412 protein-coding genes, 11 tRNA genes, 1 other RNA gene and 9 pseudogenes (1 of these 433 running past the window's edge) are annotated in these 461373 nt (G+C 64.6%); 151 read left to right on the top strand and 282 right to left on the bottom strand.

Going from position 1 to position 461373, the window contains the following annotated elements; all coding sequences use genetic code 11:
* Positions 1–11 precede the first annotated feature (11 nt).
* A complete protein-coding gene (locus BLU88_RS12015) occupies positions 12–1385 on the top strand; it encodes a pyridoxal phosphate-dependent decarboxylase family protein (protein WP_092014168.1) in 1374 nt (457 codons plus the stop codon).
* Between the two features lie 59 nt (positions 1386–1444).
* Here the strand turns inward: BLU88_RS12015 and yczE are convergent, their stop codons facing one another.
* Positions 1445–2131 (bottom strand): membrane protein YczE, encoded by a 687-nt coding sequence (yczE, locus tag BLU88_RS12010; protein ID WP_231939386.1) that lies wholly within the window; start codon positions 2129–2131, stop codon positions 1445–1447.
* 117 nt (positions 2132–2248) lie between these two features.
* Here yczE and yczR point away from each other — a divergent pair, with 117 nt between their 5' ends.
* Genes yczR through BLU88_RS11985 form a run of 5 tightly spaced genes read left to right on the top strand, consistent with a single transcriptional unit; the run spans position 2249 to position 7723 of the window.
* Entirely contained in the window at positions 2249–3739 is a 1491-nt protein-coding gene (gene yczR / locus BLU88_RS12005) for a MocR-like transcription factor YczR (protein WP_092014163.1), read from the top strand.
* Between the two features lie 41 nt (positions 3740–3780).
* Entirely contained in the window at positions 3781–4560 is a 780-nt protein-coding gene (locus tag BLU88_RS12000; protein ID WP_092014160.1) for a YggS family pyridoxal phosphate-dependent enzyme, read from the top strand.
* A gap of 14 nt (positions 4561–4574) precedes the next feature.
* Complete coding sequence (locus BLU88_RS11995; RefSeq protein WP_157689085.1) at positions 4575–5600, top strand: arsenic resistance protein; 1026 nt, start codon at positions 4575–4577, stop codon at positions 5598–5600.
* A gap of 32 nt (positions 5601–5632) precedes the next feature.
* Positions 5633–7090: an AlkA N-terminal domain-containing protein gene (locus BLU88_RS11990; protein ID WP_092014153.1), complete on the top strand. Its 1458-nt coding sequence runs from the start codon at positions 5633–5635 to the stop codon at positions 7088–7090.
* Between the two features lie 57 nt (positions 7091–7147).
* Positions 7148–7723, top strand: a complete 576-nt coding sequence (locus BLU88_RS11985; RefSeq protein ID WP_231939385.1) for a methylated-DNA--[protein]-cysteine S-methyltransferase — start codon at positions 7148–7150, stop codon at positions 7721–7723.
* A gap of 494 nt (positions 7724–8217) precedes the next feature.
* Here the strand turns inward: BLU88_RS11985 and BLU88_RS11980 are convergent, their stop codons facing one another.
* The 10 genes from BLU88_RS11980 to BLU88_RS11930 all read right to left on the bottom strand — a co-directional run bounded on the left by BLU88_RS11980 (position 8218) and on the right by BLU88_RS11930 (position 18106).
* A complete protein-coding gene (locus tag BLU88_RS11980; protein ID WP_231939384.1) occupies positions 8218–9582 on the bottom strand; it encodes a hypothetical protein in 1365 nt (454 codons plus the stop codon).
* 636 nt (positions 9583–10218) lie between these two features.
* A complete protein-coding gene (locus BLU88_RS11975) occupies positions 10219–10623 on the bottom strand; it encodes a hypothetical protein (RefSeq protein WP_092014147.1) in 405 nt (134 codons plus the stop codon).
* A 233-nt stretch (positions 10624–10856) separates the two neighbouring features.
* Complete coding sequence (locus BLU88_RS11970) at positions 10857–11129, bottom strand: hypothetical protein (protein ID WP_092014144.1); 273 nt, start codon at positions 11127–11129, stop codon at positions 10857–10859.
* A gap of 139 nt (positions 11130–11268) precedes the next feature.
* Complete coding sequence (locus tag BLU88_RS11965; protein WP_092014140.1) at positions 11269–11976, bottom strand: hypothetical protein; 708 nt, start codon at positions 11974–11976, stop codon at positions 11269–11271.
* 206 nt (positions 11977–12182) lie between these two features.
* A complete protein-coding gene (locus BLU88_RS11960) occupies positions 12183–12500 on the bottom strand; it encodes a hypothetical protein (RefSeq protein ID WP_092014137.1) in 318 nt (105 codons plus the stop codon).
* Positions 12501–13349: 849 nt separating this feature from the next.
* The gene (locus BLU88_RS11950; RefSeq protein ID WP_092014131.1) at positions 13350–14009 is read right to left on the bottom strand and encodes an ABC transporter ATP-binding protein; all 660 of its coding nucleotides are present in this window, start codon (positions 14007–14009) and stop codon (positions 13350–13352) included.
* Positions 14006–15283, bottom strand: coding sequence for a hypothetical protein (locus tag BLU88_RS11945; RefSeq protein WP_092014129.1), 1278 nt, complete (start codon positions 15281–15283; stop codon positions 14006–14008). Before BLU88_RS11945 ends, BLU88_RS11950 begins: the two co-directional genes overlap by 4 nt.
* The gene (locus BLU88_RS11940; protein WP_092014126.1) at positions 15283–16212 is read right to left on the bottom strand and encodes a hypothetical protein; all 930 of its coding nucleotides are present in this window, start codon (positions 16210–16212) and stop codon (positions 15283–15285) included. The genes BLU88_RS11945 and BLU88_RS11940 overlap by 1 nt, the downstream gene beginning before the upstream one ends.
* A 1159-nt stretch (positions 16213–17371) precedes the next feature.
* The gene (locus BLU88_RS11935; protein ID WP_231939383.1) at positions 17372–17758 is read right to left on the bottom strand and encodes a hypothetical protein; all 387 of its coding nucleotides are present in this window, start codon (positions 17756–17758) and stop codon (positions 17372–17374) included.
* A gap of 275 nt (positions 17759–18033) precedes the next feature.
* Positions 18034–18106: transfer RNA gene (locus BLU88_RS11930), tRNA-Ala, on the bottom strand.
* A 1283-nt stretch (positions 18107–19389) separates the two neighbouring features.
* On the opposite strand from BLU88_RS11930, the gene BLU88_RS11925 reads away from it, so the two are divergent.
* Positions 19390–20295 carry a universal stress protein gene (locus tag BLU88_RS11925; protein ID WP_092014120.1) on the top strand — a complete coding sequence of 302 codons (906 nt, stop codon included), beginning with the start codon at positions 19390–19392 and terminating at the stop codon, positions 20293–20295.
* Positions 20258–21175, top strand: a complete 918-nt coding sequence (locus BLU88_RS11920; RefSeq protein WP_331712474.1) for an alpha/beta fold hydrolase — start codon at positions 20258–20260, stop codon at positions 21173–21175. The genes BLU88_RS11925 and BLU88_RS11920 overlap by 38 nt, the downstream gene beginning before the upstream one ends.
* An 80-nt stretch (positions 21176–21255) precedes the next feature.
* On the opposite strand, the gene BLU88_RS11915 is transcribed toward BLU88_RS11920, so the two are convergent.
* Positions 21256–21486, bottom strand: a complete 231-nt coding sequence (locus BLU88_RS11915) for a hypothetical protein (RefSeq protein WP_092014117.1) — start codon at positions 21484–21486, stop codon at positions 21256–21258.
* 72 nt (positions 21487–21558) lie between these two features.
* Positions 21559–21978, bottom strand: coding sequence for a phage holin family protein (locus BLU88_RS11910; RefSeq protein WP_092014115.1), 420 nt, complete (start codon positions 21976–21978; stop codon positions 21559–21561).
* 253 nt (positions 21979–22231) lie between these two features.
* On the opposite strand from BLU88_RS11910, the gene BLU88_RS11905 reads away from it, so the two are divergent.
* Positions 22232–23542, top strand: a complete 1311-nt coding sequence (locus BLU88_RS11905) for an MFS transporter (protein ID WP_092014112.1) — start codon at positions 22232–22234, stop codon at positions 23540–23542.
* A gap of 503 nt (positions 23543–24045) precedes the next feature.
* A complete protein-coding gene (locus tag BLU88_RS11900) occupies positions 24046–25158 on the top strand; it encodes a peptide MFS transporter (protein ID WP_456236400.1) in 1113 nt (370 codons plus the stop codon).
* A 164-nt stretch (positions 25159–25322) separates the two neighbouring features.
* Here the strand turns inward: BLU88_RS11900 and BLU88_RS11895 are convergent, their stop codons facing one another.
* Complete coding sequence (locus tag BLU88_RS11895; RefSeq protein ID WP_231939381.1) at positions 25323–26171, bottom strand: CPBP family intramembrane glutamic endopeptidase; 849 nt, start codon at positions 26169–26171, stop codon at positions 25323–25325.
* Positions 26172–26270: 99 nt separating this feature from the next.
* Here BLU88_RS11895 and BLU88_RS11890 point away from each other — a divergent pair, with 99 nt between their 5' ends.
* Together BLU88_RS11890 and BLU88_RS11885 are read left to right on the top strand one after the other, a co-directional pair.
* Positions 26271–27488 carry a molybdopterin molybdotransferase MoeA gene (locus BLU88_RS11890; protein WP_092014109.1) on the top strand — a complete coding sequence of 406 codons (1218 nt, stop codon included), beginning with the start codon at positions 26271–26273 and terminating at the stop codon, positions 27486–27488.
* A 49-nt stretch (positions 27489–27537) separates the two neighbouring features.
* Positions 27538–28755 (top strand): ThiF family adenylyltransferase, encoded by a 1218-nt coding sequence (locus BLU88_RS11885; RefSeq protein ID WP_092014106.1) that lies wholly within the window; start codon positions 27538–27540, stop codon positions 28753–28755.
* Between the two features lie 32 nt (positions 28756–28787).
* Here the strand turns inward: BLU88_RS11885 and BLU88_RS11880 are convergent, their stop codons facing one another.
* Positions 28788–29033 carry a MoaD/ThiS family protein gene (locus tag BLU88_RS11880; RefSeq protein WP_092014103.1) on the bottom strand — a complete coding sequence of 82 codons (246 nt, stop codon included), beginning with the start codon at positions 29031–29033 and terminating at the stop codon, positions 28788–28790.
* Positions 29034–30122, bottom strand: coding sequence for a GTP 3',8-cyclase MoaA (moaA, locus tag BLU88_RS11875; protein ID WP_092014100.1), 1089 nt, complete (start codon positions 30120–30122; stop codon positions 29034–29036).
* A gap of 41 nt (positions 30123–30163) precedes the next feature.
* Here moaA and BLU88_RS11870 point away from each other — a divergent pair, with 41 nt between their 5' ends.
* From BLU88_RS11870 to gluQRS, 13 genes are all read left to right on the top strand, one after another.
* Positions 30164–31372, top strand: coding sequence for a molybdopterin molybdotransferase MoeA (locus tag BLU88_RS11870; RefSeq protein WP_231939380.1), 1209 nt, complete (start codon positions 30164–30166; stop codon positions 31370–31372).
* Positions 31369–31839 (top strand): cyclic pyranopterin monophosphate synthase MoaC, encoded by a 471-nt coding sequence (gene moaC / locus BLU88_RS11865; RefSeq protein WP_092014093.1) that lies wholly within the window; start codon positions 31369–31371, stop codon positions 31837–31839. Before BLU88_RS11870 ends, moaC begins: the two co-directional genes overlap by 4 nt.
* Positions 31836–32267, top strand: a complete 432-nt coding sequence (locus BLU88_RS11860; RefSeq protein ID WP_092014090.1) for a molybdenum cofactor biosynthesis protein MoaE — start codon at positions 31836–31838, stop codon at positions 32265–32267. The genes moaC and BLU88_RS11860 overlap by 4 nt, the downstream gene beginning before the upstream one ends.
* Complete coding sequence (locus BLU88_RS11855; RefSeq protein WP_092014087.1) at positions 32264–32665, top strand: TOBE domain-containing protein; 402 nt, start codon at positions 32264–32266, stop codon at positions 32663–32665. The genes BLU88_RS11860 and BLU88_RS11855 overlap by 4 nt, the downstream gene beginning before the upstream one ends.
* A gap of 95 nt (positions 32666–32760) precedes the next feature.
* A complete protein-coding gene (gene modA / locus BLU88_RS11850) occupies positions 32761–33525 on the top strand; it encodes a molybdate ABC transporter substrate-binding protein (protein ID WP_092014084.1) in 765 nt (254 codons plus the stop codon).
* Between the two features lie 2 nt (positions 33526–33527).
* Positions 33528–35264: an ABC transporter permease gene (locus BLU88_RS11845; protein ID WP_092014080.1), complete on the top strand. Its 1737-nt coding sequence runs from the start codon at positions 33528–33530 to the stop codon at positions 35262–35264.
* A gap of 28 nt (positions 35265–35292) precedes the next feature.
* The gene (locus BLU88_RS11840) at positions 35293–36984 is read left to right on the top strand and encodes an AMP-binding protein (protein ID WP_092014078.1); all 1692 of its coding nucleotides are present in this window, start codon (positions 35293–35295) and stop codon (positions 36982–36984) included.
* A gap of 126 nt (positions 36985–37110) precedes the next feature.
* On the top strand, positions 37111–37860 hold the full coding sequence (locus BLU88_RS11835) for an amino acid ABC transporter ATP-binding protein (RefSeq protein WP_092014075.1): 750 nt from the start codon (positions 37111–37113) through the stop codon (positions 37858–37860).
* A 45-nt stretch (positions 37861–37905) separates the two neighbouring features.
* Positions 37906–38805, top strand: coding sequence for a glutamate ABC transporter substrate-binding protein (locus tag BLU88_RS11830; protein WP_092014071.1), 900 nt, complete (start codon positions 37906–37908; stop codon positions 38803–38805).
* A gap of 70 nt (positions 38806–38875) precedes the next feature.
* Entirely contained in the window at positions 38876–39538 is a 663-nt protein-coding gene (locus BLU88_RS11825) for an amino acid ABC transporter permease (protein ID WP_092014068.1), read from the top strand.
* The gene (locus BLU88_RS11820; protein ID WP_092014065.1) at positions 39535–40377 is read left to right on the top strand and encodes an amino acid ABC transporter permease; all 843 of its coding nucleotides are present in this window, start codon (positions 39535–39537) and stop codon (positions 40375–40377) included. Before BLU88_RS11825 ends, BLU88_RS11820 begins: the two co-directional genes overlap by 4 nt.
* Positions 40378–40472: 95 nt before the next feature.
* Entirely contained in the window at positions 40473–40793 is a 321-nt protein-coding gene (locus BLU88_RS11815) for a GNAT family N-acetyltransferase (protein ID WP_092014062.1), read from the top strand.
* Complete coding sequence (gene gluQRS / locus BLU88_RS11810) at positions 40790–41728, top strand: tRNA glutamyl-Q(34) synthetase GluQRS (RefSeq protein ID WP_092014059.1); 939 nt, start codon at positions 40790–40792, stop codon at positions 41726–41728. Before BLU88_RS11815 ends, gluQRS begins: the two co-directional genes overlap by 4 nt.
* A 49-nt stretch (positions 41729–41777) precedes the next feature.
* Here gluQRS and BLU88_RS11805 read toward each other — a convergent pair whose 3' ends face one another.
* Positions 41778–42947 (bottom strand): glycosyltransferase, encoded by a 1170-nt coding sequence (locus BLU88_RS11805; protein ID WP_231939733.1) that lies wholly within the window; start codon positions 42945–42947, stop codon positions 41778–41780.
* Between the two features lie 42 nt (positions 42948–42989).
* On the bottom strand, positions 42990–43901 hold the full coding sequence (locus tag BLU88_RS11800; RefSeq protein ID WP_231939379.1) for a DMT family transporter: 912 nt from the start codon (positions 43899–43901) through the stop codon (positions 42990–42992).
* Positions 43902–44134: 233 nt separating this feature from the next.
* Between BLU88_RS11800 and BLU88_RS11795 the strand changes: the two genes are divergently transcribed.
* The 6 genes from BLU88_RS11795 to BLU88_RS11770 all read left to right on the top strand — a co-directional run bounded on the left by BLU88_RS11795 (position 44135) and on the right by BLU88_RS11770 (position 49162).
* Positions 44135–44207, top strand: a tRNA-Asn gene (locus BLU88_RS11795).
* 109 nt (positions 44208–44316) lie between these two features.
* Complete coding sequence (locus BLU88_RS11790) at positions 44317–45339, top strand: LLM class flavin-dependent oxidoreductase (RefSeq protein WP_092014051.1); 1023 nt, start codon at positions 44317–44319, stop codon at positions 45337–45339.
* A 92-nt stretch (positions 45340–45431) separates the two neighbouring features.
* A complete protein-coding gene (locus BLU88_RS11785; RefSeq protein WP_092014048.1) occupies positions 45432–46871 on the top strand; it encodes an MFS transporter in 1440 nt (479 codons plus the stop codon).
* 121 nt (positions 46872–46992) lie between these two features.
* Positions 46993–48276 carry an EAL domain-containing protein gene (locus BLU88_RS11780; protein ID WP_092014045.1) on the top strand — a complete coding sequence of 428 codons (1284 nt, stop codon included), beginning with the start codon at positions 46993–46995 and terminating at the stop codon, positions 48274–48276.
* 116 nt (positions 48277–48392) lie between these two features.
* A tRNA-Ile gene (locus BLU88_RS11775) sits at positions 48393–48468 on the top strand.
* Positions 48469–48670: 202 nt separating this feature from the next.
* The gene (locus BLU88_RS11770; RefSeq protein WP_092017447.1) at positions 48671–49162 is read left to right on the top strand and encodes a DUF3145 domain-containing protein; all 492 of its coding nucleotides are present in this window, start codon (positions 48671–48673) and stop codon (positions 49160–49162) included.
* 236 nt (positions 49163–49398) lie between these two features.
* Here BLU88_RS11770 and BLU88_RS11765 read toward each other — a convergent pair.
* The 6 genes and pseudogenes from BLU88_RS11765 to aceE all read right to left on the bottom strand — a co-directional run bounded on the left by BLU88_RS11765 (position 49399) and on the right by aceE (position 57150).
* Positions 49399–50642: pseudogene (locus BLU88_RS11765) on the bottom strand (beta-ketoacyl-[acyl-carrier-protein] synthase family protein).
* A 67-nt stretch (positions 50643–50709) separates the two neighbouring features.
* Positions 50710–50961: an acyl carrier protein gene (locus tag BLU88_RS11760; RefSeq protein WP_025776743.1), complete on the bottom strand. Its 252-nt coding sequence runs from the start codon at positions 50959–50961 to the stop codon at positions 50710–50712.
* A gap of 119 nt (positions 50962–51080) precedes the next feature.
* Positions 51081–52082, bottom strand: a complete 1002-nt coding sequence (locus BLU88_RS11755) for a beta-ketoacyl-ACP synthase III (RefSeq protein WP_092014042.1) — start codon at positions 52080–52082, stop codon at positions 51081–51083.
* Positions 52083–52100: 18 nt separating this feature from the next.
* Positions 52101–53006 carry an ACP S-malonyltransferase gene (locus BLU88_RS11750; protein WP_092014039.1) on the bottom strand — a complete coding sequence of 302 codons (906 nt, stop codon included), beginning with the start codon at positions 53004–53006 and terminating at the stop codon, positions 52101–52103.
* Between the two features lie 55 nt (positions 53007–53061).
* Positions 53062–54261: a PucR family transcriptional regulator gene (locus BLU88_RS11745; protein ID WP_092017445.1), complete on the bottom strand. Its 1200-nt coding sequence runs from the start codon at positions 54259–54261 to the stop codon at positions 53062–53064.
* Between the two features lie 126 nt (positions 54262–54387).
* Complete coding sequence (gene aceE / locus BLU88_RS11740) at positions 54388–57150, bottom strand: pyruvate dehydrogenase (acetyl-transferring), homodimeric type (protein WP_092014036.1); 2763 nt, start codon at positions 57148–57150, stop codon at positions 54388–54390.
* 293 nt (positions 57151–57443) lie between these two features.
* Between aceE and BLU88_RS11735 the strand changes: the two genes are divergently transcribed.
* From BLU88_RS11735 to BLU88_RS11725, 3 genes are all read left to right on the top strand, one after another.
* Complete coding sequence (locus tag BLU88_RS11735; protein WP_092014033.1) at positions 57444–57887, top strand: DUF3052 domain-containing protein; 444 nt, start codon at positions 57444–57446, stop codon at positions 57885–57887.
* A complete protein-coding gene (locus BLU88_RS11730; RefSeq protein ID WP_092014030.1) occupies positions 57884–58351 on the top strand; it encodes a redoxin domain-containing protein in 468 nt (155 codons plus the stop codon). Before BLU88_RS11735 ends, BLU88_RS11730 begins: the two co-directional genes overlap by 4 nt.
* Before the next feature lie 64 nt (positions 58352–58415).
* Positions 58416–58820 (top strand): HIT family protein, encoded by a 405-nt coding sequence (locus BLU88_RS11725; RefSeq protein WP_092014027.1) that lies wholly within the window; start codon positions 58416–58418, stop codon positions 58818–58820.
* A 26-nt stretch (positions 58821–58846) separates the two neighbouring features.
* Here the strand turns inward: BLU88_RS11725 and BLU88_RS11720 are convergent, their stop codons facing one another.
* Positions 58847–59608: a MerR family transcriptional regulator gene (locus BLU88_RS11720; RefSeq protein ID WP_092014024.1), complete on the bottom strand. Its 762-nt coding sequence runs from the start codon at positions 59606–59608 to the stop codon at positions 58847–58849.
* 55 nt (positions 59609–59663) lie between these two features.
* Positions 59664–60845, bottom strand: a complete 1182-nt coding sequence (locus BLU88_RS11715) for a trans-sulfuration enzyme family protein (protein WP_092014021.1) — start codon at positions 60843–60845, stop codon at positions 59664–59666.
* A 109-nt stretch (positions 60846–60954) separates the two neighbouring features.
* Between BLU88_RS11715 and BLU88_RS11710 the strand changes: the two genes are divergently transcribed.
* On the top strand, positions 60955–61431 hold the full coding sequence (locus BLU88_RS11710) for an Lrp/AsnC family transcriptional regulator (protein WP_092014018.1): 477 nt from the start codon (positions 60955–60957) through the stop codon (positions 61429–61431).
* 74 nt (positions 61432–61505) lie between these two features.
* On the top strand, positions 61506–61892 hold the full coding sequence (locus BLU88_RS11705; protein WP_231939378.1) for a DUF1801 domain-containing protein: 387 nt from the start codon (positions 61506–61508) through the stop codon (positions 61890–61892).
* On the opposite strand, the gene BLU88_RS11700 is transcribed toward BLU88_RS11705, so the two are convergent.
* Positions 61893–62483, bottom strand: coding sequence for a DUF2249 domain-containing protein (locus tag BLU88_RS11700; RefSeq protein WP_231939377.1), 591 nt, complete (start codon positions 62481–62483; stop codon positions 61893–61895).
* Positions 62484–62607: 124 nt separating this feature from the next.
* Here BLU88_RS11700 and BLU88_RS11695 point away from each other — a divergent pair, with 124 nt between their 5' ends.
* Positions 62608–62955, top strand: coding sequence for a cupin domain-containing protein (locus tag BLU88_RS11695; RefSeq protein ID WP_197678133.1), 348 nt, complete (start codon positions 62608–62610; stop codon positions 62953–62955).
* Between the two features lie 146 nt (positions 62956–63101).
* Here the strand turns inward: BLU88_RS11695 and BLU88_RS11690 are convergent.
* Together BLU88_RS11690 and BLU88_RS11685 are read right to left on the bottom strand one after the other, a co-directional pair.
* Positions 63102–63178: transfer RNA gene (locus tag BLU88_RS11690), tRNA-Val, on the bottom strand.
* A 94-nt stretch (positions 63179–63272) separates the two neighbouring features.
* Positions 63273–63770, bottom strand: a complete 498-nt coding sequence (locus tag BLU88_RS11685) for a TetR family transcriptional regulator (protein WP_092014011.1) — start codon at positions 63768–63770, stop codon at positions 63273–63275.
* 82 nt (positions 63771–63852) lie between these two features.
* Between BLU88_RS11685 and BLU88_RS11680 the strand changes: the two genes are divergently transcribed.
* Positions 63853–63929 (top strand) — tRNA-Pro (locus BLU88_RS11680).
* A gap of 95 nt (positions 63930–64024) precedes the next feature.
* Here BLU88_RS11680 and BLU88_RS11675 read toward each other — a convergent pair.
* The gene (locus BLU88_RS11675; RefSeq protein ID WP_231939376.1) at positions 64025–65479 is read right to left on the bottom strand and encodes a uracil-xanthine permease family protein; all 1455 of its coding nucleotides are present in this window, start codon (positions 65477–65479) and stop codon (positions 64025–64027) included.
* Positions 65480–65740: 261 nt separating this feature from the next.
* Here BLU88_RS11675 and bioB point away from each other — a divergent pair, with 261 nt between their 5' ends.
* On the top strand, positions 65741–66841 hold the full coding sequence (gene bioB, locus BLU88_RS11670; RefSeq protein ID WP_092014008.1) for a biotin synthase BioB: 1101 nt from the start codon (positions 65741–65743) through the stop codon (positions 66839–66841).
* A gap of 12 nt (positions 66842–66853) precedes the next feature.
* Here the strand turns inward: bioB and BLU88_RS11665 are convergent, their stop codons facing one another.
* Positions 66854–68395 carry a fatty acyl-CoA synthetase gene (locus BLU88_RS11665; protein WP_092014006.1) on the bottom strand — a complete coding sequence of 514 codons (1542 nt, stop codon included), beginning with the start codon at positions 68393–68395 and terminating at the stop codon, positions 66854–66856.
* A 128-nt stretch (positions 68396–68523) separates the two neighbouring features.
* Between BLU88_RS11665 and BLU88_RS11660 the strand changes: the two genes are divergently transcribed.
* On the top strand, positions 68524–69378 hold the full coding sequence (locus tag BLU88_RS11660) for a Nif3-like dinuclear metal center hexameric protein (protein WP_092014002.1): 855 nt from the start codon (positions 68524–68526) through the stop codon (positions 69376–69378).
* Positions 69379–69392: 14 nt separating this feature from the next.
* Positions 69393–70121, top strand: coding sequence for a zinc ribbon domain-containing protein (locus tag BLU88_RS11655; protein WP_092013999.1), 729 nt, complete (start codon positions 69393–69395; stop codon positions 70119–70121).
* A gap of 55 nt (positions 70122–70176) precedes the next feature.
* On the opposite strand, the gene BLU88_RS11650 is transcribed toward BLU88_RS11655, so the two are convergent.
* On the bottom strand, positions 70177–70953 hold the full coding sequence (locus BLU88_RS11650; protein ID WP_092017441.1) for a YaaA family protein: 777 nt from the start codon (positions 70951–70953) through the stop codon (positions 70177–70179).
* Between the two features lie 141 nt (positions 70954–71094).
* Here BLU88_RS11650 and rnpB point away from each other — a divergent pair.
* Positions 71095–71458: RNase P RNA component class A (gene rnpB / locus BLU88_RS11645), an RNA gene on the top strand.
* A gap of 56 nt (positions 71459–71514) precedes the next feature.
* On the opposite strand, the gene ppgK is transcribed toward rnpB, so the two are convergent.
* Positions 71515–72348, bottom strand: coding sequence for a polyphosphate--glucose phosphotransferase (gene ppgK / locus BLU88_RS11640; protein WP_092013996.1), 834 nt, complete (start codon positions 72346–72348; stop codon positions 71515–71517).
* 1 nt (position 72349) lies between these two features.
* Positions 72350–73258, bottom strand: coding sequence for a type I methionyl aminopeptidase (gene map / locus BLU88_RS11635; RefSeq protein WP_092013993.1), 909 nt, complete (start codon positions 73256–73258; stop codon positions 72350–72352).
* A 125-nt stretch (positions 73259–73383) separates the two neighbouring features.
* Between map and BLU88_RS11630 the strand changes: the two genes are divergently transcribed.
* Positions 73384–74109, top strand: a complete 726-nt coding sequence (locus tag BLU88_RS11630; protein ID WP_092013990.1) for a FadR/GntR family transcriptional regulator — start codon at positions 73384–73386, stop codon at positions 74107–74109.
* 84 nt (positions 74110–74193) lie between these two features.
* Here BLU88_RS11630 and ald read toward each other — a convergent pair whose 3' ends face one another.
* On the bottom strand, positions 74194–75312 hold the full coding sequence (gene ald, locus BLU88_RS11625) for an alanine dehydrogenase (protein ID WP_092013987.1): 1119 nt from the start codon (positions 75310–75312) through the stop codon (positions 74194–74196).
* A gap of 320 nt (positions 75313–75632) precedes the next feature.
* On the opposite strand from ald, the gene BLU88_RS11620 reads away from it, so the two are divergent.
* From BLU88_RS11620 to BLU88_RS11610, 3 genes are read left to right on the top strand one after another with little or no spacing between them, the layout of a single operon-like run.
* Positions 75633–75836 (top strand): hypothetical protein, encoded by a 204-nt coding sequence (locus BLU88_RS11620; protein ID WP_092013984.1) that lies wholly within the window; start codon positions 75633–75635, stop codon positions 75834–75836.
* A 4-nt stretch (positions 75837–75840) separates the two neighbouring features.
* Positions 75841–77199 (top strand): type I glutamate--ammonia ligase, encoded by a 1359-nt coding sequence (gene glnA, locus BLU88_RS11615; protein ID WP_092013981.1) that lies wholly within the window; start codon positions 75841–75843, stop codon positions 77197–77199.
* Positions 77199–80240, top strand: coding sequence for a bifunctional [glutamine synthetase] adenylyltransferase/[glutamine synthetase]-adenylyl-L-tyrosine phosphorylase (locus tag BLU88_RS11610; RefSeq protein ID WP_092013978.1), 3042 nt, complete (start codon positions 77199–77201; stop codon positions 80238–80240). Before glnA (BLU88_RS11615) ends, BLU88_RS11610 begins: the two co-directional genes overlap by 1 nt.
* A 72-nt stretch (positions 80241–80312) precedes the next feature.
* Here BLU88_RS11610 and BLU88_RS11605 read toward each other — a convergent pair whose 3' ends face one another.
* Positions 80313–81779, bottom strand: coding sequence for a mycothione reductase (locus BLU88_RS11605; RefSeq protein ID WP_092013975.1), 1467 nt, complete (start codon positions 81777–81779; stop codon positions 80313–80315).
* A 149-nt stretch (positions 81780–81928) separates the two neighbouring features.
* The gene (gene glnA / locus BLU88_RS11600) at positions 81929–83353 is read right to left on the bottom strand and encodes a type I glutamate--ammonia ligase (protein ID WP_092013972.1); all 1425 of its coding nucleotides are present in this window, start codon (positions 83351–83353) and stop codon (positions 81929–81931) included.
* Positions 83354–83496: 143 nt separating this feature from the next.
* On the opposite strand from glnA (BLU88_RS11600), the gene BLU88_RS11595 reads away from it, so the two are divergent.
* On the top strand, positions 83497–83937 hold the full coding sequence (locus BLU88_RS11595) for an RDD family protein (RefSeq protein WP_092013969.1): 441 nt from the start codon (positions 83497–83499) through the stop codon (positions 83935–83937).
* Positions 83938–84085: 148 nt separating this feature from the next.
* Here the strand turns inward: BLU88_RS11595 and BLU88_RS11590 are convergent, their stop codons facing one another.
* The 3 genes from BLU88_RS11590 to lipB all read right to left on the bottom strand — a co-directional run bounded on the left by BLU88_RS11590 (position 84086) and on the right by lipB (position 86582).
* Complete coding sequence (locus BLU88_RS11590) at positions 84086–84817, bottom strand: DUF4191 domain-containing protein (RefSeq protein ID WP_092013966.1); 732 nt, start codon at positions 84815–84817, stop codon at positions 84086–84088.
* 63 nt (positions 84818–84880) lie between these two features.
* Complete coding sequence (gene lipA, locus BLU88_RS11585) at positions 84881–85933, bottom strand: lipoyl synthase (protein ID WP_092013963.1); 1053 nt, start codon at positions 85931–85933, stop codon at positions 84881–84883.
* A 10-nt stretch (positions 85934–85943) separates the two neighbouring features.
* The gene (gene lipB, locus BLU88_RS11580) at positions 85944–86582 is read right to left on the bottom strand and encodes a lipoyl(octanoyl) transferase LipB (protein WP_092013959.1); all 639 of its coding nucleotides are present in this window, start codon (positions 86580–86582) and stop codon (positions 85944–85946) included.
* Between the two features lie 158 nt (positions 86583–86740).
* Between lipB and BLU88_RS11575 the strand changes: the two genes are divergently transcribed.
* Positions 86741–88144 (top strand): hypothetical protein, encoded by a 1404-nt coding sequence (locus tag BLU88_RS11575; protein WP_092013956.1) that lies wholly within the window; start codon positions 86741–86743, stop codon positions 88142–88144.
* A gap of 77 nt (positions 88145–88221) precedes the next feature.
* Here BLU88_RS11575 and sucB read toward each other — a convergent pair whose 3' ends face one another.
* The 3 genes from sucB to BLU88_RS11560 all read right to left on the bottom strand — a co-directional run bounded on the left by sucB (position 88222) and on the right by BLU88_RS11560 (position 93090).
* Positions 88222–90051, bottom strand: a complete 1830-nt coding sequence (gene sucB / locus BLU88_RS11570; RefSeq protein ID WP_092013953.1) for a 2-oxoglutarate dehydrogenase, E2 component, dihydrolipoamide succinyltransferase — start codon at positions 90049–90051, stop codon at positions 88222–88224.
* 21 nt (positions 90052–90072) lie between these two features.
* On the bottom strand, positions 90073–91461 hold the full coding sequence (gene lpdA / locus BLU88_RS11565) for a dihydrolipoyl dehydrogenase (RefSeq protein ID WP_092013950.1): 1389 nt from the start codon (positions 91459–91461) through the stop codon (positions 90073–90075).
* Between the two features lie 153 nt (positions 91462–91614).
* Positions 91615–93090 carry a leucyl aminopeptidase gene (locus tag BLU88_RS11560; RefSeq protein WP_092013947.1) on the bottom strand — a complete coding sequence of 492 codons (1476 nt, stop codon included), beginning with the start codon at positions 93088–93090 and terminating at the stop codon, positions 91615–91617.
* Between the two features lie 122 nt (positions 93091–93212).
* Here BLU88_RS11560 and BLU88_RS11555 point away from each other — a divergent pair, with 122 nt between their 5' ends.
* Positions 93213–94319 (top strand): quinone-dependent dihydroorotate dehydrogenase, encoded by a 1107-nt coding sequence (locus tag BLU88_RS11555; RefSeq protein WP_092013944.1) that lies wholly within the window; start codon positions 93213–93215, stop codon positions 94317–94319.
* Here BLU88_RS11555 and BLU88_RS11550 read toward each other — a convergent pair.
* Positions 94294–94905, bottom strand: coding sequence for a DUF3043 domain-containing protein (locus BLU88_RS11550; RefSeq protein ID WP_092013941.1), 612 nt, complete (start codon positions 94903–94905; stop codon positions 94294–94296). The two genes, BLU88_RS11555 and BLU88_RS11550, sit on opposite strands and share 26 nt — an antisense overlap.
* Positions 94906–94928: 23 nt before the next feature.
* On the opposite strand from BLU88_RS11550, the gene BLU88_RS11545 reads away from it, so the two are divergent.
* From BLU88_RS11545 to BLU88_RS11520, 6 genes are all read left to right on the top strand, one after another.
* Positions 94929–96305, top strand: coding sequence for a dipeptidase (locus BLU88_RS11545; RefSeq protein WP_092013938.1), 1377 nt, complete (start codon positions 94929–94931; stop codon positions 96303–96305).
* A gap of 79 nt (positions 96306–96384) precedes the next feature.
* Positions 96385–96738 (top strand): HesB/IscA family protein, encoded by a 354-nt coding sequence (locus BLU88_RS11540; protein ID WP_025778316.1) that lies wholly within the window; start codon positions 96385–96387, stop codon positions 96736–96738.
* Between the two features lie 29 nt (positions 96739–96767).
* Positions 96768–97445: a leucyl/phenylalanyl-tRNA--protein transferase gene (aat, locus tag BLU88_RS11535; protein ID WP_092013935.1), complete on the top strand. Its 678-nt coding sequence runs from the start codon at positions 96768–96770 to the stop codon at positions 97443–97445.
* 110 nt (positions 97446–97555) lie between these two features.
* Entirely contained in the window at positions 97556–98428 is an 873-nt protein-coding gene (gene ctaC, locus BLU88_RS11530) for an aa3-type cytochrome oxidase subunit II (RefSeq protein WP_092013932.1), read from the top strand.
* Positions 98425–100122 carry an aa3-type cytochrome oxidase subunit I gene (ctaD, locus tag BLU88_RS11525; protein WP_092013929.1) on the top strand — a complete coding sequence of 566 codons (1698 nt, stop codon included), beginning with the start codon at positions 98425–98427 and terminating at the stop codon, positions 100120–100122. Before ctaC ends, ctaD begins: the two co-directional genes overlap by 4 nt.
* A complete protein-coding gene (locus tag BLU88_RS11520) occupies positions 100119–100520 on the top strand; it encodes a cytochrome c oxidase subunit 4 (RefSeq protein WP_092013926.1) in 402 nt (133 codons plus the stop codon). Before ctaD ends, BLU88_RS11520 begins: the two co-directional genes overlap by 4 nt.
* Before the next feature lie 936 nt (positions 100521–101456).
* Here the strand turns inward: BLU88_RS11520 and qcrB are convergent.
* From qcrB to ctaE, 4 genes are read right to left on the bottom strand one after another with little or no spacing between them, the layout of a single operon-like run.
* On the bottom strand, positions 101457–103082 hold the full coding sequence (gene qcrB / locus BLU88_RS11515) for a cytochrome bc1 complex cytochrome b subunit (RefSeq protein WP_092013923.1): 1626 nt from the start codon (positions 103080–103082) through the stop codon (positions 101457–101459).
* Positions 103079–104122: a cytochrome bc1 complex Rieske iron-sulfur subunit gene (qcrA, locus tag BLU88_RS11510; RefSeq protein ID WP_092013920.1), complete on the bottom strand. Its 1044-nt coding sequence runs from the start codon at positions 104120–104122 to the stop codon at positions 103079–103081. Before qcrA ends, qcrB begins: the two co-directional genes overlap by 4 nt.
* Positions 104123–104171: 49 nt before the next feature.
* Entirely contained in the window at positions 104172–104957 is a 786-nt protein-coding gene (qcrC, locus tag BLU88_RS11505; protein ID WP_092013917.1) for a cytochrome bc1 complex diheme cytochrome c subunit, read from the bottom strand.
* Between the two features lie 57 nt (positions 104958–105014).
* The gene (ctaE, locus tag BLU88_RS11500; RefSeq protein ID WP_197678132.1) at positions 105015–105689 is read right to left on the bottom strand and encodes an aa3-type cytochrome oxidase subunit III; all 675 of its coding nucleotides are present in this window, start codon (positions 105687–105689) and stop codon (positions 105015–105017) included.
* Between the two features lie 179 nt (positions 105690–105868).
* On the opposite strand from ctaE, the gene trpD reads away from it, so the two are divergent.
* Positions 105869–106990: an anthranilate phosphoribosyltransferase gene (gene trpD, locus BLU88_RS11495; protein WP_407922832.1), complete on the top strand. Its 1122-nt coding sequence runs from the start codon at positions 105869–105871 to the stop codon at positions 106988–106990.
* Here trpD and BLU88_RS11490 read toward each other — a convergent pair.
* The 3 genes from BLU88_RS11490 to BLU88_RS11480 all read right to left on the bottom strand — a co-directional run bounded on the left by BLU88_RS11490 (position 106958) and on the right by BLU88_RS11480 (position 110052).
* Entirely contained in the window at positions 106958–108715 is a 1758-nt protein-coding gene (locus BLU88_RS11490) for a DEDD exonuclease domain-containing protein (protein WP_092013911.1), read from the bottom strand. The two genes, trpD and BLU88_RS11490, sit on opposite strands and share 33 nt — an antisense overlap.
* A 67-nt stretch (positions 108716–108782) precedes the next feature.
* Positions 108783–109235 (bottom strand): hypothetical protein, encoded by a 453-nt coding sequence (locus tag BLU88_RS11485; RefSeq protein WP_092013908.1) that lies wholly within the window; start codon positions 109233–109235, stop codon positions 108783–108785.
* A 28-nt stretch (positions 109236–109263) separates the two neighbouring features.
* On the bottom strand, positions 109264–110052 hold the full coding sequence (locus tag BLU88_RS11480) for an alpha/beta hydrolase (RefSeq protein WP_092013906.1): 789 nt from the start codon (positions 110050–110052) through the stop codon (positions 109264–109266).
* Positions 110053–110158: 106 nt separating this feature from the next.
* Between BLU88_RS11480 and BLU88_RS11475 the strand changes: the two genes are divergently transcribed.
* Both BLU88_RS11475 and BLU88_RS11470 read left to right on the top strand, forming a co-directional pair.
* The gene (locus BLU88_RS11475; RefSeq protein WP_092017437.1) at positions 110159–110989 is read left to right on the top strand and encodes a lysophospholipid acyltransferase family protein; all 831 of its coding nucleotides are present in this window, start codon (positions 110159–110161) and stop codon (positions 110987–110989) included.
* Between the two features lie 242 nt (positions 110990–111231).
* Positions 111232–111813, top strand: coding sequence for a MerR family transcriptional regulator (locus BLU88_RS11470; protein ID WP_025778331.1), 582 nt, complete (start codon positions 111232–111234; stop codon positions 111811–111813).
* A 191-nt stretch (positions 111814–112004) separates the two neighbouring features.
* On the opposite strand, the gene BLU88_RS11465 is transcribed toward BLU88_RS11470, so the two are convergent.
* Positions 112005–112850 (bottom strand): ParA family protein, encoded by an 846-nt coding sequence (locus BLU88_RS11465; RefSeq protein WP_092013904.1) that lies wholly within the window; start codon positions 112848–112850, stop codon positions 112005–112007.
* 177 nt (positions 112851–113027) lie between these two features.
* Here BLU88_RS11465 and BLU88_RS11460 point away from each other — a divergent pair, with 177 nt between their 5' ends.
* The 3 genes from BLU88_RS11460 (at position 113028) to BLU88_RS11450 (ending at position 117848) form a co-directional block, all read left to right on the top strand.
* The gene (locus tag BLU88_RS11460; RefSeq protein WP_092013901.1) at positions 113028–116429 is read left to right on the top strand and encodes a pyruvate carboxylase; all 3402 of its coding nucleotides are present in this window, start codon (positions 113028–113030) and stop codon (positions 116427–116429) included.
* Positions 116422–116928, top strand: coding sequence for a peptide deformylase (locus BLU88_RS11455; RefSeq protein WP_092013898.1), 507 nt, complete (start codon positions 116422–116424; stop codon positions 116926–116928). The genes BLU88_RS11460 and BLU88_RS11455 overlap by 8 nt, the downstream gene beginning before the upstream one ends.
* 65 nt (positions 116929–116993) lie before the next feature.
* Positions 116994–117848, top strand: a complete 855-nt coding sequence (locus BLU88_RS11450; RefSeq protein WP_092013895.1) for a 3-hydroxybutyryl-CoA dehydrogenase — start codon at positions 116994–116996, stop codon at positions 117846–117848.
* A 124-nt stretch (positions 117849–117972) separates the two neighbouring features.
* Here BLU88_RS11450 and BLU88_RS11445 read toward each other — a convergent pair.
* Positions 117973–119096 (bottom strand): annotated as a pseudogene (locus BLU88_RS11445) (aminotransferase class I/II-fold pyridoxal phosphate-dependent enzyme).
* A 189-nt stretch (positions 119097–119285) separates the two neighbouring features.
* On the opposite strand from BLU88_RS11445, the gene BLU88_RS11440 reads away from it, so the two are divergent.
* Entirely contained in the window at positions 119286–120095 is an 810-nt protein-coding gene (locus BLU88_RS11440) for a class I SAM-dependent methyltransferase (protein WP_231939375.1), read from the top strand.
* 54 nt (positions 120096–120149) lie between these two features.
* On the opposite strand, the gene BLU88_RS11435 is transcribed toward BLU88_RS11440, so the two are convergent.
* Complete coding sequence (locus BLU88_RS11435) at positions 120150–120620, bottom strand: Hsp20/alpha crystallin family protein (protein WP_092013892.1); 471 nt, start codon at positions 120618–120620, stop codon at positions 120150–120152.
* 82 nt (positions 120621–120702) lie between these two features.
* Between BLU88_RS11435 and BLU88_RS11430 the strand changes: the two genes are divergently transcribed.
* Complete coding sequence (locus BLU88_RS11430) at positions 120703–121635, top strand: AEC family transporter (protein WP_092013889.1); 933 nt, start codon at positions 120703–120705, stop codon at positions 121633–121635.
* Between the two features lie 147 nt (positions 121636–121782).
* Here BLU88_RS11430 and BLU88_RS11425 read toward each other — a convergent pair whose 3' ends face one another.
* The 14 genes and pseudogenes from BLU88_RS11425 to BLU88_RS11360 all read right to left on the bottom strand — a co-directional run bounded on the left by BLU88_RS11425 (position 121783) and on the right by BLU88_RS11360 (position 136490).
* A complete protein-coding gene (locus tag BLU88_RS11425; protein ID WP_092013886.1) occupies positions 121783–122298 on the bottom strand; it encodes a ferritin in 516 nt (171 codons plus the stop codon).
* Between the two features lie 183 nt (positions 122299–122481).
* Positions 122482–123915, bottom strand: coding sequence for an amidase (locus tag BLU88_RS11420; protein ID WP_092013883.1), 1434 nt, complete (start codon positions 123913–123915; stop codon positions 122482–122484).
* A complete protein-coding gene (locus tag BLU88_RS11415; protein ID WP_092013879.1) occupies positions 123912–125153 on the bottom strand; it encodes an amidohydrolase in 1242 nt (413 codons plus the stop codon). Before BLU88_RS11415 ends, BLU88_RS11420 begins: the two co-directional genes overlap by 4 nt.
* A gap of 103 nt (positions 125154–125256) precedes the next feature.
* Positions 125257–125994, bottom strand: a complete 738-nt coding sequence (locus tag BLU88_RS11410; protein ID WP_092013876.1) for a hypothetical protein — start codon at positions 125992–125994, stop codon at positions 125257–125259.
* A 9-nt stretch (positions 125995–126003) separates the two neighbouring features.
* Positions 126004–126750 carry a DUF5058 family protein gene (locus BLU88_RS11405; protein ID WP_092013873.1) on the bottom strand — a complete coding sequence of 249 codons (747 nt, stop codon included), beginning with the start codon at positions 126748–126750 and terminating at the stop codon, positions 126004–126006.
* A 473-nt stretch (positions 126751–127223) separates the two neighbouring features.
* The gene (locus BLU88_RS11400) at positions 127224–127742 is read right to left on the bottom strand and encodes a hotdog fold domain-containing protein (protein WP_092013869.1); all 519 of its coding nucleotides are present in this window, start codon (positions 127740–127742) and stop codon (positions 127224–127226) included.
* A 300-nt stretch (positions 127743–128042) separates the two neighbouring features.
* Positions 128043–128519 carry a transglycosylase family protein gene (locus BLU88_RS18950; RefSeq protein WP_269457633.1) on the bottom strand — a complete coding sequence of 159 codons (477 nt, stop codon included), beginning with the start codon at positions 128517–128519 and terminating at the stop codon, positions 128043–128045.
* Positions 128520–128776: 257 nt separating this feature from the next.
* Entirely contained in the window at positions 128777–131149 is a 2373-nt protein-coding gene (locus tag BLU88_RS11390) for an ATP-binding cassette domain-containing protein (protein WP_231939374.1), read from the bottom strand.
* A 5-nt stretch (positions 131150–131154) separates the two neighbouring features.
* Positions 131155–131565 (bottom strand): VOC family protein, encoded by a 411-nt coding sequence (locus tag BLU88_RS11385; protein WP_092013860.1) that lies wholly within the window; start codon positions 131563–131565, stop codon positions 131155–131157.
* Between the two features lie 19 nt (positions 131566–131584).
* Positions 131585–131992, bottom strand: coding sequence for a helix-turn-helix transcriptional regulator (locus tag BLU88_RS11380; protein WP_092013857.1), 408 nt, complete (start codon positions 131990–131992; stop codon positions 131585–131587).
* Positions 131989–133510, bottom strand: a pseudogene (locus BLU88_RS11375) (APC family permease). The gene BLU88_RS11380 and the pseudogene BLU88_RS11375 overlap by 4 nt, the downstream one beginning before the upstream one ends.
* Before the next feature lie 3 nt (positions 133511–133513).
* Positions 133514–134872, bottom strand: a complete 1359-nt coding sequence (locus tag BLU88_RS11370; RefSeq protein WP_092013854.1) for a flavin monoamine oxidase family protein — start codon at positions 134870–134872, stop codon at positions 133514–133516.
* A 226-nt stretch (positions 134873–135098) separates the two neighbouring features.
* Complete coding sequence (locus BLU88_RS11365) at positions 135099–135926, bottom strand: septal ring lytic transglycosylase RlpA family protein (protein WP_167356888.1); 828 nt, start codon at positions 135924–135926, stop codon at positions 135099–135101.
* A gap of 240 nt (positions 135927–136166) precedes the next feature.
* On the bottom strand, positions 136167–136490 hold the full coding sequence (locus BLU88_RS11360; RefSeq protein WP_092013848.1) for a hypothetical protein: 324 nt from the start codon (positions 136488–136490) through the stop codon (positions 136167–136169).
* Between the two features lie 56 nt (positions 136491–136546).
* Between BLU88_RS11360 and BLU88_RS11355 the strand changes: the two genes are divergently transcribed.
* On the top strand, positions 136547–137311 hold the full coding sequence (locus tag BLU88_RS11355) for a glycerophosphodiester phosphodiesterase family protein (RefSeq protein ID WP_092013845.1): 765 nt from the start codon (positions 136547–136549) through the stop codon (positions 137309–137311).
* A gap of 111 nt (positions 137312–137422) precedes the next feature.
* Complete coding sequence (locus BLU88_RS11350) at positions 137423–137764, top strand: RNA polymerase-binding protein RbpA (RefSeq protein ID WP_092013842.1); 342 nt, start codon at positions 137423–137425, stop codon at positions 137762–137764.
* Between the two features lie 134 nt (positions 137765–137898).
* Here the strand turns inward: BLU88_RS11350 and BLU88_RS11345 are convergent, their stop codons facing one another.
* The gene (locus BLU88_RS11345; protein WP_231939373.1) at positions 137899–138648 is read right to left on the bottom strand and encodes a polyprenol monophosphomannose synthase; all 750 of its coding nucleotides are present in this window, start codon (positions 138646–138648) and stop codon (positions 137899–137901) included.
* 271 nt (positions 138649–138919) lie between these two features.
* Positions 138920–139846, bottom strand: coding sequence for an amidohydrolase family protein (locus BLU88_RS11340; RefSeq protein WP_092013836.1), 927 nt, complete (start codon positions 139844–139846; stop codon positions 138920–138922).
* A gap of 76 nt (positions 139847–139922) precedes the next feature.
* Here BLU88_RS11340 and BLU88_RS11335 point away from each other — a divergent pair, with 76 nt between their 5' ends.
* Both BLU88_RS11335 and secA2 read left to right on the top strand, forming a co-directional pair.
* Entirely contained in the window at positions 139923–141617 is a 1695-nt protein-coding gene (locus BLU88_RS11335) for a 5'-3' exonuclease H3TH domain-containing protein (RefSeq protein WP_231939372.1), read from the top strand.
* A 42-nt stretch (positions 141618–141659) separates the two neighbouring features.
* The gene (secA2, locus tag BLU88_RS11330; RefSeq protein ID WP_092013830.1) at positions 141660–143921 is read left to right on the top strand and encodes an accessory Sec system translocase SecA2; all 2262 of its coding nucleotides are present in this window, start codon (positions 141660–141662) and stop codon (positions 143919–143921) included.
* Between the two features lie 5 nt (positions 143922–143926).
* Here secA2 and BLU88_RS11325 read toward each other — a convergent pair whose 3' ends face one another.
* The 5 genes from BLU88_RS11325 to BLU88_RS11305 form a co-directional block, all read right to left on the bottom strand.
* Positions 143927–146647 (bottom strand): DEAD/DEAH box helicase, encoded by a 2721-nt coding sequence (locus tag BLU88_RS11325; RefSeq protein ID WP_092013827.1) that lies wholly within the window; start codon positions 146645–146647, stop codon positions 143927–143929.
* Positions 146640–147482, bottom strand: coding sequence for a twin-arginine translocase subunit TatC (gene tatC, locus BLU88_RS11320; protein WP_407922831.1), 843 nt, complete (start codon positions 147480–147482; stop codon positions 146640–146642). Before tatC ends, BLU88_RS11325 begins: the two co-directional genes overlap by 8 nt.
* Positions 147479–147763, bottom strand: coding sequence for a Sec-independent protein translocase subunit TatA (tatA, locus tag BLU88_RS11315; protein WP_092013823.1), 285 nt, complete (start codon positions 147761–147763; stop codon positions 147479–147481). The genes tatC and tatA overlap by 4 nt, the downstream gene beginning before the upstream one ends.
* 86 nt (positions 147764–147849) lie before the next feature.
* Positions 147850–148737 (bottom strand): WYL domain-containing transcriptional regulator, encoded by an 888-nt coding sequence (locus BLU88_RS11310; RefSeq protein WP_092013820.1) that lies wholly within the window; start codon positions 148735–148737, stop codon positions 147850–147852.
* Complete coding sequence (locus BLU88_RS11305; RefSeq protein WP_231939371.1) at positions 148721–149743, bottom strand: helix-turn-helix transcriptional regulator; 1023 nt, start codon at positions 149741–149743, stop codon at positions 148721–148723. The genes BLU88_RS11310 and BLU88_RS11305 overlap by 17 nt, the downstream gene beginning before the upstream one ends.
* Positions 149744–149783: 40 nt before the next feature.
* Between BLU88_RS11305 and BLU88_RS11300 the strand changes: the two genes are divergently transcribed.
* A complete protein-coding gene (locus BLU88_RS11300; protein ID WP_092013815.1) occupies positions 149784–150917 on the top strand; it encodes a DUF3866 family protein in 1134 nt (377 codons plus the stop codon).
* Positions 150918–151003: 86 nt separating this feature from the next.
* Here BLU88_RS11300 and BLU88_RS11295 read toward each other — a convergent pair whose 3' ends face one another.
* The 7 genes from BLU88_RS11295 to dop all read right to left on the bottom strand — a co-directional run bounded on the left by BLU88_RS11295 (position 151004) and on the right by dop (position 157134).
* Complete coding sequence (locus BLU88_RS11295) at positions 151004–151378, bottom strand: FKBP-type peptidyl-prolyl cis-trans isomerase (protein WP_092013812.1); 375 nt, start codon at positions 151376–151378, stop codon at positions 151004–151006.
* Positions 151379–151451: 73 nt separating this feature from the next.
* Positions 151452–152408, bottom strand: a complete 957-nt coding sequence (locus BLU88_RS11290) for an FKBP-type peptidyl-prolyl cis-trans isomerase (RefSeq protein WP_231939370.1) — start codon at positions 152406–152408, stop codon at positions 151452–151454.
* Between the two features lie 66 nt (positions 152409–152474).
* Positions 152475–153878 (bottom strand): Pup--protein ligase, encoded by a 1404-nt coding sequence (gene pafA / locus BLU88_RS11285; RefSeq protein WP_092013808.1) that lies wholly within the window; start codon positions 153876–153878, stop codon positions 152475–152477.
* Positions 153879–154568 carry a proteasome subunit alpha gene (gene prcA / locus BLU88_RS11280; RefSeq protein ID WP_092013805.1) on the bottom strand — a complete coding sequence of 230 codons (690 nt, stop codon included), beginning with the start codon at positions 154566–154568 and terminating at the stop codon, positions 153879–153881.
* A 34-nt stretch (positions 154569–154602) separates the two neighbouring features.
* Positions 154603–155400, bottom strand: coding sequence for a proteasome subunit beta (gene prcB / locus BLU88_RS11275; RefSeq protein ID WP_092013802.1), 798 nt, complete (start codon positions 155398–155400; stop codon positions 154603–154605).
* Between the two features lies 1 nt (position 155401).
* On the bottom strand, positions 155402–155593 hold the full coding sequence (locus BLU88_RS11270) for a ubiquitin-like protein Pup (protein ID WP_092013799.1): 192 nt from the start codon (positions 155591–155593) through the stop codon (positions 155402–155404).
* Between the two features lie 11 nt (positions 155594–155604).
* Positions 155605–157134 carry a depupylase/deamidase Dop gene (dop, locus tag BLU88_RS11265; RefSeq protein ID WP_092013796.1) on the bottom strand — a complete coding sequence of 510 codons (1530 nt, stop codon included), beginning with the start codon at positions 157132–157134 and terminating at the stop codon, positions 155605–155607.
* A gap of 32 nt (positions 157135–157166) precedes the next feature.
* Here dop and BLU88_RS11260 point away from each other — a divergent pair, with 32 nt between their 5' ends.
* Entirely contained in the window at positions 157167–157568 is a 402-nt protein-coding gene (locus BLU88_RS11260; protein ID WP_092013792.1) for a DUF3054 domain-containing protein, read from the top strand.
* Between the two features lie 106 nt (positions 157569–157674).
* On the opposite strand, the gene arc is transcribed toward BLU88_RS11260, so the two are convergent.
* Genes arc through BLU88_RS11245 form a run of 3 tightly spaced genes read right to left on the bottom strand, consistent with a single transcriptional unit; the run spans position 157675 to position 161603 of the window.
* Positions 157675–159327, bottom strand: coding sequence for a proteasome ATPase (gene arc, locus BLU88_RS11255; protein ID WP_092013789.1), 1653 nt, complete (start codon positions 159325–159327; stop codon positions 157675–157677).
* Positions 159324–160397 (bottom strand): tRNA (adenine-N1)-methyltransferase, encoded by a 1074-nt coding sequence (locus BLU88_RS11250; protein WP_092013785.1) that lies wholly within the window; start codon positions 160395–160397, stop codon positions 159324–159326. The genes arc and BLU88_RS11250 overlap by 4 nt, the downstream gene beginning before the upstream one ends.
* Before the next feature lie 45 nt (positions 160398–160442).
* Positions 160443–161603, bottom strand: a complete 1161-nt coding sequence (locus tag BLU88_RS11245; protein WP_092013782.1) for a site-2 protease family protein — start codon at positions 161601–161603, stop codon at positions 160443–160445.
* Between the two features lie 127 nt (positions 161604–161730).
* Here BLU88_RS11245 and BLU88_RS11240 point away from each other — a divergent pair, with 127 nt between their 5' ends.
* Positions 161731–162540 carry a RecB family exonuclease gene (locus BLU88_RS11240; RefSeq protein ID WP_092013779.1) on the top strand — a complete coding sequence of 270 codons (810 nt, stop codon included), beginning with the start codon at positions 161731–161733 and terminating at the stop codon, positions 162538–162540.
* On the opposite strand, the gene BLU88_RS11235 is transcribed toward BLU88_RS11240, so the two are convergent.
* Positions 162537–163211 carry an HAD family hydrolase gene (locus BLU88_RS11235; protein WP_092013773.1) on the bottom strand — a complete coding sequence of 225 codons (675 nt, stop codon included), beginning with the start codon at positions 163209–163211 and terminating at the stop codon, positions 162537–162539. The genes BLU88_RS11240 and BLU88_RS11235 overlap by 4 nt on opposite strands.
* Before the next feature lie 22 nt (positions 163212–163233).
* On the opposite strand from BLU88_RS11235, the gene BLU88_RS11230 reads away from it, so the two are divergent.
* Positions 163234–164064, top strand: coding sequence for a proteasome assembly chaperone family protein (locus BLU88_RS11230; protein WP_092013770.1), 831 nt, complete (start codon positions 163234–163236; stop codon positions 164062–164064).
* A 44-nt stretch (positions 164065–164108) separates the two neighbouring features.
* Here BLU88_RS11230 and mshC read toward each other — a convergent pair whose 3' ends face one another.
* From mshC to BLU88_RS11215, 3 genes are read right to left on the bottom strand one after another with little or no spacing between them, the layout of a single operon-like run.
* On the bottom strand, positions 164109–165368 hold the full coding sequence (gene mshC / locus BLU88_RS11225; RefSeq protein WP_092013767.1) for a cysteine--1-D-myo-inosityl 2-amino-2-deoxy-alpha-D-glucopyranoside ligase: 1260 nt from the start codon (positions 165366–165368) through the stop codon (positions 164109–164111).
* Between the two features lie 60 nt (positions 165369–165428).
* Entirely contained in the window at positions 165429–166241 is an 813-nt protein-coding gene (locus BLU88_RS11220; RefSeq protein ID WP_092013764.1) for an SCO1664 family protein, read from the bottom strand.
* Positions 166242–166247: 6 nt separating this feature from the next.
* On the bottom strand, positions 166248–166811 hold the full coding sequence (locus tag BLU88_RS11215; RefSeq protein ID WP_157689081.1) for a DUF3090 family protein: 564 nt from the start codon (positions 166809–166811) through the stop codon (positions 166248–166250).
* A gap of 57 nt (positions 166812–166868) precedes the next feature.
* Here BLU88_RS11215 and BLU88_RS11210 point away from each other — a divergent pair, with 57 nt between their 5' ends.
* A complete protein-coding gene (locus BLU88_RS11210) occupies positions 166869–167129 on the top strand; it encodes a hypothetical protein (protein ID WP_025778383.1) in 261 nt (86 codons plus the stop codon).
* A gap of 39 nt (positions 167130–167168) precedes the next feature.
* Here BLU88_RS11210 and BLU88_RS11205 read toward each other — a convergent pair whose 3' ends face one another.
* Positions 167169–168083 carry an aldo/keto reductase gene (locus BLU88_RS11205; RefSeq protein WP_092013761.1) on the bottom strand — a complete coding sequence of 305 codons (915 nt, stop codon included), beginning with the start codon at positions 168081–168083 and terminating at the stop codon, positions 167169–167171.
* Between the two features lie 69 nt (positions 168084–168152).
* On the opposite strand from BLU88_RS11205, the gene BLU88_RS11200 reads away from it, so the two are divergent.
* Positions 168153–168989, top strand: a complete 837-nt coding sequence (locus BLU88_RS11200; protein WP_092013758.1) for an undecaprenyl-diphosphate phosphatase — start codon at positions 168153–168155, stop codon at positions 168987–168989.
* A gap of 61 nt (positions 168990–169050) precedes the next feature.
* Here BLU88_RS11200 and BLU88_RS11195 read toward each other — a convergent pair whose 3' ends face one another.
* Positions 169051–169764 (bottom strand): histidine phosphatase family protein, encoded by a 714-nt coding sequence (locus BLU88_RS11195; protein ID WP_092013755.1) that lies wholly within the window; start codon positions 169762–169764, stop codon positions 169051–169053.
* Positions 169765–169822: 58 nt separating this feature from the next.
* Here BLU88_RS11195 and BLU88_RS11190 point away from each other — a divergent pair, with 58 nt between their 5' ends.
* The 3 genes and pseudogenes from BLU88_RS11190 to BLU88_RS18730 all read left to right on the top strand — a co-directional run bounded on the left by BLU88_RS11190 (position 169823) and on the right by BLU88_RS18730 (position 170998).
* Positions 169823–170005, top strand: coding sequence for a DUF5703 family protein (locus BLU88_RS11190; RefSeq protein WP_092013752.1), 183 nt, complete (start codon positions 169823–169825; stop codon positions 170003–170005).
* A gap of 70 nt (positions 170006–170075) precedes the next feature.
* Positions 170076–170410 (top strand): annotated as a pseudogene (locus tag BLU88_RS18735) (DMT family transporter); the annotation flags it as partial.
* A gap of 18 nt (positions 170411–170428) precedes the next feature.
* Complete coding sequence (locus tag BLU88_RS18730) at positions 170429–170998, top strand: DMT family transporter (RefSeq protein ID WP_231939732.1); 570 nt, start codon at positions 170429–170431, stop codon at positions 170996–170998.
* Here BLU88_RS18730 and BLU88_RS11180 read toward each other — a convergent pair.
* From BLU88_RS11180 to BLU88_RS11160, 5 genes are all read right to left on the bottom strand, one after another.
* Positions 170952–172259 carry a M20/M25/M40 family metallo-hydrolase gene (locus tag BLU88_RS11180; protein WP_092013749.1) on the bottom strand — a complete coding sequence of 436 codons (1308 nt, stop codon included), beginning with the start codon at positions 172257–172259 and terminating at the stop codon, positions 170952–170954. The genes BLU88_RS18730 and BLU88_RS11180 overlap by 47 nt on opposite strands.
* A gap of 264 nt (positions 172260–172523) precedes the next feature.
* A tRNA-Leu gene (locus BLU88_RS11175) sits at positions 172524–172611 on the bottom strand.
* Between the two features lie 84 nt (positions 172612–172695).
* Positions 172696–173547 carry a MaoC/PaaZ C-terminal domain-containing protein gene (locus tag BLU88_RS11170; protein ID WP_092013745.1) on the bottom strand — a complete coding sequence of 284 codons (852 nt, stop codon included), beginning with the start codon at positions 173545–173547 and terminating at the stop codon, positions 172696–172698.
* Positions 173544–174896 (bottom strand): 3-oxoacyl-ACP reductase, encoded by a 1353-nt coding sequence (locus tag BLU88_RS11165; protein WP_092013741.1) that lies wholly within the window; start codon positions 174894–174896, stop codon positions 173544–173546. The genes BLU88_RS11170 and BLU88_RS11165 overlap by 4 nt, the downstream gene beginning before the upstream one ends.
* Complete coding sequence (locus tag BLU88_RS11160) at positions 174893–176182, bottom strand: acetyl-CoA C-acetyltransferase (protein WP_092013738.1); 1290 nt, start codon at positions 176180–176182, stop codon at positions 174893–174895. Before BLU88_RS11160 ends, BLU88_RS11165 begins: the two co-directional genes overlap by 4 nt.
* Positions 176183–176240: 58 nt before the next feature.
* Between BLU88_RS11160 and BLU88_RS11155 the strand changes: the two genes are divergently transcribed.
* Both BLU88_RS11155 and BLU88_RS11150 read left to right on the top strand, forming a co-directional pair.
* The gene (locus tag BLU88_RS11155; protein ID WP_092013735.1) at positions 176241–176852 is read left to right on the top strand and encodes a TetR/AcrR family transcriptional regulator; all 612 of its coding nucleotides are present in this window, start codon (positions 176241–176243) and stop codon (positions 176850–176852) included.
* Complete coding sequence (locus BLU88_RS11150; RefSeq protein WP_092013732.1) at positions 176849–178888, top strand: acyl-CoA dehydrogenase family protein; 2040 nt, start codon at positions 176849–176851, stop codon at positions 178886–178888. The genes BLU88_RS11155 and BLU88_RS11150 overlap by 4 nt, the downstream gene beginning before the upstream one ends.
* Before the next feature lie 99 nt (positions 178889–178987).
* On the opposite strand, the gene metX is transcribed toward BLU88_RS11150, so the two are convergent.
* From metX to BLU88_RS11120, 7 genes are all read right to left on the bottom strand, one after another.
* Entirely contained in the window at positions 178988–180022 is a 1035-nt protein-coding gene (metX, locus tag BLU88_RS11145; protein WP_092013729.1) for a homoserine O-acetyltransferase MetX, read from the bottom strand.
* Between the two features lies 1 nt (position 180023).
* Positions 180024–181346 (bottom strand): O-acetylhomoserine aminocarboxypropyltransferase/cysteine synthase family protein, encoded by a 1323-nt coding sequence (locus BLU88_RS11140; protein WP_092013725.1) that lies wholly within the window; start codon positions 181344–181346, stop codon positions 180024–180026.
* A 208-nt stretch (positions 181347–181554) separates the two neighbouring features.
* Positions 181555–181968 (bottom strand): hypothetical protein, encoded by a 414-nt coding sequence (locus tag BLU88_RS19150; RefSeq protein ID WP_407922830.1) that lies wholly within the window; start codon positions 181966–181968, stop codon positions 181555–181557.
* The gene (locus tag BLU88_RS11135; RefSeq protein WP_407922829.1) at positions 181950–184988 is read right to left on the bottom strand and encodes an error-prone DNA polymerase; all 3039 of its coding nucleotides are present in this window, start codon (positions 184986–184988) and stop codon (positions 181950–181952) included. Before BLU88_RS11135 ends, BLU88_RS19150 begins: the two co-directional genes overlap by 19 nt.
* A 46-nt stretch (positions 184989–185034) precedes the next feature.
* The gene (locus tag BLU88_RS11130) at positions 185035–186687 is read right to left on the bottom strand and encodes a DNA polymerase Y family protein (protein ID WP_092013722.1); all 1653 of its coding nucleotides are present in this window, start codon (positions 186685–186687) and stop codon (positions 185035–185037) included.
* On the bottom strand, positions 186677–187519 hold the full coding sequence (locus BLU88_RS11125; RefSeq protein WP_231939368.1) for a DNA recombination/repair protein RecA: 843 nt from the start codon (positions 187517–187519) through the stop codon (positions 186677–186679). The genes BLU88_RS11130 and BLU88_RS11125 overlap by 11 nt, the downstream gene beginning before the upstream one ends.
* A gap of 39 nt (positions 187520–187558) precedes the next feature.
* Positions 187559–187900: a hypothetical protein gene (locus BLU88_RS11120; protein WP_092013719.1), complete on the bottom strand. Its 342-nt coding sequence runs from the start codon at positions 187898–187900 to the stop codon at positions 187559–187561.
* A 395-nt stretch (positions 187901–188295) separates the two neighbouring features.
* On the opposite strand from BLU88_RS11120, the gene BLU88_RS11115 reads away from it, so the two are divergent.
* The 3 genes from BLU88_RS11115 to BLU88_RS11105 are packed head-to-tail and all read left to right on the top strand — an operon-like array spanning position 188296 to position 190318.
* Positions 188296–188976, top strand: coding sequence for a class I SAM-dependent DNA methyltransferase (locus BLU88_RS11115; protein WP_092013715.1), 681 nt, complete (start codon positions 188296–188298; stop codon positions 188974–188976).
* Between the two features lie 7 nt (positions 188977–188983).
* Entirely contained in the window at positions 188984–189448 is a 465-nt protein-coding gene (locus BLU88_RS11110) for a tRNA (cytidine(34)-2'-O)-methyltransferase (protein WP_092013712.1), read from the top strand.
* A gap of 45 nt (positions 189449–189493) precedes the next feature.
* On the top strand, positions 189494–190318 hold the full coding sequence (locus tag BLU88_RS11105; protein WP_092013710.1) for a PfkB family carbohydrate kinase: 825 nt from the start codon (positions 189494–189496) through the stop codon (positions 190316–190318).
* A 155-nt stretch (positions 190319–190473) separates the two neighbouring features.
* On the opposite strand, the gene BLU88_RS11100 is transcribed toward BLU88_RS11105, so the two are convergent.
* A complete protein-coding gene (locus BLU88_RS11100) occupies positions 190474–190728 on the bottom strand; it encodes a type B 50S ribosomal protein L31 (RefSeq protein WP_009375892.1) in 255 nt (84 codons plus the stop codon).
* A 177-nt stretch (positions 190729–190905) separates the two neighbouring features.
* Between BLU88_RS11100 and BLU88_RS11095 the strand changes: the two genes are divergently transcribed.
* Positions 190906–191457: a YbaK/EbsC family protein gene (locus tag BLU88_RS11095; RefSeq protein ID WP_092013708.1), complete on the top strand. Its 552-nt coding sequence runs from the start codon at positions 190906–190908 to the stop codon at positions 191455–191457.
* A gap of 63 nt (positions 191458–191520) precedes the next feature.
* Here BLU88_RS11095 and BLU88_RS11090 read toward each other — a convergent pair whose 3' ends face one another.
* From BLU88_RS11090 to BLU88_RS11075, 4 genes are all read right to left on the bottom strand, one after another.
* Positions 191521–192291 carry a phosphatase gene (locus tag BLU88_RS11090; protein WP_231939367.1) on the bottom strand — a complete coding sequence of 257 codons (771 nt, stop codon included), beginning with the start codon at positions 192289–192291 and terminating at the stop codon, positions 191521–191523.
* A 115-nt stretch (positions 192292–192406) separates the two neighbouring features.
* On the bottom strand, positions 192407–193351 hold the full coding sequence (locus tag BLU88_RS11085) for a TrmH family RNA methyltransferase (protein WP_231939366.1): 945 nt from the start codon (positions 193349–193351) through the stop codon (positions 192407–192409).
* A 13-nt stretch (positions 193352–193364) separates the two neighbouring features.
* The gene (locus BLU88_RS11080) at positions 193365–194201 is read right to left on the bottom strand and encodes a sulfite exporter TauE/SafE family protein (RefSeq protein WP_092013706.1); all 837 of its coding nucleotides are present in this window, start codon (positions 194199–194201) and stop codon (positions 193365–193367) included.
* A 2-nt stretch (positions 194202–194203) separates the two neighbouring features.
* A complete protein-coding gene (locus tag BLU88_RS11075) occupies positions 194204–194989 on the bottom strand; it encodes an ABC transporter ATP-binding protein (protein ID WP_092013705.1) in 786 nt (261 codons plus the stop codon).
* Positions 194990–195033: 44 nt separating this feature from the next.
* On the opposite strand from BLU88_RS11075, the gene BLU88_RS11070 reads away from it, so the two are divergent.
* A complete protein-coding gene (locus BLU88_RS11070; protein ID WP_231939365.1) occupies positions 195034–195759 on the top strand; it encodes a hypothetical protein in 726 nt (241 codons plus the stop codon).
* Between the two features lie 4 nt (positions 195760–195763).
* Entirely contained in the window at positions 195764–196447 is a 684-nt protein-coding gene (serB, locus tag BLU88_RS11065; RefSeq protein ID WP_092013704.1) for a phosphoserine phosphatase SerB, read from the top strand.
* A 78-nt stretch (positions 196448–196525) separates the two neighbouring features.
* On the opposite strand, the gene BLU88_RS11060 is transcribed toward serB, so the two are convergent.
* From BLU88_RS11060 to BLU88_RS11050, 3 genes are all read right to left on the bottom strand, one after another.
* The gene (locus tag BLU88_RS11060) at positions 196526–197032 is read right to left on the bottom strand and encodes a SixA phosphatase family protein (protein ID WP_092013702.1); all 507 of its coding nucleotides are present in this window, start codon (positions 197030–197032) and stop codon (positions 196526–196528) included.
* Between the two features lie 8 nt (positions 197033–197040).
* Positions 197041–197799, bottom strand: coding sequence for an enoyl-ACP reductase FabI (gene fabI, locus BLU88_RS11055; protein WP_039207537.1), 759 nt, complete (start codon positions 197797–197799; stop codon positions 197041–197043).
* 117 nt (positions 197800–197916) lie between these two features.
* On the bottom strand, positions 197917–198627 hold the full coding sequence (locus BLU88_RS11050; protein WP_092017425.1) for a beta-ketoacyl-ACP reductase: 711 nt from the start codon (positions 198625–198627) through the stop codon (positions 197917–197919).
* Positions 198628–198727: 100 nt separating this feature from the next.
* On the opposite strand from BLU88_RS11050, the gene BLU88_RS18725 reads away from it, so the two are divergent.
* The 3 genes from BLU88_RS18725 to BLU88_RS11035 are packed head-to-tail and all read left to right on the top strand — an operon-like array spanning position 198728 to position 200393.
* Positions 198728–199285 (top strand): DUF3099 domain-containing protein, encoded by a 558-nt coding sequence (locus BLU88_RS18725; protein ID WP_231939364.1) that lies wholly within the window; start codon positions 198728–198730, stop codon positions 199283–199285.
* A complete protein-coding gene (locus BLU88_RS11040) occupies positions 199282–199494 on the top strand; it encodes a hypothetical protein (RefSeq protein WP_092013700.1) in 213 nt (70 codons plus the stop codon). The genes BLU88_RS18725 and BLU88_RS11040 overlap by 4 nt, the downstream gene beginning before the upstream one ends.
* Positions 199491–200393 carry an SURF1 family cytochrome oxidase biogenesis protein gene (locus BLU88_RS11035; protein ID WP_092013698.1) on the top strand — a complete coding sequence of 301 codons (903 nt, stop codon included), beginning with the start codon at positions 199491–199493 and terminating at the stop codon, positions 200391–200393. The genes BLU88_RS11040 and BLU88_RS11035 overlap by 4 nt, the downstream gene beginning before the upstream one ends.
* A gap of 31 nt (positions 200394–200424) precedes the next feature.
* Here BLU88_RS11035 and BLU88_RS11030 read toward each other — a convergent pair whose 3' ends face one another.
* The 10 genes and pseudogenes from BLU88_RS11030 to BLU88_RS10985 all read right to left on the bottom strand — a co-directional run bounded on the left by BLU88_RS11030 (position 200425) and on the right by BLU88_RS10985 (position 209479).
* Complete coding sequence (locus BLU88_RS11030; RefSeq protein WP_092013696.1) at positions 200425–202023, bottom strand: ABC-F family ATP-binding cassette domain-containing protein; 1599 nt, start codon at positions 202021–202023, stop codon at positions 200425–200427.
* Positions 202020–202721 (bottom strand): ribonuclease H family protein, encoded by a 702-nt coding sequence (locus BLU88_RS19040; protein ID WP_092013694.1) that lies wholly within the window; start codon positions 202719–202721, stop codon positions 202020–202022. The genes BLU88_RS11030 and BLU88_RS19040 overlap by 4 nt, the downstream gene beginning before the upstream one ends.
* 217 nt (positions 202722–202938) lie before the next feature.
* Positions 202939–203274, bottom strand: a complete 336-nt coding sequence (locus BLU88_RS11020; RefSeq protein ID WP_092013689.1) for a metal-sulfur cluster assembly factor — start codon at positions 203272–203274, stop codon at positions 202939–202941.
* A 180-nt stretch (positions 203275–203454) separates the two neighbouring features.
* Positions 203455–203733 (bottom strand): annotated as a pseudogene (locus tag BLU88_RS19035) (iron-sulfur cluster assembly scaffold protein); the annotation flags it as partial.
* A 28-nt stretch (positions 203734–203761) separates the two neighbouring features.
* Positions 203762–205012, bottom strand: coding sequence for a SufS family cysteine desulfurase (locus BLU88_RS11010; protein ID WP_092013686.1), 1251 nt, complete (start codon positions 205010–205012; stop codon positions 203762–203764).
* A complete protein-coding gene (gene sufC, locus BLU88_RS11005; protein ID WP_092013683.1) occupies positions 205012–205770 on the bottom strand; it encodes a Fe-S cluster assembly ATPase SufC in 759 nt (252 codons plus the stop codon). The genes BLU88_RS11010 and sufC overlap by 1 nt, the downstream gene beginning before the upstream one ends.
* A gap of 26 nt (positions 205771–205796) precedes the next feature.
* Entirely contained in the window at positions 205797–206120 is a 324-nt protein-coding gene (locus BLU88_RS11000; RefSeq protein WP_092013680.1) for a non-heme iron oxygenase ferredoxin subunit, read from the bottom strand.
* Positions 206117–207292, bottom strand: a complete 1176-nt coding sequence (gene sufD / locus BLU88_RS10995; RefSeq protein ID WP_092013677.1) for a Fe-S cluster assembly protein SufD — start codon at positions 207290–207292, stop codon at positions 206117–206119. Before sufD ends, BLU88_RS11000 begins: the two co-directional genes overlap by 4 nt.
* Positions 207293–207332: 40 nt before the next feature.
* Positions 207333–208763, bottom strand: coding sequence for a Fe-S cluster assembly protein SufB (sufB, locus tag BLU88_RS10990; protein WP_039207512.1), 1431 nt, complete (start codon positions 208761–208763; stop codon positions 207333–207335).
* Entirely contained in the window at positions 208760–209479 is a 720-nt protein-coding gene (locus tag BLU88_RS10985; protein ID WP_092013674.1) for a helix-turn-helix transcriptional regulator, read from the bottom strand. The genes sufB and BLU88_RS10985 overlap by 4 nt, the downstream gene beginning before the upstream one ends.
* Before the next feature lie 137 nt (positions 209480–209616).
* Between BLU88_RS10985 and BLU88_RS10980 the strand changes: the two genes are divergently transcribed.
* Genes BLU88_RS10980 through BLU88_RS10965 form a run of 4 tightly spaced genes read left to right on the top strand, consistent with a single transcriptional unit; the run spans position 209617 to position 212594 of the window.
* A complete protein-coding gene (locus BLU88_RS10980; RefSeq protein ID WP_092013671.1) occupies positions 209617–210534 on the top strand; it encodes an ABC transporter ATP-binding protein in 918 nt (305 codons plus the stop codon).
* Positions 210531–211262: an ABC transporter permease gene (locus BLU88_RS10975; protein ID WP_092013668.1), complete on the top strand. Its 732-nt coding sequence runs from the start codon at positions 210531–210533 to the stop codon at positions 211260–211262. Before BLU88_RS10980 ends, BLU88_RS10975 begins: the two co-directional genes overlap by 4 nt.
* A gap of 8 nt (positions 211263–211270) precedes the next feature.
* Positions 211271–212173 carry a COX15/CtaA family protein gene (locus tag BLU88_RS10970; RefSeq protein ID WP_231939363.1) on the top strand — a complete coding sequence of 301 codons (903 nt, stop codon included), beginning with the start codon at positions 211271–211273 and terminating at the stop codon, positions 212171–212173.
* On the top strand, positions 212136–212594 hold the full coding sequence (locus BLU88_RS10965) for a VOC family protein (RefSeq protein WP_092013662.1): 459 nt from the start codon (positions 212136–212138) through the stop codon (positions 212592–212594). The genes BLU88_RS10970 and BLU88_RS10965 overlap by 38 nt, the downstream gene beginning before the upstream one ends.
* Here the strand turns inward: BLU88_RS10965 and BLU88_RS10960 are convergent.
* Positions 212518–213504 (bottom strand): heme o synthase, encoded by a 987-nt coding sequence (locus BLU88_RS10960; RefSeq protein ID WP_092013659.1) that lies wholly within the window; start codon positions 213502–213504, stop codon positions 212518–212520. The two genes, BLU88_RS10965 and BLU88_RS10960, sit on opposite strands and share 77 nt — an antisense overlap.
* Before the next feature lie 10 nt (positions 213505–213514).
* On the bottom strand, positions 213515–214072 hold the full coding sequence (locus BLU88_RS10955) for a hypothetical protein (RefSeq protein ID WP_092013657.1): 558 nt from the start codon (positions 214070–214072) through the stop codon (positions 213515–213517).
* Between the two features lie 221 nt (positions 214073–214293).
* On the opposite strand from BLU88_RS10955, the gene tkt reads away from it, so the two are divergent.
* From tkt to BLU88_RS10940, 3 genes are read left to right on the top strand one after another with little or no spacing between them, the layout of a single operon-like run.
* Entirely contained in the window at positions 214294–216375 is a 2082-nt protein-coding gene (gene tkt / locus BLU88_RS10950; RefSeq protein ID WP_092017423.1) for a transketolase, read from the top strand.
* Positions 216372–217466, top strand: a complete 1095-nt coding sequence (gene tal, locus BLU88_RS10945) for a transaldolase (protein WP_092013654.1) — start codon at positions 216372–216374, stop codon at positions 217464–217466. Before tkt ends, tal begins: the two co-directional genes overlap by 4 nt.
* Positions 217463–219094 carry a glucose-6-phosphate isomerase gene (locus BLU88_RS10940; protein WP_092013652.1) on the top strand — a complete coding sequence of 544 codons (1632 nt, stop codon included), beginning with the start codon at positions 217463–217465 and terminating at the stop codon, positions 219092–219094. Before tal ends, BLU88_RS10940 begins: the two co-directional genes overlap by 4 nt.
* 139 nt (positions 219095–219233) lie before the next feature.
* On the opposite strand, the gene secG is transcribed toward BLU88_RS10940, so the two are convergent.
* The 10 genes from secG to BLU88_RS10890 all read right to left on the bottom strand — a co-directional run bounded on the left by secG (position 219234) and on the right by BLU88_RS10890 (position 232830).
* Positions 219234–219479 (bottom strand): preprotein translocase subunit SecG, encoded by a 246-nt coding sequence (gene secG / locus BLU88_RS10935; RefSeq protein WP_092013651.1) that lies wholly within the window; start codon positions 219477–219479, stop codon positions 219234–219236.
* Between the two features lie 55 nt (positions 219480–219534).
* The gene (gene tpiA / locus BLU88_RS10930; protein ID WP_092013647.1) at positions 219535–220320 is read right to left on the bottom strand and encodes a triose-phosphate isomerase; all 786 of its coding nucleotides are present in this window, start codon (positions 220318–220320) and stop codon (positions 219535–219537) included.
* Positions 220321–220334: 14 nt separating this feature from the next.
* A complete protein-coding gene (locus BLU88_RS10925; protein WP_092013644.1) occupies positions 220335–221552 on the bottom strand; it encodes a phosphoglycerate kinase in 1218 nt (405 codons plus the stop codon).
* On the bottom strand, positions 221549–222550 hold the full coding sequence (gap, locus tag BLU88_RS10920) for a type I glyceraldehyde-3-phosphate dehydrogenase (protein ID WP_092013641.1): 1002 nt from the start codon (positions 222548–222550) through the stop codon (positions 221549–221551). Before gap ends, BLU88_RS10925 begins: the two co-directional genes overlap by 4 nt.
* A 9-nt stretch (positions 222551–222559) precedes the next feature.
* Positions 222560–223543, bottom strand: coding sequence for a DNA-binding protein WhiA (gene whiA, locus BLU88_RS10915; protein ID WP_092013638.1), 984 nt, complete (start codon positions 223541–223543; stop codon positions 222560–222562).
* Positions 223544–223568: 25 nt separating this feature from the next.
* Positions 223569–224564, bottom strand: a complete 996-nt coding sequence (locus BLU88_RS10910) for a gluconeogenesis factor YvcK family protein (protein ID WP_092013635.1) — start codon at positions 224562–224564, stop codon at positions 223569–223571.
* 1 nt (position 224565) lies between these two features.
* On the bottom strand, positions 224566–225456 hold the full coding sequence (gene rapZ / locus BLU88_RS10905) for an RNase adapter RapZ (RefSeq protein ID WP_407922854.1): 891 nt from the start codon (positions 225454–225456) through the stop codon (positions 224566–224568).
* Between the two features lie 84 nt (positions 225457–225540).
* Positions 225541–227400 (bottom strand): excinuclease ABC subunit UvrC, encoded by a 1860-nt coding sequence (gene uvrC / locus BLU88_RS10900; RefSeq protein WP_092013629.1) that lies wholly within the window; start codon positions 227398–227400, stop codon positions 225541–225543.
* Positions 227401–227405: 5 nt separating this feature from the next.
* Positions 227406–230276: an excinuclease ABC subunit UvrA gene (uvrA, locus tag BLU88_RS10895; RefSeq protein WP_092013626.1), complete on the bottom strand. Its 2871-nt coding sequence runs from the start codon at positions 230274–230276 to the stop codon at positions 227406–227408.
* 58 nt (positions 230277–230334) lie between these two features.
* Positions 230335–232830, bottom strand: a complete 2496-nt coding sequence (locus tag BLU88_RS10890) for a DEAD/DEAH box helicase (protein ID WP_092013623.1) — start codon at positions 232828–232830, stop codon at positions 230335–230337.
* 65 nt (positions 232831–232895) lie between these two features.
* Between BLU88_RS10890 and BLU88_RS10885 the strand changes: the two genes are divergently transcribed.
* Positions 232896–233186 carry a YciI family protein gene (locus BLU88_RS10885; RefSeq protein ID WP_092013620.1) on the top strand — a complete coding sequence of 97 codons (291 nt, stop codon included), beginning with the start codon at positions 232896–232898 and terminating at the stop codon, positions 233184–233186.
* Between the two features lie 132 nt (positions 233187–233318).
* Here the strand turns inward: BLU88_RS10885 and BLU88_RS10880 are convergent, their stop codons facing one another.
* The 5 genes from BLU88_RS10880 to rpsA all read right to left on the bottom strand — a co-directional run bounded on the left by BLU88_RS10880 (position 233319) and on the right by rpsA (position 241335).
* Complete coding sequence (locus tag BLU88_RS10880; RefSeq protein ID WP_092013617.1) at positions 233319–234386, bottom strand: TerC family protein; 1068 nt, start codon at positions 234384–234386, stop codon at positions 233319–233321.
* A 186-nt stretch (positions 234387–234572) separates the two neighbouring features.
* Positions 234573–236705, bottom strand: a complete 2133-nt coding sequence (gene uvrB / locus BLU88_RS10875; RefSeq protein ID WP_092013614.1) for an excinuclease ABC subunit UvrB — start codon at positions 236703–236705, stop codon at positions 234573–234575.
* Between the two features lie 90 nt (positions 236706–236795).
* Positions 236796–237971 carry a dephospho-CoA kinase gene (gene coaE / locus BLU88_RS10870; protein ID WP_092013611.1) on the bottom strand — a complete coding sequence of 392 codons (1176 nt, stop codon included), beginning with the start codon at positions 237969–237971 and terminating at the stop codon, positions 236796–236798.
* A gap of 9 nt (positions 237972–237980) precedes the next feature.
* The gene (locus tag BLU88_RS10865) at positions 237981–239804 is read right to left on the bottom strand and encodes a hypothetical protein (protein WP_092013608.1); all 1824 of its coding nucleotides are present in this window, start codon (positions 239802–239804) and stop codon (positions 237981–237983) included.
* A gap of 46 nt (positions 239805–239850) precedes the next feature.
* Positions 239851–241335, bottom strand: coding sequence for a 30S ribosomal protein S1 (rpsA, locus tag BLU88_RS10860; RefSeq protein ID WP_039207480.1), 1485 nt, complete (start codon positions 241333–241335; stop codon positions 239851–239853).
* 206 nt (positions 241336–241541) lie between these two features.
* Between rpsA and BLU88_RS10855 the strand changes: the two genes are divergently transcribed.
* The gene (locus BLU88_RS10855) at positions 241542–242381 is read left to right on the top strand and encodes a class I SAM-dependent methyltransferase (RefSeq protein WP_092013605.1); all 840 of its coding nucleotides are present in this window, start codon (positions 241542–241544) and stop codon (positions 242379–242381) included.
* A gap of 8 nt (positions 242382–242389) precedes the next feature.
* Here the strand turns inward: BLU88_RS10855 and BLU88_RS10850 are convergent, their stop codons facing one another.
* Positions 242390–242710, bottom strand: coding sequence for a hypothetical protein (locus tag BLU88_RS10850; protein ID WP_092013602.1), 321 nt, complete (start codon positions 242708–242710; stop codon positions 242390–242392).
* Between the two features lie 54 nt (positions 242711–242764).
* Entirely contained in the window at positions 242765–245428 is a 2664-nt protein-coding gene (gene polA / locus BLU88_RS10845; protein WP_092013598.1) for a DNA polymerase I, read from the bottom strand.
* Between the two features lie 42 nt (positions 245429–245470).
* Here polA and BLU88_RS10840 point away from each other — a divergent pair, with 42 nt between their 5' ends.
* Positions 245471–245932 carry a PaaI family thioesterase gene (locus tag BLU88_RS10840; RefSeq protein ID WP_092013595.1) on the top strand — a complete coding sequence of 154 codons (462 nt, stop codon included), beginning with the start codon at positions 245471–245473 and terminating at the stop codon, positions 245930–245932.
* Positions 245933–246048: 116 nt separating this feature from the next.
* Here the strand turns inward: BLU88_RS10840 and BLU88_RS10835 are convergent, their stop codons facing one another.
* Complete coding sequence (locus BLU88_RS10835; protein ID WP_035320143.1) at positions 246049–246669, bottom strand: ANTAR domain-containing response regulator; 621 nt, start codon at positions 246667–246669, stop codon at positions 246049–246051.
* 178 nt (positions 246670–246847) lie between these two features.
* Here BLU88_RS10835 and BLU88_RS10830 point away from each other — a divergent pair.
* Positions 246848–246929, top strand: a tRNA-Leu gene (locus tag BLU88_RS10830).
* Between the two features lie 65 nt (positions 246930–246994).
* Here BLU88_RS10830 and BLU88_RS10825 read toward each other — a convergent pair.
* The 52 genes and pseudogenes from BLU88_RS10825 to BLU88_RS10570 all read right to left on the bottom strand — a co-directional run bounded on the left by BLU88_RS10825 (position 246995) and on the right by BLU88_RS10570 (position 305903).
* A complete protein-coding gene (locus tag BLU88_RS10825; RefSeq protein WP_197678130.1) occupies positions 246995–247549 on the bottom strand; it encodes a GNAT family N-acetyltransferase in 555 nt (184 codons plus the stop codon).
* Positions 247506–248879, bottom strand: a complete 1374-nt coding sequence (locus BLU88_RS10820) for a dicarboxylate/amino acid:cation symporter (RefSeq protein ID WP_092013589.1) — start codon at positions 248877–248879, stop codon at positions 247506–247508. The genes BLU88_RS10825 and BLU88_RS10820 overlap by 44 nt, the downstream gene beginning before the upstream one ends.
* Before the next feature lie 241 nt (positions 248880–249120).
* Positions 249121–250668: a pyruvate kinase gene (gene pyk / locus BLU88_RS10815; protein ID WP_092013586.1), complete on the bottom strand. Its 1548-nt coding sequence runs from the start codon at positions 250666–250668 to the stop codon at positions 249121–249123.
* Between the two features lie 126 nt (positions 250669–250794).
* Complete coding sequence (locus tag BLU88_RS10810; RefSeq protein WP_092013583.1) at positions 250795–252252, bottom strand: glutamate synthase subunit beta; 1458 nt, start codon at positions 252250–252252, stop codon at positions 250795–250797.
* Positions 252245–256939 (bottom strand): glutamate synthase large subunit, encoded by a 4695-nt coding sequence (gene gltB / locus BLU88_RS10805; RefSeq protein WP_092013580.1) that lies wholly within the window; start codon positions 256937–256939, stop codon positions 252245–252247. Before gltB ends, BLU88_RS10810 begins: the two co-directional genes overlap by 8 nt.
* 185 nt (positions 256940–257124) lie before the next feature.
* The gene (locus BLU88_RS10800) at positions 257125–258189 is read right to left on the bottom strand and encodes a prolipoprotein diacylglyceryl transferase (RefSeq protein ID WP_092013578.1); all 1065 of its coding nucleotides are present in this window, start codon (positions 258187–258189) and stop codon (positions 257125–257127) included.
* Positions 258186–258977 (bottom strand): tryptophan synthase subunit alpha, encoded by a 792-nt coding sequence (gene trpA, locus BLU88_RS10795; protein WP_092013575.1) that lies wholly within the window; start codon positions 258975–258977, stop codon positions 258186–258188. The genes BLU88_RS10800 and trpA overlap by 4 nt, the downstream gene beginning before the upstream one ends.
* The gene (gene trpB / locus BLU88_RS10790; protein WP_092013573.1) at positions 258974–260188 is read right to left on the bottom strand and encodes a tryptophan synthase subunit beta; all 1215 of its coding nucleotides are present in this window, start codon (positions 260186–260188) and stop codon (positions 258974–258976) included. Before trpB ends, trpA begins: the two co-directional genes overlap by 4 nt.
* Before the next feature lie 126 nt (positions 260189–260314).
* Positions 260315–261111: pseudogene (trpC, locus tag BLU88_RS10785) on the bottom strand (indole-3-glycerol phosphate synthase TrpC).
* Entirely contained in the window at positions 261108–261377 is a 270-nt protein-coding gene (locus BLU88_RS10780) for an HGxxPAAW family protein (protein ID WP_092013570.1), read from the bottom strand. The pseudogene trpC and the gene BLU88_RS10780 overlap by 4 nt, the downstream one beginning before the upstream one ends.
* A 96-nt stretch (positions 261378–261473) precedes the next feature.
* Positions 261474–262022 carry a Trp biosynthesis-associated membrane protein gene (locus BLU88_RS10775; protein WP_092013567.1) on the bottom strand — a complete coding sequence of 183 codons (549 nt, stop codon included), beginning with the start codon at positions 262020–262022 and terminating at the stop codon, positions 261474–261476.
* Positions 262023–262026: 4 nt separating this feature from the next.
* Complete coding sequence (gene trpE / locus BLU88_RS10770; protein WP_231939361.1) at positions 262027–263574, bottom strand: anthranilate synthase component I; 1548 nt, start codon at positions 263572–263574, stop codon at positions 262027–262029.
* A complete protein-coding gene (hisI, locus tag BLU88_RS10765; RefSeq protein WP_092013553.1) occupies positions 263564–263920 on the bottom strand; it encodes a phosphoribosyl-AMP cyclohydrolase in 357 nt (118 codons plus the stop codon). The genes trpE and hisI overlap by 11 nt, the downstream gene beginning before the upstream one ends.
* Positions 263917–264681: an imidazole glycerol phosphate synthase subunit HisF gene (gene hisF, locus BLU88_RS10760; protein ID WP_092013550.1), complete on the bottom strand. Its 765-nt coding sequence runs from the start codon at positions 264679–264681 to the stop codon at positions 263917–263919. The genes hisI and hisF overlap by 4 nt, the downstream gene beginning before the upstream one ends.
* 9 nt (positions 264682–264690) lie before the next feature.
* Positions 264691–266193, bottom strand: coding sequence for a carboxyl transferase domain-containing protein (locus tag BLU88_RS10755; RefSeq protein WP_092013547.1), 1503 nt, complete (start codon positions 266191–266193; stop codon positions 264691–264693).
* A gap of 11 nt (positions 266194–266204) precedes the next feature.
* A complete protein-coding gene (locus BLU88_RS10750) occupies positions 266205–267410 on the bottom strand; it encodes a CaiB/BaiF CoA transferase family protein (protein WP_092013544.1) in 1206 nt (401 codons plus the stop codon).
* A 2-nt stretch (positions 267411–267412) separates the two neighbouring features.
* Positions 267413–267847 (bottom strand): PH domain-containing protein, encoded by a 435-nt coding sequence (locus tag BLU88_RS10745; protein WP_231939360.1) that lies wholly within the window; start codon positions 267845–267847, stop codon positions 267413–267415.
* Positions 267848–267854: 7 nt separating this feature from the next.
* Positions 267855–268694 (bottom strand): ATP phosphoribosyltransferase, encoded by an 840-nt coding sequence (hisG, locus tag BLU88_RS10740; RefSeq protein ID WP_092013538.1) that lies wholly within the window; start codon positions 268692–268694, stop codon positions 267855–267857.
* A gap of 54 nt (positions 268695–268748) precedes the next feature.
* Positions 268749–269012 carry a phosphoribosyl-ATP diphosphatase gene (locus BLU88_RS10735; RefSeq protein ID WP_092013535.1) on the bottom strand — a complete coding sequence of 88 codons (264 nt, stop codon included), beginning with the start codon at positions 269010–269012 and terminating at the stop codon, positions 268749–268751.
* A gap of 98 nt (positions 269013–269110) precedes the next feature.
* Positions 269111–269776, bottom strand: coding sequence for a nicotinamide mononucleotide transporter family protein (locus BLU88_RS10730; protein WP_092013532.1), 666 nt, complete (start codon positions 269774–269776; stop codon positions 269111–269113).
* Between the two features lie 50 nt (positions 269777–269826).
* On the bottom strand, positions 269827–270489 hold the full coding sequence (gene rpe, locus BLU88_RS10725; protein ID WP_092013529.1) for a ribulose-phosphate 3-epimerase: 663 nt from the start codon (positions 270487–270489) through the stop codon (positions 269827–269829).
* A gap of 3 nt (positions 270490–270492) precedes the next feature.
* A pseudogene (locus tag BLU88_RS10720) lies at positions 270493–271961 on the bottom strand (RsmB/NOP family class I SAM-dependent RNA methyltransferase).
* Between the two features lie 5 nt (positions 271962–271966).
* Positions 271967–272899, bottom strand: a complete 933-nt coding sequence (gene fmt / locus BLU88_RS10715) for a methionyl-tRNA formyltransferase (RefSeq protein ID WP_092013526.1) — start codon at positions 272897–272899, stop codon at positions 271967–271969.
* Between the two features lie 29 nt (positions 272900–272928).
* Entirely contained in the window at positions 272929–274983 is a 2055-nt protein-coding gene (locus BLU88_RS10710) for a primosomal protein N' family DNA-binding protein (RefSeq protein WP_092013523.1), read from the bottom strand.
* A 12-nt stretch (positions 274984–274995) separates the two neighbouring features.
* Positions 274996–276201: a methionine adenosyltransferase gene (gene metK / locus BLU88_RS10705; protein ID WP_092013520.1), complete on the bottom strand. Its 1206-nt coding sequence runs from the start codon at positions 276199–276201 to the stop codon at positions 274996–274998.
* Positions 276198–277478, bottom strand: a complete 1281-nt coding sequence (coaBC, locus tag BLU88_RS10700; protein WP_092013517.1) for a bifunctional phosphopantothenoylcysteine decarboxylase/phosphopantothenate--cysteine ligase CoaBC — start codon at positions 277476–277478, stop codon at positions 276198–276200. The genes metK and coaBC overlap by 4 nt, the downstream gene beginning before the upstream one ends.
* A complete protein-coding gene (gene rpoZ / locus BLU88_RS10695; protein WP_228278442.1) occupies positions 277475–277810 on the bottom strand; it encodes a DNA-directed RNA polymerase subunit omega in 336 nt (111 codons plus the stop codon). The genes coaBC and rpoZ overlap by 4 nt, the downstream gene beginning before the upstream one ends.
* A gap of 12 nt (positions 277811–277822) precedes the next feature.
* On the bottom strand, positions 277823–278386 hold the full coding sequence (gene gmk, locus BLU88_RS10690; protein ID WP_092013510.1) for a guanylate kinase: 564 nt from the start codon (positions 278384–278386) through the stop codon (positions 277823–277825).
* A gap of 19 nt (positions 278387–278405) precedes the next feature.
* On the bottom strand, positions 278406–278717 hold the full coding sequence (gene mihF / locus BLU88_RS10685; protein WP_092013507.1) for an integration host factor, actinobacterial type: 312 nt from the start codon (positions 278715–278717) through the stop codon (positions 278406–278408).
* Between the two features lie 175 nt (positions 278718–278892).
* Positions 278893–279738, bottom strand: a complete 846-nt coding sequence (gene pyrF / locus BLU88_RS10680) for an orotidine-5'-phosphate decarboxylase (RefSeq protein ID WP_092013504.1) — start codon at positions 279736–279738, stop codon at positions 278893–278895.
* Entirely contained in the window at positions 279738–283013 is a 3276-nt protein-coding gene (gene carB / locus BLU88_RS10675) for a carbamoyl-phosphate synthase large subunit (protein ID WP_092013501.1), read from the bottom strand. The genes pyrF and carB overlap by 1 nt, the downstream gene beginning before the upstream one ends.
* 12 nt (positions 283014–283025) lie before the next feature.
* Entirely contained in the window at positions 283026–284186 is a 1161-nt protein-coding gene (gene carA, locus BLU88_RS10670; protein ID WP_092013498.1) for a glutamine-hydrolyzing carbamoyl-phosphate synthase small subunit, read from the bottom strand.
* A complete protein-coding gene (locus BLU88_RS10665; RefSeq protein WP_092013495.1) occupies positions 284183–284677 on the bottom strand; it encodes a PH-like domain-containing protein in 495 nt (164 codons plus the stop codon). The genes carA and BLU88_RS10665 overlap by 4 nt, the downstream gene beginning before the upstream one ends.
* Positions 284662–285975, bottom strand: coding sequence for a dihydroorotase (locus BLU88_RS10660; protein ID WP_092013492.1), 1314 nt, complete (start codon positions 285973–285975; stop codon positions 284662–284664). The genes BLU88_RS10665 and BLU88_RS10660 overlap by 16 nt, the downstream gene beginning before the upstream one ends.
* Positions 285968–286948 (bottom strand): aspartate carbamoyltransferase catalytic subunit, encoded by a 981-nt coding sequence (locus BLU88_RS10655; RefSeq protein WP_092013489.1) that lies wholly within the window; start codon positions 286946–286948, stop codon positions 285968–285970. The genes BLU88_RS10660 and BLU88_RS10655 overlap by 8 nt, the downstream gene beginning before the upstream one ends.
* Complete coding sequence (pyrR, locus tag BLU88_RS10650) at positions 286945–287496, bottom strand: bifunctional pyr operon transcriptional regulator/uracil phosphoribosyltransferase PyrR (protein ID WP_092013486.1); 552 nt, start codon at positions 287494–287496, stop codon at positions 286945–286947. Before pyrR ends, BLU88_RS10655 begins: the two co-directional genes overlap by 4 nt.
* A 110-nt stretch (positions 287497–287606) precedes the next feature.
* Complete coding sequence (nusB, locus tag BLU88_RS10645) at positions 287607–288017, bottom strand: transcription antitermination factor NusB (RefSeq protein ID WP_092013483.1); 411 nt, start codon at positions 288015–288017, stop codon at positions 287607–287609.
* Positions 288018–288578 (bottom strand): elongation factor P, encoded by a 561-nt coding sequence (gene efp, locus BLU88_RS10640; protein ID WP_025777834.1) that lies wholly within the window; start codon positions 288576–288578, stop codon positions 288018–288020.
* Between the two features lie 147 nt (positions 288579–288725).
* Entirely contained in the window at positions 288726–289847 is a 1122-nt protein-coding gene (gene aroB, locus BLU88_RS10635) for a 3-dehydroquinate synthase (protein ID WP_092017421.1), read from the bottom strand.
* Positions 289848–290018: 171 nt separating this feature from the next.
* Positions 290019–290657, bottom strand: a complete 639-nt coding sequence (locus tag BLU88_RS10630) for a shikimate kinase (RefSeq protein WP_092013480.1) — start codon at positions 290655–290657, stop codon at positions 290019–290021.
* Positions 290654–291853 carry a chorismate synthase gene (gene aroC / locus BLU88_RS10625; protein WP_092013477.1) on the bottom strand — a complete coding sequence of 400 codons (1200 nt, stop codon included), beginning with the start codon at positions 291851–291853 and terminating at the stop codon, positions 290654–290656. The genes BLU88_RS10630 and aroC overlap by 4 nt, the downstream gene beginning before the upstream one ends.
* Positions 291854–291863: 10 nt before the next feature.
* Positions 291864–292643 (bottom strand): prepilin peptidase, encoded by a 780-nt coding sequence (locus tag BLU88_RS10620; protein ID WP_092013474.1) that lies wholly within the window; start codon positions 292641–292643, stop codon positions 291864–291866.
* 13 nt (positions 292644–292656) lie between these two features.
* Positions 292657–293574: a shikimate dehydrogenase family protein gene (locus tag BLU88_RS10615; protein WP_092013471.1), complete on the bottom strand. Its 918-nt coding sequence runs from the start codon at positions 293572–293574 to the stop codon at positions 292657–292659.
* 3 nt (positions 293575–293577) lie between these two features.
* Positions 293578–294714: an endolytic transglycosylase MltG gene (gene mltG, locus BLU88_RS10610; RefSeq protein ID WP_092013468.1), complete on the bottom strand. Its 1137-nt coding sequence runs from the start codon at positions 294712–294714 to the stop codon at positions 293578–293580.
* Positions 294711–295187, bottom strand: coding sequence for a Holliday junction resolvase RuvX (ruvX, locus tag BLU88_RS10605; protein WP_092013465.1), 477 nt, complete (start codon positions 295185–295187; stop codon positions 294711–294713). The genes mltG and ruvX overlap by 4 nt, the downstream gene beginning before the upstream one ends.
* On the bottom strand, positions 295184–297838 hold the full coding sequence (gene alaS, locus BLU88_RS10600; RefSeq protein WP_092013461.1) for an alanine--tRNA ligase: 2655 nt from the start codon (positions 297836–297838) through the stop codon (positions 295184–295186). Before alaS ends, ruvX begins: the two co-directional genes overlap by 4 nt.
* A 206-nt stretch (positions 297839–298044) precedes the next feature.
* On the bottom strand, positions 298045–298686 hold the full coding sequence (gene rpsD, locus BLU88_RS10595; protein ID WP_407645272.1) for a 30S ribosomal protein S4: 642 nt from the start codon (positions 298684–298686) through the stop codon (positions 298045–298047).
* A 254-nt stretch (positions 298687–298940) separates the two neighbouring features.
* Positions 298941–300530, bottom strand: a complete 1590-nt coding sequence (locus tag BLU88_RS10590) for a cation:proton antiporter family protein (protein ID WP_092013455.1) — start codon at positions 300528–300530, stop codon at positions 298941–298943.
* A 66-nt stretch (positions 300531–300596) separates the two neighbouring features.
* Positions 300597–302000: a replication-associated recombination protein A gene (locus BLU88_RS10585; RefSeq protein ID WP_092013452.1), complete on the bottom strand. Its 1404-nt coding sequence runs from the start codon at positions 301998–302000 to the stop codon at positions 300597–300599.
* Positions 302000–303784, bottom strand: coding sequence for an aspartate--tRNA ligase (aspS, locus tag BLU88_RS10580; protein WP_092013448.1), 1785 nt, complete (start codon positions 303782–303784; stop codon positions 302000–302002). The genes BLU88_RS10585 and aspS overlap by 1 nt, the downstream gene beginning before the upstream one ends.
* Positions 303785–303842: 58 nt before the next feature.
* Positions 303843–305177, bottom strand: coding sequence for a histidine--tRNA ligase (gene hisS / locus BLU88_RS10575; protein WP_092013445.1), 1335 nt, complete (start codon positions 305175–305177; stop codon positions 303843–303845).
* Between the two features lie 81 nt (positions 305178–305258).
* The gene (locus tag BLU88_RS10570; protein ID WP_092013442.1) at positions 305259–305903 is read right to left on the bottom strand and encodes an MBL fold metallo-hydrolase; all 645 of its coding nucleotides are present in this window, start codon (positions 305901–305903) and stop codon (positions 305259–305261) included.
* A gap of 119 nt (positions 305904–306022) precedes the next feature.
* Between BLU88_RS10570 and BLU88_RS10565 the strand changes: the two genes are divergently transcribed.
* Together BLU88_RS10565 and BLU88_RS10560 are read left to right on the top strand one after the other, a co-directional pair.
* Positions 306023–307375 (top strand): DUF349 domain-containing protein, encoded by a 1353-nt coding sequence (locus BLU88_RS10565; protein WP_092013439.1) that lies wholly within the window; start codon positions 306023–306025, stop codon positions 307373–307375.
* Positions 307376–307480: 105 nt separating this feature from the next.
* A complete protein-coding gene (locus BLU88_RS10560) occupies positions 307481–308035 on the top strand; it encodes a hypothetical protein (protein WP_092013434.1) in 555 nt (184 codons plus the stop codon).
* On the opposite strand, the gene BLU88_RS10555 is transcribed toward BLU88_RS10560, so the two are convergent.
* The 18 genes from BLU88_RS10555 to BLU88_RS10475 form a co-directional block, all read right to left on the bottom strand.
* Complete coding sequence (locus BLU88_RS10555) at positions 308014–310311, bottom strand: RelA/SpoT family protein (RefSeq protein ID WP_092013431.1); 2298 nt, start codon at positions 310309–310311, stop codon at positions 308014–308016. The genes BLU88_RS10560 and BLU88_RS10555 overlap by 22 nt on opposite strands.
* A 20-nt stretch (positions 310312–310331) precedes the next feature.
* Positions 310332–311348: a protein translocase subunit SecF gene (gene secF, locus BLU88_RS10550; protein ID WP_092013429.1), complete on the bottom strand. Its 1017-nt coding sequence runs from the start codon at positions 311346–311348 to the stop codon at positions 310332–310334.
* Positions 311345–313480 carry a protein translocase subunit SecD gene (gene secD / locus BLU88_RS10545; protein ID WP_231939359.1) on the bottom strand — a complete coding sequence of 712 codons (2136 nt, stop codon included), beginning with the start codon at positions 313478–313480 and terminating at the stop codon, positions 311345–311347. Before secD ends, secF begins: the two co-directional genes overlap by 4 nt.
* Before the next feature lie 38 nt (positions 313481–313518).
* On the bottom strand, positions 313519–314067 hold the full coding sequence (yajC, locus tag BLU88_RS10540; protein ID WP_231939358.1) for a preprotein translocase subunit YajC: 549 nt from the start codon (positions 314065–314067) through the stop codon (positions 313519–313521).
* Between the two features lie 81 nt (positions 314068–314148).
* Positions 314149–315225, bottom strand: a complete 1077-nt coding sequence (gene ruvB / locus BLU88_RS10535; RefSeq protein ID WP_092013423.1) for a Holliday junction branch migration DNA helicase RuvB — start codon at positions 315223–315225, stop codon at positions 314149–314151.
* A complete protein-coding gene (gene ruvA / locus BLU88_RS10530) occupies positions 315222–315818 on the bottom strand; it encodes a Holliday junction branch migration protein RuvA (RefSeq protein ID WP_092013420.1) in 597 nt (198 codons plus the stop codon). Before ruvA ends, ruvB begins: the two co-directional genes overlap by 4 nt.
* Positions 315819–315882: 64 nt before the next feature.
* Positions 315883–316479 carry a crossover junction endodeoxyribonuclease RuvC gene (gene ruvC / locus BLU88_RS10525; protein ID WP_092013417.1) on the bottom strand — a complete coding sequence of 199 codons (597 nt, stop codon included), beginning with the start codon at positions 316477–316479 and terminating at the stop codon, positions 315883–315885.
* Positions 316479–317231 (bottom strand): YebC/PmpR family DNA-binding transcriptional regulator, encoded by a 753-nt coding sequence (locus tag BLU88_RS10520; protein ID WP_092013414.1) that lies wholly within the window; start codon positions 317229–317231, stop codon positions 316479–316481. Before BLU88_RS10520 ends, ruvC begins: the two co-directional genes overlap by 1 nt.
* Positions 317232–317344: 113 nt before the next feature.
* The gene (locus BLU88_RS10515; protein ID WP_092013411.1) at positions 317345–317824 is read right to left on the bottom strand and encodes an NUDIX hydrolase; all 480 of its coding nucleotides are present in this window, start codon (positions 317822–317824) and stop codon (positions 317345–317347) included.
* Between the two features lie 130 nt (positions 317825–317954).
* Positions 317955–319268 carry an alpha/beta hydrolase family protein gene (locus tag BLU88_RS18715; protein WP_231939357.1) on the bottom strand — a complete coding sequence of 438 codons (1314 nt, stop codon included), beginning with the start codon at positions 319266–319268 and terminating at the stop codon, positions 317955–317957.
* Entirely contained in the window at positions 319217–319996 is a 780-nt protein-coding gene (locus BLU88_RS18710; RefSeq protein WP_231939356.1) for a hypothetical protein, read from the bottom strand. The genes BLU88_RS18715 and BLU88_RS18710 overlap by 52 nt, the downstream gene beginning before the upstream one ends.
* The gene (locus BLU88_RS10505) at positions 319993–320598 is read right to left on the bottom strand and encodes an HIT family protein (RefSeq protein ID WP_092013407.1); all 606 of its coding nucleotides are present in this window, start codon (positions 320596–320598) and stop codon (positions 319993–319995) included. The genes BLU88_RS18710 and BLU88_RS10505 overlap by 4 nt, the downstream gene beginning before the upstream one ends.
* Positions 320595–322601 carry a threonine--tRNA ligase gene (thrS, locus tag BLU88_RS10500; protein WP_092013404.1) on the bottom strand — a complete coding sequence of 669 codons (2007 nt, stop codon included), beginning with the start codon at positions 322599–322601 and terminating at the stop codon, positions 320595–320597. Before thrS ends, BLU88_RS10505 begins: the two co-directional genes overlap by 4 nt.
* 195 nt (positions 322602–322796) lie before the next feature.
* A complete protein-coding gene (locus BLU88_RS10495) occupies positions 322797–324110 on the bottom strand; it encodes a DUF4190 domain-containing protein (RefSeq protein WP_092013401.1) in 1314 nt (437 codons plus the stop codon).
* A 626-nt stretch (positions 324111–324736) separates the two neighbouring features.
* Positions 324737–324808: transfer RNA gene (locus BLU88_RS10490), tRNA-Val, on the bottom strand.
* A gap of 37 nt (positions 324809–324845) precedes the next feature.
* Positions 324846–324917 (bottom strand) — tRNA-Val (locus tag BLU88_RS10485).
* Between the two features lie 30 nt (positions 324918–324947).
* A tRNA-Cys gene (locus tag BLU88_RS10480) sits at positions 324948–325018 on the bottom strand.
* A 26-nt stretch (positions 325019–325044) separates the two neighbouring features.
* A tRNA-Gly gene (locus BLU88_RS10475) sits at positions 325045–325117 on the bottom strand.
* A 136-nt stretch (positions 325118–325253) separates the two neighbouring features.
* Between BLU88_RS10475 and BLU88_RS10470 the strand changes: the two genes are divergently transcribed.
* A complete protein-coding gene (locus BLU88_RS10470) occupies positions 325254–325730 on the top strand; it encodes a PGPGW domain-containing protein (RefSeq protein ID WP_231939355.1) in 477 nt (158 codons plus the stop codon).
* Between the two features lie 94 nt (positions 325731–325824).
* On the opposite strand, the gene zapE is transcribed toward BLU88_RS10470, so the two are convergent.
* From zapE to hrcA, 8 genes are all read right to left on the bottom strand, one after another.
* Positions 325825–326832 carry a cell division protein ZapE gene (gene zapE, locus BLU88_RS10465; RefSeq protein ID WP_092013393.1) on the bottom strand — a complete coding sequence of 336 codons (1008 nt, stop codon included), beginning with the start codon at positions 326830–326832 and terminating at the stop codon, positions 325825–325827.
* A gap of 99 nt (positions 326833–326931) precedes the next feature.
* Positions 326932–327870, bottom strand: a complete 939-nt coding sequence (gene era / locus BLU88_RS10460; protein WP_092013390.1) for a GTPase Era — start codon at positions 327868–327870, stop codon at positions 326932–326934.
* 1 nt (position 327871) lies between these two features.
* Positions 327872–329179: a hemolysin family protein gene (locus BLU88_RS10455; protein ID WP_231939729.1), complete on the bottom strand. Its 1308-nt coding sequence runs from the start codon at positions 329177–329179 to the stop codon at positions 327872–327874.
* An 8-nt stretch (positions 329180–329187) separates the two neighbouring features.
* Positions 329188–329676, bottom strand: a complete 489-nt coding sequence (gene ybeY, locus BLU88_RS10450; protein ID WP_092013384.1) for an rRNA maturation RNase YbeY — start codon at positions 329674–329676, stop codon at positions 329188–329190.
* Positions 329673–330638: a PhoH family protein gene (locus BLU88_RS10445; RefSeq protein ID WP_231939728.1), complete on the bottom strand. Its 966-nt coding sequence runs from the start codon at positions 330636–330638 to the stop codon at positions 329673–329675. The genes ybeY and BLU88_RS10445 overlap by 4 nt, the downstream gene beginning before the upstream one ends.
* Before the next feature lie 169 nt (positions 330639–330807).
* Complete coding sequence (locus BLU88_RS10440) at positions 330808–331569, bottom strand: 16S rRNA (uracil(1498)-N(3))-methyltransferase (protein WP_092013380.1); 762 nt, start codon at positions 331567–331569, stop codon at positions 330808–330810.
* Positions 331566–332681, bottom strand: coding sequence for a molecular chaperone DnaJ (gene dnaJ, locus BLU88_RS10435; RefSeq protein WP_092013377.1), 1116 nt, complete (start codon positions 332679–332681; stop codon positions 331566–331568). The genes BLU88_RS10440 and dnaJ overlap by 4 nt, the downstream gene beginning before the upstream one ends.
* A 124-nt stretch (positions 332682–332805) precedes the next feature.
* On the bottom strand, positions 332806–333846 hold the full coding sequence (gene hrcA, locus BLU88_RS10430; RefSeq protein WP_092013373.1) for a heat-inducible transcriptional repressor HrcA: 1041 nt from the start codon (positions 333844–333846) through the stop codon (positions 332806–332808).
* Positions 333847–334028: 182 nt separating this feature from the next.
* On the opposite strand from hrcA, the gene BLU88_RS10425 reads away from it, so the two are divergent.
* The 3 genes from BLU88_RS10425 (at position 334029) to BLU88_RS10415 (ending at position 336513) form a co-directional block, all read left to right on the top strand.
* A complete protein-coding gene (locus tag BLU88_RS10425) occupies positions 334029–334892 on the top strand; it encodes a DUF3097 family protein (RefSeq protein WP_092013370.1) in 864 nt (287 codons plus the stop codon).
* Positions 334893–335016: 124 nt separating this feature from the next.
* Positions 335017–335691 carry a DUF4870 domain-containing protein gene (locus BLU88_RS10420; RefSeq protein ID WP_092013367.1) on the top strand — a complete coding sequence of 225 codons (675 nt, stop codon included), beginning with the start codon at positions 335017–335019 and terminating at the stop codon, positions 335689–335691.
* Between the two features lie 66 nt (positions 335692–335757).
* Positions 335758–336513, top strand: a complete 756-nt coding sequence (locus BLU88_RS10415) for a DUF4870 domain-containing protein (RefSeq protein ID WP_092013364.1) — start codon at positions 335758–335760, stop codon at positions 336511–336513.
* A gap of 39 nt (positions 336514–336552) precedes the next feature.
* Here the strand turns inward: BLU88_RS10415 and BLU88_RS10410 are convergent, their stop codons facing one another.
* From BLU88_RS10410 to lepA, 3 genes are all read right to left on the bottom strand, one after another.
* Positions 336553–337086, bottom strand: coding sequence for a hypothetical protein (locus BLU88_RS10410; protein ID WP_157689079.1), 534 nt, complete (start codon positions 337084–337086; stop codon positions 336553–336555).
* 251 nt (positions 337087–337337) lie between these two features.
* Complete coding sequence (gene hemW / locus BLU88_RS10405) at positions 337338–338567, bottom strand: radical SAM family heme chaperone HemW (protein ID WP_092013358.1); 1230 nt, start codon at positions 338565–338567, stop codon at positions 337338–337340.
* Positions 338568–340436: a translation elongation factor 4 gene (lepA, locus tag BLU88_RS10400; RefSeq protein WP_092013355.1), complete on the bottom strand. Its 1869-nt coding sequence runs from the start codon at positions 340434–340436 to the stop codon at positions 338568–338570.
* Between the two features lie 184 nt (positions 340437–340620).
* Here lepA and BLU88_RS10395 point away from each other — a divergent pair, with 184 nt between their 5' ends.
* The 3 genes from BLU88_RS10395 to rpsT all read left to right on the top strand — a co-directional run bounded on the left by BLU88_RS10395 (position 340621) and on the right by rpsT (position 342584).
* A complete protein-coding gene (locus BLU88_RS10395) occupies positions 340621–341385 on the top strand; it encodes an endonuclease/exonuclease/phosphatase family protein (protein WP_092013352.1) in 765 nt (254 codons plus the stop codon).
* A gap of 76 nt (positions 341386–341461) precedes the next feature.
* Positions 341462–342067, top strand: coding sequence for a type II toxin-antitoxin system PemK/MazF family toxin (locus BLU88_RS10390; RefSeq protein WP_092013349.1), 606 nt, complete (start codon positions 341462–341464; stop codon positions 342065–342067).
* Between the two features lie 256 nt (positions 342068–342323).
* Complete coding sequence (gene rpsT, locus BLU88_RS10385) at positions 342324–342584, top strand: 30S ribosomal protein S20 (RefSeq protein WP_092013346.1); 261 nt, start codon at positions 342324–342326, stop codon at positions 342582–342584.
* Positions 342585–342715: 131 nt separating this feature from the next.
* On the opposite strand, the gene holA is transcribed toward rpsT, so the two are convergent.
* The 5 genes from holA to BLU88_RS10360 all read right to left on the bottom strand — a co-directional run bounded on the left by holA (position 342716) and on the right by BLU88_RS10360 (position 349361).
* Positions 342716–343699 (bottom strand): DNA polymerase III subunit delta, encoded by a 984-nt coding sequence (holA, locus tag BLU88_RS10380; protein WP_092017414.1) that lies wholly within the window; start codon positions 343697–343699, stop codon positions 342716–342718.
* Positions 343700–343759: 60 nt separating this feature from the next.
* Complete coding sequence (locus tag BLU88_RS10375; protein WP_231939354.1) at positions 343760–345937, bottom strand: ComEC/Rec2 family competence protein; 2178 nt, start codon at positions 345935–345937, stop codon at positions 343760–343762.
* A gap of 172 nt (positions 345938–346109) precedes the next feature.
* Positions 346110–347054: a ComEA family DNA-binding protein gene (locus BLU88_RS10370; RefSeq protein ID WP_092013343.1), complete on the bottom strand. Its 945-nt coding sequence runs from the start codon at positions 347052–347054 to the stop codon at positions 346110–346112.
* A 127-nt stretch (positions 347055–347181) separates the two neighbouring features.
* A complete protein-coding gene (locus BLU88_RS10365) occupies positions 347182–348057 on the bottom strand; it encodes a DegV family protein (RefSeq protein ID WP_092013341.1) in 876 nt (291 codons plus the stop codon).
* On the bottom strand, positions 348054–349361 hold the full coding sequence (locus BLU88_RS10360; RefSeq protein ID WP_092013338.1) for a UDP-glucose dehydrogenase family protein: 1308 nt from the start codon (positions 349359–349361) through the stop codon (positions 348054–348056). The genes BLU88_RS10365 and BLU88_RS10360 overlap by 4 nt, the downstream gene beginning before the upstream one ends.
* Positions 349362–349456: 95 nt before the next feature.
* On the opposite strand from BLU88_RS10360, the gene BLU88_RS10355 reads away from it, so the two are divergent.
* The gene (locus tag BLU88_RS10355) at positions 349457–350173 is read left to right on the top strand and encodes a hypothetical protein (RefSeq protein WP_092013335.1); all 717 of its coding nucleotides are present in this window, start codon (positions 349457–349459) and stop codon (positions 350171–350173) included.
* Between the two features lie 6 nt (positions 350174–350179).
* Here BLU88_RS10355 and nadE read toward each other — a convergent pair whose 3' ends face one another.
* Both nadE and leuS read right to left on the bottom strand, forming a co-directional pair.
* On the bottom strand, positions 350180–351013 hold the full coding sequence (gene nadE / locus BLU88_RS10350) for an ammonia-dependent NAD(+) synthetase (protein ID WP_092013332.1): 834 nt from the start codon (positions 351011–351013) through the stop codon (positions 350180–350182).
* A 101-nt stretch (positions 351014–351114) separates the two neighbouring features.
* A complete protein-coding gene (leuS, locus tag BLU88_RS10345) occupies positions 351115–354030 on the bottom strand; it encodes a leucine--tRNA ligase (RefSeq protein ID WP_092013328.1) in 2916 nt (971 codons plus the stop codon).
* A 189-nt stretch (positions 354031–354219) separates the two neighbouring features.
* On the opposite strand from leuS, the gene BLU88_RS10340 reads away from it, so the two are divergent.
* Together BLU88_RS10340 and BLU88_RS10335 are read left to right on the top strand one after the other, a co-directional pair.
* Positions 354220–356028 (top strand): AMP-dependent synthetase/ligase, encoded by a 1809-nt coding sequence (locus tag BLU88_RS10340; RefSeq protein ID WP_092013325.1) that lies wholly within the window; start codon positions 354220–354222, stop codon positions 356026–356028.
* A gap of 221 nt (positions 356029–356249) precedes the next feature.
* On the top strand, positions 356250–357293 hold the full coding sequence (locus BLU88_RS10335; protein WP_092013321.1) for a glutathione S-transferase family protein: 1044 nt from the start codon (positions 356250–356252) through the stop codon (positions 357291–357293).
* Between the two features lie 87 nt (positions 357294–357380).
* On the opposite strand, the gene BLU88_RS10330 is transcribed toward BLU88_RS10335, so the two are convergent.
* Positions 357381–358181, bottom strand: a complete 801-nt coding sequence (locus tag BLU88_RS10330) for a DedA family protein (protein WP_231939353.1) — start codon at positions 358179–358181, stop codon at positions 357381–357383.
* Positions 358182–358305: 124 nt separating this feature from the next.
* Between BLU88_RS10330 and BLU88_RS10325 the strand changes: the two genes are divergently transcribed.
* Together BLU88_RS10325 and BLU88_RS10320 are read left to right on the top strand one after the other, a co-directional pair.
* A complete protein-coding gene (locus BLU88_RS10325; RefSeq protein ID WP_092013318.1) occupies positions 358306–359355 on the top strand; it encodes a YhjD/YihY/BrkB family envelope integrity protein in 1050 nt (349 codons plus the stop codon).
* A 43-nt stretch (positions 359356–359398) separates the two neighbouring features.
* Positions 359399–360826, top strand: coding sequence for a glyceraldehyde-3-phosphate dehydrogenase (locus BLU88_RS10320; protein ID WP_092013315.1), 1428 nt, complete (start codon positions 359399–359401; stop codon positions 360824–360826).
* 198 nt (positions 360827–361024) lie between these two features.
* On the opposite strand, the gene BLU88_RS10315 is transcribed toward BLU88_RS10320, so the two are convergent.
* The 11 genes from BLU88_RS10315 to BLU88_RS10265 all read right to left on the bottom strand — a co-directional run bounded on the left by BLU88_RS10315 (position 361025) and on the right by BLU88_RS10265 (position 373698).
* Positions 361025–361612, bottom strand: a complete 588-nt coding sequence (locus tag BLU88_RS10315; protein WP_092013312.1) for a hypothetical protein — start codon at positions 361610–361612, stop codon at positions 361025–361027.
* Positions 361609–362574 carry a D-2-hydroxyacid dehydrogenase gene (locus BLU88_RS10310; protein ID WP_092013309.1) on the bottom strand — a complete coding sequence of 322 codons (966 nt, stop codon included), beginning with the start codon at positions 362572–362574 and terminating at the stop codon, positions 361609–361611. The genes BLU88_RS10315 and BLU88_RS10310 overlap by 4 nt, the downstream gene beginning before the upstream one ends.
* The gene (locus tag BLU88_RS10305) at positions 362516–364312 is read right to left on the bottom strand and encodes an MDR family MFS transporter (protein WP_092013306.1); all 1797 of its coding nucleotides are present in this window, start codon (positions 364310–364312) and stop codon (positions 362516–362518) included. The genes BLU88_RS10310 and BLU88_RS10305 overlap by 59 nt, the downstream gene beginning before the upstream one ends.
* Positions 364313–364323: 11 nt before the next feature.
* A complete protein-coding gene (locus BLU88_RS10300) occupies positions 364324–364968 on the bottom strand; it encodes a TetR/AcrR family transcriptional regulator (protein WP_092013302.1) in 645 nt (214 codons plus the stop codon).
* Between the two features lie 78 nt (positions 364969–365046).
* A complete protein-coding gene (dnaG, locus tag BLU88_RS10295; protein WP_092013298.1) occupies positions 365047–367077 on the bottom strand; it encodes a DNA primase in 2031 nt (676 codons plus the stop codon).
* 3 nt (positions 367078–367080) lie between these two features.
* Positions 367081–368388 carry a deoxyguanosinetriphosphate triphosphohydrolase gene (locus BLU88_RS10290; protein WP_092013295.1) on the bottom strand — a complete coding sequence of 436 codons (1308 nt, stop codon included), beginning with the start codon at positions 368386–368388 and terminating at the stop codon, positions 367081–367083.
* A 2-nt stretch (positions 368389–368390) separates the two neighbouring features.
* Positions 368391–369578 carry a tRNA dihydrouridine synthase DusB gene (gene dusB / locus BLU88_RS10285; protein WP_092013291.1) on the bottom strand — a complete coding sequence of 396 codons (1188 nt, stop codon included), beginning with the start codon at positions 369576–369578 and terminating at the stop codon, positions 368391–368393.
* 109 nt (positions 369579–369687) lie between these two features.
* Positions 369688–371373, bottom strand: coding sequence for an ATP-binding cassette domain-containing protein (locus tag BLU88_RS10280; protein ID WP_092013288.1), 1686 nt, complete (start codon positions 371371–371373; stop codon positions 369688–369690).
* 221 nt (positions 371374–371594) lie between these two features.
* Positions 371595–372461, bottom strand: a complete 867-nt coding sequence (locus BLU88_RS10275) for an IS3 family transposase (RefSeq protein WP_231939705.1) — start codon at positions 372459–372461, stop codon at positions 371595–371597.
* Positions 372462–372469: 8 nt separating this feature from the next.
* Positions 372470–373039, bottom strand: a complete 570-nt coding sequence (locus BLU88_RS10270) for a helix-turn-helix domain-containing protein (RefSeq protein ID WP_092009028.1) — start codon at positions 373037–373039, stop codon at positions 372470–372472.
* Positions 373040–373149: 110 nt separating this feature from the next.
* On the bottom strand, positions 373150–373698 hold the full coding sequence (locus tag BLU88_RS10265; protein ID WP_092013285.1) for a helix-turn-helix domain-containing protein: 549 nt from the start codon (positions 373696–373698) through the stop codon (positions 373150–373152).
* A 61-nt stretch (positions 373699–373759) separates the two neighbouring features.
* Here BLU88_RS10265 and BLU88_RS10260 point away from each other — a divergent pair, with 61 nt between their 5' ends.
* Positions 373760–375148 (top strand): L-lactate permease, encoded by a 1389-nt coding sequence (locus tag BLU88_RS10260; protein ID WP_092013281.1) that lies wholly within the window; start codon positions 373760–373762, stop codon positions 375146–375148.
* Between the two features lie 69 nt (positions 375149–375217).
* Here the strand turns inward: BLU88_RS10260 and BLU88_RS10255 are convergent, their stop codons facing one another.
* Positions 375218–376546: a M24 family metallopeptidase gene (locus tag BLU88_RS10255; RefSeq protein ID WP_197678129.1), complete on the bottom strand. Its 1329-nt coding sequence runs from the start codon at positions 376544–376546 to the stop codon at positions 375218–375220.
* Positions 376547–376857: 311 nt separating this feature from the next.
* Between BLU88_RS10255 and BLU88_RS10250 the strand changes: the two genes are divergently transcribed.
* Entirely contained in the window at positions 376858–377343 is a 486-nt protein-coding gene (locus BLU88_RS10250) for an Lrp/AsnC family transcriptional regulator (RefSeq protein ID WP_092013278.1), read from the top strand.
* On the top strand, positions 377340–378731 hold the full coding sequence (locus tag BLU88_RS10245) for an aspartate aminotransferase family protein (protein WP_092013275.1): 1392 nt from the start codon (positions 377340–377342) through the stop codon (positions 378729–378731). The genes BLU88_RS10250 and BLU88_RS10245 overlap by 4 nt, the downstream gene beginning before the upstream one ends.
* A gap of 82 nt (positions 378732–378813) precedes the next feature.
* On the opposite strand, the gene BLU88_RS10240 is transcribed toward BLU88_RS10245, so the two are convergent.
* Positions 378814–380211, bottom strand: a complete 1398-nt coding sequence (locus BLU88_RS10240) for a YibE/F family protein (RefSeq protein WP_157689077.1) — start codon at positions 380209–380211, stop codon at positions 378814–378816.
* A gap of 172 nt (positions 380212–380383) precedes the next feature.
* Complete coding sequence (locus BLU88_RS10235; protein WP_092013269.1) at positions 380384–381766, bottom strand: glycine--tRNA ligase; 1383 nt, start codon at positions 381764–381766, stop codon at positions 380384–380386.
* 383 nt (positions 381767–382149) lie between these two features.
* Here BLU88_RS10235 and BLU88_RS10230 point away from each other — a divergent pair, with 383 nt between their 5' ends.
* The gene (locus tag BLU88_RS10230; protein WP_092013266.1) at positions 382150–383946 is read left to right on the top strand and encodes a DEAD/DEAH box helicase; all 1797 of its coding nucleotides are present in this window, start codon (positions 382150–382152) and stop codon (positions 383944–383946) included.
* Positions 383947–384040: 94 nt separating this feature from the next.
* Here BLU88_RS10230 and BLU88_RS10225 read toward each other — a convergent pair whose 3' ends face one another.
* The 4 genes from BLU88_RS10225 to BLU88_RS10210 form a co-directional block, all read right to left on the bottom strand.
* A complete protein-coding gene (locus tag BLU88_RS10225; protein ID WP_092013263.1) occupies positions 384041–384817 on the bottom strand; it encodes an isoprenyl transferase in 777 nt (258 codons plus the stop codon).
* On the bottom strand, positions 384814–385542 hold the full coding sequence (gene recO, locus BLU88_RS10220) for a DNA repair protein RecO (protein WP_092013260.1): 729 nt from the start codon (positions 385540–385542) through the stop codon (positions 384814–384816). Before recO ends, BLU88_RS10225 begins: the two co-directional genes overlap by 4 nt.
* Before the next feature lie 101 nt (positions 385543–385643).
* Positions 385644–387410, bottom strand: a complete 1767-nt coding sequence (gene leuA / locus BLU88_RS10215; protein ID WP_092013256.1) for a 2-isopropylmalate synthase — start codon at positions 387408–387410, stop codon at positions 385644–385646.
* Positions 387411–387784: 374 nt separating this feature from the next.
* Positions 387785–388948 carry a hypothetical protein gene (locus tag BLU88_RS10210; protein WP_092013253.1) on the bottom strand — a complete coding sequence of 388 codons (1164 nt, stop codon included), beginning with the start codon at positions 388946–388948 and terminating at the stop codon, positions 387785–387787.
* Positions 388949–389008: 60 nt separating this feature from the next.
* Here BLU88_RS10210 and BLU88_RS10205 point away from each other — a divergent pair, with 60 nt between their 5' ends.
* From BLU88_RS10205 to BLU88_RS18945, 3 genes are read left to right on the top strand one after another with little or no spacing between them, the layout of a single operon-like run.
* Complete coding sequence (locus BLU88_RS10205; protein ID WP_092013250.1) at positions 389009–389863, top strand: L,D-transpeptidase family protein; 855 nt, start codon at positions 389009–389011, stop codon at positions 389861–389863.
* A 31-nt stretch (positions 389864–389894) separates the two neighbouring features.
* Positions 389895–390413, top strand: a complete 519-nt coding sequence (locus BLU88_RS10200) for a hypothetical protein (RefSeq protein ID WP_092013247.1) — start codon at positions 389895–389897, stop codon at positions 390411–390413.
* Between the two features lie 2 nt (positions 390414–390415).
* Positions 390416–390541 (top strand): hypothetical protein, encoded by a 126-nt coding sequence (locus BLU88_RS18945; protein WP_269457631.1) that lies wholly within the window; start codon positions 390416–390418, stop codon positions 390539–390541.
* Positions 390542–390556: 15 nt separating this feature from the next.
* On the opposite strand, the gene BLU88_RS10195 is transcribed toward BLU88_RS18945, so the two are convergent.
* Positions 390557–391051, bottom strand: coding sequence for a hypothetical protein (locus tag BLU88_RS10195; RefSeq protein ID WP_092013244.1), 495 nt, complete (start codon positions 391049–391051; stop codon positions 390557–390559).
* Positions 391052–391460: 409 nt separating this feature from the next.
* Between BLU88_RS10195 and BLU88_RS10190 the strand changes: the two genes are divergently transcribed.
* Positions 391461–392315: a DUF817 domain-containing protein gene (locus tag BLU88_RS10190; protein ID WP_092013241.1), complete on the top strand. Its 855-nt coding sequence runs from the start codon at positions 391461–391463 to the stop codon at positions 392313–392315.
* Positions 392316–392349: 34 nt separating this feature from the next.
* A complete protein-coding gene (locus tag BLU88_RS10185) occupies positions 392350–395061 on the top strand; it encodes a penicillin acylase family protein (protein ID WP_092013238.1) in 2712 nt (903 codons plus the stop codon).
* A 10-nt stretch (positions 395062–395071) separates the two neighbouring features.
* On the opposite strand, the gene BLU88_RS10180 is transcribed toward BLU88_RS10185, so the two are convergent.
* On the bottom strand, positions 395072–396271 hold the full coding sequence (locus tag BLU88_RS10180) for an alpha/beta hydrolase family protein (protein ID WP_092013235.1): 1200 nt from the start codon (positions 396269–396271) through the stop codon (positions 395072–395074).
* Positions 396272–396427: 156 nt separating this feature from the next.
* Between BLU88_RS10180 and msrB the strand changes: the two genes are divergently transcribed.
* Positions 396428–396877 (top strand): peptide-methionine (R)-S-oxide reductase MsrB, encoded by a 450-nt coding sequence (gene msrB, locus BLU88_RS10175; RefSeq protein WP_092013232.1) that lies wholly within the window; start codon positions 396428–396430, stop codon positions 396875–396877.
* Positions 396870–397412, top strand: a complete 543-nt coding sequence (locus tag BLU88_RS10170; RefSeq protein ID WP_092013229.1) for a GNAT family N-acetyltransferase — start codon at positions 396870–396872, stop codon at positions 397410–397412. The genes msrB and BLU88_RS10170 overlap by 8 nt, the downstream gene beginning before the upstream one ends.
* A gap of 2 nt (positions 397413–397414) precedes the next feature.
* Here the strand turns inward: BLU88_RS10170 and BLU88_RS10165 are convergent, their stop codons facing one another.
* Positions 397415–397891, bottom strand: coding sequence for a MarR family winged helix-turn-helix transcriptional regulator (locus tag BLU88_RS10165; RefSeq protein WP_092017404.1), 477 nt, complete (start codon positions 397889–397891; stop codon positions 397415–397417).
* 142 nt (positions 397892–398033) lie between these two features.
* On the opposite strand from BLU88_RS10165, the gene BLU88_RS10160 reads away from it, so the two are divergent.
* The gene (locus tag BLU88_RS10160) at positions 398034–398321 is read left to right on the top strand and encodes a hypothetical protein (protein WP_231939352.1); all 288 of its coding nucleotides are present in this window, start codon (positions 398034–398036) and stop codon (positions 398319–398321) included.
* Positions 398322–398422: 101 nt separating this feature from the next.
* Here the strand turns inward: BLU88_RS10160 and hemQ are convergent, their stop codons facing one another.
* From hemQ to hemE, 3 genes are read right to left on the bottom strand one after another with little or no spacing between them, the layout of a single operon-like run.
* Complete coding sequence (hemQ, locus tag BLU88_RS10155; RefSeq protein ID WP_092013226.1) at positions 398423–399133, bottom strand: hydrogen peroxide-dependent heme synthase; 711 nt, start codon at positions 399131–399133, stop codon at positions 398423–398425.
* Positions 399134–399170: 37 nt separating this feature from the next.
* Positions 399171–400574 carry a protoporphyrinogen oxidase gene (gene hemG / locus BLU88_RS10150; protein WP_092013223.1) on the bottom strand — a complete coding sequence of 468 codons (1404 nt, stop codon included), beginning with the start codon at positions 400572–400574 and terminating at the stop codon, positions 399171–399173.
* 4 nt (positions 400575–400578) lie between these two features.
* Positions 400579–401625 carry a uroporphyrinogen decarboxylase gene (hemE, locus tag BLU88_RS10145; protein ID WP_092013220.1) on the bottom strand — a complete coding sequence of 349 codons (1047 nt, stop codon included), beginning with the start codon at positions 401623–401625 and terminating at the stop codon, positions 400579–400581.
* Positions 401626–401793: 168 nt separating this feature from the next.
* Here hemE and BLU88_RS10140 point away from each other — a divergent pair, with 168 nt between their 5' ends.
* Positions 401794–402408, top strand: coding sequence for a DUF3000 domain-containing protein (locus BLU88_RS10140; RefSeq protein ID WP_062242954.1), 615 nt, complete (start codon positions 401794–401796; stop codon positions 402406–402408).
* Between the two features lie 17 nt (positions 402409–402425).
* Complete coding sequence (locus tag BLU88_RS10135; protein WP_231939351.1) at positions 402426–403577, top strand: HRDC domain-containing protein; 1152 nt, start codon at positions 402426–402428, stop codon at positions 403575–403577.
* 31 nt (positions 403578–403608) lie between these two features.
* Here the strand turns inward: BLU88_RS10135 and dxs are convergent, their stop codons facing one another.
* From dxs to BLU88_RS10115, 4 genes are all read right to left on the bottom strand, one after another.
* Positions 403609–405549: a 1-deoxy-D-xylulose-5-phosphate synthase gene (gene dxs, locus BLU88_RS10130; RefSeq protein WP_092013214.1), complete on the bottom strand. Its 1941-nt coding sequence runs from the start codon at positions 405547–405549 to the stop codon at positions 403609–403611.
* Between the two features lie 650 nt (positions 405550–406199).
* Positions 406200–407291, bottom strand: coding sequence for a cation diffusion facilitator family transporter (locus BLU88_RS10125; protein ID WP_092013211.1), 1092 nt, complete (start codon positions 407289–407291; stop codon positions 406200–406202).
* The gene (locus tag BLU88_RS10120; protein ID WP_092013208.1) at positions 407288–407659 is read right to left on the bottom strand and encodes an ArsR/SmtB family transcription factor; all 372 of its coding nucleotides are present in this window, start codon (positions 407657–407659) and stop codon (positions 407288–407290) included. Before BLU88_RS10120 ends, BLU88_RS10125 begins: the two co-directional genes overlap by 4 nt.
* A gap of 120 nt (positions 407660–407779) precedes the next feature.
* Positions 407780–408412 (bottom strand): TetR/AcrR family transcriptional regulator, encoded by a 633-nt coding sequence (locus tag BLU88_RS10115; protein WP_092013206.1) that lies wholly within the window; start codon positions 408410–408412, stop codon positions 407780–407782.
* Between the two features lie 166 nt (positions 408413–408578).
* On the opposite strand from BLU88_RS10115, the gene BLU88_RS10110 reads away from it, so the two are divergent.
* The gene (locus BLU88_RS10110; RefSeq protein WP_092013203.1) at positions 408579–410144 is read left to right on the top strand and encodes an MFS transporter; all 1566 of its coding nucleotides are present in this window, start codon (positions 408579–408581) and stop codon (positions 410142–410144) included.
* A 322-nt stretch (positions 410145–410466) separates the two neighbouring features.
* On the opposite strand, the gene BLU88_RS10105 is transcribed toward BLU88_RS10110, so the two are convergent.
* Together BLU88_RS10105 and BLU88_RS19145 are read right to left on the bottom strand one after the other, a co-directional pair.
* Positions 410467–411975, bottom strand: a complete 1509-nt coding sequence (locus BLU88_RS10105; protein WP_092013200.1) for a multicopper oxidase family protein — start codon at positions 411973–411975, stop codon at positions 410467–410469.
* A 206-nt stretch (positions 411976–412181) separates the two neighbouring features.
* The gene (locus BLU88_RS19145; RefSeq protein WP_407922853.1) at positions 412182–412529 is read right to left on the bottom strand and encodes a hypothetical protein; all 348 of its coding nucleotides are present in this window, start codon (positions 412527–412529) and stop codon (positions 412182–412184) included.
* Between the two features lie 240 nt (positions 412530–412769).
* Here BLU88_RS19145 and BLU88_RS10095 point away from each other — a divergent pair, with 240 nt between their 5' ends.
* The 14 genes and pseudogenes from BLU88_RS10095 (at position 412770) to BLU88_RS10035 (ending at position 425476) form a co-directional block, all read left to right on the top strand.
* Complete coding sequence (locus tag BLU88_RS10095) at positions 412770–412979, top strand: heavy-metal-associated domain-containing protein (protein WP_092013194.1); 210 nt, start codon at positions 412770–412772, stop codon at positions 412977–412979.
* Entirely contained in the window at positions 412979–413923 is a 945-nt protein-coding gene (locus tag BLU88_RS10090; RefSeq protein WP_092013191.1) for a hypothetical protein, read from the top strand. The genes BLU88_RS10095 and BLU88_RS10090 overlap by 1 nt, the downstream gene beginning before the upstream one ends.
* 124 nt (positions 413924–414047) lie before the next feature.
* Positions 414048–416261 carry a heavy metal translocating P-type ATPase gene (locus BLU88_RS10085; RefSeq protein ID WP_092017400.1) on the top strand — a complete coding sequence of 738 codons (2214 nt, stop codon included), beginning with the start codon at positions 414048–414050 and terminating at the stop codon, positions 416259–416261.
* Positions 416262–416310: 49 nt separating this feature from the next.
* Complete coding sequence (locus BLU88_RS10080; RefSeq protein WP_092013188.1) at positions 416311–416655, top strand: hypothetical protein; 345 nt, start codon at positions 416311–416313, stop codon at positions 416653–416655.
* A gap of 148 nt (positions 416656–416803) precedes the next feature.
* Positions 416804–417399, top strand: a pseudogene (locus BLU88_RS10075) (YdhK family protein).
* Positions 417400–417489: 90 nt separating this feature from the next.
* Positions 417490–419634 carry a heavy metal translocating P-type ATPase gene (locus tag BLU88_RS10070; RefSeq protein WP_092013185.1) on the top strand — a complete coding sequence of 715 codons (2145 nt, stop codon included), beginning with the start codon at positions 417490–417492 and terminating at the stop codon, positions 419632–419634.
* A gap of 11 nt (positions 419635–419645) precedes the next feature.
* Positions 419646–419969, top strand: a complete 324-nt coding sequence (locus BLU88_RS10065; protein ID WP_173152888.1) for a metal-sensitive transcriptional regulator — start codon at positions 419646–419648, stop codon at positions 419967–419969.
* A gap of 246 nt (positions 419970–420215) precedes the next feature.
* Complete coding sequence (locus tag BLU88_RS10060; RefSeq protein ID WP_167356950.1) at positions 420216–420776, top strand: CueP family metal-binding protein; 561 nt, start codon at positions 420216–420218, stop codon at positions 420774–420776.
* 116 nt (positions 420777–420892) lie between these two features.
* Positions 420893–421990, top strand: a complete 1098-nt coding sequence (gene arsB, locus BLU88_RS10055; RefSeq protein ID WP_092013175.1) for an ACR3 family arsenite efflux transporter — start codon at positions 420893–420895, stop codon at positions 421988–421990.
* A complete protein-coding gene (locus BLU88_RS10050) occupies positions 421987–423003 on the top strand; it encodes a metalloregulator ArsR/SmtB family transcription factor (protein ID WP_092013172.1) in 1017 nt (338 codons plus the stop codon). Before arsB ends, BLU88_RS10050 begins: the two co-directional genes overlap by 4 nt.
* Before the next feature lie 17 nt (positions 423004–423020).
* Positions 423021–423443 (top strand): arsenate reductase ArsC, encoded by a 423-nt coding sequence (locus BLU88_RS10045; protein WP_092013169.1) that lies wholly within the window; start codon positions 423021–423023, stop codon positions 423441–423443.
* Positions 423440–423535: pseudogene (locus BLU88_RS19030) on the top strand (FAD-binding protein); the annotation flags it as partial. The gene BLU88_RS10045 and the pseudogene BLU88_RS19030, both read left to right, overlap by 4 nt.
* A gap of 47 nt (positions 423536–423582) precedes the next feature.
* Positions 423583–424488 carry an ArsO family NAD(P)H-dependent flavin-containing monooxygenase gene (locus BLU88_RS10040; RefSeq protein ID WP_331712432.1) on the top strand — a complete coding sequence of 302 codons (906 nt, stop codon included), beginning with the start codon at positions 423583–423585 and terminating at the stop codon, positions 424486–424488.
* Between the two features lie 556 nt (positions 424489–425044).
* Positions 425045–425476, top strand: coding sequence for an arsenate-mycothiol transferase ArsC (locus BLU88_RS10035; protein ID WP_157689076.1), 432 nt, complete (start codon positions 425045–425047; stop codon positions 425474–425476).
* Here BLU88_RS10035 and BLU88_RS10030 read toward each other — a convergent pair.
* The 7 genes from BLU88_RS10030 to BLU88_RS10000 all read right to left on the bottom strand — a co-directional run bounded on the left by BLU88_RS10030 (position 425465) and on the right by BLU88_RS10000 (position 432128).
* Positions 425465–425620, bottom strand: coding sequence for a hypothetical protein (locus tag BLU88_RS10030; RefSeq protein ID WP_157689074.1), 156 nt, complete (start codon positions 425618–425620; stop codon positions 425465–425467). The genes BLU88_RS10035 and BLU88_RS10030 overlap by 12 nt on opposite strands.
* Before the next feature lie 206 nt (positions 425621–425826).
* Entirely contained in the window at positions 425827–426135 is a 309-nt protein-coding gene (locus BLU88_RS10025) for a hypothetical protein (RefSeq protein WP_039209028.1), read from the bottom strand.
* Positions 426132–428048: a heavy metal translocating P-type ATPase gene (locus BLU88_RS10020; RefSeq protein ID WP_197678128.1), complete on the bottom strand. Its 1917-nt coding sequence runs from the start codon at positions 428046–428048 to the stop codon at positions 426132–426134. Before BLU88_RS10020 ends, BLU88_RS10025 begins: the two co-directional genes overlap by 4 nt.
* Entirely contained in the window at positions 428045–428398 is a 354-nt protein-coding gene (gene cmtR, locus BLU88_RS10015; protein ID WP_092013163.1) for a Cd(II)/Pb(II)-sensing metalloregulatory transcriptional regulator CmtR, read from the bottom strand. The genes BLU88_RS10020 and cmtR overlap by 4 nt, the downstream gene beginning before the upstream one ends.
* Positions 428399–428486: 88 nt before the next feature.
* Complete coding sequence (locus BLU88_RS10010) at positions 428487–429746, bottom strand: MFS transporter (protein WP_209043948.1); 1260 nt, start codon at positions 429744–429746, stop codon at positions 428487–428489.
* Positions 429739–430803: a flavin-containing monooxygenase gene (locus tag BLU88_RS10005; RefSeq protein WP_092013160.1), complete on the bottom strand. Its 1065-nt coding sequence runs from the start codon at positions 430801–430803 to the stop codon at positions 429739–429741. The genes BLU88_RS10010 and BLU88_RS10005 overlap by 8 nt, the downstream gene beginning before the upstream one ends.
* Positions 430800–432128 (bottom strand): FAD-dependent oxidoreductase, encoded by a 1329-nt coding sequence (locus BLU88_RS10000; RefSeq protein ID WP_092013157.1) that lies wholly within the window; start codon positions 432126–432128, stop codon positions 430800–430802. Before BLU88_RS10000 ends, BLU88_RS10005 begins: the two co-directional genes overlap by 4 nt.
* A 74-nt stretch (positions 432129–432202) precedes the next feature.
* Between BLU88_RS10000 and BLU88_RS09995 the strand changes: the two genes are divergently transcribed.
* A complete protein-coding gene (locus tag BLU88_RS09995; protein WP_092013154.1) occupies positions 432203–432547 on the top strand; it encodes an ArsR/SmtB family transcription factor in 345 nt (114 codons plus the stop codon).
* 227 nt (positions 432548–432774) lie between these two features.
* On the opposite strand, the gene BLU88_RS09990 is transcribed toward BLU88_RS09995, so the two are convergent.
* The 3 genes from BLU88_RS09990 to acnA form a co-directional block, all read right to left on the bottom strand.
* Positions 432775–433920, bottom strand: coding sequence for a hypothetical protein (locus tag BLU88_RS09990; protein ID WP_197678127.1), 1146 nt, complete (start codon positions 433918–433920; stop codon positions 432775–432777).
* 147 nt (positions 433921–434067) lie between these two features.
* Positions 434068–435600 (bottom strand): Abi family protein, encoded by a 1533-nt coding sequence (locus BLU88_RS09985; protein WP_092013151.1) that lies wholly within the window; start codon positions 435598–435600, stop codon positions 434068–434070.
* A gap of 403 nt (positions 435601–436003) precedes the next feature.
* Complete coding sequence (gene acnA, locus BLU88_RS09980) at positions 436004–438688, bottom strand: aconitate hydratase AcnA (protein ID WP_092013148.1); 2685 nt, start codon at positions 438686–438688, stop codon at positions 436004–436006.
* Between the two features lie 311 nt (positions 438689–438999).
* On the opposite strand from acnA, the gene BLU88_RS09975 reads away from it, so the two are divergent.
* On the top strand, positions 439000–439203 hold the full coding sequence (locus BLU88_RS09975) for a hypothetical protein (RefSeq protein ID WP_092013145.1): 204 nt from the start codon (positions 439000–439002) through the stop codon (positions 439201–439203).
* Here the strand turns inward: BLU88_RS09975 and BLU88_RS09970 are convergent.
* On the bottom strand, positions 439184–440509 hold the full coding sequence (locus BLU88_RS09970) for a class I SAM-dependent RNA methyltransferase (protein ID WP_092013142.1): 1326 nt from the start codon (positions 440507–440509) through the stop codon (positions 439184–439186). The two genes, BLU88_RS09975 and BLU88_RS09970, sit on opposite strands and share 20 nt — an antisense overlap.
* Positions 440510–440522: 13 nt before the next feature.
* Positions 440523–442343, bottom strand: coding sequence for an APC family permease (locus tag BLU88_RS09965; protein ID WP_331712431.1), 1821 nt, complete (start codon positions 442341–442343; stop codon positions 440523–440525).
* Positions 442344–442562: 219 nt separating this feature from the next.
* Between BLU88_RS09965 and BLU88_RS09960 the strand changes: the two genes are divergently transcribed.
* Both BLU88_RS09960 and BLU88_RS09955 read left to right on the top strand, forming a co-directional pair.
* On the top strand, positions 442563–443237 hold the full coding sequence (locus BLU88_RS09960) for a potassium channel family protein (protein WP_092013139.1): 675 nt from the start codon (positions 442563–442565) through the stop codon (positions 443235–443237).
* Entirely contained in the window at positions 443234–443920 is a 687-nt protein-coding gene (locus BLU88_RS09955) for a potassium channel family protein (protein WP_092013136.1), read from the top strand. Before BLU88_RS09960 ends, BLU88_RS09955 begins: the two co-directional genes overlap by 4 nt.
* Positions 443921–443965: 45 nt before the next feature.
* On the opposite strand, the gene BLU88_RS09950 is transcribed toward BLU88_RS09955, so the two are convergent.
* From BLU88_RS09950 to dut, 3 genes are read right to left on the bottom strand one after another with little or no spacing between them, the layout of a single operon-like run.
* Complete coding sequence (locus BLU88_RS09950; protein WP_092013133.1) at positions 443966–444343, bottom strand: OB-fold nucleic acid binding domain-containing protein; 378 nt, start codon at positions 444341–444343, stop codon at positions 443966–443968.
* 6 nt (positions 444344–444349) lie between these two features.
* Positions 444350–445201, bottom strand: a complete 852-nt coding sequence (locus BLU88_RS09945) for a DUF3710 domain-containing protein (protein ID WP_092013130.1) — start codon at positions 445199–445201, stop codon at positions 444350–444352.
* A 6-nt stretch (positions 445202–445207) separates the two neighbouring features.
* Positions 445208–445681 carry a dUTP diphosphatase gene (dut, locus tag BLU88_RS09940; protein ID WP_197678126.1) on the bottom strand — a complete coding sequence of 158 codons (474 nt, stop codon included), beginning with the start codon at positions 445679–445681 and terminating at the stop codon, positions 445208–445210.
* A gap of 64 nt (positions 445682–445745) precedes the next feature.
* On the opposite strand from dut, the gene BLU88_RS09935 reads away from it, so the two are divergent.
* Positions 445746–446201, top strand: a complete 456-nt coding sequence (locus BLU88_RS09935) for a DUF3093 domain-containing protein (RefSeq protein ID WP_092013125.1) — start codon at positions 445746–445748, stop codon at positions 446199–446201.
* A 135-nt stretch (positions 446202–446336) separates the two neighbouring features.
* Here BLU88_RS09935 and BLU88_RS09930 read toward each other — a convergent pair whose 3' ends face one another.
* Positions 446337–446636, bottom strand: a complete 300-nt coding sequence (locus BLU88_RS09930) for a DUF4193 domain-containing protein (RefSeq protein ID WP_039210296.1) — start codon at positions 446634–446636, stop codon at positions 446337–446339.
* Positions 446637–446923: 287 nt separating this feature from the next.
* On the opposite strand from BLU88_RS09930, the gene BLU88_RS09925 reads away from it, so the two are divergent.
* Positions 446924–447151: a hypothetical protein gene (locus BLU88_RS09925; RefSeq protein WP_092013122.1), complete on the top strand. Its 228-nt coding sequence runs from the start codon at positions 446924–446926 to the stop codon at positions 447149–447151.
* Between the two features lie 75 nt (positions 447152–447226).
* Here the strand turns inward: BLU88_RS09925 and BLU88_RS09920 are convergent, their stop codons facing one another.
* Positions 447227–448339: a ferrochelatase gene (locus BLU88_RS09920; RefSeq protein WP_092013119.1), complete on the bottom strand. Its 1113-nt coding sequence runs from the start codon at positions 448337–448339 to the stop codon at positions 447227–447229.
* Between the two features lie 262 nt (positions 448340–448601).
* Between BLU88_RS09920 and sepH the strand changes: the two genes are divergently transcribed.
* A complete protein-coding gene (gene sepH, locus BLU88_RS09915; protein WP_092013117.1) occupies positions 448602–449717 on the top strand; it encodes a septation protein SepH in 1116 nt (371 codons plus the stop codon).
* Positions 449718–449719: 2 nt separating this feature from the next.
* On the opposite strand, the gene cydC is transcribed toward sepH, so the two are convergent.
* Genes cydC through BLU88_RS09900 form a run of 3 tightly spaced genes read right to left on the bottom strand, consistent with a single transcriptional unit; the run spans position 449720 to position 455961 of the window.
* On the bottom strand, positions 449720–453364 hold the full coding sequence (cydC, locus tag BLU88_RS09910) for a thiol reductant ABC exporter subunit CydC (RefSeq protein ID WP_092013114.1): 3645 nt from the start codon (positions 453362–453364) through the stop codon (positions 449720–449722).
* Positions 453361–454383, bottom strand: a complete 1023-nt coding sequence (cydB, locus tag BLU88_RS09905; protein WP_092013112.1) for a cytochrome d ubiquinol oxidase subunit II — start codon at positions 454381–454383, stop codon at positions 453361–453363. Before cydB ends, cydC begins: the two co-directional genes overlap by 4 nt.
* Before the next feature lie 12 nt (positions 454384–454395).
* The gene (locus BLU88_RS09900; RefSeq protein ID WP_092017394.1) at positions 454396–455961 is read right to left on the bottom strand and encodes a cytochrome ubiquinol oxidase subunit I; all 1566 of its coding nucleotides are present in this window, start codon (positions 455959–455961) and stop codon (positions 454396–454398) included.
* A gap of 248 nt (positions 455962–456209) precedes the next feature.
* Here BLU88_RS09900 and BLU88_RS09895 point away from each other — a divergent pair, with 248 nt between their 5' ends.
* A complete protein-coding gene (locus tag BLU88_RS09895) occupies positions 456210–456572 on the top strand; it encodes a BlaI/MecI/CopY family transcriptional regulator (RefSeq protein ID WP_092013109.1) in 363 nt (120 codons plus the stop codon).
* 18 nt (positions 456573–456590) lie between these two features.
* The gene (locus BLU88_RS09890; RefSeq protein ID WP_092013106.1) at positions 456591–457484 is read left to right on the top strand and encodes a M56 family metallopeptidase; all 894 of its coding nucleotides are present in this window, start codon (positions 456591–456593) and stop codon (positions 457482–457484) included.
* 82 nt (positions 457485–457566) lie between these two features.
* Here BLU88_RS09890 and BLU88_RS09885 read toward each other — a convergent pair whose 3' ends face one another.
* The gene (locus tag BLU88_RS09885; RefSeq protein ID WP_092013103.1) at positions 457567–459678 is read right to left on the bottom strand and encodes a DNA gyrase/topoisomerase IV subunit B; all 2112 of its coding nucleotides are present in this window, start codon (positions 459676–459678) and stop codon (positions 457567–457569) included.
* 126 nt (positions 459679–459804) lie between these two features.
* Between BLU88_RS09885 and BLU88_RS09880 the strand changes: the two genes are divergently transcribed.
* The gene (locus BLU88_RS09880) at positions 459805–460653 is read left to right on the top strand and encodes an N-acetylmuramoyl-L-alanine amidase (protein ID WP_092013100.1); all 849 of its coding nucleotides are present in this window, start codon (positions 459805–459807) and stop codon (positions 460651–460653) included.
* Positions 460654–460759: 106 nt separating this feature from the next.
* On the opposite strand, the gene BLU88_RS09875 is transcribed toward BLU88_RS09880, so the two are convergent.
* A protein-coding gene (locus BLU88_RS09875) for an RNA polymerase sigma factor (protein WP_407922828.1) crosses the window boundary here: on the bottom strand, positions 460760–461373 show its end. It continues 832 nt past the right edge of the window; 614 of the gene's 1446 nt are visible here — the last part of the coding sequence; its start codon lies off the right edge, out of view; the stop codon is at positions 460760–460762.

The following is a 461373-nucleotide window of genomic DNA, read 5'->3' as shown; positions in this document are numbered from 1 at the left end:
GAGGAGCATTCATGACCGACAGTCTTCATTCCCGCATGCACGTCGTCTCCGACGAGACCCGCAACCTCGTGAACCTCGTCCTCGAGTACTCGCGGCGTCGGACCTTGGCCGAGGACACTCCGCTCGACCATCCGACGTCCGAAGCCGAGCTGCGTCGATTGGCCGGACCCACCGTCACCGAGGAGGGGCTGGGGTCTGCTCGGGCGCTGGCGATCTTCGAACACATCTTCGCCCCCGCCTGCATCTCCACCGATCATCCGAAGTACCTGTCTTTCATTCCCAGCGCTCCGACGAAGGCAGCGGTGGCCTTCGACCTCGTGGTGTCCGCCAGTGCCCTCTACGGCGGTTCGTGGCTCGAAGGCGCCGGAGTCGTCCACGCCGAGAACGAAGTCCTGCGGTGGCTGGCCGGAGAATTCGAGCTGCCCGCGGGCGCTGGGGGAGTGTTCGTCCAAGGCGGCACGATCGGCAACCTCTCTGCTCTCGTCGCCGCCCGCAATGCTCAGAAGGAGAAGCTCGGGGAGACCCGGCCGGGACGCTGGGTGATCGTGTGCAGTGCCGAAGCCCACTCGTCGGTCGCCTCTGCGGCCGAAGTCATGGACGTCGACATCGCTCCAGTGGCCACCGGCGAGGACGGGATCCTACGCCCCGACGGAGTGCGCGAGGCTCTGGACGAACACGGGGATGCCGTGATCGCGGTGGTGGCCACCTCGGGGACCACGAACTTCGGCACCATCGACGACATCGCCGGCATCGCCGCTCTCAAGGACGAATTCGACTTCTGGCTCCACATCGACGGCGCCTATGGTCTGGCCGCGATGCTCTCACCTCAGGCACGTCACAAGTTCGTCGGGGTGGAGAAAGCCGATTCGCTCATCGTCGATCCCCACAAATGGCTCTTCGCTCCCTTCGACGCCTGTGCGCTCATCTACCGCGACCCGACTTCGGGACGGCGCGCGCACACGCAGAAGGCCGAATACCTCGACACGCTCACCGACGCTCAGGACTGGAGCCCTTCGGACTTCGCCATCCAGCTCACACGGCGCCCGCGTGGTCTGCCGCTGTGGTATTCGCTGGCCAGCTACGGCGCGGAAACCTATCGGGAGGCGATCGGCCAATCGATCGATCTGGCACGTGAGATCGCCACGGAGATCAAGCACCGGGAGCATCTGCGGCTCGTGCGCGAACCAGAACTCTCCATCGTCGTGTTCGAACGCGACGGCTGGCAGCGATCGGACTACGATGCGTGGTCGGATCGACTCCTCGAGGACCAGCGGGCGTTCGTCGTGCCGAGTTCGCATAAGGGGCGGCCGAATGCCAGGTTCGCGATCGTCAATCCGCTGACCACGTTCGACGATCTCACTGACATCCTCGATTCGATGGAGTAAGGGCAGCGGTCTCCGTGGGGTTGGCCCTCTTCCGCGAGCCACGCGGAGGTGACGGTCGCTCAGTCCTCGGGCGCATCCTCGGCGGTGGTGGTCGGTTTCGACCGGGGAAGGAGGTCGACGGTGAAAGCGGGAAGCAGCGCCTGGGTGATCGGACCGATCCCCAGAGCGTAGAGGACCGTGCCGACGCCGACGACTCCGCCGAGCAGCCAGCCCACCGCGACGACCGTGACCTCGATGAGTGTGCGCACGAGCCGGATCGAGCGCCCGGTGACTCGGGAGAGTCCCGTCATCAGCCCATCGCGCGGGCCCGGCCCGAATTGGGAACCGATGTACATCGCCGAGGCGGCCCCGTTGAGGACGACGCCCGTGACCATGAGCGCGATGTTCCACCCGAGTTCATCGGGTCGGGGCAGGAACAGGCGCGTGAGGTCGAGCGACGGCCCGACGAGGAGGGCGTTGAGGATCGTGCCGATGCCAGGCTGCTGGCGCAGCGGGATCCAGATCAGCAGCACGAGGAACGCCAGAATGGTGATGATGGTGCCGAAAGTCAGTGGCACATGGTTCTGGATGCCCGAGTGGAGGACATCCCACGGCGTCATGCCCAAACCGGCGTTGACCATCATCGCCATCGAGGCACCGAAGAGGTAGAGACCCAGAAACAGCTGGGGGAGGCGCCGCCACAGCCGTCCGCCGCGCAGCTGTTCGATGGGACCGGCATTGGCCAGCTGACGCTTCGGTGCTCTCATCTTCGTCATCCGGTGGCTTTCTGTGGGGCGTGATCAAAGGGACACGACCATCTTGACCCAAATTGGTCTTGCGTGAAATAGCCACTTGGAGGAAAGTGGTCCCATGAGGTCCGAATTATGAGTTCACCGATCCTGGGCGCCAAACGACTCGTCGGCATCATCGGAGACGGTCCATGGAAGGCGCCGGCTTTCGAATCCCTGGCCGCAGCAGTAGCCGCTGCGATCACGGACGGTCGGCTTCCGGTCGGAGCACGACTGCCGAGTGAACGCGAACTCGCAGCCGCGATCGGTCTGTCACGGACGACGACAGGACGTGCCTACGCCCAGCTGCGGGAACAGGAGTTCATCCTCACGCGCCGCGGCTCCGGCAGCGTCGTGCAGCTGCCCAGCGTCCCCGGCGGCCGCATCGACCACCTGCTCTCACCTGCCGGCGGTGATGAGACGGAGATCGACCTCACCTGCACCGCACCGGTTGCGGCTCCGGACATCCTCGGCGCCTATGACCGGGCACTGTCGCATTTGGGCGCCTACCTCCCCGGCACCGGATACTATCCGTCCGGGCTGCCGGTGCTGCGCGAGATCATCGCCGACCGCTACAGCCAGCGAGGCGCACCGACCGACCCCGACCAGATCCTCATCACCTCCGGCGCCCTCGGCGGTGCGGCCATCGCCGTCCGCGCCCTCCTCGACGTCGACCCGTCCGAGGCTGAGCACCCCGGCGGGGCCAGGCCGACATCGCGAGTGTTCATCGAAAGCCCCACCTACCCGAATGCGATCGCCACGCTCGAAGGCGCGGGCGCGACCCTCGTAACCTACCCGCTCGAGTACGGACTCCAGGGCCATCATTGGGACATCGAGGCCATGGAACAGCTCATGGGGCAGATGCGTCCGCGAAGCGCCTATCTCATCCCCGACTTCCACAATCCGACTGGTGCTCTCCTGCCCGAAACCCAGCGGCGCGATCTGGCGGAGGTGCTGCTTCGGCACAGAGTCGTCCCCGTCTTCGACGAATCCCTCGTCGAACTGGGGCTGGAGGAAGGCAGAATGCCCACTCCGATGTCCGCGCTGATTTCTGACTCTGTGACAGTGGGCAGTGTGAGCAAGGTCTATTGGGGTGGGCTGCGTATCGGGTGGATGCGCATTCCCCGCCACAGGGTGGACCATTTCGCGTCCTCCCGGCTCGGGCTCGATCTGGGAGCACCGGTTCTCGAACAGCTCGTCACGGTCGAACTCATGGACAACCACGATGCCGTGGTCGCCGACTGCCGCTCGCGGCTCAGAGCTGCGCGAGACCTGCTGGCCGCGCAGGTGAGGTCATGGTTGCCCGAGTGGAAGCTCATCGTCCCCTCAGGTGGCATGGCGCTGTGGGCCGAACTGCCGGAGGCTCGGTCCGGGGTGCTCTCGATCGCTGCCAGGAACCACGGCCTTCGCCTCGTCGCCGGGCCGAACTTCGCCCCGGCCGGTGGACTCGATCGGTGGATCCGCCTGCCCTACACGGTCACAGAGACCGAAATGGAACAGGTCGGGCCGCGATTGGCCGCTGCCTGGGAGGAAGCCAAAGCGATGAGCGGGAGGGGACCGACCAGCCGGGCTCGCATCGTGGCGTGAACACCGCGTGCACGGGCAGAGAACCTGAGTACGATGAAAATATGGGAGACGACACCGGACTCAGCCACGATGAGCAATATTCGACGGCAACGACCGTTGAGGAGTTCCGAAACAATATCGCCGATGTGGAACGCCGGATCGCCGCTGCCGGCGAGCGTGTCGGCCGGGACCGGATTGAGATCGAACTGCTGCCCGTGAGCAAGACCGTTCCCCAGGAGCGCATCCGCTTGGCCGTTGCCGCCGGCTGCGCCAAGTTGGGCGAGAACAAGGTACAGGAAGCTCACCGCAAATCCGAGGAGATGGTCGACCTCGACATCGATTGGGCAGTGATCGGCCACCTCCAGTCGAACAAGGCCAAAGATGTGGCGAAGTTCGCCGGCGAATTCCAGGCGCTCGACAGAATCAAGGTTGCTCGAGCCCTCGACCGCCGCCTCCAAGCGGAAGGACGGAGCCTCGATGTGTATGTTCAGGTCAACACGTCCTCCGAGGACTCCAAATTCGGTATGCCCCCGGAAGAGCTTTTCGGCTTCCTCAAAGATGTGCGGTCGTTCGACTCACTCAAGGTCCAGGGGCTGATGACCTTAGCCATCTTCTCCTCGGATATCGATCGCGTCCGTCCCTGCTTCCAGCTGCTGCGGAGTCTGCGTGACCAGGTTCACGAGACCGATCCTGACCTCCTCGGCCCGGGTCGTCTGTCGATGGGCATGTCCGGTGACTTCGAGGTGGCCATCGAAGAAGGAGCCGACTGCGTGCGCGTCGGTCAGGCGATCTTCGGCAAACGGGCGCTGCCGGATTCCCACTACTGGCCCGAGGCCGACTGATCGGACGCTTCGTCGTGCCTACTCCTCGTCCGGAGTTCGGACCTGACAAGTCCTCGTCGCAGATGAATTCGGATGCCGTCCGCAGCTCCTCGGTACAGACGTTCTGGTGGTTCGGCGGCGCTGTCCTCGGTATCATCCTTGGTGCCGGTGTCACCGGTTTGGCGCCTCTGGCTGAACCCGCCCTGACGCCGTGCCTCATCGCTCTGCTCTTCCTCACGTTCCTCGAGATCCCCTTCGACGCGGGACTGCAGGCGGTTCGTGATCTTCGCTTTCTCACAGTGACGGCAGTTTTGAACTTCATCGTCGTCCCACTGGTCGTGGCCGGACTCATCGCCGTCTTCGACATCGCTGATCCGCTGCTGCCTGCAGTGCTCATCGTGCTGCTGTGTCCCTGCATCGACTATGTCATCGCATTCACACGCGCAGCCGGGGGTGCCGCAGATCGGCTGCTGATGCTCACCCCCGTGCTGATGATCGCCCAGCTGCTGTTGCTTCCGGTGATGCTGTGGGCGGTCACCGGAGGTCGGCTGATCGTCGATCTGCCTTTTCGCCCGCTGGTCGGCGCACTGCTGCTGTTCATCATCATTCCGCTCACCGCCGCTGTCGTCGTTCGCCTTTTTGCCCGCCGAACGCCGAGGCTTGAGCGGCCCCTCGCCGCGACGACACGCCTGATGGATCCGGTAATGGCCTTGACCCTGCTCGTCATCACCGCCTCTGTCGCTCCGCTGATCGCCGGGTCTGCGGGACAGTTGGTGACCGTAGCCATCGTCTTCACTGTCTTTGCCATCATCATGACCGGGAGCGGATGGTTCGTCACCCGAGTGGCCCGCCTCGGCTCGCGGCGATCGCGTGCGGTGATTCTGTCTGGTGTCACGTGCAATTCCCTGGTCATGCTTCCGATCGTGCGTGCGATCACCGGTGAGGGGGCCGGTCCGGCCGGCGTCGTGACACAGACTCTCATCGAGCTGCTAGTGCTGATCATCCTCGTCCGCGTCCTGCCTCGTCTGGTACCCGATATTGCCGTGTCCGAAAACCGCTAGTAATCGCTCGTCTCCGGGCGGACAATGGAACTATGATCACGTCCGACCAGTGCTATCAGGCAGTCACCTCCCGCGACCGCCGCTTCGACGGAATGTTCTTCACCGCAGTGCGCACGACCGGGATCTTCTGCCGCCCGTCCTGCCCGGCGAAGACGCCGCGGCGGGAGAACGTGGACTTCTTCGTGACCGCCGCTGCCGCGGCAGACGCCGGATTCCGGGCCTGCCGACGGTGCCGCCCGGACGCCAGTCCGAATTCGCCGCAATGGGATACTCGCGGAGACGTCGTGGCCCGAGCCATGCGTCTCATCCGCGACGGTGCCGTCGACCGTGGGGGAGTCGACACCCTCGCCGCTGAACTCGGCTACAGCACTCGTCAGCTCGGGCGCCTCATTCATGCCGAACTCGGTGCCGGACCTCTGGCACTGGCACGCACGGAACGGGTCCGGACTGCCCGGACGCTCATCGAGGCCACCTCCATGTCGATGAGCGACATCGCCCACGCCGCAGGCTTCTCCAGCATCCGTCAGTTCAACGACACCTTCCGCACGATGTATTCAATCAGCCCCCGGCAGCTGCGCGGGGCAGGTGCCGAGCCTTCGGTGGCCGACGAACTCGTTCTCAGGCTGGCCTATCGTCCCCCGTTCGACTTCGCCCATCTGCTCGAGTATCTCGCGGTGAGAGCCGTGACCGGAATCGAAGAGGTCACGGACGGCGCATATACCCGGTCGATGCGGCTGGCTCACGGGCCTGCCGTGATCACAGTGAGACAAGGGACGGGGGATTTCGTGGACTGTCGCCTCCGGTTGGCCGATACCCGCGATCTCGGGAGCGCGGTCGCTCGGGTGCGGCGCCTCCTCGATCTCGATGCCGACCCAGAGGCGATCTCCGAGACCCTGAGGTCCGCGAGCCTGGGTCGTCTGGTCGACGCTTATCCGGGAATCCGATCGCCGGGCCACAGCGACCCCGTCGAACTTGCGTTGAGGACCGTCCTTGGGCAGCAGATCTCTTTGGCCGCAGCCCGAACTCATTTGGAACGCCTCGTCGCACGTGCCGGAGAATCGCTGCCGAAGGAGTTGCGCCTCGACCGAGTCGACATGGTCTTTCCCACCGCCGAGGCGATCGCCGCGGTCCCCGCATCCGACTGGGCTCTGCCGGCGAGCCGGATTCGGACCATTCAGGCACTGACGGTCGCTTTGGCCGACGGCAGTGTGGATCTCGGAGCCGGCAGCGACCGCGAGGAGGCGAGCCGGAATCTGCTGGCATTGCCCGGAATCGGTCCATGGAGCAACGGCTACATTCGCATGCGTGCCCTCGGCGATCCCGACATCTTCATGGATTCCGACCTCGGCGTGAAGAAAGCTCTCGCCGACCTCGACGAGACCTCAGCAGTCGCCGGTGACTGGAAGGAGATCGCAATGAACTGCGGCCCCTGGCGCTCCTATCTCACGCACCTCCTGTGGGCCCACCACGCTCGCAGTGTAGAAACCTAGCCATCACGCAAACGAATCGGACCACCGATGACTCATATACACGAAGGACATGCAGACATGACCACGTCGACCACGACTATGACCCAATACGACGCCGAACCGGAGCTCAACACGATGATCGACCTTCCAGCCGCCTCGGCGCCGGTGTATACGACGATCTTCGACACGGAACTGGGGCCGATCCTGCTCACCTCCGACGGGATCCACCTCACAGGTCTCTACCTGGAGGTCTCCGAGGGAATCGATGCTCGAGGCGACAGAGCGTTCGGTGTGGAAGCGACTCCGGAAGATGATCTGGAGATCTTCCAACGCACGGAGGCACAGCTGGGGGAGTACTTCGCACGTGAGCGCACCCAATTCGATCTGCCATTGGCAGCGAAGGGAACCGATTTCCAACGCTCCGTGTGGCAGGCGTTGACTCGGATCCCGTATGGCAGTACCGCAGGCTATGGAGAATTGGCAGAGATGCTGGGACGGCCAGGTGCGGCACGTGCCGTGGGCGCCGCCAACGGGAAGAACCCCATCAGCATCATCGTGCCCTGCCACCGAGTCATCGGCGCGGACGGATCCATGACCGGCTACGCATGGGGAGAAGAGAAGAAGCGCGCCTTACTCACCCTAGAATCCCCCTGATTGCTACCTGACGGCGGCCCAGCTACCTCGCGCGAGGTAGCTGGGCCGCCGTCAGGTAGCAATCAGGGGCAGGAGGCTTGTTGGAAAACTTCCCAACTGCGGATTCGCGGGCTGATCAAGAATGGAGGCAATTGATGCCGATGACTCACTGCAATGGCACTTGTCGCCGTCAACATTCTGCTGATCCGCGCATGGGTCACACGACGTCGAAACCCTGAACACGCGCCGTAGTTGACAGTGAGTCGGCTCGAAAACGTCGACCAATGCCCCTGGACCAATGCCACTGACACGAAGGCGGCACGCTCGTGGCCGAGGACTCCGCGATGAATGCGGCAGCGACGACGGGCACGTCGCATACCGGTGGCTGTCCGAGCTCATAGAGCCAGGGGACATGACCGCCGGTCGTCCGTTGTCAGCGGGACGACAGGCGGTGCACATTGCCGACCGGTGCCTAGGCGGTCAGCACCGGCCGATCTCGGCCTGAAAGCCTGGGCTCAGAATAGACCTCCGGCCTTCGCTGGTTTCCCTGCGTCGTTGACTGCGATGTCTTTTGAGGAGACATTCTGATCGTTGTAAGTTGACGTGTCATCGTCGAGACGTTTGACCTGGGAAACGACGATAGAATTCTGCAACCGGCCCTCGGATGTGTTTCCGTCACCAAAGTCGAGATTTGCAACCAATTGGGTTTCGCCCTTTTTGATCGGGTTCGACAGCGTGACAAGGAATGAGCGGGTGGACTTCTTCTCGTCAAAACCGAGATCCCGGGTGTAGGCGCCATTGAACCATCCTGGAGTGATGAGGCGGTCAACGTCTTCGGGGCCCTTCTCTGTTTTGACGTCTACACGAAACGATACGGAGGGATCCTCGCTGAAGTAGCGATCGGTTCCGACATTCTCAACCCTCAGTGCCGCCAGCCCGGCATAGCCCGGAGCCTTGGCGTCAGAGACGGTGATCTTAGGTGCGAGATCGTGTTTGACCGGCTCGGTCGGCTTGGTTCCGGCCGTGCCCCCAGTCGGCTCGCTGTTGGAATCGATAGTGTTTTCAGTGGGTTTCGGGTTCTCTTTCTCAGTGACTTCAGGAGCCCCCTGATCTGCTCCGGGCTTGCCCGACTGATCTGAGTCTGCAGGGTCGTCATAGATCTTGACGCGCACCTCGTTCTTGATGGGGGAGAACGCTCGCCATGCGGTCGGGTTCGACCAGGTTCCGTCGGCTTTGCAGAACTGCTGGGTCCCAGTCATGTTGATGGCTCGGAATCCATAGGTGCCATCGCCTGTGTGTCCGGCAGGAACGTCGTAGGGGCCGATTGTCTGGCCCACGTCCCAGCTGAAGGTGTACGAGGCGGATCCTCCGATGGTTTTAGCCAGCGACCAAGCGATACCGAAGGTTCCGCTGAGTCCGTCCTTGCTGCCTGATCCGTTTCCGTTGACCGAAGTGGTCGAAGTCTGGCTGCCGTTGACTTCCAGAGAGATCGACTGAGACTTTGAAGTGTTCTGGGTCAGCGGAATGGACTTGTTGGTGTTGTTCGTCGTCGAGATTGTTCCGACCGGCAGGAACCGATCTGTGACCTTATAGACGGTCGTGCGATGGTCCTCAGAGGCATTGCAGACTGGATGAGGGTTGAGGATGTTCGCCTTGATGTGATCCGACTTGTGAGTCGTCTTGACATTCGGCAACTTGGGGTTGAGCGCCGGAGTCTCCGGATACTCGTCTGTGACAGTTCCTGCCGATGCAGGCGTTGCCAGAGTAATCAGCAAGACTGCCGCTGCAATAGCGGTTAGACCTGTGCCGGCGCTTCGCAGAAATGATGATCTTGCCTTCATGCAATTCCCTTTTTGATTGTTCTCGTGCGTCTTAGTCAACGCTGTACGATCTTCCGGTTTGAAACGGTCCCGAGCAGCGTCGCGAGCGCTCAAAGGCTGAAGTGACGCCATAGTAACCTGAGAATTGGCTGATCAGCGGTTCACTAATGACCGACCTCAAGGAATTCACCTGAAATGAAGGCTTCTTTCAGCGTTCATTTAGCAAAAGCAAGCATAGTTGTTTGTTTGAATAATCAAAGTGCATTCATTTCTGTGATGGTGGATTTTAGAATCCGAAGCACTTGTCGAGCCGTCAGACCGTTGCGCAATGACGGCTGTTGATCGAGGCGTTGGATGTCTGCGTCCGGGCGTTCGGCCATGCTCGCTGCGACACCGACCTTGCTATCCGACGATCCCGCGACTGACGGAAAAGCCCGCTTCCAGGTTCGCCTGCTCGCCACAATTGGTGCAGTTCGGCGATTCTTCCTGCCGTACTGGACAAGCTGGCTTGGGGACAATTAAGTGGAGGTCCGGCGAGCGGATATGCCGGTGAGCCGAGCAGATGATCGACTACTGATCGGGTCCGGCCGTTCCTTCCCGGCGACCTCGTGCACTTAGCCTTGGCATATGTCGGGGTTGCCGTCCTTGGTACATTGCCCGCTCTTCAGCAACCAGTGTTGGACCTAGTGAGGTATTTCAGCCTTCGATAATCTGAAAATCACCCTTCAGCCGAAAGTCCCCGACCGTGATCACCTGGAGATCGCCGACCTCGAGCTTCTTCCGGGCGTTCCCCTCCTGAAAGAAGACATCTTCTACTGGGGCGTCGCTCAGAAGCTCGATGGCTTCCCCACCATCTGGTGTCGGTCTGTAGGTTGCCATGTAGTGGTAGGCGTAAACGGTATCGCCGGGCTCGATCGTGTGTTCACCTGCATCCTCGACGTCACGTTCCTCCCAACTGATCTTGTATCTTGGTTGCTCCTTCTGGATTCGCAGGCACTCGGCCTCATCGGTGAAAATGCCGACCAACGGGTCGATCAATTCTTCATCGTCGAAGGGAGAGGTCTGTTCGGCGAACAGTAGGTAAACCGTTTGGTTGCTCATATGTCGACCGTCACTCTCTTCCGGGGCGCACGGTGCCTGAGGAAGACACTCGATCCGACCGTTAACGAAATACCCGCACCGGCCAATGCTCCTCCCGTCGCCACGTTCTTCTTCGCATCGGCACGACATTGGGCGGTCCCATCTGGCAATGGATTCCCGTTCGCCTCGGTGATCCGCATGGCGTTGAGACCGGAGGGGCATCCCCACAGTGCATCACTATCCCGGGGCGAGATTCAGATTAACATGACCAACCTAAAAGCGCTCCCGCTTCGGTTCGCCATCCCTCGCCTTCGAGGCCGCCGAGGCAGTGTTCGCAGCGGTTGGTGGCCGGCGACGGGATGGAAGACGCGCAGGACAGGCTGGTGTGCGTCGAGAACAGCGGCGATGCCGGTCAGCAGGGTGGGCAGAACGTCCAGGGCTGTATCGACGGCCTCCGGTGATCCATGCACTTTGGCGGTCTCGGCAATGGTGCAGAGAGCGGCGATGTCGCTGCGAACATCGGTCATGACTGTCCTCTCCGGCGCCCTGGGGCCATCCCAGGTGCGCTCATCTTCAACGACGGGGGAGACGGCAGTGCATGTCGGAACGCACCGAGGGCGAGGATCACAGCGGATCCTCGCCCTCGAATGGGTGGCAGTCGATCGGTCAGTGAATGACGATCTGGGTCTTCGTTGCACCCTCCCAGCGCATGACCTTCTTGAGGCTGGCCTCATACAGCGAGATGCAGCCAGCGGTCTTCATCGACTTCGTGTTCGCGTGGAGGAAGATCGCCGAGCCCTTGCCGGGGGTGCGAGCCTCGTTGTAGCCGATGACCTGTGCGTACTTGTACGGCTTCGGCTGGTACAGAGTCTCGCCGCGGTATCCGCGGGACTTGCGCTGCATGGTGTTGTAGCCGCGAGCCTTCGATGCCTTGCCATCGACCCACACGTGATCGCGAGTGGCTTTCGTCCAGGACTTGCCGAGGCCCGGGTTCTTCGCAGTACCGAAGCCATTGCGCATCCAGTAGGTGCCGCGCGGAGTCTTGCCGTCACCTTCGCGCTTTCTCGTCGTGGTGCCGTTGTAGCCGAACTTCGCCTTGTAGATGCCCTTGAGCACGTAGCGGCTGCCCTTCTTCTGACACAGGAAGACGTACCCGGTCGTCTTCGTCTTCTGACGAGCCTCGATGACCTTCGACGCTTTGACCTTCTTGTTGCCCTCAATCCCGGTGCAGTATCGGGTACCGGCATGAGCAGGCTCGGCAGGAGCGAAAGCGGTGAAGAACGCTGCCACCAACGCGGCGATGAGCGCTACGGCGATGAAGGCGCTTCGTGATCGACCGGTGGATGTTGATAGCTGATCTGTCGGGGTATTCATTTATCTATTTCCTTCTTTCATCTGTTACATACCTCGACGGCCGTGCCCGCAGCGCAGCTGGAGCTTCGTCCTCCCGAACCGTCCCACTGAACTACGGAAGTGATGCCGCCGGGCGAAGCCATGATAAGCCGCCGACGCAGTCCGGGAGGGCACTTGGAACGAGTGGGGAAAATCGATGACTTGTCGATGACTCCCCAGTGTCGAAATCAGCCGTTGACGCTGATGTGCTCGACGGCGCGTTCGATCGCTTCGTGCCCGGCAACCGTGAGGCTCTCGCGCAGACGAGTCCACTCAGCTGAGCTCTTGACCATTTCGACGGCAGTTGCTGTGTCAATGCCATAGCCGAAGTCACCGTCGTTGAGCTGATCGGCGATATCGGCAGGAGTGAAGACCGTGCCAGGCAGCCCGAACGCGGCCATGATGCGTGCGCAGGTCATCCCCGCATGTACCGAGTCCCTCAGGCCGGAGATGAACGCCTCAGTTTCGTCATCGGCGCTGATGTCCTCGGCGTCACATCCACGCACCGGTCGGGGTAGAATGTCTCGAGCGTTTCGGAGAATCGGTGAGCTTCGTCCTCATCGGGGGGGGGCGGGTGAACAGCTTCTCGCCCATCTTCACCGCGTACTGGGTAGCCACCGTCGTTGCCTTTCGTCATGCGCCCGGCTGCTTGGTGCGGCCACCTGGGCGCTCTCTTCGAAAATGAGCGGGGACTTCCCGGCGACTGTCGGCTTGTCTCAACGACTGAGCCTGCATCCCCGGAGAGGGAATGCAGGCTCAGTGCTCGTCGAGTTCAGTCGTTTTACGAAGCTGGCAGCGGTGCTGTCGGTCGGACTATCGCGCGGATGATGACCCATAGGGTCAGGGCCGCCCAAACAACGTTTCCGCACATCACCATCAGCGCATCAGTGACAGAACCTCCCGGTGCACTCGTTGCAAGCAACGCCGTACACACTGCCATCAGTGCGACACCGATGAGTCCGGAGGCGAGCTGCCCTGTCAACAGCCAGCGCCTGCGATAGCAGACGACAAGGGCAACCCCGGCGGCCAGTTACACCATCAGGCTGATGCCAGTGGACACCCATACGCCTGTGCGCGAGCTGACCACAGGGTCGAGACCCAACTGCCAGCCCAGCAGCAACACGCACGGCAAGATCGCCCATTTCATCCCCAGCAGACCTTTCATGCTTCTCACTTCCCGCTCCATCTGCTCTTCCTGAAAACACCCTCGGCCCAATTCGCGGTGGACCTCGATCGCCCCTCGACGAAGTCGTCGAGCTGATCGACGAACATAAGGACGAGTTCGGAATCGAGCCAGCCCGTTCCACCCTGCGCGTCGCTGGCGTGAAGCGAGCGGAATCGTCCGGCTTTCATCGTCAGTCGCAGCGAAGCTGACGGTCGACAAGGTAAAGAATTCTGTCGCATCGTGCAGCCACTTTGTCGCTATGGGTTGCAACCACGATGCTTGTACCGGCACTCTTTACGTCATCGAAAACGGTGAGGATGTGTTCTTCCGTCTCTGCGTCCAATGCGCCTGTCGGCTCGTCTGCAAGCAGGACTCTAGGATGTTTCGTCAGCGCCCGGGCAATAGCGACTCTCTGTGATTCTCCGCCGGAGAGCCTGTTCACCGGCTTATTCGCCAGATAAGCGATGCCCACACGTTCAAGGCTCTCCAGAGAACGGGCCTTTGCATTTCGACGGTCGGGGCACCCGAACATGACGTTCCTCAGAACACTCCGGTCGCTGAGCAGGTCAAAGTGCTGAGTCACGTATCCGATCGAATTCCATCGAAGACGAGTGAGTTTGAGCGGGTCACGACCAACTTCCTCACCATCGAAGTAATATTCCCCGGAGTACCGAGGATCAAGACCGGCGAGGATGCGCAAGAGCGAGGTCTTCCCAGAACCGCTCCTGCCCATTATCGCGACCGAAGTTGGCACCCCGGAAAGACTGAAGTCCAGATCGGAGAAAAGCTCCCTCACCTCCCCATTCGCCTCAGTGATGCTTTTGCCGACGGATGTCAGTTCTATCGTCATGAACTGTCCTTTGTGAATAGTTGGCGATCAATCGAACGCTTCCGTAGAAACAGCTGCAGGGACACGTCGGTAACCGATACGGCAGCGACGACTAGAGCTACCGGAAACAAACCGACGGAACTGCCCTGAGGCACCTGTAGGGCAATGACGCTCGCAATGATCAACAGAGTTGAGTATTCCAGCACCGAAACGGCGACTATCCGGAAAGCCGTTCTTCTGGTACTGACTCCAAGCACGTATTCAAGGCGCTGCTGATTCCAGCGCCTACGAGCCAGATGAAGACTGATGAGGCCATTGGAAAATACCGCGCAGACACCAAGGAGAATGGCGACTCCGATCAGAAGACCCGCATTGTCCTGAATGAGCTGTCTGGTCAGTTGAAACTGGACGAGGTATGTCGGAGCGTTCAGCACGGTGTATTCTTCGAAGCCGCTCTCGCTGGCTGCTTGTCCGAGTCTTCGAAAAACAGACTCTGAATCCTGCTCTTGATCGACTGCAAGGTCTCCCGAAATCATCGCGAAAGACAGCATTCCGAAGAACTCCTGGTTGTCCTTTGTGACCGCTTCGAGCCTCGGCGGGTACGGCACGACGACGGAATCGTCGAGATACGTGTTGAGCTCGCCCTGATAGTAGATTGACGAGTTCGGCTCGAGGAATCCGGCTACCACGAGCGAGAAGTCCTCAAAATAGTACTGAGCCTCTATGCGGTCACCAATGTCATATACAGACTCGTAGCTGTGTCCAAGGACGACGGGAATCGTACGGGATTCGTAGTCAACGTTCGACCAGGAGATCTCGGCACCAGTCTCGACCTTCAACGAGTTGAACTCATAGGCATTCTGGTTCATCTGAAATGACTGCACATCGGTGAGTCGCTGACCGGTGTCTTCGTCCACATATTCGGCCTCAGAAGTGGCATCTATGGATTTCGGTACATCCTTCGACCCGTCTTCGTGAGGGAAGTCGACTATAGACAAGGGCTGGTCGAACACCGATAGGAACTTCATGCCCGAATCGGAATCAAGCAAATTGTAGAAGCTGCCCACAGCGTCCAGTGATTTCGCCGATTCTCTGTAGGAACTGAAATCGTCTGGGTCGACCAAAGTATCTGTGATCGAGTACATGTCGACCTCAGCCTCGTCGGAGAAGCTCCGTGAGATCTCTGAGCTGCTGACACTGGCAAAAGCCGCCACCTGATAGATGAGCGCCGACACTAGGCCCAGAATGACGATTTTCATCAACATATAGGGCCAGTTCTTCTGTAGGTCACGCACTATTTCCACGACTTCACCCGCGCTAGATCAAGTATCAGCGAGATACAAAGGGTTGCCACTGCGGCCGCAACCATGAGGAAGGCAGTTGGCCCGAATCCATCGTGTAGCTCGGCGAACCATTTTTGACCGGCAAGTAGACAGACGATCGCCACCCCGCTGCCGACAAGTGCGAACAACGTCAGGCTGGCCAATGCTTGACGAATAGGGTTGCGCCCCAGAAGAAACCCCACCCGATGTCGTCGCCGGGTCAGTGCCCACGCCAGTATTCCGGTGAACAGTGCGCACACGATCACGACCGCATGAACCACGAACCGTATGGTCGGGGAGACGAGGTCGACACTGGCTCGCCTGTTGACACTGGCGTCTGCGCGCTTCACCCGGTCTGGTGGCAGCGCTGTCGCCTGCTCTTTGATTGCAGGGCCATCGATGATGAGTTCCTTGGCCCCGGTCGACGCTTCCACCAAATCGCGGTCGACGATGAGGACGTCGTTTTCCACCAGACTGTGCTCTGCGCGGCCCAGCCACCCGACCACCTCATAGTCTTCACCGTCGTATCGGTAAAAGCTCCGAGTGCCGTTGCTTTCGACTGGCACCTGAGAGCCAACGACAGCGACGTTATGATCTGATTCTCGGAGACCGCGCCCCTTGTGGATGGGAAGATCTAATTTGTCAGGGCGAGCGGCCTCGACCGCCCGAACTAGCCCTGTGTCATCGAGGTCTCGATAGATTGCATAGGCGCCGAGCGAGCCGTCAAGATGGCTTCGCGCCTCCTCGGCTGTTCCCGAGAAGGCAACTTTGTGCTGCGACAGCAGGTGGTTGCCTTCTCGGGTGATTTCGGATTGCCGAGTGTCGTACACCTGAGCCCCGATCAGTGCTGAACTCATCACCGTAAACAGCAGGCCGACGATGAGAAGATCACGAAATCTCATTATTGGGCACTCACGTCCAGGCGCGTGGGGATTCTTCTAGTACCTTCGGGGTTCATTTGGTGTACCGGGATCATCTTCCGTAGTAGGTCTTCGCTTTTCCGGTGCCGTTGCTCGGCTTGTTGGGATTGAATGGCACCCATTTGGTGACAGCCTCAGTGCCGTTCTTGCCCCACTTCCGCCCCGAACTTGCGATGACGCCCTTGTTGGGCCGTTAGTGCTCAAGGCGCGCAGTCGTGTAGTGCTTTACGCCTTTCCACGTTGTCCAACCGTGGGAGCGCTTGTTTGTAGTGCCCCTGATGGTTTTCGACTCGGCCTTGCCTGTGTGCTTGGCTTTCGCAGCATGGACTGCGAGAGGACTGCCCAGGTTGCCAGAATTCGTTGAAACCCCAGAACCTTCCTCCCAGCCTCCGACATCAGCGGGCTCCTGTTCGCTTGCCGAGACGCCACCGGCCGCAGCAATAGTCATGGTCACTGCAAGCGCAGCTCCCGCTAGGAATCTGTTCATCGATCGCACGGATTACCTTCTCTCTTTCGTCGATACTGTTGATCTCGCGTACCCCACTTGCGGAACACATGGCAGAAAGCTCTGAATTCGCTGTCCGCCGCTTGAAAGAGTAGCCCGGCGACGTTCACCTCCGCTTACCCCAAAAGGATGAATTTTGCAGACTTTTCCTGTTCGTCCCCCACTTGTTGCCGACCGGCCATCGCATGTGCCGGATATGTCACACGCTCGCCACGCGCTGGTGAGCCTGGGCCAATAGCGTGGTCAGTGCACACGTCGGCAAACAGAAAAGGAGCATGACGTCATGGGCATGAAGAAGCTGTTGCTCTCAGCGACTCTGGCAGCAGGAATAGCTGCCAGCGGGACGCTGGTGGCATCCCCGGCGGAGGCCACCGGTAGCAACTGAAACAGGCTGTGGTGGTCGAGTATCGACTGCCAAGAGGAGACCAACCGGAAGATCCATAATCTGCACAGGTTCGGATACAAAGTGCGGGTGATGGAGCGGTGCGGCCTCCACCGCGATGTCGCGGATCGGAAATACTATCGAACGAATTTGAGATACGCCTACGTCTGACCGATCGCACGCGGGAAGAAACCACACGGGCACAGACTGCCGAAAGTCTGTGCCCGTGTGGCGTTGCCGGAGCTGCGGTAGTCCTAGGGCTTGTAGATCTTCACCGAGCCGGTCGGCACAGACTTGAACGTCGCGGACACCTCGGCCTTGGAGCCGTTGAAGTCGGAGCGCTTGACCACGGTCGGCTTGGTGCCGGAGGTGAGGGCGAGGGTATCTCGGTTTCCGCCGGAGTGGTATTCGACGAATTCGGACACAATCACAGCCACTGTCGGTGTCTTGCTTCGGGCAGCGACCCATTTCGCTGTCGCCTGGTTGTCATCACCGTCGGTCGCTTCGATGATTCTCATCCAGATGATCGCATCTGCTTCAGAGTCGAACGTCTGCGATCGCTTCACGCCGCTTTCGGGAAGTCTCAATTCGACTCTCCACTGGAGCCCATTCTTCGTCTCGTATCTGCGGATGTTGGCCATGAAGCCAAAATAGCGGGTCGCACAGCAGATCTGCGAAAGATTCCGGAAAGCAGGCTGAGAGACCAGCGGTAGTCGGGGCAACCGGCGTGTCGCCGCTGTGAGGTCCGAAGTCGGACACGAGCAAGCTGAAACTGCCGGTCGGCAATGCGCATTCTCCGTGGCGGCCGGCTTCTTCTATGCGGCGAAATCGGCGTTTCATGCGGCGGATTTGCGATTCTATGCGACGAACGGCCCTCTCGCCAGACTTAACATCTGGCGAGAGGGCCGTTCTTCTGTGGAGGTAAGGGGATTCGAACCCCTGACCTTCTCCATGCCATGGAGACGCGCTACCAACTGCGCCATACCCCCGCTTGCCTGATCAATATTACCCGCGTGTGGGTGCGAGACCAAATCGGGGGAGAGTGACGCTCGCCACAGGGGGCTGCTGTCTGGGAAGTCCCGAGTCCAGGCGTGGATCCGGGGTGCCCAAGCAGCCTGAGGTCGACAGGCCCGGGCCGCGGGCGACCCGGGCCGTGGCGAGTCAGCTGACCGTGGTGGATCAGATGATTGGCCGGACCTGGCTGAGGTAGCGAACGATGTCCCTCTCTCGCAGTTCACGTACGCGTTGTTCGCAAGCGTGTTCGCGCAGGCGAGCCTGCTGACGACGGGCTGCTTTCAGACGGCGGGACTCAGGGGTGGAGGCTGGACGGCGAGCCCACCGGATGAGCTTCATCCCGGTGCTCAGAGCCCAGCGGCGTGGATAGGTGAATGGGAATATGGTCGACACAGTTCTTCCTCAAGGTTTTCGGGCAGGGAATACCCGCAAATGGGCAGGAGATATCCCAGAATGATGGTCAGATAAACGGAATCCGAAAAGGCCGCAAGAATAACAGCGAATCAGCCAAATAAGGACGCAGCCGACAAAGGCAGGTAATAGCCGTTGCGGTATTGCGTCAATGGAATGACAGACTCAGAGAAATCGCAGCGGAATTCGAAATGCATTGAACCAGGGTCGGTCGGACGCAAGGCGGAAAGCGCAAGATTGCATGGTGCGCGGTCGCAATGGCGGCCGGTCAGGAACCGAGCTCAAAGATTCCGGCGAATGGCGACCGGATCAGGGACGGCGGCTGGCGGTGCTACAGCACTGTAGGCATGCCGAAGTGATCTGGACACGAGCCGGGCGTGAAGAATGCCGGAAATCAGGCAACCGGTGACTCAGAGAACAGCGGTGGCCGGAAGCCAGCCGGTGGAAAAGACGTGAAAGACGGCTGTATCAGCCGACGAGTCCTTGTCCGCCAATCGGGCAGGCAGCATAATCATGCCAAGGCGTTCGAAGGTCAGGGCCTGCAAGAAAATTCATCATCGTCACTGCTCTCCTTTCATGGTCGTGGATCTCGTGGGGACGGCGTCAACGTCCGCAATTGTCAAAGTGCAATCAGGGTGATGTCTGCGAATCCGTAATTGCACTGTCGAATTTAGCACAGCTTTCACGGCAGGTGGGAGTTTTGTTCATTATTTTCTCAAATACTTTCACTTCGGCTGTCCGAAGGTGAAAGACGGCTCTCGAAATCGGCAGGTCGAAGCGCCGCTGGCGCCGACGTAGAATCAGGGGAGACGAGCAATAATCGGACGCGCAGCTTCAGGAGTTGAGAATGTCAGAGACCGCTACCACCAGGCGCCTGGTCGTCGGATACATTGCCACCGATCGCGGCCGGGATGCGATCTCATTGGCTATTTCGATCGCGCGGTCCATCGAGATCGAACTCGTGGTCACCATCGTCCGCCCCGAATCCTCGACGATCCTCGCGGGCAGCGCCGTGCCAAAGGACGGGGCAGGGATCGTCGCCCAACAGATCGACGACTGGCTCGACGAGGCACTGGCCCTCATCCCCGACGATGTCCGCGCCAGAGGCAGCATCCACATCGCCGCGAACGAATCCAAGGGCCTGATGGAGGTCGCCGAGAAAGAAGGCGCGCTGGGCATCGTCATCGGTGCGCGGGCGACCACGCTGATGCGCCAGCTGCGTATCGGCACGGTCGCGTCATCGCTGCTGCACTCCTCGACGGTGCCCGTCGTGCTCGCCCCGTCAGGCAGGTCGGATATCGGACCGATCACGCGCGTGACCGCGCTCTACGGTGCGCGACCCGGAGCTTCGTCACTCATCGGAGCGGCCATCGAATCGGCTGTCGGCCTCGATGTCGATCTCAGACTGCTGTCTCTGATCGAGAACGACGGACTCTTCGACGACGAGGTCGCCGAGATCACAGAATTCGCCGAGCAGTACGGGGGAGCGGTTCTCGCCGACGACGCTTCGGAGATGCTCGCCTCGGGCCGTGCGAAGGTGAGAACCAAGGCCGGAGCCGATATCGAAGAGGCCGCCGAGTCCATCGACTGGCAAGCCGGTGACCTCGCTTTCATCGGTTCGAGCCGCCTGGGCCGTGGAGGCAAGGTCGCGATCGGTGCGCGAGCCCGTCGTCTCCTGCGTGTTCTGCCCGTTCCAGTCGTGGTCGTGCCCCGTCGTGCCGTCAGTCGACTGCACAGCAGCGACGTCGACTGAGGTGCGAACACGGGAATCGCAGCGGATCGACCTTCGCCTGGAATCACATCGCACGGCCGCGTGGCTCTACCCGGGTGACCGGAGTCAGCGTCCGCTGCTGATGGTGCATGGATTCCGTGGAGATCACCATGGCATGGACCTCATCGCCGGCAGCATCACCGACCGCGAGGTGGTCGTGCCCGACCTACCCGGGTTCGGGCTCACGGCTCCGCTGGAATCGGGTTCGTCTCTCCCCGCCTTCGTCGACTATCTCCTAGCCCTGCGCGCCGAGGTGGGCAGGCAGCGGGGCGCGACACCGATCCTTGTGGGCCACTCGTTCGGGTCGATCCTGGTCAGCCATCTCGTAGCAACTCACAGGGACCTCGTCGACGAGCTCGTGCTCATCAATCCGATCACCAGCCCCGCTCTGGAAGGTCCCGCACGGTTCCTCACCGCGGTCACCCGTGCCTACTACGCCCTGGGAGCGCGACTTCCCGAACGAGCCGGCCGCGCGTTGCTGAGCAACCTGCTCATCGTACGGGCCATGAGCGTGGCTATGGCCACCACCCGCGACCCCGGCCTGCGTCGGTACATCCATGATCAGCACGGGCGACACTTCTCGTCTTTTGCCGACCGGCAGTCCCTGTCGGAGGCCTTCGCCACGTCCGTGGCGCACACCGTCACCGAGGTGGCCGACCACCTGACGATGCCCACGCTCGTCATCGCCGGCGACAAGGATGCGATCGCCCCGATCGGTCCTACCCGCGCATTCGTCGCCGAACTCTCCGACGCCGAGTTCGTGGAACTGGGCGGGGTGGGTCACCTTGTGCACTATGAGCGGTCTGTCGAAGCCGCCTCGGCGATCATGGAATTCTGTCACCAGCGGATCGACGAGAGGTAGACCGAGAAGAAGGCCGCTGAATCGACGAAGGGCCGCTGCGCTTCAGCGCAACGGCCCTTCGTCGTCAAGCGGCCTGGAGATCAGCGGCGGGAGTCGCGAGCCCAGCGGTAGACGATCGGCACGAGGAACGCGAAGCTCGACGCGAGCAGTCCGCCCCAGAACACCCAGAACTCGGTTCCCTCAGGTGCAGCGAACGCGGCTCCGAAGAGGTAGAGCCCGAACAGGAAGAGCGCGAATGCGAAGATGAAGACGATGACATCGGCAAACGATGCGGAATTGCGGGTTCTCTTCGGTGCTGCGATATCGGACATAGTCTCCTCCGGCGATGTTTCTGGTGGTCAGCTGACTCTCAGCAACAGTCTACATCGCGTAGAGGAATTTGCTCATCTTCGGTCGCGTTCGGCACTTCGCTCCGGGACCAGCCATCCGAGCAGGGCCGAGACGATCGAGACGATGATCGCGGCGAGGATGGCGGAGAAGAAGAACGAATCGATGGTGAACTCGAACGGCGTGAACCCACTGAGCCAACTCGTCAGCGCCAACATGATCGCGTTGATGACGATGGAGAACAGTCCCAGGGTCAGACACGTGATGGGGGCCGAGACGAAGCTGAGGATCGGTTTGATGAAGGCATTCGCCAGACCGAAGATGAGGCCGATGACGAGGTAGGAGATGATCATCGCCGGAATTGCGCCAGCCTGTTCCTCGACGACCCGATTCCCTGTGATCGTCACACCCGGCAGAATCCAGGCCGCCACCCAGATCGCACATGCGTTGACGATGACGCGAGACAAGAAGTTCATAGGCGTCATCCTTGCAGACCGATCTGCGTTCTTACTGAGTCGGGGATGGGAATGAGGTCCGTGCCATGGTGATGAAACTCAACGTCGCCTGACGTGATCCCACTCGAAACGGGCGGCCAAAGGCAGTAGCCTGAAGGTGAGCCTTTCGGTTCGACTTTCTCAAGAACAACTGCGTGCACCTACCGAGTGATTTGATCCAGGTCGCCACGGCGGCACGACCTCCCGGATAAGCGGGAGCAGAAACTGGATTGATATGACAGACAGCGATATACCCGCATCGGTTCGGCCCACCGCCGCACAGCAGTCCTCACCGACACTGTTCTCGGCCGTCGGACGCACCTACTTTCCGATTGCATTCGTCGCCCGCATGCCGTTCGCCATGATCGTCGTCGGAGTCCTCACTCTCGTTGTGGCCGGCCGCGGATCGCTGAGCTTGGGCGGAATCAACTCCGCCATGGTCGGACTGGGAACGGCCCTGTTCGGGTCCTTCATCGGAGCGGCCGCCGATCGGTGGGGGCAGCGCTACGTGCTGCTGATCGTCGGGTTCCTCAACTGTGCGGCGCTGACCTTCATGGCGTGGGTCGTGTTCAGTCCGCTGCCCGATTCAGTCGTCTTCATCGCCGCCTTCGCGATCGGTGCCACCTCGCCTCAGGTCGCACCTATGTCGCGTTCACGCATCGTCGACATCGTCATGACGGTGCTGCCGTCGCCGAGGCGGCCGAAGGTGCTCAACGCCACGATGGCCTACGAATCCGCCGCCGATGAGGTCATCTTCGTCTTCGGGCCGTTCCTCGTCGGTCTGCTGGCGACCTTCTTCACCCCGGTGGCCCCCATCATCGGGGCGATCGTGATGACCCTGGTCTTCGTGTCCGCCTTCGCACTGCACCCGACGGGGCGGGCACGGCGGACCGGGACGTCGCACAGTCTCGGCGAGCGTGCACCGGCGAAGGACATCTTCACGGCCGGAGTCTTCGTCATCATCCTCGGCGTCTTCGGCGTCGGTATGGTGTTCGGCTCGACGCTCACTGCTCTGACCGCCCTGACCAACGACATCGGACGGCCCGAGGAGGCCGGTCTCATCTACGGGGTCATGGGCATCGGCTCTGCCGTGCTCGCGATCTCGGTGGCGCTCTTCCCCGCAGCGTTCGCGCTGTGGGCACGGCTGCTGTGCTTCGCGCCCGTTCTTGTCACGGGATCGGTCATCCTCGCGTCGACGGAATCGATGCCGGTCATCGTCATGGCGCTGCTGCTCATGGGCACGGGAATCGGGCCGAGTCTCGTCACCCTCTTCAGCCTCGCTGCCGAACGGGCACCGCTCGGACGGTCGGCGACGGTGATGTCGATGGCGGGATCGGCGATCATCGTCGGTCAGTCGGTATCCTCGGCGATCAACGGCATCCTCGCCGAGGATCGGGGAACGGCTGTGGCGATGGCTGTTCCGGTGGCCGCCTCGGTGATCGTCCTGTGCGCCGGTCTGCTCAATCTGTTCGTCGGAAGACGCGACGATCGGAGGGCTGCCAAGCCGTCACGGCAGCGTGTGACAGAGGCTGAAGACGAGACCTGAATCACTTCTACATTCCGCTTTTTGGGACGGCGTGTCCCAGCCCTTGCCAGGTGTGACCACGGCATGACCGAGGAGTAGGATGTCCGCTGGTCCATCGTGAACTGCGCCACCGATCGTGGCCTTTCACACCACTACGGAAAGCACACAATGTCTTCAAGCACCTCGACGGTCGAGGCCATCCGCAGCGACACTCGCTTCTTCGGACACCCTCTGCCGCTCATGCAGCTCTTCAGCCTGGAACTGTGGGAGCGCTTCTCCTACTACGGGATGAACGGCATTCTTGCCCTCTACCTCTACTTCAGCGTCACCGACGGTGGTATGGGGATGGAGCAGGGCACAGCCGTGGGAATCGTCGGTGCATACGGCGGTGCCGTCTTCCTCGCCACCATCCTCGGCGCCTGGATCGCCGATCGCCTCGCGGGAGCGGAGAAGGTCCTCTTCTACTCTGCGATCATCATCATGATCGGCCACATCTGCCTGGCACTCATCCCCGGTTTCGGGGAGTGGCTGCCGGCCTCATCCTCGTCGCACTCGGCTCAGGCGGTCTCAAGGCGAACGCCTCGGCGCTCGTCGGCGAACTCTACGATGAGAAGGACCCGCGCCGTGACGCCGGCTTCACCATCTTCTACATGGGCGTGAACATCGGCGCACTCCTCGGCCCGCTGCTCACCGGCCTCCTCCAGAAGAACATCGGATTCCACTACGGATTCGGGGCCGCCGCGGTCGGAATGGCCCTCGGTCTCATCATCTACTTCACCGGTCGCAAGAGCCTGCCGCCGGAGGCTCATGTTGCCGTCAATCCGCTGCCGAAGAAGAAGCTCTACCTCTTCATCGTGGCCATCGTCGTCGTCGTTCTCCTCGCAGTGATCCTGTGGATGACGAAGATCGTCACCCCTGAGAACCTCGATTGGTGGATCGCCGGAATCTCTGCCGGTGCGGCCGCCTGCTACTTCATCGTCATGCACAATTCGCCGCAGACGAATTCCGACGAGCGCTCACGCGTCCTCGCTTACATCCCGTTCTTCATCACGGTCGTGGTGTTCTGGTCGATGTACCAGCAGATCTTCGGTGTTCTGACCGTGTACTCGGACACGCAGCTCAACCGTTCGATCTTCGGTTGGGAGATGCCGATCAACTGGATCCAGCTGATCCCTGCGTTCTTCGTCATCGTCTTCGCGCCGCTGTTCGCGACGATGTGGATGAAGCTCGGTCCCAAGCAGATCTCGACGCCGGTGAAGGCCGGACTGTCCCTCGTGCTCATCGGCATCGGCTTCCTCATGTTCCTGCCCTTCGCTGAGGCCGGCCCCAATGAGACCCCGCTGTTGTGGGTATGTCTGACCCTCGCCGTATTCGTCTTCGGCGAGCTGCTCATCTCGCCGGTCGGACTCTCGTTCTCCACGAAGGTCGCACCTAAGGTCTTCCAGTCGCAGATGATCGCCGTATTCTTCCTCGCCTCGGGCGTCGGCACGGCAATGTCCGGTGTGCTTGGCGGATATTTCGACACCGCCAATCAGGCACCGTACTGGCTGTCGGTCGGTGGAACGACGGTCGTACTCGGTCTGCTGGCGCTGACGCTCACGAAGCCGATGCTCAAACTGTTGCGCGGAATCCGCTGATGGAGCTCCTGCGCGACTGACCGACGCAGTTCGAGGGCCCCTTCGAGCCACTGGCTCTGAGGGGCCTTCGTCGTTTCCGGCGGCCATCCCTCACCGTTGGTGTTGTTTCAGCGCGTTGCGCCGCGAGTGTGTGGTGGGACGGATGACTGACGTCGATGAATCAGTCAGACTCCGATGAAGATGGGCAGCGCGTCAGGGTGGTGGGCGTGGACGATCGTGAGGAACACGAGCGCGTCGAAGAGCAGATGCACCGTGACCGTATAGGGCAGTGACTTCGTGCGGGTGAAGATGAAGGCCTGTACGAGCGCGAACGGAATCGTCAGCAGCGGTCCGATCGATCGGTAGCCGAGTTCCCAGAGGAACGAGACGAAGATGATCGTGGTGAAAACGTTCGCGATCCAGAACGAGAAGTGCTTGCGCAGCAAGGCGAAGACCGTGCAGATGAAGAACAGCTCATCCCAGATGCCCACGGCGTTCACCCCGAAGAACAGACGGATGATCTCCGACCAGTTCGTCAGCGGCGGCCAGTTGAGATAGACCCCGGTGCGCATGAAGTACTGCGGCAGCACCGCCCAAGCGACCACGACGACGAAGACCAGCCACGCCCACTCGAGTCTTGACCACGGTTGACCGAGTCGCAGAGGAAACTGGATCGTTTGGTCGTCGAAACCGTACCGGGTCACCAGCCACGGGCCGATGACGACGGCAGACAGCACCACGCCCATGCGGGCGATATTCGTCCAGGAGATATCGGCTTCGACCGAGATCGCCGAGATGAGCGCGAGACACCCGGCGATGATGCTGAGATCCCGAGCGAAGCTCCGGTTGACACTCCACCCGATCGCCAGTGCCGCGAGCATCGGAGCATATCCGAAGGCGCGGACCTGCGGAAACGTGGTTCCCAGACCGAAGAGCAGGACCGCCGAGATGGCCAAGAGGGCAGTCGCTGCGGCCTCCCAGCTGAGCGGTTTCAGCTGTGAGGGTGCGATGGTTACTGCCCGGTCAGTGTCCACGCTCCACACTGTAGACGAACCCAGTGCGAACTGCACCGAACGATCGGCGCCTGGCCTGCATCGATTCACCAGTAGGATCGACTCGAGGGAAGGACATCATTGGACCCAGAGGACTACTCCGAGCTCATCGCCGATCTCGCACCGGATCTGCGCCCTGAGACGACTCCGGTGCGCAACGCCGCCGGCCGCACCACGGCGTCGGTCGTCACGGCTCCACGAGCGGTACCTGACTTCGCCGCCTCGGCGATGGATGGGTTCGCCCTCGACGAGGCGGCGCTGGCCTCCGCCCGAAACGGCGAGACCATCCGAGTCGTCGGGGATACCCCCGCCGGTCACGGCGTCAACGTTCTGCAGCCGGGGTGTGCGGTGCGGGTGATGACCGGAGCTCCGGTCCCCACCGACTCCGAGGCGGTGGTCCCCGTCGAGTTGACCGACGCCCGACAGACCGGGCCGGCCCCCTACGCCATCAAGATCGATTCCCTTCCCAGTCCTGTGCCTCCGGGGTGGAACATCCGCCCTATCGGTGAGGACATGAACCGCGGTGACATCGTCCTGCCCGCAGGGGAGCGGATCACTGCCGCCGGGGTCGGTGCTCTCGCCATGCTCGGCATCGGCGAGGTCGAAACGCTCCGCACTCCCCGCATCGGCCTGATCGTCACGGGAGACGAAATCCATGGCGCGAATCAGACGGGGGAGACGGGCACCGAGGCGACCACCGCCTCGATCTTCAACTCGAACCTGCCGATGCTCGCCGCGGCCGCTCGCGGGCTCGGCGCCGAACCCATCGAAGCCACGAGCAGCGACGATGCCGACGAGCTGCTGAGCGTACTCACGAGAATGCAGGCCGAGGCCGACCTCGTCGTGACGACCGGCGGAATCAGCGCCGGCGCCTTCGAAGTCGTCCGCCAGGCCCTGGAACCCGACCACTCGACTTTCCGCCGACTCGAGATGCGACCCGGGTCCCCTCAGGGATACGGACGCTTCGGCGCGCTGCCGATGATCCATCTGCCCGGCACTCCACAGGGAGCCTTTGTCGCCTTCCACCTCTTCGTCGGCTCACTGATGACGGGTCAGAATCTGCGGCAGAGATGGCGGAAGGGCATTCTTACGGGTTCAGGTCTTCGGCGACACGGCAATGCCGTCACCTTCCGACCCGGCACGTTCACAGAGTCGGGGGAGATCCTCGCCGCGGACCGGGCCAGACTGCCTGACTTCGCCACCGCCGATGTGATCATCAGAATCCCGCGCGCCACAGATTCCCCGCAAGGCGACGAAAGTCTGAACGCGGGCACGGTCATCGACTACCTCGAGTGCTGACGACTGGACAGCTCAGCCACAACAAGAGCGGCCGCATTAGGATAGAAGTATGTCCACATCGCGCCTCGACCCTGCCGACCGGGCCCGATATGCCCGGCAGATCCGACTGTCCGGATTCGGCGAAAGCGCGCAGGCGGCACTGCTTGACTCACATGTCCTCGTCATCGGAGCGGGTGGCCTCGGTGCCCCGATACTCAGCTACCTTGCGGCAGTCGGCATCGGCACGATCACAGTGGTCGATCCCGACATCGTCGAGCTGAGCAATCTGCATCGACAGGTCATCCACTCCGAGGCGGCCATCGGCACCCGCAAAATCGATTCCGCCCAGGAACGGATGAACGGAATCAACTCGTCGGTCCAAATCCGCACGATTCCCCAGCTGCTCACCCCGGACAACGCTCTCGGCCTCTTCGACGGCGTCGACATCGTCATCGACGGCAGCGACAACTTCGCTACCCGCTACCTTGCCAACGACGCCTGTGAGATTCTCGGGCTCCCACTCGTCTGGGGGACCATCCTCGGTTTCGACGGGCAGGTCGCCGTCTTCGACGCCAAGCACGGTGCCACTCTGCGAGACCTCTACCCCGAAGTCCCCGCCCCTGGCAGCGTTCCCGACTGCTCGGTCGCCGGAGTCCTCGGACCCCTGTGCGGAAGCATCGGTTCGGCCATGGCGATGGAGGCCATCAAGGTGCTCACCGGAATCGGCACGCCGCTGTATAACAGCGTGGCCATCCACAGCAGCCTCGACGCCGGATGGGAGACCGTCCCCGTCCAGCCGATCCCCGGCAGACCTTCGGTGACCGACCTCGAACAGCATTTCGCCGACTACACCCAGCACGCGTTCGATTCCGACGTGGCAGACGGCGATTCTGCAGAGCGCGCCGGCGATGCGAATGCAGGCGAGAACGCCCTGGGTCCGGCTACCCTCACCTGGGCGGACATCGAAAGCAACAGCGTCCTCGTCGACATTCGCGATGACGACGAAGTCGCCGCGGGAATGGTCCCCGGCGCGATCCACATTCCGATGGATGAGCTGCTGGCCGACCCCGGAAGACTGCCGCTGACCACCACGACTGACACGACTGATCAGATCGACTCGCCGATTCGGCCGGATGCGTCACGGTCACCGGGGATTGCGCTCTACTGTCGGTCGGGAGTGCGCTCAGCGAGGGCGGCAGCACAGTTACGCTCACACGACATCGCAGTGTCATCGGTCAACGGCGGCTACCTCGCGTTTCTGTCCCAACCGGCACCGCAACGGAGCTGACGAAACTTCAGCTCACCGGTCGGAGCAGAGTCTCACCCGCCGGCGAACGGCGGAAGGACATCGACGGTGTCGCCATCGGACAGGACCACGGACCGGTCGGTCGTGGCCACGGAGTTGACCAGGAAGCTCGAGCGCGACAGCACGGTCGCGGCTCGGGGGTCGGCTGCCTCGGCGAGGGTGTCCACGAGCTCATCGACGGATCCGGCACGGATCTGTGTTTCGCGGGCGCCGAAGGCCTCCCGGGCTGCGGCGAAGAACCGAACGGTGATGGTGGGCACTTATCCTCCGATGGCGCTCATGGGACGCTGCGGCTGCTCGAACGAATCCGTGTCCATCCCATGACCGGCGAGCTTCTTCCAATGCGCGCCCTTCCACAGGTTCGCAATCGATTCGTCCGAGGCCCCATCGCGCATCGCAGTGAGCAGATCGACCTCGGTTCGGGAGAACAGACAGGTGCGCACCCGTCCCTCCGCCGTCAGCCGTGTGCGGGTGCAGTCAGCACAGAACGGACGCGTGACCGAAGCGATGATGCCGACGGTACCGAGGATCGTGTCGGGTCGCCGTCGATCGGCGATGAGGAACTTCTCGGCAGGGGCGCCGTTTCGCGGCGCCGAATCCGGAGTGAGGACGAACCGGGGTTCGAGGAGGGCGAAGATATCGGCGGCGGTGATCATCGACGTCCGGTCCCAGGAATGGCCGGCGTCCAAGGGCATCTGCTCGATGAACCGCAGGCTCAGGTCCTGCTCGAGGCACCACTGCAGCAGGTCAGGCGCCTGTGCATCGTTGACCCCCGGCAGCAGCACGGCATTGATCTTCACGGGGTCGAGTCCGGCGGCCTTCGCGCCGTCGATGCCCTCGAGCACCCGTTTGAGGAACGGGCGCCGGGTCATTGTCTGAAAAGTCTCCGGATCGATCGTGTCTAGCGAGACGTTGATGCGATCGAGTCCCGCCTCTTTCAGCCCTGCGGCACGTTTGTCCAGGCCGATCGCGTTCGTCGTCAGTGCGATGTTCGGCCGCGGCTCCAATGCCGCGACACCGGCGATGATGTCGTTGATGTCCTTGCGGGTGAGGGGTTCGCCGCCGGTGAACCGCACCTGGTCGACTCCGAACTTCTCCACCGCGATGCGCACGAACCGGACGATCTCGTCACCGGACATGGCCGAATCGCGAGACATGAACTCGACGCCTTCTTCCGGCATGCAGTAGGTGCAGCGCAGGTTGCAGAAGTCCGTGAGTGAGATGCGGAGGTCGCGGGCGCGCCGATCGAAAGTGTCGAGCAGAGCATCCTCGCTGTGGGCGGTGAACTCCTCGCCCGGGTCGACCGTCGGAGTTCTCAGCACCGGCATGGGCAGGCCGATCTTCTCCATTGCGTCATCCTCCTTGAAAAGCGTGTCGATATCATCGTCCCATGACTACAGCGAAGATGCATCGTGAGCGGGTATTCGAGACGATCGCGCCACTGACCGAAACGGCGAACCTGCCGCTGGGTTCCCTGCTGGAGGCGCCGAGGCGGCTGACCGCCGATGTGGAATCGCCGATCGACGTGCCCGGTTTCGACAACTCGAGCATGGACGGCTATGCCCTAGCCGCCACCACCGTGGAGGAGATGCGCGGACACCCCATCCCCGTGCGCGGCCGCGTCGCCGCGGGAGCACGCGGAGAGGCCGTGCAACCGGGCACTGCAGTGGAGATCATGACCGGGGCACCGCTGCCGGCGGGCGCCGATTTGGTCGTCAAGATCGAGGACACCTCACCGGGGTGCTTCGGTGCCGAGACGGTGACCATCGATCCGGAGGTCGAACCAGCGCCGGGAACATTCGTCCGTCGCCGCGGCTCCGATGTCCGCAACGGTCAGACCGTACTGAGCGAAGGCACCGTGCTGACGCCGGCCCACCTCGGCGTGGCCGCCGCATGCGGGGTGAATGAACTGCCCGTGCTCGGCCTGCCGCGCGTCCTCGTCGTGAGCACCGGAGACGAGATCGCGGCCGAGGCGGCTGCAGGGATCAACGACGCGAATTCCGTGACGCTCACGGCTGGGCTGCGTCGCCTCGGTGTCGACACCGACGTTGCGTTCGTCCCCGACGACCCGCAGCAGCTGCTCGACCGAGTGCGCAGCAGCGACGCGGGACTCGTCATCTCCACGGGCGGAATCTCGAAGGGGGCACACGAAGTCGTCAAACTCGCTGCCGAACTCGACGCAGACTCCTCGATGACGTTCGAACCCATCGCCATGCAGCCCGGGAGACCGCAGGGCTGCGGACGGCTGGCCGACCACGCGTGGGTGGCCCTGCCCGGCAACCCGGTGAGCGCACTCATCAGCTTCGAGCTCTTCATCCGTCCCGCGCTGCTCGGTCTGGCCGGTCACGAGGCTCCTCGGGAGGTCGGCTACCACCGTCTGGCTCACGGATTCGACGAAGCCCCTCCGGCAGGAAAGCTCCAGGTGCGCCGCGCCAGACTCACTGAGGCGGGCCTCGAGTTCGTCGGCGACTCCCGTTCCCACCTACTCCACAGCTATGCCGAAGCCACCCACCTCGTCTTCGTCCCTCCCGAGGACGAGAGCGCAGACGATCCGTACTCAGCTGCGGGAGATAGGCTGATGACGTGGAAGATCGCATGAAACTCAGCCACGTCGACGTATCCGGAACCGCTCAGATGGTCGACGTCGGCGACAAGGACGTCACGAAGCGCCGAGCCGTCGCCGCCGGCCTCATCACCACCCGCCCCGAGGTCATCGACCTCATCGCCGAGGCGGGACTGCCCAAAGGCGATGCCCTGCCCGTGGCTCGGATCGCCGCGGTGATGGGTGCCAAGCGCACCTCCGACCTCATCCCTCTGTGCCATCCGCTGCCACTCACGGGAATCGATGTGGAGTTCGAACTCCGCGATGACGCGGTGGCCATCACTGCTGCGGTGAAGACCGTGTCGAAGACCGGCGTCGAAATGGAAGCCCTGACGGCCGTGACAACTGCCGCGCTGACGATCTTCGACATGATCAAAGCCGTCGACAACCAAGCCGTCATCGGTGACATCAAGGTCGTCGAGAAGACCGGTGGGAAGAGCGGAGATTGGACACGGGAATCATGAGCACCGGGACAGTCGTGACCACGGGAGTCGTTGAATCCCCGATCTCCACCGCAGAGCTCGAACCCGAGGTCCTCACCGACACCTGCGGTGCCGTCGTCAGCTTCTCCGGAGTCATCCGCGACCACGACGAGGGCCGGGGAGTGGCTCGTCTGCACTATGAGGCCCATCCGCTCGCGGGCAATCAGATCGCCGAGGTGGCTGCGGACATCGCGGCCCGCCACCCCGCGGTCAGGCTCTCCGTCGTCCACCGCGTCGGAGACCTGTCGATCGCAGACGTGGCCCTGGTCGCAGTCGTGGCCTCCGCCCACCGGCAGGATTCATTCCTCGCCTGCTCCGAACTCATCGACGAAGTCAAGGCTCGGGTGGCGATCTGGAAGCACCAGCACTTCAGCGACGGCACCGACGAATGGGTAGGTGCTCTCGAGTGACTCGCCTGCGCATCAGCGATGCGGCACGATTCCTCGGCGTCAGCGATGACACGGTGCGCCGGTGGATCGCCGACGGTCGCCTGTCCCAGCACAAGGATGCCTCTAACCGGGCGGTCGTCGAAGGCAGCGAACTCGCCGCACTCGCCCAATCGTCGACGGGCGGACTGCCCGATCCCAGCGGAGTAGTGAGTTCCTCACGCAATCGATTCGCCGGTCTCGTCACGGACGTCAGCATCGACGGAGTGATGGCGCAGGTGAGCATGCAGTGCGGCCCTTTCCGTGTGGTGTCGCTGATGTCGGCCGAAGCGTGCCTGGAACTTGACCTCGAACCGGGAAGCCTCGCGATAGCTTCGGTGAAAGCGACGATGGTCTCGATCGACACAGTCCCGGGCGCCTGAGGACCAGTCAGCATTTCCGCGCAGGACGGCGCCTCTGTGTCTCATAAACGGAACTGAAGTCGACACAGAGCCGCATCTGCGGGTTCAATGGGTGCATGAAGAAAACCCTCCTGGGGCTCTGCACCGTCGCAGCCTTGACCCTGACCGCCTGCACCTCTGGACCGGACGCTGAGGCCGAATCTGACCAGCCGGCTGAGGTCACAGTCTTCGCCGCGGCCTCGCTCACCGAGGTCTTCGAGGACATCGCCGACGAGTTCACAGCAGCCGATGCGAACGCTCCCGAGGTGAAGTTCTCCTTCGCCGGTTCCTCCGACCTCGTCTCCCAGATCTCCGAAGGCGCCCCTGCCGACGTCATCGCCACCGCCGATGAGAAGACCATGGACACTCTGGCATCCGACGACCTGCTCGCCGGCACCCCCGAGATGTTCGCCTCGAACACGCTCACCCTGGCCGTGGCCGACGGCAATCCGAAGGCGATCGCGAGCTCGGAGGACTTCACGGGGAATGACCTCGTCGTCTGCGCACCCCAAGTGCCCTGTGGGGCCGCAACGGGGAAATGGGCCGGGCTCAATGATGTCACTCTCGACCCGGTCAGCGAGGAGAACTCCGTGACCGATGTCCTCGGCAAGGTCAGCGCCGGACAGGCTGATGCCGGAATCGTCTACGTCACCGATATCGCGCGCGCCGACGGCGATGTCGAACAGGTCGAACTCGACGGCGCCGACAAGGTCATCAACAACTACCCCGCTGCCACCGTCAAGGCCAGCGAGAACCAGGCCGAAGCCGACGCCTTTGTGAAGTTCCTCGGCTCCGACACGGCCCAGAAGCTGCTGCGCGACGCCGGATTCGCCGCAGGCTGACCATGCCCGCACCGTCCCCAACTCGCCCTGAGGCGACCCCGACCCGGCAGGCGACCTCTCCGCACCGGCCGCCGAGGCGACGCCGAACGGATTCCCTGATTCCCGGCTGGCTGTGGCTGCCCGCCTTCATCGGGATTGTGTTCCTGCTCCTGCCGATCATCGGCATGCTCACCCGAGTCGACCCGCAGAGCCTGCTCACTGTGATCACCGCCGAGGAATCCCGTTTGGCGATGCAGTTGTCCCTGCTGACCTCGGTTACATCGGCGCTCATCAGCGTCCTCATCGGCTTTCCCCTCGGGCACCTGCTCGCCACCCGGGCGTTCCCCGGTCAGCGCATCGTGCGCACCCTCATCCTGCTTCCCCTCGTACTTCCGCCGGTGGTCAGCGGCCTCGCCCTGCTCTACACCTGGGGTCGGTCGGCGATCCTCGGCGGGGGACTCGAATCGGCGGGCCTCAGCCTTGCCTACACCACCTCGGCGGTGATCATGGCACAGGTCTTCGTATCCCTGCCGTTCATGGTCATGTCCGTCGAGACCGCGACCGCGGGGCTCGGCCGTCGCTATGAGCTCACCGCCGCCGAGCTCGGTGCGAAACCCAACCGCGTGTTCTTCACGGTCACCCTGCCGCTGCTCAGGCACGGAATCATCACAGGAGCCGTCCTGTGCTTCGCACGCTCACTCGGTGAGTTCGGGGCGACGCTGACCTTCGCCGGATCGCTGTCCGGTGTCACCCGGACGATGCCTCTGCAGATCTACCTTGTGCGCGAATCCGACCCGCAGGCTGCCATCGGTCTCTCGCTCCTGCTCATCATCATCGCCGTCCTCATCATCATCCTGGCCTACCGGTCCCCGCACGCTCCTGAGCTGAAATCCTCACACACCACCTCGACACCCACCCCCACCGAGGCGGCTCTGCACTCCGCCGACACCGCGCGAAGCCGTGGGGGAGAGTCGAACCCCGAGCCACGGTCCCAGGACCACATGAAGTCGACGGCGGAAATCAGCGCCGAAGTCCGGCTGAAAGCCCGCGGAATCGAGCTGGATCTCACGTCCGGCCTGCCCGGGACCACAGCGATCATCGGCCGCAACGGGGCCGGAAAGTCCACTCTGTTCCACGTGCTCACCGGCGCTCTCACACCCGATTCGGGACGACTGCGAATCGGGCAGGACACGGTGTTCGACATCGCGGCCGGCCTGTGGCCGCCCATCCACGACCGCGGAATCGTCCACCTCGCGCAGAATCCCCTCCTGTTTCCGCATCTCAACGTCATCGACAATGTCAGCTTCGGTCTGCGAGCCCACGGTTCCACTCGCCGCTGCGCACATGAACAGGCACAGGCGATGCTCGACCGCCTTGGCGTGGGACAGTGCGCGAACCGCAGGCCCGACGCCGTCTCCGGCGGCCAGGCGGCTCGCATCGCTTTGGCTCGTGCACTCGTCGTCGAACCGAAGCTGCTGCTGCTCGACGAGCCGCTGGCCGCACTCGATGTGGACGTGGCGGTCAAGACCAGGCAGGTGCTGGCCCAGTTGCTCCAAGGGCGCAGCGCGCTGCTGATCACCCATGACGTCGATGACGTCACGGCCCTGGCCGATTCCCTTGTCCTGGTGGAGAACGGGGCAGTTGCCTACTCCGCTCCTATTGGTCAGGTCGACCCCGAAGCCACAGGTGAGGGCGCCGAATTCCTCACCAGCTTTTGCATGCGGGACCGGGACGGAATAATGTGCAATCAGTCACAATGAAGATCGACTTGCAAGGGAGCACACCGCAGTGTCCGAATTGTCCTACTCGTCGGGAACATCGACAGAACCGCTGCTCGGGATCACCATCGCCGAGCACATCAAACGCACAGCAGCGAAGAATCCCGAAGCGCTGGCATTGGTCGACCGGCATTCGAACCGGCGGTGGACCTACTCCGACTTCGATCGTGATACCGACGCGCTGGCCATCGGTCTCCTCGAACGGGGGGTGAAGAAGGGCGACCGGGTCGGAATCTGGGCGCAGAACGTCGGGGAATGGGCGCTCGTCCAGTACGCCACGGCGAAGATCGGGGCGATCCTCGTCAACGTCAATCCCGCCTACCGCAGCCACGAACTCGAGTTCGTCGTCGAACAGTCCGGAATGAGCCTGCTGATCTCGCAGATCGTCGCTCCTCCGCACTCGGACTTCCACGCCATCGCCACGGAGGTGGCCGCCAAGGTCCCGGCCCTCGACCTCGTCTTCCTCGACACCGTCTCCGACGATCTCATCGGCGGCGTCACAGTGGGCGAGCGCGAGTCCTTCGCCCACCTCATCGGGCAGGGGCGTGAGATGCTCGAAGACACTGCAGCGAAGTACGCGGTGCGGCTGCAGCAGGTCATCGACGATCTCTCTGCCGACGATCCGATCAACATCCAGTACACCTCAGGCACAACCGGATTCCCCAAGGGGGTGACGCTCAGCCACCACAACATCCTCAACAACGGCTTCTTCATCGGCGAGATGCTCTCCTACGCACCCGCCGACATCGTGGTCGTTCCCGTGCCGTACTACCACTGCTTCGGAATGGTCATCGGCAACCTCGCCGCGCTCAGCCACGGCGCCGCGGTCGTGCTGCCGGCACCGGCCTTCGACCCGGTGGCGACGATGGCGGCAGTGGCTGAGGAGAAGGCCACCTCCCTTTACGGAGTGCCGACGATGTTCATCGCCGAACTCGAGCATCCCCGATTCTCCGAGTTCGATTTCTCCACTCTGCGCACCGGTGTCATGGCGGGATCACCCTGCCCGGTCAACACGATGCGCCGAGTCATCGACGATATGAACATGTCCGAGGTCGCCATCTGCTACGGAATGACGGAGACCGCACCCGTGTCGATGATGACCCGTGTGGATGACTCACTGCAGAAACGCACCGAGACCGTGGGGCGAGTCATGCCCCATCTGGAGATCAAGATCGCCGACCCCGTCACGGGCCAAGCTGTGCCGCGCGGTCAGAAGGGCGAATTCTGCACTCGCGGATACGCCGTCATGCTCGGTTACTGGAATCAGCCTGACAAGACTGCGGAGACCATCGACTCGGCCCGGTGGATCCACACCGGCGACCTGGCGATCATGGATGATGACGGATACGTCGACATCTCCGGACGGATCAAAGACATGGTCATCCGAGGCGGAGAGAACGTCTACCCGCGAGAGGTCGAGGAGTTCCTCTATCACCATCCCGCGATCCGCGACGTCCAGGTAGTCGGCGTCTCCGACGAGAAGTACGGCGAAGAGCTCATGGCCTGGGTGATCCTCAAGGACGGATTCGACTCACTCTCCGCCGAGGAGGTGCGTGAGTTCTGCTCCGGCAAGCTCGCTCACTTCAAGATCCCCCGCTATGTCGAAGTCCGTGAGTCGTTCCCGATGACCGTGTCGGGCAAGATCCGCAAAGTCGAGTTGCGCGAAGAAGGCGAGAAGCTGGCTCACTCGGCCGGCGCCTGAGCGCGAAGGGCGCGCCCCGGCAGGAACTGCAGTCGGGTCGTGTCCGAGGTCACAAGTCGGTTGCAGTTCTGTCTGCCCCGGGTGAGCCGTTCTTCTGCCTGCCCATATTCACTAGGATTTCAACATATGAGAGCTGAATCACCACCACTGGTGTCCTTGAGCAGCGTCGAGAAGCACTACGGTGACTTCCACGCGCTGAAGAACGTCAATCTCGATATCGCCGAACGCGAGGTCGTCGTCGTCATCGGCCCGTCTGGTTCGGGCAAGTCGACCCTGTGCCGGACGATCAACCGGCTGGAGACCATCACCTCCGGCACCATCACCATCGACGGCAAGGAGCTGCCCGCCGAGGGTGCTGCTCTGGCGCAGCTGCGCTCCGACGTCGGCATGGTGTTTCAGTCCTTCAACCTCTTCGCCCACAAGACGATCCTCGAGAACGTCACGCTGGGACCGATCAAGGTCCGCAAAACGCCGAAGGCCGAAGCGGACAAGCAGGCGATGGCCCTGCTCGAACGCGTCGGCGTCGCCCACCAGGCCGACAAGTACCCGGCGCAGCTCTCCGGCGGTCAGCAACAGCGTGTTGCGATCGCCCGGTCTCTGGCGATGAAGCCGAAGGTGATGCTCTTCGACGAGCCCACCTCGGCATTGGATCCGGAGATGATCAACGAAGTCCTCGATGTCATGGTCGGACTCGCCGAAGAGGGCATGACAATGGTCGTGGTCACACATGAGATGGGCTTCGCTCGCAAGGCCGCCCACCGTGTGGTGTTCATGGCCGACGGGGAGATCGTCGAAGTCGCCGGCCCTGAGGAGTTCTTCACGAATCCCCAGAGCAGCCGAGCCAAGGACTTCCTCTCGAAGATCCTGACCAACTGAAACCACCGCTTTCACACAGCACCAACTCACTCACAAGGAGAGACCATGAAGAAGCTCAGACTGGCGGTCGCCTCGGTGGCCATCGGGATGCTGGCACTCAGCGGCTGCGGCCAGGGCGGAACCCCGGACGCACCTGCCGACGGCGACGGAGCCAAGGCGGAAGCCCCCGAATACAAGGTCAACGAAAGCGCGGACATCGCCGATTCGAAGACCTGGAAGGCCGCTAAAGACGCCGGTGAGATCACGATCGGCGTGAAGAAGGACCAGCCGGGACTCGGAAACGTCTCTGCCGGGTCGAAGGAGCCCGAGGGCTTCGATATCGAGATCGCGAAGATGGTCGCCGCGCAGCTCGGCTTCAAGCCCGACCAGATCAAGTACACGGAGACCGTCTCGGCCAACCGTGAGCCCTTCCTGCAGCAGGGCAACGTCGACATGATCGTGGCCACCTACACGATCAACGATGAGCGCAAGAAAGTCGTCGATTTCGCCGGTCCCTACTACGTGGCAGGTCAGGACCTCCTCGTGGCGGCCGATTCGGACATCGCCGGTCCCGAGGACCTCGATGGCAAGAAGGTCTGCTCCGTCGACGGTTCGACTCCTGCGCAGAACATCAAGGACAAGTACAAGAAGGCCGAACTCGTCACGTATGACGCATATTCGAAGTGCGTCACCGACCTGCAGTCGGGCTCCGTCGATGCGGTGACCACCGACGACGCGATTCTGCGCGGCTACGCCAAGCAGTACGAAGGCGAATTCAAGGTCGTCGGCAAGCCATTCACCGAAGAGCCATACGGCGTCGGTCTGCCCAAGGACGACAAGGCTCTGCGGGACGCAGTCAACGATGCTCTGGAAAAGGGCATGGACAACGGCGATTGGAAGAAGGCATTCGAATACACACTCGGATCCACCGATGGTGTCGACATGCCCAAGGTCGACCGCTACTGACCCAGTCCACAGATTGACATGATGCGAGGGCACCGGCTGCGGTGCCCTCGCATCGATTAAGGAATCTGCCATGGATTTCCTGGAGCTTCTCCAGATGTTCCTCTCCGGCGCGTGGGGAACGATCAGACTCTTCACCGTCGCCCTGATCGGATCGATGATCCTCGGTACGGTACTCGCCGCCATGCGGGTCTCACCGACCCCGGTGCTGCGCATCGCCGCGTCGACGTACATCAACGTCGTCCGGAACACTCCGCTGACGCTCGTGATGTTCTTCTGTGCATTCGGACTGCCGTTCCTCGACATCCGATTCGGGTCGACGAGTTCGTTCAACTCCTTCGTCTACGCCACGATCGCTCTTATCGCCTACACCGCGTGCTTCGTTGCGGAGACGCTGAAGTCGGGGATCTCGACGATTCCCGTCGGACAGGCCGAAGCCGCGCGCGCAGTGGGCCTGAGCTTCGGACAGACCTTGAGCGAAGTGGTTCTGCCGCAGGCCTTCCGAACGGTCATCCCGCCCCTGGGCAGTGTGATCATCGCTATGCTCAAGAACACCTCGATCGCTTCGGCGTTCAACAACCGAGAGCTGATCTCCGCGATGCGCAATGCCATCGAAATCCGCGGTGACCTCGTCATCCCGATTCTGTTCGGCACCGCATTGGCCTATCTGATCCTGGCTCTGCTGCTCGGCCGTGTCTTCGACTACCTGGAGAAGAAGCTGGTGATTCTGCGATGAGCGCACCGACGCAAGTGCTGTTCGACGAACCGGGCCCTAAATCGCGCCGGAACAACATCATCCTCTCGATCGCCTCCCTGATCGTGCTGTTGGCGCTGGTCGCCTTCGTGATCTGGAAGTTCGCCGACGCCGGTCAGCTCGAACCCGATAAGTGGTATCCGTTCACCTTCGCGCAGATCCAGATGGTGCTGCTCCAAGGCATGTTGGCCACCCTGAAGGTCGCAGTCGTGGCATCGGTCCTCGCGATGGTGGTGGGCGTGGTCTTCGCCCTCCTGCGGCTCTCGAGCAAGAGAGTCGTCTCCGTGCCCGGAACAATCATCCTCGAATTCTTCCGCGGTGTGCCCGTGCTGCTGCTCATCTTCGCAATGTTCCTCCTCTTCGGCAATGAGATCGGCCCCTTCTGGTCGGTCGTCTTCGGCCTGACCCTCTACAACGGCATGGTGCTGGCCGAGATCATCCGCGCCGGCATCCTCGCAGTCCCCACCGGACAGCGTGAAGCAGCCATGGCGATCGGGCTGCGACCGGGGCAGGTGATGAGTCTGGTGCTCATGCCGCAAGCGCTGCGAGCGATGATGCCGACGATCATCGCCCAGATCGTCGTGCTGCTGAAGGACTCGGCTCTGGGATTCATCGTCACGTATCAGGATCTGCTGTACCAGGTGAATCTCATCGGCCGGGAGTACAACAACCTGCTGCCGACGTTCATCGTCGGTGCCGCCCTGTTCATCATCATCAATATGATCGTCGCCGGGTTCGCTCGCTGGCTCGAGTCCCGACTCCAGCGCAAGACGACCGCCGACACCGAGACGGAAGGCCTGACGACGGCCATCGTCGACTGAATCCCGCGGTACGTGGCAGGTCCCGGTCGATGCCGACCGGGACCTGCTCGACCAGGTATCGTTCACATAGGAGTCGGCAATGAAGGAGTGCATCAATGCCACAGCCTCAACTCAGCCCCACACCGGTCCGAGTGGTGAAGAACACCGACCGCGAGCGGTACGAACTGTTCACCGATGAGACCCCGGGGGAGTTCATCGGGTTCCTCGCCTACCAGGTCATCGATGGCCGCACCTTGGAACTGCAGCACACGATCATCTCCGAAGGCTTCTCCCGACGAGGCTTCGCCCGCACACTCGTCACTCAAGTGCTCGACCTCATCCGAGCAGACGGAGCGTCCATCGTGCCGACCTGTACCTACGTGCAGGACTACCTAGAGCGGTTCCCGCAGTACGGCGATCTCGTGGCCCATCAGTGACCGATTCCCACCCAGACGCGGGAGCCGGCCGTTTCGCTCCGAGCCCGAGTGGGGACCTCCATATCGGCAATATCCGTTCCGGACTGCTCAGCTATGTGCGTGCCCGACAGACGGGCCGACGGTTCCTGTGGCGGATCGAGGACCTCGACCGGGTGAAGGCCGGCTCGGCCGAATCACAGCTATCGGTCTTCGCTGAACTCGGCGTCACGCCCGACGAACCGCCTCTGGTCCAATCCGAACGCACCGGCGAGTATTCGGCTGCGATTGCGAAGCTGGCGGCGGACGGTCTCGTCTACGAGTGCTACTGCTCACGCAAGGACATCGCCCAGGCCCCGAGTGCACCCCACGCACCACCCGGGGCGTACCCTGGGACCTGCCGCAACCTCGGCGAGGATGAGCGAGAATCGGCACGGCGGAGACTCGAGGCGAACAACCGTCAGCCGGCTCTGCGCCTGCACGCGGACAACCGAGAGCACCACATCGACGACGTGGTGCTCGGTCAGGTCGACGCCCTCGTCGACGACCTCGTGCTGCGAAGAGGTGACGGCATCTTCGCCTACAATCTCACCGTCGTCGTCGACGACGCAGCGAGCGGAATCGACGAGATCCTGCGTGGGGACGACCTCGCCTCCTCGGCGCCTCGGCAGGCGTATCTGTCACGGCTGTTGGGCGTGCCCGAACCCGGCTGGGTGCACGTTCCCCTGGTCCTCAACGAAGACGGTCAGCGGTTGGCCAAACGCGACGGAGCGGTGACCTATCAGCAGGTACGCAGCCTCGGGTGGTCGGTCGAGGACGTCTTCGCCTGGATGCAGCAGTCGCTGGGATTCGACGGAGACGGTCGACGGTGGAGATCCATCGACGACATGGTCAGCGGCGTGGATTTCGCTCGGATGCCGTCAGCACCGTCGGTTTTCGTTCCGCCCGCGGACCCCTGAGACCGCCTCGCTGGCTGAAACCGTCCCGATTCCTGAAGGTGATCGGCGCTCAGGCCGCAGACGAGTCGGTGGCGTCTCGGATGACTCCGTCGTAGATCGCTTCGAAGGTGTCGAGGGTGTATTCGATATCGTGTTTGGCCACGACATCGAGTGACGCCTTCGACATCTCATCGAGTTCTGCATCGGGCATCCGGCAGATGCGAGTGAAGCGATCGGCAAGCGCATCGGTGTCGCGCGGCGGGAACAGGTACCCGTTCACACCGTCGCGGACGAGGTGCGGCAGGGCCACCGCATCAGCAAGGACCACGGGTTTGCGCGAAGCCAGCGCCTCCAACGTGGCGATGGACTGCAGTTCCGCGGTCGAGGGCATGCAGAAGAAAGTGCAGCGCTGGTAAGCCTCAATGAGTTCCTTGTCGCTGATCTTCCCGAGCACGTGGACACGATCGGCGATGCCGAGTTCGCTCGCCAGCTGCTTCAGCGGTTCCTCCTGATCACCGCCGCCGACGATATCGGCTTCGAGTCCCAGTTCGGGATCGGTCGTCGCGACGGCCTCGACGATGTCTGCGGCATGCTTCTCCGAGGAGAGGCGGCCGACGAAGAGGACACGCGGAGGAATGGCGCGCGACGCAGCTGAGTCAAGTTCACGCAGATGAGCGAAACGCTGCAGGTCGATTCCGCAGGACACCGCCCGGATGGGAGAGGAGAAACCGTTTTCGGTGAGCAGATCGGCGGCTAACTGTGTGGGTACCGTGATGAAATCGGCGGACTGGAACTTCCGGCGCAGGTCCCACCAGGCGATGGCGGTTCCTCCGTCGAGAACGGCCTTCGGGGCCTTGAGATAGGGGCGGACATTGTCGGGCATGAAGTGGTTGGTGGCCACGACGGGGATTCCGCGTCTGATCGATTCGGAGAACGCATAGCGGCCGATGACGAAATGAGCCTGAGTATGCACGACATCGGGGCGGACGCTGTCGAGGAGTCGTGAGAGCTCGGGCTTCGTCTCCCACGGCATGCAGATCATCCACGTCGGGTGCAGCGGCCACCTGTGAGCGGTGAGACGGTGAACGGTCACCCCGTTCTCGACGCTGACGGAGGGTTTGCCGGTCGCCGAGGGGCACGCAACGTGGACGTCATTGCCGCGGGCGGCGAGGCCCTCAGCCAGCCGCTCGGCGAACTTCGCGGCACCGTTGACTTCGGGGGCGTACGTCTCAGCCGGAATGAGGATTCGGCGTGTCGGAGTGGGACGGTGCGCAGACAGGATTCAGCTCTCCTCGGTGTCGGTCATGGTGTCGGAACGGCGGGCGTTCCTGCGCTGAGCTTCTCGATCTCTGACATCGGGATGATACCGCGACAATACAACGACGGCCGCGCAGGCGACCAATCCGGTGAGCGAGATGAGGATGACGAGCCAGACGGGGGATTGGGCCGCCTCGCCGAGGACGATGGTGCCCAGGATGACGGCACCGATCGGGTCGATGACCGTCAGCCCTGCGATGACCATCTCCGGAGGTCCAGCAGCGTAGGCGTTCTGGACGAACCAGGACCCCAGGGCCACGGCCGCCAGCAGTGCGGCGACGTTGATCCAGGTGACCTGATCGAGTCCTGCTCGGAGGAACTGGACGCTGACCAGGTGGGCGTTCGTTGCCACGCAGGCGAAGAGCAGTCCCGCTGCGATGATGAGGACGAGCTGTGGGGCGTGACGGAAGGCCAGCATGATCACCAAGCCGACGACGACGGCGACGGCGGTGATCCAGAACAGCGGCATGGCGTCTGATCCGAGATGGACCTCCGACTGTGCTGTCGTGGCCGAGAGTCCGACGAAGAGCGAGACCCCGGCGGTGCACCAGACGACGGATTGGACGAGTCGTCTGTTGACCTTGAGCCCGCGATGACGGATGCCGAGCAGCACGGAGACGATGAGTGAGAACGCTCCGATCGGCTGCACCACCATCACCGGTGCCAGAGCCAGGGCCACGAAGTTGCCGGCTGTACCCACGCCGAGGATGCTCAGCCCGAGCAGCCACCGGCGATTGCGCAGCAGCTCTGTGAAATGCGCCCAGCTGAGTCCGTTGTGGGAGTCATCCTGCCCGGAAACCGCTTCATGCTGATACAGGGCACCATAGGCCAGTGCCACAGCCGATACGACGGCGAGGGCGATTGCCACTATGGTCACGGTGAGTCTTCCGGTTTCTGAGGTGCGGACGAGGGGAGCGGATCGCTTCGAGTCTATCGCGCGGGGAGGCTGCGAAGATGGCCGTGGACTGTGTTTGTGCTGACTGTAGGGCAACCCTGCGGCGACGGGTGGGGAAACCCTCATTATTGTGAGCTAAAGCACTGTGCGTGGTTTTGTTCGCCGGCCCGGGGGTTTGCTAAGCTGGAACACACGTCCGCAGGAAACTGCGGCATTCCTCCGTAGCTCAGTTGGCAGAGCATTCGACTGTTAATCGAAGGGTCGCTGGTTCGAGCCCAGCCGGGGGAGCAGCAAAGGCCCCGTCCGATCGGACGGGGCCTTAGTCGTGTCAGGACACCGGCTGCCACTGCTCCTTGGAAGTGGGGAATAGGTGACTCGCGCAGGGGGTTCATCCAGCATGAAGTCTTTCGGATTCCTCAGTTTCGGTCACTACGACAACGGCAGCGACCTCGACGCCGGACAGATGCTGCGGGATGCGGTGGAGATCTCCGTCGGTGCCGATGAGCTCGGAGTCAACGGCGCGTACTTCCGCGTCCACCATTTCGCGACTCAGGCGGCCTCGCCGATTCCGCTGCTGTCGACTATCGCCGCGAAGACCCGCGCGATCGAAGTCGGCACTGGGGTCATCGACATGCGATATGAGAATCCGCTCTATCTCGCCGAGGAGGCCGCCGCCCTCGATCTGCTCGCTGACCAGCGGTTGGCACTCGGCATCAGCCGCGGCTCTCCTGAGCCAGCGCTGCGCGGTTGGGAAACCTTCGGGTACGAAGATCCCACAGAGCTGAAAGCCGCGAACATGGCCCGAGAGAAGTTCGATCGATTCCTCCGTGCCGTTCGAGGCGAGGAGCTCGCACCTGCCGACCCACAGCAGTTCGGTCCCGGCAGGCGACTGCGCGTCGAACCGAATTCGCCCGGACTGGACCGACGCATCTGGTGGGGCGCCGGGTCGGCAGCCACCGCCGAAAGTGCGGCTCGGACGGGAGTGAACCTGATGAGTTCGACTCTGCTCACCGAGGCGACCGGCGCCGCGTTCGGGGACCTGCAGGCCGAACAGATCGCGAGATACCGGCAGGCCTGGAACGAAGCGGGACATGAGTGGATGCCGCGTGTCTCCGTCAGCCGCAGCATCTTCCCGATCACCACGGACCTCGATGACCTCTACTTCGGCAGGCGCGGGTCCGCGCAGGGCGACCAGATCGGCATCATCGACGACACACGTTCGACGTTCGGCCGTACCTACGCCGGTGAACCGGACAGGCTGATCGAGGAGCTCCAAGCCGATGCGGCCATCCAAGCCGCCGACACACTCATGCTCACGATCCCCAGCCAACTCGGCGTCGACTTCAACCTGCACATCCTCGAGTCCTTCGCCGAGCATGTCGCACCGGCTCTCGGATGGGTGCCTGCCGGTGCGCACTGATGGGTACCGTCGCAGGACCATCTGCGAACGTATGATGAGACCAATCGGAGACGAATCACCATAAGGGACATTTCACCATCAGGGGAGACTGAGTGAGCGAGAGCACGAAGATGACGCAGACGCAGAAGCGCATCCTCATCATCGGCCTCGTCCCCCTCTTCATGTCCTTGCTGTCGGTCTCGAGCATCAACGTTGTCCTGCCCTCAATTGCCTCCGATATCCACGCCTCCACCTCGGCTCTGCAGTGGGTGCTCACCGGTTATGCGCTGTCCTTCGGCGTCGTCCTCGTCGCCGCCGGACGTGCCGGCGACGTCTTCGGGCGCGGCCAGCTGTTCGTCATCGGCGTGGGTCTCTTCGGGCTCTCCTCATTGGTGGCAGGAATCGCCCCGGATCCGCTGACGCTCAATATCTCCCGAGTGACCATGGGGCTGGGCTCGGGGTTCCTCAACCCTCAGGTCGTGGGCTTGCTGCAGCAGTATTTCCAAGGCCCGCCGCGTGGTCGGGCGTTCGGTCTGATGGGCACCACTGTCGGTCTCTCGGTGGCCATCGGCCCAGTGCTCGGCGGTGCACTCATCGCCCTGTTCGGCAGCGACCTCGGCTGGAGGGCGACCTTCCTGGTCAACGTGCCCTTCGCGATCGCTTCTCTCATCCTCGCCCGGGTCTGGCTGCCGAGCGGCGCATGGCGACCTGCCGTCGATCAGGACGCGAAGAGCACCGACGGCGGTAAGGATCTCGATCCCGTTGGAGTCATCCTCCTCGGCGTCGGCGTCCTCCTCATCCTCCTGCCCTTCGTCGAATCTTCGCTGGGTTGGTTCATCTGGCTGTCACTGCCGCTCGGTTGCGGAGCGATCTGGCTGTGGGCGTGGTGGGAACGTCGGTATGCGCGCCTGGGACGCCCTCCCATGGTCGACCTCGATCTCTTCCGGATCCGCAGCTTCAGCAACGGTTCCATCATCATCGCCCTCTACTTCCTCGGCGTCACCAGCGTCTGGGTCCTCGTCGCTATGTACATGCAGCAGGGCTTGGGACATACGGCTCTGGCCGCGGGAATGATCGGTCTTCCTGCCGCGCTGTGCTCGGCAGTCTCCGCCGATGTGTCCGGACGGTTCGTCTTCCAGATCGGGCGCCGTCTCGTCGTCTGGGGAATCGCACTGTGTCTCATGGGTCTGCTGGCCACGATCGGCGTCGTCGCGCTGCTGTCCCAGGGGATCGGAAGCGAGTGGTGGATGCTGCTCACCCTGGCGTTCATCGGCACCGCTCAGGGCATGGTCATCAGCCCCAATCAAACCCTGACCCTGCAGGAGGTCCCCCTGCGATACGCCGGCTCCTCCGGCGGAGTGCTGCAGACCGGGCAGCGCATCGGCACTTCGATGGGGCTTGCGATCATGACTGCTCTGGCCTTCTCGATCACTGCGGTGAGCAACTGGCACTGGGGGATGATCGGGGCGTTCGTCGCGATCGCCGTCGTTGTCATCCTCGCCGGAATCGTCGGCATCGTCGAAGTCCGCCGAGGCGGTCCCCGCCGCCCCTGAGGGCACGCTCGCGGCGCGCCCGGCGTCGGAATATCATCGTCAGCTGTCAGCGCAATAATGTTACGGATTTTAGACAATCCGCTCTGTCCGAATATGGAAGACTGTTTACGCACATCAGCCCATGGAAGGAATCACAGTGGTCGAGGCGGTACCCGATGACGAGCTCGGGCTCGAGGAACTCGTGCGTTCGGGCGGGATCGAAACCTATTTCGCCCCCGTCGTCGACGCATTGACCTTCCAGCGGGTCGGCCATCAGATTCTGCAGGCTCCCACGGGGGCCCCGGAGCTGGGCCGTGCCGAGTCGGAGAACCTCCGCCACGCCATGCGCGTCGCCACCATCACCGGTGATATCGACGCCTCTCTGCGGGACTCGGCGCTGCGTACTGCAGAGGGCGCAGGGCTGCCGAAGTCCAACCGCCTGTTCCTCCACGCCGAAGCCGAATCCTTTGCAACCCTCGAGGACCGCACTGGGGAACCCGACCGCTCGGTCATCCTGCAGCTCGACGCCAACCGCGTCGCCTCGGCTCCGGCCTCGGTGCTGCGTTCCGTCCGCTCAGCACGTGCCATGGGTTGGGGAGTGGGCATGTCATCGGTCGGTCCCGACTTGCGCAGCACCTCCTTCGTTCCGCTGGTCAATCCTTCAGTGGTCGGACTCCATCCGGACGTTCTGCGGATTGACTGCGACTCTCATCTGGCCGAACTCAACCGGCTTCTCCACGCTCATCTCGAACGCACGGGAGCGGTCATCCTCGCCGACGGTGTCGAAACCGAAGACGATCTGGACCGGGTGCGTGCGCTGGGAGCACGGTTCATGTCCGGGCCCTACTTCGGTGAGGCCACGAAGCAGCCGGAGTCATTCTCCGAACCGAGCGAGGACGCTCTCGTCTCCCACTACTCTCGCAATCTGCCGGCGCTGGGAACTCCGTACTCGATTTCGCAGGGGCTCCGGCGTGAGCCGTTGGTGATGAACCGCGAACTCCTCGTCGCCCAGATCGCGGCGCTGGAGGAACGCGCTCTGGCGTCGGGAACCGCGACCATCACCCTCGGTGTGTTCGGCGAAGACGACGGATTCTCCGAGGAGACACGACTGCGGTACGAGAAGATCCGCGACACGGTAGGGCTGACGGCGATGTTCTCCGGTGGGTTCGACGGACCGCCGATTCCCGGTGTGCGCACCGGACTCGTTGATGCCTCGGATCCCATGCGCAACGAGCACGGCGTCGTCGTGGTCGGACCGGATTGGTCGGGCATGGTCGCGGCGTCGAAGCGCAACGATCCGGGCAGCGACGGGCAGACGGTCTTCGACGTATACATCACCACCGACCGCTACACATGTGTCGACGCCGCACGCAGTGTTCTCACCCGCGTCGCCCCTCTCAACGCAATGGCGCAGCAGCGGGCCTGAGGCCCCAGGCTCAGCGCGCCTCGACTCCTACGTAAGCGTGCGTGGACGCATGTGTGAACGCGCGCGTGAACCGAATGGGGCGGTGGACTCCGATGGTGCTAATGTTGTCTCGGCTGGCCCCCGTAGCTCAGCTGGTTAGAGCAGGGAACTCATAATTCCTTGGCCGTCGGTTCAAGTCCGACCGGGGCACCACAAAGCGCTGGATGCGCGCACCAGCTGTCGTCCAGTCGTCAGTGTTCACCTTGTCGCCCAATTGTGGACAGTCATTATCGACACCCGATGCCACCAGCGTCTTTAGTGCTTGGCTGCGCGTCGATCTTCGACTATCATGTGGTCAGCACCTCCTTTCGGATCGTAGGGGAAGACGTATCCGAAGTAGGAGGCAGAAATGGATATGACACAGGGCGTACTCTTCGTCCACTCAGCACCTCGTGCGCTGTGCCCTCACATCGAGTGGGCAGCGGGCGGGGCCATCGGCGCACAGGCACGCTTCGACTGGACACCCCAGCCGGCAGCACCAGGTCTCGTGCGCGCAGAAGTCTGCTGGCGCGCGCCTGCAGGCTCCGGTGCTCGCATCGCATCCGCATTGCGCGGATGGGACTCACTTCGCTACGAAGTCACCGAGGAGCCCTCGGCCGGAGTCGACGGCGGACGTTGGAGCCACACACCCGATCTGGGTATCTACCACGCGATAACCGACACCGCCGGAAACATCCTCGTCCCCGAAGACCGCATCCGCTCCGTCATGGAACGAGCAGCAGGCGATCCCGCGAAGTTCTCCTCCGAGATGGCGATTGCCCTCGGCGAAGCCTGGGATGAAGAACTCGACGCATTTCGCCACGCAGGCGAAGGCGCACCGGTGCGCTGGCTGACCAAGGTCGGCTGAGCCGTTCTCTGCCGCGTCCCAGCCGTACAGACTCGTCACGGTTCGGATCGCTTCGTTCTGCTCAATGGGCACACCTTCCTGCCTCGGGTGTGCCCATTTTGCGTGCCTGAACACCGAACGCCTCTCAGATGTTCGACATATGCAAACGGCCCACTCTGAGTTGGATTGCACAGGTTCAAAACCGTGCTTCCTGACTCACAGTGGGCCGTTAGAGCTGTCTGGGGTCGAACAGGGCCTCAGACCGAGCGGAACGCGACGACGGCGTTGTGACCCCGAAGCCGAACGAGTTCGTGATCGCTGCGATATCGCCCGCAGGCAGCTCCTGCGGAGTGTTGCGGACGATGTTGATTCCCTTGACCTTCGGGTCGATCTCGTCGACGTTGATGGTCGGGGGAGCGGTGCGTGTCTGCAGCGCCTTGACGGTGAGGATCGCTTCGACGGCGCCGGTGCCACCGAGGAGGTGGCCGGTCATCGATTTCGTGGCCGAAACCAGTGCATCGGAGACCTTGTCGCCGAGGAGTTCGCTGATTGCCAGCGATTCGGGGATGTCTCCGACCGGAGTCGATGTGGCGTGCGCGTTGACGTGCTTGATGTCAGCAGCGGTGAGGCCACCTGCGTCGAGTGCCTGCTGCATGGCTGCCAACGCATGCTTGCCCTCGGGCTCTCCGCCGGTGATGTGATAGGCGTCGTTCGAGATGCCCCAGCTGGCCACCTCGGCGTAGATCTTCGCACCACGAGCCTTTGCATGCTCCTCGGTCTCGAGGATCAGCGTTCCCGCACCTTCGCCCATAACGAATCCGTCACGGTCGATGTCATAGGGACGCGAGGCGGTCTCGGGCGAATCGGTGCGACGCGACAGCGCCTGCATCGAATTGAACGAAGCGAGGGTGATCGGGTGGATCGCGGCTTCGGAACCGCCGGCGATGATGATATCGGCCTTGCCCGAAGAGAGAACGTCATAGGCGTGACCAAGGCTCTCGGTCGATGAAGCACAGGCGGAGACCAGGGTCTGCACGCCGGCGCGGGCCTTGAACTCCATTCCGATGGCAGCCGCAGGTCCGTTCGGCATGAGCATGGGAACGGTCAGGGGCATGACTCGGCGCGGGCCTTCCTCCTGGAGGGTGTCCCAGGCGTCGAGCAGAGTCCAGACTCCGCCGATTCCGGTGGCCCAGGAGACCGCGGTACGCTCCGGGTCGGTCTCCTCGAGACCGGCGTTGGCCATGGCTTCACGAGCGGAGATGAGAGCGAATTGGCTCGAGGGGTCAAGGCGCTTGGCCTGGACCCTCTTGAGGTTGTCGGGCACGACCTGTGGGTCGACCTGCGCTGCGAAGTCCACGGCGAGGCCGTATTTCTCCGACCAGTCGTTGTCCATTGTGTGGACGCCGGACTGACCAGCCAGAATGGCTTCCCAAGTGGCATCGACAGTCGCGCCCAAGGGGGTTACCGCACCGATTCCGGTGACGACAACTTTAGATGTCATGGTACAAACCTCGTCGATAGTGTGGACACGGCCCGTCTGTGGACGGGCCGTGTTCGGCTGCTGTGGCTCAGGCTTCCTGAGCCTTGTTGATGTAGTCGACAGCGTCCTGAACGGTGACGAGGTCCTTGACGTCGTCATCGGGGATCTTCACGCCGAACTTCTTCTCAGCATTGACGACGATGGTCATCATCGAGATGGAGTCGATGTCGAGGTCATCGGTGAACGACTTGTCGGCTTCGACTGCTTCGACAGCCAGGCCGGTCTCTTCATTGACGATCTCTGCCAGCCCTGCGAGGACTTCAGCTTCGGTGAATGCCATTTCTTTCCTACTTTCTGATTTCGGTCGAGGGTTTTTCGACCGTTTGAGGAACTTTTCGACGAGTGTCCCGCCGAATATCTTAGGACATTCACGGAGAGTTTTCCGTGAATGGGTGTGTCTCAGGGCAGGCGCACGACCTGCGCGCCGTAGACGAGGCCCGCACCGAAGCCCATCTGCAGGGCGAGACCGCCGCTGAGCTCGGGCTGTTCGCGCAGGAGCCGTTCGGTAGCCAGCGGGATCGACGCCGCCGAGGTGTTCCCGTTGTCGGCGATGTCACGGGCGATGACGACGGACTCGGGAAGCTTCAGCTGCTTCGCGAGCTCATCGATGATGCGCATGTTCGCCTGGTGCGGAATGAAGGCTGCGAGATCCTCGGCTTCGATTCCGGAGGCTGCGAGGGCTTCCTTGGCCACCTCGGCGCCGTCCCACACAGCCCAGCGGAAGACGGTCGGCCCGTCCTGACGCAGGGTTGGGAAGGGCAGTTCGCGATCGTCGCGGATGTCATAGAGCGAATCGGTCATCCGGATCGTCGACCAGTTCTCTCCCTTCGACCCCCACACCGTCTTCGAGATGCCGGGTTCGTCGGCGGAACTGACGACGACTGCACCGGCACCGTCACCGAGGATGAACGAGATCGAACGGTCTTCGGGGTCGATGACCTCGGAGAGCTTCTCCGCACCGATGACGAGGACGTTGTCCATGGTTCCGGCGCGGACCAGTGCATCAGCCTGGGAGATGCCGTAGCAATAGCCGGCACACGCGGCGCTGATGTCCCACGCAGGGATCGGACCTGTGCCCAGCCGCGCGGTCAGCGCCGCCGCCGCTGAAGGCGTGAAGTATTCGAAGGTGACTGTCGAGATGATGATCGCACCGATGTCCTCGGGCTTGAGTCCCGCGGAGGCGATTGCTTCGAGCGCGGCTTCCTCGGACATATCGAGGACGCCGACATCCTTGCTGGCACGACGGCGGGTGATGATGCCTGTGCGCTGACGGATCCATTCGTCTGAGGAGTTGATCGGTCCGGCGATGTCGTCATTGGTGACGAGATTCTCTGCACGGTAGGCACCGATTCCGGCAATGCGGGAGAAAGTGCCGGGCTCAGCAGTCTTGAGTGTAGGCATGACGTCTTCTTTCGATTCTCAGGCGTGGGCTGCCGCGAACTCACGCGCGCCGTCGAGGTCGGCGGCCGATTTGATGGCGAATGTCTCGACGCGCTTCATGGCACGTCGAGCGATTCCGGTGAGAGTTCCACCGGGGACGAGCTCGATCATTCCGGTGACCCCGTCGCTCAGCAGGCTGTCCTGGCACAGGTCCCAGCGCACCGGGTTCGTGACCTGCTTGACCAGACGGTCGACGTATTCGCGACCGGTCTCGACCGCGGTCCCGTCGGAGTTGCTGAGGATCGAGACGCTGGGGTCGGAGACCTCCATCGCCGAAGCGGCGGCAGCCAGATCATCGGTGGCCGCGGCCATGAACTCGGTGTGGAAGGCACCAGCCACGGGCAGCGAAATGACCCGGGCACGCTCCGGCGGGTTCTCAGCCAGTGCTTCGAGTGCCTCGAGGGATCCGGCGGCCACGGTCTGACCCCCGCCGTTGACATTGGCGGGGCTGGCTCCGGCAGCCTCGATGGCGGCGAGAACATCTTCGGGCTGGCCGCCGACGACGGCGGACATCCCGGTCGGAGTGGAGGCGGCAGCGGCAGCCATCCCATCCGCGCGGACCTTGACGAATGCCATGGCATCGGCCGGGGTGAAGATTCCCGCGATCTGTGCGGCGGCGATCTCTCCCACGGAGTGGCCGGCGACGACTGCCGGGGTGACTCCGAGTTCGGCGGCGCAGGCGATGGCGGAGGCGACGAGCAGAGGCTGTGCCACCGCGGTGTCCTTGATCGTCTCGTCATCGGATTCGGTACCGTGCTGACGCAGATCGATCCCCGAGGCGGTCGAGAGTTCGTCGATCTGTGCCGAGAATGTGTCGAGTTCGAGGAACGAACTCAGGAAACCGGTCTTCTGGGCTCCTTGGCCCGGACAGGTGATTGCAAGCACTCAGTTCTCTTTTCGTTGGGTTCCGTTGATCAATCTAATGGACTCTGGGCCGGTCTCAGTGAGATTTGTCGCTGTTCGACAATACGCCGTCCTCGGACAGTCGCCCATACACCAAGGCGATGTGGATGACGAAGGCATCGCGCGAGGTCGTCGGGTCGAGCCCGATGGCGTCGGTGATCTTCCGCAATCGGTATCGCACAGTGTTGGGGTGCACGGACAGCGCCTTGGCCGTGGCTTCGAGCGAAGATCCGAATTCGACGTAGGCGCTCACGGTCTTCAGCAGCTGGCCCGTTCCCGAGGTCAGCGGTTCGTAATAGCGTTCGATGAGTTCGGACAAGGCGATCTGGTCCCCGGACAGGGCACGTTCGGGCAGCAGGTCATCGGCCTTGACCGGGCGAGGGGAGTCCGGACGCGCGGTCGCCGCCTTGAGTGCCCGGATCGCCGCCTTCGCCGAGGTGGCCGCCTCGGCGAGACCTGGGACCGCGGGCCCGACGATGACTTCGGAGGGTCCGAAGCAGTCCGAGAGGTCCTCGACGGCGTCATCGAGCTCCGTGACTCCTCCCAGAACGATGAGCAGACGGTTGTCGTGGATGCCGACGAGCGCATCATCGGCCCAGCGACTCGCCTTGCGGCGGATGCCGTCCAATCCCTTCTTCGCCGCACGCTGCGGGGCGCGGCCGACGATGACGCACACCGGGCCCTCGGACTGCCAGCCGAAGGCAGCCGTGCGGCTGGCGAGTTCGTCCACGGAGTCTCCGCGCACGAGGGCATCGACAACCATCGCCTCGAGGCGGGCGTCCCAGCTGCCGCGGGCCTCGGCGGCGCGGGCGTAGACATCGGCTGCGGCGAACGCGATCTCACGTGAGTAGACGAGCACGGCCTCGCGCAGGGCCGGCTGCTCGACGGGGCGAGCGATGTCCGGGACGCGCTCTTCGACGACTTCGACGACGATCTTGAGCAGCTGCAGCGTCTGCTGCAGGCTGATGGCGCGGATGAGGTCGCGTGGTGCGGTTTTGAAGATGTCGGAGACGACGCGCAGATTCTTATCGGGTTTGCGATACCAATCGACGAACGAGGAGATGCCCGATTGGGCGAGCAATCCCACCCAGGAGCGGTCAGACGACGACATCGAGCGGTACCAGGGCAGCTGCGCCTCCAGCCGCTGCAGAGTCACCGAGGACAGGACACCGACTCCCGCACGCAGTCTGCGGGCGGTTTCGGCGCGACGGCGCAGGGTCTCGGCATCAGACATCATGAGCACGAGTTTAGACGAATCAGAACAACCCAGTTGTCAGCGACATACAAAGACTCAGAAAAGGCGACAAATATGGCCGGAGTCTTGGAGACTCCGGCCATATCAGCTCTCAGCGTTCGAATGAGATCAGGCGCCTGCCCCCTCGGTCGAACCCGAGCTGCCGGCACGGACATCGTCGAGCTGGTACTTCTCAGCCGCCTCGGCGGCCTTGTCGATCGAGATCTTTCCGGTGTCAGCCAGCGAGATGAGTGCCTGCGTGACCACGGACGGACCGTCGACGAGGTAGTAACGACGTGCCGCCGGCCGGGTGTCGGAGATTCCGTATCCGTCGGTTCCCAGCGAGGTGAAGTGGCTGGGCACGTACTGGCGGATCTGGTCGGGAACAGCGCGCATGTAGTCCGAGGTCGCGATGACCGGGCCTTCGGTCTCGGCCATCTTCTCGGTCACATACGGGGTGCGCGGTTCGGAGTCGGGGTTCTTCAGACGCTCGTTCTCGGCGTCGAGTCCGTCGCGGCGCAGCTCCGTCCACGAGGTCACCGACCATACATCGGCCGAGACGCCCCAGTCCTGGTCGAGCAGCTCCTGGGCTTCGAGCACCCACGGCACACCGACGCCGGAGGCCATGAGCTGAACCTTCGGGCCGCCGTTGTCGGGGCCCTTCTTCAGCAGGTAGAGGCCCTTGAGCACGCCTTCGACGTCGAGATCCTCCGGTTCGGCCGGCTGGACCATCGGCTCGTTGTACATCGTGATGTAGTAGAGCACGTCGGGATCCCGCTCATCGGCCGGATCGTACATCCGGTGGATGCCGTCCTTGACGATATGGGCGATCTCGTAGCTGTAGGCCGGGTCGTAGGAGACCACCGACGGATAGGTCGAGGCCAGCAGGTGCGAATGTCCGTCGCCGTGCTGGAGGCCTTCGGCCACGAGGGTGGTGCGTCCCGCGGTGGCTCCGAGGACGAATCCGCGAGCCATCTGATCTCCGGCAGCCCAGAAGAAGTCACCGGAGCGCTGGAAGCCGAACATCGAGTAGAAGATGTAGAACGGGATCATCGGCTCGCCGTGCGTGGCGTAGGAGGTGCCGACTGCGGTCAGAGCTGCGGTCGCTCCGGCCTCGTTGATCCCGACGTGGAGCAGCTGACCGTCCGTGGCCTCCTTGTAGGCGAGGAACAGGTCGCGGTCGACGGAGATGTAGTTCTGCCCGTGCGGATTGTAGATCTTCGCCGTCGGGAAGAACGAGTCCATACCGAAGGTGCGGGCCTCATCGGGGATGATCGGCACGATCCGGTGACCGAACTCTTTCTCCCTCATGAGGTCCTTGAGCACACGCACGAAGCCCATCGTGGTGGCGATCTCCTGCTTGCCGGATCCGCGGCGCCCGGCCTGGTAGGCCTTGTCGGAGGGCAGCTTGAGATCGACATGGGTGGTTCGCCGCTCGGGGGAGTAGCCGCCGAGCTCCGCGCGACGCTCCTGCATGTACTTGATCTCGGGAGCGTCGACTCCCGGATGGTAGTACGGGGGCAGCTTCGGGTTGTCCTCGAGCTCCTTGTCCGAGATCGGGATCTGGAAGTGGTCACGGGCGAGCTTGAGGTCGTCAACCGTGAGCTTCTTCATCTGGTGAGTGGCGTTGCGGGCCTCGAAGTGAGGTCCAAGCGAGTAGCCCTTGACCGTCTTGACGAGGATGACGGTCGGCTGACCGGTATGGGCCATCGCGGCCTTGTACGCAGCGAAGACCTTGCGGTAGTCGTGACCGCCGCGCTTGAGGTTCCAGATCTGCTCGTCGCTGTAGTCCTCGACCATCGCCTTCGTCCGCGGATCGCGGCCGAAGAAGTTGTCGCGCACGAACCCGCCGGACTCGCCCTTATAAGTCTGGTAGTCGCCGTCGGGGGTGGCGTTCATCAGGTTGACGAGTGCACCGTCGCGGTCCTTGGCCAGCAGCGCGTCCCATTCGCGGCCCCAGACAACCTTGATGACGTTCCAGCCGGCACCGCGGAAGTACGACTCGAGTTCCTGCATGATCTTGCCGTTGCCGCGGACGGGTCCGTCGAGACGCTGCAGGTTGCAGTTGATGACGAAGTTGAGGTTGTCGAGCTCCTCGAAAGCGGCGACGTGGAGCATGCCGCGGCTCTCGGGCTCGTCGAGCTCGCCGTCGCCGAGGAAGGCCCAGGTCTGCTGCTGTGAGGTGTCCTTGATCCCGCGGTTGTGCAGGTACTTGTCGAACTGTGCCTGCGCGATCGCGTTCATCGGGCCGAGCCCCATCGACACCGTCGGGTGCTCCCAGAAGTCGGGCAGCTGGTGAGGGTGGGGGTAGGACGGCAGTCCTTGCGGCTTGCCGTCGATGAAGTGCGACTGCTGCTGGCGGAAGCCGTCGAGCTGATCGGCGCTCATCCGGCCTTCGAGGAAGGCCCGGGCGTACATGCCGGGGGAGGCGTGCCCCTGGTAGAAGATGTGGTCGCCGCCGCCGGGATGGTCCTTGCCCCGGAAGAAGTGGTTGAGGCCCACCTCGTAGAGAGTCGCTGAGGAGGCGTAGGTGGAGATGTGTCCACCGACCTCGACTCCGGGGCGCTGGGCCCGGTGGACGAGCATGGCCGCATTCCAGCGATTCCAGCGACGGTAGCGGCGTTCGACCTCTTCGTCACCGGGGAACCAGGGTTCGTTCTCCGGGCCGATGGTGTTGACGTAGTCGGTAGCGGTGAGGCTGGGCACGCCGATCTGCTTCTGGCGTGAGCGCTCGAGCATGCGCAGCATGACATAGCGTGCTCGAGAACGACCGCCCTCATCGATGAGGCCATCGAGGGAGGCCAGCCATTCAGCGGTCTCCTCCGGGTCGATGTCGGGCACCTGGCTGGGCAGCCCGTTGAGGATGGGCCCGCCCTGATTCCGATTGTCCACGATGTGGTCCTCTCTTCAGCTCCACGATCTTCTTTGGTGTAGAGATCATGTCCATCGGGTGGTGTGTGCTCCGCAGATTGACTGAGCACAGGGGCCATCCGATACACCAGCCAGCCTAGTACTCCCAGCCGAACTTCGCGCTCCCGCGAAGTTGTGATCTGCCTGACGCATCCTGCCTCCCAGCGGACGGGGTTTTGCACGGTGCGCTGGTTGGATGTTGTTTGTGTGCTCTTGCCGCGCGCGGACGCGCCGATCATTTGCACCTTGACCACTGTTGGCGGAAGAATACAGGCATGAGCAACTCCGCTTCTGAAAGGACATCCTCCACTTCGACCCTCGCAAACGAGCTGGGATACAACCTCGGCTTGAAAAAGGGCGATTATGTGCAAGAGGTCGGCTATGACGACGACGTCGATCAGGCACTCTGCGAGGCGATCGAGAACATCATCGGAGACAAGATCGCCGACGGAGAAGAGGATGATGTCTACGACGTGATCCTCATGTGGTGGCGGTCGGACGACGATGACCTCATCGATGGCCTCGTCGACGCCCAGACCACTTTGAAGGAGGGCGGAGTCGTGTGGCTGCTCAGCCCGAAGGCGAACCGCCCGGGACACATCAGCCCCGCTGACATCTCCGAAGCGGCGCCCACCGCCGGAATGCACGTGACCTCCACGGTCAGTGCCGCCGATGACTGGGCCGGATTCCGGCTCGTGGGCAAGAAGAACTATTCATGATCCTGCGGCCCGGTGACCGGGCCCCGGACTTCACCCTTCCCGACCATCTCGGATCGGTCATCACCCTCACCGAGGCGGCCCCGCGTGGCGCCCGTGTGCTCGCATTCGTTCCGTTCGCCTTCTCTCCGATCTGCGGAGACGAACTCGCCGCCCTCGACGGGTGGCAGGAGCGGATGCGGCAGGGTTCCCACGCCGTCGAGGTCGTCGTCGTGTCCACTGACTCCAAATACACTCTGGCGGCGTGGGCACGGAATGCCGGCACCGCCGTCACTCTGGCCTCGGATTTCTGGCCCCACGGTGGGGCGGCCCGCGCGTTCGGCGTCTTCGATGAGATCCACGGGGTTGCCGAACGAGGAGTCTTCGTCATCTCACCTGCGGGTACGATCGTGAGTGGCAGGCAGGTCGCGCGCTCCGAGACTCGGGATTTCTCCGAGGATTTCGATGCAGCGCTTTCCAGCCTCTGAGAATCGACCCACCACCGAAGTGCCGATCGACGGCAGCTTCGGAGACTGTTGAGGAGGACACACTATGGCCACGCTGTTCACAAAGATCATCAACGGAGAGATCCCCGGCACCTTCGTCCATCAGGATGACAAGTGCGTCGCATTCCTCGATGTCGCACCGATGACGGAAGGCCACGTCATGGTCGTCCCGCGCGAGGAGATCTCGCACTGGATCGACGCCGATGCAGACCTTCTCGCTCACCTCACTGCGGTGGCGAAATCGATCGGCGAAGCCCAGAAGAGCGCGTTCGACTGCGAGCGCATCGGCCTCCTCATCGTCGGCTACGAAGTGCCCCACCTGCATATCCACGTCCTGCCGACGAACTCAATGGATGACTTCGACATCTCCGACCGCGCTCCGATGCAGACCCCGGAACAGCTGGAGGCGCCTGCTAAGAAGATCCGGCTGGCGCTCTCCGAACTGTCCTGAGTACTCCCGTTCCGGCTTCGGCCGGATCAGAGCCCGCGGGATGCAAGCCAGCGGTCGAGAGAATCCCTGACGAGCGCAGCGCCGGCTGCTCCGCCGTAGTTCGCGCCGAATCGGGGATCGTCGACGTACATCTGGCCAAGACCGCGCACATAGCCGGCGAGGTCCCCCTCCGGGTCATTCGCCGGGGTCCCCGGAACCGCTCGCAGCCAATCGATATGGCGTTCGGCGAGTTCCTGGCAGCGGTCCGATTCGGGGTGTGCTCCCGCCTCGGCGGCGGCGACCCAGTGCTCTGAGAGAGCGGAGACGCGGGCCTTCCATTCCCTCTTCTCCTCGAGGGGCTGTCGGGACCACCACTCGTCTCCCCGTCGATAGGCGTCGGCACCCCAACGCCTGGTCACTTCCTCCTCGTGTTCGCGATGGTCGAAACCATCGAACATCTCTTCAGCCATGAGCGGCTCACCTGCTTTCAGACGTGTGATGGTGGCGGTGACGGCGGCGAGCTGTCTGTCGAGCCGGTCTCTCTCGCGTCCGAGTGAGACCAGATGCTGTGACAGCGTCTCGATCGGATCGTCTCTCGAATCGAGGACCTCGGCGATCGTCGTCAACGGCATTCCCAGTTCCTTGAGCAGCAGGATGCGCTGGAGTCGCACCAGTGCTGTTTCGTCGTAGCAGCGAAAGCCGTTGGCGGCGATGGAGGTCGGCGGCAGCAGACCGATAGCGTCGTAGTGACGCAGGGTTCGGCTCGTCGTGCCCGTCAGCCGCGCGATTTCCTGTATGGACCAGTCCATGTCTGACAGCTTAGAAGTTGACGTTGCGTCAAGGTCAACAGGTGAACGATTGAGATCACGCCGCGTCGCGGATGGCGTCGAGGGCAGTGAACAGGTCTCGTGCAAGGTCGTCGACATGTTCGAGGCCGACCGACAGCCGGACGAGGCCGTCACCGGGCTTCGCGGTAGCCGCTACGGGCCGGTGGGTGAGCGAGGCCGGGTGCTGGATGAGCGTATCGGCACCGCCTAGGGAGACTGCATGGACGATGAGGTCGCAGTGTTCGACGAAGGTCCGGGCCGCTTCGAATCCTTCGGCGAGTTCGATGGCAATCATCGCCCCGCCGCCGTGCATCTGCGACCCCACCAGACCGCGCGGATCGGAATCGGCGAGGCCGGGGTAATGGACTCGCGCGAGCTCGGGACGAGTCTGCAGACGACGAGCGAGTTCACCTGCGGTGTCCTGGGCTGCGCGCATCCGCACGGCCAGGGTCCGCAGCCCGCGGTGGAGGAGGTAGGCACCCATCGGGTGCAGCAGAGCTCCGGTGATGGCGCGGACTCGGCGCAGGCGCATGGTCCATTCGCTGTTCGTCGCGATGATCCCGCCCATTGCATCACCGTGACCGCCAAGGTACTTCGTGGCACTGTGCAGGACGAGAGCGGCTCCGTGGTCGAGCGGGCGCTGGAGCACGGGGGTGCAGAAGGTGTTGTCGACGAGGACCGGTACGTCTCCTGCCGCCTTGACGATGGACTCGATGTCGACGAGGTCGAGGCTGGGGTTAGCCGGGGTCTCGATGATGACGAGACCGGTGTCCCGGCGGATCGCCGAGGCGATCTCTTCCTCTTTCGCCCAGGTCACCGAGGTGCCGAGCAGACCGGACTCGAGCAGATGGTCGCTGCCACCGTAGAGGGGACGGACGGCGACGATATGGGGAGTGCCGGCTTCGACGGCGGCAAGGAGAGCGGCGGTCATGGCGGCCATTCCAGTGGCGAAGGCAACGGCGGATTCGGCGTTCTCCAATTCGGCGAGTGCGGACTCGAATCGTGCCACACCGGGTTGCCACAGCCGTTGGTAGACAGGGGAGTCACCATCTTTCAGGGGATGCCCGCCGGCGAGGCTCTCATAGGAATCCCCTCCCGTGCGGACGTCGTTGACCGGGTTGGTGGTGGAGAGGTCGATGGCGGGAACGTGGACGCCTGCGTCTGCCAGACCGTCCATCCCGCCGTGGACCATTCGGGTCTCAGGGTGCATAGAAGTCATAAGCGTATTCAATACATTTCTCCCGATCTCTGCAATGAATCTGCAATAGCCTTCGAGTATTGGAAGTTCTTCGGGAGAGTCTGCGATGAGATATGGGAGACTGTGACTCATGTCGCAGAACGTCTCACTCGATGGCACCGATCTTCGCCTTCTTCAGGAACTCAACGCCGATGCACGTGCCTCGGGTGCGGTTCTGGCCGCGGCTGTCGGGATCTCGGAATCGACGGTCTCCCTGCGTCTGAAACGATTGAGGTCACTCGGTGTCATCCGCGGCTTCCATCTCGATGTCGATCCGACTGCGCTGGGAGTCGGCCTGCAGGCGCTCATATCGATTCGGCTGGCCAAACATGATCGGACCGAGATCGACGCGTTCACGGCGGCTGCGCCGAAGTTCCCCGGTGTTGTGCGGATGTATCACATGGCTGGAGCCGACGACTACCTGCTGCATATCGTCGCCACCGATACCGCGGCCGTTCAGTCCTTCGTCCTTGAGTATCTCACTCGTTATCCTGCCGTGGCGCATACGCGCACGAACCTCATCTATCGGGTCGAGGACGGTTCCGCCTGGATCCCAGACCAGCTCTGAACTGCCATACTGGCCCAATAGCAGGGAACAAAACCCAGCCGACGGATGCCGATGTCGATGCATACCGCGATTCGGTGACTCCCGAGAAGCGACGCGAGGACGGACTCGCCCTCGATAAGATCTTGCGGGAGGCTACCGGCGAAGAACCCGTGATGAGGGGACCCTGGAACGTCGGCTACGGCCGTTGTCACAATCGCTCGCCGGTGAATCCGCGCAATCACGGTGAGTGGCCGGCGACGGGATTCTCCCCGCGCAAGCGCCAACTCTCCCTGTACTGGCTCAAAGACCTGCCCGAGGGAGCGAAGATGCTCTCACAGCTCGGTAAGTACACCGAGGGCGCCGGCTGCGTCCTTAGTGCGTCGATCGGAGAACATCGACGAGGCGGTGCTGCGGCGACTGATCGCGATCACCGCTGCCCGTCCCGACGCCCCCGAAGCAGGGAGCTGATCACAGGTCCGTGATCAGCGGCGGGCCGTGATGCTCAGCCCCTGTTTGCGCTGGTGGACCGAGAAGTACTGCAGTTCCGCCTCGGCGTCGGCGAGGAAACGACGGCGGGACCGACGGGGCAGCCACACGATCTGACCGGGGGACAGGTCGATTGTGCCCGTTTCGGTCTCCAGGGTGCCCGCACCGGCGAGGACGTGGATGAGGACGTCGAGCGATGGTCCCGTGTGTTCGCAGATCTCCCCGCCGGGGACCAGCGCGATGACGTTTGCGTCGAGGTCACGATGCTGCGTCGGCAGCTGCCAGACAGACCCGGAATCCTCGACGGCTTCGCTGAGTTCGGCGACATCGAAGACGACACGAGGCGCAGGCGTGGCGGCACGGCGGATGATGCGGACTCGGGCCACATCCTCCGCGCTCTCCAGGGGCTCCCATCCGACCGCATCGGCGAACTCGCGGACCATCTCCACGCGCAGGCCCTCGGGCACGTGATCGTTGATGAGGATGAAGCCGGTGCCGACCTCGAGTTCCTCATACGCCTTGATGATGAGCGGATGCCGCTCCGGCTTCGGTATGCTCCGGACGTCGATGACGGATTCTTCTGCCACAGCGTTACCTCTCACTCGTTTCTCTGACTCCTCTTTGAAGCTATCACCACGGATGTGAAAACGAGCCTACGCTGAGGAGGTATGCCAGCCTCGGGGCTGCAGTCGACTCAGCAAGGAGGCCAAGATGACCGATCAGATGTCCGCACAGAATCTTGAGAACCTCAGTGAAGAGCTGTTGGAGAAGGCGCGAGGTGCACACAGCGGTCGGGCCGCCAAGGGCGTCTTCGCTGGAACCTACCTCCGGCAGGCACTGCTCACTCTGCGAGCAGGCGCAGAGCTCGCGGAGCATGATTCTCCCCCGGAGGCGACGTTGCACGTCATCAGAGGCCAGGTGCGTATGGTGACTGCCGACGAGGCGTGTGAACTGGGTGCCGGAGAGCTCGTCGGCATTCCGCCGCAGAAGCACTCGGTGGAAGCGCAGACCGATGCGGCATTCCTGCTCACGATCCGCACGGAGATCAACGAGGGTTGATCGACTCCGGGCCCGCCTCGGCGAGGATCCGATCGGAGCGGTTCCGGCCTGCAGACTACGGATCTACGGAATTCGCGGCTGTGCGCCGGCAGGGAGAATCGGGCCGAAATATGGAAGAGGCACCCCGTCGCCACGGGATGCCTTGATGGTGGGCCCAGAGGGACTCGAACCCCCGACCCTCTCGGTGTAAACGAGATGCTCTAGCCAACTGAGCTATAGGCCCCACCTGCGTCGTCAACGACTGTGACAGCGCTTGTCCAGTATGCCACATCCGAGGGTGAGCGGCGAAACGGGATGACCGGCGATCACAGTACCGTTCAGAGCTGTGACCGGGAGGCTTGAAGCAGTAGTGCGGCGTTGGCTGCGAAATTCTCGGCCGCATCTGCGGGGTCGATGTCGAAAAGTCTGCGGTTCTGTTCGACGGCCACAGCCCCGAGCGTAAGCGTGAGGACTCCGTGGGAGAGTTCAGCACCCAGGCGATCGGCCGACAGGGCCTGAGGGGTGACATCCGCCGGAGCGATCGAATAGCCGAGCAGTACGATCTCGGCGCCGTCTCGGTATTTCAGCAGCACTTCGCGCAGTGACATGACTGCGGCGAGGGGATCTGCGGTGGCGGGGCAGAGAGCATCGACTTCGGCCTTGAGGCTGCGCGAGATGAGAATGAGAAGGGACTGCTTGTCCTTGACGTGCCAGTAGAGTGCGGAGGGCTGAACGTCGAGTTCACGGGCGAGTCGGCGCATGGACAGATCGCCGAGACCGTAGCGCGAAAGGATGGTCAGAGCAGTAGTGGTGATGCTTTCGGCTGTCAGTGCCAATGAGACATACCTTTCATTCTTCGTCCGGGGCCCGTCTCGATTTTTCAGAACGCGTTCCCATCGCTATAGTAGTTCCTGGTCACGGGATATAGCGCAGCTTGGTAGCGCGCCTCGTTCGGGACGAGGAGGTCGTGGGTTCGAATCCCGCTATCCCGACCAAGGGAAAGTGCCGCAGCAACGCTCAGGCGAGGTTGCGGCACTTCTGCATTCACGCATGTAATCGTCATGCCGGAGCGCCTGTGCGCGCATCGCGGTCAGGAAGGTGAGCCAAGCCCCCGGGGTGTTCCATCGGGGCCGGCATCTGGGCGGCCGGCCGACTCAACGCCGGCGGATCCATCGGAACGGTGGACCGCCTCGGCGAAGTTCTCCGCGACGAGGTCCGGGTCCGTGCCCCGCCAGCGGGCGATCGCCTTCATCACCTGGTAGATGATGATCGCCGAGGCGGTGCCCAGGGCGATGCCTTCGAACTGCAGTCCGCCCGGGGTCCAGGTGAAGTTCGCGATGGCGACGATGAGCGAGACCGCAACGGTGTTGAGGTTGATCGGATTGGAGAAGTCCACCTTGTTCTCCACCCAGATGCGCACACCGAGCATGCCGATCATTCCGTAGAGCACGGTCGCCGCTCCGCCGAGGACTCCGGGAGGGATCGTGGCGATGATCTCGCCGAACTTCGGCAGCATGCTGAGGATGAGAGCGATGATCGCCGCACAGAGGTAGGCGGCGGTGGAGAATATGCGCGTGGCAGCCATGACACCGATGTTCTCGGCATACGTCGTTGTTCCGGAGCCGCCACCGGACCCGGCGAGGATGGTGGAGAAACCGTCGGCGAAGAGCGTTCGCCCTGTGAGGCGATCGAGGTCGCGGCCGGTCATCGCGGCGACCGATTTCACATGGCCGATGTTCTCGGCGATGAGGACGAGGACGACCGGCAGGAAGAGGCCGAGGTAGCCGAGTTCGAAAGCCGGGGCATGGAATGCGGGCAGCCCCACCCAGTCGGCTTCGGTGACGGTGGAGAAGTCGAGCTCACCTTGCAGCCAGGCCGCCCCATAGCCGAAGAGAACGCCGATGAGGATCGAGAGCCGACCGAGCATGCCTCTGAAGAGGACCGTGGTCAGCAGAATCGCGACGATTGTGATCACGGCAGTCAGTGGAGCGGCCTTGACCCAATCCCAGGCGGCCGGGGCAAGGTTGAGGCCGATGAGCGCGACGATGGCACCGGTGACCACTGGCGGCATGGTCACCTCGATCCAGCGGACCCCGACGAAGTGGACGACGAGTCCGACCAGGGCCAGGGTGACTCCCACTGAGATGATTCCGCCTTGGGCCAAGGCCATGGCATGCGATTCGAGGTCTTCTCCGGCCGTCGCGGAGAATCCGGTGACGGCTCCGATCGGGGCGAGCAGTCCGAACGACGAACCGAGGTACGAGGGCATCATCCCCTTCGTGATGAGCAGGAAGAACAGCGTGCCGATGGCGGTGAAGAACAGCGTCGTCGACGGCGGGAATCCGGTGAGCAGAGGGACGAGGAACGTCGCGCCGAACATCGCCACGACGTGCTGAGCGCCGATGCTGAAGGTCCGGGGCCAGCTCAGACGCTCCTCGGGCAGAACCATCTCACCGGGAGCGATGGTTCGACCGTCCCCGTGCAGACGCCAGCCGCGGCGACTGTGCGATCCTTCGTGAGTGTCCCTCTGTGCCGAATCCGTCATCGTGTACCTCGTTCCGTTCTTCCCAGCTGCGGGCCGTTGACCGGCCGTCGGACAGCGGTCCGACCCGGCGAGAGAAGTCTATGCGCCTGCTGGCCGTCTCGCCGAGTCGACAGACGACGAACGCGGGAGGTCAGTGCATACTACGCCCCACGAAGCGGAGAGCCGGATCACAGTTCTGATAGTATATTTAACAGTGTTCAGGAGAACTGACCTGGACTGATTCAGCACCACTTCAATCGCACGGCGACAAAGGACCGATCGATGACGACTGTGAACCCTGACCAACTTGCCGAATCGATTCTCAATGGGGGAGAGATCACTGAGGCCGCGGCACTCGCACTTCTCTCCACCCCAGACGAGGGCCTCTTCGACCTGGTCCACGCAGGATCGCGACTGCGCCGACGGCATTTCGGCATGACGATCAAGTTGAACTACCTCGTCAATCTCAAATCGGGAATGTGCCCGGAGAGCTGCACTTACTGCTCTCAGTCGCTGGGCTCGAAGGCCGAGATCCTCAAGTACTCGTGGTTGAGCACCGAGGAGGCCATGGATCAGGCGACTATGGGCATCGGCGGTGGAGCCTCCCGAGTCTGCCTCGTCGCCAGCGGTCGTGGCCCCAGCCGCCGCGACGTCAACCGCGTCGGTGAGATCGTCGAACGCCTCAAGGACGAGAACCCGGAGGTCGAAGTCTGCGCCTGCTTGGGCATCCTCAAGGAGGGGCAAGCCGAATCGCTCAAGGAAGCCGGAGCCGACGCCTACAACCACAACATCAACACGGCTGAGTCCTTCCATGACAACATCGTCAAGACCCACACCTACGAGGACCGGACGAGCACCGTCGAACTCGCCAAGACCGCCGGACTCTCACCCTGCAGCGGACTCATCGTCGGACTCGGTGAGAGTGATGAACAGATCATCGAAGCACTCTTCGCCCTCAAAGCCCTCGACTCCGACTCGATACCGATCAACTTCCTCGTGCCTTTCGACGGCACCCCGCTCGAGGGACAGTGGAACCTCACACCCACTCAGTGCATGAAGATCGTCGCGACAGCGCGATTCGTCTGCCCCGATCGTGAGATCCGCCTGGCCGGCGGGCGCGAGATCCACCTCAGATCACTGCAGCCGATGGCCCTGCATCTGGCGAATTCGATCTTCCTCGGCGACTACCTCACGGCCGAGGGCCAAGCCGCCGCCGATGATCTCGCGACGATCCGCGACAACGGATTCACGATCCTCGGCCAGGACGGAGAGAGCGCCGGAGGCTGCTGTTCGGACGCTCAGACCACCCCCGAGGCGGCCGATCACACCGAACCCGTCATCCGCAGGCGTGGCGCAGGCACCGCTGCGACCGCCAACGCTTGAGAGCCAGTCCGCTCAGACCTCGCGCAGGCTGCGCTTGAGGATCTTCCCGGCCGAGTTCTTCGGCAGTTCGGCCACGAACTCCACTCGCTTGGGCACCTTGAAACCGGCCAGACGAGACTTGACGTGGGCGGTGACGTCCTCGGCTGTCAGCGACGGCTGGCCGTCTTTGATGACGACGAAGGCGGAGACAGCCTCGATCCACTTCTCGTCGGCAATGCCGACCACGGCCACCTCGGCGACTTGGGGGAGTTCGAAGATCGCATCTTCGACCTGGCGGCTGGCGACCAGCACTCCGCCGGTGTTGATCACGTCCTTGACTCGGTCGACGACTTCGATGAATCCGTTCTCGTCGACCTTGACGAGGTCGCCGGAATGGAACCAGTTGTCATCGAAGGCTTCAGCAGTGGCGTCTGGACGATTCCAATAGCCTTCACATAGCTGCGGCGACCGGTAGAGGATCTCGCCTTCCTCGCCGGGGCCGACATCTGCTCCGCTGGAGTCGACGACTCGAGTCTCGACGAACATGACCGGGCGCCCGGCCGAACCGGTGTGCTCATCGTGCTCCTCAGGACGCAGCACTGAACACAGGGGGCCCAGCTCCGACTGGCCGAAGCAGTTGAAGAAGCCGAGCTTCGGGAGCCGCTGGCGCAGGCGTTCGAGAATCGGCCCGGGCATGATGGAGGCCCCGTAGTACGCCTTGCGAAGGCTGTCGAGGTTGCGGGTCTCGAGTTCGGGGCTGTTTGCCAGCGCCACCCAGACTGTCGGGGCAGCGAAGAACGAGTTGATCTCTCTCGCTTCGAAAAGAGCAAGCAGCTCGTCCGGTACGGGGGCGGGGACGATGATGTTGTGGGCACCGATCGACAGGAGAGGCAGCAGGAAGACGTGCATCTGCGCCGAGTGGTAGAGCGGCAGGGCATGGACGGCACGATCCGTCTCCGCGAAGTCGAGGGACATGAGGGCAGACAGGTACTCGTGGACCAGGGCGCGATGAGTCATCACCGCTCCCTTCGGCGCCGAGGTGGTACCTGATGTATAGAGAAGCTGTGCCACGTCGGTGTCGTCGACGGAGAACTCTGTGTTGCCTGCAGCGGCGATCGAATCCGAGGTGGCGACCGGAACGAGTGCTGCGAAATCGATCACCCGCGCCGCGTCGCCGGTGGGAGTCGAGGTCACTGCCGACATGAGATCGGCGTCGGCGAAGACGATTTCAGCGCCCGAGTTGCTGAGGATGTAGTCGAGCTCGTCGCCCTTCAACTGATAATTGACCGGCACATGGATGAACCCGGCACGGGCGCAGCCGAGGTAGAGGAGGACGAAGAGGTCGGAGTTCTTCCCATATGCGGCGACCCGGTCGCCCTTCGCCACGCCGAGGCGGGCGAGTTCGCGGGCAACCGCAGTCACGGCAGCGTCGAGGTCTGCATAGGTCCAAGTCCGATCGCCGAACTCGATGGCCGTGCTGGTGGGGAAGCGACCGGCGCTGCGACGGATGAGGTCAGAGACCGTGGACGAATTTCCGGTCACGGGAGATTCGGAGAAGCTGGGTGTGATTGTCATGGTCCAAATATATGAGCCACATCACTTTCTCGGAAAATCGACTACTGTTCTCTGCTTCGTCTTATGTGTGTTCCCAGTTGCCGCAATACCGGCCGTGATCTCCCTTTCCGATGTAATAGTGTGGGGGCATGAGACATCCGAAGGTGAGTGACTGCGTTGAGGTCTTCGACTCGTTGTGGCCACCGGCTCTGGCCGAGTCCTGGGACTCTGTGGGATTGGCCGTGGGCGACCCCGACGCCGAGGTCCGATCGATCCTCTTGGGTCTCGACCCGATGGACGCGGTGATCGCCGAGGCTGTTGTCCTCGGCGCGGATCTGGTGTTCAATCATCATCCGCTCATGCTCAAGCCGGTGCAGTCGGTGAACGCCGCAACGCTGAAGGGCGGAGCCGTGCACACCCTCATCAGTAACGACATTGCGCTGTTCAATGCGCACACGAATGCCGATTCGGCCCGCGGCGGAGTCTCAGACGTGCTTATCTCGCTGATGGGCATCAAGGATGCGCAGCCCCTGTCGGTGCACGCCAACCCTTCTGAGCCGGGAACCGAATCGCTGCCGACGGGTATCGGTCGTGTCGGCGACCTCGACGAGCCCACTCCGGTCCGTGATGTTGCCAGGCGACTGGCGTCTCAGCTGCCTCGCACCACGACCGGTGTGCGTATCGCCGGTGACCCGGCTGCGACGGTGACTCGTGTGGCGGTCTGCGGCGGCGCCGGTGACTCGCTGTTCGACGAGGTTCGGGCCAGCGGAGCCGACGTCTATGTGACTGCCGACCTTCGCCATCACCCGGCCACCGAGGCACTCGACACGGCGAACCGCCGGGAAAGAGGACTCTCGCTCATCGACGTCTCCCACTGGGCTTCGGAGACGGTCTGGCTGAACGCGGCGGCCGAAGCTCTTGAGACCGAGTTCACCCGGCGCGGATTCGCAGTTTCGCTGCAGCATTCTGCGGTCAACACCGACCCCTGGGTCGAACGGTACTGACGAGGAGACAGAGGATGCTCATCACTGACAGCCAGAGAACAGCTCTGCAGACTCTCATCGAGCTCACCGCCAACGGGCGCGCTCTGCAGTTCGAACATGACAACCCGAAGCGGGCAGAGGAACTGCAGGAGCTCATCGCCCGCCACAAGGAACTCGGACAGAAGCGGACCGAGGCCGCCGCGGTAGTTGATGGCCACCAGCAGGCCATCACCGAGGGCACCCGTCTGATCGAGGCACAGCGATCGAAGATCGAGAAGAAGACCGCCGAACTCAACGACGGAACCGGTCTGACCAGCAGAGACATGGTGAATCTGCAAGAGGAGATCGCCGGTCATGAGGCTCGGGTCTCCGAACTCGAAGAATCGCAGCTCGAAGAGATGGAGAAGCTCGAAGCCGCCGAGGGCGAACTCGCGGCAGTCGATGACCGAATCGGCGAAGTCACGGCCTCCGGCAAAGAGGCGCAGACCGCCGTGAAGGACCGGAAGGCCGAACTGCGTGATCTCATCGCCGAGAACCAATCCGCGGCTTCGGGCCCGAGAAGCGAAATGCCGCAGCAGCTGCTGGCGGCATTCGACGCCAATGTTCGACAAGGTGGTCCCGGAGCCGCCCTGCTCAATGGACCGAACTGTCAAGCCTGCGGTCAGGAGATCGGCGGAGCAGCCTGGCACGGTATGCTCGGGGCCGACGCCAACGAAACCTATGAGTGCGAGGAGTGCGAAGCGGTGCTGCTGCGTCGCAGCTGATACCGGCTGTGTCGACTCGTCGGCCCTGCCGCTTGGATCAGTCCCGGAGGACAGGTCAGTCCCGAAGGACGATCATGAGGTTCGCCGGCTTCGACTTCGTCGGTGAGTCGAACTCGACCTCGTAGAACTCTTCGGCCCGAGCGACGAGCTCCTCCGCTGTCTCCGGCAGTGCACGATCATCGGAGAGGAGCCGGCCGGCGAACTCACCTCGGTAGAACTTCGCCCAATGGGACACGACACGACGCTTGCCGCCGCTGACGGACACGGCGCCCATGGTGACGACCTGATCGGTGGGACCCGGCCACACGGATCGGTAATCGCTCGAGCGGCAGTCGAGGGCCACCTCGGCGAGGTCAAGCGAACAGGACTTCGCCAGGATCGGCTTCCAATAGGACGTGAGCTTTCCCAGGGCCCCCAGGTCGGTCTTCATCGCCAAACGATAAGCGGGGATGGGGTCGAGCCCATGCACACGGCCGAACAGGGCGGAGAAGACGTGGACGTCCTGGAGGCGTTCGCGCAGCTTCTCGTCATTCTCCGACTGTGCCACTAATTCGCTCGCGCCCATCGCCTCGTAGAGGACGCCGGAATAGGTCAGCAAGGCGGGAGCAGAGGGGATCTCATCGAGGACCGTGTTGCGCTCGACGTCTTCGGCAAGTGACGCCCCGACGCCGAGCTTCGCGAGCGCGTCCCGACGTTTGGAGGTTTTCTTCAGCGCGGACAGGACACGTCTGCGCTTCGCGGTGAGCTCCGGAGCCGAGAGACTGTCGAGGTCGAGGGAGGGACCGGTTGACGACGGAGTCTTGCCCTCTGAGGGCGGCAGCAGGATCTTCACCACACCATCGTATGATTCCGTTGGTTCAGGTCTGGCGCCGGGTGGAGATGAGGTTGATCACGTGCACTGCCTGGCATCTGCCGCCCTTGGGTGCTGCGTGCATCTTGTCGCTGCCGAGCGACTATACTGGGATGCTTGAGGACAGGTCACCAGACGGTCGCGGCCCTCATGGGCTGAGGAACGTCCGGGCTCCACAGAGCGGGGATGGTGGGTAACACCCACCCGGGGCGACCCGCGGGCCAGTGCAACAGAAAGCAGACCGCCCAGTTCCGACTGGGTAAGGGTGAAACGGTGGTGTAAGAGACCACCAGGGCGGCGGGTGACCGTCGCTGCTGGGTAAACCCCATCCGGAGCAAGATCAGACAGACGACGTTCGAGGCTGCTCGCCGAGTCGTCGGGTGGATTGCTTGAGGCCGGTGGCAACATCGGTCCCAGATAGATGACCGTCAGGCGAGAAGGGCGACCGAATCGTCGACAGAACCCGGCTTATCGGTGGCCTGTCCTCATTCTCCGCATCGTCTGCAGGACCTTTAGCGATTCCTGATGCGGCGCTTCGTCCCTTCAGGACTGACTGCGACGGACCTTCGCCTTGCCTCCGTTGACCGCGATCATCGCAGCACCGACGATTCCGGCGTTGTTGTACAGCTTCGCCGGTTTGAGTTTCGCCCGTGTCCTGATCAGCGGCAGGAACTCGTCGTGGGACTTCGAGACTCCGCCGCCGACGATGATGATATCCGGGGCGACGAACAGCTCGATCTGCGAATAGTACTGCTGCAGCCGAGCCGCCCATTCCGGATAGGTCAGTCCCAGCCGGGTCCTGACCGATTCGGCAGCCTGCGTCTCGGCATCGGCGCCGTTCATTTCGATATGGCCGAGCTCGGTGTAGGGAACCAGTCGACCCTGCGTGAACAAGGCGGTTCCGATTCCTGTGCCCAGCGTCGTCAGAAGCACTGTCTTCTTGCGGTGCTTGCGACCGGCGCCGAAGGTCATTTCCGCCAGTCCAGCAGCATCCGCATCGTTGAGGAAGTATACGGTGCGGCCCGTGCTCTCCCCGATGATCTCGGCGATGGGCGAACCGATCCAACTCTGATCGAGATTCGCCGTGTATTCGACGAGCCCTTCGCGGATGACACCGGGGAAACCGCAGCCGACCGGCAGAGAGTCGAGCGTGGCGCGATCGGTGACGAGTTCGAGTGAGACGGCACGTTCACTCAGCGCGTCCAGCAGTGTGGCGATCGTCGCAGCCACGGCATCCGGAGTGCTCGGCTGCGGGGTGAGTTCGCGCAGTCGCTTGAACGGCAGTTTGCCCGTCACCGTGTCCACGAGTGCGGCCTTGATCCCGGTGCCGCCGATGTCGATTCCGATCGCAAAGCGTGGGGAGGTCTCCGCGCTCATCTCATCTCTCCTCGTGTGCAGGTCCTGCGGCGATCGCGGTGTCGGCATCGGGCAGGGTCAGAATATCGGCACCGGACTCGGTCACCACCATTGTGTGCTCGAACTGAGCGGAGCGTTTCCGATCCTTCGTCACCACGGTCCAGGAATCGTCCCAGACGTCCCAGTCGATGGTGCCGAGGTTGAGCATCGGCTCGATCGTGAAGATCATTCCCGGCTCCATCGTCTCGGCGTGGGCGGGGGCGGCGTCGTAATGCGGGATGATGAGGCCCGAATGGAATTCGCGGCCGACCCCGTGGCCGCTGTAGTCGCGCACGACCCCGTAGTCGAAGCGCTTCGCGTACTTCTCGATCACTCGTCCGATGACGTTGATCTGGCGGCCCGGTTTGACCGCCTTGATGCCGCGCATCATCGACTCATAGGTGCGTTCGATGAGCAGGCGGGACTCCTCGTCGACGTCACCGACGGTGAACGTATAGTTCGTGTCGCCGTGCATGCCCTGGTAGTAGGCGGTGATATCGACGTTGACGATGTCGCCGTCCTCGATGACGGTCGAGTCGGGGATGCCGTGGCAGATCACCTCGTTGACAGAGGTGCACACGGATTTCGGGAAGCCGCGATAGCCCAGCGTCGACGGGTACGCCCCGTGATCGCACATAAATTCATGCGCCACCTTGTCGATGTCATCGGTGGTGATGCCGGGAACGATCATCTCACCCACGGCAGCCAGGGCGTTGGCCGCGATCCGACCGGCCGCGCGGACCGTCTCGACCTCCTCGGCGCTGTAGAAATTGTTTCCCCGGCCCTCATCGGCGTCGGCACGGCCAACGTATTCCGGGCGGGTGATGTCCTTCGGCACACCGCGTTCGGGCGAAATGGTGCCGGGCGTGAGCAGTCGAGTATGAACAGTCATGATGGTGTCGATCCTATGCTGGAAATGCGGCTTTGTCCCGCCGTCCGCGCGCCTGTCGATTCCGCGGCGATGCCCCGGTGGAGTCTAGAATCGGAAGCAGCCGTGCCAAGGAAGCGGGAGGCAGATTGAGCGAGGACACGACATCGGCGGGCCACGAGTTCGCCGGCCTGGGCGAAGTGGTGAGCCTGACGAGCGCACCGCAGCAGATCGCTGACCACATCCTGTCCGGTATCGCCGTCGGGGCGCTGCCGGAAGGCACCCTGCTGCCGGGCGAACGCACTTTGGCCGCGGACCTGCAGGTGTCCCGCTCGAGTGTGCGAGCGGCGCTGCTGCGGCTCGAACGTCTCGGAGTCGTCGAACGCCGCCGCGGCCGCGGGGGAGGGACGTTCGTCAAATCCGCTCGCCCGGAGGCGCTGGCCCCCATGGCCGGCCGGATTGACGAGTTCCATGCCGAACGACGCAACCTCCTCGACGCCCGTGCCGTCTTCCAGAATTCTCTGGCCGCGACGGCAGCGCGCAGACGCACCGAGGATGAGCTGAGCGAGCTCCGGGAGTTGGCCGAGGTCTATTCCCAACGCGCCGAGGCTGCCGCCGCCCGCACCGCGGACGCGCAGTTCCATTTCGCCATCGCCCGGGCAGGACACAATCCGGAACTCGTGCGCATGGCCATCGACCTCGACACGAAGATCAATGCCGGCTTCCGTCACGACCCGTTCTCCGCCGAGCTCTTCGACCATGCCGTGGACGACCACGCCGCGATCGTCGAGGCGATCGCCGCCGGCGACGCTGCAGAGGCGGGCCGACTGTGCGAGGAGCACTTCCGGTACACGACCATCGTCACCCGCCACTGACCCCACTTACTACCTGACGGCGGCCCAGCAACCTCGCGCGAGGTATCTGGGCCGCCGTCAGGTAGCAATTAGTGGGGGAGGGTCTCAGTTGGCTAGAGCGTGGGCCACGGACACGGCCTCGAAGCCGAAGGCCTCGGCGACGTTGTCGTTCGTGACATGACCATTGTGGATATTGAGCCCGCGGGCCAGTGCCGAATCGTTCGACAGCGCCTTGTGCCATCCCTGATCGGCGATCTTCACGGCAAAGGGCAGAGTCGCATTCGTCAGAGCCGCCGTCGCCGTGTTCGGCACCGCACCCGGCATATTCGCCACGCAGTAGTACACCGAGTTGTGCACGGTGAACGTCGGATCGTCGTGAGTGGTCGGTCGGGAGTTCTCGAAGCAGCCGCCCTGGTCGATGGCGATATCGACGAGCACCGAACCCGGCTTCATTCCGGCGACCATCTCGTCGGTGACGAGCTTCGGTGCCTTCTTGCCTGGGATGAGCACTGAGCCGATGACGAGGTCGGCCGTGGACAGAGCCTTCGTGATCTCGTACTTGTTCGACACCTTCGTGCCGATGGCACCGGCGAAGGTCTCATCGATCTGACGCAGGCGCGGAATGTTGATGTCGATGACCTCGACGGTCGCGCCGAGGCCGAGAGCCATCCGGGCGGCGTTCGTTCCGGCCACACCGGCGCCGATGACGACGACATTCGCGCGCTCGACGCCGGGGACTCCGGAGAGCAGGATTCCGCGGCCGCCGTTGGCTTTGAGCAGGCTGTGGGCACCGACCTGAGTCGACAGGCGTCCGGCGATCTCGCTCATCGGAGCCAGCAGAGGGAGACCGCCGCCGTCGGGCTGGACGGTCTCATAGGCGATGGCGGTGGTGCCGGCTTCCATCAGGGCATTGGTGAGTGCCTCGTCGGCGGCGAGGTGGAGATAGGTGAACAGGACGAGGTCCTTGCGCAGGAACCCGTACTCCTGGGCGATCGGTTCCTTGACCTTGAGCACGAGGTCGCCGGCGGCCCAAGTTGAAGCTGCGTCGAGGGCGATCTTCGCTCCGGCCTCCTCGTATTCGGCGTCGGTGATGAAGGAGCCCTCGCCGGCTCCCGCCTGCACGGTGACCTCGTGACCGTGGGCGACGAGTTCGTGCACGCCGGCAGCGGTGATGGCGACTCGGAACTCGTTGTTCTTGACCTCGGTGGGCACTGAAATGCGCATTGTGTGTCCTTCTCTCCTGATGATGTGCCGCAGGGGCGGAAGCGACCGACTTCTCCGTCGACCGTCGATGGTGTCAACTCTATTCCTTTGAAGGTTTGGGGAGCAAACCTTTAAACCTGTTTTCGTCATAAGAAATGCGGAATCAGTGTGTCTGAGTACCAGATATCGCGGAAAACATGATTCCAGTCGGGGTCAGATTGCGCCAAAGGCGCAGATGGGACCGCTTAGGATGCTTGAGCGGCAGGTGCCGTCAGTTCGGCGCCTGAAACGGTAAGCTGAAAGTGTCAATGCAGAACCCCGCTGAGGAGAGAAGGCTCGCCATGGGACTCTACGAAGATATCGACGACCCGGACTCGAAGTATTACTTCAATCTCGAGACGAACACGGTCGAAAAGGGTCTGGTCAGCGATTGGACCCACCGCATGGGTCCATACGAGACCGAGGAAGTCGCCCGTGCAGCCCTGGAAAAGGCACGTGAGCGCAATCAGAAGTGGGACGAAGACGACGAGAAGTGGAACGGCTGAATAGATGTCGCGTCAGGAGGAATTCGTTCTCAGGACCGTCGAGGATCGTGAAGTGCGGTTCATCCGACTCTGGTTCACCGATGTCCTCGGACAGCTGAAGTCCGTGGCCATCGTCCCCGCCGAACTCGAAGGTGCCTTTTCCGAAGGCATCGGGTTCGACGGTTCGGCAGTCGAGGGACTGTCTCGCGTCTTCGAGGCCGATATGGTCCTCAAGCCCGACCCTTCTACGTTCTCTCTGCTGCCATGGCGCGGGGAGACGGAACCCACCGGGAGGATGTTCTGCGACATCCACGTCCCCGGGGGAGAGCAGGCGCCGGCTGATCCGCGCAACGTCCTCAAACGCACTCTGGCCAAAGCCGCCGAACGCGGCTTCACCTTCTACGTGCATCCTGAGATCGAGTTCTACCTGTTCAAAACCGACAACCTCGATCCCGTCTCCGGGATCAGCGACGGCACAGCGCCGATGCCTGTCGACACAGCCGGTTACTTCGACCATGTCAACGGCGGAACGGCCAACGACTTCCGCCGCGAAGCAGTCACCATGCTCGAAGCCATGGGACTGTCGGTGGAGTTCTCCCACCATGAGGCCGGACCCGGCCAGAACGAGATCGATCTGCGCTATGCTGACGCGCTGACCATGGCCGACAATGTTATGACGTTCCGGTCGGTGATCAAAGAGGTCGCGATCTCTCAGGGCGTCTACGCCTCATTCATGCCCAAGCCGATGGCCGAGCATCCGGGCAACGGGATGCACACGCATGTCTCCCTGTTCGAAGGCGAGAACAATGCCTTCTTCGAGCCGGGCGCCGAATATCAGTTGTCGAAGACCGGTCGTCAGTTCATCGCCGGACTGCTCACCCACGCCGCCGAGATCTCTGCGGTGACCAACCAGCACGTGAACTCCTATAAGCGACTGTGGACGGGCCATGAGGCTCCGTCCTACATCTCCTGGGGCCATCGCAACCGGTCTGCTCTCGTGCGGGTCCCGCAGTACAACTCCGGGAAGTCCTCCTCCGCTCGTGTCGAATATCGTGCATTGGACTCCGCTGCGAACCCGTATCTGTCCTATGCACTCATGCTCGCGGCGGGACTCAAGGGCATCGAGGAGGGCTACGAACTGCCCGAAGAGGCCGAGGACAACGTCTGGCTCCTCTCGTCGACGGAACGCCGGGCGATGGGCATCGAAGCACTGCCGAGCAGCCTGTCCCATGCTCTGGAACTCATGGAAGGCTCGGACTTCGTCGCCGAGACCCTGGGCGAGGAGGTGTTCGACTTCTTCCTGCGCAACAAACGTCAGGAATGGACCGATTACCGTGCGCAGGTGACTCCGTACGAACTCGCCAAGCACTTCACCTCCATGTGATGGCCGCAATCACCTCACGCACCACCAGCATTCCGGATGCGACCGCCCGCTTCCTCCATGAGCTCGACGAGCTCCTCGGGGAGCCTCTGGCCACCGACTCGCGGTTCGTCGACCTGCTCATGGCCGTGCCCGACCCGCACGGGGCGGCGCTGGGCCTGCTGCGTGTGGTCGAGGCCGCAGGAGAAGGCTCCGCTGCGCTGTTGGACTCGGTGAGGTCGGGTAATAAGACCGACCTCGCCGAGGATGAACTCAACCGTCCGCTCCTAGCCCGACTGCTCGCGGTCGTCGGCACATCCGAGGCGATGGTCGACCACCTGGTCCGACATCCCGACTCCCTGCCGCTGCTGCTCGCTCCGGATCCGTTCCTGTTGATCTCCACACCTGCCGCCTCGGCGGTGTCCCTGCGTGCGGAGATGCTCACGGTCCTCGGCGCGGACCCCGACGATCCGGCTCCGCGCGCCACCGTGACCGGAGACGAAGGCATCAAGGCGCTGCGACGAAACTACCGAGATGCTGTGCTGCGTCTCGTCGCCGACGATCTGTCCGCGGAGTCCCCGGACGAGATCGTCGACCATGTCATGGCCGTCCTGTCCGACCTGGCCGCGGCCGCGCTTGATGCGGCCCTGGCCATCGCTCGAGCCGAGAGCGACGAAGCGGCCGACGTTCGTCTGGCGGTCATCGCTCTGGGCAAGACCGGAGCACGAGAACTCAACTACGTCTCCGATGTCGACGTCGTCTTCGTCCTCGACTCCGCCGAGGCGGAAGGAGCCAGGAACCTGGCCACCGACCTCGCCCAACGTATGCGCAGCATCCTCTCCGATGCCGGAGGCGAACCCGCACTGTGGGAAGTCGACACGGCACTGCGTCCCGAGGGCAAAGCCGGAGCGCTCGTGCGCACACTGTCGGAATTCGAGCACTATTACGACGACATCGCCGAGAACTGGGAATTCCAGGCTCTCCTCAAGGCCCGCCCCGTCGCCGGTGATGTCGAAGTGGGGGAGGCGTTCTCCGAATCCCTTCTGCCCTTGGTCTGGAAGGCGGCCAGCCGCCCTGGCTTCATCGACGGGATCCGAGCGATGCGTCGACGCGTCGTCGACCTCATCCCGGCCACGGAGGCCCCCCGCCAGATCAAGCTGGGTCGCGGCGGACTGCGGGACGTGGAATTCTCCGCGCAGATGCTCCAGCTTGTCCACGGCAGCAATGATGAGGACATCCGCACCCCGAACACCCTCGTCGCGCTCGGTGAGCTCGGGGAACACGGCTATATCGGCCAGCAGGACGCCTCCGTCTTCTCCGCCGCGTATAGGTTCATGCGCGTGGTCGAACACCGAGTCCAGATCCCGAGGATGATGCGCAACGCACTCATCCCCGACGATGAGGCCAAGCTGCGGATGTTGGCCCGGTCCGTCTTCCGTTCCGGCTCCCGGACCGGTGACCGCCTCGAAGAAGCCCGCCGTGACTATGCGAAACAGGTCACCCGCCTTCACGAACAGATCTTCTATCGCCCCATCCTCGAGGCGGCCGTCGGCATCCACGGCGCTGTCGTGGATGCGCAGAAGAGGGGAACGAGTCTGCAGGCTGCCGCCGACCGTCTCCAGGCATTCGGATACGTGGACCCGCAAGGTGCATTGAGTCATATCAAGGCACTGACCACCGGAATGTCGCGCACTGCGATGGTCATCAAGCAGGTGCTTCCGGCCCTGCTCGATTGGTTCTCCGATGGAGTCGAGCCCGACCGAGCGCTGCTGGCTTTCCGCCGGCTGAGCGAATCGCTGTCCTCGTCGGGGTGGTTCCTCAAGATGCTCCGCGACTCCGGTCTGGCCGCCAAATCGGTGGCCGAAGTGCTCTCCCTGTCCGGGTATGCAACGGAGCTTCTGCTGCGTCAGCCCGCTGCCGTCGCCTGGCTGGATCGCTATGAGAACCTCGAGGCCCGCGACCTGGAGATCCTCAACGCGGAGGTCAATGGACTGCTCAAACGCCATGGCGCCGAGGCGGTGACTCCAATCCGTGAGACCTACAGCCGAGAGCTGCTGCGCATCGCTCTGCGCGATGTCCTCGACGTCGGCGACCGAGCTGAGATACCCGGTGATCTCTCCGACCTCATGGACCTGGCGGTGCGCGGTGCGCTGCAGGCGGTCCGCACTGACCTGGACGGCCCCGAGGTCCCGGACTACGAATTCGGGATCATCGCCATGGGCCGCTGGGGCGGACGGGAGATCGGCTACTTCTCCGATGCGGATGCGATGTTCGTCTATCGTCCCTTGGCCGAAGATCTCGACGCCGAGGCTCGTGCGAACCTGAGCAAGCATGTGACGAAGGTGGCCCTCCAGTTGTCTACACGGCTCAAGGCCAGCGAAGGCGCTCAGGGTGTCGACCTCGACGCAGATCTGCGTCCGGAGGGCAAGAACGGGCCGTTGGTTCGCACTTTCTGGTCCTACCAGGCCTATTACGCGAAGTGGTCCCAGCCGTGGGAGGCTCAGGCGCTCCTGCGAGCACGTCCGGTAGCCGGCGACGACGAACTCATTGCCGACTACCTGGCACTCATCGATCCGCTTCGCTATCCGACGGAGATGCCGCAGAAGGCGCTGACGCAGGTGCGCACTCTCAAGGCCCGGATGGAAGACGAACGCCTGCCGCGCAATGCCGATAAGCGGCGGCATCTCAAGCTCGGTCGAGGCAGCCTCTCCGATGTCGAATGGACCGTCCAGCTGCTCCAGCTCCAGCATGGGCATCGAATCGAAGGTCTGCGCACGACCTCGACTCTGACAGCTCTCGACGTGGCCGCCGACGAAGATCTGCTGCCCGACGAGGATGCCGAACAGCTGGCGGCGGCATGGCAGCTGGCTACCGATGTGCGTTCGGCCGTGATGCTCTTCCGCGGTCGCACCGCTGAGTCGCTGCCTGCCGAGCACACCGAGCTAGAGGCTACGGCCCGTCTGCTCGGCTATCCGGCAGGGGCGGGGCATGACCTCGAAGACGATTACCTTCGCACCACGAGGCACGCACGTTCCGTGATGGAGCACCGCTTCTACGACTTCTGACTCGTAGGCGGCGGAAATCCGCCTTTGTGGGTACCTCACGGGTGTCCCGCGAGTCAGAGATCGGACGACCGATCAGTCGTCGAACTCAAGCCCGAGCAGGGCATTCTCGATCACCTCGGGCAGGGCTGGGTGGATCCAGTACTGCCCGGTGGCCACCTCGTCGGCTTTCTGACCGAAGGCCATGGCCTGGATGAGGGGTTGGATGAGCATCGAGGCTTCGTGTCCGACGATATGCGCGCCGAGGATGTGCCGAGTGCGGCGATCGGCGATGATCTTCACTATTCCCGGATCATCGGCCATCGCCCAGCCGTAGGCGACATCGGAGAACTTCTGCACCTTGATCGTCACATCGTGTCCGGCCTCCGCAGCCTGTGCCTCGGTCATGCCGACATAGGCGACCTGAGGTGAGGAGAACACGGCGCCGGGAACGGCATCATGGTTGACCGCAGCGAGGTCCTCGGTCGGAGCACTGCCCGGGTCTCCTGCCGCGACGTCGGCGGCCAGGTTGCGACCGACGATCTTCGCTTCGTGGTTGGCGACGTGTTTGAGCTGGTGGGGTGAGGAGATGTCTCCGAGTGCGAACACACCTGGCACCGGCTGACCGGAGGAGAGCACGCGTTGGTACTCGTCGACGGACAGGCGCTTTCCGTCGGTGATGTCTAAACCGGCGGCCTCGACGTCGAGCTCGGCGGTGTTGGGGATTCTTCCCGTGGCCACGAGCACACCGTCTGCGGTGACCGCGACTGGCAGGTCCGCCTCGGCGAGGCGTCCGCTGGATTCGAGGGTCAGCGTGACCTCGCCGTCGTCGATGTCGATCTGCTTGGCCTGGGCTCCGTGGAGGACTGTGTGGGCGGAGTCGAAGATCCGCGTGAACGCGTCGGCGACCTCCTCGTCGATATCGCCCAGGAGGCGGGGACCGCGGGCCAGGACGGTCACCTCGGTGCCGAGGGCCGCGAAGACATGGGCGAATTCCATGGCGACGATCCCGGAGCCGATGATGACCAGGCGTCGGGGCTGATCGGCACGCCGCATCACAGTGTTCGAGGTGAACACGGGGTAGTCGTCGGTGTCGATACGGGCGGTGTCGAGCCCTGCGATATTGGGGATGAACGGGTGGGCGCCGGCAGCGATGACGACGCGATCGGCGGTGATCTCCTCACCGGAGGCGGTGCGCACTGTCTTCTCTCCGGTGAAATGAACATGTTCGGGGACGACGGTGATATTCGGCTGGCGACCGCTGCTGCGGTACTCGCGGCCTCCGGACTCGATTGCGTCGACGCGGGAGAAGATGCGTTCCTGGAGTCCGGCCCAATCAACCTCGGGGCGCGTCGGGGTCAGGTTGTACCGGTCGGCCTGCATGGCCTGTTCGGCAAGGGTGGCGGGGTAGACGAACATCTTCGTCGGGATGCACCCGACGTTGAGGCAGGTGCCGCCGAAATGCCATTCCTCGGCGATGGCGGTCTTCAGGCCGGCGAACCGCTTGTCGAGGAACATGTTTCCCGAACCGGTGCCGATGAGCAGCAGGTCATAGTGCGTCAAAGTCCATCCCTCCGATGGTGCGTGATCCGACCGGCCGTGTCTGCGGCCGCAGAGCCGAAAGGGCGCCACGGGGATAACCCGTGACGCCCTCACTCTATTCCACTCGGCTGCGGGATCTCAGTTCGCCTGGGATCGGCCGCCAGCCGAGATCAGAGTGCGTAGTAGAGCTCGAACTCCGTCGGTGTCGGACGCAGTCGAGCGACATCGATTTCATTCTCGCGCTTGATGCGGATCCACGTCTCGATGAGGTCGGAAGTGAACACATCACCGGCGGTGAGGAAGTCGTGGTCCTTCTCGAGCTCGTTGAGCGCCTCGTCGAGGGTGCCGGGGACGAGCTTGATGTCCTTGGCCTCCTCGGGCGGGAGCTCGTAGAGGTCCTTGTCGATGGGCTCCGGAGGCTCGATGCGGTTGCGGATGCCATCGAGTCCGGCCATGAGCTGGGCCGAGAATGCGAGGTAGGGGTTCGACGAGGGGTCCGGCACACGGAACTCCAGGCGCTTGGCCTTCGGCGACGCACCGGTCACAGGAATGCGGATCGCGGCCGAACGGTTGCGGGCGGAGTATACGAGGTTGACCGGGGCCTCGTATCCGGGCACGAGCCGGCGGTAGGAGTTGATCGTCGGGTTCGTGAACGCGAGCACCGCACCGGCGTGTTCGATGAGGCCGCCGATGTACCAGCGGGCTAGGTCGGAGAGTCCGCCGTAGCCGTTCTCGTCGTAGAACAGGGGTTCGCCGTTCTTCCACAGCGACTGGTGGCAGTGCATGCCCGAGCCGTTGTCGTCGAAGAGCGGTTTGGGCATGAAAGTCGCGGACTTGCCGAGCTCGAACGCGGTGTTCTTGATCACGTACTTGAAGTCGAGGAGCTGATCACCGGCGTGCTGGAGAGTCTTGAACTTGTAGTTGATCTCCTGCTGACCGGCGGTGCCGACCTCATGGTGCGCCCGCTCCATCTCGAAGCCGATCTGCTCGAGTGTCAGAGACATCTGGTCGCGGATGTCGGCGTACTGATCCTGAGGTGAGACCGGGAAGTAGCCGCCCTTGAAGGGGGTCTTGTAGCCCTGGTTTCCGCCGGGCTCATCCGTGCCCGTGTCCCAAGCGGCTTCCTGCGAACCGATCTTGTAGAAGCTGCTGCCGGGGGTGTTCTCGTAGCGGATGGAGTCGAAGAGGTAGAACTCAGCCTCGGCGCCGAAGAAGACGGTGTCGGCGATGCCGGTGGATTCGAGGTAGGCCTCGGCCTTGGCTGCGACCTGGCGGGGATCGCGCGAGTAGGGTTCGTCGGTGAACGGGTCGACGATCGAATGGGTGATGACCAGTGTCTTCGCTTCACGGTACGGGTCAATGTATGCGGAGGTGACGTCGGCCAGCAGCTTCATATCGGATTCGTGGATGCCCTGGAAGCCCGTGATGGAGGACCCGTCGAATAGCAGACCTTCGGTGATCTCCTCGGTGCCGTATGAGGCGGCGGGGAGGTTGAAGTGCTGGACCACACCGGGCAGGTCGCAGAACCGGACATCGACGAATTTGACGTCGTTGTCCGAGATGAAGTTGACGAGTTCTTCAGCAGACGAGAACACTTAGGTCTCCTAGTTCGAGTACGGTGGCCGTTTGTCCTGACCACGGTCAATCTTAGTCGCCGAAGAATGAAGTAGTGATGTCGCCCATGTTTCGGGCATGTTTCCTGAGGATCCACTCAGCCCTGATTCCGTAGGCTGGGGGAGTGATCAATCGTGACGACCTTGGTTCCTGGCTCGAAGGACCCCGGTTCGACAGGGAAGACGACGACTGGCCCGGAAAGCGGCTGGGTCTGCCTGTCAACGGCTCGCATTCTCTGGCCCCGGCGTGGAAGCGCATCCTCGCTCTGCTCATCGACTGGCTGATGTGTCTGGCGATCGCCAATCTCATTGATCCGGCGAATCCGATCCTCGCTCCTGCCATCTTCGCTCTCGAGAATTTCGTGCTCGTGGGCACCCTCGGCTACTCGGTGGGACATCGCATATTCGGCATCGAGGTCCGCCGTCTCGACGGGCACGTGCCGGGACTGCTGAAGTCGCTCATCCGCGCAGTCCTCGTCGTGCTCGTCATTCCCGCACTCATTTTCAACCGCGACAACCGCGGCGTCCACGACCTCGCGGCCGGTACAGTCATCCTCCGCCGCTGACCCTCCCTTACTACCTGAGGGCGGCCCAGCAACCTCGCGCGAGGTTGCTGGGCCGCCCTCAGGTAGCAATTGGGGTGGGGGAGAAGTGGAAACGGCGCCGACTCGGAGTGAGTCGGCGCCGTTTCCACGTTCGCTGGGAATCTGCGGATCAGCGTCCGCGCATGGCCTTGTGGTTGGGGCGAGCCTTGTTCGGGTCGATTCCCTTCGGAATCGGCGGGCGCGAACCCTGAGTGCCCAGAGCAGCAAGACGATTGCGCACGGCCAGGACCTCGGCGCGGTTGAGTTTACGCGGCAGCTTCTGCACGGCCGGAACGACCTGCTTCATCGTCAGCTGGCCCTCTTCCTTGCCACCCTGGAAGGTGTGGATCGGAACGTTGGGGAGGATGCGCTCGTGACGCTTCTTCTCCTTGGCCAACAACTTCGCACTGCGGCCCTTCGGTCCTTCGCTCAGCAGGACGACACCGGCGCGACCGGTCGAGCGGAACACGAGGTCGCGGCTCTTCGGGTCGACGGCGATGGGCTTCTCGTCCATGAGGTATCCGCGCCGGGCGGTGTTGAGGACGGCGCCGAAAGCTCCGGGCTGTCCGTCCATCTGAGCGAAGGCGGCGGTCTCGGCGAAGCGCCCGAGCATGAACATGCCCAGCAGCAGACCGACCATGAAGCCGAGGATGGTCGTGAAGATGATCCCACCGAACACAAAGCCGGCACCGAGGCCGATGATCGTGCAACCCAGCACCGCTGCGGCCAGCAGCCACGGGGTCGCCTTATTGTGTTTGGCCGACAGCTCATAGACCTGACGCATCTGCGCCAGACGGCCGGGCTTCTTGTTCGGATCTTTGGGCTTGCGCCGGAAGAGTCCCTTACGCGGTTCTTCGCTCATTCTCTCACTTGCTCTTGAGGGGCGTTGCGGCGTCGCATCCCGAAATCAGGGGGAGACCGACGCTCATTGCTCAGCAGTCAAGTCTACCTCTTCGCCGGGGCCGAAGGTATCCACAACGGCCTGCGCCTCCTGTTTGGCCGGCGTGTGCTTGTCCAGGTGCGCCAGATGCGAAGGAATCTCCTCGCCGCGGCGGCGCATGGCGGTGGCCCACAGGCGTCCGGCTCGGTATGACGAGCGCACGAGCGGGCCCGACATGACACCGAGGAAGCCGATCTCCTCAGCCGCATCGCGCAGCATCACGAAGTCTGCTGGCTTCACCCACCGGGTGACGGGGTGGTGGCGGGGCGAGGGGCGCAGGTACTGCGTGATCGTGATGAGATCGCAGCCGGCATCGTGCAGGTCCTGCAGAGCGGAGATGATCTCGTCGTTCGTCTCGCCCATTCCGAGGATGAGGTTCGACTTCGTCACCAGACCGGCTTCGCGGGCCTGGGTGATCACCGACAGCGACCGTTCGTAGCGGAACGCGGGACGGATCCGCTTGAAGATGCGCGGAACCGTCTCGACATTGTGCGCGAGCACTTCGGGGCGGGAGGAGAACACCTCGGCGAGCTGATCCGGCTTGGCATTGAAATCGGGGATGAGCAGCTCGACGCCGGTGCCGCGTCCGTCGACATAGGAGAGGTCGTGGATCTGGCGCACGGTCTCGGCATAGAGCCACGCGCCACCGTCCTCGAGGTCATCACGGGCCACACCCGTGATCGTCGAGTAGCGCAGGCCCATCTCCGCCACCGAGGCGGCCACACGGCGCGGCTCGTCGGCATCGAATTCGGCCGGTCGGCCGGTGTCGATCTGGCAGAAGTCGCAGCGCCGGGTGCACTGTTCGCCGCCGATGAGGAAAGTCGCTTCGCGATCCTCCCAGCATTCGAAGATGTTAGGGCAGCCGGCCTCTTCGCACACCGTGTGCAGCTCCTGCTTGCGCACGAGTGACTTCAGCGCGGTGTACTCGGGACCGATATGGGCTTTTGCCTTGATCCAGGCCGGCTTGTCTTCGATGGGAGTCTCGGAGTTGCGGGCCTCGACGCGGAGCATGCGGCGGCCCTCTGGGGCGATCGTCATCTGAGTTCTCCTATGCGGTGATGGTCTCGTGCAGGATTTCGTCGAGTCGTTCGGCCACATCCTCAGGAGTGACGGTGCGACCGAGTTCGGCACTGATGGTCGTGGTGTCGGCGTCGGTGATCCCACACGGGATGATGGACTCATAGGCACCGAGGTCGTTGCTGCAGTTCAGCGCCAGTCCGTGCATCGTCACGCCTTCGTGGATGCGGATGCCGATGGCGCCGATCTTGCGGTCGCGACGGAGACCATCGTCTCGCAGCCAGACGCCGGCACGGCCCTCGATAGTGGTCGCTTGGATATCTAGTTCGGAAAGCAGCTTGATCATCGCGTCCTCGAGCTGGGACACGAAGAGCCGGACCTCTTTGGGGTCATTGAGCTTGTAGATGCAGTACGCGACCAATTGTCCTGGACCGTGCCAGGTGATTTTTCCGCCGCGGTCGACGTCGATGACATCGGTGCCGTCAGTCGGCCGCTCAAAGTCCTCGGTGCGCTTCCCGGCCGTATAGACCGGTGAATGCTCGAGGAGCAGGATCGTCGATCGACGATGACCTGCGAGCACTTCTTCGTGGTATCTCTTCTGCATTTCCCAAGTCTGCCGATAGTCCGAGAGGACCGGGGCGAACCCGAGGGTTTCTGTGGCCAGGGGCATGGCTCCACACTATGACTCTTGCCCCCAGTGTTCAATTTGTTTCCAATCACATCTGTCGTCCGCCACCGAGGCTGTGGCCCTTGACACACAACCACGTCAGCGAAGATCATTGAACCACATCAAACATTATCAAATCGCATCAGTGGAGATGACGAACGATGACATGGGAGTTTCAGACAACGATCGCCGACGATATCCACCGCATCGTCGATACCGACGGGCGCGGTGCGTGGGGCGTCGTCCATAACGATTTCGACGTCGATGATCCCCGCGTGCTCGCTCTCGCCGAGGTGGCCCTTCCCAACGGTGTGCGTTCCCTGCTCGTGGTCCCAGCCTCGCCCGGAGGGCTCGTCCTCGACGTCGTCCGCGCCTATCAGGGGCTGACCGAGGCCGAGCTGTGCACCCTGTTCCTCGGCATCATCGAAGCGCTGCAGACGTGCACGCGACCGGAGGATCGGCTCACTCTGTCCGCGTTCGCCCTCGACGCTGACGGGCGCCCGGTCACCATACCCGGCGTATCGGCGTCCATGGCGACGACGCCGCGCCGGGCAGTGGGGGAGATGATCTATCACGCCGTATACGGGCGGCCGTGGGCCGAGGTGCTGCTTCCCGTCGATCTCGCACTGACGGAATCATCAGCGGCGCTGCGATCACTCGTCAACGACCTCCTCGATGACACAGCTTCCGATATCGGGTTGAACAGCGTCCTCGCCGAGGCGGCCGATTCCCTGCGTACCCTCGATCGTCCCGCTGCGCTGCCGCTTGTGCCGGCAGAGAGCGCAACCGCGCCGGAGGCGGCCCTCACCGCACGCCTGCGCGTGGCATCCGGGCTCAGACCGAGCCGGGAAACGACGGAGGCCGTCGGTTCGACGCCCGGTTCGCCGGCCCCGTCTCTGCACAGCGGAGGGGTGTCTCCGCTGCGTGCCGGGGCAAGGAACTCCAGACGCTACAGACGGGGACGGAGGCAGCCGGATGGACGAAGACGCCTGCTGAACACCGGAAATTCTCTGTGGACGCGGCTCAGGGGTAGCGAGCTGCGGCGAATGTTCGGGCGCAGCACGTTGCTGATCGGCGTCGCAGTGAGTCTGACCCTGCTCGGCGGAATCATCGTCTGGGCTTCGTTGTCGAATTATGCAGGCGTGAGGGGCGAGGGAGCTTCCGCCGCCCAGGACGCGGACTCGTCGCCGGAACCGACGCAGGATCTGAGTGTGGAGGAAGTCACCGGAATCCTCGAGGAACTGTGCCGATCTCGGGCGAAGGCACTCGGCGACGGTGATGCGGCGGCTCTGCAGGCGCTCACAGTACCCGAGTCGGCTGCCGCTGCAGCGGATGAGCTCACCGATCCTGCAGCCTTTGCAGACTCCGACTATTCGATCGGTGTCGAGGACGTGGAGATCGTCGCGATCGACGATGACGGGGTGGTCGCCTCGGCGCTCATGCATTCGAGTGCGGGCAGCGGTGGTGCTCTGCAGGAGTTCGCCGCACACACGGTCGAGTTCGAACTGCAGAGGGTCGAAGGACGATGGCTAGTGGCGGAGGTCCGCGAGGTCGCATCGCCGTGAATGAGCAGTGCCGTGAATGACCCGAGGGGCCGACCAGGATCGGTCGGCCCCTCGAAAGGTGTGCGGAAGAGTCCGGCTCAGAGGTCGAGATCGGCCTCGAAGTTGCCTTCTTCCAGACGTGCCTTGATAGTCTGCAGGAAGCGTCCTGCATCCGCACCGTCGACCAGTTGGTGGTTGTAGGTCAACGGCAGGTACACCATGTCGCGGATGGCGATTGCTTCGTCTCCATCGGCCGTCTTCACGGCGACGGGGCGACGCACGATCGCACCCGTGCCGATGATGCCCATCTGCGGCTGGTTGATGATCGGCGTGTCGAAGAGTGCCCCGACGGAACCGATGTTGGTCACCGTGAAGGTTCCGCCTGAGAGCTCGTCCGGCATGATCTTATTGTTGCGGGTCCGGTCAGCGACATCGTCGATGGCCTTTGACAGACCTGCGACGCTCAGATCACCAGCATCCTTGATCACGGGCACCAGCAGTCCGCGCGGAGTGTCGACCGCGACGGCCAGGTGCTCGTGATCGAAGTAGGTGATCTGCTGCGACTCGAGATCGTACTGGGCGTTGACCTTCGGGTGCACCTGAAGCGCTTCGACGATTGCCTTCGCGAAGAACGGCAGGTAGGTCAGCTTCGAACCGTGCTTGGCCTGGAACGCTTCCTTGTTGGCCTTGCGCAGCTTCACGACGCGAGACATATCCACTTCGACGACCTGCGTGAGCTGAGCGGAGACGTCGAGGGACTCGCTCATGCGCTTGGCGATGGTCTGGCGGATACGCGAAGCCTTCTCCGTGGTGCCGCGCAGCTTCGCGACCTCCTCGGGGATCTCGACCTTGAACGGAGCCTTGGGAGCTCCGGCCGGAGCTCCGGCCGGAGCTGCGGACTGTGCGGCAGACGCGGCGGCAGTGCCGTTCTTCGCCGCGGTCTCGACATCCTGCTTGCGGATGCGACCGCCCACTCCGGTGCCGGTGACCTGCGAGAGGTCGACACCCTTCTCGCGAGCCAGACGGCGCACAAGGGGAGTGACGTAGGCAGCGTTCTCGCCCACGGTGTCGGCGGCGGCAGGGGCCTGTGCAGCAGCTTCCACCGGCTCCTCGGCCTGAGCGGCCGAAGCGGACTGTGCCGACGCGGCAGCAGCGGGCTTGGGAGCCGATTCCTGCTTCGGTGCCTCCTGCTTGGGAGCTTCCTTTGCAGGATCCTCTTCGGCCGGAGCTTCCTGTGCGGGAGCCTCGTCCTTCGGTGTTTCCTCCGCCGGTGCGGATTCAGCCGGGGCTCCGGAGCCGATGCGTGCCAGCGGCGCGCCGACCTCGACGGTGTCGTCCTCTTCCGCCAGGTGAGCCTGAACGACTCCGGCGACGGGGGAGGGGACCTCTGTGTCGACCTTGTCGGTCGAGACCTCGAGGAGCGGTTCGTCGACCTCGACCTCTTCGCCGACTTCCTTGAGCCAACGGGTCACAGTGCCTTCGGTGACGGACTCGCCGAGCGCGGGCATCGTGATCTCGGTGCCTTCGGAGGAACCGGAGTCCGAAGCGGAGGTGGCGGCAGGCGCGGATTCCACCGCGGGTGCCTCTTCCGCTGCCGGTGCCTCTTCGGCAGAAGCTTCTTCGGCCGGGGCCTCGGCAGGCTCCTCGGCGGATTCCTCGGACGGTGCCTCGTCTGCAGAGGAGGCACCGCTGCCGTCGCCGATGTAGGCGAGGTCACCGCCGACCTCGACCACGTCGTCCTCTTCGGCCAGGATCTTCTCGAGGGTGCCCGCGTACGGGCTGGGGATCTCAGTGTCGACCTTGTCGGTCGACACCTCGAGCAACGGCTCGTCTACCTCGACTTCTTCGCCCACTTCCTTGAGCCAGCGAGTGACAGTGCCCTCGGTGACCGACTCTCCGAGAGCCGGCATCTGAACGGAATTCGACATGAGTTTTCGTCTCCTCGGATCTTATGAGTGGAAGTGCAGGGGTTTTCCGGCCAGGGCCAGGTGGGCCTCGCCGAGCGCTTCGTTCTGCGTCGGGTGCGCATGGATGAGCTGTGCGACTTCCTCGGGGAATGCTTCCCAATTGACGATGAGCTGAGCTTCACCGGCCTGTTCGGACAGTCGTGCACCGATTCCGTGCACACCCACGACCGGGCCGTCCTTCTCGCGGATGACCTTGATCAGACCCGTGGTGCCCAGGATCACGGATTTGCCGTTGCCGCCGAGGTTGTATTCGATCGCTTCGACCTGATCCTTGCCGTACTTCTCTTCGGCCTGAGCCGAGGAGAGTCCGACGGAGAAGATCTCCGGCTCGCAGTACGTCACGCGCGGGATGCCCGATTCGACGACCGGGGCAGGTGAGAGCCCGGCGATCTCCTCGGCGATGAAGATGCCCTGTCCGAATGCTCGGTGGGCCAGTTGAAGTCCGGGGACGATATCGCCGCAGGCGTAGATGTTTCCGACACCGGTGTGAAGGCGCTCGTTGGCCAGGACGAATCCGCGATCCATCGGGATGCCCTGCTCTTCGAAGCCGAACCCCTCGGTGACCGGGCCGCGTCCGACGGCCACGAGGAGGTACTCCGCTTCGAGCGTTGATCCGTCTTCGAGGGTGACCTTGACGCCGTCGGCGGTCTCTTCGACGCCCTTGAACATCACACCGAGCTTGAACTTGATCTTGCGCTTCTTGAAGGCGCGCTCGAGGTTCTTCGAGATGGTCTCGTCCTCGTTGGCCACGAGGTGCTTGAGGCCCTCGACGATTGTGACGTCGGCTCCGAAGGAGTTCCAGACGCTGGCGAACTCGACGCCGATGACGCCGCCGCCGAGCACGATGGCCGATTTCGGAACCTTGTCGAGCTGCAGAGCCTCGGTGCTCGTGATCACGCGGTCGGTGATCTCAAGTCCGATGGTCTTCGACGTCGAACCGGTCGAGAGCAGCACGTTTGTGCCCTTGACGGTGTGGCTTCCGTCTTCTCCGGTGACCTCGACGCTGTCCTTGCCGACGAGCTTTCCGGTTCCGAAGTAGGTGTCGATTCCGCGAGCCTTGACCAGTCCCTGCAGACCCTTGTAGTTGCGGGTGATGACCCCGTCCTTGTACTCGAGCACCTTGTTGATGTCGATCCCCTTGAACTCGGCTTCGATGCCGAAAGTCTCGGAGTTCTTGGCGGATTCGGCGACTTCTGCGGCATGCAGAAGAGCCTTCGTCGGCACGCAGCCACGGTGCAGGCACGTGCCTCCCACCTTGTCGCGTTCGATCAAAGCGACCTTCATGTCGAGCTCTGCGGCGCGCAGAGCAGCGGCATAGCCACCGGTTCCGCCACCCAGAACGACAAGGTCGTAGGTCAATTCGTCACTCACGGATTTCTCCTCGTAGCTGTGAATAAGCCTGCAGTACGCAGCTTTCAGTCTTATCTTTCCACTTTTCTTGCGCGCGGCGAAGAAAAACGCTGTCTGATTGGACACAGGTGGGCATCATCACGTTCACCTCGACAGCGTGTAGAACCACTGTGCTCAGGCTTTCGCCTTAGCAATTTCGATGAGGGTGCGCACCGCCGCTCCGGTTGCGGCCTTCGGGGTGTAGCCGAAGGGTGCAGACCCGTTGAAGCTCGGTCCGGCGATATCGATATGAGCCCAGTTCGCATCCTCGCCGACGAATTCCCGCAGGAACGCGGCCGCTGCGAGCATTCCGCCGGGGCGCGGTCCCGAGTTCGTGAGATCGGCGGCGGTGGAGTCGAACCCGGAGAGCATCTCCTCGGGGATCGGCATCGCCCACATCTCCTCACCTGCCACGGACGCCGAGGCGATGACCTCCGCCCGTGCAGCTTCGGAGCCCATGACGCCGGAGGTGCGTTCGCCGAGCGCGACGATCTGAGCACCGGTGAGAGTGGCCACATCGATGAGCAGGTCCGGGTTCTCCGCCCCGGCGTCGGTGAGGGCATCGGCGAGGACGAGACGGCCCTCGGCATCGGTGTTCGTGACCTCGACGGTCTTGCCGTTGCGCATCTTCAGCACATCGCTGGGACGTTGCGCCGAGGACCCCGGCATGTTCTCGGCCATCGGCAGCCACGCGGTGACACGGACCGGCAGCTTGAGGTCGGCGATGCCGAACAGCGCCTGCACTACGGCTGCGGATCCGGCCATATCGGACTTCATGTCCTCCATGCTCTTTGCCGGCTTGAGGGAGATTCCGCCCGAGTCGAAGGTGATTCCCTTGCCGACGAAGCTGAGGTGTCGCTGGGCGCCGCGCGGTGCGTATTCGACCTTGACGAAGCGGGGGCCACGGGTCGAACCCTGACCGACGCCGATGATTCCGCCGTAGCCTCCGGCCTTGAGTTCCTTCTCACCGAGGACGGTGACCTTGAGCTTACGGTCCTTGGCCTGGTCACTCACGATCGCGGCATAGGACTCGGGGTAGAGATCCAGCGGGGGAGTGTTGACGAGGTCGCGAGCTCGGTTCGTCGCGGCCGCGATGACCTCACCGGCGTCATGAGCCGCCGCGAAGGTCTTGCCCTTGGGGCCGATGACGGTGATCTCTCCCGGGGTCCTGCTTTCGCTGCGGTACTCGAGGAACCGGTAGGCTCCGAGTCCGGCACCCACAGTCACCGCTTCGACCTCGGCTGCACTGGCGGCGGGGAGGGCAAGTGCGATGGACTCGACTCCGTCCAGGGCGCGCAGTGCCGCGCCTGCGCCACGACGCAGCGATTCGGCCTTTGCCGCGATATCGGAATCGTCGGCATCGAAATCGCCGAGACCGACCAGCAGGACGGAGTCCGCGGCAACACCCTTCGGAGCTGGAACACGAGCGGTGGATCCGGCCTTACCGCTGAACCCGATGGCTCGGGCAGCATCGTCCAGGGCGGTCTTCGTCGCCTTGGCGCCTTCGAGTCCGAGGACCTTCGAGTCCGCTGCCGCCAGCACCAGTACCGAGGCGGTAGCCTTCACCGGTGAGGTCGTGGAGTAGCTGCTGAGGGTGGATGCACCAGCCATGAGTTCCCTTTCAGTCGTCTTTGAACGTTGACTCGATCCTAATGCCTTATCAGTCCGCTTGCTGAAGCAGCGAGATCAGTGCCTGCTGAAGCGAAACGGATCTCTGACATATTCTTGGGTGCGTGTACTCATTGATCTTCAGACTCCTCTTCGTTCCGATGGATGCCGAACGAGCCCATCACCTCTCGTTCTCCGCCCTGCGCCTCCTTGATTCCATTCCCCTGCTCGGACGGCTGCTCCGCTTCGTCTGTGCTCGCGGCACCGTCCGGCCCGTCGAGGTGATGGGGCTGCCCTTCGCCAACCGCGTCGGACTGGCTGCGGGTTTCGATAAGAACGGGGTGGGAGTCCGCGCACTGTCCTCGTTGGGCTTCGGCCATATCGAGGTCGGAACGATCACCGCCCATGCTCAGCCTGGCAATGATCGGCCGCGTCTGTTCCGCCTGCGGAAGAATCTCGCCCTGCTCAATCGGATGGGGTTCAACAACGAGGGTGCCCGGCAGGCCTCGTTCAACATCGCCGCCGAGCGGGAGAAGATCGACGCCCTCCCGCAGCGTCTGCGTCCGATCGTGGGCATCAACATCGGCAAGACGAAGGTCGTCGAGGCGGCCGACGCGGAGGCCGACTACGCCGCTTCGACCCGTGCGCTGGCTCCTTTGGCCGACTACCTCGTGATCAATGTCAGCTCACCGAACACCCCCGGTCTCCGGGATCTGCAGTCCGCGAGCAGCCTGGAGCCGATCATCACGGCGGTCCGCGATACCGCCGCCGAGGTGGTGGACAGCCCGCGATCGACGCTGGGACATGTGCCCCTGCTCGTCAAGATCGCCCCGGACCTCGCCGACGAGGATGTGGTCGAGGTCTGCGATCTCGCTCTGCGCACCGGCGTCGACGGACTCATCACGACGAACACGACGATCGACCGGTCCGTGCTGACCGGCGCCGAGGCGGAATTCGCCGCAGGTCAGGCCGGGGGCATCTCCGGACGTCCCCTCGCCGAGCGCTCACTCGAGGTGCTGCGCTTGGTGAAGAAGAATGTGGGCGACGAGCTCACAGTCATCTCCGTCGGGGGAGTCGCGGATGCGAAAGACGCCCGTGCACGAGTGGCCGCGGGCGCCGATCTGGTTCAGGTCTATTCGGAGATGATCTACTCCGGTCCGCTCTTCCCCGGCCGCATCGTTCGCGGCCTCGAGTCGAGCCGTTTGCTCACTCGGGGTACTGGCGGCGCTTGACCTGAGGCTTGGGCATGCGCAGCGGACGGAGCTGGATGCTGCGCATGACCGCATAGAAGGTGATTCCCCGTTCGACTTCGCCGAACTTGTTGCGCAGCCGGTTCTTCAGGATGTAGTTGAGCACGAACCCGTCGAGGACGATCAGCGCGATGAGACCCCAGACGGCATAGGTGAAGTACTGCTGGATCTGCACCGGCTGGGTGAACGCGATGACGAGGATGAGGATCGCGGCGGGGATGAAGATCTCCCCGATCGAGAAGCGCGCATCGATGTAATCGCGGATGTACCGGCGCTGCGGTCCCTTGTCGCGGCGAGTCAGGTACTTCTCCTCACCGTTCATCATTCCGATGCGCGCTCGATCGCGCTCTTGCCTCTGCTGTTCCTTGGCTTGTCTGTTCGCAACCTTGCGATCCTTGTTCACCAGGGGCTGACGGCGCGCAGACTCCTGGTGGCTGCGCTTGGGCGTGGGCCGTCCCTTCTTCGCCTCCGCATCGCGACGGGCGTCGGCTTCTTCGGAGAGGTCGTCATGGACTGGCTGAGAGGCGGAGGTTTCGTCTTCCGCGCGAGATTTTTTGCTTCCGAACACGAGATGAATACTACCTTTGGAGAATGAGCGAATCGACTTCAGCACTTGACAGTGCACAATTGCATGCCGAACTGGACACCATCTTCGACGAGGTCCTCGGCAATCTCACGGATCTCGTGGCCATCCCCTCCGTCGCCTGGCCGAGTTTCGACTCGGCGAACGTCACGGCCAGCGCCGAGGCGGTCGCCGGCTTGGCACGCAACCTCGGCCTCGACGTCGACATCCTCAGCGCGGACCAGCCCGACGGAACCCCGGGCTACCCCGCCGTCGTCGCCTCCGTGCCGGCGCCCGCAGGCGCGCCGACCGTTCTCCTCTACGCCCACCACGACGTCCAGCCGCCCGGACGTGACGCGGATTGGGACACCGAACCGTTCGTCGCCACCCGCAGGGGCGATCGGCTCTTCGGCCGAGGAGCAGCCGATGACAAGGCCGGAATCATGGTTCATCTCACGGCTCTGCGGCTGCTGGCCGACCGCCTCGGCGTCGGCGTGACTCTCTTCTTCGAAGGCGAGGAAGAGGCCGGCAGCCCGAGCTTCCGCAATTTCCTCGAAACCTACCGCGATCGTCTGCGCGCCGATGTCATCGTCGTCGCCGACTCGGGCAATTGGGCGGCGGGAACCCCGGCCCTGACGACGAGCCTGCGCGGAATGTGTGCCGTCGAATTCGAGGTCTCCACCCTCGACCATGCCGTGCATTCTGGAATGTACGGCGGAGTGGCACCGGATGCGATGCTCGCGATGACGAAGCTGCTGGCCACTCTCCACGATGACGACGGCTCGGTCGCGGTCGCCGGGCTGCACTCGAGCACGGGAACGTCCATCGACTTCGACGAGGCGATTCTGCGCACCGACTCCGGTGTGCTCCCGGACACCGCACTCATCGGCACAGGCACCCTGGCCTCCCGCCTGTGGACCCAGCCGTCGATCACGGTCATCGGCCTCGACATCCCCGATGTGGCGGTCTCGTCGAACACCCTGCAGTCCTCGCTCAAGGCCAAACTCTCGATCCGACTCGCGCCGGGGGACACTCCAGCCTCGGCGGTCAGTGCCGTTGAAGAACATCTGCGGGCCAATCTGCCCTTCGGTGCACAGCTGAGCATCGGTGAGACAGAGGGCGGCAGCCCCTGGCAGGCCGACGAGGGCGATCCCGTGGTCCGGACGGCCCGACAGGCACTGACCGATGCCTGGGGCACTGAGTCGGTGACGATGGGCATCGGCGGATCCATCCCCTTCATCGCCGATCTGCTCGACGTGTTCCCCGGCGCGTCGATCCTGGTCACGGGCGTCGAGGACCCGGACGCCAGGGCTCACAGCGCCAACGAATCGCTCTACCTGCCCGATTTCAAGGCCGCGATCGTCGCCGAAGCCCTGCTGCTGCAGCGCCTCGGCGACAAGGGATGACACGAATGGGGAATAGCTTGCCGGGCACTGATGTTGTGACCGGTGTAGCCTGGGGGCAGGAACGCGAAAAGGAGTAACCATGACTGTGACCGAAAAAGCCGAAGCCACCCACGAGGTGGAGCTGTCGTCGACCGCTGCCGACAAGGTCCGCAGCCTGCTGGAGCAGGAAGGCCGTGACGACCTGCGCCTGCGCGTGGCCGTCCAGCCCGGCGGATGCTCCGGACTGATCTATCAGCTCTACTTCGATGAGCGCTTCCTCGACGGAGACGCAGTCCGCGACTTCGACGGCGTCGAGGTCATCGTCGACCGGATGAGCGTTCCCTACCTCAGCGGTTCGACCATCGATTTCTCCGACACCATCGAGAAGCAGGGTTTCACCATCGACAATCCCAACGCGGGCGGATCCTGCGCCTGCGGAGACTCGTTCCACTGATCAGCCTCGGCTGAGGAGGAACGCTTCTCATGGACCTGGAAGACCTGCGTGCCGTGTCGTACACGGCCACGCAGTCCCAGGTCCTTTTGTCGTATCGGGCCGGGCTCTTCCCGATGGGAGTCGGGCACGGCGGCACCGGTCGGATGGGATGGTGGGCTCCGCGCCGACGCGGTGTCCTCTTCCCCGGTGACCTGCGTGTGACGAAGAGTCTGCGCAAGTCGATGAAGCACTTCACGTTCACCACCGATCGCGCTTTCATGCACGTCATACGCTCGTGCGCCGACCCGCGGCGGACAGGCAGCTGGATCACCGAGGAGATGATCGAGCTGTATCAGGGCCTCCACGACGATGGGTGGGCCCATTCGGTGGAAGTCTGGAACGAGGATGAGCTGGTGGGCGGGCTCTACGGAGTCGCCATCGGCTCGTTCTTCGCCGGCGAATCGATGTTTCATACTCAGCGGGACGCCTCTAAGGCGGCGCTGGCCCACCTGGTGGGGCTCTTCGACGGCACCAACGTCGTCAGAGGAATTGGTCCGGCCGCCTCGGCGGATCATGACTCAGTGTCGAGGGGCTGGCTCATCGACACTCAGTGGCAGACATCACATCTGTCCACCCTCGGCGTGTCGGAGATCAACGGCCTCGAGTACTCCGCGCACCTAGAATCCGCGCTCAGGGGCAGCATCTGTCAGGATATTCTCAACAAATGAACACCTGCGGGTGAATTTCTACCGCTTGTAGCGGTAGTCTTATGGGTGACAGAGTAAGTACACGTCTCTCGGCCTGACCTGGAGACGCAGAACGTTGTGAAAGGCTGCACGTGGATTCTCCGAATCAGTCAGGACCGCAGCGGTCCTGGGCGAAGCGGCTCGGCATTCTGAGCGCCGTGTTGATACCGGCGTTGCTATCGGGTTGCACCAAAGAGCAGATCGCCACAGGATTTTTTCCCGTCGAGTCGCAAGGCGCGACGAACCACACGGAATCCTATACAGCGCTGTGGAACGGCGCCTGGATCGCCCTTCTCATCGTGGGCCTCATCGTGTGGGCACTCATCCTCTGGGCCATGGTCGCCTACCGCCGCCGCAAGAACGATCGCGGACTGCCGGTGCAGATGCGCTACAGCATGCCGATCGAGATCCTCTTCACCGTGACTCCGGTCGTCCTCGTCCTCGGGTTCTTCTTCCAGAGCGTCCAGGTCATGGAGAAGACGACGGATGACACGACCCCCGGTGAGCAGGTCATCGAGGTCGCTGCCAAGCAGTGGGCCTGGGACTTCAACTACGAGACCGAAAACGTCTACTACGCCGGTACTCAGGTTGCGCTCGACGGCACCGAAGCGCCGGAGAAGACTGCTCCCGTGCTCTACCTCCCGGTCGACACCGACCTCGAGATCCGTCTGCACTCTCGTGACGTCCTCCACTCCTTCTGGGTCCCCGCTTTCCTCGAGAAGCGCGACATGATCCCCGGTCACGATCAGAGCCTGCATCTGCGTGCCGAGAAGGAAGGCGAATACGTCGGCAAGTGCGCCGAGCTGTGCGGCGAATACCACTCCGAGATGCTTTTCAACGTCAAGGTCGTGTCCAAGGAAGAATTCCAGGAGTACACGCAGTCGCTTGCCGATCAGGGCAACACAGGCCAGCTGGGACCGGAGTACGATCGCAACTGGTACCCGAAAGAAGGTGCTGAGAAATGACCGCCACGATGGATCAGGCGGCTCTTGACGCTCCGGTAGTTCCACGGAGCAAGGGCAAGATCATCGTCGACTGGATCACGTCGACGGATCATAAGACGATCGGGTACATGTACCTCATCGGTTCGTTCTTCTTCTTCTGCGTCGGCGGCGTGATGGCGCTCATCATCCGCCTCGAGCTCTTCGAGCCCGGGATGCAGATCGTCGAAACGAAGGAACAGTACAACCAGCTGTTCACCATGCACGGCACATTGATGCTGCTCATGTTCGCCACCCCGCTCTTCGCCGGCTTCGCCAACGTCATCATGCCGTTGCAGATCGGCGCTCCGGATGTGGCTTTCCCGCGACTGAATGCCTTCGCGTTCTGGATGTACCTCTTCGGCAGCCTTGTGGCCATCTCCGGATTCCTCACCCCACAGGGTGCGGCTTCGTTCGGCTGGACCGCCTATGCGCCATTGAGCAATACGACATTCACGCCGGGCGCAGGCGGCAATTTGTGGGTGCTCGGACTCGCGCTGCAGGGCTTCGGAACTATCCTCGGCTCCGTCAACTTCATCACCACCGTCATCACCATGCGTGCACCGGGCATGACCATGTTCCGGATGCCGATCTTCACCTGGAACGTGCTCATCACGGGCATCCTCGTCCTCATGGCCTTCCAGCCCCTGGCCGCCGCACTGCTGGTCCTCGGTTCCGACCGAGTCCTCGGCTCTCATGTGTTCAGTCCGGGCAACGGCGGACCCATTCTCTGGCAACATCTGTTCTGGTTCTTCGGCCACCCGGAGGTCTACGTCATCGCGCTGCCGTTCTTCGGCATCGTCACGGAGATCTTCCCGGTGTTCAGCCGCAAGCCGGTCTTCGGCTACAAGGAGCTCGTCTTCGCGACGGTCGCCATCGCTGCTCTTTCGGTGACCGTGTGGGCTCACCATATGTACGTCACGGGCGTGGTCGCACTGCCGTTCTTCGCCTTCATGACGATGCTCATCGCGATTCCGACGGGTGTGAAGTTCTTCAACTGGATCGGCACGATGTGGAAGGGCTCGATCACGTTCGAGACGCCCATCGTGTGGTCGATCGGCTTCCTTGCCACGTTCCTCTTCGGCGGACTCACCGGAGTCATCTTGGCCAGCCCCGCACTCGACCAGCAGGTGTCCGACACCTACTTCGTCGTGGCGCACTTCCACTATGTCGTCTTCGGCACCGTCGTCTTTGCGATGTTCGCCGGATTCTACTTCTGGTGGCCGAAGTGGACGGGCAAGATGCTCAACGAGAAGCTCGGGCACATCCACTTCTGGATGCTCTTCATCGGCTTCCACGGAACCTTCCTCGTCCAGCACTGGCTGGGTGTCGACGGAATGCCCCGTCGTTACGCTGACTACCTGCCGCAGGACGGCTTCACCTGGATGAACCAGGTGTCGACGGTCGGTTCGCTGCTGCTGGGGCTGTCCATGGTTCCGTTCTTCTGGAACGTCTGGATCACCCACCGCAATGCGCCCAAGGTGACGGTCGACGACCCGTGGGGCTACGGAGGATCACTCGAATGGGCAACCTCCTGCCCGCCCCCTCGTCACAACTTCACCTCGCTGCCGCGCATCCGCTCCGAACGTCCTGCGTTCGATCTCAACCACCCTGAACTGCTTGAGTACAGCGGACACGGTCAGGCAGAACCTCAGCTGACAGGAGACAACGCCAAATGAAGTCATCGATCTACGTCTTCAACCTCTGCGGCCTGTTCTTCATCGTTGTTGCCATCGTCTACGGGTTCTACACCGACTTCACAGAGCTCGTCGGATTCCCGGCGCTGCTCCTGGTCGGTCTGATGGCCATGATGATCGGTGTCTACCTCTGGCTCACCGACCGCCGCGTTGGGCGTCAGCCCCAGGACAACGAGGATGCTGAGATCTCCGACGCTGATGCCGATTACGGAATGTTCAGTCCGTGGAGCTGGTGGCCGATCGCGTCGGCCGCTGCCGCAGCTGTCGCTTTCTACGGAATTGCGATGGGCTGGTGGATCTTCCCGTTCGGTGTCGTGCTCGGCATCATCGCGCTCGTCGGTCTCACCTATGAACACGATCGTGGAGACTTCGCCCACTGATTCGGTGAACTGATCGCCAGCCACTGTGGCCCGGACTCAAGAAGAGTCCGGGCCACAGTGCTATTCACAATCTTCGCTGTTCACACTGACGGACAGTCTCTCCGTCCGCGGCGTTTCGAGCACGTATACGTCTTTTCGTCGCTCCGCGAATGCCCACACAGAGTTGTGAGGGCCCTTGAATCCGTCCCCTAAGAGCGGTCCGCCTCGGCCTTGACGGCGCTTCGGAAATCGACGTTTCTGCCTTTCAGGGCAGCGATGGAGGGCGCGCTATACGGGATCATGTGTATGGGCACGGTCGCACACAGACATAACGGCTTCTGGGCAGGTCCAATGCGGCTCTCGTCATTGTCCGGCCGTGCTCCCGTATTGCGCGCCGTCATGTGAGATCTCGGGTCGCTGTGGGAGGGAGGGTGAAGTCAACCCTTGCTCAGAAGCTTCGTGAGAGGCCTTCAGCGGCTTGGGATACTCCAGGCTTCTCTGGGGGGTCGTCCGGAAGCATTCGAGGCGCAGAGCGCGGTTTTCAGAACACTACACCAGCGGGATTGTGCGCTGCGCATTCATGCTGCGGCGGGGATCGGTGCTGTTCCATCCTGAATAGAAGAGACCGAGAAGAGCGGGTGAGTCGCGCACCTTATTGCCTGGTCCGGGAGACCAGTCGCGCTGGCTGCACCTCATAGTGCCTTTGCGCACCCGATCCGCCCTACCGCCCGGATCGATACAGGGATGTGGCGTCCGCAGCCTGATTCTGGGAACGAGCGTCGAACCCTGCCAGGCGGGTGGTCGTAGCAGGGGAGCGAAGCGCAGCTGTGCCCGTCCGACGTCTGTGCTGTGAACACATTGTGATCATGCGCCCAGCGCTGCATATCCTCTGGTGAATAGACCGAGGGGCTCAGCAGTTGAACTGCTGAGCCCCTCGAATTTGTCTGAGCTGACGGATCAGTGTCCGAGCTGGTTGTTGTTCGAACCCTCGACCGCATCGTGATCGTGGTGTGAAGCTTCGAGCTCCTGCTTCGTCACCGGCGCCACACGATCTTCGAAGAAGAAGCGAGACAGACGCGCACGCAGCTTCTCCATGCCCGTGATCTTGCCATCGGCATTCGGCTCAGCCGGAACGTAAGCCGGCGACTCGAACGAGGTGAGCTTCCACAGCTTGTGCGGGGGAAGTGCCTCGTGGCGTTCGAGGAACTCACCATGCGGCAGACGGATGATGTGGGCAGTCTCCCGTCCGTGCAGAGCGATCTCCCGGTCCTTGCGCTGGAGTGCGAGGCACATGCGCTTGGTGATGACGTAGCCGATGATCGGTCCGAAGAAGAACAGGAACCGGAAGATGTAGATCATGTCGTTGAGCGACATCTGGAAGAACACCGCGATGATATCGCCCGACGCGGCCGCCCACATGTTGCAGTAGAAGATGATCCCAGCAACGCCGATCGCAGTACGAGTCGGGTTGTTGCGCGGACGATCGAGGATGTGGTGCTCCCGATGGTCCTTCTGCAGCCAGGCCTCGAAGAACGGGTAGATGAACATGACTGCGAACACGCCGCCCATGACGATCACGGCACTGTTGATGTTGAACGAGATCGGCCATCCGAAGATGTAGAACTCGAACCAGCCGGGAACAATGCGGAGGAATCCGTCGGCCCAGCCGATGTACCAGTCGGGCTGCGTACCGGCCGAAACCGGTGACGGATCGTAAGGACCGTAGTTCCAGATCGGATTGATCGTGAACAGAGCGGAGATGAGCGAGAGCAGACCGAAGATGAGGAAGAAGAATCCTCCGCCCTTGGCCGCGAACGTCGGCAGGACGGGTTCTCCTACGACGTTCTTCTCGGTGTTGCCGGCACCCGGGTACTGAGTGTGCTTGTGCACGACGACGAACATCAGGTGGATGCCGATGAGTGCGATGAGCAGAGCCGGCACGATCATGATGTGCAGAGTGTACAGACGCGCCACGATGTCGATGCCCGGGAACTCGCCGCCGAAGAGGAAGAACGAGATGTAGGTTCCGACGAGTGGCAGCGACTTCAGGATTCCGTCGATGATCCGCAGGCCGTTGCCCGACAGCAGGTCATCGGGCAGCGAGTAGCCGGTGAAGCCGGCGGCCATGCCCATGATGACGAGCAGAACGCCGACGACCCAGTTGAGCTCACGTGGACGGCGGAATGCGCCGGTGAAGAACACGCGCAGCATGTGCACGCTCAGTGCGGCGACGAAGAGCAGAGCGCCCCAGTGGTGCATCTGTCGGATGAACAGACCGCCGCGGATCTCCAACGAGATCGCCAGTGTCGAGTCATAGGCTTCGGAGATCTCGACGCCGCGCAGCGGCAGCCAGGGTCCGTCGTAGTGCAGCTCGCCCATGGCGGGCTGGAAGAAGAACGTGAGGAACGTTCCGGACAGGACGACGATGATGAAGCTGTAGAGAGCAACCTCGCCGAGCATGAACGACCAATGTGAAGGGAAGATCTTGCGACCGAACTCGCGTACGAGGACGGAGGCCCCGACGCGGGTTTCGGCGAAGTTCGCCGCCTTCCCGATGGTGGTGGTTGGCTGTGTAGTACTCATGGGTGGTTGATCTCCCAGAACGTAGGTCCGACAGGCTCAGGGAAGTCCGACTGGGCAACCAGGTAGCCTTCGCTGTCCACGGTGATGGGCAGCTGAGGAAGCGGTCGTTTGGCCGGGCCGAAGATGACCTTGCAGTGTTCCGTCACGTCGAAGGTCGACTGGTGGCAGGGGCACAGCAGGTGGTGCGTCTGATGCTCGTACAGCGCTACGGGGCAGCCGACGTGCGTGCAGATCTTCGAGTAGGCGACGATGCCGTCGTGCGACCAGTCCTTGCGGTCCGGATCCTCTTTGAGTTCCTTGGGATCGATGCGCATGAGGAGCACGGCTGCCTTGGCCTTCTCGTTGAGCGGATGTTCGCTGGCCTCTTCGTCGCCGATGCCCGAAGGTAGGACGTGGTACGCAGAACCGATGGTGACCTCTTCGGCCTTGATCGGACGCTCGGAATCCACCGACGGGATTCCGCCTACATCGCGGATGAGGCGGGTGCCCTTCTGCCACAGCGTGTTGAACATCTTGTCGCCTGGCAGCGGACCGAGGTCGCGGAAGACGAGAACCGCAGGAAGCGGTGCGATCGCCAGAGCGGCGATGAGCGTGTTGCGCAGCAGGGGGCGACGGGCGATGCCCGATTCCTCTTTGGCCTGGTGGAGGATCTCGAGCGCAATCGCCTGATCCTCTTCGCTGCCTCCGATGTCATGACGTTCGTCGATGCCCTCGTGATCGCTCATGAGGTTTTTGGCCCAGAGCACAGCGCCGAAGCCGATGGAGAACATCGCGACAGCGGCACCGAGGCCGACGAACATGTTGTGAACGCGGATGCTCTGCATCGATTCGCCCGGAGTGAACAGGAAGTAGGCCACGATGAACCAGATGGTTCCGATCATCGAGAGGATGAACCAAGCGGCTACCTGTCGTTCGGCAACCTTCTCGGCGCGTGGGTCCGAGTCGGACAGGCGCGGTTTGTGCTCGGGCAGACCTGGGTTCGTGAACCCGTTCAACTCCTCGAGCTGGCTGGCGCCCCCGGAGTGCTCTTTCGAGGTCATTGAATTCCCCGTCTATTCTCGTAATTGATGGTGAACGACACGGTCGGACTCACTTGGCCCTGGATGACAGCCACACTGTCAGACCGATGACTGCAGCAAGTCCGAAGAACCAGATGAACAGGCCCTCTGCCACTGGTCCCAGCGATCCGAGCTTGAAGCCGCCGGGGGAGGGGTTGTCCGAGACTTCCTTGACGTAGGCAATGACATCGCGCTTGTCGTCGGGAGTCAGGTTCGCGTCGTTGAAGATCGGCATGTTCTGCGGGCCGGTCTGCATCGCTTCGTAGAGGTGCTTCTCGGAGACCTCGGAGAGGTTCGGTGCGTACTTACCGCGGGTCAGCGCACCGCCGGAGCCGACCACGTTGTGGCACATGGCGCAGTTGGTGCGGAACAGACCGCCGCCGACAGCCGGGTCGCCCTTCGATGCATCAAGGTACTCGTCTTCGGGAACTGCCGGTCCGGGGCCGAGCGAAGCAACGTAGGCAGCGAGTTGAGCAGTCTGCTCTTCATCGAACTGCGGTTCCTTGACGCGTGCCTGCGGACCGTTGGCCTGCAGCGGCATGCGTCCGGTGCCGACCTGGAAGTCCACAGCAGCGGCGCCGACGCCGATGAGACCGGGTCCGGCCTTCGTGCCTTCGGCGTTCATGCCGTGACAGGTGGCGCAGTTGGCGGCGAAGAGTTTCTTGCCTTCTTCGATGTCAGAGGCGCTGGCTGTGTCGGCCTTGGCGCTCGAAGTCTGCGTGAAGAGTGCATAGGCTCCGCCGGTCAGCAGCAGTCCCACGAGGAGCAGCGCAACCAGCGCCATGGGATGTCTGCGGCGATCTGCTAGAAGCTTCACTTGATCGTCCTTTGCTTGAAGTGTTGTGAGTCCTGGGGGCCGAGCATCTCAGGCCGGCTACTGGAGCAGGTAGATGACGCCGAACAGACCGATCCAGACGACATCGACGAAGTGCCAGTAGTAGGACACGCAGATTGCGAATGTGGCTTCGTGATGACCGAACTTCTTCGCTCCGTAGGCGCGTCCGATGACGAGCAGGAAGCAGATGAGTCCGATGGTCACGTGGATGCCGTGGAAGCCCGTGGTCAGGTAGAAGACGGAGCCGTAGCCGTCGGTGCTGATGGAGATGCCCTCGCTGACGAGAGTCGCATACTCCATGACCTGACCGGAGACGAAGATCGCGCCCAGGGCGAAGGTGAGGTAGAACCACTCGACCATTCCCCATTTGGCGATGTTGAACAGCGAGCCGGTCCGCCGGGGGCGGAACCTCTCGGCTGCGAACACACCGATCTGGCATGTGAACGAAGACGACACCAGGATCAACGTGTTGCCGAGAGCATAGGGGATGTCGAGGATCTGAGTCCTCGCCTCCCACAGCTCCGGAACGACGGACCGGACGGTGAAGTACATGGCGAAGAGCGCGGCAAAGAACATCAGGTCGCTCGCGAGGAACACGATGAAGCCCACCGTGGTCACATTCGGACGGTTGACAACCGGATGTGCTGGCGCTGTTTGAGATGCAGTGGCAGTTGACACAACCCCATTATTACTCGTCTCGGGGTGAGTTTTCATCTTTTACCCAGGTTTCGAGAAAGAAATTTCTACACGACGTAGCAAAAACCGCGATCTGGTGCCGAAATCTCGTTTCGGAACCGGCTTCCGCCCGCGTGTCGAAGTCGCGATAGTATGCCGCAGGTAAGGTCCGCCCCATGTGTCGGGGCGGCGGCAGCGCCTAGTGAGAGTTCAAACGGATGACCGATTCCACGCCCATGACCACCTCGGCCGCCCAGGCGTCCGAGGCCCGCACCACGGTTCCGGCTGCCGATGTGAACTGGCCCGACCTGCTCATGGCTCTCATGCATCAGCAGGACCTCGACGGCGTTCAGGCGGCTTGGGCGATGGACCAGATCATGTCGGGCAAGACCGCCGATGTGACAATGGCCGCATTTCTCTCCGCGCACCACACGAAGGGAGAGACGGTCGAGGAGATCGCCGGCCTGGTTGCGGCGATGATGGACCACGCCGTTCCCCTGCCCGGCCTCGAAGACTCCGTCGACATCGTCGGCACGGGAGGTGACCGCGCAAAAACGGCGAACATCTCGTCGACTGCCGCCATGATCATCTCCGCGGCCGGCCAGCGGGTCGTCAAACACGGAAACCGCGCGACATCCTCGGCGTCGGGTTCGGCCGATGTGCTCGAAGCACTCGGCGTACGTTTCGACATCACCCCCGAACAGACCGGTCAGATCGCCAAAGAGGTCGGACTGGCCTTCTGCTTCGCCAACGTCTTCCACCCGTCGATGCAGTTCGTCGCAGCGGTGCGGCGCCAGATCAGCGTCCCCACCGCCTTCAACATCCTCGGCCCCCTGACTAATCCGGCTCGGGCCCGCCATACGGCCATCGGCGTCGCCGACGCTCAGATGGCGCCTCTTGTCGTCGGCACCCTGGCCAAGCGCGGGCACCAGGCCGTGGTGTTCCGGTCACGTGATGGCCTCGACGAGCTGAGCAACACCGCAGTCAACGATGTGTGGGAAGTCCGTCACGGCGAGATCGAACACACGACCTTCGACGCACTCGACCTCGGGATCGAACGCGCGACGAAGGACGATCTGCGCGGCGGCGGTCCGGATGAGAACGCCGCCATCACCCGAGCGGTGCTGGGCGGTGAGAGATCCGCCGTGCGCGACATCGTGGCGGTCAACGCCGCAGCGGCTCTCGTGGCCGCCGACGAATCGGCTGTGGGCACCTTCACCGAACGCTTGGCTCTCAAACTTGAGACCGCGGTGGAGACGATCGACAACGGCGGCGGAGCGAACAAGCTCCAGCAGCTCATCGACGTCTCACACCGGGTTGCTGAGACGAACCGCTCCTGAGCTGTGGGCGTGGCTGGTCGCTCCCTTTCGTGGCAGCGACCAGCCACGATCGTCTGCGGGGAGCACGGAGATGAGTTCGGCGGTCTCCAACCAGCCGGCCAGCAGCCGCGTCTCCTCCGGAAGTGAATCCGTCTCCTGCGGCAGCGCCCCGGGGGCAGGGACCCATTCGGCCGTCGACCTCAGCGCCGTCAGGGAGTCGTCCAGGGCGGACCGGGCCGACACATGGGCGGCACCGGCGAGCTTCCCGTAGCGGATGATCGCCAGGTCCCAGCCGGAGTCGAAACCGGGTGCCGCCGCAGTTATTTCGGGAACCCTCCGCAGCGCAGTCACCTGTTCGGCCCGGGCCGCGGTCGATACCGCCGACCGCATCGAGTCTCTGACCTCGGCGGCGGTTTCGAATCTGGCCTCACCGGACAGCCGCTGCATCCGCTCTGCGGCCGATCGCTGCAGCGACGACAGATCACCGGCGAGCAGATCGAAGACCTCACCGATGGAACTCCGGTAGTCTTCTGGATCCGTGATCCCTGTGCACGGACCGCCGCATTGACCGACCTGGGCACTCACACAGGGACGGTGGTCGCCGAGGCTGCGCTTCGTGATCGTCGCCGTGCACCTCTTGACTGGGTAGAGGGTGTCGAGGAGCTCTTTGACCGCCTGTGCGGACTTCCGCGATCGGAACGGTCCCAACGGCGGAGCAGGGGAGCGTTCGAGAGCCGAGTTCGCTCGGACCACCGACAGTCGCGGAAAGAGCTCATCGCTGAGCACGATCCACGAATTGCGCTCCGGGTTCTTCGACCGCCTGTTGTATGGCGGCGCCAGTTCGCCTATGAGGCGGATCTCACGGACTTCGGCTTCGAGCGCGTGGGCGCAGGGGAGGCAGCTGATCTCTTGTGCCGCGGTGATCATCTCGGCCATGCGGCCTCGGTTCTCCGAAGCGTTGAAGTACCCGCGCACTCGCCTGGCCATATCTCCGGACTTGCCGATGTAGAGGACACGGCGCGTGCCGTCGAGGAACATGTACACGCCGGGTTCGGAGGGAACGCCCTTGGCCAGATGGGATTTCGCCTGTCGCTTCGCCCATCCGGACTGCCGGACGGTGGACAGCTCCTCCAGAGTCGTCACACCGTAGCCGCCGAAGCGTTCGAAGAGGTGGTGGAGGAGCTCTCCCGTCGCACGAGCGTCGGAGAGCGCACGGTGATCGGGTTCGACCTGGGTGCCGAAATGAGCGGCGAGGGTCGAGAGCTTGTGGTTGCGCACCTCATCGCGGCCGATGACGCGGCGGGCCAGTGTTACGGTGTCGAGGACTGTGGGTGCCGGCCAGTGGTAGTCGAGGCGTTCGCAGGCCGAGCGGAGGAATCCGATGTCGAAGGGCGCGTTGTGGGCCACCAGCACCGCGCCGATGGAGAATTCGAGGAAGCTTGGCAGAACCGAGCTGATCGACGGCGCGTCATCGACCATCGCATGAGTGATGCCGGTGAGTCGGGCGACGAATGGGCTGATCACCGAGTGTTCGGGTTTGACCAGGGTCTGGAATTCGCCGATGACTGCGCCGCCGCGTGTCTTGACCGCACCGATCTCGGTGATCTCCGACTGCCCGGCTCGGGTGCCCGTAGTCTCGAGGTCGACGATGACGAAGGTGACGTCTGACAGGGGAGTGCCGAGACTGTCGAATGACAGCTGAGTGTTGTGCAGTGCGCTGGGAGCGCGGTCGAACGGGACGGTCATGATGTTCAGTCTCTCAGGTGACGCTGACACGAGCAGACAGCGTCGTTCGCACCGAAGGTCCGGTCGTTCACACCGAGGATCCGTCGCCGTCGTCGGGTGAACGATGGTTCGGCAGGTGGAAGAACAAGCCGATCGCGCCGCCGATGCCGACGGCCAGGCCGATGAGCAGGTACCAGCCCGGCAAGGGGCGGAAGAAGATGACGCCGATGAGCAGGAGCACGACGGCGCCGAGAGCTGCCGCCCAGGACAGCACCAGGGTGGGCGAAGCGGTGCGCCATCCGATCGGTTCGGCCGGTCCGGGCTCCCAATGCTCGGCGTCCTCGAGGGCGTCGCGAACATCCTCGGCGGGGATGTCACCCATCGTCGCCGAGGGCTCGGCGATCTGCCGGACGAGGTCGTCCCACTCCTCGTCGCTGATGCGTGATCGGTCGTGTCCGATCCTCTCGGGATCGGGAACGTCTCGTCGCCAATCCTCCCGGCCCTCGTCGTCGGGAGTCGAAGCGCTGCCGTCGTCGTTCATATCTGTTCCAGCAATTCCTCCGACCGAGCTATTCCCCGGTCTCCGACGGGAAAGGGACAGTCGCCTCGGTGCGGACTGCCTGGAGGACCGCCTCGGCGATGGTGTTCGCATCGAAATCAAGCGTCGCCACATGTCGGGATCGGCGCAGAGCGACGGTGCGCGGCGGGTGCTGAAGGTCCGAGCGCAGCGCACGCAGCGTTCGCGGGCCCACAACATTGTCCTCTCCGGAGATCATGGCGGTGACGGGGCAGTCGATCTTCCACAGATCTTCGCGCACGATGCTCAGCGCGCGATGGAACGTGGCCATGGGAGCCAACGGTGTCCGGTCGTAGGCGTACTCGTCGCGGTCCGGGTGGGCGATGTCTCCGCCGATGGACGGAATCGTGCGGACGAAATGCTTGAGCACCGGCAGCAGGGGAGCGAAGGGGGAGTCGACGTAAAGAGCGGGGTTGACGACGATGACCTCGTCGGGCGCGCCCTCGGCCGAGGCCAGAGCCAGAGCCAGGGCCCCGCCCATCGACAGACCGGCGACGACGACCCGGTCATGGTCGGCCTGCAGTCGGCCCAACTCCGTGCGCGCCTCGCCGAGCCAATCGGCCCAGCCCGTGGCGATCATGTCCTGCCACGTGGTCCCGTGACCGGGCAGCAGCGGAACGCTGACGTCGATGCCCTCATCCGCGATCGCTCGTGCGATCGGCACCCAGGAGACGGGAGAACCGGTGATCCCGTGCAGGAACAGGACCGCGGCAGATGAGCCGCCACCGAGGCTGCGGTAGGCGGCCGTCGGATCCTGCCTGAGTGTGAAATCGATCTCCATGGTTCCAGCATGGCACGATTGTGACGTCGGTGGACTTCGCTGTTCACGGTTCTTCTCGATATATGATTGCCGAGGACGACAAAGAGTCGTAGTCGGAAGGGTGCGCGTGTTCTACTGGTTTCTCAAGCGAGTCCTTGCCGGACCCATCCTGCGCATCCTCTTCCGTCCGTGGGTGCGCGGCGTGGACAATCTGCCGGCCGAGGGTCCAGCGATCATCGCGGGAAACCACAACCACTTCATGGACTCGATCTTCGTCCCGCTGCTCGCGCCGCGCCCAGTCGTGTACCTGGCGAAGAAGGACTACTTCACGGGTCGCGGAATCAAAGGCGCGGTGACCCGCTGGTTCTTCAAGCTCAACAATCAGCTGCCCATGGACCGCGGCGGCGGTTCGGGATCTCAGGCTTCGCTCGAATCGGGCCTGAAGGTCCTCCGGGAGGGTAATTCGCTGGGCATCTATCCCGAAGGCACGCGGTCGCCCGACGGGAAGCTCTATCGGGGACGCACCGGCATCGCTCGTCTCGTCCTCGAGTCCGGTGCCCCGGTGGTTCCCGTGGCGATCATCGGCACGGACAAGCTGCAGCCTGCCGGCCGCCTCGTCCCCAAACTCCGGCGTGTCGGGGTCGTCTTCGGAACGCCCATGGACTTCTCGAAGTACTCAGGTCTTCCGGTCGACCGTTTCATGCTGCGGTCGGTCACCGACGAGATCATGTACGAGATCATGCGCCTGTCCGGTCAGGAATACGTAGACACCTATGCGTCGACGGTCAAGACGAAGCTGCTGACGAGCGCGAAGCCGAAGAAAGCGGACCCCGAGAAGGACGCGGCGAAGGGTCGCGATGCCGCGAAGGACAAGGGCAAGGATGCCGCGAGGTCGCAGAATTGCGCAGACGGGAACGAACCGGAATCGGGCAGCGAGAGCCAGTCGACTTCGGCCTGATCGGCCCGCCACATTCTGCGGCCGGCCGCCTGAATGACATCCATGTGACATGTTCGAATACTGCGGTAACGGCGACACGCGGAAATTGTTACATCGAGGTGTTTGTCCTGGCCGGGGCGGCAGAATAACTTGGAGTTGTTGAATCCCACTGTAGGTTCGCTGGGAAGAGGGCTAGAATGGCTATGTTCTCGGTCCTTCCAAGCGACCTTCGCTTCCCCCAGGGACTTTAAGGAGGAGTCGGTGTGAACCGCTCAAGTCATGAAAGCGTCGACATGACGCCGATGCCGTCAGCGGCCCAAGGGCTGCTGTTCGATGATGATCTGCCCGTACTCGATGAAGAGGCCGGCTACCGCGGTCCCACCGTCTGCAAGGTCGTCGGCATCAGCTACCGTCGCCTCGACTACTGGGCGCGCACCGATCTGGTGACCCCGTCGATCCGCAATGCGACCGGATCCGGCAGCCAGCGTCTCTACAGCTTCCGTGACATCCTCGTCCTCAAGATCGTCAAGCGGCTCCTCGACACCGGCGTCGGACTGCAGTCGATCCGTACAGCGGTCGAACACCTGCGTTCCCGCGGCGTCGAGGATCTCTCTCAGATCACGCTCATGTCCGATGGCGCCAGCGTCTTCGAGTGCACGTCACCCGATGAGGTCGTCGACCTCCTCCAGGGCGGGCAGGGCGTATTCGGCATCGCCGTCGGTCGAGTCTGGAACGAAGTCGAAGGCACGCTCTCCGAGTTCCCGAGCGAACGCATCCCCGAAGACGACGCGGCGCTCGAGGCCATGGACGAACTCGCCGCCCGTCGCGCACGTAAGTCCGGCTGATACCCGGCAGAGAACTCACACCACCACCGAGGCGGTCCGCTCAGTTCGAGCGGACCGCCTCGGTTTTCGTCCCCGCTGTGCTGATCGCGAGGACGTGACGTTCTCGGATGGCTGCGAAAACAGATCTGCCGTCGCGAACCTGAGTTCGCGACGGCAGTCGAATCGATGCTGGGGAGGCGGCGGCTAGAGAGTCATTTCTTCTCGGACTGCTGAGCACCGTTCTTCGCCGGGGCGACACCACGCCGACCGCGGATGTTCTCCGACCGCAGCGCACGTTCGAGCAGAGCGTCGAAGGACCCGGAGACTTCCTCGGCGGGCTTGCCGGGCCAGGAGTGGATCGGACGCGCCGACCCCTGAGCCTGCTGCAGGACAGCGCGTTCGGCCAGAGGCGGATTGAGCACGAGCGGACCGAACATCTCACGCATCTCCTGGATGCGATAGTCATGCTCCGTCGAACCGGCACGCACTCGGTTGACGACCAGGCCGAGAGGCTGCAGGTCGGAGGCGCCACGCTGCCTCAGCTCATCCGTCGCACGCAGGGCACGGTCGGCAGCGGCGACGGAGAACAGGCTGGGCTCGGTCACGACCGCGACCCGATTGCTCGCCGACCACGCAGTACGGGTGAGACCGTTGAGGCTGGGCGGACAGTCGATGAGGACGAGTCGGTAGCCTTTGGCGATCCGAGTCAGGGCATCTTGGAGCCGACGCAGATAGCGCTCGGACAGCGAAGGCCGATCGAATTCTGCGGCTCGCGGAGAACCGGAGATCACATCGAGGTGGCCGAGCCTGTCGCCGACCCACCCGGAGGGGATGATCGCCTCGGACAGGATCTTCTGGGACTTCGGAGCAGCGAGCACATCGGCGATGTCGACACGCGTCGAGGTCGGCACATCGAGGCCGGTCGACGAGTCCGCCTGCGGGTCCATGTCGACGACCAGGGTGGGAATTCCCCTGTTGTAGGCCGCCGATGCCAGACCGAGCGTCACGGATGTCTTACCGACTCCGCCTTTGAGGCTGCTGATACTTAGGACAAGCACCCTCCTACGTTAACGTATCGGCGGCTGCCGAGCCGTGCCGACCACGCCGAGACTCACGTCTCAGTCCAAAGTGCACCCCCCGGTCGCAGAGGTGTTCCAGGTCACTTAGTAGAGTATGTTCCCGACAGCTTGTCGAACAGTCGCCCAGTGCGGCCGATACAGAAGTGAGAGACACCTATGTTCTCTAAAGTTCTTGTGGCCAACCGCGGAGAGATCGCCGTCCGCGCGTTCCGTGCCGCCTATGAGCTCGGAGCCTCCACAGTCGCAGTCTTCCCCTACGAGGACCGCAATTCCGAACACCGCATGAAGGCCGACGAAGCCTACATGATCGGCGAGGAGGGTCACCCTGTCCGCGCATACCTCAGCGTCGAAGAGATGCTGCGGGTGGCGAAGGAAGCCGGCGCCGATGCCATCTACCCCGGCTACGGTTTCCTCTCCGAGAACCCCGATCTGGCACGCGCCTGTGCCGACGCGGGCATCACCTTCATCGGGCCCAAGGCCGATGTGCTCGAACTCGCCGGAAACAAAGTCCAGGCGCTGGCAGCCGCACGCAGCGCCGGCATCCCGGTGCTCGACTCCACCCGCCCCTCGGCCGATATCGCGCAGCTGCTCGCCGATGCCGAGTCGATGGAATACCCCCTCTTCGTCAAGGCCGTCGCCGGCGGCGGCGGACGCGGAATGCGCCGCGTGGCACAGGCCTCGGATCTCGAGGACGCTCTCAAGGCCGCTATGCGTGAAGCCGAAGGTGCTTTCGGCGATCCCACGGTCTTCATCGAACAGGCCGTACAGCGCCCCCGTCACATCGAGGTCCAGGTTCTGGCCGACAACGACTCGAACGCCATCCACCTGTTCGAACGCGACTGCTCGGTTCAGCGCCGTCACCAGAAGGTCGTCGAGATCGCTCCGGCTCCGAACCTTGATCCCGAGATCTCTGCCGCACTGCACGCAGACGCCCTGAAATTCGCGAAGGCTCTGGGCTATCAGAACGCCGGCACCGTGGAGTTCCTCCTCGAAACGGACGGCCCGCGCGCCGGAAAGCACGTGTTCATCGAGATGAACCCGCGCGTCCAGGTAGAGCACACTGTGACCGAGGAGATCACCGATGTCGACATCGTGGCATCGCAGATGCGCATCGCCGCCGGTGCCAGCCTCGAGGAGATCGGCCTGCGCCAAGACGAGATGCGCATCAAGGGTGCCGCCCTGCAGTGCCGCATCACCACCGAGGATCCCGCGAACTCGTTCCGTCCCGACACGGGAACCATCACCGCCTACCGCTCTGCCGGAGGTGCCGGCGTGCGCCTCGACGGTGGAACCGTGCACGCCGGCGCCGCCGTCAGCCCCCACTTCGACTCGATGCTCGTGAAGCTGTCGTGCCGCGGCCGCGACTTCGCTCAGGCCGTCGGCCGTGCCAAGCGCGCCCTGGCCGAGTTCCGCATCCGCGGCGTGTCCTCGAACATCGGATTCCTGCAGGCCGTCCTCGACGATCCCGCATTCGTCGCCGGCGACCTGTCCACCTCCTTCATCGAAGAGCGCCCGCAGCTCTTCGACGCCCGAGTGAGCGCCGACCGCGGCTCGAAGCTGCTCGACTACCTCGCCGATGTCACGGTCAACCGGCCCCACGGCGAACCGGGTCTGCGCATCCGCCCCGGCGACAAGCTGCCGAGCATCGACCTCTCCGCGGCCCCCGCTGCGGGCAGCCGCGACCGCCTCGCCGAGCTCGGGCCCGAGGGCTTCGCCCGCGCACTGCGCGAACAGACCGCTCTGGCCGTCACCGATACGACGTTCCGCGACGCCCACCAATCTCTTCTCGCCACCCGCGTGCGCACCCGTGACCTGCTGGCAGTGGCCGGTCATGTGTCCCGGATGACGCCGGAGCTGCTGAGCATCGAGGCCTGGGGCGGTGCCACCTATGATGTGGCGCTGCGTTTCCTCGGGGAGGATCCCTGGGAGCGTCTCGAGGCACTGCGCGAAGCCGTGCCCAACATCAACCTGCAGATGCTCCTGCGCGGACGCAACACCGTCGGCTACACCCCGTACCCGACAGAGGTCACCGACGCCTTCGTCGATGAGGCTGCTCGCACAGGCATCGACATCTTCCGCATCTTCGATGCCCTCAACGACGTCGAGCAGATGCGCCCGGCGATCGAGGCCGTGCGCGGAACGAACACGTCGCTGGCCGAGGTGGCCCTGTGCTACACCTCCGACATCCTCGACCCGAGGGAAGAGCTCTACACCCTCGACTACTACCTGCGCCTGGCCGAGCAGATCGTCGACGCAGGGGCTCATGTGCTCGCCATCAAGGACATGGCCGGACTGCTGCGTCCCGCCGCCACGGCCAAGCTCGTGACGGCTCTGCGGGCGAACTTCGACCTGCCCGTCCACGTCCACACGCATGACACCGCGGGCGGACAGCTGGCCACCCTCTATGCTGCGGCTTCTGCCGGTGCCGATGCCGTCGATGCCGCCTCGGCGGCCATGGCCGGAACAACGAGCCAGCCGAGCCTCTCCGCCCTCGTCGCCGCCTTCGAGAACACCGACCGCGACACGGGCATCAGCCTCGACGCCGTCAGCGACCTCGAGCCCTACTGGGAATCGGTGCGCAAACTCTACGCGCCCTTCGAGTCCGGACTGGCCGGACCGACCGGTCGCGTCTACCGGCATGAGATCCCTGGTGGCCAGCTGTCGAACCTGCGTCAGCAGGCCGTGGCACTGGGACTGGGGGAGCGGTTCGAAGACATCGAGCACATGTACGCGGCCGCCGATTCGATCCTCGGCCACCTCGTCAAGGTCACCCCGTCCTCGAAGGTCGTCGGCGACCTGGCTCTCCACCTCGTCGGCGCCGGAGTCGCACCGGAGGAGTTCGCGGAGAACCCGGACAAGTTCGACATCCCGGACTCGGTCATCGGATTCCTCAACGGCGACCTCGGAGACCCTCCGGGCGGATGGCCGGAGCCGTTCCGCACGAAGGCCCTGGCCGGTCGCTCCGCCAAGCCGCTCGTCGAGCACCTCGAACCCGCGGATGCACAAGCGCTGGAGACCCCGGGCCGGGACCGGAAGGACAAGCTCAACGAGCTGCTGTTCCCCGGGCCCACGAAGGAGTTCCAGACGATGCGCTCGAACTACGGCGACCTCTCCGTCGTCGAGACCTCCGAGTACCTTTACGGACTCGCCGGCGGCGAAGAGCACGCCGTGGAGCTGGCGAAGGGCAAGAACCTGCTCATCGGCGTCCAGGCCATCGGCGGAACAGACGAGCGCGGAATGCGGTCGGTCATGTTCACCCTCAACGGACAGCTGCGTCCTCTGCAGGTCCGCGACCGGTCTGTCGAAAGCGAAGTCAAGACCGCGGAGAAGGCCGATCCGAACAACAGCGGCCATGTCGGCAGCCCGTTCGCCGGTGTCGTGACCATGCAGGTCCATGAGGGCGACAAGGTCGCCGTCGGCGACACCGTTGCCACGATCGAAGCCATGAAGATGGAAGCGACGATCACCACGCAGACGGCGGGAACCGTCTCCCGTGTGGCCATCGCCGACGTCCAGCAGCTCGAAGGCGGAGACCTCGTCGTGGTGATCGATGCCTGAACGCGAGATCCGGCTGTGGGGCGACCCCGTGCTGCGCAGCAAGTGTGAGCCGGTGACGGTCTTCGACGAACACGTCGAAGCACTGGCCGCCGACCTCGTCGACACCGCACGGCCCGAGGGCCGCGCGGCCGTCGCCGCCCCGCAGATCGGCGTCGGTCTGCGGGCTTTCGGATACGACCTCGACGGCCGCACCGGCTATGTCATCAACCCGGAGATCGTCGAACTCGGAGGACAGCAGCGAGATATCGAAGAAGGCTGCCTCTCCGTCCCCGGACTGTTCTTCCCCACCCCGCGCTTCGAGTTCGCTCGGGTGCGCGGGGTGGATGCGAAGAATCAGCCCATCGAAATCGAAGGTTCGGAAGTCTTCGCCCAGATGCTCCAGCACGAAGTGGGCCACCTCGACGGGCAGGTCTACATCCAGGCCCTGCCCTCCGAGCGCCGGAGAGAAGCCATGAAGGCGATCCGCTCGGCTGACTGGTTCCTCGCACGGATGACCTGAGCGGATCGATTCGCCTACCATCAACTCGCACACCGTCGACCAGATCGAGCAAGAAAGAGAAGTTTATGAGCATTCAGCGCACAGCCGTCATCGGCAGCGGACTCATGGGAGCCGGAATCGCCGAGGTGCTGGCGAAGTCCGGTCTCGACGTCATCGTCCGTGAGATCAACGACGAGGCATCGGCTGCCGGTCGCGCCCGGATCGAGAAGTCCCTGGCTCGCGCTGTGGACAAGGGCAAGCTCGATGCCGCTGCCCGCGACGAGGCGTTGGGCCGGCTGCGGTTCACCACCGATATCAACGATCTCGCCGACCGTCAGCTCGTCATCGAAGCTGCGAGCGAGAACGAAGACATCAAGAAGTCGATCTTCGCCGAACTCGACAAGGTCGTCACCGCCCCGGAGGCGATCCTCGCGTCGAACACTTCGTCGATGCCGATCATCCGCTTCGCCCAGTCGACCTCACGTCCCGAACGCGTGCTCGGCGTCCATTTCTTCAACCCGGCACCCGTACAGCCGCTGGTGGAGATCGTCTCCTCGGTTCTCACCGCAGAGGATGTCCGCGACACCGTGACCACGTTCGTCGCCGATGTGCTCGGCAAGAACCCCATCCAGGCCGATGACCGGCCCGGATTCATCGTCAACGCACTGCTCATCCCGTACCTGCTCAGCGCGGTCAGGATGCTCGAATCCGGGTTCGCGACGAAGGAGGACATCGACGCGGGAATGGTCGGCGGCTGCGCCCACCCCATGGGTCCGATCAAACTCGCCGATCTAGTTGGTCTCGATACCTGCCTCTATGCTGCGGAGAGCATGTATGAGGAGACCGGTGACCCGGCCGCGAAGCCTCCGGTCCTTCTCTCCCGCATGGTAGATGCCGGGCTGCTCGGCGTGAAGTCCGGGCGCGGGTTCTACGAATACTGAGAACCGCATCGGCACTGAAACCGGCCTAGCCGGGATCAGTCCCGAAGCCTCCGAATAAGACAGGTCCGCCCCGAACCGAAATGTTCGGGGCGGACCTGTCTCAGCCTGCAGGATCTGTTGGAGGTCAGCCTGCCAGCAGCTTCTCATAACTGGCCAGTCGCACACATGCGACTAGCCCCTGCGCTGCGAGTTCGACCTCGTCGAGGGTCGGCATCGTCGGGGCGATGCGGATGATGTTGTTGTGCGGGTCGAGGCCGTACGGGTGGGTTGCTCCCGCAGGTGTGAGTTTCACACCGGCCTCGCCGGCGAGCTTGACGACCCGATCGGCGATGCCCTCCATCGTCGTCAGAGTGATGAAGTAGCCGCCGTCCGGTGAGGTCCACTGCGCGAGTTCGTCCGCTCCGAGTCCGTCCTCCAGCGCTTTGAGCACGGCATCGAATTTCGGGGCGATGATCTCGGCGTGCTTGCGCATATGAGCTTCGACCCCGGCTGTGTCGGAGAAGAACCGGACATGGCGCAGCTGGTTGATCTTATCGGGACCGATCGAGACTTTCCCGAGGTTCGCGCGCATCCAGTCGACCGTGGCTGGGCCGCCGGCGAAGAACGAGACTCCGGCTCCGGCATGAGTGATCTTCGATGTCGAGGCGAAGATCCATGCTCGTTCGGGATCACCCGCCTCGGCGCACAGGCTGAGGATGTCGAGATTGTCGGGATGGTTCTCTCGCAGGTGGTGGACCCCGTAGGCGTTGTCCCACAGCAGAGCGAAATCCGGCGCAGCCGTCGGCATGGCCGCGAGTTCCCGCGCCCGCTCCTCGGTGATAGTGATCCCGGTCGGATTGGAATACATCGGGACCAGCCACATTCCCTTGACTGCCGGATCTTCGGCCAGGCGCTGCGCCTCGGAGACGATCGGACCGTCTTCGTCCATCGGGATGGTCAGCAGCTCGAAGCCGAGGGATTCGGCCAGGGTGAAGTGGCGATCATAGCCGGGCACAGGACACAGCAGCTTGTGCGGGCCCTGCCCCACGGACGGTCATCGACGGCTGTTCCGTGCATGAGCGCGAAGGTCAGCGCCTGGGTCATGAATGTCAGTGAGGCGTTGCCTCCGGCCAGCAGCTGTTCGGCCGGCACCTTGAGCAGCGGGGCGAAGATCTCCCGCAGTTCGATGAGTCCGTCGAGACCGCCGTAGTTGCGGGTGTCGACACCGCCGGGGCTGAGGTAATCGTCGCTGCTGACCGCGGTGAGCAGATCGGCAGCAAGGTCGAGCTGCTCGGGGCGGGCTTGCCTCTTGTGATGTCGAGGGCGAGGCCGCGCGAGGCGAATTCCTCGTAGGCGGCGGAGGCCTCATCCAGTTTGGACTGGAGATCGGACGGTGCGGACATGCTGACTCCTCGGGGCTGGGAACTGGCCGTTGACTCCATCCTATCGACTCGTCGAATGCCGACGACGCTAGAGTGGTCTGCAGCGGTCGCGGCGACGACCGGTGCAGACTCGGTGAAAGGCAGGCTCCAGATGGTGCGACCACGTGCGCAGGCCGCTCACGGCCGCGGTTTCGGCACCCAGGCTGGCGTCTACGACGAGGTGCGTCCCGGTTATCCCGAAGCGGCGCTCGATCTGGCACAGACCGGCTGGGACCGACAATGGTCCGATCTGCGAGTGTGCGATCTCGGCGCGGGCACCGGGATCCTCAGTCGTCGGCTGCGCGCGCTCGGCACCGATCTCATCGCCGTCGATCCCGACACCGTTGCGCTCGAACGCAATCCGGCTCCCACCGTGGTCGGCACTGCTGAGGACACCGGCCTCGAGGCGGAGAGCTTCGACCTCGTCACCGTCGCACAGGCCTGGCATTGGTTCGACGAAGCGAAAGCCGCCGCCGAGGTGGCCCGCATCCTCAAGTCGGGCGGCCGGCTCCTCATCCTCATCAACCAACTCGATGTCCGCATCGACTGGGTGCTGCGTCTGAGCCGGATCATGCATGCCGGAGATGTGTACCGTCCGCAGTACCGGCCTCAGCCGGGAGCCGGACTGACTCTCATCGACCACACGCTCGTCGAATTCACCACTGAGCTGTCCGTCGACGGCATCGTCGACCTAGCTCGGACACGATCCTATTGGCTGCGCTCGAACGAGAAGACGCGGGCTCGAGTCGAATCGAATCTGCGCGAATATCTGCGAGACGAACATCCGATTCCCGACACGGTCCATCTGCCGTATATGTGCTTGGCCTACCTTCTCGAACGGCGCTGAACGAACGAAGCGGGCCGCACCCGTATCAGGTGCGGCCCGCTGTCAGCGCCGGTTTCAGCTCTCGACGCCGGGGGAGCGGGGTGCGTCCGACGAGGACGATTCGACGACCTCGGGGGCGGTCTGTCCCGAGGAGTGCGACACGGAGATCTTCCGTGGGCGGGCCTCCTCGGCGACGGGGATCGTCAGTGTGAGGACGCCATCGCTGTAGTCGGCGCGGATGCGGTCCAGGGCCACGCGGTTGCCGAGCGTGAGTTGGCGGGCGTATGTGCCGTTGGTACGTTCCCTGGTCAGCCACTTCACGTCCTTGTCGGCGACCTCGGACTCGCGGCGAGCGCGAACCGTGAGCGTGCGGTCTTCGACATCGACATCGATGCTGCTCGGATCGACTCCGGGCATGTCGATGCGAGCGATGAAAACTTCACCGTCACGGTAGAGGTCCATCGGCAGGGTGGTTCCGTTGGGTGTGCGGGTCACCTCGGAGAAGAATCGGTCGAGATCACGGATGGGGTCGAAACGTGTAGCCATGTGCTTCCTTTCGTTCGGGTCCTACATTGAGTCAAACACACTCAACTTTGAAATGATTCCGAACTCATGAAATTCTCAGTCTGTGAGCTTGGTTCCCATACTCCTCGCCCTCCTTCCCGTCACGGTGCTCATCGCCTTCGGCCTCGTGTTGAAGAGGCTGCCGGGATTTCGGAGTCCGGAGTTCTGGTCGGGCGCGGAGAAGCTCGCGTACTACTACCTGCTTCCGGCACTTCTCTTCACCTCCGTCGCTGAGGTGGACGTGGCCCATGTCCCGCTCGCACGCCTGGCCGCCGCACTCGTCATTCCCACCGTGATCGTGTCCCTGGGCATCGTTCTGACGCGCCGGGTCATCGCCCGCGATCTTCCCGCCTTCACATCCGTGCTGCAGGGCGGAATCCGCTTCAACACCTACATCGGCCTGTCCCTGGCGGGCAGTCTGTTCGGACCCGAGGGCAGTGCCGTGGCCGCGATCGCCGCCGCGATCCTCGTCCCCACGGTCAATGTCATCTCGAGCCTGGGCTTCGAGTTCCTGCGCACGGGACCGAGTTCGCTGCTCGCACTGCTGAGGGCGATCGCAACGAATCCTCTGGTGCTCGGCTGCATCGCCGGAGCCGTGGCGAACATCACCGGTCTGGGCCTGCCTGACGTGGCGGCGACTGTTCTCGATCCCTTGGCGGCCGCCTCGCTGCCAATCGGCCTGCTGTGCGTCGGCGCCGGCCTGCAGACATTCTCCATGCGTGCTCATGCCCGGGCCATCGTCATCTCGACGTTCATCAAACTGCTCGTGCTGCCGGGGCTGTCGCTGACGGCTCTGTTCGTGCTCGACGTACCGACGGTGCCCGCGCTGGTCGGGCTGATATTCCAGTCGATCGCCACGGCCAGCTCCGGCTATGTCATGGCCCGACAGCTCGGGGGAGATGCGAAGCTCATCGCCGCCCTCATCGCCGGACAGACCGTCGTCATGCTTCTGACTATGCCGGTCGTCCTCCTCGTCGGACAGTTCATGCTCGGCTGAGCGTGGAACTTTTTGGCCCTCGCTCGATTCCAGACAGCAAAGCGGCCGACCCCAGAATGGGATCGGCCGCTGATCTCTCGCATCACATACCCGCTTGACTCAGGACGCTCGCTGTGAGCGCTGAGACCGAGAGTCAGTCTGCGATTGTCACTCGCCGTCGGCGGTGATGTCGGGGTGGCGTGAGCCGAGTTCGGAGTCGATGCGCAGCACACCGGCGCCGTCGCTGCCGACGCGCTCGAGGCGACCGATGATCTCGGAGATGCTCGACTCTTCCTCGACCTGCTCGTCGATGAACCAGTGGAGCAACGGCAGGACGTCGAGGTCAGCTTCGGACTGAGCGGTGCGGTAGAGGTTCCGGATCGACTCGGAGACCTTCTCCTCGTGGGCCAGTGCGGCCTTGAAGTAGTCGATCGGCTGCGAACCGGAGACCTTCGGAGCGGCGATATCGCCGATCTGCGGGGCGAATCCACGGTCGAGGCAGTGCTGGGTGAACTTTGCGGCGTGAACCTGCTCTTCTTCGGACTGCGCACGCATCCAGCGCGTCATTCCGGGCAGATCGAGATCATCGAGCTGGATGGAGAGCTGGAGGTAGACCAACGAGGCTTCGAGTTCGAGCGTGACCTGCTCGTTGAGAACCTTCTGCATTGCGGGGCTCAGGTGCATCTTTTACTCCTTTGCAGTTCGAGGCGGATCCATTCCGCCTGCTTAGTCACTATCCTGACACCTTTTCTAGAACCGTTCCAGTGTGGAAAGGCTCGGCAAACTCTGCGCAGGTTTGCCATACCTGCCTTAGTTTCTGCTCACCTTCAGGCCATACCTGCGGGCGAATTCCGCGCGGATCTCCGTTCAGAACTCAGGATGCCGAACGTGGTGACCGGTTGCAGCTTCGAAGGCATGAGCGACTCGGAGCAGCTCGACATCGGCACCTGGTTTCGCGACTATCTGCACCCCCACGGGCAGGCCCGAATCAGAGAACCCGGCCGGCACCGAGATCGCGGGGCATCCGGTTGCCGAGATCAGGCACAGTGCCCGCATCCAATCGAGATAGTTGTCCAGCTGCACCCCGTTGATCTGCGTCGGATACTCCATGTCCGCATCGAACGGCAGAACCTGGCAGGTGGTGAGCACGAGGACATCGTGGTCGGCGAAGTAGCGGTCGATCTCACCGTGCAGGCGAGCGCGTGCGGTCTCTGCCGACGCCACCTCAGCTCCGGTGAGGTCAAGGCCCATGCGGATGTTCCATCTCACCGATTCCTTGATCTGGTCCGGGTGCGCTTCATACAGCTCGCCCCAGGAGCCGACGAAGTCGAGGGCACGGCGGACGTTGAACACCTCATCGGCGTCGGCGAAGTTCGGGATCTCATCGTCGACATGAGCACCGAGGCTGCCGAACACCTGAGCAGCGGACGCGACGATCGCCTCCACCTCGGTCTCGACCGGCAGCAATCCGCCCAGATCGGGACTGAAGCCGACTCGCAGACCGCTGAGGTCGGGGGAGCGGTGGGCATCGAGAGCGAATTCCGGCAGGTCGAAGACACCGCCCGGCTCGAGGATCGATCCCGGCGCCGAGGCATGCGGTCCGGAGGCCACGGACATCAGCAGCGCCACATCGGCGACCGTGCGAGCCATGAACCCGCTCTGCGCGAGCCACGCATAGGGGTTGCCCGGTCGAACATGTGGGATACGGCCGTTGCTCGGCCGCAGACCGACGACGTTGTTGAACGATGCGGGCGACCGCAGTGATCCGCCCATATCGGAGCCGTCACCTGATGCCTGGATCCCGGCTGCGAGCACTGCACCCACGCCACCGGAGGATCCGGAAGCCGATTTCGTCCGGTCAAAGGGGTTCACGGTTGTGCCGAATACCTCATTGAATGTGTGGGAGCCGGCGGCGAACTCGGGCACGTTCGTCTTGCCCGTCGTCGTGATTCCGGCGGCCTTGAGACGGCCGATGATGAGCGCATCTGATTCGGGCACTCGATCGGCCATGAGCGGCGAGCCCCAGGTCGTGCGCATTCCCGCCGTATCGTGAGTGTCCTTATGGGTCATCGGCACTCCATGCAGAGCACCGAAGCTCTCCCCGCGAGCGGTCGCAGCATCGGCGGCTTCGGCCCGAGCGAAGGCGGCCTCGTCGTCGCGGGTGACGACGGCGTTGAGAACGGGGTTGACCTCATCGATGCGGTCAAGATGAGCCTGCAGAGCCTCCCGGGCCGAGACCTCCTTGGCGGCGATTCGGCCGGCCAGCTCACGGGTCGACCACCACAGCATCTCCTCGCTCATTCGCGGTCCTTTCCGACCTTGCTCAGCACCGCGGACAGCGCGGCTCTGATGCCGGTCTCGAGAGTGGTCTCGACATCGTCGGGAGCGAAGAACGGAGAGTGATTCCCGGGCGGGGTCTGACCGTCAGCGAACTTCTCGGGGGAGTAGCCTCCGAAGAACCAGTACACGTACGGGACGCCGATGTCATCGCCGAACGCTCCGACATCCTCGCTGCCGGTGGCCGGCTCGGTCAGGTGGACCTGTTCGGCGCCGAGTTCGGCTCCGGCATGGGTGAGGAACGACTCGGTCTCCTCGGGGTCGTTGAAGCAGCGCGGGAACCGATACATCTCTTCGATCTCGGGTTCCGGAGCTCCGGACGCCTGGGCCTCGGCGAGGATGATGCGCCTGACCCGGTCGAGGACGACTGCACGGACTTCCTCGGTGAAGGTGCGGATATTGAGTTTGAATTCGGCGGAGTCGGGGATGATGTTCTCTTTGAGTCCGCCGTGGAAGGTCCCGACAGTGACGACCGACATGTCGCGGCCCGAGATCTCGCGTGACACGACCGATTGGAGCCGGGTGATCATATAGGCGCCGAGGACGATCGGGTCGATCGCGTTCTCCGGCTGGGACCCGTGCGCCTGCTTGCCCTTGACGGTCACGCGCAGGCAGTCGGACATCGCCATGGCGGTGCCGCTGCTGACGTAGAGGTGGCCGGCGGCACCGGGCCACACGTGCTGACCGAAGATGACCTCGGGGCGCACGATCTCATCCCACAGTCCGTCATCGAGCATGGCGCGCGCACCTTGGCCGGTCTCCTCACCGGGCTGGAAGAGCATGACGACGGTTCCCGACCACAGGTTCCTGTGTGCGACGAGGTGCTTGGCGAGGTAGAGACCGACGGTGATGTGAGTGTCGTGGCCGCAGCCGTGCATGACCTTCGTGGTCTCTCCGTCGGGAAGAGCGCCTTCCGCAGTGGAGGCGTAGTCGTATCCGGTGTCCTCGGTGATCGGCAGTCCGTCGATGTCGGCACGGTAGCCGATGACCGGACCGGCACCGTTCTCGATCACAGCGACGACTCCGGTTCCGCCGAAGATGTGTGTCTGCAGGCCGAGGGCCTGGAGCCGGGAGGCGATCTCTGCGGCAGTATTCGTCTCCTGCATCGACAGTTCCGGAGTGCGGTGGAAGTGCTTGTAGTCGGCAATCGTCTGGTCGAGGTCGGCGCTGATCGACGCGCGGAGAGCGGGATTGAGAGACATGATGTCCTTTCAGCAGTGGTCTGATGCCATTTTGGCAGGAATTGTCGGATGTGGGGGGGTCGGTCTCGGCGGACGAACACCGACCGAAGTCCGTTGTCAGCCGTCAGTTGATGCCGACAGTGTCGGTGCCGTCGCTGTCGGGTCTCTTGTCCGTGACCGACTTGTTGCGTGTGAACCAGGTGATGAGGATGGTCAGGAACACCACGATGGCGACGTCGCCGGGCGCGAGCACGGGAACCAGCCGCACGAGGACGAGGATGACCAGCGCCGCCATACCGAGGGCGATGAGCGTCGACTTCAGCTGTTTGAGTGATGCGATGAGCTGGACGGTGACGCCGCCGAGGATGGCCGGGAGGATGTAGAGCTTCGCGACGAGGGTGATCGGCTCGGGAATGAGGGCGACGAGCCAGGTGCCGAGGATGCCGACGAAGAGGACCATTGAGGCGACGTGGATGATCGCGGCTCCGCAGATCGCCATCGTTGCCGCATACTCGCCCTTGCGTGTGCCCGGCTTCGCCCCGATTGCGTCCTGAGCCACGATCGCCGAGGGCAGCAGTTTGTTCGACACATTGCCGATCATGAAGGCCTGGTACATGCCTGCGGGCCCGAGGATCGGGAAGTAGGTGAGTGGTTCGACGATGTAGAAGACACCGTAGACGGCGAACACGGCGAGGAATCCCTTCAAGATCTCCCCGAAATCAATGTTCGCATCCGCAACGAAGAGCAGATAGAAGGGCACCGAGGTGGCGATGAGGAATCCGATGAACAGCGTGATCGAACCCCACCGGCCGGTCGTGCGTTCGAATGCCGCGTGTGAGGGTGATGTGATGATCGATGACATGGTCTCTCCTCAGGCTTCCGGCAGTCCGAGACCGGCGTAGTGGGCGAAATAGGCAGCGACGAGACCGATGAGCAGGGAGAATCCCAGTCCCCATTCCTTCAGCCAGTGCTGTTTGAGCGTTTTGGCCAACAGCAGACAGATGCTCATCACTACCGCCGAGACAATGACGGCGATGACATGTGTCGGCGACTTCGGCAGCTCACGGAAGGTCAGGGCAGCGAACGCTGCGAGCAGTGCGGCGCCCGGGATGATCGACATGAGCGCGGGGTTGACCTTCTCGAGCTTGTGGGAGCTGCGTTTGAAGATCGGGGTGAGGATGAGGGTCGAGATCATCCAGCCTGCGCCCGAGAGGCTCATCGCCATGAGAGCGACGATGAACACTCCGCGGGTGAAGGTCTCATCGCCGAGATTCGCTCCCATGGTGCCGGCCGCCAGTGACGCTGAGGCCACCTCCGTGGCGGCGGATCCGATGAGTCCGACGCGGACGATGACCGGGGGAGTGCCAAACAGCGGCAGGAGGGCGATAGCGACGAGCACCACCGACAGGGATGGTCCGATCGCGGCGACTCCGCCGGCGCGGAAGGCCGAACGGACTTCCTCTTGGCTCATTCCCGCGGACGCGGCGTTCTTCTTCACCGCAGTCATGTAGATGAGCGACTGCACGACTACGACGCCCATCACCGCCATTGCGAGTATCCAGAGTATCGGGGCATTTGCGAGGCCGATGTAGTCGGCCGAACCGCTGGCCACGGTCATGGTCAGCTCCTCACTTCATTGTCGAGTTGCAGGGGCGCAGGACGGCAAGCCACATTGGTATACCATCGAGGAGTGCGCAGGAACAATTTATACAGACCAATCGGTCAGGACCATGGTTTGACCCGAAGATCTCAACATTCGAGACTCATGGGGGCGATTTCCGACACCCGTCCCGCCATGCAGAACGACACCACCCGAGACCGTCGAGTACGGGCCCAGGCATTCGGGCTCAGGCTGAGGGCGTGGATGGAGTTGCGACCACTCGGCTAGATCAGGCAGAAGCATGTTGGGCCACAGCCCTCCGTCGAGTCCGCACCTCCGATCTGAATCGGACGAGCGGGGCGGCAGACTGGTCGAATGCAGAGCTCATCAATCATCTGATCGGCGGGGGAGTCACGCACGCTCAGCGCGTGCTGCTGCTGTCGGGTCGGTGACGGATTCTCCCAGCGGTGGCCGGTTGGAACCTCGGTGCTTCAGCACTTCTTCGGTGAGATGTACATGTTGATGCGCGCGGCGACGAAGGCGATGCCATTCGCGTCGAGGACATCGACGGGGACGACCAGGTCGAACTTCTCCTCGCCGAATTCCGGGATCTCCTCAAGCCGGGCGACGGCCGTGACCGGCCCTTTGCTGGCCTTGGCGTTGTATTCCACGGTCATTCCCGCTGGGATCCAGCGGTGAGTGGGCGGCACGGTCGCCTCTGTCATGACGCCGGCGGCGACTTCGGCCATATTGCACGACGCGATCGCGTGATAGGTGCCGATATGGTTATGCATTCCGCGGCGGTTAGGTGCAGTGACGCGGCACAGCCCGGGGCGCAGCTCTTTGATCTGCGGGCGCACAGTACGGAAGTAGGGTGCTTTGATGCAGATGCCCTGAGAGAACAGCCATGAACCGACGAGGCCGCCCAGAGGCATCTCCTGCATCTTCTTCCAGAGCTTGAAGATGGGTGCCGATTCGGCGGTCTGCACGGCTGTGGTGTCTGCGGTCATGGAGGCGCCCCTGACTATGATCTGAGTTACTGTTCAGTACACATGCTATCAGTCAGGCCATCGGCGAGCGTGTGGTCACGAGGGGGATCAGCTCAACAGCCTTACTTAACATAATGTATATTATCGGCGTTTTAGGCAGACTGCGGTGCGAATAGCCGTGCGGAACGCCCTATTTCAGTACTACGACGTCAATTCCACGACAATGGCCGTGAGCGACGAACGTGTCGCTCACGGCCATGTGACGATCACAGCGCACGCTGCGTGCCTGCAGATCATCGATCATCAGCTCAGCGTGCGGTCTCAGCCGCTGACGGTAACGTTGCCGGCGAGACCGACCTTGCCGCTGTCTCCGTCATCCTTGGAGCCGCCGTCGTCCTTCTTGCCGTCGTCGCCGGATCCGCCGCCTTCATCGGCCGCGCCGTTGGACTTGGTCAGTCCGGCCTTTTCGCCGCAGACCGGCCATGCGCCCGGACCCTGCTCCTTGAGCACCTTCTGAGCGATGTCGATCTGCTCTGCCTTGCTGTGCTCATCCGCAGTGCCCGACCCACCGAAGGCGTTCCAGGTCTGGGCGGAGAACTGCAGTCCGCCGTAGTATCCGTTTCCGGTATTGATATGCCAGTCACCGCCGGATTCGCATTCGGCGACCTTGTCCCAGACGCCCTGCTCAGATGCCTGTGCCGGCTGGGCCGCGCTCATCCCGGTCAGCCCGGCGGCTGCGACTGCGCCGGCACCAGCAAGCAGGGCGACCTTGCGGAGGCTTGTGCTGTAGAGGTTCACTGTGTCTTCTCCAAAGTACGACTGCATTTCGATTCTGTAACTCGGTCGTTACCGAGCTGTTATACACCGTAACGAATCGATTGCCGCATTTGAACCCGAGACCGTGAATTCAGCGTGCGAATCGCCTCCGCGGAACCTGAGCAGAACCTGAACGGATGCGGCTCCCCCGTCTCCTGACCAAGGCAGTCAGGGCCCGACCACCGACGACTCCCCTGATTGCAGACCTTCGATTCTTCGGGCAGAAAGCTGTCTCCGGATCAGGAATTCACGTATGCAGCCAGATGCTTTGCGGTCAGCGAACCGATCGTCTTCGCTCCCGAGACCAGTTCGGCCGGAGTACCTTCGAACACGATCGAACCTCCGTCATGTCCCGCGCCGGGTCCCAGATCGATGATGTGATCGGCATGAGCCATCACCGCCTGATGGTGTTCGACGACGATGACGGTCCGTCCAGAATCGACGAGTCTGTCGAGCAGCCGCAGCAGGTTCTCGACATCGGCCAGGTGCAGACCAGTCGTCGGTTCGTCGAGGATGATCACCTTAGCCGCATCGGCGGCCTTCGTCGACAGATGCACTGCCAGCTTCAACCGCTGCCGTTCTCCCCCGGACAGCGTAGTAAGCGGTTGGCCGAGGCTCACATAGCCGAGTCCCACCTCGGCGAGCATCTTGAGGACCTTGATGACCGCGGGAATCCGCGACTCCCCCGCACCGAAATACTCGATCGCTGCGTCGACCGGCAGATCCAGGACCTCGCGGATGTTCCGTCCGCCCAAGGTGAATTCGAGCACTTCTGCCTGGAAGCCCTTGCCCTCGCACTCATCACACGGTGCCGACACACCGCCCATGAGCGCAATATCCGAATAGATGATCCCGGCGCCGTTGCACACCGGGCACGCACCTTCGGAGTTCGCGCTGAACAGAGCCGGTTTGACCCCATTAGCCTTCGCAAATGCTTTCCTTATGGGCTCGAGCATCCCCATATACGTGGCCGGGTTGCTGCGCCTGGATCCCTTGATCGGCGCCTGATCGATCATCACAACCCCATCGCGCCCCCGCAGAGATCCCTCGATGAGGCTGCTCTTGCCGGAGCCTGCGACACCAGTGACGACGGTGAGCACGCCGAGGGGCACATCGACATCGACATCGCGCAGATTGTGCGACTGTGCATCGCGGATCTCGAGTGCTCCCTCCGGTTCCCGCACCGCGTCCTTGAGCGCGGCTGTGTATCCGAGGTGTCGGCCGGTGAGCGTATCGGACTCCCGCAGGCCGGCGACGGTACCGGTGAAGGTGACCTCTCCCCCGTTGCTGCCCGCGCCCGGCCCGAGGTCGACGATGTGATCGGCGATGAGGATCGTCTCGGGTTTGTGTTCGACGACGAGGACCGTGTTTCCCTTGTCCCGCAGAGCCAGCAGCAGTTCGTTCATCGAACGGATGTCGTGCGGGTGCAGACCGATCGTCGGTTCGTCGAAGACGTAGGTGACGTCTGTGAGCGATGAGCCGAGGTGACGGACGAGCTTGATCCGCTGTGCCTCTCCCCCGGACAGCGACCCTGCCGAACGGTCCAGGGACAGATATCCCAGACCGATGTCGTTGAAGGCCTTCACATCCGCCCGCAATGAGTCGAGCAGCCCCGAGGCGGCCCCCGGCTCGATCCGGTCCAGCCAGTCGGTGATGTCCGAGATCTGCAGAGCGCAGACATCGGCGATCGATTTCCCGGCGATCTGGGAGGATCGGGCGGCCGCGTTGAGCCTGGTTCCCTCGCATTCGGGGCAGGTGGTGAATACGACGGCACGGTCCACGAATTCGCGGATGTGCTTCTGCATCGAGTCCCGGTCCTTGGACAGGAACGATCGTTGGATCCGCGGGACCAAGCCATCGAAGGTGATGTTCGTGCCGTTGATCCTGACTTTCTCGCCTTGGGCGTAGAGCAGATAGTGGCGCTCGGTCTCGTCGAAGTCGGCGATCGGTCTGTCCGGGTCGAAGTATCCGGATTCGGAGAACATACGCACGGACCAACCGCCGGGTTTGTAACCGGGGACGGTGATGGCTCCGTCGTTCAATGATTTCGACTCATCGACCACCTCGGCGATGGAGATGTCCGTGGCCGTGCCCATTCCCTCACAGTGCGGGCACATGCCGCCGTTGACGGAGAAGGACTTGCGTTCGACCTGCTTGCCCTCGCCCTTATCGATGGTCACTGCCCCCTTCCCGCTGAGCGTGGCGACGTTGAAGGAATAGGCGTTCGTCGATCCGAGGTTCGGTTCCGCCAGCCTGGCGAAGAGAGTGCGCAGCTTCGCGTTGATGTCCGAGACCGTGCCCACAGTGGAACGCGGGTTTGCTCCGATCCGCTCCTGGTCGACGAGGATGGCCGTGGTCAGACCCTCGAGCACGTCGACCTCGGGGCGGGCCATCGCAGGCATGAAGCCTTGGACGAACGCGGAGTAGGTCTCGTTGATCATCCGCTGGGATTCGGCCGCGATGGTGTGGAAGACCAATGAGGATTTGCCGGAACCGGAGACTCCGGTGAAGACCGTGAGGCGACGTTTGGGGATCTCGACGCTGACGTTCTTGAGGTTGTTCTCCCTGGCTCCGCTGACGTGGATGAGGTCATGGCTGTCTGCAGTGTGCACCGGTGTCAGTCCCTCTGTTGGATGCGGATCATGTTGCCGGCGGGGTCCCGCAGTGCACAGTCCCGCAGACCATAGGGCTGGTCCATCGGCTCCTGCACGATATCGGCGCCCTTCGACTCCACCTCGGCGAACGCCTCATCGACGTTCGGGGTTGCGAGCACGATCGCACCGAAGCTGCCTTTGGCCATGAGCGCCTCTATGGTCTCGCGTTCGGTGTCGCTGATCGTCGGGTCGGTCACGGGCGGGGTGAGCACGATCGATGTGTCCGGTTGCCCGACGGGGCCGACGGTCAGCCAGCGCATGCGTCCGGATCCGACATCGAGGCGCAGCTCGAAGCCGAGGATGTCACGGTAGAAGGTCAGGGATTCTTCGGCATCGGTATGCGGCAGGAAGCTGGCGTTGATCGAGATGTCCATAACAGCAATCGTAGACTGCTCAGTTCGGTGGGACTTCTCGATTCCTGACCGGTCGCAGTGCATTCTTCACGACGATCGTCGGCAGCCGGTACTCGCCTGCGGCCACGCCGTCGCGGTAGCTGGTCGGTGAGAGTCCGACCAGTTCGCTGAAGCGAGTGCTGAAGGTGCCCAGGGAGGAGAAGCCCACGTTAAAGCAGATCTCAGTGATCGTGAGATCGCCGCGGCGGATGAGCGCCATAGCCCGTTCGATCCTGCGCGTCATGAGGTAGGAGTATGGGGATTCGCCGTAGGCGGATTTGAACTGGCGGCTGAGGTGCCCAGCGGACATGTGCACGCCGGCGGCAAGAGCCTCCACGCTCAACGGCTGGTCGAACTCGCGGTCGATGCGATCCCGGACACGCCGCAGCGCCACCAGCTGTTCGTTCACCCTGCGTCGACTCCCTGTTTCAGAGTTCGTCCGCGGAAGAAGTCGGGATGACGCAGGGATTGGATGATCATGATGACCACACCCAGCAGCAGCACGCCGATGCCGAGGACGAAGACGAGCCCGACGCCGAAGACCGAGGACCCGGAACCGTAGTCGGGGTCGAGTGAGTCGATTGCGGTGGTGACGAAGATGACCAGCAGGGTCACTCCCCGATGAGCGGGAACAGGAACCGGAAGAAGAACGTGCGTGCCGAAGTGAAGAGGGTGCGTCGGAAATACCAGATGCAGGCCAGGCCGGTGATGCCGTAGTAGAAGCAGACCATGAGGCCCAGGGCGGTGATCGTGTCCCACAGGGCGTTCTCCGAGAGCAGGCGCATGACGACGTAGAAGATGATCGCGGCCCCCGCCGAGGTGACTGTGGCCACCGACGGCGACTTGTACCGAGGAGAGACGCGACCGTATTTCTCCGGCAGGGCGCCGTAGTGGCCCATCGCGAGGATCGTCCGCGAGGGCGAGACCATCGTCGCCTGCAGCGAGGACAGAGAAGACGAGAGCACGGCAATGGACACGAGCACCGCGAAGGGGCCCATGACCGGGCCGGCGAGTGAGGCGAAGATCGATTCCTGATTGTCCGGGTTGCCGGCCCCGAGGCCTTCGGTGCCGATGCCGGCGAAGGAGATGACCGCGACGGTGCAGGCGATGTAGATGATGACGATTGCGATGATCGTGAGCATGGCGGCTCGGCCCGGGGTCTTCTCCGGGTTCTTCGCCTCCTCGTTCATCGTGATCACCGTGTCCCAGCCCCAGAACAGGAAGATCGACAGGGACACGGCGGCCGCGACCGTGGAGAAGTCGCCTGCCGACAGCGGGTTGAACCAGTCGAGTGAGACCGGGGTCGGATCATAGGCGGAGCCGTTCGCGACCTGCACGATCGCGGCGACGACGAACCATCCCAGGGCCAGCACTTGGAAGGCGACCAGCCAGACCTGCAGCTTCTCGGTGGCTTCGACTCCCCGGTAGGACACCCAAGCCGCGGCGGCGGTGAGGATGATCGTGACGGGGATGTTGATCCACAGGACCCGAGTGAGTTCGGCGATGGCCGGGTCGGAGAACACTTGGGACAAGAGGAGGAAGAGGAAGTCGACGGCCACGGCCGCGAGGTTGGACAGCACGAGGACCGTGGCGGCGACCAGGCCCCAACCGCCCATCCAACCCAGCCACGGCCCGAACGCTCTGGTCGCCCAGGTGAAGGTGGTCCCGAGTCCGGCATCGCCGTGTTCAGCTCCCGGTAGCCGAAGACGACGAGCAGCATCGGCACGAAGCCGATGAGTAGCACGGCCGGGGTGTGCACCCCGACCTCGGAGATAGTCGGGCCCAGTCCGGAGGTCAGCGTGTAGGCCGGGGCGATGCAGGAGATGCCGATGACAGCTCCCCCGATCGCACCGATCTTGCCGGCGGAGAGCCCCTTCGAACTCAGTCCGCTCGTGTTCGTTGACGGTAACGGCTGTGTGCTGCTCATGGATCAGGACTTCTCGCCGAGGATCCTCTCGGCGGTGGCGGTGCCGATGCGCACTGCTCCGTCGACGTGCTGATAGCCCTCGGCGGCGATATCGGAGCTGGCGAAGTGGATCGGTCCGACCGGGTCGTTCTGGAAGGGTCCCCACCGGTGCAGACCGCCGAGATCGTAGCTCGTCGCATAGGCTCCGCGGGTCCATTCCTCCGCACCGAAGTCGGAGAGGTAGAACACGCGAGGGTCGAGCGCCTTCGGCCCGAGGAATTCGGCGAGGGCTTCGAGGATCTTCGTCCGGCGGGTCTCCTCGTCCAGAGCCCACATGGCATCGGCGTTGACATCGGAGATGAAGCCGACGAGGGTGCCCTGCTCTTCGCCGTGGTTCGTGTTGTCGTAGACCTCTTGGACGAGGCGGGACGCGCCGAACCCGGTTCCGCAGAGTCCGTCTTCGCGCCAGAACGGGGTGTCGTAGGTGGCGTGGACCTTGATCACGAGTCCCATGGACTGGTGCTGGTGGAAGATCTGCTGGAGTCGCGGCAGCGGCGGCGAGTAGCTGATGCGCGAGTAGAGGTTCGGCGGAACCGCGACGATCGCCTGCTGGGCGCTCACGCTCAGGTCGTCGGTCGAGACGCTGACTCCGGTCTCCGACCATTCGATCCGGCGCACGGGCTGTTGGAGTCGAACGATGTCCGATCCGAGCTCCTCGGCCATCTGCACCGATACGGACTGCATTCCACCGACGACCCGGCGGTCGAGGATGAAGTGATCATCGACGAGGTTCGTGAATGATCCCGCCGAGGCGGCCATGAGGATGGCCTGGAGCGCTGAGAAGGTGGTGGCGGGCTTGGTCAGCATGCCTCCGGCGACGAACAGCCCGATGTTCTCACAGGCCAGTTCGTCCTCGGACTGCTGACGCAGCCAGTGGTGGAAGGAGATCGAGTCGAGTTCGGCAGCGTCCTCGGCGTCCCAGGGTGCCTGCGGCCCGATCCGGGCAGCAAGTTCGTCGAGGAGGCCGATGAGGCGTTCCATCTCTGTCCGGGCCGACTCCCCCACGGGGAACATCTCACCCGAATAGACGGTGCGGGTTCCGTCGGGGGCGATGTAGACGCTGTCCCCGTCACGGTATCTCGGGTAGGTCTCCTTGCCGAGTTCGTCGACGAGAGCGAGCAGCGCTGTCTGGTCCGGGGAGATCCACTGGCCGCCGAGTTCGAACATCTGTCCGTCGATGTGCTCGGTCCAGGTGCGGCCGCCCACACGATCACGGGCTTCGAGGACGATCACGCCGCGTCCGGCTCTACGCAGGCGACGGGCCGCACTCAGACCCGTTGGGCCTGCTCCGATGATGACGACGTCACAAGTTTCTTCCGACATGGCGATCTCCTCGAAAGGGGCTGGGGCGTTGGCTTCAGGTTAGCCAGCCCACAGTCGAAAACCAAGGTCGCAACTGCGAATACGGATTCCGTAACATCTGAGCGTTTCGACTGCTATCGCACGAACATGCGACTGATTACATTGGTTTAGGTGTCCAGTTCTTTCGAAATTCGTTTTACAACGGGTTCGAGTGCGGAATCCGCAGGTGGAGGCCCTCGGGGTCGGTCTACTGAACCTCGTATTTGCCGGTGATCTGCCCGGCACCGACGCCCCCGACGGCTTCCATGGCGGCCTTGGACAGGTCGAAGCAGCGGTTGCCGTGGTAGGGACCGCGGTCATTGACGCGCACGGTCACGGACTTGCCGTTGGCGGTGTTCGTGATCTTCACCTTGGATCCGAACGGAAGGGTCTTGTGTGCAGCGGTGAGCTTGTTCGTATCGAAGATCTCGCCGTTGGCGGTCTGTTTGCCATCGAATCCGTCGCCGCCGCCGTAGTACGACATCGGGCAGCTGCCCGATTCGCCGGCCGACTTACCGGAGTTCGACGGTCCGTCGTTCTCATCGGAAGCCCCACCCTTGGACGAGTCCTCGCCGCCGGTGGACGCACTGCCGCCGGTCGAAGCTTCGTCCTTCTTGTCAGCGGTCTTCGACGGCTCAGGGCTCGGAGTCTCGATATGCGTATCGATCTTGACCTCGGCTGGCTTCTCCTTGGCCTGCTTCTTGGCTTTGGCGAGGAACTCATCTGTGGCTCTCGTCGGCTCGGAGACAGCGACAGCAGGCGCTTCGGCCACAACCTGGCCGCTCGTGGAGGAGTCATTGGGAACCATTGCGAGACTCGACGCGACGACGGCTGCGGTGGCGGCGGTCGGCACGATGAAAGCGGAGAGCACCGGGCGGGTGCGAACTGCCGCCAGCACTCCGCCGGCGGTGTTCTGCCGGTCGGCCGGTGCGTGGCGCCCGGTCTTCTTCTTCGCCGTCAGTGCGGAGAAGATGGAGCCGTTCTTCTTGGTGTTCGGTGCTGAGTGTCTGCCCACAGTGGTGTTCCTCGTCGTCATCAGAGTGTGTCTCGGCAACTCGGAGACGGCCGGGAAGACCTCTCGCAACAGTGCGCTCGAGGAGGAGCTCCAAGTTATCTGATCGTTACCTTCACAGATTCTAGTTAAGGAACTGTTACAAAAGCAATGTGGCACACCAGGACGGTGTGCCACATGGATGAGAGTCTGCTCACGGGCGGCGTCCGTGCATCAGCGGATCTCAGGACTACGAAAGCAGTTCGAGGCCGGCGCCGGTCACGATCAGCGGGACTTGCGAGTCACGAGTTTTCGCACGCCTTCGGCTCCGGTAGTGACCGTTTCCTGCGCCCTGTCGAAGGCCCGTTCGACCTTGCCGCTGCGCACGGCGTCATCGATTGCGTGCGAAACGCTTCCCAGCGCGCGGTTGACGCTGTTCTCGGTGGCTTCGATGAGGCGAGTTGTCGATGTCGCTTCACGCACGTTCCTCACACCGGTGCTCGCAACGCTGTAAGCGCGTCCGGCGGCCCGGCGCGCACGTTCTGTCGGGGTCTTCGCAGTCGCGTCGATGACGTCGTCGGGTTCGATGGGTTCGCGGTGTGAGCTCATAGCTCCATCCTTGAGCAGAGCCTCGGTGAAATCAACACCCTGGTTAGGATTGGACCATGAATTCCCAGCGGGAGGTCATCGCGGACCCAGAGATCATCGCGCACCGAGGGGGCCTGTGGCCGCGGATGAGCGAAAACACCCTCGAGGCCTTCGCTGCCGCGGCGGACGCCGGAATCGAGTGGATGGAGACCGACGTCCACGCTTCCGCTGACGGCATCCTCTTCGCCGCTCATGATGCCGACCTCAACCGCATCGCGGGTCTGTCCCACTCGATCCGCGATCTGCCTGCCGACGAACTCGATGAAGTCGAGCTCTTGGCCGGAGGTCGACTCCCCCGCCTCGAGGCGCTGTTCGAGGCGCTGCCGGAAGTCCACTGGAACATCGACGTCAAGGCCGCCCACAGCATCGGACCGATGATCCGCTTCGTTCACAATTTCCGTGCCGTCGACCGAATCCGTCTCGCCTCCTTCGACTCGGGAACCCTGCGACGGCTGCGCACAGCTCTGCCTGGGGTGCGCACGTCGACGGGAACGACGGAGACCGGACTCTTCGCCTTGGGTCGACTGCCGGGAGTTCCCGATCAGGGGATCGCACCCCTGCCGCCCGGTGTCGATGCTCTGCAGGTTCCGGTCTCGTTCAAGCGGATTCCGTTGGTCACCGCCGACTTCGTGGCCAGGGCTCACCGGTCAGGACTGGTCGTCCATGTCTGGACGATCAATGATGAGTCGACGATGCGATCACTGGTGGACCTCGGAGTCGACGGAATCGTCACCGATGATGTCCAGCTCGGCCTCGAGGTTGTGGCAGGCCGGCACGGCTGAGTCGAGATTCCGGTCGCGGGATGGACCCCTACCTGTCGGCGAGGAATATTCGGGCACGGTAGACTGTTGCATTGCGTCCAAGGTGTGCAGTCGAGTCGGAAGGTCTTAGATATGAGCGAACGCAGTCTCCGCGGAACACAGTTGGGCTCGCGCAGCCTCGAAACCGAAGAAGGCGTCGAGCCGGCGCCCCGCCAGATGGTCGAATTCGAATGCGAGGACGGAACCCGTTTCAAGGTGCCGTTCTCGATCGAAGCCGAGGTCCCCTCGACCTGGGATTCCGGGATCCACGGCATCGGTGTCCGCGTCGGTGTCAACGAACCCGATGGAGATCCCGTCAAACATGTGCGTTCCCACTGGGACATGCTCCTGGAACGCCGGTCGTTCGACGAACTCCAGGTGCTCCTCGACGAGCGCCTGGCGATCCGTCGCGGTGAGGTTCCGGCCCAGAGCTGAGTCAGCTGCGCAGGGATCAGGGAAGGGGTGCAGGTCATCAGACCTGCACCCCTTCCCCATCTCCCCTTGCTACCTGACGGCGGCCCAGCAACCTCGCGCGAGGTTGCTGGGCCGCCGTCAGGTAGTAATAGGGGTCAGGGGGTGCGGGACAGGAGTCGGCGGACCTGCTTGCGACGGCGTGTCAGCCCCCATCCGGCGACCTTCGTGAACGCCTCGGTGATGATCGAGCCGCTCATCTTCGATTCGCCGAGTTCGCGTTCGACGAAGACGATGGGCACCTCGGCGACCGTGAAGCCGGCCTCGACGGTGCGGTAGGTCATGTCGATCTGGAAGCAGTATCCCTGCGACTGCACACCCGAGAGGTCGAGTGCTTCGAGCACAGGACGGGTATAGGCACGGAATCCGGCCGTCGCGTCTTTGACGCCCAGTCCCATGACCGCGTTGACATAGACGTTCGCGCCACGGGAGAGGAAGTACCTCGACTTGGGCCAATCGACGATCTCCCCGCCCGGCACCCACCGTGATCCGATGATGAGATCCCCTCGACCCTCTTCGGCAGCCGTCAGCAGCTGCCCAAGGTCGAGCGAGCGGTGAGAGCCGTCGGCATCGAATTCGCAGATGATCTCGTAGTCGCGTTCCAATGCCCATTCGAATCCGGCGATATAGGCCATGCCCAGTCCGGACTTCTCGGTGCGGTGGAGGACGTTGATGCGGGGATCGCTCTGAGCCTGCTCATCGGCCCACTCCCCCGTTCCGTCGGGCGAGTTGTCATCGACGATGAGGACGTCGACGTCGAGCTGCTGTTCGAACAATCCGGCCAGGGTCACGGGGAGGGCGAGACGTTCGTTGAAGGTGGGGATGACGACGAGAATCTTGGAAAGCACGGACCCCACGATACGCGGTGGTCGGCCCAGACAATGAGTCGACACCCCCGCCTTCGGACCACGCTGCCGCAGCGGCGAGTTATCTATTGACGGGAGTGCCGACTCCATCCCGCATCAAGCGGAATGTTCACGTCGAATCTAATGGCGGATCGAGACTTTGCAAAATCGCTGTGACCTGGGCTGATGACTGAAGCCGCAGGTCACAGGCTCAAGCGCGACAAAGAAATTTTCGCTCCACCGGCGTGTCGGCTGGACAGGCTGGCGACCTTTATCAGAGTTCCACGCGTGTGGGCAATACCACGTCCGGAGACAGCTCGGGCAGCCCCGGAGTTCCCGATCGCGGATCGGTGCTCCAGGCAGCGACACGCGGATCAGCAACTTGGACGACGAGGCGTTCGACCTTCCAGCGCACGATATCGGCATCGGCTCCCGGCGCGAGCACTCCGCCTTCGGGGTCTCCCGCCGCTCGGTGGGCGAAGCGGGTCGCGGCGTTGAAAGCGGCACGGGCACTGATCCCCCCGTCGCCGACGACGGCTTTGCGCACTCCCGCCCAAGGCGAGCTGTCGGAATGGCTGAAGGACACCTGCGCCCCGGCCGCGAGCAGCTGTGCGAGGGGCTGAGGCTGTGCGGGGTCGAGGGTGATGGCGATTCCGCTCCGGCCCAGCACTTCCACCTGGTCTTCCGAGACGGCGAAGTCCAGGCGCAGGCGGTATCCGTGACGCTGGGCATGAGCGGCATCGGAGCGCAGGGCCTCGAGCACATCGGTGAGCTGTTCAGCCGAGTCGACGAGGATGAACAGACTCAGCGCCGGAAGCTTCTCGAGCCCGAGGAATCCGGAGGCGGTGATCGAGGCGCGTTCGGACAGCGCGGACACTGAGTCCAACTGCGGGTAGTCGACGATCGACACTCCCTCTGGTGCTTCGGCGGCGAACTGCGCTACCGCCTCGGCGGTGCCGATCGCGTGCACATGCGTAAACCCCTGCTCGTACAGTTCCGCGGCCGTCGGGGACGAACCGTCGACGATCAGCCCGGCGTGGACGAAGCCCGGGGTGAGGAAGTCCTCACCGAGGTCGATCGCCTCCGGATCCAGGGCCTTGGCCGCTTCATCGGAACCGATGAACGAGACCTTTCCGTCCGTGTGTCCCAATGCCGTCGCGAAAGGGTCGACACTGCTGTAAACATCTCCACCAAAGTACATAGTCACAGCCGACAGGTTACACCGTCGGCCGTTGCGGCTACACCTGTGTCAGGAGGGTCGGGTATCGTCATCGATTGTGAAGCCCTTGGTTCTGCTCGATACTCCAGCCCTGTACTACCGCGCCTTCTATTCGGTGCCGGATTCGATCGTCAATGCCGACGGCCATCCGGTCAACGCTGTGCGCGGGGTGCTCGACACCGTCGCCCAGATGGTGCGCCGCTTCGACACGAATCGCGTGATCGCGACGATGGACGCCGATTGGCGTCCGGCGTTCCGCACCGCGATCATGCCCGAATACAAGGCGGCACGCGTGAAGGACGAGGAAGCCGGAACGGAGATCCCGCCGGAACTCGCCGTTCAGCTGCCGATCATGAATCGCGTCCTCACGGCCGCCGGAATCCCCATCGCCGAGGTGGCCGGAACAGAAGCCGATGACGTCATCGCCACGATGGCTGCCCAGTCGACGACCCCCGTGGTCATCGTCTCCCCCGATCGTGATCTTCTGGCCCTGCTCGACTCCGCCGCCCAGGTCAGCGTCCTTCGCCCCCGCAAGGGCGGGGAGTGGGAGGCCCTGACCCAGGCCGACCTGTCCAACGCCTACGGGGTGCCCGACGGAACCCGCTACCGTGAGCTCGCGGCTCTGCGCGGCGATCCGTCCGACGGTCTGCCCGGAGCCCCCGGCATCGGAGAGAAGACCGCCGCGACCCTGCTGGAGAACTTCGGCTCCCTCGAGTCGATCATCAAGGCCGCCAAAGCCGGAGTGAAGACCGGCGGACTCAGCCCGAAGCGAGCCGCCACGATCATCGAGGTCGAAGAGACCCTGTATAAGACTCTCGAAGTCATGCGCTGCCTGACCGACGTCGATCACGGCATCGACTTGCTCAGCGTCCCGAACGGTTTCGACCGCGCCGCAGTAGACGATGCCGCTGAGGGGCAGAACATCCGCCGCTCGGTCGACAATCTCAAAGCTGCTCTGGAATCCGTGTCGGGCTCTGCCGGCCGGGCGGCGGCCCCCGCTGCGCCGCAGGACAACGCGAGGGCATCGACAAGGTCGAACAAGGCTGCCGAGCCGGCACCACGGCCCGCAGGATCCGCTTCGTGGGATCAGTCCCGGCTCGTCGGCTTCGACCTCGAGACCACCGGAGTCGAACCGGCCACCGCCCGCATCGTCACCGCAGCGTTCGTCGATTCGGCCACGCAGGTGCGCACATGGCTGGCCGATCCGGGCATCGAGATCCCCGAATCGGCCCGTGCAGTCCACGGCATCACCACTGAATTCGCCCAGGCCAACGGTGCGGCGGCCGCCCAGGTCGTCGGCGAGCTGTGCGCCGAATTCGCCGCGCTCAGAGAAGAAGGCGCCGTCATCGTAGGACACAATGTGGTCTACGACCTCAGCGTGATGGCAGCAGAAGCGTCCCGCCATCGCCCGGACATCGACTTCCCGTCGATCATCCCGACGATCGTCGACACCTTCGTCGTCGACAAGCACATCGACCCGTACCGCAAGGGCAAACGCACGCTCATCGAGACCGCGAAGACGTACCGGATCGAACTCCTCGACGCCCATGATGCCGCCGCCGACGCTCTGGCCGCTCTGGACATTTCCCGAGCATTGGCCGAAAAATCCACGGAAATCTCAGCGATGAGCAACGATGAGATCATGGCCGCGCAGGCCGATTGGAAGCGCTCACAGGCGGCAGGACTCCAGGCCTGGCTGCGGAAGAAGGGCAACGCCGAAGCCGTCGTCGACGGTTCGTGGCCGATGTCCTGAACGCTAGACTCGACACCGACGTACAAACGACGAAGGACGACAATGGGATTCTTTTCTCGCCTGCTCAACCGACCCGGCTCTCATGCGGAGAAGACGACAGGTTGGTTCGAGCGCGCCGCCGACGATCTGGACGCGGCCGGGAGCGAATTCTCCGAGCTCAGCGATGCCGAACTCACGGAGGCCGCCGGTGAGGTCTTCGCTTCGGGCACCCAGCAGCAGACGCTCATTCGCTACTGCGCACTGGCACGCGAAGCCGGTGAGCGGGTCCTGGACGAACGAGCCTATGACACCCAGCTGCGCGGACTCGTCGGACTGCTGCAGGGCAGCATCGTGCAGATGGCCACCGGTGAGGGCAAGACCCTCGTCGGTGCTCTGGCAGCAGCCGGGTATGCGCTGCAGGGACGACGCGTGCACGTAGTCAGCGTCAATGACTACCTCGCCGTCCGTGACCGCAACTGGATGAAGCCGCTGTTCGATCTCCTCGGCGTGAAATCGACGGCCATCTCCGGTGCCCAGGGCGACGACGAACGCCGTGAGGCCTACCGTGCCGAGGTTGTCTATGCCTCCGTGACCGAGGTCGGATTCGATGTCCTCCGTGACCGGTTCCTCACCGAGGATGCCGATCTGCGGGTCCCAGAACGCGATGTCGTCATCGTCGATGAGGCCGACTCCGTACTCATCGACGAGGCGCGTGTACCGCTGGTCCTCGCCGGCTCAGCCAGCGTCCAGGACACCGACGCCGCGATCGCCGCACTCGTGTCCCGACTCAGCCCGGATACCGACTATGAGGTCAGCGCCGACCGGCATGCCGTCTCACTTACGGATGCCGGTGTCGATCGGGTCGAGGAGGAACTCGGCGTCGAACTCTTCGGAGAGGACTCCGAAACGCTCGCCGCTTTGAATCTGGCTCTCCACGCCCGAGCGCTCGTCAAACGCGATGTCGACTACCTCGTCGTCGACGGCCGGATCAAACTCATCTCCTCCTCCCGAGGCCGCGTCGCCGAACTCCAGCGTTGGCCCGACGGGCTCCAAGCCGCGGTCGAAGCCAAGGAGAGCCTCGACGCGACCGACAGCGGGGAGATCCTCGACCAGATGACGGTCGAAGAGCTCATCCACGGCTATGGGACCGTGTGCGGAATGACCGGCACCGCCCTGGCCGTCGGTGACGATCTGCGCGAGTTCTATGGGCTGGAGATCGTGCCCATCGACACTCACCTGCCTGTGATCCGCATCGACGAACCCGATCGCCTATTCACCTATCAGGAGTCGAAGGAGCGTGCGATCGTCGAGGAGGTCGCCGACAATCATGCCCGCAGCCGTCCCGTGCTCATCGGCACCTCCTCGGTGGCCGAGAGCGAGTCCCTGGCTCAACGACTGACCGAACGCGGAATCGACGTCGCCGTGCTCAATGCGAAGGACGACTCCCATGAAGCCGAGATCATTGCGAAGGCCGGCGCACCCGGCGCGGTGACGGTGTCGACACAGATGGCCGGTCGCGGTACAGATATCCGTCTCGCCGACGACGACGTCGCCGATGCCGGAGGCCTCCTCGTCATCGGTGCCGGTCGTTATCCTTCATCCCGACTCGATGACCAGCTGCGCGGTCGAGCGGGTCGCCAGGGTGATCCCGGCACGTCTGTGTTCTTCACCAGCCTCGAAGACGAATTGGTCACCAGGGTTCCCGAGATCCAACGATTCGTCTCCGAGGGCGATGAGACCGGACTCATCGAATCCAAGCGCGCGCTCGGTCTCGTCGAACATGCTCAGCGCATCGCTGAAGGGCAGAACACCGCCCTGCACCGTGACACCTGGCGTTTCAACGAGCTCATGGCCAAACAGCGCGACCTCGTCCTCGAACGTCGCACCGAGATCCGCAAGGACGACGAACCCGTCGAACAGCTGCGTGAGGAACTCGGCGATCGTGCCGATGAGATCGTAAAGGAGCATTCGGAGGAGCTGCTCGACTCGGTTCTGCGCGAGGTCATGCTCTTCCACCTCGACGCGCGCTGGGTCGACCACCTCGCATTCCTCAACGATCTGCGTGAGGGCATCCACCTGCGCACCTTCGCCAGGGAGAAGCCGCACGAGGCGTTCAACACGGAGTCGATCCGTGTCTTCTCGTCGTTCTGGTCCGATGTCATCGACGATTCGAAGGCGACGATCGAGGAAGCGACGATCACCGATGAGGGAATCGACCTCGAGTCGCACGGACTGAAGCGCCCGTCGTCGACGTGGACCTATCTGACGACGGAGAACGCGTTCGGCTCCGATATCGAGAACATCGTCAAGAAAGTCCGTCGCTGAGGTACTCAGGAGTCGGCGACGACCCCGCGGCGAATGGCTTCGACCGTGCGTCGCACGCGCACTGCGGTCTCCGGTTCGATGACTTCAGCGACCTGACCGAGTAAGTCGAGGCTCTGTTTCGCCCATCTGACGAAGTCTCCGGCGGCGATATCACTGCCCCGCAGCGACTCCGAGAGCGTTCTGCCCTCGGTCCACCGGTACATCGGTCTGATCAGCCCACGGTCCGGCTCGTCGGTCGTGCTCAGCGCATGCTGTTCTTCGAGGTGGAAGAGTCGGCGCCAGATCGTCTCGGACTCGTCGCACACGGCTTTGAGGTCGGCGCTCGGCGCCCGGTGCGCGGTCAGGGTGTCCCTGCGCGACTGAAAGACGAAGATCGATGCGAAGGCCGCGAGTTCCGGCTCGTTGAGTTGGTCCCACAGTCCGGCTCGGATCGTCAGAGCCACCAGCAGATCTCGTTCTCCGTAGATCCGGCGCAGCATCGTCGAATGCTCGGGATCGAAGCCCAGGCCGCGCAGGACATCCTGGACTCGGTCGAATACCAAAGCGATCGAGGTCGTGCGACCTTCGATGCGCGCGATGAGCGAGTCGTTCTCCCTGATGAGCTTGTCCGCCCGGTTGGCCCAGCGGGCGTGGAGCTCCCGATCCGGACAGTCGTGGCAGGGGTGTGCCCGCATCTGCGCCTGGAGTTCGGCCACAGTGGTGCTCTCGCCCTGATGCTGCCGACTCGATTCCCAATGAGCTTCGGAATCGACTCTGCCGTCGTGAACGGCGGCTTCGAGGATGGACAGCAGCTGTCTGCGGTCGCCTGCCTGCCGGTGGTTGAACTTCTTCGGCACTCGGACTCGCCCCTGGGAGGCGACGGGCTCGGTCACTTCGTGCGGCCGCAGGTGCCACACCTTGCCCTGCTCGGTGAGAACGGTAGGGAGCCGGGAGACACCGTCCTTGTTGCTCATCGGGGCGATGATGACCGCGCGACCGCCGACCCGTTTGGCCGGCATCGTCACCACATCGCCGATCTTGAGCGCGGTGAGGGATTCGACGATATCGCGCTGTCTGTTCCGCGACTTCGTTCGGGTCTCCTGCTTCTGAGTGTCCGAGATCGCCCGACGCAGTCCGGCGTATTCGGAGAAGTCACCGAGGTCGCAGTGCATGGACTTCTCGTACGCCTCGATCGTGGCTTCGTTTCTGCGCACCTTCCGCGCCAGACCGACGACGGCCTTATCGGCCTGGAACTGGGCGAACGAGGTTTCGAGCACCTTGGCGGCTTCGTCCGAGCTCATCCGCGACAGCAGGTTCGCCGTCATATTGTAGGTCGGTCCGAAGGCTGAGTTCAGCGCGTATGAACGGTTCGAGGCCAGGGCGGTCAGCTCGCTGACCTCGATGGTCGGATGCCACACCACGACAGAATGGCCGATCCGGTCGATTCCGCGTCGTCCGGCTCGTCCGGTCAGCTGCGTGTACTCCCCCGGGGTGATCATCACATGCGCTTCGCCGTTGAACTTCACGAGCTTTTCCAGCACAACGGTGCGAGCCGGCATGTTGATGCCCAGCGCCAAGGTCTCCGTGGCGAAGACGACCTTGATGATTCCCTGCGAGAACAGCTCTTCGACGAGCTGTTTGAACTGCGGGATCATCCCAGCGTGGTGTGCGGCCACTCCCAGCAGCAGTCCCTCACGGAAGGTGTGATAGCCAAGGATGCCGAGATCTTCGTCGGCGAGATCGTCTCGCAGCGATTCGAGCGCGGCGTTGACGATCGTCTTCTCTTCCCGGGAGTTCAGGTCGGTGCCCGAACTCAGGTACTGTTCGACGCCTTCGTCGCAACCATTGCGGGAGAAGATGAACATGATCGCCGGCAGCATGGCTGCCTCGGCGAGAGACGCCACGACCTGTGTGCGGCTGGGACGGCGGAACCGTGCACGGGTGGCACGTGCGCGTTTCGAACGCGGTCCTCCGTGTGTGCGCGTGGCATGGTTGAGGGCCGGATCGATGCGGTCGGAATCGCTGTGCGTGAACAGGTCGTACATCCGGTGGCCGACCAGGACATGATTGACCAGAGGCACCGGCCGGTGACTCGTCGATACGATCGTCGTCGGTCCCCTGACTTCACGCAGCCAGGCACCGAACTCCTCGACATTCGATACTGTCGCCGACAGAGACACCATCTGCACACGGTCAGGCAGGTGGATGATGACCTCTTCCCACACCGGGCCGCGGAACCGGTCGGCCAGGTAGTGGACCTCGTCGAGGACGACGAATCCGAGGTCCGACAGACCCGCCACATCGTTGTAGAGCATATTGCGCAGGACTTCGGTGGTCATGACGATGATCGGCGCATCGCGGCGGATCGAGGTGTCGCCGGTGAGCAGGCCGACGTTCTCGGCCCCATGGACCTCGGCCAAGTCGTTGAACTTCTGGTTGCTCAGCGCCTTGATCGGAGTGGTGTAGAAGACCCGCTTTCCTTCGCCGCGGGCCAACTCCACGGCAAACTCCGCGATGAGCGTCTTGCCTGCTCCTGTCGGTGCCGTGACCAACACGTCTTCACCGTCCTGCAGATGGCTGCAGGCTTCGACTTGGAAATCGTCGAGCTCGAACTCGGTGCGGTCCATGAACAGGCCCAAGGGGGTGCGGGCGAATTCCGCACGCGCCTTGAAATCGGCATAGGCGGCGGAAGGACTTCGGCTTTCCTCCGCAGAGGTGTCGGTCGGAAGCGGTGTGGGGTCAGTCATTCTTCTCTTCGTCGATCAGTTCGTCCTCGTTGACCCACAGGCCCTGCGCGATGAGGCGCTTCTTGCGCCGGCGATCGCTGAACACGCAGATCACCCATGCCAGGCAGAACAGGGTCATCATGGGGATGACGAGAAAGAACATGGACATAGCGTCCGGAGTCGGGGTGGCGATCGCGGCGAACAGGAAGACGATCATGACGATGATGCGCCACGACTTCTTGATTCTCTCCGCCGACAGGATCCCGAGCATGTTCAGTCCCACCATGAGCACCGGCAGGACGAAAGCCAGTCCGAAGACCACGATGATGATCATCACGAAGCTCAGGTAGTCCTGTGCCGGGATGATGTTCGTACCGCCCTCGGGAGTGAACGAGGTCAGCGCCTTCACGGCGTTGGGCAGCGCGAAGAACGCCATCGTCGACCCCGCCAGGAACAGCGGAATCGCCGCACCGAGGAATCCAAGGGAGTACAGCTTCTCCTTCCGCTTCAGCCCCGGGACGATGAAGGCCCAAACCTCGTAGAGCCAGATCGGGCACGAAAGGAAGAGACCGATGAAGAACGAGAGTTTGATCTTCAGGTCGAAGGGCGAGGCGACTCCGGCGAAGTTGATCTCGGCCATCCGTCCGCCGTTGTCGCGGATGGTCCGGATCGGCTCTTGGAGGATGTCGAGGACGGGATCGTAGAGGAACCAGCCGGCCACCGCCCCCAGGGCGATGGCGATGGCGGAGATGATGACGCGGTTGCGCAACTCGACGAGGTGCCCGACGACGGGCATCTTCTTCTCAGGATTGTTCTTCCGTGATCGAGAGGGCTTCCGCTGACTGTTCTCTTTCACTTCTCGTGAGACTGCGGGTCCTGCTTCTCTCGCCGCGACTCCGCGGTTCCGGTGGTTTCACCGGTGGCCGTGGTGGAATCGGTCGAGGAGTTCTGGTTGAGCGCTCCCGGCTCGGTGGTCTTGCCGGATTCGTCCTCGTCGCCGCGCAGGTCTTTGACTTCGGACTTGAAGATCTTCATCGACTGTCCCAGGCTTCGGGCCAGCTGCGGCAGTTTGGGTGCGCCGAAGATGATCACGATGATGAGGATCACGATCGCGATCTGCACGAAACTTGGTTTCATGGGGAGCTCCTTGGATTGTTGATGCTGTGGACGATTCTACGCGTTGTGGCTGTGCCTTTCATCCACATTCGGACGCGGCGTGCTTCTCAGCCGAGCCTGCGCAGGGCGGCCGCGACTGATTCGGTGTCATCGATCTCGGTGATCACATCGGCGTGACAGAGCAGGAAGCGGCTGAGCCAGTCCACCGAATGCACGAGCAGACGGATGCGCACGCTTGTGTCGCCGCTGTCGAGATACTCCCGATTCGTCACGTCGAGTTCATCTGCCAGCCATGCCCCGCCGGCCGCCAGACCGAGGGTGACCTCGTAGGAGTTCGTCGTCGCTTCGCTCACCGACATCGGCGGATGAGCCGCCGGTTCCCAGGACCGGATCCGACTCAGAGCGAAGCGGCGCGGAGCTCCGGCCGAATAGCACCAGGCGTCGACGTACCAGTCTGCGCTGGGCACGAGGCGGGTCGGGGCGATGGTCCGCGTGGTGAGTTCGTCACGGGAGCCGACGTAGTAGTCGATGCGCAGGGCAGAGCCGTCCTCGACGGACTGTCGCAGAGCGGCAAGCAGCTCTTCGTCGGCGTCGATGGGGCTGACGTCGACGGCGTTGCGCAGGTTCTCACCTGCGGCCACGCGCAGTTTGGACGCGGCAGTGGCCACCGCTTCCGAATCGAGTCCGGGCAGGGAGGAGAGCATGTCGAGCGCCAGCACGAGGACTCCGGCCTCCTCGGCGCTCAGCCGCACGGGCACGGAGACCTCTTCGGCATTGGAGACGTAGATCTGACCGCCCTCCCACGACGCATCGATGAGGTCATCGGGCATATGTCCGGGGCGGCCGGTGACGAAGAGCAGCTGCAGATCGTCGATGAGAGTGTCGGAGTCGATACCGAAATAGGCGGCGGTATCGTCGAGATCCGCTCCCGGATGAGCATCGAGGTAGGGCACGAGGCTGAGCAGCCGGGTGAGGCGTTCACGCGCTGAGGACACTGGCGCCTCCCAAACGATTGAGGGATTCGCGAATCGTCTCGCGTCTGCGCTCGACGGCACGCACGAGTTCGGGCGGGTCGACCACGTCGACGACGTCCCCGAAGCCGACGATTTCAGCGGCGAGGGCCTCGACAGCGGAATAGCCGATGATCACTTCGTCTCCGTCGGTGCGGATCTGGCGGCGTCGCAGCGGATCGGCGCGGTGGGCTCGGATGCGCAGCTTCGCCTCGGCGACGACGGCCATCTCCGAACTCGACTGCAGTTCCAGCTGCGGGGAGAAGTCCTCGGGGATCTCATAGTCTCCCGGGTCACGGCCGCTGAGCTTCGCGATTCCGCCTTCGACGCGCGAGAGCCGGAAGGTGCGACGTGCCTGCCTGTCCAGGTCGAAGCCGAAGAGGTAGACACGGTCACCGCGGCTGAGCAGCGCATAGGGCTCCAGTCGCACCTTCCTCACGCTCTGGCCGGGCTTGTGATAGCGGAAGCCGACGGCTTCTCGAGCGTTGATATGGTGGAGGGCGGTAGCGAAGTTCGCGCTGGCCAGCCTGTGTGCAGCGGTGCCCGGGTCGACGTTCCCCGGACCTGCAGCGGACTGGTCGAGGTCGATGCCGAGAGCACGCAGCTTCGTCAGCGCCTGAGCAGAGGACTCGCCGAGTTCGGTCTCCGACCAGAACGCAGCGGCCACGGTCACGGCAGCCACCTCGGCGGGCGTGAGATCGACGTCGTCCATCGCATAGTCGGCGGTGGAGATCCGGTAGCCCGTCTCCCCCACATCACCGTAGGCATCGTGTTCGGCCCGGGTCGCGATGGTGATGCCCATATGCCGCAGCAGCTCCTTGTCACGGGAGAATTTGCGGTCGAAGGCGACCTCGTCGAGCCCGGAATAGCCGTCGATGGCATCCATCAGCGTCTTTCGCGACACCCAGCCGCGGGAAGCGCGCAGGGCGATCAGCAGATTCATCAGACGCTCGGTCTGCTGTCTCTGTCTGCTGGTGCGGGGTGTTTTCACGATTCCACCGTAACCTAGGCCGGGAGATAGTCTTGGGACCATGATTCATTGGCGCAAAGGAATCGTCACAGCGATTCGCTCCACCCGGCCAGGATACACAGATGTCGACATCGAACTGGACGAGGCCGTGCCGGGCACCGATGTGAGATCTATCCGGGCAGTCGCCTATACCGATGCAGTCGGACAGCCGCAGACCCAGGACACCGTCATCGTCAATGTCTCGGCACTGGCCAAGCGCCTGGGCACCGGAGGCTTCGGTCTCATCGTCGCCCTGCCCGATGCGCTGCCGACCGATCCTCCGGACGGGCCCGGTCACCTGGTCAAAGACCGCTATTCGCCTCTGCAGACGATGGTCCTCGGCGTCGATGATCAGGAATCACAGCATCATTCCACCCTCGCCGAAGCGGAGCACCTCGAAAGCATGCCCGTGATCGTGGCCGATCTGCATTCGGCTCTGCCCGCGGTGGTCGTCGGAATCCGCACCGTCGACCCCACTCTGTCGGTCGCCTATGTGCTCAGCGATGGTGCGGCTCTGCCTGCCCCGTTCTCCCAAGCCGTCGCCGGGCTCAAGGACGCCGCCTGGCTGTCGGGTGTGATCAGCACCGGCCAGGCCTGGGGCGGGGATCTGGAGGCGGTGACCATCCACACGGGGCTGCTCGCGGCCAAACACGTGATGGGTGCCGATATCACCATTGTCGCTCAGGGGCCCGGGAACCTGGGCACCGGAACGAAGTACGGCTATTCGGGGCTGGTGACCGGGGAGCACCTCAACGCTGCGGCCCTGCTCGGCGGGCATCCGGTCGGTCTGCTGCGGATGTCGAATGCCGACGCCCGCGGCCGCCATTTCGGCATCTCCCATCATTCGCTGACACCGTTGAGTGAGATCGCTCGACCGGGGATGACCGTCCCAGTGCCCGACTTCTCCACCCTCGCCGAGGCGGAACGAGCCGAGATGGACCCTGATCCCGATGTCGTGGCTGAGACCGTGGCCAGGCAGCTGCCGCAGCTGCAGATGCATGACCTCGTCGATATCGATCTCACCGGACTGTGGGATGCGCTGCGTGCTTCACCGGTGCGTCTGTCGACGATGGGCAGAAAGCTGCCCGCCGATGCTGCATCGTTCCTCGCAGCCGCCGCCGCGGGACGCCTCGCCGCCGAGCTCGCCCGCAGCTGATCATCCGAGCACGGGAATACAGCTGTGGCCGGGTTCCGAAGAACCCGGCCACAGCCGTCTCAGTCAGGCTCAGCGCGTGCTGATGCTCAGCGCACGTTCTCGAGGTCGCACACGAAGATGAGCGACTCACCCGGCTGGATGACTCCGCCGGCACCTTGGTCGCCGTATGCCAGGTGCGGCGGGATCTGAAGGGTGCGGCGTCCGCCGACCTTCATGCCCTGGATGCCCTGATCCCAACCGGAGATGACCATTCCGGATCCGAGGCGGAACTCCAGCGGGGTGCCGCGGTTGTACGAGGCATCGAACTCTTCGCCCGTGGAATGGGAGACTCCGACGTAATGCACGCTCACGGTGTCGCCGGGTCCCGCCTCGACGCCGGTGCCGATGACATCATCGGTGATGATGAGCTCGGTCGGGGCGTCTCCGCCGGGGAAATCGACTTCGGGCTTCTGCTTGCTCATATGGTCCTCCTGGTGTCGGTTCTCTTGAGTTGTCGTTCGGTGCTGACCGCCGAACTGCGGGCTGACCGATTTCTCAGCCCTGGGCCGAGAGGATGTCGACGACGAAGATCAGGGTCGCATTGTCCGGGATGGACGGTTCGCGGCCCTGTTTGCCGTAGCCCTTGTCCGGCGGTACGACGAGGACGACCTGGTCGCCGACCTTCTTGCCGACGAGTCCTTCGTTCCATCCGTCGATGACCTGAGCCTCACCGACCGGGGCGACGACGAAGGGCTGTCCGTCCTTCTTCCAGTTCGAGTCGAAGGTCTTCGACGTATCGTCCCAGAGCCAGCCGGAGTACTTCACGGCGACGCTCTGGCCCTTCTTGACCTTGTCGCCTTCGCCTTCGATCGTCGTATACGACTTGAGTTCGGTCGGCTTCTTGCCCTTCGGCTTCGAGATCGATGGGGTACCGTCGTCGCCCCACTTCACGGTGACGGGATTGTCCGACTGGTCGGCCTTCTTGCCTTCGGCGCGAGTCAGCGGCTTCTTCGTGTCCTCGACGTCGATGACGTAGACGAGCGTCTGCGAGGCTTGACCCTGCTCGGCACTGCCGTTGAGCGACATCATCACCCGTGATCCGACCTTGACGTCGATGAGTGCGTTGTACAGATCCTCGGAGATCTGGGACTTGTCCATGGGGAATCCGGCGGCGGAATCCGAATCGTAGCTGGATTCGACGGTCTTGCCGGTGGTTCCGGAGACCAGCGTCATCTGTGCCGTGACCTGCTCGCCCTCGGCGATCTTGTCACCGGTGCCCTGCTTGAGCACCTTATTCTCGGTCTTGTCCATGACCAGTGGGGCCTCGAAGCTGACCTTGGGTTTCTTCCCGATCTTGCCTTCGACGGTGATGTCGTCGAGGCTGGTCGACTTCGCGTCCTGGGCTGCTACCGACGGCGGCGGTGAGGTCGAGTCCTCTGACTCATCACCCTGCCCGCAGGCCGAGAGCAGCAAAAGGCCCGCCGCGATGGCGCTGAGCACTTTGGTGCGCACTGGTTTCCTTTCGTCACGCCGAGGCCGTGCCCGGATGGGGGGGCTCGACCGGATCACAGGGCGATCTTACAGGCCCGCGATGAGTGTTTCCGCCTGCGGGTGAGTCGCGGCGAATGGGTCTTTGAGGGCGACTGCCCTACCAGATTCGTCGTTGAGCCGCAGATGCACCCAGTCGACGGTGTAGTCCCGGCGGGCGGCATGAGCGGCACGCACGAACTCTCCGCGGATCGCCGCTCGTGTGCTCTGAGGCGGTACGTCCTTCGCTCGTTCGGCGGCCTCGGCGGGGACGAGGCTCATCGCCATTCCGCCGGCTTCGAGCTTGGGAAACAGCCCCGTTGCGGGGGTGATGTCGTGGAAGGCGATGTCGAGTCGGTGGATGCGCGCGTCGGCGATATCGGTGATTCCGCGTTGCATGGACCGTTCGATGAGGGTGCGTTTCATCACCCAGTCGATCTCCGTGTCCACGGTGGAGAAGTCCTGCGATTCGACCGCTGTGAGCATACGCGTCCACAGGTCGATGACGTAGTGGGCAAGATCATCGTCGCCGAGGCTGTGCTCCCCCGATTCCACGATCCGCTGCGCCCGATCCCGGTAGTCACCGAGCAGCCCCAGCGGTGTCGTCGTGGTCCCGTCGGTGCGTTCGAGGACGACTTGTCCCGTGAGGTCGCGGGCGATGAGACGGATATCGCGCACCGGGTGCCGCAGCCCGTTCTCCGGGATCCGCGCACCCTGTTCGATGAGGTCGAGCATGAGCACCGCGGAGCCGATCTTGAGCGCCGAGGTGGCCGTAGACATCGAGGAATCACCGACGATGACGTGCAGCCGCCGGTACTTCTCCGCATCCGCGTGCGGTTCGTCGCGGGCATTGATGATCGGACGAGACCGCGTCGTGGCCGACGATAGTCCCTCCCACATGACATCGGAACGGGCGGAGAGACCGAACATCATCTCCGACCGGTCGACTTCCTCGTCGGGGGCGAAGGCCGAACGGCGCGGGATCACGGCACCCGCTCCGACGAGCAGCTGCCGGGAGACGAGAAAGGGCAGCAGGACCGTGGTCAGCCGGTTGAAGTCGAGGGTGCGGCGGATGAGGAAGTTCTCGTGGGAACCGTAGGAGTTCCCTGCCGCGTCCGTGTTGTTCTTGACCATGTGCACGCGTCCGCCGATGCCGTCTGCTTCCAACGCGGCCTGTGCTTTGTCGAGCAGGTCGATCATCAGCCGTTCGCCGGCCCCGTCCTGGGCGAGCAGGTCGCCCAAGTCGTCGCATTCGGCGGTCGCGTACTCCGGGTGCGATCCGACGTCGAGGTAGAGGCGCGACCCGTTGGGCAGGAACACGTTCGACGACCGGCCCCATTCGACGACGGGGCGGAAGAGATAGCGGGCGATCTCCTCTGGGCCGATGCGCCTTCCGTCGGGGTCGGCGGTGTGGGCGAGTCCGTACTCGGTTTCGAGCCCGTAGATGCGTGCCATTCAGTCCTCCCGAAGTTCGCTCATCGCCGCGTCGTCGAGGCGGCGGAATGTCCGCTGCTTCGTCGTCGTGCGGTCGAGGACTGCGGCCTCGAGTGCGTCGGTGGCCAGGGTCGCCTGGGTTGCGGCCCCCAAGGCGGCCACACCGTGGTTGAACACTTCGCGCAGAGTCATCTGAGAGCTGCGCACCCCTGCCAGAGATGCTGTGATCGCATCGGCCTGACCGCCGATGGCCACATGCTCGGTTTCGTCGATGACCGAACCGTCGTAGCTGAGCCGATAGAGTTGGTCGGTCTCCGGGATGAGTCCGAGTTCCGCGACGACGAGTTCGACCTCGAAGGGCTTCGATTCGGTGGTGAAGACTCCTGCCAGTGTCTGCGCGTAGGCGTTCGTCAGCCCGCGAGCGGTGACGTCGGTGCGGTCGTAGGAGTATCCGCGCAGGTCGGCGTAGCGGACTCCGGCCTGACGCAGGGTCTCGAACTCGTTGTACTTGCCGACGGCGGCGAAGCCGATCCGGTCGTAGATCTCAGCGATCTTGTGCAGCGTCGGTGACGGGTTCTCCGCCAGCAGCAGGATCCCTGCGTCGAAGCGCATGACGACGACGGACCGACCCCGGGCGATTCCCTTGCGGGCGAAGTCCGCCCGATCCTTCATCAGCTGTTCGGGCGAGACGTAGAACGGTGCCTGACTCATCGACGATCCTTTCGGGAGAACAGTGGCGCACTCATCACCGGGCGGTGGCCGTGCGCCGGGCGACGACCTCGGTGGCGGTGTCCAGGACGATTGCCGAATCGACTTCGGTGACCCCGTTGTCGAGGTCGACTGTGAAGATCGTCGGGGCGATCTGGCGGACGAAATCCGGTCCGCCGGTCGCCGAGTCGTCGTCGGAGGCGTCGAAGAGGGCTTCGACGGCCACTGAGATCGCCGAGGCGGCGTCGAGGCCGGGGCGCCACAGCTTCTTCAGTGCCCCGCGGGCGAAGCCGGAACCGGAGCCGATGGAGTGGAACCGGTGCTCTTCGTACTTTCCGCCGGTGACGTCGAAGCTGAAGATCTGGCCCTTCGGTCGTGATTCGTCGACTCCGGCGAACAACGGGACGACGGAGAGTCCCTGCATCGCCAGGCCGAGGTTTCCGCGCAGCATCGCCGCGAGACGGTTGGCTTTGCCGTTGAGCGAGAGGCGGGCGCCTTCGATCTTCTCGTAGTGTTCGAGTTCGAGTTGGAAGAGCCGGATGAGGTCGAGGGCGACACCTGCAGCGCCGGCGATGCCGATGACGGAATAGTCGTCGGCGGCTTTGACCTTCTCCATCGAGTGCGAGGCGATGAGGTTGCCGATCGTCGCCCTGCGGTCACCGGCCATGAGGATTCCGCTGGCCGTGCGGAAGCAGATGATCGTCGTGCCCTCCGGGGACTGTTCGGCCAGATCCCGTGCACCGGGGTGCGGCAGCACTTCGGGCGCCAGGGAGCGGGCGAGTTCGACGAACGAATTGCTCGTCGAACTCAAGAATGCAGGAGGGAACCCTGCCATCTCATTGGCCGCCCTTCTGCACGAAGTTCTTGACGAATTCCTCCGCGTTCGATTCGAGTACACCGTCGATCTCGTCAAGGATGGAATCTACGTTCTGAGTGTTGATCTGTCCCTGCACGGCCTCCGGCGGATCGACAGGGGCGTCTCCCCCACCGGACGATTTGTCGCTCTGGACCTGTTCCTGCGAGCTCATCTCACACTCCTTCAGTCGTTCTTCACTGTCAGTCTATCCACTCCGAGTGCCTTCAGCAGGCCCTCGGCGGTCTCGATTCCCTCTACCCGATCGGCGAGCAGTTCGCGAGTGCCCTTGAGCGGTTCGTGCATGGGCAGGCGCACCACGCCGAAGGCTCCCGCATTGAGCACGAGGGAATCCCAGCTTGCGGCCACCAGTGCCTCGCCGAGGCGGCTGACTGCCACGGAACGCAGGAACGCACGGGTCCCGTCCGGGGCGTTGATCACGGCGGCTTCGACCTCGGCGTCGGTGGTCATCCGGCGGATGCGTCCGGCACGTTCGAGCTTGTGGAACAGGCCCTTCTCCGGGCGCACATCGTGGTATTGAACGTCGATGAGGGCCAGCTTCGGGTGGTCCCAGTCGATGTCCTCCCGTGATCGGTAGCTCTCGAGCAACACCAATTTGGCGACCCAGTCGATGGAGTCGGCCAGGGTCTTCGGGTCGGTCGAGAGTCCGTCGAGGAAGCGACGCCATTCGGCGAGCACCTCGATTGTGGCCGAGTCGTCGGGATCCGCGTGTTCGAGGCAGGCGGAATAGAACCGCTCCTGGATCTCCAACGCTGTGAGTGTCGTTCCGTCGGTCAGGGGCAGCGGAGCGGTCAGGCTGAGGTCGTGGCTGACGTCCCACAGCGACTGCAGGGAATCAGCGAGTTCGATCCGCGGCGCCAGTCCTGCCTCGATGAGTCCGAGGACGAGGGAGGTCGAGCCGAAGCGGACGAACGTCGCGGGCTCCGCGAGAGTGGCGTCGCCGATGATCACGTGCAGTCGACGGTACTTCGCGGGATCGGCGTGCGGTTCGTCGCGAGTGTTGACGATGGGGCGGCGCAGGGTCGTCTCGAGGCCCACTTCGGCTTCGAAGAAGTCCGCACGGGACGAGATCTGGAAGCCCTTGCCCTCTCCTTCGCGACCGATGCCGACTCTTCCCGATCCGCACAGGATCTGTCGGGTGACGAAGAACGGAATCAGTGCTGCCACGATGTCGTCGAAGTCCGTCGACCGATCGACGAGGTAGTTCTCATGAGCACCGTAGGAGGCTCCCTTGGAGTCGGTGTTGTTCTTATACAGATTGACCGGTTCCGCGCTCTTCTCAAGCGTCCGCACCGACTCCAGAGCCACAAGGTCACCGGCCCGGTCGAAGGTCACGATATCGCGTGGGGTGAGCACTTCCGGAGAGGAGTATTCGGGATGGGCGTGGTCGACGTAGTAGCGGGCGCCGTTCTCGGTGACGACATTCGCCAGATACTGGGCTTCGACGTCGTCTTGAGGGATATGGGTCAGCTGCGAAGTATCTGCATCGGCGATGTTCATGAAGAAGCCGCGCGCATCGGCCAGCGGGGACTCTGTGGCGAAGTCCCAGAAGTTCTGAGACGACTTCAGTCCGCGCGGCCCGGCGTAGGCGTCGACGACACGTGCCGAATCCCGCATCGGGTTCGCTCGCGGGTTGCCGGGCTGGCTGAGACCGAACTCCGTCTCGGCTCCCATGACGCGCCTGACTCTGAGCATCTGCTTCTCCTCCAAGGTCTAGACTCGGGGACGTGGCAACGAAGAAATCTCATCTCCCCATCGCACTGATCGTCGACCTCATCCTCGTGGTTCTGTTCACGATCGTCGGTCACTACACACATTCTCACAATTTCGATCCCCAGGGGCTGATGACCACAGCGTGGCCGTTCGTCGCAGCCCTCGTCATCGCGTGGCTGCTCACAGGCATCTGGGATCGGCCGATCGCTCCCCTGGCCACGGGCACCGGCGTGTGGGCGATCACCGTCCTCGTCGGACTCGTCCTGCGCGGAGTCACGGGCGCCGGCGGCGATCCGGGTACGGTGCCGGTGAGCTTCATGATCGTGGCGACCTCGCTCAATCTCATCACCCTGGTCGGCTGGCGTCTCATCGCCACGGCCGTATCCGGCGGTTCCGGCCGCCGACGCAGCCGCTGATCATCAATCGCCTCGACCCGAGGCCCGCTCGCATACGAAGAGCCCGGTGTCTCCGTCAGCTGACAGAGACACCGGGCTCTTCGCTCTTCCCAGCCACGGACCAAGTTCAGACGAGGTCGGAGTTCGGTCGCACCTCTGCGATATCGGTCTCATACGGCACCGTCGGGGCTCCCCTGGTCGTGTCGAGGTGCATCATCCGCAGATGAGTGACGCGTTCGCCTTTACGGCCGGAGATCCGCGCCCATTCGTCCGGGTTCGTCGTGTTCGGCAGATCCTCGTGTTCGCTGAACTCCTCGGCGATCGCATCCTCGAAGTGACCGGGGCACAGACCGCGCTCGCCGGTGTCGAGCAGCGATTTGATCGCCGCCTTCTTCGCCCGGTCGACGATGTTGTGGATCATCGCACCGGAGGCGAAAGCGGAGAAGTGAAGGACTTCCTTCGAACCGTCGGCGTAGCTGACCTCGACGAATTCGTTCTCCGGGGTCTCTGCGAACATCCTCTCGACACAGCTGTCGATGAGCGCCGAAACCGCCTCGGCGGGGCCGCTATGGCCGGCCAGCACGCTCGAATGCAGGGGCAGATCCGCGGTCAGGTACTTCTCGAAGATGTCCCGAGCCGCCTCGGCATCGGGGCGTTCGATGCGGATCTTCACATCGAGTCGACCGGGGCGCAGGATCGCGGGGTCGATGAGATCCTCACGGTTCGACGCGCCGATGACGATGACGTTGTCGAGCTGTTCGACACCGTCGATCTCCGTGAGCAGCTGCGGCACGATCGTCGTCTCCACGTCCGATGACTTGCCGGTTCCGCGGGTGCGGAACAGCGATTCCATCTCGTCGAAGAACACCACGACGGGGAAGCCGGCCGAAGCCTTCTCCCGTGCACGGGCGAAGATCAGACGCAGCTGACGTTCGGTCTCGCCGACGTACTTGTCCAGCAGCTCCGGACCTTTGATGTTGAGGAAGTAGGTCTTGCTCGTGCGCACCTTGCCCGTGCGATCGGCCAGGGAGTTCGCCACAGCCTTCGCGATGAGTGTCTTACCGCAGCCGGGAGGGCCGTAGAGCAGAATTCCCTTGGGCGGTTTGAGTCCGTGCTCGGTGTAGAGCTCGGGGTGTTCGAAGGGCAGTTCGACGGCGTCCTTGATCTGTTCGATCTGGTCGGCCAGTCCGCCGATGTCCGAGTACGTGATGTCGGGGACCTCTTCGAGCAGCAGCGAGGAGACCTCGGGCTTCTCGATGACCTGCAGCGCATAGTGGGTGCGAGTATCGACGACGACGGCATCGCCGACGCGCAGTCCCGAGTCGACGAGTCCTGCTGCGAGAGTGAAGACCTGCTCGTCATCGCCGGGGGCACCGACGAGGATGCGCTGGGAGTCGACGAATTCGCGGACGTTGACGACAGAGCCCACGGGTGGGAAGTCCCCGGTGCCGATGATGACGAGACCTTCGGACAGGAGCACATCGGCTCCGGCCCTCAGACTCTCGGGCTCGATCTCGGGGGCGACGGCCACGCGCATACGGCGACCGCCGACGATGACATCGGCGGACACTGCATTCTCTCCGAGGGCGATGAGAGTACCCCAGTTGTTCGGCGGCTCGGTCAGACGCCGAGCCTCCTCTTTGATCCGTCCCAGCTCGTCACGGGCCGTGCGCAGAGTCTTCGACAGTGCCTCATTGCGTTTGCCCGCTGTGTAGAGCTGCTGGCGCAGGGACGCGGTGTCCTCGCGCAGCTTCTTCACCTCGGTCGTGGTCTCTGTCATCGATCCTCCTTCGGCCCTGTGGTGGTGCCAGTCGGGCTGTCTGTGACATCTGTGGTCCGCACTTCGCCGGATCCTTCCGGCGCGTCGCGCAGACGTTTTCCGGCCTCGCGCATCACCCGGCGCAGCTTCTTCCCGTGTGCGGTGCGGGTGCCGATGGCCGCCTCGGTGACTTCGGGTTCCTTCCACGCCGCCACATCCTCGGCGGCTGCGGTGGCCCCCTGGGGGCGCTTCTTCTTCTCCAGGGGGCTGATGCCGTCGGCCATTCGTCGCGCCATGATGAGGAATCCGGTGTGAGCGATCATCCGGTGGTCGGGGCGGACGGCGAGTCCGTCGACGTGCCAACCGCGGACCATGGCCTCCATGGATTCGGGTTCGGCGAACTTGCCGGAGGCGCGCAGGGCTTCGACGAAGCGGGAGAGCTGCGGGACGGTGGCCACATACGCGATGACGATTCCGCCGGGGCTGAGCGCCTCGCTGACCGCGTCGAGCGTGTTCCAGGGGGTGAGCATGTCGAGGACGACGCGGTCGACGCTGCCGGTTCCGAACGTCTGCGGAAGCGTCTCGGAAAGGTCGCCGACGGTCACCGACCAGTTCTCCGGTTCGCCGTCGAAGAAGTCAGCGATGTTTCCGGCCGCGATCGTGGCGAATTCCTCGCGCAGCTCGAACGAATGGACGGCCCCTTCCGAGCCCACCGCACGCAGCAGCGCCATCGACAGAGCACCCGATCCGACGCCGGCTTCGACGACGGTGGCCCCGGGGAAGATATCGCCGAGGGTGACGATGAGCCCCGAATCCTTGGGGTAGACGACCGCGGCCCCGCGGGGCATGGACAGCACGAAGTCTTCGTAGCGCGGGCGGAAGACTTGGAAGTCGATTCCCCCGGTATTCGCGACGATGATTCCCTCTGTTCGCCCGATGATGTCATCGTGGCTGATGAGTCCCTTGTTCGTGTGGAAGTGCTCCCCCGGGGCGAGCACGAAGGTGTGCATCCGCCCCTTGGGGTCGGTGAGTTGGACCTTCTCTCCGCGGCTGAGAACGCGCGGCGGCCGGGAATGCAGTGGCTGAGTCATGATGAGTCCACTCTACGCTGGTGAGGATTGCCTCACACAACCGGCTCAGGCTGCGAGCAGCTCGTCGAAGAACTCCTGCAGGTCGATGACTCCGACCAGGGTGTTGCCGTCCATAACCAGGCTGAACTGCGCCTTGGGACGGTGCGTCAGCGATTCGAGCAGGTGCGGGGCGGTGATGTCCTTCGGCACTCCGATCCACCCGGCCAGGGGGCGGGCGACTTCGCCGGCGGGAACGGCTTCGAGGGTCTCGGCAAGTCGACCGGCCGCGGCATGCCGGTCGACGAGACCGTACGGCAGCCCCTTCTGGTCGAGGACGACGATGAGCGTGCGCTCCTTCGCGTTCCCGAGAGTGTTCGCATAGTCGAGGGTGTCGGCCAGGTCGGCGTCCCAGGTGGCGGCGATCGCCGGTTGGATGACCTGCGAGAGGTCGTAGGTCTCCATCTTCCGGGCACGCTTGGCGTGGGTGGCGGCGTCTCCGGCGGAGAACCACAGCATGATCGCGATGAGCGACATCCAGGCGACCTGCAGCGGGTCGGGTCGTTCGCCGGCCAGCAGCGGGGTGATGACCGCCCAGCCGATGAAGCCGACAGCGATGATGCGTCCCACCCAGCTGGCCACGATCGTGCCCAGGAACTGAGATCCGGTGATGCGCCACATGATCGCCTGCAGCGCCCAGCCGCCGTCGAGCGGGATGCCCGGCAGCAGGTTGATGGCGCCGAGGGCGACATTGGCGAAGGTGACGGCGATGAGCAGCAGCCACGGCACCGAGGTGGGGCTGACAGCGCTGAGACACCACCAACCCAGCAGCGCCAGAACGATGTTGACGATCGGGCCGACGATGGAGATGACGAAGCTCGTCATCGCCGCTTTGTCGCGCGGGTTGTCCATCTGCGGTTCGAATCGGGTGAACCCGCCCCAGATGTTCAGTTCGATCGCGGCGACCTTCTGTCCGTAGAACTGGCCGGCGACTCCGTGAGCGAGCTCGTGGAGGAATACGGAACCGAACAGGAGCACCGCATAGGCGAAGGCTACGAACCAAGCGCCGACGCCCAGATCCGGTCGGACCTGGTTGAGCCACGGGGCGAAGAGGACGGTGATCACGATGGCGGCGAGGAACCACGACCACGCCAGAATCACCGGTGCGCCGAGGACGGTGCCCAGACGCAGCCCCGATGACGCACCGGGGTGGTGGTTTTTCGCGGCCATTGAAGGGATTCCTCCGGTCGATGTCGTGGTGAGCGGACCACTGAGGGTCGGTAACTCAGCCTAACAGCGACGACGCTCCGACCGCTGGTCGCCACGTCGTGTCCGTGCAGGTCGTTACAGTGGAGTTATGGTCGAGCTCACCAGTCTTTCGCCCTCCCGGGCCAACGACTTCATCCAATGCCCTCTGAAGTTCCGCTTCCGCAGCATCGACAAACTGCCGGAGCCGCCTTCTCAGGCGGCGTTCCGCGGCACGGTGGTCCATTCGGTGCTCGAGAAGCTGTTCACAGCACCGGCGGCCGAGCGCACGGCCGAACTCGCGCAGACGATGCTCATGCCGGCGTGGGAGGAACTCGTCGAGAAGGACCCGGACGTGCTCGAGATCTTCGGCGAGGAATCGGAGAAGGAGACGTTCTTCACATCGGCGCGTCGGCTCATCGATTCGTACTTTGTTCTCGAGTATCCGGAGCATCTGGAACCGGAGGAGACGGAGAAGTTCGTCCGCACGACGCTGGACAACGGTCTCGAGCTGCGCGGGTTCATCGACCGGGTCGACGTCGCCCCGGGCGGCGAGCGGCGACTCGTCGACTACAAGACGGGCAAACAGCCGAAACCGCAGTACGGGCGGGAGGCGAAGTTCCAGATGGGCTTCTACGCGCTCGTCGTCTACCGGCTCTCCGGTGAGCTCGTCCACACCCTGCAGCTGATGTACCTGGGGTCACGCAGCGTGCTGAAGTCCCATCCGACGATGGCAGAGGTCGAACAGACGCAGTTCGAGATCGATGCGATCTGGAAGGACATCATCGCCTCTGCCGAGACGGATCGGTGGCGGCCGAAGAAGTCACCTTTGTGCAATTGGTGCACGTTCAGAACTCTGTGCCCGGCCTGGGGCAACACCGCTCCCCCGACCCCGGAGATCACGAAGATCGTCGGAGCTTAGGCGCTCTGCTGAGCCCGGAGGCGTCGCAGGTCGGCGACTCCACGGCCTTCGAGGCTGTCCCAGAGGATGCGGCCCGGACGCGGGTCGAGGTCGACGAAATGCGGGATTCCGATCGCAATGGTTCCCGCGGCCTCGGCGCTGGCCAGCCCAGGCTTCGAGTCCTCCAGTGCCACGCAGTCTGCGGGGTCGAGTCCGAGCAGCGCGGCCCCGCGCAGATATGGTTCGGGGTCCGGTTTGCCAGCCGCCACCTCATCGCCGGAGACGAGTCCCGCGAAGCTGTTCCTCGGGCAGCTGGCGATGACCGCCTCGGCGAGGGGGCGGTAGGACATCGTGACCATGACATTCGGGATGCCCTCGGACTTGAGCTCTGCCAGCAGCTCGAGAGCGCCGGGTCGGAACGGCACCGACTGACGGATCTGTGCGATGACGTTGCCCATGAGGGTCTCGACGATCTCTTCGGCGGGCAGGTCGAGTCCGGCTTCACGCATCATCCGGGCGGAGACGATCAGTTCGTTGCCTACGAATTCGAGTCCCTGCTCTTCCGACCAGGGCAGCCCATGGGCGTTCATGAGTTCGGTCTCGGCACGGATCCAATACGGCTCGGTGTCGACCAGGGTTCCGTCCATGTCCCACAGAACGGCGGCAGGGTCGGGTGATGCATGGTTCGTCATACGCCCAGCGTAGTCTGGAACCATGAGTATTCTTCCATCCGGGTCCGGGGCACTCGTCTTCATCGCCTTCGAAGGTCAGGATGCCGATGCTTCCGAGGCGGCGAGTTCGCTGGCCAAGGATCTCATCGAGGTCTGGGGCCTAGACGACTCCGAGATCCTCGACACCGATGGGTTCTACGAGTTCCGCTTCTCCGAACCCGAGATCATCCGCGACGAGGACGGCAAGGCATCGGTCGCCTGGCCGGGTATAGCGGTTCATCGGGGCCACCTCGGCGAAATGCCGATCACGGTCATCCACGGCCACGAACCGGGGCTGAAATGGCGGGAGTTCCTCTCCCTCGTCCTCGGTCAGGTCGGCGACAATGATGCTGTCGTCCTCCTCGGCGGTCTCCATGCCGAGGTCCCGCATACGCGCCCTCTGCCCGTGGTGGCCAATACGGAGGACGCAGCGCTCGCATCCGAACTCGACATCGATGCCAACGGCTATGAGGGACCCATCGGGATCCTCGGACTCCTCGGAGTCGCCTGCCGCTGGCGCGGAGTCCGAGCAATCAACCTCTGGGTGGGTGTGCCGGACTATCTGGCCGAGTCGCCGTCACCGAAGGCAGAGCTCGCATTGGCGAAGGCCGTCGAACGCTATGCCGGCATCGAGATCGACATCCACGTGCTCGAAGAGGAGAGCCGGGCATGGGAACTCGGTGCCGACGAGCTCGTCTCCCTCAACCCCAGTCTGGCCGAACTCGTGAGCGCGCTGGAGAAGCAGAACGATTCGGCGGAGCTGCCGGAGGCGAGCGGAGACGCCATCGCGGCCGAGTTCGAACGCTATCTGCGCAAACGCGGCCGCGAAAAGTGAAACACGGGCTGTCCTTGGTCTCGGGTGGTGAACGCCGCTCGTCGTCAGTCCAGCAGGCGGATGCCCAGCAGGGCGTCGACGGCGTCAGCGACTCGGTCGCCGCTGAGCGCCGCGGTCTCCGAAGGTTCGGAGTCCGCATAGTGTTCGGCCCACTCGTCGAGGATGCCCAGAGCCCGGGGGCTGTCGAGGTCATCGGTGAGTGCTTCGCGCAGCAGGCCGATGATGTGCTCGCGCAGACCCTGACGACATTCTGATTCGCATTTGGCCGCATGCGTCCACGCCTTCAAGCGCGCCTCGGCGATGGACAGCTGCTCCTCGGTGAAGCTCCAGTCGCTGCGGTAATGGTTGGATAGGATCACGGTGCGGATGGCCATGGGATCGACTCCGCGTTCGCGCAGCTGAGAGACAAGGACGAGGTTGCCCTTGGACTTGCTCATCTTCTCGCCGTCGAGCCCGACCATTCCGGTGTGCATATAGGTCTTCGCCATCGGCGTGTCCCGCCAGGCCGAAGCATGGGCTGCGCTCATCTCGTGATGCGGGAAGATGAGATCGTTGCCGCCTCCCTGCACATCGACGGGGAAGCCGAGGTACTTATCGGCGATGACGGTGCATTCGACATGCCAGCCCGGCCGCCCCCGGCCCAGTGCTCCGCCGTCCCAGGACGGTTCCCCTTCGCGCTCTGCCCGCCACAGCAGCGGGTCGATGGGGTTCTCCTTGCCCGGAGTCTCGGGGTCTCCGCCGCGTTCGGCAGAGAGCGCGGCCATGGTCTCCCGATCATCATGGCTGACGGTGCCGAACGGCGGGGTGATCTGGGTTGAGACCCGGTAGTAGACGTCACCGTTGTCGAGTGTGTACGCGGCTCCCTTGTCCACGAGGTCGCGGACGCCGGCGGCGATCTCGTCGACGGACTCGACTACGCCGATGAAGCTGGCCGGCGGGATCACCCGCAGAGCTTCCATATCCTCACGGAAGAGCTGGATCTGGGAGGAGGCGAGTTCGCGCCAGTCGACTCCCGTGGCGTCTGCCCTCTCCAGCAGCGGGTCGTCGACATCAGTGGTGTTCTGCGCATAGACGACTTCGAGTCCCGCATCGCGCCAGATCCGGTTGAGCAGGTCGAAGGCTACATATGTGGCGGCATGCCCGAGGTGAGTCGCATCGTAGGGGGTGATGCCGCAGACGTAGAGTCGAGCAGTCTGCTCGGATCCGCGCAGGCGGCGCGGACTGCGGGTGCTCGTATCGAAGACCGTGGGTACCTTGCCGGTGCTGGTCAGACGGGGCAGTTGAGGTTCGGGCCATGACTTCACGGCACCCAGCCTAACCGAGAGGCAGGCGTTCGGCACTTTCGAGCTGACGTGATTCCGGTTTCAGATCGGCGGCCAGGGAATCACGGTGCGATCGGCAGGTGCTTCGGGGAAGAATTCAGTGGCGAGAAGTCGGTTCGCCCGGTATTTCAGGGCCTGCAGCTCGTCGGCAGACAGACAGTCGCTCAATTGTGTCCGCAGTGCGTCGTCCATGGCGGCGACTTCCTGCAGGGCATCGATCTCTTCGGCGCAGAACGAAGTGCGAGAGAAACCCCACAGTACGGTGCGCAACTTCTCCTCATGGTGGAAGGTCAGCCCGTTGTCGATGCCGAAGATGCCGATATCGGCGGCTGCCGTGCTCGGCAGAGGGCTGCCTGTGATGACATGACCGGCTTTGCGGTCGGCATTGTTGGCCAACAGGTCGAAGAAGGCGATGGCCCTCAGTCCGCTGTCGACAGAATGGGAGAGCACAATGTCGCGGCCGTCTTCGGTGCGCAGGGCGAAGATAGGGGTGTGATCGACGGGGATCGCGTTGACCGTCGACACGGTCACCGCTTCGTCATCGTCGGAGGCTTCGACGTAGGCCTGCAAAGACCCGCGTCCGGCGGGAAGATCGTCGCGCAGCACCGTCGGCGGAACCACCCCGAGGTCGAGGGCGGCGGAGAGACGGAATGCCGCGACCTCGCGCAGGGCCAGCGTTTGCTGTGGGAAGTCTGCCAGGGGTCGTTCGCCGGAAATTGGTTTGTACACGGCTTTGATCGCCCGGCCCTCGTGTTCGAGCACGAGCAGTCGGGTGTCGTTGCTGGCGCGTGGGATCGATCCCATCTCAGTCCAATCCCCCGCTTCCAGAGCGTCGAGGAGAATCCCGTGGTCCATCCCTGATCAGGCGCGCGGGATCCCGTTGGCCCGAGGACACAGATGGCCGTCGGGTTCGAGCGGGAGGGAGCAGAACGGACAGTCTCCGCGTCCGGCGCTGACGACCTGTTCGCCGCGGCGGGCGAATTCTCGGGCAGCGGCAGCGTCGAGGACGATGCGCAGTACTTCGCGTTCGACCTCGTCGTCATCGGGGTCGGCGGAGGTTCCGGCCTGGGCGTCCGCCTCGGTGAGTTCGAAGCATTCGATGACGAGTTCGTGTTTGACTGTGTCCCAGCCCAGGCTCATCGTGCCGACGCGGAACTCTGGTTCGATGGGAACGTTGAGTCCGGCATTGTCGATGAGATCATCAAGGGCAGTCTGCGGGACCCGGGCGGCCGGATCCTTGATCATGACCATATCGAGCAGTTCGGTGATCCGATCGGAGAGGATCTCGACCTGCTCCTTCTCGACGACCACGGTCGTGAGCGAATTGCCGGACTTCGCTTGGAGGAGGAACGTCCTCTCGCCGGGGAGACCGATTGTGCCGACGACGAAACGATCAGGTGTGGGGTGGTCGTACAGAGCTGCCATGTCTTCAGCCTAGTTCAAACACTTACATGTCGGTCCTGCCTGGGATACATTTGAGTCATGAGCACTGATCCTCGTGAGGCCCTGGACGCATTCCTCGAAGCGGTGAGAGAACACTACGCTGCATCTGCACACCGCAATGGTGACCAAGACCCCCGAGTCGAAGCCGCTTATATGGCTTTGGCCGATGCCTTCGAAATCTACGAAGACGCGATCTACACCGCGTTCGACGAAGTCACCCCATTCGAACTCTTCGACGATGTCGAGGACGCCAAAGACGATGACGAGTTCCTCCTCGACGATGACGACGAAGACGACTGAGAACTTCGTGCGCTGACCACTGCATTGAGCCGTTTCGCTCTAAGCCGAGGGACTCCATGAGATCTGGTCGAGCACCTCGGCGATCTCATTGGCCAATTCGACCTCGCTGCCGGTGACCTCGGCCAGCTGTGCCGGGGTGCGGGGCGAGACCAGAGTGCTCGCGATTCCGTGCTGCCGGTTGAAAGCCAGGGAAATGTCCAAGGTCGACACTCCCAGGGCAGTCGCGGCCCGGCGGACACCAGCGAGCACACGGTTCGACCGCTCGTCGAGGTAGGCGCCGGCGTATTCGCTCAGCTCCCCCGCCAGGCGCGAATCCTGCGGAGTCGCATTCCGGTATTTGTCGGTGAGCACACCGCGGCCCAGCCCCGCTCCGGCGATGAGTGAGACTCCCGCGTAGTCGGCGGCAGGGGCAAGCTCTGCCTCCGCGTCGCGGTTGAGCAGTGAGTATTCGGCCACGGCGCATGCGACAGGGATTCCGGCGCCGCGCATCTCCGCCAGCTGCCAACCGGTGTGGTGGGACACGCCGACGTAGCGGATCTTCCCCAGGGTGAGCAGCGTCTCAACCGCCGAGGCGGTTTCGGCACGGTCGACTTCGGCATCGAAGACGTCGAGGACGAGCACGTCGAGGTGATCACGACCCACTGTGCGCAGGAGCGAATCGACCTGGCTGAGGATTCGCGACCGCCCGAGTCCGACATCGATGTGGTCGGGTTCACGCATGGACACGCCCACGCGGCCCAGCAGCAGAATCTCTTCGGGAAGTCTCAGCTGCCCGAGAACCTCGGCGGACATCGTGGCCGAGGTGGGCAGCTCGATGAGGTTGCCACCTGCGTCTCTATACTCATCGACGAGGCGTTGGGCGGCCTGATCACCGACCCGGTGCCCCCACTCGAAGGTCCCGAGACCCACATCGCTGACTTCCAGACCGGTGGTGCCGAGGCGTTGGTGCTTCATGTTTCTTGAGGTTACCCGATGCTGCGACTACCGTGGTTTCGTTCCCACCTCATATTCTCAAGGAGTCGTATGTACGACTGGCTGGTCGCTGCCGTGCTCGGAATCGTGCAGGCACTCACCGAGTTCCTCCCGGTCTCCTCGTCGGCGCATGTGCGCATCGTCGGCGAATTCATGCTTCCCGGTTCCGATCCGGGCGCATTCTTCACCGCCATCATCCAGATCGGCACCGAGGCGGCAGTCGTCGTCTACTTCTGGCGCGATATCGTCACAATCATCTCGAAATGGTGCAAGGCGCTCGTCGGCAAGCATGATCGCAAGGATCCCGAGGTGCGCCTGGGCTGGCTCATCATCGTCGGCTCGATCCCCATCGTCATCATCGGCCTGCTCTTCCAGGACTACATCGAAGGTGCTCTGCGCAGCCTCTGGATCACGGCGACGATGCTCATCGTCTTCGGTCTCATCATCGGCATCGCCGACTGGGCCGGAAAGCGCGAACGCACTCTCGAGGATATGACGTGGGGTCAGGGCATTCTGTACGGCTTCGCTCAGGCGCTCGCCGTCATCCCCGGCGTGTCGCGTTCGGGCGGCACGATCATGGCCGGCAGATTCATGGGCTTCGATCGGCCTTCTGCGGCCCGCTACTCGTTCCTGCTCGCCATTCCCGCCGTCGTCGGCTCGGGCCTCTACGGTGTGGCGCAGACACTCGGTCGCAGCGAGGCCATGGTGCTCGGCTGGGGACCGACGATCCTCGCCACGATCATCGCCTTCGGTCTTGGTCTCGTCGTCATCCACTGGTTCCTCAGATACGTGGAGACGAAATCCTTCGCCGTCTTCGTCTGGTACCGAGTGGCCCTGGGCATCGTCCTCTACATCCTGCTCGGCACGGGAGTCCTCGCCGCCGTCTGAGTCGGCATCCCGGCCTGAACCTGCATGACCTGATCCCGGCACTCGCTCCAGAGTGCCGGGATCAGCGCGTTCCGCCGCCGCCGACCGCGGCCGACTGTGCGAGTCCGGCAGCGGTCACCGACATCGCAGCGAGCACCGGCCGGTCACCGGAGAAGTCGATGACCGTGAATGATCCGGGAGCGACGCTCAGACGCTGGAAATCGTCGAGTGGCATTCCCAGCGCATCGGCGATGATCGCCTTGATGATGTCGCCATGGGAGACGATCATCGCCCACCGAGGCGGGGCCGGCTTCCCGTCGCCGGTCCCGGTCCCCGCTGCAACCTTGTTCTCCCCGTCGGCACGTTCCTCCTCGCGCAGCTGCGCCACGAGCTCACGGACTCGAGCCGTCGAACGGTCGGAGGCCTCGGTGATGGATTCCCCTCCGGGGAACCTTGCCTGTGACGCCGTCTTCACCACGGTCTCCCACAGAGGTTCCTGCCCCAGTTCCTCCAGCGATCGCCCCGTCCAGGCACCGTAGTCGAGTTCGATCACGGCCTCGTCGACGCAGACGCGCTCGAAATCAGCGGTCTCCGCAGCGATTGTCGCGGTCTCTTCACAGCGCTGGAGCGGCGAATGCAGTAGGTGGGCGAAGCGCCGATGCGGCAGCAGTTCGAGATTGGCCCGCAGAGCTCGGGCTCCCTCGTCGGTGAGGGACACGCCGGGGGCGCGTCCGGCCAGGATTCCGGAGACGTTGGCGCTGGAGAGGCCGTGCCGCAGCAGAACGATGACGGGCATACCCTCAAGATTAGCCCAGATCGTCTAGGGTGAGTCTATGAAACGTCAGCGTCCACGTATGACCTACGAGTTCCGCAAGGTTTCGTTCTCTCGTGATGTGCCGCGGTCGGTCAGCTTGCAGGAACTCAACGACCAGGCGGAATACGGGCAGTGGGAACTCGCCCGCACCCGCATCTCCGTCGGCGGAGTCCGCACCGTATGGCTGCGCCGGAAGATCATGCCGCTGACCCTGAACAACTGATGGTTTGAGGTCTCCTTCCCTCGTTCCTGTTCTCACCGCTGGTCTTGTCACGATCGCTGCGGGAGCGGCGATGTCCCTGCAGGGCCGAGCGAACGGTCTGCTCGGTCAGGTCCTCGGCCATGCCGTCTTCGCCGCGCTCGTCTCATTCCTCGTCGGACTTCTCTGCGTCGGAATCGCCCTTGTGGTCTCCGCTCGTTCCCGAGGCGCGGCCCGATATCTCTTCTCCCTGTTGTGCGAGCGCACGCTGCCCTGGTGGATGCTGCTCGGGGTCTGAGCGGCTGCCTCGTCGTCATCGCGCAGGCCACGACCATTCCAGTGATGGGCGTAGCCATGTTCACGATGGCCTTCGTGTCCGGTCAGGTCACCGGCGGACTCATCGTCGATTCCACCGAGCTGCCGCCGGGAGGTCGACAGCGTCTGGGTGTGCTGCGCATCCTCGGCGTGCTCATCGTGCTCGCCTCCTTGGCTTTCGCCGCCGGTGATCGTCTGCAGTCGGGAATCGGGTTGTGGGCTCCCCTGCTGCCTTTCGTATCCGGCTCGCTGACGAGTGTGCAGCAGGCGTTCAACGGCCATATCCGTGCCGCCACCAGGTCCGCCGTGGTCGCGACGACGGTGAACTTCACCGTCGGTTTCCTCGCACTCATCATCGGCACGCTCGTCCTGCTCGTGACCGGGATACCCTGGCGCAGTTTCCCCAGCGCGCCGGATCAATGGTGGATCCTCCTCGGCGGCGCCTTCGGGGTGGTCTTCATCGCTCTGACGACGGTGACCGTGGCAAGGCTCGGCGTGCTGCTGCTCAGCCTGTTCGCGCTCTTCGGCAACCTCGTCGGAGCATTGGCACTCGATGTGCTGCTGCCGATCCCGGGCTCCGACGTCACTCTGACCACGGTGCTCAGCGCCGCCGGAGTGCTCGTCGGGATCGTCGTGACAGTTCTGCCCGTCCCGATCAGGCCTTCATCAGGAAGTCGCCGAGAACCCGCGTCCCGAACTTGAGCGCCGAGATCGGCACCCGCTCATCGACGCCGTGGAACATGGCAGGGAAGTCGAGATCACCCGTGAGCTGGAGCGGGGCGAAGCCGTAGCCGGTGATGCCGAGTTCGGCCATCGACTTGTTGTCCGTACCTCCGGAGAGCGTGTAGGGCAGAACGTTGGCGCTCGGATCATCGGCAAGCAGGCTCTTCTGCATCTGCGCGACCAGCGGAGTGTCGAACGGTGACTCCAGCGCGTCGCCTTCATCCTCGGCCGTGATGTCGATGCCCTCCCCCGCGAGCTCCTTGATCCTCAACATCACGTCCTCGTGCTGGCCCGGCAGTGTGCGGCAGTCGACGTAGGCGGTCGCGGTGCCCGGGATGACATTGTGTTTGTATCCGGCTTCGAGGAATGACGGGTTGGAGGTGTTCTGCAAGGTCGGGGCCACGAACTTCTCGACCGACCCGAGCTCGGCGAGCAGCTGCGGGATGCTCTCCGCCGTGAATTCGATTCCAGTGAGCTCCGAGACGCCTTCGAGCAGCTTCCGGGTGGCCAGGGGGATCTCCTGGGGCCATGGGTGGTTGCCGATCCGGGTGATCGCTGCGGCGAGTCGCGTGACGGGGTTATCGTCATTGCGCTGGGATCCGTGTCCCGCGGTGCCGTGGGCGATGAGGTTGAGCCAGGCCAGTCCCTTCTCCGCAGTCTGGATGAGGTAGACGCGCTGCCCGCGGATATCGACGGAGTAGCCGCCGACCTCGGAGATCGCCTCTGTGGCTCCGGCAAACAGTTCGGGACGATTGCGCACCATATGCCGCGCACCGAAATTGCCTCCGGCCTCCTCGTCGGCGAAGAACGCGATCACGAGGTCCCGGCGAGGGGTGAGTCCTTGAGCCAGCATGGCACGAATGGAGGCGACGATCATTGCGTCCATATCCTTCATGTCCACAGCGCCGCGGCCCCACAGAAGCCCGTCCTTGATGACACCTTCGAACGGATCGACGCTCCAGTCCTCCGCGGCCGCCGGAACGACGTCGGTGTGGCCGTGGACGACGAGTGCCGGAGCTTCCGGATCGGAGCCCTTGACGCGGGCGACGAGGTTGGCCCGCCCTGGGGAGGATTCGACGATTTCGGACTTCAGGTCCACCTCGGCGAGCCAGGAGGCGATGAGTTCGGCTGCCGGGAGCTCAGGGTTGGCTTTGTTCCCGCCCCAGTTCTGGGTGTCGATTCGGATGAGCTGACGGCACAGTTCGGTGACTTCGTCCTCTGCGGCACTGAAATCAAACACGGGGACTCCCCTCGATGGTGGGTGGATCACGCGGCAGTGCTGTGATCGGCCTGACAGTCACAACCGTATCCCAACCGTGGGCGGGACTCACAGGTCAGATGACGTGTATCAGCGGGTCCGAAGTTCAAAGGTGGTGATCTCGATCAGTGCGTATGATCTTTCGACCCGCGGAAGCCCCTGCATCCCCGAAGTTTGGGGGGGGACATCCAGCCTCGAATACGAAGATGGCCCCCGGATCGAAATCCGGAGGCCATCTCCTCGTTGTGCGCGAAGGGGGACTTGAACCCCCACGCCCGATAAGTTGGGCACTAGCACCTCAAGCTAGCGCGTCTACCAATTCCGCCACTCGCGCTGGCAACAGAGATAACTTTACATGCGCGAAACGGTGTCGCAAAATCGAAATCGGCTTTTGTGACGCACTGCACTTCTTCAGGCATCAGTCGAGGTGTGCCACCTGCGAGAGGACGTGCGGTTTGCCCGTCTTCAAGTCGAAGACGGCCGACTGCGAGGCCTCATGACGACGCCCCTCGGTCAAGGCATAGCCGACCGTGCCTGGCAGCAGGATCGGCTTGGCGAAGGACACATCCCAGCGGTAGGACTCGAGACGGGGATCCATCGCCGAGAACACCCGTGAGGCGCTGTACATCCCGTGGGCGATCTGCTTCGGGAACCCGAATCCCTTCGCGGCCAGACCGTTGAGGTGGATCGGATTGTAGTCACCGGAGACCTTCGCATAGCGCTGGCCGATGATCGGGTCCAGACGCCACAGAGCACTCGGCTGCGGTGCGGTGAATTCGAGGTGCGGCACCTGCGCCTTCGGCTTGGCTCCCGACAGCTTCCGCCCCTTGGCCAGGTATGTGGAGACCTCGTTCATCACGGGGCGCCCGTCGACCGTCGCCTCGAGCTGAACCTCGATAGTCGTGCCCTTCGTATGTTCGAAGGGCCCGCCGAGTTCGATGTGGAAGTCCACGACCTCGCCGAGTCGGGCCTGCGAATGCATATCGACGCGGTTGTGGATGTGCACCATCCCCATCATCGGCAGCGGCACTTCGGGATCGGCCAGCAGCTGCATGCTCAGCGGGAAGCCGAGGATATGCAGATAGCCGGGGTGGACGATATCGTCCAGGCTGTGGCCGACGACATGGGCGAAGCCCGCATACGCGACCGGTTCGAGCGGAATGCTGCGGTCGATCGCATAGTCCGGCAGCTCCGGACCGGTGCGCGATCCCACCGGCAGGGTCTTGAGCAGGGCTCGAGCGTAGATCGGAAGCATCGAATCCGCCATCATGCACCCACCATGTTCTGACCGCACACGCGCAGTGTCTGTCCATTGATGCCGCGGGCTCCGCTGGATGCGAGGAAGCCGATGGCCTCGGCGACGTCGATCGGCTGACCACCCTGCTGCAGGCTCGAGAGCCGGCGCGCAACCTGACGGGTCAGTGTCGGCATCTTCGCGGTCATATCCGTTTCGATGAACCCGGGTGCGATCGCGTTGATCGCTCCCCCGCGGGCAGCGAAGTCCTCCGCCGAGGCAGCAGTGAGTCCGATGACCCCGGCCTTCGAGGTCGCGTAGTTCGTCTGCCCGCGGTTGCCCGCGATTCCCGAGGTCGAGGCCAGGGAGACGACCTGCGCGCCCTCAGCGAAGAGTCCCTTCTCAGCCAGGCGGGCATTGATCATCGTCTGCGCGGCGATGTTGACGGCGATGACGGAATCCCATTTGGCCGCATCCATGTTCGCCAGCATCTTGTCGCGGGTGATGCCCGCGTTGTGGACGAGGATGTCCACGGGACCTCCGAGCGCTTCGGTGATCTTGTCCGGGGCGTCGGCCGAAGTGATGTCGAGCTGCAGCGACTTGCCGCCGATCCGGTTCATCACCTGCGCCAGGGCCTGACCGGCCTGCGGCATGTCCACACCTATGACATAGGCGCCGTCGCGAGCGAGATTCTCCGCGATCGCGGCTCCGATCCCGCGTGCGGCTCCGGTGACCACGGCGGTGCGTCCGGACAACGGGCCGGCGTCACCGGTGGACATGAATTCGTCCAGGCTCAGTCGCTGACCGGCGTCGGAGGACACCGTGAGGAACTGTCCGGAGACATAGGCGGATTTTCCCGAGAGCAGGAACCACAGGGCCGCTGCCACCGAGGGGGCGGTGAGGTCGACGCCGTCGAGGAGGATTCCGTTGGCGGTGGCGCCGGCGCGCATCTCGTGGGCGACCGACCGGGTGAAGCCGGTGATGCCCTGTGTGGTGGCGGCCTGTTCTGGAGTCTGATTCTGCGCATCCGGAGCCGTCGAAATGGTGATCACGCGACCGCAGGCAGCCAGTGAGCGCAGTGCGGCTCCGACCTCGAGGACGACCGGTGACAGGTCCGCCGGGGACTGCGCATAGTCGAGGACGGCGATGATGGCCCGCAGTTTCTCGCCGGTCTGTGCGTTGCGGCGGACCTCGAGTCCGTTCTCCAGCAGCTGATCGGCCAGGCCCTGGGCTCCGGGGCCGGTGCCGAGGACGAGGACCGGCTGCTTCTCATATGACGCCGGGGTCGAGCCGAAGCGGTTGAGTTCGACCGGCTGCGGCAGGCCGAGGGTCTTGGCGACCTGCTTCAGCGGTCCGTTGACGAGGGAGAGATAGGTGTCTTTCATGCTGCCTCCACAATCGCGGTCAGTCCCTGTCCGCCTGCTGCGCAGATCGAAACCAGGGAGCGCTTCTTGCCGGTGGTCTTCAGGTACTTGGCGGTGGTGGCGATGATGCGTCCGCCGGTGGCCGCGAAGGGATGGCCGGCGGCCAGGCTCGAGCCCAGCGGGTTGAGCTTGTCACGGTCGATGGTGCCCAGCGCCGCATCGAGACCGGCCTTGTCCTTGCAGAACTCCTCGGATTCCCAGGCTGCCAGGTGCGAGAGCACGGTCGAGGCGAAGGCCTCGTGGATCTCGAAGACGTCGAAGTCGTCGAAGGTCAATCCGTTGCGAGCCAGCAGGCGCGGCACGGCATAGGCGGGAGCCATGAGCAGCCCCTCTGCACCGTCGACGAAATCGACGGCGGCGGCTTCGGCATCGACGAGTCGCGCCAGCGGGGTGAACCCGTGTTCGGCGGCCCAGTCCTCACTGCCCAGAAGCACCGAGGAGGCACCGTCGGTCAGCGGTGTCGAGTTGCCTGCGGTCATGGTCGCCTCGGCGGCGAGCTTTTTGCCGAAGACCGGGTTGAGCTTCGCCAGCGCTTCCACGGTCGAATCGGCACGCATGTTCGTATCGCGGCTGACCCCGAGGTATGGGGTGGTGAGGTCGTTGAAGAATCCGGAGTCCCAGGCCGCGGCGAGGTTCTTGTGCGAGGCCACGGCGAGTTCGTCCTGAGCCTGTCGGCTGATGCCCCATGCTGCCGTGGTGATCGCCTGGTGCTCTCCCATGCTCAGCCCGGTGCGCGGTTCGCCCGTGGACGGCGCCTGCGGTGCGAGGTAGGCGGGGCGGATCTGGGAGGCGATCTTCGCCTTCTGCACCATCGTCTTCGCACGAGTGAGTTCGAGGAGGATCTCGCGCATCGAATCGTTGATGACGATCGGCGCGTCGGAGGTCGAATCCACGCCCGAGGCGATTCCGGATTCGATCTGTCCGGCGTTGATCTTGTTGTTGAGGCTGACCACGGCTTCGAGGCCGGTGGCGCAGGCCTGACCGAGGTCGAAGGCAGGGGTCGTCGGCGCCAGGGCGGAGCCGAGCACGGCTTCCCGGGTGAGGTTGAAGTCCTTCGAGTGCTTGAGGACGGCGCCTCCGGAGACCTCGCCGATGTTCTCTCCGGCCAGTCCGAAGCGGGCGACGAGCCCGTCGATGGCCGAGGTGAGCATATCGAGGTTCGTGGCCTTCGCGTACTGCTTGTTCGAGCGGGCGAAGGGAATTCGGTTGCCGCCGAGGATGACGGCGCGATTGTTGGGAGCGGACATGTGCACCTCCGAGTGATTGATTTAGCCGATACCGACAGTACCTGATACTGTCGGTTACATGAAATCGATCACAGACGGTCGCTCGACGAGGTGGCAGAAGCATCGCGATGAACGTCGTCGCGAACTGCTGCGCTCCGTGCGGCTCGTCGTCGACGCACACGGCGACGATATGTCGATGGAGCAGATCTCGGAGGCGACCGGAACGTCGAAGTCGGTTCTCTACCGTTACTTCACCGACCGGGCGGGTCTCCAGTCAGCCATGGGCGAATGGGCGATGGGCGTCATCGTCCGGTCTCTCGATGAGGCTGCGGCCGCCTCGGCGAAGGGCGAGTCCACACCTGCGGCGGAGGAGTCCTTGGCCGCGATGATCCGGGCCTTCGTCACCCTCGCCGCGGATTCGCCGAATATCTATCGCTTCTGCGACACCGCGGTCAATCGGTTCGCGCCCGAGGAGACCGGCGGTTTCTTCAATTCCATCGCCGCACTGCTGGCCGAACGCCTCGATCTGAGCGGCGAGCAGGCACAGCTGTGGTCGGCCGGAGCGATCGGATTCGTCCGCGCCGCCACCGAGACCTGGCTGTCCCGACCGGAACGGCCCGAGGAATTCGCAACCACGATCACCCATTGGCTCTGGGCAACCCTGCCCGAACAACGAGGAGTAGAACAATGAAGCTGTCTCTTGACCCGAAGGCCATCAACGACGTCCTCGACGGACATTGGGCAGAAGCTCGCCGTCGCGGACGGTCCATTGCGGAGGAGCCGTCGACGCACGACGACCCAGCCGATGATCTCGATACCGCGCGGGCGAAGACTCTCGACGGAGTCATGAAGATGGCGGAGACCGGTCTGCCGCTGACCGGACTGTCCCCGGAGATGGGTGGGAAGAACGAACACGCCACGAACATCGCCGGCTTCGAAGAGACCGTCACATCCAACCCCAGCCTGCAGATCAAGGCCGGCGTCCAGTTCGGCCTCTTCGGCGGGGCGATCCTCCACCTCGGAGATGAAGAGCAGCACCACAAGTGGCTGCTCGACGCTCAGACCGGTCGTCTGCTGGGATCGTTCGCGATGACGGAGATCGGACACGGCTCCGATGTTGCGAATGTCGCGACCACCGCCACCTATGACGAGGCGACGGAAGAGTTCGTCATCGACACCCCCTTCCGGGCCGCCACGAAGGAATTCATCGGCAATGCCGCCCGCGATGCCAGGGCCGCCGTCGTCTTCGCCCAGCTCATCACCAAGGGAGTCAAGCACGGAGTGCACGCCTTCTTCGTGCCCGTCCGCGACGAGGCCGGCGAGCCGATGCCAGGAATCTCGATCGAAGACGACGGATACAAGGGCGGACTCAAGGGTGTCGACAACGGTCGCATCGGCTTCGACTCCGTGCGGATCCCGCGTACCAACCTGCTCAACCGCTATGGGGTCGTCACCGCTGACGGCACGTACTCCTCCCCCATCGAATCGCCGGGACGCCGCTTCTTCACGATGCTCGGCACGCTGGTCCAGGGCCGCGTCTCGCTCGACGGCGCCTCCGTGGTCGCATCGAAGCTCGCTCTCGACATCGCCGTGCGCTACGGGCTCGAACGCAAGCAGTTCACTTCCGGCGATGACTTCGCCGAGACGACTCTGCTCGACTACGGCCAGCATCAGCGCCGACTCATGCCGGCCCTCGCCGCCGTCTATGCCTCGGCATTCGCGCACGAGAAGCTGCTGACTTCGTTCGAAGAGGTCTTCGCCGGTGCCGATGACTCCGAGGAGAACCGGGCTCTGCTCGAGACCCGGGCCGCCGCATTCAAGGCCGATTCGACCTGGATGGCCCTCGACGTCATCCAGGAGTGCCGTGAGGCCTGCGGCGGTGCCGGATTCATGGCGGAGAACCGCCTCGTGGGACTGCGCGCCGACCTCGACGTCTATGTCACCTTCGAAGGCGACAACACGGTGCTGCTGCAGCTTGTGGCCAAACGTCTCCTCGGCGATTATGCGAATGAGTTCGCGCATCTCGACGTCGGTGGTGCCGCCCGGTTCATCGGCACCCAGGCGGCCGAGCACACGCTCTACCGCACCGGTCTGGCCAATGCCGGACGTGCGATCTCGGATGCGCTGACCCCGAACCTCGGTGACAGGAGGATCCGATCGGGACGCCTGCAGCGGACTCTGCTCGAAACCCGCGTGGAGGTCATGGTCGCCGGAGTCGCCCAGGCGCTGCGTCCGGCCACGAAGATGCCAGCTGCGCAGGCCGCCGACCTGTTCAACGTCCACCAACACGAGCTCATCGAGACGGCACGCGCCTATGTCGAACTCGAGAAGTGGAAGGCTCTGGACGAGAAGATGAGGGAGCAGACCGACGCCGATCAGGCGAAGGTCTTCCGTCGCCTGCGTGACACCTACGGTCTCGGGCTGATCGAGAAGCACATGGCCTGGCACCTCATGTACGGTCGCCTGCCGATGTCGCGTGCACGCCAGATCAACGAGACGCTGAACAGTCTGTGCAAGAAGCTCGCGGCCAATGCCCTCGACCTCGTCGAGGCATTCGGCTACTCAGACGTCCACCGTCGGGCCACCATCGCCACCGGTGTCGAAGCCGAGCGTCAGGCCGAAGCCGCCGACTACTACCGTCGGGCGCGCGCACATCAGGACTTCCCGGTCGACGAGAAGCAGCTGCGCAAGGCCGCGAAGAAGAAGGCGAAGGCCGCCGCGAAGTGATCGCTCGGCCTTGATCCCAGCACACCAGAAAGCCCCGCAGCGAACGGTCTGCGGGGCTTTCTGGTGCTTGAAGCGGTTGCGATCGGTCTGCGGCCTCACTCAGTCGGCGAGGAAGTCGGCGAGCACCGTGGAGATCTTCTCAGTCTCGGTGAGGAACCCGTCGTGGCCGACCGGGGAGTCGATGACGTCGTGCCGGACTCTCCCGGGCAGCGCCTCGGCGAGGATGCCCACTTGGTCCGGCGGGAACAGCCGGTCCGAGGACACGGAGACCACGAGGTTGTCGGTGCAGGCATCGGCCAGTGCGACCTTGAGATCGGCGGAGCGACCCCGGCGCACATCATGATCGCGCAGGGCGCGGGTGAGCACGATGTAGCTGTGCGGGTCGAACCGGGCGGTGAGCTTCTTAGCCTGGTGGTCCAGGTAGGAGGTCACCTCGTAGTAGTCATCCGAACGCAGCCGACGGGAGAAGCGTTCGTTGAGGTCGACATCGTTGCGATACGTCAGATGCGCGATCTGCCGGGCCAAGCCGAGGCCGTGGCCGGGAAAGCTGCCGACGGCCGAATAGTCACCGGAATAGTAGTCGGCGTCGAGTTCGATCGCGCGTTCCTGCATCATCGCCCAGGCGATCTGGTCTGCTTCGCAGAAGGCCGGCGCGGCGATGACCGCGCATTTGCGGACCTTCCGTTTGTCCAGCAGAGCGAACTCCAGCGCCCTGGCACCTCCCATGGATCCGCCGATGACGGCGACCCAGGAGTCGATGCCGAGGATCTGGGCGAGGTTGTGCTCCAGGCGGGCCATATCGCGGATCGAGACCCGCGGGAATCGGGATCCGTAGGCCAGGCCGTCGTCGTAGGTCGACTGCGGCCCGGTCGTGCCCGAGCAGCCCCCGAGGGAGTTCGCGCACACCACGAAGTACTTGTCGGTGTCCACGGCTTCCCCGGGACCGACGACACCCGCCCACCATTCGGTGACGTGGGTGTCGCCGGTCAGAGCATGTTCGATGAGGATCGCATTCGACCGGTCGGCGTTGAGGGTGCCGAAGGTCTCATAGGCGATCTCGACCGTGCCGAAGGTGTGCCCCGAGTCTGTGCCGAAGCCCAGGATCCGTTCGACGGAGGTGCTCTGGGTGGTCATCTCAGGCCGCGGCCGACGCCTTCGCCGCTGCCGCTGCGAAGCCCTTGTCGAGGTCGCCGATGATGTCGTCGATGCCTTCGATTCCCACGGACAGGCGCACCAGTGCCGGGTTGACTCCGGCCGCCTTCTGGGCTTCTTCGTCGAGCTGAGCGTGCGTGGTCGAGGCCGGGTGGATGACGAGCGAGCGGACGTCGCCGATGTTCGCCACCAGCGAGTGCAGTTCGAGGGCGTCGACGAAGGCCACAGCTGCGTCGTATCCGCCGGCGATGTCGAAGGCGAGCACCGATCCCACACCGTTCGGCAGGTACTTCTTGGCCAGGTGGTTCCAAGGGCTCGACTCGAGTCCGGCGAAGGCGACGCGGTCGACCTGGCTGTGGGCCTCGAGGTAGGCGGCGACCTTGTCCGCGTTCTCGACGTGGCGTTCGATGCGCAGGCTCAGGGTCTCGATGCCCTGGGCCAGCAGGAACGCATTCGTCGGGCTGAGCGAGGGTCCGAGGTCACGCAGGCCCTGCACGCGGGCCTTGAGTCCGAAGGACACGTTCACTCCGAAGGCTCCGTCGGCGCCGAGGTCCCGGGCGAAGACGAGTCCGTTGTAGGACGCGTCGGGTTCGTTGAAGCCGGGGAAGCGCTCTGGGTAGGCGCCGTAGTCGAAGTTTCCGCTGTCGACGAGGACTCCGGCAACGGAGTTGCCGTGGCCGCCGAGGTACTTCGTAGCGGAATGGAGCACAACGTCGGCACCGAACTCGATCGGACGCACGAGGTAGGGGCTGGCGAGCGTGTTGTCGACGAAGAGCGGCACGCCGGCCTCGTGGGCGATTCCGGCGATCGCCTCGATGTCGAGGATGTCCGAGCGCGGGTTCGACACGACCTCGCCGAAGAGGAGCTTCGTGTTGTCCTGGATCGCGTTCTTCCAGGCTGTGTGGTCATCGACGTCGACGAAGGTGGTTTCGATTCCGAGCTTGCGCAGGGTGACATCGAAGAGGTTGACGGTTCCGCCGTAGAGGCTGGAGCTGGCCACGATGTGGTCACCGGCTCCGGCGACGTTCGTGATCGCGAGGAAGGCCGCGGACTGGCCCGAGGCGGTGAGGACGGCATGGACGCCGCCCTCGAGATCGGCGATGCGGTTCTCGACGACCTCGTTCGTCGGGTTCGTCAGGCGGCTGTAGACGGGACCGACGTCGGTCAGCGCAAAGCGCGCTGCGGCGTGGTCGACGTCGTTGAACACGAACGAGGTGGTCTGGTGGATCGGCAGGGCGCGCGAACCGGTGACCGGGTCGGGTGCCTGTCCGGCATGGATCTGACGGGTTTCGAATGCCTGGGTCATGGTGACTCTCCTCTGTGAGTGCGGTGGCGGTGTCGCTGGTTGAGGCGATGTGATGTGTCTACTGTCATCGACTTCTCCGGCTCACTCCCGCCTGTCTGTCATGTTGGCGTCATCATGTGTCATCTTTCGTCACACCCGGACGTGTTCTTATGCCGGGCCTCGCCCCGGCGCTCCGCCGCTGCCGGTGACGTCGAGGCCACCGGAGAAGTCACCGGAAGTTCCGCGCCTTCGTCGGCAGCCGCACTTCGAGGGGGATGAGTTTGTGTGCGTAGAGGCTCACCACGTCTCCCCCGCGTTGGATGAGCCCGGTGACGACGAGTGCATTGCGGGAGGTCGCGACCGTGCGGAAGCGTTTCATCAGCCCGGCCGTGGCCACGACGTTGAGCATCCCGAATTCGTCTTCGAGGTTGATGAAGGTGATCCCCGAGGCGGTCGCCGGGCGCTGCCGGTGGGTGACGATCGCGGCGACCGTCATCCGGGTTCCGTCCGCGGCGGCCGCCGCATCCGCGGTCGATGAGTATCCGCGGGCGATCAGCGTCTCGCGCAGGATCTCCGTGGGGTAGCCGTCGACGGTGATCCCGGTGGAGAAGAGCTCGGCCAAGGTCACGTCGAAGGCATCCATGGCCGGCAGGGTCGGGGCCGAGTCCACGCTCGCCGTCCCCGGCAGCAGCCCCGGATGGGCACCGGCGACTCCCCGGCCAGCCACAGCGCCTGCCGTCGGTCGAGGTCGAACCCGGACAGGGCTCCAGCTGTGGCAAGGGATTCCAGAGCCTGTCTGCCGATTCCGGTGCGCTCGGCCAGGTCCGCCACCGAGGTGAACGGTGCGTTGTCGCGTTCGGTCACGATCACCTCGGCGAAGGAGCCGACATGTGCGACGGTGTCCAGTCCCAAACGGATCCCCAGCTCCCCCGCTGAGGCGGTGCCCCCGTCCCAGGCCGCCGCCTCGGTGATGGTGTGCCCCGGTTTCCCGGGTCCGACCCGTTCGAGGTCCGTGGCCGCCTGCGAACGGCGGATGTCGACGGGCAGGATCGGCACCTCATGCCGGCGGGCGTCGGCGATGAGGGACTGCGGGGAGTAGAAGCCCATCGGCTGGCTGCGCAGCAGTCCGGCGGTGAAAGCCGCATGGTGGTGGTATTTGAACCAGGCGGACTGATAGACGAGGTTCGCGAAGCTGATGGCATGTGATTCGGGGAATCCGTAGTTCGCGAAGGCGGCGATGGTGGAGAAGATCGTCTCGGCGGTGTGCTCATCCACTCCGCGCTCCATGGCACCGGTGCGGAACTTCTCGGCGAGTTCGGCCATCCGCTTCTCCGACCGGCGTGAGCCCATGGCCTGGCGCAGCCGGTCGGCATCGGCCCCGGTGAACCCGCCGACGTCGATGGCCATCTGCATGAGCTGCTCCTGGAACAGGGGCACACCACAGGTCTTGGCCAAGGACTTCTCGAGCAGCGGGTGGAGATATTCGACCTTATCGAGGCCCTGCCGCCGGCGGATATAGGGGTGGACGGAGCCTCCCTGGATCGGTCCCGGTCGGATGAGGGCGACCTGGACGGCGAGGTCGTAGAACGTCGTCGGACGCAGCCGGGGCAGAGTGGCCAGTTGAGCGCGGGATTCGACCTGGAAGACCCCGATCGCGTCGGCCCGGCAGAGCATCTCGTACACGGCTTCGTCGTCGTCATCGATCTCCGCCCGGTCGATGCGGACCCCGGTGTGACGGTGGACGAGTCCGACCATCTCATGCAGGGCGGTGAGCATGCCCAGACCGAGCAGATCGAACTTGACCAGGTCCATGGCCGCGCAGTCGTCCTTGTCCCATTGGACGACGGTGCGGTGGCCCATCGTCGCCTTCTCGATCGGCACGACTTCGCCGATGGCACGGTCGGCCAGTATCATCCCACCGGAGTGGATGCCCAGGTGGCGTGGGGAGCCGAGCAGATCCTCGGCGACCTCGAGCACCGGGGCGGGCACCGGTGAGTCCTCGGCATCGGGCAGACTCGACCACCGGTTGCTCGACTTCGAGAACGCATCCTGCTGTCCGGGGGCATAGCCGAGGCTGAAGGCGGCGTCCCGGATCGCCGATTTCGCACGGTAGGTGATGACATTGGCGACCTGGGCGGCCCGGTCGCGGCCGAAATGGTCGTAGACGTATTGGATGACCTCTTCGCGGCGGCCGGATTCGATGTCGATGTCGATGTCCGGGTACCCCTTGCGGTCCGGGGACAGGAACCGGTCGAAGAGCAGTCCGTGTTTGACGGCGTCGACGGCGGTGATGCCTAGGACGTAGCAGACCGCGGAGTTCGCCGCCGATCCCCGTCCTTGGCAGAAGATGCCCATATGGCGGCAGAATTCGGTGATGTCGAAGACGATGAGGAAGTATCCGCAGAAGCCCAGCTGCGCGATCATGTCCAGCTCCCGGTCAAGCTGCTCCCAGGCCCGAGGGTTCTCGGCTCGGGTTCCGTAGCGAGTGCGGCCGCGTTCGGCGATGAGACCGCGCAGATATGTCTCCCCCTCCGTCTCATCGGGCATCGGCGCCTTCGGCAGGTCGGGTCGGGCCGAGGAGAGCACGAAGGAGCAGTCCCGACCGATCCGCACTGCATTGTCCAAGGCTCGCCGGGGGAAGCGTGCGAGCATCTCCTCACCGGTGTGGATGCGTGCGCTCGCCGTCGCCGGCAGCCAGCCGGCCAGTTCGTCCAGGGACTTCCGCGACCGCACCGAGGCACGCACTTGGGCCGACTTCCACTCGGCCCGGGTGGCGAAGTGGACGGCGTTGCTGGCCATGATCGGCAGGCCGGTCCGCTGTGCCAGATCGCCGAGGTGGCGCAGCCGTTCGTCGTCATCCGGAGTTCCGTCCCGGCTGAGTTCGACGGCGACCCGGTCGGGTCCGAAGAGTGAGGTGAGTTCGCGCAGAGCGCTGAGCCCGCCGTCGTCGTCGCCCAGCGCTCGTCGCAGCGGACCTTTGCGGCAGCCGGTGAGGATCATCCAGTCGCCGTCCTCGGCTGCGAGTTCTTCGAGGTCGAAGAGCGGACGGTTCTTCTCCCCGCGCAGGTTCGCCTCGGTGATGGTCTGAGAGAGCTGGTGGTAGCCCTCGACGCTGCGGGCGAGGACGAGCAGGTGGGTGGCGTCGGGGTCGGTCTGGCCGGGGATCTTCTCGGCCAGACCGATGGACAGTTCGGAGCCGAACACGGTGTCCAGCCCCACCTCGGCGGCGGCGTGGGCGAAGCGGACAGCACCGTAGAGGCCGTTGTGATCGGTCAGTGCAAGGGAGTTCAGCCCGGCGGCGGCACCGGCGGCGACGAGCTCTTCGGGGTCGGACGCTCCGTCGAGGAAGCTGAACTGAGAATGCACATGCAGCTCCGCCCAGTCCACGCCGCTTCGACGCAGCAGTGGTCCGCTGCCCGGCCCCTGGCCGCTGCCGGCGTCCTTCGGCCGCTGATAGCGGCTGAGTCCGTCCGAACCGCCGGGACCGACCGAGACCTGATAACGGTCGGGGCGGGAGAACGCCGGGGCGTCGGAGCCGTCGGCGTGCTTGTCGACCGGTTTGTCCACGGGCGGCTTGGCGACCGGTGGCTTGTCGACGTCGTCCTTGCCTTCGAGGCGGCGGGCCAGCTTCGACCACGGTGTGCGCGGGTTCGAGAATCCCATCGGGGCTCCTCCTCTCAAGCGGGTTGTCGGGTCAGCGGGGTTTTGATCAGCGGTAACGGCCCGTGAGGTACCACTGACCGTGTTCTTTGCTCAGCAGAAGGGCACGGCCGGCATCGGTGACCACCTGCAGACGGGTTCGGTAGACGGCTCGGTTCGGATCCCACCATCCGGATTCGATGGGCCAGGAACCGGAGTAGTCGGTGATGGTCTCGGTCTGTCCGGTGGGGAATCTGATCGTCGCCGGTACCGCACCCAGCCCCGAGGGGCGTGCCTCCACCGGTGAGCCGTCGGCCGCAAGCACGTCGACGGCGGAGCGTTCGACGGTCGTCGGACGGGGCGCGTGCAGGGCGCCGGGCCAGGGGGCGGCCGGGCTCCGTTCGGGCACGGCCGCCTGCTGCCACGGGGTCCACAGATTCGTCTCGGCAGGGTCCCACCCGCCTTGGATGCCCGGAACCAGGACGGCATCGGGACCGAACAGTCCCTGCAGACGCTCGAGCGTATGGGTGATCTGTCCGGTGTTCTCGTCGAACAGGCTGCGCGTGGCACCGATCGGAGTGGTCAGTTCGGCTGCGATGAGGCGCAGCGCGATGATTCCGTCCTCGGAGAAGTCCTCGGCATCGGGTGCCGGCTCGTCGACGATGTCGAGCGCCTGCGGGTCAGCCTGTGCCGTGCGGGGGTTCTGTCCCGGCCCAGAGCCCTGTTTCGGGCCGGGGCGTCCGGCCCCGGCGCTCACTCCGGCCAGCCAGCCTTCGGCCTGCCACCGCAGACGATCGGCGATCGCGTTCTCCTGCATGTCCTCGATCCGCCAGGTCCGGGACGAGGACTGGCCGTCCGCGGCATCGAGTTCGATCGTGATCTGCGTGCAGACCAGGCCCTGCCTGCGCACCTTGGCCAGCAGATCTGCGCCGAGCTGGCGGGCGAGGAAGCCGAGGGTGTCGCTGCGAGTCGTCGGGGCATCGAGGTCGAGTTCGACGTCGAGCTGTTCACCGCGGACATGATCGGCGAGCGGGGCCCCTGCCCGCCCTGAGGCCAGATCGTGCAGATGCCGACCGAAGGCACCGAAGCGTGCGTTCACGTCTTTGGCCCTCAGGCGGGCGAAGTCGCCGAGGGTGCGCAGCCCCAACTGCAGGAAGACCTCGATCAGCGCGGTCGCCTCGGCGCCTGCGTATTCCAGGGTGGTGATCGGCTGGGCGGAGAGGAAGTCCACGGTCTGCCCGGGCTCGACCCGCCGTGCCTGACCGGCGGCGAGGACCGCGGCGAAGACGGTATCGGCGATTCCGGGGAAGAACTCCCATCCGGTGTCGTCGACGAGTGCAGTGACCAGAGTCTCGACAGCACTGGCTTCGTCGGCGTAGCCGTGTCTGAGCGAGTCGAGAGGGAGCGCCAAGGTTCCCGGGCTGAGCAGGGTGAACCGGGCGACGAGGCTGTCGAGGGCACCGACCCCGGCACTGAAATGCCGGTTGTCGGCCTCTTCGTCCCAGACCGCGACGTGAGCTTCCGGACAGCGGTATCCCACGGCGCGTCTGTTGTTCCCGGCGGTGATCCCGGCGGCACGGGCCGGAGCATTGGCGGCGATGACCTTGCCGGCGTGGAGGACCGCGACAGGGCGGCCGGGGGCGATGCCGTGTTCGATCGCTGCCGCCACCGCCGGCCAGTCGGGCACGGTGAGCACGAGGGTGCGGGCAGGCTCATCCGACATGGCTGATCACCTGCCGCAGCGCTGTGATCGTCGACCACCGAGGATCGTCGGCTGTGTCCGTGCCCATGTCCGGATCTGTGTCCGGATCTGTGGCCGGACTTGTGGCCGGACTTGTGGCCGGACTTGTGGCCGGGGCAGTGCGTGCTTCGGCTGCAGCGTTCGCAGTCCCCGCGGGGACGCCGCCTGTCACCACTTCCAGCGTCCCCGCGGGGACGCTGGTGGGAGTCCCCGACGGTCCCGGCAGCAGGAACCGGTGGGTTCCCGTCTGCGACCGGGCGCGCACGAGGCAGGACTGCAGGCGTCCGCGACCGTGTTCGGCACCCGACCAGCGGGTGTCGGTGATCTCGATCTGTTCCGTACTGCCGGACATGGGGCGGAGGCTGATGAGGCTCATCCGTCGTTCACGGATCTTCGCCAGGAGTCGGGCCCGTTCCGAAGCACTTGGGGCGAAGCCGGGGTCGACGAGGATGATGTCGAAGGATTCGATGAGGATCGACGCCACTCGCAGCCAGTCCTCACCGGGAGTCGCGAGATTGACGAAATGGTCGAGATCGACGCCGAGGTCGGCGATCGAGGACACCGCGGGTTCGCCGAGTCCGATGCCGGCACACCACTTCTGCTCCCGGGTCGCCGCAGCGATCGTCGCCAGGCCGCAGCTCAGCGACAGCTCACCGCTGACGGTGACGAGTTCCCCGCGCGGCAGACCACCGCGACGGAACAGCGGAGAGAGCACAGGATCCACCGGATGAGGTGGGATCTTGTCGAACAGCGCCGCAGCCGTGGAGATCCCCGTCTCCCGACTGAGCTGTTCGATCACTGGTGCTGCTGACATGACATCCATTATCGAACTGGTGTTCTAAATTGGCAAGATTCAGACAACAGCTCTGCCCTCCCGGGCGTGTCGCCATTCGGCTTCGAACATCCATGCGATACAGAGGCCGAGGTCAAAGCCGTAACCGCCGCCGACAGTGCCTGGATCGGCCGCTTTCGTGATCTCCTTGACCTCAGCGACGCGAACCGCTGTGTTGAACATCATCCGCCCCCTCACCCGGTTTTCCAGAGGAAGCAGCTGGGAGCCGTCAGGCAGGCAGAAGGCGAAGGCAGCAGGACCGCGCATCGCTCCAGCGAAGTCCGCTCCGGTGTGTTCGATGCGCAGCTGGTATTTGTGCACCACAGTGTGATGTCGGCGACAGAGCAGGATGAGATTATCCATTCGGTCGTTCCGCCCTGCGACCAGGGGAGGATGTGGTGGGCATCGCATCGCCTGCGGGCTCGACAGTCGGGAAGCTGGCAGCAGACATCACGCACGCTCAGCCCTTCGACGTCGGCCGCCTCCGCTTCGATCGGCTCATCGTCTCTCATGATGCTCCCCTCCCGCGGCTTCTTCGGCCCTCCGGTCCGGCGATCCCCTTGACCACCAACCGTGCCTCCACTCTAGGATTCGCCGCTGACACAAGAACTCACTGGATGGCACTCGATTGCATGGATCCGCATTTAGATTCGATTGTGTTTCTTTTCTGCAGGTGACCGAGCTGAACCTCGTGCATCCGGAAGTTCGCCGAACTGACCCGCACTGCTCAAGTCAGCACAGACGGGTACGGTGACGTCATGACTGACGAAGCCCGCGCCCGCGAGGTGCCCACGCGTGATTCCTATGATGCGATCGCACAGACCTACACAGACTGGTTCGCCGATGAGCTCACCGCGAAACCCCATGACCGTGCCGTGCTGGGGGCCTTCTCCGAGCTCGTCCTCGGCACCGGCTCAGCGGAGGTCCTCGACATGAGCTGCGGACCCGGTCGCATCACCACTTTCCTCGCCGCCCTCGGGCTCGAACCGCGCGGACTCGACCTCTCCCCGGCCATGATCGAACTCGCTCAGGAGCTCTATCCGACGCATCAGTTCGACGTCGGGTCGATGACGGCCCTGCCCTATGCCGATGAGTCCTTCTCCGGTCTCGTCGCCTGGTACTCGACGATCCACGTCCCCGAGGATGCGCTGGCCCTCTCCTTCGCCGAGGCGGCCCGTGTCCTCCGCTCGGGCGGTTGGTTCCAGCTGGCGTTTCAGCTCGGCGACCGAATCGATCACTTCTCCGATCTCGCAGGCTTCGACGTCGACCTCGACTTCCACCGGCGCTCGATCGAAGACGTGCTCTCTGCCCTCGAACCGCACGGCTTCACCCCTGCTGCCCGCCTCGAACGCGAACCCGACCGGACCGGCCGCTTCCCGGAGACGACCAGGCAGGGCTATCTGCTCGTGCGCAAGCCAGCCTCTGAGGTGAGAAGATGAGGGGGATATGAATATCGACATCGTCTTCCACACTCCCGAGATCCCCGGCAACACCGGAAACGCAATCCGGCTCGCCGCGGTCACCGGAGCCCATCTTCATCTCGTCGAGCCCCTCGGCTTCGACCTCTCCGACGCGAAGCTGCGCCGCGCCGGACTCGACTACCACGACCTCGCCCATGTCACCGTTCATCCATCGATCGATGAACTGTGGAGCCACCTCGGTGAGCGTCGGGTGATCGCGTTCAGCACGCATACCGACGATTCCTTCGCCGAAGTCGAATACCAAGACGGAGATGTCCTCCTCTTCGGACGCGAGTCAACGGGACTGCCCGACGAGGTGATCACCGACGAACATGTGGACATGACGGTGCGGATCCCGATGCTGCCGGCACGCCGTTCGCTCAACCTGGCGAATTCCGCGTCGATCGCCATCTACGAAGCCTGGCGCCAACACGGCTACGCTGGCGCCTGAACCCGCGTAGACTTCTTCGCGAACGCTTTACCTGAAAGGACCACTATGACCGCAAAGGTGCTCACCGTCGCCGGATCCGACGTATCCGGAGGAGCCGGACTCGAAGCCGACCTGAAGATGTTCGACGAATACGGTGCCTTCGGCACTGCCGCCGTCACCTGCATCGTCACTTTCGACCCAAATGACGGATTCGCCCACGTCCTCGAGTTCATCGAACCCGAGGTCGTCACCCGTCAGCTCGAATCGACGATGGCCGTGCACGAGTTCACCGCCATCAAGTCCGGAATGCTCGGCTCTGTCGATTCGGCACTGGTCCTCGCCGAAAAGCTGAAGACCAACGATCTGCCGTACGTCTTCGACCCTGTGCTCGTGTGCAAGGGCGCAGGCACCATGGTCGACCTCAAAGACCTCTTCGTCGAGAACCTCGTGCCTTTGGCCACCGTCGTCACCCCGAACCTCGAAGAGGCCGCAACCCTGGCCGGGGTCGGCCCCATCGACTCCGTCGAGGGCATGGTCGAGGCCGCGAAGATCATCCACGGGCAGGGAGCGAAGAACGTCGTCGTCAAGGGCGGAGCTCGTCTCGCCGGAGACGATGCCATCGACATCCTCTTCGACGGTGAGACCGTAACCACCCTGCGTTCGCGCAAGGTCAACAACAAGCTCGTCAACGGCGCAGGCTGCTCCTTCGCCTCCTCGATTGCGGCGGGCATCGCCACCGGTCTGGACATCAAGGACGCGGTCGTCTCCGCGAAGGAGAAGGTCGCGCACGGAATCGCGAACTGCCTCGACAACGCCACCGGCGTCGCCTCGCTCTACCATCCGGCGGCTCGGGTGAGCCCCTCCTCCGAGGTCTCAGTCACCATCGACTGATCACTCCTGCCCGGTTGGCGTCCCCGCAGATACGCCAACCGGGCACAGTTCCGGGGCCGCCGTAACGGACACAACCGGCCCGCAGACAGCAGATTGCCCCGCACACTGTTCGGTGTGCGGGGCAATCTGAATAAAGCTGTTGGGAATACCCGAGATCAGCGCTTGCCGAAGCCCTTGTAGCGGTCCTTGAACTTCTCCACGCGGCCGGCGGAGTCGAGGATGCGCTGCTTGCCCGTGTAGAACGGGTGCGAAGCGGACGAGATCTCGACGTCGATCACGGGGTAGGTGTTGCCGTCTTCCCACTCGATGGTCTTGTCGCTCTTAGCGGTGGAGCGGGTGAGGAATTTGGTGCCGGAAGCCAGATCGTTGAACACGATCGGCGCGTATTCCGGATGGATGTCCTTCTTCATTTTCTTACCTCTGCTGAATTCTTTCAGGCGCCTGATATGGGTCCGACCCATCTGCCAGTGCCCGAATTCGTCTGCTGGACACGCTCCGAACCGTAGGAACCGGACACGGAGCGACAGTCAATTCTAACTGATGGGTCCGGACAAAGCGATTCGACACGGATCTCCTAAACTGTGGCCATGAGCACAAAGGAACGCATCTCCACTCAGTTCACCCTGCAGCCGGCCGCAGAAGCGCCCGAGCTCCTCGCCGAAGCCACCGCGACGGCCCTGCCGACGATCTCCGGCGATGTCGACGTCTTCGCCATCGACTCGCAGATCGCAGACACAGCCGCTCTTCTCGGTGCCACGGATCTGCCCCCGGCCACCTCGGCGAACTGCGTCCTCGTCGCTGGTTCGCGGGGCGGCGAGGAGCGCATCGCCGCATGCATGGTGCTCGCGAGCACCCGCGCCGATGTCAACAAACGAGTCAAGAAGCTCCTCGATGTCCGCAAGGCCTCTTTCCTCCCGCTCGAACGCGCCGTCAGCGAATCCGGAATGGAGTACGGCGGCATCGGACCGATCGGACTTCCGGAGAACTACCGCGTGCTCATCGATTCCCGCGTCGCCGAGGCCGACGAACTCATCATCGGTTCCGGAATCCGCGGCTCCAAGCTGATTCTCTCCGGCTCCGCGCTCGCGTCTCTGCCCGGCGCCGAGGTGATCGAGGACCTGGCCAACGACATCGACTGACCTAGTCGCCAGGTCCGGCACCATGCGGAGGTCCAGCGTCGCCCGTCAGTCCGATGCTGCCTGTCAGTTCAGTCCCGCTCGTTCGATGACGTAGTCGATGAGCGGGGCGTAGAGGTTCGGCACGACGTCGTCATCGAGTGGGACGGTCGCTTCGATCTGCCCCTGCGCCTCGGCGACGAAGAGCGCCGGATCATTGCAGTCGGCGTAACCGATGGTCCGCAGTCCCCTGCTCGAGGCGGCTCCGGCCCACCCGTGGTCGGCGACGACGAGGTCGGGGGCGGATCCGCCGCGGGCGGCGATGTCATCGAGCAGCGCATGCACGGGTTCGGCCAGGTGCGTGTGCGGACTGCCGCCGTGCAGGTGCCAGGTCCACACGTTGTTGATCTGGCGGACGTCCCCGCCGATCTCCGGGACCGGGATGAAGTGATCACGGGTGTCGATGACCGCTCCGGCGCCTTTCGCCGCGGTGGCAATTGCCATATGAACAGGCAGGAGTCCTGCAGGGTGTCCGGTGGCGAAGAGGATCTGGCCGCCTGCCCGCGTCACCTCACCGACCGCCTCGGCGAGTCTTTCCAAAGCGTCGATGCAGGCGTCGGTGGAGATCGTGTCCACGCCTTCGACGAAGTCGGGGTCTGGCCGCAGACCACAGCGTTCGACCATGAGCGCGAACACCGAGTCATAGTCCCAGTTCCGAGTGAGTTCGACTCCGAAGTCGAACTGTCGCTCCTGGTCGAGGAAACGGCGGATGTGGGAGAGGTTGTTCTCCCTGGGGGTGGCGACTTCGCCGGTGATCCGTCCGGCTTCGAGGGCAAGGGCTAGAGTGCTGCGGTCCACTGATCTCCTCATTCGGGGCTTTCAGAGCCGGGTTCGGCTCGGCTCAACTCTATCCATCCGAGTTGAACGCTTCTCCACCCGAGGTGAACACGGAGGGAAGCGCGGTCGGCGACCGTCACCCTTCCTGCAAGGCGAAGCAGGTGACCGCCGAGGCGGCTGCGACGTTGAGGGAGTCCACTCCCCCGCTCATGGGGATCATCACGGTCGAGTCGCAGGCGGCGATCGTCGATCTCTTCAGCCCGTCGCCTTCGGTGCCGAAGACGACGGCTGTGCGTTCGGGGGCGGTGGAGGCGAATTCGCGCAGGCTCACCGAATCATCGTCGAGGGCCAGTGCCGCGACGTGGAATCCGGCTTTCTGGAGTTCGGCGATCCCACCGGGCCAGGACTCGATGCGAGTCCACGGCACTTGGAAGACCGTGCCCATCGACACGCGGATCGAGCGGCGGTAGAGCGGATCGGCGCAGCGCGGGGTGACGAGCACGGCGTCGGCGCCGAACGCGGCCGCGGAACGGAAGATCGCGCCGACGTTCGTATGGTCGACGATGTCTTCGATGACGACGATGCGCCGGGAGTCCTCGACCAAGGCGGCGACCGGGTCCAGGACGGGGCGGCCCATCGCGGCCAGAGCGCCTCGGTGGAGGTGGAATCCGGTCAGTGTTTCGACGGCAGCATCAGTGCCGATGAAGATCGGCACCTCGCTCTCAGAAATGATGTCGGCCAAGTCGAACAGCCATTTCGGGCTGGTCAGGAACGATCGAGGTGACAGACCGGCGGCGTGAGCGCGGCGGATGATCTTCGAGGATTCGGCGATGAACAGGCCTTCGGCGGGTTCACGCACGCGGCGAAGGGCGACGTCGGTCAGCTGCGTGTAGTCGCGCATTCCTTCGAGCCGCTCCTGCAGCCCGTCATCCGAACCGGCCCCAGAGTTCCCGGGTCCCACGCTGCCGGCAGACAGATCCGCTTCGTCGAAGAAGCGCAGACGCTCGACGGCGATCCCGAGTTCATCCGACCGGTCGATGACCTGCTGACGGGTCAGGGGTGCCTTTGCCGGAGTGTTCACAGCTGAATTCCGTTCACAGTGTGAGGATCCTCCAGATCGCGACGAGGCCGAGGGCGACGATGACGGCCCGCAGCAGCACCGGCGAGAACTTCCGGCCGATACGGGCGCCGAAGTACCCGCCGATGAGGGAGCCGATGGCGATGCAGATCACGGCGATCCAGTTGATCCGGTCGTGACCGACGATGATGTACGTGCTCGCCGAGACCGTGTTGACGACGAGGACGAGGATGTTCTTCAGCCCGTTGAGCCGCTGCAGATCATCGGGCAGCAGCAGGCCGAGCAAGGCGATGAGGATGATGCCCTGGGCCGCGGCGAAGTAGCCGCCGTAGATCGCGGTGAGGAAGACGACGATGAGCACGGCGATGTACCGACCTGTCGACAGCCGATCTCCCACCGAGGCGGCCCGATGTTCGACGCCGGCGGCCTCGGCTCGGCGCAGGGACCGGTGCTTCAGGTACCGCGAGAGATACGGCTGACCCACGACCATGATCAGAGCCACGACGAGGAGGACAGGCACGATTGTCTCGAAGGCGTCCTCGGGCAGGTGCAGCAGCAGATACGCCCCGGTCAGCGACCCGAGCAGAGAGGCGGGAACGAACCCGAGGATCCGTTTCCACTGACCACGCAGCTCTTCGCGGTACCCGAATGAGGAGGCGATGTTGCCGGGGATGAGACCGACCGCGTTGCTCATCGTCGACACCACCGGCGGCACTCCGAAGGCGACAAGCGCCGGGAAGGTGATGAGCGTTCCGGAGCCTACGACGGCGTTGATGCCGCCTGCCGCGATTCCGGCGACGATGACGAGGCCGATCTGCCACGGTTCGAGGCTCAGGTTCGCCAGAAACTCCATGCTCAGAGAGCGGAACGTGCGTGGTAGCGCTGACCGTCGCGGGTGAGCTTGACGTCGATGCCGAAGGTGGCAGCGAGATTCTCCGCCGTCAGGGTCTCTTCGATCGGACCGGCGGCCAGATCAGTGCCCTCCGACAGCAGCAGCACATGCGTGATGCCCGCCGGTATCTCCTCGACGTGATGAGTGACCATGATCGTAGCCGGTGCCCACTTCGACGACAGGATCTCCGAAAGCGCTCCGAGCAGCTCCTCACGCCCGCCGAAGTCGAGTCCGGAGGCCGGCTCGTCGAGGAGCAGCAGCTCCGGGTCGGTCATGAGTGCACGCGCGATCTGCACACGCTTACGCTCGCCCTCGGACAGTGTCCCGAAGGTGCGATCGGCCAGATGCGTGATGCGGAACGCGGCCAGCAGATCGTGGGCGCGTTCGATGTCGTCCTGCTCGTACTCCTCCACCCAGCGTCCGGTGACGCCGTACGCGGCGGTCAGCACGGTGTCGAGGACCGCTTCGGAGCTCGGAATCCGGTTGGCCAGAATCGTCGACGCATAGCCGATGCGCGGACGCAGCTCGAACACGTCGACGCGCCCGAGCTGCTCCTCGAGGATGTTGACCGTACCTGTAGTCGGATGCATGCGACCGGCCGCCAGTTCGAGCAGGGTCGTCTTGCCCGCACCGTTGGGTCCGAGCACCGCCCAGTGCTCGCCTTCGGCGACGGTCAGCGAAAAATCGTCGAGGAGGAAATTGCTCCCTCGGCGCACGGACACAGAATCCAGATTCAGGACTTCACTCATATCCTCAGACTCTATCGCAGACGGGCCGTCTATCCTGGTTCGACATGGACCTCACGACCGACTCACTGCTGCTGACCCTTGCGCTCAACCACCGTCTGCGCTCAACCCTGCCTCCTGACGAGGTCACCTCTGCGTTCCTCGACGATGATCGTGATGTTCCTCTCATCTTCTCCGATGAGGTGTTCGGCTCGTCCGTACCCACCGGTCTGCTGCTGTTCATCGCCGAGGCTGCCGCCTATGGAATCACCCATGCGCGCTTGGCGCTCCACCACCCGTCCCTGCCGCATACGACTCCCCCGGTCGATCGCACCGCCCGGACGAAGGTCGGACGCCACACCGCCCCCGTTGTCCTTCACCGCGGTGACGAACAGGCCGCGATCGCCCTCATCGGCGCCGAGGCGAACGTGGAGATCCTCGCCTGCCGACCCACCGTCTTCCGCCCCGTAACGGTCGGCACCGCTGCGGAGGCGCTGCGGCGTCTGCGCCTGCTGGTGATGGAGGGCCTGAACCTCATCGAGACCATCGACGTCCCGAGGAATGGCGGCAGGGACCGTGGCGCGACTGGCAGGAGGAGCTGTCGACGCTGCACCCGATCTCCCGGCTCATCCCCACCGAGGCGGATTCCCGAGCGATCTACGCCGCCCTCGACATCCACCACCGGATGCGCAGCGTGCTGGCCCCGGCCACGGTCGCTCCGCCCCAGTTCGGTGCGCTGCTGTCTCAGCTGCACCCTGCGGCCGCGGACTACATCATGGCTGTGGCTACGATGAGGGGGTGAATGAGACGCCCCAGGCCAACGCCTCCCAGAACCCCGTCCAGCTGCTCGTCATGGACGTCGATTCGACGTTCATCAACGAAGAGGTCATCGATCTCATCGCCGCCCACGCCGGAGTCGGTGATCAGGTCGCGAACATCACCGAACGCGCCATGGCAGGCGAACTCGACTTCGCCGAATCCCTGGCCGAACGAGTCGCCCTGCTGACCGGTCTGCCGGAGACCGTGCTCGATGAGGTGCGTGCACAGATCACCATCACCGAGGGGGCCGCGGACTTGGTCACGGCCGTGCACTCCTCCGGTGGCCAGGTCGCACTCGTCTCGGGCGGCTTCACCGCCATCATCGCTCCCGTGGCCGCACGGTTGGGCATCACCGAAGTCTTCGCAAACGGACTCGAAGTCGATGACGGGAAACTCACCGGGCGGACGAACGGCCGCGTCATCGATCCGAGCGCCAAGGCCGAGATCTTCGAGGATCTGCTGGCCGCCGGCGGGTACGATCGTGCCGCCTCGGTGGCGGTCGGGGACGGTGCCAACGACATCGGCATGATAGAAGCCGCCGGTCTCGGAATCGCCTTCTGCGCGAAACCGGCTCTCGTCGCAGCAGCCGATGCGTCCGTGGAGACCCGGGACCTGCGTGCCGTGATCGACCTCGTGGCTGCCCAGACAGACGGGTCTCACTGACTGAAGACGACTGTGGCCCTGATGAATCAATCATCAGGGCCACAGTCGTCGTCGAATCGGTCGGTGCTCGGTGTAGCTTCAGACCCCGTGGAAGACCCGGATCTGCGGAGCCGGGTATGCGCCCGGCTTCACGTCCCAGCTCTCGAGGTCGAAGACCGCGATCGAGGAAGGACGGAACGCGTCGGGAACCCCACCTTCCGGGTTGAGGTGGCCGACCATCTCGGAGACGGTCGGCTGGTGGCCGACGATGTACGCGCACTGCGCATCCGCAGGGATCGAGTTGATCGCATCCAGCCAGTCGTCGACGGACCCGGAGTACAGCGAGGGATCCTCGCGCAGGGTCAGGTCACCCGGTTCATCGAGGGTTCCTCCATGAGCGCGGTTGACTGCTTCGACGACGGCCTGCCCGGTCTGCACGGTGCGCCGGGCCGCCGAGGCGATGACCACATCGGGTGACCACCGCTCGGCTATCTCAGCTCCGGCTTCGACCGCTTGAGCCAGACCCTTCGCGTCCAGGGACCGCTCGAAGTCGGTCGGACCGTGCGCTTCCGCCTTCGCATGGCGGGCGAGGATGAGCACAGGCATGAGTTGTCTCAGGCTCCGGTGGAGTGGAATCCGCCGTCGACGTGGATCATCTCGCCGGTGGTGGCGGGGAACCAGTCGGAGAGCAGGGCGACGATGGCCTTGCCGGCAGGGGTGGTGTCCTTCTGATCCCAACCCAGGGGCGCGCGGTCGCCCCACATGTCCTCGAGGGTCTCGAAGCCGGGGATGGAGGTGGCGGCGGTGGTCTTCAGCGGTCCTGCCGAGACGAGGTTGACGCGCACACCGTCTTCGCCGACGTACTTGGCGAGGTAGCGCGCGGTCGATTCGAAGGCGGCCTTGGCCACACCCATCCAGTCGTAGACCGGCCAGGAGATGGTCGCGTCGAAAGTCAGACCGACGATTCCTGCGCCCTTGTTGAGAACGGGCTTCGCGGCCACAGCGATGGCCTTGAGCGAGTATGCCGAGACGTGGATGGCCGCGGACACAGAATCCCACGGGGTGTCGAGGAAGACTCCGCCGAGTGCGTCCTTCGGAGCGAAGGCGATGGCGTGGACGATTCCGTCGATGTTGCCGCCGAGGCGCTCGGGCAGAGCGGCGAGGTCCTCTTCGTTCGTGGCGTCGAGTTCGATGACCTGCGGAGTCTGGGGCAGGCGTTCGGCGATCACCTGGGTGATCTTCATCTGGCGGCCGAAGCTCGAGAGGATGACCTCGGCTCCCTGTTCCTGTGCGATGCGGGCAGCGGCGAAGGCGATCGAGGCCTCGGTGAGCACGCCGGTGACGAGAATGCGCTTTCCGTCGAGAATTCCCATGGTGGTCCTTTCGAAAGGAGGGTGGTTGCGTGTGCATGACGCCGCTTCAGGCGGCGTCTCTGTGTTGAAGTCTACGGGTTGTGGCCCGGCGAGGCCGCATCGTCTGCGGCCTCCGACTCAGTGGCCCATGCCCAGTCCGCCGTCGACGGGGATGACGGCACCGGAGATGTAGGCGGCTTCGTCCGAGGCCATCCAGCGCACGACCTTGGCGACCTCTGCGGGTTCGGCGAAGCGCTTGGCCGGGATCGTCGATAGGTATTCTTTCTGCTGCTTCTCGCTGAGCTCATCGGTCATATCCGTGCGGATGAAGCCCGGGGCGACGACGTTGGCGGTGATTCCGCGGGAACCGACCTCGCGGGTGATGGAGCGGGCGAAGCCGACGAGTCCGGCCTTCGAAGCCGAGTAGTTCGCCTGGCCGGGCACTCCGTAGAGTCCCGATACCGAGGAGATGAGGACGATGCGGCCCTTCTTCGCCCGGATCATGCCAGTGATGCCGCGCTTGACAGTGCGAAAGGCGCCGGTGAGGTTCGTGTTGATGACGGATTCGAATTCGTCATCGTTCATCCGCATGAGCAGGTTGTCGGCCGTGATTCCGGCATTGGCCACGACGATCTCGACGGGTCCGAGCTTGTCCTCGATCTCGGTGAACGCCCGATCAATCGATTCGCTGTCGGTGACATCGGCGGCCACGGCAAGGGCACCTTCCGGGGCCTGACCGTTGCGGGAGGTGACTGCCACCTTGTCCCCCTGGGCGAGGAATTCCTCGGCGATGGTGCGACCGATTCCGCGGTTGCCGCCGGTGACGAGGACTGTGCGTGGTTCTGACACGTTGGTCTCCTGTTGATCGACTGTGTTCTTCAAATCTATCGTGGACAAACCTATCCTGTCCTTTGGCCGATGGATACGACTCTCACAAAGGACGAGTATCATGTTTGGCAGTCATCGATCGAAGAAGGATATGGTCAGGCACGCTCAGCAGATCACAACGGCAGACACCGCACTTGATGATGATATGCGGTCTCGGATCATCAAGTATTCGATCACCATGGGCATCAGGACGGTCTGCTTCGTGGCCGCCTATTTCGCTTTCGTCGCCGACCTGCACATCCTCATGTGGATCTGCGTGGCCGGCGCGGTCGTTCTCCCCTACCCTGCGGTGATCTTCGCCAACGCCGGCCGCGAACGCACTCGCGATGATCGCTCCGCACTGCTGGACCAGGCTCCGCTGACCGAGTTGCCGCCGGCTCGCGGTGAGACGATCTCCGGCGACACCCTCTCCGGGGAGACGGTCGGTGATGAGACAGCCGATGACACAGACCGCGATGGTGACGCTTCGAACGAGGCCGGACCCGGCGCGGACGAATCCGGACCAGACGACCAAGGCGAAACGGTTCCGGACGAGACGGCCCCCGGTGAAACGATTCCAGGTGAGACCATCCTCGGTGAGACCGTGGACGACAACGACGACAGGAGTGACCAGGATTGAGCGAGCAGCTGCAGTGTTCCGCGAAGGAATGCCGGGCGTTCGCGGCCCGCGCCCTGCTGTGGAACAACCCACGCGTCCACACTCCCGAGCGGAAGAAGACGTGGTTGGCCTGCGATGAGCACCTGGACTATCTGCGTGACTTCCTGACGCTGCGCGATTTCTTCATCACCGACGTCTCCGTCGACGAGATCCCGGAGGATGCAGGTTGAGCCGCTATTCCTTCCTCTTCTCCGCACGCTGGCTCAAATACATCGCCATGGCGATCATCGTCATCATCGCCTGCGTGTTCCTCGCCCTGTGGCAGAAGGATCGCCGCGATCAGCGCGAGCAGGAGATCGCCACGATCACCGCGAACTACTCTGCCGACCCCGTCGACATCTCCTCGGTGCTGCCGACACCGAACTCCACTCTCGAGACCACCGACGAGTGGACCCAGGTGGAGCTGACCGGAGAGTTCTCCGACGAGGACTCCGTCCTTGCGCGAAACCGCACTGTCGGCGACAAGCCCGGATTCTATGTGGTCACTCCGTTCCAGATCACCGGCGGATCGACGATCGCCGTCGTCCGCGGCTTCACCGCCGAACAGGATTCCGTGCCGCCGGCACCGGAGGGCGAGCAGACCGTCGTCGCTCATCTGCGTCCCGCTCAGGACGGGTCCGAGGACGACAACCCGAAGGGCCTCATCAAAGCCATCGATCCCGCGCGGATTCCCGGAATGGATGACGCCTATTCGCACGTCTACGTCGAGGTCTCACCGGCAGAGACAGGTGGCGCCCCGGAAGACGGACTGACCACGCTTCCGATGCCCGAACTCGACCCGGGCAACCACCTGTCCTATATGCTCCAGTGGTTCGCCTTCGGAATCATGATCATCATCGCCGTGGTGGTCTCGGCCCGTCGTGAGCGCAAGGCCGCCGCCGAGGCGGTCGAACACAGCGATGCCGACGCCGAAATGGTCGTCATCGATAAGGCCGCCCTCGACGCGGGTGCGAAGATCAGCCAACCGGGCAGCCGCTACGGCCGCAACCGCTGGGCCTCGCCCACCATCCACGGGCAGGCCGAAGCCGATGAGGATGCTCTGTTCGAGGAGCGCTTCCGCTCTCAGTGAGTCGGCTCAGGCCAGCCGCGGTGAGCAGAACTCAGGCGAGCGTGACGAGGTCGAGGTACGTGTCGTTCCACAGATCCTCATCGCCGTCGGGCAGAAGCAGCACACGGTCGGGGTCGAGCGCGGACACCGCACCCTCATCGTGGGTGACGAGCACGATCGCACCCTCGTAGCGGCGGATCGCCGAGAGGATCTCCTCACGGGAGGCGGGATCGAGGTTGTTCGTCGGCTCGTCGAGCAGCAGCACATTCGCACTCGAGACCACCAGCGTGGCCAGCGCCAGACGTGTCTTCTCACCGCCGGACAGCACCCCGGCGGGTTTGTGGACATCATCACCGCTGAACAGGAACGACCCGAGCACATTGCGCACCGCGGTGTCGTCGAGATGCGGAGAGTTCCGTGACATGTTCTCCAGCACGGTGCGCTCGAGGTCGAGCGTCTCGTGCTCCTGCGCATAGTAGCCCAGCTTGAGGCCGTGCCCGGGGACGACTTCTCCGGAGTCGGGTTCGTCGAGTCCGGCAAGCAGACGCAGCAGCGTCGTCTTGCCTGCGCCGTTGTAGCCGAGCACCACGACTCGCGTGCCCTTGTCGATCGCAAGATCGACGCCGGTGAACACCTCGGTCGAACCAAAGCTGCGTGAGAGACCCTCGGCCGTCAGCGGTACGCGACCGCAGTCAGCCGGGGCCGGGAAGCGCAGGTTCGCGACCTTCTCCGTGGCGCGTTCGTCCTCGAGCCCGGCAAGCAGTCGATCGGCACGTTTGGCCATCTGCTGTGCGGCGACGGTCTTCGTCGCCTTCGCCATCATCTTGTTCGCCTGAGCGTTGAGTGCCGCGGCCTTCTTCTCTGCGTTGGCACGTTCACGGCGACGACGCCGCTCATCGTCCTCACGCTGTTTGAGGTAGAGCCGGTAGCCCATCGAATAGATGTCGATGGTCTGACGTGTGGCGTCGAGGAAGAAGACCTTGTTGACCACTTCGTCGATGAGGTCGAGGTCGTGGCTGATGATGATCAGTCCACCGGAGTACGCCTTGAGGTGGTCACGCAGCCACAGCACGGATTCAGCGTCGAGGTGGTTCGTCGGTTCGTCGAGGATCATCGTGTCAGGGGCGGAGAACAGGATCCTGGCGAGTTCCACGCGGCGGCGCTGTCCGCCGGAGAGCGTTCCTATCTCCTGGCTGATCAGTGCTTCGTCGAGGCCGAGGTTCGCGGCGATGGCAAAAGCTTCGGACTCGGCGGCATAACCTCCGGCGGCGATGAATTCGGCTTCGATTCGCGGGTAGCGGTCGATGGCCTTCGTCGCCACCTTCTCATCCGGTGAGGCCATCTGGCGTTCGGCCTTGCGCAGTCGTTTGACGAGGACGTCGAGGTCGCGCACCGAGAGGATGCGTTCCATTCCGGTGGCGGTGAGGTCACCGCTGCGAGGGTCCTGCGGCAGATAGCCGACGGTGCCCGAAATCGACACGGACCCGGATTGAGCTGGGTGTCCGCCCATGATCACCTTGGTCAGGGTCGTCTTGCCGGCGCCGTTGCGACCGACGAGACCGACACGGTCGCCCTTGTCGACGCGGAAGGACACCTCGGACATGAGGGTGCGGGCGCCGACGGCGACTTCGAGGCCGGAGGCCTGGATCATTCTGTCTCCAAACTGCGGCCGATGAGTTCGGCCAGGAATTCTTGGGGGTGGATGCCGCGGGCCTGAGCCCGGGCGACGAGTTCATCTGCGACTGAGGACGGCACACGGCAGGACACGACAGTGGTGTTCGGCCCGGCTGCTGCGGTCACGGACCGGAGGGAAACATCGTCCTGACCAACAGTTTCCGTCGGGTTGTCTGCCGGTTCATCGTCGGCCGTCGCGGTCGGCGTCCCCGCGGGGACGTATCCGGGGCCTTCCGGCACAGGAGTGCCTTTTTGAAAAGCTGTGGCGGCCGCACGTGCGCGATCATCGGCAGCCTCATTGAGTTCGTGGTTGTTGTGGCCCTTGACCCACTCGAACTCGACCGTCCGCCCGCTCAGCGCTTCGTCAAGGGACGCTAAGAGGTCCTTATTGAGGACTTCTTTTCCATCGGCCTTCTTCCACCCTTTGCGTTTCCACCCCGGCAACCACTTGGTCAGGGCGTTGATGACGTACTGCGAGTCACAGTATATCTTCAGCCCGTCGTCGCTGTCTGCGGTCGACCAGAGCAGGTCGAGGACGGCCATGAGCTCGCCGCGGTTGTTCGTCGCGTTCTTCCACCCGCCGGCGCGCCAGGAAGTGTCGTCGATGTACCAGGCCCACCCGGCGGGTCCGGGGTTGCCGAGTGCCGATCCGTCGGCGGCAGCGATGATCGTCAATGGTTCTCCTTGGAAAGTCGGATTCCATTCTTTCACGCCGCTCTCGGGTTCGCGGTCCGCGGGGCGGTGATCTCTGCGACCCTTCCCGGAGACGCATGCCGGATCCGACGACGATCGCCGAGGCGAGGTGACCTTCTCAGGTCGCCCCGCCTCGGCGATGTGAACGTCGGCGTCCCTGCGGGGGACACCTGTCTGCTCGACTCAGTCGATGATGGTCTCAGATATTGAAGCCCAGGGCGCGCATCTGCTCGCGTCCGTCCTCGGTGATCTTCTCCGGACCCCATGGCGGCATCCAGACCCAGTTGATCCGATAAGCCGGCACGATTCCCTCGAGCGACTGTGCGGTCTGATCCTCGATGACATCGGTCAGCGGGCAGGCCGCCGAGGTCAGGGTCATCTCGATCACGGCGGTGCCGTCGTCTTCGACCGAGAGTCCGTACACGAGTCCGAGATCGACGATGTTGACACCGAGCTCGGGATCGACGACGTCCATCATCGCTTCGCGCACTTCGTCGACGCTGGCATTCTTCGGTGCGTCAATGACTTCAGGCATTGTGTTTCTCCTCACGAGCTGCTTGTGCTTGGTTGAGTGCGTCCTTGAACGCCATCCATGCCAGGAGAGCGCATTTGATCCTGGCCGGGAACTTCGACACTCCGGTGAACGCCGCGGCGTCCCGAGAATCGACTCATCCGCCTCCATTGTCCCACGGGAATGCATGAGTTCGTGGAACGCGCCTTCGATCTCGAGCATCTGCGCGACGGAGGACTCGGCGGCCAGCTCGGAGAGCACCGAGGCCGAGGCCATCGAGATCGAACAGCCGTCGCCGGTCCACCGCACCGCGATCGTGCCGTCCTCACGCAGTTCGATCTCGAGCTCGATCTCATCACCGCACGTCGGGTTCACTTGATGCGAGTACCCGTGCGGTGACTCTGCGGCGTCACGGAGCAGTTCGGTGTTGCCGATGCGTGCCCGCGACTGGTCGAGGATGACCTGTTGGTAGAGCTGCTGCATCTGTGTGCTCATCGATTCGCTCCCCTCCTCATGCGACTCCGAAGAAGGGCCGCACTTCCGCCAGAGCGGCGAGGAAGCGGGTGCAGTCTTCGACGTTGTTGTACAGGTACGTGCTCGCCCGCGTCGAGGCGGTGACCCCGAAACGTCGGTGCAGCGGTTGGGCACAGTGGTGGCCCACTCGCACGGCGATGCCCTGCGAGTCGAGATACTGTCCGACATCGTGGGCGTGCACGCCGTCGACGTCGAAGGCCACAGTTCCGATCCGGTCTTCGTCCTCGCCGAGGATGCTGATTCCGGGGATCTGCCCGATCCCGTCGAGGAGGACTCGGGCGAGCTCCTTCTCATGCTCGAGAACATTGTCCAACCCCACCTCGGTGAGGTAGCCGATCGCGGTCGCGAAGGCCGCCACCTCGGCGACCGGCTGGGTGCCGGCCTCGAAGCGCTGCGGTGCGGGCATGAACTCGGTCTCCTTCATGGTCACCGTGGTGATCATGGATCCGCCGGTGAGCACCGGCGGCAGAGCGTCGAGCAGTTCGGACTTGCCCCACAGCGCACCCAGACCGGTGGGGCCGAGTGCCTTATGAGCCGAGAATGCGGCGAAGTCAACGTCGAGGGCGACGAAGTCCACGGGCATATGCGGCACGGACTGGCAAGCATCGAGCACGACGTACGCTCCGACAACACGAGCCCGTTCGACGAGGCGGTCGACCGGGTTGATCGTGCCGAGGACATTGGAGACGTGCGTGAAAGCGAGCACCTTCGTCGTCTCGTCGACGATCGTGTCGAGATCAGTCAGATCGAGCTCACCGGAGTCGGTGACCGGCAGCCAGCGCAGCTGCGCTCCCGTGGAGGCAGCCAGCTGCTGCCACGGCACGAGATTCGCGTGGTGCTCCATCTCGGTCACGACGATCGAGTCCCCGGGGACGAGGGCGAAGCGTTCTGCGTCGTCTCCCCCGAAGCCGTGGCTGGCCCGATCCATGCCGAGGGCCACGATGTTGAGTGCCTCGGTCGCGTTCTTCGTCCAACACACCTGCTCCGGTGCCCCGCCGACGAGTCCGGCAGCGGCGATCCGACCGTTCTCGAAGGCGTCGGTGGCCTCGACGGCCAGGGAGTGCGCACCTCGGTGGACGGCGGCGTTGCGCTGCTGGAAGTACTCGACGAAGGTGTCGATGACGCACTGCGGCTTCTGCGATGTCGCTCCCGAGTCGAGATACGACAGCGGCGACTCCCCCACCCTCACATCGAGGATCGGGAAGTCGCCCCTCAGACGTGAGAACATCAGACGCCGGCGGTGAAGAAGCGGTCGTAGCCTTCGTTCTCGAGGCGTTCGGCCAGTTCCGGTCCGCCTTCCTCGGCTACCTTGCCCTTGATGATCACGTGGACGTGGTCGGGCTTGATGTAGTTGAGGATGCGCGTGTAGTGGGTGATGAGCATGATGCCGACGTCGGTGGCGTCCTTAACCCGGTTGACGCCTTCGGACACGATGCGCAGCGCGTCGACGTCGAGGCCGGAGTCGGTCTCGTCGAGGACGGCGAACTTCGGCTTGAGCATCTCGAGCTGCAGGATCTCGTGACGCTTCTTCTCGCCGCCGGAGAAGCCTTCGTTGACGTTGCGCGAGGCGAAGGCGGGATCCACACGGAGGTTCTCCATGGCCTGCTTGAGGTCCTTGGTCCAATTGCGCAGCTTCGGAGCCTCACCGTCGATGGCGGTCTTGGCCGAACGGAGGAAGTTCGTCACGGTCACGCCGGGAACCTCGACGGGGTACTGCATGGCCAGGAACAGTCCGGCCTTGGCACGCTCGTCGACGGACATCTCGAGGACGTCCTCACCGTCGAGGGTGACCGAACCGGAGGTCACTTCGTACTTGGGGTGGCCGGCCAGGGCGTAGGCCAGGGTCGACTTGCCGGAGCCGTTGGGGCCCATGATGGCGTGGGTCTCGTTGGAGTTGATGACGAGGTCGATGCCGTTGAGGATGGGCTTGAGGCCGGTTTCGGTGTTGACACCGACGTGCAGGTCTTCGATCTTGAGAGTGGACATAATGATCCTTCTTCTTCGGTCTTGAGTCAGTTCAGGGTGGTGTTCGGGTCGACGAGGATGCGGCCGGCGATCTCTTTGCAGTCATAGACCGCGACGGGTTCGAACGCCGGCGGATTCACCGGCTTGCCCGTGTTGAGGTCGAACTGAGAGCCATGCAGCCAGCATTCGATGGTGCAGTCCTCGACGTCTCCTTCGGCCAGCGACACCTCACCGTGGGTGCACAGGTCGTCGATGGCGTGGATCGTGCCGTCGGAGTCGCGAGCGATGCAGATCTCGTGCTCGCCGACCTCGATGCGCATGGTGCCGCCGGGGGCCACCTCGTCGGTGGCCGCCACGTCGATCATGGTCACAGAACACTCCGGGACAGTTCGTCCTCGATGCGTTCGTTGAGCACGTCTTCGATCTCGGGCACCTGGATCTTCTGGATCACTTCGTTGAAGAATCCGCGGACCACGAGCTGACGAGCGACATCCTCGGGGATGCCGCGGCTCATGAGGTAGAACAGGTGCTCCTCATCGAAGCGTCCCACCGAGGAGGCGTGGCCGGCACCGGCGATGTCGCCGGTCTCGATCTCGAGGTTCGGCACCGAGTCGGCACGGGCACCATCGGTGAGGATGAGGTTCCGGTTGAGCTCGTAGGTGTCGATGTCGAGGGCTTCGGGACGGATGAGCACATCGCCGATCCACACGCTGCGCGCATCCTTGCCCTGCAGAGCACCCTTGTAGTGGACGTTCGACTGGGCCTTCGGCGTATTGTGGTCGATGTAGGTGCGGTGCTCGAGGTGCTGACCGGCGTCGGCGAAGTAGAGTCCGAGCAGTTCGGCCTCTCCCCCGGCTGCTGAGTAGCGCACGTTCGTGTTCAGACGCACGACGTCACCGCCGAGGGTGATGTGGATGTGCTTGAACTTCGCGTCCTTGCCCACGATCGCATCGTGCTGACCGAGGTGCTGGGAGCCGTCGTCCCACAGCTGCAGCGACACGAAAGTCACGTCCGCACCATCGCCGATGACGAGGGAGACGAGTTCGGAATACCGGGCCAGTCCCTCGTGTTCGACGACGATGGTCGCCTTCGAGTTCGCTCCGACGGTGACGACGACATGGCCGTGGCCGAGTGCCTCGCCGGTGCCGTCTGCGTGGATGATCGCGGCCCGCTCGAGTTCGGTGTCCGCGGGGATCGAGTAGTGAGTCACCGCGGAGGCGCGGTTGGCGGCGACGGCCGCGGCGCGGTCCTCGGGCTCGAGGATGCCCAGCTCCTGAGCGGACTCGAGCGAGATCTCCTCGACGGACAGCCCCTCGGGCAGATCCGATTCGAACTTCAGCTTCGCCTCGGTGGCGGTGTCCTCGAAGAACTCGCTGAACTTGCGCACGGGAGAGAAGCGCCATTCCTCCTCCCGGCCGGTGGGCACGGGGAAGTCGGCGACATCGAAGCTGCGGGTGCGCGCATCGCGCTTCGAATCGGGCACTTGGACCTCGGAACCGTGCGAATGCTCCGAGAGGCCAAGCGGGTTGGTGGTATCAGTCACAGATTTACTCCTTTGAGTGCAGTGGGCGCCGGGCCGGGTCTCAGCCGACCGCGCCTTCCATCTGCAGTTCGATGAGGCGGTTGAGTTCGAGGGCGTACTCCATCGGGAGCTCACGTGCGATGGGCTCGACGAAGCCGCGCACGATCATCGCCATCGCCTCGGTCTCCTCCATGCCGCGGGACATGAGGTAGAAGAGCTGATCCTCACTGACCTTCGACACTGTGGCCTCATGGCCGAGTGTGACGTCGTCTTCGCGGATGTCGATGTAGGGGTACGTGTCCGAACGGGAGACGTTGTCGACGAGCAGGGCGTCGCAGAGGACATTGTTCGACGAGCCTTCGGCGCCCGGATGGACGTGGACGAGTCCCCGGTAGCCGGCGCGGCCGCCGCCGCGGGCCACGGACTTCGACACGATCGACGAATGGGTGTGCGGAGCTGCGTGGACCATCTTGGCACCGGTGTCCTGGTGCTGTCCCTCGCCGGCGAAGGCCACGGACAGCGTCTCACCGCGGGCGTGCTCACCGGTCAGCCAGATGGCCGGGTACTTCATGGTCACCTTCGAGCCGATGTTGCCGTCGACCCATTCCATGGAGGCGCCCTCTTCGGCGATGGCGCGCTTGGTGACGAGGTTGTACACGTTGTTCGACCAGTTCTGGATCGTCGTGTAGCGGACCTTCGCATCCTTCTTCGCGATGATCTCGACGACGGCCGAGTGCAGGGAGTCGGTCTTGTAGATCGGAGCGGTGCAGCCCTCGACGTAGTGGACCGAGGAGCCCTCGTCGGCAATGATGAGCGTGCGCTCGAACTGGCCCATGTTCTCCGTGTTGATGCGGAAGTACGCCTGCAGCGGGATCTCGACGTGGACGCCCTTGGGGACGTAGACGAAGGAACCGCCGGACCAGACAGCGGTGTTCAGAGCGGCGAATTTGTTGTCGCCGGATGGGATGATCGACCCGAAGTACTCTTCGAAGATCTCCGGGTGCTCGCGCAGGCCGGTGTCGGTGTCCATGAAGATGACACCCTGAGCCTCGAGCTCCTCGTTGATCTGGTGGTAGACGACCTCCGACTCGTACTGAGCGGCGACTCCGGCGACGAGGCGCTGCTTCTCGGCCTCGGGGATGCCGAGCTTGTCATAGGTGTTGCGGATGTCCTCGGGCAGGTCCTCCCAGGACGTCGCCTGTCCCTCGGTGGAGCGGACGAAGTACTTGATGTCCGCGAAGTCGATTCCGGTGAGATCGGCGCCCCAGTTCGGCATCGGCTTCTTGTCGAACAGACGCAGAGCCTTGAGTCGACGCTTGAGCATCCACTCCGGTTCGTCCTTGAGCTTCGAGATGTTGCGGACGACTTCCTCGCTGAGACCGCGGGTCGCGGTCGCGCCGGCGTCGTTCTCGTCGTGCCAACCGTATGCGTACTGCCCGAGGTCTTTGAGCTCGGGATTCGCATCGATGATCCGATTTCCTGTGTCAGTCATCGTGAACCTCCTTGAGGTCGATCATTGCTGTGGATGAGTGGTCTGGTCAGTTCCGAAGTCGGAATGTGGGTGGTGCACACATGGTCGCCCTGCGCCAGCGACGACAGCCGTCGCACGTCGACACCGAGGTAGTCGGAGAACATCGCGAGCTCTGCTTCGCAGATCTCCGGGTACTCCGCCGCGACGGCCTGGATCGGGCAGTGTCCCTGGCACAGCTGCATCGCCTCCAACGGAGTTCCGGCCGCGACCGGGGTCGCCGAGGCGGCGTACCCTTCCCGTGTGAGTGCGGCGGCAAGTGCACGTGAGCGAGACGCCACTGTGGTACCGCCGCGCTTCTCGAGTTCCGGGCCGAGTCGGTCCCGCAGTCGGCCCACGAGGTCTTCGGTGAAGTCCTCCACTGCCGACTTGCCGTGCTTGTCCTCCATATAGCGCAGGATGTTCACGGCCAACTCGTCATAGGAATGACTGACCGAATCGTGTCCGGCCGTCGTGACCACATAGTGCCGGGCCGGTCGGCCCCTGCCCGCCTGTTTGCCGGCGAGCTCACGGACCTCGATGAGGCCTTCGCTCTCCAGCGCATCCAGGTGACGACGGATCGCGGCTGGAGTCAGCTCGAGGGCTTTGGCCAATGATGAAGCAGTGATCGGCCCTTCGTCGAGCACCGACTGGAAGACCTTCTGCCGGGTGCGGCGATCCTCCGTGTCGCTTGCAGCCATAATCCACCTCCTTGACTAACACAACAATATTGTTGCGTAATTTGTTTCGTAAAACTAGGTGAGCCTAACCACCGCTCGATTCCACCCCGTTCACCTGCTGTTTCGACACCCGTTTCGACGCGTCGTAGAATAGTCTGGTGTCATCTCCGGCCCTGACCATACGCGGTCTCCAATACTCCTACGGCGCTCACCGTGTCGTCGACGGAATCGACCTCACGGCCGAGACCGGATCCGTCCTCGGCGTTCTCGGACCCAACGGCGCAGGCAAATCCACGACCATCTCCCTGGCCGTCGGCACGCGACGTCCCGATTCGGGCACGGTGGAGATCTTCGGACACGACCCCGTCACCGACCATGCCACGACTTCACAGCTGGCAGGGGTCATGCTCCAGGATGGCGGGCTGCCGATGAGTTCGAAGCCGCTGCAGGTGCTCCGTCATCTGTCCTCCCTCTATGACAATCCCCTGCCGGTCGACGAGCTCGCCGAACCCCTCGGCCTCCATGATTTCGCGGGACGCACGATGCGCAGACTCTCCGGCGGACAGAAGCAGCGGGTGGCGCTGGCTGCGGCTCTCATCGGCCGGCCGCGTCTCGTCTTCCTCGATGAGCCCTGCGCCGGTCTCGACCCGCAGGCTCGTGAGGTCGTCCACAGCTTCATCCGCGATCTCGCCGACCGCGGGGTCGCTGTCGTGCTCACCACCCACGACCTTGCTGAGGCCGAGGAACTCGCCGACGAGGTCGTCGTCATCGATCGCGGACGGATCATCGCTCAGGGAGCGCCAGAGGAGCTGCGCAGCGCCTCCGCCGGGTCCCGGTCGCTGACGATACGCCTCGCCTCCCCCGTCCCCACTGCCCTCGTCGATCGGCTCACCGAGCTCGGTCCCGCCTCGGCACAGGGCTCACTGATCACCATCGACGGGGCACCTTCAGCGGCGCAGATCGCGGCCGCGTGCATGGCCATCGCCGAGGTGGGAGCGGAGATCACGGACATCGGCATGCAGAGACAGTCCCTGTCCGACGTCTTCTTCGAACTGACCGGGAGGCCGCTGCGATGACCTCGACACGCATCGTCTCGCAGGCGAAGTTCGAGACTCTGTCCGTTCTGCGCAACGGCGAACAGCTGCTGCTCTCAATCATCTTCCCCCTCGGCCTGCTCGTCTTCCTCGCGAAGACTCCCCTGCTCACGGGCCTCGGGATCATCGAGGCCGACGCGGATCCGCTGTCGATCGCAGTTCCCGGCGCGCTGAGCCTGAGCCTGGCCTCCAGCGCATTCACCGGTCAGGCGATCGCAACCGCCTTCGACCGCCGCTACGGAGTTCTGCGGCAGCTGGCGACGACTCCGCTGGGGACGAACGGACTCATCCTCGGCAAACTCGGCGCCGTCATCGTCGTCGTTCTCATCCAGTACGCACTCGTCTTCGCCGCGGCGGCCATTCTCGGCTTCCGAGGTCCCGTCGACATCCTCGGACTCTTCCTGGCCACGCTGTTCGGCACTGCCGCGCTGCTCTCGCTCGGCCTGCTCATGGCAGGCACGGTCCGCGCCGAGGCGACTCTGGCGGCGACGAACCTCATCTGGGTGCTCATGGCCGGCGTCGGTGGCCTCGTCATCGCCCATCCGGGAGAATGGGGAACTGTCGTGGGCTACCTGCCCTCCGGTGCGCTCGGCGACGCTATGCGGTCCGCCATCGGGGACGGCGGCACAGACATCAAGGCAATCATCGTCCTCCTGGTATGGGGGCTTGTGGGAACGCTTGCGGCACGCAGGTGGTTCCGTTTCGAATGAGGAGTGAAGTGGTCACGAAGAAGATCCGCATCGCCGCTTGGGCCATGCTCATCGCCCAGGCAGGGATCATCCTGACCGGCGGAATCGTCCGGCTCACCGGTTCGGGGCTCGGCTGCTCGGATTGGCCCAAGTGCACCCCCGATTCGCTCGTGGCCACCAGTGAGATGGGCATCCACGGCGCCATCGAGTTCGGCAACCGCCTGCTGGCAGTGGCCCTGGCGATCCTCGGCGTATGCATCGCGCTCATGCTGTGGAAAGGCCGGAAGCAGCGCCCGGATCTCTTCTGGCTCAACATCGGACTGCTTGCCATCGTTCCCGTTCAGGCCGTCGTCGGCGGAATCACCGTGTGGACGAAGCTCAACCCGTGGGTCGTCGCCGGGCACTTCCTGCCCTCGGCCGTCGCCGTGGGCGTCGCAGCCTACTTCGTCCGCCGCACCCATGACACGGGCGTCCGACTTGATGCCAAGGCTCCCACCCCGCTGCCGACTCTGGGCTGGATCATCCTCGGCCTCACCGCGATCATCGTGGTCTTCGGCGTGCTCACCACCGGAGCGGGGCCCCATTCGGGATCGACGATCTCGACCCGCAACAACCTCGACAACATCTGGATCACCCGGCTGCATGCCGCGCCGGTGTGGCTGCTCGTCGTCACCACGGTCTCCGCACTCGTCATCGCCCGGAAGAAGGCGCAGACGGCGATGGTCGCTCCGCTGACCGTGCTCCTCGTCGTCGAGATCGCCCAGGCCATCATCGGCTACGTCCAGTACTTCCTCGGCGTTCCCGAACTGCTCGTGGCCTTACACATGGTGGGGCTGTCGGCTGCGATTGCGGCAAGCGTTGCCGTCCTCGACAGCGCATACCCGAGGAGCACCGATGTCCATACCGATCGTTCCGTGTCTGTGGTTTCCTGATTGCGCCGAGGAGGCCATGGAGTTCTACTGCTCCGTTTTCCCTGATTCGCGCATCCTCTCCATAGAACGCTATCCCGACGAGTCTCTGGACAATCACTTCGAAGGGACGAGCGGAAAGGTCCTGACCGGCCGGTTCGTCCTCGACGGCACGGAGTTCATCTGCCTCGACGGCGGACCGGTGTTCACATTCAACGAGGCGATCTCGCTGACCATCGAATGCGCGGACCAGGCCGAGATCGACCACTACTGGTCGCATCTGTCAGCCGCCGCATCTTCTCAAGACACGTTCAAGGCCCGTTCCCGGGCAGGGGAACGGGCCTTGATTGATCAGCAGAGGGTGAGCCTCACCAGACCCCGGGGATCAGGGTGGGCACAAACGGGTCGATGGCCACTGCCAGGAAGAGCAGCGACAAGTAGGTGATCGAACCGTGGAAGACCTTCATCGCCTTGAGCGAGGTGCCGTCCTTACCCTGCTTGGCACGGGAGACCAGCGAGTAGCACGACCACAGGAACCAGACTCCGGCGCCCACGGCCACGATCGTGTAGACCGGGCCCATCGGTGCAACGGGAATGAGTGCGAGCGAGCATGCGATCATGGCCCACGTGTAGAGGATCATCTGCCGACCCACCGACGTCGGCGGCACCTTCGACGGCAGCATGGGCACATCAGCGGCGTCGTAGTCAGCCTTGTATTTGATCGCCAGCGGCCAGTAGTGCGGAGGGGTCCAGAAGAAGACGACGAGAAAGAGCAGCACGGGCTCCCAGGTGACTCCCCCGGTCACGGCCGACCAGCCGATGAGCACGGGCATGCAGCCTGCAGCGCCGCCCCAGACGATGTTCTGTGAGGTGCGGCGCTTGAGCACGAGGGTGTAGAAGACCGCGTAGAGCAGGATCGCCGAGGCGGTGAGTCCCGCCGTGACCCAGTTCGTGAATCCGCCGAGCCAGAAGATCGAGCCGATGCCCAGCACGAAGGCGAAGATCAGCGCGGAGCGGGGGCTGATCTCACCGGTGACGAGGGGACGGTCCTTGGTCCGCTCCATCTTCGCGTCGATATCGCGGTCGACATAGCAGTTGAAGACCGAGGCCGAGGCCGCTGCGGCGGCTCCGCCGATGAGGGTGTTGATGACCAACCAGATGTTCGGCAGTCCGTGAGCAGCCAGGAACATCACGGGCGCGGTGGTAACGAGGAGCAGCTCGATGACTCGCGGTTTGGTCAGTGCGATATAGGCACTGATGATCGAACGCGGTCGAGTGGCGAGACTCTGCTCGTCGATGGCCCTCTGCAGAGGTCGTTCACTCTGCTCTTCCCGGTGCTGACGAAGTTTGCTCACGCCCTAGATTCTACCTGTTGTCGAAGTTTTTGCCAGTCGCACGAAGGCGAGTCGAGTCACTGACGATGCGGACGAGGAAGGCCACAGCGGCACACAAGGGAGCAAGCACGACGACCTGGACGATGAGCGCTGAGACGAAGCTCAGCGAAGCCGACTGCGAATCCGTGCGGAGGAGATCCACATCGACGCACAGTCCGATGATTCCGGCGATGATGGAGTAGACGAGGGCGGTCGTCCACACCAGCCCGCCCCGTCGCGCGTTGAGCATCACTGCCACCGCGGCGGCGAAGGGTGTGAGCCGCAGCAGAGTGCCGAGCGTCCAGAGACCGAGTTCACCGAGGTCAACGCTGCCGCGCAGCGGCTGTCCGATCGCCGACGACACGGCGATGGTCACGATGGCGATGAGCACGGGGCAGGCCGCGCCGGTCCGTGAGACCAGCCGACGGATCCCTCTGGTCCGTTCGGCCACCTCGGCGAGGTCGGGACCCCTGCCCGCCAGCCATTCGGGTCGCCGGTCTCCGCCGTCTGCGACGGCGGCATCGATCACGGGATCAGCACCCTTGCTCACCCTGTCACCTCTCCTGTCAACCACGATCTCTTCTCGGCCCGACCCACAGCAGTTGTCGAATGTCGAATCATCACTGTGTGCGAGACCACACTCTACTTGTCGGTAGCCTAAATGTCTCGCACCCCGATACCGCGGCTGGTGAACAGGGGCGGCGCTTCCGGCATCCGACGGGTAGAGTTTGAATGCACGCTCTTCAGACGAACGAAGGATCGCTCGACGACATGACAACTCTGTCCTGGACTGAACTCGACAATCGCGCAGTCGACACTGCCCGCCTCCTCGCCGCGGATGCGGTGCAGAAGACAGGGAACGGACACCCGGGCACCGCCATGAGCCTGGCGCCCATCGCCCACTACCTGTACCAGCACGGACTCACTCACGACCCGGCCGACCCGACTTGGGTCGGCCGTGATCGTTTCGTCCTCTCCTGCGGTCACAGTTCACTCACCCAGTACATCCAGCTCTACCTGGCCGGGTTCGGGCTCGAGCTCGATGACCTCAAGGCGCTGCGCACCTGGGGTTCGCTGACACCGGGTCACCCCGAGGTCGGACACACTGCCGGCGTCGAGATCACCACGGGTCCGCTGGGCTCCGGACTGGCCTCGGCCGTGGGCATGGCCATGGCCGCCCGCCGCGAACGCGGACTCTTCGACCCCGAAGCAGCTCCCGGCACCTCACCGTTCGACCACCAGGTCGTCGTCCTCGCCTCCGACGGCGACCTCGAAGAGGGTGTGTCCGGTGAGGCTTCGTCGCTGGCCGGCACACAGGAGCTGTCGAACCTGCTGGTGATCTGGGACGACAATAAGATCTCCATCGAAGACGACACCGCGATCGCCTTCGGTGAGGACACAGCCGCCCGCTACGCCGCCTACGGCTGGCACGTCCAGCACGTCGACTTCACCGCAGGCGATGACTACCACGAGGACATCGAAGCCTTCCACGCCGCGGTCGAAGCCGCTCGTGCGGATTCCCGGCCCTCGTTCATCCGCCTGTCGACGATCATCGCCTGGCCTGCCCCGAATGCGCAGAACACCGGAGGCTCGCATGGTGCGGCCCTCGGTGAGGACGAGATCCGGGCGACCAAGGAGATCCTCGGCTTTGATCCCGAGACGACCTTCACCGTCGACGACGAGGTCCTCGCCCACACCCGTCAGGCCCTCGACCGTGGTCGTGCCGCTCACCTCGAATGGGACAAGTCCTTCGCCGAATGGCGCAGCGCCAACCCGGCCAACGCCGAACTCTTCGACCGTCTGTCCAAGCGCGAGCTGCCCGCCGATCTCGACGCGGCGTTCCCGGTCTTCGAGGCCAGCGAGAAGGGCATCGCCACTCGTGCGGCCTCCGGTCAGGTGCTCAACGCGATCGCCGAGACCATGCCCGAGCTCTGGGGCGGTTCCGCCGACCTCGCGGGGTCGAACAACACCCTGATCAAGGGTGAGCCGAGCTTCCTGCCCGCTCACCGCTCCACCGGCGCCTTCTCCGGCCATGAGTACGGACGCAATATCCACTTCGGCGTCCGCGAGTTCTCCGCCGGTCTCGTCGGCAACGGCATCGCCCTCCACGGGGGAACCCGCCCGTACAACGGCACGTTCCTCGTCTTCAGCGACTACCAGCGCCCTGCCGTTCGTCTGGCCGCCCTCCAGCAGCTGCCGAACCTGTTCGTGTGGACCCACGATTCGATCGGACTCGGCGAGGACGGCCCCACTCACCAGCCCATCGAGCACCTCTCCGCGCTGCGCGCCATCCCCGGCCTCGACGTCGTCCGTCCGGCCGATGCCAACGAGACCGCCGTCGCGTGGCGGAAGATCCTCGACCGCACGGACGGACCAAGCGGACTCGTGCTGACCCGGCAGGCCGTCCCGGTCCTCGACCGTGAGAAGTACGCACCCGCCTCGGAGGCCGCACGCGGCGGCTATGTGCTCACCGACACCGGCGACCAGCCCGAAGTTGCCATCATCGCCAGCGGATCCGAGGTCGCCATCGCCCTCGAGGCCGCCGAGTCCCTGCAGGCAGCGGGCACCGCTGCACGCGTCATCTCCATGCCGTGCCAGGAATGGTTCGACGCCCAGCCGGAGGACTACCGCACCACGGTTCTGCCGCGCTCGCTGAAGGCACGTGTGAGCATCGAAGCCGCTTCGGCGATGAGCTGGCACAAGTATCTCGGCGATGCCGGTCGCGCCGTGTCCATCGAACACTTCGGTGCATCCGCGGACTACCAGACCCTCTACGAGAAGTTCGGCATCACGGCCTCCGCCGTCGTCGACGCAGCCCAGGAATCCATCAACGCAGCAAAGGCGGAAGTATGAGTGAACGACTCCAGCAGCTCAGCGCAGCCGGGGTCTCGATCTGGCTCGACGACCTCTCCCGCACCCGACTCGAATCCGGTGATCTCGCCCGGCTCATCTCCGAATCCTCCGTCACAGGTGTGACGACGAATCCCACGATCTTCGCGAACGCGATCTCGGCCGCCGGCGCTTACGATTCCGCAATCGCCGAACTCGGTGCCGATGTGGATTCGGCTATCGAGGCCCTGACGACCGCGGATGTCGCCGAGGCGGCCCGCCTGTTCCGTCCGGTCTTCGACTCCACGGACGGTGAGGACGGTCGCGTGTCGATCGAGGTCGCTCCGCCGCTGGCCCACGATGCGCAAGGTACTGTCGCTTCGGCGAAGGCCCTGTGGGAACGCGTGGGCGAGCCGAATGCGATGATCAAGATCCCCGCCACCGCGGAGGGGCTGACCGCTATCTCCGAGACGATCGCAGCCGGGATCAGCGTCAACGTCACCCTCGTGTTCTCCCTGACCCGGTACCGTCACGTCGTCGAGGCGTTCCTCCAGGGTCTGGAGAAGGCCCGCGCCGCCGGTCACGATCTCTCGACGATCCGGTCGGTCGCCTCGGTGTTCGTCTCCCGTGTGGATTCGGAGATCGATTCCCGTCTCGACTCCATCGAGGATCCGAAGGCTGCAGAGCTCAAAGGTCAAGCGGGCATCGCGAACTGCGTGCTCGCCCATGAGATCCACTCGCAGCTGTTCACCTCCGAGCGCTTCCGGGTCCTCGAGCTCGCCGGAGCCCGTCCGCAGCGCCTGGTGTGGGCTTCGACCGGAGTGAAGAACCCGGACTATGCCGACACGATGTACGTCAGCGGACTTGTCGCACCGAACACCGTGAACACGATGCCCGAACCCACTCTGGAGGCTTTCGCCGACCACGGTGAGGTCCACGGCCAGATCACCTCCGAGCACTACCGTGCCGCCGACGAGGTCTTCGATGCTCTGGCGCGGCTGGGCATCGACTATGCCGAGGTCATGACCGTGCTCGAAGAGCAGGGGCTGGAGAAGTTCGACGTCAGCTGGACCGAACTCCAAGAAACGATCCGTACGGCTCTGGACCGATCATGAAGCTCTCACTCTCCGTTCCGGTCAACGAAGAATTCGATGCCGAGGCCGCGCGTCTCATCGACGCCCGCCTGGCCTCCCGACTGAGCCACCAGGATGCCGAACTGTTCGACGGTGCCGCGGATGCCGCGGACCGGATGGGCTGGGTGGATCTTCCGCAGCAGGGCGCAGGACTGATCGACGACATCGAGTCCTTGCGCGCACAGCTGCAGGAGAAGGGTCTGCGCACGGTCAGCCTGGCCGGGATGGGCGGATCCTCGCTTGCTCCCGAGGTGATGGCGCAGACGGCCGGCGTCCGCCTCGAGATCATCGATTCGACGGATCCGAATCAGGTCGCCGAGGCGATCGGCACCGACCTCGAGCATACGGTCCTCATCATCGCGTCGAAGTCCGGAACCACGGTGGAGACGGATTCGATCCGGCGCAGCTTCGCTGCGGCTTTCGAGGAGATCGACGTCGACCCCGCGTCCCGGATGATCGCGATCACCGATCCGGGGACGGAACTCGAGAGTTTGGCCGCCGATCAGGGCTTCCTGGCGACCTTCCTCGCCGATCCCACTGTCGGAGGACGCTTCAGTGCGCTCTCGGCCTTCGGGCTCGTTCCTGCGGGTCTGGCCGGTGCCGATGTGCGCGGAATCGTCGCGGAAGCCGCTGAGGCCGCTGCGGACCTGTCCGCCGACAGCCTCGACAATCCGGCGCTGCGGTTCGGCGCTTGGCTGAGCATCGCCCACGCCAGGTCGACGGAGAAGCTCGTCCTCGCGGAGACCTCGCCGCAGCTGCATGGTCTCGGTGCCTGGGTCGAACAGCTCGTCGCCGAATCCCTCGGCAAGGACGGGCAGGGCATCCTTCCCGTCGTCGTCGATTCCCCCGCGGACATCGGGTTCTCCGATGCACGCGCGGATGCTCTGCTGTGCCTGCTCGATCCGTCGGCAGAGGGTACGGAGTTGGGCGCGCCGTCCGGTTTCGAAGCCGCGATCACCGGTGGATTGGGTGAGCTGTTCCTGTTCTGGGAATTCGCCACGGCCATCGCCGGATACGGCATCGGGGTCAATCCCTTCGACCAGCCCGATGTGGAAGCGGCGAAGGTACAGGCCAGGCACCTGCTGGACGGACCGTACTCTGGTACGTCCGAACAGACGCAGTTCTGTGAGGGAGTCATCGACGTCCTCGAAGTCGTGAACGAAGCGACCGATCTCGTCAGTGCCCTGCAGGAGCTCTTCTCCCAGGTCGACGAATACGGGTATGTCGGAATCCAGGCCTACCTCGATCGGATCGCCGATGCCGAGGCTGCTCAGCTGCGTCCTCTCGTGTCCACCCATGCCGGCGTGCAGACGACGTTCGGCTTCGGCCCGCGCTACCTGCATTCGACAGGTCAGTATCACAAGGGAGGCCATCCGAACGGAGTCTTCCTCCAGATCACCGGTGAGGCGCGCACGGATCTGCTGGTGCCGGGACGCGGCTTCGGCTTCGCTCAGCTGCAGCGTGCTCAGGCCGCCGGCGATGCGGCAGTGCTGGTCGAGAAGGGCCGGCCCGTGCTGCGTGTGCATCTGCTCGATCGTGACCGCGGGCTCGAACAACTGCGGGAAGCGATCGAGTCGATCAGCCCGCATCACCACTACGGCCAGGACTGATCTGACGTGACAGCGCGGATTCTGACGTGACAGCACAGAGAAGGACCCCGACCGATTCGGTCGGGGTCCTTCTCTGTCCACCTGGCGTTCGCCTCGGTGGTGGTGTCTCACGATGTCGGCATCAGTCAGCCACTGGACTTCAGGCGTTGAACCGGGTGAGGATGCCGAGCAGGATGATGCAGGCCGCCCAGATGATCGCCATCAGCGTCGTGAACCGGTTGAGATTGCGCTCGGCGACGCCCGAGGATCCCAGCGACGAGGACATTCCGCCGCCGAACATGTCGGACATGCCACCGCCCTTGCCCTTATGCATGAGGATCAGCAGGGTGAGGAAGATGCTCGTGAGCACGAGCAGCGCGATGAGAATGATGTTCAGGATTTCCACGTCGGATTCAACCTATGTTTCGTCGAGTGTTTCGTCGAATGATGCGTCTGTCAGTCTACTTCGCGACGGCAGCCTTGCACAAAGCGGCGAAGTCCGGGCCGCTCAGGCTCGCGCCTCCCACCAGTGCTCCGTCGACATCCGCGGAGGCGACGATCTCGGCCACATTGTCGGCTTTGACCGATCCGCCGTAGAGGATCCGGGTGGTCTGGGCAAGGCTGTCGCCGTACTTCTCACCGATGCGTGCGCGGATGGCCGACGCCATCTCCGCGGCATCGGCGGCTGTGGCGGTCTCGCCGGTGCCGATCGCCCATACGGGTTCGTAGGCGATGACGAGGCCTGAGAGATCGTTGGCGTCGAATCCGGCCAGGGAGTCGTCGAGCTGTCCGAGAGTGAACTCGACGTGGCTCTTGTCCTGCCGCTGTTCCAGCGACTCCCCCACGCAGAGGATCGGGGTGAGTTCGGCCGAAAGTGCGGCCCTGATCTTCGCGGCCACGACATCGTTGGTCTCATGGTTGTCCGCTCGGCGTTCGCTGTGGCCGATGACCACGAAGCTGCAGCCGAGGCGGGAGAGGAACGATGCAGCGATCTCTCCGGTATGCGCGCCGGGAGCGTGCTGGGAGACGTCCTGGGCACCGTATTTCAGCCACAACTTGTCGCCTTGGACGAGGGTCTGCACCGAACGGATGTCGGTGAACGGCGGGATGACGACGACTTCGCAGTGGCTGTCGTCGAGTTTGGCGTCCTCGAGTGCCCATGCGAGCTTCTGGACGGCGGAGATCGCCTCGAGGTGGTCGTGGTTCATCTTCCAGTTGCCTGCCAGCAGCAGGGTGCGGTCGCTCATGGTGTCCGCCTTCCTCATCCGAGTGCGTCGAGTCCGGGCAGTGTCTTGCCTTCGAGGTATTCGAGGCTGGCACCGCCGCCGGTGGAGATATGGCCGAAGTCGTCATCGGCGAAGCCGAGGCTGCGCACGGCGGCTGCGGAATCTCCGCCGCCGACCACGGTCAGCCGCTGTCTTTCACCGCTGCCCTCGTTGGTCAGTGCCTGGGCGACGGCCTTGGTGCCGGCGGCGAAGGCGGGGAATTCGAAGACGCCCATCGGTCCGTTCCAGAACACGGTGGTCGAGGCGGCGATGATCTCCGCATAGGCGGCGGCCGATTCGGGCCCGATGTCGAGGCCGAGGCCGTCCGCTCCTGCCGGAGTGTCTTCGAGTTCGGCAACGGGCCGCACCCAGTTCTCGGCGTCGGCTGCGAAGGAGGCGGCCATGACGATGTCCGTGGGCAGGACGATGCGAGCCCCACCGGCCTCGGCGCGTCGGAGGTAGCCCTTGACATCGTCGATGCGGTCTTTCTCGACCAGGCTGGATCCGATGTCGTGTCCGAGTGCGGCGAGGAAGGTGAAGACCATTCCTCCGCCGATGAGCAGATTGTCGGCACGGTCGATGAGGTTGTCGATGACGCCGAGTTTGTCCGAGACCTTCGATCCGCCGAGGACGACGGTGAACGGACGGGCCGGGTCGTTGAGCAGCTTGTCGCTGACTTCGACTTCCGCACGCACGAGCGAACCGGCATAGTGCGGGAGGAGTTCGGCGATGTCGAAGACCGAGGCCTGCTTGCGGTGGACGACGCCGAATCCGTCGGAGACGAAGTCGTCGGCCAGTGCGGCCAGTCGGGAGGCGAATTCCTGCCGCAGCGCATCGTCCTTCGCGGTCTCGCCGGGATTGAAGCGCAGGTTCTCCAACAGCAGCACGTCACCGTCGGACAGGGCTGCCGCCTTCGTCTTCGCATCGTCACCGACGGTATCGGAGGCGAAGGCGACGAGGCGGCCGATGGCGTCGGCGAGTTCGGGGACGATCGGGGCCAGCGAGAACTGCGGATCCGGTTCTCCCTTGGGTCGGCCCAGATGCGACATCACGATGACCTTGGCTCCCGCCTCGGCCAGCGACCGGATGGTTCCGGCCGAAGCCAGGATGCGGCCGCGGTCGGTGATGGTGCCGTCGTCCATCGGCACGTTGAGATCGCTGCGGACGAGCACCGTGCGACCGGCGAAGATGCCCGCATCGTCGAATGTCCTCATGAGTCCCTTTCGCTGAGAATGTAGCTGACCATGTCTTTGAGTCGGTTCGTGTAGCCCCACTCGTTGTCGTACCAGGCCACGACCTTGATCTGGTCGCCGAGCACCATCGTGAGCTTGGAATCGACGATCGCCGAGGCGGTGGTGCCGACGATGTCGCTGGAGACGAGTTCGTCGGTGGAGAAGTCGAGGTAGGGTGATTCGTCCGCTGCGGAGGCGAGGAGCGCATTGACCTCGTCGCGGTCGGCACTCTTAGTCGTGGTGAAGGTGAAGTCGATGATCGATCCGGCGGGTACGGGCACGCGGACGGCCAGACCGTCGAGCTTGCCCTCGAGGTGGGGCATGACTCGGCCGACCGTGCGTGCAGCTCCGGTCGTGGTGGGCACGATGTTGACGGCGGCGGCGCGGGCGCGGCGCAGGTCCCGGTGGGGTCCGTCGACGAGCATCTGGTCGCCGGTGTAGGCATGGACGGTGTTGAGCAGTCCGGTTTCGACGCCGAGGGTGTCGTCGAGAGCCTTGACGACGGTGGCCATGCAGTTCGTCGTGCACGAGGCGTTCGAGACGACGGAATGTTCGGTCGGATCGAAGGTGTCTTCGTTCACGCCCATGACGAGAGTCGCGTCGACGTCCTTTCCGGGGGCGGAGAGGACGACGGTCTTCACGGTGCCTCCCAGGTGGGCCTCGGCCTGGTCCTGGCGGGTGAAGCGTCCGGTGGATTCGACGACGAGTTCGACATTGTGCGAACTCCAGTCGATTTCGGCTGGGTCGGCTTGGCTGGTGACGGCGATCTCTCGTCCATCGACGATGATCGCCTCGTCGGTCGCGTCGACGTCATGGTCTAAGCGCGGCCACACCGAGTCGTGGGTGAGAAGGTGGGCCAGGGTCGTCGTATCGGTGAGGTCGTTGATGGCCACGACCTCGAAATCGGTATCGGGTTCGAGGGACAGACGGAACAGGGCACGGCCGATTCGGCCGAAGCCGTTGATGGCGATTCGTCTCATGCCTCGATCTTAGCGATCCTCGAGCATTTCCGGCGTCAGGCTGGCTTCGGTGCCGGGAATTCCCAGTTCTTCCGCATGCTTGTCCGCAGTGGACAGCAGCCTGCGGATCCGCCCGGCCACCGCATCCTTCGTCATCGGCGGGTCTGCGAGCTGGCCGAGCTCCTCGAGGGAGGCCTGCTTGTGGGTCACCCGCAGCTGACCGGCGTAGCGGAGGTGTTCGGGGACCTCGTCGCCGAGGATCTCCAGTGCCCGTTCGACCCGGGCTCCGGAGGCCACGGCGGCACGTGCCGACCGGCGCAGGTTCGCATCGTCGAAGTTCGCCAGGCGGTTCGCCGTCGCTCGGACCTCCCGGCGCATCCGCCGCTCCTCCCAGACCAGCACGGCGCTGTGGGAGCCCATGCGGGTGAGCAGTGCGGCGATATCGTCGCCGTCGCGGATGACGACACGGTCGACTCCCCGGACTTCGCGTGCTTTCGCACTCAGTCCGAGACGACGGGCGGCACCGACGAGGGCAAGAGCCGCCTCGGGGCCGGGGCACGTGACTTCCAGCGCCGAGGAGCGTCCCGGTTCCGTCAGGGAGCCGTGGGCGAGGAAGGCGCCGCGCCAGGCGGCTTCGGCATCGGCGACGGAGCCGTTGACGATAGCCGAGGGCAGTCCGCGCACGGGGCGGCCGCGGTTGTCGACGAGTCCGGTCTGGCGGGCCAGTGCTCCCCCGTCACGGGTGACGCGCAGGAGGTAGCGGTTGGAGCGGCGGATCCCTGCGGCGTTGATGACGACGATATCGGCATGCTGGCCGTAGAGGTCCTTGATCTCCGCACGCAGTCGTTTGGCGGCTTGGGCGGTGTCGAGTTCGGCTTCGAGAACGATGGAGCCGTTGACGAGGTGGAGGGCGGAGGAGAAGCGGAAGATCGAGGAGACCTCGGCCTTGCGGGCGGAGGTGCGTGTGATCTTCACTCGCGCCAATTCATCCTTGACCTGAGCGGTCAGTGCCATAGCTCGTCCTCCTGCACCTGAATTGCTACCACTGCTCGGCGACGCCGATCCCGGCGTCCAACAACATGTCACGGTAGCATGCCGCCAGTTTGAGGCTGTCATGCTGTCCCTGTCTCCGTGAACGCAGGGGGCGTTCCCAGAGTTTCGCCCCGAACATGTCTTCGGCCTGCTGCGGCAGGTCCGGTTCGAGTTCGGTCGCGGCCTCGTCGACGAGGACATAGTCCAAGGTCAGCGAGCGGGCATGCCGGTGCAGGGAGGTCAGGTGTTCGCCGAGGCTCAGATCTTTAGTCTCGCCGTCGGTGGAGCTGAGGTTGAGCGTGAGGGATTTCACCGCTTTCGAGTCCACGATCGCCTCCGCCAGCGAAGGCACGAGCAGATGCGGCATCACCGAGGTGTACCAGGAGCCTGGGCCGAGGTTGAGGACATCGGCTTCCTCCACGACTTCGATCGTCTCGAAGCGAGCGGGTGGGGCCGCCGGATCGAGGCGCACGGTCTCGACGTGGCCGCTGGTCGAGGCGAGCACGGACTGTCCGCGCACGACTTGGAACGAGCCGGGGAACTTCACATCGGCCTCGATCGTCAGCGGCACCGAGGACATAGGCAGCACGCGGCCGTGGGCGCGCAGCAGGCGGGCCATCCAGTCGAGGCCGGCCACATGGTCGCCGTGGATCTGCCAGAGTGCGGCGATGAGCAGATTGCCCACCGCATGGCCGTGCAGCTCCCCTGCGGATTCGAAACGGTGCTGGATGACATCACGCCAGGTCTGGCCCCATGTGCCATCGTCGCAGAGCGCGGCCAGGGCCATCCGCAGGTCGCCGGGAGGCAGTCCGCCCAGTTCGTCGCGCAGACGACCGGACGAACCTCCGTCATCGGCGACGGTGACGACGGCGGTGAGGTCCTCGGTGAGCAGACGGAACGCCCTCAGCGCCGCGTAGAGTCCGTGTCCTCCGCCGAAGGAGACGATATTCGGACCATCGTTCTGGGAGCCCGTGGTGATGATGGGCAGATCTTCGGTCTCCATGTCATTCTCTTCCCAGATCGCGGTGGCGTACGGTCACGGGAATGCCGGTCTGGGCCGACAGCAGGCGTCCGACACGTTCGCTGATCGCCACGGAACGGTGCTTGCCGCCGGTGCAGCCGATGCCGATCATCGCGTATCCGCGTCCCTCATGCAGATAGCCCTCGGCAACCGTGGACAGGGTCGCGGCATAGCGTTCGATGAATTCCTCGGCGCCGTTCTGTTCGAGGACGTAATCCGCGACATCGGAGTCGAGTCCGTTGTGTCCGCGCAGGTGGGGAATCCAGTACGGATTCGGCAGGAAGCGGACGTCGGCGATGTGGTCGGCGTCCTTCGGCAGTCCGTATTTGAACCCGAAGCTCATCACCGTCAGTCGCAGCGGTGGTGTGTCATCATCGCTGAAGCGCTTGCGCACCTCCGCGGACAGCTGGTGCACGTTGAGGTCGGAGGTGTCGACGATGATGTCGGCTCGGTGTCTCAGCGACTCGAGCTCGACACGTTCGGCTTCGATGCCTTCGAGGAGGGTCCCCTCCCCCTGCAGAGGGTGGGGTCGCCTCGTCGATTCGAAGCGTCGGACTAGGACCTCGTCGGAGGCATCGAGGAAGACGATGCGCAGGGACAGTCCCTGATCGACGAAATCGCTGATCGTCTGCTGCAGTTCGGTGTACTTCGTCCGGCCCTTGGCGTCGATGACGATCGCGATCTTCGGCAGGGCGCCGTCGGCACGGGCGACGAGCTCGACGAGCGGACGCATCATCTGCGGGGGCAGATTGTCGACGACGTACCAATCCATGTCTTCGAGCACATTGGCCACGGTGGTGCGGCCCGCTCCCGACATGCCGGCGACGAGCACAACCTCGATGGGGTGGTCGGATCCGTTCGATTCGGCCTGTATGCTCACGCGTCCTCCTCTGATCGTGCCCGTTCGGTCGGTGGGCACTGTGTCTCTCGGCACTACTCTAGGGCAGAATCGCCGAGCTCAGTCGGCCAGAGCCGCCGCGATCTTCGCTGCGAGTGAGGGACCGATTCCCCTCACCTCGCAGATCTCCTCTTCGGTGGCCGCGCGGACCTTCTTCACGGATCCGAAATGGCGCAGCAGAGCACTGCGCTTCGACTCCCCGAGGCCCGGAATGTCGTCGAGGACCGAGCTCGTCATCGCCTTCGCACGTTTGGACCGGTGATAGGTGATGGCGAAGCGGTGGGCCTCATCTCGCAGGCGCTGCATGAGGAAGAGGCCTTCGGAATTGCGCGGGAGGATCACGGGGAACGGGTCGTCGGGTACCCAGATCTCTTCGAGCCGCTTGGCCAGACCGACGACGGAGATGTCGACGATCCCGAGATCGGTCAACGCCCGCGTGGCGGCGGCGACCTGCGGGCCGGCGCCGTCGACGACGAGGAGGCTGGGCCGGTAGCCGAAACGCTCATCGGGCTCCTCGGAGGTCATCTGTTCGAGGTAGCGGCTGAAGCGACGGGAGACGACGTCGTACATCGAAGCCGTATCGTCGGCGGCGGCTTCATCGTGGATGGCGAAGTGTCGGTAGTCGCGCTTCTTCGCCATTCCGTCTTCGAACACGACGAGGGAGGCGACGACGTTCGACCCTTGCGTGTGGGAGATGTCGATGCATTCGATGCGCAACGGGGCCTCGGGCAGATCGAGGTGTTCCTGGATCTCCTTGAGCGCCTGACTGCGGGTCGTCAGGTCGGAGGAGCGTTTGAGCTTGTGCTGGATGAGCGCTTCCTTCGCGTTCTTCCCCACGGTCTCAATCGCCGCCTTCTTCTCCCCGCGTTCGGGCACCCGCACGGTCACCCGGGAGCCGCGCTGCTCGCTCAGCCAGGCTTCGAGGGACTCAAGGTCCGCCGGCAGGGTGTCGACGAGGATCTCCTTCGGGATGGCATCGGAGTCGAGCCCGGAGTAGGCCTGTCGGAGGTAGTCGGTAGTCAGTTCTGCGGGAGTGTGATCATCGGAGCGTTCGATGATCCAGCCGCGCTGACCGCGGATGCGGCCCTGGCGCACATGGAAGACTTGAACGGAGGCCTCGAGCTCCTCGGTGACGAGGGCGAAGATATCGCAGTCGGCGCTGACGGACAGGACCACGGCGGATTTGTCGAGGACCTTCTGCAGGGCGGAGATCTCGTCGCGCAGACCGGCCGCGCGTTCGTAGTCGAGTTCGGCGGCGGCGCTGGCCATCTCCTTCTGGCGGTGGCTGATGAAGCGGCCGGTATTGCCGGACATGAAATCGGAGATGCTGCGAGCCAGATCTTTGTGATCGTCCTTGCTGATCTGGCCGACGCAGGGAGAGGCACATTTGTCGATATAGCCGAGCAGGCAGGGCCTGCCGCTGCGTTCGGCTCGGCGGTAGACGCCTGCTGTGCAGGTGCGCATCGGGAAGGCCTTGAGCAGCAGATCGAGGGTGTCCTTGATCGCCCACACCTGGGCGAAGGGACCGAAGTACTTGACACCTTTGCGACGCTTCCCTCGGGTGATGAAGGCGCGCGGCACCTCGTCGTTCATCGTGATCGCGAGGTACGGGTAGGACTTGTCGTCGCGGAACATGACGTTGAACCGCGGGTTGAACTCGTTGATCCACGTCCATTCGAGCTGCAGCGCTTCGACCTCGGTGTCGACGACTGTCCATTCCACCGAGTTCGCGGTGTGGACCATCGTCGAGGTGCGAGGATGCAGCTGGGCGGGGTTGGCGAAGTACGAGTTGAGTCGGTTCCGGAGGTTCTTCGCTTTTCCGACATAGATCACCCGCCGGTCGGGGTCACGGAATTTGTAGACCCCGGCCGAGGTGGGGATCGAACCGGTGGCCGGGCGGTAGGTCGATGGTTCAGGCATTCGGATCAGGACTTGAGCATCGGTTTGAGAAAGCGTCCGGTGTGCGATTCGGCCACCTCGGCGACTTCCTCGGGGGTGCCCTGGGCGATGATCTGACCGCCGCCGCGACCGCCCTCGGGTCCGAGGTCGATGATGTGGTCGGCATTGCCGATGACGTCGAGGTTGTGTTCGATGACGATGACCGTGTTGCCCTTGTCGACGAGCCCCTGGAGGACCATGAGCAGCTTCGAGATGTCCTCGAAGTGCAGACCGGTCGTCGGTTCGTCGAGCACGTAGACGGTGCGGCCGCGGGAGCGCTTCTGCAGTTCGGCGGCGAGCTTGACGCGCTGGGCCTCGCCACCGGAGAGAGTCGTCGCCGGCTGGCCGAGTCGGACATAGCCGAGGCCCACTTCGACGAGAGTCTTGAGGTGTCGCGAGATCGCGGGTATCGCTGCGAAGAAGTCGTTGGCCTCCTCGATCGGCATATCGAGGACTTCGGCGATGTTCTTGCCCTTGAAAGTCACCTCCAGGGTCTCCCGGTTGTACCTGGCGCCCTGACAGACCTCACAGGGGACGTAGACGTCTGGCAGGAAGTTCATCTCGATCTTGATCGTGCCGTCGCCGCTGCAGTTCTCGCAGCGTCCGCCTTTGACGTTGAAGGAGAACCGGCCTGGCAGATAGCCGCGGACCTTCGCCGATTCGGTTTCGGCGAACAGCCGGCGAACATGGTCGAATACGCCCGTGTAGGTGGCGGGGTTCGACCGCGGGGTGCGACCGATCGGCGACTGGTCGACGTGGACGACCTTGTCGAGGTTGTCCAGGCCGGTCACGCGCTTGTGCCGTCCGGGGACCCGGGAGGCGCCATTGAGGACGTTGGCCATCTGCGTGTAGAGGATCTCGTTGACCAGGGTCGATTTGCCCGAACCGGATACGCCGGTGACGGCGGTGAGCACGCCGAGCGGGAAGGACACCGTGACATCGCGGAGGTTGTTCTCCACGGCTTTCTCGACCGTGACCCGCCGGTCCTTGTCGACGGGGCGGCGGGTCGGCGGAATCTGAATAGCGCGCCGACCGGAGAGGTAGTCGCCGGTGATCGATCCCGGGGCCTCCTTGAGACCGGGTACGGGTCCGGAGTAGACGACCTCTCCCCCGTGCTCGCCGGCCCCCGGGCCGATGTCGACGATCCAGTCGGCCGATTCGATGGTGTCCTCATCGTGCTCGACGACGATGAGGGTGTTGCCGAGATCCTTGAGCTTGTTGAGTGTCTCGATGAGTCGGCGGTTGTCGCGCTGGTGCAGACCGATCGACGGCTCGTCGAGGACGTAGAGGACGCCGACGAGACCGGAGCCGATCTGCGTGGCCAGGCGGATGCGCTGGGCCTCACCGCCGGAGAGCGTCCCGGCCGCCCGATTGAGGCTGAGGTAGTCGAGGCCGACGTCGAGGAGGAACCCGAGACGGGCGTTGATCTCCTTCATCACCTGCGCCGCCACGGCGGCATCGCGGTTGCTGAGTTCGAGGGAGCCGAGGAAGTCAGCGGCTTCGTCGAGGGCGAGTTCGGAAACCTCCGCGATGGACTTGTCCCCGACCTTGACAGCGAGGATCTCCGGTTTGAGGCGTGTGCCCTGGCAGCTGGCGCACGGGATCTCCCGCATATAGGACTCGTAGCGTTCCCGCGACCAGTCGGATTCGGTTTCCTCGTGTTTGCGCTGAATGTACTGGTAGACGCCCTCGAAGCCCGTCGAGTACGTGCGTTCGCGGCCGAAGCGGTTCTTGTACTTGACGTGAACCTTGTAGTCCTTGCCCGTCAGTATTGCGGTCTTCGCGGTCTTCGGCAGCTTCTTCCACGGCGTCTTCATATCGAAGCCGAGTTCGTCGCCGAGGCCCTTGAGCAGACGGTTGAAGTACTTCGAGACCTGTTTGCCGCCCGACCAGGGAGCGATCGCTCCGGAGCCGAGGCTGAGGTCCTCGTCGGGGACGACGAGGTCTTCGTCGACCTGCAGACGGGTGCCGATGCCGTCGCAGGTGGGGCAGGCACCGAAGGGCGAGTTGAAGGAGAACGAGCGCGGTTCGATCTCGTCGATCGCCAGCGGGTGCTCGTTCGGGCACGACATGTGTTCGGAGAAGGTGCGGGTCGTACCCTCGTCGACGAGTTCGATGTCGATGCGACCGTCGGCCAGTCCCAGCGCGGTCTCGACGGAGTCGGTCAGGCGCGGGCGCAGTCCGGATTTGGCCACGAGGCGGTCGACGACCACGGAGATCGTGTGCTTGTACTGTTTCTCCAGGGTGGGCGGTTCGCTCAGGCTGATCTGCTCACCGTCGACGATGGCTCGGGAGAATCCCTTGGACTGCAGGTCGGTGAAGAGGTCGACGAATTCGCCCTTGCGGGAGCGGACGACTGGTGCGAGGACGAGGAACTTCGTGCGCTCCTCGAGTTCGAGAAGCTGGTCGACGATCTGCTGCGGGGTCTGCTGCGTGATGACCTCACCGCAGACGGGGCAGTGCGGAGTGCCGATCCGCGCCCACAGCAGGCGGAGGAAGTCATAGACCTCGGTGATCGTGCCGACGGTCGAACGCGGGTTGCGCGAAGTCGACTTCTGGTCGATCGACACCGCCGGAGAGAGTCCCTCGATGAAGTCGACGTCGGGTTTGTCCATCTGCCCGAGGAACATCCGGGCATAGGAGGACAGGGATTCGACGTAGCGTCGCTGCCCCTCGGCGAAGATCGTGTCGAAGGCCAACGAGGATTTACCGGAACCGGACAAGCCGGTGAACACGACCGTCGAGTCGCGCGGCAGCGTGATCTCGACGCTCTTGAGGTTGTGTGCTCGTGCGCCCTTGACCCACAGGGTGTCCAGATGGGAGACGCCTGTCACTTGCTCACCGTTATTGGTTTTCATCACCTGACCACTGTATTACTCGGCACTGACATTGGTGTATTCCCAGCGGTTCCAAGGCTCATCTGCCGATCTCTCCGACCGAGAGGATGCGCAGAACGATATCGCCGGATTCGTCGCTGGCGGCCACGTCCACCTCAGCGTCGATGGCCCAGTCCCTGTTGTCGTCGGGATCGGCGAGGACCTGTCGGACGTTCCAAGTGTGGGAACCGGGTGTGATGTCGATATATTCCCGTCCGCGGGCCTTCTGGTCGACGTGCAGCTCTCCGTATTCGTCGTAGAAGTCCTCGATCGCGTCCTCCCAGGCCCGGGAGTCGAATCCGGATTCGGCGTCGAGGCGGCCGAGCTCCGTGTAGTTCGCGCGTTCGGCCAGCAGCACTCGGTGGAACAGGGCATTGCGGATCTCCGCGGTGAAGACCTTCGTGTTCTCGGAGAAGCGACGGTCCAGCGCCGGCAGATCGTCGGCGTGTTCGGTGGGGTCGAGTCCCTGCAGCGTCCGCCATTCGTCCAGCAGCGACGAATCCGTCCGGGCGATGGTCTCACCCAGCCATTCGATGATGGTCTCGAGTTCCTCGGTCCGGTTCTCCGCGGGGACGTTGTGGAGCAGTGCGCGGTAGACGTCGGTGAGGTAGCGCAGCAGGCTGCCCTCGGCCCGGGCGAGACTGTAGTAGCCGACGAACTGGGTGAAGCCCATGGCCTGCTCGAGCATGTCGCGGACGACGGATTTGGGCTCGAAGCCGCCTCGGTGCAGCCAGGGATGAGTCTCGACGAAATGGTCGAACGCCGGGTCGAGCAACTCGGCCAGGGGTGCGGGGCTTTCGATCTCGTCGAGGATCGCCATACGTTCGGCGTATTCGACGCCTTCGGCCTTGAGCTCGGCCAGGGTCTCTCCCTTGATCCGGTCGAGTTGGCCCTTGAGGATCTGGAACGGCACCGGGGTGGTCGCCTCGACGATGGAGACGACGTCCAGGGCGTACGTGTCGTCGTTCTCGTCGAGAAGCTCGAGCGCGGCGAGGACGAAGGGCGCCAGCGGCTGGTTGAGCGCGAACTGGGGGCCGAGGTCCTGGGTGGCGACGAGTTCGCTGCCACGGACCTCGATGAGGCCGGCGTCGATGAGGGAGCGTCCGATGCTGATCGCGGTGAGTTTGAGGTCGAGCCGGCGCTCCCTTGTCTCATGTGTCTTGTCGATGAACGCGCTGATGGTCGACACATCGGAGCCGGGGCGGGCGACGAGGTTGAGGATCGTCGAATGGTCGATCTTCATCCGCGGTCGCAGGGTCTCGGATTCGCCCTCGATGAGTTTTGTGAACGTCTCCTCGGACCAGCCGACGAAGCCGACCGGGGCGGCCTTCTTCTTGACCTTCTTCTTTTTCTTCTTGTCATCGTTCGCAGCCTTCGCCTCGGCCTTGAGGTTGTCGATGACGTGTTCGGGGGCTTGAGCGATGACGTACCCGCGCGTATCGAATCCGGCGCGGCCGGCACGCCCGGCGAGCTGCTGGAATTCGCGGACGCTGAGTCTGCGCATCTTCCGTCCGTCGAATTTCGTCAGTCCGGTCAGGAGCACAGAGCGGATGGGCACGTTGATGCCCACGCCGAGGGTGTCGGTGCCGGAGATGACGAGCAGCAGTCCTTTGAGGGCGAGCTGTTCGATGAGCCGGCGGTACTTCGGCAGCATTCCGGCGTGGTGGACGCCGACGCCGTGCAACAGCAGCTTGCGCAGACTCTGCCCGAATCCCTTGCCGAAGGTGAAGCCCTTGATGGCAGCGGCGATCGCGGCCTTCTGTTCTTTGGAGGCGAGGTCGACCGAGAGCAGGTTGGTGGCGAGGTCGATGGCTCCGTTCTGGGAGTAGGAGACGACGTAGACCGGCGCTTTGTCGCTGCGGACGAGTCCGCGCAGAGTGTCCGAGAGCGTCTCCGTCGAATATTCAAAGTCGAGCGGGACGGGCCTGGTCGCCGAGGTGACCACGGAGGAATCGCGTCCGGTCGTCTCCGTCATGGTGCGTCGGATGTCGGTGGTGTCGCCCAAGGTGGCTGACATGAGGACGAACTGGGTCTGCGGCATCTCGAGGAGCGGCACCTGCCAGGCCCAGCCTCGGGAGGGGTCGGCGACATAGTGGAACTCGTCCATGACGACCATTCCGGCGTCGAGCATTCCGCCTTCGCGCAGTGCCTGGTTGGCCAGGATCTCTGCCGTGGCGCAGATGACGGGGGCATCCGGGTTGACAGTGGAGTCACCGGTGATCATGCCGACGTTCTCGGCGCCGAAGGCGTTGATGAGGGAGAAGAACTTCTCGCTCACGAGGGCCTTGAGCGGGGCCGTGTAATAGGACCGGATCCCGCGCGTGAAGGACTGGTAGAGGGCGAAGAGAGCGACGAGTGACTTCCCCGAACCGGTCGGGGTCGCCATGATCGTATTGTCGCCTGCGAGGATCGTGAGGAACGCCTCGTCCTGAGCCGGGTACGGCTCCACTCCGATCTCTTGGCAGTATTCGCCGAACGACTCGTAGATCGTGTCGTCGTCGGCGAATTCCGCTGGGATCTCCTGCAATCTGGCCACGCTGATGCACAGACCTTTCCGATTAGACTGGTTCCATCCTATTGCTCGACACCAAGGAGTCACATATGCCGGTCTTCGCCGTCACCTACCACTACGGACCTGATACCGATACGCGGATGGAGCACCGCCCTGCTCACCGTCAATGGCAGGCGGAGATGAATGAGGCCGGGACGATTCTCGCATCCGGTCCCTTGGACGATGATCCGCAGCCGGGAGGACTGCTCATCCTCAGCGCCGCCGACCATGCGGAGGTCGAAGGTCACCTGGCTGCCGACCCCTATGCGTCGCTCGGTGTCATCGAGAAGACGGACATCCGCGAGTGGACTCCCGTGTTCGGGCCCTTCGCACAGGGCTGAGCGCCTTCCTGCCGGTCCGGGTCTGCCCGGACCGAACTGACACGGGCGGGGTCCGTCTCGAGTGATCGAGACGGACCCCGCCCGTTCTGTGCCGACACCGAGGCGGTCTCGGCACGTCCGGGTCCGGTCGGCTCAGGCCTCTTCGGACTCGTCGGACTGTTCTGCTCTGATGTCCTTGAAGGAGATTCCGTCCTTCTTCATCTTGATCAGTGAGGCGACCGTGGCCACCACCATTGCCAGGACGATGACCGTCAGGGACAGCCACGTCGGCACTTCGGGGATCGAATGGCCCCACGAGAGGAACTCCCAATCGCTCGAGTGCAGAGCGTGGATGACGAGCTTGACGCCGATGAAGGCGAGGATCGCAGCGATTCCGTAGTGGAGGTAGACGAGCTTGTCGACGAGTCCTCCGAGCAGGAAGTACAGCTGACGCAGTCCCATGAGGGCGAACACGTTCGCGGTGAACACGAGGAACGCGTTCTGGGTGACGCCGAAGATCGCCGGGATCGAGTCGAGCGCGAACATCACATCGGTCGAGCCGATGGCGATGAACACGATGAACATCGGGGTCCAGTAGGTCTTGTTGTCGTCGAGAACCACACGCAGCTTGTTGCCATGGTATTCGTCGACGACGTTGATCCGCTTCCGCAGGAACCGAATGAGGCCGTTTTCGCCGTCGCCTTCGTCTTCGGAGCTGAATGCCTGCCGGTAGGCGACGACGAGGAGGAAGATGCCGAAGACGAAGAAGACTTCGACGAAGGCGCTGATGATCGCCGCACCCGCGACGATGAAGATGCCGCGGAAGACGATGGCGATGATGATGCCGACCATGAGCACTTCCTGCTGGTACTTACGCGGTACCGAGAAGCTGCCCATGATGATGATGAAGACGAACAGGTTGTCGATGCTCAACGAGTATTCGAGCAGCCAGCCGGTGAGGAATTCGCTGCCATGCTGGGCGTCGCCGATGGCGAAGAGCGCACCGGCGAAGACAAGAGCCAGGGCGACGTAGAAGGCGACCCAGATGCTCGCCTCCCGCATCGACGGGGTGTGTGGTCGCTTGATGACCAGGAGAAGGTCGAAGACGAGGATCGCAACGACGATGATTCCCGAGGTGATCATGAACCATACGGGAATCGGAGATTCGCTCGCTGCAGCGGCGTTGCCGCCGGCTGCGAGCGTGGAGGACAGAATATCCATGGATGCCTTTCGTGGTGAACAGGATGTATCCGTGTCGAAAGTCTCTCCCACGCGGTGAATCTGCGTGCGCTCCGCGTCCGGACCCTTTGAAGGGTCGTGGTGACGACCGCGGATGGACGGGATACTCCCTTTCGCCAGCACACCAGTATAAACATGCGAGCATCACTCGCGCGTCACCGGTGCGGCTCAGGCGTGACCGGCCTCCTTCATCTGGCGCAGCTCCTGCTTGAGGTCTGAGAGTTCATCGCGCAGACGTGCGGCGAGCTCGAACTGCAGCTCTGCGGCCGCCGAATGCATCTGCGAAGTCAGCGATTCGATGAGCTCGGTGAGGTCGGCTGCCGGCGGACGCAGCGAGCCGGGTTTGCCGGCGGCTTCTCGCTGTTCGTCGGTCAGAGTCGAGTTGTAGCCGCGCTTGCCCTTGCCGTAGTCGAATTCGGTGAGCAGCTCTCGAGTGTCCTCGTCCTCTCGCTGCAGACGTTCGGTGATGTCTGCGATCCGCTTGACCAGCGGGGCCGGGTCGATTCCGTGCTCTTCGTTGAAGGCGATCTGGATGGCGCGTCTGCGGTCGGTCTCGTCGATGGCGGTGCGCATCGAGTCCGTGATCGTATCGGCGTACATGTGCACTTGGCCGTTGAGGTTACGGGCGGCACGTCCGATCGTCTGGATGAGCGATGTCGATGACCGGAGGAAGCCTTCTTTGTCGGCGTCGAGGATCGCTACGAGGGAGACTTCTGGTAGGTCGAGGCCCTCGCGCAGCAGGTTGATGCCGACGAGCACATCGAACTCACCGGCGCGCAGCTCTGTGAGCAGCTCCACACGTCGCAGCGTGTCGACATCTGAGTGGAGGTACTGGACGCGGATGTCGTGTTCGAGCAGGTAGTCGGTGAGGTCTTCGGCCATCTTCTTCGTCAGAGTCGTCACGAGCACACGCTCGTTCGCATCGACGCGTGTCTTGATCTCATCGAGTAGGTCGTCGATCTGTCCCTTCGTCGGTTTGACCTTGATCTCTGGGTCGACGAGGCCGGTGGGACGGATGATCTGCTGGACGAAGCCGTTGGCGTTGCCGAGTTCGAAGTTGCCGGGCGTGGCGGACAGGTACACGCTCTGTCCCACCCGCTCCCGGAATTCGTCGAACTTCAGCGGCCGGTTGTCCATGGCGCTGGGCAGGCGGAATCCGTGTTCGACGAGGGTGCGCTTGCGCGACATATCGCCTTCGTACATGCCGCCGATCTGCGGGACCGTGACATGGGATTCGTCGATGACGAGGAGGAAGTCCTCGGGGAAGTAGTCGAGCAGACAGTTCGGTGCCGATCCGGGGGCGCGGCCGTCGATGTGCCGGGAGTAGTTCTCGATGCCGGAGGTGAAGCCCATCGATTCCATCATCTCGAGGTCATATGTGGTGCGCATCTTCAGCCGCTGGGCTTCGAGCAGCTTGTTCTGCGTCTCGAACTCGCTCAGCCGCTTCTGCAGCTCCTCCTCGATCCCGCTGATCGCGGTGGCCATCCGGTTCTCTCCGGCGACGTAGTGGCTGGCCGGGAACACGTGGATGGTGTCCTCGTCGCGGACGATCTCACCGGTCAGCGGGTGGAGGGTCTGCAGCGATTCGATCTCGTCGCCGAAGAATTCGATGCGCAGCGCGAGCTCCTCGTACTGCGGGATGATCTCGACGGTGTCTCCGCGGACGCGGAAGGTGCCGCGGGTGAAGGCCATGTCATTGCGGGCGTACTGCATGGATACGAAGCGTTTGAGCAGTTCATCCCGGTCGCATTCGTCGCCTTTGTGGAGGGTGACCATCCGGTCGACGTACTCCTCCGGTGTGCCGAGACCGTAGATGCACGACACGGTCGAGACCACGACGACATCACGCCTGGTCAGCAGCGAGTTCGTGGCCGAGTGCCGCAGACGTTCGACTTCGTCGTTGATCGAGGAGTCCTTCTCGATGAACGTGTCCGTCTGAGGCACATAGGCTTCCGGTTGGTAATAGTCGTAGTACGAGACGAAGTACTCGACGGCGTTGTTGGGCAGCAGCTGTCGGAACTCGTTGGCCAGCTGCGCGGCCAGGGTCTTGTTCGGTGCCATGATCAGCGTCGGTCTCTGCACCTGTTCGATGAGCCAGGCCGTCGTCGCCGACTTTCCCGTACCGGTGGCGCCGAGGAGGACGATGTCCCGCTCTCCCGCGTCGAGCCGGTCGGAGATCTCCTTGATCGCCGTCGGCTGATCACCGGAGGGCGAGTACTCGGAAACAACCTCGAAGGGCGCCACTTCGCGGGTGACGTCGGGGCGGTGGCCGATCGCTGGCAGGGGGCGTTCTGAGCTCATAGTCCAACCCTAGCCCCCGCCCCTGACATTGGGCAGGCCGGAGCCGGTACGACATCGGCGGCGACGTGCCTGCAGCCGTGTGACACCGCGTCAGTCGAAGCTGTCGGGGACGAGCCTGCGACGCATCTCGAGGAAGTAGGGTTCCTTCGACTCCGCATATTTTCGTATCGACTCTGCGTTCGTCCCGCCCGCCGTCTCAGCTTCGGCCATGAGTTCGCGCTTGACCTGCAGGTAGCGGTCCCGCTCCCCTGTGTCCTCGGTGAGCAGGTCCCGGAATGTGCGGGCGAAGCGCGCACCGACGGAATCCGTCGTGCGCACATGAAGATTGACTGCCCGACCCGGGTCTGTGTTCGCGTGGAACCATTTCGGCTCTGTTCCGCCTTCACCGAGGTGGTCGCTCAATTCTGCACCGGGATACCCGAGCTCGGCCAGGCGCGGTACCAGCTCCCGGGCTGCGGTGAGGTCGGGGACGAGGAGCTGCAGGTCGATGACGTCCTTGGCGGGCAGCCCCGGCACCGAGGTGGAGCCGATGTGCTCGATGGCGAACTCGTCGCCGGTGCCGTGCCTCAGCTTTGCGAGCACTCGCTGTGCATCTCCTGCCCAGTCCGCGTCCGCGGGGTCGATGAGTTCGAGGGCAGCCTTCGGTGCTCGCTGCCCGGCCGCGAGATTGGCGGCGAAAGGACGGATCCGCAATTCGATGAGACGGGCGACCGCGGCCTTCGTCTCCTCCACCTCACCGGAGTTGTCGATGATGACGTCACAGGCCGCTCGTCGCGTTTCGTCATCGGCTTGGCGGGAGATCCGTGCGGCGGCATCATCGCGGTCCATTCCGCGGGAGTCCATGAGCCGCTGCAGCCGCACCTCGGCGGGCACGTCGACGAGGAGGTTGAGGTGGTAGGCCGGTGTCATGGAGTTCTCGACGAGCAGCGGCACGTCGTGGACGACGATCTCGGTGTCGGAATGCTCGGCGAAGTGCTCAGCGGTGCGGTCGCGGATCGCCGGATGCATGAGCCCGTTGAGCTGTGCCGTGTGTTCGGAATCGACGAAGGCTGCCGACGCCAGCGCCGCTCGGTCGAGCGAGCCGTCGGTGTGCAGCACCTGCGACCCGAAGACCTCTGCCAGTCTCTCGAGCAGAGGCTGTCCGGGTTCGACGACTTCGCGGGCGATCTTGTCTGCGTCGACGAGCACTGCCCCGTGTTCGACGAGCATTGCGGACACCGTTGACTTTCCGGCGCCGATTCCGCCGGTGAGACCGATTCTCAGCATGGGTTCATCCTACTGATCCAGTCGGTAGACCCGCACTCCCTCGTCGGTGAATATCGGATCGCCGACGGCGGTATCGAGGAATTCCGCGTACTCTCCCTCGCCTCCCGGCAGAAGCGGCGCTTCGGGGGCGAGGACGATGAAGTCGACTCCGGATTCCCGCAGATCGGCGATCGCCGAGGCGACTTCCGGACTGTCGGCGTCCGGCATGGGCTCCCCGTCGAAGACGGACCCGTGCAGCAGTTCGTCGAGGGCGTCCTCGGGAGCGGAATAGGTCACCGGCGATTCCGGGCTCGACCCGATGAAATAGCCGCCGGTCTCTCGATAGCGGAATCCGCTGACCGACTGCCACACCATGGCTTCGTCGGCGTGGGGCTCGGCCCATGCCAGCGGGCGGGGAAAGGTCTTGACGACGGATCCGGCGGGGACCACCTCGGCGATGGATTCGGTATAGAAGGCGGGAACGGTGACTTCGTGTGCGGTCTGCGGACCGGGGATGACGGCCACGGCGGCGAGGACGAGCAGGATGAGGAGGGCGCGGGCGCGCCGCAGCCTGCGGTGCTTCAGTGCCCATTGGACGCCGATTCCCAGTACCGCGAACAACGCGATCGTCGTGTGGAGGACGAGGCGCATGGGCAGGATGTTGTTGAGTACGGGAATCGCTTCGATGAGGGCGAACGGGCCGGTATCGACGAATACGCGACCGCCCAGGAGGACCGGGGACCCCAGCGCCAGCAGGAAGACGAGGAGACCGGTCGCGCCTGCGATGCGCACCGGAGCTGCGTGCGCGGATCGGCGTCCGAGGCCGATGACGATGAGCACGGCCGCCGCGAGGGCGGGTGCGCCGACGTAGGCTCCGAGTTCGGCGGGGTCGATGTCCATGATCCGTGGCAGCGGGGACACTCCGAAGCTCAGCCAGGCCGGGGCCGCGGGCAGGAACGGGTCGAGCAGGTCCGTGTTCCACACTCCGTGCGGGCGGATGGCGCCGGAGGGGGCGTTCGGGCCGGTCATCGTCACCAGCAGCGGGATCGCGCACAGGAGTGCGATGATCCCGGCGATGGCGGAGCCGAGACCGAGAGCCAGCCAGGGCCGAGCGCCGAAGAGGCGTCGGCCGAAGACGGCGAGGCTTGCCAGAAAGCACAGTGCGGCGAGGAATGTTCCGGCCAGGACTTCGGTGGAGACGTAGAACTGGAAGCCGAGGAGGACCCCGAAACCTCCGCCGAGCAGCCAGAGCCGGCGGCGGCGCAGCAGTGAGCGGCCGTGTGGGGTCGTGGTCCGTCCGAGGTCGAGGAGAGCGAGGATCACCCAGGCGGTCAGCGGCGGGGTGACGATATAGCCGAGGTTCGGGTGTCCGCCGAGTTGGGCGATGACATAGCTGGAGAAGCCTACCCCGCCGGCGGCGATGAATGCGGGCACACGGTCGAGGAAGCGGCGGAACAGCACCGCCGTGGCGAGGCTGCCCAACACCGGGAAGGCGAGGATGAGCAGGTTGTAGCTCACAATGGGTCCTGCCAACCAGGTCACGGGAGCAAGCAGGATCGCGAAGCCGGCCAGAGAGGTGTTCCACGCGCCGTTGACTCCCCCGCCGAGGGTGTTCATCGATTCCGTAAACAGCAGGCTGCCCGTCTGTCCCGGCCCGAACCCGAGGGCCTCGGCGAGCACTTGAGCGCCGTGTCCGAGCCACCAGATGAACAGGGACGTGTCGTCGTTCGAGGCGACGACGCTGCCGCCCGGGTCCGCGGCGACGGAGCCGAAGACGGTCAGGCTGCCGACGCAGAGGATGACGGTGTACCACAGCCAGGGGCGCAGGCACGCTCGAGGCGTGGGGGCATACACAAAGGGCTCCCGGCCTTCCGACCGGGAGCCCAAGTGGTGGCTGCTATCAGCTGCCTGCAAGCTTCTCACGCAGGGCTGCGAGAGCTTCGTCGCTGGCCAGGGTGCCCTCGTCGCTCGCCTCTTCGGAGGAGAACGATCCGGTGGCCGGAGCGGCGTCGGCAGAACCGACGGCATCGGCTGCGGAAGCCTCGGCGTCCGCTGCGATGGCCTTGGCGACCTGCTTCTTGTGCTCTTCCCAGCGTTCCTGAGCGGCGGCGTACTGCTGCTCCCAGGTTTCGCGCTGAGCCTCGTAGCCCTCGACCCATTCGTTGGTCTCGGGGTCGAAGCCCTCGGGGTACTTGTAGTTGCCGTCCTCGTCGTACTCCTGCGGCATGCCGTAGAGAGCCGGGTCGAGGAACTCTTCGGCCTCGGGGTCGACGCCTTCGTTCGCCTGCTTCAGCGACAGCGAGATGCGGCGGCGTTCGAGGTCGATGTCGATGACCTTGACGTAGATGGTCTCGTCGACCGAGACGACCTGCTCGGGCAGATCCACGTGGCGCACGGCCAGCTCGGAGATGTGGACGAGGCCTTCGATGCCGTCTTCGACGCGCACGAATGCACCGAACGGAACGAGCTTGGTGACCTTGCCCGGCACGATCTGTCCGATGACGTGCGTGCGAGCGAAGTGCTGCCAAGGATCTTCCTGGGTGGCCTTGAGCGACAGCGAAACGCGCTCACGGTCCATGTCGACATCGAGGACCTCGACGGTGACCTCGTCACCAACGGTGACGACCTCACCCGGGTGATCGATGTGCTTCCAGGACAGTTCGGAGACGTGGACGAGTCCGTCGACACCACCGAGGTCGACGAACGCACCGAAGTTGACGATGGAGGACACGACACCAGGACGGACCTGGCCCTTCTGCAGGGTCTGCAGGAAGTCGTGACGGACGGCCGACTGGGTCTGCTCGAGCCAGGCACGGCGCGACAGGACCACGTTGTTGCGGTTCTTGTCGAGCTCGATGATCTTGGCTTCGACCTGCTGGCCGATGTAGGGAGCGAGATCGCGGACGCGACGCATCTCGACCAGGGAGGCGGGCAGGAAGCCGCGCAGTCCGATGTCGACGATCAGGCCGCCCTTGACGACCTCGATGACGGTGCCGGTGACAACGCCGTCGTCTTCCTTGATCTTCTCGATGTCGCCCCAGGCGCGCTCGTACTGAGCACGCTTCTTCGACAGCATGAGACGACCCTCTTTGTCTTCCTTCTGAAGAACGAGGGCTTCGATTTCGTCCCCGACCTCGACGACTTCGCCGGGATCGACATCGTGCTTGATGGAAAGCTCACGTGCGAGGATGACGCCTTCCGTCTTGTATCCGATGTCGACGAGGACTTCGTCACGGTCGACCTTGACGACTTCGCCCTCAACGATGTCGCCATCGTTGAAGTACTTGATGGTCTCATCGACGGCGGCGAGGAAATCCTCAGCGGTTCCGATGTCGTTGACAGCGACCTGCTTCGGCTGCACCGATTCCGGCGTGGTGGTGGTCATATAGGTAGGGACTCCGATGGAATATTGGTCCAGATCCGGTACCCTGGCGGCAGGTCGGGAAAGTTGCCGCAAGAACCGAATCCGGTCTCGATTGCGAATTTGGACTTGTATGCACAGGCGCATACGGTTGTCAATGCTAGCACCTTCTTGGGCGTGAATGCACGCCGAAGAGTCGAATCATCACCACCTGGGGCCACGGAGGAACCATGAGCGAAGGAACTGACGGAGCCGAGGTCATCAGCGGTGGCTATCTCCCGATCGACGAAGAGGCTTCAGTCCGGGCCAATCGCAGCTACTGGGACAACTCTGCAGAGGAGTATCTGGCCGAACACGGCACGTTCCTCGGCGCTTCGGATTTCATCTGGTGTCCCGAAGGAATTCACGAATCCGATGTGCGGCTCCTCGGTGACGTCGACCGGAAGCAGGTGCTCGAGGTCGGCTGCGGTGCCGGCCAGTGCTCCCGGTGGCTGGCCGAACAGGGAGCGATCACCACGGGCGTCGATGTCTCCGCCGGAATGCTCGAGCAGGCGTCGCGTCTGCAGCGCGAGCATCCCCTGAGCACCGAGGCGACTCCCCCGACGTTCCTCCTCGCCGATGCCCGGCAGCTGCCGTTCGCGTCGAACAGCTTCGACGGAGCGTTCTCCTCCTATGGCGCCCTGCCCTTCGTCAAGGACGCCGAGGTCGTCTTCGCCGAGGTGGCCCGAGTCCTGCGCAGCGGCGGGCAGTGGGTCTTCTCGACGACTCACCCGATGCGATGGATGTTCCCCGACGTTCCCGGCGAGGCCGGCCTGACCGTCGAATACTCGTATTTCGACCGCACCCCGTACGTCGAACTGTCTTCTGACGGTCAGCCGGTCTACGCGGAGCACCACCGGACGATGAGCGATTGGGTCAGTCTCCTCGTCGATGCCGGCTTCACAATCGATTCGGTGACCGAACCCGAATGGCCCGAAGAGAATCGGACAGCGTGGGGAGGCTGGTCGCCGCTGCGCGGAGCGCTCATGCCCGGTACCGTGATCTTCTCCACCACCCTGCACAAGGGCTGATACGCGGCTCAGCCGAGCACGCTGAAGTCACCTGCCGGTCCCCCGCGCCCCGTCAGTGCGGCGGGGGCACGGCTGCCTGTCCCTCCCCTGACCGCGAGTCCGACGGCGATCTCCGATGTGTCCCGCAGCGCGGGGTCGGAAACTGCGGGCCCGACTCCGATCGCAGCGGCGATGTCGATGCCGTGGCCGACGAGGCTCCGGACATCCCATCCACTCAGCCCCGGCGCATCCCACTGGGAATCGTCGATCGTGCACAACGGGGAACAGATCCACCTGCCGGCTGTCGCGAAGTTCTCCAGCTCGCGTGCATCTTCGGTTTCGGTCGCCATGCCGTCAGCCTAGGTGAAACGCGCGGAGCTTTCGCCTATCGCTGTGCAATCCACTCAGTGAGCGGCGGCATGCCAGGAACGGCCGGTGCCGACGTTGACGTCCAGGGGCACATCGAGTTCGAATGCCGAACCCATCTCCTCTGTGACGATCGTCTTCACCTCATCGATCTCGTCGGGACGGACGTCGACGATGATCTCGTCATGGACTTGCAGCAGCATCGGCGACTGCAGACCCTGCAGCCGATCGGCGACCTTGAGCATGGCGATCTTCATGATGTCGGCGGCCGAACCCTGGATCGGTGCGTTGAGTGCGGCGCGTTCGGCCATGTCCCGCAGCTGTCGGCGGTCGCTGTGCAGCGCCGGCAGATAGCGGCGGCGGCCCATGATGGTCTCCGTGAAGCCCTTCGCGCGGGCCTGCTCGACGATGTCGTCGAGGTAGTCCTTGACGGCTCCGAAGCGCTCGAAGTACTGGTCCATCAGTCCCTTGGCCTCGTCGACACCGATCGCCAGCTGCCGTGAGAGCCCGTAGGCGGAGAGTCCGTAGACCAGCCCGTAGGACATGGCTTTGACCTTCGACCGCATCTCGGAGTCCACCTCGTCGATGCCGACCCCGAAAACCTTCGAGCCGACATAGGAGTGGAGGTCCTCGCCGTCCTTGAACGCCTGGATGAGCGCGGCGTCGCCGGACAGGTGTGCCATGATCCGCATTTCGATCTGGGAATAGTCGGCGGTGAGCAGAGTCCCGTCCGACACCTCGGGGTCGGCGATGAAAATGTCGCGGATGCGTCGGCCCGATTCCGTCCGCACCGGGATGTTCTGCAGGTTCGGGTCCAACGACGAGAGCCGTCCGGTGGCGGCCACGGTCTGCTGGTACGTGGTGTGGATGCGGCCGTCGTCGGCAACGGTTTTGAGCAGTCCGACGACGGTCTGCTTGAGCTTCGTCGAATCCCGGTAGGCCAGCAGGTGCTGGAGGAAGGGGTGTTCGGTCTTGACGAACAGTTCGGCCAGGGCTTCGGCATCCGTCGTATAGCCGGTCTTCGTCCGCTTGGTCTTGGGCATATCGAGTTCGTCGAAGAGCACGGTCTGCAGCTGCTTGGGGGAACCGAGGTTCACCTCGTGGCCGATCGCATTGTAGGCCTCTTGTGCACTGGCTTCGGCCTGTTTCGTGAATTCCTCGATGAGATTCGACAGTCCGGCCTCGTCGACGGCGATTCCGGTCGATTCCATGCGCGCGAGCACGGGCACGAGCGGCAGTTCGATATCGCGGTACACCTGCGTCATGTTCGCGTCGTCGAGCGCCTTCGCGAGCACCTCGTGGACTTCGAGCAGGGCGGCGGCGCGTTGGCCGTGAGTGGTCACCGCGGCATCCGAGTCGAGGTCGAGGGCGAGCTGCCCGGAATCGGATTCGGGTTCGCTGAGGTCGATTCCCGCTCGGTCGGAGGCGATCTGCCCGAGTTCGTAGGAGCGGGCGTCGGGAACGAGCAGGTAGGCGGCGAGAGCCGTGTCCCCGGCGATATCGGTCACGGACAGTCCCATCGACTCCCAAGCTTTGATCTGCAGCTTCGAGCTGTGGAGGATGAGCGAATGTCCGCCCAGCGCGGAACCGAGCTTGCCGATCTCCTTCTGCCCCGCCTCGGCGAGGTCGACGACCCATGCCTGCCCGGGTTCGGCGGAGACTGCGAGGGTGCGTGCCTGACCATGGCCGAGCTCGAAGGAGGCGTCGGAATCGAGCGCCAGCACATCATGGCCGGCAATCTTCGTCAGCAGAGCGTCGATGTCGACGGCCTCGATGTTCGTCTCCCGCGCCGGTGCCGGCTCGGCTTCGGTCCCCGCTTCGGGGAAGATCGCGGCCAGACGCTTGCCGAGGGCTTGGAATTCGAGCTGATCGAACAGGCTCGACAGTTCGGCCGGGTCGCCTTCGCCCCAGGCCAGGTCATCGAACTCCAACCCCAGATCGACGTCGTCGAGGAGGCGGTTGAGTCGGTAGTTCCGCTCCACCTCGGTGACATGATCGCGCAGCTTCTCGCCGACCTTGCCGCCGATGGAATCTGCGTTCTCCAGCACTCCGGGCAGGTCTCCATGGGCAGTGAGCCATTTGGCGGCGGTCTTGTCACCGACTCCCGGCACGCCGGGCAGATTGTCAGCCTTCTCACCGACGAGCGCGGCCAGTCCCCTGTAGTTCGCGGGGCTGACCCCATACTTCTCCTCGACAGCGGAAGGAGTCATCCGATTGAGGTCGCTGACCCCGCGCTTCGGGTAGAGGATCGTCACTCGGTCGGATGCGAGCTGGAACGAATCCTTGTCACCGCTCATCACCTCGACGGCGACTCCGGCCTCGGTGCCCATCCTCGCCATCGTTGCCAGGGCGTCGTCGGCCTCGAAACCCTCCTTCGTCACGACCCGGATGCCCATCGCCGTGACGATGTCCTTGATGAGGTCGATCTGCGGATGGAACTCGGGCGGAGTCTTCGCCCGACCGGCCTTGTACTCGGGGTATTCCTCGAGGCGGAAGGTCTGGCGTCCGAGGTCGAAGGCCACGGCCGCATGGCTGGGCTCTTCGTCGCGCAGGACGTTGATGAGCATGGAGATGAAGCCGTATATGGCATTCGTCGTCTGGCCGGTGCTGGTGGAGAAGTTCTCGACCGGCAGGGCGTGGAAAGCCCGGTAGGCCAGGGAGTGTCCGTCGATGAGCAGGAGGGATTCGTTTGAGTGACTCACATGGCATAGCCTAGCGTTCGAAGCTGACTTGAAGGAGAACCGATGCTGCGACCCGACGTGTCCCTGACCGCTCACACCACCTCTGAGGAGTTCGACACGCTGCTCGAGCAGCTGCGCGCACCGGGTTCCGGTGGTGAGCTGGCCGAGAGGATGGGAATCGAGTTCGTCGAACTCGCCCATGACCATGTGGTGGCCACTGCTCCTGTCGAGGGGAATCGGCAGCCGATGGGTCTCTTCCACGGAGGCGGACACGTCGTTCTCGCCGAGTCACTGGCCTCGATGCATTCGTTTCTGCTCTCCGGCGGCAAGAACGTCGTCGGCGTGGATCTCAATGCCACTCATCTGCGTGCCGCTCGTGAAGGTGTGGTCACCGGTCGCGCCGAGGTGCTCCATCAGGGTCGCACGATCGTCTCGCATGAGGTGAAGATGACCGACGAATCGGGTCGGCTGCTCTCGATCGTGCGGATCACGAACATGATTCTCAAGACCGAACCGAAGGGCTGAGGCGAAAGCTTCCTCTGCGTTTGCTCCCGCAACGAAAGCAGAGGGCCGGCGAATCCATCTCGGATTCGCCGGCCCTCTCAGGTTTCGGGTTCGGACCTGTCTGGTCCGGAAGGTCGTTACTTCTTCGAACCGATCTGCTTGAGCACGGTCTCGGCGACCTCGCGCATCGTCAGGCGACGGTCCATCGAGGTCTTCTGGATCCAGCGGAAGGCCTCGGGCTCGCTCAGCCCCATGGAGGTCTGCAGGAGGCTCTTTGCTCGCTCGACGAGCTTGCGGGTCTCGAAGCGTTCGGTGAGATCGGAGATCTCCGATTCGAGCGAGCTGATCTCGGCATGACGCGAGAGCGCGATCTCCAGGGCCGGGATGAGGTCGGCCGAGGTGAACGGTTTGACGACATAGGCCATGGCGCCGGCATCGCGGGCACGCTCGACGAGCTCCTTCTGCGAGAAGGCGGTGAGCAGCACGACGGGGGCGATGCGGGCGCGGGCGATGCGCTCGGCTGCGGAGATTCCGTCGAGGATGGGCATCTTGATGTCCATGACGACGAGGTCCGGGCGCAGCTCCTCAGCCAGGCGGATGGCGGATTCGCCGTCCGCAGCCTCACCGACGACGTCGTAGCCGACCTCGCGGAGCATTTCTACGATATCGAGACGAATCACGGCCTCGTCTTCGGCCACGACTACGCGGCGGACCGGCACGGACTCATCTGAAGTTGATTCTTCGCTGTTTGAAAGCACGTCACCAGTCTAGACCAGGCGCTCAGCGTCGTGGCCAGCGGACCGGCAAGTTTCTTCTGTGAGGGTGCCCACGGCCGGTGACGACGGCCACCGGAGCGTATCGATTGTGCAATCGGCCCGCCCACACAGTAGAATCGTCCCCGTCGCGCAGGCGGTCTCCCGGGACAGCTGGTGACGAGCCGGATTGGCGGAATCGGTAGACGCGGTGCACTCAAAATGCATTGTCGAAAGACGTGCGGGTTCGAGTCCCGCATCCGGTACAGACGAAGGCACTGTCGACCATGATGTCGACAGTGCCTTCTGCGTTTTCCGGCGGCCGGTGGCGTCAGCGACGCAGGTCGAGGGAGTACAGGAGCGTATCGAACCGCTCCTGACCGACCGCCACGAAATCCGGTAGCCGACCGTATCGGGTGAAGCCCAAGGATTCGTAGAGGCCGATGGCAGCCGCATTGTCACCGCGCAGGTCGAGGGTGATGACTTCTGTTCCGCGACGATGCGCCGCCCGAATGAGCGCTTCCATCAGCCCCTTCCCCACTCCCCGGCCCTGAGCCTCCGGAGCGACCGCGACCTTCTCGATGTCGACATGAGGCCGGAAGGTCGGTCGGGTGTAACGGTGCCAGAAAGCAAACCCGGTGATCTCGTCGCCGCTGCGAGCAATGGCCGCGGCCGCTTCCCCGGCCACTGTGCCTGCGGCCAGGCGTTCGACGAGTTCGCCGATCTCTGCGGTCGCGGGTGCACTCACCCAGCCGAGGGCTGCTCCCCCATCAACGAGACGGCCGAGCAGCGATGTCACTTGCTGGACATCGTGCTCGGCCAGCCCCTCGGCGGAGAGGAGATCAACTCTGGGAGCTGGCACCCTCGGTGCGGGTCTCGTCGACATCTGCCTCCTCCTCGGTCGGAACGTAGCCGTTGATGCGCGGGGCATCGAATCGTTCGACGTCCAGGATCTCATGGCGCTTGGCCACGATGGCGGGGACGAGTGCCTGACCGGAGACGTTGAGCGCGGTGCGGCCCATGTCGACGATCGGTTCGATGGCCAGCAGCAGACCGACGCCTTCGAGCGGCAGACCCAGGGTCGACAGGGTCAGCGTGAGCATCACGGTCGCACCAGTCGTACCGGCCGTGGCGGCCGAGCCGATGACGGCGACGAAGACGATGAGCAGGTATTGGATGAGAGAGAGGTCGATGCCGAAGAACTGGGCGACGAACACCGCAGCGATGGCCGGGTAGATCGCTGCGCAGCCGTCCATCTTCGTCGTCGCACCGAAGGGCACGGCGAAGGCGGCGTAGGAGTGGGGCACTCCGAAGTTGTCGGTGGCGACCTTCTGCGTCACCGGCATGGTGCCGATCGAGGACCGAGAGACGAAGCCCATCTGAGTGGCCGGCCAGACTCCGGAGAAGTACTGGCGCACGGACAGTCCGTTCGCCCGGGCCAGGGCCGGGTAGACGATGAAGAACACGATCGCGAGGCCGATGTAGACGGCGACGACGAACCACAGCAGCGATCCCATCGTCGACCAGCCGTAGGAGTTCACGGCGTTGCCGATGAGGCCGAGCGTACCGATCGGAGCGATGCGCACGATCCACCAGACGACCTTCTGGACCACGGCCAGGGCCGCCTCAGTGAACTCGAGGAACGGTTCTGCGGCCTTGCCGACCTTGACAGCCGCGATGCCGATGGCACCGGAGACGATGATGAGCTGGAGGATGTTGAAGTTGACCTCGGAGGTCACGGCTCCGGACTCATCCGGTGCGGTGGCCACCTCGAGTCCGAGGAAGTTCACTGGGATCAGTCCGGTGAGGAAGCCGAGCCAGCTGCCCTGGGAGTCCGGTGCACCGGCGCTGAGCGAAGAGGCATCGGCGTGGGCGCCGGGCTGCATGACGACGCCGATGATGAGTCCGAGGACAACGGCGATGAGGGCGGTCAGCGCGAACCACAGCAAGGTCGACATCGCAAGCCTGGCGGCATTGGTGACCTTGCGCAGGTTGCCGATGCTAGCGATGATCGCGGTGATCACCAGCGGTACGACGGCGGCCTTGAGCAGGGTGACATATGACGAGCCGATGGTGTCCAGGGTCTGGCCGAGCCAGTTGTCAGCGTTGTCGCTGACTGGTCCCCAAGAGCGGGCGATGAGCCCGAGGATGACACCGACGATGAGTGCGATGGTCACCTGCACTCCGAAGGACTTGCTCCACGCGGGCAGTCTCATTGAATTCCTCTCCTAGCGGGTCCTCCCCTCTGAGATCCGCAGAGAGGATTAGGCAACAGAGAGCACAACTGTTGAGCAATCTGGGAAATTCCATGAATTGGTGTGATCCGCATCGCACTCCGGGCTCACGCATCGCGCAACCCCGGACCCCCACCCCACACACCTGCGGACACAGAGACGCCGCCGGCGCCTGCCCCGTGATCATGGGGCAGGCGCCGTCGGCGTTCGGGCCGGGGGACAGTCAGTGGCGGGGCGAGTGGCCCTCGCGCACGATCGGCACCTCACGGGTGATGGGCGCCTCTGCCACGACTCCGTACCCGGCCAGCGGATCCTCCTCGGAGTCCGAGGCATCCTGATAGGCGGCCGTCACACCCTTGGCGGCATCACCGATGGTGTGGATGCGCAGGGCGTTCGTCGAACCCGGGATTCCAGGAGGAGAACCGGCCACGAGGATGCTCTGATCGCCTTCGCGGGCCGTGCCGTCGGCCAGCAGAACGGCATCGACCTGACGCGCCATCTGGTCGGTGTGGCGCACGGTCTTCACAAGGTACGGCCGGACTCCCCAGGTCAGCGCAAGCTGGTGACGGACCTGCGGGTCGGGCGTGAAGCCGAGGATCGGCCAGGCCGGACGCAGCCGGGACATGCGTCGCACGGAGTCGCCGGTCTGCGAGAAGGTGCACAGAAGGTCGATATCGAGTTGTTCAGCAATCTGCACGGCCGCCGCGGTGACGGCTCCGCCCTTCGTGTGCGGGACGGTGCCCAACTCCGGAATCCGTTCGAGGCCGTGCTCCTCGGTGGAGCCGATGATCCGGCTCATGGTCCGGATCGCCTCGACCCAGTGGGCACCCACCGAGGTCTCGCCGGAGAGCATGAGCGCATCGGCGCCGTCGAGGACGGCGTTCGCGCAGTCGCTGGCTTCGGCGCGGGTGGGCCGCGGTGCATCGATCATCGTCTCGAGCATCTGCGTGGCGACGATGACGGGCTTGGCCTGTTGACGGGCGATCTCCACGGCCCGCTTCTGCACGATCGGCACCTGCTCGAGCGGCAGTTCGACGCCGAGGTCGCCGCGGGCGACCATGATTCCGTCGAAGGCATCGATGACCTCATCGAGCTGGTCGACCGCCTGCGGCTTCTCGAGCTTGGCGATGACCGGGGCGGTGATTCCGACCTCATCCATGACCGCACGCACATCGTTCATGTCCTCGGGGCTGCGGACGAACGACAGGGCAACCCAGTCGAAGCCGAGCTGCAGACCCCATTTGAGGTCGTCGACGTCCTTCTCGGACAGCGCGGGGACGGACACCGGCACTCCGGGGAGGTTGATGCCCTTGTGGTTGGAGATGGTTCCGCCGATCTCGACCTCGGTGACCACGTCGGTGTCGGTCACCTCGGTGGCACGCAGGCGGAGGCGACCGTCGTCGATGAGCAGCGGGTCGCCCACGGACACGTCTTCTGCCAAGGTCGGCAGGGTCGTGGATACAAGCTCTACGGTGCCGGGGACGTCACGGCTGGTGATCGTGAAGGCAGCCCCTTCGACGAGCTCTTCCTTGCCGTTGGAGAAGGTGCCTACGCGGATCTTCGGACCTTGGAGGTCCAGCAGGACGGCGACGGGTCGTCCGGTGTCGAGAGCAGCCTGGCGGACCCAGGCGAACTTCTCTTCGTGCTCTTCTCGTTTTCCGTGGCTGAGGTTGAATCGAGCGACATCGACGCCTTCATCGACGAGCTCGCGGATCTCTTCATAGGAGTTCTGGTTCGGACCTAAAGTTGCGACTATCTTTGCACGCCTCATACGCTCCACCCTACCTAAAGTCTCAGCGGGCGGTCACCACCGCTCACCGCTGGTCACGGGCGGTGTGCGCGCGGCACTTCGCTGTGCCGCACCACCGCCTCTTCTCAATTTCTGACATGCATCATCTTAGCATTTGAACCCTTCGTCGGCAGGTCGGACGGTTGCCGGCAGCCGCGTCGACCCGGTGAGGAAGCGGTCGACTTCGGCGGCCGCGGCACGTCCTTCCGCGATCGCCCAGACGATGAGCGACTGTCCGCGCCCGGCATCGCCGGCGACGAAGACTCCGGGCCCCGCCCCATAGTCCTCGGTTCGTGAGAATGCACCCTTGGCTCCCGCTTCGAGGTCGATCGCGGCAGTCTCCGGTCCGCTGAATCCCAGGGCCAGCAGCACGAGATCGGCGGGGATGACGTGCTCGGTGCCCGGTGTCGGGAGGCGGCGGCCGTCGACGAACTGCGTCTGCGCGACTTCGATTCCGCAGACTCTGCCCGACTCGTTCCCGACGAATCGAGTGGTCGATGCCAGGTAGCGCCTGGTTCCGCCTTCCTCGTGTGAGGATTGGACCTCGAAGATCCGCGGGACCGTCGGCCACGGTGAGTCGGCATCGCGGTCGACCGGCGGCTGGCTGCCGATGGCCAAGGTCGTCACCGAGGCGGCTCCCTGGCGCAGAGCGGTGCCCAGGCAGTCGGCCCCGGTGTCGCCGCCGCCGATGATGACGACGTGCTTGCCGGCGGCATCGATGAGCTGGCCGGAGTCAGCCGTCGATGCCGCGTCGGCCGCCTGCGCCTTGTTCGACGGCACGAGGTAGTCCATGGCGAATTCGATTCCGTCGAGGTCGCGCCCCGGCAGGTCCATATCGCGGGGCACGGTGGCACCGGTGGCCACCAGCACCGCATCGAAGCGGGTCTGCAGCTCGGCGAAGCCGATGTCGCGGCCGATCTCGACTCCGGTTTCGAACCGAGTGCCTTCGGCTCGCATCTGGGTCAGTCGACGGTCGATATGGTGCTTCTCGAGTTTGAAGTCCGGGATCCCGTAACGCAGCAGTCCGCCGAGGCGGTCCTCGCGCTCGAAGACGACGACGGTGTGCCCGGCTCGGGTCAGCTGCTGGGCAGCGGCGAGTCCGGCCGGTCCGGACCCGATGACAGCGATGGTGTGCCCGGTGATCCGGTCGGGGACGACCGGAGTGATGAGGCCGGCGGCGAATCCGTCGTCGACGATGGAGACCTCGACCTGTTTAATCGTCACGGCGGGTTGGTTGATGCCGAGCACGCAGGCGTTCTCACACGGTGCCGGGCAAGCCCGGCCGGTGAATTCGGGGAAGTTGTTCGTCGCGTGGAGCAGCTCCACGGCGCGCGACAGCTCCCCGCGATACATAGCGTCGTTGAACTCCGGAATGAGGTTGCCCAGAGGGCATCCCTGATGGCAGAACGGCACTCCGCAGTCCATGCAGCGAGAAGCCTGTCGACGCAGCTGTGCGGGATCACCCTTTTCGTAGACCTCGGAGTAGTCCATGAGCCGGATGGGCACGGGCCTGCGGGCAGGGAGTTCGCGTTCGGTGGTGGTGAGGAATCCTCGCGGATCAGCCATGGGTCGCCTCCAGAATGGTCTGCCAGGTGTTCTCGGAATCGGCGGTGTCGCCGCTGTTCGCGATCTCTTCCTGGATGTCTTTGACCCGTGCATAGGCGACGGGAATGATCTTGGTGAAGCGGGACAGGATGTCCTGGCCGCGGTCGAGTCCGGCCAGCAGTTCGCCGGCCAGCGGGGATCCGGTGGCCGCGACGTGGTCGCTCAGCAGCCCCTGCAGGACCGGAGCGTCGGAGTCCCCGATGCCGCCGAATCTGAAGACGCCTGCAGCCCGTTCCTTCGGGTTTAGCCGGCTGGGGTTGAAGTCGAGGACGAACGCCGTTCCGCCGGACATTCCGGCCGCGAAGTTGCGTCCGGTGGATCCGAGGATGACTGCCACTCCCCCGGTCATGTATTCCAGTCCGTGGTCGCCGATGCCTTCGACGACGGCTTCCACCCCGGAGTTGCGCACGAGGAATCTCTCTCCGACCATTCCGGACAGGAACATCGATCCGGCCGTTGCTCCGTAGCCGATAACGTTGCCGGCGATGACATTGTGTTCGGGCCGCGTGGGGTTCTCCGGGCGGGGCGCGATGCTGATCGTCCCTCCCGACAGTCCCTTACCGACGTAGTCGTTGGCGTCCCCGTGCAGATCGATGCTCACACCGTGCGGTAGGAAAGCACCCAGGGACTGTCCCGCAGTTCCGTTCAGGGACACGCGCACAGTTCCCGCAGGAAGGCCGTCCCCGCCGTGAGCCTGGGTCACCCGGTGGCCGAGCAGCGTGCCGACCGAACGGTGCGTATTCGCCACCTCGGCGTTCAAGTGCACCGGTACTCCCGCGGCGATCTCCGCTCCCGCCTGTTCCAGCAGGCGATCGTCGAGCTCGCCCGTGAAGTCGCGTGGGGTGCGTGTTCGACTCACCCTCGCCGAGGCGGGGGTGCCGTCGAGGTCGGTCGGGACAGTCAGGATCGGAGTCAGATCGAGGTCCAGCCCCGAGGCGGCCGCCCGGTCTGCGTCGATGCGCAGTCGTTCGACCGCGCCGATCGCCTCATCGAGGCTGCGCAGTCCCAGCTGAGCGAGGTAGCCGCGGACCTCCTCGGCGATGAAGGTGAAGAAGTTCACGACGTGATCGGCCTGACCGTGGAACCGTTCGCGCAGCTTCGGGTTCTGTGTGGCAACGCCGACCGGGCAGGTGTCCTGATGGCACACGCGCATCATAATGCACCCGGAGACGACGAGGGCGGTGGTCGCGAAGCCGAATTCCTCGGCCCCGAGCAGGGCGGCGATGATGACGTCGCGGCCGGTCTTCAGCTGCCCGTCGACCTGGACGCTGATGCGTTCGCGCAGTCCGTTGAGCACGAGAGTCTGCTGGGCTTCGGCGAGTCCCAGCTCCCACGGGGTGCCGGCGTGCTTGAGCGAGTTGAGCGGGCTGGCGCCCGTGCCTCCGTCGTGGCCGGAGATGAGCACGACATCGGCTCCGGCCTTCGCTACTCCGGCGGCCACAGTCCCGACACCGATTCCGGAGACGAGTTTGACGTGGACGCGGGCGGCCGCATTGGCCCGACCGAGGTCGTGGATGAGCTGAGCGAGGTCTTCGATGGAGTAGATGTCATGGTGCGGGGGCGGTGAGATGAGCCCGACTCCGGGAGTGGCGTGGCGGGTCTTCGCGATCCACGGGTACACCTTCTCCCCCGGCAGCTGACCTCCTTCGCCGGGCTTGGCGCCCTGAGCCATCTTGATCTGCAGATCGTCGGCGGCGGTGAGGTAGTGGCTGGTGACGCCGAACCGTCCGGAGGCGATCTGCTTGATCGCCGACCGACGCTCCGGGTCGAGCAGACGCTCGGTGTCTTCGCCGCCCTCTCCCGTGTTCGACTTCCCGCCGATCCGGTTCATCGCGATTGCCAGCGTCTCGTGGGCCTCGGCCGACAGGGAGCCGTAGCTCATGGCCCCGGTGGAGAAGCGACGCATGATGGCCTCGGCGGGTTCGACCTCGGAGATGTCGATCGGTCCCGATTCGGTGGGGACGAGGTCGAAGAGTCCGCGCAGGGTCATCAGCTCAGCGGACTGTTCGTCCACGGCACGGGTGTACTGACGGAAGATGTCGAAGCGACCGGTCGCCGTCGAGTGCTGCAGCTTGAAGATCGTCTCCGGGTTGAACAGATGCCCCGGACCTTCCCGGCGCCACTGATATTCGCCACCGACGAGCAGGTTCCGGTGCGCCGGCCGCGGATGGTCCTCGCGGTAGGCATCGGCGTGCCGCGCTGTGGTCTCGGCCGCGATGTCGTCGAGCGTCTTGCCGCCGAGCTGGTGCGGAGTCGATGTGAAGTGTTCGTCGATGACCGAATCCGCCAGGCCGAGGGCTTCGAAGGTCTGCGCCCCGTGGTAGGACTGGACGGTCGAGATGCCCATCTTCGACATGATCTTCAGCAGGCCCTTGTTCAGCGCCGTGAGCACATTGGCCACGGCCGCCTCGGCGCTGATGCCCCGGATCCTCTCAGACTTCACGAGATCCTCGGCCGACTCCATGAGCAGGTACGGGTTGACCGCGGAGGCGCCGAAGGACACGAGCGTGGCCGCATGGTGGACCTCGCGGACGTCTCCGGCCTCAACGATGATGCTCACCTGGGTGCGGCTCCGCTCCCGCACGAGATGGTGGTGCAGGGCGGAGGTCAGGAGCAGGGACGGGATCGGCGCGTACTCCGAATTCGACTCCCGATCCGTGAGGATGAGGAACACCGCTCCGTCGGCGACCGCGGCGCTCGCCTCCGCACACAGATCCGCGAGGCGACGGGCCATCCCGTCCTCACCAGCACCGATCGGATACAGTCCCGACAGCGTCACCGAGGGCCTGGTGATGTCCTCGCCGAGGTGGCTGCCGACCAGGTGCGCGATCGCCGTGAGTTCGTCGTTGTCGATCACCGGCCGTTCGAGCAGGATATGCGCGGAGTCCGGCTGAGTTGAGCACAGCAGATTGCCTTCGCGACCGATTCCCGATGACATGCTCGTGACGATGTCCTCGCGGATGGAGTCCAGGGGCGGGTTCGTCACCTGGGCGAAGTTCTGGTGGAAGTGGTCGAAGAGCAGCCGCGGACGAGTGCTCAGCGCCGCGATCGCTGTGTCGCTGCCCATCGCGCCCAGGGGTTCGGCCCCGGTCTCGGCCATCGGGGCGATGAGCACTCGCAGCTCCTCCTCCGTGTATCCGAAGGTCCGCTGCCGTCTCCGGACCGAGGAGCTGGGGTGGCTGACATGGACGCGGGTGGGCAGTTCGGCCAGGCGGGTGGCTGAGGCCTCGACCCATTCGCGGTAGGGATGTTCGGTGGCGAGGCTGTTCTTGATCTCCGTGTCGGAGATGATGCGTCCGCCCTCGACATCGACGAGGAACATCCGGCCGGGAGTCAGCCGCCCGCGGGCAGTGACATCGGCTTCGGGCAGGTCGACGACCCCGGCTTCGCTGGCGAGGACGACGGTGTCGTCAGTCATGATGTATCGGGCCGGGCGCAGCCCGTTGCGGTCGAGCACGGCTCCGGCGAGTCGGCCGTCGGTGAACGCGACGCAGGCGGGGCCGTCCCAGGGCTCCATGAGCAGAGAGTGGTACTCGTAGAAGGCCCGCCGCTCTTCGGACATGGCAGGGTTGTTCTCCCAGGCTTCGGGGATCATCATCAGCATCGCCTGCGGCAGCGACCGGCCCGAGGCGACCATGAGTTCGAGGACCGAATTGAATGACGCGGAGTCCGAGGCTCCGGCGGGGATGATCGGGAAGATGCGTTCGAGTCCCTTGGTCGTGTCGGCGACCGGGGATTCGAGCAGGTCGCTGGCCAATGCGGATTCTCGTGCCTGCATCCAATTGCGATTGCCGCGCACCGTGTTGATCTCACCGTTGTGGGCGATCGTTCCGAACGGCTGTGCGAGCTGCCAAGAGGGAAAGGTGTTCGTGGAGAACCGGGAGTGGACGAGAGCGATCGCCGAGGTGAGGCGTTCGTCGCCGAGCTCGGTGAAGAAGCGGTCGAGCTGAGCGGTCGAGAGCATGCCTTTGAACGTCAGCGTAGCCGGCGACAGAGAAGGGAAGTAGAGCCCGGCGTTGTCGAGCCGTTTCCGTACGATGAAGGCCCGTCGGGCGAGGTCGTTCTCATCGCGGGCCGGATGGTCGGCGTCGAGCCCGAAGAACACATAGCGCATGGACGGCATGGTTTCCGCGGCGATCCGACCGAGCACTCCGGGGTCGACGGCCACGGGCTCCACGTGGATGAGCTGCAGCCCCTCTTCTGCGGCGATCCGGGACACGAGGACGTCCTGGTCGACGCCGGCTGATTCAGCGCTGAAGTCGGGCTGCGTCTCCGCGGTCAGCGGCGCAGTCACGGCATTGAGGTCGGTGGCGTAGTCCTGGGCGAAGAAGCCGATGCCCATCGCGTAGTCACCCGGAGCCGGCAGCGACGTTCCGGATTCCGCGAGGTGCGAGGCGAAGTAGTCGTGCGGGATCTGGATGGTCAGTCCGGCACCGTCGCCCGTGCCGTCGTCGGAGCCGATTCCGCCGCGGTGTTCGAGCCGGCGCAGGGCGTCGAGCGCCTGAGTGATGACCAGATGGTCGGGGCCGCCCTTGAAGCGGGCGATGAGGGCCAGACCGCAGTTGTCGTGTTCGAGCGCCGGATCGTAGAGCCCGATGCGGCCAGGCGGGGCCGTGGTCCTGGGGGTCGACTGAGCGCTGTGGTTCATGTTCTGCCTTCTCGGTGTAGAGCATTTTCCGAAAAGACGACGCTGTCCTCTGCGGTATGGACGAGCCCGGAAACCGTGTTCTCCGAGCCCAGCTGTGAGATCGCTCTCACAGCCGGAATCTCAACTTACACCATGTGCAATTTCAGAAGAAGCAGAAAAAGGAACGAACTGTGAACCTATTCGTCTTAGCTTTCGGACGAGCGGGTGCTCTCATCGCGGGGCGCCGGACCCGCTTTTCCGCGCACATCGGGCACGATCGAGATCGCCGAGGTGACCGCTCCGAAGAATCCGAAGCTGTGGCGTCCGCTGAGATCGAGGCCCGATTCGTCGTCGCGCTCCGATTCATCTGCGTCGGCGGCCGCGGTCGCCGACGCAGGATCGGACGGAGCGGCCGTGCGGGGGCCGTCCTGAGCGTCGGGGTCGGCCACCCGCGCCACGGACGGCAGAGGTGCTCCGGAGTTCTCGGCCGCCTCGGCGATATTGGGTGCATTGATCTCGAAGGTGTGCTTGCCGCGGCGGTGGCGACGCAGCAGGGTACGGGATCCGTGCATGTAGACGCCGGTCTCGTAGGTGCGATGGCGCAGACGGGAGACGATGAGCCAGCCGAGGCCGATGAGCAGCGCGAGGATGGCCGTCCAGAGGTTGAGCGGCAGTCCGAGGAGGAGGCGCGCGTCCTCGGCGGCCGGTGTGCCGATCCGCAGAGCTTCGAGCAGGACCCGACCGAGGCCGAACAGGCACAGGTAGAGGGCGAAGACCTGACCGTAGCCGAGCCGGAGGCGTTTGGACACGATGATGAGGACCACGCAGGCGATGAGGTTCCATGCAGATTCGGTGACGACCATGACCAGTTCGAGGCGACCGTCGAACCAGTCGCTGAAGGCACCGGCGACGTGGCCCAGGATGAGGCCCGGTGCGGCCGAGTCGAGCAGCGGTCGGAACCTGATGCCCTGGAAGCGGGTGAGCAGCCAGACGGCGAAGAAGCCCAGGATGCTTGCTCCCCAGAAGCTGAATCCGCCGTCCCAGAGGGCCAGCGCCCGCAGCGGACTGCCGTCGGGACCGAAGTACGTGTCCGATGCCGAAATCAGATGTCCGAGACGTCCGCCGATGACGGCGGCCGGAAGACCGACGACCGCAATGGCCCACAAGTCTCCCCTATGGCCGCCGCGGGCGCGCCATTGGATGCTCGTCATCCACACGGCGAGTCCGATGCCGAGGATGGTGAAGATGACCCATGCCGGGCTGAAGCTCATGCACACCCTTCTGCGACCTCGGCGGCGAGTCGACCGACTCCGGCCACTCCTTCGGAATCCAGTGCCCGGACGAGAGCTGACCCGACGATGACGCCGTCGGCGTATTCGGCGACCTCGGCCGCCTGTTCGCGGTTCGACACCCCGAGGCCGACGCAGGCGCGCTCGGCTCCGGCTTCCTTCAGCCGGGCGACGAGTTCACGGGCATGGTTGTCGACTTCGGAGCGGACTCCGGTGACACCCATGGTGGAGGCGGCGTAGACGAATCCGGAGCTGTGCTCGACGATTCGGGCGAGCCGTTCGGGCGTCGATGAGGGTGCCGCGAGGAAGATGCGGTCGAGCTCGTGCGTCTCCGACGCCGCCAACCACGGTCCGGCCTCATCGGGGATGAGATCGGGAGTGACGATGCCGCCGCCGCCGGCCGAGGCGAGGTCGCGGGCGAAGCTGTCGATGCCGTACTGGAGCACGATGTTCCAGTAGCTCATGACGACGGCGGTGCCGCCGGCTGAGGCGATGGCTTCGACCGCGGTGAAGATGTCCTTGGTCCGCACTCCGTTGTCCAGCGCCGTCTCACCGGCGCGCTGGATGACGGGTCCGTCCATTCCGGGATCGGAGTACGGCATGCCGACCTCGATGATGTCGACGCCGTTGCGGACGAGCTCGACCATGGCATCGGTCGATCCTTCCACCGTGGGGAAGCCGACCGGCAGATAGGCGATGAGAGCGGCCTTGCGGCCCGCCTCGGCGACGGCGTCGAGGGTGGTTCCTGTGCGTGGGCCCGAGTGCGTCATACCTGAACCGCTCCTTCGTCGATGTAGTCGAACCATTTCGCGGCGGTCGTCATGTCCTTGTCGCCGCGGCCGGAGAGATTGACCAGCAGGACCGCGTCGGGTCCGAGCTCACGACCGACGCGCATGGCTCCGGCCAGGGCATGAGCGGATTCGATGGCGGGGATGATGCCTTCGGTGCGGGAGAGCAGCCGCATCGCCTCCATCGCGTCGACGTCGACGACAGGTTCGTAGGTCACCCGACCGATGTCGTGGAGGTGGGAGTGTTCGGGACCCACCGAGGGGTAGTCGAGTCCGGCCGAGACCGAATGGGAGGCCTGTGTCTGGCCATCGGAGTCCTGGAGGATGTAGGTGGCCGAGCCGTGGAGGACACCGGGGCGTCCACCGGAGAACCGGGCGGCGTGATGGCCGGAGTCGACTCCTTCGCCGCCGGCCTCGAAGCCGAAGATCTTCACGTCCGAGTCGCCGAGGAAGGCTGCGAAGAGACCCATGGCGTTCGATCCCCCGCCGACGCAGGCGCAGACGGCGTCGGGCAGACGGCCGGCCATGTCCTGGATCTGTTCGCGGGCTTCGATGCCGATGACGTTCTGGAAGGAGCGGACCATCGCAGGGAACGGGTGGGGGCCGGCGACCGTGCCGATGACGTAGTGGGTGTCGTCGACATTGGCCACCCAGTCGCGCATGGCTTCGTTCATCGCATCCTTGAGGGTGCGGGTGCCGTTGGTCACGGCGTGGACCGAGGCGCCGAGCAGACGCATGCGCGCGACGTTGAGAGCCTGGCGCTGAGTGTCCTCCTCACCCATGTAGACCACGCAGGACATGTCGAGCAGTGCTGCGGCGGTCGCCGTGGCGACTCCGTGCTGTCCGGCTCCGGTCTCGGCGATGAGGCGAGTCTTGCCCATCCGCTTGGCCAGCAGGGCCTGGGCCAAAGCGTTGTTGATCTTGTGGCTGCCCGTGTGGTTGAGATCTTCGCGCTTGAGGAAGACACGCGCACCGCCGCAGTGCTCGGCGAAGCGCGTGGCCTCGGTGAGCAGCGAGGGTCGGCCGATGTAGTTGCGCTGGAGCGTGAGGAGTTCGTCGGTGAAGGCCGGGTCCACCTGGGACTTGCGCCAGGTCTCTTCGATCTCGTCGAGGGCCGGGATCAGCGCTTCGGGGATGAACCTGCCTCCGAACTCGCCGAAGTACGGTCCGGTCTCCTGGCTCAAATCGGTCATTGCGGTCCTTCTCGATCTCCTCGTGGCGCCGGCGGGTGGGGCGACGGGGCCCCACCCGCCGGACGACGGTATGGGTGCAGTATGAGCCCATCGTCGGCTACTTGCAACGGCCGACGCGGGCGGGGTTCAGGATACGGACAGCGAGCGGCGTTCCCGGCCGAGGGCGGTGTACTCCTCGACCGCGGCTTGCGGGCGGCCGCCGGTGACGAGAGCTTCACCGACGAGCACGAGGTCGGCGCCTGAATCCGCGTACTTCGACACCTCGGCGGCCCCGGCGACGCCGGACTCGGCCACGAGGGTGCATCCTTCGGGGGCAAGTTCGGCCAGGGGCGCGAACCGGTCTGTGTCGACGCTCAGATCCTTGAGGTTGCGGGTGTTGACCCCGATGAGTTCGGCATCGAGTTCGGCGGCGATCTCCAGCTCTGCGCGGTTGTGGGTCTCGACCAGCGCGGTCATCCCCAGTTCCGTGGCGAGGGCATGGAACTCGCGCAGCTGCACGGGGTCGAGTGCTGCGACGATGAGCAGAACGATGTCGGTGCCGTGGGCCCGGGCCTCATGGAACTGGTATTCGTCGACCATGAAGTCCTTGCGCAGGACAGGGATGTCCACTGCGGCGCGCACGGAGTCGAGGTCGGCGAGGCTGCCGTTGAAGCGGCGGTGCTCCGTGAGCACGCTGATGGCCCGGGCGCCGCCGGCGGCGTACAGGCCGGCGAGGGTGCCGGGGTCGGGAATCTGTGCGAGGTCCCCACGGGAAGGTGACTTCCGCTTGACCTCGGCGATGACGCCGAAGTCCGCGGACAGGTCGAGGGGCGGACAGGTTCGGCCGCGGCGGCTCGAGCCGTGATCTCGCTCAGCGGAACTTCGCCCCGGCGGGCCTGCAGGTCCTCCCGCACGCCGGAGACGATGTCGGTGAGGACCGTCATTTCTTCTTCGGCTTATTGCCCAGTCCGACGGCACGCAGGATCAGGCCGACGACCACGCCGAGGGCGACGATGCCGATGGAGATGTAGGTGATCGTGGGGTTGTGGATCGTGAAGCCCACACAGCCGACGCTGATGCCGATGAGCATGATGATGACTCCGGTCCATCCCGCCACCGAGTTGCCGTGACCGGGATCGGCGATCGCTGCGTAGTCGATCGTGGATTTGTCGAGATCTGCGGCCCCGTTGCGGGCGATGGACTGCGACATGGCGCTCCTTAGTGTGAGTGCGTGACACGCGTATGGAATCTTTCCTCCATTGTGTCACGCTTCGTCGTCTGACCGGACACCGACCCGGTCACAAGGTCATTTCGAATCCGGCTCGGCATCCGGACCATTCGGCACTTCGTCGTCGGGGTCATCTTCGACGTCTTCTCCGCGGGAGAGTGCGTCCCAGGTCGCGGCCGAGTCGAATTCACCGCCGGCGGCTTCCGCAGTGCGGGCGTAGCGGTTGGAGCTCGTCCACCCGTTCGAAGCGACGGAGACCCAGACGATGCCGATGACGCCGATTCCCGCGGCCACTGCCGCGATGATCGCCCAGGAGGTGGCTCCCGGCGCCGAGGCGGCACTCAGTGCAGTGATCCCGTAGCCGATTCCGGCGATTCCGGCGAGACCGAGGACGACGAAGCGCCCGATCCGTCCGAGCATTGCGGCGAGCAGTCCCGAGACGGCAATGATCGCCACACACGCGGTGGCCACGGGTGAAGCCTGTGAACTCGCATCCTCGGTGACCTTCGCCACACCGCTGGGTCCGAGCGTGTCTCCGCCGGCTCCGACCTGCCAGGCGGAGATCGTCAGCGCCCACAGCGCGGCGGCGATGACGAGGATGATGAGGACTCCGCGTGATTTCGTCATGGCCTCACCTCTGACTTCCTTCGGCCGTGTGAAGGGCCGCAGCGGCGGCGCGGAGCACGGCAGCGGCCTTGTTCTCGGATTCCCGGTATTCGGTCTCGGGGACGGAGTCGGCGACGAGCCCTCCTCCTGCGTAGACGCTCATGGTGCCATCTCGGAGCACTCCGGTGCGGATGGCGATGGCGAGGTCGAGGTCACCGGTGAAGGACATGTAGCCGACCACTCCACCGTAGATTCCGCGACCGACGGGTTCGAGTTCGTCGATGATCTGCAACGCCCTGGGTTTGGGTGCGCCGGACAGTGTGCCGGCGGGGAACGTCGCCCTCAGCACGTCAATGGCGGTGGTTCCGGCTGCGAGTTCACCGCGCACGGTCGAGCTGATGTGCATGATGTGGCTGTAACGGACGATGTCCATGAACTCGCTGACGTCGATGGTTCCGGCCACGCAGACCTTCGCCAGGTCGTTGCGTGCGAGGTCGACGAGCATGAGGTGCTCCGCTCGTTCCTTCTCATCGGCCAACAGCTCCCGAGCCAGCGAGTCATCGGCTTCCGGAGTGGCGCCGCGGGGGCGGGAACCGGCGATCGGGTGGGTGAGCACCTCTCCGGACCGGACGGTGACGAGCGCTTCGGGTGAGGAGCCGATGATGCTCACCGGTTCGCCTGCGTCGTCGTGGAGGTTGAGCAGGTACATGAACGGGCTCGGGTTCGCATGCCGCAGCATCCGGTACACGCTCAGCGCATCGGCCTCGCACGGGGTGTCGAAGCGCTGGCCGATGACGACCTGGAAGATCTCGCCGTCGACGATCTTCTGCTTCGCCGTCTCTACGCCGTCGAGGTACACCTGCGGCTGGGTGCGGGTGGCCACCTCGGGGTCGGCTTTCCGGGGATGCAGGATATCGGGCGGGCTGGGCTGCTGCAGGCGGTCGCACATCGCGGCGATGCGGTCGACTCCGGAGGCGTGGGCGTCCTCGATTCCGGTATCGGTGCCGTTGACGTTGAACACATTGGCCACGAGGGTGACCATCCCCGAATAGTGGTCGAAGACGGCGATGTCGCCGGGGACCATCAGCTGCACCGTGGGCAGGTGGTGTTCGTTGGGCCGGGGCGGGCCGAGCCTTTCGAAGCGGCGGACGATGTCCCACCCGAAGTACCCGACGAAGCTCGAGACCATGGGCGGCAGATCCGATTCGTCCTCGGCCACGGCGAGGAGCTCGAGAGCCGCGGTGACCGCGTCGAGGACGTCGCCGTCGGTGGGGATGCCCACCGGCGGAGTGCCGGTCCAGTGGAATCCGTCCTCGGTCGAGATGAGGGTGGCGACCGGTGCAGACCCGATGAACGAGTACCTGGCCCAGGAACCAGCGACGGCGGATTCGAAGAGGAAGCTTCCGGGTCCGCCGTCGGTGAGTTTGCGGTAGAGGCTCAGCGGGGTCTCCGAGTCCGCGAGCACCTGGGTATGCACCGGCACCAGCCGGTGTTCGGCGCCCAGCGCCCGGAACTGGTCGAGGCTGGGACGGATCGGCAGGTCGGTCGTGTTCGCTGCTGTGTCAGTCGACACTGATGGTCCTTCCGGTGAAGCAGGTCGGGGTGTTCGTATGGCAGGCCGGTCCGGTCTGGTCGACGAGCATGAGCAGGGCGTCGGCATCGCAGTCGAGGGCGAGTGAGCGGACATGTTGGACATGGCCCGAGGTTTCCCCCTTCACCCAGTATTCCCTGCGGGACCGCGACCAGTAGATGGCCCGCTTCGTCTCCAGTGTGCGGGAGACGGCCTCGACGTCCATCCAGGCGAGCATGAGCACGTCACGGCTCGTCGCCTCTTGGACGATGACGGGGATGAGCCCGTCGTCGTTCATCCTGATGATCTCCCGCCAATTCTCCGGGGTGGCGTCGATATCGCTGCTCATCGGACGTCGATCCCCTGCGCCCGCAGTTCCGCCTTGACCTCGGCGATGCTCAGTGTGCCGAAGTGGAAGACGCTGGCGGCCAGCAGCGCATCGGCACCTGCTTCGACCGCCGGGGCGAAGTGTTCGACCTTGCCGGCTCCGCCCGAGGCGATGAGCGGCACGTCGACGGCGGCGCGGGCGGCGCTGATGAGTTCGAGGTCGAAGCCCTCGCGTGTGCCGTCGGCGTCGATGGAGTTGAGGAGGATCTCGCCGACGCCGCGATCGGCGGCTTCCCGGATCCAGTCGATGGCGCAGCGGCCTGTGCCTTCGCGACCGCCGCGGGTGGTGACCTCGAATCCGGATTCCGTGCTCGTCCCCTGTGTGCGGCGGGCGTCGAGGGACAGGACGAGGACCTGGTTGCCGAAGTGCCGGGAGATCTCGCTGATGAGCTCCGGGTTCTTGACCGCCGAGGTATTGACCGAGACCTTGTCGGCCCCGTCGCGCAGCAGACGGTCGACGTCGGAGACGCTGCGGATCCCTCCGCCGACGTTGAGCGGGATGAAGACCTCTTCGGCGCAGGCGCGGACGACGTCGTGGACGGTCTCTCGGTCGCCGCTGCTGGCCGTGACATCGAGGAAGGTGAGTTCGTCGGCACCGGACTCGCCGTAGCGGCGGGCAAGTTCGACGGGGTCGCCGGCGTCCTTGAGGTCGGCGAACTTCACTCCCTTGACGACGCGTCCGCCGTCGACGTCCAGACACGGGATGACTCTGACAGCTACCACGCAGTCCTCCTAGATTCCCAGGCCCCGGTAGCGATCCATTCGACGGGCCAGGCGCCTGGCCGATGGTTCGCGCATGAGCGAGATGAGTTCGAATTCGAGTGTCGCCCCGACACGGGCGACGAAGTCCAGGGGTTCGTCGCTGGCATCGGAGTGCTCGGCGATGATCCGATCGACGACTCCGTTGGCCTGCAGCATCGGAGCATGCACGCCCTGGCTCTGTGCCATCTCGGCGGCCCGGTCGGTGGTGCGGTGCACGATCGCCGAGGCGCCTTCGGGCGGCAGAGGCGAGAGCCAGCCGTGTTCGGCGCTGAGCACCCGGTCGGTGGGGATGAGGGCCAGAGCCCCACCCCCAGATCCCTCGCCGAGGATGAGCGAGACGGATGGGGCGTCGAGGTTCGCGAGATCGGCGAGGCTGCGGGCGATCTCGCCGGCGATACCGCCCTCCTCGGCTTCCTTCGACAGGGCCGCGCCGGGGGTGTCGATGACGGTCACGAGCGGCAGGTGCAGCTCCGCGGCCAAGCGCATTCCGCGCCGGGCCTCACGCAGGGCCGCGGGCCCCATGGGAGCACGGGAGTCCTGCCGGAACCGGTCCTGGCCGAGGACGATGCACGGCGCGGAGCCGAACTTCGCCAGCGCCAGCAGCAGTCCGGGATCCTTCTCCCCTTCACCGGTGCCGTTGAGCGGAAGCACGGTGTTCGCGGCGGTGCGCAGCAGGTCACGGACTCCGGGGCGTTCGGGACGGCGCGAACTGCTGATCGCGGCCCAGGCATCGGAGTTCGGATCGACGGTCTGAGGTGCCGTGTCCGGATCCGGCACCCGAGCCGGGACCTCTTGGGCGCCCATCAGCACGTCGAGGACGCGGGAGACGGTGCCGGCGATGCGTTCGGGACCGATGACGGCGTCGACGATTCCCATCTTGTGCAGGTTCTCCCCGGTCTGCACGTTCTCCGGAAACTTCTCCCCGTAGATGGCTTCGAACACCCGAGGGCCCAAGAATCCGATGAGGGATCCGGGTTCGGCCACGGTGACATGTCCCAGCGATCCCCAGGAGGCGAAGACTCCTCCGGTGGTGGGATGGCGCAGGTACACGAGGTAGGGCAGTCCGGCCTTGCGATGGGCGATGACGGCGTTGGTGATCTTCACCATCGACAGGAAGGCGATGGTGCCCTCCTGCATGCGCGTGCCTCCCGAGGCGGGTCCGGCAAGCAGCGGCAGCCCCTCGAGGGTCGCACGTTCGATGGCATCGACGAGGCGTTCGGCCGCGGCCACTCCGATCGAGCCGGCGAGGAACCGGAATTCGCCGGCGATCACGGCCACGCGGCGGCCCGCGATGGTGCCTTCGCCGGTGATGATGGATTCGTCGACTCCGGACTTCTCCGCCGCGGCGTCGAGTTCAGCGGCGTAGGCTGCCGAGATTCCACCGGCGGGCTGGACCGGTGTGGTGTCCCAGGACAGGAACGATCCTTCGTCGAGGACGATCTCGACGAGTTCATGAGCATTCAGACGCGTCATGGCGGTCCCGTTCAGTTTCCGTCGGCGAGCCACGCCACGATGGATTCCGCATCCTCGTCGAGCAGCGGCGGGGCATCGTGAGCAGTGCGGGTGGTTTCGACCTCACCGGAGGCTCCGGCGTCGAAGAAGCGCAGGGGCGGTCCGGGCAGGTCGATGTCACCGAGCACCGGGTGGTCGACGGAGACCTTGAGTCCCTGGCTGAGCGCCTGCGCCCACTGGTAGACCTCGGGCAGGTTGCGGACCGTGCCGGAAGGGATTCCCGCCTCGGTGAGCTTGGCCAGCAGATCGGCTGCGTCGAAGGCGGAGAAGCGGTCTTCGATGAGTTCGATGAGCGCAGGCCGGTTGGCCACTCGTGAGGCGTTGTCGGCCATCCCCTCGGTCGCGGGATCGATGTCGAAGGCGGCGCAGAACTTCTGCCACAGGTTCTCGTTGCCCACGGAGATCTGCACGGCGCCGTCGCGGCACTTGAAGAGTCCGTACGGCGACAGCGACGGGTGATGGTTGCCGCCCGGCTGCGGTTCCTGTCCGGCCACGGTCGCCCTGGTTCCCTGGAAGGCGTGGACGCCGACCATTCCCGCGATGAGCGAAGTGCGCACAACCTTGCCCTTGCCGGTGCGTTCGCGTTCGAGCAGTGCGGCCAGGACTCCGTAGGAGCCGTAGATCCCGGCGAGCAGATCGGCGATCGGCACGCCCACTCGCTGCATGTCATCGGGGCCGGAGCCGGTCAGTGACATCAGACCGGCTTCGCCCTGGGCGATCTGGTCGTAGCCGGCCCGCGAGGCTTCGGGCCCGTCGTGGCCGAATCCGGTGATGGAGAGGATGACCAGGCGCGGATTGATCTCCATGCAGCGGGCGGTGGAGAAGCCGAGGCGGTCGAGAACTCCGGAGCGGAAGTTCTCGATGAGCACATCGGCGCGGGCGATGAGTCCGGTCAGGATGTCCTTGCCCGTCTCGGATTTGAGGTCGAGGGCGATGGATTCCTTATTGCGGTTGCAGGAAAAGAAGTAGGTGGCCTGAGGTTTGTCCGCAGGCCCGACGAAGGGAGGACCCCAGGACCGCGAATCGTCGCCTTTGCCGGGGTTCTCGACCTTGATCACTCGCGCACCGAGGTCGCCGAACATCATTCCTGCATGAGGGCCGGCCAGGGCACGCGAGAGGTCGACGACGGTATATCCGGTCAGGGGACCTGCCGCAGCCTCGGGTGTCTCGTTCGCCATTCCTAATCCTCCTTGAAGTGGGTGCGTCTCTTGATGAGCATACGCAATCGTGCGACCTCCGCATGGGCGCGGCGACCGTCTGCATGCTGGATCGCCATCACCGCGCAGGTGGTGCCGTCGGTGAGATCCAACAGGGGCCAGGGGTCATCGCCTTCGGGTGAGAACGTCACGCCGAGGATCTGTCCCCAGTCGAACCGGCGGGTGCGCACCATGTTCTTGACCACCAGGCCCTCCTCGGTGGGCCGAGCCTGGATATCGGAGATGCGCAGCAGGGCGGCTCCGAAGATAATCCCCAGCAGGTTCATCCATATCATGTCGAGCGCTGTCCACGGTTCCCAGTCCACGACGAACAGCGCCACGGACAGGACCGCGAACCCCGCGGTCACCGCAACGGCACCGACGATGCTGATGATGCGCACCTGTCGGGGCCGGAACACAGCGAGATCAGATTCGGCAGGCGCCAATGTTCGTCACCAGGATCGCACGCGCCCCGGCCCCGTAGAGTCGGTCCATGACGTTGTTGACTTCCTTCGCCTCGACCATGACCCGCACGGCCACCCAGCCGGTCTCCTGCAGCGGAGACACCGTCGGGGATTCGAGTCCCGGGGTCAGCGAGATCGCTTCGGGCACCAGCCGCTCTTCGATGTTGTAGTCGACGAGGACGTACTGGCGGGCGACCATCACCGATTCGAGGCGGCGTTTGAGCACGCCGATTCGGGACTCGGCTCCGGCGCGCTGGATGAGCACACCTTCGGATTCGAGGAGCGGTTCGCCGAAAGTCTCGAGTCCGGCGGCGCGCAGGGTGGAACCGGTTTCGACGACATCGGCGATGGCCTCGGCGACTCCGAGCTGGATGGAGACCTCGATCGCTCCGTCGAGCTGCACGGTCGTCGCGGCGATGCCGCGTCGCTGCAGGTCGGCGTCGACGAGGTTCGGGAAGCTCGTGGCGATGCGGGCGCCGGCCAGCTGGTCGGGCGAGGAGAAGGAGCCGACGGTTCCGGCGTAGAAGAAACGGGAGGCGCCGAATCCGAGTCCGAGCACCTCATCGGCTTCGGCCTGTGACTCGAGCAGCAGGTCGCGGCCGGTGATCCCGGCGTCGAGGATGCCGGAGCCGACGTAGATGGCGATGTCTCTGGGGCGCAGGTAGAAGAATTCGACTCCGTTGACTTCGTCCTGATGGACCAGTGTCTTGGTTCCGCGTCGAGTGGAGTATCCGGCCTCGCTGAGCATGTCGGAGGCGGCTTCGGACAGTGCGCCCTTGTTGGGCACGGCTACACGCAGCATGGGGTCCCTTTGGAGTTCGATGGCGTCGGTTTCGGTCTGGTTCGTGGGAGGGTCTTACAGGTGGGTGTTGACATCGTCGAGGGTCAGTCCCTTGGCGATCATCATCACTTGCACGTGGTAGAGCAGCTGCGAGATCTCCTCGGCGAGCTCTTCCTTCGTTTCGTATTCGGCGGCCATCCACACTTCGGCGGCCTCTTCCACGACCTTCTTGCCGATCGCATGGACTCCGGCGTCGAGTTCGGCCACGGTCTTCGAACCGACCGGTCGATCGAGGGATTTCTGCTGGAGTTCGGCGTAGAGAGTCTCAAAGGTCTTCACTTCTCCAGACTAATGCATCCTCATCGACCGCAGCATTCGGGGTCTCATGTTCCAAAACGCCGAATACAGGCGGTCCCCCGCACCGCAGCCTCCGCCGGTCAGTCCTCGGGGTCGCGGCCGATGTCGGTGGCCGGGCGGTGAGGTGCCGAGATCGTCTGGCGTGAGCGCTTCGACCAGTCGATGAGTCCGAGGATGACCATGACGAGGAAGAACAGGTATACGGCTCCGGAGAAGACGAGTCCGCCGGAGATCGCCAGCGGGATGCCGACGAGGTCGACGGCGAGCCAGACGAACCAGAACTCGACGATGGCCCGGCCCTGGGCGTACATGGCCACGATCGAGCCGATGAAGATGTACGCGTCGGGATACGGGTTCCAGGACCATCCGCCCAGGGCGAGCACCCAGCCGAAGACTCCCGTGCCGATGACGAGTGCCGCGAGCAGGATCGCCCGCTCCTTCCAGGTGGCCCAGCGGACGAGAACCTCACCGGCGGCGGCCTTGGACTTCTTCCACTGCGTCCAGCCCCAGACCGCGGCGACGATGATGACGACCTGCCGGGAGGCGTTGCCGCCGAGGCCGGCCGAGATGCTGGCGGAGAAGAGCAGGATGGAACCGAGGATCTGCACCGGCCAGGACATGATGTTCCGGCGCAGCGCCAGGACGACCGTGGCCAGGGCACAGATGTTGCCGAACAGGTCGGAGTACGGAACGGGTTTGCCCAGCAGTTCGAATGCCGGGGTGTTCAACCAGGCGAACAGGTCCATCGCAGGCTCTCTTCAGGTGTGGGCCGCACGAGACGTTCGGCCCGGATCGGTCAGTGGGTGTGAGCGGCGGCGAGGCTCCGCAGTTCGCTGATGGCCGCCGCGGCATCCTCGGCGCCGTAGACGGCGGAGCCGACCACGAGGACGTCCGCACCGGCGTCGACGACGCGGTCGATCGTCGACGCGGAGACTCCCCCGTCGACCTGCAGCTTGATCTCGAGTCCGGCAGCGGAGATCGCTTCGCGAGTCCGCGTGATCTTCGGCAGGCACACGTCGAGGAACTTCTGACCGCCGAAGCCGGGTTCGACGGTCATGATGAGGATCTGGTCGAACTCGCCGAGGAGGTCGATGAAGGGTTCGATCGGGGTAGCCGGTTTGAGTGCGAGGCTCGCCTTCGCTCCGAGGCGGCGCAGTTCCCGTGCCAGGCGCACGGGGGCGGCAGTCGCCTCGGCGTGGAAGGTCACCGAAGCGCAGCCGATCTCCGCGTACACGGGAGCATTGCGATCGGCGTCGGCGATCATGAGGTGCGCATCGAGCGGGATCGGTGAGATCGCCTGGATGCGTTCGACGACGGGCGGGCCGAAGGTGAGGTTCGGGACGAAATGGTTGTCCATGACGTCGATATGGGCCATATCGGCGGTGCTGATCTTCTCGAGTTCACCGCGCAGGTCGGAAAAGTCCGAGGACAGGATGGAGGGGTTGATGTCGATGGACATGGGTCATTTCGCCTTTCGCAGGAGGGCCAGGAACATTCCGTCGCTGTTGTGCAGGTGCGGCCAGAGCTGAGCGTATCGCCCGCCGCCCCGGGGCACCGAGGCGAACGATTCGGCCTCGGCCCCGGTGATCGCCGACAGCACAGCCGGTGTGTCGAGCTGTTCGATGTCCTCGGTCCCGGACTTGGCACGCAGTCGGAGGACTTCGTCGACGATGAGCACGGTTTCGGCATAGTGCGGAGAGCACGTCGAATAGGCGACCACTCCCCCGGGGAGCAGGCGTCGAGCGCTGCGGCGAGCAGTTCGCGTTGGAGTCCGGTCAGAGCCGTGATGTCCTCGGGTCGTCTGCGGTAGCGGGCTTCGGGGCGGCGACGCAGTGCGCCGAGCCCGGAGCAGGGCACGTCGACGAGGATCTTCGAGTAGGGGCCGCTGGCGTCGCGTCCGTCCCGGAGTGCGGAGGTGACGTTCGTCAGTGCCTTGGTGGAGTCGCGGACGAGTTCGACGCGGTGTTCGCTGGAGTCGAAGGCCTCGAGGGTCAACGATTCGCCGGCGGCCCTGGCCGCGAGGACGGCGGCCTTGCCGCCGGGTCCGGCGCACAGGTCGGCCCAGGTGCCGGCAGGTGCCTCCACATCGGCCAGGGCGAGGGCGACGAGAGCAGACCCCTCGTCCTGGACGCGGGCGCGTCCGTCGGCCACGGCCGCGACGTCTCTGGGCACCGCGGTGTCCAGGGTGACGCCGATCGGCGACAACGGTGTCGGATCCCCCGGCAGTTCGGTGCGGTCGATGAGTCCGGGCAGGGCGGTCACGCCGACCTTCGCGGGCGCATTGTCGGCTGCCAGGAGGGCTTCGAGTTCGGCGTCGTCGCGGCCGTGACCCTTGAGCGCCTGGGTGAGGGCCCGGACGACCCATTCGGGATGGGAGTGTTCGATCGCCAATCGGGTGGTCTCCGAGGTCTCGACGGTGACGCGATCGAGCCAGACGGCGGGTTCGGCTTCCGAGATGCGACGGAGCACGGCATTGACGAATCCGGCGGTCTTCGCAGCGGAGCGCTTGATCACGGCCACGGTTTCGGACAGTGCGGCATGGTTGGGCACCCGCATCGACAGCAGCTGGTGGGCGCCGAGGCGCATTGCGGCCAGGGGCTCGGGGTCGATCTTGTCGATGGTGCGGGACGAGGCGACTTCGATGACCGCATCGTAGAACTTCTGCCGCCGCAGGGCTCCGTAGGTGAGTTCGGTTGTGAAGGCCGCATCCTGGGCGCCCATACGGGTGCGGGAGAGTTTGGCCGGCAGCAGCAGGTTCGCGTACGCGTCTTTCGTCGCCACGTCGAGGAGGACTTCCCAAGCGATGCGCCGCGGCAGATTCTTCCCCGACCGTTCCGACTGTGGTGCTCGACCCTGCCGTGTGCGGTCGAGGTCGCCTCGACCGCGACTCTGCCTGCCGCCTCGGCGGTCTCTGCCTGCTGCTTCAGCCATGGATCTTAAGCTTCCTCTTCGGTATAGGGGTCGAAGGTCACGTCCGAACGGCCGCGCAGGAAGTCGACCGTGGCCATCCGGGACTTGCCGAAGGGCTGGATCTCCTCGACTCGGACCCAGCCGTCGCCGCAGCGCAGCACCGGCTGCTGCTGCCAAGTGGTCAGTTCGCCGACGGCGCCGGAGGCAGTCACCTCGGGAGCGGGTGTGAGTCCGAAGAGCTTCGTCCTCTTGCCGTCGAGCTCCACCCACGGTCCCGGTGCGGGGCTGGTTCCGCGTGCGCGGTCGATGACCTGGGCGGCGGGTGCGCACAGGTCGAGGTGGGCGTCGGTGACGGTGATCTTCTCCGCATGGCTGGACTCTCCGGTCTGCGGGGTCTCGCTGGCGGTGCCGGCGGCCAGTTCGTCGAAGGCGGCGACGAGCTCGGGAGCACCTCGGTGCGCATAGTCCTCGAGTGCCGAGGCGACGTCGGGGTGGTCGAGCGGCAGTTCGAGTCGGCGCAGCACGGGTCCGGTGTCCATGCCTGCATCGATGCGGAACACACTGACTCCGCTGGTTGTCTCACCGGCGATGAGTGCGCGTTGGACGGGAGCGGCCCCGCGGTAGGCCGGCAGCAGAGAGAAGTGGAGGTTGAACCAACCGAGGCGGGCGGTCTCGAGTGCGGCTGGTCCGGCGATGGCGCCGAAGGCGACGACCGCGACGGCATCGACGTCGAGGTCCCGCAGCTGGGCGATGACGTCGCCGCGCAGTCGACCGGCTTCGATGATGGGCAGTCCGAGCTCGAGAGCACGGGTCTTCACCGGTGACGGAGTGAGGACTCTTTTCCGTCCCACGGGCGCATCGGGTCGGGTGAGCACCGCACGGATGCGGTGGTCCGATTCGGCTAGGGCCTCGAGAGCCGGAACTGCGACATCAGGGGTGCCTGCGAAGACGATATCCACGATTTGGATTCTACTGGTTCGCCGTTCCATCACAGCGACCGGGGAGCATCGATGCGCGCTCGCACCTGCGGCTGCTTCTTCGCCGAGCGCGACGCGATGATCTCGGCCACTCTTGTCCCGACCCGGTCTCCGGCGGAGAACGGGTAGGCGCTGACGCTGCGCTGCCCGTCCTCGGCATCCTCGCGCAGGAGCTCCTCCACCTCTCCGATCTCTCCGATCACCTCATCGATGTCGGCACCAGCTCCCGTGAGTTCGAGGATTCGTCGGTAGGGCGGGAAGCCGAGGACCTTTCGGTCTCTCAGCTGCCGTGACATGAAGGTCGTGGGGTCGAATGCGGTCAGGGTCTGCCGGATGAGTTCGTCTTCGTCGCCGAGGTAGACGGCTCCCCCGTCATCGCGTGAGCGGACGAGGGAGGCCGCGCGCAGTCGGCGTGCCACGCTTTCGTCGATCGACTTCATCCACGGTCCCGGCCACAGCGAGTCCAGGAGGATCGCTGCAGCGTATCCGCCGAGCGCATAGGGTTCGGCCCCCGTCGTGGCCACCACGAGTCGCGGGGACTCGTCGAGGGCGGTGGAGATGTGATCGCCTCCGGATTCGACGATCTCGATGTCCGGCAGAGCTCGGGCGAGCTCTTCGACGGTGCGGGCCCGTCCGCGCACGATCGACCGGACTTGGTGCGAGCGGCAGCGTTGGCAGCTGAAGGTCTCCGAATGATAGCCGCAGGACCGGCAGGCGAAGGGACCGACCTCCGATTGTGTCGTCAGCGTCGCTTGGCATTGCGGGCAGCGAGCGACTTCCTGGCAGCGGGCACAGGCGAAGACCGGATAGTAGCCGGCCCGCGGCACCTGCACGAGCACCGGGCCGGGCACTCCCCCGTCGCGGGGACGCGGGCGCAGGGCCGTGCGCATGATCTGCCAGGCCCGGCTGGGGATGCGCTGCCAGGCGAAGGGATCTCGGTCCTCGTCGGGGACGAAGACGACCGGTGCGGCATGACGTCTGGCCGGACCGACCGGTGTGACGTCGGCCAGCCAGCCGATTTCGACGAGCCGCTGCACTTCGGCGCTGCGGTCGGTAGAGACGAAGAACAGTTCGGTGTCCTCGATCGTCGTCCGAAGCAGGCAGACCTCCCGGGCATGCGGGTAGGGGGCGTGCTGGTCGAGGAAGTTGAGGTTCGCGTCATCGGTGCAGATGATGAGGCCGAGGTCGGCGACGGGTGCGAAGGCCGCTGCTCGCGTGCCGATCGTGATCCTAGTGTGTCCGAGCAGTCCGCGCAGCCAGGCCTGCCACCTCAGCTCCGGTGACTGGTCGGCGCTGAGCACTGAGATCTCCGCGATCCCGGCGCTGGTGAGAGCCGAATGGAGCACCGCGAGCTCTCGATGGTCGGGCACGAGCCAGAGCACGGATCGGCCTGTTTCGAGCGTCGTCCGTGCGGCATCGAGTCCAGCGCGGATCCAGCTGAGTCCCGGAGTCGCCCCGGGAGTGCAGGCTAGGGCCCTGCGCCGAGGCGGTGCCACAGGATCCACGGCCGTGAGTTCCTCCCCCGCTGCGAGAACCCACTCGCCGAGGCGGCCCACCAGCTGCGGATCATCTGACGATCCGTAGTTCTCGCTGGCCGCAGGATTGTCGGTCTCCGCATTGTCCGGCGCAGCCGGTGTCCCGGCTTTCTCCGCCTTGAGCACGGCCTTCTCCCCGCGGGCGTGACGCGGAGGGATTGCTAGGCGGAGCACATCAGCGAGTGTGCCGCCGTAGCGACGGGCGACCGCTTCGCTCAGGGCGAGCAGATCCTCACTGAGCACCTGGACGGGTCCGCTGATGCGTTGGATCGTCGCCAAGGGCCCGATGTGGTCCGATGAGTCGACGCGTTCGAGCAGATAGCCGTCACGCAGCTTCCCGGCGAACTTCACCCGCACCCGCACACCGGGCAGGGCCGCCTCGGCGAGCTTCTCCGGGACCGCGTAGTCGAAGGTCCGTGCCAAGTGCGGGACGGGGTGGTCGATGAGCACTCTGGCGACCGGATCGGTCGGGGCCAGGGGCACCTGGCCCTCGGCCGAGGTTCCGGTGTCGATCGGGAGGGGTTCGTCCACGCCGACGACAGATCAGTTCGAGGACACGGCGCGCAGCAGATCCTCGGCGCGGTCCGTGACCTCCCAGGTGAAGTCGGGCAGTTCACGGCCGAAGTGGCCGTAGGTCGAGGTCTGCGAGTAGATCGGGCGCAGCAGGTTGAGTTCCTGGATGATCATCGCCGGGCGGAGGTCGAAGACCTCGCGGATGGCCCGGGAGATCGCGTTCGGGTCGACTTTCTCCGTTCCGAAGGTCTCGACGTACAGTCCCATCGGGTCGACACGGCCGATCGCATAGGACACCTGCACTTCGGCACGCGCGGCGAGACCGGCGGCGACGACGTTCTTCGCCACCCAGCGCATCGCGTAGGCCGCGGAACGATCGACCTTCGAGGGGTCCTTGCCGGAGAACGCACCGCCTCCGTGCCGGGAGAATCCGCCGTATGTGTCGACGATGATCTTCCGCCCGGTCAGACCGGCATCGCCCATCGGCCCGCCCGTGACGAACGGGCCGGCGGGATTGATGTGGATGTTCGCGCCCGAGGTGTCGAGACCGGAGTCGGCGATCACCGGGTCGATGACGAGTTCCTTGATCTCCGTATGCAGCTGGGACTGGCTGGCCTCAGCCGAGTGCTGGGTGGAGACGACGACGTTCTCGATCGACACGGCTTCATTGCCGTCGTAGCCGAGTGTCAGCTGAGTCTTTCCGTCGGGGCGCAGGTAGTCGAGTCGACCGGACTTGCGCACCTCCGAGAGCTGCTCCGCCATCCGGGAGGCCAGGTGGATGGGCAGCGGCATGAGCACATCGGTGGAGTTGTCGGCATAGCCGAACATCAGTCCCTGGTCTCCGGCTCCGAGGCTGGTGCCGTGGTCGGAGGATTCGACGGCCTCACGGAAGTCCAGCGGGTTCGTCACACCGGAGTGGATGTCCGTGGACTGGCTGCCGATCGATACGGAGACCCCGCAGGAGTGTCCGTCGAAGCCGGTGTCGGAGGAGTCGTAGCCGATTCCGGTGATGAGGCTGCGCACGATTCCGGCGACATCGGCGTATGCGGCCGTATTCACCTCACCGGCGACGTGGACCAGACCGGTGGTGACCATGGTCTCCACGGCCACTTTGGCGTTGGGATCCTGACTGAGCAGGTCGTCGAGCACCGCATCGCTGATCTGGTCGCAGATCTTGTCGGGATGTCCCTCGGTGACTGACTCGGATGAGAAGAAACGCAGATTTGTGTGTGTCACGTTGTCGATTCTACGTGGGTGAACTTGTCGGACAGGGTCGCGATGACCTTTTGTGAAACATGGTCCTTCGACCCGAGGAATTCCTCACCGACGGTGACGTCACCGCGGTCGGAGGTGATGATCTGGACCTTGGTGTCATCGTGGCCGAAGGCACGGTCGTCGGAGACGTCGTTGAACACGAGCAGGTCGACGCCCTTGCGCAGGAATTTGGACCGCGCGTAGTCGAGGGCGGTCGTGTCGGCATCGCCGGTCTCCGCGGCGAAGCCGACGATGATCTGTTGGCTCAGTCCGGTCTGCCGACTGCGTTCGTCGACGAGTCCGCGCAGGATATCCGGGTTCTGCACGAGGCGCAGGGTCAGCCCCTCGTCCCCGGACTTCTTCATCTTCGAGTCCGTGGTTTCGGCGGGCCGGTAGTCTGCGACGGCTGCGGCCATGATGATGGCATCGGCACGCTCCTGAGCCGAATGCATCGCTTCCTGCAGCTCGAGAGTGGATTCGACCGGCGTGATCGTGATGTCGGCGGGCAGCACTGACAGCAGACCGGTATCGATGTTCGCGGCGACGAGCTCGACGTGCGCGCCTGCGGCATGAGCGGCCTTGGCGAGGGCGATGCCCTGCTTCCCCGAGGAGCGGTTGCCGAGGAACCGCACTGGGTCGAGCGGCTCCCGGGTGCCGCCGGCGCTGATGACGATGTGGCGACCCTCCAGGTCACCGCGAGCAAAGGTGGCCGCGGCTGTCGGATCACCGGCTGCGCCGTTCTTGACCGAGAGTGCGTAGTCGACGATGTCTTCGGGTTCCGGCAGACGTCCGGGACCGGAATCGGGGCCGGTGAGACGCCCGACTGCGGGGTCGAGGACGTGGATGCCGCGGGAGCGCAGGGTCGCGATGTTGGCCACGGTGGCGGGATTGAGCCACATCTCCGTGTGCATGGCCGGAGCCACGACCACCTCGGCGGTGGTGGTGAGCACGGAGGCGGTGAGCAGATCGTCGGCCCGTCCGGCGGCGATCTTCGCGATGAGGTCGGCGGTTGCGGGGGCGATGATGACGAGTTCGGCCGCCTGCCCGATCCGGACATGGTTGACGGTGTCGACCTCGTCGAAGACGTCGGTGGTCACCGTCTGGCCGGACAGGGCCTCGAGGGTGGGGGCACCGATGAACTTCAGCGCGTTGGCCGTCGGGACGACCTTGACGCTGTGTTCGAGCTCCCGGAGTCGCCGGATGATGTGTGCCGCCTTATACGCGGCGATCCCACCGGCGACGCCGAGTACGATTCTCACTGGTCGCTGAAGTCGATCGCGCCGTCGTTGCTCACAGGAGCGGTGGCTTCGGCCTCGGGTGCGGCCTGGATGAAGTCGGCTTCGGAGACCTCGCGGGCGACGATCTTCGACTCGTTGACCTCACGCAGAGCGATCGACAGAGGCTTCTCGTTGGTGCCGGGCGTGACGAGCGGACCGACGTTCTCGAGCAGTCCCTCCTGCAGCTGGGCGTAGTACGAATTGATCTGACGGGCGCGCTTTGCCGCGATCGAGACCAGTTCGTACTTCGAACCGGTCACGCCCAGCAGATCGTCGATCGGAGGATTAGTGATGCCTTCAGGCTGTGCGGGCAAGGAGATTCCCATCTAATCGGAAGTGGATATACCCATCAATGATAGGAGTTCTTCGGCCGCAGTGCGAACGTGGTCGTTCACGATGGTCACGTCGAACTCCGATTCGGCGGCCAATTCACGTTCGGCGGTGATCAGACGCCGCTGCTGCTCCTCCTCGGTTTCGGTGCCCCGACCGGTCAACCGGGACACGAGCTCCTCCCAGCTGGGCGGGGCGAGGAAGACGAAGCGGGCGTCGGGCATCTTCTCTTTCACCTGGCGCGCACCCTGCAGATCGATCTCGAGCAGCGCCGGAATTCCCTCGTCGAGCTTCTCCTCCACAGGAGCCGAGGGTGTGCCGTAGCGGTGGCGTCCGTGGACGACCGCGTATTCGAGCAGTCGATCCTCGGCGATGAGTGCGTCGAAGGCGTCGTCGGTCAGGAAGTGATAATGAACACCATCGATCTCACCGGGACGTCTGGGCCTGGTAGTGGCCGACACTGAGAACCAGACCTCGGGGTGGTTCTGCCGAATATAGGTGCTGATGGTGCCTTTTCCGACGGCGGTCGGACCCGCGAGGACGGTGAGTCGATTGTTCACAGATCTGAGGTTGTCACACTCAGGAATATTTCTCCAACAAGGCGGACTTCTGGTGCACGCCGAGACCCTTGATCCGCCGAGAGGTGGCGATGCCGACCTCTTCCATGGCGGCTTCGGCTCGCCGGTCGCCGACTCCGGGCAGAGCCCTGAGCAGATCGAGCACGCGCATCTTCGCCAGTGCTTCGTCGCCTGCTGCCTTCTTGAGCACGGCCGCGAGATCGGTATCGCCGGTCTTCAGCGCCGACTTCACTTCGGCTCGTGCCTGACGCGCCTTGAACGCTTTGTCCAACGCAGCGGAACGCTGTTGCGGGGTCAACGGTTCGAGTGCCACTTTGTCTCCTCTGTCACCATGAACGGGCAGGTAGGGAAGTTGTCTCAGTCTAAGACAAAATCCCTGCCGAGAGGCGATATCAGCAGAAATTTATGGCGTGGCGAGCCGGAATCCACCATCCGGATGACCGTCGGATCCGGATGCCTCTGACAGTCCTGCGATCCGAAGCCCAGGCTCAGTCCGCTGCCGTCAGCGCGCGGTTGAGCGCGGCTGCGGAGTCGGCCAGTCCCTCGGGCCCGGCACCGAGCACTGCCCGGGACGCGGTGGCGAGCACCTGTCCCGAAGCCAGGGCTCGGTCGCCGAAGACCGCACGCAGCTCGGCCCTGCCGGCGCCCTGTGCGCCGACGCCCGGGGCGAGGATCGGTCCCCCGCAGTCGCTGGGATCGAATCCCAGGTCTTGGGCGGCCGTGCCGATGGTCGCCCCGACGACGAGTCCGAAGGGACCGAGCCCATCGGCCGAAACCAGTGCCTGAGCATTGCGCTGCCGCACGCGGGACACGATCGAGCCCGCCACCGAATCACCATCTCTCGCGGCGTGCTGGACCTCGGCACCTTCCGGGTTCGAGGTCAGGGCAAGGACGAATATGCCTTTGCCGTGGGCGGCCGCAAGTTCGAACGCCGGTTCCAGGGCCCCGAACCCGAGGTAGGGCGAGACCGTGATCGAGTCCGCAGCCAGCGCCGAGGCGGGGTCGAGGTAGGCCTTCGCGTAGGCACCCATGGTCGACCCGATATCGCCGCGTTTGATGTCGAGAACGGTGAGCAGCCCCGCATCCCTGGCCGCGGCCAGGGTCTCTTCCAGAGCGGCGACTCCGGCGGAGCCGTACTGTTCGAAGAACGCCGACTGCGGCTTCACCGCGGCCACCGAGCCCTTGAGTTCGGAGACCGTGCGGAGGGCGAACTCCCGGACGCCTGCGGCGGTGGCCGGCAGCCCCCAGGAGGCCAGCAGATGCTCGTGCGGGTCGATGCCCACGCACAGCGGTCCGTGCTCGTCCATGGCGACTGCCAGTCGGGTGCCGAACATCAGGCGCTCCAGTCCTGCAGGCTGCGCACGTCGAACTTCGAGTCCCGGATGACCTCGAGGGAGGTCACTGCGGCGGCGAATTCGGCCAACGTCGTGATCAACGGCACGGAGTTCGCGGTCGCGGCCGCTCGGATCTCATATCCATCGGCGCGTTCCTGTCGACCCGAGGGCACGTTGATGACCATGTCGATGGTACCTGCGGTGAGGTAGTCGATGACCGTGCGGTCCTCGGCGTCGGCTTCGAAGTGCTTGTGCACCTGCGTGGTCTTGATCCCGTAGCGGGAGAGCACTGCCGCTGTGCCGGTGGTCGCGACGACGTCGAAGCCCATGTCGACGAGTTCCTTGACTGGCAGCACCATCGCGCGTTTGTCCCGATCGGCCACCGATACGAAGACCGTGCCCGAGGTCGGCAGCTTCACGGATGCTCCGAGCAGTCCCTTCGCGAAGGCGGTCGGGAAGTTGTGGTCGATGCCCATGACCTCGCCGGTCGAGCGCATCTCGGGTCCGAGGATCGAGTCGACGATCTTGCCTTCGACAGTGGTGAACCGACGGAACGGCAGGACGGCTTCCTTAACGGCGATCGGATGATCGAGCGGCAGGGTCGAGCCATCACCTTCCGTGGCCAGCAGGTCACCGCGCAGATCGTCGATCGTACGGCCCACTGCGATGAGAGCCGCGGCCTTGGCCAACTGGGTCGACGTGGCCTTCGAGACGAACGGCACGGTCCGCGAGGCCCTCGGGTTCGCTTCGATGACGTGGAGGACATCGGCGGCGATGGCGAACTGGATGTTGAGCAGTCCGCGCACACCCACACCCTCGGCGATGGCCTTCGTACCCTGGCGGACACGCTCGAGCACGTCTTCGCCCAGGGTCAGCGAGGGCAGCACGCAGGCGGAGTCACCGGAGTGGATTCCAGCCTCCTCGATGTGCTCCATGATTCCGCCGATGTAGACCTCGTTGCCGTCGAAGAGCGCATCGACGTCGATCTCGATGGCGTCTTCGAGGAACCGGTCGACGAGGACGGGACGGTCCGTCGAGATCTCCGTGGCGCTGGCCATATAGTCGAGCAGCTGGGTGCGGTCGTAGACGATCTGCATTCCGCGTCCGCCGAGGACGTAGGAAGGACGCACGAGCACCGGATAGCCGATGTTCTCGGCGATCGCTGCGGCTTCCGCAGCGGTCACTGCTGTGCCGTGCTTGGGTGCGGTGAGTCCGGCCCGGTCGAGAACGGTGCCGAACTCTCCGCGGTCCTCGGCCAGGTCGATGGCTTCGGGCTGGGTGCCGAGCACCGGCACGCCTGCGGCCTTGAGCTTGTCGGCCAGGCCCAGGGGGGTCTGCCCGCCGAGGGTGCACACGACGCCGAGGACCTCGCCGGCGGCGAGCTCGGCATGGTAGACCTCCATGACGTCTTCGAACGTCAGCGGTTCGAAGTACAGGCGATCAGCGGTGTCGTAGTCGGTCGACACGGTCTCCGGGTTGCAATTGACCATGATCGTCTCGTACCCGGCCGAGCCGATCGCCATTGTGGCGTGGACGCACGAATAGTCGAACTCGATGCCCTGTCCGATCCGGTTCGGTCCGGAGCCGAGGATGATCACGGCCGGACGATCGCGCGGCATGACCTCGGTCTCGGCATCGTAGGACGAGTAGTGGTACGGGGTCTTGGCTTCGAATTCGCCGGCGCAGGTATCGACGGTCTTGAACACCGGGCGCACGCGCAGGGCGTGGCGGATGCCGGTGACGACACCGGTGTCGAGGACACGCAGGGCCGCGATCTGGTCATCGGAGAAGCCGTGGTTCTTCGCGACCCGCAGGACCTGTTCGTCGAGTTCGTCGGCATCGCGGATGTAGGCGGCCACCTCGTTGATGAGCTGGATCTGGTCGAGGTACCAGGGGTCGATCTCGCAGGCGTCGAAGACCTCTTCCGCACTGAGCCCGGCGGCGAGTCCGCGTTGGACCGAATGGATGCGGTCTGCGGTGGCGTGCGAGATGGCTTCGAGCACGGATTCGCGAACGTCGTCGTCGGAGACGTCGGGCAGGTCGGCCCAGCTGAAGGATGCGTCTTTCTGCTCGAGTGAGCGCATGGCCTTCTGCAGCGCAGTGGTGAAGTTGCGCCCCAGGGCCATGACTTCGCCGACGGATTTCATCGTCGTCGTCAGGGTCGGATCCGCGGCCGGGAACTTCTCGAAGGTGAAGCGCGGGATCTTCACGACCACATAGTCCAGGGTCGGTTCGAAGCTGGCCGGGGTGACCTTCGTGATGTCGTTGGGGATCTCGTCGAGCGAGTAGCCGACGGCGAGTTTCGCGGCCATCTTCGCGATCGGGAAGCCCGTGGCCTTCGACGCCAGCGCGGAGGAGCGGGACACACGCGGGTTCATCTCGATGGTGATGATGCGTCCGGACTTCGGGTCGACGGCGAATTGGATGTTGCAGCCGCCGGTGTCCACGCCGACGGCGCGGATGATGGCGATGCCGATATCGCGCATCGACTGGTATTCTCGGTCGGTCAGAGTCAGCGCCGGGGCCACGGTGATCGAATCACCGGTGTGCACGCCGACGGGGTCGACGTTCTCGATCGAGCACACAACGACGACATTGTCCTTGTTGTCGCGCATGAGCTCGAGTTCGTATTCCTTCCACCCGAGGATCGATTCCTCGAGCAGCACCTCGTGGGTGATGGAATCGGACAGGCCGGCGCCGGCGATGCGGCGCAGATCGGCTTCGTCGTAGGCCATTCCCGAACCGAGGCCGCCCATGGTGAACGAGGGACGGACGACGACCGGGTAGCTGAGCTCCTCAGCGGCGGCCAGGGCTTCGTCGAGGGTGTGGCAGATGGCGGACCTGGCCACCTCGGCGCCGCAGGCCTCGGCGATGTCCTTGAACTTCTGCCGGTCCTCACCGCGTTGGATGGCATCGACGTCGGCGCCGATGAGTTCGACGCCGTACTTCTCGAGCACTCCGGCATCGTGCAGCGCAATGGCCGCGTTGAGGGCGGTCTGTCCACCGAGGGTCGGCAGGAGCGCATCGGGGCGCTCCTTCTCGATGATCGTCTCGATGATCTCCGGATCGATGGGTTCGACGTAGGTCGCATCGGCGATGTCCGGGTCGGTCATGATCGTCGCCGGGTTCGAGTTGATGAGGATGACGCGCAGGCCCTCGGAGCGCAGCACACGGCAGGCCTGGGTTCCCGAATAGTCGAATTCGCAGGCCTGACCGATGACGATGGGGCCGGAGCCGATGACGAGGACGGATTTGAGGTCTTGTCTCAGTGGCATTGGGTGTTCTCCTTAGGCCTGAACAGCCGAATCGGCCTGGGAAGCGGACATGAGGTCGACGAAGCGATCGAACAGGTAGCTCGAATCGTGCGGGCCGGCCGCAGCCTCGGGGTGGAATTGGACGGAGAAGGCGGGAATGTCGAGGCAGGCGAGTCCCTCGACGACATCGTCGTTGAGGCACACATGGGAGACGGTCACCCGGCCGTAGTCGGCCTTGTGCGGGGCGACGGTCTCGCCCGTCAGCGGTGCGTCGACGGCGAAGCCGTGGTTCTGCGAGGTGATCTCGACCTTGTCTGTGGTCCGATCCATTACGGGCACATTGATGCCGCGGTGGCCGAAGGGCAGCTTATAGGTGCCGAATCCCAGCGCCCGACCGAGCAGCTGGTTGCCGAAGCAGATGCCGAAGAACGGCAGCCCCGCGTCGAGGACGGCACGCAGCAGTTCGACCTGGTCGTCTGCGGTGGCGGGGTCGCCGGGGCCGTTGGAGAAGAATACTCCGTCGACGCCGAGGGCTCGGATCTCGTCGAAGCTGATCGTCGACGGCAGCAGATGGACGTCGATTCCGCGTTCGCTCAGTCGTTCGGGTGTCATCGATTTGATGCCGAGGTCGACGGCGGCGACGCAGAACTTCCTCTCCCCCTTCGCGGGGATGAGCGTGGGCTCGGTGATCGAGACTTCGTCCACGAGGTTGGCTCCGGCCATCTGCGGGGAGGCCTGGACTCGGGCGAGCAGTTCGGACTCGGACGCCTCGGCGGCGGGTCCGGAGAAGATGCCCACGCGCATGGCGCCCTTGTCTCGCAGGTGTCGGGTCAGGGCTCGGGTATCGACGTCGGAGATGCCGACGATGCCGGACTCGGTCAGCCAGTCGACGAGGTCGCCTTCGGATCGCCAGTTCGACGAGATCCGGGACGCGTCGCGGACGACGTAGCCGGCGGCCCAGATCTGGGCGGACTCGTCATCGGTGCGGTTGATGCCGGTGTTGCCGATGTGCGGCGCGGCCTGGATGATGATCTGTCGGTGATACGACGGGTCGGTCAGCGTCTCCTGATAGCCGGACATAGCGGTGACGAATACGGCCTCACCGGTGGTCTCGCCGAGGTGTCCGTAGGCGGATCCGTGGAAGGTCCGGCCGTCTTCGAGGACGAGGACAGCGGGGGTGGTGGAAAAGCTCATTGTGCCTCTTCGATCATTTCGCGGATGCGGTCGACGGTGGGGGTGGTGGATGCGGCGTAGCGGGCGCGGAAGCCCGTGTCGACGAGGGTGTCGCCGAGGTGCCAGGTGATGCGGATGATGCCTCCGCGTTCGACGAATTTCCCGATCATCCCGTTCGTGGTGTCCACGGAGACGATGTCGCGGCGAGGGATGAGGAAGTCCTCTCGTCCGGCCAGGTCCATGATCACTCCCCCGTCGGTGACGACGAGTTCCCCGGTGGTGCGGATGCCCAGACCGTGGACGGCGACACGTTCGAGCGGATGGCCGGCCTTCGTGGTCGACACGTAGGAGCCTTCGACGGGTTCGGACACGGATTTGATGCCGATATGGGGCTTCGGCGGGGAGGCGACCTCTGACTGGGCCTGTTTGCGTCGGCTCCATCCCCACGCGATCGCGACGATCACGAGGAGGATGACTGCGGCGACGATGAGTGTGCCTACTGTTGTGTCCATGTTGCTCCTGCCGGGTGGGGTGTGGTGAGTGCCCCTGCGGCCAAGACCCGGTGGCCGTAGAAGAAGGTGTCGGTGACCTTCGCGGTCACCTCGACGCCGGCGAAGGGGTTGTTGCGCCCCTTCGTGGCGTGGTCGGCGGGTTCGATGCGGTGCGGTGCGGCCGAGTCGACGAGGACGATGTTCGCGCTGGCCCCGATCTCGAGGCTGCCGTGCCCGGAGGCGCCAGTGATGCGGGCCGGGGCCGACGACATCACGCGGGCCACATCGCCGAAGTCGAAGTCGTGGTCCGCCATGGCTGCGACCACGATGGACAGCGCGGATTCCATGCCGACCATGCCCATGGCCGCGGCGGTCCATTCGCTGCATTTGTGTTCGGAGGTGTGCGGGGCGTGGTCGGTGCCGACGACGTCGATCGTGCCGTCCGCCAGGGCAGCCCGCAGCGCCTGCACGTCCCTATCCGTGCGCAGCGGCGGGTTGACCTTGTACACGGGGTCGAAGGTGCGCACGAGTTCGTCGGTGAGCATAAGGTGGTGCGGCGTCACCTCGGCGGTCACGGCGACTCCCCGGGCCTTTGCCCAGCGGATGAGGTCGACGCTGCCGGCAGTGGAGACGTGGCAGACGTGCAGCCGGGATCCGACGTGTTCGGCCAGGAGCACATCGCGAGCGATGATCGATTCCTCGGCGACGGCGGGCCAGCCGGGCAGTCCGAGTTCGGCCGAGACCGCTCCCTCGTTCATCTGTGCGCCTTCGGTCAGGCGCGGTTCCTGTGCGTGCTGGGCGATGATCCCGTCGAAGGTCTTGACATATTCGAGGGCGCGGCGCATGAGCAGCGGATCGGAGACGCAGATACCGTCGTCAGAGAACATCCGCACGCGGGCACCCGAGCGTGCCATCGCCCCAAGTTCAGCGAGCTGCCGGCCTTCGAGACCGGAGGTCACGGCGCCGACGGGCACGACTTCGGTGAAACCGGCGGCGCGGCCGAGGCGGTGGACCTGTTCGACGACTCCTGCGGTGTCGGCCACGGGTGCGGTGTTGGCCATGGCGTGGACGCAGGTGAATCCGCCCGACGCCGCCGACTGTGATCCGGTGAGCACCGTCTCGGCGTCTTCCTTGCCCGGTTCGCGCAGGTGGGTGTGCATGTCGACGAGTCCGGGCAGCGCCACGAGGCCTGCCGCCTCGACGGTTTCGTGATCGCCGGTGCTCAGCAGCTCGGGATCGACGATGCGTCCTCCCTGGATCGCGATATCGGCGACTCCGCGCCCGAGGACGTCGGCTCCGCGGATGAGGTAATCAGTCATTGGTCTCCTCCTGACCGGTCAGCAGACGGTAGAGGACCGCCATGCGCACGCTCACTCCGTTCTCGACTTGGTCGAGGACGAGGGCGCGGGGTGAATCCGCTGCGGCAGCGGAGATCTCGAAACCGCGGTTCATGGGACCCGGGTGCATGATGAAGGTCGACTCCGGCAGCTTGGCCAGTCGGGCCGCACTCAGTCCCCACAGACGGGCGTATTCGCGTTCATTGGGGAAGAAGGACTCCTGCATCCTCTCGTGCTGGACCCGCAGCATCATCACGGCTGCGAAGTCCTCGGCGCTCAGGGCCGAATCGAAGTCGAAGTGGACGGTCACCGGCCAGTCCTCGACTCCCCATGGCAACAGGGTGGGCGGGGCGATGAGGTGGACGTCCGCGCCGAGGCCGGCGAGCAGGTGGACGTTCGACCGCGCCACCCGGGAATGCAGGATATCTCCGACGATGGCGACCTTCGCGCCATCCAGTCCCTGACCTCGCGGCCCCCCGGCCACCGGCCCCGAGGCGGGGACTCCGGCCAGTGCCCGGCGCAGGGTGAATGCGTCGAGCAGAGCCTGGGTGGGGTGTTCGTGGGTGCCGTCGCCGGCGTTGACGACGGGGACGTCGATCCATCCGGTGTGGGCCAGGCGGTGTGCGGTGCCGGCGCCCGAGTGGCGGACGACGATGGCGTCGGCGCCCATGGCCGAGATCGTCTGGATGGTGTCCTGGAGGCTCTCCCCCTTCGATACGGACGATCCCTTCGCGGAGAAGTTGAGTACATCGGCCGAGAGCCGTTTGGCTGCGGCTTCGAAGGACAGTCGGGTGCGAGTGGAATCCTCGAAGAACAGGTTGACCACTGTGCGTCCGCGCAGCACGGGCAGCTTCTTGACTTCGCGTTCGGAGACGAGAGTCATCTCCTCGGCGATGTCGAGGATGCCGATGGCGTCTTCTCGGCTGAGCGTCGCAGTGTCGAGCAGATGCTTCATTCGCGGCCTCCCGAGATGCTCACGGAGTCGTCTCCGTCGATTTCGGTCAGGGAGACGTTGACGCGTTCGCTGCTCGACGTCGGCAGGTTCTTACCCACATGGTCGGCCCGGATCGGCAGATCCCTGTGGCCGCGGTCGACGAGGACGGCGAGGCGGACCTTGGCAGGGCGACCGACATCGGCGAGGGCGTCGAGGGCGGCTCGGATGGTGCGTCCGGAGAAGAGCACATCGTCGACGAGGACGACGGTCTTCGCATCGATCCCCGCTGCCGGGATGGAGGTGGGTTCGGGCGCCCGGTAGGAGCCGCCGCGCAGATCGTCGCGGTACATCGTGATGTCAAGGCTGCCGGCGAGTTCGGCTGCGGTCTCCGGCTGCCCGGAGATGGAGGCGATCGCCTCGGCGAGGCGATGGGCGAGCGGGACGCCGCGGCGTGGAATTCCTAAGAGCACGAGGTCGTCGCTGCCCTTGTTGGATTCGATGATCTCGTGAGCGATGCGGGTGATCGCCCGCGAGATATCGGGGGCGTCCAGCACTGTTCGCTGTGTCATATTTCCCCTTCTCCGCCTCTCTGGACGGTGGTTAAAGGAGTGGTTCGATTCGATTGTAGACCCGGTGGGATGCCCACCGGCAGGCGGGTCCGGAATCCGGACCCGCCGGCTCAGATGAGTGTCGGTTTGACGTCGAGGATGCGCGAGAGCAGCCCCGAGACGAAACCGGGAGAATCATCTGTGGAGAACTGTCTGGCCAGGGACACTGCTTCGTCGATGGCCACCTTGTCGGGGACCTCGTCGTTGTACAGCATCTCCCAGGTTCCGATCTCGAGCAGAGACCGGTCGACGGCAGGCATCCGGTCGAGGGTCCAGCCTTCGGCATAGGTGGAGATGATCTCGTCGATCTCCGCCTGCTTCTCGGTGATGCCCTTGACGATCTCGACCGCGTATTCCTTCATCGGATAGTCGGGATCGTTCGACCGCATGGTGACGAGTTCGTCCATGGCCAGCCGACGCTGGCCTGCTTCGAAGAGCAGCTCAAGAGCCCGGCGACGAGCTCGGGTACGTGCCGATGCCACTTACTTGACGCGACCGAGGTAGTCGCCGCTGCGGGTGTCGACCTTGACCTTGACGCCCTCTTCGAGGAACAGGGGCACCTGGATCTCGTAGCCGGTCTCCAGAGTCGCAGGCTTCGAGCCGCCGGTCGAACGGTCGCCCTGGAGCCCGGGTTCGGTGTGGGTGATGGTCAGTTCCACCGACGGCGGCAGCTCAACCGAGAGCGGGGTGCCTTCGTGGAAGGAGATCTGCAGGTCCTGGTTCTCGAGCATGTAGTTCGCGGCATCGCCGACGAGTTCTGCGGAGATGTTGACCTGGTCGTAGTCCTTCGCGTCCATGAATACGTAGTCGGTGCCGTCATGGTAGAGGTACTGCATATCGCGGCGGTCGACGTTCGCGGTCTCGACCTTGGTGCCGGCGTTGAAGGTCTTGTCGATGATCTTGCCCGAGATGACGTTCTTCAGCTTGGTGCGGACGAAGGCCGGTCCTTTTCCAGGCTTGACGTGCTGGAATTCGAGCACCTGCCACAGCTGGTTGTCGAGGTTGAGCACAAGGCCGTTCTTCAGGTCGTTCGTTGTCGCCACTAATTCGTCCTTCTTCGGTTCAGTCATGATCACCGAATGGTGATCGCAGTCGGCAAAGCGCGCCTCACTGCCCCGAGGTGCGGGGTCGACGAACGCGCCACTGGGCAATTCTAGCAAGCCCGGCGGGAGCCTTCCATCCGGGCGGGGTCAGTTGAGGCCGATGCCGATGCCGAGCGGAACCGTCGGCGAATCCTCGCCGATCTCCTGGTAGGCCGTGAAGAGGATGGAGGCATCGGGGATCTCGACGGTGCTGGGTTCGCCGATATCGCTGAGCAGCACCATCCGCAGCATCGCTCCGCGCGCTTTCTTGTCCCTCTTCATCGTGTCCAGCAGCTGCGGCCACACATCGGAGCGGTAGCCGACGGGCAGTCCGAGCTTGCCGAGCAGTTCGCGATGGAGGTCGACGACCTCATAGGGCAGGCTCTTGATCATCGAAGCCACCTCGGCGGCGAAGACCATGCCCACCGACACGGCGGCACCATGGCGCCACTGGTAGCGCTCCTTGTGCTCGATCGCATGGCCGAGGGTGTGGCCGTAGTTGAGGATCTCCCGACGTCCGGACTCCTTGAAGTCGCCGGAGACGACTTCCGCCTTGACTCGGATGGAGCGTTCGATGAGTTCGCGCAGCACGGGGCCGTGCACATCGCCGATCTCGTCCTTCGAATGGTTCGACACCAGATCGAGGATCGCGGGGTCGGCGATGAATCCGGTCTTGACCACCTCGGCGAGTCCGGTGAACAGTTCGTTCTCCGGCAGGGTCCCGAGCGTGTCCAGGTCGACGAGGACTCCGGCGGGAGCGTGGAAGGAGCCGACGAGGTTCTTGCCTTCGGCGGTGTTGATTCCGGTCTTACCGCCGACAGAGGCATCGACCATGCCGAGGACGGTGGTGGGGATGTGGATGACCTTGATTCCGCGCAGCCAGGTGGCGGCGACGAATCCGCCGAGGTCGCTCACCGCTCCCCCGCCGACGGTGATGATGGCATCGGTACGGGTGAAATCGGATTGGCCGAGGACCTGCCAGCAGAATGCGGCGACCTGGACGTGCTTGGCCTCTTCGGCGTCGGGAATCTCCGCGGCCACGGCCTCGAAACCGGCGGCGGCGAGGTCGTCACGGACGGTCTCACCGGTGGTGCGCAGTGCGCGTGGGTGGATGACGAGGACCTTCTCGACGCGGTTTCCGAGCAGCTCGGGCAGTTCGCCGAGCAGTCCCTGGCCGACGAGGACGGGGTAGTTCCCGCCGGCGTCCACATTGATGCGTGTGAGGCTCATTCGTCCGTCTTCCTGATCGTTCATCGTCTTCTCTCAAGGCTCGGTCGCCCGGTGCGTGCTCGGTTCCGAGACGCCGTTTCCGCTGGCCGGACCCAGCCTAGCCCTCACAGGCACTCGGCGGCGAAACATCCGACCAGTTTGGTCGCAGACGTCTCACCGCCGGGGCTGTACTCAGCTCTCGTGGTGAGAGCCGTCGTCCTCGGAATTGGCGTACTTCGCGTATTCCTCGGCACGCCGCAGGCCGGTGAGGACGTCGACGACCCGATTGACCACCGTCGACGGCGGTGAATTGGAGGCCTGGACGCGGAAGGTCGCAACCTGTTCGTAGAGTGGTTCGCGTTCGTTGACCAGCGCCAGCCAGTTCTCCACCGGGGTTCCGGCGCCGCGCAGCAGCGGCCGATGCGGAGCGGTCAGCCTCTGGGCGACTGTGTCGACATCGATATCGATGTGCACGACCTTGATAGCAGGATGCTTCAGCTGTGCCCGGGTACCGGGATTGAGGATCGCGCCTCCGCCCAGGGAGACGATGCCCGGCCGATCGAGCAGTCGACGCAGCGCCCTGCGCACGACCTCCCGTTCGATGCGCCGGAAGTGATCTTCGCCGCGTTCGACGAAGATCTCCGAGATGACACCGTACTTGTCGACGATGTTCGCGTCAGTGTCCGTCAGCGGCAGGCCCAGCCGGTCAGCGAGAAGCCGACCGATCGTCGACTTCCCTGCTGCCGGCGGCCCGGAGAGCACGATGCGCGAGAACGCGGCGGGGACCGGTTCCAGGGGCGGAACCGGTTTGGGCAGCGGGGTGTGGTTCATCGTCCGATGCGGAGGTTCTCCGGAATGGCCGCGACATAGGCGTCCAGGTTCCGCTTCGTCTCGGCAACGGAGTCTCCGCCGAATTTCTCTGCGACGGCCTCGGCGAGCACGAGTGCCACCATGGCCTCGGCGACGACACCTGAGGCGGGCACTGCGCACACGTCGGAGCGCTGGTGGTTCGCCTTCGCGGCTTCTCCGGTTTCGACGTCGACGGTCGCCAGGGCGCGCGGCACCGTGGCGATCGGCTTCATTCCCGCACGCACACGCAGCGGACCGCCGGTGGACATTCCGCCTTCGGTGCCGCCGGCACGGTTGCTTGTGCGGCGGAATCCGTCGGGTCCGACTTCCAATTCGTCATGGGCCTGGGAGCCGGGACGCTTCGTGGTGAGGAATCCGTCCCCGACTTCGACGCCCTTGATCGCCTGGATGCCCATGAGGGCACCGGCCAGGCGGGAGTCGAGTCGACGGTCCCAGTGCACGTGGGAGCCCAGCCCCGGCGGCAGGTCGTAGGCGAGGACTTCGACGACTCCGCCGAGAGTGTCTCCGGCTTTCTTCGCCGCGTCGATCTCCGTGACCATCGCCGCCGACAGCTCCGCGTCGAAGCAGCGGACCGGATCGGCGTCGAGAGCCTCGACATCGGCTGCGGTCGGCAGTGCGGGCAGCGCATCGGGGGCGTGTTCGGCTCCGCCGATCGCCACGGTGTGGGAGACGAGGGTGATGCCCAGTTCGCCGAGGAACTTCGCGGCCACGGTACCCAGTGCCACGCGCATCGCGGTCTCACGCGCCGAGGCACGCTCCAGCACGGGTCGGGCTTCGTCGAAGCCGTACTTCTGCATACCGACGATATCGGCATGCCCCGGACGCGGCCGGGTCAGCGGGGCATTGCGCGCCAGTCCTTCGAGTTCGGACGCGTCGACGGGGTCTGGGCTCATCACGGACTCCCATTTCGGCCATTCGGTATTGCCGACCTCGACCGCCACCGGCGAGCCCAGGGTCCGTCCGTGTCGGACGCCGCCGAGGAGACGCACCTCGTCGGCTTCGAACTTCATACGTGCGCCGCGGCCATAGCCGAGTCGGCGGCGAGCCAGGCTCGCACGAATATCGTCCCTGGTGATCGGTACATGGGCGGGAAGCCCCTCAATGATCCCGGTCAGCGCTTCGCCGTGGGATTCGCCTGCAGTCAGCCATCTCAACATTCCACCGATTCTACAAAACGATCGGGGCGAATACGGACCCCAGCCACATGCCGGATAGCATGGCGGGCCCGAACGCGATCGTCACTCCGCGGACCTGCCGGGCTCGCACCGCTCCGATGAGTGCCCAGACTCCGGCGATGAGCATCATCACCACGAGCACGACGACAGGTGCCCACGGGTCGAAGAGACCGGCCACGGCGAAGACGATGAACGCGAGCTTGACGTCCCCGAGCCCCATCGTCCGCGCCCGGAGCACTCGACCCAGCAGGTGCATTGCGGCGAAGAAGGCGATGGCGACGAGTCCGGTGAAGAACGACCAGATCCACATCGGCAGCGCCCCGAGCACGGAGCCTGTGATGATGAGTCCCAGCGCGACCAGCGTCAGAGGGATGACGACCCGATCGGGCAGTCTGCGCACGCTGAGATCCGCGGTGACGAGGAACGGTGTGGCACCGGAGACGAGGCCCAGCAGCAGTGCGGAGACGATGCGATCGGCCGGGTTCGGCTGCCCAGGGTCGAATGTCTTCCCGCTCAGCGGCGCATAGGCGCTCCACCCGGTCTCCAGTGGTGCGAGCACCGCAAGAGTGAAGGCGACGGAGACTGCTGCGGCGATGACGAGCCCGACCATCATTGGACCCGGTCCGCGCGCCCAGCTGGAGTCCTGCCACAGCTGCAGGTGTGCGGAGTCGTTGAGCCAGACCCGCGGGGTTTTGGCAAGCATGAGGCCGCAGGCAAGGGCGGCCAGAACCGTGACGACGATGGTCAACCCGTGCAGCACTCCGGTGTCCATCGCGATCCCCGGTTCAGTCCTGAGCCCGGGCGGGCGGGCCCTCGAGCGCTGCGTACATGGCCGCTGCGACCCGCGCGGTCAGGTCATCACCTGCAGGCAGGTTCTCCGACGAGGGCAGGTTCGCAATCATCGCTGAGTCGTCGACCTCGGCGGCGGCGAGGAACATCTCGAACTGGGCGACAGCCTGTTCGACGAGCATCGCCGTGCCGTCGACGGGGTGCAGGCCATGCGCTGCGGCCGCGGTGAGGAACACCGACTCCGCGGCGTAGGCGACGTCGAGGACGACCCCACCGGGGACCGGTGCCTCCCAGATCGGGTTCGGGGCCGCCTCGGCGGGGAGGGTGGAGATGACGATCGCCGACGGCGCGACCCGGACCAGGTCCCCCACCGAGGCAGTCAGTCCGATCCGCTCGGCCAGGTCGAGGACCCGGCGTGCACGGTCGGGGTTGCGGACGCGGAAGTCGACGTGAGTGATCCCGAGATCGCGGCAGGCCACCAGCGCCGAGGCGGCCGTGGCCCCGGCGCCGAGGATCGTCGCCCGTCCGGCTCCCGCACCATCGGCCGCGGACGGATCCGATTCCATGTGCGGGGCGATGGCGCGCACGATTCCGCGGACATCGGTGTTCGCCACCCGCACCTGGTCCTTGCCGCGGACGAGGGTATTGCCGGCCGCAGTCAGTGCCGCCGTCTCGTCGACACTCCACCCGCGTTCGGCGGCCAGGGTGACGAGTCGGTCCTTCAGCGGCATCGTCAGTGAGAACCCGATGTGGTCGGGATGGGAGTCGAGGAAGCCTTCGAGCTCAGCAGCTTCGAGCTCGAACCGGGAGTATTCGCTCGACTCCATGCCGAGAGCCGCAAAGGCGGCGCGGTGGAGCAGCGGGGATTTCGAATGTGCGATCGGGGAACCGAGCACTGCGGCGAGGATCCTCACTGGCTATCCGTTGTCCTTGCGGTGCTCACGCAGCCACTTGCGGTAGATCTCGACGTTCTTCTTGTGGTCCTCGTAGTTGTCGGCGAACTTCGTCTCGCCCGTGTCCGGGTTCGTCGCGACGAAGAACTGCCAATCGCCGTCGGCGGGATTGAGCGCTGCCTCGACAGCGCCCTTGCTCGGCGAGTTGATGGGGCCGGGAGGCAGCCCCTTCTTCTTGTAGGTGTTGTACGGCGAGTCCGACTGGCGTTCCTTCTTCGTCGTCGTCAGGTCGGAGCGTGCTCCGTGGATATAGGCCACGGTCGCATCCGATTGGAGCAGTCCCCCGGTCTGCGATTTGTCGGAGATGCGGTTGAGGAAGGACCTGGCCACCTTCGAGCGCACTTCGGGGTCGCCCGGAGACTCCTTCTCCACGAGGCTGGCCAAGGTGAGGATGCGGTTGGCGTCTTTGCTCTCGATTCCCAGTTCGTCGAGTTCGGTCTCGGTCTTGTCGACCATCTCCTGGACGACATCCTCGGCGGTCTTCTGCTTGTTCAGTTCGTACGTCGCCGGGTACAGGTAGCCTTCGAGGCTCGGGGCATCGATATCGAGCCCGTAGTCCTGCGGGGTCTTGTCATCGATGGCCTTGTCGACCTCATCGGTGTTCATCCCCGATTCGATCATGATCGACTTGATCTCTTCGACCTGTTTGCCTTCGGCGACCGTGATCTTCGGCGGGGCGATGGGATGGATGAGCGCTTCGACAGCGGCCTTCGAGCTCATCTTCTCCCGCATCGTCCAGGTTCCGGCCTGGATGGTCGCGTCACGGCGTTCGACCTCGTCGAGGAAGGGTTCGGAGTTCATGATCACTCCGGCTTCGACGAGCTGGTTGGCGACAGTGCGGGCCGAGGACCCGGGAGCGATCTCGATCGAGACCTCGTTCGTGCCCTGGCCCTCGTAGTCGCCTTTGGGTCCGAACAAGTCGTCGAAGACTCCCCCGGCGGCACGCACGCCGAAGAATCCCCCGATGCCGAAGACGAGGATGCAGATGATCACGATCGTCGTCGTCCGACGCCGGCGCATCATCCTGCGCCGCTTCTTCGCGCGGACTTCTGCGCGGGTCAGTCCTTCGTCGGACGAGAACTCTTCGGTGATGGGAATCATTCGTCGTTCTCCTCGTCGGGCATCTCACGACCGGCGGGAACACCGGTGTTGTGTTCGTACTCGAGGGCATTCTGGAGGATGATCACGGCGGCTTGGGCGTCGACGATCTCACGTCGCTGGCGTGATGACTTCCCAGCCGCAGCGAGGGCATGGTGAGCCTCGACCGTGCTGAATCGTTCGTCGACGAGCCGGACCGAAGTGCCGGTGGCTTTGGCGATCCGACGGGCGAATTCCAACGCCGAGGTGGCTGCGGCCCGGGCGGCTCCGTCGAGGGACTTCGGGTCCCCCACCAGGAGTTCGATGGGTTCGTATTCGTCGACGATGTCGCGCAGCTGCCTCAGCGCCGCCGGTTCGTCACTGCGACGGACGACGGTGAGCGGAGTGGCCAGAATCCCGCCGGGATCGCTGGAGGCTACACCGATCCGCACGGAACCGATATCGAGACCCAGCCGGCGACCTCGGCGGAAACTCACTGGATGGCTGCCTTGACCGCCGCGATGGCAGACGGGATCGCCGCAGGGTTGCTGCCCCCGCCCTGAGCGAGGTCGGGCTTGCCGCCGCCTCCGCCGCCGAGTTCGCCGCAGGCCAGCGACACGAGCTTGCCGGCCTGCAGTCCCACGGAACGAGCCGCCTCGGTAGTGGCGATGACGACGACGGGCTTTCCGTTGCTGACGCCGATGCCGACGATCACGGCCTGACGGTCGGAGACGCGGTTGCGCAGGTCGGTGACCAGCGTGCGGATGTCTCCGGCATTGGCGATGTCGCCGAGCTCGGCCTGAACGAAGAGGGTCTGGCCCACGATCTGCGCTTCGTCGAGGAACTTCCCGGCCGAGGCCAGCAGCTGCTGAGCATTGAGTCGGGCGATCTCCTTCTCTGCGTCCTTGAGCCGGCTCATCAGGTCGGACACGCGTGAGGTGACATCGGTACCGGGGACCTTGAGCATCTCCGAGAGCGAGGACACGATGGTTCGCTCGGCGGCCAGCGACCGGAAGGCGTCCATGCCGACAGCAGCTTCGATGCGCCGGACTCCGGAGCCGACGGAGGCTTCGGAGAGCACGGAGATCGGGCCGACTTCGGCGGATGCGCCGACGTGGGTGCCGCCGCAGAGTTCGCGGGAGAAGGGTCCGCCGATGTCGACGACGCGCACGACGTTCGGATACTTCTCGCCGAAGAGCGCCATGGCCCCGGACTTCTTCGCGTCGTCGAAGGACATGTATTCGGTGCCGACTTCGTAGTTCGAGCGTACCGCGAGGTTCGCAACCTCTTCGATCTCGGATCGCATCTGGGGGCTCGGGGCTTCGGGGAACGAGTAGTCGAAGCGCATGTATCCGGGCTGGTTGAGCGAGCCGGCCTGCACGGCGTGGCTGCCGAGGATCTCGCGCAGCGCAGCGTGGACGAGATGGGTGGCGGTGTGGGCCTGGGCACCTTGGAACCGGTGGTCGTGGTCGACGGCGGCGAGCACTTCGTCACCGACGCGCAGCTCACCGTCGACGACCTCGACCCGGTGGGCCGGCAGACCTTTGACCGGGTTCTGCACGTCGCTGACGCGGGCGGTGAAGCCGTGGCCGGAGATGAGGCCGACATCGGCGCGCTGACCGCCGGACTCGGCGTAGAACGGGGTGAGGTCGAGAACGACGTCGCCAATCTGGCCGGTGGTGAGCACCTCGGTGGCGACGCCGTCGACGACGATGCCGCGCACGCGGGAGTCGGCCTCGAGTCGGTCATAGCCGACGAATTCGCTGGTGCCTTCGTCGAGCAGGGCCGAATAAGCCGACAGGTCGGCGTGGCCGCCGCCCTTCTTCGCCTTGGCATCGGCCTTCGCGCGGGTGCGCTGCTCGCTCATCAGCTCACGGAACCCGGACTCGTCGACGTTCAGTCCGGCCTCGGATGCCATTTCGAGGGTGAGGTCGATGGGAAAACCATGGGTGTCGTGGAGGGCGAAGGCGATGTCTCCGCTGATGGTCTTGTCGTCACCGCTCAGCGACTGTGCGGCATTGGCGAACAGCTGGGTGCCGGATTCGAGGGTCCGCAGGAACGCCTTCTCCTCGGCGAAGGCGACCCGGGAGATTCGGTCGAAGTCGGTTTCGAGTTCCGGGTAGGACAGCTTCATGGCCTGCATGGACACAGGCAGCAGCTCGGGCAGGACTTCTTCCTTGACGCCGAGCAGGCGCATGGCTCGCACGGCGCGGCGGAGCAGGCGGCGGAGGATGTAGCCGCGGCCTTCGTTGCCGGGGCGCACTCCGTCGCCGATGATGATCAGGGCCGAGCGGACGTGGTCGGCGACGACGCGCAGCTGCACATCGGCGTGCTCGTCCTCGCCGTAGGCCCGACCGGCCAGTCGGCTGGCGGCCTCGATGACGGGGAAGACCTCGTCGATCTCGTACATGTTCTCCACGCCCTGGAGCAGGAAGGCCACACGTTCGAGTCCCATTCCGGTATCGATGTTCTTCGCGGGCAGGTCGCCGGCGATGTCGAAATCGACCTTCGAACGGACCTCGGAGAGTTCGAACTCCATGAACACGAGGTTCCAGATCTCGATGTAGCGGTCTTCGTCGGCCACAGGCCCGCCCTCGACACCGTAGTCGGGGCCGCGGTCGAAGTAGATCTCGGAGCAGTAGCCGCCGGGACCGGGCTGTCCGGTGTGCCAGAAGTTGTCTTCGTTGTCACGCAGCTGGACGCGCTCACGGGGAATGGAAGTCTCTTCGAGCCACATGTCGATGGTTTCGGAATCGTCCTCGTGCACCGTCGCCCACAGCAGTTCCGGGTCGAAGCCCAGTCCGCCCTCGGCGACGGGGTTCGTCAGCAGCCCCCAGGCGAACTTGATGGCGTCGCGCTTGAAGTAGTCGCCGAACGAGAAGTTGCCGTTCATCTGGAAGAAGGTGCCATGGCGGGTCGTCTTGCCGACCTCTTCGATGTCTCCGGTGCGCACGCACTTCTGCACGCTGGTGGCACGGTTGAACGGCGCCGGCTCACGACCGGTGAGGTAGGGAATGAACTGCACCATTCCCGCGATGTTGAACAGGATGGACGGATCGGAGCTGATCACCGACGCCGAGGGGACCACGGTGTGCCCGTTCGCTTCGAAGTAGTCCAACCAGCGTTGTTTGATCTCTGCCGTCTTCAATCCAAGGCCTTTCAGATATTGCCCGTGCGTCGCCCTGCTATTGAGCCCGACGCGACACCTACTCGTGCGTACCCGCACTTACCAGGGACTAGTTTAATGGGTCAGTCGCAATATGCGAGATGGCGCGGCGTGCCGTGAATACACGACTGCCCGGAACCAAAAGGCTCCGGGCAGTCGTGGTGGCGCGCTGTGCTGTGTTCAGCAGATCAGCGCGAGTAGAACTCGACGACGAGCTGAACGTCACAGGTGATCGGCACCTCTTCGCGCTTCGGGGCGCGCAGCAGGGTTGCCTGCAGACCCTCGAGGTTCACGTTGAGGTAGCCCGGCGTTGCGGGCAGGACGTCCTTGTGACCACCGGCGGCGGCGACCTGGAACGGATCCATCGAAGCCGAACGCTCGTGCACCTGGATGGTCTGGCCTTCCTTCACGCGGAAGGAGGGACGGTCCACGCGCTGTCCGTCGACCGTGATGTGACGGTGGACGACGAACTGACGGGCCTGGGCCATGGTGCGGGCGAAGCCCGAACGCAGGACGAGGGCGTCGAGACGCGATTCGAGGAGCTCGACCATGGTCTCACCGGTCAGGCCGGGAAGACGGTTGGCTTCCTTGTAGGTCTTGAGCATCTGGGCCTCACGGATGCCGTACTGCGCGCGCAGACGCTGCTTCTCCTTGAGGCGGACCGAGTAGTCGCTGTCGTTGCGACGACGGGCGCGTCCGTGCTCACCTGGAGGGTACGGGCGACGCTCGAAGTACTTCTCGGCCTTGGGTGTCAGAGCAATGCCGAGTGCGCGCGAGAGGCGCGTCATGCGGCGATTACGTGCTGGTGCTGGCACTGTATTACCTTTCATCAATGTGTTCTGTCGCGAAGGGCCCAAAAGGTTCTCGCCCCGAACGCGACTGTTGTTTCCCCGGATGGGAAAGAGGGATTGAGCGTCGAGATCCGCTCGCACCGACCGCCTTTAGGGTGCAGGCACAACAGCTGTCTATCTTAGCGGGTGGAAGTCGCCCGTCGCAAAGCGGATCCGCGCGATCGCCGCTGTGATCTTCCCGACTGCTTCCGACGGCGTCCCCCGAGCGACCGGTCGATCCGAGCCGACCGCTTTCACTGCCGGCGGCCGTCTTCGTGGCTGTCGATAGCGGCATCGGCCACGGCCGCTCCGGATCCGCTGTAGATGTTGATCACCGCGTGGACTCCGGCGCGGCCGAAATGCGCTGCCTGGTCGGGGCGTTGGACGACGGCGGCGATGGTCCCGGGGAAGCCGGCGATGCGCAGCTGTTCGAGGGCGAAGGTGTTCGAATCGTGCAGCGCCATGGCCAGCACCACGGTGTGGGCGCTGCCGCCGACGACGAGGCGGTGCCAGAATTCGTGGTCGGTGGCGTCACCTTCGAGCACGTTGAAGTCGTCGGCGCGCAGGGCTTCGACGACGGTGAGGTCATTGTCGATGCCGATGACGCTGCGGTCCCCGCGTTCGACGAAGCGTTCGTAGGCGCCGCGGCCGATGCGCCCCATGCCGAGGACGACGACTTCCGCGTCTCCGGTGTCCAGAGGCTTGTCGTTCGCCCGCAGCCGACTCTCATTCTCATCCGGAAGGATCACGTCGAGCTTCGCGACGATCTGGAGGCTGTAGGCATTGGCCAGGGAGGAGCCGATCATACCCAGGGCCACAGCGAAGGCGATGATAGTCAGCCAGCTGTCCTCGAAGAGACTGTTCTCGACGCCGACAGCGACGACGATGAGCGCGAATTCGGAGAAGTTGCTCAGGGCCAGGCTGGTGCGCACGCTCGTGCGGTTGCGCAGACCGAAGAGCCTCCCCATGAGGTAGAAGCTCGCGAAGTTGAACGGCAGCAGCACGACGCACAGCAGCAGCGCCATGAGCAGATCCGACCAGGTGGGGACCGCTTGGAGTCCGATGACGACGAAGAACCCGACGAGGAAGAGCTCTTTGACGCTGAAGAGTGCCTTCGACATTTCCACGGCTCGCGGGTGGGTGGAGAAGAGCAGTCCGAGCACCAGGGCCCCGAGGTCTCCGTGGATGCCGACGGATTCGAAGGCGACGTACCCGGGTCCCAAGGCCATGACGACGCCGAAGAGGACGAGAAGCTCACCGCGTCCGGCGCGGTCGAGGATCCGCCGCAGCACCCAGACGGCGGGGACGATCAGAACAAGAGCGAAGGCCCACGGGCTCGGCGGCTCCTCGCCTGCGATCGTGATGAAGGCGACCGCTGCGAGGTCCTGGAGGACGAGGATCGCGATGGCGATCTGACCGTAGTAGGACCCATCGTCGGAGCGGTCTTCGAGCACTTTGACCACGAGCACTGTGGAGGAGAACGAGAGAGCGAAGCCCAGCAGCGCCAGGGTGCCCACTCCCCCGCCGACGCTGACGATGCCGATGGCGGCGGCAGCTCCGATCGTCCCGGCGCCGAGGAGGACCACCGTGATCATGTGCAGCGCCGCAGTGCCGTGGGCTTCGGGTTGGAGAAGGGAGCGCAGGTCGAATTTCAGTCCGATGGTGAACAGGAGCAGGACGACCCCGATGTCCGAGACCTGCTGCAGTCCAGCGAAGGCGGTGAAGCCGAAGAGGTGCAGGAGGAACCCGGCAGCAAGGAAGCCGACGAGCGGCGGGATGCGCAGCTCATGGGCGATGAGTCCGAGCGTCAGCGCGGCGGCGGTGGTGATGACGATCTCTGCCATGCCGTCCTCCTCGATCGGCGCCGTCCGCGACGGCTGTGTCCGTCACCGCGTCTGACTACAAAGCTATCAGGGCCGCAGCAGCCGCCGGAGGTTTTCGAGCCTTTCTGTCATGCTGCGTTCCATCCCGTTCGTGCTCGGCGTGTAGTAGCGCTTCCCGCGCAGAGTCTCGGGCAGATACTCCTGATCGGCGACCCCGTGCGGATAGTCATGCGAGTATTTGTAGCCCTCACCGTGGCCGAGCTCCTTCGCCCCCGGATAGTGGGCGTCGCGCAGATGCATCGGCACCTGTCCGGCGAGCCCGTTCTTCACATCGGCGATCGCGGCATCCAGGGCGCGGTAGCTCGCGTTCGACTTCGGGGCCAGGGCGAGATAGGTGACCGCTTCGGCGAGCGGGATCCGTCCTTCGGGCATGCCGATGTTCTGCACCGCCGTCGAGGCGGCCACCGCGATCGGCAGCGCCTGCGGATCGGCCATTCCGATGTCCTCGGCCGCGGAGATGACGACCCGTCGAGCGATGAAGCGCGGGTCCTCACCGGCGACGATCATGCGCGCAAGATAGTGCAGGGCAGCGTCGACATCGGAGCCGCGGATGGATTTGATGAACGCGGAGACCACGTCATAGTGCTGGTCGCCGTTCCTGTCATAGCGCAGAACGGTCTCGCTGCTCGCCTCGGCGCAGGCGGATTCGGTGATCGAGATCGGCTCGTCGCCCGTCTCCTCCGTTTGGGCGGCGGCGATTCCGGCGGCGGCCTCGAGGACGGTCAGCGACCGGCGGGCATCGGCTCCGGCGATGCGGACGATGAAGTTCCGGGCCTCCTCAGTGAGGGTGAACTGCCCGGCCAGCCCGCGGTCGGATGCGACGGCACGGTCGAGCAGATTCCCGACAGCTCCGTCGTCGAGCGGACGCAGGGTGAGCATGAGCGACCGCGACAGCAGAGGTGAGATGACGGAGAACGACGGATTCTCCGTGGTCGCGGCCACGAGCACGACGAGACGGTTCTCCACCGCCGGCAGCAGGGCGTCCTGCTGAGCTTTGGAGAAACGGTGGATCTCGTCGAGGAACAGCACCGTCGTGCGACCGTACATCTCCCGTTCACGGCGGGCGTTCTCGATCACCTGGCGCACGTCCTTGACGCCTGCGGTGATGGCCGAGAGTTCGACGAAGGTGCGGCCCGGGGCGTGGGAGATGACATGAGCCAGAGTGGTCTTCCCGACCCCGGGCGGACCCCACAGGATCACCGAGGAGGCGCCCGCCCGATCTCCCCCGCTGGCTTCGACGAGCTGGTTGAGCGGGGATCCGGGGAAGGTCAGGTGCTCCTGGCCGACGACCTCGGCCAGGGTCCGCGGTCGCATCCGCACCGCGAGCGGGTCCAGGGCGCGGCCCGAGGATGTCCCGGGGGAACCGGCGAAGCCCGGACCAGGTGTTTCCTGGTCCGGGCCGTCGGAGAACAGATTGGGTTCTTGGCTCATCAGGCCTCGGCGTCGTCGTCTTCCGGTTCGAAGTCGACTCCGGCCTCGGCGCGCTGGGCGTCGGTGATCGGGGCCGGTGCCTGCGTCAGCGGATCGAAACCGCCGCCGGACTTCGGGAAGGCGATGACCTCACGGATCGAGTCGACGCCGGCGAGCAGGGACACGATGCGGTCCCAGCCGAAGGCGATTCCGCCGTGCGGTGGTGCACCGAACTTGAAGGCTTCGAGGAGGAAGCCGAACTTCTCCTCGGCCTCTTCCTCGCTGATGCCCATGATCTTGAAGACGCGCTCCTGCACATCCTTGCGGTGGATGCGGATGGAACCTCCGCCGATCTCATTGCCGTTGCACACGATGTCGTAGGCGTAGGCCAGAGCCGCGCCCGGGTCCTCTTCGAGGGTGTCGAGGAATTCGGGCTTCGGTGCGGTGAAGGCGTGGTGGACGGCCGTCCACTGTCCGCCGCCCACGGCGACGTCTCCGGCGGCCTGTGCTTCGGCAGCCGACTCGAACAGAGGCGCATCGACGACCCACACGAACGCCCAATCGCCGTCCTTGATCAGTCCGGTGCGGGCAGCGATCTCGTTGCGGGCGGCACCGAGGAGCGCACGGGAGGAATTCGCCTCACCGGCGGCGAAGAAGATCGCGTCGCCCGGCTTCGCATCGGCCGCCTCGGCGAGTCCTGCCTTCTCCTCATCGGAGATGTTCTTGGCCACGGGACCGGACAGGGTTCCGTCTTCGCCGATGAGCACATAGGCCAGTCCCTTTGCGCCGCGCTGCTTGGCCCAGTCCTGCCAGCCGTCGAGCTGACGGCGCGGCAGCGATCCGCCGCCGGGGTAGACGACGGAGCCGACGTAGGGCGACTGGAAGACACGGAACGGGGTGTCGGCGAAGAACTCGGTGAGGTTGTGCAGTTCGAGTCCGAAGCGCAGGTCCGGCTTGTCGGAACCGTACTTCTCCATCGCCTCGTGGTAGGTGATGTGCGGGATCGGCGTGGTGATGTCATAGCCGATGAGCTTCCACAGTGCGGTGAGGATCTCTTCGGCCAGAGAGATGATGTCCTCCTGCTCGACGAAGGAGGCTTCGATGTCGAGCTGGGTGAACTCCGGCTGACGGTCGGCGCGGAAGTCCTCATCGCGGTAGCAGCGTGCGATCTGGTAGTAGCGTTCCATGCCGGCGACCTGGAGAAGCTGCTTGAACAGCTGCGGCGACTGCGGCAGGGCGTACCAGGTGCCGGGCTTCAGGCGAGCCGGGACGAGGAAGTCACGGGCACCTTCCGGAGTGGACTTCGTCAGGGTCGGGGTCTCAACCTCGACGAAGCTGTGTGCGTCGAGGACCGACCGTGCGGCTTTGTTGACATCGGAGCGCAGACGGATCGTCTTCGCCGGGCCCGAACGGCGCAGGTCGAGGTAGCGGTAGCGCAGGCGGGTCTCCTCGCCCACGGCTCCGGAATCCTCGGCGTGATCGGAGACCTGGAACGGCAGGGCCGCGGCTTCGGAGAGCACCTCGACGGCCGTGTCGATGACCTCGACCTCACCGGTGGGCAGGTTCGGGTTCGTGTTGCCTTCGGGACGGACCGACACGGTGCCGGTGGCCTTGACGACGGTTTCGTTGCGCAGCTGGTGGGCATCGTCCTCACGGACGACGACCTGCACGATTCCCGAAGCGTCACGCAGATCGATGAAGGCGACACCTCCGTGATCGCGACGACGATCGACCCACCCGGTGAGGGTGACGGTTTCTCCTGCGTTCGCGGCTCGCAGGCTTCCGGCTTCGTGGCTTCGCAGCACCTAGGGCTCCTTTGTGATGTTGTGGTCTAGCGCGTGAACAATGATAGTCGCCCTGCGCTCAGCTCCGGTACACGCGGGGCCAGAGGTCGTCGACTGCCAGAGTCCACGTATCCGGATCGGCCGTGGACTGCTCGCCCGACCGGATGTCCTTGACCTCGTGACCGGACTCACCATCGGTGAACCAGACGAACGGGATGTCGCGGCGCTCGGCGTAGCGGATCTGCTTGCCGAACTTCGCAGCGTTCGGCGACACCTCGCACGGGATGTCCCTGGACCGGAGCTTCGCGGCCACGGCGTCTGCCTCGCTTCGGCGGGCCTCCTCGGTGACGGCGATGACGACGGCCGAGGGAGTGCCGCGAGTGGCGCCGATCTGTGATTCCTCGCCGAGGATGAACGCCATGAGGCGGGAGACGCCGATGGACATGCCCACCCCGGGATAGTTCTTCTTCCCCACGGTGACGAGTGAGTCGTAGCGACCGCCGGAGGATACGGAGCCGAGCTCCTCGTGACCGATCAGCTGGGTCTCATAGACCGCTCCCGTGTAGTAGTCGAGACCGCGGGCGATCTTCAGCTGGGCGACGACGACCCCGGGAGCGCGAACGGCTGCGGCTTCGAGCAGCGTCGTCAGCGATTCGAGTCCGGCATCGAGCAGCGGGTGCTCGACGCCGAGGGCACGCACCTCATCGGCGAAGTCCGGGGAGTCGGATTCGATGGCGGCCAGCTGGAGGCAAAGACGCTGCTGCTGCTCATCGGCACCGGCTTCGGTCGCGAGCAGCTTGCCGACCTCGGCGGGACCGATCTTGTCGTACTTGTCGAGACAGCGCAGCACGGCCTGGATGTTCGTCAGTCCGATTCCGCGGGCGAAGCCTTCGAGCAGCCTGCGGTCGTTGACGACGATCTTGATTCCGGGCACGCCGAGCGGGGCGAGCCGCGAGAACGCATCGGCCACAGCCAGGGGGATCTCGACCTCGAAGTGTCCGGGCAGCTCCCCATCGGCGATGACGTCGATATCGGCCTGGATGAACTCACGGTAGCGGCCGGCCTGCGGGCGTTCGCCGCGCCACACGGGCTGGACGCGGGCGGCCTTGAACGGGAAGCTCAGTTCGTTCGCATTGTCGGCGATATAGCGAGCCAGAGGCACCGTGAGGTCGAAGTGGAGACCGAGCGGATTGCGTTCGGCACCGTCGGAGTGGAGGCGGGAGACGGCGAAGATCTCCTTGTCGATCTCTCCGTCCTTGGCCAGTTGGCTGATCGGTTCGACGGCGCGGTGGTTGAGAGCAGAGAACCCGTGCAGGGCGAAGGTGTGCTCGAGGGTGTCGATGATGGTCCTCTCGATCACGCGTTCGGCCGGAAGCCGTTCCGGGAATCCGGACAGACGGGCTGACTTCGCCATGGTGCTCCTTGCTTTCGTTGGGGTGCGATGCCGTGCGGCACCGCTGATTCGTGTGGTGTCTGACTCGGGGGGGCGGAGGCGTCAGAAGAACGGATTCGTCGCGAGTTCCGTGCTCACCCGGGATGCCGGACCGTGTCCAGGATAGATCGGCACATCCGGCAGCGTCGCGAACGTCCGCAGCGACTCCTGCATCGCCTGCGAGTCTCCCCCGGGCAGGTCGACACGGCCGATGGCTCCGGCGAAGACGACGTCACCGGTGAAGATGACCTCTTCCTCGCCGTCGACGACGCGCAGCAGCATGGACCCTTCGGTATGGCCGGGAGCGGCCACCGCGGTGATGCTCAACCCGGCGATCTCGAAGCTCTGTCCGTCGGTGACGCCCTCGGTCTCAGGGACGTTCCAGTCCTGAACGAGCGGTGCGAGCATCGCCGCGAACTGCGGGTTGAGCGTCGTCGCCGGTGAGTCCAGACGGTACTGGTCGGCAGCGCCGAGGTGGACGGGCAGGTTCCAGCGAGCGAGCACATTGGTCAGGCCCAGAATATGGTCGGGGTGACCATGGGTGAGGAAGATCGCCCGTGGCTCCAGTCCCTCCTCGCTCAGCAGCTTCTCGAGCCCGGGTGCGCAGTCGTATCCGGAGTCGATGAGAATGCAGTCGCTGCGCCCGGCAGCGCGCACCGCATAGCAGTTGACGTCGAGGAATTCGGCGTTGGTCGAGAACACATCCATGAGCAAAGTCTATCTACACGCGCGCCGATGGTTATGCTGGGATAACGTCTATCCCACAATCGAGTGATCGGCGGGTGTGAAGACCTGCCGGTTCGACCGATGGAAACAAGGTGAGAACCATGTCGACCCCGACACCGAAGCCGACCCCCCGTCCGTCGTCGCTGCCGCGTCCGCAGGCCGCACAGGTGGTCAATGCCAGCCATATCGACCACGACGCCGAGGTGGCTCGCGCGGTGAGTCATGGTCGTGCCGATGCGGACGGCAATGTGTTCGTCACCACTGCCGACGGTGAGCGGGCCGTCGGTCAGTACCCGGACGCCACCCCCGACGAAGCACTCGAGTACTTCGCGAAGAAGTACGTCGAACTCGCCGAGAGCGCGGTTCTGCTGCGCAACCGTCTGTCCGCCGGCGCTCCCGGACGTGAGGTCGTCTCAGCGGCGAAGACGCTGCAGGAGACGCTGCCGAAGGCCAATGTCGTCGGCGATCTCAAGGGACTGAGCGCCACGCTCGACACCCTCATCTCCGATGCCGAGGCCACGGAGTCCCGACAAGCCGCCCGCGCTCAGGCAGCGAAGCTGGCCGCCGCGGAGGACCGTGAATCCCTGGTCGTGGAGGCCGAGACTCTGGCCAAACAGGATCCGGCGAAGATCCAGTGGAAGCAGTCAGGTGCCCGCCTGCGTGAGCTCTTCGCCCAGTGGAAGGACATGCAGCGCAGCGGTCCGCGTCTGCCGCGTTCGGTGGATCAGGAGCTGTGGGCCCGGTTCTCCCAGGCGCGGAACACCTTCGAACACAAGCGCAAGGAGTTCTTCGCCGAGCTCGACAAGGTCAATGCCGAGGGCAAGCGGATCAAGGAGAAGATCGTCGCCGAGGCGGAGTCGCTGTCGGCCTCGACCGATTTCCGCACCGTGTCCCAGAAGTACAAGGACCTGATGAGTCAGTGGAAGCGCGCCCCACGTGCCTCCCGCAAGGACGATGACGCGCTGTGGGCACGGTTCCGTGCGGCTCAGGATGTGTTCTTCTCCGCCCGTGATGCGGAGAACGCCGCCTTGGACGAGGAATTCAAGAGCAACCTCGTCGTCAAGGAAGAGCTGCTGAAGAAGGCTCAGGCGCTGCTGCCGATCACCGATCCGGTGGCGGCCAAACGCGACCTGCGCGCCATTCAGGATGAGTGGGAGGAAGCCGGAAAGGTCCCTCGCGCCGATGTCTCTCGGATGGAGAACGGACTGCGCGATGTCGAACGTGCGCTTGCCGATGCCGAGGAAGCCGCTTGGCAGCGCAGCAACCCGGAGACGAAGGCCCGCACCTCGGGTGCGCTGAGCCAGCTCGATGATTCGATCGTCGAGCTCGAGAAGAAGCTCGAGACCGCGAAATCCGGCGGCGATGAGAAGGCCGTCGCCGAGGCTCAGGAAGCTCTCGACGCCCGCCGCGCCTGGAGGGATCAGCTCGCACAGACCGCCGCAGAGCTCGACTGAGGCCGCTGGGCGCTCGTCCACAGGTTCTGACGTTCGAGTCACCGCCTGTCCACAGGCGCTGACGCGAGCCTTGTCAACGCCTCCACACCCGACGATAGTTCGGGTATGGAGGCGTTGTTTCATCTGCGGGACTTCGGGTACGAGCAGCTCACCGAGCTCACCCTCGACGGACTGCTCATCCGACTGACGGAATCGACATGGGTGCGCAAGGGCGCGATCCTCTCTCCCACCGAGCGGATGGCCGCACTGCATTCGCTCATCCCGCCTGGTCTCGCGCTTTCCCATGACAGCGCCTGGTGGGTGCATCGCGGTCTCGGCCGGGCTCCCGCACCCTTGAACTTCATCACTCTGCCCAGACGACGGTGGATCGCCGATGACGGCTTCGACGTCCATGAGACGACCCTCGCCGACGATGATTGGTGCCTCATAGACGGCCTGCCGATCACAACGGAGGAGCGCACGCTCTACGACCTGCTGTTCCCGCACTTCCGGTACCGCACCGCGGAGTCGCCGCGGGCGCTCAAGGGCATCATTGCGGAGATTCCCAGCGGTCTGCGGCACCGCCTCCGGGACTACCTCACCGAGGTGGCCCGTCGGCCGTTCGTCGCCCAGATGCGCGCGGCGCTGGACAGAGAGGATCAGCCGCCGGAGATGCGGTAGACGTCGAAGACCCCTTCGACCTTGCGCACGGCGGAGAGCACCGTGTCCAGATGGCTCGCATCGCTCATCTCGAAGACGAACTTCGATTGCGCCACACGGGCTCGTGAGGTCCCGACCGACGCCGACAGGATGTTGACGTGGGTTTCGGTGAGCACTTTCGTGATGTCGGAGAGCAGGCCGGCACGGTCGAGAGCTTCGACCTGGATCTGGACGAGGTAGATTCCGCTCGTCTTATCGCCCCAGGACACCTCGACCATGCGTTCGGGTTCGCGTTTGAGTGACGTCACGTTCGGGCAGTCGACGCGGTGCACGGAGACTCCCGAGCCGCGGGTGACGAAGCCGAGGATCTCGTCTCCGGGCACCGGGGTGCAGCAGCGGGCGAGTTTGACGAGCACATCGTCGACGCCCTTGACGATGACGCCTTCGGACGAGGAATGATGTCCCGAGGACTGGCCGGTGCGGTTGCGCGGCTCCGGCGGCAGCACGACCGAGTCGTCGTCCTCCCCGACTTCCTTGGCCAGCAGATCGACGACGTGCTGGGCCGAGGATACACCGTTGCCGATCGCGGCGTAGAGGGCGCTGACATCCGGCAGCCGCATCTCGGTGGCGACGACCTGGAGAGCTTCCTGGCTCATCAGCGAAGCCGCGGAGATCGAATGGCGGCGCATCGCACGAGCGAGCTGTTCGCGGCCGTTCTCGATCGCCTCTTCCCGGCGCTCCTTCGAGAACCACTGCCGGATCTTGCTGCGGGCACGCGGGCTCTTGACGAAGCCGAGCCAGTCGCGGCTGGGGCCGGCGTTCTCGTCCTTCGAGGTGAAGACCTCGACGGAATCACCGTTCTTCAGTTCCGTGTCCAAGGCGACGAGGCGGCCGTTGACGCGGGCACCCATCGTCTTGTGTCCGACCTCGGTGTGCACGGCATAGGCGAAGTCGATGGGGGTGGCGCCCGAAGGCAGGCTCATCACCTCGCCCTTGGGCGTGAAGACGTAGACCTCCTTCGAATTCACCTCATAGCGGAGGCTGTCGAGGAATTCGTCGGGATCGGAGACCTCGCGCTGCCAGTCCAGCAGCTGTCGCAGCCAGGCGGCGTCGTCGACTTCTCCGGCGTCGGAGACCTTCACCGAGCGTGCGGTGTTCGAAGTCACGGCCTTCGAGGACTTGTTCAGGTCCTTGTACTTCCAGTGGGCGGCGACGCCGAATTCTGCGCGTCGGTCCATCTCGTGGGTCCGGATCTGGATTTCGACGGGCTTGCCGGCCGGGCCGATCACCGTGGTGTGCAGGCTCTGGTACATATTGTACTTCGGCATCGCTATATAGTCCTTGAACCGTCCGGGAACCGGGTTCCAGCGGGCGTGGACGATGCCGAGGGTGGCATAGCATTCGCGCACGGATTCGACGAGGACGCGGACACCGACGAGGTCGTAGATGTCGGCGAACTCGTGTCCGCGCACGACCATCTTCTGATAGATCGAGTAGTAGTGCTTGGGGCGCCCCGTGATGGAGGCTTCGATCCCGGATTCCTTGAGCTCTCCCTGGAGCTCCTCGGAGACGGTCGCCAGATACTTCTCGCGTTCGGGAGCCCGGTCCGCGACGAGTCGGACGACTTCGTCATAGACCTTCGGATGGAGGACCTGGAACGACAGGTCTTCGAGCTCCCATTTGATCGTGTTCATGCCCAGCCGGTGTGCCAGCGGGGCGAAGATGTCGAGGGTCTCTCGGGCCTTCTTCATGCTCGACGAAGCCGGAACGAATCGCCAGGTGCGCGCGTTGTGGAGACGGTCCGCGAGTTTGATGACGAGGACGCGGATGTCCTTGGCCATCGCCACGATCATCTTGCGCACGGTCTCGGACTGCGCGGCTTGCCCGTAGGTGAGCTTGTCGAGCTTCGTGACTCCGTCGACCATCGCCGCGACTTCGGATCCGAATTCCTCGGTGAGCTCCTCGAGCGAGTACGAGGTGTCTTCGACGGTGTCGTGCAACAGGGCTGCGGCGAGGGTGACCGGCAGCATGCCGATCTCGGCGAGAATCGTCGCGACTGCGATGGGGTGGGTGATATAGGCGTCACCGGACTTCCGGGTCTGCCCGCGGTGGGCCTCCTCGGCGACCTTGTAGGCCCGGACGACGAGGTCGATGTCCGCTTTCGGATGGTTCGACTGCAGGGCCCGGATCATAGGGCCGAGCACTCGCGGGTAGCCAGGGTTGTTCTGGGCCCTGGCCGCCCACCAGGCTAAGCGGGAGATGCCTCGCGGACGGCGCGAATCAGCGGACGAAGCCACAACATCTCCTCTCTCGGGAATCAGACTTCGGCGTGAGTCACCGGTGGGACGTCTGCTTCCCCGTTCTTCAAGCGTAGTTCACGCACGGCCTCCTCCTGTGCCTTGACCGCCGGCTCGTTGGCACGGAGGACGGCGTAGAGGGGGCTCGCGACGAACAGCGTCGAAGCGGCTGCCACTATAGTACCGATGAACAGCGACAGCGAGATATCGACCAGCGTGCCCGCGCCGAGCAGGAACACGCCGATGAAGAGGATCGAGGCGATCGGGAGAACGGACACCACCGAGGTGTTGATCGAGCGCACGGTCGTCTGATTCACACCGAGGTTGACGAGTTCGGAGAATTTGAGGTTCCGCTTCTCCTCGAATCTGCTCGTGTTCTCTCGGATCTTGTCGAAGACGACCACCGTGTCGTAGAGCGAGAAGCTGAGCACTGTGAGGAAGCCGATGATGGCCTCCGGTGTGACTTCGAAGCCGGTGGCCGAGTAGATGCCCATGGTCACGATCATCACGGCGAAGAGTCCGACGATCGCGGCGACCGACATCTTCCAGGTGCGGAAGTACAGCGCCATGACGACGAGCGCGATGGCAACGAAGATGACGAGTGCGCGGATCATCTTCGACGTCACGTCCTGTCCCCATTCGGGACCGACGAATGTCGAGGTGACGTCTTCGACTTTCACGTCGTAGCCCCCGACGAGGGCGTCGCGGACGTCCTGCATCTGCGAGTCGGTGAGCTGGTTCGTCTCGATCTGGACGGCCGTGTCGCTGGTCGGCGTCAGGCGCGGTTCGGATCCGGACACCGCCTCGTTGACGATGCCTTCGCCCTTGGCTGCCGAGGTGTCGCTGACGTGGTCGACCTGGAACTGCGAACCGCCTTTGAAGGCGATGCCGAAGTTGAAGCCGAAGATGAGCGGGACGAGCAGGGACAGGAGGACGAGGACGCCGGCGATGCCGAGCCACAGCTTCGCCTTGCCGACGAACGGGATCGATGATTCGCCGCTGTGCAGGCGGTTGCCCCAGGCAAAGAACCGTTTCACTTGTCAGCCTCCTTGCCATCCGATGCTGCCGAGTCTTTGGCGGCATCGTCCTCTTCGGCTCGTCGAGCCGCGGCCTTACGTTCGGCGATGGTCATTCCGCCCGTCGCAGTCGCGGTCTTCGACCCTTTCGACTTCGCCGACTTCGCGGCTTTGCTCTTCTTCGTCGAGGTCTCCTCCGTTTCGGACGCGGCTGCTGCCGCAGTCGTCTGGGAGTCCTCGGCTGCTATTCCGGCCTTGCGCATCCGCGCTTTCTCACGACGCTTCGCCTCGGGCGACTTGTCCTTGTCATCGATCGACAGGTTCAGCGCTCCGCGGTATGCAGCGGGTTTGACCCCGAGCAGACGCGGATCCATACCCGACATCGGGTGGCCCTCGCCGAAGAACTTCGTGCGGGCCAGGAACTGCAGCATCGGGTGGGTGAACAGGAAGACGATGAGCACGTCGATGATCACGGTCAGACCCAGGGTGAAGGCGAAGCCTCGCACCGAGCCCACGGCCAGGATGTAGAGAATGACCGCGGCGAGCATGTTCACGGCCTTCGAAGCGTAGATCGTGCGCTTGGCGCGGTCCCAGCCGACTTCGACGGCGGAGAGCAGATTGCGCCCGCTGCGCAGCTCGTCTCTGACACGTTCGAAGTAGACGATGAACGAGTCGGCCGCCATGCCGATGCCGATGATGATACCGGCGACACCCGCCAGAGACAGTCTGTAGCCGTATCTCCACGATGCCAACAACAGCAGCAGATACGTGAGCACACCGGCGACGACGAGGCTCGAGACCGTGACGAGGCCGAGCACTCGGTACTGCAGCAGCGAGTAGACGACGACGAGGAGGAGTCCGACGAGTCCGGTGAGCAGACCGATCTTGAGGTAGTTCGATCCCAGGGTCGGCGAGATCTGGTCCTCGCTCTGGACCTGGAAGCTCAGCGGCAGCGAACCGTTCTTGAGCTGATTGGCCAGAGTCTGTGCCTCGTCGAGGGAGAAGTCACCGGTGATCTGCGCGTTGCCGTCGGTGATCACTGCGTCCGAGGACGGAGCCGAGAGCACGAGACCATCGAGTTCGATCGCGAACTGGTTGTACGGCTGCTGTTTGCCGGTGATGTCAGAGGTGATCTGCTTGAAGATCTCACGGCCGGTCGCATCGAAGGACAGATTGACGGCAGGGTTGTTGGTCTGCACGCCGTTGGCTCCCGCTGCATAGCCCGCACTGGCATCGGCGAGGTGATCACCGGAGAGTTCGACGGGTCCGAGGATGTACTTCGCCTGTCCGTCCTCGGAGCATGAGACGACCGGTTCGTCCGCGGGCTTCTGCTGGCCGCCCGTCCGGTTCTTCTTATTCGTGCAGTCGAGCTCTGTGTATTCCTTGATGATCTTGTTCGTCTGCCACTCAGAAGCATCCTTCTCGGGATCGAACAGAGGCCGCGGTGTCGAGTCGGTGACCTTCGAGCCTTCGCTCGATCCGCTGCCTTGCCCGGACTTCTCCGTGTCCTTGCTCTTCGATTCCGAGGACTTCGTCTTCGAGGAGGATTCGTCGGTTTTCTTCTCAGCCGATCCTCCGGCTTTGACGACTTCGCCGCCGCCGGACGGAGCCTGCTCCTGGCCCTGGCCGTCGCCCTTCGAATCGGCACCGGTGAGGTCCTCGAGGCGTTTGCGCTCCTCGTCGCTCAGCCCGTCATCGCCGCCCGACTCCTGGCCGCCGCTCTTCTCCTGCTCCTTCTGGATCTGCTCCTGTGAACGCGGGTCACCGACCAGCGCCACACGACGGAACACGAGCTGAGCCGATGAGCGCACGAGGTTTCGCGTCTCCTCATCAGGGTTGCCAGGCAGGTTCACGACGATATTGCGATCGCCCTGCGTCGTGATCTCTGCTTCGGAGACCCCGGTCGAGTCGACGCGCTGGCGGATGATAGCCACGGCCTGGTCGAGCTGCTCCTTGCTGATGTCCGTGCCCTTGGATACCTGCGGCTCCAGGATGATCGACGTTCCGCCCTCGAGATCGAGTGCGAGTTTCGGACTCGTCGTGGCATTGGACCAGATGACTCCGCCGGCGATGATTGCGGCGAGGACCACAGTGATGATGGTCAGCCACAGGAAGCGCAAACCAGGGCGTGGTTTTTCTTCGATATCGGACACGTTTCAGCTTTCAGTCGGGAGCAGAGTGTGAGAACGGATCAGTTCTTCTTGTCAGTATCCGAGTCCGTGGAATCGTCGTCCGCGGCGGCGGAGTCGGCATCGGTCTCAGCTGCAGCGTCGGCGTCGACGTCCTCGGTCTTCGCAGCCGTTTCGTCAGCGATGACGTCATCAGCTGCGTCTTCGTCTTTTGCGTCCTTCTCGGCGCGCTTGCGTTCGTTCATGGCGTCGAGCTCGGCATCGGTGATGGCCGGCTTCTCCTCGGCGGCGTCCGCATCGTTATCAGCATCGACGGCGGGCGCGGCGGCTCCAGGAGCGTCGAGGGACTCGGCGGCCTGGTTGTTCTCAATCTGGCCGATGGCCTGGCGGTGGACGCGCAGAACAGTTCCGGGTCCCGATTCGATGGTCACCTGGTTGTTCTCTTCATCGATGGAGAGCACGGTGCCGAAGACACCGAACGTCGTCATCACGGTTGCGCCGGGCACGAGCCCCGACTTGATCTGCTCCGCACGCGCTTTCTGCTTACGCCGAGAATTGAACAGGAAAAAGATCAGCAGCGCAGCAAGCGCAAGAGGGATGAGCAAATCCACAGATATCAGCCTTTCATATGAATGAATCAGTGAACCAGCTTAGTTCGTCCTCACCACTCATAGCGAACTCAAATGCGGGGTTCAGAACTCATAGTTTGCTGGGATCTGCATTTTCAGGTGCTTCCAGGCCGCCGTGGTGGCCACGCGGCCACGTGGGGTGCGGCTGATCAGCCCCTCCCGCACGAGGTAGGGCTCGGACACGGTTTCGACAGTATCGGCTTCTTCGCCGACGGACACTGCGAGGGTGCCCAGCCCCACCGGGCCCCCGCCGAAGCGCTTGCACAGAACCTGCAGAACCGACCGATCGAGGCGATCGAGACCGAGTTCGTCGACCTCGTAGACGCGCAGAGCGTTGGTGGCGGCTTCCTCGTCGATGAGTCCGCTGCCGCGCACCTGCGCCCAGTCGCGGACGCGGCGCAGCAGACGGTTCGCGATTCGGGGAGTGCCCCGGGACCGCGTGGAGATCTCTTCGAGCCCGGCCAGTTCGGATTCGATGCCGAGCATCCGGGCCGAGCGCTGCAGAACCGTGAGCAGGTCCGCACTCGAATAGAAGTCGAGCAGGGCAGTGAAGCCGAAGCGGTCGCGCAGAGGCGCCGGCAGCAGACCGGACCTGGTGGTCGCACCGACAAGGGTGAACTGTGGGAGGTCGAGCGGGATGGCAGTGGCGCCGGGACCCTTGCCGACGATGACGTCGACTCGGAAATCCTCCATCGCCACGTACAGCATCTCTTCCGCCGCCCGTGCCATCCGGTGGATCTCGTCGATGAAGAGGACTTCACCCTCTTCGAGAGAGGACAGGATGGCGGCGAGGTCACCGGCATGCTGAACGGCCGGACCGGACGTCACCCGCAGGCTCGAGTTCATCTCATGCGCGATGATCATCGCCAGAGTGGTCTTGCCGAGCCCGGGAGGGCCGGAGAGCAGCACATGGTCGGGAGCCTTCTGTCTGGCCTTCGCCGCGTCGAGCACGAGCGATAGCTGTTCACGCACCTGCGGCTGGCCGATGAAGTCGGTCAGGCCCTTCGGACGCAGCGCCGCCTCGGCATCGCGATCTGCAGTCTCGGCGCGACCGGAGACGAGCCTCTCCTGTTCGGCTCCGGTCAGATCCTGCTCACCGAAGTCCACCTCGTAGGAGTCACGGTCGAAGGAACTCGTCATTTCTTCGCACCCAGGACCTTCAGCGCGGCCTTGAGGACCACGGAGGTGCCGGCATCAGCACCGGTCTCCTTGACGACCTCGGCGACGACCTCCTCGGCCTGCGCTTCCTTCCAACCGAGTCCGACGAGAGCGTCGACGACCTGCTGGTTGCCGCCGCCGAAGGACAGGGTCGGCCCGGAAGCGGCGGCGGTGAGCTTCGGCAGTTTGTTCTCGAGTTCGAGGATGATGCGTGAGGCGCCTTTCTTCCCGATTCCGGGCACCCGGGTGAGCGCATTCGCGTCCTGGTTCGTGATCGCGGCGGCGAGCTCGTCGGGCCCCATCACGGACAGGATCGCCATCGCCAGACGCGGACCGATTCCGGAGATCGACAGCAGCACCTCGAAGGTGTGGTTCTCGTCCTCGGTGCCGAAGCCGTAAAGGGTCATCGAGTCTTCGCGCACCACGAGGCTGGTGACCAGTTCGATCTCGGCCCCGTGCCGAGTCCCGGCCAGGGTATCAGGGATGACGTGGACCTTGCGGCCGACACCGTAGGTGAGAACGACGAGGTGGTCAGCTGCGATCCGATGCACAGTACCGGCGAGGAAACTGATCACGAACAGCCTTTCTTGGGGGAACACGTGTACGAATCCAGGTTAGCAGGCACCCGCTCCCCCATGCTCATCTGGCGCGCCGCATAGCCTCGGCCCATTGCTGCTGAGCCTTCGTCAGTCCGCTCCCCTGCCGTCCGCCGGATTTGCGTTCGGTGAGGTCCTTGTTCATCCCCGGAGTCGATTGGGCCGACAGTGCCCCACGCCAGGAGTGGCAGATCGCGATCGCCAGGGCATCGGCAGCGTCGGCGGGCTTCGGCGGTGCGTCGAGGCCGAGGATCCGCGTGACCATCGAGGTCACCTGCTTCTTGTCAGCTCGTCCGGAACCGGTGATCGCGGCCTTGACCTCGGACGGGGTGTGCATGGCCACGGGCAGTCCGCGGCGGGCAGCCAACCCCATGGTCAGTCCCGATGCCTGGGCAGTGCCCATGATCGTGGACACATCGTTGCGGGCGAAGACCCGTTCGATGGCCACGACATCGGGACGGTACGTATCCAGCCACGTGTCGAACGCCTCGGCGATGGCACCGAGACGCAGGTCGACGGAATCGACCGAGGGAGTCCGCAGGACGTCGACGGCCACCATCTTCGCCTTCCGGGCGGGCAGGGTGTCGATGACACCGAGCCCGCACCGGGTCAGTCCGGGATCAACGCCGAGGATGCGCATCAGGCATCGAGTTCGGCGAGGACCTCATCGCTGACATCGGCGTTCGAGTAGACGTTCTGCACCTCGTCGCTGTCTTCGAGCGCGTCGATGAGGGCGAAGACCTTCTGCGCGGTATCCGCGTCGAGGCTGACCTCGAGCTCGGGCACGAAGGAGGCTTCGGCCGAGTCGTAGTCGATTCCGTCGTCGACGAGGGCGGTGCGCACGGCCACGAGATCGGTGGCCTCGCAGATGATCTCGAACTTGTCGCCGATTTCCTTGACCTCTTCGGCTCCGGCGTCCATGGTCGCCAGCAGAATGGCCTCTTCGTCAGTCTCCTCCGCATTGACCGTGATGACGCCCTTGCGGTTGAAGTTGTAGGTCACCGAACCGGGATCGGCCATCGAACCGCCGTTGCGGGTCACGGCCACACGGACTTCGGAGGCGGCACGGTTGCGGTTGTCGGTGAGACACTCGATGAGCAGCGCCACACCGCCGGCGGCGTAGCCTTCGTACATGATCGTCTCGTAGTTGACTCCGGAACCGTCGAGTCCGCCGCCGCGCTTGACCGCGCGGGTGATGTTGTCGGCGGGAACCGAGTTCTTCTTCGCCTTCTGGATCGCATCGAACAGCGTCGGGTTGCCGTCGGGGTCGGGACCACCGTTGCGAGCGGCAACCTCGATGTTCTTGATCAGCTTGGCAAAGAGCTTGCCGCGCTTGGCATCGATGGCAGCCTTCTTGTGTTTAGTCGTTGCCCATTTGGAATGACCTGACACTGGTGTTCCTTCCTGTAGTTACAGCCTCTCAAGTCTATACGCTGACCGTGGAAGCTCGTGCAGACGTCTGTTCGCGGTTCCGTGCGGACTCGCACCGTACTGCCGTCGCGAGTTCAGTCGATGACCAGCGGCACTTCGGGAACGGACCCGGCGGTGGCCAGATCGATGAGGCCGAGCAGGTTCCTCGGATAGATCGTCTCCGTCGTGGCCAGGAGCTCCTCGCGGGTCCACCAGCGGAATTCGAGCAGGCTGCGTTTCTCGATGTCCGTCCACACCGCGTCTTCGAGTTCGATGTCCTCTGTGGTGCGGAACGCGAAGTAGGTTTCGACCTGGCGCAGCGACTTCTCCGTGAAATCGAAGACTTCGTCACGAGTGGCCAAGGGACCGATGAGTTCGTGAGGTTCGCATTCGATCCCGGTCTCCTCCGCCAGTTCCCGGGCTGCCGTCTGCGCGGCCGACTCGCCGAGTTCAGAGCCGCCTCCGCAGGTCATCCACCATTGGTGGCTGGGCGTCAGCAGATCCTGCGCCCGGATCAGGAGAACCTCGTCGCGCTCATTGAGTAATACGACCCGTGAGGCTTTACGAGGTTTCATGTTTCTCCAGTGATCGGCGGCGAGGGGAGGCAAGTGTTTGCAGAATAATGATGCTGGGGGATTTCGGCAAGAGCGCGACAGCGGTCCAGAGAACGATATCGGCTCTGTGCGCTACCGACCAACTCGACGCTCATGACGCGGAGTCGGGTGCGGAGGCGGCTTCGGGATCTGCCGCTTCCGGAGGATGTCGCTCATCCTCCGACTGTGTCCGATCCCCGCCGCTCAGACGGCGGTCCCACCAGTCGAGGATGGCTTCGAAGCGCTGTCTGCGATGGCGGGGCTGGCCGGCTCGGGAGAGTTCGTGGTTCTCGCCGGGGAAGATGAGCATCTCGGTGTCGACTCCGGCTCTCTGCAGGGCCGCATAGTACTGCTGGGCCTGTTCCAGCGGGCAGCGCAGATCGAGTTCCGAGTGCATCACCAGCGTCGGTGTGCCGACCTGTGGGGCGTGAGCCAGGGGTGACTGGCGTTCGATGGCCTCACGGCTGCGGCTCGTGTACTCCTCGGTGAAGAAGCGGCCGATGTCGGAGGTTCCGACGAAGCTGTCGGGGTCGAGGTAGCCGCGTTCGACGATGGCGGCGCGGAAGCGATGGTCTGCGGCGATCGTCATAGCTGTGAGATAACCCCCATACGATCCGCCCTGGATGCCCAGACGGTCGCGGTCGAGCGAAGGATCGGTGTCGAGGACATGGTCGAGAACGACGAGCACGTCGGACATCGCCGGAGCTGCCATATCGCCTTGGACGGCGGTCCCCCAACTGCGGGTACGGCCGCCGGAACCGCGCGGGTTCGAGAATACGACGGCGTAGCCTGCGGATGTGAGCACCTGGGTCTCGTCGAACCACGAATGCGTGTACTGGGCGAAGGGTCCGCCGTGGATGTTGAGGATGACGGGAAAAGGTCCGTCGCCAACCGGTTTGGCCAGCCAGCCGGTGATTGTTCCGGAAACGCCTGGCACCCGCAGCACCTGGGGCAGGACGGAGTTCGCCGGTGCCGGATGCTCCTTGACGATGGCAGAGACGCCCGTCGCCGAGGCGGCCAAGGATTCCACGCGCTCGCCGAGGGTGATGCGGCCGAGCACTGCGGGAGACTGCGGTGTCGATCCGGTGAAGACGAGGGTGTCGCCGTCGAGGTCGAAGCCGTTGACGACGGTCGTGTCGTCGGTGAGGAACTCGAGTTCGTCGAATGCGATCTCCGCCGCGTCGAGGCCGATGCGAACGATCCGTGTGGCTCCGTCGGCGTCGACGGCGGCGATGACCGTTCTCCCATGGACCTGTGGTGGAACCCCGGCCAGGGCCACGGTTTCCGGGTCGGACAGCCGCCTCGTGGAGCCGGTGCTCACATCGTGGATGAAGAGACCTGGCATCTGTCCGACGAAGTCGAGTTCGTCGCGTGTCAGGGCGTTGCCGAGCAGCAGGACGGTGTCTTCGTCGAGCCATCGGTGCACGCCGACGTCCATGGAGGGCAGGTCGAGCGGTGTCGGCTCCTCTCCCCGAGCAGCCAGACCGTCGAGCGCAGGTCCGGCTGTCCCCAGTCGGGGCGGAGGGAGGAGATCACGGACACGCGCGTGCCGTGCGGAGAGAACTGCGGGTCGTGGACGTCGGTGTCCGGGGTTGTCAGCAGGGTCGACAACGGCACTTCGGAGGCCCCGCGCAAACCGACGGTGCCGAGTCCGGGTTCGGCGAGGTCGACGAGGAAGGCCCGGGCCGGACGGTCATTCGTATAGCCGAGGCCGTTGGCCAGGTAGGTTGCCGTGGTGATCCGGCGTGGGGCCTCTTCGGCCGCAGGAATGGCGTCATCGAGTCCGTAGCGGCCGGGTTCGGCGACCCGGGCGACGTAGAGGGCCCTGGCGCGGGAGTCGTCGAGGACGAATTCGGACACGCCGAGGTGGTTGTCCGTGATCTGGTGTGCCGTCTCCAGACTGTCGCCGACGAAGAGCTGCGGGGCGGCTTTCTTCTCCGCGCTCAGGTAGCCCGACCAGTTCCGCCCGCACTGCGGGTTCGAGTCCGACCACGAGTGGGTCAGCCGCCTGGAGCTGTCCTCTGTCAGCGAGAACAGCTGGGCGAGGTAGGTGTTGGTCTCAAGGTCGGGTCTTCGGATCGTGATGACGGTGTCTCGACCGCGCAGCACGGGTGAGGAGTACTCGGCAACAGCGCCGAGGTCTTCTGGATTCATCTGTTCCATTCCTTTGACAGGCGTGCCTGCACATCGGCGTGCACTTGCGGCAGAGCCTTGGTCTGGGCGATCACGGGCAGGAAGTTCGCATCTCCACCCCAGCGCGGGACGACGTGCTGGTGCAGGTGAGCGGCGATTCCCGCGCCGGCCACCGGTCCCTGGTTCATGCCCAGGTTGAACCCGTGGGGTCCGGATACGGCACGGATGACGCGCATCGCCTTCTGGGTGAATTCGGCGAGTTCGACGGTCTCCTCTTGAGTCAGATCCGTAAAATCGGCGACATGCCGATAGGGGCAGATGAGCAGGTGTCCCGGGTTGTACGGGTAGAGGTTGAGCACCACATACACGGACTCACCGCGGGCGACGATGAGTCCGTCTTCGTCGGTCTTCGACGGTGCCGTGCAGAACGGGCATTCCTCGGCCCCGGCGTCCTTCGGTTTGTCCTGACCGTCGATGTAGACCATCCGATGCGGGGTCCACAGGCGTTGGAATCCGTCGGGTTCGCCGGGAAACCCAGCAGCAGCCTCGGGGTAGGCAATCCCCTCGCCGAGGCGGCCGTCTGAGTTCTCCTGTGCGGTTCGGTCGCTGCCGCCTCCGCTCATACCTGGGCCTTGGTTTCGATCGAGTCGAGGATCCGTCGCACCGCCTCGGCGACGGGAACGCCGTTCTCCTGTTCACCGCTGCGGAAGCGGAAGGACACTGCTGCGGCGTCGCGATCCTCTCCCCCGGCGATGAGGGTGAAGGGCACCTTCGACTTCGACGCATTGCGGATCTTCTTGGGGAACCGGTCGTCGCTGTCGTCGAGCTCGACGCGGACCCCGGCCTTGCGCAGCTGGTCGGCCACCTCGGCGAGGTAGTCGTTGAACTCGTCCGCCACGGGAATGCAGGTCACCTGTACGGGCGCAAGCCACACGGGGAAGGCACCGGCGTAGTGCTCGGTGAGCACGCCGAGGAAGCGCTCGATGGAGCCGAACTTCGCGGAGTGGATCATCACCGGCTGTTTGCGGGAGCCGTCGGCGGCGACGTATTCGAGTCCGAAGCGCTCGGGCTGGTTGAAGTCGAGCTGGACGGTCGACATCTGCCAAGTGCGTCCGATGGCGTCGCGGGCCTGGACGGAGATCTTCGGACCGTAGAAGGCAGCGCCGCCCGGGTCGGGGACGAGCTCGAGTCCGGTCTCCTGGGCGACCTCCTCAAGCACGCTCGTGGCTTCGGCCCACTGTTCGTCGGAGCCGATGAACTTGTCGGCCTTCTTCCCCTCCTCATCGCGGGTGGAGAGTTCGAGGTAGAAGTCGTCGAGGCCGAAGTCGCGCAGCAGGCTGAGCACGAAGCCCAGCAGGTGACGGATCTCTGCGGCGGCGTCTTCCTGCGCGACGTAGGAGTGCGAGTCGTCCTGGGTCAGTGCGCGGACGCGGGTGAGGCCGTGGATGACTCCGGAGGCTTCGTCACGGTAGACGGTGCCGAACTCGAACAGGCGAAGCGGCAGATCGCGATAGGAGCGGCCGCGGGACCGGTAGATGAGGTTGTGCATCGGGCAGTTCATGGCTTTGAGCCGGTAGGGAGTGCCCTCCCTGACGACCTGTCCGGACTCGTTGCGGACCTCGTCGACGGACATGGCCGGGAACATGTTCTCGCCGTAGTAGGGCAGGTGCCCCGAGGTGTAATACAAAGTCTCTTTCGAGATGTGCGGGGTGCCGACGTATTCAAAGCCCTCGTCGATGTGGCGGGCGCGCACGTAGTCTTCCATTTCGCGTTTGATGACGCCGCCCTTGGGATGGAAGACGGGCAGGCCGGATCCGAGCTCCTCGGGGAAGGAGAACAGGTCCATTTCGGCGCCGAGCTTGCGGTGGTCGCGACGCTCGGCCTCTGCGATGCGGTCCTGGTAGGCCCTGAGGTCGTCCTTCGACGCCCAAGCAGTTCCGTAGACGCGCTGCAGGCTCGCATTCGCCTGGTCGCCGCGCCAATAGGCCGCCGAGGATCGGGTGATGGCGAAGCCGTTGCCGATGAGCTTGGTGTTGGGCAGGTGGGGGCCGCGGCAGAGGTCCTGCCAGACGACCTCGCCCTTGCGGTCGACGTTTTCGTAGACGGTGAGTTCACCTCCGCCGACCTCGACAGAGGTCTCCTCGTCGCTGCCCTTGCCCTTGTCGTCGATGAGTTCGAGCTTGTACGGCTCGTCGGCCATCCGCTCGCGGGCCTCTTCTTCGGAGACGACGACGCGATTGAAGGTCTGGCCGGACTTGACGATCTGGGCGGCCTTCTTCTGAATCGCCTTGAGGTCCTCGGGGGTGAAGGGTTCGACGGTGTCGAAATCGAAGTAGTAGCCGTCGGTGATGTAGGGCCCGATGCCGAGCTTGGTTCCGGGGAAGAGCTCCTGGACGGCCTGAGCGGTGACGTGGCCGGTGGAGTGGCGCAGGATGTCGAGTCCGGCGTCGGAGTCGATGGTGATCGGAGCGATCCGGTCTCCTGACTGCAGCTCGCGGCTGAGATCGGCAGGTTCGCCGTTCAGCCACAGGGCGACGACTGTGCGGTCGGTGGAGAAGATCTCCGTTCCGGTCAGACCCTCTTTCCAGGGAATGCTTTCGCCCGCGCAGTCGATGCTGTCTGCCACTGATCTTCTCCGTTCGTCTGTATTCATTCGAGCAACCCGTCCGGTGGGCTGCTCACCCTCAGATTCTAGTACCAATTCGGTTGCGACAAATCAGTTGGGTGGCAGTCGAATGACTGCCACCCATGCTGAGTCTGCCGGGGCCTGAACCCGAGCTGTCAGGGCCGTATGCGCCCTGTCACCTCGGGGTTCGGACCGTCATTGCTTGTAGAACTCGAAGTCCGTTCCCTTGCCGAGGTCATCGATGAGTTCGAGCTTTAGGTGCATCCCATCGATCTCAGCCTTGGGGACTCCGAAGGCGAATTCATAAGTCGTTTCGCCGCCTGCGGGAACCGGGTCGGCGAAGGCCAGGGAGCCCTTGTAGTTTCCGCCGTCGAAGACGTCGTCGTATTCCGTGCTGCCGCCGTTGTTGGCGGACAGATTCGCGAGAGTCATCTCCAGGTCGGAGCTGGAGTTGTTCTTCACGGTCATCGTCACGATGGCGACCTCACCGTTGGACGACTCGGCGCCGGAGGCGGACGACGAGACGGTGCCCTCGCGGACATTAATCTGGGCGGTGACGTCGGTGCCGATCTCGACCTCGCCTGCCTGAGCAGGCGCGGCGTTGCCGCCGTCGGAGCCGCCGGAGCCCTGGCCAGGGTCCTGGCCCGCACCCTGGCTGGGGTCGGCGGGCGCGGAGGAGCTGGCCGCTTCTTCGGCTGCGTTGAAGATGAAGGCACCGAACATGACGGTCGCGACGATCGAGATGATCGCGATGACTACCGAAAGGAACCCGAGGATGATGCCGGTGATGTTGAGGCCCTTGTTGCTGGCGAGGCCCTTCTTGACGGCGGAGAGTCCGATGAAGCCGAAGATGACCGCTGCGATGCCGAAGATCGCGCCGATACCGAAGAAGAACGATCCGATGACGCCGACGATGCCGCCGATGAGGGCGAGGATGCCCCAGATGTTCTTCGAGGTGTTGCCACCGGCACCCGAGGGATACTGCCCGTAGCCGGAGTTCGGGTTGGCCGGAATGAACTGATCGGAGGATCCGTCGGCACCGACGTAGGCCGACTGCTGTCCGTACTGGTTGGCGTCGTATCCCTGCGGGTTGGCGTCGTAGGGGTTCTGCCCATACTGGTTGTCCCCGTACGGGTTCTGGTCAGGCTGGCCCTGACCGTACTGGTTCTGATTGTTCGGATCCTGGCCGTACTGGTTCTGGCCATACTGATTCTGGTCATTCGGCGCACCGTAGTTCGGCTGTGAGTCGTACTGGGGAGCCTGCTGTCCGTACTGCTGCGAACCGTCGTAGCCGCCCTGACCGTAGTTCGGCTGCGAACCATTGGGCTGGTCACTCGACGATCCGTACTGCTGACCGGGCTGCCCCGAAGCGTACTGACCGGACTGCTGACCGCCGTTCTGATCGTTGCCGTAGTTGGGGGCATTCGGCGGCTGGTTGTTCGGGTTCTGCCCGTTCGGGTTGTTGGGCGAACCGTCACCCGAACCGTACGGGTTCTGAGGAGTAGACATAGGTGCTCCGAGTCATCGTCGTTTAGTACAACACCTAGCGTACTAGCAAACCCCATTGATACCGCATGCTGACCGCGTTTCAGTCCTGGAACACGGTGAACGAAACTTACACAATCCGCATCCGCGCCATGAGTCTCCGATGTCACTGTCTAACCACACCAGTCATCGCCTCCCGCCGACGGCCTCCCCACGTATGCGCGTCATCGCTTTCCGACGCAGGAGACACGGTCGCAGCAATGATGCCGCTCGGCCGCGATCCGGCCGTTTGGTACACCTGGCTCTGAATTGCACAGCGAAGAACGTGATGATTCCAGAGGAACCCGCACCAAAACCGCCTTCCGCGGCGGCCCCACCTCTGAATCGGCGCAACGACTCAGCCGGTGTTCGATAAGCAAGCATGGACTCGGAGGCGTCAGATAGGTGTGTAAGGACTGCGTCCGATAAGTGTGTAGGAAGACTGCCCGGGAAGCGATGAGCGAACCAACTGCATCGGACCGAGTAGGGCCCAGCTTGGGGCGAAGAGCCCATATTTGAAACTGGGCTACTGACCCTGAAGCGGGCTGTAGCGAAACTGAGCTCGAGCGTGAATGCACGAAGCCCGAGTGGATCACTCGGGGCTCCTTCTGTGCGCGATACTGGGATCGAACCAGTGACCTCTTCCGTGTCAGGGAAGCGCGCTACCGCTGCGCCAATCGCGCTCTATTCATTTGTTGCACCGGAACCCGAGGGTCCCTGTGCGCGATACTGGGATCGAACCAGTGACCTCTTCCGTGTGAAGGAAGCGCGCTACCGCTGCGCCAATCGCGCTGGTCAACCGACGTTTCTGTCGGTCGTCCGAGGTGGCGACGGGATTCGAACCCGTGTATACGGCTTTGCAGGCCGCTGCCTCGCCTCTCGGCCACGCCACCGCCAAGGCAGTGCCATGACGCCTCCGAGCGGATGACGGGACTCGAACCCGCGACCCTCACCTTGGCAAGGTGATGCTCTACCAACTGAGCCACATCCGCATTTCTCGCTGCCCGGTTTCCCTGGCAACGAGATATAACTCTATACGCAGGTGGCGGCATACGCAAAATCAGGATCGGGTGATCGTGCTCACACTCTTCGATCAAGCTTTCAGGGTCACCATCTTATAGTGGTTGGGTGAATGCAGAGAGCCCGCAGACCCGCCCCAAAGGCTGGTTGTCACGCCACCACCGACAAGGTCCCCGACCGTGGCGCAAGCTGCGTCTGGGCTTCCTCCGGTGGCGCCGCACAGTGCTGGCGAATACGCACACGGCTCGCATCTATCGCAGCATCGTCGGCGGACTCGGCACGCTCATCGTGCTCATCGGCCTCGTTCTTGTTCCGCTGCCCGGTCCGGGCTGGCTCATCGTCATCATCGGCCTGTTCATCATCTCCAGTGAGTTCCGCTGGGCTCAGCGCCTTCTGCACTTCGTCCGCGTGAATGTCGAACGCTGGACGCATTGGATCATGGCGAAGCCCCTATGGGTGCGGTGGACCATCGGTGCAGCCACTGCCGCCTTCGTCGGAGTCATCGTGTGGTTCGCACTCAGACTCACGGGTCTGCCCGATTGGGTCCCGGATCTGCGCGTCCTCGATCTGCTCGGTCTGCACTGAGACGAACGGCGCCCGTCACACCCTCGATCGAGGGTGTGACGGGCGCCGTCAATGCAGTCTCGGTCGGCAGGGTTCCGTCGAACCCTGACCCGGCTCAAGACGACAGGGCTGTCAGGCGGGAGAGGCAGCGCATGTACTTCTTCTTGTATCCGCCGGCCAGCGACTCCTCCGTGAAGACCTTGTCGAGGGCCGCGCCGGAGTTGATGATATGCACATTGCGGTCGTAGAGCCGGTCGACGAGAGCGACGAAGCGCAGAGCCACACTCTCGTTGTCGATGGCGCGCACGTTCTCCCACACGGCCGCGTCGACGCCGTCGACCATCCGACCGTAGCGTGAGGGGTGGACGGTGGACAAGTGACTGAGCAGCTCGGAGAAGTCGTCACGAGCGACGACCCCGTCGAGCCGGCTCGCGGCCGAGCCGAGTTCGGACTCCGGCAGCGGATCCGCCGGAGCGGTGATCTCACGGGCACGATAGTCCTTGCCGTCGATGCGGTAGACCTCGAACTGATCGGCCAGCGCCTGAATCTCACGCAGGAAGTCCTGAGCGGCGAAGCGGCCCTCCCCCAGAGACCCGGGCAGAGTGTTGGACGTCGCTATGATCTTCACTCCCGCGTCGGTGAGTTCACGCATCAGCCGGGACATGAGCACGGTGTCGCCGGGGTCGTCGAGCTCGAATTCGTCGACGCAGACGAGCTTCATCTTCGACAGGTCATCGCGGGCCCGTGCGAAGCCCAGAGCTCCGACGAGGTTCGTGTATTCGACGAAGGTGCCGAAGGTCGCCGGCTTCTCGTTGGCGTGCCAGGCCGATGCCAGCAGGTGCGTCTTGCCGACACCGTAGCCGCCGTCGAGGTAGACACCCTTGGCACCGGACTTGCCCTTCGAGAACAGCTTGCCGAAGAATCCTGGGCTCGTGGAGCGTTGAGTGAATTCCCGCAGCTTGTTCCGCGCGTCTTCCTGCGAAGGTTCGGCGGGGTCGGTGCGGTAGCTGTCGAATGACACATCCTGGAACTGAGGCGGCGGCACCAGTCCTGCGATGAGCTCTTCGGGGGCAACCTGTGGGGATCGGTCGCTCAGTGCGACCAGAGTCTGCTCGGCATTCACTCGGCCTAGTCTAAGGCAGGCCAGAGCGCCCGGTTCAACTCCGCCCAGGTGATGTGGCGGCCGTCACACAGACCCCACAGAAGCGGGGAACTCAGTTGCTCAGTTGTTGAAGTCGAAGCCGAGGCGGCCGAGCTGCTTCGGATCCCGCTGCCAGTCCTTGGCCACCTTGACATGCAGGTCCAGATAGACCTTCGTGCCGAGGAGCCGTTCGATGCCCTGCCGGGATTCCGAGCCGATGGCCTTGAGTCGGCTGCCGCCTTTGCCGATGATGATGGCCTTTTGGCTGGGACGTTCGACAAAGAGGTTGACGTGGACATTCCACAGCGGATTGTCCTCGCTGCGCCCTTCACGAGGGTACATCTCCTCGACCTGAACAGCCAGCGAATGGGGCAGCTCGTCCCGCACACCTTCGAGGGCCGCTTCGCGGACGAGCTCGGCGATCATCTTCTCCTCGGGCTCATCCGTGAGGTCGCCGTCGGGGTAGAGCGGAGGAGATTTCGGCAGATGCGCCGCGAGCACCGAATCAACGGTGTCGACTTGGAAGTCCTCGACTGCGGAGACGGGGACGACATCGGCGAAGTCGGCGAGTTCGCCGACGGCCAGCAGCGCCTCGGCGATCTTATCCTTGGGCACCCGGTCGACCTTCGTCACGAGCGCCACGATCGGGGTCCGCCCGTCCAGCAGCTCCAGCTGGGAAGCGATATAGCGGTCGCCGGGACCGATCGGCTCATCGGCCGGCAAGCAGAAGCCGATGACGTCGACTTCGCCCAGCGTGGACGCTACGAGATCGTTGAGCCGTGAACCGAGCAGGGTACGCGGTTTGTGCAGTCCGGGGGTGTCGACGAGGATCAGCTGGTGGTCGTCCTTGTGGACGATTCCGCGGATCGTGTGCCGCGTCGTCTGAGGTTTGGCCGAGGTGATCGCGACCTTCTCCCCCACCAGCGCGTTCGTCAGCGTCGATTTGCCCGTATTGGGGCGTCCCACGAAGCAGGCGAATCCGGCCCGGTAGTCCTCGGGGTAGTCCGTGCGAAATTCCATCTCAGTCCTCTTCCTTCGTCCCCGAACCATCGGCTGCGGCGAACTGCGCGTCGTCTCTGCTGTCCTCGTGGGTGCGGGTGACCCGCACGTGGGTGATCCGGTGGCGGCGGCCCTGCCCCTCCATGGCTTCGATCTCGAGCCCTTCGATCTCGGCGTGCGAACCGTCGATGGGCACCCGGTCGATGAGCTTCGAGAGCAGCCCGCCGACACTGTTGACGTCATCCTCGTCGATGCGCACATCGAAGTATTCGGCGAAGTCGGAGATCGACATGCGGGTGCTGATGATGAACGATCCGTCGTCGGCGGCGACGAGTTCGTCATCGCCGTTGTCGTATTCGTCTTCGATCTCGCCGACGATCTCCTCGACGATGTCCTCGATGGTCACGAGCCCGGCGGTGCCGCCGTATTCGTCGACGAGGATCGCCAGGTGCGTCGAGTCCAGCTGCATCTGCCGCAGCAGATCGTCGGCCGGCTTCGTCTCCGGAACGAACAGGACGGTGCGGGCCAGATTGCCCACGGGACGGTCGGCCTCCTCGGGGTGGAGGTGGAGGCGACGTGCGACGTCCTTGAGGTAGGCCACGCCGCGGACGTCGTCGAGGTCCTCGCCGCAGACGGGGATCCGGGAGAAGCCGGAGCGGAAGAACAGATTCATCGCCTTCTGCATGCTGACATCCGCGTCGACGGTCACGAGGTCGGTGCGCGGGACCATGACCTCGTTCGCCGAAGTGTCGGAGAGATTGAACACCGACTGGATCATCTCGCGTTCGCCGTCTTCGATGATATCGGATTCGCTGGCGCGTTCGACGAGGTCACGCAACTGTTCGGAGGTCACGAACGGACCGTCCTTGTACACCTTGTCCGGAGTCAGCAGATTCCCGAGCACGACGAGGATGCGGGTCAGCGGTTTGAGCGCGACGAGGACGATGCGCACGACCCAGCTGAGGTTGAGGCTCACGGCCAGGGACCGACGTTTGCCGATCGTGCGCGGGGAGACTCCGGTGATGATGAAGACCGCCACCGAGGCGGTGAGCACCGTGAGGAAGACCATGAGCGGGCCCACGGAATAGTAAGAGTCGTAGGCCAGGGCGATGAAGACCGTGGCGAGGGCTTCGAGAAAGTTGCGGACGAAGATGATGACGTTGATGTTCGTCGGCAGGTCCGCGAGGATCCTCTCCACGCGCACGGCCGCCCTCTTGCCGTCCTCCTTCGCTTCCTCGACCGCATGATGGGAGACGTTGAGCAGCGCAGCATCCACTGCAGACAGCGTAGCCGCGATGATCAGACACAGTGCCGCGCCGAGGAAGAACATGAACACGATCAGACCTCGGTGGGCGTGGGGATGTCGGTGCGACCGTCGTAGCGGGCCGCGAAGAAGGTCAGCAGCAGATGCCGCTGGAGGGCGAACATCTCCTCGCGCTCTTCGGGCTCACCGTGGTCGTAGCCGAGCAGGTGGAGGAATCCGTGGACGGTGAGCAGCAGGATCTCGTCCATCGTCGAATGGCCGGCTGCCGCGGCCTGAGCTTCGGCGACGTCGGGGCAGATGATGATATCGCCCATCTGGCCTTCGGTCGGCTTGTCCGGCTCACCGCGGTGGAGCTGATCCATGGGAAAGGACATGACGTCGGTCGGACCTTCGAGGTCCATCCAGGTCACGTGGAGTTCGGACATGGCCGCCGAATCGACCATGGTCACGGCCAGCTCCGCACCGGGATGCATGTGCAGGGCTTCGCCTAAGTATTCGGTCAGGGCCACGACTTCGTCGAGGTCCACCTCGGCGTCGGTCTCGTTGAGGATCTCGGTGTTCACTCGGCACTCCCCCACAGGTCGTAGGCTTCGACGATCTTCGTCACCAGCGAATGCCGGACGACGTCCTTGCTGCCCAGTTCGCAGAACTGCAGGTCATCGATTCCGTCGAGGATGTCGCGGACGACCTTGAGTCCGCTGCGGGTCTTACCCGGCAGGTCGATCTGGGAGATGTCTCCGGTGACGACCATCCGGGATCCGAAGCCGAGGCGAGTGAGGAACATCTTCATCTGCTCGGCCGTCGTGTTCTGGGCTTCGTCGAGGATGATGAACGCGTCGTTGAGGGTCCGCCCGCGCATATAGGCCAAGGGAGCGACCTCGATCGTGCCGGTCTCGATGAGCAGAGGGATTGACTCGGGGTCGACCATATCGTGCAGTGCGTCATAGAGCGGACGCACATAGGGGTCGATCTTGTCGTTGAGCGTGCCCGGCAGATACCCCAGGGACTCTCCGGCTTCGACGGCCGGCCGGGTGAGGATGATCCGCGAGACCTCTTTGTGCTGAAGGGCGTTGACGGCCATGGCCATCGCCAGGTACGTCTTGCCGGTGCCGGCCGGGCCGATGCCGAAGGTGATCGTATGGTTGCGGATGGCCTTGACGTAGTCGTGCTGGCCCATCGTCTTCGGACGGATCGACTTTCCCCTGGTGGAGAGGATGTTCGTGCCCAACACCGCCGAGGCGGCCGCCCCTTCGGATGAGAATGTCGTGACCCGGTCGATCGTCTCTTCGTTGATGCGATGGCCAGCCGTGTGGAGCTTCTTGAGTTCACCGATGACGCTGACGAACGCTTCGACGCGCTTGGGTTCGCCGGTGACCTGGACCTGGTTCGCCCGGACGTGGATGTCGAGGTCGTCGAAAGTCTTCTCCAGGGCGCGCAGGTTCGATTCCCCGGGACCGAAGAAAGCGACGAGGTCGATGGAGTCGGGGATGACCAGCCGCACGGTGTCGCTTTCGGCACCGCGCATGTCCGCCACGGCATCGTTGACTGCGGCGCCGTCACCGGTTGCGGTGGTGTCCGAGTCGGAGTGGTTCATGGGGTTCGAGTTCGATGGGGTGATGTCCAGAATGTTCCTTTGCAAGTGGGCGCACCATCTGCGGCAGCGCCTGAGTGTGCTTTCATCCTAGTCCGATGCCTCACCAACGGCCCAATGAATTCTGGGCGAGGACGAGCCCGGCCGGTCCGGCCGATGACGAGCGCAGAATCGTCGGTCCCAGCAGCACCGGAGTCGCCCCTCGACCGGTCAGGGCCTCGAGTTCGCCGTCGCTGATGCCGCCCTCGGGGCCGACGACGAAGACGATGCGCTCCGGCAGGTCCGAGGAACCGTCCGCGGTCAGGTCCGCCAGTGCGTCGGAGAGCCTGTGCTGGGAGGTCTCGTGGAGGACGAAGACCGCATCGGCCTCGTCGAAGGATTTGGCCAAGGAGGCTCCGCGGACGAGTTCGCGCAGCACCGGGAACCGTGAGCGTCTGGCCTGCAGGGAGGCCGCACCGAGGAGGTTCTCCCATTTCGCGGCCAACTTCTCCCGCTTCTTCGCCGGCCAGTCGGCGATCGAGCGTTCGGCGGCCCAGGGAATGACTTCGTCGACGCCGATCTCCGTAGCCGTTTCGATGGCCTGCAGATCCCGGTCGCCCTTTGCCAGGGCTTGCACAAGGACGAGGCGTGGGCCCGTGGGCTCCTCGTTCGTCACCGCGGTGACGTCGATCGTCAGCTCATTCGCCGAGGCGGCCGTGACGGTTCCGCGCGCACGTGTGCCGTCACCGTCGACGATTTCGATCTCCTCACCGGGACCGATCCGACGCACCCGCACCGCGTGCCCGGCCACGTCCTCACCGAGGGTGAGGACGGAACCGACGACCGCCTCGGCGGCGGTGGCGGAGCGGAAGACGGGAAGACTCACCGACCGGCGAACCTCTCACGCATGCGGGAGAACATTCCGCGGTTCTCGGTCGAGATCTGGGCGCGCGGTGTCTCTTCTCCGCGCAGTTCGGCGAGCTTTTCGAGCAGTTCGCGCTGTTCGTCGTCGAGCTTGTCCGGGGTGAGGACGTCGACGGTGATGAGCAGGTCGCCACGGGTCTCCGAACGCAGGCGGGTGGCGCCGAGCCCAGGGAGCTTGACCACGGTGCCGGACTGGGTGCCGGCGGCGATGGAGAGGTCCTGGGTGCCGTCGAATGTATCGAACGGGATGGTCGCGCCCAAGGTCGCGGCGGTCATCGGCACGGAGACCGCGGCACGGAGGTTGTCGCCGTCGCGCTGGAAGACTTCGTGGCGGGTGACCATGACCTCGACGAAGAGGTCGCCGGCAGGTCCGCCGCCGGGGCCGACCTCTCCTTGGCTGCTCAGTTGGATCCGGGTGCCGTCGGAGACCCCGGCGGGAATGCGGATCTTCATGGTCCGCTGCTTGCGCACGCGTCCGTCGCCCTGGCAGTTGAGGCAGGGATTCGGGATGACGGTGCCGAAGCCGTGGCAGGAGTTGCAGGTCTGATTCGTGACCATCTGGCCGAGCAGGGTCCGGGTCATGCGCTGGACGCTGCCGGCTCCGTGGCACAGCGAGCAGGTCTCGATCTTCGTGCCCTCCTGCGTGCCGGCACCCGAGCAGGTGTCGCAGACGACCGCAGTGGTCACGTCGAGGTCGACGTTGCCGCCGAAGGCCGCGGTCTTCAGGTCGATGTTGACGCCGACGAGGGCATCCTTGCCGCGCTGTGTGCGCGGAATCGGGCCGCCGGCCTGTCCGCCGCCACCGCCGAAGAAGGTCTCGAAGATGTCGCCGAAGCCGCCGAAGCCGCCGCCGGCGGGGAAGCCCTGACCGTTCTCGCCGCCGCCCATATCGTAGTTGCGGCGCTTCTCCGGATCGGAGAGCACATCATAGGCCAGTGAGATTGCTTTGAATTCGTCTTCGTGACCGGGATTGACGTCCGGGTGGTACTTGCGTGCAAGCTTCCGGTACGACGACTTGATCTCAGCCGCGGAAGCGTCCTTGGACACTCCGAGTGTTTCATAGTGATCGGCCACAGAAACTTCTCTCTCCCTGACGTAGTGGTCTTCTCTGTTCGTGGTGGTGGCTGCGCTGGTCCGCGATGCTCACCGGTGGTGTGGTGTCCGGTTGCGGGCGCCCCTGGTCGTCATGTTCACGGTCCTACCCTCGGTCGAGGATCGAGGACACGTATTTGGCGACGGCGCGGACTGCCGAGATCGTCGTCGGGTAGTCCATTCGGGTCGGGCCGAGCACTGCCAGTCTGGCCGACGAACCCGCGTCATGACCATATTCGGCGGCGACGACGGAAGTCGAGCTGAAAGATTCGTGAGTATTCTCACGCCCGATGCGCACGCTGATCCCCTCATGGTCTTCGGCCATCGAGGTGAGCAGCTTGAGCAGGACCACCTGCTCTTCGAAAGCTTCGAGGATCGGGGCCATCTTCTCACCGAATTCGCTTCCGGAGCGGGCGAGATTCGCGGTCCCTGCCATGATGATGCGCTCTTCACGGGTGGCGGCGACGAGGTCGACGACGGCGGCCCTGGTCTGTGTCAGACCTGAGTCGTCACGGACTGTCGGCTCACTGGGTTCGGGGGCGACCGCCTCGGCGGTGGGGCTCGACCCGAATACCTGCGCGAGCGTGCGCCCGGCGAATTCGGCGTTGATCTGGTCGCGCAGGCCGCGGACGGCGTCTTCTTCGAGCGGGGTCGGAGTGATGACGGACTTCTGTTCGACCTGACCGGCGTCGGTGATGAGGACGACGAGTATCCGGCCGGGGCCGAGGCCGACGATCTCGATGTGCTTGATGCGCGCCCGCGACACCGTGGGGTATTGGATGAGCGCGACCTGTCGGGTGAGGCCCGAGAGGACGCGGACGGTGCGGTCGAGCATCTCGTCGAGGTCGACATCACCGTCGATGAGCTGGAAGATCGCGCGGCGTTCGGCGGTGGTCAGCGGTTTGAACTCGTCGATGCGGTCGACGAACATCCGGTATCCGAGGTCGGTGGGGATCCGGCCGGCCGAGGTGTGGGGTTGGGCGATGTAGCCATCTTGTTCGAGCTGGGCCATGTCGTTGCGGATCGTGGCCGGAGAGACGCCGAGGGTGTGGCGCTGGACGATCGCCTTCGATCCCACGGGTTCGTTGGTGGCGACGAAGTCCTCGACGATGGCGCGCAGCACCTGTGCACGTCTGCTGTCGTTCATCGCGGGCCTCCTCTCCGTCTGCCGGGGCCGGCCCGTACTCGACGATCCGACCATGGGTGCAGTGCCCGTGTTTGGCACTCCTTGAGTCTGAGTGCCAATTCTACGCTTCTCGATCACGGAATTCATTTCTGGGGGTGGCCTGCGGGTCTGCGCGCCTGCGGGTCCGTCCTTGATTATGGTGGGTGCCCGTGAATGCTTTTGATCGCTATGGCCCCGATGTGCTCTCCGGTTCCTCACCCTCGTCGCACCGCCCGAAGAAGTCCCGCCAAGTCGAACTCGGCCTGGGCATGGTTCTCGAGGATGCGATGAGCGGCTATGTCGGAGCTGTCGTCGGCGCGGAGAAGACTGCGGCCGGTGTCGTCGTCAAACTCGAGGACCGCGTCGGCAAGGTGCGCGCCTTTCCGCTGGGACCGGGCTTCCTCCTCGAGGGGCAGCCCGTCGATGTGCAGCTGCCGAAGAGGAAACCGCAGCAGCCCGGGCGGACGGCTTCGGGCTCACGTGCCGTGGTCGGGGCGAAGGCTCGGGTGGCTCGCGGTTCGCGGATCTGGGTCGAGGGCAAGCACGATGCCGAACTCGTCGAGAAGATCTGGGGCGATGATCTGCGCATCGAAGGCGTCGTCGTCGAACCATTGGGCGGTCTCGATGATGTCGCCGACAAGCTCGAGGCCTTCGGACCTGATCGGGATCATCGGGTCGGTGTCCTCGCCGACCATCTGGTGAGCGGGACGAAGGAATCGAAGATCGCCGAGGCGGTCCGTGCCGATCCCCGCTACCGTGATGTCGTCCACATCATCGGTCACCCCTACATCGATATCTGGCAGGCGGTGAAGCCCCATGTCGTCGGCATCCGCGATTGGCCGGTCGTTCCCCGCGGGGAGGATTGGAAGACGGGAATCCTCCGTCGCATCGGGTGGCCGCATGCCGACCATCGAGATGTCGCTCGCGGGTGGGTGCGCATCCTCGGGAAGGTCAGCACCATCGCCGATGTCGAACCGACGCTGTCGGGTCGGGTCGAGGAGCTCATCGACTTCGTCACCGTCGGCTGAGTTCCTCCGGTGGCTGGACGTCGTCGACGTGTGCCGAAACTGTCACAGGAGTGAGGCTTTCCCGACATCCCCGGGACACGTCGCTCGGATAGGGTGAATGACAAGAGTTCTCGAAAGGATCCCCATGTCGTTCAACCCCAACCAGCCCGGCAGCCGACCGATGCCGCCGAACTACTCTCAGGCTTCCGGTCCGCAGCAACCTTACGCGCCGCAGAATCAGCAGTACTCTCAGCCGCAGACGCACCGTGGCCAGCCGGGTTACGGCTCTCAACAGGCCTACGGTGCTCAGTCGACCCCCAGCGGTCAGCCAGGATACGGCCCGCAGCCAGGATACGGCCCGCAACCCGGCTACGGTATGCCGCAGATGCACAATCCTGCGATGTTCGACTCCCGCGCTCTGCCCGAGCATGCCTACGGACCCGGCTCCGAGCAGTTCTGGATGGCGCACAAGCCGGACCGGACCACGGCTCTGTGGACCCACCTCGGCTCTCTCATCTTCGGCTTCATGCCGCTCATCATGTTCATAGTGAAGAAGGACGAATCACCCTTCGTCCGCGAGCATTCGCGTCAGGGTCTCAATGCGCTGATCACGAACACGATCGTCACTTTCGCGGCCCTCTTCGTCTTCGGCATTCTCGGTTTCATGCTGGCACTGGTGACATTCGGGATCGGCATACTCATCATGTATGCAGCACTCATCGTTCCGCTCGTCTACGTCGTCATCTACATCATCGCCGCCGTCGCAGCGAACAGGGGCGAGGGTTATAAGTTCCCGCTCACCATCAACTTCGTGAAGTGAACTTTCCTCTTCACCCCGCGCACTCTGAGTTAGTGTGGAGTGATCGCACACTCTGAAGGGACTCTCATGTCGGACAACCCGCAGCAGCCGAACAATGGACAGTCGCAGCCGATGCCTCCGAACTATTCGCCGCAGTCGGGCTCGCAGCAGCCGTACACTCAGCAGCCGCCGCAGGGCAGTCAGCCTCAGTACGGCTCACCGCAGCAGAACCCGCAACAGGGGTCGCAGCCGGGCTACGGCTCTCAGCCCCAGACCGGATACGGCTCACAGCCGCAGAACCCGGCATATGGACCTCGGCCGCAGAATCCTCAGCAGGGTTCCCAACTGGGCTACGGCTCGCAGCAGGCCTATGGCAGTCAGCCCGGCTACGGCTCGCAGCAGGCCTACGGTGCTCCGCAGGGATATGGAATGAATCCGACAGGGAATCCCGGTTCATTCAATTCCCAGGGGCTGCCGCCCCAGGCTTTCGGCCAGGGTTCGGCTGGATTCTGGCAGCCGAACCCGTCAGAACGCTCCACCTCGGTGTGGACACAGATCGGCGCCATATTCACCGCTTGGATCGTGCCGCTCATCATCTTCCTCGTGAAGAAGGATGAGTCGCCCTTCATCCGCGAACAGGCACGTCAGTCGCTGAACTTCCAGCTGACCCTCATCATCGCCTATATCGTCGCCGACATCCTCGCCGTCATCACCTTCGGCATCGGCGGAATCCTCTTCTTGGTCATCTGGGTCGTTGCCCTGGTGTTCATGATCATGGCCGCTGTTGCCGCCAATAAAGGTGAGGTGTACAAAGTTCCGATCAGCATCCAGTTCATCAAGTGAATCGAGAAGGGTGAACTCGACCGGGGTCGACTCAACGCCTCACGACCAGTCAGCGCCTCCGGGCCGTTCCCGTCTTTTGGGAGCGGCCCGGTTCCGTCTCTGCTGTTCAAACCACGCCGAAGAGCGCGGGAGGAAGGCGAACACGACACTCAGAATGCCCAGGAGTTCGAATCCGCTGATGAGCAGAGGACTCAGAGGCGTGATGACGAAGAGACCCAGTGCCAGATACGCCAGTGCCACCCACCGTGCGCGACCGGTGCCGACGAGCATCCGCCAGGCATACGCCGCGAAGCCGATCATCACGACCACTCCGGCCACCCCTCCGACGACGAGGATGACGCGAGCAAGCAACTCGGTGATGTCCCCGGCGACCGAGACACCTGCCACCTCGGTCGAGTCACCGATCCTGTTCAGGACCCATCCGAGCACCCGCAGGACCCGTCCGCCGGTGAATGCCGCAACGATCAGTGCCAACAGAACGAAGAACGGAGCCACAGCCCCGAGAACAGCCGCAACGACGACCTCCCAGGGACGGTGAGAAACGCTCTCATCGACGGCGGGGACCGCTGGCACTCTCCCGGCCATCATCGCTTCACGTGCAGCGGCCGCAGCGGCGAATCTCTGTTCGTTCGGCCCACGATATGCCGGCTGAGCACGGTATCCCGGCCGAGGTCCAGGTACTGAGCTCTGCCGCCAGTGCTCTTCGGGCCCATCACAGTCAGGAGAACTCATCGTCATCCCTTCCGCGTCCGCACGATCGCCCTCGCCCACCTTGACACTACCGGTGTGATCGCGAGCGCGGAAGACCTGTGCCGGAAGTCGACTCAGATGTATTCGGTGAGGATGCGCACCATATAGTCGGCCATGAGGCGTCCCTGCAGAGTCGGCTGGAACCAGCCGTCCTCCGCACCGTCGGCGTCGAGCAGTCCCTGCTTGATGAACGTCCTGATCGCCTGCTCGCTGCCCGGAGCCAGAGTATCCAGACGCAGCTCCCGGTCGATCCGAGCGGCGAGCATGATCCGTTCGATCTCCCGGGTCTGGTCGTCGAGGACCTCACGTCCGATCGACGGGGACTCCCCCGCCGCCAACCTGTCCGCCCAGGCACGGGGGTGTTTGGCGTTCCAGAACCGGACTCCCCCGACGTGGGAGTGTGCGCCGGGTCCGAAACCCCACCAGTCGGCATTGCGCCAATAGGCCATATTGTGCTCACAGCGCGTATCGGCACCGGTCGACCAATTGCTCACTTCGTACCAGTGCAGGCTCGCAGCGGCGATAGCGGCGTCGGCGATCTCGTACTTGTCGGCCAGGTCGTCCTCATCGGGCATCGGCAGTTCGCCGCGGCGGACCATCGCGCCCATCTTCGTTCCCGGCTCGACGATGAGGGAATAGGCCGAGATGTGGTCGACCTCGTTGGACAGTGCCACGTCGAGAGAGCGTCGCCAATCGTCGATCGACTCCCCCGGAGTGCCGTAGATGAGGTCGAGGCTGAGCTCGAGACCGGCGTCCTTGACCCAGCGAGCCACCTCGGGGACCTTCTCCGGATCGTGAGTGCGGTCCAAGGTCGCGAGCACATGCGGCACGGCCGACTGCATGCCCATGGAGATGCGGTTGAAACCGGCTCCGGAGAGAGTCGCAATGTAGCCAGGGTCCAAGGTGTCGGGGTTGGCTTCGGTGGTGACCTCGACGTTCTCGGCCAGGGGGAAACAGGCACGGATATCGTCCATCACCCCGGCGAGCACCTCCGCGGCGAGCATCGTCGGTGTGCCCCCGCCGAAGAAGATCGTCGAGACCTCACGGTCGCCCGCTCCCGCCTCGGCGAGGGTGGACACCGACAGATCGAGCTCACGGGCGAGATTGCCGCGGTAGTCCTCACGGGAGGCACCCGGTCCGAGGTCATCAGCGGTGTAGGTGTTGAAGTCGCAGTAGCCGCAGCGGACCCGGCAGTACGGGACGTGGACGTAGAGACTCAGACCCCGCTCGGCGGAGCCGATCCCCGCCGAAGTCGGCAGGGAACCGTCGCGCGGAGGGACCTCACCGGTCGGTTGTGCGGGCACTTACTTCTTGCTGTCCTTCGTCTCCGGCTCATCGGAGGACAGGGCCGCGATGAACGCCTCCTGCGGAACCTCCACGGTGCCGACCATCTTCATCCGCTTCTTGCCTTCCTTCTGCTTCTCGAGCAGCTTGCGCTTACGGCTGATGTCACCGCCGTAGCACTTCGAAAGAACGTCCTTGCGGATGGCGCGGATGGTCTCACGGGCGATGATGCGCGAGCCGATGGCAGCTTGGATGGGCACCTCGAACTGCTGGCGCGGGATGAGCTTGCGCAGCTTCCCGGCCATCGCCACCCCGTAGGAATAGGCGTTGTCGCGGTGGACGATCGCGGAGAACGCATCGACCTGGTCGCCGTGCAGCAGGATGTCGACCTTGACGAGGTCGGAGGCGTCCTGGCCGTCATCGGAGTAGTCGAGGGAGGCGTAGCCCTTCGTCCGGGACTTCAGCTGGTCGAAGAAGTCGAAGACGATCTCGGCCAGTGGCAGACGGTAGCGGATCTCCACGCGGTCCGAGGACAGGTAGTCCATGCCCTGGAGTTTGCCGCGGCGGTCCTGGCACAGCTCCATGACAGCGCCGATGAAGTCGCTGGGGGTGAGGATGGTCGCCTGAACCATCGGTTCGCGGACTTCCTTGATCTTGCCCGTCGGGTATTCACTCGGGTTCGTCACCACGGCCTCCGAACCGTCTTCCATGGTCACGTCGTAGATCACGGAGGGGGCGGTGGAGATGAGGTCGAGGTCGAATTCGCGTTCCAGCCGGTCACGCAGCACTTCGAGGTGGAGGAGTCCGAGGAATCCGCAGCGGAAGCCGAAGCCCAGAGCCGTCGAGGTCTCGGGTTCGTAGGTCAGGGAGGCGTCATTGAGTTTGAGCTTGTCGAGGGCATCACGCAGCACCGGGTAATCGGAGCCGTCGATCGGGAAGAGTCCGGAGAACACCATCGGTTTGGGTTCGCGGTAGCCGCCGAGTGCGTCTGTCGCGGGTGTCGCGGCTGAGGTGACGGTGTCGCCGACCTTCGACAGTCGCACGTCCTTGACTCCGGTGATGAGGTAACCGACCTCGCCGACGCCCAGACCCTTCGTCGCCTTGGGTTCGGGCATGGAGGCACCGATTTCCAGCAGCTCATGAGTGGTGCCGGTCGACATCATCTCGATCTTCTCGCGCGGGGCCAGAGAACCGTCGATGACGCGGATATAGGTGACCACACCGCGGTAGGTGTCGTAGACGGAGTCGAAGATCATCGCGCGCGCCGGGGCGTCGGCGTCGCCGACGGGTGCGGGGATATCGGTGATGATCCGGTCGAGGACCTCCTCGACGCCTTCGCCCGTCTTGCCGGACACGAGCAGGCAGTCCTCGGGTTCGCAGCCGATGAGGTTCGCGAGCTCTTCCGCGTACTTCTCCGGCTGCGCGGCGGGCAGGTCGATCTTGTTGAGCACGGGGATGATCGTCAGGTCGTTCTCCATGGCCAGGTACAGGTTGGCCAGCGTCTGGGCTTCGATGCCCTGAGCGGAGTCGACGAGCAGCAGTGCGCCTTCACAGGCGGCCAGCGACCGCGAGACCTCGTAGCTGAAGTCGACGTGGCCGGGAGTGTCGATCATATTGAGTGCGTACGGAGTCTGCTCGTGTTCCCACGGCATGCGCACGGCCTGGGATTTGATGGTGATCCCGCGTTCGCGTTCGATGTCCATCCGGTCGAGGTACTGGGCCCGCATATCGCGGTTCTCGACGACGCCGGTCATCTGGAGCATACGGTCGGCCAGGGTCGATTTGCCGTGGTCGATATGAGCGATGATGCAGAAATTGCGAATCAGCTCGGGTGAGGTGGCAGACGGTGAGATCCGCTTTGCAGCTTCCTTATTCACCTGAGGTGACATGAACGCCCTTCCTTTGACAGACCAGGTCCCCGGACAGACCAGATCTCCCATTGTTCCATGACTTGCGCACGGACCTGGAATCCACAGGCGTGTGCGGGCTGGTCGGACGCGTCTTGCGCGATTCGACCGCGCCGAAAGGCGCCGACCCCTGCACCGAACGCCGGCGATCGGGGAAGATGGTGGCATGAGCGAGTTCCGGGTCATGAGCTTCAATCTCCGCTATCCCGCCATGGACGGTCACCCGGTGGCTGAGCGGCTGCCGATCGCCGCCGAGCTCATCCGGCGTGCCCATCCCCACCTCATCGGCACCCAGGAGGGCGAGCTCGACCAGCTCGAGACGCTCATCGGTCTGCTGCCTGAGGAGTACATCTGGCTCGGAGAGGGGCATTCCGGCGGCAATTCCGGCGAGTTCACGGCCGTGATCCTCGATTCAATGCGCTTCGAAGTCGAAGCCGTCGACATCAGCTGGCTGTCCGAACAGCCAGAGACCGTGGCCTCGGAATCGTGGGGAGTCTCCCATGCGCGCACCCTGACGACCGTCGACGTCCGCGACCTCACATCCGACCAGCGGCTGCGCATGCTCAATACCCACCTCGATCACAAATCCGAGCGCGCACGGCTAGAATCAGGTCGGATCATGGCCGAGACCATCGCCGAGGCGGCCCACCCCTGCGTGGTCACCGGCGACTTCAATGTCGCCACCGGTTCCCCGGTCTACGACTTCTTCTGCACCGAGCTCGGTCTCACCGACACCGCCGCTGAGGTGCCCGGCGAGGGCATCGGCACCTTCCACCGCTACAAAGGCCCGAAAGCGGGTGAGCCGCGCATCGACTGGATCCTCACCACCCCGGGCCTGCGCACGCTGTCCACTCGCATCGACACGTTCGATATCGACGGGAAGTATCCTTCCGACCACTTCCCCGTCGAGGCAGTCCTCGACTTCACCTGACTGCACCGGCTCGCACGTCTGCGTCGGTTCGTCGATCTGCGCGGTGTGGGACGGCCGACTCGTTTAGGCTGGACGTATGAATTGGAAATCACTGGTCAATCGGGCCGCCAGAATCGGAGTCCGTGAGGGGCTGCGCTACCTGCGTGAGTCGCAGTCGAAGAAGAAACCCGGAGGCTCATCGCAGGCCACGGACGCCCGCCGGCGGGATTCGGCACGGTCGGGCGATGGCGGTGCCGCCTCGGCGGGTTCTGCTGAGCATGCCGGCTCAGGCGGTACGGGGACGTATCCCGGTGATTTCACGGGGTCGATCAAGGTCAGCTACTCCCCCGATCTCGACGGCGATGCCGATCCGGGCGAAGTCGTCTGGGGGTGGATCCCCTTCGAAGAGGACTACTCGCAGGGCAAGGATCGGCCGTCGCTGGTCGTCGGCCGTGACGCCAGGTGGGTGCTCGCTCTCATGCTCACGAGCAAGGATCACATCCCCGGCGCCGTCGGCGAGGTCCGCGAGGACCGGCATGCCAAGTGGATGAACATCGGCACCGGCGACTGGGATTCGCAGGGACGGCCCTCTGAGCTGCGCCTCGATCGGATCATCCGACTCGATCCCGATTCGATCCGCAGGGAAGGCGCGATCATGCCCCGTGACGTGTTCGATCGGGTGGCCGAGCACATCTCCGGCTGAGACCCGATTGGTTCCGGGCTGACCGGTCGGACCGAGCCCTTGCGTTCCCGCGCAACTGGGCCACGCAGGGATTTCCAGCCCGGGACCCGAGGCTGTATCATTGGTGATTGTGTCTTCATCAAGGCGTGTGTCTCGCCTAGGTCGGGTGAAGATGCCATCGGATTCGATGTCGTCGATGTGTTTCCCCGCGGAGATGATCATGTCGGTTCGATGCGCCCTCACGACCGTGTACCACTAACACGAAAGAGTGTTGAAATTGGCTAATATCAAGTCCCAGATCAAGCGGAACAAGACCAACGAGAAGGCTCGTCAGCGCAACAAGGCTGTCCGGTCCGAGGTTCGGTCCTACGTCCGCGTCGTTCGCGAGAACATTGCTGCCGGCAACAAGGAAGAGGCACAGCAGGCTTATGCTGTGGCTGCCCGCAAGCTCGACAAGGCTGTTTCGAAGGGTGTTCTGCACAAGAACAACGCTGCGAACCGCAAGTCGCGCCTGGCCACGCAGATCAACGCTCTCTGAGTCAACGACTGAGGCTATAGCTGCCACGGGGTCCGAACCACACGGTTCGGACCCCGTACTTTTCCCTTATTGCTACCTGACGGCGGCCCAGATACCTCGCGCGAGGTATCTGGGCCGCCGTCAGGTAGTAATCAGCGTTGGCGGGCTAGGCGGGCGACTTCGGAGACGAACCACTCGACGGCATAGACGGGGTCGCGCCCCCCGCCCTTGACGGCTGCATCGGCCTCGGCCGCGGCGATGAGCGACTGGCCGAGCGCCACCTCGTTCCACCGCCGAACTTCCCGGCGCGCACGGTCGACCTGCCACGGCGCCATCTTCAGTTCCGAGGCGAGCTCTCCGCTGGTACCGGAGAATCCCTGCACCTTCGCCATGCCGCGCAGCTTCATCGCCACCGCCGCTACGAGCGGGACCGGATCGGATCCGGTCGACAGCGCATGCCTGAGCAGACTGAGCGCGTTCTTCGCGTCGCCGGCCACTGCCGCATCGGCGACCTTGAAGCCGGTGGCTTCGACCCGACCGCCGTAGTACTGATCGACGACCTCGGCAGTGATCGTGCCTTCGGTGTCTTCGATGAGCTGGTCGACCCCGGCGTTGAGCTCGGCGAGATCGGAGCCGAGCGCCGACATGAGCGCGGCCATTCCCGCTTCGTCGATGCGCCGCTTCGCGGTCTTGAACCGGGTATGCGCGAACTTCTCCCGATCGCTTTCGTTCTTCAGCACCGCCGCGTCGATGCGTGGGAAGCCGACGGAGTCGAGCTTCTTGATGAGCTTCGCTCCTCGATTGCCGCCGGAGTGCAGCAGCAGCACCACGGCGTCGTCGTTCGGGGCGTCCAGGTAAGCAAGGGCGTCGCTCAGGAAGTCCTCCGAACATTTCTCGACGGCATCGACGACGATGAGCTTCGACGAGGAGAACAGAGACGGGGAAGCCGCCATGGCCAGTTCACCGGCCTGGTATCCGGCAGCGTCGATTTCGATCTCTTCGGGATCCTGCTTTCGTGCGGCCGACACGATGCGGTCCTTGGCTATGCGCACGAGCACCGATTCGCCGCCGGAGATCATGACGACCGGGGCGGGTTTCGCCGAGCTCCACGGGATCAGGGTCTTCTTCACTGCCATGGACCCCAGCCTATCGCGGCCGACCGACACGACGGACACGGCTGTCCCCCACCTGCGATCTCACCCCTTGTCCTCGGGACAGCTGTGGGCTGTGCTGAATCGACTGTCGGCGTAGAGCGCCACCGAACCGCAGTGATCGGTGCGCAGCACAGGCACGGGACCGAAAGAGCGCAGCGACTTCTCGCTCGGATGCCCGTAATTGTTCGCCCCCACCGAAATGACACCGAGGCCGGGTGCCGCGGCGGCGAAGAACTCCGGAGCCAGGTCGGAAGAACCGTGGTGAGGTGCGACGAGCACATCGACCGGCTGTATCTGCTGAGCCAGCACGTACTGTTCCTCGGCTCCGACGTCGCCGGGCAGCAGGGTGCTCAGCCCCTCCTGTTCGACCCGCACCACAAGGGAGTCTTCGTTGCGCAGCTCCTCATCCTCCGCTGCGGGCACCGACCGCAGCGGCGGCCACAGCACGTCCAGCCTCGCCGACTCGAAGTTGAGCGTCTGTCCGCGGTGGGTGGGAACCATCTCGACGCCGGTGTCGGCGACCACGCGCCGGGCTTCAGGCGTGGTCGCGACGTTCGCGGATACGAACAGTCGGCCGACCTTGCGCCCCCAGGCTGTGCCCGCGTATCCGGCGAAATGGTCGGCGTCGAAATGGGAGATGAGCAGGTCGAACTCCTCGATCCCGGATGAGTCGAGGCAGGAGTCGATCGGTTTCGGTTCACGCCCAGTGTCGACGACGAGGCCCCGACCATCGCCGAGGTTGATCACAGCCCCCGATCCCTGACCGACATCGCAGATGAGCACCAGCCAGTCCTCCGCCGGCGGCTTCGCCCTCACCGTGACGATGACGGCGGCGGTGAGCAGGCAGCACAGGACGAGGACGGGCAGGCCCCAGAGCCGTCGACGCACGAGCATCCATGTTCCGGCCACGGCCACAGCAAGAAGCCCGAGTGCCAGCAGCGTTCCGACCGGCGGCCCCGGCCAATCGAGGGCGGCTCCGGGCAGTGCGGCGCAGACTCGGGCGACGAGGACGATCCACCATGCCGGGAAGGATCCGATCCACGCCAGCAGGGCCGAGGCGAAGTCCGCTCCGGGCAGTCCTGTCGTCCCGATACCCGTGGTCACGAGGCTGAGGAAGCCCGCCACCGTCGCCGGCATGACCGCGGGCGCAGCCAGGGCGTTGGCGGCCACCGACCACAGTCCGATGCGCGGATCGATCGCCACGAGCACCGGAGTGCAGGCGAGCTGGGCGACGAAGGGCACGAGGAGTGCGGTGACGAGCACTGTGGGCACCAGCGGCAGGTGCACCGCGAGACGGCGCAGCAGAATCGGGACGACGAACATGATCGCGGCCGTGGAGACCACGGACAGGACGAACCCCACCGAGGTGGCCAGCACCGGCACGAAGGCGAGAAGCAGGCTCGCCGTCGAGCACATGACAGCGACCGGGGAGATCCCGCCTCCGCGCAGGAACACGAGTGCAGCGGCCATCGCCATTCCGGCCGCGCGGATGGCGCTGGGTTCGAAGCCGACGATGAAGACGTAGCCGAGGCAGGTGAGCACACCGATGCTCACTCGCAGTCGCGGTCCGGCGCGGCAGGCTCCGGCGAGCAGTCCGGCACCGAGGCTGACGATCGTGACGTTGCTGCCCGATACGGCCGAGACGTGGGTGAGGGAGACTACCCGCATATCGTCGACCATCCGGTCCTCCTGCGGAGAGGTGTCGCCGACGACGAGTCCGGGTAGGAGCCTGCCTCCGTCGTTGCCTGCGGCGACTGAGTCGACGCGGAGTTCCGTGCGCAGCGTCTCACGCCACCTCCACAGCCCGTTCGGCTCGGCCAACACTTGGGGTTCCGTCTGGGTGGAGCGGATATCGTCGAGGCGCTCCGTGCGCATCCGCACTCTCGCTCCGTCGGCAACGACTTCGGGGCTGAGCACGTGAGTGAACCCGGTGGGCGTGAGCAGAGTCAGCCTGGTCCATCCGGACGCCCCTGGTTCGCTGTGACCGACGATGAGTCCTGTGGTCTCGGCTTCCGCCTCCGGTCCAAGGGCGGCGGCCAGGGCGGTGATCTGGATCGTCAGCAGACAGGTGAAGACGAGGACACCGACACCGAGGTGGTGGTGCCGTCTCAGGACCACGATCCCGACGATTCCGAGCAGGGGAATGCCGAACAGCGCCCACGGCTCCGGTGACAGTAGCGCACTGGCCCAGAGACCGGCGGCGCAGCAGAGAAGACGCACGGATCCAGGCCACAGCGCCGCCCGTTCTCGCAGCCAAGCGACTACGGACACACACCTTCGTCGCAGGACTGCGCGTCTGCGCTCCCACGAATGCTGCCGGGACCTTCGCTTTCGCGACCGCGAGGGCTGCACGGACCGCCGCGACCGCGTCTGCGGCGGCGAGTGGTCCGGGTCAGCCGACCGTGACAAGGTCTTTGAGGCTTTCGAAGGTCTTCGGTCCAATGCCTTTGACGAGAAGCAGGTCCTCGACGCTCGCGAAGGGCTGCTGGCTGCGGTGGCTGATGATCGCCTCTGCAGTCACGGGGCCGACGCCGGGCAGGGTCTCCAGAGTGGTGGCATCGGCGGTGTTGAGATCGACCTTTCCCGCCGGACCGGGTGCCGTGCCGTTGGCCCCGGCCGATGCGGCAGCAGTTCCTGCGGACCCGCTGCCTGTCCCTCCGTCCGCAGCTCCCCCAGCCCCAGCCGACCCGGTCCCGTCAGACCCATCCCCGTTCTGGCTGGTCCTATCCGGACCGGCACCCGCGACGCCGCCGACCGGTTCTTCTCCCTCCTTCGGGATATGGATCTGCTCCCCGTCGGTCAGCACGCGCGCCAGATTCACGGCCTCGCCGTCGGCACCTGCGCTCAGCCCGCCTGCGGCTTCGACGGCATCTTGGACCCGTGCTCCCGCCTTCAGCGTGACCACGGAGGGATCGTTCACCGCCCCGGTGATATGGACGATCACGTCTCCGTTTGCATTCGCCGCCTTCGCCGAGGCGGCTCCCTCCTTTTCCTCGGCCGTTCCCGCCGCCCCTTCGGCCGGTTCCACACCGGCCGCGCCCGTTCCTGCCCCGTCCCCGGTCGCAGCCGGCGACTGGCCGGCTTCCGCGACCTGCCCGGGACCATCGCCGCCCGGCGACTGCCGCGGCGCGGGTCGGAAGAGGAGGAAAGCGAGGACGAGGATTCCGATCGTAGCGATGCCGACGGCGACCAACACGGGCAGCCGCACGCGACGGGGTTCGACGGGTTCCTCATCACCGGCGGTGTCGGCGGTATAGACATCGCCGGGCACCCAACCGCCGCGTTCGGCACTGGCGCCCAGGAGGCCGGCGAAACGATCATCCGGAGACACAGCCATGCTCCGACGTTAGGGCCTGCTGATTCGCTGCGGCCAGGACGGATTCCTCACCTGTGGAAACGACTCCTACGTCCACAGACCGGAGGTGGTCAAGTCACCTGAGAGTCCCCAGGCTGGAGTGGGTGAGTCAGGGTTTCGTCTGCACGGTCACACCGACCGTTCCGGGTCCCACATGCGCTGTGATGATCGTCGACAGCGTCCTGAATGAGGGCTCGAATCCGAGTTCGCGCAGCCGTGAGCTCAGCAGTTCCGCATCGGCGGTGTCCATCTCCCCTTCAGCGTTCTGCACCTCGACGTGCACGGTGTCCTCGGGGTCGGCCACCTTGGCGGCGGCCTGAGCGGCAAGGGCGACGATCTTCTCCAGCGCTTTGGCCCGGGTGCGCACCCGGGCGAGCGGAACGACGATTCCGGCATTGAGTCCGAGCACAGGAACGATCTGCAGGGCCCGGCCCAGCAGCGAAGAGGCGGCACCGATCCGGCCGCCTCGGCGCAGGTATTCGAGGCTTCCGGGGGCGAACACGGAACGGGTCTCAGCCGCGCACCAGTCGGCGATGGTTCCGGCGATCGATTCGGCGTCGAGTCCCTGCCGGATCCCGGCCGCGGCCACGGACAGCGCTCCGGCCAATCCCGCCGAGGTGGTCCTCGAATCGACGACATCGACGAGGATGCCCTCGGTCTCGGCAGCCGTGACCGCGGAGTCGCGGGTGCCCGAGAGCTCCGCGGACATGGTCACGACGATGATGGCCTCGGCTCCGTTCTCGCGCAGACCGGCATAGGCTTCGGAAAACTGCGTCGGGGCAGCCATGGAGGTGGTGACCTCGGTGCCCTCGATCATCTTCGTGCACAGATGCCCGGCATCGACCTCACCGTCGGCGAAGGCGACTCCGCCGATGAGCACGGTCAGCGGCACCACGGCGAAGAGGCCTCCGGTGGCCTCACTCAGCTCTTCGCGCTCACTTGCGGACAGCTGCGCCGTGGAGTCGGTGACCAGTCCGATTCTCATGGACGGCCAAGTGCTCGGTAGGTCCAGCCCGCTGCCCGCCACAGTTCGGGAGTGAGCACATTGCGACCGTCGACGAGCACTTTCCCGCGCACGAGCTCAGCGGTCGCCGCGGGATCGAGGTCGCGGTATTCGCGCCATTCCGTCAGCAGCAGCACGGCTTGCGCCCCGGTGATCGCCTCGGCGGTGTCGGCGACGTAGTCGAGTTCGGGGAACGACTTCTGCGCATTGCCGATCGCCTGCGGATCGGTGACGGTGACCAGCCCGCCCTGGGTGGCAATGAGTCGGGCCACGGCCAGCGCCGGGGAATCACGGACGTCATCGCTGTCGGGTTTGAAGGCGGCACCGAGGATGGTGATCTTCTTGCCGATGAACGACCCGCCCAGAGCATCGCGGGCGATGTCGACCATCCGCACACGACGGCGCATGTTGATCGAATCGATCTCCTTGAGGAAGGCCACCGCCTGATCGGCGCCGAGCTCTCCGGCTCTGGCCATGAAGGCGCGGATGTCCTTGGGCAGACAACCGCCGCCGAACCCGAGTCCGGCGTTGAGGAATTTGCGGCCGATCCGGTCGTCCATGCCGATCGCATCGGCGAGCTGAGTGACATCGGCCCCGGAGGCCTCGCAGAGTTCGGCCATGGCGTTGATGAACGAGATCTTCGTGGCCAGGAACGAATTCGCGGCAGTCTTGACCAGCTCGGCAGTCGCGAAGTCCGTGATCATCCGAGGTGTGTCTTCGGCGAGGATCGATGCATACACCTCGTCGAGGGTCGCGGCTGCGGCCTTGCCGGGCTCGCCGTCGGCGACTCCATAGACCAGACGGTTGGGGTGGAGAGTGTCCTCGACGGCATGGCCTTCACGCAGGAACTCCGGGTTCCACATCATCGCGGCTCCGGTGTCGGCGATGATTCCGGACAGACGCTCGGCGGTGCCCACGGGAACGGTCGACTTTCCCACAACCACTGACGTCTCAGTCAGGTGCGGGTGCAGCGAATCCACGGCCGCATCGACATAGGTGACATCGGCGGCGAACTCTCCGGGCTTCTGCGGAGTGCCCACGCACACGAAGTGCACGGTGGCGTCGGCGGCACGGGAGACGTCAGTGGTGAACTCGAGCTTTCCGCGTTCCTGAGCCTTCACGAGGAGTTCACTCAGTCCCGGTTCGAAGAAGGGCGGACGACCCGAGGTCAGCGCCTGGACCTTGGCGGTGTCGACGTCGACTCCCGTGACCTCATGGCCCAGGGACGCCATGGCAGCCGCATGGACCGCGCCCAGATATCCGCAACCGATGACTGAAATCTTCAAACCGAGCTCTCCTGGGAATTGGCATGCGTTTTCGACCACACTATATGCCACCCGGTTGCACGATATGTGGAGGTTGAAACAGTAGGCTTGGAAATGTGAAGCGTTTCCTTGATTTCCTCACCAACTCACCGGCCGCCGTGACGTTTGCCGTGCTCACCGTGCTCGGCATCGTGGCTTTCGCCATCCCCGGGCTGCACCCTGCGGCTTGGACCATCGGACTCGTGCTGTGCCTCGGCGTGATCGCGGCGCTGCTGATGTTCCACGGCGAATGGCGACGTGCCCAACAGCAGATCGACGCGCTGCGACAGCAGCTGAGCGTCGAACGCGGTCGGTTGGACACCGTCGGACTGACCCCGGTGGAAGAGACCGTCGAGCTGCTTCCCGATGAGCGTCGCGCTCGCCGCATCCTCGAACTCATCCCGGATTCCTCGGGCCTCATCCAGTCCCTGCGTCTCGATGCGACCTTCGCCACCGTCGCCGTCGACGAACTCGAACCGCTCACCACCTTCTGTGCCGAGTTCAAGAAGGCCAGCTTCGACAACCCGCGCTCGCACACCGCATTCATGAACCTCTATCGAGCAGCCGAAGGCCTGTCGATGTGGGTGAAGGAGGAGACCCAGGTCTCCCCTGCTGATTCCGAGGTCCGTGAGATCCGTCCCGGTGATGCCCGCAAGGACGGCTGGCGCGGCTACACCGAAGCGCAGAGCCGCGGCGAACGCCTCAGCGATGACTTCGTCTCCTCCCGCTGGGAGTTCAATCAGACGGCACTCGAACTCGGGCTCGTCTCCGGCGCCCCGCCGTTCAACGACTGAGCGAGTTCAGTGCCGGATCCACCACGTCTCCAGCGGCGCCACAGGTGTGCGGCGTTTGTGCTCTGACCGACGGTACTTCTCGATGAGCGCCGAGGCGGCCGCGGGCTCGATCGCCCTCCCCTCGAGGAAGTCATCGATCTGGTCGTAGGTCAGACCCAGCGACGATTCGTCCGTCTGCCCCGGTTCGTCATCGAGCAGGTCCGCAGTCGGGACCTTGACGATGAGATGTTCGGGAGCTCCGAGGTGGCGCAGCAGTTCCCGTCCCTGCCGCTTGTTCAGCCCCGCCAGGGGGACGACGTCGGCCGCACCGTCACCGAACTTCGTGAAGAACCCGGTGACCGCCTCGGCGGCGTGATCGGTGCCGACGACGAGAGCCTTCTTCTCGCCCGCGAGTTCGAACTGGGCGATCATCCGCATCCGGGCTTTGACGTTGCCCTTGCCGAAATCGGTGATCGGCGTACCGGTCGCCTTCTCGTACTCCTCGGCGGCCACATCCGTGGCGGCGCCGATGTTGATCGCCAGCTCATGATCGGCGCCGATGAAGGACAGAGCGTCCTGGGCGTCCGACTCGTCGGTCTGCACATGATGGGGCAGGCGCACGGCCCAGAACTCGGCGTCGGCACCGCGGCGGCGCAGATCCTCCACGGCCAGCTGACAGAGCCTGCCGGCCAGAGTGGAGTCCTGTCCGCCGCTGATGCCGAGCACGAGGCCCTTGACACCGGTGGTGAGCACATAGTCGACGAGGAATTCGACCCGTCGGGCGACCTCCGTCGCCGGGTCGATCTGCGGTCGCACGCCGAGGGCGTGTCGGATCTCGTCCTGAACTCTGTCGTTCGTCATGCTCTCACCAGTCGTAGTCGAAGGGGACGTGCGCCTGAGTCCGGCGCCCGTATACATGCAGTCTCCCAGATGCTGTGTTACGACGAAGTATCGCCGTGGCCTCAGGCGTCGGGAACGATATTGACGAGCTTCGGTGCGCGCACGATCACCTTGCGCACCCCGGCTCCGCCGAGGGCCTTGAGAGCGTTCGGCGATTCGAGAGCCAGCCTCTCCAGCTCCTCTGCCGAGATGTCGGGAGCCACCTCGAGGCGTGCACGCACCTTGCCCTTGACTTGGACCACGCAGGTCACGGTCTCGGCGACGAGGTGGTTCGGATCCGCCTCGGGGAAGGCCGCATAGGTGACCGTCGATTCGTGGCCGAGACGCGACCACAGCTCTTCGGCCAGGTGCGGAGCGAAGGGCGCGAGCATGATCGTCAGAGGTTCGAGGACCTCACTGGTCGCACCGCCCTGCTTGGTGGCGTGATTGGTGAGCACGATGAGCTTGGAGATCGCGGTGTTGAACCGCAGATGGTCCATGTCCTCGCGTACACCGTCGATGACCTGGTGGAGGACCTTGAGCGATTCGGCGTCGGTCTCGCCGTCTGCGACCACGGAATCGCCCGTGGTCTCGTCGACGAAGAGCCTCCACACGCGCTGCAGGAACCGCTGTGCGCCGACGACGGCGCGGGTGTCCCAGGGACGGTCCTGCTCCAGCGGACCCATCGACATCTCGTAGACACGGAAGGTGTCGGCTCCGAATGCGTCGTACATCTCGTCAGGCATGACGGAGTTCTTCAGCGATTTGCCGATCTTTCCGTACTCCCGGTTGACCTGTTCGCCGCCATACCAGAAAGTCAGTTCACCGTTCGATTCGGTCCTCTCCTCCACCTCGGCGGCGGGGACGTAGACACCACGGGAATCGGTATAGGCGTAGGCCTGGATGTAGCCCTGGTTGACCAGACGGTGGAACGGCTCGGACGAGGAGATGTGTCCGAGGTCGAAGAGGACCTTGTGCCAGAACCGGGCGTAGAGCAGGTGGAGCACGGCGTGTTCCTGCCCGCCGACGTAGAGGTCGGCGCCGCCGCGCGGTTTCGAGGCTCGCGGCCCCAGCCAGTACTTCTCGTTGGCGGGGTCGACGAGGCGTTCGTCATTGTGCGGGTCCGCGTAGCGCAGCTGGTACCACGACGATCCGGCCCAGTTGGGCATCGTGTTCGTCTCACGCTGGTAGGTCTTCGGACCGTCACCGAGGTCGAGTTCGATGCTGGTCCATTCCTGATTCCGGCTCAGCGCGGGTTCGGGACGGCTGTCGGCATCGTCGGGCGCGAACGTCCGCGGTGCGAAGTCGTCGACCTCGGGCAGCTGGACGGGCAGCATCTCGTCGGGCAGCGCGATGGGGGTGCCGTTCTCGTCATAGACGATCGGGAACGGTTCGCCCCAGTAGCGCTGACGCGAGAACAACCAGTCGCGCAGTCGGTACTGAGTGGACTCGGTGGCCAGTCCCTTTCCGGCCAGCCATTCGGTGACCCGGGCCTTCGCCGCGTCGATCTCGAGACCGTTGATGTCGATCTCGGCATTGGCCGAGTTGATCATCACTCCGGTGCCGGCGAACGGAGCGTCCTCATCGTGGTCGGCCGGAGGCTGCACGGTGCGGATATAGGGCAGTCCGAAAGTCTTCGCGAAGTCCCAGTCACGGGCGTCTTCGGCGGGCACGGCCATGATCGCGCCGGTGCCGTAGCCCATGAGCACGTAGTCGGCGATGAAGATCGGAATCTGCGCCCCGGTGGCCGGATTGAGCGCATAGGAGCCGGTAAAGATGCCGGTCTTCTCCCGGCTCTGCTGCCGGTCGGCGTCGGTTTTGGCCGCAGCGGCGCGCTGGTAGGCGGCGATCGCCTCGGCGGGGGTGGCCTCTCCCCCACGCCAGGACTCGGGGGTGGACTCATCCCATGTCTGCGCGGTCAGTTCGGCGACCTGCGGGTGTTCGGGGCTGAGGACGAGGTAGGTGGCACCGAACAGGGTGTCCGGGCGCGTGGTGTAGACCTCGATCTCGGAAGTCTCGTCACCGGCAACGGGCAGGCTCAGCAGGGCGCCCTTCGACCGGCCGATCCAGTTGACCTGCATCGCATGGATCGCATGCGGCCAGTCCAGCACGTCGAGGTCGTCGATGAGGCGGTCGGCGTAAGCGGTGATGCGCATGTTCCACTGACGCAGACGACGGGTGAAGACCGGATAGTTTCCGCGTTCGGACAGGCCCTCGGCGGTGACCTCTTCATTGGCCAGCACGGTGCCCAGTCCGGGGCACCAGTTGACCGGGGATTCGGAGACATAGGCGAGGCGGAAGTCCTGCAGGACGTTCTCCCGCTCGGCCGGGCTCAGATCCGACCAGGCGCGACCGTCCGGTGTGGGGCGGGCACCGGAGGCGAACTGCTCGATGAGCGTGTCGATCGGACGGGCAGCGCCCTTGGCTTCACCGTCGGGGGTGGTCGCCTCGGAGTCGTACCAGGAGTTGAAGATCTGCAGGAAGATCCATTGCGTCCATTTCACGAACTCGTCGTCGGTCGTGGCGAAGCGACGGCGCACATCGTGGGCCAGGCCCAGGCGACGCAGCTGTTCGGTCATGTTCGCGATATTGGCATCGGTGGTGATGCGCGGGTGCTGACCGGTCTGCACCGCATAGAGATCGGCGGGCAGTCCGAAGGCGTCGTATGACAGGGCGTGCATGACGTTGTGTCCGCGCATCCGCTGGTACCGGCCGTAGACGTCGGTGCCGAGGTACCCCAGGGGGTGACCGACGTGCAGGCCCGCACCGGAGGGGTACGGGAACATATCCATGATGTACAGGGACTCGCGCTCGCTGAGGTCGGCCGGCGGACCGTAGGGCGACGAGACGTCCTGGGGCTCGAGGACGCTGAGGTCTCCGGTGGGGTTCGGGGTGTGGAACGTGCCCGATTCCTCCCATGTGCGCTGCCAAGACTTCTCGATCTCTTCGGCCAGCGCCGCGTCGTAGCGGAAACCGGTCTCCTCAGGGTTCGTCGTCATTACCTTCCTTCGCTGAACAGACGTGAGCGGGTTCAGACCATCGTACTCTGAACACCCCCTGATTCGACTTGGTTAGACTGCTCACAGGGCAGCGGACGCCGGTTATCTCGGCAAACGTGATCGATTTCACTGAGATCCGGCCGAACTGTAGGATAACCGAGCAGTAACTTACGTCCTCGAAGGAGACTCATGAGCTCAACGACCATGCCGCAGTCGTCAACACCCGTCGTCGGTTTCGAGGTCGATACCGCCTCGTCGACGACCGATATCTTCCTCAACACGGTAGCTGAGAACCCCAACCGGCCTCTGGTCGCCAAGCCCGACGGGGACGGTTGGGACGAACTGACCGCGGCCGAATTCCTCGCTGAGGTCAAGGCGGCCGCGAAGGGACTCATCGCCTTGGGCGTGGGAGTCGGTGACCGGATCGCAATCTTCGGCCCCACCTCCTATGAGTGGACGCTCAGCGACTATGCCATCTGGTACGCCGGCGGAATCTCCGTGCCGTTCTACGACACCTCCTCGGAGAGCCAGCTCAACTGGATGCTCACCGACGCCGATGTCACACGTGGGCTCGTCGCCACCGCCGAGCATGCCGATCGGGTGCGGGCAGCGGCCGCGGCCGGCGGACGCGAGGAGCCGGCCCTACGGGTCTGGGACGAGGGCGCTTTCGCCGATCTCACCGAAGCCGGCAAGAACGTCAGCGATGACGAACTCGAAGCCGCCCGCTCACAGGTCACGTCCGAATCTGTGGCTACGATCATCTACACCTCCGGCACCACCGGCAAGCCCAAGGGCTGTGTGCTCACCCACGCGAACTTCGTGCAGACCGCCCAGGCCGCGCGCCACCAGATCCCCAGCGTTCTGGACACGAAGATGCGCTGCCTGCTGTTCCTGCCGCAGGCTCACGTCTTCGCCCGGTTCATCGAGGTCCTGGCCATCAGCAACGGTGCTGTGCTGGCCCACCAGTCGGACCTGACGAAGCTCACCGACGCCATGGGCAGCTTCCGTCCCTCGTTCATCCTCGGCGTGCCCCGCGTCTTCGAGAAAGTCTTCAACTCCGCACTTGCGACCGCTCAGGCGGGAGGCAAGGAGAAGATCTTCCGCCGTGCCGAGCAGGTCGCCGTCGCCTATTCGAAGGCACTCGACACCGGCAAGGTGCCTGCCGGCCTCAGACTCCAGCACGCCCTGTTCGACAAGCTCGTCTATTCGAAGCTGCGCGCGGTCATGGGCGACAACGTCACTCATGCGGTCTCCGGCGGCGGCGCACTCGGCTCTCATCTCGGCCACTTCTTCCGCGGACTGGGCATCATCGTCCTCGAAGGCTACGGACTCACTGAGACCACGGCACCGATCACCGTCAATATTCCGGAGAAGTCGAAGATCGGAACCGTCGGCGTGCCGCTGCCGGGCGTCTCGGTGGCGATCGCTCCCGACGGTGAGATCCTGACCAAGGGCGTGCCGGTCTTCCTGGAGTACTGGAACAACCCCGAGGCCACGGCCAAGGAGTTCCACGACGGCTGGTTCGGCACCGGTGACCTCGGCTCACTCGATGACGACGGCTACCTCACGATCAACGGCCGCAAGAAGGAGATCATCGTGACCTCCAGCGGCAAGAACATCGCCCCGGCTCCGCTCGAGGATGTGCTGCGTCGTCATCCGATCATCGGCCAGCCGGTCCTCGTCGGTGAGAACCGCAAATTCGTCTCGGCGCTGATCTTCCTCGATTCGGAGATGCTCCCGGCCTGGTTGAAGAACCATGATCTGCCGCAGATGGATCTGTGCGAAGCCGCCTCCGACGATGCGGTCCACGCCGAAGTGGCCAAGGCAGTCGAGCAGATGAACAAGACCGTCTCGCGCGCCGAAGGAGTCAAGAAGTTCACGATCCTGCCGATCGAACTCACCGAGGACAACGGCTACCTGTCGGCCAAACAGTCGGTCAAACGTCACCTCATCAACAAGGACTTCGCCGCCGAAATCGACGCGCTCTACGCGGGCTGAGGTGCAGTCGCTGCCGGCCAGGATGATCCGCCGAGCACGGCTCGTGGGCACGGCCCGGGCCCGGACCTCGAACGGCCCGGGCCCGGACCTCGAACGGTCCGGGCCCGGACCTCGAACGGTCCGGGCCCGGGCCGTGCTCGTCTCGCCTCGGCGAGGGCTTGCCTCAGCGTCGTAAGCTGAGGGCAGAAGTCGAACTCATCGAACTCATTGGAGGCAGCGTCATGTCCGAGAACACCGATCACACTCCCAGCTATGTGACAGAAGGCGCGGAGTTCAACCGCGATACGAACTACATCGACGATCGCATCCTCAACGATCCGAATGCTCAGTGGCCCGTCGAACCGGGCCGGTATCGCCTGATCGCCGCCCGCGCCTGCCCGTGGGCGAATCGGACGATCATCGTCCGTCGCCTCCTCGGGCTCGAGGATGTCATCTCCCTCGGCATGCCCGGCCCCACCCATGATGCGCGGTCGTGGACGTTCGATCTCGACCCGGGCAGCGTGGACCCAGTGCTCGGCATCGAACGGCTGCAGCAGGCGTTCTTCAAGCGTTTCCCGGATTATCCGCGCGGAATCACCGTGCCAGCCGTCGTCGATGTGCCCACCGGCGTCGTGGTGACCAACGACTTCCCGCAGATCACCGAGGACTTCTCCACTCAGTGGACCGAGTACCACCGTGAGGGTGCCCCGAATCTCTGGCCCGAGGAATCACGGGAGGAGATGGAGAAGGTGATGCGTCATATCTACACGGAGATCAACAACGGAGTCTACCGCTGCGGTTTCGCCGGTTCTCAGGACGCCTACGACGCCGCCTTCGACCGCCTATTCAACGCGCTCGATATCGTCGAGGACCGGCTTAGTCGTTCACGTTTCCTCATGGGTGAGACCATCACCGAGGCGGATGTGCGTTTGTTCACGACACTCGTTCGCTTCGATCCCGTCTACTTCGGCCACTTCAAGTGCAATCGTCAGCCGCTCACGGCGTTCGAGAACCTGTGGGGCTACGCCCGCGATCTGTACCAGACACCGGGATTCGGGGACACGGTCGACTTCGTACAGATCAAACAGCACTACTACATCGTCCACCAGGATGTGAACCCGACGCAGATCGTGCCCAAGGGACCGGATCTGTCGGGCTGGCTCAGCGATCACGGTCGCGACAGCAAGTTCGGCGGATCGCCCTTCGGCGAAGGGACGGCCCCCGGACCGGTCAAGCCAGGCGAAGAGGTCGCACCCGCCCATACGGCATCCGCCTGGGTGAAGTGATGTGCGGTCGAGTCGGCTCGCTGGGTGAACTGAACCCCCGGCTCGGCCGGCTCGACCGGCTCGACCTCACGAGCCGTACTCCTTATCTCAGGAGTCGAACTGTCCGGGCTCGATATGATCGTCTTCGGTCGTGTCGAGCCCGGCGGCCTTCTTCCGCCGCTTTTTGCGGACCTTGAGCACGATCCATACGACGACGAAGACGATGACGGCGACGATGACGAGGTTCTGGAAGTAGCCGGCGTAGGTCTCGACGACCGACCAGTTCTCACCGAGGGTGAAGCCGGCGACGATGAGGATCGTGTTCCAGATCGTGCTGCCCGCCGTGGTCAGCAGCAGGAACTTGATCAGTCGCATATCACGCATGCCGGCGGGGATGGAGATGAGCGACCGGAAGATCGGGATCATCCGCCCGAAGAACACAGCCTTATCCCCGTGCTTGTCGAACCAGTCGACGGTCTTGTGCACATCATCGACGTCGACCAGCGGCATCTTCACCGCGATGCGGGCGATGCGTTCGATGCCGATCCACTTGCCCAGAGCCCACAGCAGAACCGCGCCGACGACCGAACCGATCGTGGCGAAGACGATGGCGGCCACGATGTTCATCTGCCCTTGGCTCGAGGTGAAACCGGCCAGGGGCAGGACGAGTTCGCTGGGAATGGGCGGAAATATGTTGTCGAGGAAGACCATGAACCCGACACCGGCCGGCCCCAGAATCTCCATGATCGTCACGGTCCAGGCCGAGAAACCGGTGAGGCTGTCCGCGGCACTTCCGCCGGCTGCGAGGACATCGGCAGGCACTCCCCCGGCAGGCAGGCCGGAAGTGAGGCTGCCTGCGGCAGCGGGTGCGAAATCAGCGACGGACGCAGGCGAATCAGTGATCGGCATGGTCAAAAGCCTAGATAAGGGCGCGGCCTGCAGCTCACAGTCCGCTCACAGCGGCTAGTGTGGAAACGAACACCTCAGACCGGAAAACGAACGCACCTTGCGGATACGCATCGAAGGAGCACACGTGGCACCTGCCAAAGTACTGGCCTCGCGCAACACCGTCGCTGAGGTCGGACACAATGCCGTCAACAGACCCGGACCCGCCCACCTCATGCGCGCCGTCCAGCGTTTCGGACAGCGTCTGGGCAATCAGTTCGGTGCCGCGATCACCTACTTCCTCGTTCTCGCGGTCATGCCCATCGCCATGGTCAGCCTCGCGAGCATCGGCTTCGTCCTCGACATCGCCCGCCCCGAACTCCTGCCCGAGGTCACGAAGCAGATCGAGGCCTTCACCGCAGGCAACTCCTCACTGACGAAGACACTCGAAGGCTACCTGCTGCAGTGGCAGGCAGTCGGAATCATCGGTATTCTCACCGGCCTCTACACGGGTCAGGGATTCATCGGCAACCTCGGTGCTGCGGTACGGGCACAGCTGCACGACGATTTCGACGATGCCGTGCCGGAGAAGTCGTTCGCAGCCAAGGTCCTCGGCAATATCGTCACCCTCATCGGCCTCATCATCGGACTCCTCCTGGCCGTGGCACTCACGGTAGTCGGCACCGGCCTCCGGTCGATGATCGCCGATCTGCTCGGACTCTCCGGCTTCGCCTCGAGCCTGCTGTTCATCGTCCCGGTCATCCTCACCTTCGGAGCCGCCTGGATGATCTTCTGGTTCCTGTTCACGATGCTGCCGGAGAAGCCGGTGGACAAGCAGGCGAAGAACCGCGGCTCCCTCATCGGCGCAACCGCGTTCCTCATCCTCATCAACTTCTCCACCGTGCTGGTCAATCTCTTCTCCGGGAACAAGGCCGCTGGTGTTTTCGGATCGATCATCGCGATCATGCTCACGCTCAACGTCTTTGCCCGCATCATCCTCTTCATCGCCGCTTGGATCGGCACGGCGAAACCGCCGCGGCCGCGTGAAGAGGAGCCGGAATACCGCTTCGTCGAGCCGAAGGTGCAGGCACAGAGCCTCGGTGCTCTCATCACCGGAGCGGGAATCGTGACGCTGACCCTGCTGGGCTTCAAGCGGTTCGAGGAACGCCGGTCCGATCGCGAATTGGCGAGACGGTAGACTGTTGGCGCATCCGTTTTAACTGACCGAGGGGACACGACCTTTGACTGACGCTACGACTGCTCGCCTGGACGATTGGGCGAAGAAGCAGACCGCCGCCGAAGAACTCATTCCGCTAGTCGGACGCCTGTACCGTGAGAACGACGTTCTGCTGACCCTGTTCGGACGGTCGCTGCTGAACAAGTCGGTGACCGGAATGATCAAGGCTCACCGCTACGCTCGCCACTTCCTCGGCGAAGAGCTCGACATCGAGATCACCCACCGCATCGTCAAGGCACTGTCGGGACTCAACCTCGCTCCTGCTCGAATCGATCTGGGCCGCCTCATCGAGAAGCTCGATGATCCGAACGCCGATGTCGACGCCTTCCTCGCCGCCGAGCTCGCCGAGGTCGTTCAGTCGCAGTCGGGCAAGGGCGAGACCCGCGACATCGTCCTCTACGGCTTCGGTCGGATCGGTCGTCTGCTCGCTCGCATTCTCATCGACCGTGCCGGTGGAACCGGTATGCGTCTGCGCGCCATCGTGGTGCGCCGCAATGGGGAGAACGACATCGTCAAGCGCGCCTCCCTGCTGCGCCGAGATTCGGTGCACGGTGCCTTCGACGGCAGCATCGTCGTCGATGAAGAGAACAACACCATCCAGGCCAACGGCACCCTCATCCAGGTCATCTACTCGAATGACCCCTCTGAGGTCGACTACACCGCGTACGGAATCAACGACGCCATCATCGTCGACAACACCGGAAAGTGGCGCGACGACGAGGGCCTGTCCAAGCACCTCGCCTGCCCTGGCGCATCGAAGGTCCTACTCACGGCTCCCGGCAAGGGCGACGTCAAAAACATCGTCTTCGGAGTCAACGACGGCGAGATCCTCGACACTGACACGGTCGTCTCGGCCGCATCGTGCACGACGAATGCGATCACCCCGGTGCTCAAGGCCATCAACGACAAGTTCGGCGTCCGCAACGGCCACGTCGAGACGGTCCACTCGTTCACCAACGATCAGAACCTCATCGACAACTTCCACAAGGGTTCCCGCCGTGGCCGCGCAGCCGGGCTGAACATGGTCCTGACAGAGACCGGTGCCGCCAAAGCAGTGGCCAAGGCTCTTCCGGAGCTGGCCGGAAAGCTCTCAGGCAATGCGATCCGCGTGCCCACCCCGAACGTGTCGATGGCGATTCTCAACCTCAATCTGGAGAAGACGACCTCCGTCGACGAACTCAACACCTACCTGCGTGAGGTGTCGATGCATTCGCCGCTGCGCAACCAGGTCGACTACGTCAGCTCCCCCGAGCTCGTGTCCACCGACCTCGTCGGCTCCAAGCGTGCCGGAGTCGTCGACGGTCTGGCCACGATCGTCGATGAGGACCGTGTCGTCGTCTATGTCTGGTACGACAACGAATTCGGCTACTCCTGCCAGGTCGTGCGGTGCGTGGCCAAGATGGCCGACGTCGACGTCCCGGCCTTTCCCTGATTTCGCCGAGGCGGCCCACCGAACCGTTCGGATGAGCGGTCGGTGACCGGCTGAGACAGGCGCCCGGAGTCCACAGACTCCGGGCGCCTTCGTCATTCATCGCAGCGCGCCAAACCCCCTTGAGAGTGCCAGGACCTCCTGCAGGAACGGGAAGTTCTGGCAGTTTCGAGAGGGTCTATCAGCAGTGCGAGAGTTCAGTCACTCCGCGGCGTCGGACTCCATGGCTTCGTGGAGCCAGATCGGGGTGAAGGTCGCGAACCGCTCCGCCAGTTCATCGTCGCTGTCGAGGATGACGGCCAGTCGGTCATCGGCGTTCGCCATCTCATTCGCCCAGATGGGTCCCAAGCAGGCCAGCAGCAGACACGCGATGACGATGGCACCGGCCAGGATCGGAGTCTGAGCCCACAGCAGCATGCCGAACAGGATCCCGACGATGGCGAAACCGACAGCTACCGCGAGTCCGGCGTTGCGCGTCCGCGGAGCTTTTGCTCGAGCCGGTCGCGTAGCAGCGATCGAGTCGAGCACATCCCGGTTGATCCGAGTCCAGGCGATGATCGCACCCAGCGCACAGACGATGCCGATCATGATGAGACTGAACGCCGAGAACAGCAGCACCGCATCGATATGATCGCCTTGGGCTTGGACGGCGGCCCCGAGTCCGGCGACGAGCATCGCCAAGGCCAGCACCAGCATGCTCAGCAGCCGGGCACGGCGCACCGCGATGAGCTCGGCGATCGCTCTGGCCAGGAACGCCCGCTGTGCCGCAGGGTCGTCGGCCTGGCTCACCGCACGTACCCGAGCTTCTTGTCCACTGTGTGCGGGAACTGCTCGCCCGCCAGATACAGTTCGAACAGGCGATGGAACTGCTCGGCCAGTCGCATTCTCCAGCCGTCGGTGTCTCCGCTCATATGCGGGGTGATGATGACATTGTCCATCGACCACAGAGGATGATCCGCGGGCAGCGGCTCTTCGTCGAAGACGTCGAGTCCGGCTCCGGCGATCTGTCCGTCGCGCAGGGCGGTGACGAGTGCATCGGTGTCGACGGTGTCGCCTCGGCCGACGTTGATGAACACGGCGGTGTCATCCATGGCGGCGAACGCCTCGGCGCCGATGAGCCTCTCGGTCTTCTCCGTCAGAGGTGCGATATCGATGACCCAATCGAATCCGGCCGCATGCTCGGGTAGGGCGGCGGAATCGATGACCTCACCGAAGTCGGCGTCGCCGCTGCGGGCACGCGATCCGGCACCGGTGACCTCGATATCGACGGCACTCAGCAGCCGGGCGATCCCCCGGCCGATCGCTCCGGTGCCGACGATGAGGGCCTTGGAGCCGGCGATATCCCGGGTCGACCGGCGGTTCCATTTCCCCTCGGCCTGATCAGCGAGGGAGCCGATCGAGCTCTTCGCGTGCATGAGGATATAGCTCAGGACGAACTCGGCGATCGGGCGGTCGAAGATCCCCCGAGCGTTCGTCACCGTCACCGGCGAGTCGACGAGTTCATCGAAGAGCAGCGAATCCACGCCCGCTGCTGCGGCGTGCACCCATTCGAGCCGGTCGGCGCTGCCGAAGGCATCCTCGAGTGCGGTGGAGAAGAAATCCCACATCAGCAGCACATCGGTTCCGGGCAGCGCCTGGGACAGGGTCGACGCCTCGGCGACGCGCAGTTCGATCCCGTCCCGCTCCCCCAGATCAGTGATCAGTGCGGGGATCTCTGTCCCGGGTGAGTTGAGTATGGTCAGTACCGTCATTCCTCGGCTCCTCCGACAGTGGGCTTTCTGCCACACTAACCGATGAAGCCTCGGCGGGGGTGGAAACCGGCGCGGACGCGATCACCGCGTTCTCCACTCCCACGTCGAGGTTCTCCCGCTTCGCCGGTTCGTTCTTCAGCGTCTGCGCCAGCGGAGTGTTGGGCAGGAAGCAGAGGAAGACGAATCCGAGGACGGCCAGCGGAGCCACCCATAGGAACAGGGGCACGAGGGCGTCGTTGTAGGAGGTGATGATGAGCGAATGCATCGGCTCCGGCAGCTTCGACACGATCTCCGGGGTCAGCCCCGTCGAGGAGATCTTGGGAATGTGACCCTGCGGGGCTGTCTTCGCGATCTCCGTGATTCCGGACTTGATGTTGTCCATGAGTCGTTGGGTGAATACGGACCCGATGAACGCCATGCCGAGGGTGGCACCGACCTGGCGGAAGTAGTTGTTCGATGCGGTCGCTGTGCCGACCATAGACACCGGGAAGGCGTTCTGGACGACGAGGACGAGAGTCTGCATGCTCAGGCCCAGACCGAGTCCGAGCAGCGCCAGGCAGCCGATGGTCTCCCAGGCCGAGCTCTCTGCCTTCAGCTGGGAGAGCAGGACGAGCGAGGCGGCCATGACGAGGATGCCGGTCAGCGGGTACTTCTTGTACTTGCCGGTGCGGGAGACGATGAAGCCGACGAGGGTCGAGGACACGAGCATGGTGCCCATCATCGGCACCATCATCAGGCCTGCGACGGTGGCGTCGATGCCGTGGACCATCTGCAGGTAGGTGGGCATGTAGGAGAGTACACCGAACATGCCGATGCCGACGAAGAGACCGGCGATCGTGCACAGCAGGAAGTCGCGGTTGGCGAACAGCTGCATCGGGATGACCGGTTCGCTGACCTTGAGTTCGACGAACACGAAAGCGACCGCGGCGACGATTCCGGTGACGATGAGCCCGTTGATCTGCCAGGATCCCCATTCGAAGTCGTGTCCGCCCCAGGCGGAGGTGAGCACGATGCAGGAGGTGACGATGGAGATGAGCGCCATGCCGATGACATCGATCTTCGGTCGCGGTCCGCTGCCCCTGGAATGCTTGGGCACCTTGAGGAACACGGCGGCGGCGATGAGAGCGATGATGCCCAGCGGGAAGTTGATGGCGAAGGCCCAGCGCCAGCCGGGTCCTTCTGTCAGCCAACCGCCGATGAGCGGCCCGGCCACGGACGACACGGCGAAGGCCGAGCCCATGATGCCCATGTACTTGCCGCGTTCGCGGGCGGGGACGACGGAGGCGATGATCGACTGCGAGAGGATCATCATTCCGCCGCCGCCGATGCCCTGGAGCACGCGACCGAAGATCAGCGTCGACATCTCATTCGCGATGAGGGCGAAGACCGACCCCAGCAGGAAGCAGCAGATGGCGAACATGAACAGCGGTTTGCGTCCGAACAGGTCACCGACCTTGCCGTAGACGGGCATCATGATCGTCGAGGCGAGCATGAATGCGGTCGAGACCCACAGCATCTGGTCGACGCCGTCGAGTTCGCCGACGATGGTCGGCAGCGCGGTCGCCAGCACCGTCTGGTTGAGCGAGAACATGAACATCGCGATCATCAGGCCCACGAAGAGCAGAATGATCGCCGAGGTGGCCATCGGCTCGGTCTGTTCGTCGGGTCCCGCGGGTGCTGAGCTCTTCGAGGTGGTTGCCGTCATCGTCGTCACATCAGTCTCGTGGTTGCTTCTCATCACAGCTTTCGTCATTGCAGTCGGTCCAGTACCTTGCGGAACAGGCTCAGGGATTCTTCGAAGATCGCTTTGGTCCCGCCCTTGTCGTCGACTGTCTCCGGATTGGCCTTGATCGCCTGTCCCGCATGAGTCAGCGGGACGCGGCAGAGTTGGGTGAGCATACGCGCGCTGCGCCAAGCGGAATCCTCGGAGGAAAACTCCTGGCCGAGGTGGCGCAGTCGGTCGAGCACATGGCCGGTGACGATCTCTTCGAGTTCTTCTGCCCGGTCGAAGCTCTTGCTCACGAGTTCCGGATACAGGGCGAAGAGGCGGCGGCGCCGAGCCGGCAGTTTCGGATCGACGGATCCGATGAGCAGTGCTTCACGCACGAAGCGCGCAGTGTCTTCGGCCAGAGTGTCGAGTCCGGCGGGGCTGTGGACGTAGTCGAAGGCCAGGCCTTCGTCGACGCTGACCTCGGATCCGAGACCGACGATCGCGTCCTCTTTCGTTTCGAAGTAGTTGAAGAAGGTGCGTGTGGACACGCCTGCGTCTGCGGCGATGGTCGCCACGGTGGCGCAGGACAGGCCGTCTTCGAGGACGCGGGTGATCGCCGCCTCATGGAGGGCATTGCGGGTCAGCCGCGCCTTCTTCGAGCGCAGGGTTTCTTCAACGGGCATAAGTACATTTTGCACCACATGCAAACTTTCGCCAACTGCAAATCTGCATTTGTGCACTATTTCACTGTGTGCAGAGTTTCACATGAGCATCTTCAGCCGTGCTCGATGCTGTTCCAAGGTCTGCAACTGACCGAGCAGCGCCGCCTGGCCCGCTCCGTCAGCGGTGTCCTGGCGCTGCAGACGGGAGTGGAGTTCCTTTGCGATGCGTTCGAGGTCGTAGTCGAAGAGGCGGGCGACGATGCCGCGGGCGAACCGATCGATCCCGTCGCCCTCGATGACCGGCAGCGGGGTAACGAGCAGCTGGGCCACATAGGGCCTGAGATCCTCGGCGCTGACTTCGAGCACGCGTTCGGCCCATTTCGACTGGGCAGGGCCGGCGGCACCGAGCCCCCCGGCCTGCTTGATCGCTTCCTGGATCCGCCGGTAGCCGGGGTGTTCGAACGCCTTCGCAGACAGTGAGTCGAAGAGCTTCGCGTTGACGACCTCGGGATGCTGGAGAGCGACCATGAGGGCACCCTTCTCCGTCTTCAGCCGGGCAGGGTTGATCGGAGCCGAGAGGTTCGAGACGTCGGGGCGTTCTTCGTAGACGTATTCGATGCTGCGTTCATCGGAGATCTCCCCCGCCGAGGCGGTCGCGGGCTCCGGGGCCGCCTCGGCGGGTGCCGATGACGGAGCAGCAGGCGGAGGCGGTGGTTCGCTGCGGAAGCTCTGCGCGGGGGCCGCGGGAGGACCGTCGCGGAATCCCGGCCGGTTGGCCGACTGGTTTCCGGTCTGTCGGTTCTGCTTCGGCTGCCGGGCGGCGGTGCGGACGGCGGTCTCCACCTCATCGATGTCGACCCCGATGCGGCCGGCGACGAACCGATAGTAGTGGGACAGGCTGTTGCGATCGCGGATATCGGTGAGCACGTCGGCGGCGGCACGCACCGCGGAGATCCGACCTTCGACGGTGTCGAGGTCAAAGCGGGAGATCGCGGTGGTGATGACGAATTCGAAGAGCGGCTTGCATCCGTCGATGAGTTCGCGCAGCGCCGCGTCTCCTTTCTGCATGCGCAGGTCACAGGGGTCGAGCCCGTCGGGTTCGACGGCGACGAAGGTCTGGGCGGTGAACAGGTTCTCGAATTCGAAGGCCTTGAGCGCAGCCTTCTGACCGGCGGCGTCACCGTCGAAAGTGAAGATCACCTGCCCGGTCGGGTCGTCGCCGAGGAGGCGTCGGATGATCTTCACGTGTTCAGCGCCGAAGGCCGTGCCGCAGGTGGCCACGGCCTGGTCGACTCCGGCGAGGTGGGCGGCCATGACGTCGGTGTAGCCCTCGACGACGACGACGCGTTTCGTCTTCGCGATCGATTTCTTCGCCAGGTCGAGCCCGTAGAGAACCTGGTTCTTGTGGTAGAGCGCGGTCTCCGGAGTGTTGAGGTACTTCGGTCCCTTGTCGTCGTCATAGAGACGGCGGGCGCCGAAGCCGATGGTCCGTGCCGTCATGTCCTTGATCGGCCAGATCACCCGACCGCGGAACCGGTCGTAGATTCCGCGACCGCCCTCGCTGGCCAGACCGCCGGCGAGGATCTCCTCATCGGTGAATCCGGCCTTGCGCAGGTGGCCCGTCAGGGCGTCCCAGGATTTCGGGGCGAAGCCGATGCCGAACTCTCGGCTCGACTCGGCGGGGAAGCCGCGGCCGGTGAGGAATTCGCGGCCGATCTGTCCGGCCTCGGATTCCAGCGCCTGGGTGAAGAAGCGCTGCGCGACTTCGTGCATCTCCAGCAGCCGCTGCCTGCGGCTCGCCTGTTCCCGGTCCGGCCCTTTCCCGTCCTCGTAGCGCAGGTGCATTCCGGCCTTGCCGGCCAGAGTCTCGACGGCTTCGACGAAGCTGAGCTGTTCGACCTTCTGCAGAAAGGTGAACACGTCTCCGGATTCTCCGCAGCCGAAGCAGTGATACATCCCGACCTGCGGACGCACGGTGAACGACGGGGTCTTCTCGTCGTGGAAGGGACACAGACCCTTGAGCGATCCGATGCCCGCGGTCTTGAGGGTGACGAATTCCCCGATCACCTCGTCGATTCGGGTGCGGCTGCGCAGTTCGTCGATGTCCTCGCGTTTGATGAGTCCGGCCATGGTCTAGAGCCGATCCTCCGCTCCGGCGTTGAGGTGGTGGTACAGGGCCCAGGCGGAATGGTCGGTCAGGGACGCGATCTGGTCGACGATCACGCGCAGGCGTGTCGAGTCGTCGGCGGCCTCGGCGTGATCGGCGCGGAACATCGGATCGAGTTTGTCCGGTGACTGCCAGTACCAGTCGGCGAGTTCGTTGATGACCGCGGCCTGGATGTCATGCAGCCGCAGTCGATCCTCGGCGACCATCACCGTGAGGGTGGCCATCCCCTTGAGCACGGCGATCTCAACAGCGGTCGCCTCGGGAACGACGAGTGAGGCCGAGTACCGAGCGAGGGGTTCCCAGCCGAATTCCTCCCGCGTCGCGGATTCCGCGGCACCGACGAAGCGCCCGATGAGCTGACTGGTCATGTGTTTGAGACCGGCCTGCGCACGGCGGGATCCGTCGAAGACCTCCTTGGGCCAGTAGGCAGCTGCCTGCAGGCGACCGAGAGCCTTGTCCATCTCCGTATCCGTGGTCTCCGGCAGATACCACTGACGCGTGATTTCGAAGAGTTCGGTGCGGCGGTCGTCGGCGGCGAAGTCGGCAAGGTCGAGGTGGCCCGCGACGATGGCGTCCTCGACGTCGTGGACGGAGTAGGAGATGTCGTCAGCCAAGTCCATGACCTCGGCTTCGATGCATTTCTGGCCGTTGTCGATGCCGTCTCGATAGAAGTCGAAGACGGCACGGTCGTCATCGTAGACACCGAATTTGCGCACCCCGGAGTCGCGGCGACCGGCCGTGGCTTCGGCCCGCGGCCACGGGTACTTCGTCAGTGCGTCGAGGCTCGCGCGGGACAGGTTGAGACCGGCCGGGCGGCCGTCATCGGCGATCACCTTCGGTTCGATGCGGGTGACCAGACGCAGGGTCTGGGCGTTGCCTTCGAAGCCGCCGATGTCTGTGCACAGGGCATCGAGGATCGTCTCCCCGTGGTGACCGAAGGGCGGGTGACCGAGGTCGTGGGACAGACAGGCGGTATCGACGATATCGGGATCACAGCCGAGGTAGCGGGCGAGTTCGCGTCCGACCTGGGCGACCTCGAGGGAGTGGGTGAGACGGGTGCGGACGAAGTCGTCCGTGCCCGGGGACACGACTTGGGTCTTCGCGCCGAGGCGGCGCAGCCCCGAGGAGTGGAGGACGCGGGCACGGTCGCGTTGGAAGGCCGAGCGTCGTGGATTCTTCGCCGGTTCGCTCACCCACCGTTCCTCGTCCCAGGGCGAGTAGACCGCCACGGTGCCCGTCCGCACCGAGGTGTGCGGGTGAGTGTCGAAGGGCATTCTCATCCTCCAGAGATGTCGAGTTCGGCCTCCGACAGCAGCGACTTCCCGCTGGGATCGAAGATACGGGAGTCCAGCCAGCCTTCGGGCAGGTGCGGCTTCTTCGGTCGGGTGGTGCGGCCGCGGGATCCTTCGGCGGCTTCTCCCGGGTAACCGGCGTCCTTGTCGAGCTGGTCGAGCAGTCCGGCGAGCTCTTCGAGCGAGGACACCATGGCCAGCTGGCTGCGCAGCTCTCCGCCGACGGGGTAGCCCTTGAAGTACCAGGCGATGTGTTTGCGCAGGTCGCGAACACCGAGGAATTCGTCCTCGAAATGGTCGACGAGGTATTCGCCGTGTTTGTACACGGCCCGTGCCACCTCGGCGAGTCCGGGACGGTGGCGGTCGTCGCTGCCGTTCAGCGCATTCGCGAGGTCGCCGAACAGCCACGGCCGTCCCTGACAGCCTCGACCGATGACGACGCCGTCGCAGCCGGTCCTGGCCATCATGTCCAGGGCATCCTCGGCGGCGAAGATATCACCGTTGCCGAGCACCGGAACGGTGTCGCCGAGGTGGTCCTTGAGTCGGGCGATCGCGTCCCAGTCCGCAGTCCCCGAGTAGAGGTCAGCGGCGGTGCGGCCGTGCAGGGCCACGGCCGCGACACCGGCGTTGCGAGCGGTTTCGGCGGCGTCGAGGAACGTCGTGTGATCGGCGTCGATGCCTTTGCGCATCTTCACGGTCACGGGCACGTCCCGGCGGGCCGCCTCGGTGACGGCCGTTGTGACGATGGACTTGAACAGGTCCTGTTTCCACGGCAGTGCGGAGCCGCCGCCCTTGCGGGTGACCTTGGGCACGGGGCAGCCGAAGTTGAGGTCGATATGGTCGGCCCGATCCTCTTCGACTAGCATCCGCACGGCCTGGCCCATGGTCACCGGGTCGACTCCGTAGAGCTGGACGGAGCGCGGGGTCTCATAGGATTCGTGGTGGATGATGCGCATCGTCTTCGGATTGCGCTCGACCAGCGCCCGGGTTGTGACCATCTCGGTCACATAGAGGCCCGCCCCGTATTCTCGGCACAGCCTTCGGAAGGCCGTGTTTGTGATCCCGGCCATGGGCGCGAGCACGACGGGCGAGGACAGCTCGATGGGCCCGATGCGCAGGGCTGTTTCGGGCTTCGGGGATGCGGTTTCTGGGGCAGGGCTGATGACACTCACGGAACCATTATCCCAGTCAAGTCAAAATCGCACATTCGTCTGCTTCTCCTCACCTGTTCACGGTCGGAATCCATGCCGCTGCGGACGCGCTCCTCCCCGTGGCTCCGACTCACCTGTTCACCTCAACTGATTCGGTGCGCAGAAATTCCCGCACGTCCCATTCGGTGTCGACGGAAAGTTCGGCGGCGAGCCGGTCGTCGTGGGTGACGATCACCATGGCACCGCCGAATCCTTCGAGCGCGGTCACCAGTGCTTCGAGCGATGACAGGTCGAGATTGTTGCCCGGCTCGTCGAGGATGAGCAGCTGCGGGGCCGGGTCCTGGAGGAGTCCTGCAGCCAGGGCGACACGGAATCGTTCCCCTCCGGACAGGGTCTGACAGAGCTGGTCGGTGCGTCCGGCGCGCAGCCCCATGGCCGCGAGTATTTCGTGGACGCGATGCGGGTCGAGCTGCGGGTTGCCCGATCGCACCGCTTCCATCACAGTCAGCTCTCCCGGCAGCCGGTACTGCTGGTCGAGGTGAGCCGTCGGAGCGGCGACGGTGATGTCGAGGTCGCCGAAGAGGTCGGCGATCGGCGGTCCGGGTTCGACCCCGGCGTGTCCCCCGGCTGCGTCGCCCGTGCCTTCGCCCTGTCCGTCCTGGCCGTTGGCAGCTGCCAGGATCGCTGCCAGCAGGGTCGACTTCCCTGCCCCGTTCGGACCGGTCAGCCGGATCCTTTCCGGTCCGACGATCGTCTTGGGCCGCTCGGGCCTCGCCGAGGCTGCCGTGGAGATCCCGAGGACCCGTTTCGTCGCATGGACGTGGGTATCCGGCAGGTCGAGGCGGACGCTCGACGTCCGACGCAGCGCGTCCTTGGCTGAGTTGAGTTCGTCCCAGGCCGCCGCTTCGTCGGCGGCTTTGTCGCCGCGTCGTTTGGCCGCTGACCTCTCGGCGAAGTTCTTCAGCCCGTTCATCACGATCTTCGGTCGACGCTTGTTCTCCTTGTCCTTCTTGGCTTTCCGGTCGGCTCGTGCGAGTTTCGTCTCCAGTTCGATCCGCTGGCGCTTCTCGATCTGGTGGGTCTTCTTCGCGTCGGTGACCTTCTGCTGTTTGGCCTCCTCTTCGGCGGCGACCATGGTTTCGTAGTCGTCGAAGTTCCCGCCGTAGACACGCAGCCGGTCGGTCATCTCGATGATCGAGGACATATGCGTCAGCAGGTTGCGATCGTGGGAGATGACGAGGGTGGGCCCCCGCCGTTCCGTGAGCAGGGTCGCCAGCAGACCCCTACCGTCCTCGTCGAGATTGTTGCTCGGCTCATCGAGGATCAGCCAGGAGTCGCGGACCAGTGCCGCTCGGGCCAGTCCGATGCGAGTGCCCTGTCCGCCGGAGAAGCTGCTCAGGCTCCGGCCGAGGTCGCTCGGGCTCAGGTGCAGGCCGAGATCGGCCAGCGCCGCCAGAGCCCGCTCTTCGATGTCCCAGTCGTCGCCGATGAGCTCGAAATCGGAGTCGGTCGCATCTCCGTTCAGGGCGCGGTGCAGAGCCACGCGAACGGAGGCGATATCCAGTGCGGAGTCGACTCGCTGCGTCGAGTGCGGCAGCAGCTGGTCGATGTAGACCGCACCGTCAGCACCCGTGACGGTTCCCGCCGAGGCGCGCAGCCGACCGGCGAGTATTCGAGCAAAGGTGGATTTCCCGATCCCGTTGTCGCCGACCAGTCCGACGAGGTCAGCGGGGATGGTGGCGGTGAGTCGGGAGAAGATCTCGGTATCGTCGCCGAGGCGGTAGTCCAGTTCGGACACAATGATTGCTGCAGGCATGAGGGTCCTCATTTCGTGTACGCAGAAGCGCTGCGGGTCCGCGGCACCCGCAAGTCACGGCACGAGGATTCACTTCACAGCTGAGACGTCCTTGAACGGAAATGGAACATATCCATGGTCGCCGAAGCGGCTCGTCCGGTCAAGACCACCCCTCCTTACTACCTGACGGCGGCTGAGCAACCTGGCGTGGAGTGGTCCCCAATAGTTGGACTGCTGTGGGGTCAGCATAGAGCGGTTACGGCCTCTGTGGCATTGGCGGTCTTGGTCCGATACTCCATCGGAGCAAGACCGCCAAGTCGTGTCGAGATCCTCTCAAAGTTATACCAGTGAATGTACTCATCGATCGCGGTCTTGAGGTCCTCGACAGTGTCGAACTTCTGCAGATAGAACATTTCAGACTTCAATTGCCCGAAGAAGTTCTCCGCGACCGCGTTATCCCAACAATTTCCCTTCCGCGACATCGACGGGCGTGCACCATACTCGGCCAAGATCGCCGCCCACGACACGTGCTGGTACTGAAACCCCTGGTCCGTGTGCACCAACGGTGCCTGACCCGGCCGAAGCCCCTGGCATGCCCTGATCAGTGACTCGTTCGTCAACGCCGTGTTCGGTGACGTCGACATCGAGTACGACACCACACTGGTATCGAAGAGATCAATGACCGGTGACAGATACAGTTTCTGATCCGCCACAGCGAATTCCGTGACGTCAGAGACCCATTTCTCATTCGGTTCCTCAGCAGTGAAGTCCCGGTTGAGGACATTGCCAGCCACACGGCCGACCGTGCCGCGGTGGGAGTTGTACCGCTTCCGGCGCACCTTGGTCTTGATCCCCATGTCCTGCATCAACCGCAGCACGGTCTTCTTCGCAATCGACAGGCCCTCTTTGACCAAGACAGTCATAATCTTGCGGTGCCCGTAGCGTTCGTTGCTGTCGGTGAAGATCTCCCGGATCCGGGCCCTCACCTGCACATACGGGTCAGGTCTCTGACCGAAGCGTTTCTGGTGATAGAAAAACGTCGACCGCGCCAACCCCGCAATGCTCAGCAGCAGTGACAGTGGGTAGTCCGCCTTGAGACTGGCAACAATGCGTGCTTTTACAGCTGCCCGTTCTGCCTCAAGGCCTTCAGTTTTTTTAAGTACGCGTTCTCCGCTTCCGCCCGCAGCAGCCGGTCTTGTAACTGCCGGTACTCGGCCAGGCTGATGTCCTCGACCCGAGTCTTCTTCGCCATCACATCCGGCTTCGACGGTGCCGGGTCGGCATCCGGGTCCTGCCCGTGATCGATCGCGCGCATGCGAGCTGTTTTGCCCTTCCCCGATGCTTTGCGTGGGGTGAAAGCGTCCTCGCCCTTGTCTCGGTATTCCTTGACCCAGTCGAGGATCGGTCGCGATGATGCCAGGCCGAGTTCCTTGGCGAGTTCGACTTTGTGTTCACCGTCGAGGTATCGCTTCGCGGTCGCGATCTTCTGCTCTGCTGGTATGCGCCGGGGCTGGTGGGGTTCCATGACCGATATTGTTCCACGCACTAACCACCGGTCGTGGAGGAGTTTGAGTGTGGGTTTGTGGACGTCGAGCTTCGTGGCTGTCGCAGCGTATCCGTAGCCGTGGTCGAACAGTTCGATCGCGGCACGGGCTTGGACGTTGGTGATCAGACAGTCCTTGCGCATGGAGTAGTCCCTTCAAGTTGGTTTGTGTTGATCACAGTCCAACTTTCGGGGACCACTCCAGCGCGAGGTTGCTGGGCCGCCGTCAGGTAGTAAGAAGGGGTCCGGCAGGGTCAGACGATGATAAGCATGAGTTCGGCGGGCTCATCGTGGGGGTTGGCCAATTGGTGCGGAACGTCGCCAGGAGCTTGGGCACAGTCGCCGGAGTGCAGAGTGGTGCGGCGGTCGATGGTGACGATCTCGATGCTGCCTTTGAGGACGAAGAAGCTCTCACGCGATCCGCTGCGGTGGGCAGCGAAAGCGGAGGTCTCGCTGCGCGGGTCGAGGCGGTAGTGGACGACGTCCATGTTCTCGATCGCCGACGGCAGGTCCCGGCGCCAGACTCCTTTCCCGAAAGTTGAGGCCGCGGGGATCGCCTCACTGCGGGTGATGGCGACTTCCGGGGCGGCCAGCAGTTCGCCGACGTCGACGCCGAGGGCGCGGGAGAGCCCCATGGCGTTCGAGACCGATGTGTCCTGCTCGCCTCGTTCAATCTTCGACAGAGCGGCGCGGGACAGTCCTGCCCGGACCGCGAGCTCGTTGAGGGTGAGATTGTTGAATTTGCGCCGTGCTCTGATGCGGGCACCGAAGACACGTGCGCCGAGATCCTCTTCTTTCACCATTGGAGCATCATAATCTATTCTTGGATCGTAGAATCATCTCTCACAAAGGAAACTTGACTCCATGGCGGCAGTGCTGGCTCTCTCACCGATCCTCATTGCCATCGCCCTGCTCCTGCTCAAGCAGAGCTCGTGGGTCGCGGCCCTGGCCGGAGCCGTGCTCGCGGCCGTTCTCGTCGTCTTCGCCTTCCCCACCCCCGCCTCGGTGCTGGTGGATTCGGGGATCGACTACTTTCCGCTCATCCTCGAGGTCGCGCTCATCCTGCTCTTCGGCATGCTGCTCGCCCGGCTGCTCGAGTCCGCCGGGTCGATGTCGCAGATCTCCTCGTGGGTCGAATCGCTGTCGCCGGGTCGCCCTCTCGGTGTCGCGCTCGTCGTGTTCGGGATCGTACCTTTTGCCGAATCCGTCACGGGCTTCGGCATCGGCGTCACCGTCGGGGTGCCGATCCTGCGCCACCTCGGCTGCACTCTGCGGCAGTCGGCGATCCTCGGCCTCCTCGGCCTCATCGCCGTTCCATGGGGCGCTTTGGGTCCAGGCACCACCGTCGCGGCGGCGCTGGCCGGCTCGGATGTCGACGAACTCGGTTTGGCCACGGCGTGGATCAATGCGATCCCGGTCATCATCGTCGCGATCGCGGTGGTCGCGATCATGCGCCCGACTCCCGCCTCGGCGCTGGGGATCATCGGGGCCGGTGCGCTCATGTGGGTGGGGATCCTCGCTTCCAGCTATGTCATCGGCATGGCGCCGTCGGGGATCATCGGATCGCTGATCGTCATCCTCGTTGTCGGTGCGCTGTTCATGATCGGCAAACGGACCACGGGGCTCACCCGCAGTCTCGGCGTGGCGGTTCTGCCCTATGGGGTGCTCACGATCGGGCTGCTGTTGGCGCGGGCTCTGCATTCGGCAGTGCCCTCGTTGATCACGCAGATCATCGCCTCTCCCCCGTTCTGGCTGGCCGCCGCCTGCCTCATCGCCGCCGTCGCCGTCGAGGGCAGGCGCACCGTCTCAGTCGCGGCGGTGCGCTCCTGGGTTCCCATCGGGGTGGGCACTGCCGCATTCATGCTCATGGGCTGGATCATGACGACGACGGGGATGAGCGAGGCGATCGGCGGGCTGCTGCCGGCCGGGCTCGTTCTGCTCACTCCGTGGCTGAATTCCATCGGGGCGGTGCTGACAGGGTCGAACACGGGGGCGAACTCGATGTTCACCGGCACCCTGACCGCGGTCGCTGCGTCGTCGCATGTCTCGGCGCTGCCGGTGGTCGCGGCAGGAAACGCGGCCGGCTCACTGGCCGCTCTCGCCGCTCCCCCGCGGGTGGCCATGGCCGTGCAGATCGCGGATTCGTCGGTGGGCGCCTCGGCGCGGGACATCTCCTGGGTGCAGGGGCGCGCGCTCACGGTGGCCGGGATCAACGCCCTGGCCGTCGGACTGTGGGTCCAGTTCTTCGCCTGAGGGGCGCTCGATACGCGGCTCAGGTCGGGGATGCAGGCCGGCTTCGCATGACCGCAGACGGTACGAGTCTCAGACGCGGATGATCTCGCGGGGGAAGTTCGTGAACGGTTCGCAGCCGGTGTCGGTGATGAGCACCGGTTCGGACAGTTCGATTCCGTAGCCGTTCATCCACATTCCGCCGATGAGGTGGAACGTCATTCCCGCCTCGAGGATCTGGTCGTCCTCGGTACGGATCGAGATCGTCCGCTCACCCCAATCCGGCGGATATCCGATGCCGATCGAGTAGCCCAGGCGGCTGGGCTTCTCGAGTCCCGACAATGCGAGCACACGATTCCAGGTGCGGGCTAGTTCCGCAGTGGGCACCTCGGGTGCGGCGACGTCGAGGACTGCGGACAGCGCCTCGGCGACGACTCCCTCGAGGCGCACGAGTTCCTGCTTCGGTCGCCCGGTCACCGCTGTGCGTGCCAGCGGGACGTGGTAACGGCGGTGGACTCCGGCGAGTTCGATGCTCACCGATTCGTCGCGTTCGAACTTTCGGTCTGTCCAGCTCAGGTGCGGAGTGTCCGCGCTTTCGCCGGTGGGCATGAGCGGCACGATCGCCGGGTAGTCGCCCCAGACTCCGTCGCCGCCTCTGGTCTGGGCCTCGGAGATCGCGGCGGCCACTTCGTTCTGGCCGACTCCGACGCCGATCGTGCCCAGCGCCGCGTCCATGGCAGCGGTGGTCACTTTCGAAGCCTTGCGCATGAGCTCGATCTCCGCCGGGGATTTGACCGCGCGAATCCAATTGACAAGTTCGAAGCAGTCGACGAGGCGCCATTCGGGCACTCCGTTGACAAGCGCGCGGAAGCCCCGCGGGGAGAAGAAGTGTGAGTCCATCTCGACGCCGACCGGCATGGTCGAGGCTCGGGCGACCTCCCACCGTTGGCGCAGGGCGAAGGCGACCCAATCGAAAGGGTGGATATGGGGACGCTGCACATAGCGTTCGGGATAGCCGACGATGTCCTCGGGCGGCAGCCACGAGGTGTGCGAGGCTCCGCGGGCGTCCATATCGCGCATGAACAGGGTCATCGGTCCAGACGAGGGCACGAACAGCAGCTGCGGGGTGTAGAAGGACCAGGCGTTGTATCCGGTGAGGTAGTAGATGTTCGCCGGATCGGTGACGATGAGCGCGGCCAGACCCTGGTCGACCATGCGATTGCGCACCGAGGCGATGCGCCCGAGATATTCCTCGGCACTGAACGACAGTTCGTTCGCGCCGATCGTATCGACCCCACCGGGAACCGGCTGCGGGCGTGCCTTGACCTCTTTGCCGGCCTGCCCCTGCTCGGCTCCGGGACGCATCCCGTACACATCCGGGCGATTATCTTCGCCGCCGTAGAACAGCTCACCCTCATTCATGATCCCAGTGTGGTGACCCTGCTCACACACTGTCAATCACTGTCGACGCGCGTGTTGTCGGCAGCCCTCCGTTCGGTGCGGCGGCGGGGATCTGCGGGATTGCGAAGCGGAGTTTCAGGCGGTCCTGGAACAGCGGATCCGGACGCCCGCGCGAGCGCAACGTGGACACGGATACTCGTCGGTCGCCTCGGCGATTTCTGACGAATCCAGAACCAAAGAATTTCAGTTTCGACTGAATTCGCATACCAAACAGCGCATTTCAGCAGAATCGGTGATAGATTGATCTGAGGCGCACATCACGGAGGTGAAGAATGGACCCGCTCCTGCCGAACGGCAGCGGTTCCCGACTGGGGAATCTCGACGAGAAATCTAAGGCGATCATCGTCGAACTGCAGCACGACGGAAGGAAATCCTATTCGGCCATCGGCAAGTCCGTCGGCCTGTCCGAGGCCGCCGTGCGCCAACGGGTGTCGCGGCTCATCGACTCGGGTGTCATGGAGATCGTCGCCGTGACCGACCCGCTGAGCCTGGGATTCGCGCGGCAGGCGATGGTGGGGCTGAAGGTCCGCGGGGACATCACCGCGGTCGCCGAGAAGCTGCACGACTACGACGAGATCGACTACCTCGTAGTCACCGCCGGTTCGTTCGACCTCCTGGTCGAGATCGTGTGTGAATCGGATCGGCATCTGATCGAGTTCGTCAATGAGGAGCTCCGCTCGATCGATGCCGTCGTGGATACGGAGCTCTTCATGTACCTCTCACTCGAAAAGCAGAAATACAACTGGGGGACGCGATGACAGACAATGTCACCAAGGCCGGCACTCCTTATCAGGATGCCATCCGCAACAACGTGTGGATGCACATGTCACCACACCAAGCACTGTTCAACGGTGGTGAGGCGCCGGTCATCGTACGCGGCGAAGGCCACCACATCTTCGACGACAAGGGCAAGAAGTACCTTGACGGTCTCGCGGGCCTGTTCACCGTCCAGGTGGGGCACGGACGCGAGCAGATCGCCAAGGCGATGTACGACCAGACTATGAAGCTGCCGTTCATGCCGCTGTGGTCGTATGCCCATCCGCAGGCGATCGAGGTCTCGGAGCGTCTGGCCAGCTATGCGCCGGGCGATCTCAACCGGGTCTTCCTCACCTCCGGCGGCGGCGATTCCGTCGAATCGGCGATGAAGCTGGCGAAGAACTACTTCAAGCTCGTCGGCAAGCCCGGCAAGCACAAGATCATCTCCCGCGCCACCGCCTACCACGGCACCCCGCACGGTGCGCTGTCGGTGACCTCGCTGCCGGGGCTGCGTGAGCAGTTCGCTCCCCTGGTCCCCGGCGCTCACAAGGTGCCGAACACGAACTTCTACCGGGCACCGGAGCATCTCGCACATGACGAGAAGGCCTTCGGCCGCTGGGCCGCCGACCGCATCGGTGAGGCCATCGAGTTCGAGGGCGCTGACTCCGTCGCCGCGGTCTTCCTCGAACCCGTGCAGAACTCGGGCGGCTGCTTCCCGCCGCCTCCCGGATACTTCGAGCGAGTCCGCGAGATCTGCGACGAATATGATGTGCTGCTCGTCTCTGACGAGACGATCTGCGCCTACGGTCGCATCGGCGACATGTTCGCCTGCAACGACTTCGGATATGTTCCCGACATCATCACCTCGGCCAAGGGCATCACCTCCGGCTATGCGCCGCTGGGTGCGATGATCGCCTCCGATCGTCTCTTCGAGCCCTTCGGTCCTGGCGGCGATGAGACCTTCTACCACGGCTACACCTTCGGCGGTCACCCCGTCGCCTGTGCCGCCGCGATGGCGAACTTCGATGTCTTCGAAGAGGAGAAGCTTAACGACCACGTGCACGAGAACGCTGCGGCGTTCAAGTTCACGCTCGAGAAGCTCAAGGACCTGCCGATCGTCGGAGACGTCCGCGGTGAGGGATTTTTCTACGGAATCGAACTCGTCAAGGACAAGGACACGAAGGAGTCATTCACCGAGGAGGAGTCCGAGCGGATTCTCAAGAACTTCGTGTCGGCGAAGATGTACGAAAGCGGTCTGTACTGCCGCGCCGACGACCGCGGCGACCCGGTCATCCAGCTGTCGCCTCCGCTGACCGTCGGTCAGAACGAGTTCGACGAGATGGAGCAGATCATCCGCGGCGTCCTGCAGGAAGCCTGGACAATGTTCTGACCTCCCTTATTACTACCTGACGGCGGCTCAGCAACCTCGCGCGAGGTTGCTGAGCCGCCGTCAGGTGGTTCTGGGGTGAAGTTCAGCGGTTCCTGTCACGTTCCCGGGCCTCGCGGCGGGTCATCGGCGGCCGCTCCCCTGCTGGGCCCACTGGATCCTTTGAGCCCGCCGGACTCCCCGGAACCTCGCGTGCGGGTTCCGGGTGTCCGTCCGCGGCTCCAGCCGCCTCGGCGGTCGCGCGCTCGGTCGTCTCTCCACCGGACACGGCCGGAACGGGCGAAGCTGCGGAAGCGACGGGCCGTCTCGGTGGGCGAAGGCCGGAGCGGACGACAAGGACGCCGAGTCCGGTCGTCAGCGGAATCGCGATGACCAGGCCGATCGAACACACGAGGATGCTCACCACCTCCACCGACATGTCGCCGAGCGTGAACGTGTCGAACAGCGGCTGGTCGTGTGCGGAGACGATGATGAGCGTCATCAGCGCCGAGCCCACATACGCGAAGGTGATCGTATAAACGGTCGAGGCGATATGGTCGCGGCCGATGCGCATCGCCCGGGAGAACAGCTGACCTGGCTTCATCTCCGGAGCGGCGGCCGCCAACTCCCACACAGCCGAAGCCTGGGTGATCGTGACGTCGTTGAGCACTCCGAGCCCGGTGATGAGGATTGCGCACACGATCATGTCGGTCATCCCCAGGTCGGTCGTATCGACCAGCAGATACCCGTCCTCCGAATACGCGATGCCCAGATTCGCCCAGGACGTCATCCACGCGCCGAGGATGCCCGTGATGATGATGCCGAGCACTGTTCCGAACAGCGCCGTCGACGTCCGCGTCGAGATTCCGTGCGCTAGGTAGAGGGCGATGACCATGATCAGACTCGCCGAAACCATCGCCACCAGCACCGGAGGTTTGCCGTCGAGCATGGCCGGGAGCATGAAGACGAACAGCACAGCGCCGGCGAACCCGAGTCCGATCAGTGCGCGAAGTCCCCGCAGACCGGCGACGAGGAGGACGACGATCGCGTAGATGATCGCCAGGGCCAGCATCGGCACGTTGCGGTCGAAATCGATGAACACATAGTCGGTGCCCATCTCCGCGCGGTCCGGAGACTGTGTGAAGTCGAGGGCCTTGATCCTGTCCCCGACGTCGACACCGGCCTTGACCGCATCGGGAGTGACGTACAGGCTGCCTTCCTGCCCGTCCGCCTCCACGATGTACTTCGTGCAGTCGGCGCGGACCATCGGGTCCGTCTTCCCCGACTCGCAGTCCGAGGCGTCCACCGCGGTGACGGTGACCTTCGTATCCGTGGTGCCCTCAGCCGTGTTCGTCGTCGGCCCGCCGCCGGGCAGCTCCTTGTCCGGGCCCGACGGCCACAGGACGAACAGACCGGCGATCGTGACCACGATGAGCGGGACGAGGCAGGCGAGCATGATCAGCTGAACCTTCGGCGAGGCCTTCGGTTCGTGTTGGGACGTCATATGCATGGCGGTCCTTCAGAGGATGGCTGACGGAAGAGATGCATCGGCGGCCGACCAAGGGAGGATGTGCGGCAGGTGCTCGCCGAGGCGGCCGACCGTTATCAGAACTACCCGACGGCGGCCCAGCAACCTGGCGCCAGGTTGCTGGGCCGCCGTCGGGTAGTAATTGGGGTCAGGCTCCGGCTAAGTGTTCGGCCAGGTAGTTCTCCACCTGGTCGATGCTCACGCGTTCCTGGCTCATGTCATCACGCTTGCGGACCGTCACTGCCTGATCATCGAGGGTGTCGAAGTCGACGGTGATGCACAGCGGGGTGCCGATCTCGTCCTGACGACGGTAGCGACGGCCGATGGCACCGGCATCGTCGAAGTCGATGTTCCAGCGTCGGCGCAGCGTCGCCGCGAGATCCTTGGCCGCAGGTGTCAGCCTCTCGTTGCGGCTCAGCGGCAGCACCGCAGCCTTGACCGGGGCCAGGCGCGGGTCGAGTCCCAGCACGACGCGCTTGTCGACACCGCCCTTCGTGTTCGGAGCCTCGTCTTCGCTGTAGGCCTCGACGAGGAACGCCATCATCGACCGCGTCAGGCCGAAGGAGGGCTCGATGACGTACGGGGTGTAGCGGTCGCCGCTGGCCTGATCGAAGTACTGCAGCTTGGTTCCCGAGACCTCCGTATGGGTGCCGAGGTCGTAGTCGGTGCGGTTGGCCACACCCATCAGCTCGCCCCATTCGGAACCCTGGAAGCCGAAGCGGTATTCGATGTCGATGGTGCCGGCCGAGTAGTGTGCACGGTCCTCTGCGGGAACGTCGAGGCGACGCACGTTGTCCTCGGAGATGCCGAGGCCGAGGAACCAGGACCAGCAGTCTTCGGCCCACTGCTTGTAGTAGTCATCGGCCTCGTCCGGGTGGACGAAGTACTCGATCTCCATCTGCTCGAACTCACGGGTGCGGAAGATGAAGTTGCCGGGAGTGATCTCGTTGCGGAAGGCCTTGCCGATCTGGCCGATGCCGAACGGCGGCTTCTTCCGGGCGGCGGTGAGCACATTGTTGAAGTTCACGAAGATGCCCTGCGCGGTCTCCGGGCGCAGGTAGTGGAGTCCGGCTTCGGAATCGACGGGGCCGAGAAAGGTCTTGACCAGACCGGAGAACTCCTGTGGATCGGTCCACTGACCACGGGTGCCGCAGTCGGGGCAGACGATATCGGCCATCCCGTTCTCCGGGGCCTTCTTGTTCTTCGCCTCATATGCCTCGACGAGGTGGTCCTCGCGGTGGCGCTTGTGGCAGTTGAGGCACTCCACGAGAGGATCGACGAAGGTCTCGACGTGGCCGGAGGCCTCCCAGACGCGCTTGGGCAGGATGATCGAGGAGTCGAGGCCGACGACGTCTTCGCGACCGCGCACGAACTGCTGCCACCACTGGCTCTTGATGTTGTCTTTGAGCTCCACGCCCAAGGGCCCGTAGTCCCATGCCGAGCGGGAACCGCCGTAGATCTCTCCTGCTTGGAAGACGAATCCTCTGCGCTTGGCCAGGGCGATGACGGCATCCAACTTGGACTGTGCCACTTGTTCTCTCCTTGTTTCAGTTCGCCGACGGCCGGCTGCCGTGGCTCGCAGCTACCAGCCTAACTCGTCCCGCCGCCGCTTCCTCAACACCGACCCGACGGGCTCTGACGCGGATCCGAAACGACGGATAGCAAGCGCAGGAGGCGACTGATCTCACACCGGGATTCCCGCTTCGGGACCGCCTCGGCGAGGGTGCGGCATGTAGACTTGGGGTACACCCAAACCTTTCTCCGTACCGACGTCTTCACGTCTGTCCAAGCGAGTTCTTGGATCTCTACGGTTTCGGCCCGAATTGCTCACGATGATTGCACAAGCGGCCGCAGGGTAGATCGCCACTACAGTCATCTGCGATCAAGTGTGTGCCGACGTGAGAGAGATCACTCATGACCGATGTGTCCGCAAACGACGAAACCACTCCGAGATTCTCCGAACTGGGACTCCACCCGCTCGTACTCAAGGCAGTACAGGCGCAGGGCTACGAGATCCCCACCCCCATCCAGGCCGAGACCATCCCGACCCTCCTGTCGGGCCGTGACGTCATCGGTCTCGCCCAGACCGGAACTGGCAAGACCGCGGCTTTCGCCCTGCCGGCTCTGTCCGACCTCGCCGAGGCGGGTCGCGCCGACGATGGTCCGTTCGCTCTCGTCCTCACCCCCACTCGCGAACTCGCGATCCAGGTCGCCGAGGCGTTCACCTCCTACGCCACGGAACTGCCCGACTTCTCCGTCCTCCCGATCTACGGCGGGCAGGCCTACGGTCCCCAGCTGGCGGGTCTGCGTCGTGGTGCGCAGGTCGTCGTGGGCACCCCCGGTCGTGTCATCGACCACCTCAAGAAGGGTTCGCTCAAGCTCGGCAGCCTGCGCCACCTCATCCTCGATGAGGCCGACGAGATGCTCAAGATGGGCTTCGCCGAGGACATCGAAGAGATCTTCAGCCAGGTTGGAGAGGACCGTCAGGTCGCACTGTTCTCGGCCACCATGCCGACCTCGATCCACCGCATCACCGGCAAGTACCTGGACAACCCGAAGGAAGTCCGGATCGCCGCGAAGTCGCAGACCGGAGCCAATATCCGTCAGCGCTACTTCATGGTCCAGCATTCGCATAAGCTCGACGCCCTGACCCGCATCCTCGAAGTGGAGGAGTACGAGGGCATCATCATGTTCGTGCGCACCAAGCAGGCCACCGAGGAGCTCGCCGAGAAGCTGCGCGCACGCGGTTTCAAGACCGCCGCGATCAACGGCGACATCCCGCAGCAGGCTCGTGAGCGCACGATCGACCAGCTGCGCGAGGCGAAGATCGACATCCTCGTCGCCACCGATGTCGCCGCCCGCGGTCTCGACGTCGAGCGCATCACGCTGGTCGTCAACTATGACATCCCGCACGACACCGAGTCCTACGTCCACCGCATCGGCCGCACCGGTCGTGCCGGACGCTCCGGTGAGGCGATCCTCTTCGTCACCCCGCGCGAGCAGCGCATGCTCGGTTCGATCGAACGCGCCACGAAGCAGAAGGTCGAGCCGCTGACTCTGCCCAGCGTCGAAGAGCTGACGAACACCCGAGTCGAGAAGTTCACGAAGCGCATCGACGATGTGCTCGCGCAGACCGAACTGTCCGAGCTCACCGACGTCATCGATCAGTACTCGCTCTCTCGTGATGTGCCGGCCTCGAACATCGCGGCCGCTCTGGCCTCCCTCGTCCTAGAGTCGAACACGCTCAAGGCCGAGCCGATGCCGGAGCCGACCCGTCGCCAGGGCCGTGACCGCGACGGCGGTCGTGACGGCAGCCGTCCGGGCCGAGGCGGTCGTGCCCGCGATGAGAACATGACGACCTACCGTCTGGCGCTGGGACGCAATGAGCGGCTGCAGCCGGGCGCCGTGGTCGGTGCGATCGCGAACGAAGGTGGAATCACCTCGAAGCAGATCGGCCATATCGACATCCGCTCGAACCACACCCTCGTCGACCTGCCCAAGGACCTCGACCCGTCGGTGCTGCGCAAGCTCTCCCACACCGAGATCCAGGGCCGCCCCATCGACATCCGCCCGGATTCGGGCCGCCCGGGGCGCCCGTTCAAGAAGCGCAACTTCGACAAGCAACCCGGTGACGGCCGCAACTTCCGCGGTGATCGCCGAGGCGGCAAGAAGTTCGGCGGACGGGGCGACCGCTCCCGCGACCGCTACTGATCCGAGCACGGACTGACCGGGGCCCCGCAGCATGATGCTGCGGGGCCCCGGTCGACTGTCTGCGACCGCAGGTCGAGGGCGGGTCGACCGTGTGTCAGGCCGAAGGGGTGTCGACGGCGCCTCCGAAGCGACGGTCACGGCGCGCGTACTCTTCGATCGCCGCCCACAGGGTCCGCCGGTCGACGTCGGGCCACAGCACGTCCTGGAAGACCATCTCGGCGTAGGCGGACTGCCAGAGCAGGAAGTTCGAGGTCCGCTGCTCCCCCGACGACCGCATGAACAGGTCGACATCGGGCACGATGGGTGCGTAGAGGCGGGAGCGGACGGTCTTCTCCGAGACCTTGCCCGGTTTGAGCTTCCCGGCGGCCACCTCGGCGGTGATCTCATTGACCGCGTCGATGATCTCGGAGCGTCCGCCGTAGTTGACGCAGAACTGGAGCACGAGACCGGTGTTGTTCTTCGTCATCTCCGCTGCGGTTTCGAGTTCGTCGATGACCGAACGCCACAGACGGCCACGCCGCCCGGACCACACGATGCGCACACCGAGGGCGTTGAGCTCGTCGCGACGGCGGCGGATGACATCACGGTTGAAGCCCATGAGGAACCGCACCTCTTCGGGTGAGCGTTTCCAGTTCTCGGTCGAGAACGCGTACGCCGACAGATAGTCCACGCCGATCTCGATCGCGCCGTGGATGACGTCGAGCAGCGACGCCTCGCCGGCTTTGTGTCCTTCGGTGCGCGGCAGTCCCCGCTGATTCGCCCACCGACCGTTGCCGTCCATGACGATCGCGACGTGTCTGGGCACGAACTTCGCGTCGATGCGCGGAGGCATCGCTCCGCTGGGGTGGGCCGGTGGTGCGGGGTAGCTCATGTGCTCTCCAGGACTCTCAGTGATCGGATATTGCGCTCGAGGTGCCAGGACACCCAGTCCGAGACCATCTTCGACCCGTCGATCTGATCGTGCAGGTCAGCGGCTTCGGCCCGCTCCCAGTCACCGGACAGCAGCGCTGCCATGTGCTCGAGCGCATCGGTGTCGGGCAGTGCCGCACCGGAGGGGCGGCAGTTCGTGCACACAGCCCCGCCCAATGCTGCGGAGAACGCGCGGTGGGGTCCGGGGCTGCCGCACTGAGCGCAGTCGAGCAGGCTCGGCGCCCAGCCAGCCACGGACATGGCGCGCAGCAGGTACGCATCGAGCGACAGCCTCGGCGGGTGTTCGCGGTTGCACAGCGAGCGGATAGCGGAGACGAGGAGGAGGAAATGCGTACGGGATTGTGGTTCGGCTTCGGTGATACTGCGTGCCGTTTCGGCCATCACCGAGGCGGCTGAGTAGACATCGAAGTCTGAGGCGATTCCGCGGGCGAAGGGCTCGACGAGCTCGACCTGGGTGACGATGTCGAGGCTGCGCCCGACATGGCACTGCAGGTCGACGAGCATGAAGGGCTCGAGGCGGGAGCCGAACCGCGATTTCGTCCGGCGCACCCCCTTCGCGACGGCACGGACGAGGCCGTGGCTGCGAGTGAGCACGGTGACGATGCGGTCGGCTTCGCCGAGCTTATGCCCCTGAAGCACGATGCCTTCATCACGATAGTTGTGCACTCGCCCATTATCGCAGAGCGCGGCGGAGAATCACCCCGCCGCGCTCTGCGACTGCTGTGAGATCGACCGCGGAGGCGCCTTTGGGCCCCGGCGCAGGAACCTCAGCTCTGGCGGTCCCGGGCCGCACGGTTGACCGCCGAGACGACGGCCTTGAGCGAGGCCTTCGTGATGTTCGGGTGCAGTCCGGCACCCCAGACGACACGGTCTTCGACGGCGAGTTCGACATAGGCGGCGGCGTTGGTGTCCGCGCCGGAGCCGATGGCGTGCTCGGAGTAGTCCTGGAGTCGGACGTCGACGTCGAAATGGTCGATGAGGATCTTCACCAGCGCATCGATCGGGCCGTTGCCGCGTCCTTCGTAGGTGCGTTCCTGACCGTCGACGATGAGGTCGACCTCGATGCGCTCTGCCGAGGAAGCGCCGCCTCCGTCGATGTTGCCCGACTCGGTGCGCAGCCCGACGATCTGGAAACGACCCCATGCCGTTTCGGGATCGTCGGAGGGCAGGTATTCGTAGTTGAAGATGCGGCGGATCTCTTCGCTGGTGACCTCGCCGCCGGCTTCGGTGTGCTGCTGCACGGCGCGGGAGAATTCGACCTGCATGCGTCGCGGCAGGTCCAGTCCGTGCTCGCTCTTGAGCAGGTAGGTCACTCCGCCCTTGCCGGACTGCGAGTTCACGCGGATGATCGCCTCGTACGAGCGGCCCAGGTCCTTCGGGTCGACCGGCAGGTAGGGCATGTCCCATTCCATGAGGTCGACCGGGGTGCCCTGTGCGTTCGCCTTCTTCTCGCGGTCGGCGAAGGCCTTGTTGATCGCGTCCTGGTGCGAGCCCGAGAACGAGGTGAAGACGAGGTCGCCGCCGTAGGGGTGACGTTCGTGGACGCCGATCTGGTTGCATTCGGTGACGGTGTGGATGACTTCGTCGATGTCGGAGAAGTCGAGTTCCGGATCCACGCCCTGTGTGTACAGGTTGAGGGCGACGGTGACGAGGTCGAGGTTGCCGGTGCGCTCACCGTTGCCGAACAGGCAGCCTTCGATGCGGTCGGCTCCGGCCATCATTCCCAGCTCCGCTGCGGCCACGCCGGTGCCCCGGTCGTTGTGCGGGTGCAGGGACACTGCCACCTCGTCGCGGTAGGGCATATTGCGGCAGAACCATTCGATCTGGTCCGCATAGGTGTTCGGGGTGCCGCGCTCGACGGTGGCGGGCAGGTTGACGACGGTCTCTCGGCCGTCGGCGGGTTGCCACATGTCGAGGACGCTGCCGACGATATCGAGGGCGAACTCGGGTTCGGTGTCGACGAAGATCTCCGGCGAGTACTGGTAGCCGAAGTCTGCGTCGGACAGCAGCGTCTCGGCGTGCTTCATCACTGCCTGAGTGCCCTGCAGTGCGATGTCACGGGTCTGGTCGAAGCCGTCGCCGTCGAAGCCGAAGACGACCTTGCGGAAGACCGGCGCGGTCGCGTTGTAGAGGTGCACTGTGGGTTTCTTCGCGCCGACGAGTGATTCGACGGTGCGTTCGATGAGATCCTCACGAGCCTGCGTGAGCACGGAGATACGGACGTCGTCGGGGATCGCGTCCTGTTCGATGATCTCGCGGACGAAGTCGAAGTCGACCTGGCTGGCGGCCGGGAACCCGACCTCGATCTCCTTGAAGCCGAGCTTGACGAGCAGATCGAACATCTTGCGTTTGCGGTCCGGGGTCATCGGGTCGATGAGCGCCTGGTTGCCGTCGCGCAGGTCGGTGCTCAGCCAGCGAGGGGCGTTGCGGATGACCTGATCGGGCCAGGTGCGGTCGCGCATGTCCAGGCCGATGCGGTCCTGGAACGACTTGTACTTGCCGAACGGCATGGGAGAAGGCTTCTGCAGTTTCATTGTTCCTCTATCTCCGTTTCTCAACGCTTGACCAGCATACGAGGACTCCGCGACGAGCATGCTGTCCGTTCAGGACTCGTCGCGGCAAGGAAGGAGGAGGAACCTATGAGCCACGCGGCCACCGTAGTCCCCCTTCTTCGTTCCGTCCGAATCAAGTCCACATCCTGAGATCGCCGAGGCGGCCCGCCGCGGCCGTGCACCGTCCGTCACGTCCGGGCGGGCTCCCCCGAATTCGAGGTCGCCGATCCGGAGGACGCCGACCGGATCGTCGATGCCGACTTACTTGATGAAGTCGACCGAGGCGCGGCGGACGTTGAATCCGAGTCCGGTGTCATCGGACTTGCAGGTCATGCCCTCTTCGCTGGAGGTGCATGTCATCCCGCGGCGGAGATCGAGTCCCCGTAGCCGAGGACGCGTGCCGGACCGTTGCCCTCGGGCGCTTCGACGCAGGAGAATCCTGCACCTTCCTTATTCGCCACCACGATGGAGCCCCAGTCGTCGAGCTTGCAGTCGTCGGGTTTCTGGGGCGGTGAGTAGTCGTAGTCCTTGATCACGCAGCGCGCACGTTCGGAGTCGATCGTGCACGCGATGTTGCCCGACGGTGAGGTGAAAGTCTCTTCGGCGACCGGTGCTTTCGAACTGCCCGAGTCCGACGCCCCGGGATCGTCGGTCTGACCGATCGACGGCTCGTCCGTGGGTCCGACCGTTTTGGTGTCCTCACCCTGGGTGGCGTCCCAGACGATATAGCCGACGATGCCGAGTGCCAGGATGAGCGCGATCGCCGCGAGCACCCACAGCCACGCGGGAACCTTCTTGGTGTCGGCGCGACGGCCGTAGGGATCGTGCGGTCCACCGGGTCTGCCTGGACCTCCGGGGCCTCCAGGCCCACCGGACCCTCCCGGACCGGCGGGTCCGCCCGGTCCATAGCCTGCAGCATAGCCGGCGGGTGCGGCCGCGTAGGCGGGGGCGTGACCGGACTGTCCGTATCCGGGTCCACCGGGATGGCCGGTACCGGATTGTGCGTAATCGGGTCGCGCCGGCGACTGCACCGGTCCGGCGGACTGGGGTGCTGCCGCCTGTCCGCCGGCACCGAATTCGCCGCCCCACTGTCCCTGATGCGGATGAGGATCGGGCTGTTGCGGTTGGGGCTGTGCCTGGTCCGCCTCGGCAGGCGCCGACTGCGATCCGGGCAGCGGGTTCCACTGTTTCGGAGCCGAAGCCGCTTCGGCGGCGGCGATGTCGTCGGAGTTCACTTTGCGCGGCGCGGCCGGCAGCCCTCCGGTCTCATAGCCTTCTGCGGCGGCGAGTCCGCGCAGCTCTTCGAGGCTGAGCACCTCGGTGGCATCGGTGCCATCGGATTCGACCATCGACCGCAGCCTCTGAAGTTCTGCGGGGGTCAGCGCTTGGGTGGAGCCATCGGCGGCCGCGGACTCATCCTCGCCGATGAACAACTGGGTTGTGATCGACTCCGGAGACTCCTCGGCCGGCTTCCGACGCCCGGGGCGCGGAGGATGGTTCGGCACAGGTGGAATGCTCATGAGGTCATTTTCGCATAGTCGCTGCCTGCGAGTTCTCAGACCTCGTGAGATGATGACCTCATGTCCAATGGAGTCTACCGGCGCGCGGGGCTGCCCGCGCTCCTCGCATGCGCTCTGCTGGTGACCGCCTGCGGTGCCGATGACGGCGACGGCACGGTTGATTCCGCAACAGGCGAGTCCGCTGACTTCGCCGCTCCCGCCCAGCAGACTGGTTTCGGTGATTTCGCGGCTCCCGCTCAGGATTCCCCCACCGGCGATGACTCATCTTCGACCACAGCAGAACAGTCCGGCGATCAGTCCGGCGCCGAGGCGACCGGGCCGGCCCATCCCGTCCCTGTCCCCGGCCTGACGAAGGAGTTCACGGACCAGATCCCGGCAGAGACCTCGCAGGTCCTCGTCGCGACCTCGCCGACGGCGAAGTCCGAGAAGTCGAGCCTGAGCTTCTTTGAGTTCACGGACAAGAAGTGGAAGAAGCTCAAGACGTTCGACACTCACAACGGTTCCAAGGGCTGGCTGAAGGATCACCGCGAAGGCGACAAAACCACCCCGATCGGCGTGTTCACGCTCAGCGACGCCGGCGGTTTCAAGGCGAACCCGGGCACCGATCTGCCGTACACCCAGGATGATCGTCTGCCCTCCTCGGCGACGGTGGCCTATGGGGCGGACTACGAATCGGTGTTCGACTACATCATCGCCATCGACTACAACCGCAGGCCCGGCACCCCGCCCACGGACAAGACGCGACCGCTGGGCTGGGACAGGGGCGGCGGAATCTGGCTTCACCTCGACCACGATTCGGGTACGAACGGCTGCGTCACCCTCGACGAGGCGGACCTCAAGTGGATCATGCGCACCATCGATCCCGACGCCCACCCGCGCATCGCCATGGGCCCGGCGCCCGAACTGAAGAAATAGCAGACCCGAAGCAGCAGAAGGGCAGGATCCCGTGCGCCGTCTCATCATCTCCCTCGTCCAGTCGATCAACGGATCATTCGCCGAAGACGATTGGTCGACCGGAGTGTCCACAGACGCTGATTTCCGGCACTTCCTCGCTCTGCGCCGCAGCGCGAATGCGATCATCATCGACCGCCGCACCGCGCTGAATCCGCAGCTGCCCGTCATCAACGCCGCCGGCAAGACGCTGGAGCACACGCCCGTGTACGTGCTCACCGAATCCGATCCGGAGTCCCTGCAGAGCGAGCTCGACGCTCACGGTCTCGACTATCGCGCCCAGCATTTCAGTGCCGACACCATCACCGAGGTGGCCGCCTCACTGCCGACGGCCCCATCCCCGAATCGCGGCAGTCCCGCTCTGCCCAGACAGAGTCGTCCACGGGAGAGAATGAGGCGTCCTCCAACAGGACGGACTCGGCACCAAGCGACGAGGTGGTGCTTCTGTGCGAATCGGGTCCGAACCTCGCGTTCCGGCTGCTCGAGCACTATCCGGGAGCAGAGCTGCATCTGAGTGTGAGTCCGCACTATATCCGCACGACCGGCAGCCACTTCTCCGGATTCGAGGCGAAAATCGATATGCACCTCGTCGATGTGCGCACGGAGGATGACCAGGTCTTCCTCCGCTACCGCCGAGCCTGAACCCTAGGCTGAGGCTCAGCCTTCTGGTCGCTCAGCGTCCGCGTGGATCTCCGTGCTCACGGTGAAGCGTTCGGGTGAGTGCAGGATCGGGATCAGCGCTTCGGCCACCTCGGCGAGGGGGACGGTGTCGACTCCCCCGGTCAGATCATTGCGATCATCGCCGCCGATGGGGGCCATGATCCGCAGCTCCCGAAAGTCCACGGTCGTCGATTCCGTCGCGGCGACCTCAATGAGCATCTTCTGCGCGGCCCCGAAGACGCTGATCGCCCCGGACCCGGCGAGCGCCTCGATACTGGCGACCCCGTTGAGGGCCAGGTGGACGAATCGGGTGGATGCCGGTCCTGCTGCCGATGAGCGGTCAGTCGACGGGTCGGCAGAACGGTCGGACGACGGGCCTGCCGCCTTGGACCGTTCGGTGGCCAGGCTCTGCGAGATCGCACACGCAGTGAAGTGCCCGCGCAGGTAGGAGTCATAGTCTTCATCGAACTTCGCCAGACCCCGATCGAGCACCGGCTGGTCGATATACCACCCGCCGATGGCGGCGATGACGGCATCGACCGGGGGCGACCGGCGGAGGCGAGCCCCGAGGTGACCGACTCCGGTTCGTCCACCCAGTCCGGCACGATCACCGGTTCGAACGCCGTCTCCGTTTTCGGACGATGACGCACGATCCCGGTGACCGTGTGGTGCGGACTGAGCAGCCGAGCGAGCCCGGCCCCGACATGGCCGGAGGCGCCGAAGAGAAGGATGTGCATGACGGCAGTCTATGTCCGGACAGCGTCGGTCAGGTGAGATGGACCTTGACGACCTGACTCTTCGTATAGGTCATGTACCCGTGTTCGAAGTTCTGTCGGATCTTGTCCACAGCAGTCCACGATACGCTGGCACTGCACCCCCGCTTCCCCGCCGAAGGACACCTATGGCCGATCGCAGCGAACTGACACGACTCGAGGCCGTCCTCGATGCCTTCGCCGACAGGCTGCTGCCCCGGGTTCCCACCGGCGTCCGGGAGTTCCTCGCCTTCGGAATCAAACAGGCCTGGGCGTGCCTCTTCGGCGCGCTCATGCTCGCAGCGATCATCGCCACCTCGTGGTTCTATCCATCCGACGCGTCGGTGGCCCAGAACGACTTCCTCGTCATCGTCGCCGTGCTCATCCAGATCGGCATGCTCGCCGCCCGACTGGAGACCGGCTGCGAACTCATCGTCATCATCGTCTTCCACATCGTCGGCACCGGAATGGAGATCTTCAAAACCGCCGTCGGCTCGTGGAACTACGCCCCCGGCGGCATCCTGCACATCGGTGCCGTGCCGCTGTTCACCGGGTTCATGTACGCCGCCGTCGGCTCCTATATCGCCCGCGTGCATCGCCTCTTCGACCTGAGGTTCAGCCATTACCCGCCGAGGTGGCTGACCGTGATCATCGCCGCCGCCATCTACGTCAACTTCTTCACACACCACTTCATCGTCGACGTCCGACTCGTCCTCGTGTTGGCCACCGTGATCGTCTTCTTCCGCTGCCGCATGTACTTCCATATCCATCGCAGGACCCTGACCATGCCGGTGCTGCTGGCCTTCGTCCTCGTCGCCTTCTTCATCTGGGTGGCCGAGAACATCGGGACCGCGGCCGGGGCCTGGCTGTACCCGAGTCAGGACGACGGCTGGCATCTGGTGCCGCTGACGAAGCTGGTGGCCTGGTTCCTTCTCATGATGATCTCCGTCGTTCTCGTGACTTTTGTCCACAGACCCAAGCTTCCTGACACCTATACTTGCTGAGAACCGAAACTTTCAGGACAGCCGAAGGAGACTCATGGCGGCACCCGATGCGCAGAATGAGAAAGAATCGAGCGCATTGCTCAAGGTGCTCCGCCCAGCCAGCGGTTCCAACCTCTCGGTCAGTGCACGTGTGCTGCTGCGAGTCATCGCCGGAGTCCTCGTCCTCGCTCTCATCCTCGCCCTCGTCGGACTGTTCCTCGTCCGCCGGTCCTTCCCGACCACCGATGGTGAGATCTCACTGCCGGGGCTCGACGCGCCGGTCACCGTCAACCGCGACGAGTCGGGTGTCCCGACCATCGAGGCCGAAACCGCCCACGACCTGTTCCTGGCCCAGGGATTCGTCCACGCCCAGGACAGGTTCTGGGAGATGGACTTCCGCCGCCACGTCACCGCAGGACGTCTCTCCGAACTCTTCGGCAGATCCCAGCTGGGCACCGACACTTTCATCCGAACTCTCGGCTGGCGGAAGGTCGCCGAGCAGGAAGTGAAGAAGCTCGACAAGACGAGTCTGAGCTACTACGAGGCCTACGCGGACGGCGTCAACGCCTACATCAAGGACAAGTCCCCCACCGAACTGTCCCTCGAATACGCCGTCCTAGGATTGGAGTCCGGCAGCACCGATGTCGAGGAATGGACTCCGGTCGACAGCGTCGCGTGGCTCAAGGCCATGGCCTGGGATCTGCGATCGAATCTCGAGGACGAGATCGACCGGTCGATCCTCAGTTCGGAACTGAGCGACGAGCAGATGGCCTCGCTCTATCCCGATTACCCGTACGCCACCCGGCCGACGATCCTCGGCGGCAAGGCCGGTCAGAAGGCCCCGAAGAACCGCAACGGCGACGATGTCGACGAGGCGGCCCCCGGGCAGCCTGACGATCGGGCACAGTCCGACGATCAGGCCAATGCCGGTGGTTCCGTGACCGGGGCGCCCCCATCGGGGAGCACCGACACCGAGGCGGCACCGCCGGCCGATGATCTCCTCGAACTGCGGGACACCGTCTCATCGCTGCCGCAGATGCTGGGACAGAACAGTGACGATATCGGGTCTAACTCGTGGGTGATCTCCGGGGAGCACACGAGCACCGGTCGACCGCTCCTGTCCAATGACCCGCATCTCGCCCCGGCGATGCCCTCGGTCTGGTACCAGGTGGGTCTGCGGTGCAAGAAGGTCACCGATGAGTGTCCCTTCGATGTCACCGGGTTCTCCTTCTCCGGACTGCCCGGCGTCGTCATCGGCCACAATCAGTCGATCGCCTGGGGGCTGACGAACCTCGGAGCCGATGTCACCGACCTCGTGGTGGAGAAGATCCGCGATGGAAAGGTCATCCACGACGACGGTGACGAACCGCTGCAGGTCCGCAAGGAGACGATCGAGGTCGCCGGCGAGGACTCGCGTGAGATCTCCATCCGCTCCACTCGCAACGGTCCGCTGGTGTCGAAGCTCGACGGCACCTACCGGAAGGTGCTCGATTCGACGACCGGGGCGGATTCCGAGGATCCGAAATCGGGACCGGCCGAGGAGCATTACGGGCTCGCCCTCGATTGGACGGCTCTGCGTCCGGGCAGGACCGCCTCGGCGGTGTTCGCCATCAACAAGGCCACGAACTGGCAGGAGTTCCGGCATGCGGCCTCTCTGTTCGACGCACCCTCGCAGAACCTCGTCTACGCCGATGTCGCCGGCAATATCGGCTATCAGGTCCCCGGGATGATCCCGCGCCGCGGAAAGGCCGACGGCACCGTGCCCCGCCGGGGTTGGAAGTCCGAGGAGGACTGGCAGGGCTGGATCGACTTCGAGGATCTGCCGAGCCTGTACAACCCCGAGCGCGGTTGGATCGTCACGGCGAACAATCCCGTCGCCTCCCCCGGTGAGACGGTGCAGCTGGGCCAGGGGTTCGACTACGGAGATCGCGCCCGACGCATCACGAAGCGCATCAAGGACGCCGTCGCCGAGGGGCGGAAGCTGCGACCGGCGGACATGGCGGAGATCCAGAGCGACGACCAGAATCCGTTCGCCGCGAAGCTCGTACCCGCGGCGGTCAAGATCCACTCCCACGGCGACGAGGACATTCTCGAGGCGAAGAAGCTGCTGAAGCAGTGGAACGGCTTCGATTCCGCCAGCAGTGCCGGGGCCGCCTACTTCAATGTCCTCACGAAGACGCTGCTCGAGCAGACGATCAGCTCGAAGCTGCCCGAAGGCGTGTCCCCCTCCGGTGGTTCACGCTGGTATCTCGTGCTCTCGGAACTGCTCGACGACCCGGACTCTCAGTGGTGGACGAGCGAGGGCGTCGAAGGACGAGACGAGGCACTGCGCAGGGCCATGAAGTCGGCCTGGGCGGAGACCGAGGACCTGCTGGGACCCGAACCCGTGACGTGGCGGTGGGGAATCCTGCACCGGCTGACGGTCCGCAACGCCAGCCTCGGCGAATCCGGGATCACACCGGTGGAGAAGCTGTTCAACCGCGGTCCCTATGAGGTCTCCGGCGGTTCGGGAGTCGTCCATGCCACTGGCTGGGACGCCTCGGTCGGCTATGAGACGAACTGGGTGCCGTCGATGCGGCAGACGGTCGATCTGTCGAACTTCGACGCCTCGAACTGGATCAACCTCACGGGCGCCTCGGGGCATGCCTTCCACCCGCACTACGACGATCAGACCAATGACTGGGCGGCCAACGTCAATCGCCCCTGGCCGTATTCGAAGCAGGCCGTGGAGGCAGCGGCAGAGGACACGCTCAGGCTCGAACCCTGATTGCTGGCTGTCAGTCCTTGGGCAGGATCTTCGCCTCGAGGAAGTTCGCGACATCGTCTTCCCAGCGCACCGGGTCGATGTTCCATTCCTTCGTGTGATGGGCCTTGCTGTACGAGGGCATCGTCACCAGGTCCCGTCTGACCCCTGCCAGGGCGTGTGATGGACCGGAGGGGACGAACTCGTCGTCATCGGAGTGGATGAGCAGCACGGGCACATCGAGTTCGGCGGCGCGGGTCACCCAGTCCATGCGATCGAGGTCGAGCGGGGTCTCCAGACCGGTGATCGGTCGGGCCCACGGCTGTGTGATCATTTCGAGAGTGAGTTTCGCGACCGGCGTCGGCAGCATGTTCTTCTTCGCCTGATCGTCGAGCACATTCACCCAGTCGACGACGGGCCCGTCGAGGACCAGTGAGGTGACGAATCTGCGGTTGCGTCCGCGGGATGCCGCCTGCAGGGCGATAGCCCCGCCCATCGACCAGCCGAAGAGGACGACGTTCTTCGCCCCGCGTGAGACGGCGAAGTCAATGGCCGCGTCGACGTCGATCCATTCGGTGTCGCCGAGTCCGTAGCGGGATGTGGTCTCCACCCGCACCTCGGCGTCATTGCGGTAGGACATGGCGATCGCGGGCACGCCGAGGGTGTTGAGCACGGGAGCGGCGCGCAGGCCTTCGGCGCGGGTGCTGGCACGGCCGTGGATGAGGATCGCCCAGGTGTCCTGCGGCTCCGGATGATCGGTCGGCAGCAGCCATGCGGGCAGGTTCCCGGCATCGGAGCGGATCTCGATGTCTTCGAAGTTCACTCCGGCCGCGATCGGATCGGGGTAGACGACTCCGGTCCAGCGTCCCCGCCAGGCCCGGCGGATATCACCGCGGGTCACCGACAGGATCTCTCGGGAGACGGTACGTGAGCGCGGATCGTATTCGATGATATCGCCGATCACCGCGTGCCCCGAACCCTGTTTGAAGTAGAGGCCGTAGGTGCCCGGCACCGTGGTCTCCTCATCGGCGGGCAGATGGATGCGCATATTCGGCGGAAAACCATCGATGTGCAGAATGTCGAGTTCTTCCGGGGCGTTCTCCGGAACGATGATCTTGCGGGCGAAGTAGGCTGCCAGGCCCGACGACGCCACAGAGATCAGGGCACCGAGTCCGGCGCCGACGCCGATACCGACGGCAAGCAGGCGAGCGGGGAACTTCGTGTCGCGGACCATGAAAACCTCCTGTGTTCATTGTTGCCTACGGAATGATCAGGCACCAAACGCTGTTGTGCGGAATGAGCGAGTGCCGCTCGCTGTTGCACTCAGCAGAGGCGGAGACCGTCTCCTCCTCGCCGCACACACCGTCATTGACAGAGACCGGAGGTCACGATGACTCAGTCATCAGATATCAACGCTGGAACTTCGACGAACGAGCAGGCAGCGGCCGAGGAGATCCGCTGGCAGGACGTGCTCAGCCCCGAGGAGTTCGCGGTGCTGCGCCAGGGCGCGACCGAACGTCCCTTCACCGGTGAGTACAACGAGGAGACGGCTGCGGGGATGTACCAGTGTCGCGCGTGCGGAGCCGACCTGTTCCCTTCGGATACGAAGTTCACCTCCCACTGCGGATGGCCGTCGTTCTACGCGCCCCTGGCCGAAGACCGGGTCCGCTACATCCGCGACAGCTCTCTGGGCATGGAACGCGTCGAAGTTCGCTGTGCGAACTGCGATTCGCACATGGGACACGTCTTCGCCGGTGAGGGCTATGACACCCCCACCGACCAGCGCTACTGCATCAACTCGATCTCCCTGAAGCTCAACCCCGCCGACGCCGATGCCTGAGACGGCGACAGCGACTCAGATCGCCGAGGCGACCGAGCTGGTCGTGAAGACCTTCGATCAGCTCCGGCCCGCAGAGCTCTACGGAATCCTACAGCTTCGTTCCCGCGCCTTCGTTGTCGAGCAGGAATGCGTCTTCCTCGACGCCGATGGAGTCGACACCCTGCCGGAGACTCTGCACGTATTCTACCCGCGACCGGCGACGGCGATGTCGGACACCCATGGAGCCGAGCACGGACGCGACCTCTCACCGTGGGCCTACGCCAGACTGCTGCCGTCCGACGTCCCCGACGGACCCGCAGCCCGGCCCGGGGCCCGCAGCATCAGTCGCGTCGCGACCCATCCCGACGCCCGCGGGCAGGGCTGGGGCCGTCGGCTGCTCACCGATATCGTCGGTGCCTGGTCGGATTCGCCGCTGACCCTCAACGCACAATCGCATCTCGAACGTCTCTACGGATCCTTCGGCTTCACTCCGAACGGACCGCGCTTCGATGAGGACGGTCTCGAGCACACTCCGATGGAGCGCCCCGCGGGCTGAGTTCAGTCCGTGCCCGCCTCGGCGGCGTCGACGGAGGCGATGATCTTCTGCATCACCGCGTGCAGTTCGCGCACTCCCTCGGCGTCCATGCCCAGCTTGGCCATCATCGTCCCGGGGATCGCCTCGGCGGTGCTGCGCAGCTCTCGGCCGGTGTCGGTGAGCGTGACCTCGACGATCCGTTCATCGCTCTCGCTGCGCGTCTTCGTCACATAGTCCAGCGCTTCGAGGCGTTTGACCAGCGGGGACACGGTCGCGGGTTCAAGGCGCAGCAGTCGAGCGAGCTCGCGGATCGGCAGCTTCTCGTGCTGCCACAGCGCAAGCATGACCAGGTACTGCGGATGGGTCAGATGGATCGGTTCGAGCACTGACCGGTAGGCGCCGATCACTCCGCGGGAGGCCACCGCCAGGGCGAAGCAGATCTGACTCTCGAGCGCCAGCGGATTGTCCAGCTGCTCAGTCGAACCTTCTGATTCCAGCATCGCGTCTCGTCGATCCTCCACGTCGTCGATCAGGGAGTGCACTCTGTTCGCAAACTACTTAGTGCGCTAATGATCAGTGTACACTTGAGTGAAACCTGCCCAGTTCCCGCCCGTGCGGCGCCTCGTCAATAGGAACCTCGCTATGTCATCCTCCTCGCAGCCTTCCGCCGATGGTTCGAACCTGGGACAGGCCCCGAAGCAGAAGGCTCCGGCACGGAAGAAGAACCAGCATCCGGAATCTCAGCGCGGAGTGGGCTGGCTCAACAACTTCTTCCGCAAGATCGTCGGACCGGCGCAGGTCGACAACACCCGTCCGGGCGGATACTACGAGGACGAGACGCTGCGGCACCAACAGCTCGATGCCATGGGACTGGAGATGCGCACCGACGCCAACGGCCACTCCTATGTGGTCAAGAAAGGCAGCAAGTAACCGCCGGCCGCTCCCCGACCACGCAAAAGGGCCGCCGCACCGAATCGGTGCGGCGGCCCTTTCTCTGTCGCTCTCAGCCTCTGCCAGTCAGCGCTAGTCGGTCAGCGCCAGTCGGAGATGATGTCGACGAGTTCGCGGCGCGGTCCGGTGTAGAACGGGACCTCTTCACGCACGTGCAGACGCGCCTCGGTGTTGCGCAGGTCGCGCATCAGGTCGACGATGCGGTGGAGTTCGGGAGCTTCGAAGGCCAACAGCCATTCGTAGTCGCCGAGAGCGAAGGAGGCGATCGTGTTCGCCTTGATGTCCTTGTACCCGGCGGCGGCCATACCGTGGTCGCGCAGCATCTTCGACCGTTCGGCGGGATCGAGGAGGTACCAGTCGTAGGACCGCACGAACGGGTACACGCAGATGTAGTCGCCGGGCTCGGGATCGGTGAGCAGAGCCGGCAGGTGGGCCTTGTTGAACTCTGCCGGGCGGTGGACTCCGACGTTGGACCAGACGGGTTCGAGCACTCCGCCGATCAGGCTGCGACGGATCGCCGAGTACGCGGCCTGGACGACCTCGATCTCGGGGGCGTGGTACCAGAACATGACGTCGGCATCGGCCCGCAGAGCCGAGACGTCGTAGATTCCGCGGACGACGAGGCCGCGTTCATTCAGCGGCTCCAGAGCCGCATGCAGCTCATCGGCGAGTTCCTTGCGATCGGCATCGCCGAGTTCTCCCGCAGAGGCGAAGACGGAGTAGGCGATATACCGCGTCTGCTCGTTCGCTTCCTCGATCTGGGCGTCGGTGGGCTGAGTGTATTCGCTCATATCTGCTCCTTCTGTCATCTCTTCATTCTCAATTGTCTTACGAGTCGTCGGCTGACCGGTTCAATCTCTGAGCCGCCGAGTCGGCACGGGCGATGCAGGCGGGAATGCCGATTCCCCCGTACGCGGATCCGGCGAGTTCGAGACCGGGCAGTTCTGCGATCTCCGCATCGACGACGGCGATCCGTCCGGCATGGCCGGGCAGGTACTGCGGCAGGGCGGAGTTCCAGCGTTGGACTTCTGCGCTCAGCAGGCGCGATTCCGGGCGGGAGGTAATCGCCTGCCAATCGGCGAAGGCGCGTTCGACGATCTCCTCGTCGGACAGGCTGCTCCACACCTCTGGTCCGTCGCCGAAGCGTCCGATGCTCATCCTCACCAGGGCCGTGCCCGCGGGGATATGGGCGGCCGTCCACGGCCATTTGTTCGACACGAAGGTCGAGGCCTTGATGAATGTGCCCTCGGTGACGGGGACGAGGAATCCCGAACCGTCCAGCTCGACTCCCCCGAGATCGACGAGCGCCGCGACCAACGCGGTGGAGGCGTAGGGGACGGACTGCAGTGCCGCGGCCGCGGTGGGGGCCGCCTCGGCGAGGAGTCCCGCGCTGACGTGGGCAGGGGTGGCGAGGACGAGCCCGTCGGACTCGATATCGGTCCCGTCCGCGGTCACCGTCCAAGTGCGACCGTCACGCCGGATACCGGTGACACCGGCGCCGAGGCGGACCTGACCTCCTCGGGCCTCGATCGCCTCGTGCAGGGTCGGGATGAGGCGGTTGATCCCGCCTTCGAAGCTCATGAACACCGGTTCTGCCGGTCGTCCCGGGGCAGCCGCTTGAGCATCGCGTGCGGCAAGCAGCTGCGCCACGAGGTCGAGCACCGAGGTGCCTTCGACTGCGGCGGGCAGCAGGGCAGGAACCGTCTCGGCCAGGGACAGGTCCCGGCAGCGGCCCGCATACACTCCGCCGAGCAGCGGATCGACGAGGGAGTCGACGATGGCATCGCCGAGGCGCTCGGCCAGGAACGCACCCAGCGAGACATCGTCGCCGTCGATCGGGGGCGTCAGCTGCTCGGCAGCCAGACGTTCGGCCGCCTCGGTGCCGATGAGGGATTCGACCTCGGCGGCTTCGGCGGGCACTCCCATGATCGTCCGTTTGGGAATCGCGTGCAGGTCCCCCCGGCTCAGCACCTGCGAACTGTGGTGTGTCGAAGGGAACACCGAGTCGAGGCCGAGTTCGGCGGCCAGGCTCTTGGTCTCCGGACGTCGGTTGAGGCTCGCTTCGGCTCCGGTGTCGATGCCGACGGGCACGGCACCATCGAGCGTGGTCGATTTCAGGCAGCCGCCGAGGCGGCCGCCGGCCTCGAGCACGGTCACGTGGTGATCGGCGGAGAGACGGTACGCGGCGACGAGACCGGAGATCCCTCCCCCGACGACGGTGATCTGTCCCATCCGATCAGCCGCGGCTGCCGAGGATCTCTGCCGAGACGCGGTGCACGAGGTCGACGATGCGACCGGGCACCTCGGGGTCGGTGTCGGGAAGGACGCCGTGGCCGAGGTTGAAGACGAATCCGCGGTCGAGATCGAGTCCCTTGCACACGGTCGCCTCGACGCGGGCCGACAGCGCCTCCCAGGGGGCGAAGAGCAGGGCCGGGTCCAGATTGCCCTGGAGCGCCTGACCGGGCTTGACCCGAGTGGCGGCGTCGGCGAGGTCGACGCGGAAGTCGACGCCGACGGCGGTGGATCCGGCCTGGCCCATGGAGCCGAGGAGCTCACCGGTCTGCACGCCGAAGTGGATGCTGGGCACATCGTGGCCGGACAGTGCGTCGAAGACGGCGGTGGAGTGTTCGAGGACGTGGTTCTCGTAGTCCTCCCGGCAGAGGTAGCCGGCCCAGGAGTCGAAGAGCTGGAAGGCCTTGGCTCCGGCGTTCAGCTGCACGTCGATGAATGTCGCCGACATCTGTGCGAGCTTGCCCAGGAGCGCGGAGAACGCCTCGGGGTCGGAGGCCATGAGGGACTTAGTCTTCTCATGGTTCTTGCTCGGCCCTCCTTCGATGAGGTAGCTGGCCAGGGTGAACGGGGCGCCGGCGAACCCGATGACGGGGGTGGTCTCGTCGAGTTCGGCGGTCACACGCTGGATCGATTCGGCGATATCGGGGATGTCGGCGGCGTCGAGTCCGGGCAGGACGTCGATATCGGCGCGGGAGCGCACCGGGGACGCGATGACCGGGCCGACGCCGGGGACGATCTCCACATCGACACCGGCGGCCTGGAGCGGGACGACGATATCGGAGAAGAAGATGGCCGCGTCGACGCCGTGGCGGCGGACCGGCTGCAGAGTGATTTCGGAGACCATCTCGGGGTCGCGGCAGGCATCGAGCATCTGGGTGCCTTCGCGCAGCTTGCGGTACTCGGGCAGGGAGCGGCCAGCCTGCCGCATGAACCAGACGGGAGTGTGCGAAACCGGCTCCGAACGCAGGGCAGCCAACAAGGGTGATGTCATGGCTCCATCTTCCCATTCTTCGATCGCACATGCCCACTCGATCTCGGTTTCAAGACGGGCCGTCTTGCCGTCTCAGAATGCGGCCGAGGACAGCGCCGTCAGAAATGTCCGGGGCCGCCTCGGCGTGGATGATTCCCCCGCCGGCACGGCTGATCTATCGTGGCAACTGTGGTCAACACCTCACCTCTCAATCGCATTCCGGCGGAGTTCTCCGCCGTGACGTCGGTGCTGCGTCAGGCGCGCAGCACGAACAACGTGTCGATTTCCGAGATCCCCGCCCCGGCCCGGCTGGCCCCCTACTCCTATGCTCTCGGTGCCGAGGTCAGCGCCGACGAGACGTTCCTGCGGGCCAGCGGCGAGACCATCGATGAGCTCGCCACCGGCCGCATCGTCGTCCTCTTTGACCCCGCCGCCCCGGAGGAATGGGAAGGCTCGTTCCGGGTGGTCTCCTATATCCGCGCCGAACTCGAACACGAACTCGGCAATGAGACGATGCTCGGCCATGTGGCGTGGAGCTGGCTCGAGGATGCCCTCGACTCCAACGACTGCCAGGTGCTCGCCGCCGGCGGGACGACCACTCGGGTGCTGTCCGAGAGCTTCGGCACCTTGGCCGATCGCCCGGCCACGATAGACTTGGAGCTGCGCGCTTCGTGGACACCCGTGATTGACGAGCCGGATCTGATCGGCAATCACTTCGAAGCCTGGATCGATCTGCTCAGCACAGTCGCCGGACTGCCACCACTTCCTGAAGGAGTCACAGCCCTGCCCGGGCGCCGTCGATGACAACCGAACTACCGCTTTTGGAAACACCCGCGAACGGCATCCCCGACGTCGTCGACACCCCGGAGGATCTCTCCTCCTCGATCGCCAGTCTGGCCGCCGCCGCGGGGCCCATCGCCATCGACGCCGAACGAGCTTCGGGAATCAGATACGGTCAGCGCGCTTTCCTCGTTCAGCTGCGCCGTGAGGGTGCAGGCACGTTCCTCCTCGATTCCGAGTCTCTCGGTGATCTCAGCGAGCTCAACCCGGCGCTTGGGTCCGATGAGTGGGTCATCCATTCGGTGACACAGGATCTGCCGTGCCTGCAGGAGCGTGGGATGCGCCCGGCGGCCCTGTTCGACACCGAGCTGGCCGCCAGGCTGCTCGGATGGGAGAAGTTCGGTCTGGCCGCTGTCGCCGAGCGCACTCTGGGTGTGCGACTGGCGAAGGAGCATTCGGCCGCCGATTGGTCGACGCGTCCGCTGCCGAAGGAGTGGCTGAACTATGCCGCCCTCGACGTCGAGGTGCTCCTGCCGATCCGCGACATCCTCCACCAGCAGCTGCTCGATTCCGGCCGGTGGGAGTTTGCGCGGCAGGAGTTCACGCACCTGCTCGATTTCACCCCGAAGCATTTCGCTGAGCCGTGGCGGCGCACGCATGGGCTGTCGAAGATCAAGTCCCGCCGGGACATCGCCCGGGTCCGTGAGCTCTGGCAGGCACGGGACTCCATGGCGCGCGAGGCCGACCTGGCTCCGTCGAAGATCCTGCGCGATCGTGACCTCGTCGCCCTCGCACAGTCCGGTGTGAAGTCCAGCGATGACATCCTGGCGCAGTGGCGCCGGCTCTCCCGCGCCGAGGCGGCCCGGCTCTTCCGTGCCTACCGCAAGGCCTCCCGGTTGGGTGCCGAAGAGCTGCCGGGACGGTTCGAACGCGGACGGTCGAAGCGCAGCGCGTTCAACCCGGCGGAGCTCAAGGAGCGGGTGGCGGCGCTGAAGGCCGCAATGTCGGAGCTCTCCGACGAGCTGACGATCCCCCATGATGTGCTCCTCCAGCCGGCCATCGTGAAGTCCCTGGCTGCGGAGTCGAACGTCGATGTCGAGGATTACCTCGCCGAGGCGGGGGCACGGCCCTGGCAGGTCGAGCTCAGTGCTCCCATGCTGCAGAAGGCCTTGGCCGGACTCCCCCAGTCCTGAACCTCACACCGTACGGCGTTAGCTCTGCACCTCACACCGCACGGCGGGCACTCTGATCGGCTCGATCGGCCACCTCGGCGGGCAGGGCCTTAAGAATATCGGACACGATCGTGCCGACGTCGAGGCCCACCTCGGCGAGGATCTCTTCGCGGGTTCCCTGCGGGAGGAACTCATCGGGCACGCCGAGTTCGAGCACACCGATCCGCGAATCGGCTTCGCGCAGGTCGGAGCGGATCTGGCAGCCGATGCCGCCGATCTTCACGCCGTCTTCGATGACGGCCACGAGGCTGTGGTCGGCGGCGAGGTCGATGACGGATTCGGGTACGGGCAGCACCCATCTGGGATCGATGATCGTCGCGATCAGTCCGTGTTCGGCCAGGCGGTCGGCGACGTCGCCGGCCAACCTGGCGAAGGGGCCCACGGAGACGATGAGCACATGGGATTCGGAACCGGCCGGTCCCTCACGGAGGATATCGACGCCGTCGTCGAGCCGCCTCAGCGCAGGGATGTCGGCACCGACGCCGCCGCGGGGAAATCTCACTACGGTCGGGGCGTCTTCGACGGTCACGGCTTCGCGCAGCTCTTCGGTCAGTCGGGCGGCATCGCGGGGTGCGGCCAGGCGCAGTCCGGGGACGACGCGGAGCATCGCGATGTCCCAGATTCCATGGTGGCTGGCTCCGTCGGGGCCGGTGATTCCGGCGCGGTCGAGCACGAAGGTCACGCCCTGGCGGTGGAGTGCGACGTCCATGAGCACTTGGTCGAAGGCGCGGGAGAGGAACGTGGAGTAGATGCACACGACCGGGTGGAGTCCGCCATAGGACAGACCGGCGGCGGAGGCGACAGCGTGCTGTTCGGCGATGCCGACGTCGAAGACGCGGTGCGGGAATTCCTCGGCGAATTTCGCCAATCCCACGGGCATGAGCATGGCCGCGGTGATGGCGACAATGTCCTCGCGCTCTTCGGCGAGTTCGCAGATCTCGGTGCCGAAGACGGAGGTCCATGACGTGGATTTCGAGGGTGTCGATCTCCCGGTGACGGGGTCGATGACGCCGACGGAGTGGAACTGGTCGGCGTCGTCGTTGACGGCCGGGTCGAATCCGTGGCCCTTCTGCGTGATCATGTGGACGATGATGGGGCCGCCGTCGAACTGTTTGGCCAGCTGCAGGGCTTTTTCAACCGAGGGCAGATCGTGTCCGTCGACAGGTCCCAAGTATTTGATGCCGAGTTCGTCGAACATTCCGGTCTCGGGCGGGCTGACCATGTCCTTGAGTCCGCGTTTGACGCCGTGGATGGCGCTGTAGGCGGCGCGACCGGGGCGACCGGATTGGCGCAGAGTCTCTTTGCCCCAGCTGAGGAGCTTCTCGTAGCTCGAGGTGGTGCGCAGTTCGTCGAGGTGGGCGGCGAATCCGCCGACGGTCGGGGCGTAGGAGCGGCCGTTGTCGTTGACGATGATGACCAGTCGCCTCGGCGGGGTGGAGGTGTCGGCGGCGATGGTGTTGAGCGCTTCCCAGGCCATTCCTCCGGTCAGGGCTCCGTCGCCGATGACGGCGACGACGTGGCGATCAGTCTCACCGGTGAGTTGGCGGGCTTTTGCGATGCCGTCGGCCCAGGACAGGGACGCGGACGCATGCGAGTTCTCGACGACGTCGTGGGCGCTCTCGGACCGGCTCGGGTAGCCGGAGAGTCCGTCGCGCTGCCGCAGGGTGGAGAATTCGTTCCGACGGCCGGTGAGCAGTTTGTGCACATACGTCTGGTGGCCGACGTCGAAGATGATGGTGTCGCGCGGCGAGTCGAAGGTGCGATGGAGGCCCATGGTCAGTTCGACGACGCCGAGGTTGGGGCCGAGATGTCCGCCCGTGCCGGACACAGTCGTGATGAGGTAGTCGCGGATCTCTTTGGCCAGTACGTCGCATTCTGATGCGTCGAGGCGGCGCAGATCGGCAGGCGAGCCGAGGGATTCGAGAAAGGTCATGCGGCCTCAGTTCTGACGACATCGTTGACGGACAGATTCCATTCGCCCCATCCTATCGCTCTCAGCAGCGTCCCTCATCCTTCGCGGCGCATCACCGCGTTGCAGCAAGTCGTTGTGCCGCGAACGATGCTGGATGCCGAACTGCGTGTAGGAAGTGACGCTGATAGTGAGGGATGGTCACGCTAATTGCGTCCGGGCACGACGAAGGCCGGTGGGAAGAATCCCACCGGCCCTCGCTGTGTTCCGGTTCAGCGCCTCAGCGCGAACCGACTGCCGCGAGTCACAGACTCACAGCGCCTCAGCGCGTCTCCTGCGATCAGGCTTCTGCGAGCTGACGCAGAACGTACTGTGACAGGCTTCGTCGACGTGCACGGTAGTCAAGCGCTCGAGCCCGACAGCAAATCCCCTGGTCAGAGGCGCGCTATGAATCCTGCGGGGGCTTTCCCGCAGCCGCTGACACATCGCCGTCGACATGCTTCGACTACGGTAGATTCGCCATGAATGGTGACTATCCCGGGTCGGGCCCCGAGGACATGGAAGGGGCTTCGTCAGTCATCCATCGCTGAAACAGGCATCCAGTCGAATCAATCACGCGCAGGCGTCCGTCTCACGAAGCCTGTCTCGCGCCATGTCATCACGCGACTCACACTCTAGAGCTTTGGGGCCACCTGCACGGCCATCTCGTCCACGTTCGGCATGTGCTGCTTCACCGAACCCTCTGCCTCCGCCGCCAGCCGGTCGGCATCGGCAAGGCTCGTCACGGAGGTGCGGACGAGCGCGTCGCCGTGGAGGCGGTGCCCGACCCAGCGCATCCGCACCCGCTCCACCGACTCGACCTCGGCCAGATGCCCCAGGGCGCGCTCGGCGCGTTCGACGAGCTCCGGCTCAACGCCGTCCATCAACCGTCGGCCGACCGAGCGCACGGTGCCCACCAGCAGCACTGCGATCATGGCCGAGATCAGCAGGCCAACGATCGGGTCGGCCAAGGGGAAGCCGAGCAGCACGCCGATCCCGCCGGCCACGACGGCCAGAGAGGTAAACCCGTCGGTGCGGGCGTGGATGCCGTCGGCGACCAGGGCGGCCGAGCCGATCTTTCTGCCCACGCGAATTCGGTAGACGGCGACCGCCTCATTGCCGAGGAAGCCGATGATGCCGGCCACGATCACCCAGCCGATGTTCTCCATCGGGCGAGGGTTGAGCATGCGGTCGATCGCTTCCCACGCGGCGATGACCGCGGACAGGGCGATCATCAGGACGATGAACAGCCCGGCAAGGTCCTCGGCCCGGTTGAAGCCATAGGTGTACTTCCGTGTGGCGACCCGTCGGGACAGCACGAACGCGATCCACAGCGGCACTGCGGTCAGGGCGTCGGAGAGGTTGTGGATCGTGTCGGCCAGCAGCGCGACCGAGCCGGAGAATGCGACGACGACGGCCTGCAGCACGGTCGTTGCCAGCATGAGCACTAGGCTGATCTTCAGCGCGCGGATTCCCTCGGAGTGGGCTTCCATCGCGTCGTCGATCGAGTCGGCGGCGTCGTGGGAGTGCGGCACGAAGATCCCGTAGAGGAAGCCCTTGAACCCCGTCGGGTGGGAGTGGCCGTGCTCGCCGTGGTCATGGGAGTGGTCATGACCGTGCGCATACTCGTGATTCTGGCCGTGATCATGATCCGCGTGATCATGCGCGGACGATCCGCTCTCCTGCTCGTGCTCAGCGTGCGGATGGGCGTGGCTGTGCTCGGTCATTCTTCTGCTCGTTCGTCGTGGTGATGGGCCGGGACCTGCCCATTGGCGACAGAGTGCTCGGCCTGGAAGATCGCGTCGGACACCAGCTGGGAGGCGTGCTCGTTCTCCAGCCGATAGAACACCCGTTGCCCCTCCTGCCGGGTCGACACGATCCGGGCCATCCGCAGCTTCGCCAGGTGCTGCGACACCGCGGCCGGCGACTTGCCCACGCTCTCGGCGATATGGTTCACCGACAGCTCGTCGCTGCGGCGCAGCGCAAGGACGATCCGGACCCGGGTCGCGTCGGCAAGGAGTCCGAACACCTCAACGGCAAGTTCCACGTATTGGCTGTCGGGGTCGAGCCCGCACATCTGCTTATCTGCATCCATACGCAGATTATTGCATACTCGAACGTAAGTGCGCACGGGTACGTAGTGAGCGAGGTGCCGCCGGTCGCCCGCGTTCAGCTCGAGAGGGTGACGAGGTGCCCTGGCTGTCGATTCGAGCAGTCAGGCTCGGTCGTTGGCGGCGAAGGCGGAGTGCAGGGTGGTGACGATGACGCGAGCCGCATCATCCCGGTCGAGCTGGCCGGCCGTGACCTCTTCGGCTGCGGCGTTCATGGTCAGGTGGGTGACCGCAAGCAGCCAGTCGACAGGCAGATCCGCGCGGAAGGCGCCTTCGCGCTGACCGCGCTCGAGCAGTCCCCGCATCCGAGCTTCGGCCTTCTCATGCATCTCGCGAATGCGCGCCGGCTGCAGTTCGCGCTGAGCAACGACGAGCACGGCGCGGATGCGCTCCAGGAGCATCCAGCTCGAGGTGATCAGGGCTTCGAACGCTTCGCTCGGATCACCGTCGAGGGGCACGTCGGCCAGGACGGCCTCGGCCCCGTCCAGTCCGTCAACGAGGGTTGCGTCGATGAGCTCGGCCCGGGTCTTGAAATGCCCGTAGAGGGTCATCCGGCCGACGCCCGCCTCGGCGGCGATGTCGGCGACGGAGGCATCGGGGTCCTTCCGGAGCGCGTCCGGCGTCGCCGCGAGGATCTTCGCCCGGTTGCGCTGGGCGTCAGCCCGCTGGTTAGCCGTCTTTCCTCGCCGCACCGGCTTCTGCTCACCAGCGCCGGCCGCGCCCTTGCCGTTCGGCATGCCCCACCTCTAACTCGTACGGGAATATACGAGCTAGTATAGCCGTTAGAAGTCGTACACCGATGCTTGACTTCGGCTGAGGGCCTCCCGGCCCGTGACAACCCTGTTGAGAGCGAAAGGACCAATGTAGCCATGAGAACGACGACGCAGAACAAGGCGGTGCGCCATGTCTGAGACGAATGCACCTGCACCCCGGACCGGGGCGAAGCAGTGGTGGGGGCTCGCGGTCCTCGTGATCCCGTCGACCCTGCTGTTCATGATGCTGACGATTCTGTTCCTGGCGGCCCCGAACATGGCCGCCGACCTGAATCCGACGAGCGCACAGCTGCTGTGGATCCTCGACATCTACGGGTTCGTCATGGCTGGATTCTTGGTCGCGATGGGCGTCCTCGGCGACCGGATCGGCAAGCGGCTGCTCATGGTGATCGGCGCGGTCCTGTTCGGGATCGTGTCCATCGCTGCGGCGTTGACGACCAGTCCCGAGCTGATGATCGCCTGGCGCGCCATCCTCGGCGTGGGAGGAGCCATGATGCTCCCGTCCACGCTGGGACTGATCTTCGTGCTCTTCGCCGACCCGAAGGCGCGAGGCGTCGCGATCGGCGTGTGGGCCGGCGGGATCTCCGCCGGCGTCGCCCTCGGACCACTGCTGTCCGGACTGCTGCTGGAAGTCTTCGGCTGGCAGGCGACGTTCCTGGTCGCGGTGCCCGTGATGGCGTTGGTGGCCATCGGCGCGCCGCTGCTGCTGCCTGAGCACAAGGATCCGACCGCGAAGATCGATCTGCTCAGCGCACTGCTCCTGGTCGCCTCGCTGCTGGCCATCATCTACGGCGTCAAGCGCTTCGCCACCCAGGAGCCGGCCGGTCCGTCGATCGGCCTGCTGATCGCCGGAGCACTGGTCGGGTTGTGGTTCGTGATCCGGCAGCTGCGCGCGACCCAGCCTCTGCTCGACGTGCGGCTGTTCGCCAACCGCACCGTCAGCGGAGCACTTGCGGTGTTCCTCCTCTCGGCCGCGGCGCTGGGTGGGGTGTACTCGCTGTTCACCCAGTACCTGCAGCAGGTCCAGGGGCTCTCGCCCATGCAGGCCGGGCTGTCGATCCTGCCCGCCGCGGCAGTCCTCATCGTCGTCTCGACCCTCTCGCCGATGCTCGCCCGGAAGTTCCGGCCGGGCAACGTGATCGCCGTCGGGCTGCTCACCCAGGTCGTCGGCTACATCCTGTTCACCCAGCTCGACGCCGGCACTGGTCTCGCGCTCGTGATCGCGAGCTTCGTCGTCACCTACCCCGGGGTCGCGCCGTCCATGGCGCTCACCACGGACCTGGTGGTGAGCTCGGTCCCACCGGAGAAGGCCGGCGGTGCCTCCGGGCTCGCGACGACCGTCAATGACCTCGGGATCTCCCTCGGCGTCGCGGTCATCGGCAGCATCGGGATCGCCGCCTACCGCAGCCAGATCTCCGGCTCCCTGCCCGATGGGCTGCCGCCGGAGGCGGCGGCCGCGGCCGAGACCGGGATCGACGGGGCCATCGCCGCCGCCGGGCAGCTGCCAGGCGACATCGGAGCGGCACTGACGACCGCGGCCCAGCAGGCGTTCACCAGCGGACTCAACGCCGCCGGGATCACCTCCGCGATCATCGCTGCCCTCGCGGCGATCATCGCCGCCGTCGGTCTGCGCCACATCCGCCCCACCGGGCAGGCCCACGACGAGGCCGAGAAGGAGCCCGCTCAGGAGTCGTGACATACCCCCGACCGTTCGTGTCCGGCGGACGGATGAGTCCGCCGGACGCGAACGCCGACACCCGCGACAGGTACGCCGAGAGGACGGCAGTTGCGTCCCGCGACGAGGCCGCCGAACGACGCCGAAGGAGTCACGATGACCACGCTCAGAACCACCATCGACACTGTCCGACACTCACCGACGTTGCGGCGTGCGCTGCACTGCCTGCTCCGATGCGCCGCGTCGGGGGCATCGGATCGTCTCGCCCAGGTCACGAAGACACCATGTCCGCGCATTTGAGGCGCAGGGCCGCGCACCCGGTAAGGTGTGCGGCCCCGGTGCGTCAGTTCTCCTGGTAGGCGATCGTCGTCATCATCCCGGCTTCCCCGTGGTAGACGTTGTGGCAGTGCGTGAGCCACCGCCCGGGGTTGTCGGCGTCGAACTCGACGCGCAGCGTCGTGCCGGGCAGGACGATCGAGGTGTCCTTGCGTGGCCCGCCGCCGGGAAGCTGGTAGGTGTGCCCGTGCAGGTGCATCGGGTGCCACATCGTCGTCGAGTTCTTGAACTCGAGGGCGACCCGCTCCCCGTCGGCGATGCCGAGGGCGTCGCGCATCGGTTGGTCCATGTTCATGCGCTTGCCGTTGATCGCCCAGTCGTACTTCTCCATGCCACCGGTCAGCTCGAGGGTGAGCGTGCGGTCGACGCCGCGCTTGGGAAGAGCGACCTCGCCGGCTGCCCTGAGATCGCCCGCTGTGGCGGGATTCTTCGTCTGCGGCAGCGTCACGTCCTTCGCGGGTGCGCTGCCCGAGCCGGTGCGCAGGACGGCGAGGGCCTGGTACTGCTTCCCCACGGCCTCGGCGACGACCGCGAACGCGCCGTCGCCGGCGGTGATGATCGCGTCGTAGCGCTCCCCCATGCCGAGCACGACGCTCTCGGCCTCGTGCGGCTCGACGGGGAATCCGTCGGTGTGGGTGATCGTCAGCGGGTGCTCGGTGACTCCGAAGCGGAAGGCGGTGTCGCCGCCGGCGTTGATGATCCTCAGCCTGATCCGCTCCCCGTGCTTGGCACTGAAGGTCTGGGGGTCGTTCGCGGGAGTGCCGTTGATCAGGTAGAGGGGGTAGTAGACGTCGCCGGCGTCGCCGCCGAGCAGAGGTGAGGTCGCGCCCATGAGGGTGTTGCCCATCCGCATCGGCCCCATGTCCATGCCGCCGTGGTCCATCATCCCCTTCTTGAGCTCGGCGAGGACCTCGTCGGGCGTCGCGGTGACGCCGTCGAGCCAGTCGTCGAGGACGATGACCCATTCCTGGTCGTAGTCGCCCTTCTCGTTCGGATCGTCGATGATCAGCGGCGCATACAGGCCGCGGTCGAGCTGCGTGCCGACGTGCGGGTGGAACCAGAACGTGCCCGGCTCGGGCAGGGTGAACTCGTAGTCGAACGATCCGCCGGGCTCGATGGGCTCCTGGGTGAGGCTCGGCACTCCGTCCATGTCGTTGCGCAGGGCCAGGCCGTGCCAGTGGAGGCTGGTCGGGTCGGGCAGGTCGTTGGTGAAGTCGACCTTCAGGGTGTCGCCGACGTTTCCGCGCAGCGGCTTGGTCGCCGACGCTCCCCGGTACGCCCAGGTCTTGGCGGTCTTCCCGCCGAGGTCTAGTGTGACCGGCTCGGCGGTCAGCGCGCGTTGCACGATCGTTCCGGTGCGGTGGCGCTTCGCCTCGGCGGCACTGACTGCGGTGCTGCTGGGCCCAATGAACGAGTTTGTCTTGGTGGCAGTGGTGCTGCATCCGGCGAGGCCGGCGGCGGTCAGCGTCAATGCGCTGACGGACAGGAACTGTCGACGGTTCAGGGTGGAATGCATGGGTGATGTCCTTCTTTGTCGATGGTGAACGGGGCCACGACATCGCGCCTGCGCGCTCGACGATCACGGATAGCCGGAGGCGCAGGGCTGCCTGGCCCCGGAAGAGGGGCCAGCGTTTTGGGACACGGTGTCGTGGCAGGCACGGCAGGGTCGTGGACCCGCCGAGGCAGCTGATTGAGGAACGCCGCATCGGCGCTCCTCAATGCTCACGTTCGGTAGATCGACAGCTCCAGATGCGTCAGCGCGAACCGGCGAGGCGTCTCGGACGGCGGAGCCGGCATGGGCGCAGAGGCGGGTGTGGGCACCGCCGCGACGGACGGAACGGGGAGGGCCGGAATGCTCTCGGCCGTAGGCGCGGAGACACAGGTGGAGTCGCCGCTGTTCATTGCGTCTGCGCAGCCGCCGGAGCCGCGCACCAGGCCCTGTGCTCCGGACGCGCTCGACATGGAGGCGGTAGTCGTCATGCCCGTCATGCCGGGAGAAGACGAGGATGCGTGAGCAGGCGACGCCGTGGAGGTCGTCGCCGCTGCCGGCCCGCCGACCAGCGCGTGCATGCCGAGAAGACCAGTGATCAGCAGCGCCGCAAGAACGACCAGCTGAAGCCAGTGCCGGCTGCGGCGGGGTTCATCGGTCACGGTCTCCACAGCCAAAGCATACCCCGGAGGCGTATCCCTTCGACGCGGCGGGCTCATTCAACGGCGAGTCCGGCTTGCCTTGCAGGAATACCCTCAAGGGGTATACGGTTGCACTCACACAGGTACCCACCGGGGTACCCAGATTGAGGAGGCTATCCGATGGCTGCGAACGAATACCAGGTGACGGGCATGACCTGCGGGCACTGCGAGGTGTCGGTCCGCGAGGAGGTCGGCGAGATTTCCGGTGTCACCGACGTCCAGGTCAGCGCACAGACCGGCAAGCTCGTCGTCTCCGCCTCCGACGAGGTCGACGACGCGAAGGTCCTGGCCGCGGTCGAGGAAGCCGGCTACACGGCGGTCCGGGTCTGATGAAGGTACCAGTCAGGCTCGCGGCCTACGGCGCTGGGCTGGTGGTGGCGTTCGGCGCAGCCTTCGGGCTCGCCGGCGTCGCCGTCCCCGACAGCGTCGTGACCGCCTGGGCCAAGAGCAGCGACTCGAACGCCCACGGCGAGGGTCACAGCGACACGGAGGAGCAAAACATGGAGCACGCGATGAACGGCGTCTCGGCCAGCGCTGCCGGCTACATCCTCTCCCCCGTCACGGCCCCCTCGGGCACCAATGATGCCGGCACGCTGAGCTTCCGGATCCTCGATGAGGACGGGCAGCCGGTGACGGAGTACACGACGACCCATGAGAAGGATTTGCACCTGATCGTGGTGCGCACCGACGGGACGCAGTTCCGCCACGTGCACCCGGACTTGGACGAGGCCACCGGCACCTGGTCGGAGTCATCGTGGAGCTGGGACGAGGCGGGAACCTACCGCGTCTACGCCGACTTCACAGCCGGGCAGGACGCCGAGGGGGTCACGCTCACCCGCGCTGTCGAGGTCGCCGGCGACTACGCCCCGGTCGAAGCGACGGTCTCGCGCACCGTCGAGGTCGACGGGTACACCGTCACCCTCGATGGTGACCTCGCCGCCGGAAGCACGAGCGAACTGACAGCCACCGTAGAGCGCAACGGCAAGCCGGTCACCGCACTCCAGCCCTACCTCGGCGCGTACGGCCACCTGGTCGCGCTGCGAGAGGGCGATCTGGCCTACCTGCACGTGCACCCCGCCGGCGAAGAGCCCAAAGCGGGGTCGACCGGAGGACCAGACGTCGGCTTCGCCGCCGAGGTCCCCACCGCCGGCCGGTACCTGCTGTACCTGGACTTCCAGGTCGACGGGCAGGTCCGCACCGCACGGTTCGTGGTCGACGCCGGGCACGGCGACGGCACTCAGGCAGACGACGAATCGCACTCGGGCGGCCACTGAACCCCAAAGGGCAGGGCGTCGCCGAAGAAGCAACAGGAAAGGATTTGCAGTGAGCACCCAAGCTGCAACGAACACCGAAGCGCCGCTGGTCGCGGACGCCGGCATCGAACTCGAGATCGGCGGGATGACCTGCGCCTCCTGCGCGAACCGGATCGAGAAGAAGCTCAACAAGCTCGAGGGTGTCTCCGCCACGGTCAACTACGCCACCGAGAAGGCCAAGGTCACCGTGCCCGCCGGCTACGACCCCGCCTTGCTGGTCGCCGAGGTGGAGAAGACCGGGTACACCGCCGCCATGCCCAAGCCCAAGGACGCGACGTCATCGGGCCCGACCGGCAACGACGGCGAAGCTCCCGACTCCGAACTGACATCGCTCAAGCACCGCCTCATCGGCGCGATCGTGCTCACCGTCCCGGTGATCGCCATGGCCATGGTTCCCGCGCTCCAGTTCTCCTACTGGCAGTGGGCCTCTCTGGCCCTGGCCGCACCGGTGATCGTGTGGGCGGCCTGGCCGTTCCACAAGGCGGCGTGGACCAACCTGCGCCACGGCACCGCGACCATGGACACCCTCATCTCCATGGGCACGACCGCGGCGTTCCTGTGGTCGCTCTACGCCCTGTTCCTCGGCACCGCCGGGACGCCGGGGATGACGCATCCCTTCGAGTTCACCATCGCTCCGTCCGACGGCGCGGGCAACATCTACCTCGAGGCCGCCGCCGGCGTGACGATGTTCATCCTCGCCGGCCGCTACTTCGAGAAGCGCTCCAAGCGCCAGGCCGGTGCCGCACTGCGCGCGCTGCTCGAGCTCGGCGCGAAGGAGGTCTCGGTCCTGCGCGGCGGGGCCGAGGTCAAGATCCCGATCGACGACCTTCAGGTCGGCGACGAATTCGTCGTCCGCCCGGGCGAGAAGATCGCCACCGACGGCACCGTCGTATCCGGGACATCGGCCGTGGACGCCTCTATGCTCACCGGAGAGTCCGTGCCGGTCGAGGTCGTCGCTGGCGACCCGGTCACGGGCGCGACCGTCAACGCCGGCGGCCGCCTGGTCATCCACGCCACCCGCGTCGGATCGGGCACCCAACTGGCGCAGATGGCCAAACTCGTCGAGGACGCCCAGACCGGCAAAGCCGCGGTCCAGCGCCTGGCCGACCGGATCTCCGGCGTGTTCGTCCCGATCGTCGTCGCTATCGCCGTCATCGCCCTCGGCGCATGGCTCGGGGCCGGATTCCCCGTCTCCGCGGCCTTCACCGCAGCGGTCGCGGTCCTCGTCATCGCCTGCCCCTGCGCCCTCGGCCTGGCCACCCCCACCGCACTGCTAGTCGGCACCGGCCGCGGCGCGCAGATGGGCGTGCTCATCAAAGGCCCCGAGGTCCTCGAATCCACCCGCAAGGTCGACACTGTGGTGCTGGACAAGACCGGCACCGTCACCACCGGCAAAATGACCCTGGTCGAGGCGATCACCGAGCCCGGCGTCGACCGCACCGAGCTGCTGCGCCTGGCAGGCGCGTTGGAGGACGCCTCCGAGCACCCGATCGCCCAGGCCATCGCCAAGGGCGCGGTCCAGAAGGTCGGGAAGCTGCCCACGCCCGAGGACTTTGCGAACATCGAGGGCAAGGGCGTCCAGGGCGTCGTCGACGGCCGCGGGGTGCTCGTCGGCCGGGAGTCCCTGCTGGCCGACTGGTCTCAGCACCTTTCCCCCGATGTCGCCGCCGCCAAGGCCGCAGCCGAGGACGAGGGCAAGACTGTCGTCGCCGTTGGTTGGGACGGACAGGCCCGCGGGATCCTCGTCGTCGCCGACGCCGTCAAGCCCACCAGCGCCGAGGCCATCGCCGGCCTGAAGGGTCTCGGCCTCACCCCGGTCCTGCTCACTGGCGACAACGAGGCCGTCGCCCGGCGGATCGCCGCCGAGGTCGGCATCGAGAAGGTCATCGCCGAGGTTCTGCCCAAGGACAAGGTCGACGTCGTCACCCGCCTGCAGGGCGAGGGGAAGGTCGTCGCGATGGTCGGCGACGGCGTCAACGACGCCCCGGCGCTGGCCCAGGCCGACCTGGGCCTGGCGATGGGCACCGGCACCGACGTCGCCATTGAGGCCTCCGACATCACGCTCGTGCGCGGGGACCTGAGGGCCGCGGTCGACGCGATCCGGCTCTCCCGCAGGACCCTGGGCACGATCAAGTCGAACCTGTTCTGGGCGTTTGCCTACAACGTCGCGGCCATCCCGGTCGCAGCGCTGGGCATGCTCAACCCCATGCTCGCAGGCGCGGCGATGGCGTTCTCCAGCGTCTTCGTCGTCGGTAACAGCCTCCGCCTGCGCGGGTTCCGCAGCGTCGCCAAGCAGTGACGCCGCAGAACCGATCATCATCCGAACACACGAAAGGCATTCACCGAGAATGAGCAACGAAGACCAGGCATCCACCAGCTGCTGCAGCACCTCCCCCGCAGCCAAGGCATCCGCCGCCGAGGAACCTGTCAGCGACGGTTCCAGCTGCTGCGGCATGATCGGCGCAGAGAACCCCGCCGCCGATTCCGGACATCGCGATAACCTTCTCGTCGAAGGAAGCGACGACGACATGACCACCTGCCCCGTCATGGTCGGCAATCCGGTCAACAAGCAGGACGCCGAAGAAAAGGGCCTATTCCGCGACTACGACGGGCAGCGCTTCTGGCTCTGCTGCCCAGGCTGCGGACCGACCTTCGACTCCGATCCAGCCAAGTACGCCGCCAACATGGCCTGATCCTTCGACGACCCGGGGCTGCAGCATCACTGCTGCCGCCCCGGGTCGACTGGATCGTAGCTGAGCGATTCCACGCCCGCCGATCGATATTCGACCGATACCCCAGAGGGGTATAATGTTGATCGGGCCAGAATGAATAGGAGACTTTATGCGCAAGCGCCTCATGACCACCGTCGCCGCAGGAGTGCTCGGCGGAGCACTCGTGCTCACCGGCTGCAGCACCGGAGGAGACCAGGACCAAGCGACGCCCTCATCGACCAGCGAGCACGAGGGCCACGGAAGCAGTGGCAGCAGTTCTGACAGCGGCGGGATGGAGCATCCGATGGACGGCGGCCCCGCCCCGAGGGCATCGAGAAGGCTGCGTCGCCGAAGTACCCGGCCGGCACCGAGGTCACGCTCACCGCCGAACACATGGAGGGCATGGACGGCGCAAACGCCACGATCGCCGGCGCGTTCGACACCTACACCTACGCGGTGAACTTCACGCCCACCACCGGCGGGGATCCGGTCGAGGATCACAAGTGGGTCGTGCAGGAGGAGATCAAGGACGCCGGAGATGGGCGTCTGGCCGACGGCACCGAGGTCACTCTCGAGGCCGAACACATGGAGGGCATGAAAGGCGCGAAGGCGACCATCGCCTCCTCCACCGACGAGACCGTTTACATGGTCGACTACGAGTCCGACGGCATGACGATGACCAACCACAAGTGGGTCGTCGAGAGCGAGATCAAGCCGGCCTCCTGAGCCGGTCGCCGCGGGCCCATTCAAGGTCCGCGGCGAGACACGACCCGATCGAAGGAAAGACCGGGGAAGAACGAGGGGAAGCGAAGAGCAATGACGGACCCGACCACGCATCACCATGACCACGACGGCGTCGCGACCACCGAGTCCGGCCATGTTGACGCCTCGCGCGCCGAGCACGAAGGCCACACCATGGAACATGGTGACCACGCCGGGCACGGTGATCACGGCAGTGGTCATGGTGGTCATGCGGGCCACGGCGACCACGTCGGCCAGTTCCGCAGGCTGTTCTGGATCAACCTCGTCATCGCCATCCCGGTGGTCGCGTTCTCCCCCATGTTCGCCATGCTCCTCGGGTACTCCGTGCCCGGCTGGGCAGGCTGGGTGGCCGCGGTGCTCGGCACCGTCATGTACGCCTGGGGCGGCACCCCGTTCCTCACCGGTGCCGTCAGCGAGCTGAAGAGCCGCCAGCCGGGGATGATGCTGCTGATCGCGCTCGGCATCACCGTCGCGTTCCTCGCCTCCTGGGCCGCCACGCTCGGGCTCGTCCACCACGAGCTCGAGTTCTGGTGGGAGCTGGCGCTGCTGATCGTCATCATGCTGCTGGGCCACTGGATCGAGATGCGCTCCCTGGCCCAGACCACCTCCGCGCTGGACTCCCTGGCCGCACTGCTGCCCGATGAGGCGGAGCGTGTCGAGGGCGACGACGTCGTCAAGCTCGACCCGGCCGACCTGCGCGTCGGCGACGTCGTCATCGTCCGCCCCGGCGGCAGCGTCCCCGCCGACGGCACCATCGTCGACGGCCGCGCCGACATGGACGAGTCCATGATCACCGGAGAATCGCGTCCCGTCGCCCGCGGCGAGGGCGATGCAGTCACCGCCGGCACCGTGGCCACCGACTCCGGCCTGCGCGTCGAGATCACCGCCACCGGCGACGACACGGCGCTGGCGGGCATCAACCGGCTCGTCGCCGAGGCGCAGGGCTCCTCCTCCCGCGCCCAGCGCATCGCCGACCGCGCCGCCGCCCTGCTGTTCTGGTTCGCCCTCGGTGCGGCCCTGATCACCGCAGTCGTTTGGACTCTCTTCGGGCTCCCCGACGATGCGGTCATTCGCACCATCACCGTCCTCGTCATCGCCTGCCCACACGCGCTGGGCCTGGCGATCCCGCTGGTGGTCTCCATCGCCACCGAGCGCGCCGCCCGCGGCGGCGTCCTGGTCAAGGACCGCCTCGCGCTGGAGTCCATGCGCCTGGTCGATGCGGTGCTCTTCGACAAGACCGGCACCCTGACCAAGGGCGAGCCCACCGTCACCGGCGTCGAATCGACCGGCGACCTGGACTCCGACGAGGTGCTCGCCCTGGCCGCCGCGGCCGAGGCCGACAGCGAGCACCCGCTCGCCCGGTCCATAGTCACCGCCGCCAAGGAGAAGAACCTCGCCCTCGAGCCGGCCAGTGGGTTCTCCTCCTCCCCGGCAGTCGGCGTCACCGCGACCGTGGCCGACCAGGAGATTCGCGTCGGCGGTCCACGGCTGCTCGAGGAGACCGGGCAGGACGAGGTCGACACGGCCGACGCGTGGCGGGCCGAGGGTGCGATCATCCTGCACGTCCTCCGCGACGGCCAAGTGATCGGCGGCCTCAAGCTCGCCGACGAGGTCCGGCCCGAGTCCCGCGACGCCGTCGACGCCCTCCATGAGCTCGGCGTCGAGGTCGTTATGATCACCGGCGACGCCGAGGCCGTGGCGAACGAGGTTGGCCGGGAACTCAGCATCGACCGTGTCTTCGCCGGCGTCCGCCCCGAGGACAAGTCCGCCAAGGTCGCTGCGCTCCAGGACGAGGGCAAGAGGGTCGCGATGGTCGGCGACGGCGTCAACGATGCCCCTGCGCTGGCGCAGTCCGACGTCGGTATCGCCATCGGGGCAGGCACAGACGTCGCCATCGCCTCTGCCGGCGTCATCCTCGCCAGCTCCGACCCGCGCAGCGTCCTGTCGGTCATCCAGCTCTCCCGTGCCGCATACCGTAAAATGAAGCAGAACCTGTGGTGGGCTGCCGGATACAACCTGCTCTCTGTACCGCTCGCGGCGGGCGTGCTCGCACCTGTCGGGTTCGTCCTGCCGATGTCGGTCGGCGCGATCCTGATGTCGATCTCCACTGTCGTCGTCGCGCTCAATGCCCAGCTGCTGCGTCGCATCGACCTCACCCCAGATGCCAGCACTCGCTCCGTCCTGGAGCACCAGAAGTGAAGGACACACCCATGAACACCGACACTGCAACCGATGAGACCGGGGCGCACCAGCACGGTTACATCAGCGACAAGGACCGTTACCGCAACCGCATGAAGCGCATCGAAGGCCAGGCCCGCGGCATCACCAAGATGATCGACGACGAGAAGTACTGCATCGACATCCTCACCCAGGTCTCCGCCTTGACCCGCGCCCTGCAGGGAGTGGCGACCGGCCTGCTCGATGACCACCTCAAGCACTGCGTGCTCGACGCCGCCAAGCAAGGCGATGAGGACGCGGCCATCGCCAAGATCCAGGAAGCCAGCGACGCCATCAATCGCCTCGTACGCTCCTGACACCATCCGATTTCGTCAATACAGGATGCCTCGGACCGGTTGCGCCCCAGGTCAAGACAAGGCTCTCGATGTCTCCTGGCAGGCGTGCGCTGCGCTTCGTCTTGCCCTTGGCACCGGCGAAATCGGGCTGCTTTAGGTCTTACCTGACGACATGAACACCTTCACCTGAGAAAAGAGTTGGGCATGCCCCTTGCCATTGTTACTCCGATCCAGCCCTCCAGGAGCCGCCTGAGACTCTGCGCGACCATGACTGCGCTGGCGACCAGCGCCGTCCTCCTGCTCAGCGGCTGTGCTGATGCGGAACCGTCCGCTGACGCAGGATCCGATCACTCACTGGTGGTCGAGCATAATCTAGACGGACTGAATGCACGGGAAATCATCAAGCGCCTCGACACAACGAAGGTGGCAGATCGCTCGTCTGAACTCATCGCTTCGATTGAACCCGACCAACTCGTCCTGACCGACGATCAGAACAATCAAACCACTCTGCCGATGCCAGAAGACGAATTCTACGTCTCTATCGCCCCATATCGCGGCCAGACTCACGAATGCTACTATCACAGCCTCACTACTTGCCGCGGCGAGCTCGCCAATACTGACGTCGACGTCACCGTGGTCGAGGCGACGTCCGGGAAGACCATCCTCGATGAAACACTCACGACTTACGACAACGGATTCGTCGGACTCTGGCTGCCCCGCGGCATTGACGCGACGCTCACGGTCAGAACCGAAGACCGCACCGCGAAACAAGACATCTCGACCCGCCTCGACGACCCCACCTGCTTGACCGCCCTCCAGCTAACTTGACGCCCGCACGCTGAAGATGGCGAGGAGCTGCAGATCACCGCGATGGGCGAGCCGCGGCTTCGGAGGGTGGGCACGACTGACTTGCTGATTGCATCGATATCCTTCAATATAGAGGCATGTCTAATCAAGCAGCTCTCACTGCACCCCCTGTGACGCAACGGCTCTCGACCCTGGACAGGTGGCTGCCGCTGTGGATCGGGCTGGCGATGGTCGCAGGCCTCCTTCTGGGACGATTCATTCCTGGAATCTCGGAGTTGCTGTCGCACATGGAGATCGGCGGTATTTCCGTGCCGATCGCGCTCGGCCTTCTCGTGATGATGTACCCGGTCCTGGCCAAGGTCCGCTACGACAAAGTCGCCGCCGTCACCGGCGACAAGAAGCTCCTCATCTCCTCTCTGGTACTCAATTGGCTCGCCGGGCCGGCGATCATGTTCGCCCTGGCCTGGCTGCTCCTGCCCGACCTTCCCGAGTACCGCACCGGGCTCATCATCGTCGGTCTGGCCCGCTGCATCGCCATGGTCGTGATCTGGAACGACCTGGCCTGCGGCGACCGCGAGGCGACCGCGGTGCTGGTGGCGATCAACTCGGTCTTCCAGGTCGTCATGTTCTCCGTCCTCGGCTGGTTCTACCTCAGCGTCCTGCCGAGCTGGCTCGGCCTGGACACACAAGGGCTCGAGGTGTCGATGGGCCAGATTGCCCTCAACGTCCTCGTCTTCCTCGGAGTGCCCCTGATCGCAGGATTCGCCTCGCGCTGGATCGGCGAGAAGCGCAAGGGCCGGGACTGGTACGAGGAGAAGTTCGTCCCGAAGATCGGACCATGGGCCTTGTACGGACTGCTGTTCACTGTCGTGCTGCTGTTCGCCCTCCAGGGTGAGCAGATCACGAGCCGGCCGCTGGACGTCGTCCGGATCGCTCTGCCACTGCTGGTGTACTTCGCCGTCATGTGGTTCGCGGGCCTGCTGCTGGGCAAGGGCATCGGCCTCGGCTATGCACGGTCGACGACGCTGGCATTTACCGCGGCGGGCAACAACTTCGAGCTCGCCATCGCCGTCGCGATCGGCACCTTCGGCGCGACTTCCGGCCAGGCACTGGCCGGCGTCGTCGGACCCCTCATCGAGGTGCCTGTCCTCGTCGGCCTCGTCTACGTCTCCCTCTGGGCCGCCAAGGCGTGGTTCCGCACCGACCCCTATAACCAGGAGGTACGAACGTCATGACCGACATCGCGCTGTCGCCAGCCACCCCCGATGAGGACTGCCCGCCCCAAGTGCCGCCGATCTCGACGGCCCTCGGTCAGGAGGTTGCCGCAATCCTCGCGGGCATCCTCAAAGCCCTCGCCGACCCATTGCGTCTGCGTATGCTCTCGGCGATCGCAGCCGATCCTCGCGGCGAGTCGTGCGTATGCGATCTCGCCGACCTCGCCGACGTCTCACAGCCGACCGTCTCCCACCACCTCAAGGTCCTCCGGACAGTGGGGCTGCTCGATTCCGAGCGCCGTGGGACTTGGGTCTGGTACACCATCGCGCCAGGGAAAAGTGCCGCTGTCGCCGCCTTGCTCGAAGGATTCGCACCGGCGGCCGTCGCCCCCAGCTCGGAACCGGAGACGACGGCCGCCGCAGAGCTGGAGAGCATGGACGAGCACATCGAGCGTCTGGCCGCCGACCTCGCCAACGCGACGTCGCAGCTGCCGCGGGATACCGTCACAAGCATCGTCCGGGAATCGTACACGGCGCTGGCCCGGTCGGCGAAGATCACACGCTACCTGGTGCCCCTGAGCGAGCGCTTCGCCCGGCAGCGACTGGCTGACCTCACCCGCAACCGAGCAACCGCACTGCCTCAGGTGCTGTTTGTCTGCGTCGCCAACGCAGGTCGCTCCCAGCTGGCCGCGGCGCTGACCCGCAGCCTGTCCGAGGGCAGGGTCGTCGCCCGATCCGCCGGCTCGACCCCGGCGACGGGCATCCACCCGCACGTGCGCGACCTCGTCGCCGACATCGACCGCGAGGCCGCCGACGAGGCGTTCCCCAAGCCGCTCACCGACGACGCCATTCGCGCCGCCGATGTCGTGGTGACCATGGGCTGCGGCGACGCCTGCCCCGTCGTCCCCGGAGTCCGGTACGAAGACTGGGCTGTCGGCGACCCGGCCCTGGCATCGCCGGAGGGACTCGCCGCTATCCGCGACGACATCGCTACACGCGTCAGCCGACTCCTCGCCACCTTCACCACCGAATGAACGAGAGAAGTACAGACATGAACGATCGCACGCCCTCAGTCCTGTTCGTCTGCGTCCACAACGCCGGCCGTTCCCAGATGGCTGCCGGCTGGCTGCGCCACCTCGCCGGGGACCGCATCGAGGTCCGCTCGGCCGGGTCGATGCCCGCCGAGCAGATCAATCCGGTCGCTGTCGAGGCCATGCTCGAGGTGGGGATCGACATCACTGCCGAGCAGCCCAAGGTGCTCACCGCCGAGGCCGTGCAGGACTCCGACGTCGTCATCACGATGGGCTGCGGTGACGCCTGCCCGTACTTCCCCGGCAAGCGCTACGAGGACTGGGAGCTCGACGATCCCGCTGGTCAGGGCATCGAGGCGGTGCGCCCGATTCGCGACGAGATCAGGTCTCGGATCGAGACGCTCACCGCAGAGCTGCTCGGCCAGGACCCGGCGCGGGCGTGAGTGACGTCGTCGTCATCGGAGGAGGCCAGGCCGGTCTCGCCGCGGGATATTTCCTCCGCCGCCCCGGCCTGGACTTCGTCATCCTCGACGAACAGGAACGACCGGGCGGGCCTGGCAACACGGCTGGCAGTCTCTCAGGATGTTCTCCCCAGCCCAGTACAGTCCTCTGCCCGGATGGCCGATGCCCGCCCAGGTCGGCGAGACGTTCCCCACCGCCGACCACGTCGTGGACTACCTCCAACGATACGAGGAACGCTACGAGTTGCCTATGCATCGGTCGGTCGGCGTCACCAGCGTCCGCCGGGAGAATGATCGTTGGATCGTGGACACGGACGCAGGCTCTCTCAATGCCTCTGCGGTGATCAGTGCCACTGGCACGTGGCAGAGTCCCTATCTGCCGTACTTCCCCGGTCAGGACACGTTCACCGGCAGGCAGCTGCACACCGTCGGCTACGACTCCCCTGACATGTTCGCCGGCCGACGGGTCGTGGTCGTCGGAGGAGGGAACTCGGCCGCGCAGATCCTCGCCGAGGTCTCCACAGTCACCGAGACCTTGTGGGTGACGCGTCGTCCGCCGCTGTTCATGCCCGACGAGGTGGACGGCAGAGTACTCTTCGACGTCGCTACTGCCCGCGAGGCAGCCCGTCGCTCTGGTCGTGATCACGACGGTGTGACGGGACTCGGAGACATCGTCATGGTGCCTCCCGTGCGCGAGGCTCGCGATCGCGGTGTCCTGGACCGCTCGCCCGTGTTCGACCGCCTCACCTCGAAGGGGGTCTCTTGGCACGACGGCCGAGAACACGAGTGCGATGCGATCATCTGGTGCACCGGTTTCCGTCCACACCTCCGACATCTCAGCGGGCTGGGGCTGACTCGCGACCATGGCCATCCCGTCACCGACGGCACTCGGAGCATCGACCACCCCGGACTGCACTTGCTCGGATACGGCGACTGGACCGGACTCGCCTCCGTCACCATCATCGGCGCGGCTCGCACCGCCAAGCCGGCCGTCGCCGAGATCGGCGCTTGGATGGCCAGGGCTTAACGCTCATGTCGGGCGTATCGATGGCACAGATGATATTGACGTCTATCGATGCGTCGCATAGATTCTATATAGATCATCATCGAATCAAGGAGTTGGCAGATGGACTGCTGGGAACACGAAACGGCCGGCCAGGGTTCTGTCCCCGCCGTCGCATTCTGCCGGCACTGCGGCGCGGCGCTGTGCCGGGATCATGCGACAGTCTGTACGGACGAACGCGTGCGCCAGAACGGCATGGGCTCGCCCACGCGCCTGCTGCCCGATGGCCGGAAGATCTGCTGCTCGACCTGCCGCGACGCTTTCGCCGAGTCCATCCCCGTGCACCGAGATGAGCAACGTTGGCGTGAATTTGCAGCCACTGGGCCAGAGTCCGCAGCCGCGTCGTGCTGATCCGACTGGCGCGCCCCTGTTGATGAGTGGTGGACATGAACGCCGTCCACTGGACCCTCGACGTTGGCCAGCCGCCGGCATGCCGGGACTGCTCGGCCGCGATGACATCGCGGCAAGTGTCCACGAGCTCAACGTCGTTCTTACCAACTATTGAACAAAGGTAGATATCGTGATCGAGAAGAAGCCGTCCGTCCTGTTCGTCTGCGTCAAGAACGCAGGCAAGTCGCAGATGGCCGCCGCACTCATGCGCCAGGTCGCCGGCGACTCCGTCCGGGTGCACTCGGCCGGCACCTCCCCCGGGACAGCGCTCAATGCCTTGTCCGCTGCCTCTGTCGCCGAGGTCGGGGCTAGCATGGCCGACGAGCACCCGAAGCCGATCGATCCCACTATGCTGCAGACTGCGGACCGCGTCGTCGTCATCGGCGACGAGGCCGTCGTCGAGCCCGTGCCGGGGATGGCCGGGACCATCGAGACATGGACGATCGACGAGCCCTCGGCGCGAGGGATCGAGGGCGAGGAACGAATGCGCCTGGTCCGCGACGAGCTCGCCGAGAAGGTCCGTTGCCTGGCCGCGGGGCTTGTCAAGACGTCAGAGCCCTGAGCCGGCCACGCACCCCTCGCCGTCGTCGCCTTCGCCCGCCTGGACGTTCTCTGGCGCGCTGGCGATCCTGAACACCTCCTCAAGGTCAGCGAGGACGGCGAAGTCGCTGGCGACGGTGCCGGTCGCCTCGGCCGTCGGCTTCACCAGGAGAGACTCGTCACCAGCAGCACTCAAGTTACTGCACATATGGATGCCAAAGGCCGATTGCGTCCACGATCGCCTCCCACCCGCTCGACATTCACTCCATCATCAGCCGGTGCGCCGGCGCGCCCATCCGGCTACGGGTTATCCGCATGTCCCCGTTGAGCTCAATACCGAATTGAGCAACTAATGGCACTCACCGCTGGCCGTCAATCCAGTCTCGCGCGCAGCGCCGCTTCGATCTGCTCCTGACCAGGTGCGCCAGCGAACCCCTTCCCTGTGGCATAAACCCGGCACGCCAGCGAACGAACCGGTGTCGTTGGGAACAGGTCGACACCGTCGACGAGGATCGTGGGCGAGCCTGCGAACTGCGCGTTCGTTGCATCGACCTCGGTGTGAATCGTGACCAATTGGATGGGCACGGCCGTGAGTCCGAGAACATCCAGTGCTGCGCGCGCGTTGGCTTCGGCGCTGGCCGTGTTCGGGCAGTCGACGATGTGGAGCAGTTCGACCTTCACGAGATCTGCTCCTTCCGGGCCCGGGCGGCACGCAGGCCGTTGAGGATCACGACGACCTCTGCGATCTCATGCACGAGCACCACAGCGGCAAGCCCCAAGACACCGAACAAGGCAAGCGGAAGCAGGACGGTGATGATCAGCAGCGACAGAACGATGTTCTGGTTGATGATGTGCCGTCCCCGGCGGGCGTGGTCGAACGCGCGCGGGAGCAGACGCAGGTCGTGGCCGGTGAAGGCGACGTCGGCTGACTCGATCGCGGCATCGGAACCGGTGGCACCCATCGCGATGCCGATGTCCGCAGCCGCGAGGGCCGGGGCGTCGTTGATGCCGTCGCCGATCATCGCGACCGATCCGTTCTTCTCGCCGAGCTCGGCGATCGCTGAGGCCTTGTCCTGGGGGCGCAGCTCGGCGCGCACGTCATCGATCCAGGCCTGCGCGGCCAGGGCGCGGGCGGTGCGGGCGTTGTCGCCGGTGAGCATCGTCACCTCGACGCCCTGTCCGGCGAGGGTGCGGACCACCTCGGGGACCTCGGGGCGCAGCTCGTCGCGGACGCCGATCGCAGCCGCGGCGGTGCCGTCACGGTGCACGATCACGACCGTCATGCCTTGCTCCTCCAGACCCGCGACCCGATCGCCGAGACTCCCGGCGTCGAGCCAGCGCGGGCTGCCGACCGTGATTCGCGCGCCGTCGAGGGTGCCTTCGATGCCGTGACCTGCCTGCTCGGTCACGGCATCGGCCACAGGCGTACCCGGTGCGGCGGCGGTGATCGCCGAAGCGAGCGGGTGGGTGCTGTGCTGCTCCAGTGCGGCCGCCCACGCCAGCGCCTGCGCCTCGGTCACTCCGTCGGCGGTGAGCACCGCGTTGACGGCGGGCTCGTTGCGGGTCAGGGTGCCAGTCTTGTCCACGGCGACGTGGCGGATCACGCCGAACCGCTCGAACACGGCACCCGACTTGATGATCACGCCGAACTTGCTCGCCGACCCGATCGCGGCCACCACCGTCAGCGGCACCGAGATCGCCAGTGCGCACGGCGAGGCCGCCACGAGCACCACGAGGGCGCGGGTGATCCACAGCTCCGGGTCGCCGAACAGCGACCCGATGACCGCCACCAGGACGGCGAGGATCAACACACCGGGCACGAGTGGTCGGGCGATGCGGTCGGCGAGGCGGGCGCGGTCACCCTTCTCCGCCTGCGCCTTCTCCACCAGGTCGACGATCGTGGTCAGCGAGTTGTCGGTGCCCGCAGCGGTCGTCTCGACTTCCAGCGCGCCGGCGGTGTTGATCGCCCCAGCCGACACCGTGTCGCCGGGCTCGACCTCGACCGGGATCGACTCGCCGGTGATCGCGGAGGTGTCCAGGCTGGATCGTCCCGTCCGGACGATGCCGTCGGTCGCGATCCGCTCGCCCGGCCGCACCAGCATGAACTGACGGACAGCGAGATCCTTGGCCGCGACCTCGACCGATGCGCCGCCTTGGCGGATCGTGGCGGTCTCCGGGACGAGCTTGAGCAGCGCCCGCAGCCCGCCGCGGGCGCGATCCATCGCCTTGTCCTCCAGTGCCTCGGCGATCGAGTACAAGAACGCCAGCGCAGCGGCCTCCTCGACGTAGCCGAGGATGACCGCGCCGATCGCGCTGATCGTCATCAGGAGGCTGATGCTGAGCTTGCCCTTGAACAGCTTCCGGATCGCGCCCGGGGTGAACGTCGACGCGCCCAACAGCAGACCGATCCAGAACAGCACCAACGCCGGGACCTCCAGCCCCGACCATTCCAGCACCAGGCCAGTTAAGAACGCGACGCCAGAGAAGACCGGGACCATGATCCCGGCATCACGCCACCAGGGACGTCCCTGCTCCTCCTCGGCTTCCTCCCCGGTCTGAGTCTCCGGCTCGTCGCAGCCGCACGCCGCGCTCACGCGCCCGACTCGCAGCAGCCCGGCACAGTGCACTCGGCGTCCACGCACGGCGCGTGCTCGTCGACCGCGAGGGTCACATCCATCAGGGCCGTCAGCGCCGCCGCGAGGTGCGGGTCGGCGATCTCGTAGCGCGTCTGCCGCCCCTCGGGCTCGGCCACGACGATCCCGCAGTCGCGCAGGCAGGTCAGATGGTTCGAGACGTTCGAACGGGTCAGCTCTAGCTCGCGCGAGAGCACGGCCGGGTAGCTCGGGCCGGCAAGCAGGGTCATCAGGATCCGAGAGCGGGTCGGGTCCGCAATGGCCCGGCCGAGTCGATTCATGACGTCGAGGCGTGAAGCAATAGTCAGCATGCACTGAACTATACAGTGGCCGCTGAACTATTGTCGATCCTTATGTTGGCTCGACGCTGATCCCACCCCGGGGATCCCCTCGATGACCTCACGATTGACGGCGGAACTCGCCGACCTGCATATCCAGCGGGCGCATCCGACCGGCGGTTGTCGCCCTGCCGTGTGTGCTGGCGACCGTGAGGACGGTCCCTACGGCGGCCACCGCGGCCAGGACCGCGAAACCGGTTGCGTAGCTGCCGGTGACCTCGGCAAGGACCGCACCGGCCCCGGGAGCCAAGGCGGTGGCCAGCAGGACCGGGAGGCCGAGGACGCCGGAGAGGCGGCCGTATCCGCGTGCGCCCCACCGATCAGTGACCGCGGTCGCCTGGAGCAGCGTCGCGATGCCGCGCCCGACCCCGGCGGTCATCGACGCCGCGACCAGCAGACCAACCGGCCCGGGGACCACAGCGAGCACCGAGGTGCTGACGGTGACGAGGCCGAACACGGTCACGGTGCGCACGGTCAGCGAGGCATGCCGGGCAAGAGCGGTGTAGACGAGCCGACCGGCGACCTGCCCGAGTCCGCCGAGGCCGAGCACCCAGGCGGCGGCCTGAGGACTCAGGCCGCGCTCGAGCATAAGCGGCACCAGAGCCAGCAACGCGGCGTACATCGCCAGGGCCACCAAGGTCAGTCCGGCGGCAAGCAACCGGAACCGTGAGTCCCGCACGACGCCGGCAGCGTATGCCTTCTCAGCCTCTGGCTCCTCCGCGTCGACATGCACCGGGCGGGGCCAGGGGCGTCGCAGCACGAGCCAGTGGACCGGGACCGTGAGGACCGCCAGTACGACCGCCGCCCAGAAGTACGTGCCTCGCCATCCCAGCTGGTCATACGCGGCTGCGGTCAACGGCGCGAAGACCGTGCTCGCCAGTCCTGCCACCAGCGTCAGCGTGGTCAGCGCGCCGAGTCGGCCCGCAACGAACCAGCCGGTGATCGCGGCGAAGGCCGGCGGGTAGAGCACTCCGGCCATGGCGACTCCGGCCAGCGCCCAACCGACGACGAACACCAACAGATTCGGCGACGCGGCAATCACCACCAGCGTCACGACGCCGAGACCCGAGCCAGCCGTCATGACGAGACGGGGTCCGTGCCGATCGATAAAGCGCCCGACCGGCACCCCGGCCAACGCCGACACAGCCAGGGCCACAGAGAACGCCGAGGTCACGGCCACCGACGACCAGCCAGTGTCCGAGCTGATCCGCGGAACCAGGACCGGGAAAGCATAGTAGAGCAAGCCCCACGAGACGATCTCGGTCACGCACAGCGCAGCCAGCACCCTTCCCCGCCCGGGCCGCACAACAGCCTCAGCCAACGACGACGCCCCTCGACTGCCTGGCCAGGGCATCGACGACGTAACCCGCGTCGCGGTGGACACCGCGCAGGGTGTTCGACGAGAACGAGCGCTGGAACTCCAGGCCCAGGAACGCCAGGCCAGGCAGCACGGTCGAGACGCCGCGATCGTGCCTCGGCGCGCCGGCCTCATCGAGGACGCCGAGAGATCGCAGGTACGGCATGTGCGGCCGATAGCCTGTCGCGAAGACTATTGAGTCGACGCGCTCCCGCGAGCCGTCGGGCCACGCGACACCGTCCGGGACGTAATTGGCGAACATCGGCCGCTCGTCTGGATGTGCCGCCTCGAGCGCAGCCCTGTACTGTCCGTCGTCGATGATCGGTGTGCCTGTGATGATCCTGGCGAGGACCGACGGCGGCAGGAGGTCAGCGCGGGTGAACCGCAACCACCAGTGCAGGTCGCGCCCGGCAATGACCTGCGGCGCATACCGGACACGGTCCCGCACCGCCAGCGACGTCTCCGCGTGGTCGGCCAGTTCGTGGGCGATCTGGACGGCAGAGTTGCCCGCACCGACGACCACGACCCGCTGACCGGCGAACTCCTCCGGCGACCGGTAGTCGGCCACGTGCAGGACCCGGCCCTGAAATTTCTCCCGGCCGGGGATCATCGGCACGTAGGGGTTGGCGAACGACCCCGAGGCAGCGATGAGTGCATCCCCGACCAGGCTGCTCCCATCGGCCAGCTCCACGGCAAAGCCCGGGCCGTCGGCGGCGACCTCGGTGACGCGAGCATTGGTCCGCACCTCGACGCCCAGCCACTCTGCGTAGCCGCGGAGGTAGTCGGCGACCTCGTCGCGGCCCGGGTACCCGTCGGGGTCGCCGGGGAACCGGTGACCCGGGAAGGCGCTGTACCGGCGCGGGGAGAACAGCCGCAGGCTGTCGTAGTAGCGCGGCCACGACCCAACCGGCTCGTCACCGGCCTCGAGCACCACCGGCTCCCAGCCGCGGTCACGCCCAGCACGGGCCGCGGCGAGGCCCGACTGCCCGCCGCCCACGATCAACAGGCGACCGCGGCTCATCCGTCGGTCCTCGTGCCGATCTGGACCAGCTGGGGCGCGGGTGTGCAGCACCCGCCCGACGTCGCCTGCTCCGGGGCGTCGAACAGGCCCGATCCGCCGCACACGCCGGTGTCAGGCAGCTCCAGCTCGACACGGTCAGCCGCCTCGTGATCGCCGGCGAGCTCGGCGACGACACTGCGGACCTGCTCGTATCCGGTCATCGCTAGAAACGTTGGAGCGCGGCCGTAGGACTTCGCGCCGACGATGTAGAAGCCCGGTTCCGGGTGGGCGAGATCGGTCGCCCCCGTGGCGCGCACTGAGCCGCAGGAATGAAGATTCGGATCAACCTCAGTGGCGACCTTCGTCGGAGCCTGCAGGCGCACGTCGAGGTCGAGTCGGACTTCGGAGAGGAACGACAGGTCGGGACGAAAGCCCGTCGCGACGACCACTCGGTCCGCGGGTTCGAGTCGGCGTCCGTCCTCGGCGACGAGCACCGCCCGACCGTCTTCGACGAGGACCCGCTCGGTACGGAATCCGGTGACGAGGTCGATGAAGCCATCCTCGACTACCTTCTTCGCTCGCTGGCCCAGGGCACCGCGCTCGGGCAGTTCGTCGGCGGAACCGCCGCCGAAGGCGTTGCCGACGGTACCGCGGCGCAGCGCCCAGGTCACCCGGGTGCCCGGCTCGCGGCGGACCACTGTCGCGAGGTCGCCGATCGCGGTCGCGGCCGAGTGGCCGCTGCCGACCACGACGATGTGCTTGCCTGCCAGTTCGGCGGCCTCCTCGCGGCTCGGCGTGCGGTGATCAAGTAGGCCGGCTTCGACGGCGGCCTGTTCGCCGAGGGCGGGCAGTCCCTCCGCGCCCGCCGGGCTCGGTGCCCGCCAGGTGCCCGAGGCGTCGACCACAGCCTTGGCCTCAAGCCGTTCTTCAGTGTCGTCGGCGCGGCGGACGTGGACGACGAACGGCTGCTCCGCGCGGCCGGCGTCGACCGAGAGGTCGCGGCCCTTGCGGCCCACGCCTATGACGCGGGAGCTGTAGCGAACACGGTCGCTCAGCGTCTCGGCCAGCGGGGCCAGGTATTCCTCGACCCACTGAGCGCCGGTCGGGTAGCCGGTCTCGGGCGCGCTCCAACCGGTCGGCTCGAGCAGCCGGCGCGACGCTGGGTCGATGAGCTCGGACCACGGCGAGAACAGGCGGACGTGGCCCCACTCGGATACCGCAGATGCCGGACCGTCGCCCGACTCCAGGACCACGGGCTCCAGGCCTCGCTCGAGCAGATGAGCAGCAGCGGCCAGGCCCTGCGGACCGGCCCCGATAACGACGACGGGATTCACTTCAACCTCCATGTATTGATGTTCTTCGATGGGTCGAGCTTGCCCCACATATCGACAGATGTCAATGCATGAGGCAGAATGGACCCATGACCACTCCCCCAGCCATCGAGTCCGCATCCGACGTCGCGCCCTGCTGCGTCCTCGGCGAGACGATCGACGACGCGGTCGCCCAGGACCTCGCCAGGGTGTTCAAGGCTCTCGGCGATCCCACCCGGGTCAAGCTCATGTCCATCATCGCCGGAAGCAGCGCGGGCGAGATGTGCGTCTGCGACCTCACAGAACCGGTAGGCCTGTCGCAGCCGACGGTCTCCCACCACATGAAGCTGCTCGTCGAGGCCGGCCTGGTCGAGCGCGAGCAGCGCGGCCGCTGGGCGTACTACCGGCCGACCATCGACACCCTGGCGTCCGCAGCCAAGGCGCTCATCGCCTGATGGAAGGCGTGCGCGTCTGTCGACGGAGTGCCTGATTGCCGGACGACCCTCGCTCAGCAGCACTGGCGTCACCAAGACCGATTCTTCCTGCTGCGACAGCCTGCGGAAACCTGCGACGCAGCGGACACGTCGACCAAGACGAGCCAGTGCTAACTTGAAAGCACTACATCCCTCACGCCTCTCCACGATGCGCACTTGGGGGATTTTCTCTGCCCACGTCGTCAAGCTCAGACCGGTCGGTGCTGAGCCTTATCGAGCTCCGCCAGCACCTCGCCAGGATTCTTGACCAGGTCGAACAGGCTGCTTGTCCGGCGGGCCCACCGCGCTGGGTCGTCACCCTCAGCAAACGCGGCAGCCGAGGCGAACTGGTCGTGGAGATTGACCGGCAATAGGTCAGCCAGCTCCGCACCGAACTCGCCAGCGCGGCCGGCTCGAGGAGACGAAGGCCGCAAGAATCTGCCCGGCTTCCCGGTCGCCGGGATCAGTTCGTCTGATGCACCTTCAAGGGCTGCGACAGCGTCGCTCACCCAATCGGTGTCCCAGGCATCAGACAGAGGTACCGCGATCTGCTGAACGCCTTGGATCGCATCTCGTCCCAGCGCCAGTGAGAGCCCGCCTGGATCCTCGTGGTAGTTGAGGTAGCGTGCGACGTCGATTCCTGGAGGGCAGACCTCGGCGAAGACGACGTCACCAAGCCAGTTGCTGGGATCGACGATCCAACCCTCCCGTTCTGTGACAGATGGTTTCAGATGGACCCGGTAGAGGTAAAACTGATTGCCTCGGTCAGCCTGGTCGCGCATTCGCCTGAGCATGTTGTGCACCGCGGCCTCGTACGTGCCGACGTGGAGCGCTTTCGCCCGCTGCCGCGCGGCCCACGCTGTGACCCTCTCGTCGCCGCCCATCATCCTTCGGATCCCGGGCGTCAAGTCCGCCGCGGGGTCGAAGTCCCTCGACGGCCAGTCCGGCTGCGTGCTCGTGTGATACCAGAAAAACTGTGCTACCAGGTCGTCGTTCAGGGCAGGGTCGCCAGCATCGACCGTCACTCTGGGTGCGTCCTCGTGCTCGCACGTCAGGCCGCAGCCGGGACATGTCTCCTTCGCCTGCTCCCAGCGGTCGATCCAGTCCAGGTCGACGACGAAACAATGGCCGCAGCCGCCGCACAGCATGCGCCGATCGCGCCAGAAGTCAAGGGGTCGTTCCATGGCTCCATTCTCCAGGAACGTCTTGCAGAGAAGGACCAACAATCTGGTCCGGGTCGACGGGATGGTCTGTGGTCGTCGGTGCACGAGCTCTAGAACGAATCTCAGAAAGGCTGATTGACCGAAGCCAATCGTGGCCGCCCTGAACGCACGACTCCAGACCTGCGAGCTCATCGCACATTTCGATTACACCAAAGGAGAACTCCTCCTCATAGGCGGAGACGTTCCGATCGTTGACGACAATGGCCGGCTGATAGATGCACTTGGCCTCCCGGGTGGCACCCCCGAGCAAGACGCGGAAGTCGCCCGCGATACAACGGGCTACGAGCTCATCCTGCTCGGCGCGACGAAGCTGCTCATCGCACCGGCCTCCTCGACTGCCGCTGTGAAGTCCCGCTCGGATACTGAGTGCAGCAGGTCGGCCGGCGATCGATCCGAGCCGTCCGGACCCTTCGGTAATCCAGAGTGCGATGTCTGCCACCAGTCCAACAGCGCAGACGCGAGCAGTGTTGGGTCTGTGTCTGCGTATGTGGTGACGAACATTCTGTTAATTTCCGCGAGGGCGTCGATGATTTTGCCGTCACGGAACTGGAAAGCGGGATAGTGCCTGGTCTTCCCGAGTTCGACCTCGATTACGACTTGGTATTTCCGATAGGCCCGCAACAGGCTGCGTTGAGCCGCCTTCATCGCTCGCGCGGCCTGCTCTGGCGTCCGATCGTACTCGGCGTCGATGACCTCTGCGCCAGTCAACGACGCTCGCGTCTCGGCGGCCGTCCGACACTCAGCACGGTCAAGCAGACTCGCCGCCAGCATGGGCGAAGCGTCGAGTGCGAAGCCCCGGTCCCATACAGGGCTGCTCCGCCAATCGTCGGGAAACCCGAGCTGCAACATTGAGAATCCAATCTCCTGCGACCTGGCTTCAATGAAGTCCGCGAAGTCGACGACATCCGACCGCTCCGGCGCGATGCTCAACATGAGGTGACGCAAGATGAGCAGCACGCCATAGAGCTTGTTATCCACGCCCTTGTCCGCGAGCGAAGCCAGAAGGTGGCTCGGGTCCGCGCGTGTCTGTCCCGGTGCGTCGATGACCACGTCGAACGTACGGTTCCACAAGCGGCCGTAATGCGCACAGATGTTCCGGACGTTGCGGATGTTGTTAAGCCAATTGCTCAGTGCACCGCGGTCGCCGCTACCGTCGGCGGTGCAGATTTGGAAGCGCGCGGCGAGGATCTCCTGATCGCCCTGGGGCATCAGGTCGTAAAGGCCGCTCAGGACGCCGAACGACATCACCTCCGTGGCGACCCAGATCGGCAGATGTGGACCGTATGTCTCGCGGAAGTGCACGACGAAGTCTCCGCGTGCGCGCTTCTCGTGGCGGTCGTACTCCTCGAGCCATTCGCGGTAGGCAGTGGTCGGCTCGGGAGACTCACTCGGGTCCGCCGACCGGAGCGCGCCAAGGTCGTCCGGCCGCCGATGGGCGAATCGGTCCGCCCTGCCGAGCCGGTGACCGATGTGGAACCGGAACGACGTTTCGACCATGCTGATGAAGTCACTTAGACGGGTCCGCAGCTCGTGGTCGAACTCGTACAGGGCGACCACGTGGGCCAGGCTCGTCTCGGGCATGAACGAGTCCAGGCGGATCTCGCGGCCGTCCTTGTCGAAACGGTCTGCAGGAGGCTCGGGTCGAGCTCGGTAGAGGTGCCAGTACCCGGACAGCCGGTAGTACCCGTAGCGTTCGAGGACGCCGGCAGCGAAGGTCTCTGTTCCGCAGTCCATGCCCCGCGTGCGCAGCCGCTGGATCTGCTCGGGGATCGTCAGGAATGGCTTGGCGTAGGTGCTGTCCGGCGTGCTCATCTGCTTATCGTCCTCGTGTCCCCGGCGCGGGGCAGAAAGAGAACAGGCCCGCGTCTCATCTAGAGAAGCGGACCTGTCGTGTTGGTACTAGCTTACGGCATCGGTTCACACGGACCAAACGGGCCGACGGAGCAGGACGAGGCCTTCATGAATCGCCAGCCTCACTAAGTCAATGCGTTGGCCGGGCTCTGGATTCGCTCTGAAGACTGGCCATGCAACTGCGCGCTAGAGACATCGGCGACTGGGCAGACGACCCGTTCTGGCGTCGCCACCTCGACTGAACCATAGCCACACACATGGCCCCGTCAGGCCAGAGCCTGACGGGGCGCATGTGTGAGACGCTAGAGCTACACATAAGCGGGCATGTCAGCTGTCAGATCGCCTTCTATCTGAGCGGTTCAGCTCAACTACCGGCAAGTTGGCGAAGCACGTACTGCAGGATGCCGCCGTTGCGGTAGTAGTCGGCTTCACCCGGGGTGTCGATGCGGACGACGGCGTCGAATTCGACCTTCGTGCCGTCTTCCTTCTCGGCGGTGACCTTGACGGTCGCCGGGGTCTTGCCCTCGTTGAGCTCCGTGACGCCTTCGATGGAGAAGGTCTCGGTGCCGTCGAGTCCGAGCGAATCAGCGGATTCGCCGGCGGGGAACTGCAGCGGCAGAACGCCCATGCCGATGAGGTTCGAGCGGTGGATGCGCTCGAAGCTCTCGGTGATGACGGCTTCGACGCCGAGCAGCTTGGTGCCCTTGGCAGCCCAGTCACGCGAGGATCCCGAGCCGTACTCCTTGCCACCGAGGACGACCAGCGGGGTGCCGGCGGCCTGGTAGTTCACGGAGGCGTCGTAGATCGTCGTCTGCGGTCCGCCCTCCTGCGAGAAGTCGCGGGTGAAGCCACCCTGGACTCCGTCGAGGAGCTGGTTCTGCAGACGGATGTTCGCGAACGTTCCGCGGATCATGACTTCGTGGTTGCCGCGGCGCGAGCCGTAGGAGTTGAAGTCCTTGCGCTCGACGCCGTGCTCGACGAGATACTTGCCGGCCGGGGTGTCGGCCTTGAAGGAACCTGCGGGCGAGATGTGGTCGGTGGTCACCGAGTCGCCGAGCTTCGCGAGCACGCGAGCACCCTTGATGTCCTTGACGGCTTCGGGCTTGAGGCCCATGCCGTCGAAGAAGGTGGGCTTGCGCACGTAGGTCGACTCGTCGTCCCACTCGAAGACCTTGCCTTCGGGGGTGTCGAGCTGCTGCCAGCGCTCGTCACCATCGAAGATGCGACCGTATTCGTTGTCGAACATGTCGGTCGAGATCGACGAGGAGATGACCGACTCGACCTCTTCAGGCGAAGGCCAGAGGTCGGCCAGGTAGACGTCGACGCCATCCGAGTCCTTGCCCAGGGGCTGGTTCTCGAAGTCGAAGTCCATGGTTCCGGCCAGCGCGTAGGCGATGACCAGCGGAGGCGAAGCGAGGTAGTTCATCTTCACATCGGGGCTGATGCGGCCCTCGAAGTTGCGGTTGCCCGACAGGACTGCCGTGACCGAGAGGTCGTTGTCCTGGATGCTGTTCGAGATCTCCGAGTCCAGCGGACCGGAGTTGCCGATGCAGGTGGTGCAGCCGTAGCCGACGATGTAGAAGTTCAGCGCTTCGAGGTCCTCGATGAGGCCGGCCTTGTTGTAGTACTCGGTGACGACCTTCGAACCCGGTGCGATCGAGGTCTTGACCCACGGCTTCGAGTTGAGTCCGCGCTTGCGGGCATTGCGTGCCAGCAGGCCGGCGGCCATCATCACCGAGGGGTTCGAGGTGTTGGTGCAGGAGGTGATCGAGGCGATCGCCACGGCACCGTTGGCCAGCTCGAAGTTGCGTCCGTCGGCAGTGCTGACGTCCACGGACTTGTTCTCTTCGCCGGGAGCGGCGTAGTTGTGGATGTCCTTGGCGAACTGGCTCTTGGCATCGGAGAGTTCGATGCGGTCCTGGGGGCGCTTCGGTCCGGAGATCGAGGGCACCACGGTGGACAGGTCGAGTTCGAGGTACTCGGAGTACTCGACTTCGTTCTCCGGATCGTGCCAGAGTCCCTGCGTCTTGGCGTAGTCCTCGACGAGCTGGATCTGCTCTTCCGAGCGGCCGGTGAGCTTGAGGTAGTCGATGGTGACCTCGTCGATCGGGAAGATCGCGGCGGTCGAACCGAACTCGGGGCTCATGTTGCCGATGGTGGCGCGGTTGGCCAGCGGCACCTCGGCGACGCCCTTGCCGTAGAATTCGACGAACTTGCCGACGGCTCCGTGCTGGCGGAGCATATCGGTGATCGTGAGGACGACGTCCGTGGCCGTGACACCGGAGGGGATCTCACCGGTGAGCTTGAAGCCGACGACGCGCGGGATGAGCATGGAGACCGGCTGGCCGAGCATGGCAGCCTCTGCCTCGATGCCGCCGACGCCCCAACCGAGCACACCGAGGCCGTTGACCATCGTGGTGTGCGAGTCGGTGCCGACCAGGGTGTCCGGGTAGGCCCGGAGAACTCCGTCGACCTCGCGCGGCATGACCACGCGAGCCAGGTGCTCGATGTTGACCTGGTGGACGATGCCCATGCCCGGAGGCACGACCTTGAAGTCTTCGAATGCGGTCTGGCCCCAGCGCAGGAACTGGTAGCGCTCACCGTTGCGCTGGTATTCGATGTCCATGTTCAGTTCGACGGCGTCGGCGGTGCCGAAGCGGTCGATCTGCACCGAGTGGTCGATGACCAGCTCGGCCGGAGCCAGCGGGTTGACCTGATCCGGGCTGCCGCCGAGCTCGACGACCTTCTCGCGCATGGTGGCGAGGTCGACGATGCAGGGCACACCGGTGAAGTCCTGCATCACCACGCGGGCCGGGGTGAACTGGATCTCGGTATCGGGTTCGGCGTTGGGGTCCCAGCTGCCGAGGGCTTCAATATGTTCCGAAGTGATGTTTGCGCCGTCTTCCGTGCGCAGCAGGTTCTCCAACAGCACCTTGAGGCTGAAGGGAAGCTTCTCCGACCCTTTGACCTGGTCAAGGCGATAGATCTCATAATCCTTATCGCCCACGGTCAGGGTGCTCTTCGACTTGAACGTATCGACGTTGCTCATCGTGATTCTCCTGTTTCATCCGACACTCATCCAAGAAACCGGGCCCGTCCGACTCGGCGGTCGGACCCTTGCATCACGCACCGATTTACGCGACACATATGTTTCCAAAAGTATCTTGACGTCAAGATAAATTCTATCGCATTTGAGGGGCTTTGACCACCATGGCACAAGGAGGCGCGATTCGCTTCGATCGGGTTTTCCGCAGGCTCTCGTGCGGGCATCACCAGGGCCGCGGCAGCGCCTGACGACCTAGCGTGAGAAGCACAGACAAAGAGGCATCGCACCACGCGTGCCACCACCGAGGAGATCCCATGGACCCGTTCACCCTAGGCGCCGGATTCGGCTTCGGCGCGCTGCTCGTCGGCATCATCTTCGCCGTCGTGTGCAGCTCATTCGCAAAGGAGAAGGGCCGCTCGGGCGGCTGGTGGGGGCTGTGGGGCTTCCTCACGACGTTCGTCGCCCTCATCGCGCTCGTCCTCCTCCCCCGCCGCTCGGTCACCGCCGCAGGACGGTGACCGTCTCCAGGTGGGCAGTCAGTGGGAAGAGATCGAATCCGGTGAGGCTCTCGATCGCGAATCCCCCGCCCGTGAGCGCCGCGAGGTCCCGGGCGAGCGTGGCCGGGTCGCAGGACACGTAGACCAGGGTGCGTGCCGATGATCCGATGATCGCCGAGGTGGCTTTCCTCCCTGCGCCCGCCCGTGGCGGGTCGAGGATGATGACGTCCGAATCGGGCAGTCGGGCCCGATCGACGCTGAGTGCGAGGAACCGGGCCTCGAGATCAGCGGCGTTGTCTCGAGCATGCGCAACGGCCGCTTCCACGCCTTCGACCCCGAACAGGGGGGCGCCGGTGGCCCGGGCGGCGGAGATGCCGAGGAGTCCGACCCCGCAGTAGAGGTCGGTGATCGCATCGACGTCGGCAGGCAGCGCTTCGACGACTGCGGAGCTGAGCAGCCCGGCCGCGTCCCGGTGGACCTGCCAGAAGCCGTCGGCGCCGACCGTGAAGTCGCGGCCGTCGACCGTTTCGGTCAGGGTGCGGTCCCCGCGGAGCACTCGCAGTGCGAGAGCAGGCGCATGGGCGCGACCGCGCCCTCGGGGACGACCTCCGCGACCACGGCCACGGTTCTTGTCCGGTTCGGCCGCCTCGGCGAGGAGGGAGAAGGAGGTCGGCAGCCAGCACTCGATCTCGTCGAGGACCTGATCTGTGGGCCGACCACGAACGATGAGCGCACCGTGGTCGCCGGCCCATGCGAATTCGAGGCGGCGCACCCCGGGCACATGCAGTGTCGCGATGTCGAGGTCATGCAGGGCTCCGGCGGCCAGGGGCGGCGTGGTCACGGGGATGACCTCGTGTGATCTGGGTGCGAGCATTCCGGCTCGGCCCTCGTCGTCGACGGCCAGCTGCACACGCGTGCGCCAGTCCGTTCCATCGGTCTCTCCCGGTGCGGGAAGCACCTCGGCGTCAAAGTCGATATGGCCGATGCGTGAGAGCTGGTCGCGAAGCACTTCGGCTTTGAGCGTGCGGGAGTGGGCGAGGTCGACGTGCGCGAGCTCCATTCCGCCGAACCTGGCCGCACCGGTGGAGACATAGTCGAGGCGACGGTCGGGCACACGGCGGGCGGAGGCCTCGACCACCTCGGTGACGGTGGCCCGGAGGAACCGGGCGGGCGGTCCCGCCTCGGTGCGGACTCGGACCTTCTCACCGGGCAGAGCCCCGGAGACGAAGACGACCTGACCGTCGTGTCGGGCGATGGAGGTGCCGCCGGCCGCAGGTGCCTCGATGTCGAGGGTGAGGTCCTGGGCGGGAACCGAAGTGTCGCTCATGCGTGTTCTGGGCCTATCTGTACAGCGCGGTGTCGGAATCGGGTCCATCTCCGCCGTACTGTCGAGAGAAGGATTTCAGTCGCCAGGGCACGGAGACCACGACGACGTTGGGCACCAGCAGCAAGCGGGTGCGCAGTTTGAGCGCCACCTGGTTGTGCAGGATGTGCTCCCACCAGCGGCCGACGACGAACTGCGGGATGTAGACGATGACAAGGTCCCGCGGCGATCTGCGACGGATGGCGAGGATATGGGCGAGCATCGGGCGGACGAGTTCGCGGTACGGCGAGCCGAGCACGGTCAGCGGCACCGGCAGCTCCATCTCGTTCCACCGTTTCTGCAGAGCGGCCGCGGCCTCTTCGTCCACGGCCACGGTGACGGCTTCGAGCTGGCTCGACCGGGTGACTCGGGCATAGGACAGCGCCCGCATCGTCGGCTTGTCGATCTCGCTGACGACGACGATGGCGTGGGTGTTCGACGGGATAGTCCGTGAGTTCACGTCCGCATCCGGGGCGAGCTCGTGGGCCACGCGCGAATAGTGTCGGTGGATGGCCCCCATGACGAGGTAGAGCCCGGCCATGGCGACGACCGCCAGCCAGGCTCCGGCGAGGAACTTCGAGACGATGACGACGATGAGGACTCCGGCGGCGAGCACACAGCCGACGGTGTTGACGACCTGGTTGAAGTGCATGCGCACTCGGGTCTTCTGATCGATGACCAGGCGCAGACGTTTGCGCCAGTGCAGGACCATTCCCGCTTGGCCGAGGACGAAGCTGGCGAAGACACCGACGAGGTAGAGCTGGATAAGCACCGTCGCCGAGGCGGATGTGGCGATGACGAGGACGATCGCCGCGGCGGCCAGCAGCAGGATGCCGTTGGAGAAAGTGAGCCGGTCGCCCTTCGTCGCCAGCTGCCGCGGCAGGAATTCGTCGCGGGCCAGCCGTGAGGCCAGTCCGGGGAAGCCTTCGACCGCGGTGTTCGCCGCGGCGATGAGGACGAGCGCGGTGATGAGGACGACGATGAAGAACATCGCCGGCGCGTTGTCGAATATCGCGTGAGCGAGCTGCGCGAGGACCGGTTCCTGTTCGTATTCGGCGCTGATCGGGCTGCCGTCTGCGCGGACGAGGTAGAGATGCGGGTCGTCGACGTATTTGATGCCGGTCACCGACGCCAGATAGGTCAGGCCCGTGAGCATGAGGGCGGCGAGGAGTCCCGACAGCAGCAGAGTGTTGCCGGCGTTCTTGCCGCGCGGCTTCTGGAATGCGGGAACGGCTGTGGCCACGGTCTGCACACCGGCCAGGGCGACGGCTCCCGAGGAGAACGCGCGCAGGACGATGAGGACGGTGGCCAGACCGAGAGTCGCCTGGTCGCCGATGTTGCTGTGCACGATGGTGTAGTCCGCGGTCTGGGCGTGCGGAGTGTCGCCGAGCCCGACGCGGATGAGACCCACAGACATCGTGAGGAACACAGCACCGAGGAACAGATAGGTCGGCACGGCCAGCAGCATCGGGGTGGCGCGTGAGCCGCGCAGACCGGCGAAGCAGATGAGCAGGATGCCGACGATGGCAACGGGCACACGGTAGGGCGCGAGTGCCGGGAACGCCGTGGTGATATAGGCGGCGAAGACCGTCATCGACACGGCCAGGGTGAGCACATAGTCGACGAGGAGGGCCGCGGCCACGACGAGTCCGGCACCGGAGCCGAGGTTCTTCGATGCCACTTCATAGTCCCCGCCGCCCGAGGGGTAGGCCTTGACGTTGATGCGATAGCAGGCGACGATCACGAGGATGACGATGCCGACGGCCACACCGATCCAGGGGGCCACGGTCAGAGCCACGAGTGAGGTCAGTGACAGTGCCAGCAGGATCTCGTCGGGGCATAGGCCACCGATGAGAGCATGTCGGAGGCGAAGACGGGCATCGCGATGCGCTTCTTCAGCGCAGGCGCACGCCTGTCCTCACTGCGGAAGGGCCGTCCAACGAGTAGTCTTTTGACGGCATCAGAAAAACTGCTGGCCACGGCAACCAATGGTAGATCACTGCGGGAAGGATTACCCATGCACTTCGTGATTATGGGCTGCGGCCGAGTCGGGGCGTCCCTGGCCAAGGCCCTTGATGCGAATGGGCACTCCGTCGCCGTCGTCGACCGGGACCCGGACGCATTCCTCAAGCTCGGTCGGGATTTCAGCGGCTCGACGATCACGGGGGTCGGTTTCGACCGTGAGACCCTGTCCCAGGCGAAGACCTCCGAGGCCTTCGCCTTCGCTGCGGTCTCCAGCGGTGACAATTCGAATATCCTCGCCGCGCGTGTCGCCCGTGAGACCTTCGGGGTGAGCAACGTCGCCGCCCGCATCTACGATCCCGACAGGGCGCAGGTCTTCGAACGGCTCGGCATCCCCACCGTGCCCACCGTGCGGTGGACGGCCGAGCAGGTGATGCGCAAGCTCGTCCCGCAGGGGTCGATCACCGAATACCGTGAGCCCTCGGGCAACCTCGTCCTCGCCGAGGTGCATCTGGACCCGGGCTGGGTGGCGCGGCCGATCAAGGAGATCGAATCCCGGACCAAGGCTCGGGTCGCCTACGTCACCCGCCTGTCCGAGGGCATCGTCGCCCACGATGACCTGCTCCTCCAAGATGGGGATCTCGTTCATCTCATGGCTCCGGTCGACCGCCTCGGCGAGATCGAACGGATCCTCGATCAGCCCGTGCGAACCGTGGAGGAAGAAGAATGAGGGTCATCATCGCCGGGGCCGGTTCCGTGGGACGGTCGGTGGCCAGGGAGCTGCTGGACAAGGACCATTCGGTCCTGCTCATCGACCAGAGCAAGGAGGCGCTGGGGCACGAGCGCATTCCGGGCGCCGAATGGCTGCTCTCCGATGCCTGTGAGCTCGCCGGACTCGCCGAGGCGGGGCTGGAGGAGGCCGACGTCGTCGTGGCCGCAACCGGAGACGACAAGACCAACCTGGTGCTCTCCCTGCTCGCGAAGACCGAATTCGGGGTGCCGCGGACGGTGTCACGCGTAAACAATCCGAAGAACGAATGGCTCTTCGACGATAACTGGGGCGTCGATGTCGCAGTGTCCACTCCGCGCCTGATGACCGCGCTCGTCGAAGAGGCCGTGGAGGTCGGCGGACTCGTCCACCTCATGAGCTTCGAACGCGGTCAGGCGGGACTGCTCGAGTTCACGGTGCACGAGAATGCCGAGCTCGTCGCCGAGCGCGTCGGCGGGATCACCTTCCCGCTCGATACGGTGCTGGTGGCGATCATCCGCAATTCGCGGGCGTTCGCACCGAGCGCCGATGACGTCATCGAGGCCGGAGACGAACTGTTCTTCCTCTCCTCCCCCGATCAGGAGCCGGCGCTGCTCGCGCTGCTGCAGGAGACCGAGAAGACGGAAGAGAACTCCGACGGCTGAGACGCTTCAGCCGTTGAGACAGATCAGTTGAGACCGTGCGAACGGTCAGTCGTCCGAATCGTCGCGTGTCTGCAGGAGTTCGTAGACGGGGTTATGCGCGGTGAGCACACCGTCCTTGCCGCAGAATCGTCCTTCCAAAACGATGAGCGATCCGGGACGGATGCCGCTGATCTCTCGGCGCCCGAGGAATTGGGCGCGGGCTTCGCCGGTGCCGTCGGCCACGGTGATATCGAGCCTGGGGCTGTCGGCGCTGCACGACTGAGTCGTTGCCGAGACGACGCCGGCGATGCGTGAGGTCTTTCGGGCCTCCAGCTCTTCGACCGGGATGGCCCCGGGGATCTGACTGACCAGACGCAGGTCGGCCCGCGCCTCGGCATCACGGGATCCGAATTCACGCACGAGGCGGGGAATGAGGTTCCGCATCGCCGCTCAGCGGACCTCTGTGATCTCGGGACCGCGCTCGAAGGGGTTGAGCTCGTCCTCGTCCTTCTCCTCCGTCTTGTCCTGGTCGACCTGTGGGGCCGTCAGCGCGATGAGCTCACGAGGAGCCATGGCTTCCGCACCACGGTCGACGACGACTCCACGGAAGAGTGCGGAGAGTTCGGCACGCACTTCGTCGTCGGTCACGGCCTTGCCGGAGAACACGGCGCGGACGAACCACCGTGGCCCGTCGATGCCGGCGAAGCGCATGGAGCGTTTGCCGGGGCGACCGGATTCTGTCTTCGCCGGAACTTCGATGGCCAGTTCCTTGCCGAGCGAGGTGTGCAGTTCGGTCGATTCTCCGCCCTGTTTGGTCACGGACTCGGCGAGCTGACCGCGCACCGTGTTCCACAGACCTTCGGATCGTGGTGTCGCGAACGCCTGCAGCTGGATGCCTCCGCCGTCGTGGATGAGGGTCACAGCCAGCACGCGCTCGGAGTCGTCGTCCGTGTCCAGACGCACCTGCATTCCGTCGACGACGGGCACCTTGAGGGCACCGAGGTCGAGGCGGTCGTGTTCCGGATATTCCTCGGAGATGTCGAATGGGCCCTTCTCGGACCGGTCGAAGGGCGCGGATTTCTCCAGCAGCGCCTCTTCCTCATCGAGGTCATCGTCGGAGTCGGTCACATCGTCGGACTCATCCTCGTCGACATCGGCGTCGTCGTCGGCACGATCGGCCGCCTCGGTGTCGATGTCTGCATCCTGAGTGACGAGCTCTTCGTCGTCGGTGAACTCGTCATCGGCGCGGACCTCGTCATCAGTCGTCGGTGTGGATTTCTTGAACCGGGAGAACAGTCCCATGAGTCCTCACTTCTCCTTTTCGCTGAGGCCGGCGTCGACTCCGCCGGTGGATCCGAATCCGCCGACGCCGCGGGCGCTGTCATCAAGAGATTCGACGATGTCGAAGTCGGCGTGGGCGATCGATTGGATCACGAGTTGGGCGACGCGGTCGCCGCGGACGACGCGCAGCGGGGTCTTCGCATCGAGGTTGATCAGGGGCACCTTGATCTCGCCGCGATATCCGGCGTCGATGGTGCCAGGCGCGTTGACGACGGTGACCCCGTGCTTGCTCGACAGGCCCGAACGCGGGTGGACGAAAGCCGCATAGCCTTCGGGCAGGGCGATCGCGATTCCGGTCGGCACGACACGGCGCTCGAAAGGTTCGAGGACGAAATCGATCGTCGAACGCAGATCCGCCCCGGCATCGCCCGCATGCGCGTAGGCGGGGGCGCTCATGCCCGCGTCGAGGAGCTGGAGGTTGATCTTCACGGTTTCCGTCACAAAGATGCACTCTAACGCTCCAGCCTGAGCGTGGCCAAACTTCTCGCTATGGGACAATAGGGCCATGGCAACAACTCAATCCGGAACCCATGTGGTCTATCAGGAGAAGGTCCGCCCCTCGGTCGGCATGTGGATCCTCGTCGTGGTGGCCGCATTGTCGACGGCGCTCATGGTCATGCCCGTCTGGCAGCTCGGCACCATCATCCTTCCCATCGTCAGCTTCGTCCTCTTCGCCTGGTGGCTGAACTCGCTGACGCTGACGATCATCGTCACCGAACGTCAGCTGTTCGTGGGCGAAGCTCATATCGACCGCACATTCGTTCCGAGCGCGCAGGCCTTCGACGGCGAGGAGGCCCGCCAGGCCCGCGGCGTCGACCTCGACGCTCGCGCCTTCCTCAAGATCCGCCCGTGGGCGAAGTCCGTGGTCCGCATCGAGCTCGACGATGCTTCGGACCCTACCCCCTATTGGCTCGTGTCGAGCCGGCACCCTCACAAGCTGGCAGCTGCCCTCACCTCCTAAAACTCCCCCAATTACTACCTGACGGCGGCCCAGCAACCTTGCGCGAGGTTGCTGAGCCGCCGTCAGGTAGCAAGGAGAGAAAAACGGACCGCGCCCCAGTTGAGGGCGCGGTCCGTTTTCGTGAAGAGAAGCGATTCAGCCTGCACAGTCCGTGCAGATGGGGATCCCGCCTTCTTCAGTCGCAAGCTGCGAACGATGACGAACCAAGAAGCACTCCATGCAGGTGAACTCGTCGTTCTGCTTGGGCAGGACCCGAACGGAGAGCTCTTCGTTCGACAAGTCCGCACCGGGAAGCTCGAAGCCTTCGGCTACTGCAGTCTCGTCTTCGTCGATCTTGCTCGCCTGAGCCTGGGAACGCTGGGCCTTGAGCTGCTCGATCGAATCGCTTTTGATCTCATCGTCTTGCTTGCGAGGTGCGTCGTAGTCTGTTGCCATATGGCCTCATCGCTCTCTGTCCGGAGGGGGGTGCCGAAGAGGAGCATATTCTCCTCTTCCGAGATGTGTCCCCAGCATTGTGCACTGTATGCTTGCCGTTGGCAAGATGGAATGAACACCTGATGCGGTGATTCTCGTCACCAGCTTGTCTGCATGGACAGAGCACACATAGAGTTCACGAAGTGCTCTGCAAGAATGCTTGTGATGGACAGCACCGACAGCATGCTCTGTCGGTAGATTACCGGGTTCGTCCCCAGTGGAGGAGCCCGAGGAAGGACGGATCCACAATGAGTGAATTCGCTGATCAGCTCGACACCAGAATCGATGATGTCCGTCATCGCATTCACGAAGCCCGGTCTGCCGGTGACGACTTCCTCGTCGAAAATCTCATCGACGATCTGCAGAACCTCATGGAACTCGCTGGCCGCAACGATGTCGACACCGGCCCCATCGCCGAGGTGATCCAGGCCGAGACGGGTGCCCTGCCGGTCATCCCGAGCCCCGAGGAACTCTGAGAGATCACACAGAGAAGAACCCTCCCCCACCGATTCGGTGAGGGAGGGTTCTTTCGTCTGACTCAGTTCCGAAACTCAGTTCGCCACGGCCCAGTTCGGATAGGTCGCACGTTCGATACGACCGCGACAGCAGTCGATGCTGCAGGCGCCGCTGCCGGGCACGAGCGCCTTGGTGCCGGCAATCGCCGGTGATTCGACGTCGTCTCCGCGCAGCTGTGCCGCGCGCTCCTCGACGAGGTCGACGAGGCCCTTGACGAATGCATCGTGGGTGCCGACGGTGGCCACCCGAGTGAAGTCGAGACCGAGCTCTCCGGCGGTCTCCCTCGCCTCGGTGTCGAGATCGAAGGCGACCTCCATATGGTCGGAGATGAAACCGATGGGCGCGAGCACGACGCCGGTCACCCCCTCCTCGGCGAGTTCGGTCATCCGATCGTTGACATCGGGTTCGAGCCACGGAACCTCGGGCGAACCCGATCGCGAGCAGTAGACGAGCTCGGCCGGAACACGGTCGGCCTCGTCGATGCGCCCCATGAGGTGGTCGATGAGCTCTTCGTGCTGGGCGCGGTAGCCGTTGGTGGTGACCGCCGAGGCGTCCTGCATGACGTTCGGGATCGAATGGGTGACGAAGAGGATCCGGTGCTTGGCCGAGTCGATCTGTCCCACCTTCGCGCGGAAGTCGGCGAGGCCCTGGTTCAGGCAGTCTGCACAGGCGTCGGCGTATCCGGGGTGGTTGTAGAACTGTCGGATCTTGTCGATCGAGACGGTGAGACCTTCGCCCTTGAGCGTGTCGATCGTCTTCGCGAAGTCCTCACGGTATTGACGGCACGACGAGTAGGACGAGTAGGCGGACGTGTCGATCGCGAGGAACCGTGTGGCTCCGTCCTTGGCCAGACTGCGGACCTCATCGGTGAGATAGGGATCCCAATTGCGGTTGCCCCAGATCAGTGGGGTGTCGATTCCGCGGCGATCGAACTCGGCGCGCAGCGCGGCCAGCAGCGCCTTGTTCTGATCGTTGATCGGAGACTTGCCTCCGAAGCCGAAATAGTGCTCCCCCACCTCCTCGAGCCGTTCCTCGGGAATCCCGCGGCCGGCAGTGACGTTGCGAAGGAACGGAACCACTTCTTCTGGGGCCTCCGGTCCGCCGAATGACATGAGGACCAGGGCGTCGATGGGTGCAGTCGTATTCACAGTTTCGATCTTACAGACTGCACCTCAGCAAAGCCCGCTGTCCGCACAGTGAGCCGTACCCACTCACGGTGCAGACACCGACCGGGCAGGCGCTCGGTCCCATGTCGCGGACATTCGTGTCCGGTCTCACACATGCCTCACAGATTCACCCCGCCGGCAGTCGATCCGGCCCGTGATTTCGCGACTCGCGCGGAAATCTGCCCGGCACGACGCGCCGAACGTGACACGATGCTTCTGAGACGCGACAAAGGAGCTTAAGGCAATGCGTGAACTGATCTTGAACGGAGTCAACGCAGACGGAACCCATCTGCTGTTGAACGACGAGAACGGGCTTCAGTACCGAGTCGTCCTCGATGAGGCTCTCATCGCCGCGGTCCGCAGAGACCGCTCCCAACCCAAGACCGAGACTTCCGTGCGCCCGAAAGAGATCCAGGCCATGATCCGCGGCGGCATGGACGCCGAGGAGGTCGTGGCCGCCACCGGTGCCGACATCGAATACGTGCGCACCTATGAGGGCCCGGCGATGGCCGAACGCGAACGCACCGCCTACCTCGCCAGCCGTCACCCCATCTACTCCGACCACGATCCCAACGGGGAACCCACTCCGCTCATCGAGCTGTGCCAGGAACGTCTCGCGATGCGCGATGTCGACATCGAGACGATGAAGTGGGATTCCTGGAAGCAGCAGGACGGCAACTGGTACATCCAGCTCAGCTTCACTGCCGCCGATCGTGTCCGCACCGCCAGCTGGCACTACTACCGCCGGTCGCTCACCCCGATCGATGATGAGGCGAAGTGGCTCGCCGATTCCGGCCCCACCGACACCGGACCGATCCCGAACTACGGCAGCGGTGCCGAACGTCAGAGGAACACCGAGGAGGTCGACGTCCTCCCGCGTACCGATGAGTCGTCCGCGTCGATCGCCACGGACGGACCGGTCCGCCCCACCGCCGGTTCGGTTCCGTCGCAGCAGGCTCGCGATCACCAGGCCGAGACCGGCCGGATCCTGGAGAACCTCCGCAAGCGTCGCCACACCGAGGAGGAGCCGCGGACCCGTCTGCGTGCGGTCACCGAGGATCCCGAGACTCACCCGCAGGGCGCGCACACCGCTCCCGGCCAGCCGGAAGCCGCCACCGATGACGAGGTCTTCGCCTTCGAGGATGCTGCGCCATCTGCTGAGGAGCCGCAGGAGCCGACGGAGAAAGTCGGTGTCTTCGACGATGAGAATCAGCTCTCGCTGCTCAATGAGCCTGGGGTGAGCGATCACTCCGATCAGTTCAAGGATTCGGCGAAGGATTCGAAACCGAAGTCGAAGAAGAACTCGCGAGCCTCGATCCCGAGCTGGGACGAGATCATGTTCGGCTCGAAGCGGGACTGACCTCAGACTCTCGAACGCTCGCCCTCGGCAGCCCCTGTGTCGACCCCCGGAACCCTTGAGCCGGACTCGGGGAACTGTGTGCCGAGGTCGACGACCTCATCGCCGTCCGTGATCAGTCGCCTGTCGTGAGTGACCATGACGACCGTCCGGTCGCGCAGGTTCCCGCGCAGATCCTCGATGAGCAGACGTGCTGTCTCATCGTCCAAGTGTGCCGTCGGTTCGTCGAGGACGATCACATCGGCCCCGGTCAGAAGGGTTCTCGCCACCGCCAATCGCTGTCGCTGACCGCCGGAGATCTCCGTCCCGCGATCGCCGACCCACCGTTCGAGTCCCTGTGTGTCGGCCCAGTCGCTCAGCCCTGCGGCTCTCAGCGCGGACATCATCTCGTCGTCTCCGGGAGCCGATCGCTGGGCGAGTGCGAGGTTGCCGCGCACTGTCGAGCGGAAGACGTGTGCTTCCTGAGGGCACCAGGCGATTCGGCCCACCAGGTCCTCAGGTGAGCGTGTGAGCATATCGTGGCCGGTCCCGTTCCGGTCGCGGGCGTGGTAGCTGCCGGACCAGGGGTCGAGGAACCGCAGGAGCACGCTCAGGCTCGTCGTCTTGCCGGTTCCGCTGTCGCCGCACAGCACTGTCCATCCGCCGCGTTCGGCTCTCAGGTCGATTCCTGAAATGACGGCTTGGTCGTCCCATCCGACGGTGATCTTGTCGAACTCGAGAGCTTCGACTCCGACGAGTCCGTCTCCGACAGCCAAGCTGGCGTTCGAGCTGCGGGCCGAGACCTCGTTATCGTCGGCCGTCGTTTCGGCTTCGAACGTCGACAGCGCCGACACCTCGACGCCGGGCTCGCCCGCAGTGTCCGATTCGGGCCCACTGTTCGGATCGGGAAGGCAGTCCAGTGCCGCGCCCAGGCCGGGCAGCTGGCGGAATGCATCGAGTGCCGAAGCGAACACTTCGCCCAGTCCCAGTGCCATGAGGGAGAGCACGGCGACGATCTCGGTCGGAGCGTCCGTGATCGTCGCCAGGATCGCTGCGGTGGTGAACGTGCTCAGCTGCAGCCACAGCTGGGCGAACCCGAAATTGCGGGCGGACGCCTTCTGATTCGCCTCGAGGTCGGACTCCAGACCGTCCAACAGGCCGAGGACCGTGGAGTCGGCCCGGTTCGTGCGCAGATCGTCCTTCGCGTGCAGAGCGCGAGTGAGCACGGACAGGATCCGGTTGCGGTCTTCTCTCATCCCCAACGCGAGGCGGCTTTCGGCCCGGATGACGAGGATCGGGACGATGACGAGGTTGATAGCCCCCAGAAGGACGAACCATCCCAGTGAACTCACGTCGAGGAGAGCCGCGGTGATGCTCACGCCGATGACGACCAAAGAGGATACGAGCGGCGGGAACAGAGTCCGGGGCACCAGGTCGCGGACGTCGTCGGCGTCGGCGACCATGGCGCGCAGTGCCGAGTCCGAGGTCAGCAGACGCCGATCGCTCATGCCGACGCGTTCGAAGTGCTCCCACAACCGGGTGCGCAGTCTCGTGAGTGCGGCAAAGATCGCCGAATGGAGCTTCAATCGGCTGGCATAGAGAAGCACAGACCGGCTGAGGCCGAAGAAGCGCACACCGACGATGGCGACCATGAGCAGCATGATCGGCGGCTGGTAGGAAGCTTCGACGATGAGCCATGCGGAGACCGCAGTCAGTGCAATGGCCGCAAGGCTCGAAGCGCAGGCGGTGAGGGCGGCCACCAGCATGGTCGGGGTGAACAGCGGAAGGCTCGAGTTGAGGATCGACCAGCGACGACGCAGCGCTACCGCCCAGGACTCCGCCCCGGGCAGGCGCTTCTCGACACCGGACCGCTGCCACCCGTCCGCGAGCTGCATCCTACCGGCAACCGGCCGCTCCTCGGCCCCTGACCGATATTTCGACTCGCTTCCGGAACCCGTCCGGGCTTCCGACCCGGAAGCGTCATCCCATCTGACTGCAGCCGGGGTCTCAGCAGCGTCGGTCCCGCTCTGACCTGCTGCCGTGGTTTCATTCGAAGCCGCTGGATCGGCAATCTCGACCATCGCGGTCTGGGATTTCTCCGGGCGGATCTCCGTGTCGGCCAGAGCACGGACCCGTTCGTCATGGCTGGCAAGGATCACCCGGTGGGTGGCGGCCGCCTCGGCGATCATTTCGATGACGATATCGGCATTGTCCGCATCGAGGTGGGCGGTCGGCTCGTCGAGGACGAGCACATCGGCCCCGTCACCGAGGCGGTGCTGCACGCGCACCAGTGCCAGTCGGCGCTGCTGGCCGGGGCTCAGCGCCGCCGTCTGCACTCGCAGGTCGGTGGGCAGTCCGGCAGCCTGCAGGGCCGTCCGCGCTCGATCGTCGTCGAGTCCGAAGAGGGACAGCTCGGCACCGATGGTCTCAGAGAACATGCGTGGAGCCTGCGGCACATAGGCTGCGCTCACCGGATCGACGGTGGTGTGCGCGTCTGCCGACAGACTGTCGACGAGCGCACTGAGCACTGTGGTCTTGCCGGTCCCCGACCTGCCGCTGATCGTCGTCACGCCCGGCCAAGTGTCGATGGCGCCCGACCAGGTGATGAGTGTGCCGTCAGCATAGAGAACCCGCTGTTCCTCCGGCCGGCAGGAGGTATCGAACGCGTGCTCCCCCGCCGCCGGCACCCCCGCCGTCGTCGACTGAGCGGCAGACTGTGTCTCCACGACTGACGACCGTGGTTCCACGTCCGCCTGCGTCTCCGACAGCAGCATCCGGGCTCTCTCCCGGGCTTCGCGACCGTTCTCACTCGCGTGGTATCCGGCTCCGAGTTCCCGCAGAGGGATGAAGCATTCGGGCGCGATGAGCAGGACCAACAGGCCATCGCCCAGCTCCATCGTCCCGTTGACCAGGCGCAGACCGATGACCACGGCGACGAGCGCCACCGAGATCGTGGCGATGAGTTCGAGGGCCAGACTGGAGAGGAACGCGATGCGCAGAGTTGTGAGGTTCGCCTGATGGTAGCACTCCCCCAGTTCCCGCAGCCGGCGCGCATGATCGCGTGAACGCCCGAGCCCGATGAGAACGGGAAGGCCCTCGGCGAGTTCGGCCAGGTGATCCGAGAGCTGCTCCAGAGCCGCCATCGTCTCCGAAGTCGACTCTGCCGTATAGCGGCCGATGAGCACCATGAACATCGGCACCAGCGGCAGGCACACCGCGATGATGACCGCCGAGAGCACATCGCTGAAGACGATGCGCACCAGCAGCACGACGGGCACCACGGCGGCTGCGGTCAGGCCCGGCACTACGGTGCTGAAATAGTCGTCGAGATCGTCGATACCGCGGGTGACCGTGACCGCCGCATTCGTCCGCGGGCGACCCCGACCGCGCAGCAGACCCGTAAGGATCGAGCGACGCAGTCGCTGTTTCGATTCGGATGCCAGACTGGTGCCCAGACTGCGGTCGAGCCAGAGACCGCCGCCGCGCAGCAGCGCACCGAGGGCTCCGAGGACCACCCACAGTCCGGGAGCACTGTGGCCGATGATCGCTTTCACCAGGGCTTCGGCGATGAGGACGATGCCCACCGACCGGCACAGGGCGGAGAGCACGGACAGCGCCAGCCCTCGCCGGCCGGTCGGCAGCTCGAGCAGGATCGACAGAGGCGAGCTCACGAATGGATCGCCACCGGCAGCTTGTGCGCTTCGGGAATGTGGGTCTCTGCAATGCGGCCGAGGAACATCCGGTAGCTGAAGATCTGGTAGGCGATGATGATCGGCAGGATCACGACCGTCACGATGAGCATGACGTTCAAGGTGTAGTCCGATGAGGATGCTGCGTCGATCGTCAGCGAGTTCGCCGGGTCGATCGTCGAGGGCAGCACGTTCGGGAAAGCTCCGACGAAGACCGCGACCAGTCCTGCGATGAGGTAGATCCCGTGCAGGATGAATGCGCGCTTCTCGGCACCGGCACGGACCGCGAAGTACGAGACGATCAGCGCGGCAAGCGCGATGAGCACCGGGACGACGAGCCAGGTCCGCTGCGTGATCGAGTAGGCGAACCAGATGAGGAACGGAACCGCGGCCGGCAGCATGGTCCGACCGGCCCAGCGCCGCGTTCGCACCCGGACCTCGCCTTCAGTCTTGAGACCGAGGAAGATGAGCCCGTGAGCCAAGGAGAACCCGAGTCCGCCGAGGCCGCCGACGAGCGCCGGCCACGACATCCAAGCGAAGGCTCCGCCGACCATGTCGCCATGGCCATTGAGCGGCAGTCCGATGGTCGTCAGTGCGAGCATCGCACCGATGCAGAAGGCAGTCCCGGCCGACCCCACGGCCAGAGCCCAGGTCCAGAAGGACTTCCACCTCTGCGAATGGCCCTTTCCGCGGTATTCGATAGCCACCGCACGGAAGATCAGTGAGAGCAGGCAGATTGTCAGCGGAATGTAGAGCGCGGAGAACAGTGAGGCGTACCAGTGCGGGAAGGCGGCGAACATCGCTCCTGCCGCGGTGATCAGCCAGACTTCGTTGCCTTCCCAGACCGGGCCGATCGAGTTGAGCAGAACGCGTTTGCTGCGTTCGCTGCGGCTGATGAAGGGCATCATCATGCCCACGCCGAGGTCGAAGCCGTCGAGGAACAGGTAACCCATCCAGAGCACGACGATGAGGACGAACCAGATAGTGGCGAGGATTTCCATCGTGACCTTCCCTCAGTACGCGAACGACAGGACGTCGTCGCCGTTGTCGGTGATCGTGGGCTTCGTATTCGTCTGGTCGAGTTCGGGCATCGCCGAGGCGACTCCTCCCTTGACGTACTTCGTGATCAATCGCAGTTCGACGAACATCAGAATTCCGTAGACGCTGGCGAGGCTGATCAGGGAGAACAGCAGCATCGCCGGTGTCACCTCGGGTGATAGTGCCGCTTGGGTGTACATATACACCCCGTCGAGCTGTGCCGGGTTCGGTGCGACGACGAAGGGCTGACGCCCCATCTCAGTGAAGATCCAACCGGCCGAGTTCGCGAGGAACGGTGCCGTGATCGCCAGGACGAATCCGCGGCTGAGCCATTTCGATTCGGGCACCGTGCCCTTGCGGGCCAGCCACAGCCCGATGGCACAGACTCCGGCGGCCAGGGCGCCGAAGCCGATCATCATGCGGAAGCCCCAGTAGGTGACGATCATGATCGGCTGATAGTCGATCGGTTCGCCGGCGTGTTCGCCGTACCGCGGGTCGTCGGGGATATGAGTGCCGTATCGCTCCTGATATTCGGGCAGCAGAGTCGTCACACCATGAACAGGGGTGTCGAAGTCGCCATTGGCCAGGAACGACAGGAGACCAGGGATCTCGAAGATGTTCTGCACTCCATCACAGTCGTTCGACGAGGGATCGGCGATCGTGAGCACGGAGAATTGGGTGCCATCGTGGCAGGCCGCCTCGGCGGAGGCCATCTTCATGGGCTGCTGATCGAACATCAGTTTCGCCTGGACGTCACCGGTGATCGAGACCCCAGCGAAGGCGAGGACCCCGACGATCGCGCCGATGCGCAGGGACTTGATCCACACCGCGTGGTCCGTCTTGTCCCGTCCGGGAAGCTCCTTCGACTCGCCGACGATGACCTTGCCGTCGGCCCCGACGGTGTCGATTCCGGCTTTGCGCCGGTGATAGAGGTGGTACCAGGAGATGCCGAGGAGGAAGGATCCGCCAACGGCGAGGGCGCCGAAGATCGTATGTGTGAAAGCCGCGATGGCCGTGTTGTTGCCGAGCACCGCCCAGACGTCGGTCATCACGGGTCGGCCGTCGACCATTTCGACGCCGACGGGATGCTGCATCCAGGAGTTCGCAACGATGATGAAGTAGGCCGAGAGCCAGGTGCCGATGACGGCCAACCACAGTGAGCCGAGGTGAACCGCTCGGGGCAGTCGGCCCCAACCGAAGATCCACAGGCCGAGGAACGTCGATTCGAGGAAGAAGGCCAGCAGAGCCTCCAGCGCCAAGGGGGCGCCGAAGACGTCGCCGACGAAGCGGGAGTATTCGCTCCACGCCATGCCGAACTGGAATTCCTGGACCAGGCCGGTGGCCACGCCCATGATGAAGTTGATGAGGAAGAGCTTGCCGAAGAACTTCGTGCTCCGCAGATACACCTCATTGCCGGTGCGGTGGTAGATCGTCTGCAGGATCGCCACGAGCATGCCTAGTCCCAGGGTCAACGGCACCATCCAGAAGTGGTAGACCGTTGTGATTCCGAATTGCCACCGTCCGATGAGGACCGGGTCCAGCTCCATGGGTGCTCCATTCAGTTTCACGCGAGCATTGTTTCTACGACACGTAGAATTCTACGTGACGTAGAAACTCCGCCCGAACGATTTCATCATTCAAGACTCCCGGTACCAAGTATGCGCTCGGACCAGGACGCCTGACCAGGGTCGCCGCTGGATCGAAGCCCTGGTGTCCGTGTGGAATTCGACAGACCGTAGAGATATACTGGTGCGATCAGGCCGACAAAGAAATTGAGGGCGAAAGAACTGTGGGAACACTGGGTGAACTCGAACGCAGCGTGATGGACGCCATCTGGGTCCACGACGACGGGTTGAGCGCCGCCGAACTCCGCGAGGTCCTCTCGGACCGCGAGCTCGCGCTGACAACGGTCCATACGGTCCTGTCTCGACTCGAGAAGAAGGGCTTCGTCACTCGCGATCGCAGCATCCGTCCGCACCGCTATGTCGCGGTCTCGACCCGTGAAGATCACGTGGCGGAGCTGATGACCGAGATGCTGTCTCAGGCACCGGATCGTCAGGCTGTCCTCGCTCGCTTCCTCGGCACTGTTTCGGAGGCCGATACCAAGGCGCTGCGCAATCTGCTCGGGCGCAATCACTCGACGCAGTCCTGACCCAGGCCGGTCACCTCAATGACCATCGTGGGAATCATTCTGGCCGTGCTGGCTTTTCTGCTGGCATGGCCTATTCCTGCGGCACTCGCTCGTTTCCGCGGTGACCCGATCTCCGAGGTCGTCCTCTGGCAGGCCGTCGGACTCTCCGGTGGACTCTCGCTCATCGGCGCCGCCCTCGCCTTCGCCGTCGCCCCGGGCACGACGAGCCTCCCCCAAGGCCTCTTCGATCTCATACGGGGCAAAGACCACACTCAGCTGTCGCTGTTGGCGTGGATCTTCCTGGTCATCGCAGTGCTTCTCATCGGCCGACTGCTCGGCTGCCTGGTCCTGACGCTCTATTCGGCGCGGCAGACCCGCCTGCGCCATGACGAGATCCTGCATCTGCTCAGCGAACCATCGGTCGCGTACCCCGACACCCGCATCATCACCACCGATGAGGCCGTCGCCTATTGTCTGCCCAAAGGACCGCGGAAGGGCACTGCGGTCCTGTCCACGGGTCTGCTCAAGGCTCTCGACGAGAATGAGCGCACCGCTGTCATCGCCCATGAGCGGGCGCATCTGGATTTCCGGCACGATGTGCTCGTCATTCCCTTTGCCGCATGGCATCGGGCGCTGCCCTACTTCTCGGCCACGGCTATCGGGTTGAATTCGGTGAATCGGCTCATCGAGCTCATGGCCGATGATCAGGCGCGCGACCATGTCGATCCGCAGACCCTGGCTCAGGCGGTGAGTTCGGCCGCAGCCATCAGCCCCGAGCACCGCAGCGATCTCTCCGCCCTGCGCATCCAGCGCCTGTCACATCCCTTGGATCCGGCGCGGATCCCGGTGCGGCTGATGTCGATCGGACTGGCCGTTCTGCTTCTGCTTCTGCCGACTCTGCTCATCGTCACACCGTCCGCATTCGGCATCTGAGCCCGGGCCGATGAACGGCCCGGGCTCAGAAGTCGGTGCTGGCCGAATCAGATCAGTCGGTGCTGACTCGGTCTCGTCGATCTCAGCTATCGATGCGTTCGGCGTCGAGGACGGCGGCACCGGAGACGATGAATTCCTTGCGCGGCCCGACCGATGATCCCATGAGGAGTTCGAAGGTGTTCTCCGCCATCTCTGCATCGGCCATCGTCACCCGACGCAGGGTGCGCATGTTCGGGTCCATGGTCGTCTCGGCCAGCTGATCGGCATCCATCTCGCCGAGGCCCTTGTACCGCTGGATGGGTTCCTTGTACGTCTTCTTCTGCTTCTCGAGCTTCTTCAGCAGGGCATGAAGCTCGGCTTCGGTGTAGGTGTAGATGATGTCGTTGGGCGTTCCGCGCTTCGTCACGACTTCCACCCGGTGCAGCGGCGGCACTGCGGCGAAGACGCGACCGGCTTCGACCAGTGGTTTCATGTACCGGAAGAACAGCGTCAGGAGCAGAGTGCGGATATGGGCGCCGTCGACATCGGCATCGGTCATGATGATGACTCGTCCATAACGGGCGGCATCGATATCGAAGCTGCGACCGGAGCCGGCTCCGATGACCTGGATGAGCGCCGAGCATTCGACGTTGGCGAGCATGTCGGACAGAGTCGCCTTCTGCACGTTGAGGATCTTCCCGCGGATGGGGAACAGCGCCTGGTGGTCGGAGTTGCGGGCGGCTTTCGCCGTGCCCATCGCCGAGTCGCCCTCGACGATGAACAGCTCCGTGTTCTCCACTCCGTTGTCACGGCAGTCGTAGAGCTTCGCCGGCAGCGAGGATGCTTCCAACGCGGTCTTGCGCCGTTGGTTTTCCTTGTGGGTGCGGGCGGAGATACGCGACTTCATCTCCGCCACGACCTTCTCCATGAGCACCGCGGCCTGCTGCTTCTCGGCACGCTTGGTCGAGGCGAGCACCTCGCCGAGCTGAGCCTCGACGGTCTTCGCCACGATCTGACGAACTGCCGCTGTGCCGAGGACCTCCTTGGTCTGTCCCTCGAACTGTGGTTCGGCCAGCTGCACGGTGACGACGGCCGTGATGCCGGCGAGCACATCGTCCTTCTCAAGTTTGTCCTTGCCGACCTTGAGCTTGCGCGCATTGGCGTCGACGGCCTTGCGCATTGCCTTCAGGCAGGCCTGTTCGAACCCGGAAAGGTGCGTGCCGCCCTGTGGTGTGGCGACCACGTTGACGAAGGACTTCAGCTTCGTGTCGTAGCCGGTCCCCCAGCGCAGCGCGATATCGACGCCGACCGCACGTTCGACTTCCTTGGACTCGAGGTGGCCCGAGGAGTTGAGAACCGGGACGGTCTCCTTGAAGGTGCCGGTGTTCTGCAGGCGCCAGGTGTCGGTGATCGGCGGGTCGATGGAGAGGTGATCGACGAATTCGGTGATTCCGCCGTCGAACTTGAAGACCTCTTCGCGCCCCTCGATGACGGCACCGGTCTCGTCGCGAGCGACTCCACGCCGGTCGACGATGCGCAGCTCGAGGCCGGGCACGAGGAAGGCGGTCTGACGAGCGCGTTCGACCAGATGCTGGTAGTCGAACTGGGCCTTGGCGAGGAAGATCTGCGGATCGGCCCAGTACTGGACACGGGTGCCCGTTGCGCCGCGCTTGGCCTTGCCGACCATGTCGAGGCCGGTCGGTTCCTGGAACGCCTCGAAGGGGTTGTCCGGGCTCGGGGTGCCGGAGGAGTCATCGAAGCGTCCGGGCACGCCTCGGCGGAAGGACATCTTGTGCACCTTCGATCCGCGGGTGACTTCGACGTCGAGGCGAGCGGACAGGGCGTTGACGACCGAAGCGCCGACACCGTGCAGCCCACCCGAAGCGGCGTAGGAGGAGCCGCCGAACTTGCCGCCGGCGTGGAGCTTGGTCATGACGACCTCGACGCCGGTCAGACCGGTCTTCGGTTCGATGTCGACGGGGATGCCGCGACCCTTGTCGGTGACGGCCACCGATCCGTCGGCGGCGAGCTCGATGAGGATCTCGGATCCGTGACCGCCGAGGGCCTCGTCGACGCTGTTGTCGATGACCTCCCACAGACAGTGCATGAGACCACGGGAATCGGTCGTGCCGATGTACATGCCGGGCCGCTTGCGAACCGCTTCAAGACCGGACAGGACGGACAGGTGCCTGGCGCCGTAGCTTTCGTCTTCCACACATTTCCTCTCGTTCGATTAAATTCTAATCGCTGGGCGCTCAGGACCCTATTCCCTGCGGCTCGTGTCGGGAATCCATCCGGACGCACGCGGCCATGGGCAGTCCGAAGCTGAAACAATGGAGTCATGCGTCATCGCCTCCTCGTACCCAGCCTGCTCGCTTCTGTCGCACTCTGCCTGCCCGGTCTGGCGGCCTGTTCCCAGAACTCGGGTGCCCCCGGACGGACGACTCAGGCGGCCGAGACCACCGGCCAGTCGCAGTCTGCCGGCCACGACGCAGACGGAGGGAAAGACGCGAAGTCCGGGACCGCCTCGGCGACGGCGGACGATAAGGATCTGAAGGGGAAGGTCATCGCGGTCGATCCCGGACACAACGGCGGCAATGCGAAGCATCCGGACGAGATCAACCGGCAGGTGCCGGACGGACGCGGCGGGACGAAGGCATGCAATACCACGGGCGCCTCGACGAACTCCGACTATCCGGAAGCCGATTTCACGTGGGCAGTGTCGAAGAAGCTGGAGAAGTCCCTGACCGATGCCGGAGCCGAGGTCGTGCTCAGTCGCAAGGACAACAAGGGCGTCGGACCGTGTGTGGACGAGCGCGGAAAATTCGCCGACGATGCCGACCTGCTCGTGAGCATCCACGCCAACGGCAGCGAGTCGAGTTCGGTGAAGGGCTTCCACATCATCGTCGCCGATCCCGGCGAGGACGAGAAGACGGAGAAGGCGTCTGTGGACCTGGCGAAGTCTGTGGGTGGTTCGATGGGTGAGGAGTTCACCCCGAACAAGGCCTATGGAAAGGATGCAATCAGCCGGCGCCCGGACCTGGCCGGTCTGAATAATGCGTCGGTTCCCGCCGTCATCGTCGAATGCGGAGAGATGCGCAATCAGTCCGAAGCCGAGCTCATGGAATCGAAGGAGGGTCAGAAGAAGTACGCCGACGCCCTGTTCGACGGCATCGTCGACTGGTTCTGATCCGGCAATGCCGAGCCGGCAATGCCGAGCCGGGAATGACGAACGCCCCCGGGAAATCCCCAGGGGCGTTCGCTTATCTCGGCTCGAGAATACCTCGAGACGAGACTCAGTCGAGGTAGTCGCGCAGCACCTGCGAGCGGGACGGGTGGCGCAGCTTGGCCATCGTCTTCGACTCGATCTGGCGGATGCGCTCACGGGTGACGCCGTAGACCTTTCCGATCTCGTCGAGGGTCTTCGGCTGGCCGTCGTTGAGTCCGAAGCGCATGGACACCACTCCGGCTTCACGCTCCGAAAGCGTGTCGAGCACGGAGTGCAGCTGCTCCTGGAGGAGGGTGAAGCTCACCGAGTCCGAGGGCACAACGGCTTCGGAGTCCTCGATGAGGTCGCCGAACTCCGAGTCGCCGTCTTCACCCAGCGGGGTGTGCAGCGAGATGGGTTCGCGGCCGTACTTCTGGACCTCGACGACACGCTCGGGTGTCATATCGAGTTCCTTCGCGAGCTCTTCAGGGGTCGGTTCGCGACCGAGGTCCTGCAGCATCTGACGCTGCACACGGGCGAGCTTGTTGATGACCTCGACCATGTGCACCGGGATGCGGATCGTGCGAGCCTGATCGGCCATCGCACGGGTGATGGCCTGGCGGATCCACCAGGTGGCGTAGGTCGAGAACTTGAAGCCCTTCGTGTAGTCGAACTTCTCGACAGCGCGGATGAGGCCGAGGT

The sequence above is a fragment of the Brevibacterium siliguriense genome (assembly GCF_900105315.1).
Lineage (GTDB): Bacteria > Actinomycetota > Actinomycetes > Actinomycetales > Brevibacteriaceae > Brevibacterium > Brevibacterium siliguriense.
The sequence above is the reverse complement of the archived record's forward strand: the minus strand, read 5'-3'. Positions and strand labels throughout refer to the sequence as shown.

Excerpts from the sequence above, each read along its gene's own strand:
- BLU88_RS12015 (WP_092014168.1), top strand. The coding sequence starts at position 12 with ATGACCGACAGTCTTCATTCCCGCATGCACGTCGTCTCCGACGAGACC.
- yczE (WP_231939386.1), bottom strand. The coding sequence starts at position 2,131 with ATGAGAGCACCGAAGCGTCAGCTGGCCAATGCCGGTCCCATCGAACAG.
- yczR (WP_092014163.1), top strand. The coding sequence starts at position 2,249 with ATGAGTTCACCGATCCTGGGCGCCAAACGACTCGTCGGCATCATCGGA.
- BLU88_RS12000 (WP_092014160.1), top strand. The coding sequence starts at position 3,781 with ATGGGAGACGACACCGGACTCAGCCACGATGAGCAATATTCGACGGCA.
- BLU88_RS11990 (WP_092014153.1), top strand. The coding sequence starts at position 5,633 with ATGATCACGTCCGACCAGTGCTATCAGGCAGTCACCTCCCGCGACCGC.
- BLU88_RS11985 (WP_231939385.1), top strand. The coding sequence starts at position 7,148 with ATGACCACGTCGACCACGACTATGACCCAATACGACGCCGAACCGGAG.
- BLU88_RS11975 (WP_092014147.1), bottom strand. The coding sequence starts at position 10,623 with ATGAGCAACCAAACGGTTTACCTACTGTTCGCCGAACAGACCTCTCCC.
- BLU88_RS11970 (WP_092014144.1), bottom strand. The coding sequence starts at position 11,129 with ATGACCGATGTTCGCAGCGACATCGCCGCTCTCTGCACCATTGCCGAG.
- BLU88_RS11965 (WP_092014140.1), bottom strand. The coding sequence starts at position 11,976 with ATGAATACCCCGACAGATCAGCTATCAACATCCACCGGTCGATCACGA.
- BLU88_RS11950 (WP_092014131.1), bottom strand. The coding sequence starts at position 14,009 with ATGACGATAGAACTGACATCCGTCGGCAAAAGCATCACTGAGGCGAAT.
- BLU88_RS11940 (WP_092014126.1), bottom strand. The coding sequence starts at position 16,212 with ATGAGATTTCGTGATCTTCTCATCGTCGGCCTGCTGTTTACGGTGATG.
- BLU88_RS11935 (WP_231939383.1), bottom strand. The coding sequence starts at position 17,758 with ATGGCCAACATCCGCAGATACGAGACGAAGAATGGGCTCCAGTGGAGA.
- BLU88_RS11925 (WP_092014120.1), top strand. The coding sequence starts at position 19,390 with ATGTCAGAGACCGCTACCACCAGGCGCCTGGTCGTCGGATACATTGCC.
- BLU88_RS11915 (WP_092014117.1), bottom strand. The coding sequence starts at position 21,486 with ATGTCCGATATCGCAGCACCGAAGAGAACCCGCAATTCCGCATCGTTT.
- BLU88_RS11910 (WP_092014115.1), bottom strand. The coding sequence starts at position 21,978 with ATGAACTTCTTGTCTCGCGTCATCGTCAACGCATGTGCGATCTGGGTG.
- BLU88_RS11905 (WP_092014112.1), top strand. The coding sequence starts at position 22,232 with ATGACAGACAGCGATATACCCGCATCGGTTCGGCCCACCGCCGCACAG.
- BLU88_RS11885 (WP_092014106.1), top strand. The coding sequence starts at position 27,538 with ATGTCCACATCGCGCCTCGACCCTGCCGACCGGGCCCGATATGCCCGG.
- moaA (WP_092014100.1), bottom strand. The coding sequence starts at position 30,122 with ATGGAGAAGATCGGCCTGCCCATGCCGGTGCTGAGAACTCCGACGGTC.
- BLU88_RS11870 (WP_231939380.1), top strand. The coding sequence starts at position 30,164 with ATGACTACAGCGAAGATGCATCGTGAGCGGGTATTCGAGACGATCGCG.
- moaC (WP_092014093.1), top strand. The coding sequence starts at position 31,369 with ATGAAACTCAGCCACGTCGACGTATCCGGAACCGCTCAGATGGTCGAC.
- BLU88_RS11860 (WP_092014090.1), top strand. The coding sequence starts at position 31,836 with ATGAGCACCGGGACAGTCGTGACCACGGGAGTCGTTGAATCCCCGATC.
- modA (WP_092014084.1), top strand. The coding sequence starts at position 32,761 with ATGAAGAAAACCCTCCTGGGGCTCTGCACCGTCGCAGCCTTGACCCTG.
- BLU88_RS11845 (WP_092014080.1), top strand. The coding sequence starts at position 33,528 with ATGCCCGCACCGTCCCCAACTCGCCCTGAGGCGACCCCGACCCGGCAG.
- BLU88_RS11835 (WP_092014075.1), top strand. The coding sequence starts at position 37,111 with ATGAGAGCTGAATCACCACCACTGGTGTCCTTGAGCAGCGTCGAGAAG.
- BLU88_RS11830 (WP_092014071.1), top strand. The coding sequence starts at position 37,906 with ATGAAGAAGCTCAGACTGGCGGTCGCCTCGGTGGCCATCGGGATGCTG.
- BLU88_RS11825 (WP_092014068.1), top strand. The coding sequence starts at position 38,876 with ATGGATTTCCTGGAGCTTCTCCAGATGTTCCTCTCCGGCGCGTGGGGA.
- BLU88_RS11820 (WP_092014065.1), top strand. The coding sequence starts at position 39,535 with ATGAGCGCACCGACGCAAGTGCTGTTCGACGAACCGGGCCCTAAATCG.
- BLU88_RS11815 (WP_092014062.1), top strand. The coding sequence starts at position 40,473 with ATGCCACAGCCTCAACTCAGCCCCACACCGGTCCGAGTGGTGAAGAAC.
- BLU88_RS11790 (WP_092014051.1), top strand. The coding sequence starts at position 44,317 with ATGAAGTCTTTCGGATTCCTCAGTTTCGGTCACTACGACAACGGCAGC.
- BLU88_RS11780 (WP_092014045.1), top strand. The coding sequence starts at position 46,993 with ATGGAAGGAATCACAGTGGTCGAGGCGGTACCCGATGACGAGCTCGGG.
- BLU88_RS11770 (WP_092017447.1), top strand. The coding sequence starts at position 48,671 with ATGACACAGGGCGTACTCTTCGTCCACTCAGCACCTCGTGCGCTGTGC.
- BLU88_RS11760 (WP_025776743.1), bottom strand. The coding sequence starts at position 50,961 with ATGGCATTCACCGAAGCTGAAGTCCTCGCAGGGCTGGCAGAGATCGTC.
- BLU88_RS11755 (WP_092014042.1), bottom strand. The coding sequence starts at position 52,082 with ATGCCTACACTCAAGACTGCTGAGCCCGGCACTTTCTCCCGCATTGCC.
- BLU88_RS11745 (WP_092017445.1), bottom strand. The coding sequence starts at position 54,261 with ATGATGTCTGATGCCGAGACCCTGCGCCGTCGCGCCGAAACCGCCCGC.
- BLU88_RS11735 (WP_092014033.1), top strand. The coding sequence starts at position 57,444 with ATGAGCAACTCCGCTTCTGAAAGGACATCCTCCACTTCGACCCTCGCA.
- BLU88_RS11730 (WP_092014030.1), top strand. The coding sequence starts at position 57,884 with ATGATCCTGCGGCCCGGTGACCGGGCCCCGGACTTCACCCTTCCCGAC.
- BLU88_RS11725 (WP_092014027.1), top strand. The coding sequence starts at position 58,416 with ATGGCCACGCTGTTCACAAAGATCATCAACGGAGAGATCCCCGGCACC.
- BLU88_RS11720 (WP_092014024.1), bottom strand. The coding sequence starts at position 59,608 with ATGGACTGGTCCATACAGGAAATCGCGCGGCTGACGGGCACGACGAGC.
- BLU88_RS11715 (WP_092014021.1), bottom strand. The coding sequence starts at position 60,845 with ATGACTTCTATGCACCCTGAGACCCGAATGGTCCACGGCGGGATGGAC.
- BLU88_RS11710 (WP_092014018.1), top strand. The coding sequence starts at position 60,955 with ATGTCGCAGAACGTCTCACTCGATGGCACCGATCTTCGCCTTCTTCAG.
- BLU88_RS11695 (WP_197678133.1), top strand. The coding sequence starts at position 62,608 with ATGACCGATCAGATGTCCGCACAGAATCTTGAGAACCTCAGTGAAGAG.
- BLU88_RS11675 (WP_231939376.1), bottom strand. The coding sequence starts at position 65,479 with ATGACGGATTCGGCACAGAGGGACACTCACGAAGGATCGCACAGTCGC.
- bioB (WP_092014008.1), top strand. The coding sequence starts at position 65,741 with ATGACGACTGTGAACCCTGACCAACTTGCCGAATCGATTCTCAATGGG.
- BLU88_RS11665 (WP_092014006.1), bottom strand. The coding sequence starts at position 68,395 with ATGACAATCACACCCAGCTTCTCCGAATCTCCCGTGACCGGAAATTCG.
- BLU88_RS11660 (WP_092014002.1), top strand. The coding sequence starts at position 68,524 with ATGAGACATCCGAAGGTGAGTGACTGCGTTGAGGTCTTCGACTCGTTG.
- BLU88_RS11655 (WP_092013999.1), top strand. The coding sequence starts at position 69,393 with ATGCTCATCACTGACAGCCAGAGAACAGCTCTGCAGACTCTCATCGAG.
- ppgK (WP_092013996.1), bottom strand. The coding sequence starts at position 72,348 with ATGAGCGCGGAGACCTCCCCACGCTTTGCGATCGGAATCGACATCGGC.
- map (WP_092013993.1), bottom strand. The coding sequence starts at position 73,258 with ATGACTGTTCATACTCGACTGCTCACGCCCGGCACCATTTCGCCCGAA.
- ald (WP_092013987.1), bottom strand. The coding sequence starts at position 75,312 with ATGCGCATTTCAGTGCCCACCGAGGTCAAGAACAACGAGTTCCGAGTC.
- BLU88_RS11620 (WP_092013984.1), top strand. The coding sequence starts at position 75,633 with ATGGGACTCTACGAAGATATCGACGACCCGGACTCGAAGTATTACTTC.
- glnA (WP_092013981.1), top strand. The coding sequence starts at position 75,841 with ATGTCGCGTCAGGAGGAATTCGTTCTCAGGACCGTCGAGGATCGTGAA.
- BLU88_RS11610 (WP_092013978.1), top strand. The coding sequence starts at position 77,199 with ATGGCCGCAATCACCTCACGCACCACCAGCATTCCGGATGCGACCGCC.
- BLU88_RS11590 (WP_092013966.1), bottom strand. The coding sequence starts at position 84,817 with ATGAGCGAAGAACCGCGTAAGGGACTCTTCCGGCGCAAGCCCAAAGAT.
- lipA (WP_092013963.1), bottom strand. The coding sequence starts at position 85,933 with ATGACGATCGCCCCAGAGGGCCGCCGCATGCTCCGCGTCGAGGCCCGC.
- lipB (WP_092013959.1), bottom strand. The coding sequence starts at position 86,582 with ATGCCCCTGGCCACAGAAACCCTCGGGTTCGCCCCGGTCCTCTCGGAC.
- BLU88_RS11575 (WP_092013956.1), top strand. The coding sequence starts at position 86,741 with ATGACATGGGAGTTTCAGACAACGATCGCCGACGATATCCACCGCATC.
- sucB (WP_092013953.1), bottom strand. The coding sequence starts at position 90,051 with ATGTCGAATTCCGTTCAGATGCCGGCTCTCGGAGAGTCGGTCACCGAG.
- BLU88_RS11560 (WP_092013947.1), bottom strand. The coding sequence starts at position 93,090 with ATGGCTGGTGCATCCACCCTCAGCAGCTACTCCACGACCTCACCGGTG.
- BLU88_RS11545 (WP_092013938.1), top strand. The coding sequence starts at position 94,929 with ATGAGCGAATCGACTTCAGCACTTGACAGTGCACAATTGCATGCCGAA.
- BLU88_RS11540 (WP_025778316.1), top strand. The coding sequence starts at position 96,385 with ATGACTGTGACCGAAAAAGCCGAAGCCACCCACGAGGTGGAGCTGTCG.
- aat (WP_092013935.1), top strand. The coding sequence starts at position 96,768 with ATGGACCTGGAAGACCTGCGTGCCGTGTCGTACACGGCCACGCAGTCC.
- ctaD (WP_092013929.1), top strand. The coding sequence starts at position 98,425 with ATGACCGCCACGATGGATCAGGCGGCTCTTGACGCTCCGGTAGTTCCA.
- BLU88_RS11520 (WP_092013926.1), top strand. The coding sequence starts at position 100,119 with ATGAAGTCATCGATCTACGTCTTCAACCTCTGCGGCCTGTTCTTCATC.
- qcrB (WP_092013923.1), bottom strand. The coding sequence starts at position 103,082 with ATGAGTACTACACAGCCAACCACCACCATCGGGAAGGCGGCGAACTTC.
- qcrA (WP_092013920.1), bottom strand. The coding sequence starts at position 104,122 with ATGACCTCGAAAGAGCACTCCGGGGGCGCCAGCCAGCTCGAGGAGTTG.
- ctaE (WP_197678132.1), bottom strand. The coding sequence starts at position 105,689 with ATGAAAACTCACCCCGAGACGAGTAATAATGGGGTTGTGTCAACTGCC.
- trpD (WP_407922832.1), top strand. The coding sequence starts at position 105,869 with ATGACCGATTCCACGCCCATGACCACCTCGGCCGCCCAGGCGTCCGAG.
- BLU88_RS11490 (WP_092013911.1), bottom strand. The coding sequence starts at position 108,715 with ATGACCGTCCCGTTCGACCGCGCTCCCAGCGCACTGCACAACACTCAG.
- BLU88_RS11485 (WP_092013908.1), bottom strand. The coding sequence starts at position 109,235 with ATGAACGACGACGGCAGCGCTTCGACTCCCGACGACGAGGGCCGGGAG.
- BLU88_RS11480 (WP_092013906.1), bottom strand. The coding sequence starts at position 110,052 with ATGGAGATCGATTTCACACTCAGGCAGGATCCGACGGCCGCCTACCGC.
- BLU88_RS11460 (WP_092013901.1), top strand. The coding sequence starts at position 113,028 with ATGTTCTCTAAAGTTCTTGTGGCCAACCGCGGAGAGATCGCCGTCCGC.
- BLU88_RS11455 (WP_092013898.1), top strand. The coding sequence starts at position 116,422 with ATGCCTGAACGCGAGATCCGGCTGTGGGGCGACCCCGTGCTGCGCAGC.
- BLU88_RS11450 (WP_092013895.1), top strand. The coding sequence starts at position 116,994 with ATGAGCATTCAGCGCACAGCCGTCATCGGCAGCGGACTCATGGGAGCC.
- BLU88_RS11440 (WP_231939375.1), top strand. The coding sequence starts at position 119,286 with ATGCCGACGACGCTAGAGTGGTCTGCAGCGGTCGCGGCGACGACCGGT.
- BLU88_RS11435 (WP_092013892.1), bottom strand. The coding sequence starts at position 120,620 with ATGGCTACACGTTTCGACCCCATCCGTGATCTCGACCGATTCTTCTCC.
- BLU88_RS11425 (WP_092013886.1), bottom strand. The coding sequence starts at position 122,298 with ATGCACCTGAGCCCCGCAATGCAGAAGGTTCTCAACGAGCAGGTCACG.
- BLU88_RS11420 (WP_092013883.1), bottom strand. The coding sequence starts at position 123,915 with ATGAGCGAGGAGATGCTGTGGTGGTCGACCCGTGAGCTGGCCGGCCGA.
- BLU88_RS11415 (WP_092013879.1), bottom strand. The coding sequence starts at position 125,153 with ATGTCTCTCAATCCCGCTCTCCGCGCGTCGATCAGCGCCGACCTCGAC.
- BLU88_RS11410 (WP_092013876.1), bottom strand. The coding sequence starts at position 125,994 with ATGTCATCGATCATCACATCACCCTCACACGCGGCATTCGAACGCACG.
- BLU88_RS11405 (WP_092013873.1), bottom strand. The coding sequence starts at position 126,750 with ATGACCGTGGCCAGCGGTTCGGCCGACTACATCGGCCTCGCAAATGCC.
- BLU88_RS11400 (WP_092013869.1), bottom strand. The coding sequence starts at position 127,742 with ATGACCGCAGACACCACAGCCGTGCAGACCGCCGAATCGGCACCCATC.
- BLU88_RS11385 (WP_092013860.1), bottom strand. The coding sequence starts at position 131,565 with ATGGACATCTCGATCAACGCCAGCTTCCTGCCGCATACCGATGCCGAA.
- BLU88_RS11370 (WP_092013854.1), bottom strand. The coding sequence starts at position 134,872 with ATGTCGGAAGAAACTTGTGACGTCGTCATCATCGGAGCAGGCCCAACG.
- BLU88_RS11365 (WP_167356888.1), bottom strand. The coding sequence starts at position 135,926 with ATGACGACGAGGAACACCACTGTGGGCAGACACTCAGCACCGAACACC.
- BLU88_RS11360 (WP_092013848.1), bottom strand. The coding sequence starts at position 136,490 with ATGAGCTCACACCGCGAACCCATCGAACCCGACGACGTCATCGACGCG.
- BLU88_RS11355 (WP_092013845.1), top strand. The coding sequence starts at position 136,547 with ATGAATTCCCAGCGGGAGGTCATCGCGGACCCAGAGATCATCGCGCAC.
- BLU88_RS11350 (WP_092013842.1), top strand. The coding sequence starts at position 137,423 with ATGAGCGAACGCAGTCTCCGCGGAACACAGTTGGGCTCGCGCAGCCTC.
- BLU88_RS11340 (WP_092013836.1), bottom strand. The coding sequence starts at position 139,846 with ATGTACTTTGGTGGAGATGTTTACAGCAGTGTCGACCCTTTCGCGACG.
- secA2 (WP_092013830.1), top strand. The coding sequence starts at position 141,660 with ATGGGATTCTTTTCTCGCCTGCTCAACCGACCCGGCTCTCATGCGGAG.
- BLU88_RS11325 (WP_092013827.1), bottom strand. The coding sequence starts at position 146,647 with ATGACTGACCCCACACCGCTTCCGACCGACACCTCTGCGGAGGAAAGC.
- tatA (WP_092013823.1), bottom strand. The coding sequence starts at position 147,763 with ATGAAACCAAGTTTCGTGCAGATCGCGATCGTGATCCTCATCATCGTG.
- BLU88_RS11300 (WP_092013815.1), top strand. The coding sequence starts at position 149,784 with ATGATTCATTGGCGCAAAGGAATCGTCACAGCGATTCGCTCCACCCGG.
- BLU88_RS11295 (WP_092013812.1), bottom strand. The coding sequence starts at position 151,378 with ATGAGCAAGCAGAAGCCCGAAGTCGATTTCCCCGGCGGAGACGCCCCG.
- pafA (WP_092013808.1), bottom strand. The coding sequence starts at position 153,878 with ATGGCACGCATCTACGGGCTCGAAACCGAGTACGGACTCGCCCACACC.
- prcA (WP_092013805.1), bottom strand. The coding sequence starts at position 154,568 with ATGAGTCAGGCACCGTTCTACGTCTCGCCCGAACAGCTGATGAAGGAT.
- prcB (WP_092013802.1), bottom strand. The coding sequence starts at position 155,400 with ATGGCAGGGTTCCCTCCTGCATTCTTGAGTTCGACGAGCAATTCGTTC.
- BLU88_RS11270 (WP_092013799.1), bottom strand. The coding sequence starts at position 155,593 with ATGAGCTCGCAGGAACAGGTCCAGAGCGACAAATCGTCCGGTGGGGGA.
- dop (WP_092013796.1), bottom strand. The coding sequence starts at position 157,134 with ATGCTCAGAGTCAGGCGCGTCATGGGAGCCGAGACGGAGTTCGGTCTC.
- arc (WP_092013789.1), bottom strand. The coding sequence starts at position 159,327 with ATGACAGAGACCACGACCGAGGTGAAGAAGCTGCGCGAGGACACCGCG.
- BLU88_RS11250 (WP_092013785.1), bottom strand. The coding sequence starts at position 160,397 with ATGACTCAGCCACTGCATTCCCGGCCGCCGCGCGTTCTCAGCCGCGGA.
- BLU88_RS11245 (WP_092013782.1), bottom strand. The coding sequence starts at position 161,603 with ATGGCCGCGAAAAACCACCACCCCGGTGCGTCATCGGGGCTGCGTCTG.
- BLU88_RS11240 (WP_092013779.1), top strand. The coding sequence starts at position 161,731 with ATGGTCGAGCTCACCAGTCTTTCGCCCTCCCGGGCCAACGACTTCATC.
- BLU88_RS11235 (WP_092013773.1), bottom strand. The coding sequence starts at position 163,211 with ATGACGAACCATGCATCACCCGACCCTGCCGCCGTTCTGTGGGACATG.
- BLU88_RS11230 (WP_092013770.1), top strand. The coding sequence starts at position 163,234 with ATGAGTATTCTTCCATCCGGGTCCGGGGCACTCGTCTTCATCGCCTTC.
- BLU88_RS11220 (WP_092013764.1), bottom strand. The coding sequence starts at position 166,241 with ATGGACCACGGGATTCTCCTCGACGCTCTGGAAGCGGGGGATTGGACT.
- BLU88_RS11215 (WP_157689081.1), bottom strand. The coding sequence starts at position 166,811 with ATGGCAGCTCTGTACGACCACCCCACACCTGATCGTTTCGTCGTCGGC.
- BLU88_RS11210 (WP_025778383.1), top strand. The coding sequence starts at position 166,869 with ATGAGCACTGATCCTCGTGAGGCCCTGGACGCATTCCTCGAAGCGGTG.
- BLU88_RS11205 (WP_092013761.1), bottom strand. The coding sequence starts at position 168,083 with ATGAAGCACCAACGCCTCGGCACCACCGGTCTGGAAGTCAGCGATGTG.
- BLU88_RS11200 (WP_092013758.1), top strand. The coding sequence starts at position 168,153 with ATGTACGACTGGCTGGTCGCTGCCGTGCTCGGAATCGTGCAGGCACTC.
- BLU88_RS11195 (WP_092013755.1), bottom strand. The coding sequence starts at position 169,764 with ATGCCCGTCATCGTTCTGCTGCGGCACGGCCTCTCCAGCGCCAACGTC.
- BLU88_RS11190 (WP_092013752.1), top strand. The coding sequence starts at position 169,823 with ATGACCTACGAGTTCCGCAAGGTTTCGTTCTCTCGTGATGTGCCGCGG.
- BLU88_RS11170 (WP_092013745.1), bottom strand. The coding sequence starts at position 173,547 with ATGATGGCGGATTCGATGCTTCCGATCTACGCTCGAGCCCTGCTCAAG.
- BLU88_RS11165 (WP_092013741.1), bottom strand. The coding sequence starts at position 174,896 with ATGAAAGACACCTATCTCTCCCTCGTCAACGGACCGCTGAAGCAGGTC.
- BLU88_RS11160 (WP_092013738.1), bottom strand. The coding sequence starts at position 176,182 with ATGTCCGCTCCCAACAATCGCGCCGTCATCCTCGGCGGCAACCGAATT.
- BLU88_RS11155 (WP_092013735.1), top strand. The coding sequence starts at position 176,241 with ATGAAATCGATCACAGACGGTCGCTCGACGAGGTGGCAGAAGCATCGC.
- BLU88_RS11150 (WP_092013732.1), top strand. The coding sequence starts at position 176,849 with ATGAAGCTGTCTCTTGACCCGAAGGCCATCAACGACGTCCTCGACGGA.
- metX (WP_092013729.1), bottom strand. The coding sequence starts at position 180,022 with ATGACCACCCAGAGCACCTCCGTCGAACGGATCCTGGGCTTCGGCACA.
- BLU88_RS11140 (WP_092013725.1), bottom strand. The coding sequence starts at position 181,346 with ATGACCCAGGCATTCGAAACCCGTCAGATCCATGCCGGACAGGCACCC.
- BLU88_RS19150 (WP_407922830.1), bottom strand. The coding sequence starts at position 181,968 with ATGGATGCCTTCGACGTGACCTTGGCCGAGCTCTTCTCCACCGGGATC.
- BLU88_RS11135 (WP_407922829.1), bottom strand. The coding sequence starts at position 184,988 with ATGGGATTCTCGAACCCGCGCACACCGTGGTCGAAGCTGGCCCGCCGC.
- BLU88_RS11130 (WP_092013722.1), bottom strand. The coding sequence starts at position 186,687 with ATGTCGGATGAGCCTGCCCGCACCCTCGTGCTCACCGTGCCCGACTGG.
- BLU88_RS11125 (WP_231939368.1), bottom strand. The coding sequence starts at position 187,519 with ATGTCAGCAGCACCAGTGATCGAACAGCTCAGTCGGGAGACGGGGATC.
- BLU88_RS11120 (WP_092013719.1), bottom strand. The coding sequence starts at position 187,900 with ATGGATAATCTCATCCTGCTCTGTCGCCGACATCACACTGTGGTGCAC.
- BLU88_RS11115 (WP_092013715.1), top strand. The coding sequence starts at position 188,296 with ATGACTGACGAAGCCCGCGCCCGCGAGGTGCCCACGCGTGATTCCTAT.
- BLU88_RS11110 (WP_092013712.1), top strand. The coding sequence starts at position 188,984 with ATGAATATCGACATCGTCTTCCACACTCCCGAGATCCCCGGCAACACC.
- BLU88_RS11105 (WP_092013710.1), top strand. The coding sequence starts at position 189,494 with ATGACCGCAAAGGTGCTCACCGTCGCCGGATCCGACGTATCCGGAGGA.
- BLU88_RS11100 (WP_009375892.1), bottom strand. The coding sequence starts at position 190,728 with ATGAAGAAGGACATCCATCCGGAATACGCGCCGATCGTGTTCAACGAT.
- BLU88_RS11095 (WP_092013708.1), top strand. The coding sequence starts at position 190,906 with ATGAGCACAAAGGAACGCATCTCCACTCAGTTCACCCTGCAGCCGGCC.
- BLU88_RS11080 (WP_092013706.1), bottom strand. The coding sequence starts at position 194,201 with ATGGAGTTTCTGGCGAACCTGAGCCTCGAACCGTGGCAGATCGGCCTC.
- BLU88_RS11075 (WP_092013705.1), bottom strand. The coding sequence starts at position 194,989 with ATGAGTGAAGTCCTGAATCTGGATTCTGTGTCCGTGCGCCGAGGGAGC.
- BLU88_RS11070 (WP_231939365.1), top strand. The coding sequence starts at position 195,034 with ATGGACCTCACGACCGACTCACTGCTGCTGACCCTTGCGCTCAACCAC.
- BLU88_RS11060 (WP_092013702.1), bottom strand. The coding sequence starts at position 197,032 with ATGCCTGTGCTCATCCTCGCCCGCCATGCGAAGGCGGAAGCGCACGGT.
- fabI (WP_039207537.1), bottom strand. The coding sequence starts at position 197,799 with ATGGGAATTCTCGACGGAAAGCGCATTCTCGTCACCGGCGTGCTCACC.
- BLU88_RS18725 (WP_231939364.1), top strand. The coding sequence starts at position 198,728 with ATGTTTGGCAGTCATCGATCGAAGAAGGATATGGTCAGGCACGCTCAG.
- BLU88_RS11030 (WP_092013696.1), bottom strand. The coding sequence starts at position 202,023 with ATGATCCAGGCCTCCGGCCTCGAAGTCGCCGTCGGCGCCCGCACCCTC.
- BLU88_RS11020 (WP_092013689.1), bottom strand. The coding sequence starts at position 203,274 with ATGCCTGAAGTCATTGACGCACCGAAGAATGCCAGCGTCGACGAAGTG.
- BLU88_RS11010 (WP_092013686.1), bottom strand. The coding sequence starts at position 205,012 with ATGTTCTCACGTCTGAGGGGCGACTTCCCGATCCTCGATGTGAGGGTG.
- sufC (WP_092013683.1), bottom strand. The coding sequence starts at position 205,770 with ATGTCCACTCTCAAGATCGAAGACCTGCACGTCGGTGTCAACACCGAA.
- sufB (WP_039207512.1), bottom strand. The coding sequence starts at position 208,763 with ATGACTGACACAGGAAATCGGATCATCGATGCGAATCCCGAGCTCAAA.
- BLU88_RS10985 (WP_092013674.1), bottom strand. The coding sequence starts at position 209,479 with ATGGCTGCAAGCGACACGGAGGATCGCCGCACCCGGCAGAAGGTCTTC.
- BLU88_RS10975 (WP_092013668.1), top strand. The coding sequence starts at position 210,531 with ATGACCTCGACACGCATCGTCTCGCAGGCGAAGTTCGAGACTCTGTCC.
- BLU88_RS10965 (WP_092013662.1), top strand. The coding sequence starts at position 212,136 with ATGTCCATACCGATCGTTCCGTGTCTGTGGTTTCCTGATTGCGCCGAG.
- tkt (WP_092017423.1), top strand. The coding sequence starts at position 214,294 with ATGACAACTCTGTCCTGGACTGAACTCGACAATCGCGCAGTCGACACT.
- tal (WP_092013654.1), top strand. The coding sequence starts at position 216,372 with ATGAGTGAACGACTCCAGCAGCTCAGCGCAGCCGGGGTCTCGATCTGG.
- BLU88_RS10940 (WP_092013652.1), top strand. The coding sequence starts at position 217,463 with ATGAAGCTCTCACTCTCCGTTCCGGTCAACGAAGAATTCGATGCCGAG.
- tpiA (WP_092013647.1), bottom strand. The coding sequence starts at position 220,320 with ATGAGCGACCGCACCCTGCTGCTGGCAGGCAACTGGAAGATGAACCAC.
- BLU88_RS10925 (WP_092013644.1), bottom strand. The coding sequence starts at position 221,552 with ATGAGGACATTCGACGATGCGGGCATCTTCGCCGGTCGCACGGTGCTC.
- gap (WP_092013641.1), bottom strand. The coding sequence starts at position 222,550 with ATGAGACGAATCGCCATCAACGGCTTCGGCCGAATCGGCCGTGCCCTG.
- whiA (WP_092013638.1), bottom strand. The coding sequence starts at position 223,543 with ATGGCACTGACCGCTCAGGTCAAGGATGAATTGGCGCGAGTGAAGATC.
- BLU88_RS10910 (WP_092013635.1), bottom strand. The coding sequence starts at position 224,564 with ATGGAGACCGAAGATCTGCCCATCATCACCACGGGCTCCCAGAACGAT.
- uvrC (WP_092013629.1), bottom strand. The coding sequence starts at position 227,400 with ATGCCTGAACCATCGACCTACCGCCCGGCCACCGGTTCGATCCCCACC.
- uvrA (WP_092013626.1), bottom strand. The coding sequence starts at position 230,276 with ATGAAAACCAATAACGGTGAGCAAGTGACAGGCGTCTCCCATCTGGAC.
- BLU88_RS10885 (WP_092013620.1), top strand. The coding sequence starts at position 232,896 with ATGCCGGTCTTCGCCGTCACCTACCACTACGGACCTGATACCGATACG.
- BLU88_RS10880 (WP_092013617.1), bottom strand. The coding sequence starts at position 234,386 with ATGGATATTCTGTCCTCCACGCTCGCAGCCGGCGGCAACGCCGCTGCA.
- uvrB (WP_092013614.1), bottom strand. The coding sequence starts at position 236,705 with ATGAGCTCAGAACGCCCCCTGCCAGCGATCGGCCACCGCCCCGACGTC.
- coaE (WP_092013611.1), bottom strand. The coding sequence starts at position 237,971 with ATGCTGAGAATCGGTCTCACCGGCGGAATCGGCGCCGGAAAGTCAACG.
- rpsA (WP_039207480.1), bottom strand. The coding sequence starts at position 241,335 with ATGACCACCACCACGCCGGAATCGGTGCAGCCGAAGCAGGTCGCTGTC.
- BLU88_RS10855 (WP_092013605.1), top strand. The coding sequence starts at position 241,542 with ATGAGCGAAGGAACTGACGGAGCCGAGGTCATCAGCGGTGGCTATCTC.
- BLU88_RS10850 (WP_092013602.1), bottom strand. The coding sequence starts at position 242,710 with ATGGCGACCGAAACCGAAGATGCACGCGAGCTGGAGAACTTCGCGACA.
- BLU88_RS10840 (WP_092013595.1), top strand. The coding sequence starts at position 245,471 with ATGCTGCGACCCGACGTGTCCCTGACCGCTCACACCACCTCTGAGGAG.
- BLU88_RS10825 (WP_197678130.1), bottom strand. The coding sequence starts at position 247,549 with ATGTCGACGAGACCCGCACCGAGGGTGCCAGCTCCCAGAGTTGATCTC.
- BLU88_RS10820 (WP_092013589.1), bottom strand. The coding sequence starts at position 248,879 with ATGAGACTGCCCGCGTGGAGCAAGTCCTTCGGAGTGCAGGTGACCATC.
- pyk (WP_092013586.1), bottom strand. The coding sequence starts at position 250,668 with ATGAGGCGTGCAAAGATAGTCGCAACTTTAGGTCCGAACCAGAACTCC.
- BLU88_RS10810 (WP_092013583.1), bottom strand. The coding sequence starts at position 252,252 with ATGGCTGATCCGCGAGGATTCCTCACCACCACCGAACGCGAACTCCCT.
- gltB (WP_092013580.1), bottom strand. The coding sequence starts at position 256,939 with ATGAACCACAGCGCTCAGTCGACCCCCAGGACCACGGCCCCGCCTGGC.
- BLU88_RS10800 (WP_092013578.1), bottom strand. The coding sequence starts at position 258,189 with ATGAGCTTCAGCCCGGCATGGGTCATCTTCACCATCCTCGGCATCGGA.
- trpA (WP_092013575.1), bottom strand. The coding sequence starts at position 258,977 with ATGACGCACTCGGGCCCACGCACAGGAACCACCCTCGACGCCGTCGCC.
- trpB (WP_092013573.1), bottom strand. The coding sequence starts at position 260,188 with ATGACCGATTTGAGCCAGGAGACCGGACCGTACTTCGGCGAGTTCGGA.
- BLU88_RS10780 (WP_092013570.1), bottom strand. The coding sequence starts at position 261,377 with ATGTCGCAGTCCATCGCCCGCAACGGGGCCGCAGATCTCGACAAATCC.
- BLU88_RS10775 (WP_092013567.1), bottom strand. The coding sequence starts at position 262,022 with ATGACGAAATCACGCGGAGTCCTCATCATCCTCGTCATCGCCGCCGCG.
- hisI (WP_092013553.1), bottom strand. The coding sequence starts at position 263,920 with ATGAGCAGCGATATCGACGCCACCCCGGAGAATTGGCGGGAGATCATC.
- BLU88_RS10755 (WP_092013547.1), bottom strand. The coding sequence starts at position 266,193 with ATGACGCGTCTGAATGCTCATGAACTCGTCGAGATCGTCCTCGACGAA.
- BLU88_RS10750 (WP_092013544.1), bottom strand. The coding sequence starts at position 267,410 with ATGGCGAACGAGACACCCGAGGCTGCGGCAGGTCCCCTGACCGGATAT.
- hisG (WP_092013538.1), bottom strand. The coding sequence starts at position 268,694 with ATGCTGCGTGTAGCCGTGCCCAACAAGGGCGCACTGTCCGAAGCCGCC.
- BLU88_RS10730 (WP_092013532.1), bottom strand. The coding sequence starts at position 269,776 with ATGGACCTGTTCGCCTGGTTGAACACCCCGGCATTCGAACTGCTGGGC.
- rpe (WP_092013529.1), bottom strand. The coding sequence starts at position 270,489 with ATGTCCATCGACATCAACCCCTCCATCCTGTCCTCGGACTTTTCCGAC.
- pyrF (WP_092013504.1), bottom strand. The coding sequence starts at position 279,738 with ATGTTCGGCACCCGACTGGCAGTCGCCATGGACGAGCACGGACCGCTG.
- carB (WP_092013501.1), bottom strand. The coding sequence starts at position 283,013 with ATGCCACTGAGACAAGACCTCAAATCCGTCCTCGTCATCGGCTCCGGC.
- carA (WP_092013498.1), bottom strand. The coding sequence starts at position 284,186 with ATGAGCTTTTCCACCACCCCCGCTGTCCTCGTCCTCGAAGACGGCCGG.
- BLU88_RS10665 (WP_092013495.1), bottom strand. The coding sequence starts at position 284,677 with ATGGACACAACAGTAGGCACACTCATCGTCGCCGCAGTCATCCTCCTC.
- BLU88_RS10660 (WP_092013492.1), bottom strand. The coding sequence starts at position 285,975 with ATGACTGATTACCTCATCCGCGGAGCCGACGTCCTCGGGCGCGGAGTC.
- BLU88_RS10655 (WP_092013489.1), bottom strand. The coding sequence starts at position 286,948 with ATGAAGCATCTGCTCGACACTGCGACGCTCAGCCGAGAAGACGCCATC.
- pyrR (WP_092013486.1), bottom strand. The coding sequence starts at position 287,496 with ATGACACAGCGAACAGTGCTGGACGCCCCCGATATCTCGCGGGCGATC.
- aroB (WP_092017421.1), bottom strand. The coding sequence starts at position 289,847 with ATGAGCCTCACACGCATCAATGTGGACGCCGGCGGGAACTACCCCGTC.
- BLU88_RS10630 (WP_092013480.1), bottom strand. The coding sequence starts at position 290,657 with ATGAACCACACCCCGCTGCCCAAACCGGTTCCGCCCCTGGAACCGGTC.
- aroC (WP_092013477.1), bottom strand. The coding sequence starts at position 291,853 with ATGTTGAGATGGCTGACTGCAGGCGAATCCCACGGCGAAGCGCTGACC.
- BLU88_RS10620 (WP_092013474.1), bottom strand. The coding sequence starts at position 292,643 with ATGGACACCGGAGTGCTGCACGGGTTGACCATCGTCGTCACGGTTCTG.
- mltG (WP_092013468.1), bottom strand. The coding sequence starts at position 294,714 with ATGATTCCCATCACCGAAGAGTTCTCGTCCGACGAAGGACTGACCCGC.
- rpsD (WP_407645272.1), bottom strand. The coding sequence starts at position 298,686 with ATGAAAGGTAATACAGTGCCAGCACCAGCACGTAATCGCCGCATGACG.
- BLU88_RS10590 (WP_092013455.1), bottom strand. The coding sequence starts at position 300,530 with ATGGCAGAGATCGTCATCACCACCGCCGCCGCGCTGACGCTCGGACTC.
- BLU88_RS10585 (WP_092013452.1), bottom strand. The coding sequence starts at position 302,000 with ATGAGCCAAGAACCCAATCTGTTCTCCGACGGCCCGGACCAGGAAACA.
- hisS (WP_092013445.1), bottom strand. The coding sequence starts at position 305,177 with ATGGCGAAGTCAGCCCGTCTGTCCGGATTCCCGGAACGGCTTCCGGCC.
- BLU88_RS10570 (WP_092013442.1), bottom strand. The coding sequence starts at position 305,903 with ATGGATGTGTTCTCGACCAACGCCGAATTCCTCGACGTCAACTGCTAT.
- BLU88_RS10565 (WP_092013439.1), top strand. The coding sequence starts at position 306,023 with ATGTCGACCCCGACACCGAAGCCGACCCCCCGTCCGTCGTCGCTGCCG.
- BLU88_RS10560 (WP_092013434.1), top strand. The coding sequence starts at position 307,481 with ATGGAGGCGTTGTTTCATCTGCGGGACTTCGGGTACGAGCAGCTCACC.
- ruvB (WP_092013423.1), bottom strand. The coding sequence starts at position 315,225 with ATGACGAGTTCCTTCGACCGTGACTCCTACGAGGTGGACTTCGGTGAG.
- ruvC (WP_092013417.1), bottom strand. The coding sequence starts at position 316,479 with ATGCGCATCCTCGGCGTTGATCCCGGACTGACCCGGTGCGGGCTCGGT.
- BLU88_RS10515 (WP_092013411.1), bottom strand. The coding sequence starts at position 317,824 with ATGAAACCTCGTAAAGCCTCACGGGTCGTATTACTCAATGAGCGCGAC.
- BLU88_RS18710 (WP_231939356.1), bottom strand. The coding sequence starts at position 319,996 with ATGAATCCAGAAGACCTCGGCGCTGTTGCCGAGTACTCCTCACCCGTG.
- BLU88_RS10505 (WP_092013407.1), bottom strand. The coding sequence starts at position 320,598 with ATGAGCGGAGGCGGCAGCGACCGAACCGCACAGGAGAACTCAGACGGC.
- BLU88_RS10495 (WP_092013401.1), bottom strand. The coding sequence starts at position 324,110 with ATGTCTACTCCTCAGAACCCGTACGGTTCGGGTGACGGTTCGCCCAAC.
- era (WP_092013390.1), bottom strand. The coding sequence starts at position 327,870 with ATGGAATTTCGCACGGACTACCCCGAGGACTACCGGGCCGGATTCGCC.
- BLU88_RS10455 (WP_231939729.1), bottom strand. The coding sequence starts at position 329,179 with ATGTTCTTCCTCGGCGCGGCACTGTGTCTGATCATCGCGGCTACGCTG.
- BLU88_RS10445 (WP_231939728.1), bottom strand. The coding sequence starts at position 330,638 with ATGCGCGGTGCCGAAAGCGACACCGTGCGGCTGGTCATCCCCGACTCC.
- hrcA (WP_092013373.1), bottom strand. The coding sequence starts at position 333,846 with ATGAACGACAGCAGACGTGCACAGGTGCTGCGCGCCATCGTCGAGGAC.
- BLU88_RS10420 (WP_092013367.1), top strand. The coding sequence starts at position 335,017 with ATGTCGTTCAACCCCAACCAGCCCGGCAGCCGACCGATGCCGCCGAAC.
- BLU88_RS10415 (WP_092013364.1), top strand. The coding sequence starts at position 335,758 with ATGTCGGACAACCCGCAGCAGCCGAACAATGGACAGTCGCAGCCGATG.
- lepA (WP_092013355.1), bottom strand. The coding sequence starts at position 340,436 with ATGTCACCTCAGGTGAATAAGGAAGCTGCAAAGCGGATCTCACCGTCT.
- BLU88_RS10395 (WP_092013352.1), top strand. The coding sequence starts at position 340,621 with ATGAGCGAGTTCCGGGTCATGAGCTTCAATCTCCGCTATCCCGCCATG.
- BLU88_RS10390 (WP_092013349.1), top strand. The coding sequence starts at position 341,462 with ATGAATTGGAAATCACTGGTCAATCGGGCCGCCAGAATCGGAGTCCGT.
- holA (WP_092017414.1), bottom strand. The coding sequence starts at position 343,699 with ATGGCAGTGAAGAAGACCCTGATCCCGTGGAGCTCGGCGAAACCCGCC.
- BLU88_RS10370 (WP_092013343.1), bottom strand. The coding sequence starts at position 347,054 with ATGGCTGTGTCTCCGGATGATCGTTTCGCCGGCCTCCTGGGCGCCAGT.
- BLU88_RS10365 (WP_092013341.1), bottom strand. The coding sequence starts at position 348,057 with ATGAGAATCGGACTGGTCACCGACTCCACGGCGCAGCTGTCCGCAAGT.
- nadE (WP_092013332.1), bottom strand. The coding sequence starts at position 351,013 with ATGACGAACGACAGAGTTCAGGACGAGATCCGACACGCCCTCGGCGTG.
- leuS (WP_092013328.1), bottom strand. The coding sequence starts at position 354,030 with ATGACGACGAACCCTGAGGAGACCGGTTTCCGCTACGACGCGGCGCTG.
- BLU88_RS10340 (WP_092013325.1), top strand. The coding sequence starts at position 354,220 with ATGAGCTCAACGACCATGCCGCAGTCGTCAACACCCGTCGTCGGTTTC.
- BLU88_RS10335 (WP_092013321.1), top strand. The coding sequence starts at position 356,250 with ATGTCCGAGAACACCGATCACACTCCCAGCTATGTGACAGAAGGCGCG.
- BLU88_RS10330 (WP_231939353.1), bottom strand. The coding sequence starts at position 358,181 with ATGCCGATCACTGATTCGCCTGCGTCCGTCGCTGATTTCGCACCCGCT.
- BLU88_RS10310 (WP_092013309.1), bottom strand. The coding sequence starts at position 362,574 with ATGACGGTACTGACCATACTCAACTCACCCGGGACAGAGATCCCCGCA.
- BLU88_RS10305 (WP_092013306.1), bottom strand. The coding sequence starts at position 364,312 with ATGAGAAGCAACCACGAGACTGATGTGACGACGATGACGGCAACCACC.
- BLU88_RS10300 (WP_092013302.1), bottom strand. The coding sequence starts at position 364,968 with ATGCCCGTTGAAGAAACCCTGCGCTCGAAGAAGGCGCGGCTGACCCGC.
- dnaG (WP_092013298.1), bottom strand. The coding sequence starts at position 367,077 with ATGGCCGGACTCATCAAACGCGAGGACATCGACGAACTGCGCAGCCGC.
- BLU88_RS10290 (WP_092013295.1), bottom strand. The coding sequence starts at position 368,388 with ATGCCCTTCGACACTCACCCGCACACCTCGGTGCGGACGGGCACCGTG.
- BLU88_RS10280 (WP_092013288.1), bottom strand. The coding sequence starts at position 371,373 with ATGCCTGCAGCAATCATTGTGTCCGAACTGGACTACCGCCTCGGCGAC.
- BLU88_RS10270 (WP_092009028.1), bottom strand. The coding sequence starts at position 373,039 with ATGCGCAAGGACTGTCTGATCACCAACGTCCAAGCCCGTGCCGCGATC.
- BLU88_RS10265 (WP_092013285.1), bottom strand. The coding sequence starts at position 373,698 with ATGGTGAAAGAAGAGGATCTCGGCGCACGTGTCTTCGGTGCCCGCATC.
- BLU88_RS10260 (WP_092013281.1), top strand. The coding sequence starts at position 373,760 with ATGGCGGCAGTGCTGGCTCTCTCACCGATCCTCATTGCCATCGCCCTG.
- BLU88_RS10255 (WP_197678129.1), bottom strand. The coding sequence starts at position 376,546 with ATGAATGAGGGTGAGCTGTTCTACGGCGGCGAAGATAATCGCCCGGAT.
- BLU88_RS10250 (WP_092013278.1), top strand. The coding sequence starts at position 376,858 with ATGGACCCGCTCCTGCCGAACGGCAGCGGTTCCCGACTGGGGAATCTC.
- BLU88_RS10245 (WP_092013275.1), top strand. The coding sequence starts at position 377,340 with ATGACAGACAATGTCACCAAGGCCGGCACTCCTTATCAGGATGCCATC.
- BLU88_RS10240 (WP_157689077.1), bottom strand. The coding sequence starts at position 380,211 with ATGACGTCCCAACACGAACCGAAGGCCTCGCCGAAGGTTCAGCTGATC.
- BLU88_RS10230 (WP_092013266.1), top strand. The coding sequence starts at position 382,150 with ATGACCGATGTGTCCGCAAACGACGAAACCACTCCGAGATTCTCCGAA.
- BLU88_RS10225 (WP_092013263.1), bottom strand. The coding sequence starts at position 384,817 with ATGAGCTACCCCGCACCACCGGCCCACCCCAGCGGAGCGATGCCTCCG.
- leuA (WP_092013256.1), bottom strand. The coding sequence starts at position 387,410 with ATGAAACTGCAGAAGCCTTCTCCCATGCCGTTCGGCAAGTACAAGTCG.
- BLU88_RS10210 (WP_092013253.1), bottom strand. The coding sequence starts at position 388,948 with ATGAGCATTCCACCTGTGCCGAACCATCCTCCGCGCCCCGGGCGTCGG.
- BLU88_RS10205 (WP_092013250.1), top strand. The coding sequence starts at position 389,009 with ATGTCCAATGGAGTCTACCGGCGCGCGGGGCTGCCCGCGCTCCTCGCA.
- BLU88_RS10190 (WP_092013241.1), top strand. The coding sequence starts at position 391,461 with ATGGCCGATCGCAGCGAACTGACACGACTCGAGGCCGTCCTCGATGCC.
- BLU88_RS10185 (WP_092013238.1), top strand. The coding sequence starts at position 392,350 with ATGGCGGCACCCGATGCGCAGAATGAGAAAGAATCGAGCGCATTGCTC.
- BLU88_RS10180 (WP_092013235.1), bottom strand. The coding sequence starts at position 396,271 with ATGGTCCGCGACACGAAGTTCCCCGCTCGCCTGCTTGCCGTCGGTATC.
- msrB (WP_092013232.1), top strand. The coding sequence starts at position 396,428 with ATGACTCAGTCATCAGATATCAACGCTGGAACTTCGACGAACGAGCAG.
- BLU88_RS10170 (WP_092013229.1), top strand. The coding sequence starts at position 396,870 with ATGCCTGAGACGGCGACAGCGACTCAGATCGCCGAGGCGACCGAGCTG.
- BLU88_RS10165 (WP_092017404.1), bottom strand. The coding sequence starts at position 397,891 with ATGCTGGAATCAGAAGGTTCGACTGAGCAGCTGGACAATCCGCTGGCG.
- BLU88_RS10160 (WP_231939352.1), top strand. The coding sequence starts at position 398,034 with ATGTCATCCTCCTCGCAGCCTTCCGCCGATGGTTCGAACCTGGGACAG.
- hemQ (WP_092013226.1), bottom strand. The coding sequence starts at position 399,133 with ATGAGCGAATACACTCAGCCCACCGACGCCCAGATCGAGGAAGCGAAC.
- hemG (WP_092013223.1), bottom strand. The coding sequence starts at position 400,574 with ATGGGACAGATCACCGTCGTCGGGGGAGGGATCTCCGGTCTCGTCGCC.
- hemE (WP_092013220.1), bottom strand. The coding sequence starts at position 401,625 with ATGACATCACCCTTGTTGGCTGCCCTGCGTTCGGAGCCGGTTTCGCAC.
- dxs (WP_092013214.1), bottom strand. The coding sequence starts at position 405,549 with ATGACCTTTCTCGAATCCCTCGGCTCGCCTGCCGATCTGCGCCGCCTC.
- BLU88_RS10125 (WP_092013211.1), bottom strand. The coding sequence starts at position 407,291 with ATGACCGAGCACAGCCACGCCCATCCGCACGCTGAGCACGAGCAGGAG.
- BLU88_RS10120 (WP_092013208.1), bottom strand. The coding sequence starts at position 407,659 with ATGGATGCAGATAAGCAGATGTGCGGGCTCGACCCCGACAGCCAATAC.
- BLU88_RS10115 (WP_092013206.1), bottom strand. The coding sequence starts at position 408,412 with ATGCCGAACGGCAAGGGCGCGGCCGGCGCTGGTGAGCAGAAGCCGGTG.
- BLU88_RS10110 (WP_092013203.1), top strand. The coding sequence starts at position 408,579 with ATGTCTGAGACGAATGCACCTGCACCCCGGACCGGGGCGAAGCAGTGG.
- BLU88_RS10105 (WP_092013200.1), bottom strand. The coding sequence starts at position 411,975 with ATGCATTCCACCCTGAACCGTCGACAGTTCCTGTCCGTCAGCGCATTG.
- BLU88_RS19145 (WP_407922853.1), bottom strand. The coding sequence starts at position 412,529 with ATGCACGCGCTGGTCGGCGGGCCGGCAGCGGCGACGACCTCCACGGCG.
- BLU88_RS10095 (WP_092013194.1), top strand. The coding sequence starts at position 412,770 with ATGGCTGCGAACGAATACCAGGTGACGGGCATGACCTGCGGGCACTGC.
- BLU88_RS10090 (WP_092013191.1), top strand. The coding sequence starts at position 412,979 with ATGAAGGTACCAGTCAGGCTCGCGGCCTACGGCGCTGGGCTGGTGGTG.
- BLU88_RS10085 (WP_092017400.1), top strand. The coding sequence starts at position 414,048 with ATGACCTGCGCCTCCTGCGCGAACCGGATCGAGAAGAAGCTCAACAAG.
- BLU88_RS10080 (WP_092013188.1), top strand. The coding sequence starts at position 416,311 with ATGAGCAACGAAGACCAGGCATCCACCAGCTGCTGCAGCACCTCCCCC.
- BLU88_RS10070 (WP_092013185.1), top strand. The coding sequence starts at position 417,490 with ATGACGGACCCGACCACGCATCACCATGACCACGACGGCGTCGCGACC.
- BLU88_RS10065 (WP_173152888.1), top strand. The coding sequence starts at position 419,646 with ATGAACACCGACACTGCAACCGATGAGACCGGGGCGCACCAGCACGGT.
- BLU88_RS10060 (WP_167356950.1), top strand. The coding sequence starts at position 420,216 with ATGACTGCGCTGGCGACCAGCGCCGTCCTCCTGCTCAGCGGCTGTGCT.
- arsB (WP_092013175.1), top strand. The coding sequence starts at position 420,893 with ATGTCTAATCAAGCAGCTCTCACTGCACCCCCTGTGACGCAACGGCTC.
- BLU88_RS10050 (WP_092013172.1), top strand. The coding sequence starts at position 421,987 with ATGACCGACATCGCGCTGTCGCCAGCCACCCCCGATGAGGACTGCCCG.
- BLU88_RS10045 (WP_092013169.1), top strand. The coding sequence starts at position 423,021 with ATGAACGATCGCACGCCCTCAGTCCTGTTCGTCTGCGTCCACAACGCC.
- BLU88_RS10040 (WP_331712432.1), top strand. The coding sequence starts at position 423,583 with ATGTTCTCCCCAGCCCAGTACAGTCCTCTGCCCGGATGGCCGATGCCC.
- cmtR (WP_092013163.1), bottom strand. The coding sequence starts at position 428,398 with ATGCTGACTATTGCTTCACGCCTCGACGTCATGAATCGACTCGGCCGG.
- BLU88_RS10005 (WP_092013160.1), bottom strand. The coding sequence starts at position 430,803 with ATGAGCCGCGGTCGCCTGTTGATCGTGGGCGGCGGGCAGTCGGGCCTC.
- BLU88_RS10000 (WP_092013157.1), bottom strand. The coding sequence starts at position 432,128 with ATGGAGGTTGAAGTGAATCCCGTCGTCGTTATCGGGGCCGGTCCGCAG.
- BLU88_RS09995 (WP_092013154.1), top strand. The coding sequence starts at position 432,203 with ATGACCACTCCCCCAGCCATCGAGTCCGCATCCGACGTCGCGCCCTGC.
- BLU88_RS09990 (WP_197678127.1), bottom strand. The coding sequence starts at position 433,920 with ATGAGCTCGCAGGTCTGGAGTCGTGCGTTCAGGGCGGCCACGATTGGC.
- BLU88_RS09985 (WP_092013151.1), bottom strand. The coding sequence starts at position 435,600 with ATGAGCACGCCGGACAGCACCTACGCCAAGCCATTCCTGACGATCCCC.
- acnA (WP_092013148.1), bottom strand. The coding sequence starts at position 438,688 with ATGAGCAACGTCGATACGTTCAAGTCGAAGAGCACCCTGACCGTGGGC.
- BLU88_RS09975 (WP_092013145.1), top strand. The coding sequence starts at position 439,000 with ATGGACCCGTTCACCCTAGGCGCCGGATTCGGCTTCGGCGCGCTGCTC.
- BLU88_RS09970 (WP_092013142.1), bottom strand. The coding sequence starts at position 440,509 with ATGAGCGACACTTCGGTTCCCGCCCAGGACCTCACCCTCGACATCGAG.
- BLU88_RS09960 (WP_092013139.1), top strand. The coding sequence starts at position 442,563 with ATGCACTTCGTGATTATGGGCTGCGGCCGAGTCGGGGCGTCCCTGGCC.
- BLU88_RS09955 (WP_092013136.1), top strand. The coding sequence starts at position 443,234 with ATGAGGGTCATCATCGCCGGGGCCGGTTCCGTGGGACGGTCGGTGGCC.
- BLU88_RS09950 (WP_092013133.1), bottom strand. The coding sequence starts at position 444,343 with ATGCGGAACCTCATTCCCCGCCTCGTGCGTGAATTCGGATCCCGTGAT.
- BLU88_RS09945 (WP_092013130.1), bottom strand. The coding sequence starts at position 445,201 with ATGGGACTGTTCTCCCGGTTCAAGAAATCCACACCGACGACTGATGAC.
- BLU88_RS09935 (WP_092013125.1), top strand. The coding sequence starts at position 445,746 with ATGGCAACAACTCAATCCGGAACCCATGTGGTCTATCAGGAGAAGGTC.
- BLU88_RS09930 (WP_039210296.1), bottom strand. The coding sequence starts at position 446,636 with ATGGCAACAGACTACGACGCACCTCGCAAGCAAGACGATGAGATCAAA.
- BLU88_RS09925 (WP_092013122.1), top strand. The coding sequence starts at position 446,924 with ATGAGTGAATTCGCTGATCAGCTCGACACCAGAATCGATGATGTCCGT.
- sepH (WP_092013117.1), top strand. The coding sequence starts at position 448,602 with ATGCGTGAACTGATCTTGAACGGAGTCAACGCAGACGGAACCCATCTG.
- cydB (WP_092013112.1), bottom strand. The coding sequence starts at position 454,383 with ATGGAAATCCTCGCCACTATCTGGTTCGTCCTCATCGTCGTGCTCTGG.
- BLU88_RS09890 (WP_092013106.1), top strand. The coding sequence starts at position 456,591 with ATGACCATCGTGGGAATCATTCTGGCCGTGCTGGCTTTTCTGCTGGCA.
- BLU88_RS09880 (WP_092013100.1), top strand. The coding sequence starts at position 459,805 with ATGCGTCATCGCCTCCTCGTACCCAGCCTGCTCGCTTCTGTCGCACTC.